Raw genomic sequence first — 447659 nt, forward strand, 5'->3', positions numbered from 1 at the left:
GCTGGGCGGCATGCTCGCGCTGACCCTCGCGGGCTGTGGGCCTCAGCCGGAGACCGCCACGCTGCGTAAACCGGGGGCGCTGATCTCTTCGGCCTCGCTGTTCCATCCGCAGCGCTTCGCTGGCGAGTGGCATGTCGTCGAAAGCGGTATTCCGGGCTGCTCGGGCACGCAAAACTGGACGTGGGACGGCAAGAGCGCCTATCACCTGCGCGGCACGAATTGCGCGATCACACCGGCTGCCGTCGACGAGACGGTCACGCTGACCGGGCCGGGCGGGCGGCTTCTGGCGAAGGACGCGTTCGGCGGTGAGCCGATCTGGGTGCTCTGGGTCGATTTCGATTATCGGGTGGCTGTGCTCGGCACGCCGTCGGGACGTTGGGGGATGATCCTGTCGCGGCAGACCCCGCCCCGGCCCGATCTGATCAAGGCGGCGCGCGACGTCATGGACTTCAACGGCTATGAGATGACGCGGGTCGGCAAGTGACCGACGCGCCGGCGCATCTCTGGGTTTGGGTGACCCTGTTCGCGGCGGCGGTTCAGACCATCCGCTTCATGCTGCAAAAGCTGTTGGCGGGAGCGCAACTCTCGGTCGGCGGCGCGACGTTTTCACGCTTCCTGTTCGGCTTCCCGCTCGCGGCGGTGACGGCGCTGGGCTTTCTGGCCGCGACCGCCACGCGGTGGCCGCATCTGAGCGGCCCCTTCTGGGGTTTCGTCATAGCGGGCGGCGCGGCGCAGGTGGCGGCGACCTTCCTGACGGTCGCGCTGTTCGGCTTGCGCAACTTCGCGGTGGGCGTGGCCTTCACCAAGACCGAGACGGTGCAGGTCGCGCTGTTCTCCGCGATCATCCTTGGCGAGTTCGTCGGCCCCATCGGCTGGATCGGAATTGCGATCGGGCTGGCGGGGGTGCTGTTCCTGACCAAGCCGCCCGAAGGCGGCTTCAACCCGCGTGCGGCGCTTTACGGCGTGGGGGCAGGGGCGCTGTTCGGCCTGTCCTCGATCTTCTATCGCGGAGCGACGCTGGAGCTTGAGCCGCTCGACTTCTTCGCTCGCGCCATCGTCGCGCTGGCCTGCGCGACCTTCGCGCAATCGCTCGGCATGGGGCTGTATCTGCGGTTGCGCGAGCCGGGCGAATTGACCCGCGTGTTCGGCGCGTGGCGGCGCACGGTGCTCGTGGGGATCACCGGCGTTCTTGGTTCGGCGGGCTGGTTCACTGCCTTCTCGCTGCAAAACGCGGCCTTCGTGCGCGCGCTGGGACAGGTGGAGATCGTCTTCACGCTGCTTGCCTCGGCGCTGGTCTTCCACGAGCGGCTGCACAAGCGCGAAGGAACGGGCATCGCGCTCGTCGTGGTGTCGCTGATCGTGATTGTGCTGGCGGGGCGTTAGAGCCCGATCCGCCGGAACTCCGATCGCGATCCACGATTATCGAAGAACGGCACCGAATGCGGCGCGCCAAGCGCGTGATCGGTGGTGATCAGCGCCGCGATCTCGGCCAGCACGACTTCGGTGATGAACGGCAGGTTCAGCGCGCGCGCCTCCGGCAGGGGCACCCAATGCAGATGCGAGAGCTCGTCGCAGGCCCGCGAGAAATCGTCGAGATCGCCTTGGATTGCGTCCGCGTCGATGAGGAAAAACCGTGCATCGAAGCGGCGCGGACGGCCTGGCGGCGTGATCGCGCGGAACACGAAACGCAGATCGGCCGCCGAGGGCAGAAAGCCCAGATCGGCAAAGCCCTGCCAATCGGCGGGCACCGCGCCGGGCCAGGCGTTTTTCTCGCCCAGCACGAGCCCGGTCTCTTCCCACAACTCGCGGAGGGCGGCGGCGGCGAGGGCCGCACCGATGCCCCTCGGCGCATCGGCCTCGAGCCGCGCATGATCGGGCGCGGGCAGCGGAGACGCGAAGGGCACCTCCCAATCGGTAGCGTCGAGCGCACCGCCCGGAAAGACGTATTTCGAAGGCATGAACGCGGCCCCAGCGCCGCGCTGACCCATTAGCACACGAGGAGCTGTCGTCCCGTCACGGCGCAGGACGATCACGCTCGCCGCATCGCGCAGCGCGGTTTTGTCCTCCGGGGGCTTGGTGTCAGTCATGAACGATCTCGCCCTCGCCGAAACCATGCATCCGGCGCGACCATTGGATGCCTACCAGCATCCCTTTCATCAGCGGCAACAGGATCGCCGAGAGCACCATCGACCCGATGCCGAAAATCCAGATCATCTCCCACGGGCCGGGACGGAAAGCGATGAAATAGGCCGCCATCATCGGGATCGCGAGATGGCCCACGATCAGGATCGTCAGATAGGCCGGGCCGTCATCAGCGCGCTGGTGCGAGAGGTCCTCGCCGCAGGACGGGCAAGTGTCGCGCACCTTGAGATAGCTGTGCAAGATCCGCCCCTTGCCGCAGGCCGGACAGAGACAGCGCAGGCCTCGCCCGATCGAGCGGCCCAGCGGGCGGTCATCGTGATATTCGTCATGCGACTGCATTGCGCTCTCCCTTGTGGCGGTCTCTCTCCGCCCGTTTGCCGGGCAGTATGGCGGCAGCCGGAGCGGATGGAAAGTCCGGCGGGTCTATCACGGGTGTGTGAGATTCGCGACGGAATGCTGCGCGTGCCGCGTTGGGACAGACATCGACGGCGCGAGACGTGCCGTGGGAGCGAGAACAGGAGTTTCTTATGAAAGTCATGAACAGGCAGACCCTCGTCGCGGCGATCCTCGCAGGGAGCGCGATCACCCTCGCAATGCCGGTGGTGGCGCAGAACCAGACCGGCAACCAGATGCAGGGGCAACAGGCGATGCCGGGGAAGGGGCCAGCTAACGGACCGGGTAACGGTCCCGGCGCTGGCCAAGGTAATGGCCCGGTCAACGGTATGGGGCAGACCATGCAGCCCGGTGCGATGGACGGTCGGGGCGGACGCGGCTTCGGCTTCGACATCAGCCGTTTCGACAGCAATGGCGACGGTCAGGTGACGATGGACGAGATTCAAGCCAAGCGCGCCGCCGACGCGCAGGCGCTCGACGCGAATGGCGACGGCATGGTCTCGCAAGAAGAACTCGTCAATTTCGAGATGGCGAAGGTCAAGACCCGCGTCGAGGCCCGCGTGAAGGCGCGTTTCGCTGCGCAGGACAGCAATGGCGATGGCGAGTTGTCGGCCGCAGAACTGATGGCTCACCCGATGCCGACGCGCATGTTCGAGAGGATGGACCGTAACGGCGACGGGGCGGTCAGCGCCGACGAGATGCAGATGGCCAAGAGGTTCATGCAGCGGATGCGCGACCGCTACGAGCATGGCCGGAAGGGCAAGGGCGATCACCATGGGTACGACCGCATGGGCAAAGGGGATCGCTACGGCCATGACCGCATGGGCTGGGACGACGACCGCGACGAATATGGCCCCGGCTATGGCCGGATGATGCTAGGGGATGGTCCGATGGGGCAGGGCCCGAACGGTCAAGGCCCTCAGGGCACGCCGCCGATGCAACCGGGCGGCGGTGCTGGCCAATGGCAAGGTCAGGGGCCGGGCAGCGGTCCGGCCGACGGCTCGGGCCGATCCGCGAACTGAGTTTCGAGCAGTACAAAGAGCCGGGGCGCAGCAGTGCGCCCCGGTCGCATGTCAAATTGCATGCGTAGGGAAAGCAGGCTAGGCCTTTGACGGAATGACGATGGCACTGGATGCGATGAACGAGGCTTCGGACGAGGCTCTGCTGGAGCTATACGCGCAGGGCGACCCGGCGGCAGCGCGGGCTTTGACGTTGCGCTTCGGGCCGTTGGCCTACCGGCTCGCTTATCGCTATCTTCGCGACGCGGCCGAGGCCGAGGATGTCGCGCAAGAGGGGCTTTTGCGGCTCTGGAAGATCGCGCCGGAATGGCGGGCCGGCGAGGCCAAGGTCTCGACATGGCTTTACCGGGTGGTTGCCAATCTCGCGACGGACCGGCTGCGCAAGCGCCGCGGCGTGGGGTTGGACGAGGCGCCCGAGGTGGCCGATGACCGGGCGAGCGCTCTGGACGAGTTGATCGCGCGCGACCGCGTGGCGGCGCTGGAAGCCGCGCTGGAGCAATTGCCGGAACGACAGCGGATCGCGGTGACACTGCGACATATCGACGGTTTGTCCAATCCCGAGATCGCTGCCGCGATGGAAACCGGCGTCGAAGCCGTAGAAAGTCTGACAGCGCGGGGAAAGCGCGCTTTGAGCAAGCTGCTTCGGGGGCAGCGAGAGAAATTGGGGTTTGGCGATGACTGACAAACGCATGGATCGCGAGACGGACGCATTCGACGACGCGGCGCTGGAGCAGCTTTTCAGCGAAGCGCGCGCGGCGGGCGGGGCCGAGCCAGGCGAGGGCTTCCTTGCCCGGGTTTTGGCCGATGCCGAGGCGGAGCAAGCAGCCTTTGCGCGCCAGGCCCCGGCGGATGGGTCCGAAGCACCCGATGTCCTAGCCGGTATCTGGGACGCGCTTCGCGGCGCGTTCGGCGGCTGGGCTCCGATGGGCGGCCTCGTCACGGCGGCGCTGGCCGGGGTCTGGATCGGCTTTGTGGGCGCAGACGAGATCGGCGCGCTCAGCCCGTTTTACGCCAGCAGCACGACCGAAAGCCTTGGCACGGTCAACCTGCTACCCGAAGGCGATACCTTCGCCTTCGTCGATGAAGGAGGGTTCTGATGGCGATTGCCGAGACGCGAAACGGCCGGGGGTTGCGTTGGGCGCTGATAGCGTCCGCGGTGCTGAACCTGCTGCTGCTGGGATTTTTCATCGGCGGCTGGCTTGGCCATGAGCGGCATGCGCCGCGCCCGGTCGTGGGCGATGTCAGCCTTGGCGCCTTCACCGGAGCTCTGAGCCCCGAAGACCGCGACGCGCTGCGCAAGGCGGCGCAGGCGCGTGGCTCCGAATTCCGCGACATGCGGCGGCAGGCGCGCAGCGATATGGCGGCGCTGATCAGCGCGATCGACGCGGAGCCGTGGGATCGCGATCAGGTGGCCAAGCTGCTCGAGCGGCACAAGGCGCGGACCGTGCAGCGGGTCGATATCGGCGAGCGGCTGATCCTCGACAGGCTCGACGCAATGAGCCCGGCGGCCCGCCACAGCTTCGCCGAGCGTCTGCGCGAGGGTGCGGCGCGGTTCGACCGGCACAAGAAAGACCGCGACAGGGATCGTCAGGACAAGCCTTGAGGCCGGTGCGATGGCCGACGCGTCGGAGTTGGCCGCTATCTGAAATAGTGAAGAGTTTCGGCTCGTCTCATCATCATGCGTGGCGTGATGCTGTTTCCAGGCGTCACGCTGCGTTCGTGTGAGAGGCGAGCGAGACCTGGTTCCGGCCGCTTCCCTTGGCGCAGAGAAGAGCTGCATCGGCCTCGTCGATAAGATGCTGTGGGTCGTCGCGACGGGTGCCGCCGAATGCGAGGCCGATCGAGATCGTGGCCTGCATTTTGCTTCCGTCCGGAAGCGTGATTGTTGTCTCCTCGATATCACGTCGGAGCCGTTCCGCGATCCGATAGCTCTCATCGAGCGAGCTGTCCGGCAGCGCCACGAGAAACTCCTCGCCGCCGATGCGACCGATCAGGGCGACGTCGCGGAGGCTGCGGCGCAGATGACGGGCGATATTGGTCAGCACCTCGTCCCCCGCGCCGTGGCCATAGGTGTCGTTCACCGATTTGAAGCGATCGAGATCGAGCAGCATCACCGCGTAGCCGCGGCCGGTGCTGCGCGCGCGTTCGGACATGCGAGCCAGATGCGCATTGACGTAGCGGCGATTGTGGAGCCCGGTCAGCGGATCGACCAGCGCGAGACGCAAGCCTTCATCGACCGAGAGGCGAAGTTGATCGGAGAGCTGCTTGCGGCGCAGCTGCGCGCCGATCCGGAGTGCCGTTTCCTGTGCTGCTAGTGGCGTGGAGATATCCGAGGGCAGAAGGTCGTCCGCCCCTAGATCGAGCGCGCTCGCTTGCGTCTCCGAGGCTTCGGGCATGCACGCGATCAGGATCGCTGCGTGGCGCGTTTCTGGATGCGAGCGCAATTCCGACATCAGCCGCAGCCCGTCCCCGCGATGCACGAGATCCGCGCCGATCACGAAGAGATCGGGGGGGCGGCGCGCGGGGTCGCCGCCGCAGGGCTGTTCGTAACTGGTCAACAGGATCCGACTGGCCTCGAGCCGCGGTGCGAGCGCGGCTTTCCAGCGCATCCCCTCGGCCGGGTCGGGGGCGATCATCGCGATCCGGGCGGGAGGTGCGAATTCATTCGCGGCCTCGGCGAAACCGAGTGCCCGGCAGGTTTGTTCGCGCAGGGCCGAATCCTCGTCGCCGGCATGGGCGCGGATCAGGCTGCGCAGACGTGCGAGCAGCACGAGTTCGTCGAAAGGTTTTACGAGGACATCGTTCGCCCCGGCCGCCAGCAGCGCCACGCGCAGCTGCGGAATGTCGCGCTGCGTCATTGCGATGATCGGGATGCGCCGTGTCTGTGGATCGTTCCGCAGCCGTTTGATGACAGCCTCCCCTGTCATGTCGGGCAGGGTGATGTCGAGCAGGATCAGGCGGGGCCGTTCCGTTGTGGCGAGGGCGAGCGCCTCTGCTGCGCTCGCAGCTTGCAGCGTGTTGTAGCGCGCACCGGTCAGCTTCGCCTTCAGCACGATGCGATTGGTCGCCACGTCATCAACGATGAGGATCGTTCCCGGCATTCCAGGCTACTCCTTACAACCTCTTGCGTCCTCCGGTTTGCGGCAGGGCGATCGCGAATGCGCGAGCTTCTGGACGCGCCTTTTCTTGACCTTAGCGATCTATAGGTTAACAAAGCGTTTCCCCTGACAGAGAAGGATCCGCCATGCGGCAAGAAAACGCTCACACGCTCGCATTGCAGACCCTCGGTTGGCTCGTCAGCCGTGAAGAGTTGATCGGTGCATTCCTCGCCAATTCCGGGGCGAGCGCGGATGATTTGCGTGCGCAGGCGAGCGATCCGGACTTCCTCGCAGGGGTTCTCGACCATGTCCTGCAGGACGATCAGGTGGTTCTGGATTGCGCGCAGGACCTCGGGGTGCAGCCCGAGGCGCTGATGCAGGCCCGCGCGGTTCTCGGGCGCGGCGATCTGCGCCACTGGACCTGACGCCCCGCTTTGGGCAATCTGCCCGCAAAGGGAGGGCGGATCGCAGATGGCAGGCGGCAAGATACGGGCGGTGCTGTTCGACAAGGATGGCACGCTTTTCGATTTCGACGCGACATGGGGCGCTTGGGCGAAGCTGCAGATCGAGGCGTTGGCCGAAGACACCAGTCAGGCCGCGCGGCTTGCCGAGGCGATCGGGTTCGACCTCGAGCGGGTGGAGTTCGAGCCGCACTCGCCGGTGATCGCGGGCACGGTCCGGGAGGCGGCAGAATTGTTGCTGCCGCATCTGCCGGGGCGCACGCTCGACGACCTGGTAATCGAGCTGGAGCGCGCAGCGCATGATGTGCCGCTGGTGGAGCCGGTGCCGCTGAGCAAGCTTCTGTCTGATCTGCGCGCGCGCGGGTTGCATCTGGGTATTTGCACGAACGACGCCGAGTCCTCGGCGCGCGCGCATGCGGCGCAGGCGGGCATCACCGATCTTTTCGACCTGATCATCGGCTATGACAGCGGGCATGGCGCGAAACCCACGCCGAGCCCGCTTCTGGCCTTCGCGGACTCGCTCGGTCTGGACCCGGCGGAGGTGGTGATGGTCGGAGACAGCCAGCATGATCTGCACGCGGCGCGCGCGGCGGGGATGATCGCGATCGGCGTATTGAGCGGGCCAGCGATGCGGGACGATCTTGCTCCGCTGGCCGATGCCGTGCTCGATCATATCGGGGGGCTTCCCGACTGGCTCGCACAGCGCGCGGGCTGACGAGACGCGTCGGATGCGCGCGAGAGCCTCGCGCAAGAACAGGAGAGGGACGCATGCAACTACGTTTGCAACATATTCTGCTCGGGCTGCTGGCGGGCGTGTTCTTCTGGGCTCTCGATAGCGAGTTGCAGACGGCGCTGCCGCTCGACGCCCACGGGCAATTCGGCGTCTCGGTTCTGGGAACGGTGTTCTTCGCGACCGCGCTGGCGATGCTGGGCGAGATCGGCTGGCGCAAGGCCTTTGGTGCGGCGGCGCTGATTGCGATTCCGGTCGCGCTGCTCGGCTGGTGGGCATCGCTCGGCTATTCTCCGACCGAGTCGCTGGCGGGATTCATGCCGTTCGAGATGCTCGCGCTCGCGGTTCTGGCGACGCTGCCGATGCCCTTCGCGATGGCCGTGGCGCGGGGTGGCGGTCTCGCGTGGAACGACTATCCAGCGCTGTTTCTTCATGCATGGAATATCGTCGTGCGCTATGCCGCCGCGTGTATTTTCCTCGGGATGGTCTGGCTCGTCCTCTATCTCTCGGCGCGCCTGCTCGAAAGCGTAGACCTCGATTTCCTGCGTCAGCTTCTGCGCCAGAAACTATTCGCGTTCTCTGTGTCGGGCGGCATTCTCGGGCTCGGGCTGGCGGTGGTGACCGAGTTGGAGGAGATGATCTCTCCTACCCTCATACTGCGGCTTCTCAGGCTGTTGCTGCCGCCCGTCCTGCTGGTCGCCGTGATCTTCGTGGCCGGGTTCATTGCGCGCCGCGGGCAGGTCTCGCTGATCGGGTTCTCGCAAATCGAGACGCTGCTGGCGATGGCCGTGGCCGCTGTAACGCTGATCTCGATCGGCGTGGAGCGCGACGATCACAGCGCAGTGCGGGCCCGGGTTTTGCGGCTGTCGGCTCAGGGGCTGGCGCTGGCGCTGCCCGTGCTGGTCGGCGCAGCGGCCTGGACCGGCTGGCAAAGCGTGACGGCGCAGGGCTGGACGCCAGGGCGCGTGGCGCAGGCGGTGCTGATCGTGCTGCTCGCGGGATATGCACTGGGATATGCCGGCTCTGTCCTGCTGGGGCGCGGCTGGATGGCGCGCCTGCGGCGGATCAATATCGCGATGGCGGGCGTGCTGTTTCTCGCGGCTCTGGCGTGGCTGACGCCAGTGCTGGATGCGAATGCCATCGCCGCGCGCTCGCAACTGGCGCTCTATCGCGACGGGCGGATCACTGCGGGGGCCCTGCCGCTCTACGCCTTGAAAAACCAATGGGGGCTTGCCGGGCAGTCGGCCTACTCGGAGCTGGAGGCCCAAGCCGGTGATGATCGAGCGCTCGCGACCGCCTTGGCGCGTCTGCGCCCGTCGGCGGATGGGGGCGAAGGGGATAGTGCGGCGCGCGCCCAGTTGCGCCGGGATCTCGTGCTGCCGCCCGGAGCAACGCCGCCCGAGGATGCGTTGCTCGATGCGATCCGCGCGCGGGCTCCGGAAGTCGCGTCGGGGCTTTGCGCCTCTGGCGAGGGCGCTGCGGCGAATTGCGCCCTGATCGAGGCCGATTTCCTGAAAGATGTACCCGGCGACGAGGCGATGGTCCTGCTGCATCTGCCCGATCGCGATGCGATCTACGTTCTGCGCCAGTCGGATGGGGCTTGGGATTCGATCGGGTGGGGTAGCGTGGTCGACGCGCAGGGCGAACCGCGCTTCCGCGTCGATCTGGCACCTGTCATCGCCGCCATCAAGCGCGGCGAGATGAAAGTCGTCCCAAGCGGGATCATGTCGCTCGAGGCCGGTGGGCTGCGCCTGTTGCCGCTCTCGCGCTGAGCCGAGCGATTTTGGAGCTTTGTTAACTTCTGGTCGCTAGCGTGGCGGGAAGGAGGGCACATGCTCGGCTTGATCAACCGCTCTATCGAAAACTTCCTGACCGACACCCACGGGGCGGCGCTCTGCGCGCGTGTTAGGCGGTGCGCGGAGCTGCCGAGTGAAGGCTATGAACCGCTGCTGCCATATGCCGATGCGCAAACCTTGCGGCTGATTGATACCGCTTGCGACGCGTTGGGGCGTGAACGGTCCGAGTTGCTCGAGGACCTTGGTGCGCATCTGTGCACGCGCGAAGCCGTGCGGCGCCTGTTGCGCTATGGCGGGTGCGATTATCGCGGGTTCCTGAATTCGCTGAACGAGTTGCACGACCGCGCGCGAATGGCGTTGCCCGATCTCGAGCTGCCGCATCTTCATCTTGTTGCCACCGAGTCGGGCCAGTTTCGTCTTCGCGTCATCGGGGACGTGCCGGGCTGGGGGGCGGTGCTGGCGGGTATTCTGCGTGCGATGGCGGATGACTATGGCAGCCTCGCGCTTATTGAAATGCCGCAGCGCAGGGCAGGCCGCGACCCGCGGATATTCGAGCCGGCGGAAGAGGTGGTGACAATCCAACTGCTCGACGCCGCCCATGCCGAGGCGCGTCAATTCGCCCTAGCGCACATGACTGGAGAGGTGTGATGGGCGCACCGGCCAAAACCACTGTTGCCCCGAGGGCTGCACCGACTGAGCCGCCGCCTGACCGGGGCGGCCAGGCCTATTGGCTGCCCCTCCTGACCGGGCTTTTGCCGATGTTTCTCTGGATAGACGAGCGGGCGCGCATCCTTGGCGTCGGTCGCACGTTGCGCAAGGTGCTCGGTGTGCCCGAGGCGCAGATCCTCGGCGCGCCGTTCGCACGATTTTTCGCGGTCGCGCGACGAGGGGCGACAGGTCGTCTTTGCACGGATACCTTGTGCAGGAATTGCGAGACACGCGATTGCGATGGTCAGGCCGGTCGCTGCGGGCGTTCGCTTGGTGCGCTGATGGCGGAGGAGGTACTGCATGTCACCCTGCGCATGCATCCTAAGGTGAGCCTGCGTGGCGCGGTCGTCAGCCATGTGGGGCTATCTGCGCAGACATCTGCAGGCGCGACTGCGGGCGATATGCTCCTCAATTTCAGCTTCGGTATTCACCTGCGTGAACTCGTGGCGGAGTTCGACCTGACAGAACGCGACTTCTCCGCCGCGGATCTCGCGATGGAAATGCTTTACCTGGAAGAAGCCAAATCGCTCGTGATGGAAGAATTGCGAGCCTTGACCGGGCGGCTCGATCAGGCCCGCAAAGCTGCAGAGAAACAGGCGCTGACCGATCCGCTGACGAAACTCGCCAACCGCCGCGCAATGGCGCAGGCGCTTGCGCAGGCAGTCGATCACGCGACGAATGACGCGGCGCATTTCGCTTTGCTGCAGATCGACCTCGACCACTTCAAGGCGATCAACGACAGTCGGGGCCATGCGGCAGGGGATTACGTGTTGCAACTTGTGGCCCGCAACCTGTGCGAAAGCGTTCGCGGGGACGATCTTGTTGCGCGCATGGGCGGCGACGAATTTCTCGTGCTGCTGCGGGGCGCTCCGAGTCACGCGGAGGTCAGGGCTCTTGCGGCGCGGATTATCGAACAGATCGAGACACCGAAATGGTATCAGGGCCAGGAGTGCGTGGTGTCCGGATCGGTCGGCGCGGTTTTGTCACGCGACTACGAGAAGCTTGTGATCGGGGCGCTGCAGAGCGATGTCGACCGGGCAACCTATGCGGCGAAGGCAGCAGGGCGCGGATGCCTTCGTTTCGGGTCGAGATCGTCCGAAAAGGTTGATCGCAGGCGCCCGCGACCGCCTAACTCGGCGTCTGATACGCATAAAACGCTCTTTTCCTGACCGGTCGCCTTCGGGTAAGGGCAGCGCATGAGACAAGGTTTCCCATTTGCCCGCGCCGGACAGCGCATCGGTCTTCTGGGCGGGTCGTTCGATCCTGCGCATGAAGGTCACGTGCTGATCACGCGCGAGGCGCTGCGCCGTTTCAACCTCGACCGGGTCTGGTGGGTCGTGAGCCCCGGCAACCCGCTCAAGGCGCATGGGCCTGCACCGCTCGATCAGCGGATCGCGAGTGCACGGGCCATCCTCGGGGGAGACCCTCGGGTCGTGGTGACAGATATCGAAGCGCGGCTCGGTACCCGCTACACCGCCGACACGATCACCGCGCTGCGTGCGCTCTATCCCGGTGTGAATTTCGCATGGCTGATGGGAGCGGATAACCTCGTACAGCTCGATCGCTGGGACCATTGGCGGACGATCATAGAAAGCGTGTCGATCGGCGTTCTGGCGCGTCCGGGCTGGCGGATGCCGGGGCGTTGGGCGCGCGCGGCGCGCATCTATGCGCGGGCCGAATTGCCCGCGGTTGCCTCGCAGCGCCTGCTCGACGGGCCAGCGCCACGCTGGTGCTTCGTAAACATCCCGATGTCGTCGATTTCCTCCACGGAAATTCGCGAGAAAGGCGGCTGGGGGGCATCGACGCCTGCTTGAAGACGGCGCAGGGCGCGCTACGCTCGGGCTAACGCCGAGGGGGAATCGCCATGCCGCTAACGATATCGCGTCGCTTTGCATTGCTGGGTGGCGCCGCGCTTTTCGTCACTCCGAAAACGGTTTTGGGTCAGGCGCCCGCAGCCGCCGAACTGGTTCGGATGGCGGGGCTGAGCGGCGATGTCGGCTATGTCGTGGCAGATATGAAAACGGGCCAGATCCTTGAACAGCGCAATCCCGGCCAAGCGATGCCGCCCGCCTCCGCGCTCAAATCGATCACTTCGATTTACGCGATGGAGCAACTGGGCGGGGATTTCCGCTTCGGTACGCAGTTGATCGCGACGGGGCCAATCTCTGGCGGGCGGATTCAGGGCGATCTGATCCTCGCGGGCGGTGGCGATCCCACGCTGACGACCGACGATCTCAATGCGATGGCGAAGTCGCTCGCAGCCAAGGGGGTGCAGGGCGTCACGGGGCGGTTCCTGACCTGGGCCGGCGCGCTTCCGTACAAGAGCGAGATCGCAAATGATCAGCCGATTTTCGCAGGCTACAACCCGTCGATCTCCGGGCTGATGCTGAATTTCAATCGCGTGCATTTCCAATGGCGTCGCTCCGGGGGCGGCTGGGCGCTGAGCATGGACGCGCGTGGGCGCGACGTGCAGCCTCAGGCCTATACAGCGAAAGCCTCGATCGCGAAGCGGTCCTCACCCACGTTCACCTATTCGGATCGCGGCGGGGTAGAGCATTGGACGGTCGCCTCGGCGGCTCTGGGGCGTGGCGGAAGCCGTTGGTTGCCGGTGCGCCATCCCGCGGCCTATGCGGGCGACGTGTTCCAGACGCTGGCCCGCGCACAGGGCACGCCGCTGCCCGCGCCGGAAGAGGCGCGCAACCTGCCCGGCGGCACGGTTCTGGTAAGCCATGGCAGCGATCCGCTTGTGCCAGTGCTGCGCGCGATGATGAAATACTCGACCAATATCACCGCCGAGGCGGTGGGCATGACGGTCAGCAAACGGCTGGGCGCGGGTAGTTCCCTGATGCAATCGGGGCAGGCCATGACCCAATGGCTGCAGCAGCGCACGGGCGCACGCTCGGCCCGGTTCACCGACCATTCCGGGTTGCGCGCCGATGCCGAGATTTCGCCGCAGGACATGGTCGCGGCGCTGCGCAATCTTGGCGCACCGATGGGGCTGCGCAGCTTGATGAAACCCTTCAAGCTGCGCGATGCGACGGGTAGGGCCTCGAAATCGCAGCCGTTCAGCGTCGATGCCAAGACCGGGACGCTCAATTTCGTCTCGACCTTGGCGGGCTACATGACCGCGCCGGATGGCACCGAGCTTGTGTTTGCGATCTTCACCGCCGATCTCGACCGTCGCCGGCGCGCGGGCTCCGCACCGCGCCCGCCGGGGCAGGTGCAATGGGTGCGTGCGTCGAAAATCCTGCAGAGCCAGCTACTGGAACGTTGGGCCGGGATTTACGGGTGAGGCGCGATCCGGGCGGTGAACATGCCGCGTTCCCGCCCGAAGTGCCGCCGAGGATCAGAGCGTGACGTGACGCACTTTCGCGCCCCATTCGATGGCGACGGCGTGCAGCCGGTCGATCGCCAGCTCGCCGCGGATCTCCTCCAGCAGACGCAACTCGGCCTGTCGGATCGTGCCATCGGCCGCAGCTACGTCGCAGGCCAGCGCATAGGCGGTCTCGAAGATATGCTCGGGCAGCGCATCGCGGACCAGGCCGAACAGCGCTTCGAGCCCGTCTTCCTCTTCGAACAGTGTGAACACAGAGCGCGAGACCCGGGAGACGCGGTCGAAATCGTAGCCCGCGAAGATCGGCATGTGGTTCACGATCCGCTCGATGGCGACGAGTTCCGAGGTCGGCACGTCCTCGTCGGCGGCGGACACCGCGACCATCACGGCGACGAGCGCGTCTTGGGGCGAAAGCGAGGAGAGAACGTCTGGCAAGTCGGAGCTCCTTGATGGTGTTCGAGTGCTAATTATTGACTGTCCCCCTTCGCTTCAATAGGTCAGGCGCGACCGGGCGCACGGGGCGCCTTCATGAGGTATGCAATGACGAGCTTGCGTGACGCTGCGATGAAATCCAAGGCCTGGCCCTTCGAGGAAGCCCGCCGGGTGCTCAAGCGTTACGAGAAACGCGATCCGGAGAAGGGCTATGTCCTGTTCGAGACGGGCTACGGGCCGTCGGGGCTGCCGCATATCGGCACGTTCGGGGAGGTTGCGCGCACGACGATGATCCGTCGCGCTTTCGAGGTGATCTCGGATATCCCGACGAAGCTTCTGTGCTTCTCGGACGATATGGACGGGATGCGCAAGGTGCCGAGCAACGTGCCTAATCAGGACATGCTGCGCCAGCACGAGCAGAAGCCGCTGACCTCGGTGCCCGATCCGTTCGGCGATTTCGACAGCTTCGGCAACCACAACAACGCGATGCTGCGCCGTTTCCTCGACACGTTCGGCTTCGAGTACGAATTCGCGAGCGCGACCGACTACTACAAGTCGGGCCGGTTCGACGAGATGCTGATGAAATCGGCCCAGGAATATGATCAGATCATGGAAATCATGCTGAAGTCGCTGCGCGAAGAGCGTCAGCAGACCTATTCGTGCTTCCTGCCGATCCATCCCGAGACGGGCCGCGTGCTGTATGTTCCGATGAAGGAGGTCAACGCGCGCGACGGCACCGTGACCTTCGACGACGAGGAAGGGCGCGAATGGACGCTGCCGGTCACCGGTGGCAACGTGAAGCTGCAGTGGAAACCCGATTTCGGGATGCGTTGGGCCGCGCTCGGGGTCGATTTCGAGATGTATGGCAAGGATCACTCGACCAACACGCCGATCTATGACGGTATCTGCCGCGTCCTCGGCGGGCGTGCGCCGGAGCACTTCACCTATGAACTGTTCCTCGACGCGAATGGCGAGAAAATCTCGAAGTCGAAGGGCAACGGCCTTTCGATCGACGAGTGGCTGACCTATGCCGCGACGGAGTCCTTGAGCTACTTCATGTATCTCAAGCCGAAGACCGCGAAGCGGATGCATTTCGACGTGATCCCGAAAGCGGTGGACGAATATCACCAGCAGCTGAGGGCCTATCCGGATCAGCCGATCGAGCAACAGGTGAACAACCCGGTCTGGCACATCCATGGCGGCAATCCGCCCGAGAGCCGGATGGTGGTGCCTTTCGCGATGTTGCTCAATCTTGCGAGCGTCGCAGGCGCGACCGAGAAGGAAGGGCTGTGGGGTTTCATCAAGCGCTATGCGCCCGAGGCGAGCCCGGAAGGCAATCCGGACCTCGATCAGGCGGCAGGCTTCGCGCTGAAGTATTTCGAGGACTTCGTGAAACCCACGCTGGTCTTCCGCGCGCCCTCCGAGCAAGAGCGGGCGGCGCTGGAAGATCTGGCCAAGGCGCTGAAATCGGAAGAGGCGGCGCTCGATCAGATCGCGCGCAAGAACGCGGCGGCAGGCAACGACGAGCCGCTGCCGGAGGCCGATTTCCACAGTGACGAGTTCCTGCAGTCGGTCGTCTTCGCGGTCGGCAAGAACCACGAATTCGCCAACCTGCGCGATTGGTTCAAGGCGCTCTACGAGGTACTCTTGGGTCAGAGCCAAGGGCCGCGCTTCGGCGGGTTCATCGCGCTTTACGGTGTCGATGAGACCGTCGCGCTGATCGAGCGGGCGCTGGCGGGCGAACTGGTCGCCTAGGCTTTCCAGAGTTCGAACCAAGCCCCCCAGCGGTCGCAGAGCGGCTCGGGGGGCTCGGCGAATATCTTGGCGCCGAGAGTGAAGGCTTCGGCCTCGAGCCGGGCGGATTCGGTGCGGATCAATGCAAGCAACGCCTCGGCCCTTTCGGGATCGAGATGCTCGGGCACCCTCATCTCGAGCACATGCAGGTCGTGATGATCTCCGATCAACTCGCCCAGAGTGTCGAGCGCGTCTTCGCGTGGGTGCAGCATCTCGGGCCAGATTGGGGCGAGCAGGCGGGTGTGATACCAGTGCTGCTTCACCCGCGTCCGCCAATGGTGGAGGTCTGCGCCAGCGTGTGATTTCTGGGCGGTTTTCAGACGCTTGCGGCAATCTTTCAGGGTCTCGTGCAATCCGGTCTCATAGGCGGGCCAGCCCTTTGCGCTGACCTCCCAATCCTTTGCGCGTTTGCGGATTTCCGTGACGCGTTTGACGAATGTCGAAATATCGCCTTCCTTCGGGGGCGGGGTTGCGGGGAGTGCTTCGAGCATGGTGCGGGCCGCCGAGGCGCCATCAAGATCGGGCCCTTCGCGCCCCAGCCGGATCAACGAGGCGCGCATCACCTCGTCGTCTCGCAGGCCGGATATGCCGCGGGCAGCCTCGGACAAGGTCTCGTTTTCCTTGTAAAAATCCGCGAAGTGCGGCGCGAAGAGACGGATCAGGCCGCGGGTCTTCTTGATCGCCTTGCGCAGGGCGTGAACCGAAGGATCGGGTTTCCCAGCCAGTTTCATGGCCGTTCCAAGCTCGCTGCGCGCGATGCGGCGAAGGGCTTTCGTTGGGGTCTTGTCGTCGGGGGATATGGCGTAGACCATCTGCGCTCCTCTCGGCTGCACTCCCGATGTGGCGCGAGGATATGACAGGCGCATGACGCTGTCATCTGCGAAGCGGGAGAGGCGGCGCGGCGCGCGGAGGTATCAGGTCTTCTTTAATCTTTCCTTCTAGCTCTTTTCGGGCCGAAGCGCGGGCGCTTTCGGCGGGTTCCAAGGCGCATGGAGCGATGCGCGGGGCGCGCGCGGGTGGAAAATGGACAAGAGGATTGCAGATGAACGTCGCGATTACCGAAGGGCTGGTGCTGACCCCGCCCGCATTCGCCGAAGGGCTGGATCAATGGTCGAGTGAAGATGGCACGCCGGGCTCCACGACCTATGAGAGCTCGGGCAATGCCGCGCTGGTTCCGGCGGATGCGGATTTCGGCGGTTGTCTGGAAATGCTCAAGATGCAGACGGTGCAGAAACTGCGCTACATGGGCGACACGCCGATCCTGCCGGGCGCCTATCTGCGCATCCGGGCGCGGGTGAAGGCGGTGAGCGGCAACCTGCCTGAGGTGAGGATTGCAGGCTATGCGGTGACGGGATCGGGTAGCCACGTGAGCGGCGTGGTCGAGGTGGGGCCGACGGTGGCGCTGCAAAGCTATGGTGAGGTGGTCGAGGTTTCTGCGATCGTGGGCACCGGCTCGCGCGACGGTGTCGATATGTCGTGGGGGCTGGATGCGATTTACGGGCATTTCGGGCTGGACCTGACGGGCGCGACTGGCGGGGTCGTGCGCATCGACGATATCGAGATCGAGGATGTGACCGAGGCCTTCCTGCGCGAGCTGATGGGCTGGGTCGATGTGAAGGATTACGGCGCGGTCGGGGATGGCGTCACGGACAACGTCGCGGCCTTCAATGCGGCCGATCAGGCGGCGAACGGGCGCAAGGTTCTCGTCTCGGAGGGGAATTATTATCTGGGCAGCTCGATCTCGATCTCGTCGCCGGTAGAGTTCGTGGGCACGCTGGTAATGCCGGTGGCGGCGAAGCTGGCGCTGATGTCGTCTTTCGACTTCCCGACCTATGCGGCGGCGTTCGGCGATGAGCTGGCTGGGTTCAAGAAGGCGCTGCAGGCGCTGTTCGGATATACCGATCATAACGTGCTGGATCTGAAAGGGCGTCGCGTCGAGGTGACCGAACCGATCCGCATCGAGGAGATCGCGCCGGACCTGTCGAGCTTTTCGAACCGCCGGGTTCTGCAGAATGGGCAGATCAACGTGATCGCGGGATCTGGTTGGTACGATGATGTGGTGACGTCGCAGGCGACCTATTCGGTGAGCCAGTCGATGCAGCTGACCTCGGTCGCCAATATCGCCAATATTCCCGTTGGCGCGCGGATCACCGGCACCGGCGTCGGGCGCGAAGTCTATGTGAGGTCGAAGAATAACGGCGCGCAGACGCTGTATCTCTCGCAGCCGCTTTATGGCGGATCTGGGACGCGGACCTATACCTTCACACGTCACCAATATGTGCTGGATTTCTCCGGGATGGAGAAGCTCGACCGGTTCAACATCGCCAATGTGGAATTCCTCTGCAACGGCGCGGCGAGCTGCATCATGCTGGCGCCCGACGGGCAGATGTTCCAGATCCGCGACAGCTATGTGGTGCGGCCCAAGGATCGCGCGATCACCTCAATCGGGCGCGGGTGCCAGGACCTGCTGATCGATGGCTGTCAGTTCCTGTCGGACGAGATGCTGGTGCCCGCGCAGGATCGCAAGTCGATGGTGCTGAACGTCAACGCCAATGACAGCAAGATCCGCGACTCACGCTTCGTGCGCTTCGGAACGGCCTTCGTGCTGAATGGCTCTGGGCATCTGATCGTCGGTAATCACTGGTTTCAGGGCGACGAGGAAACCAGCGGCGTGCGCGTTGCGGGGCTCGTTTTCACGCAGACCAATGTGCAATCGGCGGTGACCGGAAATTACATCGATAACTCGGTCATCGAATGGACGAATGAACACGATGCCGAGCCGGATTTCGCGAGCGAGTACAGCTTTGGCGGGCTGACCGTGACGGGCAATACCTGCGTGTGCATCAACGTCGCGCCTTGGTTCACGTGGCTCTCGATAAAGCCCTATGGGCCGGGGCATTTCATCCAAGGGCTGAGCGTGACGAACAACGTGTTCAAGTCGCTCAACGGCAGTGTCGACCGGATCGAGAAAATCGATACGAGCTTTGCCGATATCGACCGCTCGCGGGTGCGTAATGTGGTGTTCGAAGGGAATATGTTCAACGGGATCAAAGAGATATCGCAGAACCCGGTGATGGTCGAGGTGAACCAATCGGCTGCGCAATCGGTCTGGACGGCGGATGCGAGCGAGTACCTGCCCTTCGCGGGCTGGGCGCGCAATGTTCAAGGCCTGATCGCCGAGGGGATGGTGCGAGATAGCTCGGGCGCGCGGATCGACGCAATGCCCTATGTCGCGGTGGAGCAGGGCGCGGCCAAGAACCAGATCACGGTGAACTGGCCGGAGGCGGCGAAGGGGCGGCTGCAAGTCACGCTGCGGATGGATAACCCGATCTGACGGGGTGCTTGGGCTGTGCCGATCCGGGCCGGGGCGGACGGATTGGCGATGCGGCGCGTGGGATGAAAGTCTTGCGCGCCGTTTTCATGTCAGGTCCGCAGGCATCAGGCGAAAAGCGCGGCCGAAGCCGCCATTGAGGCTGGCCGAGGTCAGGCGGAGATCGAAGAAAAAGAAATCGGGCAGGTCGATATAAAGCTTCGATTTCGGATGATCGGCGAGCCAGCGGTCGCGCATCGTCGGGAAGGCGGGGTTGTCGCGTTCGACGGCATGGGCTTCGACCTGCAGCGAGAGGCGCGGATGGGTGAGCGGATCGCCTTTTGAGCCGGGCTCTCCCAACAGCAGACCCGCGCGGCGATCCCGCAGCAGGGCTGTCGTATGCGCCGCGAGGCTGGATACGAAGATTAACAGTTCCCCCTGAGGGCCGGGCCCGAGGGCGACGCGGGTCACGACCGGCGCGCCCGTATCCGGGTCGAGCGTGCCGAGCGCCCCGAACCGGGCCTCGCGGATCAGGCGTTGCGCCAAGGCGCGGGCCTCGTCATCCGTCGGGCGAATTGGGTCGGTCGTTGGAGTTGGTTGCGGCATGGGCGACTCCTCCCGGACGTCCTAATGCTAGGACTCAGCCACGCCGTCCGCAATCGACGTCGTCGGCTTTAGGATGATGTAACGACAGATTGCGTACCGAATCACCCCGTGGTGCCATGTTCCCTCTTCTTGGTTGCCGCCCGCTTTTAACCATGAGGTCGATTTTCAGATGCGGGCACCGCGCGCATGAAACGCTACAGGCAAGCGCTTGATTAAGCGCGACTATTTTCTGCCTCATTTCCGTGCATTTACAGCGTTAGCGCAATCGGTGTCAAAAAGTTTACAAAAAAATTCAGCGTATAAAGGGGGTTACATGAATCTTAACTTTTGAGTTACAGTGGCGCGGGGTAGAGGGCCTGCACCATGACGCGGGCGACATGCGGACACGCCGTGCCGCAAGGCGAAATTGCTGGGAGGAAACTCATGACTGCGCAAGACAAGGTGACTCAGGTTCCAGAGGTCAAAGAGGTCCCGCCGGGCTTCGAGAACGCCCATGCCGACGCTGCGAAATATCGCGAGATGTACAAGGAATCGATCACCGACCCGGAGAAGTTCTGGGGCCGCGAGGGCAAGCGCCTCGACTGGATCACGCCGTATACCAAGGTGAAGAACACCGATTTCACCTTCGGCCATGTCGATATCAAGTGGTTCGAGGACGGCGTGTTGAACGCCAGCGTGAACTGCATCGACCGCCACCTCGCGACGCGCGGCGACCAGACCGCGATCATCTTCGAGCCCGACGATCCGGAAACCCCGGCGCAGCACATCACCTACAAGGAGCTTTCCGAGAAGGTGAACCGCTTCGCCAATGTGCTTTCGAGCCAGGGCGTGATGCGCGGCGACCGCGTCGTGATCTACCTGCCGATGATCCCCGAAGCGGCTTACGCGATGCTCGCCTGCGCGCGCATCGGCGCGATCCACTCGATCGTCTTCGCGGGCTTCTCGCCCGACGCGCTGGCGAACCGCATCAATGACTCGGGTGCGAAAGTCGTGATCACCGCCGACACCGCGCCGCGCGGTGGTCGCCGCACGCCGCTCAAGGCCAATGCCGACGCCGCGCTGCTGCACTGCTCGGACAAGGTGCGCTGCCTCGTGGTGAAGCATACCGGCGACCAGACCACCTGGATCGACGGGCGCGATGTCGACGTGAAGGCGATGATGGAGAACGTCTCGCCCGATTGTCCGGCGCGTCCGATGAACGCGGAAGATCCGCTTTTCATCCTCTACACCTCGGGCTCGACCGGCAAGCCGAAGGGCGTCGTGCACACGACCGGCGGCTACATGGTCTATGCCGCGATGACGCATCAATACACGTTCGACTATCACGACGGCGACGTATTCTGGTGCACCGCGGATGTCGGCTGGGTCACCGGTCACAGCTACATTGTCTACGGGCCGCTCGCGAATGGTGCGACGACCGTCATGTTCGAAGGCGTGCCGACCTATCCGGACGCGGGCCGTTTCTGGGCCGTGTGCGAGAAACACAAGGTCAACCAGTTCTACACCGCGCCCACCGCGATCCGCTCGCTGATGGGGCAGGGGCCGGAATGGGTCGAGAAATACGATCTGTCCGCTCTCAAGGTGCTGGGCTCGGTCGGCGAACCGATCAACCCCGAGGCCTGGGCCTGGTACGACAAGTATGTCGGAAAGGGCAAATGCCCGATCGTCGACACGTTCTGGCAGACCGAGACCGGCGGTCACATGCTGACCCCGCTTCCGGGCGCGACGCCCACCAAGCCCGGCTCGGCGACCCGTCCGTTCTTCGGCGTGAAGCCGGTCGTGCTCGACCCGCAGACTGCGGTGAAGCAGGACGAAACCGAGACCGAAGGCGTGCTCTGCATCTCGGACAGCTGGCCGGGCCAGATGCGCACCATCTGGGGCGATCACGAGCGCTTCCAGGAAACCTATTTCAGCCAGTACAAGGGCTATTACTTCACCGGTGACGGCTGCCGCCGCGACAGCGACGGTTACTACTGGATCACCGGCCGCGTAGACGACGTGATCAACGTCTCGGGCCACCGCATGGGCACGGCGGAAGTCGAGTCCGCGCTGGTCGCGCACCAGGCCGTGGCCGAGGCTGCCGTGGTGGGATACCCGCACGAGCTGAAAGGGCAGGGCATCTATGCCTATGTCACGCTGATGAACGATGTCGAACCTTCCGACGAGCTGCGCAAGGAGCTCGAGAAGTGGGTCCGCACCGAGATCGGCCCGATCGCGAAACCGGACATCATCCAATGGGCGCCGGGCCTGCCGAAGACCCGTTCGGGCAAGATCATGCGCCGCATCCTGCGCAAGATCGCCGAGAACGATTTCGGCAGCCTAGGTGACACCTCGACGCTGGCCGACCCGTCGGTCGTCGACGAGTTGATCGAAAACCGCGGGAACAAGTGATGGCCGACAGCACGACCATGACGCGGACCAAGCCTGCGGTTCTGATCCTTCTCGGCCCGCCGGGCGCGGGCAAGGGCACGCAGGCGCGGATGCTCGAAGAGAGGTTCGGCCTCGTGCAGCTCTCGACGGGCGATCTTCTGCGGGCCGCGGTGTCGCAGGGCACCGAGGCGGGCCTCGCCGCGAAAGCGGTGATGGAGGAGGGCGGTCTCGTCTCGGACGAGATCGTTCTGGCGATCCTGCAAGATCGCATGGCGGAACCGGACGTTGCTAAAGGGGTGATCCTCGACGGGTTCCCGCGCACCGCCGGGCAGGCTGCGGCGCTCGACAGGCTTCTGGAGGAGAACGGCCAGTCGGTGACCGCGGCGATCAGCCTGGAGGTCGACGACGAGGCGATGATCGCCCGCGTCGCCGGCCGCTACACCTGCGCCAAATGCGGCGAGGGGTATCACGACGAGTTCAAACAGCCCGCGGTCGCGGGCGTTTGCGACAAATGCGGCGGCACGGAATTCAAGCGCCGGGCCGACGACAATGCCGAGACGGCGCGCGCCAGGTTGGAGGCCTATCACGCGCAAACGGCACCGCTGATCGCCCATTACAAGGCGCTCGGTGTTCTCGAGGAAATCGACGCGATGGGCTCCATCGACGAGATCGCCTCGGGCCTTGGGTCGATCGTAGAGCGCGTCTCGGCCTGATTTTTGGGGAGGGGCGGGCCCATGAGGGGCCCGTCTGGAGAGAAACTAAAGGGAGTTAGTCTCATGGCGGACAAATCCTCGTCCAACGCCTATTGGAAGGCGAATATCCGGACCATCCAGATCTCTCTGGTGATCTGGTTCATCGTGTCCTTCGGCTTCGGCATCCTGCTGCGCCCTATGCTGGCAGGCATTAAGATCGGCGGCACTGATCTCGGCTTCTGGTTCGCCCAGCAAGGCTCGATCCTCGTGTTCCTGGTGCTCATCTTCACCTATGCGTGGCGGATGAACAAACTGGACCGCGAGCACGGCGTCGAAGAGTAATCTCAGGGAGGAGAGAGGGATATGGATCAGTTTACCCTCAACCTGCTGGTGGTTGGCGCGACGTTCGTGCTCTACATCGGCATCGCGATCTGGGCCCGTGCGGGTTCCACGTCGGAATTCTACGCCGCCGGTCGCGGCGTTCACCCGGTCGTCAACGGCATGGCTACGGGCGCTGACTGGATGTCGGCCGCGTCGTTCATCTCGATGGCGGGCATCATCGCCTTTGGCGGCTACGACACCTCGGCCTACCTGATGGGCTGGACTGGCGGCTACGTGCTGCTGGCCATGCTGCTTGCGCCTTACCTGCGCAAGTTCGGCAAGTTCACCGTGCCGGAATTCATCGGCGACCGTTTCTACTCGCAAACCGCGCGCACCGTGGCCGTGGTCTGCCTTATCGTGGCGTCGATCACCTACGTTATCGGTCAGATGACCGGCGTGGGCGTCGCGTTCTCGCGCTTCCTCGAAGTCGACAACACCACCGGCCTGTTCATAGGCGCGGCGATCGTGTTCCTCTACGCGGTTCTGGGCGGCATGAAGGGCATCACCTACACGCAGGTGGCTCAGTACGTCGTGCTGATCATCGCCTACACGATCCCGGCGATCTTCATCTCGCTGCAGCTGACCGGCAACCCGATCCCGGGCCTGGGCCTGTTCTCGAACGACGTGAACACCGGCGAGCCGATCCTGTCGACGCTGAACGGTCTGGTCTCCGATCTGGGCTTCGCGTCCTATACCGGCCAGCATGACACGATGCTCAACATGTTCCTGTTCACCATGACGCTGATGGTCGGCACCGCCGGTCTGCCCCACGTCATCGTGCGCTTCTTCACCGTTCCGAAGGTCGCCGACGCGCGCTCCTCGGCGGGTTGGGCGCTGGTGTTCATCGCGCTGCTCTATCTCACCGCTCCGGCTGTGGGTGCGATGGCGCGTCTGAACCTGATCTCGACCTTCTACCCCAATGGCGTGAACGAGCCGGCGGTGGAGATGACCGCGATCGAGAACGATCAGAACCTGTCGTGGGTGCGCAACTGGGCCGCGACCGGTCTTCTGTCCTTCGACGACAAGAACGGCGACGGTCGCATCGAGTACAATGCGGGCGACACCAACGAACTGACCGTGAACCGCGACATCATCACCCTCGCCAACCCCGAGATCGCCAACCTGCCGGGTTGGGTGATCGCGCTGGTGGCGGCCGGTGGTCTGGCTGCGGCTCTGTCGACCGCTGCGGGCCTTCTGATGGCGATCTCGTCGGCGGTCTCGCATGACCTGATCAAGTCGCAGATCAACCCGGGCATCTCGGAAAAAGGCGAGCTTCTGGCCGCCCGTATCTCGATGGCCGTTGCGATCGCGATCGCGACCTATCTGGGTCTGAACCCGCCCGGCTTCGCGGCGCAGACGGTGGCTCTGGCCTTCGGTCTGGCGGCGTCGTCGATCTTCCCGGCACTGATGATGGGCATCTTCACGAAGCGCATCAACAACACCGGTGCCGTCGCGGGCATGCTGACCGGCCTGATCACCACGCTGGTCTACATCTTCCTGCACAAGGGCTGGTTCTTCATCCCGGACACCAACATGTTCTCGGATGCGAACCCGATGATCCTCTCGATCAAGTCGACGTCCTTCGGCGTGATCGGTGCGGTCCTGAACTTCATCGTCGCCTACTTCGTCTCGAACGCGACCAAAGAGACCCCGGAAGACATCCAGGAGCTCGTCGAGTCGATCCGCGTGCCGAAAGGCGCCGGTGCGGCAGTCGACCACTGAGACAGCGGCGCGGGACGGGGGAACCCTCGTCCCGCCCCTCGAAAATCCGGCAGGCGCCCCGGGGGGCGCCGCCACTTCCCGAAGGAAAAGATCATGGCCGCCGATCTGACCCCGATCCTCGCATTTCTCGAAGGCGTCCACCCTTACGACAATCTGCCGCGCAACGAGCTGGAGCGTGTCGCCAGTTCCTTCCGTCGCAGGGAATTTCCCGCCGGGCAGACCGTCTATTCCTATCGCGAGCCGCTCAAGGGCATCTATCTGATCAAGCGCGGATCGGTCGAAGTGACCGACCAGAACGGGGCACTGGTCTCGATCCTCGGTGCGCGCAACACATTCGGTGAGCGCGGTCTGATGCGCGACGGGCTCGCCGCGACCACCGCGCGCACCACCGCCGAGACCGTGCTGCTGGAACTGCCAGTCGACGAATTCCGGGAGCTGTCGCAGAACACCCCCGCCTTCGCGCGGTTCTTCAACCGGGTGCGCGGCGGCGAGAGCCGCACCAACTCCATCGCGACGATGAAGATCGCTGATCTGCTGGCGCAGGAGCCGATGGGCTGCGCGCCGGAGACCACCGTGACCGAGGCCGCGCGGCAGATGCGCGACGCACATATCTCCTCTTTGGGCGTAACCGATGCGAATGGCGCGCTGGTTGGGATCGTCACCGTGCGCGACCTGTCGAACAAGGTTCTGGCCGAGGGGCGCGCACCCGACACGCCGGTAGGCGAGGTGATGACGCCCGATCCGGTGACGCTGACGCCCGACGGGCTGGGGACGGACCTGCTGCATGTCATGCTGGAAAAGCGCGTCGGGCACCTGCCGATCACCGATCGCGGGCGCTTCGTGGGCATGATCACCCAGACCGATCTGACCCGCTTTCAGGCCGTAAGTTCAGCCGTGCTGATCCGCGATGTGGCGGGCGCCGAAACGGTGGCCGAAATGGCCGCCGTCACCGCGCGCATCCCGCAGCTTCTGGTGCAGCTCGTGGGCGGGCATCACGCCCATGAGGTCATCACGCGGCTGATCACCGATATCGCCGATGCAGTCACGCGCCGGCTGCTGAAGATGGCCGAAGAGACGCTGGGGCCGCCGCCTGTGCCCTATCTCTGGATGGCCTGCGGCTCTCAGGGCCGACAGGAGCAGACCGGCGTCTCCGATCAGGACAACTGCCTGATCCTCGACGATGCGGTGACCGAGGCTGATATGGAGTATTTCCGCCAGTTCGCGAAGATCGTCTCGGATGGTCTGGACGCCTGCGGTTACGTCTATTGCCCGGGCGACATGATGGCGACGAGCCCGCGCTGGTGTCAGCCGGTCCGGGTCTGGCGGGACTATTTCAACGGCTGGATCGCCAAGCCGAACCCCGAGGCGCAGATGCTGGCCTCGGTGATGTTCGACCTGCGCGCGATCGGCGGCAACGGGGCAGGGCTGTTCCAGCAGCTGCAGGAAGAGACCTTGGCGAAGGCGGCGAAGAACTCGATCTTCGTGGCGCATATGATCGCCAACAGCCTCAAGCATCACCCGCCGCTGGGCCTGATCCGGGGCTTCGCCACGATCCGCTCGGGCGAGCATCGCAATCATATCGACATGAAGCATAACGGCGTGGTGCCAGTGACCGATCTGGCCCGCATCTATGCGCTTCAAGGCCGCCTGCCCGAAGTGAACACCCGCGCCCGTCTGATCGAGGCCGAGCATGCCGGCGTGCTGAGCCATTCCGGCGCGCGCGATCTGGTCGAGGCCTATGATCTGATCGCGTCGATGCGACTGGAGAACCAGGCGCATCTCGCGCGCTCGGGGCGCAAGCCCGACAATTATCTTGCACCCTCGGACCTGTCCGATTTCGAACGCTCGCATCTGCGCGATGCCTTCGTGGTGGTGCGCACCATGCAATCGGCCGCCGGTCACGGCAAAGGCGCGATGAGCTGAGGAGAGCTTATGACGAACGATTTCATCTCGACCATCGCCGCGGGCCTGCTGGCCGCCCTCGTGGTCTTTCTGCTGTCGCATCTGACCAAGCGGATCCGCGGCGAGAAGCTGCCGAAATGGGTGATGCCGGCAGCAATTGGCGCGGCGCTGATCGGCTATACGATCTGGAGCGAATATTCGTGGTTTCCCGAAATGCGCTCCGAGATGCCCGACACGGTCGTCGTGCTGCAGAAGATCGACGAAAGCGTGCCGTGGCGGCCCTGGACCTACCTTGTGCCGATGGTCACGCGTTTCATGGCGGTTGATGGCGGCAAGGTGGAACATCCCGTCGCGGGCAAGCCGGAACTGGTCGAGACCGATCTGCTGCTGATCGGACGCTGGCAGAATCTGCAGACGGTGCCGACGGTCTATGACTGCAAGACCGACAGCCGCGCCGATCTGGTGAACGGGGCCACGCTGTCGAAAGACGGAGAGCTGTCGGGCGGCGGTTGGCTGAAGCTCACGCCCGACGACCCGGGGCTGAAAGCGGTATGCGCAGGAGGATGAAACCATGCCGGGGGGGAGGAAACATCGCGTCCTGATCGTGGAGGACGAGGACAATATCGCGATCGCGCTCGACTACCTGATGAGTCGCGAGGGCTACGAGCATGACCGGATCGACACCGGGCGCGGCGCGCTGGAGAAGATCCGCGAGACCCGCCCCGATCTGGTCCTTCTCGACGTGATGCTGCCCGAAGTGTCGGGCTACGAGATCTGTGAAGGCGTGCGCGCCGACAAGGGCCTCGGCGATGTGAAAATCCTGATGATGACCGCGCGCGGCTCCGCGATGGAGCGCCGCAAGGGGCTCGCGCTCGGAGCTGACGGGTTCATCGCCAAACCCTTCGAACTGCGCGAATTGCGCGAGGAGGTCCACCGCATTCTCGACGGGGAGACGGCCTGATGGATCTCACCCGGCTCTCCCTGCGCACCCGGGTGTTCCTGTTCTTCGCCGCGCTCGCGCTCGGCAATCTCGCGGCGCTGGTGGCGGGGTTGTGGTTCGGCTTCACCCGGCTTGGCGATCCCGATTTGCTGAACGCTATGGTGATCGGCGGCACGGTCGCGGGCTTCGCGATCCTCGGGCTGATCGCCTGGATCTGGTTTCTGTTCGACGAGAACGTGGCCAAACCGATCGAGCGGCTCTCGGGGATGCTGCGCGCCCGCACCACCGCCGAGATCGAGGGCGAGATGGATGTCGATATCGCGCGCCATCTGGGCGATCTGGCTCCCGCCGCGGCCTCCGTCACGCGTCATCTGTCGGAGACCCGCAACGCCCTGACCGAAGCCGTTCAGCGCGAGACGACGCGGCTCGCGCAGGAGAAGGAGCGGCTCGAGGCGCTCCTGTCGGATGTGCCGGTGGGCGTGCTGCTCTGCACCGCCGATCATCAGCTGGCTTTCTATAACGGGCAGGCGGTGGAGCTCTTGGGCTCGGCCCATGCGCCGGGGCTCGATCGGCGCGTTTTCGATTACCTCAACCAGCCGCCCATCGCCCATGCCTATGAGCGTCTTCTGGCGACGGAAGACCCCGATGCGGCCTCGGATCTGCTGTGTTCGACCAAGGCGGAGGGGCGCGTGCTCGCCGCCCGGATGCGGCTGCTGTCGGAGGGTGAGGATCACTACGTCTCGAAGCGCCCGGGCTACGTGCTGACGCTGCGCGACGTCTCGGGCGACATGGCCGCTCATGCGCAGCGCGAGCAGTTGATGGATGAGCTGTTCGACCGCATCCGCCGCCCGGCCGCCGCGCTGCAATCGCTGATCGGGGTCCTGACCGCCGACGACGGGCCCGCCCCGGGTCCGGAGCGGGACCGGGTTCGCGAGGCCGCCAATTGCGAGGCGCATCACCTCTCCGCCGCGATCCACGAATTTTTCGAGCGCCACGAGGCGAACCGCGCCGATTGGTGGCCGCTCGCGATGATCCGCGCCTCCGATCTGGGGCAGGCGGTGGCCGCGCGGGTAGCCGCCGAAGGGGGAGCGATCCTCCCGGTCACGGCCGCGCTGATGCTGCGCTGCGAGGGGTTCGAGATGGTCGCGCTTCTGGCGGGTCTGGTGCGTCGCCTGACCGACCGGCGCGACTTCCGGCTGGAGATTACAGAGGACGGCCCCGGCGCGCTGATCGCGCTGGAATGGGAAGGCGCTCCGCTTCCGATCGGAGAGCTGGAGCGCTGGCTTGCCGAACCGCTCGACACCGGGCTGGAAGATGTGACCGGGCACCGGGTGCTCACCACCCATGCCGCCGAAATCTGGCCCGAGAAGCTGGGCGACACGCGTGCGCGCCTGTGTATCCCGCTCCGCGAGGCGCGCCATGTCACCAAACGCCCGAAGCCGGTGCCGCGCGCGGTGGTCTACGATTTCGACCTGCTTGCGCGCGAGCGCGTCGCCGAGATCGCCGACACGCCGCTGACCGATCTGACCTATGTCGTGTTCGACACCGAGACGACCGGCCTGCTGCCCACCGAGGGCGATGAGATCGTCCAGATCGCCGCGGTCCGGATCGTCAACGGGCGGCGGATCGATACCGAGGTCTTCGACACGCTCGTCGATCCCAAACGCCCGATTCCGCCCGGCTCGACCGAGGTGCACGGCATCTCGAACGCGATGGTCGAAGGCGCGCCCGACATTGCCAAGGTGGGGCGCGATTTCCATCGTTTCGCCGAAGGCGCGGTGCTGATCGCGCATAACGCGCCCTTCGACATGGAATTCCTGCATCGCAAGGAAGGCGCGATCGGAGAGCGGTTCGATCATCCGATCCTCGACACGGTGCTGCTGTCGGCGGTGGTGTTCGGGCAGTCGGAGAGCCACACGCTCGACGCGCTGACCCACAGGCTTGGCATCACCATCCCCGAGGAGGCACGCCACACCGCGATCGGCGATACGGTCGCGACGGCGGATGCTTTTCTGAAGATGCTGCCGGCGCTGCAGGCGCGGGGGTTGCGGACGTTCGGCGAATTGGTGGCGGAGCTGCGCAAGCACGGGCGGCTGCTCAAGGATCTGAACGGGTAGGGGGCTCTGCCCCCATCTCCTCCGGAGATCCCCCGGGATATTTGGGCCAAGGCGAAGTGCGGCCGCGCCCTTGATGTCAGAGAATCTCGAGAACCGTTTCCGGCGGGCGGCCGATGCGGGCCGCAGTCTCGGTCAGCACCAAGGGGCGCTCGATCAGCTTCGGGTTGGCGGTGAGCGCCGAGAGGATTTCGTTTTCGCCGGCCTCCTTGGAGAGGTCGGTATCCTTCCAGCGGATCAGGGCGGAGGCGGGCTGGCCGAGCTTCATCAGCGCGTCCTGCAGTTCGACCATGGTCGGCGGCTCTTTCTGGTAGTCGCGCACCGCAGGCGCGATCCCGCGCGCTTCGAGAAGTTTCAGCGTCTCGCGCGATTTCGAGCAGCGCGGATTGTGCCAGATCGTTACAGCCATTTGTCTCTCCCGGTGCCGATCGCCTCGGAAACGCTGGCGAAGCCGTCGCGTTCCAGAAGGGCGTCGAGGCCGCGTACGATATCTGCAGCGAGCGAGAGGCCGGAGAACACCATCGCGGTGTAGAGCTGCACCGCCGAGGCGCCCGCGCGGATTTTCTCGTAGGCCTGCTCGGCAGAGCCCACGCCGCCAACACCGATCAGCGGCAGGGCGCCCGCAGTATGCCGCGAGAGCTGGGCCAGAACGCGGGTCGATTTCTCAAACAACGGTGCGCCGGACATGCCGCCCTGATCGGAGGGGTTGGGCGAGGTCAGCCCCTCGCGCGAAAGCGTCGTATTGGTCGCGATGATCCCGTCGATCCCGCTTTCCAGCGCGACCTCGGCGATCTCGGCCAGTTCCTCGGCGCTCAGATCGGGGGCGATTTTCAGGAAGACCGGGATACGCCGCGCGAGGCCGTCGCGGGTCTCGATCACGCCTGCCAGCAGCGCCGACAGCGCGGCTTTGCCCTGCAGGTCGCGCAGCTTCTCGGTGTTGGGCGAGGAGACGTTGACCGTCGCGAAATCGATATGCGGGCCGGCATGGGCCAGAACGGTCGCGAAATCTTTCGCGCGGTCGGCGGCGTCCTTGTTGGCGCCGAGATTGAGGCCTACCGGAATGCCCTGGGGGCGCTTTGCCAGCCGCTCGGTGATCGGCTCCATGCCCTGATTGTTGAAGCCGAAGCGATTGATCGCGGCGCGGTCGGCGGGCAGCCGCCAGAGGCGCGGAGGCAGGTTGCCTTCCTGCGCGCGCGGCGTCGCGGCGCCGACTTCGATGAAGCCGAAGCCCGCGCGCATCAGCTGCGGCACGGCCTCGGCGTTCTTGTCGAAGCCGGCCGCAAGGCCCAGCGGGTTCAGAAGCGACATCCCCGCCAGATCGGTCTTCAGACGGGGCGAAGTGATCGGGCCGGGCAGGGGCGCGAGCCCCATTCGCAACGCGCGCAGCGACAGGCCATGCGCCTTTTCCGGGTCGATCTTGTGAAAAACCGCGAGGCCCGCACGCTCGATCAGGGTGGTCACGACATTTCCTTCGGGAAGATATGGCCCGCAGCGCCCAGGGGCAGGGCGTGGTCCCAGACGACTTCGCTGAGATTCAGCGGGCGGTAGAGATGCGGGAAGAGCTGATCGCGGCGCGAAGGTTCCCACTTCAGATCGGCGCCCATCGCGGTGGAGTCGAAGGCGACCAGCACCAGATCGGATTCGCCCGCGAAATGTTTCGCAGCCGTTTCGACGACCTGATCGGCGGTGGAGAAATGGATATAGCCGTCCGCGAGGTCGACCGGAGCGCCGAGCGTGTGCCCGGCTTCGCGAAATGCATCCCATTCGGGGCGACGGAGGATTTTGTAAATCAACATGGCTTTCCCTTGCCCGAAAACGCGCCGTCCGGTCAAGCGTGGGGCTTGTGCCGCGCGCGTGGCGGCATAGCTTTGTGCCATGTGCGGACGTATGGCCAACACTCTTCCTGTCGATGCGATGGCGCGTCTGTTCAAGGCGGTGCCCGGCAATGACGTGCCCGATGGCGAGCGGTTCAACATCTGCCCGACCCAGAGCCTGCCGGTCTGCGTCTCCGGTGAGGGGCAGCGGCAGTTGCGGGCGATGCGCTGGGGCTTCATCCCGCATTGGTACAAGACGCCGACCGACGGGCCATTGCTGATCAATGCGCGCTCGGAGACGGTGGCGGAGAAGCCCGCCTTCCGGGCGGCGATCCGGTCGCGGCGCTGCCTGATCCCGGCGGATGGCTTCTATGAATGGCATCGCGAGGGGGAGGCGAAGCTGCCTTTCTACGTTTCGCGCAGGGACGGTGCGCCGATGGTGTTCGGCGGGCTCTGGCAGGACTGGGAGAAGGGCGGCGAGTTGCTGACGACCTGCGCCATCGTGACGGTGCCGGCAGGCCCGACGCTCGCCCCGATCCATCACCGCGAGCCGCTGGTCCTCGAAGAAGCCGACTGGGCGAAATGGCTGGGCGAGGAGGGCCATGGCGCGGCGACACTGATGCAGCCCAGGCCCGAGGGCATCCTGCAGGCGTGGCGCGTGGGCCAAGAGGTGAACTCGAACCGCGCCTCCGGGGCGGGTTTACGCGAACCGTTTGCCAATCCCGCTTGAATGGCGCGGCGTGGACCGCTAAGGAGAGGCCGAGTGCGGGTGTAGCTCAATGGTAGAGCCGCAGCCTTCCAAGCTGAAGACGTGGGTTCGATTCCCATCACCCGCTCCACTTTCCCCAAGATCACTGTGATACGCGTCTTCGAGACGAAAAAACCGCCCGAGGGACGATCGGGCGGCTTCAGACGTTCGGGATGTGCGGGGTGCGCAATGCTGCGCTCATTTGGTCAGGATCAGCTTGCCCGCCTTGGTGATGCGCAGCGTATAGACCTGACCGTCCAGCACGATATGGGCGAGGTTGCCCTTGCCGGTCAGCACCTCCGCGTCATGGACGGGCAGGGCGTTGGCGAAGCTTTCATTGATGCTCATCTCTGGCCTCCCTCGATCCGGTCGAGCGTCGCTTCGAGCGCGCTTTGGCCCGGGGGGAAACCGCTGCACAGCGCCTCGACGATGTCGCGCAGGCTCAGCGGCGGGTCGGTATCAACATGCGTGTCGGCCCGGTATCGGGGGCCGGGGGAAGAGGGGCGTTTCATCTCCGGTCTCCATCTCGCGATATGCGGCTCGTCGGGGATCGACTGGCTGATGGAAATAACCTGAGTGAAATTATCGGAATTGTAAAGGTGATTTTTTTACTAGGGAATTGCGCGGGGTGCTCTGCGCCCGCGCAGAGATAACGGGGGAACCGTTCGGAATCAGTTTGAGGGGCGGATCAGAACCACTGGCCTGGTTCGATCAGACCAAGATCCATGAGTTGCTGACTCGACCAGTTGAAGCGCTCGGAATTGACCCAAGTGAAGCTGTGCACGTCATAGGTCGAGCCGGGATTGAACTTCAGCGCCTTCGCCACCCGGAACGAGGCGGTGGCACAGGTCAGGTTATGGTGCCATGGGCAGGAATAGGTGTTGTATTCCTCGTCGTTGAACGTGTGATCGGGGCGCAGCTTCAGGCCGGGTTTGGCGCGGAACAGGGCGATCCGGTCGATCTTGCGGCGCTCGGCGGGGACGTGCTCCTCAAAACGCCAGCGCAGCCCCCCGAAGAAATCGAGCTGCCGCTCCTTCGGGTGGTCGTGGTTCTCGGGATCGAGCCGGGCGAGCGCGTAATAGCCCGCCTTGTCGAACATCGCGTTCTCGGTATCGACGCCGTTCGGATGCGCCTCCAGATCGCCGGTATAGAGGTCGATCACATAGCTCAGCATCGAGGCGCGGCGTTCTTCGGTGTGGAAGCTCAGCACCTCGCCGATCGTGCGGCTCTCGCAGAAGGGGAAGAACAGGTATTCAGCGTTGAAGCAGTAATAGAGCCACGTTCCGGCGGGCACGGCAGCGATGATCGGGTTGATCGCGAGGGGGGCTGCGTCGCGGCGGTTCAGCTCGAAATCGATGCGGTGGATTTTCGTCGGACTGTCGGCGGCCAGATCGTCCGGCAGATCCATCGCGGCATGGCCCAGAACCAGCAGCACCGGGAAGCCGAGGTCGATATGGTGGCGGATCGTGCTCTCCAACTCGACCCCGTCCTCGGCTAGGATCACGCCGACCGGGCCTTTGGAAAGCGCTGCGCTCTGACGGGTGAGAAAATCGATCAGCGAGGAATATTTCATGCCCGATTTAGCCCTTTCGCGGGGTCTTCGGGCGCAGGATCGGGGAAGGCCCGCATGAAATCAAGCCTTTACGTCCCGCGCCATGCGCGACCTTGCGGGAAAGGGCGGTTTGGCTGTATCAGGCCCGCTGGAAAGACGCGCGAGGATTGGCATGAGCGACGCTCCGAAAAAGCTGCATATCAAAACCTATGGCTGTCAGATGAACGTCTATGACAGCGAGCGCATGGCCGAGGCCATGGGCGCCAAGGGCTACGAGCTGACCGACGATGTGGGCGCAGCGGATATGGTGCTGCTCAACACCTGCCATATCCGCGAGAAAGCGGCCGAGAAGGTCTATTCCGATCTGGGCCGCCTGCGTCCGTTCAAGGAGGCCAAGCCCGACCTGAAAATCGGTGTCGCGGGCTGTGTCGCGCAGGCCGAGGGCGACGAGATTTTGCGGCGCTCGGATCTGGTGGATCTGGTCGTGGGCTCGCAAAGCTATCACAAGCTTCCCGAACTGGTCGCCCGCACCGACAATGGCGCGCGCCCCGTTGAGACCGAGTTTCCGCTGGAAGACAAGTTCGACCATCTGCCCGCGCGGCCCGTGCAGGCGCGCCCGACCGCGTTTCTGACCGTGCAGGAAGGTTGCGACAAATTCTGCGCCTTCTGCGTGGTGCCCTATACGCGGGGGGCCGAAGTTTCGCGCCCTGCCGAGAAAATCCTGCGGGAGGCGCAGGCGCTGGTCGAGAAAGGCGTGCGCGAGATCACGCTCTTGGGTCAGAACGTCAATGCCTATCACGGCGAGGGAGAGGGCGGTGACTGGTCGCTCGCGCGGCTCGCCCGGTCGCTCGCCAAGATCGACGGGCTGGAGCGTATCCGCTACACCACTTCGCACCCGAATGACATGGAAGACGATCTCATCGCGGCCCATGGCGACGAGCCGAAGCTGATGCCCTATCTTCATCTGCCGGTGCAATCTGGGTCGGACAAGATCCTCAAGGCGATGAACCGCAAGCATACGGCGGAGAGCTATATCCGCTTGATCGAGCGTATCCGCGCCGCGCGCCCCGACATCGTGATCTCGGGCGATTTCATCGTGGGCTTCCCCGGCGAGACCGATCAGGATTTCGAGGACACGATGTCGCTGATCCGGGAGGTCAATTACGGCATGGCCTATTCGTTCAAATACTCGCCGCGCCCGGGCACGCCCGCGGCTGGCGCGAAAGGCGCGGTGCCTGCCGAGGTCGCGGACGCGCGGCTGCAAGAGCTTCAGGCGCTTCTGACCTCGCAACAGCGGGCCTGTCAGGAGAGCATGATCGGGCGCGAAGTTAACGTGCTCTTCGAGAAGCCCGGTCGTCTGGACGGCCAGTGGGTCGGCAAATCCGATTACCTGCAGGCGGTCCATGTCTCGGGCGAGGGGCTCGGTCCCGGCGTCCTGACGAAGGTGCGGATCACCGGTACGGCGCCAAATTCGCTGGCGGGCGAGCTGATCTGAGCGCGCAACGCGTCACTGCATCAATTGAAAAGGCCGCGTCATCCGCGGCCCTTTCTTTTTGGAGGCCTTCGCCGATCAGTTCGGGCCGGGCGGATCGTTCGCGATCGCTTTCAGAAGCTCTTTGCGCAGACCTTCCGGGTTGCCCACGAGGCTCTCGTTTCTGCAGATTTGCGTCGCGAGGCCGTTCGCATCGCCGTAATCGTAGCCGAACGCCACAAGGTCATCGACGAAGCTGCCCTGCGGGTGATCCCAGATCGTCTCGCGCCAAGGGCCACGGAAGCAGTCGATATGAATCTGTTGCTTGCGGGTCGGGCCGCAGACGGTCTTGTTGTTGACGTGATCGCGCCCCACCGGGCCGGTGTAGCAGCTCGTACCGGCCTGGGCGGCGCCAGCGAATGCCATACCGGTGAGCAGCGCGGCGGCGGTGATTGCAATGGTCTTCATCTTCAGAGACTCTCCTGATCGGGCAGCGGAATAACATAGGTGCTCGTGATCCTTCCGACCCGAGCACCATCTGCCCGCAGTTTGCCCAGATTGAACCCAAATTGGCGAGAGTTTGTCGATATTTGCCGGGCATGTGAAAACAATGCCAGGAAAAACATGGAGGATGTTTAGCCTTCCGCGACAGTTTTCCCGCTAAGGTTGTGTAAAGCTTGCCTTTTCCTACGCGATTCTGCGTCTTTGACGGGCCCTCGGTGGCTTGGCGATTCGGGGTTGTCGCGCGGGGCAACCGTGCCACGGATGTTCGACCCGCTCAGCGACTTGCGTACCAGATCTACCCGTCTTTGCCTAAAAAACAGGCGAAGTGACCACACGGAACCGCGCTTGGGTTTTTTCGTTTCAGTTTGATGAAATTCGATACCTCGCCTAGGAGGGCGGGAAACCAGTGCTTGCGTGAATCCCCCAAGGCAGGCACCATATCTTTACCAAACCAGCTAGGGAGACTCTGTATTTGGGCTTCAGCGCGATCACACCCCCGCCTCGCTCTCAGGATGCTCACGAGACGCTTCTTGAGTTCCCCAACAACCGGCTGCTGATCGATCTTTGCGGTGAATTCGACCGCAATCTGGCCCAGATAGAGCACAAGCTGCAGGTTCACATCCTCCGGCGCGGCAATCAGCTGGCCGTGGTGGGCGAGCCGGAGGCGCAATCGCAGGCCGCCGCCGTGCTGCATCAGCTGTATCAGCGCTTGGAACAGAACAAGCAGATCGACGCCGAAGAGGTGGATGCCGCACTGCGCATGGCCGATCTGGGTGGCACCGGGACCACGGTGGACGAGCAGCTCGAGATGTTCGAGGCGGGCAAGTTCGAGATTCGCACCCGCAAGAAGCAGGTCGAGCCGCGCACCGAGGCGCAAAAGGCCTATGTGAAGCACCTCTTCGAGCACGAGCTGGCCTTCGGTATCGGGCCTGCAGGCACCGGCAAGACCTATCTCGCCGTGGCTGTGGGCGTGACCATGCTGATCGGCGGGCATGTCGACAAGATCATCCTGTCGCGTCCGGCCGTCGAGGCGGGCGAGCGTCTTGGCTTCCTGCCCGGCGACATGAAGGACAAGGTCGATCCCTACATGCAGCCGCTCTACGACGCGCTGAACGACTTCCTGCCCGCCAAGCAGCTCGCGAAGCTGCTGGAAGAGAAGCGGATCGAGATCGCGCCGCTCGCCTTCATGCGCGGGCGCACGCTGTCGAACGCCTTCGTGGTGCTCGACGAGGCGCAGAACGCCTCGACCATGCAGATGAAGATGTTTCTGACCCGCCTGGGCCAAGGGTCGCGGATGGTGATTACAGGCGACCGATCGCAGGTGGACCTGCCGCGCGGGATGCCTTCGGGACTGCAGGATGCCGAGCGTATCCTCGGCCATGTCGAGGGCATAAGCTTCAACTACTTCACAGCGAAAGACGTGGTGCGTCACCCGATGGTCGCGAAGATCATCGACGCCTACGATCAGGCGGAAGGTACCTGAAGCCGGGAGGCTCTAACGAAGAATTAGTGATTTGCCCGCGCCTCGGCGCGGGCATTTCGCTGTGTGGTGACGTGTCTGGAAATCCGACAAAGGGCCGCGCCTGATCCGCGAGAGGGCGCTTTGTCGCGGGGGGGGGGGGCGTGGCGCTTTGTCTGGCAAGGCTGCATGATATCCGAGCGCGCGATGCTATCGCCAATGCGCCGTCCCCGGGGGCCGGTCGCCCCCGCACGGGGCCAACGAAAAACGCCCGGCCATTCGGACCGGGCGTTTTCAAATTCCATCGCGAAGACCTCAGCCTTCCTTCTTGCCTTCCAGCGCCTCGATGCGGGCCTTCAGCGCGGCGTTCTCTTCGCGGGCTTTCTGCGCCATCGTGCGGACCGCGTCGAACTCCTCGCGGGTCACGAGGTCGCGGTCGGCGAGCCACCGGTCCATCCAGCTTTTCATCGCCGTCTCGGCCTCGTCCTTCGCGCCTTGGGCCACGCCCATCGCGTTGGTCATAAGCTTGGACATCTCGTCGAACATCTTGTTGGGCGGCTGCATTGGCATCCCCTTGCGGTCAATTTCTGCTTCCCTGACTATATGGGCCGCGTCGGTGCCGCTGGCAAGGTTGACTTCCCGGCCCGCGCAGGGCTTTCTCGCGGCGATTTCTGACAGGAGACCGCCTTGCTGCCTCTGGCCATTCCCTTCCCGCAATTCGATCCGGTCGCCCTTACGATCCCCGGTCTGGGCCTGCCGATCCGCTGGTATGCGCTGGCCTATATCGCGGGGCTGATCGCGGGATGGCGGATCATCGTGGCGCTGATGAAGCGCGATACGCTCTGGCCGACGAACAGCGCGCCGATGACGCCGGGCAAGGTCGAGGACCTGCTGACGGCGGTGATCGTGGGTGTGGTGCTGGGCGGGCGGCTCGGTTTCATTCTGTTCTACGAGCCTGCATGGTATCTGGCGCATCCGCTCGACATCGTGAAAGTCTGGCAGGGCGGCATGTCTTTCCATGGCGGTTTCCTGGGCACGCTGGTCGCAGGCTGGTGGTTCGCGCGCCGTCACCACGTGCCGAAGCTGCAACTCGCCGACGCGATGGCGTTGGTGGCGCCGATCGGGCTGTTTCTCGGACGGATCGCCAACTTCATCAAGCCGGAGCTTTGGGGGCGTCCGACGGACGTGCCGTGGGGCGTGATCTTCCCCGGTGAACTGGCGCAGACCTGCCTCGGGATCGCGGGGCAGGTGGACGGGTCTTGCGCGCGCCATCCCTCGCAGCTCTACGAGGCGGGGCTCGAAGGGCTGCTGCTGGGACTGATCCTCTGGGGGCTGGTGAAGTTCGGCCGTTCGCTGAAGCGTCCCGGGCTGAGCCTCGGAGTCTTCCTGATGGGCTACGGAGCCGCGCGCGCCTTCGTGGAGCTGTTCCGGCAGGGCGATCCGCAGTTCGTGACCCTCGGCAATCCCTATGGCCACGTGATCCGCTTCACGGACGGTTGGGGGCTGACGATGGGGCAGGTGCTGTCGCTGCCGATGATCGCGGTGGGGTTGTATTTCGTGATCCGCGCGCTGCGCGCGCCGAAAGCATCGTGACCCCGCTGGGCGACATCCTTGCCGCGCAGATCGCGGCGGAGGGGCCTATGCGGCTCGACCGCTATATGAGCGTCTGCCTGCTGCATCCCGAACATGGCTATTACGCGACCCGCGATCCGTTCGGGCGCGCGGGCGATTTCATCACCGCGCCGGAGATTTCCCAGATGTTCGGCGAGATGCTGGGCCTGTGTCTGGCGCAAGCATGGCTCGATCAAGGGCGGCCTGCGCCGTTCATCTTGGCCGAGGCTGGGCCGGGGCGCGGCACGCTGATGGCCGATATGCTGCGCGCGATGAAGGCGGTGCGCGGGATGGTGGACGCGGCAGAGGTGCATCTGATCGAAGCCTCGCCGACCCTGCGCGAGATTCAGAAGCAGAAGCTCGCGCCGCATCAGGTGGTGTGGCATGAGACCATCGACGACCTGCCAGACTCCCCCCTGTTCCTCGTAGCGAACGAGTTTCTTGACGCGCTGCCGATCCGGCAGTTCCAACGGGTCGAGCAGGGCTGGGCCGAGCGGCAGATCGGATTGTCCGACGAGGGCGCGCTTACCCCCGGCCTCGCCCCGCCCACGCGTTTCGAGGCTCTGGAGCCGCGCATGGCTGACACCGTGCCGGGCAATGTGGTCGAGACCTGTGCCGCTGCGGTGAGTTTCACTGAAAGGCTCGCAGCGCGGATCGCGCGCCAAGGCGGCGCGGCGTTGCTGATCGACTATGGCAACTGGCATTCCAAGGGCGACACGTTTCAGGCCCTCAAGGCGCATGAACCCGTCGATCCCTTCGCGACACCGGGTGAGGCGGACCTGACCGCCCATGTCGATTTCGAACCTCTGGCGCAGGCGGCGCACAGGGTCGGGGCCAAGGTGTCGGCGATGACCGCGCAGGGCCTTCTGCTGGAGCGGCTGGGCATCACGGCGCGGGCGCAGCGCCTCGCGCAGGCGTTATCCGGGGCCGCGCGCGAGACCCATATCGCCGCGCATCGCCGCTTGACCCATCCCGAGGAAATGGGTCACCTGTTCCAAGCTCTCGCACTGGTGGCGCCGAATGCGCCGCTGCCGCCGGGCTTCGACCCAAACACCGACTAAGCCATTGGGGGGCACGATGTCGACGATGCTCGAAATTCTGACCTCACCCGCCTTGGGGGCCGTGAAGCACGGCTTCTTCACCCGCAAGGGCGGGGCGTCCTCGGGCATTTTCGCCGGGCTCAACTGCGGCCCCGGTTCGTCGGACCAAAGCGAGGCGGTGCGCACCAATCGGGCCCGTGCCGCAGACGCGTTGGGGGTTGAGCTGAACGCGCTGCAGGGCGTCAATCAGGTGCATTCGCCCGATGTCGCAGTGATCGAAGAGATCACCGATCCGCCGCCGCGCGCCGATGCGGCGGTGACCAAGGTGCCGGGCATCGCAATCTCGATCCTGACCGCCGACTGCCAGCCGGTGCTGTTCTCGGACCCGAAGGCGGGCGTTATCGGCGCGGCCCATGCGGGCTGGCGCGGCGCGATGGTGGGGGTGCTGGAGAACACGCTCGACGCGATGGAGCGTCTGGGCGCGCATCGCGAGGACATCACCGCGGTGATCGGGCCGTGCATCTCGGTTCATTCCTACGAGGTCGGCGAGGACTTCATGGAGCAGTTCCTGATGGAAGACATGGATTACAGCCGGTTCTTCTCGCCCGGACCCTCGGGCAAGCCGCATTTCGACCTGCCGAGCTTCTCGCTGCACCGGCTGCGCGAGGCGGGCGTCGGTGAGGCGGAATGGATGCGTCGCTGCACCTACCAGGAGCCCGAGCGCTTCTATTCCTACCGCCGCGCGACCCATGCGGGGGAGGCCGATTACGGGCGCCTGCTCTCGGCGATCCGCCTCTGATCGATCTGGGGGCGCGGGCGGCGCGCCGCCCGCACATGAGATAGCTCTGAAACAATCGGCCTTGCCGCATTCGTTCGTTTCCTTGCGCGAAAAATTCCCACTCTCGCCCCATGCTGGCCCCATTGCGCGGTCACAACAGTCCTGAACCGGATCGAAGACGATCCTGAGACGAGGGGACAACAACGTGAACAAGCAACAACCGACCCGCCGCTGGATGAAAACCGCGCTGGACTCCGCACGTAAATGCGACACGCCGATGCCGTGGGCGCGCAATGCGCGCAGCGCACAGACGCGTCGCACGGCGGCGGCCGCGCCGCGGAGGGTCGGCGCCGCACAATGATCTCCCTTCTCGCAACGCGATCGCAATTGGTCATGCGGATCGCAATGCGAGACTTGGCCGGGCGCTGCCACGCCCGGCCATTTTCATCACCCGCTTCCAGTGCCTCTGGAGGCGGGTGATTCGCTTTGAATGTGGTGAGACTGTGGCGGTTTGTGCGCGCCCGGGAAACCTGCCGTTAGGGCAGGTCTCGACTGCTCGGGGATCGTGAGACAATCGCATCAAAAATTTGACGGGGTCACCGGTTTTAGCCATGTTGTGAGCGTCTCTCTGCAACCGGTGGGGGCCGATGCAGCCGTGAGAAGACCGAAAGGCCTATCGCATGAATCTACCCCACCGGACGGCAGCGGCCGCGCTCCGTCCCGACAGTTCCGAACCGCCTCTGCCGCGCCCTTTGCGTGCGAGCCCGAATGCGCCGAAACGCGCCCTGCGCGCCTCCGCGATGACGCGCCGTTATGCCGCGTGGTGGTTGGAGGCAGATGGGTTCATCGAGGAAACCTCCCGCGTCGCCCCGGCGATTCCGTTGTTCGAGGAGGCGTTCTCTGCCTTGGCGCGCGGCGCTGTGATCGCGACCGAGGAGGGCCCCGTCTCGATTGAGGATGTGGTGCCCGGGATGCGCGTCCTGACCGCCGACGAGCGGGTTGAGACCGTCACCTGGAAAGGGTCGATGACGATGTTCCCCGCCGCGAAGGACAAGGCCGCGGGGATGATCCGCGTCACCGCCGAGGCATTCGGGCATGGTCGTCCGTCGCAGGATCTGGTGTTGGGCCCCCATGCGCGGATTTGCCTGCGCGACGCGCGGCTGCGCGCGCGTCTGGGGATCGAGGCGGCCTATGCGCCGATTGCGGCTTTCGTCGACGGGGTGAGCGTGATCGAGGTCGCGCCGATCTCGCCGGTCTCCGCCTATCACCTGGTGCTGGAGCATCACGGCTCGCTCAAGGTTGGCGGCATGGAGGTCGAGAGCTTCCACCCAGGCGAAGGCTTCGAGCGGACGATCGATCCTCGGATGGCGGAACTGTTCCTTGCGCTGTTTCCGCAGATGGACAGGCTGCGCGAGTTCGGCCCGCTCGCCGCACCGCGGCTGACCCGGTTCGAGGTGGAAGACATGCTGATCTGAGCGAGGGCCTGCAAGGGGTAAAGGCTCCGGTCGGAGTTGACGGCGCTCGTGGGGAGCCGGTCACGGAAAACGCCGCGCGTTGAGAACCTCGCGCGGCGTTTTTTGTTGCGGGCCGGGGAGGGAGCTCTGCCCCCGCGCTTGCGCGCCCCCCGGGATATTTCAATCAAGGAGAAGTTCAGGCCTCCTCCATCGCCTCCAGCTCGTCGATGAAGCCTTCGATCATCGACAGGCCCTTGTCCCAGAAAGCCGGGTCGGAGGCGTCGAGGCCGAAGGGCGCGAGCAGTTCTTTGTGATGCATCGAGCCGCCCGCTTCCAGCATCGCGAAATACTTGTCCTGGAAGCCCTCGGGCGCGGCCTCGTAGGCGGCGTAGAGCGCGTTCACAAGCCCGTCGCCGAACGCATAGGCGTAGACGTAGAAGGGCGAGTGGACGAAGTGCGGGATGTAGGACCAGAAGGTCTCGTAGCCGTCCATGAACTCGAATGCCGGGCCAAGGCTTTCGCCCTGCACAGACATCCATAGCGCGTTGATGTCCTCGGGCGTCAACTCCCCTTCGGCGCGCGCCGCGTGCAGCTTGCACTCGAAATCATAGAAGGCGATCTGGCGGACGACCGTGTTGATCATGTCCTCGACCTTGCCGGCCAGAAGCGTCTTACGCTCTTCGCGGGTCTTCGCCGCAGCGAGGAGTTTGCGGAAGGTCAGCATCTCGCCGAAGACGGAGGCCGTCTCGGCCAGCGTCAGCGGCGTGTTGGCCAGCATCTCGCCCTGTTTCGCGGCCAGCACCTGGTGAACGCCGTGGCCCAACTCATGCGCCAGCGTCATCACGTCGCGCGGTTTGCCGAGGTAGTTGAGCATCACGTAAGGGTGGACGGTCGTCACGGTCGGATGCGCGAAGGCGCCCGGTGCCTTGCCCGGCTTCACGCCCGCATCGATCCAGCCTTTCTCGAAGAAGGGCTGCGCGATATCGGCCATGCGCGGATCGAAGCCGGAATAGGCGTCGAGCACGGTATCCTTCGCCTCGTCCCACATGATGTCGCGCGGGGCTTCGGTCGGCAGCGGCGCGTTGCGGTCCCAGATCTGCAGCTTCTCGAGGCCAAGCCATTTCGCCTTCAGCTTGTAGTAGCGATGCGACAGACGCGGGTAGGCCGCGACCACGGCGTCGCGCAGCGCCTGCACCACTTCCGGCTCCACGTCGTTCGACAGGTGGCGACCGGTCTGCGGCGTCGGCATCTTGCGCCAGCGGTCCTCGATTTCCTTTTCCTTGGCCAGCGTGTTGTGGATGCGCGAGAAGGTGCGGATGTTCTCGCCGAACACGTTCGCCAGCTCCTTCGCCGCCGCTTCGCGTTTTTCGCGATCGTGGTCGGAGAGGAGCGTCGTGGTGGCCTCGAGCGACAGTTTCTCGCCCTGCACCTCGAATTCCAGCGCCGCGGTGGTCTCGTCGAAGAGGCGGTTCCACGCGGCAGCGCCGACGACCGATTGGTCGTGGAGGAATTTCTCCAGCTCGTCGGAGAGCTGGTAGGGTTTCATCGCGCGCATGCGGTCAAACACCGGCTTGTAGCGGGCGACGCGCTCATCGGCGAAGACGGCCTCGTAGGTCGCGTCCGGGATGCGGTTGAACTCAAGGCTGAAGAAGACGAGCGGCGTGGTGTAGGTGGTGATCTTGTCCTGCGCATCGGACAGCAGCTTCACCCGTGCCGGGTCGGTCGTGTTCTGGTAATAGCGCAGGCCGACATAGGACATCACGCGGCCCGCTTTCTCGTCGATTTCCTCGTAGCGCTTGATGCACTCTGCCATGCCCGCCGCGTCGAGATCGGCCAGCTTGCCTTCGTAATCGGTGGCGAACTCGGCGCAGGCTTTTTCCAGCCACGCCATGTCCTTGCTCAGTTCCGGCGCGTCGGGGGCGGGGTAGAGGTCGCTGAGATCCCATTCGGGCAGATCGCCGAACGCCCCTGCATTGGCATTCGCATCGAAGACGGGGCGGCGGTGTGTCAGCGTCATGGGCATCCTCATGTATGTCTGGCTCATGTATGTTTGGTTGTTTTCCAGATAGGGGCAGGGGCGCCGCCGTGACAAGGGCGCGGGCTCGCTGGGTGTTGCACAATTTTTCGGCAGATGCCGCGAAATGAGCGATCCCCGGGCGCGCCGCGTTGCTTAACTTTGGGCATCGCCTTTTACTCCTGAGGCACACGGCCTAGACTTAAATAAAAGACTAGGGGGGCATATCCGGCGCGATGACAGAGTATTTCAACGAGATGTTCGACGGCGGCAAAGTGCGTCAGCCCTATAGCGGGCTCGATGGCTGGATGCGCGAAATGCCCTCCGAGCTGCGCGCGATGAAACAGGCCGAGGCGGAGGCGCTGTTTCGCCGGATCGGGATCACCTTCGCGGTCTACGGCGAGGGCGGCGACCCGGACCGCCTGATTCCCTTCGACATGTTTCCACGCGTCTTCACGCAGGCTGAATGGCGTAAGTTGGAGCGCGGAATCAAGCAGCGCACCCGGGCGCTGAACGCCTTCCTGCTCGATGTCTACGGGCGTGGCGAGATCGTGCGGGCGGGGCGTATCCCGGCGCGGCTGGTCTATCAGAACGATGCGTTCGAGCGCGCGGTTTCGGGCTTCATCCCGCCGCGCGGCATCTACAGCCATATCGTCGGCGTCGATCTGGTGCGCACGGGGCCGGATCAGTTCTACGTGCTCGAGGACAACTGCCGCACGCCCTCGGGCGTCTCATATATGCTGGAGAACCGCGAGATCATGATGCGGATGTTCCCGCAGCTGTTCCGCGAGAACCGGATCGAACCGGTGGATGGATATTCGGACGCGCTGCGCCGCACGCTGGCCTCGGTCGCACCGGCGAAATGCGAGGGCGAGCCGACGGTCGCGATCCTCACGCCGGGCCATTTCAACTCGGCCTATTACGAGCATTCCTTCCTCGCCGACCTGATGGGCGTCGAGCTGGTGGAGGGGCCGGACCTGTTCTGCGAGGGCGGCTTTTGCTGGATGCGCACGACGGAAGGCCCAAAGAAGCTCGACGTGATCTATCGCCGGATCGACGACGCTTTCCTCGATCCGCTCTGCTTCCGCCCGGATTCGATGCTGGGCATTCCCGGCTTGATGGATGTCTACCGCTCCGGCGGTGTGACGATCTGCTCGGCACCGGGCGCGGGCGTCGCCGACGACAAGGCGATCTACACCTTCGTGCCGGAAATGGTGCGCTTCTATCTTGGCGAAGAACCACTTCTGGAAAACGTGCCGACGTGGCAATGCGCCAAGGCCGACGATTGCAAATACGTGCTCGAACATCTCGACGAGCTGGTGGTGAAAGAGGTTCACGGTTCCGGCGGTTACGGCATGCTCGTCGGGCCGAAATCGACGAAGGAGCAGATCGAGAATTTCCGCCACAAGATCGAGGACAATCCCGAGAACTACATCGCCCAGCCGACGCTCGCGCTGTCGACCACGCCGACTTTCGTGGAAGAGGGCGTGGCTCCGCGCCATGTCGATCTGCGGCCCTATTGTCTCGTCGGCGAGAAGATTGAGCTTGTCCCCGGCGGGCTGACCCGCGTCGCGCTGACTGAAGGGTCGCTCGTCGTGAACTCGTCGCAGGGCGGGGGCGTGAAAGACACCTGGGTTTTGGCGGAGTGATCGGATGCTGAGTAGAACCGCTGAAAACCTGTTCTGGGTCGCGCGCTACATGGAGCGCGCAGAGACGATGGCACGGCTTCTGGAGGTCGGCGCGCGGATCGCGCTGACGCCGTCGACCGGTCATGGCTACCGTTCCGAATGGGAGAGCCTGCTGCAAGCCTCAGGCACTGCCGATGGCTTCTCCGAGAAATACGGCGATCCGGTGCAGCGCAACATCGAGAGCTACCTGTTCTTCGACCGCGACAACCCGTCCTCGGTGATATCCTGCGTCGAGCGTGCACGGGAGAACGCGCGCATCGTGCGTACGGCGATCACAGGTCAGGTCTGGGATACGCTCAACGCCGCGTTCCAGGAGATCCGCCAGATCGAGCGTCAGCCGCGCTCTGAATGGGAGATTACAGAGCTGTGCGAATGGGTGGCCCGCCAATCGGCGCTGCTGCGTGGGGCGATGGACGGCACGATGCTGCGCAATGACGGGTTCTTCTTCATGAACCTCGGTTATGCGCTGGAGCGGGCCGACAACACCGCGCGTCTGATCGACGTGAAATATTTCGTGCTGCTGCCCTCGGTGGAGATGGTGGGCTCTGGCCTCGACAATTACCAGTGGCAGGTGCTGCTGCGCGCGCTGCAATCCTATCGCGCCTTCCACTGGGCCTATGGCGGCGAGTTGACGGCGTCGAAGATCATGCATTTCCTGATCCTCAACCCGGCCAGCCCGCGCTCGCTGATATCGGCGACGCGCAAGGCGATGCACCACCTCGACAATCTCGAAAGCTTCTACGAGGTCGAGCCGGGCACCGGCCTGCCGCAGATGCGGGCCAAGGCGCTGATGACCGAGCTGAACCAGACTCAAGTCGCCGAAATTATCGAGGAAGGCCTGCACGAGTTCCTCACCCGTTTCATCGGCGAGATCGGGCAGCTTACCGCGCTCGTTCAGCAAACCTACCTGTCGGGAGATGCGCGATGATCCTCACCGTCAACCATGCCACCACCTATGATTACGACGCGCCGATGGGGGCCGCGGTGCAGTCGCTGCGCATGTTCCCCTCGCGCTTCGAGGGCCAGCGCGTCATCGAATGGGACGTCTCGGTCGAAGGCGGTCTCCGGGGCGGGTCGTTCCGCGACGGCGCCGGTGACCGTATCGAGGGCTGGTCGATCCGCCCACCGGTCGACGAGGTCGCGATCACCGTGACGGGGCAGGTCGAAACTTTCGATACCTCGGGCGTGCTGCGCGGTCACCGCGAGCTGGTGCATCCGATGGCGTACCTGCGCGAGACCGTCGCGACATGGATCGACGACAGTCTGGCGGCGCTGGCCGAAGAGGCCGTTGCAGGGGCCACGGAAAATCTCGATCGGGCGCATCGCCTCAGTGCCGCGATCTCCGAAGCGATCGCCTACAAGCCGGGCGCCACCCATTCGCACACCACAGCCGCCGAGGCGCTGGCGCAGGGCGAGGGGGTCTGTCAGGACCATGCCCATGCGCTGGTCGCGGTAGCCCGCTGTGCCGATCTGCCTGCGCGCTATGTTTCGGGCTACCTGTTCGCGGCCGATGATGGCACCCCGCACGAGGCCGCCCATGCCTGGGCCGAAATATGGATCGCGGGCATCGGCTGGATCGGCTTCGACCCGGCGAACAAATGCTGCCCGGACGAGCGCTATATCCGCCTCGGCTCCGGGCTCGATGCGCGCGAAGCCGCGCCGATCCGTGGCATCACCCAAGGCTCGGGCGAGGAGCGACTGCACGTCACAGTTGCCTTGGACCAAGTCCAGCAATAGATTGCGCGCTTGTCACGGATCAGGGAACGAACATGACCTATTGCGTAGGCCTCTTGCTGAACGAGGGGATGGTGCTGCTGTCGGACACGCGGACCAATGGCGGGCTCGACAACATCGCGACCTATCGCAAGATGTTCACCTTCGAAGAGCCGGGCGAACGGGTGATCGCGATCATGACCGCGGGCTCGCTTTCGGTGACGCAAACGACGCTGGCGCGGTTGCGCGAAGCGGCCGATGCGAGCGACGCGACGGGCGACAGCTCGATCATGGAAGCGCCGACGATGCTGAAAGTTGCCGAAATCATCGGCAACACGATGGCGGGCGTGCGCAAGGACATCACCAGCCGGATGGATGCCGAGCGGGTTTCGACCTCGGCCTCGATGATCGTCGCGGGTCAGCGCGCGGGCGGTGAGATGCGGATGTTCCTGATCTACCCGGAGGGCAACTTCATCGAAGCCACCGAGGACACGCCCTTCCTGCAGATCGGCGAGCATAAATACGGCAAGCCGATCCTCGATCGCGTGGTCCGTCCGGACACCAACCTGATCGATGCGCAGAAGGCGGTACTCCTTTCGATGGATTCGACGCTGCGCTCGAACCTCTCGGTGGGGATGCCGCTCGATCTGGCGGTGATCAAGAAGGACGAGTGCCGGATCTCCAGCCAGCGCCGCATCGAGGCGGGCGACAATGATTTCGCGGAAATGTCGGAAGCCTGGTCGAACGCGCTGCGCGACAGCTTCACGCAGATTCAGCTTTGACCGGGTCGCGGGCGTCCAGCCCGCCCGCCGCGTCGAACAGCGCGGTGCAGCCGTCGTAGAAGCGTTTCCGCGTTGCGGGGATTTCCATCATCAATTCGTGCTCGGCGTCGGGGATCACGTCCAGCGTGCCTTTTGGCCAACGCCCCATCCGGTCATGGACCGAGGGCGTGTGAACGATCTTCTCCGCCCCGCCCAGGCCGCAATAGCAGGGCAGGTCGGGGGAGGGCAGGGCCGCTAGCGCCTCGCATTCCAGCAGGCTCTCGGCGACCCAGTGGATCGTCGGGCCGGCCAACGTCAGTTCGGGGCGCTTCGCGGCCTGCTCGAGCAGCCAGGCCCACATCCCGGGATCGCGGGTCAGGCGGTTCGCCTCGAAACTGTCGCGGTAGACATAGGTGGTGCCGTTCATGCCGGGCGGATAGTTGTTCGCGAGGAAGCCGTCGCCCAGAAGGTTTGCCAGCACGATGCGGAACGGGTGCAGCAGCGGCGAGGTGGCGATCCCCCACATCGGCGCGGAGAAAGCCACCGCGTTGAAGCGATGGTGTTCATGCATCACCGCGCGCAGCGCGATTGCGCCGCCCATCGAATGGCCCACTATGTAATAGGGTTGCGGCAGACCGAGCTCGTCCGCAGCGTCGATCACCGCATGCAGATCCCACTGGTAATCCTGCAAGCCGCCGACATGGCCCTTCTCGGGTGCGTCGGGCAAAAGCCGGTCGGCCAGGCCTTGCCCGCGCCAGTCGATGGCGAGCATGGCATAGCCCCGGGCCGCGAATTCCGCAGCCGCAGGGCCGTATTTTTCGACGTATTCGGTGCGCCCGCATCCCAGAAAGACCGTGCCGCGTGGTTGGGGCGGTGCTGGCCAATGTGCGAAGCGTATCCGCACCCCATCTTCCGCCGTCAGCCAATAGGCAGCGCCGCCCTCGGGGCCGCGCGCGATCTCTTCGAAAATCGGGGCGCGTTCCATCAGGCCAGAGCCGCACCCAGCTGCATGGCGAGGCCCATCGAGCCGTCGACCGAAAGTTTGCCGGACATGAAGGCCGCGGTCGGGTTCACGTCGCCGTTGAGCATGCCTTCGAAGGTCTCGCGATCGGCGGTCAGAACGACTTCCGCGTCGTCGTCGCCTTCACGCACGCCGTTCTCGTCGGCAATGATCGAGCCTTCGCCTTCGATCACGAATTTTGCAGTCGAAGAAAACCCATCGGGCAGTTTCGCCCGCAGCGCCTCAACGGCCTTGTCGATAACCTCGCTCATCGCGTCCTCCAATTTTGATGGCCGGGCTCTCGCATTCTCCGGCAATTGCATTACAGTCATGATTTATGTGGCAGCGATTTGACAGATACAAATGTGTCGTCACGGCATTTTGCTTTTCGGCGATGCTGGGAACAATGGCGGCATTCCCCGCCAGCGCCGAAACCGCAGGTCTGGACCCGTATTTCAAAGAGTTGGCTGATCCCAACGATCCGGGCTGGTCGCGCGCCGAGGCGGACATCCGCAGGGCGTGGTCGCGGTCGGGATCCGCGGCGATGGACCTGCTCCTGAAGCGCGGCGAAGAGGCGCTGGACGCCGGCGATACCGAGGCCGCGATCGAGCATTTCACGGCGCTCACCGATCACGCGCCCGATTTCGCCGCTGGCTGGAACGGGCGGGCGACTGCCTATTTCATGGCCGGGCTCTATGGACCCTCGGCGGCGGATATCGCGCGTACCCTGAAGCTGGAGCCGCGACATTGGGGCGCGCTTGCAGGTCTGGGGGCGATCCTCGAGGAGATGGGCGACGACAAGCGCGCGCTTGAGGCCTATAAGAAGTCTTTTGCCTTGAATCCGCATCAACAGGATGTGAAAGACGCCATTGCGCGCCTCGACGAGGCGCATCAGGGCACGGCTCTCTGAGAGCTGGAACGGAGCTGCGATGCAAGGCGGGCGGATCACGGCCGTTCTGGGGCCGACCAATACCGGCAAAACCCATTACGCAATCGAGAGGATGCTGGCGCATCGGACCGGCGTCATCGGACTGCCGCTGCGGCTCTTGGCGCGCGAGGTCTATGACCGGATCGTCGCGCAGCGCGGCCCCTCGGTCGTGGCGCTGGTCACCGGCGAAGAACGTATCGTGCCCGAGCGGACGCAATATTGGGTCTGCACGGTCGAGGCGATGCCGACGGGGATCGGCGCGGATTTCCTTGCCATCGACGAAATCCAGCTATGTGGCGACCCCGAGCGGGGCCATGTCTTCACCGATCGGCTGCTGCATGCGCGCGGGCTGCACGAGACGCTGTTCCTCGGCTCCGAGACGATGCGCGGGGCGATCGCGGCGCTGGTGCCAAAGGTGCAGTTCACCAAGCGCGAGCGGTTTTCCGAGCTGACCTATTCCGGTTCGAAGAAAATCTCCCGGATGAAGCCGCGCTCGGCCATCGTGGGGTTTTCGGTCGAGAACACCTACGCGATCGCGGAACTGATCCGCCGCCAGAAGGGCGGCTGCGCGGTGGTGATGGGGGCGCTCTCGCCCCGCACCCGCAACGCGCAGGTCGCGATGTATCAAAATGGCGACGTCGACTATCTGGTCGCCACCGATGCGATCGGGATGGGGCTCAACCTCGATATCGACCATGTCGCGTTTTCGGCCACGTCGAAATTCGACGGGCGGCGGATGCGTCCGCTTTTCCCGCATGAACTTGCGCAGATCGCAGGTCGCGCCGGGCGCCACACCACCGATGGCACGTTCGGGGTGACCGGCGAGGCGCGGCCGCTGCAGCCCGAGGTGATCGAGGCGGTCGAGAACCACCGTTTCGCGCCGCTGCAGAGGCTGCAATGGCGCAACGCGCGGCTCGAATTCGGTACCGTGGACCGGCTGATCCAATCGCTCGACGCGCGGCCCGCCGAACGCGATGGCGGCGAATGGCTGACCAAGGGACGCGAGGCCGACGATGCGCGCGCGCTCAAGGTGCTGGCCGAGGATCCGGCGATCCGCGACCGCGTCACCAGTCCAAAGGACGTGCAGCTTCTCTGGGATGTCTGTCGAATCCCCGATTTTCGTTCGATTTCCGAGGCCGAACATGCAACGCTTCTGGCGCGCATCTTCGAGTTCCTGCAATCGGGCAAGGGCGTGCCCTCGGACTGGCTCGCGCGCCAGATCGAGCGTATCGACAGGACGGGCGGCGATATCGACACGCTCTCGCGTCGTCTCGCCTTCATCCGCACATGGACCTATGTTGCGCAACGCAAAGGGTGGGTCGATGATGAAAGCCATTGGCGCGAGGCGACCCGCGCTGTAGAAGACCGCCTGTCGGACGCGCTTCATGGCGCGCTGACGCAAAGATTTGTGGACCGGCGCACCTCTGTGTTGATGCGCCGGCTCAAGCAGAAGGAGACCCTCGTGGCCGAGGTGAACGACAAGGGCGAAGTGACGGTGGAAGGCGAATTCGCGGGCCGTCTGGAAGGATTCCGGTTCAAGCAGGACGAGACCGGCTCGCCAGACGAGGCGAAGATGCTTGCCCGCGCGGCGTATGAGGCGCTCGCGCCCGAGTTCAATCTGCGCGCGGACCGCTTCTACAATGCGCCCGATACGGAGATGGATTTTACCGAGCAGGGCGGCCTGATGTGGGGCGACACCGCTGTCGGCAAGCTGGTAAAGGGGCCCGATGTCCTGAAGCCGACCGTGCAGGCTTTCGTCGACGACGAGGCAGGCGCGGATGTGGCCGAGAAGGTTACGCGCCGTCTACAGCATTTCATCGACCGCAAGGTTGCCGCCCTGTTCGAGCCGCTTCTGGCGATGAGCCGCGACGAAGAGCTGACGGGTCTCGCCCGTGGCTTCGCGTTCCGCATGGTGGAATCGCTGGGTATCATCCCGCGCGAGCAGGTCGCCGCCGAGGTGAAGGATCTCGATCAGGACGCGCGCGGTTCTCTGCGCAAGCACGGTGTGCGCTTCGGCCAATACACGATCTTCATGCCCGCGCTTCTCAAGCCCGCGCCGACGCGTCTGCGCCTCGTGCTGGCCTCGCTCTGGTCGGGCGCGGATGAATTCCCCGAAAGCCCGCCTCCGGGCCTCGTGACGATACCGAATATCGATGCGTTCGATGCCGAGACCTACCGCCTGTCGGGCTACCGCCCCTCGGGCGCGCGGGCGATCCGCATCGACATGCTCGAACGTCTCGCCGATCTGCTGCGCACGCAGGATAGCCGCGGCGGGTTCGAAGCCAATCCGGACATGCTCTCGATTACCGGCATGACGCTGGATCAGTTCGCCGATCTGATGGGCGGTCTGGGCTACAAGGCCGAGAAAGGCGAGCGCGCGAAGGTGAAGGCCGCCGATCTCGAGAAGGCCGAAGAGCAAGCCGGTGCCGAGGCCCTCAAGACCGAGCAGGCCGACGAGGCGAAAGCCGAGGCCGGCGGCGGCGAGCAGCCTGCCGAGACCCATCCCGAGGCGGAGGCTGCGGCCGAGGCCGGTGGCGACATGGTGGCAGCCGATGACGTGACCAGCGACGAGGTCGAGGTCTTCTACACCTTCACCTGGGCGCCGCGTCCGCGCGGCAACCGTCCGCCGCGTCGCGATCAGGGGCAGGGTGGCAAGCCCGGTGGCGAACGTGGCGAACGCAAGGGCGGCGGCAAGCCGCATGGCAAGCGCGACGGCAAAGGCAAGAAGGGTGGCAAACCGCAAGGCGCGCGCAACTTCGAGGCTCGTCCGCCGAAGAAGGACAAGCCGGTTGATCCGGACAACCCCTTCGCGGTTCTGGCAGCCCTCAAGGACAAGAAGTAACGTCCCGCCATGGCTGACGCGCCCGAGCGCATCCGCATCGACAAATGGCTCTGGCAGGCGCGGTTCTGCAAGTCCCGCGGCCTCGCGCAGGAGCTGGTGCAGGGTGGCAAGGCGCGCGTCAACGGTCAGCGCATCGACAAGCCCGGTCGGGCGATCGGCCCGGGCGATGTGCTGACCTTGCGGCTCGGCAAGGGCGAAGACGCACGAATCTGTGTGCTGCGGGTACTGGAATGCGGCACACGGCGCGGCCCCGCGGTCGAGGCTCAGACGCTTTACACCTTGCTCGAACCGGAGGGATAGGCTGTGCGCAATGCCGCAGCGAAAAGCCGGGCCTCTCTCTTGAAAGAGGGTTCATCCCCCGCTAGGACGGGGCAGGAAGCTGTTCAATCGGGGTTTCACCAATGACCTACGTCGTCATCGATAACTGCATCAACTGCAAATATACCGACTGCGTCGAGGTCTGCCCGGTGGATTGCTTCTACGAGGGGGAGAACACGTTGGTGATCCATCCCGACGAATGCATCGATTGTGGCGTCTGCGAGCCCGAATGCCCCGCCGATGCGATCCGTCCGGATACCGAGCCGGGAATGGAATCCTGGGTCGAACTAAACCGGAAGTATTCCGAGCTCTGGCCGGTGATCACCCAGAAGAAAGATCCGATGCCGGAAGCCGAGAAATACGACGGCGAGAGTGGCAAGCTGGAGAAGTATTTCTCCGAGGCGCCTGGCGAAGGCGACTGACGGGTCGGTGATTCTGACCAATTTTCCCCGATTCTCTGGGAATTGGGGCGGTTTACGCTGCGGCATTTTGTCAAAATCCCCTGCGTAACTCTTTGAAAACGCATCATATTACATATGCGCGACAGTTACGCGCTTTGAAATTCATGCGATTCTTGCTATATTACTGTCACAAATGAGTTCGACCCCACCTTTTGCGTCGCCCGCTCGCCCGCAAAAGAGATCTCGTGACTGACTGACGAACGCGGAGCTAGAGAGCCCCGTGGGCGTCGTATGCTCGCTGGATACCGGGGTTCGTGACCGGCTGCAAGGAAACGAACCGCATGACCAAAACCAAGAAGACCGAATTCCGCCCCAACGATTTCGTCGTCTACCCGGCGCATGGCGTAGGGAAGATCATGTCCATCGAAGAACAGGAAATCGCCGGGCTCAAGCTCGAGCTTTTCGTGATCTCCTTCGAGAAGGACAAGATGACCCTCCGCGTGCCGACGCACAAGGCGACCGAAGTCGGGATGCGCAGCCTGTCTTCGCCCGACATGGTGACCAAGGCCCTCGAGACCCTCAAGGGTAAGGCCAAGGTCAAGCGGGCGATGTGGTCGCGCCGTGCGCAGGAATACGAACAGAAAATCAATTCGGGCGACCTGCTCGCGATCGCTGAAGTGGTGCGCGACCTGCACCGCAGCGACGATCAGCGCGAGCAGTCCTACTCGGAGCGCCAGCTTTATGAAGCCGCGCTCGAGCGTCTGACCCGCGAAGTGGCCGCCGTTTCGGGCACCGACGAAGAGCGTGCCGCGAAAACCGTCGACGAGGTTCTGGTCGGTCGCGCCGCCTGATCCCGACACACGCGGAACTTTTCCAACGCGAGGCTTGCGAGCCTCGCGTTTTTTCATGGGCGAAGGGCAGGGGAGCCGTTGCCCGCGATCACGCTTCCGGCCCGGTCTTTTCGTTGCCCGGGGCCTCGCGATCGCTTTCGTCGCGCTCGCCGCGGCGGCGGAACTGCTCCATCATTGCGGCTTCCAGCTCTGCGTTGAGCTCCTTCGTGCGCGCGATGTACTCGGCGTTCTGTTCGACCGGCACGCCCGGCTTCCAGACCTGCGCCAGGTCGCGCACGGCGGCCCGGTCGAGCTTGAAGAACAGTTTCTCCAGCTCCGAGGCTTCGAAGGCCGACAGTCCTGCGTTCTCGAGCACATACCGCCCGGCGCGCAGGGAGCTGTCGAACATCTCGCGCACGATGTCATTCGCGCCGGCTCGATACAGATCGAACACATGCGTCCGGTCGCGCGCGCGGGCGACAATGTGAAGGTCGGGCCGGATGCGGCGCGCATAGGCCACGAGCTTCGTGGTCTGTTCGCGCCCGTCGAGCGCTGCGACCAGCACCCGCGCCTGATTGATGCCGGCCGCGGCGAGCAGGTCGGGGCGCGTCGGATCCCCGAAATAGCCCTTGAAGCCGAAGGTTCGCATCAGCTGGATCGTCTTGAGATCGGCGTCCAGAACGGTCGTGCGCATGCCGGACATCGTCACCAGACGGTTCACCACCTGCCCGAAACGGCCCACGCCTGCGATGATGATCGGCTGCTGCTCGTCGATCGCGTCCGGGTCGGGGCCCGGGGGCTTGCGCAGCCTGAGGCCGATCTGCTCGTGCAGGATGAACAGCAAGGGCGTGATGAGCATCGACAGCGCGATCACCACCAGAAGCTTCTCGGCCAAGGCATTCGGCAAAATCCGTTGGCCGACCGCGAAGGAGACCAGCACGAAGCCGAATTCGCCAGCCTGCGCGAGACTCAGCGTGAACAGCGAACGATCCGGCCCGCGGATCTTGAACAGCACCGACAGCCCGTAAAGCACGGCCGATTTCAGCGCGACCAGCAGGAAGACCAGCGCGAAGATATTCGCGGGCTGCGCGGTGATGACGTCGAAATTGATGCCCGCGCCCACGGTGATGAAGAACAGGCCCATCAGCAGGCCCTTGAAGGGCTCGATATCGGATTCCATCTCGTGCTTGAACTCGCTGTCGGCCAGCACGACCCCGGCGAGAAAAGTCCCGAGCGCGGGCGAGAGGCCCACGAGGTTCATCAGGCTCGCGATGCCCACCACGATCAGCAGCGCCATCGCCGTGTTCACCTCGCGCAGCCTTGCGCCTTGCACGAACCGGAACAGCGGGCGCACTAGGTAATGCCCGATCAGCACGGTGAAGGCGACCGCGGCCAGCGTGATCACCGTGACGCCCCAGGCGGGCAACGAGTCGATCACGCGCGCCACGACGTGATCGCCGTGCCCAGCCTTCGCCACCGCCCGCGCGCCGGGCAGGGCCAGAAGCGGCATCAGCGCCAGCATCGGGATTACCGCGATATCCTGCGTCAGCAGCACCGCGAAGGAGGACCGCCCGCCCGCCGTCTGCATCAGTCGCTTCTCGTTGAGAGTCTGCAACACGATCGCCGTCGAGGACAGTGACAGCGTCATCCCGATCGCGAGCGAGACACGGAAATCCTCGCCCATCGTCATCACGATCGCGGTGACGAGGATCATCGTGACCAGCACCTGCAACCCGCCGAGACCGATCAGCTTGTCGCGCATCGCCCATAGCGCACGCGGCTCCAGCTCCAGTCCGATCAGGAACAGCATCATCACCACGCCGAACTCGGCGAAATGCTGCAGGTCGGTCATCTCGGCGCCGGAGAGCCCAGTGACCGGGCCGATCAGGATGCCCGCGATCAGGTAGCCCAGCACAGAGCCAAGGCCGGCACGGGTGGCCAGCGGCACTGCGATCACCATCGCGAGCAGGTACAACGTGGCTTGAAAGAGAAAGCTTTCCATCGGCGGCTTGTTTCCTTGGGCGGTGCGCGGGAGGGGGAGGGGCGCGACGCGTCTACGTCCCAGCGTAATCCAGCGCAGACCGTGCGCAAGGGTTCAAGGTCGCGAATGATTACGCCGCGCGCGTTTAGCCCTCTTGCAGCAGCTTCAGCGTCAGGCTGCGCGACCCTTTCTTGTAGGTCAGCGCATTGGAGCCGATCTGCGTCACCCGCCCGCCATCCAGCCGGTCGCCCACCCCCACTTTGACGAAGCGCCCGTTCGAGAGCCGCACGAGGGCGCGGCGGTTCGACGAGGAGCCGTAAAGCCCGATCAGGTTGATCTTGCGCAGGTTGATGACGTTCTTCTCGGTCGCTTGTCTGGCGACGGAGGCAGAGGTCGGCAGGCGCGTCGGCGCGGCAGTGGGTTCCGGCTCGTCGAGATCGGCGGGCCGCGGGTCGGGCACGGGTGTGGCGACCGGGGCGCGCGCGGCAGCGGCGGCGACCGTTTGCGCGGGCTCGGCGGCGATCGCAGCGGCAAGGGCGTTCTCGACGGAACGCGAGAAGTTACGCGGTTTCGTCGGCGGGACGGCGGAGCGCGCCACCGCCAGAGCGGTCGCGCCGGCGAAGGGATCGGCGTTCTCGGCGACGGCTTCATCTTGCGCCTGCACGGCGGCGGCGACCGATTCCTGGATCGATGCGGGACGACGCGGTGGCCGCAGTGCTGCGAGTTCAGGGTTCGCGACCGCTGCGGATTCCGAGGCGGGCGCCTGCGTCGTGGCGAGCTTGGTCACCGCGTCGGGGCGAGCCGTCGGGCGCGTCGTCTGGAGTTCGGGATTGGGCTGAAGCGCCGGGTCGAGCGCGCCTTGATCGTTCGGATCAGCCTGCGTGGCGGGATCGGTCTCATTTGGCGCTGCGGTTGCGCCGGTGAGGTTGGCGGGCTTGTCCGCGGGGCGGAAGCCCGACAGCGACGGGATCGCGCCGAGCGTGCCTTCCGGCGTGATCGGCTGGGTCGCGGCATAGGCCTGCGCGACGGCTTCGGGGCGGGGGCCTGGAGTGACGGCGGGCGCGCCCGCGTAAAGCGTGAAGCCGCCCGGCATTTCCACTCCGTCCTCCGTCGGCGTGACAGGCGGGGTGTCTGGGGGCTGCGTGTCGCTCTGCAGCGTATCGGCGCTCGGCGGGGCGAGCGGCGTCGCGGTGAAGGCCGGAAGCTCTGCGGGCGGCGGCGCAGGCGACGCGGTCTGCGCCTCGGTTGCGGGAGCTTCGGTCGCGTCGCTTTGTGCGGTTTCGCTGGCGGTCGTGTCGTTTGCCGCAACGTCTGTTTGCGTGTCGGCCGTGGCGTCCGGAGTCTCTGCCTGCGAATTGAGCATGGTGTCGGGGGCGGTGTCCACCGTGTCCGACGCCGTGATGTCCGAAGCGGTCGCCTGTGCGTCGGCGGGCGGCTCTGCCGCAGCCGTATCGGCAGGCTGCGTGTCAGAGGGCTGTGCGTCGGCGCCGCTCTGCGTGGGCGCCTGATCCTGCGCTGGCGCGGCGGTGGCGGGCGCGGCCGTGGTGACCGCGTCGCTTTGTTCCGACGGGGCGGGTTGCGCATCAGCCGGGGCGAGCGCCGCGACTTGCTCGTCTTGAGGAGCGGATTGGTTGGCCTGAGCCTGAGCGTCGGATTGCGTTGCCTCGGGGGCCGCCACGTCAGGAGTGGCCGGCGCAAGGGCGGTCTGCTCTGGCGCGTCACCCGCAGCCGGGGCGGGCGCTTCGGCGATGGCGTCCACCGGCGCATCGACCGGTGCGGGATCGTCGAGCAGTGTGGTCCAGAGCGCGATGATCGCCAGTACCAGCACCAGCGCGCCGGTGAGCATCAGCCCGAGATGGCGCGGCTTGCCGCCAGTCGTCGACCGCTTGGTGCCGCCGAAAACAGTCTTGTCGCTCGTACGCTCGACGATCGGCGCCGGGGTGGCGGTGCTCGCATCCGGCCCGTCCTTCGCCTCCTCGCGCAGCAACGAGGTCGCGGATTTCGCGCCGAGCGCGGTCGTCCCGCCGATCCCCGTGCGCGCCGAGGGGGCTGTAGCCTTGCCCGCTTTCGCCCCGGTTTTCTGCGGTTCTTTCGGCGTGAAACGCGGATCGGGCTCGTCGAAATCGAGCGTGGGCGCGGTGATCTTGGCGTCGCCCGATGCGATCTTGCTGCGATCGGGCATCGGGCTGAGCCGCGTGGCCCCGCCGAGCCGCGGTGGCGTGTCGTTCACGGTCACCGTCGCCGCGTGGTCGCGGCGCGAAGCGAAGGCGGCGGCGATAACGCTGGCGTCGGATTTCGGCAGATCGTCGTCGTCCTCGTCGCTTTCGAGAGCCTCGGATTGGTCGCTCTCCGCGTCGTGCGCCACCTCCTCAGGTTTGGCATCGGCCTCCGCGGCGGTCGGCAAGGCCGGTGCGGCCGAAAGGCCAGCAGCGGCGAGGGCTGCGTCCGAGGTTTCCTCGGCGCTATCCGCCTCCGCGTCGTCGGAGAGCGCGCCATCCGGCTCGCCCTCGGCAAATTCGACCGCATCCGCAGCCTCGGTTTCCTCGGGTGCGACTTCGCCCGCCGCCACCGCTTCGGCGGCCTTGGCGGCGGGGCTTGCCGCAGCGGGCGTGTCCTCGCTCGGCGCGCCTTGCTGCGCGTCGGGCTCGGCGCCCGCCGTATCGAGCAACTCGGAGAATTCGCCCGGCTCGTCCGGCAGCGTGAGATCAGCCTCTTCCGCCGTGGCCTCCGCTCTCGCCGGCTGATCCAGCGCGCTCAATTCTGCCAGTTCGGTTTCCGAGACTGCGCTGTCGTCGGAGAGCTCCGCCATGTCGCTCTGCGCAGCGGCGGTTTCCACCTCGGCGGATTCCGTCTCCGGGGCTTCTGACGGAACGGCCTCCGCCGGCGTCTCGCGTGCCTCCTCGGACAGATCGACAGCCACGATCAGCGCGGATTTGTCGGGCTCGACATGCGCACCTTCGGGAATGTACTGCGCGACCGACGAGGTCAGGCCGAATTGCGGCTCGCCGGGGAAGTCGCCGGGTTCGGGGGCGGCCACGAAACTGACCGGGTTGAAGCCGTTCTCCTGCGCGAAACTCTCGGCTTCCTTCAATGTCTCGCGTGCGATCACGGCGACCTGCACGGTCTGGCCGGGGCCCGCGAAATCATAGACCAGCTCGCTGACGGGGTAGGGCGTCATGCCTTCCAGCGCTGCTTCGATCTGTTTCTTGCGCTGCGCCGGGCTGGGACCGGGCGCGTAGATCGCGGTATAGAGAATCTGCGTATCCGGCAGCACGAGCTTCGAAGTGAAGCCGCGCGGAGCCTGCGCCCGGGCCTTGTCGCGCAGGGCCGCGACCTCGGCCATCGGGTCGTCCCCTTCGAGCGCGGCCTCGCCCAGAAGCGTCCAGCCCTCTTTCGCGCGGTGCACCAGAGCGATGCCATCATGCGAGAGGATCAATGCAAAATCGGGTTTCATGGGTGCTGCGCGCGCCTCGGGGCGGTCCGGTCCAAGTGTTCACATCTTGGTAAAGGAGATTCGATCTTCTGAAAAGCGCCGCGACGGGGACGGAGCGGGCATTTGCCGGTTTTCCACCGTTTCAACGGCGCAGACGCGGGGAGCGACGCAAGAAATATCGGAAATGCAATCCGCGGTCATGGATGGCGCGCCGACATCGCGGCGCGCCATCTGTGTTATCAGCTGGTTGCGGCGCTCAGCGCCTGATCGAGATCGGCGATAAGGTCGTCCGCATTCTCGATCCCGATCGACAGGCGCACCACGTTCGGCGCGGCCCCTGCGGCGATCTGCTGGGCTTCGGTCAGCTGGCGGTGCGTGGTTGAAGCCGAGTGGATGATCAGCGAGCGCGCATCGCCAAGATTGGCGACATGGCTGAACAGTTTGAGATTGTTCACCAGCTTCACGCAGGCGTCGTAGCCGCCTTTGACCGCGACGGTGAACAGCCCGCCCGCGCCCTTCGGCGAGACGGTCTTCATACGCTCATGCCACGGCGAGCTCTCCAGCCCCGCATAGGTGACGTAGTCGATGCGCGGGTCCTTCTCGAGCCATTCGGCAATCGCTTTGGCGTTGGCGTTGTGCTTGTCCATCCGCAGGCTCAGCGTCTCGATCCCCATCAGCGTGTAATGCGCGCCTTGCGGGTTCATCGTCATGCCGAGATCACGCAGCCCGACCGCGATCGAGTGGAAGGTGAAGGCCATGGGCCCCAGCGCCTCGTGGAATTTCAGCCCGTGATAGGCAGGCTCGGGTTCGCTCAGCGACGGGAACTTGCCCGAGGCGGACCAGTCGAACTTGCCGCTATCGACGACGCAGCCGCCGGTGACGGTGCCGTTGCCGGTCATGTATTTCGTCAGCGAGTGAACGACGAGGGTCGCGCCATGCTCGATCGGGCGGCACAGGTAGGGGGTGGCCAGCGTGTTGTCGACGATCAGCGGCAGGCCGACCTTGTCGGCCAGTTTCGCCACCGCCGGAAGGTCGGTGATGTAGCCGCCCGGATTCGAGATCGACTCGCAGAAGATCGCGCGGGTGTTCTCGTCCACAGCCGCTTCCAACGCGTCGAGATCGTCGAAATCGACGAAGGTGCAGGACCAGCCGAAGCGCTTGATCGTGTGGCTGAACTGGGTGATCGAGCCGCCATAGAGCCGCGTCGAGGCCACGATATTCAGGCCCGGCCCCATCAGCGGGAAGAGCGCCATGATCTGCGCCGCATGACCCGAGGAACAGGTCACGCCGCCTGCCGCGCCTTCAAGGGCCGCGACACGTTCGGCCAGCTTCATCACCGTCGGGTTGGTCAGGCGCGAATAGATGAAGCCGACTTCCTCGAGATTGAACAGGCGCGCCGCGTGGTCGGCGTCTTTGAAGGCGTAGGATGTGGTTTGGTAGATCGGCACCTGGACCGCGCCCGTCGCGGGATCGGGATCGGCCGCGGCGTGGATTTGCAGGGTGTCGAATGCGTAGTCGGACATATCGGGGCTCCTCTTTTCTTGCCGAGACGTTAGCGGCACCGGGAGAGGCCGACAAACACATTCGTTTTCGGTGATAAGAGGCCAGAGAAGGACCGCGCGACTCAGCGCATCCAGAGCTTCGCGCGCTTGATCCGGTTACGCAGCGCCTTCTCGTGCCGTGGCATGCCTTCCTCCGCGATGATCCCGCGCAGCTTCCGGCCCTTACCCTGATAAATCAGCTTCTTGGCAGGCTCGTAAGCCTTCAGCACTTTCTTGACCCTGTTCGGGGACGTCAGTTCTTCGACGGTGTCGATCACGGTGTCGCTCTCGCGCGCGTACATCAATGGCAGCGCGCGGTAATGACTGCTGACATCGCCGTCGAGCCCATCGAGCTCGGGTCCCGGGCGCCCGCCGCCGAAGGAATGGATCACCAGCGGCAGCGCAACCTGATCGAGCCACGGATCGAGCGATTGGCAGGCCAGCTCATCCGGCGTCTCGTCGCGGATGTCGCGGGCGTAGCGCAGGAAACGGTCGCCGAACTCCGCCGGGTCGGGACCGAAGAACCAGCCTGCGTTGAAATACATGTAGCGCTGCCAGTATTCGTCCGGCTGGCTCAGATCGAGCGTCTCCTCGAACCCGTCCAGCCCGAATTTGTCGTAGAGCGACTTCCAGATGCCGGTATAGCCCGGACCGTAAAGCGGCGGCTCGGGCCAGGTGCCGGTGCGGCGCATCGAGGCTGATGGACGGTCGAAGTCGAAACCGACCTGCGACAGCGGCCCGGTAAAAACCGTATCGGTGTCGAAGAATACGAAGGGCATCCCCGCGGGCAGGGCGGCGAGCGCCTCGATCTTGTTGCCATGGGGGTAGGACTGGCCGAAGACCTTCGACTCGAAGGGCGCGATCTCGGCGCCGACCTCTTCGAGCAGCGCCCGGACCGGACCGGAGATCCGCGTCTCCTCGGACCAGCGCGGGCCGGGTTGCGGCTCGGCGATCAGCAAGCGCCCAGCGAAGTCCGGATTGGCGGCGCGGAAACTCAATACGAACAGAATCGCTTCGAATTCCAGCCGTCCCGCCTGTGCAACACAGAAGATGTTGTAGGGTTGTGAAGTCCGGTCGTTCGCCGCCATACTGCCGCCTGTCGGAGGATTTGAGCGCAGTATAGCGAGAAAGTTCAGGGGTAAAAGGTGATACGGATAAGCAAGTTAGCCGCGTTGGCGCTGTGTGGTGTCGCATTGAGCGGCCCCGCGAACGCGCAGAATTTTACCACCGCTGCCGAAGTGCGCCCGATTCTCGGCATGACCCGCGACTCCTGGGTCGCGATCCGGGAATACGGTGGCAAGGATCTGGTCTACTTCACCCATCTTCTGGCGTGGCGCTGCGGGCTGAGCGAGATTCGCTACGGTTTCAATGGTGCGCCGCCCACCAAATCGTTCAAGATGGAGAAATGCCACGAGGGCGCAGCCCAGCCCAACGCGATCTCGGGCGACAATGTATATGTCAGCCAGCCGCAGGGCTCGGTCTCCGAGGTACGGGTGAAGCTGATCTATGACGATGGCAGTTCGGAAGAAGCACGGTTCAGCCGCAAGGCGGTGCTGCAATAAACGGCGCAACGAATGGGCGTTATTCAACACAGCGGCCCCCCGTGGGAGCCGCGTGTCACCAGTTCCTGAAAGGGGAAGTGGTGGGTGACCCTGGAATCGAACCAGGCGTGGGTCGCCCCGGCGGAGTTACAGTCCGCTGCCGCACCTTGCAGCACGTCACCCGACGCTGGGCGGGAGATACAAAAGGGGGCGGGGGGCGTCAAGAGAGAGTTTGCCGAAAAATCGCGCTCCGGATCAGAGCTTGCCAAACGAGGTCATTCCGCGCAGGTAGGGGCCAAAGGAGACCCGCGATGAAAAAGCCAACCTGGGTGATCGATAAGGAACGCGCCAAGCGCGCTGCGGCCGCCGAGACCGTGTGGCTCTTCGGCCTGCATGCGGTGCGCGATGCGCTGCAGAACCCGATGCGCGAGCGTCTGCGGTTGGTCTGTTCGAAGAACGCCGCCGACAAACTGGCCGAGGCGATCAAGGCGTCGGGCATGGAGCCCGAGATCGTCGATGTCCGCAAGTTCGACAAGTTCGTGCCGATCTCGACCGACTCCGTCCATCAGGGCGCGGCGCTCGAGGTGAAGCCGCTCGATTGGGGCGCGCTGAAGGATGTCTGCTTCGGGGCGCGCCGTGTGGTGCTGCTCGACCGCGTCACCGATCCGCATAACGTCGGCGCCATCCTGCGCTCGGCCGAGGTGTTCGGCGCGGCCGCCGTGATCGCGCCGCATCGCCATTCCGCACCCGAAACCGGCGCACTCGCGAAAACCGCCTCCGGCGCGCTCGAGCGTCAGCCCTATCTGCGGGTGAAGAACCTCTCCGACGCGATGGAGGAGCTTCGCCAGATGGGCTTCCGGCTGATCGGGCTTGCGGGCGAGGCGAAGATGTCGCTCGAAGACGGGCTGTCCGAGGCGGGAATGGAGCCGGTGGCGCTCGTTTTGGGCGCCGAGGGACCGGGCCTGCGCGAGAAGACCCGCGAGACCTGCGACCGTCTGGTGCGAATCCCCTTCGCGGGCGAATTCGGTTCGCTCAACGTGTCGAATGCCGCCGCGGTGTCTCTTTATGCATCCGCAAGTCGGTAATGGTCACAAAATCGCGATCATGAGGGCCTGGACCTTAAAAGCGGCGGGATGCGTTCCTATCTCGATGTCTGAGGCGCAGCTTCGGAACCGCTGCGTCTCTAGTTCACTGTCCCTCGTTCCGCCACTGTTGCGCCCAGCCTTCAAGGCTTGGGCGCATTTTTCTTAGAGGGCTGCGACAAAGGAGAGGTTTCAGATGCAAGACGAGATTCGCGACATTCTGGAAAGTACCAAGATCATCGCCGTGGTCGGCATGTCCCACAAGCCGGAGCGCCCCTCTTACGAAGTGGCGCGGTTTCTGCAATCCAAGGGGTATCGTGTGATCCCGGTCAATCCTGGGCTCGCGGGGCAGCAGCTGCTGGGCGAGACGGTCTATGCCGATCTCGGCGCGATCCCCGACGAGATCGCGGTGGATATGGTCGACGTGTTCCGCCGTTCCGAGGCGGTGCCGGAGGTCGTGGACGAGGCGCTGGCGCATCTGCCCCATCTCAAGACGATCTGGATGCAGCTTGGCGTGTCGCATGACGCTGCCGCCGAGAAAGCCCGAGGGCAGGGGGTGAAAGTCGTGATGAACCGTTGCCCGAAGATCGACTATCCCCGCGTGATGGTCGGGTAAGGCGAGGGGGGCTCTGCCCCCTCGGCCTGACGGCCTTGCCCCCGGGATATTTCGATCAAGGAGAAGACCGGATCAGCCCTTCACGGCTTTGACGGCCTCGAGAATCGCATCGGCGATGTAATCGAGATCGGGCTGCTTGAGCCGCGCGGGCAAGCGCGTATCGCAAGCGCGCATCAGCATCTCTCGGGTTTTCGGAAGCTCCGGCACGTCGCCGAGGAACTGCCAGTTCCAGAAGGCGCGCGCATTGTCTTGGCTGAGGCCGAAGACCTGCACGCTGACGCCGCGCGCTTTCGCTTCCGATTGCATCTTGCGGGCTTCGTCATCCGACCAATCGCCCGCGAGGTTGAACTGCAGCGAATCCGGGGCGCGGGTTTCGGGCCCGAGCGGCGGCGGCACGTCGAGCCAGTCGCTCGTGTTCAGCCGCTCCGCTACATAGTCGTGGTTGGCGCGACCATCGTTCACGCGGCGCTCCACTTCCGCGATCTGCGGGCGGATGACGGCGGCGGAGAGGTTCTGCATCCGGCAATTGTATAGCGGCAGCTTGTTCTGCCAGTGATGGAAGCTGTTCTGCAGGCCGGGATGCTTCTTCCAATTATGCTCATAGGCGCCCGACATGATGACCGCGCGGGCGGCGAGCTCCGGATCGTCGGTCAGCAGGATGCCGCCTTCGCCCGCGTTGATCAGCTTGTAGGACTGGAAGGAGAGGCAGCCGATCTTGCCGATGGTGCCGATCTTCTTGCCGTTCCAGAGCGTTCCGAGCGAGTGCGCCGCGTCCTCGATCACCGGCACGTCCTTCTCGGCTGCCAGTTCCATGATCACGTCCATATCGGAGGTGTGGCCGCGCATGTGAGAGATTAGCACCGCGTCGATGCTGTCGTCGAATTTCGCGCGGAAATCGTCGAGGTCGATGCGGAAATTGGAGCCGACTTCGACCAGAACCGGGACGCAATCGGCGTGGACGATGGCGGAAGGGACGGCAGCGAAGGTGAAGGCCGGGACCAGCACGCGCGCGCCGCGCGGCAGGTCGAGCGCCTTCATCGACAGGAAGAGGGCTTGCGAGCAGGATGACACCGCCACGGCGTATTTGACGCCCATGAATTCCGCGAACTCGGCTTCCAGCTTGGCGACCGGCGCCTCTTCCGAGGTGTAGCGGAACAGGTCCCCGCTGGTCAGAAGGCGATCGATTTCGGCCCGGGCGGCCTCGGGAATGGCCTCGGCGTCGTAGCAATTCGGGGCGGTCTGTCCGTCACGCGGCATGGCAAGATATCCTGAAACTGACTTTCAGAAATACTTACACTGCAGGGGGCAAATTCTCCAGTGACCTTTTCATGACGAAACCGAGACCGGCTCAGATTCCAAGTTTATCGCGCATCGAGAACCACGTCATCGCGGCGACCAGAAGCGGGCTGCGCAGGAGCGATCCTCCCGGGAAGCCCGGCACGTCGAGGCTGGCCATCAGGTCGAAGCGTTCGGCTTGACCTGCGACTGCCTCGGCCATGATCTTGCCAGCCATCGTGCCCATCGCGACGCCATGGCCGGAAAAGCCGCTGGCCGAGAGCGCGTTTTTCAAAGGCCGCGCGAAATAGGGCATCCGGGTGCGGGTGATGGCGAGCGTGCCGCCCCAAGCGTAGTCGATCTTTACATCGGCAAGGGAGGGGTAGACCTCCAGCATCGGCTTGCGCACGGTCTGCACGATGTCGGGGAACTTGTAGCCATAGCTTTCGCCGCCGCCGAAGAGCAGGCGGTTATCGTCAGAGAGCCGCCAGTAATTCACCACGAATTTCGTGTCCGCCACGGCGATATTCTCGCGCAGCACTTGGGCCACGCGCGGGCCCAGCGGCTCTGTCGCGACGATGAAATTGTTGATCGGCATCACATGCGAAGCCACGCGCGGGGCGAGGTTTCCAAGATAGCCATTGGCCGCGAAGATCAGATGATCGGCATCGATATGGCCATGCTCGGTCTGCACGCGCACCGGCGCGCCGGGACGGATATGATGGACGAGCGAGCCCTCGTGGATTTCCACGCCGGCCTTGTCGCAAGCGAGCGCCAGGGCCTGGGCGAAGTTCAGCGGATGCAGGTGCCCTGCGCCCCGGTCGATATCGCCGCCAAGATAAGCCTCCGACGGCAGAATTGCGTGCAGCGCCTCGCGGGAGAGCGGCTCCACCTGATCGTAGCCGTAATCGCGGGCCAGTTTCTCCGCCATGTGGTGGGAATGCGCGACCTCGGATTGCGTCCGGCAGGCATGGGCGATGCCGGGGTGGAAGGTCACGTCCATCTCGTATCGTGCGATCAGGTCGCGGATCAGCGCTTTCGCGTCCTCTCCGATATCCCAAAGCCTGCGCGCCATTTCGGGGCCGTGGGCTTTCTCCAGATCGTCCTGCTCCAGCCGCTGGCCCGAGCCCACCTGCCCGCCATTGCGTCCCGACGCCCCGAAGCCTACGCGATGGGCCTCGAGCAGCCGCACAGAATAGCCCTTTTCCGCCAGATGCAGCGCCGCCGAGAGGCCGGTGAAGCCGCCGCCCACCACGCAGACATCCGCCCGGTGGCGGCCCGTCAACGCGGGCCAGCGCCGGTCGGTCAGCGCGGTCGCCGCGTAATAGCTCGGCGCGTGCTCGCCCTTGCGGTCATTGGCGAAGAGCAGGTTCATCGCATCACACGTTCATCAACAGGTGCTCGCGCTCCCACGGCGAGATCACCTGTAGGAACTCCTTGTATTCGTTGCGCTTCACGGCCTCGTAGACGGCGCAGAATTCCGGCCCCAGCACGTCGCGGATCGGGGCGCTTTCCGAGAACAGATCGAGCGCATCGCCCAGATTCACCGGCACGTCTTCGGCCGACATATAGGCGTCGCCCAGGCATTCGGGCTTCGGCATCTGCTTTTCCTTGAGGCCCAGATAAGCGCAAGCGAGCGAGGCCGCGAGCCCGAGATAGGGGTTGCAGTCCATTCCCGCGAGACGGTTTTCGATCCGCCGCGCCGCTGGGCCGGAGATCGGCACGCGCAGGCCCGTCGTGCGGTTGTCACGGCCCCATTCAAGATTGATCGGGGCCGCGAAATCCGGGACGTAGCGGCGATAGCTGTTCACGTAGGGCGCCAGCAGCGCGATCACCGCGGGCAGGTGCGTCTGAAGCCCCGCGATGCAATGCAGGAAGGCCTCCGTCTCGCCGCCCCTCTCGTCCGAGAAGATGTTCTCGCCGGTCTTGGTGTCGATCACCGATTGGTGGATATGCATGGCCGAGCCCGGCTCGCCCTCGATCGGCTTCGCCATGAAGGTGGCAAAGCAATCCTGACGCAGGGCGGCCTCGCGGATCAGCCGCTTGAAGTAGAAGATCTGGTCGGCGAGTTCGACCGGGTCGCCATGGGCGAGGTTGATCTCGATCTGCCCGGCACCGCCTTCCTGCAAGATGCCGTCGATCTCGAAACCCTGAAGCTCGGCGAAGTCGTAGATATCGTCGATGACCTTGCCGTATTCATCGACCGCCGACATCGAATAGGCCTGCTTGGCGGCCGCGCGACGACCAGACCGCCCCATCGGCGGGATGATCGGCTGGTTCGGATCCACATTGCGTGCAACGAGGAAGAATTCCATTTCGGGGGCGACGACCGGCACCCAGCCCTCGGCCTCGTAGAGCGAAAGCACGCGCTTGAGCACGTTGCGTGGGGCGATCGGCACCGGGTTGCCCTGCTGGTCCTCGACGTCGTGGATGATCTGCAAGGTCCAGTCCGCCGTCCATGGCGCGGCCGTCGCGGTCGAGAAATCGGGCGTCAGGATCATGTCCGGCTCGGTGAAGGCGCCCGACGGGTTGTCAGTCCACTCGCCGGTGATCGTCTGCAGGAAGATCGAGTTCGGCAGGAAGAAGCGATCCTGGAACTTGAATTTCGACGCGGGCATCGCCTTGCCGCGCGCGACCCCCGCGATGTCGGCGACAATGCATTCAACCTCGTCGAGACGCCGACCCTCGATGTAATCGCGTGCGGCTTGCGGGATGCGGTCGGTCCAGTCCTTCATGTCGCTCATCGGTCAGCTTTCCGGGTGCGCGGGCACCCTTGTCTTGAGGAAGAAATCGGCGATGCGCTCGGCGATCCGGGGCGCGCCGTTGGGCCGGCCCAGCCGCGTGCGGGCCGCCTCCATCAACTCGTCGGGCACGACGCCGCGCCCGCGTGTGTCCATCAACCCTTCCACGAATTCGTCGCGAAACTCGGGATGGGGCTGAACGGTGAAGATCGTGTCGCCATAGGTAAGCGCTGGATAGGCGCAGAAATCATTGCCCGCGATCGGTGTCGCACCCGGCGGCAGCTCTGTCACCTGATCCTGATGCCACGCGTTGAGTGCGATCACCTCGCCGCCGAAATCGTAATCCTGCGGGCCTACGGCCCAGCCGCCGGAGAATTTCTCGACCTTGCCGCCAAGCGCCTGCGCGATGATTTGGTGGCCGAAACAGATGCCAACCATCGGCACCTTCTCGGCATGGGCGTCGCGGATGAACGTCTCGAGTGGCTTGATGAAGGGATGATCCTCGTAGGCGCCGTGACGGGAGCCGGTGATCAGCCAGCCGTCGCATTCATGCACGTCTTTCGGGAAGTGCATATGCTCGACGTCGTAGCGTTGGAATTCGAGGCCGCGCCCGGCGAGCAGGGCTTCGAACATGTCGGGATAATCGCCCGCCTTGTCGCGCAGAACGTCGGGGGATTGGCCGGTTTGGAGAATGCCGATACGCATGGGAGGTCCGCTCGTAAGCTCTTGTTGACGAAGCGTAGTGCGGGCCGTGAGCGGCGGCAAGGGGGCGCTGCTGGTTCGCCGGATCGCGACCGGAAGGCGCGAAGGGGGCTCCGCCCCCGGCGCGTGCGCGCCTCCCCCGGGATATTTCCATCAAGAGGAAGATTCGTTTCGGCTTGGGCGAAATATCCCGGGGGGAGGGCGATAGCCCGAGGGGGCAGCGCCCCCTCTTCCTTTGGTTTTGTCGCCCTCCGGCAACGGAGGCAGAGCCCCCGTTCTCGACGCTTAACGCGAGCGGATCATTCCCATGATCTCGAGCGTCTGGCCCAGGATCGGCTGCGCGATCTCGTCGGCCCGGTTTGCGCCATCGCCCAAGATATTGTCGATCTCGGAAGGGTCGTTCATCAGCCGGGTCATCTCGTCCGAGATCGGGGCGAGCTTCGCGACTGCGAGCTCCGCCAGCGCCGGTTTGAACTTGCCGAAGCCCTCGCCGCCATATTCGCCCAGCACTTGGGTCGGCGTCATGTCGGCCAGCGCGGCGTAGATGTTCACGAGGTTGCGCGCCTCGGCTCGGTCCTTGAGTCCCTCGATCTCGGAGGGCAGGGGCTCGGGGTCGGTCACGGCCTTGCGAATCTTCTTGGCGATCGTGTCGGCATCGTCGGTCAGGTTGATGCGGCTCGCGTCCGAGGGGTCGGATTTCGACATCTTCTTGGTGCCGTCGCGCAGGGACATCACCCGGGTAGCGGCGCCTTCGATCAGCGGCTCGGGGGAGGGAAAGAACTCGGTCCCGTAGTCGTGGTTGAACTTGGCCGCAATGTCGCGGGTCAATTCGACGTGCTGCTTCTGATCCTCGCCCACCGGCACCATCGTCGCGTGATATAGCAGGATGTCGGCGGCCATCAGGGCGGGATAGGCATAGAGGCCCAGCGAGGCCTTCTCGGCATTCTTGCCCGCCTTGTCCTTGAACTGGGTCATCCGGTTCATCCAGCCCAAACGCGCGACGCAGTTCAGCGCCCAGGCCAGTTCGGCATGGGCCGACACTTGCGATTGGTTGAACAGGATCGAGCGTTTCGGGTCGACGCCCGAGGCGATGAAGGCGGCAGCTGCCTCGCGGGTGTTGCGGCGCAGCGCCTCGGGCTCTTGCCAGACCGTGATCGCGTGCAGGTCGACGAGGCAGTAGATCGTCTCGATTCCTTCGTCCTGCTTCTGGGCGAAGCGCTTGAGCGCGCCCAGATAGTTGCCCAGCGTGAGCCCGCCCGAGGGCTGGATGCCGGAGAAGATCCGCGGTTTGAAATTGGCGTTGAGGGGTTGCGCTTGCTCGCTCATCTGATGCTCCTGATCTGCGGGGGGTGGAAGCCCGCCATTGAGGATCTCCCGGGGTGGAAATCCGCTCTCCGCTCGCTTATCGCTAAAGCGCAAAGGGCGCAACTGAGCCCGCGAGCAGGAGACCATTATGCGCGACGGCTATGACGAACACCCGATGAACCCGCTGCCGCCAGTGGTCTGGCTTCTGGCGCTGCCGATCATCGCGACGGAGCTGTTCTTCGCGATGGGCCAGTCGGGGCTGATCGGCGGGGCGCAGGCGGCGGGCTGGCGGCTCGACGCGCTGCAGAAATTCGCCTTCTCGCCGCAGGTGATGCGCGCGATGGTTGAGACCGGGCAATATCCGCCCGAGCAGATGATGCGAATTCTGACCTATCCGTTCGTCAACGCTTCGGTGACTCAGGCGATCTTCGTGCTCGTATTCCTCTTGGCGCTGGGCAAGATGGTGGGCGAGGTGTTCTCGGGCCTCGCCGTGGCGATCGTCTTCTTCGGGGCGACAATCCTTGGCGCGCTTGTCTATGCGGCGCTGCCCTTTACGCAGATCGGGCTCTATGGCGGCTATCCCGGTGATTACGGGCTGATCGGGGCGTTCACATGGATTCTGTGGACGCGACTGGGGCAGGAAAATGCGAACCAGTTCCGGGCCTTCTCGTTGATCGGCGCACTGATGGGCATTCAGCTGATCTTCGCGATGATCTTCGGCGCGCGGCCCGACTGGATCGCCGATATCGTCGGGTTCGTCGCGGGCTTCGTGCTGAGCTTTTTCGTGGCACCCGGTGGGATGCAGCGGACCTTGCAGCGGCTGCGGCGTCGGTGAGCCTTCCTGGCTCGGGGCGACCAGCCCCGGGCCGCGCCCGACCCTCCCACCGGGAGGGTCCATTGGCGAAGTCGGCGCAGGCATTAGCGGCCTTCGGGCTTGAGAGATAAAGCGCCCAGCGAGAGACGGATTAAAGCGCCCACCCAAGGGTCGGGCGCGGCCCTTACGCCCCGCCCGGACCGCGCCGCATCGCACCTTTCAGATCGGCCATATGCATCGCACCGATCGCGATGGCCGTGCCGAAATAGACGACCATCCCGAACAGCACGAGCCCCAGTAGCGCCAGCGCACGTAGGCCCGGCACGGCGAATGCGCCGGGCACCGCCCAGGTCACCGCCCAGATCGCAGCGCCCATCACCAGCGCCGCGATCACGATGCGGGGCAGGCGGCGGTAGAAACGGTGATCGAAGCTCGCGGCTTCCCCCATCGGGCGTGCGCCGAGCCAAAGCTGCGCGACCATCGCCCAGGCGGCGAGCGTCGTTCCGACAGCCGCCGCAAGGTAGCCGATCACGAAGGACAGCCCGATCGCCAACACCGCATTCACCACCATCGCGACGAGCGCGTAGTTGAACGGCGTGCGCGTGTTCTCGCGGGCGAAATACAAGGGCTGCAGAACCTTTTGCAGCACGAAGGCGGGCAGGCCGAGGCCGTAGATCGCGGTGGCCCAGGCCGTGGCAATGGTGTCCTCGTGGATGAACTGGCCGCGCTCGAACAGGACCGAGACGATGGGCTGGGCTGCCACCAGCAGCGCCACGGCGGGGCCGACGGTGAAGAGGAGCGCGAACTCGCCCGCACGCGAGAAGGAATAGCGGCTGCCGGCCGTGTCGCCGCCGCGCAAGCGACGAGACAGGTCGGGCAGCAGAACCACGCCGATCGCGATGCCCACGACGCCCAGCGGCAACTGATAGAGCCGATCGGCATAGTTCAGCCACGCGATCGCGCCGTCGAAATGCGAGGCGACCTGACGGCCCACCAGCAGGTTCACCTGCACCACGCCGCCCGCGAGCATCGCTGGGATCGCGATCCGAACGAGGCGTTTCATGTCGGGAGAGAGGCGCGGGCGTTTCGGCACGATCTTGTAGCCTGCCCGCCATGCCGCGGCCCAGACCAGCGCCAGTTGCGCCACGCCCGCGACGGGCACGGCCCAGGCCAGCGCATCGCCCACCGGCCAGCCGGCCTGATCGGCCATCAGCATCGCGATGACGAAGGTGACGTTCAGCAGCACGGGTGCCGCGGCGGCAGCGGCGAAGTGACCGGCGGCGTTCAGCACGCCCGACAGAAGCGCGCTGAGCGAGATGAAGAGGATATAGGGGAAGGCGATCCTGCCATAGCTCGTGGCGATGGCGAACCGCTCATCGCCCGCGAAGCCCGAGGCCATCGCCAGCACCAGCCACGGCATTGCCGCCGAAGCCACCAGCGTCAGCACGATCAGCACCGAGGCCAAGCCGCCCATTGCCTCGCGCGCGAAGCCCTGCGCGTCCTCGCCGCCCTCCAGCTTCTTCGAGAAGATCGGGATGAAGGCGGTGTTGAACGCGCCTTCCGCGAAGAAACGGCGAAAAAGGTTCGGTAGCGAGAAGGCCACGAGGAAGGCCTCCGCCACCGGGCCTGCACCGAGATAGGCCGCGATCATCATGTCGCGCGCAAAGCCGAGGATGCGGCTCGCCATGGTCCAGCCGCCCACCGTGAGGAAGCCGCGCACCAGCCGGATTGGTTTCATATTAGTTGCCCGCCCGTTTCGCGCCCGAGGCAATCGCGTCCATCAGCTTCTTCTCGAGAGCTTCCTGGCGCGATTTGGAATGGAGTTTCAGGCCGAACATGTCTTTCACGTAGAAGCTGTCCACGACCTGCGCGCCATAGGTGGCGATCACCGCCGAGGAGATCGAGATATTGTTCGATGCCAGCGCCCGGGTCAGGTCGTAGAGAAGGCCGGGCCGGTCGCGGGTATCGACTTCGATGATCGTGTAGATATCCGATCCCTCGTTGTCGATGGTGATATGGGTCGGGAACTTGAACTCGCGCTCACGCTTCTTGAGCTTGTCGCGATCCTTGAGCGCCTCGCGGGCGACGACCTCGCCTTTCAGCGTCTTCTCGATCATCCCGCGCAGGCGGGTCAGTTTCGAGGCCTCGTAGGGATGGCCCTCGGCATCCTGAACCCAGAAGACGGCGGTCGCGTAGCCGTCCTTCGAGGTATAGGTGCGCGCATCGACCACGTTCGCGCCGACCAGCGCCAGCGCGCCGGAGAGCCGGGAGAAAATGCCGGGGTGATCGGCGAGAGCGAAGCTGACGCGGGTCGCGTCGTGATCGTCATCGGGATGCAGGTCGATACGGATCTCGTTATCGCCCAGATCGCGCAGCAGCCGCGCGAAGATCTCGTGATTGACCGTGGCGAGCGCCTGCCAGTAGGGCGGGTAATGGCGGGCGAGCTCGGCGCGGATGCGGGTCTTGTCCCAGTCGTCCTGCGCCTCCAGCACTTCGCGCAGGGCACGTTTGGCCTCGTCGGTACGCTGCTCGCGATTGACCGCTTCCAGCCCGTGCTCCAACGCCATCGCGGTCTCGGAATGCAGCTTGCGCAGCAGCGTCGCTTTCCAGTTGTTCCACACGTTCGGGCCGACGCCGCGAATGTCACAGACCGTCAGCACCGTCAGCAGGTCGAGTCGCTTGCGCGACTTCACGCGCTTGGCGAAATCGCGGATCGTGCGCGGGTCCGACAGGTCGCGTTTCTGCGCCACGTCGGACATCAGAAGGTGATGGCGCACCAGCCATTCGACGGTGTCGCATTCCTCTGGGTTCAACCCCAGCCGCGGCGCTACCTTGCGGGCGATCTTCGCGCCGAGGATCGAGTGATCTTCGGGGCGTCCCTTGCCGATGTCATGCACCAGCAGCGCGACATAGAGAACCTTGCGATTGATGCCTTCTTCGAGAATATGCGACGAGAGCGGCAGATCCTCCACCAGCTCCTTGCGCTCGATCTGTGCCAGCGTCGAGACGACCTGTATCGTGTGCTCATCCACGGTGTAGCTGTGATACATGTTGAACTGCATCATCGCGACGATCGGCTCGAATTCGGGGATGAAGGCGGCCAGCACGCCCAGCTCGTTCATCCGGCGCAGCGCGCGTTCCGGGTTGCCGTGCTTCAGGAGCAGATCGAGGAAGATACGCTGCGCCTCGCGATTGGTGCGCACCTTGTCGTCGATCAGGTCGAGATTGGCCGAGACGAGCCGCATCGCGTCAGGGTGGATCAGCATCCCCGAGCGCAGCCCCTCTTCGAAGAGGCGCAGCAGGTTGACCGGATCGGAGAGGAAGGCCTTCTCGTCGGCCACGTTGATGCGTCCGTTCTCTTCGCAATAGGGGGCCTTCAGCTTGCGTCGCCGGCGGAAAATCCGCGTCAGCATCGGCGCGCTTTTGACGTGCTGCGCTTCGAGCTTGGTCAGGAAGATGCGGGTCACGTCGCCCACGGCGGTCGCGTGGCGGAAGTAATCCTGCATGAAGACCTCTACCGCGCGGCGGCCCGCCAGATCGCGATAGCCCATGCGCTCGGCCACCTCGACCTGCATGTCGAAGGTCAGCTGATCCGAAGCGCGGCCGGAGATCAGATGCAGGTGACAACGCACCGCCCAGAGGTAATTCTCGGCCTCGTGGAAGGTCTCGTATTCCTCGGGCGAAAATGCCCCGATCTCCATCAATTCGCGGGCGCGGCCCACATGATGGATGTATTTGCCGATCCAGTAGAGGGTCTGCAGGTCGCGCAGGCCCCCCTTGCCCTCTTTCACGTTCGGTTCGAGCACGTAGCGCTGCCCGCCCTGCCGGCGGTGGCGTTGCGAGCGTTCCTCAAGCTTGGCCTCGATGAACTCGGCCTCGGTCCCCTCGAAAAGGTCGTGGTGAAGGCGCAGCGACAGCGCCTCGGCCAGCTTATCGTCGCCGCCGACGCAGCGATGCTCCAGAAGTGCGGTGCGGATCGTGATGTCCTCGCGCCCGAGCCGGATGCAATCGTCGAGCGTCCGAGACGAATGACCGACCTTCAGCTTCAGATCCCAGAGCATGTAGAGCATCGACTCGATGACGCTCTCGGCCCATGGGGTGACCTTGTAAGGGGTGAGGAAGAGCAGATCGACATCGGAATGTGGCGCCATCTCGGCGCGGCCATAGCCGCCCACGGCGAGCACCGCGAAACGCTCTGCCTCGGTGCGGATGCCGCTTGGATGCAGACGCGTCGTCGCGATGCGCAGCACCGACCGGACGATCCCGTCCGTCATCTGGGCATAGGCTTCGACCGTGTCGCGCGCCGCGCGCGGGTGCCTCTCGAAATCAGCCTCGATCGCAGCGGTAGCGGCGCGGCGCTCCTCGGTGAGGAAGTTCACCGTCGCGGTCCGGATGTCCTTGGGATCGCTTGCACCGGAGGTTGCGGCGTCAAGCGCGTCGAACAGACGCTGCTGATCCAGAAGGAGGGGCGCCCCGGTCGATGCCGGGGCGGTGTCTGTCATGCTGGTCACTGCGCGATCTCGTCCCTTTGCGGGCCCTTTCCTGTAGCGGCGCTCCGGATCAGAAGCCGAAACCGCCGAAGTTGCGCGGCGCCGGATCGATCACGACCGCCTGCCCGTTGCGGACCTGAGCTACGGCGAGTGCGCGCTCGTTGGTGCCGTCGGGCAGGAGCCGGAAGACGCCGTTGACGCCCACGAAGCCCGAACGCTGGGTCAGGCCCTGCTTGGTCAGCGCGTTCGGATTGCCCGATTTCACCAGCGCGCCGATCGCCGCGACCCCGTCATAGGCGAGGCCCGCGATCGGGTGGGGCGCTTGCCCGTAAGCGGCGGTGTAGCGCGACACGAACTGCTGTTGCAGCGCCGGGTCGGGCTCGGCGAACCATCCGCCTTGGGTGCCCGGAAGCGACAGGGTCGCCGGCGGGATATCCCAACGGGTCAGGCCGATATATTGCGTGGTCTGCGGGGTCACTCCCTGCTCGCCCATCAGCTGCGTGAGCAGCGGGAGCGCGCCTGCGGTATCGGCGGTCAGGAACAGCGCATCGACGTCGCCGGACTTCACGCGGCTTGCGATCTGCGGCGTCGCATCGACCACGCCCTGCTGCGAGAACGGGTAGGAGGCCACGCCCGCGAGCGAAGCGCCCGACCGTGCGATCGCCGTCTGGATCGCCTGCGCGCCGATTTCGCCTGCCGTGGTCTGCTCATGCACGACCATGATCCGCTGCTTGCCCTGACGCGCGGCGAAGCTCACGAGGCGGTTGGCGGTGTTCTGGAAGGTCGGGCCGAGCACGAAGACATTGCCGCCCGCGACGTTGGTATTGTTCGAAAACGCAAGCACGTTGATGTTGCGCGAGGCCACCGCGAGACCCGCCGCATTCGCAGATTGCGCATAGACGGGGCCGAGGATGACCTTCGCGCCCTCGTCGGCAGCCTTGGTCGCCATCGCCGCGGCCTGCTGCGGATTGCCTGCGGTGTTGTAGACCTGCAGGTCAATGCGGGTGCCCTTCAGGTCCTGGATCGCGAGATTGGCCGCATTCTGCAGAGCCCGTGCGAGAGTCTCATCGCCCGCATTTCCCGACCCCGACGGGACGAGAAGCGCGACCTTGACAGGTGCGCTGCTGTCGATCTTCTGGCCGGAATTGCCCATCGGCCCCGGCTGACAGGCCGCGAGCCAGACCAGAGCAAGGAGGGCTGCGATTCGCGCAGCGAGGGCGCGGGGGTTACGAATGAGATTAAACATGATACGTCCTTTTGGGCGTTGGCGTCCGGTCCGGGCACTGAAGCAAAGCCTGCGAACCGCGATCGGATGACGCGATCGAGACTACGCACAAGCAGGCGTGAAGTAAACGATCCACACAAGTGATGAGGCGGGCGATGGGCGAGGGTGTTGTATCTGATGCAAACGCGCAAAATGGCGGAACCAAGGGGGTGCCTGCGCCGTTAAGCCCGGGGCTTCATTTCATCGCCACGCCGATCGGAGCGGCCCGCGACATCACGCTGCGCGCCCTAGATATGTTGCGCGCCGCCGATGTTCTGGCGGCCGAGGATACCCGCAGCCTGCGGCACCTGATGGAGATTCACGGAGTACCGCTCAACGGGCGCCAGGTGCTCGCCTATCATGACCATAACGGTGCCGCGATGCGGCCGAAAATCCTTGCCGCGCTCGAGGCCGGGAAGTCGGTGGTTTATGCCTCCGAAGCGGGCACGCCGCTGGTCGCCGACCCCGGTTATCAGCTCGGCCGCGCGGTGATCGAGGCCGGGCTGCCGCTCTACAGTGCGCCGGGCCCCTCGGCGGTGCTGACGGCGCTGACGCTCTCGGGCCTGCCGACGGATCGCTTCCTCTTCGCCGGGTTCGCGCCGAACAGTAAAGGCGCGCGGCGGAATTGGCTCGCCGAGTTCAAGGAAATTCCCGCGACACTGGTTTTTTATGAAAGCCCCAAACGCATTAGGGAAATGTTAGCTGACGCGGCCCATAGTCTGGGAAAGGAGAGACAAGCGGCGCTGTGCCGGGAACTGACGAAGCGGTTCGAAGAGGTGCGCCGGGGCACGCTGGAAGAGCTTGCGGCAGGCGTGGCTGATGCGCCGATCAAGGGAGAGATCGTGGTGGTGGTCGACAGGCCGCACGCGGTCGAAGTCGATGATGCGGAACTGGAGCGCCGGTTGAGCGCCGCGCTCGAGCGGGAGTCGCTTCGCGATGCGGTCGATGCCGTCGTGGGCGCGACCGGTTTGCCGCGACGCAAGGTCTATCAGGCCGCTCTGGCTATGGAGAAGAAGAAATGAGTGGATCGCTGTCGTATCATTCGGGTCTCGCCGCCGAAGAACAGGTGATGCTGCATTACGAGAGAGAAGGCCGCGCGGTGTCGGAACATCGCTGGCGCGGCAAATATGGCGGCGAGATCGATTTGATCGCGCGCGAGGGCGACACCTTGATCTTCATCGAAGTGAAGAAATCGCGCAGCCATGCCCGTGCTGCCGAACGTCTTTCGCAACGTCAGATGCGCCGAATCTGCGTTTCGGTCGAAGAATACCTGATGCGCCATCCGGCTCCGGCCAACTGCAATCGCAAGGTTCGGTTCGATCTCGCGCTGGTCAATGAGATCGGGGAGATCAAGGTTCTGGAGAACGCCTATTTCGGAATGTGACCGGCCGATGGGTTGAGGTTGCATCCGGGCGCGCCACATTGCATCAAGATTGCACTGAAACAGGGGGCGCGGATGGGTTTGAAAGTTGCGATCCAGATGGATCCGATCGAAGCGGTCAATATCGAGGCTGACAGCACGTTTCGGATCGCCGAAGAGGCGCAGGCTCGTGGGCATGAGCTGTTCTATTACACGCCGGGCCGTCTGATTTATCGCGAGGGTCGCGTTTATGCACGTGGTTGGCCGCTCACGGTGCGCCGCGAGAAGGGCAATCACTTCTCGTTGGGCGAAGAGGCCGAGATCGATCTGGGGGATTGGGACGTCGTCTGGCTACGGCAGGATCCACCCTTTGACATGGGCTACATCACCACGACGCATCTGCTGGATCGGATTCATCCCGAGACGCTTGTGGTGAACGATCCTTTCTGGGTACGCAATTCGCCCGAGAAGCTACTCGTTCTCGACTTCCCCGACCTGACGCCGCCGACATTGATTGCGCGCGACCTCGAGGCCATCCGGGCCTTCAAGGCCGAGCATGGCGATATCATCCTCAAGCCGCTTTATGGCAACGGGGGAGCGGGGGTGTTTCGGCTCGATCCGAACGACCGCAACCTGTCGTCGCTGCATGAGCTTTTCATCGGCATCAACAACGAGCCGTTGATCGCGCAGAAATTCCTGCCCGCGGTGTCGAAGGGCGACAAGCGGATCATTCTTGTCGATGGCGAGCCCGTGGGCGCGATCAATCGGGTGCCTGCGGAAGGTGAGACGCGGTCGAACATGCATGTCGGCGGCCGGCCCGAAAAGGTCGAGCTGACCGCGCGTGATCGAGAAATCTGTGCGCGGATCGGTCCGCATCTGCGCGAGAAGGGTCAGATTTTCGTCGGAATCGATGTGATCGGCGATTGGCTGACCGAAATCAACGTGACTTCGCCCACCGGAATTCAGGAGCTCGAACGGTTCGACGGCGTGAATATCACCGCCCGGATCTGGGAGGCGATCGAAGCGAAACGGAGCTGATATGTCGATCCGTCTGGTTTTACTCAATCTCTGGCTGCGGGCTTTCGCAAAACCGATGGTGCGCAGGTTCCACGGCCCTGCGCAAATGCGACGCGGGACCGAGAGATTGGCCAGTTGGATCGTGCGCGAGCCCACGGAGATATGTCGTCTGCAAATCAGGCTGGCCGGGCGTGACGCACTGTCGTTGCGCGCGGGACAATGCGCGGCCGGGCGCGTCATTCTCTATCTTCACGGCGGCGGTTACGTCACCGGCTCCCCTTGGATGTATCGCGGTCTCACGGGGCGCTTGGCGAAGCTGAGCGGCCTCGAGGTGATCGTGCCGGATTACCGCCTCGCGCCCGAAGCGCCGGTGGGCGCCGCGCTCGAGGATGCGACGGCGGCTTTCGACGCGCTTGTTGAAACCGGGTATGATCCTAGCGCGATCGTGCTCGCAGGCGACAGCGCGGGGGGCGGCTTGGCGTTGGCGCTTCTCAGCGCCCTGTGCCAGCGCGGCACGCCGCCTGCCGGGGTGATCGCTTTGTCCCCCTGGACGGATTTGACCTGTTCGGGCGAGAGCCTCCGCCTCAACGCTTCTAAAGATGCAATGCTGCCGGTCGAGCGTCTTGGCGACACCTGCGAAATGGTTCTGCGCGGCCATGACCCGACCGATCCGCGCTTCTCGCCGCTTTTCGCGGAATTTCCCGATCCGCCACCGGTGCTGATCCAGCATTCGATGGCCGAGATCCTGTGTGACGACTCGCTGCGCATGGCCGAAAGGCTGCGCGATTTCGGCACGGATGTCACCGTGCAGAGCTGGCCCGACACGCCGCATGTCTGGCATTTCTTCGACGGTCGGATTCCCGAGGCGCGCGAGGCGCTGGAAGACGCGGCCGCCGCGGCGCGCAAGATGCTCAACCTGCCACAGCGCTGAGGCGATAGCTCAACGCCTCCGCGATATGTGGCTTGCGCACCTTATCGGCGTGATCGAGATCGGCGATCGTGCGTGCGACCCGCAAGACGCGGTGGTAGCCGCGCGCCGAGAGCCCGACCCGTTCCGCCATCCGCGCCAGAAGATCGCGTCCCTCGGTATCCGGCGTTGCGATATCTTCGAGCAACCGTCCTTCGACTTCGGCGTTGACGCGGATTTCCGGGTGATCCGCGAAGCGTTGGGCCTGCCGCTCGCGTGCGTCAGCGACGCGCGCCGCCACTTCTGTGGAGCTGTCGCCGGTGGCGGGCAGGTCGAGATCGGCATAGCGCACCGGGGGCACCTCGATGCGCAGATCGAACCGATCCATCAGCGGTCCTGAAATTCGGCCCAGATAGTCGTCACCACAGCCGGGCGCGCGGGGGCATGCGCGTTCGGCATCGCCGAGATAGCCGCATTTGCAGGGGTTCGCGGCGGCGATCAACAGGAAGCGGCAGGGGTAGCGCGTATGTGCGTTGGCGCGCGAGACGACGACTTCTCCGGTTTCGATCGGTTGGCGCAGAGTCTCCAGCACGGCGCGGGGGAATTCGGGGAACTCGTCCATGAACAGGACGCCGTTATGGGCGAGGCTGACCTCGCCGGGGCGTGCGCCGCGCCCGCCTCCGATCATCGCCGCCATCGAAGCGGTGTGGTGCGGTTCGCGGAAGGGGCGGGTGCGCGAGATGCCGCCCTCGGCCAGCAGGCCCGAAAGTGACTGGATCATCGAGGTTTCCAGCATCTCCTCGGGGCGCATCTCGGGGAGGATAGAGGCCAGCCGCGCGGCCAGCATGGATTTGCCCGAGCCGGGCGTGCCGATCATCATCAGGTGATGGCGTCCGGCCGCGGCGATTTCCAGCGCGCGTTTCGCCCGCTCCTGACCCTTCACGTCACGCAGGTCGCGCGGATGCGCGGTCGCTTCGATCAGACCCGGTCGCGCAGGCTCGAGCGGCAGGCGACCGCTGAGATGGTCGATTGCGCCGCCGAGCGTCTCCGGCGCCGTTACATCGGTCGCGCCGACCCAGGCGGCCTCTGCGCCGGAGCCTTTCGGGCAGATCAGCCCCTTGTCCGCTGCGGCAGCCGCCATCGCCGCGGGTAGGGCGCCCGCGACCGCCAGCAGTCGTCCGTCGAGCGATAGTTCCCCCACCGCGACCAGTGCCTCGATCCGGTCGCGGGGCACCACGCCAATGGCGCCCAGCAGCGACAGGGCGATGGGCAGGTCGAAATGCGAGCCCTCTTTCGGCAGGTCCGCGGGCGAAAGGTTCACGGTGATCTTCTGCATCGGCAGTGCGATCCCCAGCGCACCGAGCGCCGCGCGCACCCGCTCGCGCGCCTCGGAGACCGCCTTGTCGGGCAAACCCACGACCGCGAAGCCGGGCATGCCTTCGGAGAGCGCGCATTGCACCTCCACGAGGCGGGCTTCCACCCCCTCGAACGCCACCGTGTAGCTCTGGCTGACCATCGGTTCTCCCACGCCTCCTCGTCGATGGGTAGCGCGATCATGGTTTAGGATTGGTTAACAGTCGCCGAGGTCGAGAGGCGGCACCCGAACCTCGACTCAGGGGCGAAAGGCGCCTGGGGGAAAGCTGCCGAAATCTCCACGAGAACCTGCATTTTCTGCATATCCGCACAGCGCTCGCTTCAATTTCGCGCACAAGATCAACGCGTTGCGTTACAGTTTCTCAAGTGTCCGTGAGCAGGCTTATGATATGTCGTGCTCAAGAAGGAGTGATGGTCCTTCCGTAGGGGTATGAATTTCTTTCATTTTTCGCTTGAAAACGTCGTCAAGTGCGCCACGCGCACAAAGTTTCAAGCAAAATTCAACATTTCCGTGAGGAACTAATTCATGTCATTCGCATTGGGTGGGCAAAGCAGCCACCCAATTCAAGGTTGCGCCGGTTTGGGCTGGACACCCCAGGGAGATTGTAAATGGCACTTGATGGTATGACCGATGAAACCCTGCCACGCCAAGCGATGCGGGCAGAGTTCCTGGACGCTGACACCGAAGCAGAGCTGGCGCGCGCGTGGCGCGATCATCGGGATGAGCAGGCCCTCCATCGACTTGTAACCGCTTACATGCGCCTAGCGATTTCGATGGCGTCGAAGTTCCGCCGCTACGGCGCCCCGATGAACGATCTCATTCAGGAAGCGTCACTTGGTCTGATGAAGGCCGCCGACAAGTTCGATCCGGAACGCGGCGTGCGCTTCTCGACCTATGCCGTGTGGTGGATCAAGGCCTCGATCCAGGAATTCGTAATGCGGAACTGGTCGATGGTGCGCACCGGGTCCACCTCGTCGCAAAAAGCGCTGTTCTTCAACATGCGCCGCGTTCAGGCTCAGTTGACCCGCGAGGCTCAGCAAGAAGGCGAGCAGCTCGACGCGATGCAGCTGCGGCAGCGCGTGGCCGAGGTGATCGGCGTGCCGCTTGCCGATGTCGAGATGATGGAGGGCCGCCTGTCCGGCTCCGACTTCTCGCTCAACGCGACGCAGTCCAGCGAAGACGAAGGCCGCGAATGGGTCGACACACTGGAAGATGACGGCGCGAGCCCGGAGGAAACCGTGGCCGACACCCATGACGGCCAGACGATGAAAGTCTGGTTGGGCGAGGCGATGGAGCGTCTTACCGACCGCGAAGCCTACATCGTCCGCGAGCGTCGCCTGATCGACGAGCCGCGCACTTTGGAAAGCCTCGGTGAAGAATTGGGTCTTTCGAAAGAGCGCATTCGTCAGCTCGAAGCGCAGGCCTTCGGCAAGATGCGCAAATCGCTTGAAACACATCAGGGCGAGGTGCAAAGCTTCTTCATATGAGGAAGTTTCTCGCCGCTATCTGCCTGCTGTCGCTGACAGGTTCCGCTCAAGCTGCGGAAATATCGCCCGACCAGCTCGATACGCTGTCGGGCGATATTGTCGTTCTGGGCGAGATTCACGACAACCCCACCCATCACCTCAATCAGGCGCGGGCGATCAAGGCGCTGAAGCCCGCCGCTGTGGTGTTCGAACAGTTGACGCCCGAGCAGGCCGCGAAGATCACGCCGGCGCTTTTGAAGGACGAGGGGGCGCTGGACAAGGCGCTGGATTGGAATAACTCGGGCTGGCCCGATTTCGCGATCTACTATCCGATTTTCGAGGCTTTGGGCGATGCGAAAGTCTATGGCGCCGCGCAGCCGCGCGAGACAGTGCGCGCCGCGATGACCAAGCCGCTACCGGAGCTGTTCGGCAAGGGCGCTGCGCGTTACGGGCTCGATCAACCCTATCCCGACGCGTTGCAGGCCAAGCTGGAAGCTCAGTCGCAGGAAGATCATTGTAACGCGCTTCCGGTCGATCTGCTCCCCGGCATGGTCGCCGCGCAACGCTTCCGCGACGCCGCCTTCGCCCGGGTCGCTCTGAAGGCGCTGAAGGAAACCGGCGGCCCGGTCGCGGTGGTCACCGGCTCGGGCCATGCCAGAACCGACCTCGCGGTCCCCGCGCTTCTGCGCAAGGCGGACCCGGAGGCGAAGGTCGTGGCGATCGGCCAGATCGAGGCCGAACCGGGTGCCGATCCCGGCCCACAGCCCTATGACGACTGGATCGTGACGCCCCCGACCGAGCGCGCCGATCCCTGCGCCGCGTTCAAGTGATCCTTGCACCAATGCGCCCCGGCGCTTAGACCATCTGAGAGAGTTTCACGGAGAGGCAAATGCTTGCCGGCAAACGCATCCTGTTGATCGTCGGCGGCGGCATCGCCGCCTTCAAGGCGCCCGAGCTGATCCGACTGCTGCGGGGTGCGGGAGCCTCGGTGAGCCCGGTCCTGACCAAGGCCGGCGCCGAGTTCGTGACGCCGCTGACCCTGTCCTCGCTTGCGGGCGAGGCCGTGCATTCCGACCTTTTCGATCTGACGCATGAGGCCGAGATCGGTCATATCCAGCTGTCGCGCGCCGCCGATCTGGTCGTCGTCGTGGCGGCCACCGCCGACCTGATGGCGAAGATGGCGCACGGTCTGGCCAATGACCTCGCCTCGACCCTGCTGCTCGCGACGGACAAGCGTGTGCTGATCGCGCCCGCGATGAACGTGCGGATGTGGGAGCATCCCGCAACGCAGCGCAATATCGCGACGCTGAAATCCGACGGCGTGATCTTCGCAGGTCCGACCGAGGGCGACATGGCCTGCGGCGAATTCGGCGAGGGCCGGATGATCGAGCCCGAAGCGATCCTCGCGGCGATCGGTGCGGCGCTGTCCGACGGTCCGCTGAAAGGCCGCCATATCCTCGTGACCTCGGGGCCCACCCATGAGCCGATCGACCCGGTGCGCTATATAGCGAACCGCTCATCGGGCGCGCAGGGCACGGCGATTGCCGCAGCCCTGCGCGATCTCGGCGCGACTGTCACCTTCGTCACCGGTCCCGCGACGGTTGCGCCCCCTGCGGGCGTGAAGGTGATCAAGGTCGAGACCGCTCGCGAAATGCTCGACGCGGTGCAGACCGCGCTGCCTGCCGAGGCCGCGATCTTTGCTGCCGCCGTGGCGGACTGGCGTGTCGCGAACGCGGCCGAGCGGAAGATGAAGAAGGACGGCACCGGCGCGCCACCCGCGCTGGAATTTGCCGAGAACCCGGACATTCTCGCCACAGTTTCGAAGATGGGCGAGGGCCGCCCGGGTCTCGTGGTTGGCTTCGCCGCCGAGACCCACGATGTCGCGCGCTTCGCGGCGGACAAACGCGCCCGCAAGGGCTGTGACTGGATCGTCGCCAATGACGTGAGCCCCGCGACCGGGATTATGGGCGGCACCGAGAACGCGGTGACGATCATCGACGAGACCGGCGCGGAAAGCTGGGACCGGACGGGCAAGGACGAGGTTGCGCGGCGGTTGGCTGCGCGCATCGCGGCAGCCTTGGGCGCGGCGACGGGGTAAGGGACGCTCCGCGGGGGATATTTATGCCAAGACGAAGCGAAGCGCCCCTCTTTCGGCTTGGTCCAAATATTCCCGCCGGAGGCATCTGCAATTGACGCCCGCACGACATCGGGCAGGAGAGGGACACGTGAGCACACCGATCATCAAGGTTCTGCACGAAGACTGGGCCGATCACGAGATCGCCCTGCCGCGCTACGAGACCCACGGCGCCGCCGGGGCCGACCTGCGCGCCAATCTTCCGCCCGAGGATCGCGGCCGCGGCGTCATGCTCGGCCCGATGCAGCGCGCGATCATTCCGACAGGGCTGCGAGTCGAGATTCCCGAAGGGTTCGAGATGCAGATCCGTCCACGTTCGGGGCTTGCGTACAAACACGGGATCAGCCTGGCCAACACGCCCGGGACGATCGACGCCGATTATCGCGGGCCGCTGGGGGTGCTGCTGATCAACCTCGGCCAAGAGCCCTATCTGATCGAGCATGGGGCGCGCATCGCGCAGGCGATCGTCGCGCCGGTGGTGCAGGCGCGCTTCGAGGTCTCCGACACTTTGGGTGACACCGCACGCGGCGCAGGCGGTTTCGGCTCGACCGGCAAGGGCTGAGGCATGCTCGGACTCACTCTCATGGCGGCGATCCTCGGGCTTGGGCTGGTGATGAAAGCGTCTGCCCGTGCGATCTTCGGGATGCTGGTGCTGGTCTGGGCGGCGCTGGTGGTCGCGCATCTGCCGATCCCGGGATTTTCTCCCATCGGACGTGTTCTGGGCGGTTCGCTTGCGGGGTGGATTGGCCTCGGTGTCGTGGTCGCGCTGGTGCTGATCTATCGCTGGATGCTTGGGGCGATCCGGACGAGGGCCGAGGCAAAGGAACCGCAGTCGCCAACCGCCAAACCGGGCAGCTTCTCCGAGGCTGAACTGGACCGCTACGCGCGCCACATCATGCTGCGCGAGATCGGCGGGCCGGGGCAGAAGCGGCTCAAACAGGCTAAGGTTCTGGTGGTCGGAGCCGGGGGGCTGGGCTCGCCCGCGCTGCTCTATCTCGCCGCTGCCGGGGTGGGGCGGATAGGTGTCGTGGATGACGATGCCGTCTCGAATTCCAACCTGCAGCGGCAGGTGATCCACCGCGACGCCGATCTCGGGATGCCCAAGGTCTTCTCCGCACAGAAAGCGATGCTGGCGCTCAACCCGCATATCGAGGTGCTGCCCTATAACCGCCGCCTGAGCGCCGCGGATGCCGAAGGGCTGGTTGCAGAATATGACCTCGTCCTCGACGGGACCGACAATTTCGACACCCGCTATCTGGTGAACGCGGCCTGCGTGGCGACAGGCACGCCGTTGATTTCTGGCGCGATCACGCAATGGGAAGGGCAGCTCTCGCTCTATGATCCAGCGAAGGGTGCGCCCTGTTACGCCTGTGTTTTCCCCGAGGCACCGGCGGCGGGTCTTGCGCCCACCTGCGCCGAAGCGGGGGTGGTCGGCGCGTTGCCGGGCGTTGTGGGCTCGATGATGGCGACCGAGGCGATCAAGGAGATCACCGGCGCGGGGCAATCCGCGCGCGGACGGTTGATGATCTACGACGCCCTCTGGGGCGAGAGCCGTCAGTTCGGCGTGAAGCGACGCGCCGATTGCGCGGTTTGCGGCGAAGGGCGTGGCGCGGGGGATGGTCAATCCTGAGCGTGCGTCCTAGCTTGCGATGCAAAGGAGACACGCCATGACCAACCCGCTTCTCGCCGACTGGACCGGCCCCTACGAACTGCCGCCCTTCACCGAGATTTCAGATGCCGATTTCGCGCCTGCTTTCGATGCTGCGCTGGCCGAGGCGCGCGCCAATATCGCGGCAATCGCGGACTCGCCCGACGCCCCGACATTCGTCAATACGATCGAGGCGATGGAACTGGCTGAAGAGGCGCTCGAAAAGGTCGCGGGCGTGTTCTACAACCTCGCCGGCGCAGATGCGACGCCCGCGCGGCAGGAGTTGATGCGCGATCTGGCGCCGAAGCTCGCGGCGTTTTCCTCCGAGATCACGATGAACAAGGCGCTGTTTGCGCGGATCGACCAGCTTTGGCAGAGCCGCGAGAGCCTCGGACTTGACCCGGAGCAGGACCGGCTTCTGGAGCAATATTATCAGATGTTCACCCGTTCCGGCGCGGCGCTGGAAGGGGCCGAGGCCGAGCGGATGCGCGAGATCAAGCAGCGCTTCGCCTCGATCACTACGCAGTTCAGCCAGAACCTGCTGGCCGATGAAAGCGGGTGGTTCCGCCCGCTGGCCGAGGATGAGCTGGAAGGGCTCCCCGATTTCGTCGTGGATACCGCCCGCGCGGCGGGCAAGGAGCGCGGGCAGGACGGTCCGGTGCTGACGCTCTCGCGCTCTCTGATCGTGCCCTTCCTGCAATTCTCGCCCAATCGCGAGCTTCGCCGGATCGCCTACGAGGCCTGGGCCGCGCGCGGCGCGAATGGCGGCGAGACCGACAATCGCGAGATCGCCGCCGAGGTGCTCAAGCTGCGCGAGGAACGCGCGAAGCTGCTGGGTTACGAGAGCTTCGCCGCCTACAAGCTGGAGCCCGAGATGGCCAAGACGCCCGAAGCGGTGCGCGATCTTTTGATGCGGGTCTGGGCACCTGCGAAGGCCGCCGCCGAGGCCGATGCCGCGAAGCTGGCCGAGATGATGCACGCCGACGGGATCAATGGCGATCTGGAGCCGTGGGACTGGCGCTACTATGCCGAGAAGCGCCGCGTGGCAGAGCATGATTTCGACGAGGGACAGATCAAGCCCTATCTCTCGCTCGACGCGATGATCGGTGCGGCCTTCGATACGGCGAACCGGCTCTTCGGGCTGAAGTTCAAGGAGATCGACGGGCCGTTCTATCATGCGGACGTGCGTGGCTGGGAAGTGTCGCGCGGGGGCAAGGTTCTGGCCGTGTTCCTCGGCGACTATTTCGCGCGCGGTTCGAAGCGGTCTGGCGCGTGGTGCTCGGCGATGCGCTCGCAGCGCAAGCTGGGCGGCGCGCCGGTGCCGATCGTGGTGAACGTGTGCAACTTCGCCAAGGGCGATCCGGCGCTTCTGTCGCATGACGACGCACGCACGCTGTTCCACGAATTCGGCCATGCGCTGCACCAGATGCTGTCCAACGTGACCTATCAGTTCCTATCAGGCACCTCGGTCGCACGCGATTTCGTGGAGCTGCCGAGCCAGCTGTACGAGCATTGGCTCGACGTGCCCGAGACGCTCGAAAAACACGCGCGCCACTACAAGACGGGCGAGCCGATGCCGACGGAGCTGCGCGAGAAGCTGAACGGTGCTGCCACTTTCGACCAGGGCTTCTCGACGGTGGAATATCTCGGTTCGGCGCTGGTCGATCTGGCCTTCCACGAGGGTGCGGCCCCGGAAGATCCGATGGCGAAACAAGCCGAGGTGCTTCGCGAGATCGGCATGCCCCACGCGATCCGGATGCGCCACGCGACGCCGCATTTCTCGCATGTCTTCTCGGGCGACGGCTATTCGGCGGGCTATTACAGCTACATGTGGTCCGAGGTGATGGATGCCGATGCGTTCGAGGCCTTCGAGGAAGCCGGCGACGTGTTCGACCCGGAAACGGCGGCGAAACTCGAACGCTTCGTTCTGTCTGCGGGCAATTCGCGGCCGCCGGAGGAACTTTATACCGAGTTCCGGGGCAAGATGCCGGGGGTCGAGCCTCTGCTGAAGGGTCGCGGGCTGCTTGATCCGGCCGCCTGAGCGAGTGGTGATGTCGGAGCCTCCGGCGGGGATATTTGAGGCAGTTGGAAGCAAGACGATCTGCCTTCCTCTTGGCCAAAATATCCCGGGGGGCGGCGCAAGCCGTGGGGGCAGCGCCCCCCTCCGCGCTCAGCCCCGATAGACATCCTTGTGGATGATGACGTCGGCCTGCGGATAGGCCGCGACAATGGCGCGTTTGAGCGCGGCGCCGATGTCGTGCGCTTCCTCCAGCGTCTGATCCCCGTCGAGTTCGATATGCAGGTTTACGAAGATCTGCGCGCCGGCGGTGCGGGTTTTAAGATCGTGAAAGCCGCGCACATCGGGCCAGTCGCGGGCGATCTTGGCGATGCCTTCGATCACGTCGTCAGGGGCTGCGCGGTCCATCAGGGCGTGCCATGCGCCAATGAAGATCTTCGCCGCGCCGGCTAGCATGATCGCGGCGGCGATCAGGGCGACGATGCTGTCCACGTCGCCCCAGCCAAAGGCATGCGAGAGCCAGAGCGCGAGGATCGCGCCCAGCGTCGGCAGCAGGTCGCCCACATAGTGCAGACGGTCGGCGGCGACGACCTTGTTGCCGGTCGCCTTTGCCACGCGGCCCTGCCACCAGATCAGGCCGAAGGTGATCACCGCAGAGGCGACCATCACCGCGATCCCAAGCCCCTCTGCGGCGAGCAGCGGGGGCGAAGGCGCCATCAGCCGCCGTATCCCGGTGATGCCGATCGTGGCGCCTGCGCCCAGCACGATCAGCGCCTGACCGAGGGCCGCGAGGTCTTCGGCCGAGCTGTGTCCGAAAGCGTGATCGTCATCGGCGGGTTTCGCGGCATAGAGGATCGCCAGCAGCCCCGCGCCCGAGATCAGCAGGTCCACCGCGCTATCGGCCAGCGAGGCGCCCACGGAGAGCGCCCCGGTCTGCCACAGCGCCCAGGCCTTTATCGCGACGAGCAGCGCGGCGGTGCCGACCGAGGCCAGACCCGCCGAGGTGTTCATCCGGTGTTCGTTTTCGCTATAGGCCATCGCCGCCGCCTCTACCTTTGCGCCGTTGCTCTAGCGCAGGAGAGCGTCTCAGTCACGGGTCTCGTCGGGGTCGACGCCCCAGATTTCCGTCTTGGGTAACCAGCCATCCGCGCCCGAACCCGAGATTTCGCACCAATCGTGGGTGCAGGCCCCCAGCTGCGCGATCGCTCCGGCCTGCGCCTTGGCAGTGACCGCGGATTTCGGATCGGGACGGGCATGGAGCGAGACCATGTCCTGCATGACGATCACGTTCCGGACGCCCGAGATCAGCGTGTAGTGAATCCAGCCGCCTTGCCCTTCGTTATCCTCGACGCGCCGCCAGTGGCCGAATTCTGCGGTGACTTTCAGCGGCATGCCCGGGTGGGTGAAGACCCAGTCGATCCGGTGCGACAGCGACGGGCCGCGGCGCACATTTCCCTTCGAGCCCTTGAGCGAGACGTAGCGCGGGATCGGCAGGTGGGTGACGGGGCCGCGATGTTGCGGTTTCGACAGTTGCACGTCGGGGCCATTGCCATCGGGTTCGGCCGTGGGCTTCGCTTGGGGCTTGTTGGTCTGGCTGGTTGCAGCCGTCTGAGAGGGTGCCGCGTCGGGTTTCGATTGCGCGCCGGAGGCATTGCCCGACACGCTCCAGACCGCACCCACCAGAATCGCAATTGAGGATACCGCCGCGAGGATTTTGCTGCCCGTCATCATCCGCCTCATATCCCGGCCCGCCCGTCGGCTGATCCGCGGGTCTGCGACATCCGGTGCGCAATAAAATTGCGCTCGCGTGTCGATTTCGGCCATTACTGCTCTTGCCGGGCCTTGTGCCTGCCCGCGTTGAGGGGCAGTTTGCATCCAACCGCCCCGCGATGGAAGAGAGGAGAGGACCGAGATGCCTGCACCGCGCCTGAGTGTTGTCGTGACGCGACGCCTGCCCGAGGTCGTCGAGACCCGGATGAAGGAATTGTTCGAGGTCGAGCTCAATCACGACGATCGCAAGATGAGCCGGGAGGACCTTGTCGAGGCGATGAAGCGCGCCGATGTTCTCGTGCCTTGCGTGACCGATCGGATCGATGCGTCGATGATCTCGCAGGCTGGCGAGCGCCTGAAACTGATCGCGAATTACGGCGCCGGGGTCGATCATATCGACGTGTCCTCGGCGCGTCAGCGCGGGGTGCTGGTGTCGAACACGCCCGGTGTCGTCACCGATGATACGGCGGATATGACGATCGCGCTGATGCTGGCGGTGACACGACGCATTCCCGAGGGGCTCGCGCATATGCAGGCGGGCGACTGGAAGGGCTGGGCCCCCACCGCCTTCATGGGCCATCGGATTGGCGGAAAGCGGCTGGGCATTCTCGGCATGGGCCGGATCGGTCAGGCGGTGGCGCGGCGCGCCAAGGCCTTCGGGATGCAGATCCACTATCACAACCGCACCAAGGTTCACCCCGATATCGAGGAGGAGCTGGAGGCGACCTACTGGGACAGTCTCGACCAGATGGTGAGCCGGATGGACGTGATTTCGGTGAACTGCCCGCACACGCCCTCGACCTTCCACCTGCTCAATGCGCGGCGGCTGAAGATGCTCAAGCGCGAGGCGGTGATCGTGAATACGTCGCGGGGCGAGGTGATCGACGAAAACGCGCTGACACGGGCGTTGCGGGCGGGCGAGCTGGCCGGGGCCGGGCTCGACGTGTTCGAGCATGGCGCGGACGTCAATCCGCGTCTGCGCGAGCTGCCGAACGTGGTGCTGCTGCCCCATATGGGCTCGGCCACGGTCGAAGGACGTGTTGAGATGGGCGAGAAGGTACTGGTCAATATCAAGACCTTCGCCGACGGTCACCGGCCGCCGGATCTCGTCGTGCCGTCGATGATCTGATCCCCAGGTGGCAGAGAAAAGGCCCCGGTGCGATCCTTACGCATTCCGCGTGGTGGGATGCCCAAAAGATCGGGCCTGTCGTGATACTCACGGCAGGTCTTTATTATTTCTAAGGAAAATGCCGCATCAGGTTCCGAAAAAGATGTCGTAAATGCGAGACTTTTTTCTCGGCGGCATCATTCGCCTGCGTGAATGAAGAAAAATCAGTGATTTCAGACCTTTCTGCTTCCGATTTCATAAATGCAGCCAATATCCCTCGGCCACAAGCTTGACCTTCGCATGCGGCAAAATTCGCGGACGAGCATCCGTATCGACTTCAAGCCGCGCGCCGTTCTCCTCACCAAGAAGAACAAGCCAGGCAAACAGGCCACGCAGAAAGCATTTCACTCCCAGAATGTGAACGCATTACACTCCCGCTACAACGACTTCATGGGGCCCTTCAAAGGTCCGGCGTCGAAGTGTCTGGGGCGTTACCTGCGTTGGTTTCTACTCCGGTCGAAGATGGACGGCGGAGCAGTCTTTCGAAGGGTGCTTTCGCCGCAATGAGTTGGGAGGGCGTGGAGACATGACGGTCGACAGAAAGGCACACTGGGACACCGTCTATGGCGAGAAGTCCGAGGCCCAGTTGAGTTGGCATCAGGATGATCCACGGGTCTCGCTCGAACTGATCGAGATGGCTGGCGCAACTGCGAATTCATCAATCATCGACATTGGCGGAGGAACCTCCCGCCTTGCGGGCGCTCTCGTCGCGATGGGACTTCGCGATATCACAGTCCTCGATCTATCGCAGGTCGCCCTGGGTGTAGCCCGAGACCGGCTGGGACAAGCCGGTGAAACAGTGAAATGGATTTCGGCAGACATCACCACTTGGGCCCCTGATCGCCATTACGACCTGTGGCACGACAGGGCAGTGTTCCACTTCCTCGTCGATGCGGCGGATCGGGCGGCCTATCTGGAAAACCTCGCGCGCGCGGTGAACATCGGCGGCCATGCGATCATTGCCACCTTTGCGCCAGACGGGCCGGAGAAATGTAGTGGCCTCCCGGTCGCCCGATATAGTCCAAACGACCTCGCCCAGTTGCTTGGAGAAAGCTTCGAACTCGTGGCGCATCGCCACCACCTGCATCAGACTCCCTCGGGCAAAAGCCAGTCCTTCCAGTTCAGTCTTTTCCGCCGCTTCGGCTGAAGCCGCAGATGAAACTGGTCGTGAGCCGACGTGCCCAACACGCTTTCAAGACATGGCTAAAGAAATAGGCGACGATGAAATCGCCGCCTACTTGCTATGGCCAATGAGTTCTACTGCGCTCGGTCCCTCTTGTCGCCGATGAGATACCTCATCAAACCTCCCACCACGCGGAATGCGTCAGTGCGATCCGGGGCCTTTTCATTTGCGGCAGGCGACCCCGAGGTCGCAATGCGGCCGAAATGACGAAAGGCCCCGGGACAGTCCCGGGGCCTTCGCTGGGAGCAGGGGCTGCCCCCGCTCTCCGTCACATCATCCGAAGATTACTTCGCTTCGTATTTCGGAAGCTTCTTCAGTTGCTCTTCGGTCAGACCCGTATGCACGGTGATCGAAGTGTCGTTCTTCAGAACGGTCAGCTCGCTGGCCTTGATCTCGACCGGCTTGGCGCCGATGCCGAGGAAGCCTCCCACGTCGATCACGACGCCCGAGACTTTACCGTCCTTGCCCTGAACCAGTTCGGACACGTCGCCGACCTTGTCGTCGTTCGGGCCATAGACGCCTTCACCACGCAGCGTGTCGGGATCGACCGAAGCCACGTCGACCTTCTGGCCGCTCTCCTTGTCGGCTTGCCCCATGGTGCCCACGGCGGCAGCGGTGCTGTCGACGGCGTCGTCGATCGCGCTCCCGGTTTCGTTCGCGGCTTCCTTGGTCGCTTCGCCAGCGTTGTCAGCAGCGTTCTCGACGGCTTGGCCGGTCGCGTTCGCGGCTTCCTTGGTGTTCTGAGCGGCGTCTTTCGCCATCTCTTGGGTCTTGTCGGCGGCGCTGTTCATCGCCTGCTCGGTGTCCTGCGCGGCGTTCTGAGCAGCGTCGGCAGTGTTCTCGGCAGCGTTGTCCATCGCTTCGCCTGCGTTATCGGCAGCTTTGGCGGTCTTGTCGGCAGCTTCGTTCGCAGCGGCGCCAGCGGCAGCGGCGGTCGCGGTGGCAGCGGCTTCCGCGTTGTCGCCAGCCTTATCCATCTTCTGCGACGCGTCGGCGTTTTCCATCTTGTCGCCGTCCATGTCCGAATCCTGCGACTGCGACGCATCGGCGTTCTGCATGTCTTCGCCGTTGTCGTTGCCGTTCATCTCGCCCTTCGTGTCCGAGCTGAACGCGGTCTGCATTTCGGCGTCGTATTTCGGGGCTTGGTCCAGCTGGTCCTTGCTGCCCTGAGCGACGACGAAATAGGAATTTTCGGTGTCGCCATCGGGAACCAGGTTCAGCGAATCCATCGAGATCGCGACGGTCTTCTCGCCGATGCCGAGGAATCCGCCAACATCGACGAGTACGGCATCGACCTTACCATCGGTGCCGAGCACGACGTCGCTGACTTCGCCGACGTCATCCCAGTTGTCCTGCGCCTCGTTGACCGCGGTCTTGGCGTCGACCTTGTCCTTCGAGATGTACACGCGCTTGCCCATGAGGCCCGAGGCGTTGAAGGAATCCGGAATCGACTTCATGAACATGTCGCCCGACATGCTGGCCGAAGCGTTCGCGTTGGCTTCCGCCTTGGCGTTGGCATTCGCTTTGTCTTCGGCATGTGCGGGCAGGGCAAGCATCAGGCCGATTGCGGTAGTGGTGATGAGCTTCTTCATATCTCGTCTCCCTTTCGAATTAGGCGAGGCGGGTCGGCTTTGCTTTCCGTCACCGCCGCCTCTGATGCACTGAAAACTGGTGAACCCGCGCACAGTTCCTGTGCATGCAAGGGAAAAATTTTTACTTTTTGCGGGAACTAAACACGAATTCGCGACTCGCATCACGACCATGTCATCGCTCGGTTCGGGGCCGCCCAACGAGGCTTCGGCTTTCATGAACGGGCTATGGCGGGCTGGCGCCGCGCGCCCAAAGCGTGGCGTGTGCGGTTTTGTCGTTTTTGTCGCGCGAATGTCGCCCGGATCGGATTGCGTTCGCGAATATGAGGGTCAATCTGCCCCTACGTCCGTATCGGCAAGGAGGCCCCGCGATGAAAACCCATGTGAAAGCTCTGGTCGTCGGTGGCGGCGCGGTCGGGTGCGGTGTCGCCTATCATCTCGCCAAGGCGGGCTGGGACACGCTGCTGATCGAGCGCGACGAACTGACCTCGGGCTCGACCTGGCACGCCGCGGGTCTGCTGCCGCTGTTCAACATGAGCTACGCGACGACCCACATCCACAAATACTCGGTCGATTTCTACAAGACGCTCGAAGCCGAGACCGGGCTGAATGCGGGTTTTGCGATCGTGGGCAACCTGCGCATGGCGCAGACGCAGGAACGGATGGACGAGTACAAGCTCTATTCTTCCGTGGCCGAGACCGCGGACGTCTATCACGAGTTCCTCACGCCTGCGCAGATGAAGGAGCGTTGGCCGCTTCTGAACACCGAAGACCTCGTGGGTGCGCTGTTCCACCCGCAGGACGGCTATATCAATCCCGCCGACGTGACGCAGGCGATGGCCAAGGGCGCGCGCCAGCACGGTGCCGAGATCGCGCGCAAGCTGCAGGTCAACGCTTATCGCTGGACCGGTTCGGAATGGGTCGTGACGCTCGAGAAGATGGTCGAGAAGGGCGGCAACCTTGTCGGCTCCGGCGAAGAGATCGAGATCCGCGCCGAGCATGTCGTGACCTGCACCGGCAACCACGCGCAGCGCACCGCCCGCCTGCTCGGCATCAAGATCCCCGCCATTCCCGTCGAACACCAGTTCATCGTGACCGATGCCGATCCGGCGCTCGTCAAATGGCGCGCCGAGGGCAACCCCGAGCACCCGGTGCTGCGAGATGCGGATGCGAAATGGTATGTCCGCGAAGAGCGCGGCGGCTGGATCTTGGGCCCCTATGAGCGCAACGCGCCCGCGCGCTTCCTCTACGACGTGCCGGAGAGTTTCCGCGCCGATCTGTTCCAGCTCGATCTGGAGCGTATCGAAGAAGAATACATGTCGATGATCCATCGCTTGCCGAGTTCCGAGGAAGTCGGCCTGAAGGACGATTTCAACGGCCCGATCTGCTACACCCCCGATGGCAACCCGCTGGTCGGCCCGGCGCCGGGCCTGCGCAACATGTGGCTGGCGGAAGGCTTCTCCTTCGGTATCACCGCCGCGGGCGGCACCGGCTATTACCTCGCGCAAATGATGGTCGAAGGCGAGGCCGAGATCGACATGGCCTCGCTCGACCCCAAGCGCTACGGCAGCTGGATGACCACCGAATACGCGGCGCGAAAGAACGAAGAGGCCTATGAGCACGTCTTCATCCTGCACCACCCCGATGAAGAGCGCGAAGCCTGCCGCCCGCTGCGCACCGCCCCCGCCTATGATCGCCAGATCGCGGCGGGCGCGCAGATGGGCCAGACCAACGGTTGGGAACGTCCGAACTACTACGGGCCCAAGGATGCGCCTTCGAGCTTCGACCGTGACAGCCGATCGTTCCGGCGCGGCGAATGGTGGCAATATGCCAAGGCCGAGGCCGAGGCGCTGCGCGACACCGCCGGCCTTATCGATGCCTCCGCCTTTACCAAACACTTGGTGCGCGGCCCCGGCGCGACCGCCTTCCTCGATGCGTTCACCTGCAACAAGTTGCCGAAAGTGGGTCGGATCAACCTGACCTACGCCCTGACCGAAGCGGGCACGACCCGCACCGAATACACGATCGTGCGGCTGGCCGAGGATGAATACTACCTGATCTCGGCCGGTGCCTGGACCGATTACGACGGCGACTTCCTGCGCAAATCGATCGAGGATTTCCGCGCGGCGGGCGGCGACTATGTCGATTGCCACGACGTGACCACGCAATGGGGCGTCTTCGCGCTCGCAGGCCCCAATGCCCGCAAGATCCTGCAGGAGGTCGTCAAGGACGCCTATCCGGAGACGGTTCTTTCGAACAAGCGCTTCCCGTGGCTTTCGATGCGCAATATCGAGCTGGGCATGTGTCCGGTCCGTGCCGTGCGCGTGGCCTATACCGGCGAGTTGGGGTGGGAACTGCATCACCCCGTCGAATTCGGCCGCTACCTCTGGGATCTGCTGGTCGAAGCGGGCGAGAAGCACGGGATGAAGCTCGTCGGCGCGCGCGCCCAGAACTGGCTGCGTCAGGAGAAGAGCTACCGCGCTTTCGGCAACGAGCTGGGCCGCGACGCGACCCCGCAGGAAGCCGGTCTCGACCGCTTCATCGACCTCGAGAAGGAGTTTACCGGTAAACAGGCGATGCTCGACACCGGCATCCGCTCGAAATGCGTGACGCTTTTGATCGACGGGCCGGACGATGCCGATCCATGGGGCAAGGAAGTCATCAAGCGGGACGGCGAGAAGGTCGGGCGTCTGACCTCGGGCGGCTGGTCGGTGGCCTTCGGCAAGCAGATCGGCATGGGCTATGTGCGCCCCGATCTGGCCGAGCCGGGCACCAAGCTGAGCGTGCGCATCCTCGGTGCCGATTATCCGGCGGAAGTGACCGAGGACAGCCCGCACGATCCGACTAACGCACGCATCCGCGTCGACGGCTGAGCCTGTCTCTCGATGGAGATCGCAGAAGGGGGGCGCTGCCCCCCTTTTCGCTGCGCGAATTTACCCCCGGGGATATTTGCGCCAAGGCGAAGAGGACGACGCTTTGCGCCTCTTCGGGCTTGAGAAATATCCCGGGGGAGGCGCGTGTCCCGCGCCGGGGGCGGAGCCCCCTCGCTATCAGCCGTTACCCGCTCACGCCAATGTATTGACGCAGGTCAAGGATTTCGCCCGCGCCCCGTGTCACGCCGCGAGGGACGAAATGCGAAGGAGACCTGCGATGAGCTACAAGGCGAAAATCGACGAGATGCGCAACGAGCTACGCGTGATGAACAAGACGATCCCCGACGCAGTCGGCGGCTTTGGTGTGCTGTCGAAAGCGGTGAAGGAGAACGGGCCGCTCGATGTGAAGACCAAGGAATTCATCGCCCTCGGCATGGCGGTCGTGCTGCGTTGCGAGCCCTGCATCATGTTCCATGTAGAGGCGTTGATGAAAGCGGGCGGTACGCGCGAGGAGCTGGGCGACGTGCTTGCCATGGCGATCCAGATGGGCGGTGGCCCGGGTGTGATGTATGCCGGTCACGCGCTGGCGTGCTGGGACGAGCTGGCCGCAGCGAAAGCCTGAGGCTTCCCCTCTGCGACATGTTGTCAGGCCCGCGCCGGAAAGGTGCGGGCCGTTTCGTTTCATTTTCGACATCACATTGTAAAGGACAGACAGATGAAACGGTTCGCCTCTCTTGCCGCGCCCCTCGCCGCGGCCCTCCTGCTCGGCGCCGCTCCGGGCTTCGCGCAGACTGCCCCGGTGCCGGGGCAAGAATTCCTCCTGCAATGGGATCTCGATGGCGATGGTGGCGTCACGCTGTCCGAAGCCCGCGAGCGGCGCGGCGACATCTTCACGATGTTCGACGAGAACGAGGATGACGCCTATTCCGCAGCGGAGATCGCCATGATCGACGAGCATAAGGCAATGGAGCGCGCGGTCGGCAAGGGTCCGGGGCATCAGATGCCAGAAGGTATGGGGCAGGGGCCCGGCAAGCGTCAGGGTCAGGGCCGCGCGATGCGCTCGGGGCACGATGTCCCGGCCGCCGAAGGGCTGCGGGCCTTTGATGCGAATGGTGACGGGGTAATCTCGCGCGTGGAGTTCGTGGGCGGTACTGATCGGTGGTTCGCGATGCGCGATCGCAACGGGGACGGCGTGCTGACCAGCGCCGATTTTGGCCCACGGACCTGACCCGGACCCTTTAGGCGAAGCCTTGCCGATGTCAAAAGACGCCCGCCTGTCAGCGATGACAGGCGGGCGTTTGCATGAGAGGCTAGGAAAAAATCACGGGGGAGTGAGCATGGGGATTTCACGCAGGTTCTTCGTCTCGGGCGCGGCCTTGGCCTTGGCGGGCTGCGGTGGCGGGCCGGGCGGCAAACAGGCCACGCTGATGCGTCCGGCCGTGTTGTCCGCCTCGAACTACCGGGCGAGCGGCATCCCCGCGCGCTTCGGCGATACCGATCCGCATGACTGGGAAGGTCTGGCGCCGGCCCGGTTGCCGGTCCACGGGATCGACGCGGCGCGCTATCAGGGCGAGATCGACTGGCGCCGAGCGCGCGCAGCTGGCGTGTCCTTCGCGTGGCTCAAGGCGACCGAGGGCGGCGATCACTCCGATCCCGGTTTCCACATCAACGCGACCCGCGCGCGGGCAGCGGGCGTGCCGGTGGGGGCGTATCACTTCTATTATTTCTGCCGTTCCCCCGAAGAGCAGGCGGATTGGTATATCCGCAACGTGCCGCGCCGGCGGGGGGATCTGCCGCCTGTGCTGGATATCGAGTGGAACCATACCTCGCGCACCTGCCAGCGCCGCCCCGCGGCCCACGTCACCCGCGCCGAGATGCACCGCTTCCTCGCTGCTTTGACGCGTCATTACGGCACGAAACCGGTCATCTACACGACGATCGACTTCTGGCGCGACAACGACCTGTCGCGTTTCTCGGGCTACGAGATGTGGCTGCGCTCGGTCACCGCGCACCCGATGGAGCGCTACCCCGGCGCCGATTGGAGCTTCTGGCAATATAGCGGCACGGGCGTGGTGCCCGGCGTGCCCGGAACGGTGGACATGAACGCTTTCGCGGGGTCTCCGGGCGCGTGGCAAAGCTGGCTCGCCCGGCGGGCGCAGCGGGCGTGACGGGGGCACCTCGCGGGCAGCGGGGATGAAAAAGGGCGACTTGGAGCCGCCCTTGTCATGAGTATAAGCCGTCCGACCGGTCAGGCAGCAGAGTTGCCTTGTCCAGGCAGATAGCGCAAAAGGTCGCGCTGCTCGAATGTCGCGCCTTTGTTCGGACCGAAGGTGAATTTCGCGCCGATGGAGATGAAGTCCGAAGCCCCGCCATAGCCCATGTCGAGGTGGCCGACAGTGCCGTTCAGCGTGAAGGCGTCGTTCACACGGTAATCCATCCCGAATGACACGCGGTTGGTGTTGAGGTACGAGACGTTGAAGTTGTCGAGGCTCGCGTTGAACTCGATCCGGTCATTGAGCGTGTAGCGCCCGGAGACGCCGTAGAGATCGCCTTTCGCGCCCAGATCCTTGACGCGCGTGAAGTAGGCTTCGCCCCAGAAGGCCCCGATGCCGTGGCCCACTTCAATACCGTGGTAATTCGTATTCTCGCCGTCCAACGTGTCGCGCCCGAAGAAGACCCCGAGAGCGGTCGCTTCGTTCGGGTGATAGATCGTGTGCAGCGCGACATTGTTGGTATCCATGTCGAAACCGGCGCCGTTCCCGTAATTCGCATAGGCGAGATCACCCTGCACCGAGAAAGTCGGGCCGAAGCCGATCTCCGCGGAGCCTGTGACCGAACGCTTGGCGAACGTGTCATAGAAATCGTTGTTCACAAGATCGGAATAGCCCAGCTCGATCGAGCCGCCTTTCAGATCCGCCGAGTTCGAGACGGTCGGCGCGAGCGCGAGCAATGCTGCCGCGAGAAGAGAGACTTTCATGATGTGTCCTGGCTGATCAGAGCGATGGTTCGACACTCATAGTCAGGACGCGAATGTGAACAATATCCGGAATGTGAAAAATGAATGTCCTCCGAAGCTTGTGCTTCGGAGGACACATATCTTTCTGAACTGGCGCGGTCGCTTACTGTAGCGAGCGGACGTGGACTTCGCCCTCTTTGCGGCTCTTGATCGCTGCGACGGCGGCGATCGAAGCGGCGGCGGTGGTGAAGTAGGGAATCTTGTCATAGAGCGCGACCGCGCGGATGTCGCGGCTGTCCGAGATCGCCTGACTGCCATCGGTGGTGTTGAAGACGAGGTCGATCTCGTCGTTCTTCAGCCGGTCGACGATGTTCGGGCGGCCCTCATAGACCTTCAGCACCTTCTCGCTTTCCACGCCATGCTCGGCGAGCCAAGCGGCGGTGCCGCCGGTCGCGACGATGGTGAAGCCCATCGAGATCAGCGTGGCGGCGGCCTCGGCCAGATCGTCGGTCTTGTTGGAATCCTTGATCGAGAAGAACACGCGACCGCTTTCAGGCAGCACGGTGCCCGCGCCGAGCTGGGCTTTCCAGAAGGCCGACGGGAAGTCGCGATCCCAGCCCATCACCTCGCCGGTCGAGCGCATTTCCGGGCCGAGAAGCGTGTCGACACCCGGGAAGCGGGCAAAGGGCAGCACGGCTTCCTTGACCGAGAACCACGGCGTTTGCGGATCGGCCAGCGTCAGCGGATCGGCGAAGGGCAGCGGCGTGTCGGGGCCGACGCCTTCGGGGTAGGGCGGGCGCGCCGGGAACGCCGACAGCTTCTCGCCCGCCATCAGGCGCGCCGCGATCGACGCGATTGCCGAGTCGGTGGCTTTCGCGACGAAGGGCACGGTGCGCGAGGCGCGCGGGTTCACTTCGAGCACATAGATCTCGCCGTCCTTGATCGCGAATTGCACGTTCATCAGGCCGACCACGTTGAGGCCCTTGGCCATCTTCTCGGTCTGCACCTTCAGCTCGGCCACGATCTCGGGGCTCAGCGAGTAGGGCGGCAGCGAGCAGGCGGAGTCGCCCGAGTGGACGCCGGCTTCCTCGATATGCTGCATGATGCCCGCAACATGGACGCTTTCGCCGTCGCAGAGCGCATCGACGTCCACCTCGATGGCGCCCGCCAGATAGCTGTCGAGCAGCACCGGGTTGTCGCCCGAGACCACCACCGCCTCTTTGATGTAGCGCTTGAGGTGGTCGAGGTCGCGCACGATTTCCATCGCGCGGCCGCCCAGAACATAGGAGGGACGGATCACCAGCGGATAGCCGACGCGGCCCGCGATCTCGAAGGCCTGCTCGTCGGAGCTGGCAATGCCGTTGACCGGTTGCTTCAGGCCCAGCCGGTTGAGCAGGTCCTGGAACCGCTCGCGGTCCTCGGCAAGGTCGATCGCGTCGGGCGTGGTGCCGAGGATCGGGATGCCTTCGGCCTCCAGCGCGTTTGCGAGTTTAAGGGGCGTCTGGCCGCCGAATTGCACGATCACGCCGTGCAGCGTGCCGTTGTCACGCTCCACCCGCAGGATTTCGAGGACGTGCTCCAGCGTGAGCGGCTCGAAATACAGGCGATCCGAGGTGTCGTAGTCGGTCGATACGGTCTCGGGGTTACAGTTGACCATGATGGTCTCGTAACCCGCGTCGGTCAGCGCGAAACAGGCGTGGCAGCAGCAATAGTCGAACTCGATCCCCTGGCCGATCCGGTTCGGACCGCCACCGAGGATGACCACTTTCTTGCGGTCGGAGGGACGCGCCTCGCATTCGACCTCGCCCATCGCGGGGGCCTCGTAGGTCGAGTACATGTAGGGCGTCTGCGCCTCGAATTCGGCGGCGCAGGTGTCGATGCGCTTGAAGACCGCGGTGACGCCAAGGTTGCGGCGGGCGCGGCGGACCTGCGCTTCGTCGCGGCCAGTCAGCTTGGCGAGACGCGCGTCCGTGAAGCCCATCATCTTGAGATTGCGAAGACCCTTTTCGTCGAGCGGCAGGCCCTTCTTGCGAATCTCGTTCTCGGCCTCGACGATTTCGCGGATGCGGGCGAGGAACCACGGATCGAACGCGGTCGCGTGCTGGATTTCCTCATTGCTCAACCCGTGGCGCATCGCCTGCGCGATCAGGCGCATCCGGTCGGGCGTCTGCTGCGAGATCGCCTTGATGACGGCGGCCTTCTCCGGCGCGCCGTCGATCTCGATCTCGTCGAAGCCGCTGAGGCCCGTCTCCATCGAGGCGAGCGCCTTCTGCACGGATTCGTGGAAGGTCCGGCCGATCGCCATCGCCTCACCCACCGATTTCATCGCCGTCGTCAGCTCCGGCTTGGAGCCTGCGAATTTCTCGAAGGCGAAGCGCGGGATCTTGGTGACGACATAGTCGATGGTCGGCTCGAAGCTGGCGGGCGTGACCTTGGTGATGTCGTTGTCGAGCTCGTCCAGCGTGTAGCCCACGGCGAGTTTCGCCGCGATCTTGGCGATCGGGAAGCCGGTGGCCTTGGAGGCTAGCGCCGAGGAGCGCGATACGCGCGGGTTCATCTCGATCACGACCATGCGGCCATCTTCGGGGTTGATCGCCCATTGCACGTTCGATCCGCCGGTCTCGACGCCGATCTCGCGCAGCACGGCGATCGAGCCGTTGCGCATGATCTGGTATTCCTTGTCGGTCAGCGTCAGCGCGGGCGCCACGGTGATCGAGTCACCGGTATGGACGCCCATCGGGTCGACGTTCTCGATGGCGCAGACGATGATGGCGTTGTCGGCGCGGTCGCGTACGACCTCCATCTCGAATTCTTTCCAGCCCAGCAGCGACTCGTCGACGAGGATCTGGGAGACGGGAGAGGCGTCGAGGCCCGAGCGGCAAATGCGCTCGTAGTCTTCGCGGTTATAGGCCACGCCGCCGCCGGTGCCGCCCAGCGTGAAGGCGGGGCGGATGATCGCGGGCAGGCCGATATGCTCCAGCTCGACCAGCGCCTGACGCACACCCTCGTTGACGTCATAGGTGCCGTTCTCACGCTTGGGCGAGGATACGATGGTCGCTTTCGGGTTCTCTAGGCCGATCCGGTCCATCGCCTCGCGGAAAAGCTTCCGGTCTTCGGCCATCTCGATCGCGTCACGGTTCGCACCGATCAGCTCGACGCCGAATTTCTCCAGCACGCCCATATCGGCGAGAGCAAGCGCCGTGTTGAGGCCGGTCTGCCCGCCCATCGTCGGCAGCACCGCGTCGGGGCGCTCGGCCTCGATGATCTTGGCCACGACTTCCGGCGTGATCGGTTCGATATAGGTGGCGTCGGCCAGACCCGGATCGGTCATGATCGTCGCGGGGTTGGAGTTGACGAGGATGACGCGGTAGCCTTCTTCGCGGAGGGCTTTGCAGGCCTGGGCACCCGAATAGTCGAACTCGCAGGCTTGCCCGATCACAATGGGCCCGGCGCCGATAATGAGGATTGACGTGATGTCTGTTCTCTTCGGCATGGGAATCCCCTCTGGTCGCTGCGCAAATTGAGGCGCTTTATACGCAAAGGGTCAGGCGTCGCAAGAGGGTCAGGACGCGATAGCCGGGTTGCGGGATGACGCGAAGGCGCGGGCCCAACCCCGCCAAGGCCGCGCGCGGGGAGGGCGCGACCCGATTTCGGCCCGGTGAGGGGATACCCGCCTATTCGGCAGCCAGCCTGTGTTCCTGTTCGTCGTCGTCCCGATAGAGGTAATCGCGGGTCAGCGGCACGTCGCCGACCTCATGGGCCAGCTGGTACTGGAACACGACCTGTCCGCCATGGCGGAAGGCCATCTCCGAGGCCACGAGGTAGAAGCGCCACATCCGGCAGAACCGCTCGTCATAGAGTGCGACCGCCTTGTCGATATTCGCCTCGAACCGATCGCACCAATGGCGCAGCGTTTCCGCGTAATGCAGCCGCCACACTTCGAGATCGGTGGTGATGAGCCCTTCGTGTTCGACCGCGTTCGACGCTTCGGACATGGCGGGGCAATAGCCGCCGGGGAAGATGTATTTGGTGATGAAATCGGCCGTCGCGCCGCCGGGGCCTGAACGTCCGATGAAATGGATCAGCGAGATACCACCCGGTTTCAGCAACTCGCGGACCTTCGCGAAATATTCCCGGTAATGAGGCACGCCGACATGCTCGAACATGCCGACCGAGACGATGCGGTCGAACTTGTCGGTCACGTCGCGATAGTCTGTCAGACGGATGTCGATCTTGTCTTCGAGCCCGGCCTCCTTCACCCGCTTGCGGGCCAGCGCGTGCTGTTCGGTCGAGAGCGTCACGCCCACCACTTTCGCGCCGAAATCGCGCGCCAGCGTCATCGCCATGCCGCCCCAACCGCAGCCGATGTCAAGAATGGTCATCCCCGGTTCGATCAGCAGCTTCTTGGCGATATGGCGTTTTTTGGCCTCCTGCGCCTCCTCCAGCGTCATGTCGGGACGCTCGAAATAGGCGCAGCTATATTGCCGATCCTCGTCGAGAAAGAGATCGTAAAGTTCGCCCGAAAGGTCATAGTGATGCGCCACGTTGGTGCGGGCCTTGTTGACCGGATTGAACTGCGCGAAACGGCGACCGAAAAAGCGGCTCGCCTCGCGCGGCTTCTCGAACCATGGCATGCCCGAGCCGGTCTGGTTGCGGATTGCGAGCGCGAGAAATCCGCGCAGGTCGTCATCGGCAATCGTATAGTCGCCGTTCATGTAGCCTTCGCCGACACCGAGGTCGGGCCGCAGCACGATCTTCTTCGTCAGTTCCGGGTTGCTCATGGTAACGCGGACCGGATTCCCGGTGCCGTCGCCATAGCGTATGAGGGTTTCGTCAGGATAGACGAGTTCGAGTGTGCCCCTGCGGATCAGGTGGCGCAACATACGGTCGAGAAGCGAGTCCCAAGCTCTCATGCGGTCTCTCCGGATCGTGCCGGGGCTGGCAGGCTCCAGCGTGTGTCTTCACGACGGTAACCTTTGTGAAATTACCAAAGTTCCCGTTCTCACTGAAGTTAACCGAAAATTTACTCTTTTTCGAGCCACGCGCGCGTGATCGGCTCGAGACGTGCCTGTGTTCCTCCGCACAGCTTGACTTTTGCGCTCTCAACGGGTGTATCGGCGCGACTATACGCAATTCTCGATCCGGGAGCCTCCCATGCATGCCTTTCGCAGCCATACCTGCGCCGATCTGAGCGCCGCCAACGCCGGTGAGACCGTCCGCCTTGCGGGCTGGGTCCATCGCGTGCGCGATCACGGAGGCGTGCTCTTCATCGATTTGCGCGACCATTACGGGATGACGCAGGTTCTGTGCGACGGCGACAGTCCGGCGTTCAAGACGATGGAGAAAGTGCGCTCGGAATGGGTGATCCGCATCGACGGCACCGTGAAACTGCGCGACGAGAGCCTGATCAACCCGAAGATTCCGACCGGCGAGATCGAGGTCTATGTTCGCGACATCGAAATCCTGGGTGAGGCCGAGGAACTGCCGCTGCCGGTCTTCGGCGAGCTGGAATATCCCGAAGAGACCCGTCTGTCCTATCGCTTTCTCGACCTGCGCCGCGAGAGCCTGCATGACAAGATGATCCTGCGCTCGAATGTCGTGAAATCCATGCGCAAACGCATGTGGGACGCCGATTTCAACGAGTTCCAGACGCCGATCATCACCGCCTCCTCGCCCGAAGGCGCGCGCGACTTCCTCGTGCCCTCGCGTCTGCACCCGGGCAAGTTCTACGCGCTGCCGCAGGCGCCGCAGCAGTTCAAGCAGCTGATCATGGTCGGCGGCTTCGACAAGTATTTCCAGATCGCACCGTGCTTCCGTGACGAAGACCCGCGCGCCGACCGTTCGCCCACCGACTTCTACCAGTTGGACGTCGAGATGAGCTTCGTCGAGCAGGAAGACATCTTCAACGTGATGCAGCCGGTGATCCAGGGCGTGTTCGAGGAATTCGGCGACGACCGCACCGTCGATCCGAACTGGCCCCGCATCCCCTATGCCGAGGCGATGCTGAAATACGGCTCGGACAAGCCCGACCTGCGCAACCCGATCGAGATGCAGGTGGTCTCGGATCACTTCCGCGACTCGGGCTTCGCGATCTTCGCCAAGCTGCTGGAGCAGGACGGCACCGAGATCCGCGCGATCCCGGCCCCCACGGGCGGTTCGCGCAAGTTCTGCGACCGGATGAACAAATTCGCGCAGGAGCAGGGCCTGCCGGGAATGGGCTACATCTTCTGGCGCAAGGGAGAGGATGGCTCGCTCGAAGGCGCAGGCCCGCTGGCGAAGAACATCGGCCCCGAGCGGACCGAGGCGATCCGCGCGCAGCTGGGTCTGGGCGAAGGCGATGCGGCCTTCTTCCTCGGCGGCGCGCCGTCGAGTTTCGAGGGCGTCGCCGGTCGTGCGCGCAACGTAATCGGCGAAGAGCTGGGCCTGACCGACAAGACCAAGTTCAAGTTCGCCTGGGTCGTCGACTTCCCGATGTACGAGGAAGACGACGAGGGCAAGATCGACTTCTCGCACAACCCGTTCTCGATGCCGCAGGGCGGGATGGAAGCGCTGGAAGGCGACCCGCTGCAGGTCAAAGGCTACCAGTATGACCTCGCCTGCAACGGTTACGAGATCCTTTCCGGCGCAATCCGGAACCACAAGCTCGAGACGATGTACAAGGCGTTCGAGATCGCGGGCTACCCGGCCTCCGAGGTCGAGAAGCGCTTCGGCGGTATGGTCAAGGCGTTCAAATACGGCGCCCCGCCGCACGGTGGTTGCGCCGCCGGCATCGACCGGATCGTGATGATCCTCGCCGATACCGCAAATATCCGCGAAGTCATCATGTTCCCGATGAACCAGCGCGCAGAAGACCTGATGATGGGCGCGCCGTCGGAGCCGATGAACGAACAGCTGCGCGAGCTGCGCCTGCGGGTTCTTCCTCAAGAAGACTGATCCCGGCGCTATCGTCCGAATCTAAAGGCCCCGCTCGGGATCGAGCGGGGCCTTTTTCTATTCGCGTCGGAGGAAAGATGCAGCCGCAGCGGAATGTTTTGCGGCAGGTGCCGTGCCAGCCTCAGGTGGAAGCCCGATCAGCCTTCAGGGTCGTCGTTCCGCTTCTCGTCGACCAGCTTCATCTCCTTTTTCTTACGCGCGACGAATTTCTCGCCGTAATCCTCTATTTCGCTGTCGTCGATCACTTCCTTGGCGCGGCCGAAGATTTCGTCCTCTTCCTCGTCCATGTGGTGGTTGTAATCATGCTCCAGCTTGTGGAACTTGTTGAGCCAACCGGGGCTCGCCATGTCCATTTCGTTGAGCTCTTCGAGCAGATCGTCGAGCTCGGCATGTTCCTCGACCGAGTGGCGCGCGGAATCCTGGCCCCAGGTCTTGGTCATTAGCTTGGAATAGAAGGTCTCTTCCTCGGCGGCTGCGTGGGACTTGATGTCGTAATAGAACTCTTTCCACGCTTCGGTGCGCGCGGCGCTGTCGCCGGACGTATCGGCGATCTTCTTCATCAGGGCGCGGTGGTTTTCGTGATCTTGCTTGATGGCGTCGTAGATCGAGCTCATCTGGCGGTCCTCCGGTTGCTTCAACTCGTTTTGGCAACGCGAAGTCTTGCGGGCGGTTCCTCGACCGCGTCAGAATGCCCCGGCCGCCGCGATCCGCTCGTCGAGCAATTCCGTGACCCGGGTCATGTCGTCGCGCGATGGGCCGCCGCGGCGGCCGAGCCTTTGCGCCGCGTCTCCAAGTGCCGCGTCATGCGCCGAGCGGGCGACGCTCGACAGGAAATGCGCCGCATAGGGCAGGGCGGGGAGCGGCATGCCCGCCCCGACCGCGTGCAGGAGGTTCGATAGGCGTTGCAGGTCGTCACGCAGCGCGAGCGGGTCCGGTTCGACCACGAGATCGGCGAGCGGGCGCCACCCGAGCGGGCGCATCTCTTCGGGAAGGGCGGAGAGGATCGTGGCCTGAAATAGCGCAAGGCTCTCGATCGGTTTGTCGAGGAACCCGTTCGCCCCCGCGGCAAGAGCGGCCTCCTTCAGCGCGGTATCGCCCGAGGTGCCGAGGATCACCGGATGCGGGCCGCGCAACCCTCGGATTTCGGCGATGAGATCGCCGCCTGATCCGTCGGGCAGGCCCATATCCACGATCGCGATCGAAGGGCGGTAGGTCTTGAGGTGGCGGTCCGCCGAGGCGAGGCAATCGGCGCGACGGATTCGTGCGCCCGAGCGCAGACACAGGAGACGCACCGCTTCGGAGGCGAAGCGGCTGTCCTCCACCAACAGCACCGTCAGTCCGGTCAGCGGACGCTCCGGCGTCGGAGTGCGGGTCGGGTTCGGTATCGTGTCGCTCATGGCGGCCCCCAGTCGATATGGAAATCGTCGGATTCTCGAGATTCGGCAGGTCCTCTCCAGTAAGGGGCAAAGTGCCTAACACCGTGTTAACGCGAACAGGGGCATCCAGGCTTGCGCGAACCGATACGCCCCGCTACCCCTTGATCCATATCACCGGAGGAGACCCAGATGATCGGACGCCTGAACCATGTCGCCATTGCCGTGCCTGACCTCGAGGCGGCCTCGGCCAAGTATCGCGACACGCTGGGTGCCAATGTTGGCGCGCCGCAGGACGAGCCCGATCACGGCGTCACGGTCGTCTTCATCGAACTGCCCAACACCAAGATCGAACTGCTCTACCCGCTGGGCGAGGACAGTCCGATCAACGGCTTTCTGGAAAAGAACCCCGCGGGCGGCATCCATCACATGTGTTTCGAGGTGGAGGACATCCTCGAGGCCCGCGACAAGCTCAAGGCGGACGGCGCGCGGGTTCTGGGCAGCGGTGAGCCGAAGATCGGTGCGCATGGCAAGCCCGTGCTGTTCCTGCACCCGAAAGATTTCAACGGCTGCCTGATCGAACTGGAGCAGGTCTGATGAGTCTCACGGGCGGCATCATTCTCTTCGCGGTGATCTGGTTCATGATCTTCTTCATGGTCCTGCCGGTTCGTCTGAAAACGCAAGGCGATGTGGACGAGGTCGTGCCGGGCACTCCCGCAGGCGCACCGCACGAGGCGCATCTGGGCGCGAAGGTGAAGATCACCACCGTTGTCACCATCGTGCTATGGGCGGTCATCGCAGCAGTGCTGCTGTCGGGGATCATCACTTTGGAAGATATCGACTTCTTCGGGCAGTTGCGCCGCTGACCGCGCCGGGAACCGCATCTGATCAGCCGGGTTGGGGGGCTGAAAGGAGCCTCCCATGACACCAAACTGGTTTACCGTTCTGAGCTGGTTATCGCTTGCTGTAGGCGTGCTCTCGTTCATCTATCTTCTCGTGCAGGTGCGTCGAAACCCGCCTCACATGGCCATCATGGCGTGGGTCTGGCCGATTTGCGGGCTGTTTGGCGGACCACTAGTAATCTGGTTGCACAGTCGCTTTCCGGGCCATGGTAATGCGCCCTTCCCGGTCTCGGTCGCGAAGGGGACACTGCATTGCGGCGCGGGCTGCACCTTGGGTGACATTCTGGCCGAGAACCTCGCGCTCGCCGTTCCAGTGATTCTGGTCGCGTTCGGCTGGCCGGATTTCTGGGGGCACAAGATCTTTGCGGTCTGGGGGCTCGATTACGTCTTCGCCCTCGCGATCGGGATCGTGTTCCAGTACTTCTCGATCGCCCCGATGCGCGGGCTCGGGCTTGGCGAGGGACTCAAGGAGGCGGCGAAGGCCGATGTGGCTTCGCTCACCTCGTGGCAGATCGGCATGTACGGTATGATGGCGATCTTCCATTTCGCCGTGTTCAAAGGGCTCTGGGGCGCGGAGATCAACGCCGCCGACCCGGAATTCTGGTTCGCCATGCAGATCGCGATGATGGCCGGTTTCGTGACCGCCTACCCGGTGAACTGGCTGCTGATCCGCAAGGGCATCAAGGAAGAGATGTGAGCGGCGCCTCGGCGCCGCCCCTTATCCACGGCGACCGGTGATCGCGTGGAAGAGGTGGGTGAAGCCTGCGGCTCCCAGCACCGGCACGAACAGGTTCACCAGCGGGATCGACAGCGGCACCGCCATCAGCGCGCCCGCGGCCCAGATCGTGACCTTGTTGCGTTCGTAAAGTTCGAGCGCCGCCTCGCGTTCCATCCGCCGGAAAGCTGCCATCTGGAAGTATTCACGCCCCAGAAGGTAGCCATTGAGCCCGAAGAACATCAGCGGCGCAAGCGGGATCACGAAGGGGTAGATCATCAGCGCGATGATGTTGGCCGCAAGGATCACGCCGAAGAAGCGTACGGTGTCGCGCATCCCTTCCGCGAAGGTGAGTTTGCGCACCGGCGGCAGCGTCGGGTAGTGGACGTCCTCCACCATCTCCGCCACGTCTTCGAGGAAGAAACCGGTGAAGGCGGAGGCCACGGGCACCATCAGGAAAACCGACGCAAAGAGGATCACCCCCGCCGAGACGATCGACAGCGCGGTGTCGATATGGCCGATCTCGCCGATGAAGGGCAGCGAAAAGCTGTCGGGGATCAGCCAGCCGATCAGCATCACCATCGCGACATAGATCGCGACCAGAAGGCCCAGCGATAGCGCCACGCCGAAGCCCACGACTTTCATCGCGCCAGGCCGCAGCAAGTCGGTCCAGGCTTTCAGATAGCTTGAAATGATCATTCCGAAATCCGCGTGGTGATCGCGTCGAGGTCGGGACGGGGGCGTTCGGGCGGCGTCACGCCTTCGGTACCCAAGTGGATGAAGCCCGCGACGCTTTCGCCGTCCTTGAGGCCCAGCATCTCGCGCCCGAAGGCCTCGTCATGCGCGGCCCAGCCGGTCAGCCAGTTCGCGCCCCAGCCCGCAGCGAGTGCCGCGTTCAGAAGCGAGAGGCAAACCGCGCCCGCCGAATAGAGTTGCTCGACCTGCGGAACCTTCTCGCTCTGCTTGGGCGAGGACACTACCGCGACGCAAAGTTGGCTGTCATGGAACTGCTTGCCGGCCTTCGCGATCTTCTCATCGGGAAGGCCCTGTGCTTTCGCGCGCGCCTCGGCTTCGGCACCCAGCCGCTGCGCGGCCTCGCGCGTGATGGTGATGAAGCGCCACGGCTCCAGCTTGCCGTGATCGGGAGTGCGCGCCGCGGCCGTCAAGATCTCGCGCAGCGCTGCCTCGTCGGGGGCAGGAGCCTTGAGGGTTTTCGCCGGGCGCGACCGGCGGGTCAGAAGGAAAGCTATCGCCGCGTCATTGCGCTCGGCCGGGTTCACTTCGGGCAGTTCAGTCATGAAAATCTCCGTCTGTTGCGCCAGATATCGGGCGCTCGGCATGTGATTGCAACCGCAGCATGGGCAACTGTCTTGTATGCGATCGTGCAGCGCCTATGCTGCGCGACGATGACGGATCTCAGCCACCTCGCAATTCCTGGCAACGAAATCGCCCTGCGCGTGACGCCAAAAGCGTCGCGCAACGAGATACGGGTCGGGGAAGAGGGGCTTCGGGCCTATGTCACGGTCGTTCCGGAGAACGGCAAGGCCAATGCGGCGGTCGTCAAATTGCTGGCAAAGGCGCTAGGTGTGGCGAAGTCGCGGCTGACGCTGATCCGGGGCGAGACCGCGCGCGACAAGGTGTTCCGTCTCGATTGAGCGGGCGCGCGGGGCCGGGCAGGCCCCTCAGCCGTCCTCGGCGGTGCTGTCGGTCTGCTTCAGGCGATAGACGCCTTCGGGCAGGTTGAGCGCCGCCGCCAGCTCCCGCAGCTGGGCATGGCTGAAGGTGATCGTCTGCACCTGTTCGGTCTGCTCGTCGAGCTGTTCAACCACCACGCAATCCTCGAAAGAGCTGATCGTGATGTCTTCCTGCAAATAATCGCGCGGATCCGCCCCTTCGTCTACAAGGGTGATCACGGTCGCGTCGAATTCGTGTTCGATGGTAAACATGACTCATGCTAGCGCGGCTTGCCGATCCGAAAAAGCGAAATCACGCCGCCGCTTGCGGGAGAGTACGTGGAGGACACTAGGCGGCTGCGGGCCAAGTCGTTAAGCTGGGACAAATCCTGTCTCTGGGGTGTTTTCCCGTCGATGCCTTCCGCCCGTTTCCTTCTCGTGACCCTCTCGCTCGCCGCGACGCTGCTGTCGGGCTGCGTGCCGACCATGGCGCCGATGCAGCCCGTCCCGGAGAGCGAGCTCTCGCCCGAAGCCAAGAAGCGTGCCGAGGTGGCGGTGACGCGGCTGGTCGATGTCGGCGAGCGCATGGAGCCGCAGATCGAGTCGGAATGTCGCAAGCGCACGCGGAACCTCAATTGCGACTACCTTTTCGTGGTCGATGACCGGCTCGATCTCGACGCGAACGCCTTCCAGACCATGGATCGTTCGGGTCGTCCGGTGATCGGGGTGACACTCGCGATGATCGCCGAGGTGCGCAATGCCGACGAGCTGGCCTTCGTGATCGGCCACGAGGCCGCGCATCACATCGCGGGCCATATCGCGGCGCGCGAACGCGATGCGGCGGTGGGGGCGGCTTATCTGGGGCGTGCGGTGCAGGCACAGGGCGCCGATCCGCTCACGATCCAGCGCGCGCGGCGCATCGGGGCCGAAATCGGCTCGCGGCTCTATTCCAAGGATTACGAGCTTGAGGCCGACCGGCTCGGTACGATCATCACCTGGGATGCGGGCTACGACCCGCTTAAGGGTGCGCAGTTCTTCCTGCGGTTGCCGGACCCGGGCGACAAGATGCTGGGTTCTCACCCGCCCAACCAGCTGCGCTTCGACGTGGTGCGAAATACCGTTGCCCAACTGCGCGCGGGCAAGATCCCGGCGGGCAGCTGAGGAACCCGCCCAAGGTCTGCGGGCTTGAGATTTGAGAGAGAGGCCGCCGGGAAAGGCGGGTCCGGGACGCGGGAACAGGGGACGGGGACGAAGAACCTATGACAATCTTTTCGCGACTGCGCTGGCGGCTGAGGGTTGTCCTGCGCGAGATCTGGGTGCGGGTGACGGCCTTCGGCGTGCTGGGGATCGCGACCGCGCTGGGATCGGCGGGCTTCGGCTACCTTGTACCCGCGGATATCGGCTACAAGATGGGCGCGGGCTCGGTGGAGCCGATCCTGAAGATCATCGCCACCGCGATGCTGACCGTCACGACGTTTTCGCTGCAGATCATGATCACCGCGTTCAGCTCGGCCCAGACCGGAGCCACGCCGCGCGCGATCAAGCTGATGCAGACCGACCGCGTGACCCAGAACGTGCTGGCGAGCTTCATCGGCTCTTTCGTCTTTTCGCTGGTCGGGATCATCGCGCTCGAGACGGATGTCTATGACGACTCCGGGCGATTCATCCTGCTGGTCGTCACGCTCGGCGTGGTGGCGATGGTGGTGATATCGCTGTTGCGCTGGGTGCAGCATCTGAGCGAGTTCGGACGGCTCGGCGATGTGATCAGCCGGGTCGAGGACGCTGCGAGCACGGCGCTGAAAGCGCGCTGCGAGCGGCCGTGGCTCGGCGGCAAGGAATGGGAAGACCCGCCCCCCGGGGTCTTCGGGATCACGTCGACGCGGACCGGCCATGTGCAGCATGTCGACATGGGGGCGCTGCAAAAGGTGGCCGAGACGCATGACTGCCACATCTGGCTTTGCGGACGGACTGGCGAATTCGTCCACGGCGCATCCGATCTGGTGCGATGCGACGCGCTGCCGGGCGACGCCGAGACCCGCGAGGCGATCGAGGAGGCCGCGCGCGACGCCTTCACCATCGATCACGCGCGCGATTTCGACCAGGATCCGCAATTCGGCCTGATCGCGCTGGCCGAGATTGCCTCGCGCGCGCTTTCGCCGGCGATCAACGACCCCGGAACCGGTATCGATATTCTCGGGCGTCTGGTGCGGGTGCTGGCCGATTGGCATCCACCGAAGAGCCCCGATTGCGTCTTCGACCGCGTCTATGTGCGCGCGGTGACGCCCGAGCAGTATACCGAGGACGCGTTCGCCGCGATCGCGCGCGACGGAGCCGGGCATCTGGAGGTCGCGCTGCGCCAGCAGGAGGTGCTGGAAGCTCTGGCCGAGATGCATCCCGCTCATTTCGGCCGTCCCGCCGCCCATCAGGCGCTGCGCGCAGCCGCCCATTCGCAATCCGCGATGACCTTGAGGCGCGACCGCGCGGTTATCGCGGAGGAAGCGCAGGCGCTGGCCGCGCGCTTTGCTCCCGATCTGGACTGTGACGTCGGCCATGACCTCGACAGCGACAGAGCGGAACGCGACGCTTGATCTGAATCATATCGAAATCACGGCCCCTGCGGCAGAGTCGGCCCATCACCGGGATGACTGTTTCAAGGGAGGCTGCCATGATCGCTGCCAAGCACCTCAATCGCCATGCGTCGATGATGAACCGCATGGCCCAGCAGATGGGCGGCGATCTCAGCATGGAGATGGCCGCCGGGCGGCTCAGCGGCGAAGCATGGAAAGACGCGCTGATCCGCTGCACCAAGTGCCGCGAAGCCGGGGCCTGCCTGCTCTGGCTGGCCGAGCACGATCCGCAAATGAACCCCGCGAAAGCACCTCCCGCCTATTGCGAAAACCGCCTGATGATGACGCAGCTGCGCGCGACCATTGGGGCTGAACCCGAAGGAGTGGAATGATGGGAATGCAAAGCGATGTCGATCTGAACTTCTGGGTGACGCGCGGCATGGCGCGGCGTCTCGGAGTGAACATTTCCGAAGCGATGCGTGACGGCTTTCTCACACAAGCTGACTTTGCCGAGATGATCACAACCTGTGCGACCTGCGGGCGCACCGAATTCTGCCTCGCTGTTCTGGCCGAGAAAGGTGAGGGGCCGCAGGCCATCCCGACGGATTGCCCGAATTACGACGTCCTGACGTCTCTGCGCGCTCTCCAGTGAAAGGGTACGTCGTTCGCGCGCGTCGCTTTCGCCTTTCCCTCGCCTGCCTTTGGTTATCTGATGGGACGGCAGCAGGCTGAAAGGGAGCGCGCGCATGGCACGGATTTACGAGGATAACTCGTTCAGCATCGGAAACACGCCGCTGGTGCGGCTCAATCGCATGACGGAGGGCGCGGGCGCGACCGTTCTGGCCAAGATCGAAGGGCGCAACCCGGCGTGGTCGGTGAAGTGTCGCGTTGGGGCGAACATGATCTGGGACGCGGAGGAGCGCGGCGTGCTCGGCCCCGGCAAGGAGATCGTCGAGCCGACCTCGGGCAACACGGGGATCGCGCTGGCCTTCGTCGCCGCGTCGCGCGGTATCCCGATCACGCTGACCATGCCCGACACGATGAGCATCGAGCGGCGCAAGCTCCTGCTGGCCTATGGCGCGAAGCTGGTGCTCACCGAAGGCGCGCAGGGCATGAAGGGGGCGATCGCCAAGGCCGAGGAGATCGCGGCCTCCGATCCCGACCGCTACGTGTTGCTGCAGCAGTTCAACAACCCCGCGAACCCCGAGATTCACGAGAAGACCACGGGTCCGGAGATCTTCGAGGATACCGATGGTGTGGTCGATATCTTCGTCGCGGGCGTCGGCACGGGCGGCACGATCACTGGTGTCTCGCGTTATCTGAAAAAGGAAAAGGGTCTGCCGCTGATCTCGGTCGCGGTCGAGCCCGAGGCGAGCCCGGTTCTGACGCAGGCCCGCGCAGGCGAGGCGCTGCACCCCGGTCCTCACAAGATCCAGGGCATCGGCGCAGGCTTCGTGCCAAAGGTGCTCGACATGGATCTCGTGGACCGGATCGAGCAGGTCAGCAATGATGAGGCTATCGAGACCGCCCGGCGGCTGGCGCGCGAAGAGGGCATATTGGCAGGGATCTCCTGCGGCGCGGCGGCTGCGGCAGCCCTGCGTCTTGCGCGCGAACCGGAGAATGCGGGCAAGACCATCGTCGTCGTGCTGCCGGATTCGGGCGAGCGTTACCTGTCTTCGGCGCTGTTCGAAGGGATGTTCGACGAGGCCTGAGTGGTGGTCTTTGCCGCCTCCAGCAATGCTGCCACCAGCTTCTGCGGGCGGTAGTTCAGGTCCGACGGCGTCAGCCCCATCCGCACCACGACCATATCGGCCGAGGGGATCACGGTGACAGTCTGCCCGTCATGCCCCTCGAGCCAATAGGTGTCGGCGGGCAGGCCGAACCGCGCGTCGTCGCCCGCTTTCTGCTGATCGCTCGGCCCGGCGAGCCAGATCATGCCCTGTGCATAGACCCCGTCGGTCGGCGCGGGCGCATGCATCCGCTTTACGAACGCGGCGGACAGCAATTGCCGCCCCTCCCATTGGCCGTCCTGAAGCAGGAACTGTCCGAAACGCGCCCAGTCCCGCGCGGTCGCGTAGAGGTAGGAGCTGCCGACGAAGGTTCCGGAGGCGTCGGTCTCGAGCGTGGCCGAGTTCATCCCGAGCGGACCGAACAGCTTGCGGCGCGGCCAAGCGAGTGCGGTGGAGGTGTCGCCCACCGCGTTTTGCCAGATGCGCGACAGCAGGACTGCGGTGCCGCTGGAATAGCTGAAATGCGTGCCGGGCGGATGATCGAGCGGCTGCGACGCTGCGAACTTCGCCATGTCCGGCTCGAGGTAGAGCATCCGCGTCACGTCCGAGACGTCACCGTAATCCTCGTTGAAATGCAGCCCGCTCGACATCGACATCAGCTGCGCGACAGTGATCTTCGCCCGGTCGTCGCCCTGCCATTCGGGCAGTAGATCGCTTTGATCCATCCGCAGCTTGCCCGCCTCGATCGCGGTGCCGACAAGGGCGGCGGTGACGGTCTTCGTCATCGACCAGCCCAGAAGCGGTGTCTTCGCATCGAAGCCATCGCCGTAGCGCTCGGCCACGAGATGACCGTCCTTGATCACCACCACCGCCCGCAGCCCCGGCCCGGTCAGCGCATCGTTTTGCAAGACATCGGCGAAGCGGCCTTGTCCCGTCAGTTCGGTCTTCGATCCCGCGGGCCAGAGGGCGACGCTCTTGCTCGGTCCCGGCGCGGGCGGGGCGGCCTGTTCGCGGGCGTCGGCCAGATCGCCGTCGGGGAAGGTCGCGCAACCGAGGCCCATGCGTTGCTCCGCTGTCGTGGGCGCGATGATCCCGGCGAAAGCCGCCCAGACGCGGCCCGCCCGACGATCGGGGCTGACCCAGAAGGCGCGCAGCAGCGGATTGCCTGGCGCCTGCACATCGGTTTCGAGAACCTCGTCGGGGTCGCGGTCCTGCAGGACCAGCGCCGAGCAGGTAATCTTCGCGCTATAGCCCGCGCCGACGCGTAGCAGTTCCGGAGGCACGATGATCGCGTAAATCACAGCCGCCATGACAAGCAGGCCAATCCCGCCGAGCACCGCTTTCCATCCGCGCATCCTGTCCTCCGCTCCCGTGCGCTTGGATCAAGTCACGCGCCCGTTTTTTACTCGCGCGTTAGTTTTGGCAAACGGCGCGGGCTTGCCAAGAGGGCGAGTGCTTTCTCGACGTAAGGTCACCCTGTTGTGAGTTGCGAGGTCGGCGGTCATGGAAGCGACGTCAGAAGTGCCCGCAGCTTCTCTGCTGCGGCGCTTAGCGTCGGTTCGTCGAAACCCGTGTACCCAAGCAGGACGCCTTGCGGCGGGTCGGGCAGGCGTGCGTGCGACGACAGAGCGCGCAGGGTAAGACCGGCCGCCTTCGCGCGCTCGGATATCGCGCGGTCGCCGGCGGGCACGAGCGCCGGACCGAGACCCGCGCAGAGATGCATTCCCGACGGATCGGGCTGGAGCCGGAGATGCTCCTCGAGCCCTGTCAGCGCGTTCATGAGGTGGCGCTGCCGCTTCGCGTAATGGCGCCGCATCCGCCGTAGATGGGTCGCGAATTCGCCGCTCGCCATGAAGCTCGCCAGCGCCGGTTGCGGTACCATCGAAACCCGCGGCCCCGTCGCGTCGATCGCCGCCCGCATCGGCCCGACAAGCCGCTCGGGCAGCACGATATAGCCGATCCGCAGCGCCGGGCTGAGCAGTTTCGAGAAGCTGCCCATGTAGATCACGCGCTGCAGCCCGTCGAGCCCCGCCAGCGCGGGCAGGGGCTGGCCGCGATAACGGAATTCGCTGTCATAATCATCCTCGACGATCAGCGCATCATGGGCACGCGCCCAGTCAAGAAGCGTCAGCCTGCGCGTGAGCGGCATCGCCGCCCCGGTCGGGAAATGGCGCGAGGGGGTGATGATGACGGCGCGGGTGCCGGTCGGCAGATGTACCGGGTCCAGCCCTTCGGCGTCGATCCGCACCGGGTGCTCGTTGAGGCCGCTGGAGGCCAGCACATGGCCCATCGTCGCCCAGCCGGGATCCTCGGTCGCGATCGACGCCCCGGGGGCGATCGCACTACGCGCGATCAGGTCGAACCCGTCCCATGCGCCGCCGGTAATCACCACTTGTTCCGGTGCGCAATCGAGGCCGCGCCACGCCGCGAGGTGGTCGCGGATCGCCAGCCGCAGCGGCGGCCAGCCGAACGGGTCGGGCCGGTCCAGAAGGGTGGGATCGGGGGTGCGCCACGCGCGCTCGAGGTGGCGCGCCCAAAGCCTGTGCGGGAACAGCGCCTGATCGGGCAGGCCGGGCTGGAAGGGCAGCCAAGCTGGCGGAGACGCCCCTTGCGCGGCCCTTGATGCTTTTCGCGGGGTAGGAGGAACGAGATGGGGCAGATCCTCGGCGACATAGGTGCCGCCGCCGGGGCGGGTGCTCAGGTAGCCCTCGGCGATCAGCTGATCATAGGCGGTGGTCACTGTCATGCGCGAGACCGACAGCTCCTCGGCCAATGCGCGGCTTGGCGGCAGGCGCTCTCCGGCTGCGGCGGGATCGGCGCGCAGCATCTCGCGCAGGACATGGGTCAGTTGCGCATGCAGCGGTAGACCGGAGTTTCGATCCAGCGAGAGACCAAACAGGGCGGTGTTTAAATTGGACTGCTGCATTTTTGCGAAACTGGACATGTTTTCCGATCCAGTAGGCCGCTATCGCTGAGGGCACAAGTCAGACATGAGGCAGACCATGACCGAGACCCTCCCTGTAACCGAGCGTTCCCGCCTTCGCCGCCTGCATGAGCGCGGTCATTTCGATCGCGACAGCATCAACACGATCCTCGACGCGCAGCCGATGTGCCATGTGGGCTATGTCCGGGACGGCAAGCCCTACGTGACGCCGACGATGCAATGGCGCGAAGGCGATCACGTCTATTGGCATGGCTCTTCCGCGAGCCGCGCGCTGCGCAGTCAAAAGGAGACAGAGGTCTGTCTGACGGTCTCGATCCTCGATGGTTTGGTTCTGGCGCGCTCTGGCATGCATCATTCGCTGAACACGCGCTCGGTCATGCTCTTTGGTGTTGCGTTCAAGGTGGAGGACCCGGCGGAGAAGCTGCAAAAGCTCGGAAATTTCGTGAACCATCTCTATCCGGGCCGCTACGAGACGCTGCGCCCAGACCACGAACAGGATCTGAAGGCGACGACCGTGCTGGGGATGGAGATCACCGAGGGCGCCGCGAAGATCCGCACCGGCGGGCCGAGTGACGACGAGGAGGATTACGCGCTGCCGATCTGGGCCGGGGTGATCCCGCTCCGTATGGAGGTGGGCGACCCGATCCCCGATCCGCGCAATCTCGACGGTGTCGAGATGCCCGCGCATGTGCGTGATTTTTGCTATGGCGGTTGATTGGCCTGCGCGATCTGGTCCAGCTCTCTCAGGCGCATCTCGTAGAAGTAGGTGAGGCAGTCGATCAGGCTGCGAACGATGATCCGGACCGAGTTGAACCATTTCAATGATTTGGCAAATCTAACGGATTCGGGAAAGCGCCGCGAGGAAAGCTGATCGTAATCGGGTGTTTCGCGCGACTGTCGGTTTTTGTTCGGTTTCGATCGAATCGCGCAAAAATGCGCTTCACAAGGTCGTGATCTAGCGTCGTGCAAAACTTCGAGGAATCTCGAAAAAGCTTAGCAGGAAAGGGCTGAGAAGCCGCCGTACCGCGCTGGATCGCGCGACCGAGAGGCAAAGCGAAACCGAAATCACTCTCTTGTTTTGTTCCTGTTACATCCGCACACTACGCCGCGTAGCGCGGAGGCTTCGCACGGGGCCTCAGATCCATCCAACAATGAATCCCGCTACATATGGGAGGAAGACATGAAGAATTTTGCACTCGGTGCGGCGCTTGCGTCGGCCTCGCTCATTGCGCCCTTCACGGCCAATGCAGCAACGGAAATCCAGTTCTGGCACGCCTTTACCGGCCGTCTCGGCGAGCTCGTCGATCAGCAGGTGAAGGACTTCAATGCCAGCCAGGACCAGTATGAGGTCGTGGCGACCAACAAGGGCAACTACTCGGAAACGCTGAACGCCGGGATCGCCGCGTTCCGCGCCGGGGAACAGCCCGACATCCTGATGGTGTTCGAGGTCGGCACGGCGACGATGATGGCCGCCAAGGGCGCGATCAAGCCGGTCTACCAAGTGATGGAAGACGCCGGCGTGGACTTCAATCCCGACGATTACATCGGCGCGGTGAAGGGCTACTACACCACCACCGACGGCAAGATGCTGTCGCTGCCCTTCAACTCCTCGACGCCGGTTCTCTGGGTTAACCGCGACATGCTCGACAAGGCAGGCGTCGCCAAGGATGCGCCGCTGACTACCTGGGAAGATGTCGGCAAGGTGCTCGACCAGCTGAAGGAAGCGGGCGTCGATTGCCCGATGACCACCGCCTGGCAGAGCTGGATCCAGCTCGAGAACCTCTCGGCCTATCACAACGTGCCCTTCGCGAGCCAGGAGAACGGCTTCGCCGGTCTCGACGCGAAGCTGGAGTTCAACGGCCCCGTTCAGGTCAAGCACATCCAGACGCTGGGTGACTGGGCCAAGAAGGGCGAGTTCGTCTACAAGGGCCGCCGCAACGAAGGCGGTGCCGATTTCCGTGCCGGCACCTGCGCGCTCTTCACCGAGAGCTCGGCCGGTTACGCGGGCATCAAGTCCGAAGCCAAGTTCAACTTCGAAGTGCACCCGCTGCCCTATTGGGGTGACGTCGACGGTGCGCCGCAGAACACCATCATCGGGGGCGCCTCGCTCTGGGTCATGGCTGGCAAGGATGACGACCACTACAAGGGCGTCGCTGAATTCCTGAACTACCTCTCGTCGCCGGAAGTGCAGGCGAAGTGGCATCAGGATACCGGCTACCTGCCGATCACCAAGGCCGCGGCCGAGCTGACCCGTGAGCAGGGCTTCTACGAGAAGAACCCCGGCACTGACGTGGCCGTGAAGCAGATGACCGCGAATGCGCCGACCGAGAATTCGAAGGGCATCCGCCTGGGCAACTTCGACCAGATCCGCGGCATCATCGACGAGGAACTGGAGGCTGTCTGGGCCGGTGACAAGACCGCGCAAGACGCGCTCGACAACGCGGTGGAGCGTGGCAACCAGCTGCTGCGCCGCTTCGAGCAAGCCAACCGCTAACCCAAATCCAGCCGCGGGCGGGGAGAACCCTGCCCGCGGCTATTTCTATTCTAAGGCCCCGATCCCGATATGGAAAAACGCGTAACCTTCAAGGGCTGGCTCTTGCCGATGCTGCTGCTCGCGCCGCAGTTGATCATCTCGGCCGTGTTCTTCTTCTACCCGGCGGGCGAGGCGGTGTGGCAATCGCTGTTCATCCCCGATCCGTTCGGCCTGTCGATGCAATATGTGGGCCTCGGCAATTTCGAATACCTGTTCAACGACCCCTATTATCGCGCGTCTTTTGTGACGACGGCGGTGTTCTCGACCCTTGTGACACTGGTCTCGATGATCCCGGCGCTGTTCCTCGCGGTGCTGGCGGATCGGCTGGTGAAAGGGGCGGGAACTTACCGCACGCTTCTGATCTGGCCCTACGCGGTCGCGCCCGCAGTGGCCGGTGTGCTGTGGCTCTTCATGTTCAACACGCGGATCGGTGTGGTCGCCTTCTATCTCAACCAGATGGGTTATGACTGGAACCATGTGCTCAACGAGAACGAGGCGATGGGCCTCGTCGTCGTGGCGTCGGCCTGGGGCCGCATCAGCTACAACTTCCTGTTCTATTTCGCGGCGTTGCAAGCGGTGCCGAAATCGGTGATCGAGGCGGCGGCGATCGACGGGGCGCGGTTCTGGCGGCGCTTCTTCACGATCGTGCTGCCGCTCCTGTCGCCCACGACCTTCTTTCTGCTGGTCGTCAATATCGTCTACGCCTTCTTCGAGACCTTCGGCGTGATCCACACGATCACCTCCGGCGGGCCGCAACAGGCGACCACGATCCTGGTCTACAAGGTCTACGCCGATGGCTTCGTGGGTCAGGATCTCGGAAGCTCTGCCGCGCAATCCGTGGTGCTGCTGGTGGTCGTGGGCTTCCTGACGGTGCTGCAATTCAAATTCGTCGAGAAGCGGGTGCATTACTGATGGCTGACATGCACAACGAACCGCCCCCGGGCATGGTGGAAAAACGCGGCTCCGGCCTGTGGCTGACCCATGTGCTGATGATCGCGGGCGTACTGGTGATCTTCTTCCCGATCTGGCTGGCCTTCGTGGCCTCGACCCATACCCAGCAGGAGATCGCGCAGGCGCCGATGCCGGTGATGCCGGGCTCGCACCTGATCGAGAACTACTCGGATGCGCTGTTCTCCGGGGTGAATGTGCCGGTCGCGACGATGCTGGTGAACTCGCTGGTGATGGCGCTGGGGATCGCGCTCGGAAAGATCGCGATCTCGCTCCTGTCGGCCTTCGCGATCGTCTATTTCCGCTTTCCGGGACGGCGCTTCTTCTTCTGGATGATCTTCATCACGCTGATGCTGCCGGTCGAGGTGCGAATCGTGCCGACCTACGAGGTGGTCGCGGGCTTCGGGATGCTCAACAGCTATTCCGGCCTGATCCTGCCTCTGATCGCGTCAGCGACGGCGACCTTCCTGTTCCGGCAGTTCTTCCTGACGGTGCCGGACGAGCTGGCAGAGGCCGCCCGAGTCGATGGCGCGCGTCCGATGCGCTTCTTCTTCGATATCCTGCTGCCGATGAGCCGCACGAATATCGCTGCGCTCTTCGTGATCCTCTTCATCTACGGCTGGAACCAGTATCTCTGGCCGCTCCTCATCACCACAAATCCCGAGATGAACACGATCGTCATGGGGCTCAAGCAGATGTTCCCGTCGGGCGACGATATCGCCGACTGGCCGGTCATCATGGCGACCTCCATCCTCGCGATGATCCCGCCGGTGATCGTGGTGATCTCGATGCAGAAACTCTTCATTCGCGGCCTCGTGGACAGCGAGAAATAAGGGCAGACAATGGCGACCGTTGAACTCGAAAATATCAAGAAACGTTTCGGCAAGACCGAGGTGCTGCACGGGGTCTCGATCGACATCCAGGACGGCGAATTCATCGTCATCGTCGGTCCCTCCGGCTGCGGGAAATCGACGCTGTTGCGCATGGTCGCGGGGCTGGAGAGTATCTCAGAGGGTGAGATTCGCATCGGCGAGGCCCGCGTGAACGAGCGCGAGCCGATGGATCGCGATATCGCGATGGTGTTCCAGAACTACGCGCTCTACCCGCATATGTCGGTGCGCCAGAACATGGGCTACGGGCTGAAGATCGCGGGCATGTCGAAGTCCGAGATCAAGCGCCGCGTCGATGAGGCCGCGAAGCTGTTGCAGCTGTCGGACTATCTCGAGCGAAAGCCGCGCGAACTGTCCGGCGGGCAGCGTCAGCGGGTCGCGATGGGCCGCGCCATCGTGCGCGAGCCGTCGGTCTTCCTGTTCGACGAACCGCTGTCCAACCTCGATGCCAAGCTGCGGGTGCAGATGCGCGTCGAAATCCGCGAGCTGCAGCGCAAGCTCGGCGTGACCGCGCTTTACGTGACCCACGATCAGGTCGAGGCGATGACCATGGCCGACCGGATGATCGTGATGAACGGCGGCGTGGCCGAGCAGATCGGCACCCCGCTCGAAGTCTATGAGCGCCCCGTGACCATCTTCGCGGCGCAGTTCATCGGCAGCCCGTCGATGAACGTCATCGATGCCGAGGTGCGCGGAGGGCGGGTGATGCTGGGCCATGTGACGCTCGGGCCGACCGATCTGCCCGATCGCCCCGTCAGCCTCGGGATTCGGCCCGAACACCTGCATCCCGATGACAATGGCCCGCTGACGCTGAATGTTACCCTGTCCGAACCGCTAGGGGCGAATACGCTTCTGCACGGAACGCTGGAAGGGCGCGGCGAGCCGATGACCGCAGCGCTGCCGGGCGTGCATATGGAGAAGCAGGCGGTGGGGCAGGTGCGGCTGTCGGTGAACGCCGAAGACCTGCATCTCTTCGATCCGAAAACCGGCAAGCGCCTGAACTGATCGGAGAGGCGGCCAGGCGCACTCAGTTCCGGGCGCTGGCGAGCTTGCCCAACATCGTCAGCGCCTGATCCATCTGCTCGAGCGAGACGAACTCGTCGGCCTTATGGGCCTGCTCGATCGAGCCGGGCCCGCAGATCACCGCGTCCATTCCGAGCGACTGGAACAGCCCGGCCTCGGTGTTGAAAGCAACGCAGCCTGCGTGGTTCTGCCCGGTCAGCGCGAAGACCAGATCGCGCGCGGCGTTGTCGTCCATCGGCTCGAGCCCCACGACCTCGCCGATGGTCTCGGTGGAGATCGCGGCTTCCGGCGCGATGGCGCGCATCTCGGGCAGCAGCGTGTCTTCGACGTAGCTCGCGATCTCGGCTTTGACGAAATCCATGTCAGCGGCATTGATCGGGCGCATCTCCCAGGCCAGTTCGGCGCGCGGCGCGATCACGTTATGAGAAATGCCGCCTTTCAGCGCGCCTACGTTGAGCGTCGTCTGCGGCGGATCGAAGCGCGAGCCTTCGGGGCAGCGTTTGATCAGCTCGGCGCGCAGCTCGAACAGGCGGTTGATGTAGCGCACAGCGTATTCGACCGCGTTCACGCCCTTCTCAGGCGCGGAGCTATGGCCCGGCAGCCCCTCGAAGCGCACGGTATATTCGCAGCAGCCCTTGTTGCCGTCGAAGACCTGCATCGAAGTCGGCTCTCCGATGATGCACAGCGCCGGTCTGACCGGGCGTTTCGCCAGCAGCTTCACCAGTTCCTGCGCGCCCAGACAGCCGACTTCCTCGTCATGGGTGAAGGCGAAATGGATCGGGCGGGTTTTCGCGGCCTCGGCCAGCAGATCGAGCGAGCCGAGACAGGCGGCGATGAAGCCTTTCATGTCGCAGGCGCCGCGCCCGTAGAGCTTGCCGTCGCGCTCGGTCATGGTGAAAGGATCGCTGGTCCAGTCCTGATCGGTGACCGGTACCACGTCCGAATGGCCCGACAGCACCAGCCCGCCATCGCCTGCCTCGCCCAGCGTCGCGAAAAGGTTCGCCTTGTGGCCGCTCTCGTCGACCATGACCTCTACCGCCGCGCCGACGGTTTCCAGCCGGTCCGCGATGTAGTGGATGATCGGCAGGTTGCTGTCGGTCGAGATCGTCGGGTAGGCGATCAGGTCCGAGAGGATCGCGCGGGTGGTGTCGATCCGCATCGGCTCAGTCCTTGACGAACAGTTTGCGCTCGATGTTGCACAGCGGCTCGGCGGGGCCGTCCTCGGTGATGAGGATGGTCTCGGTCGTCTCCATCCCCCAGTCATCCATCCAGAGGCCGGGCATGAAGTGGAAGGTCATGCCGGGCTCGAGGATCGTCTCGTCGGTGTCGCGGATCGAGACGGTATGCTCGCCCCAATCCGGCGGGTAGGAACAGCCCACCGCGTAACCCGCGCGGTTCGGGCGTTCGATGCCGACCTTGGCCAGCTCGACGTTCAGTGCGCGGGCGATGTCACAGGCGCGGTTCCCGGCACGCGCGACTTCGATCCCGGCGTTGAGGCCTTCGGTCAGCGCTTCGCTCGCATCGAGGACATGCTGCGGGGGCTTGCCCAGAAAGATCGTACGCGAGAGCGGCGCGTGATAGCGACGGTAGCAGCCGGATTGCTCGACGAAGGTCGCTTCGCCAGCTTTCAGTGCCTCGCCGTTCCATGTCAGGTGCGGCGCGGAGGCATCCGGACCCGAGGGCAGCATCGGCACGATGGCCGGATAATCGCCCCAGCTGTCTTCCTCGCCCTGCACGGCGGTCTTGTACAATTCGCCGACCAGATCATGCTTGCGCAGCCCCGGCTCGGCCAGTTCCACCGCACGCTGGATCACCAGTTCGGAGATCCGTGCGGCACGGCGCATGAAACGCAGCTCCTCGTCGGATTTGATCAGGCGCTGCCAGTTCACCAGCACAGAGGCATCGAGCAGCGTCGCTTCGGGCAGCCCTTCGAAGAGGACTGCATGCGCTTTCGCGGTGTAGAAATAGGTCTCCATCTCGACGCCGATCCGGGCCTTGCCGTAGCCCATGATCCGCAGGTGAGAGGCGAGGTCTTCCATCGGGTGCATGATGTCGGATTGCACCATCGCGTCGTTGTAATGGAGGATGTTTTCCTCCTCCATCCAGACGGTGCGGCGCGCGCCGTTGGAATCCATGAAGCGGCCCCACCAATAGGGGGCGCCCTCCATCGGCAGGATCACGCCCTGATGGGTGTAGAAGGACCAGCCGTCATAACCTGTCAGCCAGAACTGGTTAGACGGGTTGGTGATGAAGAGAATGTCGATCTCGCGCTGCGCCATTGCCGCGCGTACGAGCGCGATCCGGCGGGAAAATTCGAGTTCGCTGAAGTGCACGTTTTCGATCGGCATTCGGGCTTCTTTCTGCTGGCGGTATTTCGGGCAGGTTGGGGCGCGCCCCCGAGCAAGGTCAAGGCCAAAACGAAAACGTGCAACCCCCGGGAGGGCTGCACGTTCGCGTGAAATGGTGCAGTCGTTGTCGTCGCTTACGGAATGAGCCGAGCGAGGATCAATTCCGCCGCTTCCTCGGGGCTGATCGCGGTGGTGTCGATCCGCATCTCGGGGTTCTCGGGTGCCTCGTAGGGCGAGTCGATGCCGGTGAAGTTCTTCAGCTGGCCGGATCGCGCCTTGGCATAGAGCCCTTTCACGTCGCGCGCCTCGGCCACTTCGAGCGGCGTATCCACGAAGACTTCGAGGAATTCGCCCGGCTGCATCATTGCGCGCACCATGTCGCGCTCCGAGCGGAAGGGCGAGATGAAGGCCGTGACCACGATGAGGCCCGCGTCGGTCATCAGCTTCGCGACCTCGCCGACGCGGCGGATGTTTTCCACGCGGTCGGCCTCGGTGAAGCCCAGATCCTTGTTCAGGCCGTGGCGCACGTTGTCGCCATCGAGCAGGAAAGTGTGGCGGTTCATCCGCGCCAGCTTCTTCTCGACCATGTTGGCGATCGTGGATTTGCCCGAGCCCGACAGGCCCGTGAGCCAGACCACCGCCGGCTTCTGGTGCTTCATGTTGGCATGATGCTCGCGCCCGATATCGGTCGCCTGCCAGTGGATGTTCTGGGCCCGGCGCAGCGCGAAGTTGATCATGCCCGCAGCCGCAGTCTGGTTGGTCATCTTGTCGATCAGGATGAACCCGCCCAGATCGCGGTTCTCGGCATAGGGGGCGAAGGGGATCTCGCGGTCGGTGGTGATGTTGGCCACGCCGATCGCGTTCAGGTCCAGCGTCTTCGTCGCCAGATGCTCCTGCGTGTTGACGTTCACCTCGTATTTCGGCTCCTGCACGGTCGCCGAGACGGTCTGCGTGCCGATTTTCAGCCAATAGGCGCGGCCTGGCAGCAGTTCGTTCTCGTCCATCCAGACAATGGTGGTCTCGAACTGGTCGGCCACTTCCAGCGGTTCTTTCGCGGAGACGATGACCTGCCCGCGCGAGCAGTCGATCTCGTCGACCAGCGTGATCGTGATGGATTCGCCCGCCACCGCCATGTCGCGGTCGCCCTCCAAGCTGACGATCCGCGCCACTTTCGAGGTTTTGCCCGAGGGCAGCACGCGCACCTCGTCGCCCGGACGCACGGTGCCCGACGCGATCAGCCCCGAGAAGCCGCGGAAGTCGAGGTTGGGGCGGTTCACCCATTGCACCGGCATCCGGAAGGGGCGCTCCTGATCGGAGGTCACGTCCACCTCGACCGCTTCGAGATAGGGTAGGAGCGACGGCCCCTTGTACCAGGGGGTATTCTCGCTCGGGCCCGTGATGTTGTCGCCCTTGAAGCCCGAGATCGGGATCGCGGTGAAGCCTTCGATGCCGATGCTGTCGGCGAAGGTTTGGTAATCGGCCACGATCTCGTCGAAGGTCGCCTGATCGTAGTCCACCAGATCCATCTTGTTCACCGCCAGCACGATATGGCGGATGCCGAGCTGGTGGACGAGGTAGGAGTGGCGCCGCGTTTGGGTCAGTACGCCCTTGCGCGCATCGATCAGGATCACCGCCAGATCGGCGGTCGAGGCGCCGGTGACCATGTTGCGGGTATACTGTTCGTGGCCGGGGGTGTCCGCGACGATGAACTTGCGCTTCTCGGTCGCGAAGAAGCGGTAGGCCACGTCGATCGTGATGCCCTGTTCGCGCTCGGCAGCGAGCCCGTCGACCAGCAGTGCGAAGTCGATCTCCTGGCCTTGGGTGCCGACGCGCTTGGAGTCGGCCTCCAGCGCGGCCAGCTGATCCTCGAAGATCATCTTGCTGTCATAGAGCAGCCGCCCGATCAGCGTCGATTTCCCGTCATCGACCGAGCCGCAAGTGATGAAGCGCAGCATGGTCTTGTGTTGATGCGCCTCGAGATAGGCGTCGATATCCTGCGCAATCAGCGCGTCGGTCTTGTAGATCGGATCGTTGGTCGTCATGTCGGCTCACCTGATAGGGTGGAAATGAAGGCGCGCGTGCGGCTCGGGAGGGGAGGGCTCAGAAATAGCCTTCCTGCTTTTTCTTCTCCATCGAGGCGCTCTGATCGTGGTCGATCGCGCGGCCCTGACGCTCGGAGGTGGTGGTCAGCAGCATTTCCTGAATGACTTCCGGAAGGGTCTGCGCCTCGCTCTCGACGGCGCCGGTCAGCGGGTAGCAGCCCAGAGTGCGGAAGCGGACCGAGCGCATCACCGGCTCCTCGCCGTCGCGCAGCGGGAAGCGGTCGTCGTCGACCATCAGGATCAGCCCGTCGCGCTCGACTGTCGGGCGCAGGGCCGAGAAATAGAGCGGGACGATCTCGATCCCTTCGAGGTGGATATATTGCCAGATGTCCAGCTCGGTCCAGTTCGAGATCGGGAAGACGCGGACGCTCTCGCCCTTCGCTTTCTTGGCGTTGTAGAGGCGCCAGAGCTCGGGGCGCTGGTTCTTCGGTTCCCAGCGATGATTGGCCGAGCGGAACGAGAACACGCGCTCCTTCGCGCGGGATTTCTCCTCGTCGCGGCGCGCGCCGCCGAAGGCCACGTCGAAGCCGTGCTTGTCCAGAGCCTGTTTCAGACCTTCGGTCTTCCACATGTCGGTATGCAGCGAGCCGTGATCGAACGGGTTGATCCCCTTGGCCTTCGCCTCGGGGTTCTGGTGCACGATCAGCTCCATCCCCGCATCCTTCGCGGCCTTGTCGCGCAGGTTGTACATCGCCTGGAATTTCCACGTCGTGTCGACATGCATCAGCGGGAAGGGCGGCGGCGACGGATAGAAGGCCTTCTTCGCGAGATGCAGCATCACCGCGCTGTCCTTGCCGACGGAATAGAGCATGACCGGATTGTCGGCTTCGGCCACGACTTCGCGCAGGATGTGAATGCTTTCGGCTTCGAGCCGCTGCAGGTGAGTCAGGGTCTTGTTCATGCGGGAGGTCTCTGTCTGATCGCGGTTTTCCGAGATATAGGCGGCGGGTTTTGCTGGATAACCCCCCAAATGGGGGGTAAATACGGCTTATGTTGGGGCAGTCCGAGAACACACTGTTGATCAACGCGCTCTTCGCGGCGGCGAGCGAGGCGGGAAAGGCTGGCTGGGTGCGCTTTCTCGAGCGGCTCTGTTCGGTCGCCCATGCCGAGGGTGCGGCGGTGCAGATTCTCGCACCCGAGGGGGAGGGCGCGGGCTGGCAGGTCGGCAGGATCGCCTTGCCGGACGCCGCGCGACTCCACCCGATGCGACTGGATCGTGTCTATTCGCAGATCGACCTGCCGGGTGAAGTGGCGTGGCCCGAACCGCTCCGGGCGCTGAAGGTCGCGGCAGGGGCGGCGGGGCGCGTGGTGCTGATGATCGCGCGCCCGAACCGGGATTTCCGCGCGGCGGAGGCGTTGGCCCTCTCGACGCTCGCGCCGCATCTGGGGCAGGCGGTGATGATACGCGAGGCGCTGGGCGGCGAGCGGGCGCGAGCCGCGCGCGATGCCGAGGCCACGGCGGCGCTCGGTGCGGGGTGGTTGGTCCTGACGCCCGCGGGTACGGTGCTGGAATTCGATCCGCGCGTAGCGGCGGAATTCGATGCGGGAGGTTGGCTGCGGCTGCGCATCGGCGCGCGCCCGGAATTCGCCGACCCCGACGCCGCGCTGCGCTTTCGGCAGAGCCTCGCGAAACTCGGGGAAGGCGGGGAGGTCGTCCGGCCGATCCCGCTTGGCCCAGAGGGGCAGGGCGTGCTCCGGCTCGCGCCGGGGCGATGGCGGGGCAGTCCTGCACTGATCGGACATCTGCGCGCCATGCGGCTGGCTGAGGCGCTGCCGGTCGCGCGTGTCGCGGGGGCGCTGGATCTCAACCGGTCCGAGGCGCGGCTCGCGGCGCTTCTATGCGATGGGGCGAGCCTGCGCGAGGCGGCCGAGCGGCTTGGCTGGACGCTGGAGACCGCGCGCTCGACCTCAAAGCAGATCTATGCCCGCGCCGGGGTCAGCGGTCAGACGGGACTGTTGCGCAAGATGTTCGGCTCGGCGCTCTGGCTGGGTTAGCCGCGTACGAAGAAAACCGCCGCCATCACCAGCCCGACCGCAATGATGAAGCCGCGCAGCAGCGCCATATTGGTGATCCGCTTTGACAGATGCGCGCCCAGGTAGCCGCCGACGGCGCTCGCGATGCCCAGCACCAGAACCGCCTGCCAGTCGATTAGTCCGGCCACCGCGTAGGTTACGACCGAGACCAGCGACAGCACGGCCGAGACGAGGTTCTTCAGGCCGTTCATCGCATGCAGATCGGTGAAGCCAATCAAGCCGAGCGCGGCGAGCAGCATGATCCCGAGCCCGCCATTGAAATATCCGCCGTAGATCGTCACCGCGAGTAGCAGGGCGAAGGCGGACACGGCGCCCATCGTGCGGCCAAAGCGTTGCAGCGCCTTCAGCAGCATCGGCCCGAAGGCAAACGCTGCGGTTGCCAGCAGCAGAAGCCACGGCACCACGCCGGCGAACAGTTTTTCGGGCGTGATCAGCAGCAGGAGCGCGCCGAGGAACCCGCCCGCGACGGCGGCGATCAGGATCGTGCGCAGCGCCATCGGCCCCTTGTGGCGCAGCTCGTGGCGGAAGGCCCAGGCGCTCGACAGATAGCCGGGCAGGGCCGCCAGCGTCGCGGTGGCATTGGCGGTGATCGGCGGCACGCCGGTCCAGACAAGCGCGGGGAAGGACAAGAACGTCCCGCCGCCCGCGACCGCATTCAAAGCGCCCGCCGCGAGACCGGCGAGCGCGAGGATCAGGAAAGACAGCATTTCTTACCGTAGTCAGCCGAGGTCAGGTGCGACCGGAACGACGATCCGCCCGCGAACCTTTCCATCGAGGAATTTCGGCGCGGTTGCAATCACTTCGTCCAGGGCGACTTCCATCTCCATCGCGGCGAGCTTCTCCATGTCGAGATCGGCAGCCAGACGACGCCATGCTTCGACGCGATCCTCGATCGGGCACATCACGCTGTCGACGCCTGCGAGCGTCACGCCGCGCAGGATGAAGGGCGCGACCGAGGTCGGCAGGTTCATCGAACCCGCGAGACCACAGGCGGCGACGGTGCCGCGATAGGCCATCATCGACAGAACATTGGCCAACACCTCACCGCCGACCACGTCGACCGCACCGGCCCAGCGTTCCTTATTCAGCGGGCGCGGCTTGCCAGAAACGTCCTCGCGCGGAACGATCGACGATGCGCCGAGGCGCTTGAGGTAGTCTTCCTCTTCCGGGCGCCCGGTAACGGCAGCCACTTTATAGCCGAGCTTGCCCAGAAGAGCGATCGCGACGCTACCCACGCCGCCGGTCGCTCCGGTCACGACGATCTCGCCGCTCTCGGGCGTCACGCCATGCGCCTCGAGCGCCATCACGCAGAGCATCGCCGTGTAGCCCGCAGTGCCGATCGCCATTGCCTGACGCAAAGAGATACCGTCGGGCAGTTTCACCAGCCACTCGCCTTTCAGATGGGCGCGCTCTGCGAGCCCGCCCCAGTGTTTCTCGCCCACGCCCCAGCCGTTGAGCACGACCCGGTCGCCCTTGGCGAAATCGGGATGCTTGCTGGTCGCGACGATGCCGGAGCAGTCGATGCCCGGCACCATCGGGAAGCTGCGCACCACTGGGCCTGCGCCGGTGATCGCCAGTGCGTCCTTGTAGTTCATCGTCGAGTAGGCGACGTCGACCGCCACCTCGCCCTCTGCCAGATCGGGCAGGTCGATATCCTTGAGCGCGGCGCTCTGAGCCTCTTCGGGTTTCTCGATCAGGATGGCTTTGACCATGGGGTATCCTTTCAGCTTCGGGCGAGCCGCAGGAAGCCGTCGGTGAAACGGCGCAGCGGCTCGGGGTTGCGTTGAAGTTTCGTGCGCAGAACCGCGCCTTCCCAGCCGGTCCAGAACAGTTCTGCGAGTGCTTCGGGGTCGTGATCGGCGCCGATTTCGCCCACCATTTGCGCGTCACGCAGGCACGATACGGTAAGGTTTTGCCAGCGCTCGAACACCGCGATCAGGCGACTGCGGAACTCTTCGGGCAGGCTGCCCATTTCCTGACCGAGATTGCCGATCAGGCAGCCACGGCGGAAGTCGAACCGCGCCATGCCCGCCTCCGCGTCTTCGGTGAAGGCGGTGAGCCGGGCGAGTGGGGTGATGTCCGTGCGGTCGAAGGCGCGGCGCAGCTTGTCTTCGAAATAGGCGTCATAGGCGTCGATGAGCGCCGCGCCATAAGCCGCTTTCGTCGGGAAGTAGTGGTAGAAGCTGCCCTTTGTGACACCGGCAGCGGCGGTGATCTCTTCGAGAGCGACGCTTGCGTAGCCGCGCTCGGTCAATTGGGCGAGCCCTGCCTGGATCAGCGCCTTGCGGGCGTCCTGATCCTCGGGCTTGCGGCGCGGGCGGCCGCGGCGCGCGGGGGCTGGAGTAACGGTCATATAGAATTAATATACCATACGGTATGTAAAATCAACCGCCGCGAATGTCCCCCCTCGCCAATGCGGCCTTTGCCGAGCGGCGGCAGCGATCGGAACAGTAGCGCACGCTCTCCCAGTCACGGGCCCACTTTTTGCGCCACGCGAAGGCGCGGCCACAGCTGGCGCAGAGCTTTGTCGGCAGGTCGGATTTGCGGCGCATCTTCATGCAATTCGATACGCGGCGGACGCGTGGCCGGATGACCGCCGGCCAAAGGAAAAAGGGCCGCGCGCGGCGACCCCTCCCTCGTCCGTCTTTCCCGGCGATCAGATCGCCGAACTATGCCCGGCTTTCGACAGATCGTAAGCATCGAAATGGCGCGCGATCATGCGGGTGAGCGGGCGCGCCTTCGCCGGAATGCGCAGCCCGTCCGCGTTCACCTGAACCATGTCGCCGAAATGCTCCGCGCAGGCGGCGAACATTGCGGCGAGTTCCTTCGGATCGGCGCCGTAATCCCGCACCAGCTCTGCCGCTTTCACTTCGAAATCGCACATCAACGCCTCGATCAGCCGCGCGCGCATCTTGTCATCCGCAGTGAAGCGGTGCCCGCGCGAGGTCGAGAAGCGATCCGCCCGGATCGCAGCTGTATGGGCTGAAGTAGCTGGCGCGTTCTGTGCATAGCCTTGCGGGAAGCGCGAGATCGAGGACGCTCCGAGCCCGACCAGCGCCTCGGCCTGATCGTCGGTATAGCCTTGGAAATTGCGCCGCAACTGACCTCCCTTCTGGGCGGTCGAGAGCCCGTCGGTCGGCAGCGCGAAATGGTCGATTCCGATCTCGTCATAACCATCGGCCACGAACAACTCGCGCGCCACCTCGAACAGCTTCAGGCGCTCTTGCGGGGTGGGCAGATGGTCTGATGGGATCATCGTTTGGCGGCGCGCCATCCACGGCACATGCGCGTAGCCGTAGAGCGCCACGCGATCGGGTCCGAGCGACAGCAGCTTTTGCACCGAGGCCGCGATTTTCGTCGGTGTCTGGTAAGGCAGGCCGTAGAGGATATCGGCGTTGAGGCTCGCGACATCGCGTTCGCGAATCATGTCGACCGCAGCTTTGGTTACCTCATAGCTCTGGTCGCGCCCGATCACGCCCTGAATCTGCGGGTCGAAATCCTGCACCCCGATCGAGGCGCGGTTCATACCCGACTCGGCGAGCGCGTCGATGCGGGCGGCGTCGATTTCGTTGGGGTCGATCTCGACCGAGAATTCCGCGCCTTCGCCCATCGGTACCACGTCGAAGACCGCATCGGCGAGGCGGCGCATCATGTCGGGGGGCATCAGCGTCGGCGTGCCGCCGCCCCAATGCAGACGCGACAGCGTGACGCCGGGCGCCAAACGCTCCTTGAAGAGGCGCAGCTCGGCCAGCAGCGTCTCGGCATAGGCGCGGACCGGTTCCTCGCTTTGCGTGCCTTGCGTGCGGCAGGCGCAGAACCAGCAGAGCCGACGACAAAACGGCACGTGCATGTAGAGCGAAATCGACGCGCCTTCGGGGATAGCCTCGATCCAATGCGCGAATTCCATGGGGCCGACATCGCCCGCGAAATGGGGGGCGGTGGGGTAGCTCGTATAGCGGGGCACCCGTGCGTCGAAGAGTCCGAGTCGGGTAAGTTGCGATTCCTGTTCCATGCGCGTATCTTTAGAGATAACACGCGCGACAGAATTTGACCCAGATCAAGCAATATCCATATGGCACATGATGACGTTCAGCCTGCTTCGCTCGCATGCGGAGACTGCCCGATCCAACATCGCGCGGTCTGTGCGCGATGTGACGCGGAGGAGCTCGAGCAGCTTGAGAAGATCAAATATTACCGAAGCTTCGAAGCGGGGCAGACGATCATATGGGCGGGCGACCAGATGGATTTCGTGGCCTCGGTCGTCTCAGGGATCGCGACGCTGACGCAAACGCTCGAAGACGGGCGTACGCAGATGGTGGGTCTGTTGCTGCCCTCGGATTTCGTGGGGCGCCCCGGGCGCACCCGTGCCGCGTATAACGTGACCGCGACGACCGACATCCTGATGTGCTGTTTCCGCCGCAAGCCCTTCGAGGAAATGATGGAGCGCACGCCCCATATCGCGCAGCGCCTGTTGCAGATGACGCTCGACGAACTGGACGCCGCGCGCGAATGGATGCTGCTGCTGGGCCGCAAGACCGCGCGCGAGAAGATCGCCTCGCTCCTGTCGATCGTGGCGCGGCGTGATGCCTCGATCAACATGAGCCCCAGCGCCCGGCAGATGGTGTTCGATCTGCCGCTGACGCGCGAAGCGATGGCCGATTACCTTGGCCTCACGCTAGAGACGGTAAGTCGTCAGATGTCCGCGCTGAAACGCGACGGGGTGATCGAGCTGCAGGGTAAGCGCCACGTCACCGTGCCGGACATGGATCGGCTGCTGCTTGAGGCGGGCGATGACAGCGACGGCGGTTTCCTTATCTGAGCATACGTCCGGTCAGGGGGATACGCACTGCCGATAGGTGAGTGGCTTCATTCCGCCCTGCGAGATATCCTGACGCGATAGGTAGATGCCGGTGCTCGACAGGGTGAGCACGATATCGCGCTGCCATTTCTGCCCTTCGCCGGTGAAATTCCACGTGGCCCGAACCACGCGATCGGTCGCGCTGTCGATCTCAGCGAGCTTGGCTTGCGACTCGTAGAATTTCAGGCTGTCCGGCTGGACCACCATCAGGCCTTTGTTGTCATCGCGTGAGGCGTCGCAATCGGCCTTTGTCAGCCCCCAGCGTCCGACCATCCCCTCTGGCAGTGTCTTCGGCATCGTCCCGTCCTGTTTCGGCGTCATCTCCTGACAGGCAGACAGCAGGGCGAGGCTGGCGAGAAGGGTGGGAAGAATATGGCGGGTCATTGGGGGCTCCGGTCTTTCGTCAGCCAGCCAACCCGCCAGCGCGGCCGGAGTTCCGTGCCGGACACAGATGTCGCGAGAAGGTCGTTATTTCGCACGCGTTCCGTCGCGGTTTGGGCATTGTCGTAAGGTAAACGGAAGGAGGCTGCAGCGGGGAAGGGTTATGCGTATCCCGTTTACTTGTGTCTTTCTCGTTGTCGCCCCGGGCCCGAGTGTTGCCAACCGTATTGCAGAGAATGGCGCAATGCTCGGGTCTGTTCCACGACATCCGCGAAAGCATGTCCGACGCCGCGCGGGCAACGGGAAGGGCGTCGGGATCGGTCCCGAGTGACGAAAAACGGCGCCCCGAGAGGCGCCGTCGACAGTCTTGAAAGGCGGCGCGCTCAATGCGCCATGATCACCGGAACCTCGGCCATCTCGAGCATGTGGCGCGTCGCGCCGCCCAGGATCGCTTCGCGGAATCGCGAATGGCCGTAAGCCCCCATCACCACCGCATCGGCGTCGCTGTCGCTGATATGGCGGTTGAGCACGTCCGACACGCGCGGCATCGTCTTGGCGAGCACCGACACCTCGGCGTGGACGCCGTGACGCGAGAGCATCTGGCTGAGTTGGCCGCCCGGATCCGAGCGCTCGGGCCCATGCGCGGGCGGGTCGATCACGGTGATGTCGACCAGATCGGCGGATTTCAGGACGGGCAGGGCGGCCCGCACGGCGCGCATCGCTTCGTGCGACTGGTTCCACGCGATCACGACGCGCTTGGCAGGCATGTCGCCGTTATACCCGTCGGGTACGATCGCGACCGGAACCTGGCCCTCGAAGAGCGCGGCTTCGACTGCGGCCTCGATCTCCGGGCCGCGGCCCTCGCCATAGGGGCGGCCCATCACGACCAGATCGGCAAAGCGGGCGCGCTGCCCGACGACGGTAGCCATCGCCCCGATCTGCGAGACGACCGCATCGACGCCCCAGCGAATGTCTTCGGCTTCGAGGCGCGCGCGCACCGCGGCTTCCGCGTTGCGTGCGTCGTCTTGCGCGCGATCCATCGTTTCCTGTTGTACGAAGGCGGTCGCCCCCGCGTAGTAATATCCGGTCTGCGTGCGATCCACACCGAGGCAGAGCACGTCTAGGTGGGCGTCGCGCCGTCGGGCGACGGCCACGGCCGTGTCGATTTGTGTCGCGGCCGCCTTGGGATCCGTGACGATCGTGAGAAGTGTCTTGTAAGCCATGGGTCCTGTCCTTGCGCCATAAGCGATTAAGCATGTGAGACCAAAGCCTAACCCGAAGAGATCGGCCGCACTTTGACTCGGATCAAGAGACGTGATTGTCAGATCACAGAACTGCGACCGAATGGCGCAGTTCGATCGCGAGCATTTGATGCAGATCAAGGCATCGTGCATACCCTCGGACCACAAGGACTCCAGTCAGGCCCAGGAGGATTCTCGGTTCAAGAGAGTGCCGCAGGGGCAGACCAGACGAAGGGACGCACAAAATGTGGGATTATATCAAGCTGATCGCGCTTGGTCTTGTGGCGGTTCTGGCCGCCATTGCGGCCGGCTACGCGCGCGATCTTGCCTATCAGGTGAATGCTGTCGAGGTCATGCTGGCCGCGGCAATCGCGTTCATCTGGGTGCTTCGCACCATGGGGAGCCGCCAGCCGGTGGCTCACAACGAGTATTTCGACGGCGTGGTTCGCGCCGGGGTTATCGCGACGACCTTCTGGGGTGTCGTGGGCTTCCTGGTCGCCGTCATCATCGCTTTCCAGCTGGCCTATCCGGCGCTCAACTTCGAATGGGCGCAGGGCTACCTGAACTTCGGCAAGCTGCGCCCGTTGCACACCTCGGCGGTGATCTTCGCCTTCGGTGGCAACGCGCTGATCGCATCGTCGTTCTACGTGGTGCAGCGCACCTCGGCAGCGCGGCTGTTCGGCGGCAACGCGCTCGGCTGGTTCGTGTTCTGGGGCTATAACCTGTTCATCGTGCTCGCCGCGTCCGGCTACATCCTCGGCGCAACGCAGTCGAAGGAATATGCCGAGCCGGAATGGTATGTCGATATCTGGCTGACGATCGTCTGGGTCGCCTATCTGGTTGTCTTCCTCGGCACGATCTTCAAGCGCAAGGAACCCCATATCTACGTCGCCAACTGGTTCTACCTGTCCTTCATCGTGACCATCGCGATGCTGCATATCGTGAACAACCTGTCGATCCCGGTCTCGCTCTTCGGATCGAAGTCGGTGCAGGTCTTCTCGGGCGTGCAGGACGCGATGACGCAGTGGTGGTACGGCCACAATGCGGTGGGCTTCTTCCTGACCGCGGGCTTCCTCGGCATGATGTATTACTTCGTCCCGAAGCAGGCTGAACGTCCGGTCTATTCCTACAAGCTGTCGATCGTGCACTTCTGGGCGCTGATCTTCCTGTACATCTGGGCCGGTCCGCACCACCTCCACTACACGGCGCTGCCCGACTGGGCCTCGACGCTGGGCATGACCTTCTCAGTGATCCTGTGGATGCCTTCCTGGGGTGGCATGATCAACGGTCTGATGACGCTCTCGGGCGCATGGGACAAGCTGCGCACCGATCCGATCATCCGCATGATGGTGGTGTCGGTCGGCTTCTACGGCATGTCGACCTTCGAAGGCCCGATGATGTCGATCAAGGCGGTGAACTCGCTGTCGCACTACACCGACTGGACGATCGGTCACGTGCACTCGGGCGCGCTCGGCTGGAACGGCATGATCACCTTCGGCACGCTCTACTTCCTCGTGCCGCGTCTGTGGGCGCGTGAAGGGCTCTACTCGTTGAAACTGGTCAGCTGGCACTTCTGGCTCTCCACCATCGGGATCGTGCTCTATGCCGCGTCGATGTGGGTCGCCGGGATCATGCAGGGCCTGATGTGGCGCGAAACGGACAGCCAGGGCTTCCTCGTGAACGCCTTCGCCGACACCGTGGCCGCCATGCATCCGATGTTCGTGGTCCGTGGTCTGGGTGGTGTGCTCTACCTCACGGGTGGCATCATCATGGCCTACAATCTGTGGATGACCGTCGCTCGTCAGCCGCGCGTGGAATCGCGTTCGGTTGCCGCCGTGCCGGCTGAATAAGGAGGAGATCAATGGGACTTCTCGACAAACACGGCGTCCTTGAAAAGAACGCCACGCTCCTGCTGATCTTTGCCTTCCTGGTCGTCACGATCGGCGGCATCGTGGAGATCGCGCCGCTCTTCTACCTCGAAAACACCATCGAGGACGTGGACGGCATGCGTCCCTACACCCCGCTGGAGCTTACCGGGCGCGACATCTACATCCGTGAGGGCTGCTATGTCTGCCACTCGCAGATGATCCGCCCGATGCGCGACGAAGTGGAGCGTTACGGCCATTACTCGCTGGCAGCGGAGTCGCAATACGACCACCCGTTCCAGTGGGGTTCGAAGCGGACGGGGCCTGACCTCGCCCGCGTCGGCGGCCGCTACTCGGACGCCTGGCATGTGGATCACCTGACCAACCCGCAGTCGGTCGTGCCGGAATCGGTGATGCCGAAATACGGCTTCCTGCTCAATCGCATGGTCGATTCCAAGCATATCGACGAGCGGATCGCGACCGATGCGATGGTGGGTGTGCCCTACACGTCGGACATGATCGAGAACGCCAAGGCGGACTTCGCGGCCCAGGCCGATCCGAACAGCGACACCGACGGTCTGCTGGAGCGCTATCCCAACGCGGTGAACGTCCGCAACTTCGACGGTCGCCCGGGCATTTCCGAGATGGACGCGCTGGTGGCCTATCTGCAGGTGCTCGGCACCATGGTCGACTTCTCGACCTTCGAACCCGTGGCCAGCCGGTAAGGGGGGCTGATCAATGGACTATCATATCTTCAGGGAATTCGCGGACAGCTGGTTTCTGATCTTCATGTTCGTCTTCTTCCTGGCCGTCGTCGTCTGGGTCTTCCGGCCCGGCGCGCGCAAGACCTACGAAGATACGTCCGAGATTCCCTTCCGGTACGAAGACAAACCCGCCAATGCCTCGGAGGCCGGCGAGAGCCGGTCCTCCAAGGACTGACGGCGCCACGTTGTAAGGAGGCGTGGAAAACATGAGCAAGAGACCAAGCAAGCAAAAGCACGAGGTCGAGACCACGGGACACTCGTGGGACGGCATCGAGGAATACAACAACCCGCTGCCCAAATGGTGGCTGTGGACCTTCTATGCCTGCGTCATCTGGGGGATCGGTTACTCGATCGCGATGCCGGCATGGCCGATCTTCAAATCCGGCGCGACGCCGGGGATTCTGGGCTCCTCGACCCGCGCGAACGTGCAGGCCGAGATCGACAAGGTCGCCGCGGCGAACAAGCCGATCCAGGAGAAGCTCGTCTCGGTCGATCTCAACGAGATTTCGAACGATCCCGAGCTGAAGAACTACACCCAGAACGCGGGCGCCGCGGTGTTCCGCACCTGGTGCGCGCAATGTCACGGTGCGGGCGCGGGCGGCAACCCGAAGCACGGCTATCCGAACCTTCTCGACAGCGCATGGCTGTGGGGCGGCACGATGGAGGACATCCATTTCACCGTGACCCATGGCATCCGCAACGAGACGGACCCGGAAGGCGAGGCGCGGTTCTCGCAGATGCCGGCCTTCGGGAAAGATGGTCTTCTCGAGCCCGAGCAGATCGACCAGGTCGTGCAATATGTCCGCAAGATTTCGGACCAGGAGCATGACGAGGCGATGGCTGCGGAAGGCGAGACGATCTTCGCGGATAACTGCGCAGCCTGTCACGGTGAGAATGGCAAAGGCGACAACACCATGGGTGCGCCGAACCTCACCGATGCCGTCTGGCTCTATGGCGGTGACGTCGACACGCTGACCTACACGGTCACCAATGCCCGCTTCGGCGTGATGCCGAACTGGAACGAGCGTCTCTCGGAAGCGGATATCCGCGCCGTCGCGGCCTACGTTCACAGCTTGGGCGGCGGCCAGTAACGGTCGAAAACAAGAGAGATCCCGCGGGGCTTCGGTCTGGCGGGCCGCACCGGCACCCCGTCCTGTTCGCGCGTTTCCTGGGGGTGCCGGTGCCCAATTCCAGAGGGCCCCTTCGCGGGCCCTCTCGTTTGTCGAGGGTTACCTGCCGCCTAAGTTGGGGGGCGTTCCCGGGCAAAACAAGCGCCGTGCCAGCCGTTGCACGCCGTTGTGACCTCGCCGCGATGCCCGGGATCCTTCTGCGCGAAGCGCTGAGTGGCGGACCGGGGAGGCCGGCGGGGGTGCGACCACGTTGGTCCGGGGCGAACGAAATGTCGCGGCCGGGCGGTGCGGCTTCCGTTTGAAGACAGCGCTCAAAAGCGCTATTACACGGGAGCGCGACCGGGCGTGAGGCGACCGGCGCAACGCCACCTGATGTCGTGGCTTTTCAAGCAGGCAGCACATGCCGATGACGAGTGAAAACACCAACCAGTGACGATTTCCTGTATGGGAGACCTGTCTTTTTGACGCAGGTCAAAGTCTTCACGACTGTGTCATACCAGAAGAACCGTTGACGCAGAATGATTTATGAACGGAGAGAGTCGTGAGCTCCACCGAACCAGTCGATCCCCCGCCGCTCTACGCCGCCCGCGAGCCGATTTTCCCGCGCCGTGTGCATGGCCAGTTCCGCAACTTGAAATGGGTGTTGATGGCGGTGATGCTCGGCATCTATTACATCACGCCGTGGATTCGCTGGGATCGTGGGCCGGAGCTGCCCGATCAAGCGGTGCTTCTGGACCTCGCGAACCGTCGCTTCTTCTTCTTCATGATCGAAATCTGGCCGCATGAATTCTACTTCGTCGCGGGTCTGCTGATCATGGCCGGTCTGGGGCTGTTCCTGTTCACCTCGGCGCTGGGGCGCGTCTGGTGCGGCTATGCCTGCCCGCAGACCGTCTGGACCGATCTGTTCATCCTCGTCGAGCGCTGGGTCGAGGGCGACCGCAACGCACGTATCCGCCTGCTGCGCCAGAAATGGAACGCCGAGAAGGTCCGCAAGCGGATCACCAAATGGGTGCTCTGGCTTCTGATCGGTGTCGCGACGGGCGGGGCCTGGGTGTTCTATTTCACCGATGCGCCGACGCTGCTGCACGATCTGTTCACCGGCAGCGCCTCGCCGATCGCTTACACGACGATCGCGGTGGCAACGCTCACGACCTTCGCTTTCGGCGGCTTCGCGCGCGAACAGATTTGCATCTACGCCTGTCCGTGGCCGCGCATTCAGGCCGCGATGATGGACGAAGACACGATCACGATCGCCTATCGCGAATGGCGGGGCGAGCCGCGCGGCAAGCTCAAGAAGGGTCAGCACGACCCGACGCAGGGCGATTGCATCGACTGCATGGCTTGTTTCAACGTCTGCCCGATGGGCATCGATATCCGCGATGGCCAACAGCTCGAATGCATCACCTGCGGGTTGTGCATCGACGCCTGCAACGAGGTCATGGACAAGATCGGCAAACCTCGCGGCCTGATCGGCTACATGGCCCTGAAGGACGAAGCGAACGAGCGTTCTGGCAACCCGGTCGTCAACGTCTGGAAGCACATCCTGCGCCCGCGCACCATCCTCTATTTCGCGATGTGGTCGCTGATCGGGGTCGGCCTTGTGGTCGCGCTCTTCATGCGCTCGCCCATCGATTTCAACGTCACGCCGAACCGCGATCCGCTCTTCGTGGTGGAACCGTCGGGCGCGATCCGGAACATCTACACGCTGCGGCTGCGCAACAAGGCGGGCGAGGCGACCGAGTTCAAGGTCTCCGTCAAGGCGCCCGATCCGGCCGACCAGAGCACGCTGAGCGTGTTGCTCGAAGGCCAGGACGGGACCACCGTGACGGTGCCCGCGGATGAAACCATGACCCAAAGGGTCTATATTGTCGCCGATCCCGGTTCGTCCATCGCCACCAGCGAGCGCACCGAACTGACGATGTGGATCGAGGACATGACCAATACTGACCGCGTGTCGGAAACGACCGTATTCAACGGAAGGGTACAATGACCGAGATGGCGAAACCGCTGACCGGAAGAAAAGTGCTGATGATTGCGGTGGGCTCCTTCGGGGTGATCATCGCGGTCAACTTTGTCATGGCGTGGCAGGCGATCAGCACGTTTCCCGGCCTCGAGGTCGACAATTCCTATGTCGCCTCGCAGTCCTTCAATGAAGAAAAACGCGCACAGGATGCGCTTGGCTGGACTGTGTCGCCGGACTATTCCGACGGCAAGCTCAGCTTCGTCATCCGCGACGAGAATGGGTTGCCCGCGCGGGTGGCCGAGTTCAAGGCGCTGGTCGGGCGGACGACCCATGTCCGCGAGGACATGACCCCCGATTTCGACTATGTCGGTGGCATCTTCACCTCCAAGGTCGACCTTGCTCCGGGCGTCTGGCTGGTGCATCTCGACGCGAAAGCCGCAGACGGCACGGAGTTCCGTCAGCGGATTGACCTCTTCGTGAAAGGCTGAACCGATGTCGGTGTCGCCCGCTTCGCCCACACGCAACGAACCGTTCGAAGACGAGCGCGTCTCGGCCTCGGCCTGTCCGGCCTGCATCGCGGCCCCCTCGGCGGAGCAGATGGCGAAATCGGGTGACGTCAAGGGCGCGCGGATCATGCTCTCGCTTCCCACGGCGCATTGCGCGGTCTGCATCACCGATGTCGAGCGCGAGCTGATGAAGCAGCCGGGCGTGAAGTCGGCCCGGGTCAACCTGACGCTGAAGCGCGCCTCCGTCGATGCGGCGGGCGATGTCGAACCGGCGGGGCTGATCGCGGCGCTCGACAAGATCGGCTATGAGGCGCACGAGCTTGATCCCGGCATGCTGTCTGCGACCGAGGCCGACAAGCGCGGGCGCGACCTGCTGATGCGGATCGGCGTGTCGGGGTTCGCGATGATGAACATCATGATGCTCTCGATCGCGGTCTGGTCGGGGGCCGAGGATTCGACGCGCGACCTCTTCCACTGGATTTCGGCGGCGATTGCGCTGCCCACCACGATCTTCGCGGGCCAGCCGTTCTTCGCCAATGCCTGGTCTTCCCTGCGCGGCGGGCGTCTGGGAATGGATGTGCCGATCTCGCTCGCGATCCTGCTCGCGCTCGGGATTTCGCTGTTCGAGACGATGCATTCCGGCGCGCATGCCTATTTCGAAGCGGCGACGATGCTCACCTTCTTCCTGCTCGTAGGGCGCTATCTCGATTACCGCACGCGGGCCGTGGCCCGTTCGGCGGCCGAGGAACTGGCCGCGCTGGAAGTGCCGCGCGCGACCGTTCTGCGCGACGGCGAGGAAGTCATCGTGCCCGTGGGCGAACTGGCTGTGGGCGACCTGATCCGGGTGCGCCCCGGTGGCCGCATCCCCGCCGATGGCGAAGTGACCGACGGCCAATCCGAGAGCGACCGCTCGCTCCTGACGGGTGAAAGCCTTCCCGTTCAGGTGCTGCCCGGCATGGCGCTCTCCGCTGGCGAGGTGAACCTGACCGGGCCGCTGACCCTGCGCGTGACGGCAGCCGGACGCGACAGCTCGCTGCACCGCATGGCAGATCTCGTCGCGATGGCCGAGAGTGCAAAGACCAAATACACCTCGCTCGCCGAACGGGCAGCGCGAGCCTATGCGCCGATCGTGCATATCCTGTCCTTCACCGCCTTCTGCGCCTGGGCGTGGATCACCGGCGGTGACTTCCGTCTGGCGGTTAATATCGCCGCTGCCGTGCTGATCATCACCTGCCCCTGTGCGCTGGGGCTGGCCGTGCCTGCGGTGGTGACCGCCGCATCGGGCAAGCTGTTCCGCAAGGGGCTGCTGATCAAGGACGGCACCGCGCTGGAGCGTTTGGCCGAGATCGACACGGTCGTCTTCGACAAGACCGGTACGCTGACCATGGGCGCGCCGCGTCCGCAGAACCTCTCCGATCTGTCGCCCGACGCGCTCTCCGTCGCGATGGCGCTGGCCGAAGGGTCGAGCCACCCGCTTGCCCGCGCGTTGCACGAGGCCGCGGCAGGGCAGGGGGGCGTCCCCGCCACGCTCACCGATCTGCGCGAAGTTCCGGGCTACGGCGTCGAGGGCGTCTGGCAGGGGCAGCGCGTGCGGCTCGGCCGTGCGAACTGGATCGGTGCCGAGGACGGCACGACCACCGCGACCCATCTCAAGATCGGCGATGCGACCCCGATCTCGATCCGCTTCGCCGACACGCTGCGCACCGGCGCCGAAGAGGCCGTGGCCGGTCTGAAGGCGCAGGGCAAGCAGGTCTGGCTGGTCTCGGGCGATGTCGAAGGGGCGGTGAGCGATCTCGCCGCGCGCCTCGGGATCGAGGCCTACCGCGCCGGCGCCTTGCCTGCCGAGAAAGCGCAGCTGGTAAACGATCTCACCCAACAGGGCCACCGCGTGCTGATGGTGGGCGATGGGCTGAACGACACAGCCGCGCTGGCCGCGGCCCATGTCTCGGTCTCGCCTGCCTCCGCGCTCGACGCGGCGCGGACGGCTTCGGATATCGTGCTGCTGGGCAAGGACCTCGCGCCGGTTTCCGACGCCGCCTCGATCTCGGTGCGCGCGCGTCGCCGGATCAAGCAGAACTTCGGCATCTCCATCGTCTACAATATCTTCGCCGTGCCGCTCGCGCTGACCGGGCTTGCGACGCCGCTGATGGCGGCGCTCGCCATGTCGGCCAGTTCGATCACGGTGTCGCTCAACTCACTACGCCTGCGCTGAAAGGAGCCCCGCATGGAGGTTCTTCTCTATTCGATTCCGATTTCCCTACTGCTCGGCGGGATTGGCCTCGGGGCGTTTTTCTGGTCGCTCAAGACCAATCAGTATGACGACCCGAAAGGCGATGCCGAGCGCATCCTGTCCGACGAGTTCGACGACCGCCCGAAGCAGGATTGAGTGCCCGAAGGGCTCGGAGAAGGGCAGGGGCATCCCGACAGACTTGCGCCCCCTTCGCCTTGGTTCAAATATCCCCGCCGGAGGCTCCCCCGTGGCGCTCCACGCGGCGGACCGCATGAGGCCCCGGATAAGAAAAAGCCGCGCTGACCAGGCGCGGCTTTCTCTCTTTGTCCCCGAGGGAGGAAGAATCTCAGGGACCGACCACTTTGCAGTCCATAGCGCGTGCTTCGAGCCTTGCACAGGCCAGTTGCGCCATGTCCTGGGTCATTCCCACGAAATTCGCCTCGTATCCGGTCTTGCGCGTCGCGACCTTGCGCAGCGCCTCGCCCAGCGTGTCGCTTTCCATCAGCGCGGTGGTCAGCATGTGACGCTCCGCCGCGAAGCGCGATCCGAACAGGCCGAGGCTGACGCCCCAGTTGCGCCCGCCCGAGCTGGACACGCGCGCTACCACGCGCGGCTTCTGCGCCGGGCCGGGGGCCGGCGGGGTGAGCGCGGCGAGGATGATCTCGCTCTTGCGCTTCTCGGGAGCTGCGGCCATCTGCGCGGTCTCGGGCTGCGGATCCGTCGACTGCACGAAGCTGGACGGGGCCTTGGCGCCGTTGGCCTTGCCGTTTCCGTCGAGGTCGAGCGTATGCGCCTCGGCCAGCTCGACCGTCTCGGGCTGCGGTTTGGTGGACTGAACGAATTTCGGACCGTCCGACGCGCCGGGATCGTAGGAGGCTAGTTGCACGTCGCTCGGCTTTTCGGTGCCGTCCTGGCCCGCCTTGTCTGCAGCGACAGCGGCGTCATGCGCCTGTGCCTGCGCCAGCGGCGTGGCCTTGGTCACTTCGGCGGGCAGCGACTTGGTCACGTCCGCGATCTGGATGTCGCGCGGGTTGCGCTGCGGGCGGGGGCTTGCCGTGATCTCCGCGCCGATCCCGAGCGTGCCGGCATCGGCGACGACCACGTCCTCCGCGCCTGCCGCGCCGTCCTGAGCGCCTTCGGCCACGTCCTCGGGGATATCGGTCACTTCGTCCACCTGATCGGCCTGCACCGCAGCGGCGAGCGCGGTCGAGATTGCATCGCTATCCGCATTGGGCACGGTCGGACGGATATCGGGACGCGGGCTCTTCTTCGGCGCGAGATTCACCATCAGCATCGGCGATTGCGCAGGCGCGATGTATTGCGGGATCGCAGGGCGGATCGTGCGCGCGTGGGTCGGCGCGCGCTTGAAGCCCAGATCCAGCAGATCGGCCATTTTCGCGTTGCGCTGCGCGGTCGAAGTGCCGCCGAAGACGGTCGCGATGATGCGCTTGTCGCCACGCTTCGCGGAGGCGGTCAGGTTGAAGCCCGAGGCCGAGGTGTAGCCGGTCTTGATCCCGTCCGCGCCCTTGTAGGCAGCGAGGAACTTGCGGTTCGTCGAATAGACGGTGCGCACTTTCGCATCCGCCGAGCGGCGCGAGAAGATGTTGTAATATTGCGGGAAGTCGAAGAACAGGTGGCGGCCCATGATCGTCATGTCATGTGCCGAGGACAGGTGGCCCTTGCGGGTCAGGCCGTTGGCGTTGACGAAATGGGTGTTCTTCATGCCCAGCTGCCGGGCGGTGCGGTTCATCCGCGCGGCGAAGCCTTCCTCCGAGCCGCCGATGTAATCGCCGAGAGCTGCGGCGGCGTCATTGGCCGATTTGATTGCGGCAGCGCGGATCAGGTAGCGCACGGCGATCTTCTGGCCGGGGCGCAGGCCGAGTCGCGAGGGCGGCTGGCTCGCGGCGTGCTTGGTGACGGTAACGATCGAGTCGAGACTGAACTCGCCATGCTCGATAGCCTGGAAGGTGATGTAGAGCGTCATCATCTTCGTCAGAGAGGCCGGATGCAGTGGCGTATCGGCGTTTTTGGAGTAGAGAACTTCGCCCGATCGCATGTCCATGACCATCGCCGCGTAAGGGGCGGCCTGCGCAGCGATCGGCGCAATGAGTGTCAGAAGGATTACGAATAGCCCATCACGGACCCAGCGCATCAGCGTGGTCACGGCTTCACCTATTTCACTGCCTCAATTTGACCCCTTGTAGTGGTACCGATCTTCGGCCGGTTTCCAGGGTTTATATTAGCGAGAAGCGTAGCACGGCTCTCTCAGGCTGAAAACTCCCTATTTTCAAGCACTTTCACTGCGACATTCATGCAATACCACAACATATGGTGGGGTCTTTGCGGGAATTCGTCTATCTGTGGTGTTGTAGGTGCACGAAAGCGTGAGGTTGGCGGAGCGTGACGCCACGCAAAGCAGGGCTCAATTCGTGATTTTTGCGATCAGGTCCGGCAGCGCGCCGAGGTCCGGCAATTCCGCGAAGCGCGGATGCGCTGACGGAGCCTCCGCATGCTCGAAGGCCCATGTCAATTCATGGGGCACATGCACGCCCCAGCCGCCTGCCTCGATCATCGGGATCACGTCGGATTTCAGCGAATTCCCCGCCATCAGCCCCTGCTCCGCGCCTTCGGCGTGGCGCGCGAAAATCTCGGCATAGACCGGGGGCTTCTTGTCCGAGACGATCTCGACCGCGTCGAACAGATCGCCGAGGCCCGACTGCGCCAGCTTTCGCTCCTGGTCAATCAGGTCGCCCTTCGTCACCAGCAGGATGCGGTAGTCGTCCGACAGCGCCTCGATCGTCTCGCGCGCGTGCGGCAGCAACTCGATCGGATGCGAGAGCATCTCGCGCCCGGCGGCGAGGATCTCCGACAGGATCGTGGCGGGCACGCGACCCTCGCTCACCTCGATGGCGGTTTCGATCATCGACAGGGTGAAGCCTTTGACGCCAAAGCCATAATGCGTGATGTTGCGACGTTCCGCCGCGATCAGCCGCTCGGCCAGATGATCGGGTTCGGCGTGCTCGCGCAGCAATTCGGTGAAGCGCCCCTGCGTGAGTTTGAAGAAACGCTCGTTGTGCCAAAGCGTGTCATCCGCATCGAAGCCAATCGCCGTCAGCTGCATCGTCCCGCCTTTCTCGCTGGAGGTGTTGAGGGACTTTTCATATGTCACGAAGACCCTATATTCCGCCAGAGCCCCTCAACGAATCCTGATGCCGGAGCGCCCTTGACCGAGCCTCTTTACATGATGTCCGACGACGACCAGGACGACAGCGATAACGATGCGTCCCTCGCGACCAAGACGCGGCCGAAGACGCAGCGCCCGCCGATGTACAAGGTGATGCTGCTCAACGACGATTACACGCCGATGGAATTCGTCGTGCATATCCTCGAGCGGTTCTTTGGGCTGAACCACGCACAGGCGTTCGAGATCATGCTGACCGTGCACAAGAAGGGCCTCGCTGTGGTTGGCGTCTTTTCTTTCGAGGTGGCCGAGACGAAGGTGGCGCAGGTGATGGATTTCGCGCGCCGCCACCAGCACCCGCTGCAATGCACGATGGAGAAGGAATAAACGCCGCCAAAGCGGTTCCTTGCAAATTCAGTCGCGCCCGCCTATCTGGCGGGCTCGTTTCTTTCAGAGGGTTCCCTGCATGAGCCATCCGCGACTTTCGCTCGCTCTCGAGATGCCCGAGGCGCTTCCGCCCGAGGGAGACATTGCGCTGTTTTCGCCCGTGGGCACGCTGGACCTTGGCGGCCTGCCGGTTGATCGCCTCGTCGCGATCCAGCCCGAGAAACCCGATCACGACGTTCTCTCACAGCGCGGCCTCCGCGTCTCGCCGAGCGCCGAAGGCAGCTATGCCGCCGCGATCATCTTCGCGCCCCGCGCCAAGGCGGAGGCCCGCGCCCTGATCGCCGATGCGTGCCAGCGTGTGGCTCCTGGCGGGCCGATCTATGTCGACGGGGTGAAGACCGAAGGGATCGACTCGCTGCTCAAGGAATTGCGGGGACGGGTGGACCTGTCCGCGCCGATCGCGAAGGCCCATGGCAAGATCGCATGGTTCGCGGCAGACCCAGATCTGCTGAGCGACTGGGCGGCGCGGGATATCCATCCTGTCGAAGGTTTCGTGACTCGTCCGGGTGTGTTTTCCGCGGATGCGGTGGACGAGGGTTCAGCGCTTCTGGCCGAATGCCTGCCCGAGACGCTGCCCGCGAAGGTGGCCGATCTCGGCGCCGGCTGGGGCTGGCTCTCGGCGCAAATCCTTGCACGTAAGGGCGTCGAGCGTCTCGATCTGGTGGAATCGGATGCGGTCGCCCTGGACTGCGCGAAACGCAACATTTCCGATCCGCGCGCACAGTTCCTTTGGGCGGATGCCACGCGCCATGCGCCGGAAGAGCGCTACACTGCCGTCGTGATGAACCCGCCCTTCCACGGGGCTGCACGCGGCGCAGACCCGGCGCTGGGGCTGGCCTTCATTCAGGCTGCGCGTGGTATGCTGTCGCTGTCGGGCACGCTCTGGATGGTGGCGAACCGCCATTTGCCCTATGCCGACGCGCTCGCCACCGCGTTCCACGAGATCGAAGAGATCACGCCGCCCAGCGGCCCCTCCACCCGTTTTCGTATCATCCGCGCAGCCAAGCCGATCCCGGCCGGAAAGACCCCGGGGAAATCTGCGGGCATGCGCGCCACAGCCGAGCCGAAACGTACCCTTGCCCCTCGCAAGCGGCGCTAAGCTCGCCTAACCTGCCTCAATATCCACGAGGAGACACCCAATGTCCCTTTCTGTTTCCGGCAAGACCGTCATCGTCACGGGCGCAGCCCACGGTATCGGTCAGGCCATCGCGCGCCATTTCGTCGATCGCGGCGCGCAGGTGATGTTCGCCGATATCGATGAAGAAAAGCTTGCCGCCGAACTGGGCGACACCGCCAAGACCGAAGGGCCGGTGCGCTATTTCTCGGGCGACCTGTGCGAGAAGCTGGCGGTGAAGAACCTGCTCTCGGCCACGGTGGACGCGTTCGACCGGATCGACATCCTGGTGAATTGCGCACGCACCTTCGCGCCCTGCGACCCGCTCGAACCGTCGGTGGACGTACTCGACTCGATGCTGTCGCAGAACATGAAATCGGCTTTGCGGGTCAGCCAGATGACCGCGAAGCGGATGATCAAGCAGGCCGAGGAAGAGGGTCGCACCGAGGGTGAGATCGGCTCGATCATCAATGTCTCGACGCTGGCCTCGAACCGCACCCAGCCCGAGTTGATGGCCTATTCGATCGCCTGCGCTGCGCAAGATCAGGCGATCCGCTCGCTCGCCGTGGCTCTCGCGCCGAAGCGGATTAGGGTGAACGGTGTCAGCTTCGCCTCGGTGATGAGCCGTTCGCTGCAGGATGCTCTGAAGGAAAACGACGACTGGCGCGAGGCGATCTGCGAAGGCACGCCGCTGGGCCGGATCGCACCGCCGTCGGAACTGGCCGAGACGGTGCAGTATCTGGCGTCCTCGGGGGCGAGCTTCGTCACCGGGCAGATCATCAATGTCGACGGCGGACGCAGCCTTCTGGACCGCGTGCAGGTTCCGGCCTTCTAAGGGGTCAGGACCTTGCCGCGCGCCGGTCCATCGCCCAAAGCGCGCCCGCGCCTGCAACGCCCAGAAGCGCACCTGCCGCCGCGGCCAGCTCATAACCCGCAATAGCCGTGCCGATGGCAAAGATTGCCGCGGAGAATCCATCGCCTGCCAGCTTTTGCAGCGCCATCAGCGAGGCTCCTGCGCCGGGCCGGTTCGACAGCAGGTCCTGCAGATAGGCCATCGGTTGGGTCAGGACGACCGCGCCGCCGATCGCGCCGGGCAGGGCGAGAAACCAGACATAGGGCGTTGCAGCCAGCACCGGGATCAGTCCCAGATGGGTCGCGTAAAGCGCGGCTCCCGCCCAGATCATCGTCGTCCGCTCGATCCGTCCCAGAACAAGCGGCAGCGCCAGCATGAAGGGCACTTCCAGCCCCGCCATCAGGCCAGCATAGAGCGCGGTATCGGCGGCCCCACGGCCCGGCGTCGCCTCGAACACCAAGCCCATCACCACGAGATAGAGCATCACCGCTCCGTTGATCGTGCCAAGCGCCACGACGCGGGCAAGGATCGGCAGGTTCGCCATCTCGCGTAAGGATTGCCGGAAGCTCAGCCCCGATTTCGGGTCGGGCCAGCGCGTCGCCCCGTCACGCGGCCAGAAGAGGAAGGTCAGCGAGAGGATCGTGGCCCCGAGGGTCAGCGTCACCGGGTAGATCGAGGTCAGCTCCGCCCCCTGATCGAAGATCACCGACCAGATCGGCAGCACCACGACCCAAGGCAGCGCGAAAAGTGCCCGCAGGGTCGAGAGGATCGCGGGTCGGTCCTCTGCCGGATGGGTCGAGGCCGCCAGACGGGACAGCGCGAAAAGCTGCCCGAAGATCGACGCCGAGAGCGGCAGGATCAGCGCGTTGGCGATCACGAAGACCACCCAGTTGTCGCCCGCCAGCACCAGCCCCGAGCCCGCGATCAGCATCGCCGAGGTGCCAAGTGCGATGGCCCGGCGGTTCGCGCGCTGATCGGCGAGGATGCCAAGTCCGACCGAGGCCGAGACCGACAGCACCGAGGCGACCATCAGCACTCCCGAATAGGCGCGATCCGACAGGCCGAACACCTTGATCGCCAGCGCCGAGACATAGGGCCCCATCGTCGCCGCATGGGCGCCGAACAGCACGAGCAGCACGGCGGCGAGGCGCAGGGCGGGATCGGACAGGACAAGGCGGATCGGGCGCAGCATGGCGCCGCTTTGCGCTTTCGGGCGACCAAGTGCAAGAGGGAGGCGTCAAGCCTTCCTCGTGGACCTACAAAGACTTAGCGAAAAGCCCGGCGGAAAACCGCTCTCGGGAGGGAACGGCGGTGCCGCAAAGCTCGTTCAGAAGACAGGGCGGAGAGGTTGTATATGTAAAAGGAAGTGTCATGCTCTCGCGTCATATCGCACTGAAGTTCGATAATGTGATCCGCAATATCTTCGTCCGCGCGGAGGTGCCGCCATCGCAGGTGTCGACACCGCGCCTCGGGCGGCTGGAGGATGCCGAAACTGCCTTGGAACAGGATTGCGCCCGCGTCGTGCTGGCGATGCCACGGGACGAGCGCGATGTGCTCTGTCTGACCTATGGCCTTAGCGGTCACGCCCCGATCCCGCCGCACCGGGCAGCCGATGTGCTGGACTGGACTCTGATCCAGACGATGACCGTCGGCGAGGGGGCGATCCTGCGGCTCCGCAACGCCAAATCCGCCCGCATCGCTTTCGAACCGCTGCTCGAGAACCTGCATCCGCGTCTTCTGGCGGCGGCCGACGAGATCTATGAAATGCGTCTGGCCGAGGTGCCGCGCAAGCGCCGCGACAAGGTGCTGAAAAACCTCTGGTGCGATATCAGCCCGCTGGAACGCCTCGCCTTGCGCGGCTTCGGCGATGGCGAAATCCCCGAGATGGAGCGGGCGCTCGAGCGCCGCGCGGCGGGTCAGCTTCTGTGCTGAGTGCTCAGCGCCAGTCGAAGAAGCCTTCGCCCGCCTGAGACAGTAGATCGCGCGCGAGGTGTTCGCCCATCGCGGCGCCCTCGTCGATATTGCCCCAGCGTTCGCCCGCGAGCGCCTCGGAGCCGTCGGGACGTAGGATCTGACCGCGCAGCCAGAGCCGGTCGCCCTCGATCAGTGCGAGCCCGGCGATCGGTGTCTCGCAGGAGCCGTCCAGCGTCGCGAGGAATGCGCGTTCCGCCAGCAGGCGCTGCTCGGTCACCAGATCATGGATCGGGGCCAGAAGGGCCTCGGCGCGAGCATCGGCCATCCGGCGCTCGATCCCGATCGCGCCCTGTGCGACAGCCGGCAGCATCTCTTCGGGGGCGATGGGCCCGCGCGCCGAGTCCTCCATCCCCAGACGCCGCAGCCCCGCATAGGCGAGGAAGCTCGCAGCCGCGACACCGTCCGCCAGCTTCTTCAGCCGGGTCTGCACATTGCCGCGAAACTCGACCAGCTTCAGATCGGGTCGCACGTGGGCAAGCTGCGCCCGGCGACGCAGGCTGGAGGTGCCGACCGTCGCCCCTTCGGGCAGGGCCATGATCGAGTCGTATTCCAAGCTGACGAAGGCATCGCGCACGTCTTCGCGCGGCAGATAGCAATCGAGCACCAGTCCCTCGGGCTGCTCGGTCGGCATGTCCTTCATCGAATGCACGGCGATATCGATGCGGCCATCGACCATCGCCTCTTCGATTTCCTTCGTGAACAGGCCCTTGTTGCCGATCTCCTTGAGCGGTTTGTCCGCTGCGATCATCGCCCGGTCGTCGCCCGTGGTCTTGATCACCACGACCTCGAAAGCGTCTTCGGGCAGGCCATGCGCGGCCATCAGCCGGTCACGGGTCTCATAGGCCTGCGCCAGCGCCAGCGGCGAGCCGCGGGTGCCGATCTTGAGCGGGGATTTCGCATCGGGCATCTGTGTCATGGCCCCGGAATATCCGCGACAGATGGACCTTGCAAGAAGCCCCGCGCTTGACATGACGCCACAGGTCGCGTCGAAGGGGGCAAAGAGGAGGCGCCAGAATGACCGACAAGACGATCCTGCGAGCTTTGAAAGGCGAAGTGCTGCCGACCCCTCCGGTCTGGATGATGCGGCAGGCGGGGCGCTACCTGCCGGAATATCGCGCGACGCGGGCGAAGGCGGGCGATTTCCTGTCGCTGTGCTACACCCCCGAACTGGCCGCCGAGGTGACGTTGCAGCCGATCCGCCGCTACGGCTTCGACGCGGCGATCCTGTTCGCCGACATCCTGCTCCTGCCGCAGGCTCTGGGCGCCGATTTGTGGTTCGTGACAGGCGAGGGTCCGCGCCTCTCGACGATCACCGGGGCCGACGATTTCGCCAAGCTCAAGACCAAGGACGACATCCACGAGACGCTGAATCCGGTCTATGAGACGGTCTCGATCCTCTCGGAAGAACTGCCGAAAGAGACCACTCTGATCGGTTTCGCCGGCGCACCGTGGACCGTCGCGACCTACATGATCGCGGGGCGTGGCACGAAGGATCAGGGTCCGGCGCATGCGCTGAAGGCCGAAGACCGCGAGACCTTCGTGAAAATCATCGACCTGCTGACCGTCTCGACCATCGAATACCTTTCGAAACAGGTCGAAGCCGGGGCCGAAGTCGTGAAGATCTTCGACAGCTGGGCGGGCTCGCTCAAGGGCCAGGATTTCGAGGACTTCGCCGTCGAACCGGCGCGCAAGATCATCGCCGAGATGAAAGCGCGTTTCCCGGGTCTGCCGGTCATCGCCTTCCCGCGCGAGGCGGGCGAGGGCTATATCGGCTTCCATCAGAAGACCGGCGCCGATTGCGTCGCTCTCGACAATTCGGTGACACCGGAATGGGGTGCAGAGCATGTCCAGGTGTCGGGCTGCGTACAGGGCAACCTCGCATCCTCGCATATGGTCACCGGAGGTCAGGCGCTGATCGACGAGACCCGCCACGTGGTGCAGGCCTTCAGCAAGGGGCCGCATATCTTCAATCTCGGTCACGGGATCACTCCCGATGCCGATCCGGAGAACGTGGCGCTGATGGTCGAGACGATCCGCAACGGTTGACACGCGATTTCGACCGAGAGCGCGCGCGTCCGAGTATTCGGGCGCGCAACTATCTCTTCCTCTTGGCAAAAATATCCCGGGGTGAATTCGCGTAAGCGAAGAGGGGCAGCGCCCCTCTTTTCTTTCCGTTTACGTGCCTGCGCGCGGGTGGGGCAGCGCCCCTCCACCTCGCGCCCATGAGGCCATCAGCCCTTCAATACCACTTCGCGACGGGCGGCAGGCTCATCAGGACCGCATCCGCATTGTGGCCGGTTTCCAACCCGAATTTCGTGCCCCGATCATAGACGAGGTTATATTCGGCATAGAGCCCGCGATGACGCAGCTGGGCTTCGCGGTCCTCTTCGGACCAGTCCTGCACGCGGCGTTTCTCGATCAGCGGCTGGAAGGCGGGCAGGAAGGCCGCGCCCACCGATTGGGTGAAGGCGAAATCGTCCTCCCACTCATCGGTGTTCAGATCGTCGTAGAAGATGCCGCCGACGCCACGCGCGCGGCCGCGATGGGGGATGAAGAAATACTCGTCCGCCCAGGCTTTGAAATGGTCGTAATAGGTCTTGTCATGAGCGTCGCAGGCGGCCTGCATCTCGGCGTGGAAATGCGCGGTGTCCTCGTCATACTCAAGACACGGATTGAGGTCCGCGCCGCCGCCGAACCACCACGCGCCGGGCGTCCAGAACATCCGGGTATTCATGTGCACGGCGGGGCAATGCGGGTTCTGCATATGCGCGACCAGCGAAATGCCTGCGGCCCAGAAACGCGGGTCTTCCTCCATCCCCGGCACGCCGCGCGCGGCCATCGCCTTTTGCGCGCGGGGGGCCAGTTCGCCCCAGACGGTGGAGATGTTCACGCCGACCTTTTCGAAGACGCGACCGCCGCGCATCACGCTCATCTTGCCGCCGCCGTGGTCCTCGCCCGCGGGGCCCTTGCGCTCGGTCGGGGTGACTTCGAAGCGACCCGGCGCCTGCTCGGACAGCGGACCTTCGGTATGACTGTCCTCCAGCCCCTCGAACGCCGCCACGATCCGGTCGCGCAGGTCCGAGAACCATTGGCTCGCGCGGCCCTTGCGGGCGTCGAAATCCTCAACCGTGTCTGTCATGCGTCGGGCCTCCCAAATCTCTGGCGTGATCCTTAGCAGGCGTGGGCGAGTGCGGGAAGGGCGCGATTGATCGCGGGCGGAAGCGGGCGTAGGCTGAACGCGAAGGAGACCGCCCATGCGCCACGCCCTGATGCTGATCCCGCTCGTCCTGCTCGCCGCCTGCGGCACCCCGCAGGAGCGCTGTATCCGGCAATCCACGACCGAACTGCGCCGCGTCACCGATCTGGTCAGCGAGGTGCAGGGCAATCTCGCGCGCGGCTATGCGTGGCAGAGCTACGAGACCACGTCGAGCCGGTGGGAAATCTGTGGCTACGACACGATCACCAAGGGCGACAAGGTGATCCAGAAGCCGCGCATGTGCCTCGAGGATTACACGGTCACGCGCCAGCGCCCGATCCCGATAGATCCGGTAATCGAAAAGCGCAAACTTGAGGCTCTGTTGAAGCGGCAGGCGGAACTGTCGAAGGCCGCCGAGGCGCAGATCGCAGCCTGCAAGGCGGCTTATCCAGAAGAGGAGAGCTGAGCGCTCAGCTCCCTGGCTTCACCTTTGCCAGAAGCTCCAGCACCTTCGGCCCCAGCGCCGCCACCACCTTTTTCACGCCGGCAGGCGAGGGGTGGATATTGTCGGGCTGCATCAGGTTGGCCTTCGCGCGCTCCTCGATCGAAGTCTCCGTGATCGGGGCGAGCAGGTTGGGCACCAGAACCGCATCGTATTTCTTCGCCAGGTCGGGATAGATCGCGTCGAAATCCTTCTGGTATTTCGGGCCGAAATTCCCAGGTGCGGGAAGGCCTGCCAGCAGTGCCGGAATGTCCTTCGCCTGCAGTTTCGCGAGGATGCCGTCGAGGTTCGCGCGCGCCTGTTCCGGGGGCAACCCCCGCAGCAGGTCGTTGCCGCCCAGAGCCACGATCACCGCATCGGGCTGCGGCGTCAGGAGCCAGTCGATCCGCGACAGCCCGCCCGCCGTCGTATCGCCGGAGACGCCGCCATTGATGACGCTGACATCCTGCCCGTGATCGCGCAGCCAGCCTTGCAGCTGCGGGACCAGCCCGTCGGTCGGATTATCGAGCCCGTAGCCTTGGGTCAGCGAGTCCCCGAGCGCGAGGATCGACACCTCCGCCATCGCGGGCACAGCGCTCAGAGCCAGCCCTGCGGCGATAAAACCGGCCGCGATCCGCTTGCGTATCCCCATGCGCGGCCCATATCCCTTTGAAGCAAAAGAAAGACGGCGCATGAGTGAAACGATCCTTGAGTTGAAAGACGCGCGGCTCGCGCTCGACGGCAATACCGGCCCGGTCGAGATCCTCAACGGGATCGACCTCAGCATCGCGAAAGGGGAAAGCGTCGGGCTTACGGGGCCGTCTGGATCGGGCAAATCGTCGCTCCTCATGCTGATGGGTGGGCTGGAACGCGCCACCTCGGGGTCTGTCACCGCTTTGGGTCACGATCTCTCGAAGCTGTCCGAGGATGCGCTGGCGCGGTTTCGTCGGGGTAATATGGGGGTGGTTTTCCAAAGCTTCCACCTCATCCCGACGATGACGGCGCTGGAAAACGTCGCGATGCCGCTGGAAATCGCAGGCGTGGAGCGCCCGTTCGAGCGCGCCGCGGCAGAGCTGGAGGCCGTCGGGCTGGCGCATAGGCTCGACCATTATCCCAGCCAGATGTCGGGCGGCGAGCAGCAGCGCGTGGCGCTGGCCCGCGCGGTCGCGCCGCGACCTGCGATCCTGCTGGCGGATGAACCCACCGGCAATCTCGACAGCGCCACGGGCGAGACGATCATCGAGCTGCTTTTCGGCCTGCAGGAGAAACACGGCGCGACGTTGGTGCTGGTGACCCACGCGCCTGAACTGGCCTCGCGCTGCGACCGGATCGTGGAGCTGCGTGATGGAGAAGTCGTGGGCGATCACATTGCAACGGGCACCCCCGCATGAGCCTCGCGCTCTCCATCGCCCGGCGCGAGCTGCGCGGCGGCATTCGCGGCTTCTGGGTGATGTTGCTCTGCCTCATGCTGGGCGTTGCGGCGATCGCCTCGGTCGGTCTGGTGCGCTCCGCGATCGAACGTGCGCTGTCGGATCAGGGCGCGGTTCTGCTGGGGGGCGACGCGCAATACGAATTCACCTATCGCCGCGCCAAGCCCGAGGAGCTGCAATGGATCACCGACCGCGCCACGGCGGTCTCGGAGGTGATCGACTTCCGCTCGATGCTTTCGACCGGCACCGATCCCGCCGACCGCGCGCTGACGCAGGTGAAGGCGGTGGACGGGGCCTATCCGCTGACCGGCAAGCTGCAGCTTGATCCGCCCGTCGCGCCTGACGCGTTGACGGGGCAGGGCGGCTTGCCGGGGATTTTCCTCGATCCGATCCTCGCTGACCGTCTGGGCCTGAGCTCTGGTGATAAGGTGCAGCTGGGCGGGCAGGATTTCGTGATGATGGCGCGGATCGTGCGCGAGCCGGATTCGACCGGGACGGGGATGGGCCTCGGTCCGCATTCCATCGTCTCTCTGTCGGCCATCGAGAACACGCCGCTGCTGTCGCCCGGCTCGCTCTTCGAGACGAAATACCGCGCGACGCTACCGCCAGACACCGACCTCGCCACGCTGAAACAGCAGGCCGAGACCCGGTTCGACGGTGCAGGTATGCGCTGGTCCGACCGCCGCCGGGCCGCGCCGGGGGCGGAGCGTTTCGTGCAGCGGCTGGGCTCTTTCCTCGTGCTGGTCGGGCTTGCCGGGCTGGCCGTAGGCGGGGTCGGCATCTCCGCCACGGTCGCTGCGTGGATCGAACGCAAAGCGCCCACCATCGCGACCCTGCGCGCGCTCGGCGCGACCGGAGGCACGATCCGCGCGGCGTTTCTGCTGCAGCTCGCAGCCCTCGGCCTCGCGGGCATTCTCGCCGGGCTCGTCCTTGGTGCCGGTCTCGTACTCGGCGCATCCGGGCTGATCGAACGCGCGCTACCACTGCCGGTCGAGATCGGCCTCGATCCCGGCCCGCTGGGCGAGGCCGCGCTCTACGGCGCATTGGTCGCGATGCTGTTTGCGCTCTGGCCGCTCTCGCGCATGTCGAAGATGCGCGCGGCGACGCTTTACCGCGACACCGGCGCAGGCCGCCGCCTGCCGGGCTGGCCCACGCTTCTGCTGACGGCAGCGCTTCTGACGATCATCGTCACCGTCTCGGCGTGGTTCTCGGGCCTTTGGACCTTGACGCTGGCTAGCCTCGGCGGCATCGCCGTGGCGCTTCTGATCCTCACGCTCTCCGCCAGCCTGATCCGCTGGCTCGCGCGTCGCGCCCAGCACCGTGCCCGGGGCCGCCCCGTGCTGCGCGCAGCCCTTGCCGCTATCGGCGGGCCGCGCTCCGAAGCGCGCTCGGTCATCCTGTCGCTCGGCCTCGGCCTCTCGGTTCTGGCCGCCGTGGGACAAGTCGACAGCGGCTTGCGCGGTGCGATCGACCGCGATCTGCCGAAGGTCGCTCCGGCCTATTTCGTGATCGATATCCAGCCCGACCAGATCCAGCCCTTCACCGACCTGCTGGCTGACATGCCTGCAGTCACGAAGGTCGAGAGCGTGCCGATGTTGCGCGGCGTGATCACCAAGATCAACGGCGAGGATGCGCGCAAGACGCATGGCGAGCATTGGGTGCTGCGCGGCGATCGCGGCGTGACCTATGCCGAGACCCCGCGCGAGAAGATCACCGCGGGCGAGTGGTGGCCGAAGGACTATAACGGCCCGCCGCTGGCCAGCTTCTCGGCCAAGGAGGCGCAGGAGATCGGCCTGAAGCTCGGCGATACGATCACGGTGAACATCCTCGGGCGCGACATCACCGCGAAGGTGACCTCGTTCCGCGATGTGGATTTCTCGACCGGCGGGATCGGTTTCGTCCTCACGCTCGATCCCGCGGCGCTGCGCGGTGCGCCCCATACCTGGCTCGCCACGATCTACGCGCCGCCAAGCGCCGAGGCGCAGGTGATGCGCGATCTGGCGGAACGCTTCCCCAATATCACCGCGATCCGCGTGCGCGACGCCCTGCAGCGCGTGACCGATGCGCTCTCGGCCATCGCCCGGGCGACCTCGCTGGCCGCGGGTGTGACGCTGCTCACCGGCTTCGTCGTCCTGATCGGGGCGGCAGCGGCGGGCGAGCGCGAGCGGGCCTGGGAGGCTGCGATGCTCAAGACGCTCGGCGCCACGCGCAGCGCTATCCTAGCGAGCTTCGCGCTGCGCTCTGCGCTGATGGGCGCGGCGGCGGGATTGGTCGCGATCCTGTTCGGTGGGCTCGCGGGCTGGGCCGTGGTCGATCTGGTGATGGGCGCGGAGTTCCATTTCGCCCCGATGCCTGCGCTTCTGATCGTGGCGGGCGGTGTGATCGCGACGCTGCTCGCGGGTCTGGTCTTCGCTTTGCGCCCGCTTGCGGCCCGGCCTGCCGGGGTGTTGCGCGCGCCTGAGTGAGGGCAGCTTTGCGTGGAAAGGCCGGATGCCTCCGGCGGGGATATTTCGGCCAAGCCGAAGAGAGAGCGTTTTGCTTCGCCTTGGCGCAAATATCCCCCGCGGAGCGTCCCTCAGTTCGAGGACGCGCAGGTCGCGGGTCAGCGCAGACCGGTTTCCCGGAGCAGGCCGCGCCGCTTGGCCTCGTAATAATAGCCGCGCGAATACCATTTGACCGCGCGATCTTCAGAGCCGTCCGAGACCAGCCATGCGCCGCGCAGGTATTTCACGGCGTATTTCAGGTTCGTCGAAGGGTCGAGCAGGTCATGCGGCTTGCCGCGAAAGCCCATGCCGCGCGCGGTTTGCGGCAGGATCTGCATCAGCCCGTAATAGGGGCCGTTGCGGGCATCGGCGCGGTAACGGCTCTCGCGCTGGATGACTCGGTGGGTCAGGGTGCGCGGAACGCCGTAGTGGTCCGAGTAGCGGTTGATCAGGGCGCGGATTTCCGGCGTCTCGTTGCGGTGGAGCGGCAGCGCATAAGCGGGTTTCGCCATCGGGCGTGGTGAGCCGCCGCAGGCCGCGAGGGCGCTGAGCGAGAGCAGGAAGAGGCGACGAGTCAGCATGCGGGCGCTCCAATCGAGGTCTTCCGCAGCTAAGCGCCCTCCTTGCCGCTTGGGAAGGGTGGAGTTCCGGCCTCGGCGCGCTCTTGCCGATCCACGCCCGGATCACCGCAGGGCGCGGCGCAGGCGCAGCGCGTTGGTGACCACGAAGACCGAGGAGAAGGCCATCGCGCCCGCCGCCAGCATCGGGGACAGGCCGGGTCCGCCGAAGGGCACGAGGATGCCCATCGCGACCGGGATCAGCGCGACGTTATAGGCGAATGCCCAGAACAGGTTCTGCCGGATATTGCGCATCACCGCGCGCGACAGTTCCAGCGCCATCGCGACGCCGTTCGGATCGCCGCGCATCAGCACGACCTCGGCGGCCTCGATGGCGACATCGGTGCCGGTGCCGATCGCGAGGCCCACATCGGCGGCCGCCAGCGCAGGGGCGTCATTGATGCCGTCGCCCACGAAGGCGACCGGTCCGATCTGGCGCAGGCTCTCGACTGCATCGCGCTTGCCGTCGGGCAGCACCTCGGCCTCGATCCGGTCGATGCCAAGATCGTGGCCCACGGCTTCCGCGGTGACGCGCGTGTCGCCGGTGACCATCGCCACCTGCTTGCCCGCCTTGTGCAGAGCGTCGATCGCTTCGCGCGCCTCTGTCTTGATCGGGTCCGACAGCGCCATCAGCGCGACTGGCCGGTCGTCGAGCGACATCCACACCGGGGTGCGGCCTTTCGCGGCCAGCGCCTTCGCACGTTCGGCATAGGGCGTGATATCGGCTCCGGCCTCTGCCATCGCGCCGGCATTGCCGATCCAGAGCTTCGCGCCTTCGGCCTGCGCGCGCAGCCCCTTGCCGGACAGCGCCTTGACGCGTTTGACCGGTGCATGGGTAATGCCGCGCGCTTCGGCCTCGGCAAGGATCGCCCGGGCCAGCGGATGTTCCGAGCGCGCCTCGGCGCCTGCCGCGAGCGCGAGGATTTCCGCCTCGGGCAGGTCGGCGAGCGGCTCGAGATCGGTCAGGGCGGGGTGGCCTTCGGTCAGCGTCCCGGTCTTGTCGAAGCCCACGACCGCGACTTCCGAGAGGCGTTGCAGCGCGTCGCCACGGCGGAAGAGCAGGCCCAGCTCGGCGCCGCGTCCGGTGCCCACGAGGATCGAGACCGGTGTCGCCAGCCCCATCGCGCAGGGGCAGGCGATGATCATCACCGAGATTGCGGCGACGAAGGCGTGCGAGAAACCCATCCCGGCGATCATCCAGATCGCGAAGGTCAGGAGCGACAGCGCCATCACCACGGGCACGAAGACGCGGGTGACTTTGTCGACCAGTGCCTGCACCGGCAGTTTCGCTCCCTGCGCAGCTTCGACCATCGCGATGATCCGCGACAGGACGGTGTCGCCGCCGGTTGCGGTGACGCGGTAGCTCAGCGCGGATTCGCCATTCACCGTTCCGCCGGTGATCGGATCGCCTTCGGATTTCGCGACGGGCACGGGCTCGCCCGTCAGCATGCTCTCGTCGATATGCCCCGCGCCTTCGGCGATTACCCCGTCGAGCGCGACTCGTTCGCCGGGTGCAAGCAGAAGAATGTCGCCGGGCACGAGTTCCTCGATCGGCCGTTCCTCCACCCCGTTTTCGGTCTGCACACGCGCGGTCTTGGGTTGCAGACCGATCAGCCGCGATATCGCCTCGCCGGCCCGGCCCTTGGCGCGCGCTTCAAGCCAGCGACCCAGCAGGATCAGCGTGACGATGGTCGCCGCCGCCTCGAAATAGACGCCGCGCGCGGCCTCCGGCAGAACGCCGGGGGCAAGCGTGACGAGGGCGGAATAGACAAACGCGGCGAGCGAGCCCATCGCGACGAGCGAATTCATCTCGGGCGCGCCGCGCAGCAGGGCGGGGACGCCGATGCGGAGGAAGACGCGGCCTGGGAAGGCCAGCACCAGCGCGGTAAGGATCATCTGCACCCACCAGCTTGCTTCGATCCCGATCGTGCTGGCGATCAGGTGATGCATGCCGGGGATCATATGCGCGCCCATCGCGAGCACGAAGACCGGGGCGGTCAGCGCGAGCGCGGTCAGGAACTGCCGCCGGAGCTGGCGCGCCTCTTGTAACTGGCGTTCGGCGGCGCTGGGGCCACTGGCCATCTCCTCTTTCAGACGGCCCGGATAGCCGGCCTGATCGAGCGCAGTTTTGAGGCTCTCGAGGTCGGCGGGCCCGTCGAATTCGACATGGGCGCTGCGCGCCATCAGGTTGGCCGAGGCGTTTTGAACGCCGGGTTGTGCCATCAGCGCGCGTTCGACCCGACCGGTGCAGGCCCCGCAATGCATGGCGTCGATTATGAAAGTGGCTTCGCTCATGGGACGTTATCTGATCCCGCGGGGCTGCGGTCAAGCGTCGCTAGACATATGCAAGCAATTGAATTTGTCTTGAGGAGATGCTATATTCTGTCTTAACGTAACCTTTTCGTGGAGTACCCTCGAATGAACCTCGACCGTGCGATTTTTGCCTTTGCTGGCGTGATGATCCTGATCTCGCTGCTGCTGGCCGTTTATGTCTCGATGTATTGGCTCTGGTTTACTGCCTTCATCGGCGCGAACCTGCTGCAATCGGCCTTCACCGGTTTCTGCCCGGCTGCAATGATCTTCGGCAAGTTCGGTGTCAAATCGGGCTGCGCTTTCGGTAAGTAATCGACAAAGCGGCAACGATTGGCGCTGGTCTTTTCCGGACCCGAGACCAAATCTTGAGAGGGTGGGGCGGCTTTGCTAGCCTCGCCCTTGGCTTTTCTTGAATGAAGCCACGGGATTTGCAGGAGTTTGAGATGGATCGCCGCGCCTTTCTTCTTTCGTTGGCCGCCTTGCCCTTCGCAAGCCTGCCCGCCTTTGCCGCAACCGAACCTGCGCAAAGCGTCGAGACCGGACCGGCCAAGCGCTGGCCGATCGGCTCGCAATATTACCCGACGAAAGTGGCGGTGAAGCCGGATCTGCCGGTGGGCTCGATCATCATCGTTTCCGACAAGTTCTTCCTCTATCACATCATCGCGCCGGGCGTTGCGATGCGATACGGCGTGGCGGTCGGCAAGGCGGAACTGACATTCCGCGGCAAGGCGACGGTAGCGCGCAAGGTCAAATGGCCGAGCTGGACCCCGACGCCAGAGATGATCGAGCGTAACCGGGCCTACAAGAAATACGCCGACGGCATGAAAGGTGGGCCGGAGAACCCGCTCGGCGCGCGGGCGATGTATCTCTATCAGAATGGGCATGACACGGCGATCCGCATCCACGGCACGACCGAGCCGCGGTCGATCGGGCATGCGGTCTCGAACGGCTGCATCCGGATGGTGAACGATCACGTCATCGAGCTGTTCAACAGCGTTCCCGTCGGCACGCAGGTTACTGTCTACTGATGAAACTTACCTCGATTGCCGAGGTCGCCGCGCTCGATTTCGACACGATCATCGATGTGCGCTCGCCTTCGGAATTCGCCGAGGATCATATCCCCGGCGCCATCAACCTGCCCGTGCTCGACGATGAGGAGCGCGCCCGCGTCGGCACGATCTACAAACAGGTCGCGCCCTTCGACGCGCGCAAGATCGGTGCGGCGCTGGTGGCACAGAATGCAGCCAAACATTTACAGGGTCCGCTGGCTGACAAGGAAGGCGGCTGGCGTCCGCTGGTCTATTGCTGGCGCGGCGGACAGCGCTCGGGCTCTTTTGCGACGATCCTGAAGCAGGTCGGCTGGCGCGTGGAGCTGGTCGAGGGCGGCTACAAGGCGTTCCGGTCGCTGGTGGTGGAGGCTGGACAGGCGGCGATGCCCTGTCCGGTGGTGGTGCTCGACGGCAATACCGGAACCGCGAAGACCGACATTCTGAAAGCGGCACGGGCACAGGGCGCGCAGGTGATCGATCTGGAGGGGCTGGCCAATCATCGCGGTTCTCTCTTCGGGGCGATGGAGGGCGGGCAGTCGAGCCAGAAGGATTTCGAGACCCGGCTGATCATGGAGATCGCGGCGCTCGACCCGGCGCGACCGGTGCTGCTGGAGGCGGAAAGCTCAAAGATTGGCGATCTCCAACTGCCGAGCGGGATCTGGGCTGCGATCAAGGACGCGCCGCGTGTGCGGGTCAGGGCGCCGCTGGCGGAGCGCGCGGAGTATCTGGCGCGGGCCTATGCGGATATCACGGCGGACCCGGATCGTCTGCTTGGGGTGCTCGATCAGTTGCGGCCCTTCCAGCCCGCAGAGCGGGTCGCGGCATGGCAGGCACAGGCGCAGGCCGGTGAATATGCGGCGCTGGCGGGCGAATTGATGCGCGACCATTATGATCCACGCTACGAGAAACACCGCGCGCGTCATGTGGAGCAGGAGCGGGTGATCGAGGCTGAGAGTCTCGCGCCGGAGGCGATCGAGGGGATAGCTGCGCAGGTGGTAAGAGAGGCGCAGGAGATGGCGGAGCGCTAAGGGGCGTGAGCCATTGGCGCGGGCGATCTGTCCGGGCCGCGCCCGACCCTTCCCCCCGGGAGCGCGCATTGGCAATGTCATCGCGAGTAGGCATGTCTTCCGGACTTGCGAGATAAAGCGCCAAGCCACCTGCCGGTCAAAGCGCCCCCCCAAGGGTCGGGCGCGTCCCGTCTCTCACCGCACCCGCAGGAACGCCGGGCCGTCCGCAATCGACCCGATCCGCGCGGCGCGGTAGCCTGCCGCTTCCAGCTTTGCCAACACCTCCGCCGTCTGCGCCTCCGGCACGCTCGCCAGCAAGCCACCCGAGGTCTGCGGATCGTGCAACAACTCCGTACGCGGCCCCGGCGGCGCGGTCATCCGGCCCGCGCAATTGGCGATGTTTTGCGGCAGGAGCGTCGAGTGTTCGCCCGCTTCCGCCAAAGCTTCGGCGCCCTCCAGCAGCGGGATCGCGTCAAGGCCCAGCTCTGCCGAGACAGCCGACGCCTCGCATAGTCCCAGCAGATGCCCTGCGAGACCAAACCCCGTTACATCCGTCATCGCAGAGGCCACGGGCGCGAGGATCGCGGAGGCGTCGGCGGAACTGCGGGCCATGCTCTCCAGCGCGCCTGCCACCACGTCGCCGGGAGCATGCTTCGCCATCTCGGCGGCGAGGATCACGCCCGTTCCAAGCGCCTTGGTCAGGATCAGTGCCTCACCCGGACGCGCTCGGTCTTGGCCCAGCGGTCGCTCTGCCAGCCCGGTCACGGTGAAGCCGAGTGTCAGCTCCGCGCCCATCGAGGTATGCCCGCCGACGAGATCGCAGCCCGCTTGGCGGAACGCCTCCGACGCGGCACCCAGCATCTCGCGCAGGGCCCGCGCGCCCAGTTCCTCGGACTGGCGAGGCAGTGTGACCTGCGCCAAGGCCGCCTGCGGTGCCGCGCCCATCGCCCAGGCGTCGCTCATCGCATGCAGCGCGACGATCCGGCCCAGAAGCCAGGGATCTTCGGTGAAGGCGCGGACGTGATCGGTGGTGAAGACCTGTGCTTGCGAGCCGCAGGACAGAACGGCGGCATCGTCGCCCGGACCGCTCAGCACATCCGCGCGTGCAGGTGCGGGCAAGTCAGATAGCGCCTCGCGCAGCGCCTGACCGCCCAGCTTCGCGCCGCAGCCGCCGCACATCGGTTTGCTGCCCAGCACCTCGGCGATCCCCAGCGCGTGCTCGCGTGGCAGGGGTGGTGTCGGCATCGCGGGCAGATCTAGGACCTTCGTCATGAACTTGCGGTCAATCCGGTTCTTCCAGTGCCAGAGCCACGCGCCGTTCAATGGCAGCCCCCATTTATCGGCCACCGCCAGCTTGCCGCCTGCGGAGATCAGTTTCAGATAATCGCGCTGCGGCTGATAGGTCTTCATCTCTCCGCCCGAAGCGGCAGCGCGCAGGTTTGCGAACAGCGGCTTGGCCTCGCGCACCGCATAGACCCCTGCCTTGGGACGCGGCGCGTGGCTGAGATGGGCGATGTCGCCTGCGGCGAAGATCGCGGGGTCCGAGCTTTGCAGCGTCGGGCCGACCGTGACGAAACCGTCGGTCAGATCGAGTCCGGTTTCGGGTAGCCAGTCGGCGGGTTTCGTGGACCCCGTACCGATGATGAAATCGGCCTCGGCTGTGCGGTCGCCTTCCAGAAGGAGCCGCCCTTTTCTCGCCCCGATCAGCGCCGCGTCGGTCTCGATCTTCACGCCGAGCCGTGCGCAGTGTTTCAGCATCGCGTTCCGGGCGCCGGTGCCGAGCGCGCGCAACGCCTCGGGGGCGGCCTCATAGACCGTTACCTGGGCCTGTGGCAGACGGTGTGCACAGGCCATTGCAAGCTCCACGCCCGCCACGCCGCCGCCGACCACGGCGATCTTTGGCGACTCGGGCGGATTGGCGGCGAAGGCGTCCCAGGCATCGGCGAAAGCGTCGAGCGGTTTCGCGGGCACGACATGCTCGCGAAATCCCGGCAGCTGCGGCATCTCGGCCGTGATCCCGATATCGATCGAGGCCACGTCATAGGCGATGGGTGCACGCCCCGGCACCTCGATCAGCCGCCGGGCCCGATCGATTCCCGTCGCGCGGCCCAGAACCAGCCGCGCGCCAGCATGTCTTGCGAGCTTCACCAGATCTAGCTGCAACTCGTCGCGCGTGTAATGCCCTGCCACATGGCCCGGCAGCATCCCCGAATAGGCGGCGGAAGGCGCGGGGTTGATCACCGTCAGCCGCACGCCCGGAAGCGGCTTCATCCCCCACATCCGCAGCACCAGCGCGTGGGTATGACCGCCCCCGATCAGAACGATATCGCGTGTGAGGGGCAGGGCAGGGGCGGCGTGCATGGTCTCTCCTTTTCTCCTCCTGCCTAGCCTTTGCGCGCGGCTTCGCCAATTCCCAATATGCCGCAGCGAAATGGGGGCAATTTTCCCGCAAAACGTCCTTGACTGGACGATCCGCTTTGCCTAGTTAGCCCCCCAGTGGCTAGGTAGCTCAGCTGGTTAGAGCACACGACTCATAATCGTGGGGTCGGGGGTTCAAGTCCCCCCCTCGCCACCACTACTCCCCTCTTTCGGGAGAGATGCGAAAAGGGCGCCCCGCGGGGCGCCCTTTGCTTTTGTCTCTGGCTCAACCTCAGTTCGAGGCGGTGCGCAGAAGATCGGTGATCCGGCGCACGACGGCACGGCGGTTGGCTTCCGAGGGGCCTTCGGTCTGCACTTTCAGGTCCTGTTCGCCATAGCCCTGCACCACGAGGTTCTCGGCGGGCACGTCGAAATACTCGCTCAGTGCCAGCGCCACCGATTCCGCGCGACGGTCCGAGAGCGCAAGGTTGTAGGCGGCGCTGCCGACGGCGTCGGTATGGCCTTCCACGAGGAACAGCTCACGCGGGTTCTCGTCGATGCGCTGTTGGATCGCCTGTCCCAGAGCCGAGAGGGCCTGCGCTTGATCCGGCTGGATCGCTGCCGAACCAGTCTCGAAGTTGATGTTCTCGACCGTAATTGCGGGCGCGAGTTCGCGGACCGGGGTGATGTTGCGCACCTGCGAAAGCGTGAAGGTACGGTCGACGCCACTCTGGCGGGTCAGCGCTTCGCGCAGTGCCTGTTCGTTGCTGGAAGACACCGTCGCGACGGGCTTGGGCTTGGGGAGCGCCGAGATATCTACAGGGTCTGCGCCCTGCGCGTCATTGACCAGCAGGTATTGCGTCCCGTCGGGCTGGACCAGCGTCCGCTTGAGGATTCGGCGCTGCGCGTCATAGACGGTGACGATCTGGCTGCCGTCCGGCTTGGTCACGATCGTGCGCGACGAGCCGTCCGCGTAGTCCTGCGTGCGAATCTTCGACCCGGGCTGACGCAGAAGCGCGTTATCGTCCTTCACCAACTGATAGGATCCGTCGGGCTGCTGCACCACGACGCGGTCGCCCGAATTCACGGCTACTTTCGAACCGTTGTTCAGAATCGCTCCCACGGCGAGCGCGCCGAGACCGGAGAGCGCCGCGGTTTCGAGCGTGCTCAGGCCGTCCTTTTTCTTCTTCGTCGAATCGGTCTGGGCCGTGGCCTGCGCCTGTGCGTCGGGCTTGGCGTCGACCGTGGTCGAGAAGTCTTCCGAGGCGCTGCGCGCAGTGTCCTCGGTCACCGTTTCTTCGGTGGCATTGGTGGTGTCGGTGCTGTCGGCCGGTGCGTTGAGCGCCTCGTTCTGCACAGCCTCGCCCTGGATCGCGGCCTTGGTGTCTGTCAGCGCGTTCTCGAGCAGCTTCGTTGCCTCGGCGGTCGAGCTGTCCTGCGTGTTCGCCTGTTGATCCGTTTGCGCCTCGGCACTCGCGTCAGCACTCGCCGCATCGGTGGTGTTCGCGTCGGCGTTCGTCGAATCTGCGGTCGTCGCCTCTTTCGGCTGGACCACCTTCGGCTCGACGTCGGAACCCGATCCGCCATTGCCCTCCTGCACGACCTGAGTGTCGGAGGTGGTATCGGTCGAGGTCTCGCCAGCGGGTTTCGCCTCGGGTTCAGCCGTCGCGGTGCTCTCCGGCTGATCCGCCGAGTTCTGCATGGCGTTTTCGGTGGTGTCGGTCACCGGGGCAGGGGCGTCCTGCGAGGTGGTGTCGGGGCTCATGGTGTCCGTCGTCTCGGCATTCGTCTGGCCGTCTGCAGTAGTCGAACCGTCAGCCGTGGCGTCGGTCGTACCGTCAGCCGTCGCGCCGGTCGAGCCATCGGTCGCGGCGGTCGCGGACCCGTCGGTCTTCGCGGTCGTATCGGCTGAAGTCGTGCCCTCGCCGTTCGCGGTCGCGGCACTGTCGGTCTCGGCGGGCGCCGCGGCCTCGGGCTGCGCATCGGTCGATGCGGTGGCGTCGGGCTCGGCAGACGTATCTGCATTCGTGGCCGTATCGGTATCGGTCGTCGCGGCAGCGGCCGCGTCGGCGTTGGCATCGGTGCCCGTGGTCCCGGATTGAGTGGTCACATCCGCGCCGCCTTCGACTGCGGCTTTCGCGCTGGCGTCGGGGGTGTCACTGCTCGCGGCCGGGTCCTGTTCGGAGGGCGGGGCTGCGCCTTCGATCGCCGCTTTCGCAGCCTGATCGGCTTCGCTGTCGGACATCGGCGCATCTGCATTCGCCGGATCGGTGCCTGCGGCGGCTTCGGCGGAGCCGTCGGCATTCGCCGCATTGGCCTCGCAATCGGCTTTCGCCTGCTCCATCGGGGTGCCGTCTGCGACTGCTTTCGCAACGCATTCCGCAGCGGCGGTGTTACTGTCCTGGGCAAGCGCACTGAACGGCAGGATCGCCGGGCTCAGCGCGGCAAGGCCGGCAACGAGCGCAGTGGTCGTCTTCAACGTCTTCATGTCGTCTCCCTTTCATACGGCATCTGGCCGTGTATCGGGGGACCAAACGTTTCACGGAGGCGTGTGTTCCGGCGCGTCACCACCATCGGCGTGAATCAGCGCGGGGCGAGCCCGCAGGCCCGCCCCGTGAATTGAAAACAGAAATGGTTGCCGGCCCGGCTCAGTGAGTCTTCTTCACCGCCTTCAACTTGTCGATGCCGAGCATCTTCATCGCGGTCTTCTCGTAGAACGGCTCCGAGGTGCCTTTGCGCAGCTTGCGCAGGAAATATTTCTCGAACCCGATCTTGGCGAGATGGACCCATTTGCCCTGGCTCGACCAGTTGACGTTTCGCGGCGGAAGCTGAGGCTGGGCCACGAAAGCGATGCCACTGTCGCCGAAATCGGCCAGACAGATCGCGTTCCAGGTGCCGGTCTCGTCGGGTTCTTTGCCGCGCACGATATTGCCTAGGTTATGCGCGGTGGCGGTGACCATCGACTCGATCATGAAGCCGGTTTTCGGCACGCCGCAGGGTACCGGGGTCGGCCCCATGGGCGGGATCGCGATGCCGACGCCGATGCCGAAGACGTTCGGATATTTCGGGTTGCGCTGGTGCTTGTCGACGATGACGAAGCCGCGCGGATTGACGAGACCGTCCAGCCCCATGACCGCCGGGATGCCACGGAAGGGTGGCAGCATCATCGCGTATTTGAACGGCAATTCGTGGGCGGCCTTGATCGAGCCGTCATCGGCGATTTCCTCGACATGCATCACGCCGTCCTCGACCTTCTTCACACGGCTCGAGACCATCCACTTCATGTGCTTGTTGCGCATTTCGGATTCGAGAAGGCCCTTGGTGTCGCCCACGCCATCAAGACCGAGATGGCCGACATAGGGCTCGGAGGTGACGAAGGTGATCGGCACCTGATCGCGGATCTTCGCGCGCCGCAGCGCAGTGTCGAGGATGAAGGCGAATTCATAGGCCGGGCCGAAGCACGAGGCACCCTGCACCGCGCCCACGATGATCGGGCCGGGATTTTCGCAGAAGCGTTTGAAGGCGGTGCTGGCCTCCTCGGCGTGATCGATGTGACAGACCGAATGCGTGAAGCCGTCAGGGCCGAGCCCCTCGATCTCGTCGAAGGCCAGTTCCGGGCCGGTGGCGAGCACGATGTAATCGTAGGAAACCTCGCGGCCATCCTCCAGCTCGACCTTGTTGTCATCGGGATGCAGGCGCTTGGCCGCGACCGGGATGAACTTGATGTTCTTTTTCTTCATCGTCGGTTCGAGATCGACGGTGATGTCCTTGCGGTCGCGCCAACCGACGGCGACCCAGGGGTTCGAGGGCACGAAGTGATACTTCGGGTCCTTGGTGATGACGGTGATCTCGTCTTCCTTGCGGACCTGGTCACGCAATTCATAAGCCATGATGGCGCCGCCAAGACCCGCGCCAAGTACCACGATATGTGCCATTGCCTTCCTCCCACTCCCTAACGTCAACCGCTCTATCTACCGATAGATGCAAATTATTGAATGTGTCAAGTTGCTCGACACTTCAAATTTTGCGCCTGAATCCTGGGGGCGGCAACGATGACGGTCAATGAAAAGGGGGTAGAGGCGGCGCGAGCATGAAAAAAGGGCCGGCGCCTGGCCGACCCTTTCGTCTTTTCGTTCGTGCAATCGCTTACTTCGGCGGTTCCGCGGTAATGCCCTCGACATAGAAGGTCATCGAATGAAGCTGGTCGTCGGTCGCGACATCGCCTGCCTTGAGGAATTCGCTGCCGTCCTGCTTGTTGAGCGGACCCGCGAAGGGATGGACCTTGCCCGAGGCGATGTCGTCCTTGAGCTGCAGCGCCTCTTTCTTGACGTCGTCCGGCACCGCCGAGGAGATCTCGCCGATCTTCACCATGCCGCTGTCGATGCCGCCCCAGGTGGCTTCCGATTTCCAGGTGCCGTCCATGACGGCGCCGACGCGTTCGATGTAATAGGGCGCCCAGTTGTCGATGGTCGAGGAGACGCGCGGCATCGGCGCGAAGGACGACATGTCCGAGGCCTGACCGAAGGTGATGACGTTGCCCGCTTCCTGAGCTTTCGCCTGCGGCGCGGTCGAGTCGGTATGCTGCAGCAGCACGTCCACCCCATCGGCGATCAGGGCTGCGGCCGCGTCGGCCTCTTTCGCCGGGTCGAACCACGAATAGGCCCAGACGACTTTCATTTCGACGTCCGGGTTCACCTTCTTCGCCGCGAGGTAGGCGGCGTTGATGCCCTGATAGACCTCCGGGATCGGGAAGGAGCCGATATAGCCGATCTTGTTGGTCTTGGTCATGCGACCGCCGATCGTGCCCTGAATGGCGCGACCTTGGTAGAACTTCGCGTCATAGGTCGCGAGGTTGTCGGCGAGCTTGTAGCCGGTGGCGTGCTCGAATTTCACGTCGGGGAATTTCTTGGCGACGTTCACGACCGCGTCCATGAAGCCGAAGGAGGTCGCGAAGATCAGCTTGTTGCCGTCCAGCGCAAGCTGGGTCAGCGCGCGCTCGGCATCGGGACCTTCCGGCACGTTCTCGATGAACGAGGTTTTCACCTTGTCGCCGTATTTCTCTTCGATCGCCTGACGACCCTGGTCGTGCTGGTAGGACCACCCCATGTCGCCGACGGGGCCGACATAGATGAAGCCGACTTTCAGCGGCTCGTCAGCGGCGAAAGCCGGGACGCCTGCGCCCGCGACAACGGCCGTGGCGGCGGTGGTTTTCAAAAAGGATCTGCGGTTCATCGCGTTACTCCAAGTTGGGTGGCGGGCCTCTTGATGGGGCCCTTCGAGATATGCCTCAGCTCGAGGCGTGGAAAGACTTGCCGAGGCTGGCAGGGGCGGCCTGCACGCCGTGGCGGTGGATGGCGGAGAGGATGACCAGCACCACGATGGTGATGACGTAGGGGGCCATCGACAGGATATGCACCGGGATCGCGTAGCCCGCGGCCTGCAGCTGCAATTGCAGCGCGGTGATGCCGCCGAATAGGTAAGCGCCCAGCAGCACGCGCCACGGCCGCCAGCTTGCGAAGACCACGATGGCGAGCGCGATCCAGCCCGCGCCGGCGGTCATGCCTTCGGTCCATTGCGGCACGCGCACGAGGCTGAGATAGGCACCGCCCAGACCGGCCAGCGCCCCGCCGAAGGCCAACGCGGCAAAGCGGACGGCGACGACGCGGTATCCCAACGCATGTGCTGCGTCATGACTTTCGCCCACCGCGCGCAGGATCAGCCCCATGCGGGTTGAGCGCAGCACGTACCAGACCACGGCGACGAGGATCAGCGAGAGATAAACGATCCAGTCATGCGAGAACAGGATGCGGCCCAGCACCGGAATATCCGAGAGCGGCCCGAAATCGATCTTCGGCGTCGCGGGCGGCCGCACGCCCTCATAGCCCTTTCCGATCAGCGCGCTCAGGCCAAGTCCGAACAGCGTCAGTGCAAGGCCGGTCGCGACCTGGTTCGACAGCAGCTTCTGCGTCAGAAAGGCGAAGAGCGTCGCCAGCAAAGCGCCGGCAATCGCCCCCATCAGGAAGCCCAGAACCGGGCTTCCGGTGGCGACGGCGGCAGCAAAGCCCGCGACCGCGCCCATGATCATCATCCCCTCGACGCCGAGGTTCAGCACGCCCGATTTCTCGGCCACCAATTCTCCGGTGGCCGCTAGCAAAACCGGGGTCGACGCGCCCATCAGAGTCGCCGTCAGGGTGATGATGTCGATGCCGCCCACGATCATAGCGTGCCTCCATGTCCCCAGAACAGAACCGGCCCCCAGGCCAGATAGCCCCCGACGAGGCCGATGACGAGCCCGGCCATCGAGGCGTAACGCTCGCGTCCGCGCAGGGTGGGGCGACGGGGCTCTTCGCTGTCAGGGCGCGCGCCGATGCGGTAGATCACCGCCCGCGACGCGCCAACCGCCAGTTCGAAAACCACCATCATAACCACTCCGATCACGACGAAGGCCCAGAATGCCTGCGCCACGGCGAGCAGATAGTACAGGCCTAGCCCCATCACGACGCCGCCGAGAAAGATGACCGCCAAGCGCAGCGAGGGGAGTTTGCCCGTCATGCCGCGACCCTCCCGAAACGGATGCGGAAGTTGGTCAGCACATCGAAGGCCAGCAGGAAGAACAGCAGCATCCCCTGAAATACCTGGATCGCCGCCGAGGGCAGGCCGAGCATCAACTGCGCCATGTCGCCGCCGATATAGGTCAGCGCCATCAGCAGACCCGCCAGCAGGATGCCGATCGGGTGCAGGCGACCCAAGAAGGCCACGATGATTGCGGTGAAGCCATAGCCCACGTTGAAGCTGTCGGTGATCTGGCCCGAGGGACCGGAGACTTCGAACATGCCCGCGAGGCCCGCAAAGGCGCCGCCCATGCCAAGCCCGAGGATCACCAGCCGCGCCGGCATCACGCCTGCGAAGCGAGCGGCGCGCGGGGCCTCGCCTGCGACGCGGATACGGAAACCGGTGATGTGGCGGTGCATCAGCCCATAGGTAAAGATCACCGCGATCAGTGCCGCGACGACGCCCCAATGCATGCCTGTGCCCGCGATCAGCTCGTGGTTGAAGGCAGAGGGGTAGTCCTGCAGGTTGCGCGATCCGGGAAAGCCGAAGCCTTCGGGGTTCTTGAGCGGCCCGAAGGCCATGTAGGCCAGCAGGTTCTCGGCCACGTAGACCAGCATCAGCGAGACGAGAATTTCAGAGGTGCCGAACATCACTTTCAGCACCGCTGGGATCATTGCCCAGAGGAAGCCGCCAAGCGCGCCGAGCAAGATCATCACCGGGAACAGCCAGTGGCTTTCGGCCGGGTACATCTTCAGCGCCAGCCACGCCGAGAACAGCGCGCCCATGATGTATTGCCCCTCCGCGCCAATGTTCCAGATGCCCGCGCGAAAGCCCACGGCGAGCCCGCAGGCGATCAGGATCAGCGGCCCAGCCTTGACCAGCAACTGGCCGCGGAAATAGGCCGCGTTGCCGCCGAAAAGCGGGTCCCAGAAGATTACGCGGATCGCCTCGACCGGGTGCTTTCCGAGCATCGCGAACAGGATGCCGCCCGCGATCATGGTGGCGATCACGGCGAGGATCGGTGTGGCGTAGGACCAGAAGCGAGACGGGGTGGGGCGCCGGACGAGAGTGATCATACCGCAGCCTCCTGCATCCCGTGCGCGCCACCGAGCATCATGCCGATCTCTTCGATCGTCAGCCCCTGCGTCGGGCGCGAGGCGCTCAGGCGGCCTTCGTTCAGTGCCGAGAAGCGGTCGGAGATTTCCATAAGCTCATCGAGGTCTTGGCTGATCGCGATCACCGCAGCCCCTTTCGCGGCCAGATCGAGCAGCGCTTGCCGAATCGACGCTGCGGCGGCGGCATCGACACCCCATGTCGGCTGGTTCACGACCAACACGGCGGGGTTTTGCAGCACTTCGCGGCCGATCACGTATTTCTGCAGGTTTCCGCCCGACAGCGCCCGGGCGGCCACATGCGCGCCGGGGGTGCGCACGTCGAAGGCTTGAATGATCTCGTCGGCGAAGGTTTTCGCCGCACCCTGATCTACGAAGCCGTTGCGGGTCAGCGGCTTGCGCATTGTCCCGGTGAGAATCGCATTCTCCGTCAGGCTCATCGCGGGAACGGCGGCATGGCCGAGCCTTTCCTCGGGGGCCGCCAGCATCCCCTTCGCGCGGCGTGGATTCGGCCCGAGGCCGGAGATGTCTTCGCCCATCAGGCTGACGGTGCCGGGGGCGGAGGGCCGTTCTCCCGACAGGGTCGCCAGCAATTCCTCCTGACCGTTGCCTGCGACGCCGCCGATGCCAAGCACCTCGCCCGCGCGCAGCTCGAAGCTGAGATCCTTCAGCGACGGACCGAATTGCGACATCGGCGCCAGCGACAGCCCATCGACCTTCAGCACCACATCGCCCAGTTTGCGCTCGGCTCGGTCGGTCACTTTCAACTCCGCACCGACCATCAGCTCGGCCAGTTCGCGCGCGGTCTTTTCACTCGGGTTGCAGCTTGCCACCACCTTGCCGCCGCGCAGGATGGTCGCGCCTTCGCAAAGCGTGCGGATTTCCTCGAGCTTGTGGCTGATATAGAGGATCGCGGTGCCCTCGGCGGAGAGCTTGCGCAGCGTGTGGAACAGGATTTCCACCTCCTGCGGCGTCAGAACCGAGGTCGGCTCGTCCATGATCAGAAGCTTCGGGTCCTGCAGCAGGCAGCGCACGATCTCGACGCGCTGACGCTCGCCCGCGGAGAGGTCTCCGACCAGACGGGCAGGGTCCAGCGGCAGGCCATAGGCGGTGGAAATCTCGCGGATACGTTTGGCGAGTTGGCGCATCGGCGGCGGGTTTTCCATGCCGAGCGCCACGTTCTCGGCGACGTTCAGCGCCTCGAAGAGCGAGAAATGCTGGAACACCATCGCGACGCCTGCGGCCCGCGCCGCGCGTGGATCGGCTGGCGCGAAGGGTTGGCCGGCGAAATGCATCGTGCCGGAATCGGGCTTCACGAGCCCGTAGATCATTTTCACCAGCGTCGATTTGCCGGCGCCGTTCTCGCCCAGCAGGGCGTGCACTTCGCCCGGACGCACCGAGAAGCCGACGCCATCGTTGGCCACGACCCCAGGATAGGCTTTCGTCAGCCCGTCGATCTTGAGCAGCTCCGTCACCCGGCGCGTTTCCCTTTCCCCGTCGCCACCTTCGCGGCGTTCAGCTCCTTCACTAGCCCGGTCGCGACCCCAAGAGCAATGGCTTGAGGATGCTTCCCCAAGGTCGGATCGCCTATCGGGCAGGCAATGCGTGAAATTTGTGCATCCGAATGACCCAGGGCGGCAAGACGTTTGCGGAAGCGAACCCATTTGCTGTCCGATCCGATCAGGCCGAGCCCGCCGACCCCGTGAGCGAGCAGCCGGTGGCAGAGTTCGAGGTCGAGCGCATGTGAATAGGTCAGCACGAAATGGCGCGCCTCGGTCGGGGCGAGAGAAACAAGATCAGCCGGGTTCTCTGCGATCAGTGGCGTGACGCCCTCGGGGAGTGTCTCGGGAAACCTCTCGGACCCGCTATCGGCCCAGAAAAGTGCGAGGCCGGGCAGGGGGGCGAGCGCACCGATCAGCGCGCGCCCTACATGGCCCGCGCCCCAGATCCAGACCGGGGTGGCGGGTGGTGCGACCCGCTCGATCAGCCAGGTCTCCACCAGCAGCGGCGGTGCCTCGCCGCGATCCCGGGCGCGCGCCAGCGCGCGGGTGACGGCGAGCGGCTCGGGCGCGCCCGGCGTCAGCGGGCGCGCGTGCCAATCGCCTGTAATCTGCGCGACGGTGTTCCGGTCCATCCGCTCGTAGCCCAGCACCACGGCCCCGCCGCAACACTGGTTCATGGCCGGGCCGAGCGGGATTTTCTCGACCCCAGTCAGCCCGCCCCGCGCCTTTGCGATGGCGGAGAATTCCAGCGCGCCGCCGCCGATCGTGCCCTCGACGTGATCCGCCCAGACCAGCATCTCCGCCCCGTCTTCGCGCGGGGTTGAGCCTTGGGCGCGCGCGACCACCACGCGGGTGAACGGTCCGCGTTCCGCCGCGCGGGCGAGGGCTGCGGGATCCAGACTCATGCGTCACCCCTTGCCCGGTGCACGGCAGCGAGAACCGCCTCGGGCGTCGCGGGCGCCTGCAGATCGGGCCAGTGCGGGCCGCAGGATTTGCACGCGTCCTGCAGCGCGAGGAAGGCCGAGATCGCCAGCATGAAGGGCGGCTCGCCGACCGCCTTGGAGCGATAGATCGTGTCCTCGCGGTTCGGTGCGTCCCAGAGCGCCACGTTGAACACACGCGGGCGGTCCGAGCAGGCGGGGATCTTGTAGGTCGAAGGCGCATGGGTGCGCAGTCGGCCTTTATCGTCCCAGACCAGTTCCTCGGTCGTCAGCCAGCCCGCGCCCTGAACGTAGCCGCCTTCGATCTGGCCGATGTCGATAGCCGGGTTCAGCGAAGCGCCCGCATCATGCAGGATGTCGGTGCGCAGGATGCGGTTCTCGCCGGTCAGCGTGTCGATCACCACCTCTGTCACCGCCGCGCCATAGGCGAAGTAGAAGAACGGTCGGCCCTGCCCCTTGATCCGGTCCCAGCTGATCTTCGGCGTGGCATAGAAGCCGGTCGAGGAGAGCGACACCCGCGCCTCATAGGCCAGCTTCACCAGCTTCGCGAAGGGCAGGGCATGATCGCCCGCGCGCACCTCGCCATTGGCGAAGCTCACGTCTTCGATGGCTGCGCCGGAGCTTTCGGCCATGAACGCGGCGAGCCGCGCCTTGATCGTCTCGCAGGCGGCCTTCACCGCCATGCCGTTCAGGTCGGCCCCCGAAGAGGCCGCCGTAGCGGAGGTATTGGGCACCTTGTCGGTGGCGGTCGCGGTGATGCGCACGTCCTCGTCCGTCACGCCAAAGACCGAGGCCGCGACCTGACAGACCTTGCGGTGCAGGCCCTGACCCATCTCGGTGCCGCCGTGGTTCAACTGTATCGAGCCGTCGGCATAGACATGCACCAGCGCGCCCGCCTGGTTCAGCTGGGTCAGCGTGAAGGAGATGCCGAACTTCACCGGCGTCAGCGAGATGCCGCGCTTCAGCGTCGTGTTGGCGGCGTTCCATTCGGCCACGCGGGCTTTGCGGGCCGCGAACTCGGCGGATTGCTCCAAGCGCTCGGTGATTTCGGGCAGGATGAAATCCTCGACCGGCTGGCCGTAATGCGTGCTCTGCCCGCCCGCTGGATCGTAGTAGTTGCGCTTGCGCAGATCGAGCGGGTCGATCCCCATCACATGCGCGAGGTGATCGAGCGCGGCTTCCGTTCCGATCATGCCCTGCGGGCCGCCGAAGCCCCGGAAGGCCGTCGCGCTTTGGGTGTTGGTGCGCAGCCGGTGGCTCTCGATCTTCACATTCGGCAGGTAATAGGAACTGTCGGAATGCAGCATCGCGCGATCGCAGACCGGCAGGCTCAGGTCGGGCGACCAGCCGCAGCGGGCGAGATGGGTGAACTCGGCCGCGACGATCTTGCCCTCGGCATCCGCGCCAAGGCGATATTTGATCCGGAAATCATGGCGCTTTCCGGTGATGACCATGTCGTCGTCGCGGTCGTAGCGCATCTTGCAGGGCCGCCCGGTGGCCCGCGCGACGACGGCGCAGGCGATGGCGAGCGCGTTGCCCTGGCTCTCCTTGCCGCCGAAACCGCCGCCCATCCGGCGCATCTCCACGCGGACGTCATGCATAGCGCAGCCAAGCGCGTTGGCCACCTTGTGCTGGATTTCCGACGGGTGCTGCGAGGAACAGCGGATCACCATTCCCTGATCGTCGGGCAGCGCGAGGGCGGCCTGACCTTCGAGGTAGAAATGCTCCTGCCCGCCCATGTCGAAGCTGCCTTCGACGATATGTTCTGCCTGCGCGAAGCCCGCGCCGGTATCGCCGCGCGCCCAGGTGACCGGGCCGCCTTCGAAATGGCTGTTGGCCTCGAGCGCCTGTTCGACGGTCAGGATCGCCGGGCGCGGCTTGTAGTCGACATTCGCGAGCCGCGCCGCTTTGCGCGCGGCATGGTGGCTGGTCGCGGCGACCACGAAGATCGGCTGACCGACATAATGCACGACACCTTCGGCCAGAACCGGTTCGGGTTCGGGCGCGGGCGAGGCGTTATTGGCGAACGGCATGTCTTCGGCGGTGAGCACTGCGACGACGCCCGGAGCGCTGCGCACCGCGCTCAGATCGAGCGAGGCGATCTCGGCATGGGCCTCGGTCGAGAGGCCGAAGGCGAGGTGCAGCGTGTTGCCGGGGCAGGGGATGTCATCGACGTAGCGCGCCGCTCCGGTGACGTGCAACTGGGCGGAATCGTGGGGTTTCTTGGTGCCGACGCTCATGGTTGCACCTCCAGAATGGAGAGGGCGCCTTGGGCGTTGCGCACATAGCGGATCAACATCGCCTTGGCGGCCTCCATCCGGTAGGCATCCGAGGCGCGCATGTCGGTGAGCGGCGTGAAGTCCTGCTCCAGCGCGGGCAGGGCGGCCGTGATCGCCTCCTCGGTGAAGGGCTGGCCCTCAAGCGCCACTTCCAATTCCGTTGCGCGTTTCGGGATACCCGCCATGCCGCCAAAGGCGATGCGCGCGGACCGGATCGTGTCGCACTCGCGAGGGATATTCAGCCCGCCGCAGACAGCGGAGATGTCCTGATCGAACCGCTTCGAGAGTTTGTAGCAGGCGAGATCGGGCATGGATTTCGGGAAGCTGACGCTTTCGACGAATTCGCCGGGCGCGCGGTCCTGTTTGCCGTAGTCGAGGAAGAAACTCTCCAGCGGGATCGTGCGGCGCGTGTCACCCTTGCGCAGCGTCAGCTCCGCGCCCATCGCGATCAGGACGGGCGGGCTGTCACCGATGGGCGAGCCGTTCGCGATATTGCCACCGATCGTCGCCGCCTGACGCACCTGTTCGGAGGCGAAACGGCGGAGAAATTCGGCAAAGCTCGGGAGCGTGTCGCGGATCGTCTCGCGCAACGTCGAGAGCGTGATGCCCGCGCCGACGATATAGCGGTCGTGGGTTTCCTCGATGTTCTGCAGGCCCGTGCAGTTGTTCAGGAAAGCGACTTCTTTCAGGTCTCGCAGCTGTTTGGTGACCCAGAGACCCACATCAGTCGCGCCCGCGATCAGCGTGGCGTCCGGATGAGCGAGATACCACTCCGCCAGCGCATCCGCGCTTGCGGGAAGGAAGACATGATCGGCCATAAGCGCGACGTCTGCCAGATCGGGCAGCGTGTCGTGCATCCACGCGGGCACGGGCGCGTCCTGAGCCGCCTCGGCGGCGCGGATGATCGGTGCGTAGCCGGTGCAGCGGCAAAGGTTGCCCGCCAGCAGATCGTCGTGATCGCGGCGTCCATTGAGATGACCCGCCGCCATCGAGGCGATGAAGCCCGGCGTGCAGAAACCGCATTGCGAGCCGTGATGGTCGACCATTGCCTGCTGAACTGGGTGCAATTCGCCCTTCGGCCCCGCGACGCCTTCGACGGTGCGCAGCGCGCGCCCGTGCAGATGGGGCATCATCATCAGGCAGGCATTGAGCGGTTTGGCCCCGTTGGCGTCGGTCACGATGACCGAACAGGCGCCGCAATCGCCCTCGTTGCAGCCCTCCTTGGTGCCGGTCAGGCCTTCGGCGCGCAGCCAGTCGAGCACAGATTGCGTCGGATCGGTAATCGCCACCGTCCGGGTTTCTCCATTGAGAAGAAACGTGATCTCCATAAGAAAAATCCGCCGCCTTACCAGTCGTCCCTGCGGTCCCCCTCGATGCGGCGTAGAACGGGACCTGCCCAGCAAAGCCGATGCGGACGGGCTTTGGCAAGGGATTCTCGATCATGCGCTGCTCGAATCTTGATCCGACGATCAAGATTTGGGCGTCGAGCGACGCCGAACGGTCGAACGCGAAGCGTCTGGAGGACGCGGCGAGAGGCTGGCGCGGGGCGACACGACCGGCTAAATCTGGTGGCATGACCAGCCCCCGATTCATTCATCTGCGCGTCCATACCGAGTATTCCCTGCTCGAAGGCGCCGTGCCCGCGAAGAAACTCGTGAAGATGTGCGAGTCGGCGGGGATGCCCGCCGTCGCCGTGACCGACACGAACAACATGTTCGCGGCGCTCGAGTTTTCCGTGACCGCGACGGGGGCGGGGCTGCAGCCGATCGTCGGTTGTCAGGTCTCGCTCGAATTCGATCCCGCCAAGCCGGGCGAGCGTCCGCGCCTGCCTGCACCGATCGTTCTGCTGGCCCAGACCGAGCGCGGCTACGAGAACCTGATGAAGCTGAACTCGTGCCTCTATCTCGACAAGCACGGGGCGCAGATTCAGGTCACTCTGGAGGAGCTGGAGCGCCATTCCGAGGGGCTGATCTGTCTCTCTGGCGGTCCCGACGGTCCGGTTGGACGGCTGATCCGGAACGGCGCGAAGGACCGCGCCAAGGCGCTTCTGCAACAGCTCGCCGGCATCTACCCGAACCGGCTCTATGTCGAATTACAGCGCCACCCGGGCGAGGGCGGCACGCTGACCGAGGCCGAGATCGCGACCGAGCGGCCGTTCGTCGAATGGGCCTACGAGCTGGGTCTGCCGCTGGTCGCGACCAACGACGTCTATTTCCCGAAGCCCGAGATTTACGAGGCCCATGACGCGATGATCTGTATCGCGGAGGGCGCCTATGTCGATCAGATCGAGCCGCGCCGCCGTCTGACCCCGCAGCATTATTTCAAGTCCGAAGGCGAGATGGTCGCGCTCTTCGCCGATCTGCCCGAAGCGGTGGAGAACACAGTCGAGATCGCGAAACGCTGCGCCTTCTCGACCTACAAGCGGGCACCGATCCTGCCGAAATTCGCCGATGACGAGGTCGAGGAACTGCGGCGTCAGGCGTGGGACGGGTTGCGCAACCGCCTCGACGTGATCCCGCATGCAGCGCCGGTCGAGGATTACGAGGCGCGGCTGAAATTCGAACTCGACATCATCGAGCAGATGGGCTTCCCGGGCTACTTCCTGATCGTTGCCGACTTCATCAAATGGGCCAAGGATCACGACATTCCGGTCGGGCCGGGGCGCGGCTCGGGTGCAGGTTCGCTGGTCGCCTACGCTCTTACCATCACCGACCTTGATCCGCTGCGCTATTCGCTGCTGTTCGAACGCTTCCTCAACCCAGAACGTGTTTCGATGCCGGACTTCGACATCGACTTCTGCATGGATCGCCGCGAGGAGGTGATCCAATACGTGCAGAAGAAATACGGGCGCGAGAAGGTGGGCCAGATCATCACCTTCGGTGCGCTTCTGTCGAAGGCCGCCGTGCGCGACGTGGGGCGCGTGTTGCAGATGTCCTACGGCCAGGTCGACAAGCTGTCGAAGCTGATCCCGGTCGAAGGCGTGAAGCCCGTCAGTATCGAGAAGGCGCTGGCCGATGAGCCGCGTCTGCGCGAGGCGGCCCGCAACGAAGAGGTCGTGGCGCGGCTTCTCGATTACGCAAAGGCGATCGAAGGCCTGCTGCGCAATGCCTCGACCCACGCGGCGGGCGTCGTGATCGGCGACCGTCCGATCGACGAGCTGGTGCCGCTCTATCAGGATCCGCGCTCGGACATGCCCGCGACCCAGTTCAACATGAAATGGGTCGAGCAGGCGGGTCTGGTGAAGTTCGACTTCCTCGGCCTGAAGACGCTGACGGTGATCCGCTCGGCGATGGAACTGATCTTCAAATCCGGCCGGCCGCTGCATGTCGATGCCGCCGGCAACCAGCTTTACGAGCCCGCCGAGGGCGCGGAAAACCACATCAACGCGATCCCGCTGGATGATCCGAAGACCTACAAGCTTTACGCGGACGCGAAGACTGTCGCGGTGTTCCAGGTGGAATCGGAGGGCATGAAATCGGCGCTGCGCCAGATGAAGCCTACCTGTATCGAGGACATCGTGGCGCTGGTGGCGCTCTATCGCCCGGGTCCGATGGAGAACATCCCGGTCTATTGCGAGGTGAAGAACGGTCTGCGCGAGATCACTTCGGTGCATCCGACCATCGACCATATCCTCGAAGAGACGCAGGGCATCATCGTCTATCAGGAGCAGGTGATGCAAATCGCGCAGGTCATGGCGGGTTACTCGCTTGGCGGCGCAGACCTTCTCCGTCGCGCGATGGGTAAGAAGATCAAGGAGGCGATGGACGCCGAGCGTCCGAAATTCGAGGCGGGCGCGGCCAAGAACGGGGTCGACAAGAAAAAGGCCTCCGAGGTGTTCGACCTTCTGGAGAAGTTCGCCAACTACGGCTTCAACAAATCCCACGCCGCGGCTTATGCGGTGGTGTCCTATTACACCGGCTGGCTGAAGGCGAACCACGCGGTCGAGTTCATGGGCGGCGTGATGAACTGCGATATTCATCTGACCGACAAGCTCGCGATCTATGCCGACGAGGTGCAGAAGAAGCTCGGGATCGAGATCATTCCGCCTTGCGTGAACCGTTCGCTCTCGACCTTCGACGTGGTCGATCAGAAGCTGGTCTACGCGCTGGGCGCGCTGAAGAATGTGGGCGTGGACGCGATGCAGATGATCGTCGCCGCGCGCGGCGACGAGCCGTTCAAGGATCTGTTCGATTTCGCGCGGCGTGTCGACATGAAGCGCGTCGGTAAGCGCCCGCTCGAGATGCTGGCGCGGGCCGGGGCTTTCGATCTGCTCGATCCGAACCGCAAGCGCGTCTTCGAGTCGCTGGAATCGCTGATGGCGTGGTCGGGCGCGGTGATCGAGGCGCGCGAGTCGGCGCAGGTGTCGCTCTTCGGCGAGGCGGGCGACGATCTGCCGCCGCCGCGTCTGGCCGATACCGACGACTGGCTGCCGGGCGAGCGTCTGGCCGAGGAACACAAAGCCATCGGCTTCTACCTCTCGGGCCACCCGATCGAGGATTACCTGCCCGCGCTCAAGCGCAAGAAGGTGCTGAGCTGGGAAGAGGTGCAGCAAAAGGCCGTGGGCGGTCCCTTCGTCACCAAGATCGCGGGCGAGGTCGCCTCGGTGCGCGAGAAGAAATCCGCCAAGGGCAACCGCTTCGCCTTCGTCGCGCTGTCGGATGCCTCGGGTCCCTACGAGGTGGCTTTCTGGTCGGAGGCGCTGGAAGCCTGCCGCGACGTGCTGGAAACCGGTAACCTTCTGGTGCTGACCGTGAAGGTCGAGGTGGATGGCGAGTCGGTGCGCATGGTCGCCAACGCGGCGCAGACCGTGGACAAGGCGACGGCGGATGCGGGCTCCTCCGGGCTGCTGGTGCATATCGACGACAATGACGCGGTCGCCTCTGTGGCGAGCCTCGTCGAGCGGGTCGCCCGCGAAGGGAAGGTCCATTCGCGCGGGCCGATCAGCTTCATGGTCTATGACAACGAGCGCGGCTGCCGCTACCAGATTACCGCGATGCCCGAGGCGCCGGTCAATGCGCAGGTGAAAGGAGCGCTGCGCAGCCTGCGCGGGGTCAGCGAGGTCGAAGAGGTCTGAGCCTCACAGGCTGCGCGCCACCCATGCCAGCCGCAGCGTGATCGCGGCGGCCAGGGCGGTGGCGAACTCGCCCCAGCGCAACAGTGCCACGCCGCGCAGCAGATCGGGCTCGTTGATCCCGTCGCGCACCGCACCGGAGATCATGCCCATCTCCAGCCACGCGGCCGCACCCAGCAGCCCTGTTGCGAGGAAACTCAACGAAACCAGAAACATCGTCTGCCGATGGGCGCGCGTCTGCCAGATCAGCGCGCTCATCAGCGGCACGGCGAAGAAGACCTGCATCGCGAGGATGCCGCTTCCTTGCCACAGCTCGAACCGATCGATCGTCGAACGGAGGTCGATGCCCGGGGGCCAGACCAGCAAAGCGGTGTAGATGAGCGCCTGCGCACTCACGAAAACACCGTTTAGCCCCCAGAGCGCCGCGTCCATTACCAGTGCGGTGGTTTCTGATCGGCCAGAGGGATAGAGCCGCCGCTGTCATATTCGCGCTCGGCCTCGCGCTCCATCAGCAGGCCCAGATGCCGCTCGAGCCGTTCGATCTGACGGGCCTGCGCGACGATGACATCGGACAACTCGTCCACCGTTTGCGTCAGATAGGCGATCTGTTCTTCCGCCCGTTCGAGCCGTTCCTGCATCTGCCGTTCCTATTGCTTGCCGGGGCCTGCCCCTTGGGCTACACCCTCGCGCGAGATAAGATCAGGTGCAAGCCGATGGCGAAACAGAAAAAGCAGCCCCGTCCCAAGGCCGAGACCCCGAAGGGCTTCCGCGACTATTTCGGCACGGAGGTGACCGAGCGCGCCGATATGCTGGCGAAGATCGCGGAGGTCTATCGCACGCATGGCTTCGAGGCGCTGGAAACCTCGGCCATCGAGACGGTCGAGGCACTGGGCAAATACCTCCCCGATGTGGACCGCCCGAATGCGGGGGTCTTCGCGTGGCAGGAGGAAGACGACGGCAAGTGGCTGGCGCTGCGCTACGATATGACGGCGCCGCTGGCCCGCGTCGCCGCGCAATACCGCAACGATCTGCCGACGCCCTATCGTCGCTTCACGATGGGCCCCGTCTGGCGCAACGAGAAGCCCGGCCCGGGCCGGTTCCGCCAGTTCTATCAATGCGATGCCGATACCGTGGGTGCGCCCTCGGTGGCCGCCGATGCCGAGATTTGCGGGATGCTTTCGGACGCGCTGGAAGCCGTCGGCATTCCGCGCGGCGACTACGTGGTGCGCGTGAATAACCGCAAGGTTCTGAACGGCGTGATGGAAGTGGCGGGCGTTCTCGACCCCGCCGATCCGGCCAAGTTCGAGGAAGAGCGCGGCATCGTTCTGCGGGCCATCGACAAGTTCGACAAGTTCGGCGAGGAGGGCGTGCGCCTTCTGATGGGCGAGGGGCGTCTGGACGACTCCGGCGACTTCACCAAGGGCGCGGGGCTGTCCGAGGCACAGGCCGATACGGTCATGGGCTTCATGGAGGCCAAGCGCAAAAACAACGCCACCACCGTCGCGCGGCTGCGCGAGCTGGTCGAAGGCTCTGCGCTGGGTGCGGAAGGTGTGGATGAACTGGAGCAGATCGCGTCGCTTCTCGACGCGCAGGGCTACGGTCCCGACCGCATCGTGATCGATCCGTCGGTCGTGAGGGGGCTGGGCTATTATACCGGCCCGGTTTTCGAAGCCGAACTGACCTTCGAGATCACCGACGAAAAGGGCCGACCGCGGCAATTCGGCTCGGTCGCAGGTGGCGGGCGCTATGACGACCTCGTCAAGCGCTTCACCGGTCAGGTCGTTCCTGCCACCGGCGTCTCGATCGGCGTCGACCGCCTTCTGGCCGCGCTGCGCGCCAAGGGCCGCATCGGCGGCTCTGCTCAGGGCCCGGTCGTCGTGACCGTGATGGATCGCGACCGGATGGCAGAATACATGGCGCTGGCGTCGACGCTGCGCGGGGCAGGGCTGCGCGCCGAGGTCTATCTGGGCAACCCGAAGAACTTCGGCAACCAGTTGAAATATGCCGATAAACGCGAAAGCCCGGTGGCGATCATCCAAGGCTCGGACGAGGCCGAACGCGGCGTCGTCCAGATCAAGGATCTGATCCTCGGCGCGAAGATCGCGCAGGACGCGACGGTTGAAGAATGGAAATCCCAACCGGCGCAATTCGAGGTTCCGACCGCGGAAATGGTCGCAAAAGTGCAAGAAATTCTTGCGCGCTATGGGGCCGAGTGATGGCGGACAAGGCGCAAGCACGGGCACAGGCAGGCCGTCTGCTGGAGCAATTCCTCAAAGCGGGTGCGGTCGAGGTCACGCCCGATATCCTGCAACCCGCCGAGGCGCTTCTCGACCTTTACGGCGAGGATATCCGCGCCCGCGCCTATGTCACCGCCGACCCGCTGCGCGGCGAGATGATGTTGCGCCCGGATTTCACCGTGCCGGTCGTGCAGGAGCACATGGCCAATGGCGCCGAGCCTGCGCGCTACGCCTATGCGGGCGAGGTGTTCCGCCGTCAGGATCATCGCGGCGCCGCGCGCGCCAATGAGTATTTTCAGGCCGGGTTCGAAATCTTCGACCGCGCCGACCCCGATGCCGCAGATGCAGAAGTCTTCGCGCTGTTCTCGGATATGCTCGCGAAGCTGAACCTGTCCGCCACGATCGGGGATATGGGCCTGCTGCGCGCCGCTGTCGACGGGCTGGACACGATGCCCGAGCGCAAGGCCGCGCTTGCCCGTCATATCTGGCGCCCCAAGCGGTTCCAGCATCTGCTCGCGCGTTATTCGGGTCAGATCGAGGTGCCGAAAGCCCGCGCCGATCTGCTGAGCGGCCAACGCTCCGGCGCGCCGTGGATCGGGCTGCGCTCGCGCGAAGAGATGGAGGCGCGGATCGCCACGCTCGCCGCCGATGCCGCTGCTGCGCCGATCCCGACCGACGCGGTCGCCGCGATGGGCAAGCTCGCCGAGCTGCGCTGTGCTGCGGATCAGGCGCCTGCCGCGCTGCGCGCTCTCGGCATCCAAGCGATCGAACCCGCCATCGCGCGGCTCGAAAAGCGGCTCGACGCGCTTGCCACCCGCGACATCGACCTCGCTGCGATCAATTTCGACGCGAGCCACGGTCGCTCGACCATGGAATACTACGACGGCTTCGTCTTTACCTTCACCGCCGCCGATCCGGCACTTCCGCCGGTCGCCTCCGGAGGACGCTACGACGCGCTGACCCGGCAATTGGGGCAGGGGCGCGAAATCCCCGCCGTGGGCGGCGTGATCCGTGCAGGGTTGATGGCCGATCTGGAGGCGCAAGCATGATCAAACTCGGCGTGCCCTCCAAAGGGCGTCTGATGGAGAAGACCTTCGACTGGTTCGCGGAGCGCGGCATCACGCTAAAGCGCACCGGGTCCGAGCGTGAATATGCCGGCGCGGTCGAAGGGGCGGACGGCGTGCAACTCGTGCTCCTGTCGGCCGGAGAGATTCCGCGCGAACTGGCGGCGGGGCGTATCCATCTGGGCGTCACCGGCTCCGATCTCGTGCGCGAGAAGCTCGCCGATTGGGAAAGCCAGGTCGCCGATCTCGCGCCGATGGGCTTCGGCCATGCCGATCTGATCATTGCGGTGCCGGACTGCTGGTCGGACGTGGACAGCCTCGAAGACCTCGACGCCGCCGCCCACCGCTTCCGCGCCACCCACGGCTTCCGCCTGCGGATCGCCACCAAATATCACCGGCTGGTGCGTGAATTCCTGACCCGCGAAGGCGTAGCCGACTGGCAGCTTGTCGACAGCCAAGGCGCGACCGAGGGGACCATCGCGAACCTCACTGCCGAGGCCGTGGCCGACATCACCTCCAGCGGTGAGACGCTGCGCGCGAACCACCTGAAGATCCTCTCAGACGGGTTGATCCACCAGTCTCAGGCGACGCTGTTCGCATCGCGCGCCGCCGACTGGTCTGGCAAGGAAACCCGCCTCGCAGATCTCGCGAAGCAGCTCGGACTCGACGCGCCCACGCTCTGATCTTCTTCTTGGCGTAAATATGCCGGGGGATGAGGCGGGATCAGCAAGGACGCCCTGTCGAACGTCCGAAGCGCACGCGAAGGGCACGAGAGCGGTGCAGCGCCCCCTGCGCTCAATAGCCGCGCGAGCGATCCACGAGATAGAGGAACGGCTCGCCCGCCTCGCCCCTCCGGATATTTTCGGCAATCACCTCGGAGGCGGTCTCGGCCCGGCTCTCGGCGGCGATATGGGGCGTCACCGTCACCTGCGGATGCGCCCAATAGGGGTGCTCGGGGGGCAGAGGCTCGACGCGGAACACATCGAGCGTCGCGTGGCCGATCTGGCCGCGATCCAGCGCCGCTAGCAGCGCGTCATCGTCGATCAGCGTCCCGCGGCCCGGATTGACGAGCCGCGCGCCTTTCGGCATCTTCGCCAGCGTGTCCGCGTTCAGAAGGTTGGTGGTTTCGGGCGTGTCGGGCAGGATCGAGACGAGAATCTCTGCGCGCGACAGCGCCTCCGCTAGCCCATTGTCGCCGCTCAGGCAGGTTATCCCGGGGATGTCCTTCTGCGTCCGGCTCCAGCCCGTGACGGCAAAGCCCAGCCCCGCCAGCGCTTCGGCGCAGGCTTTGCCCAACGCTCCCAAACCCAGCATCACCACCGAGCGGTCGCGCGCCAAGGGCGGCACGCCGTCGTCATGGCGCCAGACGCCGTCCTGCTGGGCGAGTGTCGCGTCAATTCCGAGGTGATAGCGCAGCACATGGCCGGTCACGTACTCGACCATGCCGCGCTCCAGCCCCGCATCCACCATCCGACACAGCGGCTGGGTCAGGGTGTCGTTGCCCACGACACGCTCCACCCCGGCCCAGAGATTCAGTACGGCTTTCGCGCCGGTATAGGCGGTGAAATCCTGCACCGGGCCTTGCGGTGAATAGACGACATAGTCGATCTGAGCCGGGTCGCTCTCGCCGGGCTGCACGATCTGCGCCTCGACGCCGGTCGCGGCGATGGCCTCGGTCAGCGGGGTTTCGTAACGGCCCCAGTTCTCGGGCTTGTCGGCGAAAAGGACGCGGATCATCTTTGCCTCGGTCTATGGATATGGGCGCTTTGCACCAACCCGAAGGCGGCAAGCAGGATCATCATCGCGGTGCCGCCGTAACTCACCAGTGGCAGGGGCACACCCACGACGGGCATCAGCCCCATCACCATCGCCATGTTGATCGCGAAGAAGAAGAAGAACGTCCCCGCGACCCCGAAACTGAGGAGTGAGGCGAAGCGGTCCTTCGTTGCCATCGCGGTATAGAGGGCGAAGCCGATGATCCCGGTGTAAAGCATCAGCAAGCCGAAGGCGCCGACGAAGCCGAACTCCTCGGCGAGCGTGGTGAAGATGAAGTCGGTGTGCTTCTCCGGCAGGAAGTTCAGCCGCGATTGCGTGCCTTGCATGAAGCCGCGCCCCGACCAGCCACCCGAGCCGAGCGCGATCTGCGCCTGCATGATGTTGTAGCCCGCGCCAAGCGGGTCCGAGCCCGGATCGAGGAAGGTGTCGATGCGCTTGTATTGGTAGTCGTGCAGCAGCTGGTATTCCGTGCCCCGGCTTTCCATCACGCCGAAGACCAGCCCGACGACCAGCGCGATCACGGTGCCGAAATACCAAAACGACACCCCGGCCGCGAACATCACGAAGGCCCCGCCCAGCACCAGCATTACGGCGGTGCCGAGGTCGGGCTGGGCCAGCACGAGGAAGGTGGGCGCGAGAATGATCACCGCCGGGATGAAGACCCAGAGCGGGCGCGAGACCTTCTCGACAGGCAGCCAATCGTAATAGGCGGCGAGGAGCATCACGAGGGTGATCTTCATCAACTCGGAGGGCTGGATGCGCAGCGGGCCGATCTCCAGCCAGCGCTGCGCGCCCATACCGATTGCGCCGAAGAATTCCACCGCAACCAGCAACAGAAGCGCCACGAAATAGGCCAAGGCCGAGACGTTGCGCCAGAACCATACTGGAACGAAGGCCACGGTGAACATCGCGATCATGCCGAGCGCGAAACGCTTCATCTGCGGTTCGGCCCAGGTGTGGATATTGCCACCCGCAACTGAGTAGAGCATCAGGAAGCCGGCGCAGGCGACCGCCGTCAGCAGGATCACGAGCGGCCAGTTCAGGTAGAAGATCTTGCGCCAGCCGACCGGGACGGTCTTGAGGTTGCTCTCGAGATAACTCATGCGCGCGATCGCTCCTGCGGCTTCTGCACGGTGTCGGGATCGACGAGATCGAGCGTTTCGTTCAGCTCCTTGGCCTTCGCGCGGGCGAAGGACGGATAGGCATCGTCCGGGGGCAGGCCGCCCGCCAGCGCGAACAGCAACACGTCGCGCGCGATCGGGGCTGCTGCCGTCGAACCGCCCGAGCCGTGTTCCACCACAACCGAGACGGCGTAGCGCGGATTGTCGACGGGGGCGAAGGCCACGAAGAGTGCGTGGTCGCGACGGTTCCACGGCAGCTGGTCGTTACGGATCACGCCACGGGCGCGCTCGGCCTTGGTGATGTTGCGGACCTGGGAGGTGCCGGTCTTGCCCGCCATCTTCCATTCCTTCATCGCGATGCGCGACCCGCGCGCGGTGCCGCGCGAGGAGTTCACCACTGCGGTCATGCCTTTGCGCACGCTGTCGAGATAGGCTTTCTCAACGCCGAGATCGTCGGTAACGCGGATCGGTTGCTCCACCCCGTCACGGGCGCGGATCAGGCGCGGCTCTACCTTCCGACCCGAGGCGATGCGCGCCGCCATGATCGCGAGATGCATCGGCGAGGCCAGAACATAGCCCTGACCGATCGCCGCGTTCGCGGTGTCGCCGATCAGCCAGTCCTTGCCGTAGCGCTCCTGCTTCCATTCCTTGGTCGGGGCCACGCCCTCTTTCACCGCGGACATCGGCAGGTCGGGCCGGACGCCCACGCCCAGGCGCTTGGCCATGTCGCTCATCTTGTCGATGCCGACGCGCTGCGAAAGCTCGTAGTAATAGACGTCGCAGGACTGCTCCATGCTCTTGGTCATGTTCACATGGCCGTGGCCGGCGCCCTTCCAGCAGTGGAAGCGGCGGCCCGCGATCTCGACATAGCCGGGGCACCAGATGGTTTCCTCCGGCGTCACCAGCCCTGCCTCGAGCGCGGCAAGTGCGGTGACCATCTTGTAGGTCGAGCCCGGAGGGTAGAGACCCTGGACGGTCTTGTCGGCGAGCGGCCGATGGTCGTCCTGCGTGAGGCGCTGGTAATCTGCGACGGAGATGCCGCGCACGAAGAGGTTGGGATCGAAGCTGGGCGCGGAGGCGCAGGCCAGCACGTCGCCATTGGTCACATCCATCACCACGGTCGCGGCGGATTCGTTCTCCAACCGCTGCAGCGCGTAGTTCTGCAGTCGATAGTCGAGCGTCAGTTGCAGATTCTCGCCCGGCTTGCCGGGCTCGCGCGAGAGTTCACGCATCTCGCGCCCGGCGGAGTTCACCTCGACGCGGCGCTGGCCGGCCTGACCGCGCAGAACGCTTTCCTCTTTCGACTCGATGCCGGTCTTGCCGAGCTGGAATTTCGGGATCAGCAGCAGCGGATCGGGGTCTTCCATCTTGCTCAGATCGTAATCCGAGACCGGGCCGACATAGCCAATCACATGGCCAAAATCCTCGCGGCGCGGATAGAGGCGCGACAGGCCGACATCGGGGCTGACACCGGGCAGCGAGGGGCCGTTCACCGCGACGCGCGAGAACTCGTCCCATGTCAGGCGGTCGGCCACCGTGACCGGCGTCGTCGGCGGGCGGCGGCGGATATCGTGCAGGATGTCTTTCGTATCGCCATCGGTAATCGGGATCAGACGGCGCAGCGCAGCGAGCGTCGCATCGACGTCGTCTGTATCCTCGCGCGTGATCGTGACGCGGTAATTCTGCTCGTTACCGGCCAGAAGCACACCGTTGCGGTCGAAGATCAGCCCGCGCGCGGGCGGGATCAGCCGGATTTTCACCGAGTTGCCCTCGGCCAGCAGCCGGTATTGCTTGGCGTCTTCGAGCTGCATCTTGCGCATCCGCGCCGCCAGCACGGCCACGACCGCCGCCTGCGCGCCGCCCAAGAGCAAGCCGCGTCGCGTGATGCGGCGGGTGCTGACTTCGGTCTCTTTCGGGGATCGTCTCATTCTGGGCCCCCTCACATTCGATGTCCGTAGGCGTCGACCTCGCCCGGCGCCGCGCGGCGCAGGCCGAAGGCCACGCGCGACACCAGCACAACCACCGGATAGGCGGCCAGCGTCACCAGCATCTGGAACAGCTCCAGCCCGAGGCTTGGCTGATCGACCATCGTGACAAGCAGGACGATGCGCTTCACCGACACCATAGCGAGCAGCACGCCCGCGACCAACGCCCATTCCAGCGCGAAGGGCAGATCGCGCAGGCTTTGTTCGCGGCGGCGCAGGAATTCGGTCGCGCCGAGGACGATCAGCGTCCAAAGTCCGATGGGCCGCCAGAACATGATGTCTTCAAGCAGAAAAACCAGAACGATCAGCAGGGCCGGGGCGTATTCGGGACGCCGCAGCACCCAGGCCAGCGTCAGCGCCAAGGTCAGGTCGGGGCCCGGCAGGCCGCCCGGCGAATGGTCGACCGGCATCAGGCGCACGAAGATCAGTACGAGGCCGATCACGACGAAAAGCGTGCGGTAGCTGACGCGGCGGCGGGTGATGGGGTCGATCATTGGCTGCCCCCGTTTCCGCCCTCCGACCCACCATCGGGTTCGAGTGCGCCCGCGGCGGCCTCGGCGCGCGCCTTCTCGGCCGCTTCCTGTTCGATGACTTTCGGGTCGGGCGCGATCAGCCCGCCCGCGTTCTCGATCCGCTCGGCCGGGTGCGAGCGCAACACGCGCAGGAAATCGAGCCGTTCGTAATCGGCGGCGAGGCGCACGCGCAGCCGCTTGTCGCGGCCCTGGAAGACCTGACCGACCAGCAGCCCCGCCGGGAAGACCCCGCCATCGCCCGAGGAGATCACGCGGTCGCCCGGGCGCACGCGGTCGGGATGTTCGAGGAAATCCACGAACGGGTAGGGGGAGTTGTCGCCCGCAAGGATCGCGTTCTGCCCCGAGGCCGGGATCGTGACCGGGATGCGGCTCGAGGCGTCGGTCAGCAGCAGCACCCGCGAGGTCGAGGAGCCCACGCCCGAGATTCGCCCCACGAGGCCCAGCCCATCCATCGTGGCCCAGCCATCAACAATGCCGTCGCGCTTGCCGACATTCAGCAGCACCGATTTCCGGAACGGCGAGCCGCTATCGGCCAGCACACGCCCCGACACAGAGGTGAGTTTCGGGTCGAGCCGCACCTTGTTCTGGGCAAGCAGCTTGGCGTTCTGCTGCTCCAGCTGAACGGCGGCTTCCTTCCACGCCTTCATCTGTTGCAGCTCGCGGCGCAACTCCTGGTTCTGCTCGTAGATGCGGGAATAGGACTGGAAGCCCTCGACCATGTCGGTGAGCTTGGTGACCGGGGCCATCACCCAATCGAAGCTGGGCACGAAGCGATCCACGAGGGCAGAGCGGAACCGCTCCATCCGCGGGCTGTCGATGCGCCAGACCAGGAAGAGAGCCAGTAGCACGACGACAAGAACCGCAACGCCCAGTCGGCGCAGCGGTCCGATATAGTCCTGATCGTCGCGATTTCTGGCCAAATCCGTCTCCGGTCAGATCACTGGCCGGGCGTGGTGCAATCCCGGGCCCGGCTCAGCTGTCGTAGTCAATGACGTGGCGAAGCTGCTTTTCATATTCAAGCGCCTTGCCGGTGCCGAGCGCAACACAGTTGAGCGACTGATCGGCGATCGAAATCGAAAGGCCGGTCTGCTCGCGCAGCGCCAGATCCAGTTCGCCCAGAAGCGCACCGCCCCCCGTCAGCATCACGCCACGGTCGACGATGTCGGCGGCGAGGTCCGGCGGGGTGGTTTCGAGCGCCTGCATCACCGCGTCGCAAATCGACTGGACCGGCTCGGACAGCGCCTCGGCGACCTGGGCCTGCGTGATCTCGGTTTCCTTCGGCACGCCATTCAACAAGTCGCGGCCGCGCACGTGAAGGCTCATGCCGCGCCCGTCATCGGGCATCCGCGCGGTACCGATCGTGGTCTTGATCCGCTCGGCGGTGGATTCGCCCACAAGAAGGTTCTGGTTGCGGCGCAGGTAGGAGATGATCGCCTCGTCCATACGGTCGCCGCCCACGCGCACCGAGCGCGCATAGACGATGTCGCCCAGCGAAAGGACCGCGACCTCGGTCGTGCCGCCGCCGATATCGACCACCATCGAACCCGTGGGGTCGGTGATCGGCATGCCCGCACCGATGGCGGCCGCGATCGGCTCTGCAATCAGGCCGGCGCGGCGCGCACCTGCCGAGAGAACCGACTGACGGATCGCGCGCTTCTCCACCGGGGTCGCGCCATGCGGAACGCAGACGATTATCTTCGGCTTCGAGAAGGTCGAGCGCTTGTGCACCTTGCGGATGAAATGCTTGATCATTTCCTCGGCGCTGTCGAAATCCGCGATGACGCCGTCGCGCATCGGGCGGATCGCCTCGATAGAGCCGGGGGTCCGGCCGAGCATCAGCTTGGCGTCTTCACCGACCGCCAGCACCTGCTTCTTGCCGTCCTTGACGTGATAGGCGACCACCGAGGGCTCGTTCAGCACGATCCCTTTGCCTTTGACATAGACCAGCGTGTTCGCCGTCCCGAGGTCGATCGCCATGTCCGAGGAGAAGATCCCACCAACCATATTACGCCTGTCCCATCCCAAATTTCTTAGAAATACCGCGACTCGCGCCAAGCCACGGCCCGCGCCTCGTATAGTCAAAGCGGCCCTTACGGGGAAGCGGATTTGCGCCGTAGGCGAAGCCCCCTTGCGGTTATCCGCTGAGGCAAGGCCAAGCGATTGACCTTTTTCAACATTTCGGGCGGATTTCCCCGCGGAAATGCGCTTGAAATTGCAGATATGCGATGCGTCACGAAATCGTGCTGAAAACGGGAAAATCGCGCCGGGTCGACATGAAAACGGGCAGCCGTTCTCGGGCTGCCCGAAAGCTGTGCAACTGGCGGTGGGCTCAGAGCTTGTAGCTCACCGTTTTCACGTCCGCGTCGGGCGCGGTTTTCTGGCTGCGGAAGCGCAGGCGGTTGAGTGCGCCGACATAGGCCTTCACGCTCGCGAGGATAGTGTCGGTGTCCGACGCGGCCCCGGTGCCGATCCGCCCATCTTCCTCGAGCCGCACCGAAACGGTCGCCTGCGCGTCGGTGCCTTCGGTGACCGCGTGCACCTGATAGAGCTTCAGCTTCGCGTGCGTCGGATAGATTTCCTTGACGCAGTTGAAGACCGCGTCGACCGGGCCGTCGCCCTGGCACTTGCTGGATTTCTCCTCACCATCGACGAGCATCTTCAGCTCGGCTTCCTGACCGTCCGAGCCACAGACCACGCGCAGCCATTTGACCTGCAGGTAGTCGTCGGCGGTGTTCGCGGCGCTGTCGGTCATCAGCGCGATCAGGTCCTCGTCGTAGATTTCCTTCTTGCGGTCGGCCAGCGCCTTGAAGCGGACGAAGACGTCCTTGAGCTGGTTGTCGCCCAGCTCGTAGCCCAGATCCTTGAGCTTGGCGCGCAGCGCGGCACGGCCCGAATGCTTGCCCATCGCGATATTCGCCTCGTTGAGACCGATATCGGCGGGCTTCATGATCTCGAAGGTTTCGACATTCTTCAGCACGCCATCCTGGTGGATGCCGCTTTCGTGCAGGAAGGCGTTCTTGCCGACGATCGCCTTGTTGAACTGCACCGGGAAGCCCGACACCTGCGCCACGCGGCGCGAGATGTTCATGATCTTCGTCGTGTCTATATGGGTCTGGTAGGGCATGATGTCCTGACGAACCTTCATCGCCATCACCACCTCTTCGAGCGCGGTGTTGCCCGCGCGCTCACCCAGACCGTTTATCGTGCATTCGATCTGGCGCGCGCCTGCATCGACCGCGGCCAGCGCGTTCGCCGTCGCCATGCCCAGATCGTTGTGGCAGTGCGTCGCGAAGATGATCTCGTCGGCGCCCGGCACCCGCTCGAGCAGCATCCGGATCAGGTCGGCGGATTCGACCGGCGCGGTATAGCCCACCGTGTCTGGGATGTTGATCGTGGTGGCGCCCGCCTTGATCGCGATTTCGACGACGCGGCAGAGATAGTCATGCTCGGTCCGGGTGGCATCCATCGGCGACCACTGCACGTTGTCGCACAGGTTGCGCGCGTGGCTGACGGTCTCGTGGATGACGTCGGCCATCTCGTCCATCGTCAGGTTCGGGATCGCGCGGTGCAGCGGCGAGGTGCCGATGAAGGTGTGGATGCGCGGCGATTTCGCGTGCTGCACGGCTTCCCAGCAGCGGTCGATATCGGGCAGCTTGGCGCGGGCGAGCCCGCAAATGGTCGAGAACTTGGCGCGTTTCGCTATATCGCTGACGGCTTCGAAATCGCCCTCGGAGGCGATCGGGAAGCCGGCCTCGATGATATCCACGCCCATTTCGTCGAGCAGATCGGCGATCTCGAGCTTCTCGTCATGGGTCATCGTCGCACCCGGCGATTGCTCGCCGTCACGCAGGGTCGTGTCGAAAATCAGAACGCGGTTTTTGTCGATCATGGTCTGGGCCATCTGCTAGTCTCTTTCGTCTTGGCTCTTAGCGTTACTTGGGCCCGAAGGCCAGCATTGCGCGGTGGCTTTCGGGAGTTGTCCGGGCGCTGGCTACCCCTGAGCGTTCGCGCCCGAAGGCACGCTCAGAGGCTGCTAAGAAGAAGGAGACCACGGGGCATCGCGCCTTGGGCGAGCGCCCCGGCTGCGGTGAGTTGAATATGCTTAACCCGTGTCATGAGGGGCACTATAGGCGCCAAGTGATAAATGAAAAGCAAAAAAGGAACCGCTGGAGGCGGGGCCGCGTAGCCTCTGGGCGCATATAACGGAGGCGACAGTGGCAGGTCAGGCAATCGTGATCGGAGATACGGGCGGGATCGGCGCGGCGATCCGGGCGGAGCTGGAGGCGCGCGGCTACGCGGTGACGGGGCTGTCGCGGTCGCGCGACGCGTTCGATGTCACGGATGAACGCGCGGTCGAGGCGGGGCTGCGCGGGATCGACGAGCCGGTCGATCTGATCTTCGTGGCCTCGGGCGCGCTCGGTACGCCGGAAAAGGCCTTGTCGCATCTGACCCCCGAGGAATTGCAGAGCCAGTTCGCCGTGAACGCGATGGGTCCGGCGCTGGTCTTGAAACATGCAGCCCGCCTTCTGCCCCGGGACAAGCCCGCACGGTTCGCGGCGCTTTCGGCGCGGGTCGGCTCGATCGGCGATAACGGTTTGGGCGGTTGGTATAGCTATCGGACCTCGAAAGCGGCCCTGAACCAGCTGCTGCATGGCGCGGCGATCGAGCTGGGGCGCTCTCACAAGCAGCTCGTGATCGCGGCGCTGCATCCGGGCACGGTAGACACCCCCTTTACCGCCGATTACCCGCGCGACAAGCTCGCCCCCGAAGACGCCGCGCGCCGGTTGCTGGATGTGTTGGGCGCGCTGACCCCCGCGCAATCGGGCGGCTTTTACGACTACGCAGGCAAGGAGATTCCATGGTAACCCGAAACGCCATCGTCACCGGCGCCGCGCGCGGCATCGGTCGCGCCATCACCGAGGCGCTGCTGGATCGCGGCTGGCAGGTCGCGGCGCTCGATCTGGATATCGGCCCGCTGGAGGCGCGCGAAGGCCTGCAGGCGATCCGTTGCGATCTGGGGAGCGAAGACGATGTTCGGTCTGCGGTGGCCGAGGCCGGGTTCGAGACGATCGATCTGCTGGTGAACAATGGTGGGCCGGCCGATCCCGAATGCGGACCGTTGGAGGAGCTGACGCTGGAGGCGTGGCACAAGTGGATCGACCCGCATCTGACCGGGACGTTCCTGATGACGCGCGAGGCTTTGCCCGCCTTGCGCAAGGGCCGGGGGGCAGTGGTCAACATGGCCTCGACGCGCGCGCTGCAATCCGAGCCCGATACCTTCGCCTATGCGGCGGCGAAGGGCGGCGTCACGTCGCTGACCCATGCGATGGCGGTGAGCCTTGGCCCGGAGGTGCGGCTCAACGCGATCGCGCCCGGCTGGATCAATTCGAGCAGCGAGGCCTTGGGCGAAGCGGATCACGCGCAGCATCCCGTGGGCCGTGTGGGTGAGCCGAGAGACATTGCCGAGGCCGTGCTCTACCTCGCGGATGCGGGCTTCGTGACGGGGCAGGTGCTGGTCGTCGATGGCGGCATGACACGGAAGATGATCTATGACTAAGCTGATCGCGGTGCTGGGCGATCAGCTGAGCCATGACGGCGCGGCTTTGCGCTGCGGCGACAAGAGCGCGGACGTGGTCGTGATGGCCGAGGTGCGCGAGGAAGCGACCTATACCGGCCATCACAAGCAGAAGCTGGCGCTGACCTTCGCCGCGATGCGCCGCTTCGCCGACGAGTTGGAGCGCGACGGCTGGCAGGTCCGCTACACCAAGCTGACCGATGACGACAACGCGGGCTCGTTGGTTGGCGAATTCGCGCGCCGCGCCGAAGAAGAGGGGGCCGACGAGGTGGTGACGCTCGCCCCCGGCGAATGGCGGCTTCGTCAGGCCTTCGAAAGCGCGCCGCTGAAAATCCGTCAGCTTCCCGACGACCGCTTCATCTGCTCGGAGAAACGCTTCGCCGACTGGGCCGAGGGGCGCAAGGAGCTCCGGATGGAGTGGTTCTACCGCGAGATGCGTCGCGAAACGGGGCTCTTGATGGAAGGTGACGACCCGGCGGGCGGCGAATGGAATTTTGACAAGGAGAACCGCAAGCCCGCCCAGCCCGACCTGTTCCGCGAGCCCGCGCTGACCTTCCGCAAGGATGCGCTCGTGCAGGAGGTGCTCGAGATGGTCGAGGCGGAATTTCCCGATAATTTCGGATCGCTCGACGAATTCAACTGGCCGGTCAGCCGCGCGCAGGCCGAACGCGCGCTGGAGCATTTCATCGCCCACAATCTGCACGATTTCGGGACCTATCAGGACGCGATGTTGGCCGAGGACCGGCTGCTGCATCACTCGATCCTGTCGTCGAGCATCAATCTCGGGCTGCTTTCGCCGCTGGAGGTCTGCAAGGCCGCGGAAGAGGCGTACAAGGCGGGGGACGCGCCGATCAATTCGGTGGAAGGGTTCATCCGGCAGATTCTCGGTTGGCGGGAATACATGCGCGGCATTTATTTCCTCGAAGGGCCGGATTACACCTCACGTAACGCGCTCAACCACAAGCGCGATCTGCCGTGGTTCTACTGGTCGGGCGAGACGGAGATGGTCTGCATGAAGGCCGCGATCGGGCAGACCCGCGATCTGGCTTATGCGCATCATATCCAGCGGCTGATGGTCACGGGCAATTTCGCGCTGCTGGCAGGCATCGACCCGCGCCAAGTGCAGGACTGGTATCTCGCCGTCTATATCGACGCCTATGAATGGGTGGAGGCGCCGAACACGGCGGGGATGAGCCAGTTCGCCGATGGCGGAGTGGTGGCCTCGAAACCTTACATTTCCTCGGGCGCCTATATCGACAAGATGTCCGATTACTGCGGCGGCTGCGCCTATGACGTGAAGGCGAAGGACGGGGAAAAAGCTTGCCCGTTCAACAGCCTTTACTGGCATTTCCTCGACCGGCATCGCGACCGGTTCGAGGGCAATCCGCGCATGGGGCTGGTCTATCGCAACTGGGACAAGCAGAAGACAGAGACCCGTGAGGCCAAACTGAAGACGGCGGAGGCGCTGCTGGAGAAGCTCGACAGGGGCGAGGCCTTGTAGGGCGCTCGGCCCGGTCTCGCGTCCGGATCAGTTTGCAGACGGAGCGGATTGCGCGTCCGGTTCGTTCGCCGGGGCTGGTGGTGTCTCGGCACTGGCATCGGGCGTCGGCTGCGTCGCAGGCGCGCTGGTATCCTGGAGCTTGTCATTCGACCACTCGCCGCTCGCGACGTTCCCGGAGGCGTAGGTCATCGTGCCTTGCCCCTCGCGCTTGCCATTCGCGAAGCTGCCCTCGTAGGTGTCGCCATTGGCATAGGTTGCGCGGCCTTGCCCGTCGATCGCACCGTTGCGCCACTGGCCCTCGTAAGTGAACCCGTCGGGCATGGTCAGCTTGCCGGTTCCGTCGCGCTGGCCGTTCTTGAAACCGCCCTCGTAGGTCGTGCCGTCGGCATAGCGTGCGACGCCCTGACCCTCGCGCTGCCCGTTCACCCAATCGCCCTCGTAGCTGTAGCCGTCCGGGTAGGTCATCTTGCCCTTCCCGTCATTGCGCGCGTTCTTGAACTCGCCCTCGTAGACGAGCCCGTTCGCGTAGCGCGCCGTGCCGGTGCCCTGTATGACGCCATGCGCCCAGCCGCCCTCGTAGCTGGAGCCGTCGGGATAGGTGATCTTGCCCTGACCGTCGGGCAGGTCGTTCTTGAAGCTGCCCTCGTAGACCGAGCCGTCGGGGTATTTCACCTTGCCCTGACCTTCGATTCGGCCTTCCTTCCACTGGCCCGTGTATACGTAGCCGTCCTTGCCGTGGAAGGTGCCGGTGCCGTGGCGCTTGTCGAGGAGGAACTCGCCTTCGTAAGTGTCGCCATTGGCATAGGTGACCTTGCCGGTGCCGTGACGCTTGCCGTTGACCATCTGGCCTTCATAGACGTCGCCATTGGGTTGGGTGAGCGTGCCGCGGCCGTTCATCTGGCCGGCCTTCCACTCGCCGACATAGGTCAGCCCGTCCGCCATTGTGAGCGTGCCGGTGCCGTCGCGCTGGCCATGCGCCATCTGGCCCTCGTAGGTAGAGCCGTCGGGATAGGTGATCTTGCCCATGCCTTGCTTGACGCCGCCTAGCCAGTCGCCCTCGTAGCGATAGCCGTTCGCGCTCTCGAGCGTGCCCTTGCCGTCATGCATCGCGTTGCGGAACTGGCCCTTATAGACCGAGCCGTTGGCGTAATGCGCGGTGCCGGTGCCGGTGATCTGACCGTTGAGCCAGTCGCCCTCGTAGGTGCCGCCATCGGCGAAGGTGATCTTGCCCTTGCCGTTGGGTTTGCCGTGGTCGAACTGGCCCTCGTAGACCGAGCCGTTGGGGAAGCGCGCGCGGCCCTCGCCCTTGATCTCGCCCATCACCCATTGGCCTTCGTATTCGTAGCCCGAGGGAAGCTTGTAGCTGCCGTAGCCGTCCTGCTTGCCATCGGTGAAGGTGCCCTTGTAGAGGCCGCCGTCGTCGTATTGCTTGGTGATGACCTCTTGCGCCGGCGCGATCTGCGCGGCGCATCCGATCAGAACTGCCAATGTCGCGATGCAAAGCTGCGCGCCTGCCATGGTGCCCCCTGATGGTGCTGCCTGTGCCCCGGTCTCGCGAGCGCGTGGATTCGCGCTCTGCCGGGCTTGGGGAAAGGTTAATTGCGCGGGGGTAGCCTGACAAGCGGGCAGGGCGGTCGTGTCGGGTCCGCGTAAGGGAAGGGGCGGCGAATGCAGGGCAGCCATCCCCTTTTCACCCCATCGTTTTCTGCTAAATGAGGGGCGATAACAGCCCCGAGGACGCTTATGGCCGATCGTTTCCGCCTCACCATGGCCCAGCTCAACCCCACCGTGGGCGCGCTGGAGGCCAATGCCGAGAAGGCCTTCGCCGCATGGCAGGAGGGCAAGCGCGCAGGCGCCGACATGGTCGTGCTACCCGAGATGTTCCTGACCGGCTACCAGACGCAGGACCTGATCGCGAAGCCCGCCTTCGTGCGCGACGCGGTCGCCGCGATGGAGGCGCTGGGCGCGCGGATTTCCGACGGTCCGGCGCTGGGCATCGGCGGGCCCTACTGGACGGAGCAGGGGCAGTATAACGCCTACTGGGTCTGGAAAGACGGCGCGCTGGTCGCGCGGATGCTCAAGCACGATTTGCCGCATCACGGGATTTTCGACGAGTATCGCATCTACGATACTGGCCAGATCTCCGGGCCCTACGCGATCAACGGCGTGCGCATCGGGACGCCGATCTGCGAGGATGCGTGGCATCCGGATGTGGCCGAGACGCTGGCCGAGACCGGGGCCGAGATCCTGATCGTGCCGAACGGTTCGCCCTATCACCGCAACAAGCTCGACGTACGGATGACCCACATGGTCGCGCGCGTGGTCGAGACCGGGCTGCCGCTCGCCTATCTCAACTCGGTCGGTGGGCAGGACGATCAGGTCTTCGACGGGGCGAGCTTCGTGCTGAACCGTCACGGGCAATTGGCCGCGCAATTCGCGCCTTTCGACGAGATCATCGACCATGTCGATTTCGAGCGTGACGGTGAGGGCTGGGCTTGCGTTGCGGGCCGGGACGATCCGCAGCCCTCGGAATGGGAGCAGGACTACCGCGCCATGGTCGAAAGCCTCGGTGATTACCTGCGCAAGTCGGGCTTCTCCAAGGTCGTTCTCGGCCTGTCGGGCGGGATCGACTCCGCGCTGGTCGCGACAATCGCAGCGGACGCGCTGGGGCCGGAGGCCGTGCATTGCGTGATGCTGCCCTCGGAATACACCTCGCAGGGATCGCTCGATCACGCGGCCGATCTGGCGACGCGGCAGGGGATGCGCCTCGACACGGTGCGGATCGACGGGGCGCGCGATGCGGTCTCGGATGCGCTTGCCCATCTGATGGAGGGCACTCAGCCCGACGTGACCGAGGAAAACATCCAGTCACGCCTGCGCGGGGTCATGCTGATGGCACTGTCGAACAAGTTCGGCGAGATGCTTCTGACCACCGGCAACAAGTCCGAGATGGCCGTGGGCTATGCGACGATCTACGGCGACATGGCGGGCGGCTACAATCCAATCAAGGATCTCTACAAGACCCGCGTCTTCGAGACCTGCCGCTGGCGCAACGCCAATTACCGCGACTGGATGAAGGGCCCCGAGGGCGAGGTGATCCCGCGCGCGATCATCGACAAGCCGCCCTCCGCGGAACTGCGCCCCGACCAGAAGGACGAGGACAGCCTGCCGCCCTATTCGGTACTGGATGGTATTCTCGAAGGACTGGTGGAGGGCGACGCATCGGTCGCCGATCTCGTTGCCGAAGGCTACGATCGCGACACCGTCAAGAAGGTCGAGCATCTGCTCTATATCTCGGAATGGAAGCGTCACCAGTCCGCGCCGGGCACGCGTCTCTCGAGCAAGGCCTTCTGGCTGGATCGCCGCTACCCGATCGTCAATCGCTGGCGCGACCACCACTGAGGGCCACGGTCGCGCAGCGTCTCAGTGATCGTCAAGCCACGTCAGGCGGGCGACGCGCGGCCGGGTTACGATGAAATTGTCGAACGAGATCGCGTCGTGGAAGCCCACGAAATGCTTGCTCGGGTCTTTGCCGATCGATGCGAGATAGGCCTTGTAGGCCTCGGACAGCTTGAACGGCAGGTCGTAGGCGTAGGAGGTCTCCACGATCAACGCCTGATCGCCCGCGGCGAGGATCGGAATGCGATCCGCTTCCAGGTCGAGCGCCTCCTGCGTGTAGCTTTGCGCCAACCCGGTCGCGTAGGAATTTTCGAGCTGTACCTTCTTCGCGTCGCTGCCTTCGGCAGGATCGTTGCAGGTGTGGCCCAGATCCAGCGGATCGTCCCAGCATCTCACCAACGTCACGCGAATCCAGCTGCGCGACGGGTCATTATTGCCGGTCGTGAAGTCGAACACTTTCTTGATGCCCGCGACATATTTTGGGCCGATCGGATCGCGCTCGCGCGAGATCAGGTCCGAGACCGTCACATTGGCCCGGGTCGCGGCGCCGCGGATCTTGAATACGTCATAGATTTCGATCGACAGGATCAGCCAGCCCGACAGCATGATGAAGGCCAGAAGCCCCTCGATCGGGATGGAGCCGGCTTCGTCCTTGCGGAAACGGTGGAGCAGATTGCGCAACTTTGGCATCAGCATCGCTCAGGTTCCTCCACTGCCAGCGGTTGAAGCGACCGCCGGTTCGATCACGATCGCGGTCGTTGCAACCAGAGCGTAATCGCCATCCGCGCCGACCGGCGATGCCTTCAGGAAAGCCTGGGCGATGAAGTCTTCCAGCATCATCGGTTTCTCGCGCAAACAGACCCGCACGAGGATCAGCTGATCGGGAATGGCGGCCTCCAGCGTGCCGGCAGGTGGCGGCTTGGTCACGTCCGAGAAATCCTCGCAGCGCACCGGATGGTTGGCGATGGAGGACGTCCAGTCGGTCTTGTCCACCTGAAACATCTCGACGGAAACCCGATTCATGCAGGTGCTGCCGAAGAAGCCTGCCTGTTTGCAGATTTCATGGCGCAGCGTCTTTTCGTCGATGCTGGAATAGTTGCCGATACGGACGATGCGGCTCGTGGCTTCGGTCGCGCGGGTCAGCAGGGTCTGCTTGATGAAGATCACGCCCAGCTCGATCCCGGCGAACATGAAGAAGATCAGGAACACGATCCAGAACAGGGCGGGGATAGTCACCGCCCCGTCCTCCGCCCTCAGGAAAGCTCGCTTATGTCTCTGCCTCGATGCCATGCTCTGCGCCCTCCGGTCAGTTGGTCAGGCGCAGGGTCGAGATCTGCGTCGCGATCGAGGAAAACGCATCCGCGAGATTGGCGGAGTCGACGTCGTATTGGTAGCTCGGGCCGGAGCTGCAGTCGGCCAGTGCGGTCTTGCCGCTCTGGGGGGCATCAACGGCGACGGTAAAGACGATGATTTCCTTGTCTTTCGCGGCCTTGCAGACGTCGTGCAGGTTCTTGTCCTTCTCCGAGAACATCGAAGAGATAGCCATCTCATCGTAAATCGACGCCACGGATTCCTCCGGATCGAGGCGCTGGCGCGGCGGCAGGAGGAAGGTCTGAATCACGTATTGGAGCGACCATCCCTTGCTCCAGATCGTACGCCAGTCGATCGCGTTCAGGTCGCGGTGAACGAACTGTTTTTCCTGGTACCAGCCATACGAGCAGGATTCGCGCCCCCAGTAGTCGGTGGTGCAATAGCTTCCATAGACCCACTTCGTGGTCGTATCGCCGATCTCCTCGGGCGCATACCAGTTGCGATCGGCGAAAGAGTAATAAGGCTTTTCGCCCAGATCCTGACGTTCCTGAGAGAACCAGTACATTTTCGACATGGTCGTGTAGTCATCGTTGAACGACGTCGAACTCACCGTCGAATAAAGGCCGGAATTGCCGGTCCGATACTGCATCCGTGTCGAGAAGGAGCGCGTGTTCTGACCATCGGTCATCAGAATCATCACCTTCATCGAGCGTTCGTCGACGCTCAGCCCGGTGGCGGGATAGGGCAGGGGGCGGTCGGCCACGTCAGACGAAATCGTTCCAGCCTCGACCAGCGCCGTGGCGGCCGGTTTCGCCGACGGGTCGAGCAGCGCAAAGCCCCAGCGGGCCCCGATGTCGATCGCGGTGTCGCCGCCTGCGCGCAGCGAAGAGATCTTGTTGAGAATATCGCTCTGGTTGTCCTCGAATGCCATGATGTCGCCGTAGCTGTGCTCGTAGCAGTTCTCGCCTGAATCGCTGATGCGCTTCTGGACATACATGTTCTGGCCGACGAAATCGTAGCTCCAGCCATACATGGTGCGCTGCAACCCGGAGGTCGGCAGGCTCACGCTGTTGAAGCCCTGAAGTTGCACGTCGGCGCAGGTGTTGTAGCTGTGATCGGTCGAAAGATTATAGGCCGAGGCCAGATCGGGGCCGAGAGAGACCTGCTGGTTGTAGGGCACGATCGAGATGGAAAGGCGTCCGGCAGGCGCCCCGGGCGGTTGCACGTTGTCAAACATCTTCTTCGTGAAATTCGTCGCGGCATCGCGCAGCGATGCGATTTTCGTCACGCCGTAATAGGAGCCGGAATCGGTCTGGCCCATCGAACCGGACACGTCGAGCACCATCGAAATCTCGACATTGCCGATCGATTCCTCGGCTTGCGCGTGGGTGTTCGAGCGGAAGGATTTGACGCCGAAGCCGATCAGGTCGCCGAAGATCGTCGGCATGTCATCCTGCGCAGTCATCGACACGCGGCGATATTCCTTCTGCGCGCCCTCTTCGACTTCGGGTTGGATGTTGAGATAGTCGAGGCCGCTCGTGGAAAGGTAATCCTTTGCCACGAGCGCAGGGTCGAGCGTCTGATCCAGATTGGCTGCCGCGAGAGCGGCCCGGTCGAGCGAACTTTGGATGAGTGTACGGCGTTCGTCCTGGCGCACGAAGTCGATCGCGATGCCGCCAATGACCATCAGCACGATCAGGACCTGCAGACTGAAGATGAAGACCGCTCCATCTTCATCCTTCGCGAACCGCCCCATTCGGGCGCGCGTGTTCTCGATACGGCGTGCCAAGCCGTTCTGTCCGTATTTGTCCCTCATCCAGACCTCCTTCTCCATGTCAGTTGGCCTCGCCGCCAGCGGAGAAAACTCGCAAAAAAACACCGAACTAAGCTCCGTAATTCCTACGGCGAAATTAAGGCAAAACCTTGTCTAACTTCATGGAATTGTTGCGCTTTAACTGTGAAATGCGACTTCCCGGGCGCCACCGTTTCCCAAAAGTGGGCCAATCGCGCGGCCCTGAGAGGGCAAACCCTGTCTTTGGAACCGAGTCGTTTAAACTAGGTTAACTTGTCTGAAATTATGCGGTCCGCGCCTTTCGCTGACGCAAAGTTCATGGCCGCGAGTGGCGCGAAAGCTGTGGGTAGCTCTGCGCCTCCTCTCGACTCTGCCGGGCTTGGGGCCAATATAGAGGCCATGAGTTTGCCGCCCGGATTTCTCGACGAATTGCGCAGCCGTTCCTCGATCGCTCAGGTCGTGGGGCGCAAGGTCATTTGGGATATGCGCAAGTCGAACCAGGCGAAGGGCGACATGTGGGCGCCATGCCCGTTCCACCAGGAAAAATCGGCCTCGTTCCATGTCGATGATCGCAAGGGCTATTACTACTGCTTCGGCTGCCACGCGAAGGGCGACGCTCTGAGCTTCGTGCGCGAGACCGAGAATGTCAGCTTCATGGAGGCGGTGGAAATTCTCGCCCGTGAGGCCGGGATGCAGATGCCCGCCCGCGATCCGATGGCGCAGGAGAAGGCCGATCTGCGTACTGAGCTGGCCAACGTGATGGAAGAGGCGGTGAAGTATTTCCGCCTTCACCTGAACACGCAGGCCGGAAAAGCCGCGCGCGACTATCTGGCCGGTCGCAGCCTGAACAAACCCGCCATCGACCGTTTCGAGATCGGCTTCGCCCCGCCCGGTTGGCAGGGGCTGCGCGATGCGCTCAAGGCGAAGGGAATTTCCGACGACCTGATCAAGGGCGCCGGCCTCGCGAAGGAGAGCCAGAAGGGGCGCGAGCCCTTCGACGTCTTCCGCAACCGTATCATCTTTCCGATCCGCGATCCGCGCGGTCGCTGCATCGCCTTCGGCGGGCGCGCGATGGATCCGAACGATCCGGCGAAATATCTCAATTCGCCCGAGACCGCGCTCTTCGACAAGGGGCGCTCGCTCTATAACCACGGCCCTGCGCGTGAAGCCTGCGGCAAGGGCGCGCCGCTTGTTGTCTGCGAAGGCTACATGGATGTGATCGCCATGGTCGAGGGCGGCTTCGGCGGGGCGGTCGCACCGCTGGGCACCGCGATCACCGAAGATCAGTTGCGCCTGATGTGGCGCATCCATGACGAGCCGATCATCGCGCTCGACGGCGATACGGCCGGTCTGCGCGCGGCGCTGCGGGTGATCGATCTCGCCCTGCCGTTGCTGGAGGCCGGGAAGGGCGTGCGTTTCGCGATCATGCCGCCGGGGCTCGACCCGGATGACGTGATCCGCAAGCAGGGGCGCGAGGCGATGGAGACGATCCTGTCCGAGGCAAAGCCGATGGTCTCGCTGCTGTGGCAGCGCGAGACCGAGGGCAAGGTCTTCGACAGTCCCGAACGCCGCGCTGCCTTGGACAAGAGCCTGCGCGCCGCGATTTCGCGCATTCAGGATCCCTCGATCCGGGGCCATTACGGCGACGAAATAAAGCGCCTGCGTTGGGAGCTGTTTGGCACCGGTCCCCAAGGCGGTCCACAGGGGCATTCTCCGGGCGGGGCGCAGCCTTCGCGTGGCGGTTTTATTCCAGGCGGTTTCGGCTCTGGCGGCAAGCGCGGCAAAGGCCGTTTCGGTGCGCCGCCGCCTGCCTTGCCCGAGACGCGCTCCTCATTGCTCGCGACCGCGCCGAACGACGTGGCAGAGCATCTGCGCGAAGCGATGATCCTCGGCATCTGCGTCACGCATCCGGCCCTGATCGCGGAATTCGAAGCGGAACTCGAAGCCGTTCCACTGCGCGATGAGACACATGACCGGCTACGACACCGGATGCTTATGCATGTGGCCGCACCCGCCCCGGAAATCGCGAAAAACCTGTACGCGGAAATGGCGGCTGACCTTGAAAAGCTGTTGAACCTGCCCCATTTGCGCTCTGCCCCCCCGGTTCGCAACGCCGAGAACCTCGATCTGGCACGCATGTGCCTGACCGAGGAATTGGCCAAGCTGGACGCCGCTCGCGCCGTGCGCGAAGAAGTCGCCGACGCTATGGAGGATCTGGCGGGGCTTGCCGACGAAGGCGTGACATGGCGTCTGGCGCAAGCAGCATCGCTGCGCCATCGCGCCGAGAGATCGAAACTGGAGGACTCCTCCGATATGGGCGAAGATCAGGCGGCGCTGTCCGCGACGCTTCAGGCCATGATCGACGGGGAAATCTGGCGTAAGAAACAATGAGCCGGATGGCAGCGGGCCTTCGGATTATGGGAAAGCGAATTGTTGCGGACACATTCAGTATCAACTTTATGTCCACAGCCCCTCGCGCCCCTGTGATTCGCCGCTGCGATTCGATACACAGACGAGATATGATTCGCTTTCGTCATAGCTTGAGCACAACCAAGCCCTGACCGAGGAGCCCACATGGCCGCCAAAGACATCGACGACAATAAATCCGACACCCCGAGCGACGACGCGACGTCCTTCGACATGAGTCAGGCCGCCGTGAAGCGGATGATCGCCGAGGCGAAGGAACGTGGGTTCATCACCTATGACCAACTCAACAAGGTGATGCCGCAAGATCAGGTCTCCGGTGACCAGATCGAGGATGTGATGTCGATGCTCTCGGAGATGGGCATCAACGTCATCGAGGCGGAAGAAGCCGACGAGGAAGAGGGCAGCAGCCAGGGCGGCCAGGTCGCGACGACCGGGTCCGGTTCGCGCGAAGTCGCGGTGTCGACCACCACCTCGGAAACGCTCGATCGCACCGATGACCCGGTACGGATGTACCTGCGCGAGATGGGCTCGGTCGAGCTGCTCTCCCGCGAGGGCGAAATCGCCATCGCCAAGCGCATCGAGGCTGGCCGCAACACGATGATTGCGGGGCTTTGCGAAAGCCCGCTGACCTTCCAGGCAATCACGATCTGGCGCGATGAACTTCTCAACGAAGAAATTCTCCTGCGCGACGTGATCGACCTCGAGACCACTTTCGGCAATTCGCTCGAAGGAGTCGAAGGCGAAGAGGAAGAGATCGAAGGGCCCGCCGTCGAGGGCGAGCCGAAATCGGACGACGACAGCGGCAAGTCGGAGCCCGAGCTCGACGCCGACGGCAACCCGATCCAGTCCGACGATGACGACGAGGATGAAGGCGCGAACCTGTCGCTCGCCGCGATGGAAGCCGCGCTGAAGCCGCGCGTTCTCGAGACGCTCGAACTGATCGCTGGTGATTACGCGCTGCTTGCCGAGATGCAGGACCTGCGGATGTCGGCGACGCTGAACGAGGATGGCTCCTTCTCGGTCACCGAGGAAGCCGCATATCAGAAACTGCGCTCCGAGATCGTCGAACTGGTGAACTCGCTTCACCTGCACAACAACCGGATCGAAGCGCTGATCGACCAGCTCTACGGTATCAACCGCAAGATCATGTCGATCGACAGCGGAATGGTGAAGCTCGCCGATCAGGCTCGCATCAACCGTCGCGAATTCATCGAAGAGTATCGCGGCTACGAGCTCGACCCGAGCTGGTCCGAGCGGATGCAGGCAAAGTCGGGCCGCGCATGGCAGGCCCTGTTCGAGCGCTCCGCCGACAAGGTCGAAGAGCTGCGCGCCGAGATGGCTCAGGTCGGTCAGTATGTCGGCGTCGATATCTCCGAATTCCGCCGTATCGTGCAGCAGGTCCAGAAGGGCGAGAAAGAAGCCCGTCAGGCCAAGAAAGAGATGGTCGAGGCGAACCTTCGTCTCGTGATCTCGATCGCGAAGAAATACACCAACCGCGGCCTGCAATTCCTCGACCTGATCCAGGAAGGTAACATCGGCCTGATGAAGGCGGTGGACAAGTTCGAATACCGCCGCGGCTACAAGTTCTCGACCTATGCGACGTGGTGGATCCGTCAGGCGATCACCCGCTCGATCGCGGATCAGGCGCGCACCATCCGTATCCCGGTCCACATGATCGAGACGATCAACAAACTGGTCCGCACCGGTCGCCAGATGCTCCATGAGATCGGCCGCGAGCCGACGCCGGAGGAACTGGCCGACAAGCTGCAGATGCCGCTCGAGAAGGTCCGCAAGGTGATGAAGATCGCCAAGGAGCCGATCTCACTCGAGACGCCGATCGGCGACGAGGAAGACAGCCAGCTTGGCGATTTCATCGAGGACAAGAACGCCGTTCTGCCGCTCGACAGTGCCATTCAGGAGAACCTGAAGGAAACGACGACGCGGGTTCTGGCCTCGCTCACCCCGCGCGAGGAGCGGGTTCTGCGGATGCGCTTCGGCATCGGCATGAACACCGACCACACGCTCGAAGAGGTGGGCCAGCAGTTCTCGGTCACTCGCGAACGTATCCGTCAGATCGAGGCAAAGGCACTGCGCAAGCTCAAGCATCCGAGCCGCTCGCGCAAGCTGCGCTCGTTCCTCGACCAGTGAGCCTAACCAATTTGAAGCGCCCCCGATTTCGGGGGCGTTTTCATGTCATCCGGGGGAGGGGCGTATGAAAACCTTCATGACGTTTATCGTGACCGCGCTGCTGGCTGCCGGTTCCGCTCATGCGGCCGAGCGCGCGCAATTCTACATTCCGGACAAGCCCGCGAAGCTGGTCTATCTCTTTACCTGCGAGGCGGATAACCGAGACGAAATCGACGCGAATTGGGAAAAGGCCAAGGCGATTTTCGCCAGCGATCATCAGGCCGAGGCCGCGCGCCTCGAGACCGAGACCAAGGCGCAGCGCGAGTCCGGTCACGCCCCGAGCCAAGCGGCGATCGACGCTCATAACGTCGAATACAACACGCACAAGGCGGCAGTCGAAGCCGACCTCGCGCCGCTGGGGTGCACCATGAACGGTTTGATGCACATGCCTTGAGCTGACAGGGTCGGGTGATCGCCACTTTCGCGTCACGCAAGCAGTTGCTAGGCTTGATGAAACTTCGACGGAGCCACCCATGAGCCGCCTTCTTCTGCTTACCCCTCTCGTTCTCGCCGCCTGTCAGGTCGGCACGATGCAACCGGGCGCGCCGCGCATGGATCAAGCGGGCACCTGTTTCCTCTACGTGCAGGAAGAGGGTGGCGGCACCTATTCGGTGGTGTCCGGGGTGGGGGATGGAACGCCGCAGCCCAAGGCCATGGTCAAGCGCGGCCTCAGTGCAACCGAGGCAGACGCCGTCTGGGCAAAGGAGCGCAAGATCATGAACATCAATCCCGAATGCCTCGCGATCGTCGCGACCGATCGGTCCGAGGCGCGTCCGGCGCCGAAAAGCTGATGCATCATCGGTTCGAGATCGCGACGACGGGCCCGGGTCTTTATGAGTTCACGCGCGACGTCGCGGCTTGGGTCGCGCGGGCCGATGCGGAGGAGGCGTTGCTCACGCTGTTCATCCGCCACACCTCGGCGAGCCTCGCGATCCAGGAGAATGCCGATCCGGAGGTCCGCACCGATCTGACCGAATTCTTTCATCGGCTGGTGCCGCCCTCGACCGACCCAAGCATGTCCTACCTCACCCATACCTATGAGGGCCCGGACGATATGCCGGCGCATATCAAGTCGGCGCTTCTACCCGTAAGCTTGCAGATTCCCGTCATTTCCGGGCGTATGACGCTCGGAACGTGGCAGGGAATTTACCTTTTCGAACATCGAAGCCGTGCGCACCGTCGCGAGGTCATGGCGCTCCTGCGCTGAGTCTCATTCGCCACAGCCTGCCGCCACATCTGGGGGTGACAGATTTTTCCTACCCAAACGATCGACGCTAGGCTAAGTTCTTGTGGATAAGGGGGGCATGCAGACCCTATCGTGAGGCGGGACAACGAACGGGGGAAAGCGAATGCGCTGCCCATTTTGCGGAAATGTCGATACTCAGGTGAAGGATAGCCGCCCGGCGGAAGATCACGTCGCGATCCGGCGACGTCGGTTCTGCCCGGCCTGCGGCGGTCGGTTTACCACCTACGAACGCGTTCAGCTGCGCGATCTCGTGGTGATCAAGACCTCTGGCAAGCGTGAGGATTTTGACCGCGACAAGCTCGAACGCTCGATCCGGATCGCGATGCAGAAGCGCCCCGTCGAACCCGAGCGGATCGACCAGATGATCTCCGGGATTGTGCGGCGTCTGGAAAGCATGGGCGAGACCGACATCTCCTCGAAGGTGATCGGCGAGATCGTGATGGAGACGCTCGCGCGGATCGACACGGTCGGCTACGTTCGGTTTGCCAGCGTTTACAAGAACTTCCAGGAAGCGGACGACTTCGACAAGTTCGTCTCCGAATTGCGTCCGCCGGGGGCGGGCGACCCGGAGTGACCCAGAACGACCGGCGGTTCATGTCCATGGCCCTGACGCTCGCGCGCCGGGGCCTTGGCAATGTCTGGCCGAACCCGGCCGTAGGCTGCGTGATCGTGAAGGATGGCCGCGTCATAGGGCGCGGCTGGACCCAACCGGGCGGGCGGCCCCATGCGGAGGTGCGTGCGCTCGCGCAAGCGGGGGAGGCGGCGCGCGGCGCGACTGCCTATGTCACGCTGGAACCTTGCGCCCATTACGGAAAGACGCCGCCCTGCGCGCTGGCTCTGTCAGAGGCCGGCGTGGCGCGGGTCGTCTCGGCGATGGAAGACCCCGATCCGCGGGTCTCGGGCGGCGGCCATACGATGCTGCGCGACGCCGGAGTCGCAGTGGAGACCGGGCTCATGGAGGCGGAGGCGCGTGAGCTTCAGGCCGGCTTCCTGTCACGCGTCACGCGCGCCCGGCCGTGGCTCGCGCTCAAGCTCGCCAGCAGTTTCGACGGACGTATCGCCACCTCCACAGGTGAGAGCCAGTGGATCACCGGGCCAGAATCGCGTGCGCTCGTCCATGCCATGCGCGCAGAATTCGATGCGGTCATGGTGGGCGGCGGCACCGCGCGGGCCGATGATCCGCTGCTGACCGTGCGCAGCTTCACGCCCTTGCGCCAGCCGCTGCGGATCGTGGCGTCTGCAAGGCTCAATCTCCCGCGCAATCGGCTTGCTGGGTCACTGGACGCCGCGCCGCTCTGGCTGATCCACGGAGGGGCGGCGCCCAAGGAGGGGAAAGCCTTCTGGCGCGATGCGGGGGCGGAATTGATCGAAGTGGCCGAGACAGTTGGCGGCGGTCTCGATCCGCTGGCGCTAATGGAGGCTCTGGCCGGGTTCGGCCTGACCCGCGTGTTCTGCGAAGGCGGCGGGAAGTTCGCGGCCTCTTTGATCAATGCGGAGCTGGTGGACGAGTTGGTCGGCTTCACGGCGGGCATGGTGCTGGGCGCGGATGGTCGCGCCGGGGTTGGCGATATGGGGGTGAGTGAGTTGGCTTGTGCACCGCGCTACCGGCTGGTCGAGAGCCGCCCGATTGGCGACGACCTGCTTCACCGCTGGCGGCGCCAGACCCACGCGTAGGACGCGAACACCCCCTGCAGCTTCGCGCCGATCCGGTTGAGCGGTCCACGGGGCAGGGCGCGGCCCTCGCTCAGGCGATCCAGAGCGACCTCGACGGGGCAGGGAAGGCCGCTGACCGGGTCGAGGTAGCGCGGATAGGCGATCAGCGCGGCATGGGCGAGGTGCAGCAGATCGGGGCGCACCGTTCTGCGCGCGGGCACTGGCCCGAGATCGCGCGTCAGCCCCCACCCGGCATAGAAGGGCGCACCGAGCGTCGTGACGGCTTTGCCGCGCAGCAACGCCTCGAAGCCGAGACCGGAGGTCATGGTCCAGACCTCGTCCACCGCTTCGATCAGCGCGGCGGTGTCGGCGTCGGGCAGGATCAGGTCGGCGCAGGTCTTGGCGACATCGTCGGGTACCGCGCCGGGGCGGAGGCCAGCGACGACATCGGGATGAGGTTTGAAAAGGATGACTGAATCGGGGTTTTCGGCCCTGATCCTCTCCAAAAGCATCGCATTTGTGCAAGTCTCCCCCGCGCCGAGCCGGATCGAGGCGTCGTCTTCGACTTGCCCCGGCACCAAGATTTTGTGGCCTTCTGGCAGATTGGGAAGCGCGCCGCCGAGATTGTATTTCGTCAGCTTGTTCGCGGTGATCCGGTCGATGAGCTTGCGCGCGCGGGCCTCGCCGCCCGGGGGCAGGGGGCGGGCGATCAACGCTTCCAGATCACTGGGCCGGGTCGGGTCGTAATAGATGCCGGTCCGATCCGCGATCAACGATAGCGGCGGCACGAGTTCTGCACCGAGGCCCCGCGAGCGGAGGAAGCCGTCTTCAACACGGATCGGTGTGCTGTTGGCAGGTGCCTCACGCGAAGCCCAATACAGGAAGGGACGCGCAGGGTCGGGCGTCTCGCTAAAGCGCAGCGGTCCGTGGCGGCCGAAAATTTTGCGCAGATGCGGACGTTTCCAGATCGACATGCCGCCCGCGACATAGCCCCGCCGATCCTCGCGATAGGCCCGGGTTTCGGCCTCAAGCTGATCCACCGCTTCCTCAAAGCTGCACTGGCGCTTGCGACAAGGATCGAACCAGATCGGCGCGAGGATATGCGACACTGCGAAGATTTGCGCGCGGGTCAGGCTACGCGACCGGCGCGGCACGGGGGTTTCGTCCTGCGTGAGGCCCCAGCTTGCGTAGAATGGTTGCCCGAAGACGCGGGGCTTGTGGCCTGCGAGGATCGCCTCGTAGCCCATCAGCGACGAGACGGTATAGACCGCGATGGCGCCCTCGAGTAGCTGCCAAGGGGATACGGGCGCGTCGTAAATCTCGGAATTCGCGTCGCAATCCTCCGGGCTGTAGTGGCCCGGGCGAAGGCCGGCGCGGGTTTCGGGGTGGGTCTTGATCAAGATGCGCGCGCCGGGGTTTTCGATCCGAGCATAGGCCAGCATCTCCCGAAATGTCGCCGCTGTCGCCCTGCCATGGGCGATCGAAGCATCGTTCCGCGTCTGGTCGATAACCAGAACGTAGCCCGGATCGGGGACGGGAAGGTCCGGGTCGAAATTGTTGTATTTCGACAGGTCTGAGGCCTTCAGCCGGGCGATCCCGTCGCGGGCCCGCTGCAAGATGGCACTATCGTCGAGCGGCTCGGTCGCAAGGAGATATTCGAGCCGCGAGGGCTGGGCGCTGTCGAAATGCACGCCCATCGGATCGAGGATCAGGCCCAAAGGCGGCGCGCCGGTCCGGCCCGGCTGGATCGAGCGCAGGAACGCATCCTCCACCCGGATCAGCGGCACACCGCGTTTTGCGGCCACCGCCTCGCCGCGCGCCGCATAGGGCGACCGGCCCCAGACGATCACGCCGTCTTCGGGGCCGGGGACGCCAAGGCGCGGGGCGTGGCCCGCCGCCCGCAAGATCTGGCGCAGGCGCGGCTGTCGCAGCACGCCGCCATTGTAGAAAAAAAGCCGCCGGGGGATCGTCCCGGCGGCCTCGTGTTCGCTGTCGCGGTGCATCAGTTCCCGGCAAGCGTGTTGAGCGTGTTCACCGTTCCCAGCGGCTGGGTAAGGGACGAGAGCGTCTTCTGCCACTGCACGAAGGGCGCCTCGGTGACGTAGACTGTGTCTCCGTCGCGGATCGCGAAATCGCGCGCCATGAACATGCCGTTGGGCTGGGTCAGGTCGAGCACGTAGATCATGCGCTGATCGCCGACCAGATCGGAGCGCCCCAGAACCTTGTCCGCGATCTCGGCAGGCTCGTTGCGCAGGACGAAAACACCGGTCGGATCGGCGAGGTTCGACTGCAGCCCCCCCACGGTCGCGATCGCCTCGAGCGCCGAGAGGGTCTGGGTCTCGAAGGGGACGCGCGATTGCGTACCTGTCGCGCCGAGCGCGGTGAAGGCGCGCTGGTCTTTCTCGACCAGAATCACGTCGCCATTGCGCAGCGCGATATCCATCTTCGGGTTCTCGTAGAGGTCCTTCAGCCAGACCGATTCCGAGCGGCTGCCCCGTTTGACGGTGACACGTGCGACTTCGGCGGGGATGCCGACACCACCGGCGCGCGCGATCATCGCCGAGAGCGTGCGCGTCGGCCGCTCGATCGGGTAGACGCCCTGACCGTTGATTGCGCCCATGACCGACACGGTCGCCCCGTCACCCGCCACGCGGGACACCAGAACCTGCGGGTCCGGGGTCTGCGCATCAAGCTTGGTGGTGATGATGCGACGCAGCCCGTCGGGCGTGTTGCCCGCGGCCTTGATGCGGCCCGCATAGGGCACGAAGATGAAGCCCGCGCCGTCGACCTGCACCTGCTGCAGCTGGGTCGCGTTGGCGCCTTTGCTGGCCAGAAGCCCGTCATCGACGTTTTCCCAGATCGACAGCGAAAGCGTGTCGCCCGGGCGGATTGTGTCGGAGCCGATCTGGCCCGCGTTGACGAAATCGGAGGTGAAGCCGAGAGCCGGCTGCACGGCGGTTGCGCGGGTGACGAAATCGTTCACCTTGACGACGAACGCATCGCCCTGGCGCATCACGGAGCCTGCGAAGAGTTCGCGCTTGTTGGGGCCGGAGCGCGGAAGGCTACAAGATGCAGTCAAAAGAGTGGCGGAAAGGCCCGTCAAAACGGCCCTGCGGGAAGGGGTAATGGTCACTGCTCGAGCTCCTCGTTCGGGATGCTGCTTATCATTTTGTGATCAAGCTACCGAAGCCCCGGGAAAAAAACGAGAAAAATTATCGCACCACCTGCAACTGTTGCCGTGGGGCCGCGTTGCCCGCGACCAGCGCATCATAGGGATCTTCGACCGCCAGCATCATGTCGACCACCTGTCTCAGCAGGGCGCGGCGGCCTTTCGCAGAGTAGAACCCGCCCGGAACCTGGCTCGTTTCCAGCAGGTAGTGGCGGTAGTCGCGATAGGCGCGGCTGTCGGGGCGGGCCGGGCTTGCGAAGAAGGCTTCGAGCGGTTGGGCGGAAGTGAATTCCGGCTTGTCGAAGATCGCTCGGCCCAGCGATTTCAGCGGCAGTCCACGCCACAGCGCCTGTTGCGCCGCGGTGGAATTGACCGTGACCGCAGAGCGCGCTTGCGCCAGCAGCCCCGCCAGCTTGCCGCCGCGCACGAAATGCACGCGCGACGCCAGCCCATGCGCGCGGGCCGCCTTGCGGATCGTGTCGCGGATCGGCGCGCGCCCGTCTTCGAGCGGATGGGCCTTGAAGACGAGGTGGTGATGGGGCGGCGCGCCTTTCGCGAAATTCTCCATCACCAGATCGATGAACTCGGTCTGGCTCGCGAAGGGCGAATGCATCCGGAAGCTGGAATCGTGTTCGAGCTGCAGCAGTACGAGATGATAGGGGAAACCGCCATTCCGGATGCGCCGCGTCGCGCGTCTGCGCTCCAGCATATGCAGCGGCATCAGCAGCAGGCGGCGCAGCCAGAGCCGGAATTCCTGAAACACGGTGATGTCGCGATGCGGGCGGAAACGGCGATAGGGGCCGGGGCGCAGCATCACGAAGAAATGGTAGAGCGCGCCGTAGAACACGTGGTGGCGCATATCGCCCCAACGGGGCGGCGCGTCGGGAAACTCGATTTCGGACTGTGCGAGGGCGGTGCGCATCTGCGCCACCGACATCTCCATCAGCCGGGAATGCCCGTTCGAGCCGCCGCGCTCGTAAGTGACCCAGTAGGGGCGGACGTAGCCCTCTTCGAAGACATGCACGCACAGGCCCATAGCCTTCGCGACCTCGACGGCCTGCGCATGGATCGGGCGGGTGTCGCCATAGAGCACGAGATCGGTGATACCTTTCTCGGCGATCAGGGCGCGCAGGTAACCGACCCACTCCTCCGGCGGGGCGTCGAAGCGCAGATAGGAGGCGCTGTCGAACCAGAAAACTTCGTCCCCGCGATTAAACCCCACGCGCCAAACCGTCGCCCCCGCCTGCCGCAGCATCGCGCCAAGCTGATGAAAGAAGGGACCATGGGGCCCTTGCAGCATCAGGAAGTGGCGATTTTCGAAGCGGTTCATCCAGTCATGTGTCCTTGGCCTGCCTCCCTGATTGCGCAGGATCCGCGCGAAGTCACGGAGTTTGTGGGGTAATCCCTTAAATATTGGACAATTTTAGGGCAGGCGCTGTGCGGGGCTGCGCATAGCGTGACGGGACGGCGGGGCGCTCATCTCTTGCGAAGGCGCGCCCTGCGGGCTAGCTAAGGTCCGAAATCTGAGGGGATATGCCATGTTCACCGGGATCGTGACCGATATCGGAGAAATTCTCGAGCTGGAGCAGCGCGGCGATCTGCGCGCGCGGATCGGCACAAGCTTTGACGTGGGCAGCATCGAGCTGGGCGCGTCGATCGCTTGCGACGGCTGCTGCCTGACCGTGATCGCCACCGGCACCGAGCCGAAAAACTGGTTCGACGTGGAGATCTCCGCCGAGAGCCAGGCCAAGACCAATATCGGCGGCCGCGGCAACGACGCGAGCGGCGGCTGGCAGGTCGGGCAGAAGATCAATCTCGAACGCGCGCTGAAAGTAGGCGACGAGCTGGGCGGTCATATCGTCTCGGGCCATGTCGATGGCGTGGCCGAGATCGTGGCGATGGTGGATGAGGGCGACAGTACGCGGTTTACCTTCCGCGCGCCTGACGCCCTCGCGAAATACATCGCGCCGAAAGGCTCGGTTGCGCTGAACGGTACCTCGCTCACCGTGAACGAGGTCGACGGCGCGACCTTCGGCGTGAACATCATCCCGCACACCAAACAGGTCACCAACTGGGGCCACGCCAAGGCAGGCGACCGGATCAATCTCGAGATCGACACGCTCGCGCGTTACGTCGCGCGGCTGCAGGAGTGGAACGCATGACCTCCGACGGAAAGCCCCTCACCCCGGTCGACAAGTCCGGCACCCATGACGTGCCCGGCGAGGTCGAGGAAAGCCTGCGCCACGCTATCTCGCCTGCCGAAGAGATCATCGCCGAGGCAAAGGCCGGGCGCATGGTGATCCTCGTCGATCACGAGGATCGCGAGAACGAGGGCGACCTGTATATCCCCGCCGAGAAGTGCACCCCCGAAGCGGTGAACTTCATGGCGACATATGGGCGCGGCCTGATCTGCCTGCCGCTCACTGCAGAGCGCGTCGACCAACTGGGCCTTGCGCCGATGGTGCGTGCCAATTCGATGCGCCATGAGACCGCATTCACCGTTTCGATCGAGGCGCGCGAGAACATCACCACCGGGATTTCCGCCCATGACCGGGCGCAGACGATCAAGGTAGCGATCGATCCGAGCAAGGGGCCGCAGGATATCGCCTCGCCCGGCCACATCTTCCCGCTGCGCGCGCGCGACGGTGGTGTGCTGGTGCGCGCGGGCCATACCGAGGCTGCCGTGGACGTGGCCCGTCTGGCCGGGCTCAAGCCCGCTGGCGTGATCTGCGAGATCATGGGCGATGACGGCCACATGCTGCGCCTGCCGGGGCTGATCGCCTTCGGCAAGAAGCACGGGCTGAAGATCGGCACGATCAGTGACCTGATCGCCTATCGTCGCCGTCACGACAATCTCGTGCGCGAGGGCGTGCGCCAGATGGTAAGTTCCAGCCATGGCGGCGACTGGGAGATGCGCGTCTTCACGGATATGGCGGAAGGCGTCGATCACATCGTTCTGGTGAAGGGCGACATCTCGACGCCCGAGCCGGTTCTGGTGCGCACCCATTCGCTCAATATCCTCGATGATGTGCTGGGCATCGGTCCCGGTCCTGCCGACGAGGTGCGCCGCGCGATGGAGATCGTGGCTGCCGAAGGTCGCGGACTGGTCTGCCTCTTCCGCGACCCGTCGAACCGCCTCCTGCGCGAAGAGGATCAGGGGCCGCGCACGATCAAGCAGATCGGTCTGGGCTCGCAGATCCTGTCCTCCATGGGGCTTCACGACCTGATCCTTCTCACCGACAATCCGCAGACGAAATATGTAGGCATCGACGCATACGGCCTGCGTATCGTCGGCACCCGACCCATCACGGAGTAAGACATGGCCGGAATTTCGCATTACACGCTCGAGCTGCCGAAATTCGACAGCGCGCCGCGCCTGCTGATCGTGGTCGCGCCCTATTACAAGGATATCGCGGACAACCTGATCGCGGGCGCGAAGGCCACCGCCGAAGAAGCTGGCGCCCATGTCGACGTGATCGAAGTGCCCGGCGCCTTGGAAATTCCGACCGCGATCGCGATGGCAGCGCGGATGGCCGATTACGACGGCTTCGTCGCGCTTGGCTGCGTAATCCGGGGTGAGACCACCCATTACGAGACCGTCTGCAACGACAGCTCGCGCGGGCTGACGCTGATGGGGCTCGAGGGGATTTGCATCGGCAACGGTATCCTGACGGTCGAGAATTACGAGCAGGCCGCCGTGCGCGCCGATCCCGCCGATCAAAACAAAGGTGGCGGCGCGGCTGCTGCGGCCTTGCATCTTGTCTCATTGTCGCGCAAATGGGCGCGCCGGACGAAGGGCATCGGCTTCAAGCCTGCCGAATCCTTCCGTATCGCCGGCGACACTGACGGATCGAATAACGCATGACCGACGACGCCTCCTCCGACGCGCCCCAAGACGCCCCGAAACCGCGCAAGCTCACTCAAGAGGAGAAGCGCCAGATGAAATCCGCCTCGCGTCTTTACGCGGTTCAGGCGCTGTTTCAGATGGAAGCGGCCGGGCAGGGCGCGGACAAGGTGCGCCGGGAGTTCGAGACCTATCGCTTCGGTGCAATGGACGAGGACGGTACCGAGATGGCCGAGGGCAATCCCGACCTGTTCCGTCGCCTGATCGACGATGCGGTGACGTGGCAGGCGAAGATTGACCAGGCGACCGACCGCGCGCTCGTGGCGAAATGGCCGATCGACCGGATCGACCCGGTGCTGCGCGCCCTGTTCCGCGCCGCCGGGGCCGAGCTGATCACCCCCGCGACGCCGCCGCGCGTCGTCATCACTGAGTTCGTCGATGTGGCGCGCGCCTTCTTCCCCGAGGGCAAAGAGCCGAAATTCGTCAACGCGGTGCTCGATCACATGGCGCGCGCGCTGCAGCCTGACGCGTTCTGAGCGAACGCACCCCGCCCCTTCGCGACACCATGTCACGGGCAAACCCCCGCCGATCTCGCCGTCACCGCATGTTTCCCCGTTTGAAACTTGGGAATATGCACTAAATTGTGAGGTAAGCAGGAGGATTTTTCATGCCCGAACTGGTCCGGCTCTACATCAAGAACGTCGTCATCGGCTTCTTCATCGCGCTCGCCTTCGTTGGCCTGCTTCTCGGCTTCAACGTCGGCAATCTGCGTCACCTGATTTTCACCTCGGATGTCGGTTACATCGCGATGGCGCTGCTGATCGTCTTCAACACGGTCGTCTTCTCCGGTGTGCAATTCGCGATCGCCGTGATGCGCATGGCCGAGGATGAGGACAGTTCCGGCGGCGGTAAGCGCGACGGTATCCCCACCGATATGGCCGCCGAGCAACTGGCGATCCCGGTGCCCGTCGATACGCCCAAGTCGCGCCAGCAGATGCAGCTGCGTCGCTGAACGTGTCCAAGTCTCAAGACGGCAAAAGCCCCGACCGATCCGGCGGGGCTTTTTGCTGTCTGGCGGGAAGCGAAGTGACGGAAACCGCAGCAGACGTGTAGACGAGAGTTCCCGGAGACCTGAAAAGTCAGGTGGGCGCCAGATACCGAGGCCAGGACCCCGGCAGAGCCAGCTCCCTCAGGAATGGTATAGGCCACTGGAAAAGGGTCTTTCACGGAAAGAGCAGTAACCGTCAGACCCCGAGATAGGGGCGAAAACGCGTTCCGACAAGGGGGTGAATTCAACGAGGTGAACGACGCATGGGGACGACTGCCTCGCACGGGCGGAATTGCCTGCAGGGTCAGGGCGCGCCGCAGCGGCGGCTGGACATTTGTTCATACTTCGTTCATGGTTTCCGCATGACACAAATTCCGCTTTCCGATCTGCAGCCGGGGCAGGTGCTTGCGCGCGGGACGGCCCGGGCGCTGTCCGAGCTTGGCCTCGACAGCGTGCCGGAGATGGTGCTGCGCCCGCGGCTGCGCGCCGATCTGATGGCAATCGACCGGAAAGGAGAGATCTGGATCGTGGAGTGCAAGTCGAGTCGCGCCGATTTCACTTCGGACCGGAAATGGGACGGCTATCTCGAATGGTGCGACCGCTACTTCTGGGCAGTGGACCAGGATTTCCCGACCGATCTGCTGCCCGAGGGAACGGGACTCTTCATCGCGGATGGCTACGGTGCCGAGATGATCCGCGAGGCGCCACTCTCCAAGCTCGCGCCAGCGCGGCGCAAGGCGCTGACGCTCGATTTCGCGCGCGCGGCGGCGCGGCGGTTGCAGAGGCTGTACGATCCGGGCGCGAATCCGCCCGGAGTCTGATGCCCGGGCTCAGCGCTTCTTGCCTTTGCCCTTGCCGCCCTTGCTCATCTCGCGCGCGGCTTCGGCAGCGGCTTGCAGTTCTTCGGCGATTTCCATCGCCTCGTCGGGATCGAAATCGAGCGGCAGCTCTACGCCTTCGCCCTCGACATAGATCCGCACCATCCCGAGCGAGGTCGGGCCGATTTGCAGATTCGCGGAGATGTCGCTTTCCTTGTCGATGCTCATCGAAAACTCCTGAGAGGTTGGATGGAAAATGCACCTAACCCCCGCGACGTGCGCAGGCAAGACTTGGTGCGAATTTCTCGCCATCGGACACTTGCATTCCGCGCGAGAGGGGGCTAAATCCCGCGCCAGTGCCGCCTTAGCTCAGTTGGTTAGAGCGCTGGATTGTGGATCCAGAGGTCCCCCGTTCAAGCCGGGGAGGCGGTACCATCCTCCCCTGAAAACCGTTATAGATGATATTTCGCCTCATGCGCTGGACTTTTCCGCGCAGTGATCAATCTTGTCTCCTCGAACAATGCGGAGGCTGAATGCCCGTCTATACTGAATACGAATTACCGGACACGCTCGTCAGCTATTGCGACAAGTCGAATGTCGCGCTGACCATCGCCGCCGTCGATCGTGAGGACGTGCCGCTTGTCTACGTGAATCAGGCGTTTCTCAATCTGACCGGGTATTCCGCTGATGAGGTTTTGGGGCAGAACTGCCGCTTCCTGCAGGCAGGCGCCGCGACCGAAGAAGAACGCGCCGCGATGCGGGAGTTCATCGACGACGAGGAGATTTCCGCGGGTCGCTTTCGCGTCACCAACAGCCGCGCGAATGGCGAGACTTTCCAGAATTTCGTCTTCATGACGCGGTTGCGCAAACCCGATGGCGAAACGCGGTTGATTCTCGGGTCGCAGTTCGACCTGACCTCCGCCGCCGAACGTCAGAACGTGAAGGCTGATCTTGCGGCGAATGACTCGAGCCTGCTGCGCAATGCCGACGATCTCGCCGCGATCTCGCGCGGGTTTGGCCTGGCGATGATCGGCTCCGCCAAGGTCCTGTCGGAGAGTCTTTCAACCATGGCTACGATCATCTACCGTGAGGGCTGAGAATGGCTGCGGCCACGGTTATGTGTTCGACACTATGTCAAATGTTATTGCAGGGTTCTGAGACCAGTGACACCGATCTGCGGATGAACTGCAAAGATAACGATAGAGAAGGGCGCGCGGGCCGCGTCCTTTTGATCGCGCGCTGCGCGGATCGGCGGGCCATAAGGTGACCGACACCCCCGAGGATCTATATGTTGTCGGCATCGGCGCCTCCGCCGGTGGGCTTGAAGCGCTTCGCGATCTGCTGGAGCCTGCGCGTGCGGACGACCCGAGCGCCTATGTCGTCGTCCAACACCTCGATCCGAACCACGAATCCCTGCTGGCCGAGTTGCTCGGCCGGTCGACCTCGCTGGAAGTGCTACAGGCCGAAGATGGCGCCAAGCTGGAGGCTGGGCACGTCTACACGATCCCACCGGGCTATGGGCTTGAGGTAGAGAACGGCCATCTGAAGCTTTCGGAATTCGCCCAGCCGCGCGGTCTGCGCCGACCGATCGACGATTTCTTCGTGTCGCTGGGGCAGGATCTCGGGCGTCGGGCGGTCTGCGTGATCCTGTCGGGCACGGGCACGGATGGCTCGGTCGGGTTGCGCGCGGTCAAGGAACACGGCGGGTTCTGCATCGCGCAGGATGCCACGGCGCGCTACGACTCGATGCCCAATTCGGCTGTCGCGACCGGGATGGTCGACGTGGTCAGCGCGCCTGCCGACGTGATCGCGCGTATCACCGAATTCCGCAATGTCGATCCCGAGCAGGTCAATACCGCGCCGCCGGTTTCAGGCACGCTGGACGAGATCTGCTCTGCGCTGAATCGCCTGACGGGGCATGATTTCTCGCAGTACAAACGCTCGACGCTCGAGCGCAGGATTCAGCGCCGGATGCAGGTCGTGGGCATTCTTCATCCGCGCGAATATCTCGAACGGCTCGAACGAGAGGAAGACGAACCCTTGGCGCTGCTCGGCGATCTTTTGATCAACGTCACCCGCTTCTTCCGCGACAGCGAGCATTTCGAGGCGCTCAACGAGGCAGCCATCAAGCCGATGGTCGAGAAGGCCGAGGATGGCGGCGCGCTGCGCATCTGGGTGCCCGGCTGTTCGAGCGGCGAAGAGGCCTACACGCTGGCGATGCTCATCGATCGCGCGATCCATGCGAGCGGCAAGGAGATCGATTTCCAGATCTTCGCTACCGATATCGACGAACGGATGCTCGCGATCGCACGCGAGGGACGTTATCCGGTCTCGGTTCTGCTCGATCTGCCGGAAATGTATCGCGACACCTATACGGTCGGACGCGATGGCAATTTCCAGATCACCGTCGCGCTGCGCGACCGGGTGCGCTTCTCGCCACATTCGCTGATTAAGGATCCGCCATTTTCGCGTCTCGACATGGTCTCCTGCCGCAACTTGCTGATCTATTTCGGTGACAAGCTGCAGGCGCGGGCGCTGCCGATCTTCCATTACGCGCTCAACCCGGGCGGCGTTCTCTTCCTCGGCCCATCCGAGACGATCGGGCGGCACGAGGAGCTGTTCGAGCCGATCGACGGGGCGATGCGCATCTTCCGCAGCATTGGACCACGGTCACCTTACCCGACCGAACTGCCTATGCGCTCCGACCCTCATACGCGGCTTGCTCCGCTTCGACCAAAAACGACTGATAGAAGACCCAGAGACTGGAACACGACCTTGGCCAGCAATCGTATCCTCGATCTTTATGCGCCCGCGACGCTGAATGTCGATCGCGATGGAGCGATCCTCGCCGCCACCGGGCGCCTGGGCAAGTATCTCGAGATCGATCCGTCCGAGACCGGGCAGGGCTATGCGCAATCGCTCGCACGGGCGGGGCTGCGCGAGGCGCTTTCCGCCGTCATCCACGAGTCGGCTGAACTCGGGACGCGCAAGATCGTCCGCGACGTCGAAGTGATCTCGGAAACCGGGCGGCAGCGCGTCGACGTGCTCGCCGATCCGCTCTCGGACGACACGCTGCTGATCGTGTTCCGCGACCGTGGCCCGTTCGAGGCGCTCGACGAATACGATTTCGACGAGATCGCGCCCTCCGAGAGCCATGTGCAGGTCTTGGAAGCGGAGCTGCGCGCCACCCGCAACCGCCTGCGCACCACCGTCGAAGAGTTGGAAACCGCAAACGAAGAGCTCAAATCCTCCAACGAGGAAATGATGTCGATGAACGAGGAGTTGCAATCGACCAACGAAGAGCTCGCGACGGTCAATGACGAGCTGAAGACCAAGGTCGAGGAGCTTTCGACCGCGAATGCCGACCTGCGCAATATCTTCGATTCCAAGCTTCATGCGCTGGTGACGGTTGATCGCAAGCTACGCCTGCGCAACTTCACCGACGGCGCGAGCGAGATGATCCGCCTGCGCGGCAGCGATCGTGGCCGACCGCTCGGCGACATCAAGAACATGCTCGACACGCCGGAAGTCATGATTGAGTTGATCGATGCGGTGCTCGAGGGCGAGCTGCCGCGGCCCTGTCGGGTCAAATCCACCGAGCTCGACAAGGTCTGGTCGCTTGCCGCCACGCCTTATCTGAATGCGCGCGGCAATGTTGAAGGCGCGACGCTCGTCTTCACCGACATCACCGAGGCGCTGCGTCTCGAGACCGAACTCACGCAGAAGGGCGAACGGCTCCAACTCGCGCTGGAAATCGCACAGATCGGCATCTGGTCGATCATCGAGCCTAGCGGCGAGGTGGAGGTCGACGAGGCTGTCGCCGCATTCTTCGAACTCGAGGCTGCGGGCACCTATCCGCTCGAGCGGTTCTTCGAACGCGTGGCCGAGCATGACCGGGACGCCGTAGAACATGCGGTGCGCGAAGCGCGCGAGAAGGGCGTCGATATGGAGGTCGACCACGAGCTCGACCTTCCCTCCGGGACGAAGCGCCACCTGCGCGCCACTGGCCGGATGATGGGCGAAGGCAAGGAAAGCCGTCTGTTGGGCCTCAGCGTCGATATCACCGCCGATGAAGAGGCCGCGCAGATGCGCGAATTGATGCTGCGCGAGATGAACCACCGGGTGAAGAACCTGTTTTCCATCGTTTCGGGCATGCTGCGCATCGCGGGACGTACCGCCTCGAGCCCGCGCGAGCTGGTCGATGACGTCGGTCAGCGGATCAACGCGCTCGCGCGCTCGCACGATCTGGCGCGCACCCGGACGAGCGGCGCGGCTATTCCGCTGCGCGAGGTTATCGAGACGACCCTCGCGCCGTATGACGATCCCTCGAAGTTCCTGATCGATGGGCCGGAGGTCGACGTTCCGACGCATCACCTGACCGCACTTGCGTTGATTTTCCACGAATGGAGCACCAATGCCGCGAAATACGGGGTATTGGGGCCACGCGAGGGCGATCTCGAGATCACTTGGTCGAAGGAAAACGACGACACTGTGATACTTTCGTGGAACGAGCGCTACCGTGAGGCGTTGCAGCTCGACACGAACAAACAGGGCTTCGGCTCGACGTTGGTCGATATCTCCGCCAGCCAGATTTCGGCGCGGGTCGACACGCGTCAGACGCCGGAAAGCCGTTGCAACAGGATTATCTTCGCACATGAAATCGACGGCGACGCTGACTGAGAAAGCACCGAGCGAGGTGCTCCTTGTCGAAGATGAAGCCGTCGTCGCGCTTGATCTTCAATTCATGCTGGAAGATCTCGGGATGGAGGTCTGGGGACCCTGCGCCACGGTTCGCGCGGGTCTGGACTTGGTCCGCGAGCGTCTGCCCGGTGCCGCGATCCTCGACGTGATGCTGGCCGATGGTGAGGTCTACGAACTCGCCGACCGGCTCCACGAGGCGGGGGTGCCGCTCCTGTTCCATTCCGGACATGCGGAGGCCTCTCAGCTGCGCGAGCGCTACCCCGGTGCCGCGGTCTGCCCGAAGCCGGCTATGCCGTCCGAGATCGAAGCGAAGCTTGCGAAATGGTTCATTCCATCTGATTGAATTCGTCCAACTGCGACTGATCGATCCGCGCCAGAAGATCGCCCGCGGCGTGGCTGACATGGTGGTCGCGGTGGCGTAGCGCGTAGAAGGGCCGCGGGGCGAGTTGCAGCTCCCAATCTCTGACCGTGCCAAGGCTCAGCGCCCGCGCGACGACATGGGCCGAGAGAATGGTGATCCCGGCCCCCGCCTCGACCGCGCTCAGCACCGCCTCGTTCGATGGCAAAACCAGCGCGGCCGAGAGCGCGCCGGGCGCGACGCCCAGGTCGGCGAGGGCGGCTTCGGCGGTGGAACGCGTGCCCGAGCCGGGTTCGCGCAGAACCCAGTTCGCTTCGCTCAACGCGCGCGCATCCAGTTTGCCGGGCGGCGGGGCCGCACTGACCAATATCAGCTGATCCGCGCCGATCTGAACGCGCTCCAGCTTCGCATCCTCGACATCGCCTTCGACCAGCGCGAGATCGTGCAGGCCCGCGCGCAGCCGGTCCGCGGCTTCCTGTGTATTGCCGATTTCCAGCGTCACCTCGATCCCCGGGCGCGCCTGCCGGAAGGCGGCAAGATATGGCGGCAGCCAATAGCCCGCGATGGTCTGACTGGCGACTAGACGGATATGCCCTCGTTCGAGCCCGCGGGTCTCGGCGAGCATCGCCTCCGCCTCGGCGAGCCGTGCCAGCACCGCGCGCGCCTCTGGCAGAAAGGCGCGACCTTCCTCGGTCAGAGAAATTCCCCGCCCAATCCGGTCGAACAGGGCGATCTGATGACGCGTCTCCAGGGCCGCGATGGCGGCGGAGGCGGTGGATTGCGTCATGTTCAGCCGCGCCGCGGCGCGGGTCATATGCTGCTCTTCCGCGACCGCGACAAATACGCGGAGCTGTTCAGGCGTCATCCCTGCGTCCCTTCAATTAATCGATTTAACCGATCATATCGACAAAAACATTTTGTTTGAAGAATGAATTGTGGCGGGCAAATACAGGGTACGTGCTGACCCCGAGGAGACCGTCTTGCCGCTTCATTCGATCCTGCCCTGCCGTTTCGCCCGTCCGCAGCTCGCGCTTCGCGCTTACGCTCCTGGGGTCGGGTTGAGCATCGGCGTCGCCGCGCTCGCGGCGTTGGGCGGTATGGCAGAGCACGCGCTGTTCGGGGCGGAATGGCTGGAGCCGTTGGTGCTGGCGATCCTGATCGGGGCGGTGGTGCGCTCCCTCTGGGCTCCGCCTGCACGTTTCGAGGCCGGTATCCGCTTCTCGGCCAAGACGGTGCTGGAGATCGCGATCGTGCTGCTCGGCGCCTCGGTGAGCGCACAGACCCTGTTGTCGGTCGGTCCGGGCTTGCTGGCCGGGATTGTCGCCGTGGTCGCGCTCATGGTGCCTACCGCATATCTGCTGGGGCGGGCCTTGCGCCTGCCGGCCCGGATGGCATTGCTGATCGCCTGCGGCAACGGTATCTGCGGCAATTCCGCCATCGCCGCCGTCGCCCCGGTGATCGACGCGGACAGCGACGATGTCAGTGCCGCGATCGCGTTCACCGCCGTGCTCGGCGTGGCGGTGGTTCTGTTGCTGCCGGTCGTCGGCCATGTGGCGGGAATGAGCGTCAACGGTTACGGGATCCTGTCGGGGATCACCGTCTATGCGGTGCCGCAAGTTCTGGCTGCAGCGGCGCCGATGGGGGCCGGGGCGATCCAGCTCGGCACGCTGGTGAAGCTGGTGCGGGTCCTGATGCTGGGGCCGATCACCGTGGTACTGTCGTTTCTCGCGCCGCACCTGCCGGCGGATGGACGCTCTGCCGCGCCGGAAGGGCGTGTGCGGCGTGGACTCATGCCGCCGCTTTTCATCCTCGGGTTTCTCGGGATGATCGTGCTGCGCTCTGCCGGGGCGCTGCCGGAAGTCGCGCTGGCGCCGATGGGGCAGGGGGCGTCGATCCTGACGGTGATCGCGATGGCAGCGCTGGGGCTTGGCGTCGATGCTCGGGCGGTGGCAGCCGCCGGGCCGCGCGTGATCGCGACGGTGACGCTGTCGCTGGTGATGCTCGTGGCGGCTGGTCTCGGCCTTGTGAGCTTGCTCGCCGCCTGAGCTCTCGCGCTGGATGCACGGCCAGATCGCTCCGTTTCGCAATTTCGCACGGCCCCCTGTGCAGGGGACCCATGTTGATCCTCGCGACACAGAAGATATGTGGGATGGGACAAAACGTTAGCAGGCTAACTTTATTCCCGAGGCCCCCATGTCCGACCGTGCCGCAGAACTATCCGTGCCCAGCGAAGCCGCCCGCCGCGACCGTGCCGAGTTGACGCGCACGATGATGCTGACGGCGCGTTCGGTGCGCGCGATGTTCGACGCACAGGCGCGGGACATGGGGCTGACCTTCGCGCGGGCGCAGGCCATCCTTGCGATCTCGCGCGACGAGGGGATGAGCCAGCGGCAACTGGCGGAAACGCTGGTGATCGAGACGCCGACGCTGAACCGCACGCTCGACGGGCTGGAGAAGCTCGGCTTCGTGGAGCGGCGCGCCGATCCCAAGGACAAACGCGTCCGCCAGATTTTCCTGACCGATCACGCCCGTGCGAACGCCTCCGAGATCGAGACCTTCGTCGAGGCGCTGCGCGCGCAGCTCTACGAAGGACTCGACGCCGACGAGGTCGCCCGCGCCCGCAAGACGATGGAGCGGATGCAGGCCAACCTCGAAAGGATGCGCGGCCAATGAATTCCCAGATTCGCAATCTCAACGGCCCGGATGCGCGTCCGACGGCCGCCGAACCGGTATCGCCGGACGAGCGGACGCTGCGCGAGCGCGCGCGGTCTGAAGAGGCGGAGACGCGACCCGCAACCGAGGCCGCCGCAGAGCGTGAAGTCAAGCAAGACGAAGCCACAGCGGCAGAGACTGCAGAGCCGGACGCCGCGCCGCAGCCCGCCGCTCCGCCAGAGCCCGACCATTCCGGTGCAAAGCGGGTCGTCTATGCCAGCGCAGCCGTTTTCGTGGCGCTGTCGCAATCGCTCGCGACCGGTTTCGTCTCGGCCAACCTGCCGCAGCTGGCGGGCGATCTTCACGCCACCACGAACAACACCTATTGGGTGATGGCGGCCTTCATGGCGCCGCGCGCCTCTATGCCGCTGATGCTGATCCGTATCCGCGACCAGTTCGGTCTGCGGCGCTTCGCCGAGGTGGGGATCGTCTGCTTCGTGCTGGCGATGGTGCTGAATCTCTGGGTCGACGACCTGCATTCCGCGGTGATCGTGGCGTTCCTGAGTGGCTGCGCCGCCGCGCCGCTGTCGAGCCTCGGCTTTCTCTACATGCTGGAGGCCATACCCGCTGCACAGCGTCTGAAGGTGGCTATCCCCGCCGTGCTGACGATGATCATGGTGGGCAGGCCTCTGGCGCGGGTGCTGCTGCCGGACCTCACCGCGAATGCCAGTTGGCACGCGGTGAGCCTTTTCCAGATGGGCATGGCGCTGGTGGCGCTGGCGCTGATTTTCGCGCTGCCGCTTACGCCGCGCCCTCTGCAAAAGGTGCTCAAACCGCTCGATTTCGTCTCCTTCAGCCTGCTCGCGCTCGGGTTCGGGGCGTTCACCAGCGTCTTCATGTTCGGGGCGCTAGATTACTGGACGCAGACCGAATGGTTGGGCGTGGCGTTCGTGGCGGCCATCGGGATGGTCGCGGGCGCGGTGCTGATCGAGATGCAGCGCCCCAATCCGCTGATTGATTTCCACTGGCTGCTGAGCCCGCCAATCCTGCATCTGGCGGGAACGCTTCTAGTGTTCCGCATCGCGCTCGCCGAGCAGAGCGCGGGCGCGGTCGGCTTCCTGCGCACCATGGGGCTTCAGCCCGGGCAGGAGCAGTTGCTGTTTGGGATCATCGCGCTGTCGATGCTCGCCGCGACCGGCGTGCTGATGCTGACCAATAGCGGGGCGCGTGCGCCGCTGTTTCACGGCATCGCACTGGTTCTGATCGCGGCTGGGGCGTGGCTCGATTCGCAATCGACCGCGCTCACCGGGCCCGAGCAGATGTATCTCAGCCAGGCGATGGTCGGTTTCGCGGGCATCCTGTTTCTGCCGCCCGCGATGGCGAAAGGGCTGGGGGCGGCCTTCGCGAAGGGACCGCATTACCTGCTGAGCTTCGTCGTGCTGTTCCTGGCCACGCAATCCATCGGCGGGGTCATCGGCTCCGGCCTGTTCCGCTCGCTGGTGGTCGACCGCACCGCCTATCACATGGCGCAGCTTTCGCCGCAGATTTCGCCCGACAATCCGATGTTGAGCCAGACCCTCGCGCAGAGTGCTGCTTCGCTTGGTGGCCAGACCGCGGATGCGGGCGCACGGGCCGGGGGCGCGCTGTCCTCCGTCGCCTCCGCGGTGCAGCAGCAGGCCGCGATCCTCGCTTATGACGATGCGTTCCGCGCGGTCTTCTGGTTCGCGCTGGCGGCGCTCGCCGGGCTGATCGCCCATGTCGCATTGCAGCGAAGCTGGCCGCTCCCGCGCCTTACGCCCTCCACCCCTGTTTCCACGAGTTGATCCGATGTCCCAGACCCGCCGCTATATTGCTTCTGCCCTGATCCTTTTGATCGCGCTCGCCGGTGTCGCGACCGTGCTCTATGCATGGCGCCTTCCGCCTTTCCGTTCCGACGTCGCATGGACCGACAATGCTTATCTGCAGGGCAAGGTCACGCCGATCTCCGCGCAGGTCGCGGCCGAAGTCACGGCGGTGCCGGTCAGCGATTTCGAGGAGGTCAAGAAGGGCGATGTGCTGGTGCGGCTGGACGATCGCGCGTTGAAAGCGGCGGTGGAACAGGCGCAGGCCGCGCTTGAGACGGCGAAGGCCGCGCAATCCAACGGGGCGCAGGCGGTGAACTCGGCCAAGGCGACGCTGGAGGCGAAACAGGCCGCGCTCGCCTCGGCGAAAGCGGCGCAGGCCACCGCGCAGACCGCGCGCGACCGGGCCTCGAAGCTGACGAAGAAAAGCTATGTCTCGCAATCGGATGCCGATCAGGCGCAGCTTACGCTCGATCAGGCGAAGGCGGGCGTGCAAGAGGCGCAAAGCGCCATCGATGTGGCCCAACAAGCGGTTCAGACGGCGGAATTGAACAAACGCTCGCTCGCCGCGAAGACCGATGCCGCGCAGGCGTCGCTGGATGCGGCGCAGGTGGCGCTCGATCATGCGGTGATCCGTGCGCCCCAGGATGGGCGGCTGGGTCAGGTTTCGGCTCGGGTCGGCAAGTTCGTCAGCGCCGGGAGCACGCTGGTTTCGCTCGTGCCCTCCGACCTCTGGCTGATCGCGAATTACAAGGAGACCCAGCTGGCAGGGCTGCGCATGGGTGAGCCGGTGACCTTTACCGTCGACGCTCTGGGGAAGACCGAGTTCAGAGGCCATATCGAACGGTTCTCGCCTGCCACGGCAGGGCAGTTCAGCCTGCTGTCGGGCTCCAATGCGACCGGCAACTTCACCAAGATCGCGCAGCGCGTGCCGGTGCGCATCTCGATTGACCCGGATCAGCCGCAGACTGCGAGACTGGCCCCGGGACTGTCGGCCGAGGTCAGCGCGCCGCAGCACGGATCCTGACCTTGCGACAGCTATGCGGAAGATGCAGCGCGGCTATGTCGAATAAGCTATTTCTGCGGCGCAGCATCTGTGCGAAAACAATCTCAACGCAGCGAGCAATTCGCTGCACCAGTTCCTGAGGCTCTCTCCTCCTCCCTGAGCCTCGGAAATTGGCGGTGGCCTCTCTCCTCCTCCCTGAGGTCACCGCCTCCTCCTCCCTGAGGTCACCGCCTCCTCCTCCCCTCCGATGACTGACGTAAGCCGCTTAACCGCGGTATTTCCTTTGTGGGAAGCGCTTGACGGTGGCCTGTGTCATGCGGGCTGCGTCGCGGGCTTACTTGACCGCTACGAGAAGTTCATAGCTCGAGGGCGCATTGGTGCTGTTGATCACCTCGATCACATGATCGCCCGACTGGAGAAGCTGACCGCGGTAATCCTTGCTCGTCGTCATGTCGCCCAAGAGAGGGCTCTTGTCGGGGTTGTAGATTCGGTAGGTGAGGGGGGGGCTTCCTGCACCATCACCCGAAGGTTCAGATCCTGCCCGTCCCGCGCGTTGAGCAGGTAACGGCGCGATTTCCCGGGCTGGAGACCCCCGTGAAGTCGCGCATCCGAACTGCCTGAGGCGAAACGCGCGTGTTCCTGACCTGAGCCTGTCACTATCTTCGGTTTCGGACTCGGGGCGGCCTCCGCTCGAGTCGGTGTCCCGGTGCCTTCGATCAAATACTCTCCCGCAGCCCAGCCCTCGAAGCCAGGATCGGCGAGCGTCGCAACTTGGCACCAACGGCGCCCCTCTGCCATGCTACACCCGAGATTGCGCAGATTCTGCCCATCCGCGAGGCGGGTGACGATGCTTGCCCCGGTCGACGGGGCCGAGCGCATGTTCAGGGTCGCGACGTCATTGATCGGATCGGTGAACTCACCCGTGATGATCGCCTCGTCCCCAAGCCCCTTGCCGGGCGCGCGAGAAGGGGCGTTCACGATGACAGGGTATCAGTTCGTGCTTAACCAGGATCGCGACCGTCGCGACGATTGGGCCGAGAAGCTCCTGTCCCTCTATCGCGACATCGACGGGTTCCTGCTCGAGCGCAGCTCCGAAGGGCCGTACCTGTTCGATGAGTTCGGGCTTGTCGAGACCGTATTCACTCCGATGTTCAAGAGGTTCTGGTTCCTCGACTATTACGAAGGTTTTCAGTTGCCCGAGGGTGTCGGGTATGACCGGGGCCGCGTGTGGCGGGAAGCCTGCATGGCCCACGAGGCGACGGAGCAGGTGAGCCGCGAAGAGATCGTCAAACTCTATTGCGACTACGCGCACGGAGCAGGGAATGGGGCGCTCCTCGACGGGTGGTCGGTCTCGAGCTTCATCTTCACCCCGCCTTGGCAGGACCGGCCGTGGCCGCCGCGCGACAAGTATTCCGGCGCCGCAAGTGACGAGGCGCTCGGCCTCGTGGCCTGAACGCTTCGGAGTGACGGAGGGCACCGAAACTCCTTCGTTTCCTAGCTGTAGCCATCCCTTTTGGCACTCCTTGGGTCCCGCACTCGAAAAAGACGTTTGACAAAAAATTGGAACGTTCCTATTAATTTTGGAACGTTCCTAAAATTGTTTTGGCGAACGCGCGGTTGAACAGGGAGAAGCGGACTATGGGCACGATTGTCAGTGCGTCGGAAGCGGTAGGGAAGATTGCGGATGGTGCTGTCATCACGGTTTCCTCGTCTTCGGCGTTGGGGTGTCCCGACTCCGTGCTCAAGGCGATCGGCGAGCGCTTCGATCGGGAGCAGCATCCGAAAAACATCACCACGATCCACCCGATCGCCGCGGGGGACATGTACGGGGTGAAGGGCATCGACCACATCGCGAAGGATGGTCTGCTCGATACCGTTCTGGCAGGATCCTACCCGTCGGGCTCCTCGAACCTGCCGATGCCGGAAATCTGGAAGATGGTCGTTGAGGATCGGGTGGCAGCCTATAACGTGCCCTCCGGCATCCTGTTCGATATGCATCGCGAGGCGGCGGCGCGCCGTCCGGGCGTGATGACCAAGGTCGGCTTGAAGACCTTCGTCGACCCCGAGCGCGAGGGCTGTGCGATGAACGATCGCGCAGCAGGCGCGCCCATCGTGCGCCGGGTGGAGTTCGATGGCGATACATGGCTGCACTTTCCGAACATCTACCCCGACGTCTGCATCCTGCGCGCCACCACCGCGGATGAGCGCGGCAATCTGACCTATGAGCACGAGGGGGCCTATCTCGGCGGGCTCGAGCAGGCGATTGCCGTCCGCAACAATGGCGGGCTGGTGATCGCGCAGGTGGAGCGCGTCACGGCTGCGGGCTCCCTGCGCCCCCACGATGTCCGGGTTCCGGGGCATCTTGTGGACTGCGTGGTCGTGGACGAGGATCAGAAACAAACCTGCGAGACGCCCTACGATCCGGCGATCTCGGGGCAAGTGATGCGTCCGTGGTCGAGCTTCGAATTGGCCGGACATGGCATCGAGAAGGTCATCGCACGGCGCGCAGCAATGGAGCTTCGCGGCGGCATGACCGCCAATCTCGGTTTCGGGATTTCGGCGATGGTGCCGCGCATCCTGCTCGAAGAGGGCCACCATGATGCGGTCACCTGGGCGATCGAACAAGGCGCAGTGGGCGGGATGCCCTTGACCGGATTTGCCTTCGGCTGTGCGTCGAACGCCGATGGCTATGTGCCCTCGCCCCAGCAATTCATCTATTTCCAGGGCGCCGGGTTCGACATGTCCTTCCTGTCCTTCCTCGAGGTCGACGTGCAGGGGAATGTGAATGTCTCCAAGCTCGGCAAGAAACCTTACCTCACCGCAGGCTGCGGCGGCTTCGTCGATATCACCGCCCATGCGCGCAAGATCGTCTTCTCGGGCTGGTTCGAGGCAGGCGCGCAGATGGAGATGGACGAGGCTGGCATCCGCGTCCGCGCGCCCGGCAAGTTCACCAAGATGGTCGACCGGGTCGAACATGTGACCTTCTCCGGGGAGCGTGCGCGAGAGCAGGGGCAGGAGGTGCTCTATATCACCGAGCGCTGCGTGATGCGGCTCGATGACAAGGGGCTCATCGCCACCGAAATCATGCCGGGGATCGAACCTGAGCGCGATATCGTCGGCGCCTCCGAGGGGCGTGTGCGCGTGGCGGAGAATGCCGTCACCATGTCCACGAAGCTTCTCGCCGACGCCCCGATGGGGTGGACGCCATGAGTGACATTCACCTGATCATCGACGGCGCGGTGGCAGAGCTGCGTCTCGACAACCCGGCGAAGATGAACGCCCTCACGGTCGAGATGCTGAGCGCGCTCGAGGCGCATCTCGATCGGATCGAAAGAGACGTCGAGATTCGCTGCGTGCTGGTGAGCGCCGAGGGCGACCGGGCTTTCTGCACCGGGGCGGATATCAACGGATGGGGCGATCTGAGCCCGGCCGAGTTCGCGCGGCATTGGGTCCGCGACGGACACCGGATTTTCGACCGGCTCGCGCGCCTCTCGAAGCCGACGATTGCGGTGCTGAACGGACACGCCTTCGGGGGCGGTCTCGAACTTGCCGCAGCCTGCGACCTTCGGGTCATGGCACCCGGCGCCAGCCTTGCCCTCCCGGAAGCTGGCGTCGGGATCGTTCCCGGCTGGTCGGGCACGCAGCGGCTGATGCGTCTGCTGCCCGAACCAATGGTGAAGGAGTTGGCGCTTTTCGGTCACCGCGTGAAGGCCGACCGGGCGCTGGCGGTCGGCTTCGTGGCCGCGGTCTCCGACGATCCGCGCGCGGCAGCGCAGACCCTGATCGACCGTGCGCTCGGGCTGTCGCCCCGCGCCGTCGAAATCACGAAATCGATGATCCATGTCGCGGCGGGCGAAGATCGCGGTGCCATGGCTGAGGCGCTCGGAAGTGCCGCCATTTCGGCCAGCGAAGATCGCGCCGAAGGGGTCACGGCTTTCCGCGAGAAACGCAAACCTAATTTTTCGGGACTTTGAACATGACCGAGCTGAACCTGATCTCTGCCGTTGACGCCGCGATCCCCGCAGAGCCCTTCATCTGTCGACACCTGATCGCAGGCGAGTGGCGCGACAGTGCCTCCGGCGAGACCTACGATCGGATGTCCCCGGCGCATGGTTGCCTCGTCAGCCGCGCGGCACTGGGCGCCGAAGCCGATGCGGAAGCCGCGATCGTCGCGGCGCGCGAGGCGTTCGACAGCGGCGTCTGGAGCCGGATCTCGGGCAAGGAGCGCGCGACAGTGCTGCTGCGCGTCGCCGATCTGATCGAGGGCAATGTCGAGCGGATGGCGCTGCTGGAGACGCTCGAGAGTGGCAAGCCGATCTCGCAATCGCGCGCCGAAGTGTCGGGCGCGGCCGATCTGTGGCGCTACGCGGCGTCGTTGGCGCGCACGATGCATGGCGATAGCCACAATACGCTGGGGCCCGACATCCTCGGTGTCGTCGTCAAAGACCCAATCGGTGTTGTGTCGATGATCACGCCGTGGAACTTCCCGTTCTGGATCCTGAGCCAAAAGCTGCCCTTCGCGCTCGCCGCCGGCTGCACCACGGTAATCAAACCGTCCGAGCTGACGCCGTCGACCACGGTGATGCTCGGGGAGTTGTTGTTCGAGGCAGGGATGCCGCCGGGCGTCGTGAATATCGTTCTGGGCTACGGGGCGTCCGTGGGCAGCGTGATGACGACGCATGAGGCGGTTGACATGGTAACATTCACCGGCTCGACCGCGGTCGGCAAGGCGATCTCGGCGGCTGCGTCGAGCACGTTGAAAAAGGTCGCACTGGAGCTGGGCGGGAAGAATCCGCAGGTCGTGTTCCCCGATGCCGATATCGAGAGCGCAGCCGATGCGATCACCTTCGGCGTCTATTTCAATACCGGGCAATGCTGCAATTCGAGCAGCCGGCTCATCGTCCATGAAGATATCGTGGATGAGGTGGTCGAGCGCGTCGTGGAGCTGTCGAAGCGCGTGGCTTTCGGCGATCCGCTTGACCCGCGCACGCAGGTCGGGGCGATCATCTCCGTCCAGCATCAAGGCAAGATCGACGACTACGTCCGCGCCGCGGTCACCGAGGGGGCCGAGATCGCGCTGGGGGGCGGGCCGATGACCGTGCCGGGGCTCGAGGGGCAATTCTATCAGCCGACAGTCGTGCGCGGCGTTTCGCCGGAGATGGCGATCGCCCGAGAAGAGGTGTTCGGGCCGGTTCTCTCGGTGCTGACCTTCCGGACGATGGACGAAGCTGTAGCGCTAACGAACGACGCAAGCTACGGTCTGTCTGCGGGCGTTTGGAGCGAGAACGTCCACACCTGTCTCGAGTTCTCGACTCGGGCGCAGGCGGGGACCGTCTGGACGAATACTTGGATGGACGGCTTTCCGGAATTGAGCTTCGGCGGAGTCAAGCAATCCGGTCAGGGGAGAGAGATCGGACGCTATGGCCTGGAGGAGTTCTTCGAGATCAAGACGCTCGTGATGCGCATCGGTCGCACGCGGGAGCCTTGGGTGAGACCCGAATGACCTGAAGGGTCGCGCGGGAGGGATGTGTAACGACAACGCAACAGGGAGGAAAATCAATGCGTAGTTACATCGGACGGACACTGAAAATGGCGAGCGTTCTGGCGCTCGTCGCAGGGTCGGCGCAAGCGAAGGATGTGGAGGTCCTTCACTGGTGGACGTCGGGCGGCGAGGCGGCCGCTCTCAACGTTCTCAAGGACGATCTGCAGAAGGAGGGGATCGGCTGGAAGGACATGCCCGTCGCCGGTGGCGGCGGCCAGAGCGCGATGACGGTGCTGCGTGCGCGCGTCACCTCCGGTGATCCGCCGACCGCGGTCCAGATGCTCGGCTTCGACATCTCCGACTGGGCACAGCAGGGCGCTTTGGCCCAGCTCGACAAGGTGGCGGCCGATGGCAACTGGGATGCCGTCGTGCCCGAGGCGCTCCAGAAGTTCTCGAAATACGACGGTCACTGGGTCGCGGTTCCGGTGAACGTGCACTCGACCAACTGGGTCTGGTCGAACAAGAAGATGCTTGCCGATCTGGGGATCGAAGAGCCGAAGACCTGGGATGAGTTCATCGCTGCGATGCAGAAGGTGAAGGATTCCGGGAAGATCGCGCTCGCCGCTGGTGGCCAGCCCTGGCAGGAAGCGACGATGTTCGATGGCGTCGTGCTCTCGGTCGGTGGCCCCGACTTCTATAAGAAGGCCTTCATCGATCTCGATCCCGACGCGCTCGGCGGTCCGCAGATGGTCGAATCCTTCAAGCGCATGGAGCAGCTCCACAGCTTCGTCGACCCGAACTTCTCGGGCCGCGACTGGAACCTCGCGACCGCGATGGTCATCAATGGCGAGGCCGCCTTCCAGATGATGGGCGACTGGGCCAAGGGTGAATTCCTGCGGGCCGGCAAAGAGGCCGAGGTCGATTTCGGCTGCTTCCGGACCCCGGGCACCGCGGACGATGTGACCTTCAACGCCGACCAGTTCGCGATGTTCAAGGTGGGCGAGGACGCACAGGCCGCACAGGACGCAATGGCGAAAGCCGTGATGTCGCCCTCGTTCCAGATCGCCTTCAACACGGTGAAAGGCTCTGTTCCCTCGCGCACGGACGTGTCGGACGAAGAGTTCGACGCTTGCGGCAAGAAGGCGATGGCTCAGCTGAAATCGGCGAGCCAGAACGGCACGCTTCTGGGCTCTATGGCGCATGGCCATGCTGACCCGGCTTCGGTGAAGAACGCGATCTATGACGTGGTGACGGCGAATTTCAACGGCGACTATGACGCCGAGACCGCCGCCAAGGAACTCGTCAAGGCCGTGTCGCTGGCCCAGTAAAAGGCCCTCGGGCCGGTCTCTGAGACCGGCCCGTACGTCACCGATCCGTCTCATTTCCCTAAAGGAGAGAGCAATGGCCCGTCCGGTCCAGTCAGACTTGCGTACCCGGCTTCAGGAATGGATTCCCAAGATCGTTCTCGCGCCCTCTGTCGCGTCGATGCTGATCTTCGTCTACGGCTTCATCGTTTTCACCGGCTACCTGTCGTTCACGAACAGCCGAATTCTTCCAACGTTCGACCTTGTCGGGTGGCACAATTACTGGCGTCTCTTCCAATTGCCGACCTGGACGATCGCGGTGCAGAACCTCGCGATCTTCGCCTCTCTCTACATCGCGATCTGTATCGCGATCGGCCTTTCTCTCGCGATCTTTCTCGATCAGAAAATCCGCGGCGAGGGGCTTCTGCGCCCGATCTTCCTTTATCCGATGGCGCTCTCGTTCATCGTGACGGGGACGGCGTGGAAATGGCTTCTCGATCCGGGCATCGGGATCGAGCACACGCTGCATCTTTGGGGCTGGGAGAGCTTCCATTTCGGCTGGATCAAAAGCTCGTCCATGGCGATCTACACCGTGGTGATCGCCGCGGTCTGGCAAAGCTCGGGCTTCGTCATGGCGATGTTCCTCGCCGGGCTCCGCGGGATCGACAACGAGATCCTGAAAGCGGCGCAGATGGATGGCGCCTCGAACTGGAACCTCTATCGCCGCATCATAATTCCGCAGCTTCGGCCCGCGTTCCTGTCGGCCTTCGTCATCCTCGCGCATCTCGCGGTCAAATCGTATGACCTCGTGATCGCGCTGACCGGTGGCGGCCCGGGCCGGGCCACCGAGCTGCCCGCGACCTTCATGTATTCCTACACTTTCACCCGCAACGAGATGGGCGTGGGCGCAGCGTCGGCGGTTATCATGCTGATGACCATCGCCGCGATCATGATCCCCTATCTCTACGCCGAACTGAAGGAGCCGAAGTAATGTCCGGCGCCGTCGATACCGGGGTCGCGATCCGCACAAATCGCGTAACCCGCACCTTCATCTATCTTTTCCTGCTGCTGTTCGCGCTGTTCTACCTGCTGCCGCTCGCGGTGATGCTGATCAACTCGGTCAAACCTCTGAGCGAGATCACCGGCGGCAACATGATGGCGCTGCCCGATGTCTGGACTTTCGAGCCCTGGCGCGAAGCCTGGTCCTCGGCCCAGATCGGCGTGCAGCCGACCGGCCTGCGCCCCTACTTCATCAACTCGATCCTGATCGTGGTTCCGGCGGTGGCGATCTCGACCATCATGGGCGCGCTCAACGGATACGTGCTGACCAAGTGGCGGTTCCGCGGCGACACGATCCTCTTCGGGATGCTGCTGTTTTCCTGCTTCATCCCGTTCCAGATCGTGCTGATCCCGATGGCGCGGGTGCTGGGCATGATCGGGCTCGCAGGTTCGGTGCCGGGGCTGATCCTCGTCCACGTCGTCTACGGGCTTGGCTTCACGACGCTATATTTCCGCAACTATTACTCGGCCTTCCCGACCGAGCTGGTGCGCGCGGCGCAGATTGACGGGGCCGGGTTCTTCCGAATCTTCTACCGCATCCTTCTGCCGCTGTCGGGGCCGATCATCGTGGTCACGATCATCTGGCAGTTCACCAATATCTGGAACGACTTCCTGTTCGGGTCGTCCTTCGCCGGGCAGGCCAGCCAGCCGATGACCGTCGCCTTGAACAACCTCGTTCAAAGCTCGACCGGCGTGAAGGCCTACAACGTCCACTTCGCGGGTGCGATCCTTGCGGCGCTGCCCACTCTCATCGTCTACATCGTCTCGGGGCGCTTCTTCGTGCGCGGCCTGATGGCGGGCTCAGTCAAGGGGTAATGCCAATGGGTCTCCTCGATATTTCAAACGTCACCAAGTCCTACGGCGCGGTCGAAGTGCTGCACAGCGTCGACATCTCGGTCGATGAAGGTGAATTCCTCGTGCTGGTCGGCCCGTCCGGCTGCGGCAAGTCGACGCTTCTGAGCATGATCGCGGGGCTGGAAGGGATCACCTCCGGCGAGATTTCGATCAAGGGACGCACGATGAACGGTGTGCACCCGTCGAAGCGCAACATCGCGATGGTGTTCCAGTCCTACGCGCTCTACCCGAACATGACCGTCGGCCAGAACATCACCTTCGGCCTTGAGATGCACGGCACCCCCAAACCCGAACGCGAAGAGGCGATGAACCGGGTGGCGGAGATGCTGCAGATCGACAATCTGCTCGACCGCAAGCCGGGGCAGCTTTCGGGCGGTCAGCGCCAACGCGTCGCGATGGGACGTGCGCTGGTGCGTGACCCGGACGTGTTCCTCTTCGACGAACCGCTGTCGAACCTCGATGCGAAACTGCGCGTCGACATGCGCACCGAGATCAAGAAGCTGCACCAGAGCCTTGGCACCACGATCGTCTACGTGACCCACGACCAGATCGAGGCGATGACGCTCTCGACCCGGATCGCGGTGATGAACAAGGGCTATGTGCAGCAGCTCGGCACGCCGAAGGAAATCTACGACACGCCGTCGAATGTGTTCGTGGCGACCTTCATGGGCAGCCCCGCGATGAACGTGGTTCCGGCGCGGATCGTGTTGAAGGACGGTGCGCCCCACGCGGCCGTGATGGGCCATGACGGGGGGGAGCAACTGCTCCGCTTCCCGCAAGCCAATCTCGCCCAGTGGGACGGGCGCGAGATCCTTCTCGGCATCCGACCGGAGACGATTACGGATCCGGAGGGCGCGGATCGCAACGCCGCCCATATAGCGCCGCTGCGCAATCATATCGGCGTAACCGAACCTGCCGGGTCGGACACCTTCGTGACGATGACCCTGGGCGGTCGCGATGCCATCGCCCGGATGCGGGCCGATGTGACCGTGCGGGCGGGCGAGGTCTTCGATTTCGCGGTCAACATGGACAAGGCGGTGGCCTTCGATCCCAAGACGGAGGAGCGCATCCAGCCATGAGCGATGCCGACGTCATCATCATCGGTTCGGGCATGGGCGGTGCCACCACGGCGGCGGCGCTGGCCGAGACGGGACGGCGCGTGCTGGTGCTCGAGCGTGGCGAACGCCTGCCCGACACGCCGGATGCGCGCGATCCCGACGCGATCTTCGCGCGCGGTCATTACCGGCCCGAGGAAACCTGGCTCGATGGCGATGGCGTGCCGTTCAGCCCCGGCAATTACTACAATGTCGGCGGCAATTCGAAGTTCTACGGCGCCGTTCTGATGCGCTATCGCAAGGCGGATTTCTCGCCAGTGGAGCATCAAGGCGGGACCACGCCGGGTTGGCCGATCGCCTATGACGAGATCGAGCCGTTCTACCAGAGGGCCGAGGCGCTCTATCAGGTGCGCGGTCAGCTTGGAGAGGATCCGACGGAGCCGCGCCATTCCGGCCTCTACGCACATCCTCCGGTCCCGGACGAGCCCGATATCGCGGCGCTCCGGCGGCGGCTGAAATCGGTCGGGCTGCACCCGTCCTCCCTGCCGCTCGGGGTCGATATCGACCGTTGGCTCGCGCATGGGCAGACGCCTTGGGATGCGTTCCCCGATACCTGCGGCGGCAAGATGGATGCCGAAAGCGTCGGTCTGGCGACTGCGCTGAAATCCCAGAATGTCAAGCTGATGACGGGCGCGCGGGCGCGGCGTCTGATCGTCGATGCCGAGAACCGCATAAGCGGGGTCGAGATCGAGAAAGACGGGCAGGTCCGGACGCTCACGGCGTCGGTCGTGGTGCTCTCCGCCGGGGCGGTGCAAAGCGCGGCCCTTTTGCTGGCCTCTGCGACTGAGCGCCATCCGACCGGGCTGGCGAATGGTTCCGATCAGGTCGGGCGCAATTTCATGAACCACAATTGCTCGGCCGTGCTGGCGCTGCACCCGCTGCGCCGGAACCGCGCAATCTACCAGAAGACGCTGGCGATCAACGATTTCTACCTCTCGGGCGGGGCGAACGGCGCGCCGCTAGGCAACATCCAGCTGCTCGGCAAAATCTCCGGTCCGATCCTCGCCTCGGCCTCGCCGCTGCCGCGTCCGGTGGCAAGCTGGATCGCCAACCGCTCGGTCGATCTCTACGCGATGTCTGAAGACCTGCCCAATCCCGAGAGCCGCGTGACGCTGAAGGAGGGCAAGATCCGGCTCGATTGGAAGCGCTCCAACTGGGAGACCCATCTCGAACTCGTCGACATGCTGCGCCGAAAGCTGCGCGCTGCGGGCTATCCGATCGTGCTCGCGCGGCCATTCGACCGGCAGACCCCGTCACATCAATGCGGGACGGCGCGGATGGGTAACGATCCGGCGTCGAGCGTCGTCGACACGTTCTGCCGCAGCCATGATCACCCGAACCTGTTCATCGCCGATGCGTCCGTCCTGCCGACCTCGGCTGCCGTGAACCCCGCCCTTACCGTCGCGGCGCTCGCCCTGCGCGCGGCTGAGCATATCGCACAGACAGAGCTCGCCGCCTGAGCCACCGGGCTGCGGCGAGAGACTTGGCCAAGGAGGCCAGCATGAAGACGACTTACGATTTCATAATTATCGGCGGCGGTTCGGCGGGGTCGGTACTGGCCGGGCGTCTCTCCGAGAACCCGTCGGCGGACGTCCTGCTGCTCGAGGCGGGCGGCAGCGATCGCCACCCGTTCTATCATCTGCCCGCGGGCTTCGCGAAGATGACCAAGGGCATCGGCAGCTGGGGCTGGGAAACGGTTCCGCAGCGGCACATGCAGAACAAGGTCTTTCGCTACACCCAGGCCAAGGTGATCGGCGGCGGCTCCGCGATCAATGCTCAGGTCTATACCCGCGGCAATGCGCTCGATTACGACGAATGGCGCCAGATGGGGTGTACCGGCTGGGGCTATGAAGATGTGCTGCCCTATTTCCGCAAGGCCGAGGATAACGCGAGCATCGAGAACCGCTATCACGGCAAGGGCGGCCCGCTCGGCGTGAGCGATCCGCGCGCACCCCTGCCGGTCTGCGAGGCCTATTTCGAAGCGGCCGCCGAGCTCGGCATTCCGCGCAATTACGACGTGAACGGTGAGAAGCAGGACGGGGTCGCCTATTACCAGCTGACCCAGCGCAATGTGCGCCGCTCCTCGGCTGCGATGGCCTATGTCGCGCCGAACCGTCACCGCGAGAACCTCACGGTGAAGCTGGGTGCGCAGGTGCGCCGGATCGTGGTCGAGAATGGCCGCGCGACCGGGGTCGAGCTTGTCGATGGCACGCGCCTACGGGCAGAAAGTGAAGTGCTGCTATGTTCTGGGGCGATCGGCTCGCCGCGGCTGCTGCAGCTGTCGGGTATCGGACCGGCGGATGAGCTGGCCTCGCTCGGGATCGATGTCGTCTTCGACCAGCCGGAGGTGGGGTCCAATCTGCAGGATCACCTCGACCTCTACTGCATCAGCGAGCTTTCCGGCCCCTACAGTTATGACCGCTATGCGAAGCCGCATTGGGCGGCGTTGGCGGGGCTGCAATATCTGTTCGGACGGAAGGGGCCGGTTGCGTCGTCTTTGTTCGAAACTGGTGGCTTCTGGTATGCCGATCCCGAGGCACGGTCGCCGGATCTGCAGTTCCATCTCGGACTCGGGACCGGCATTGAACATGGCGTGGTTTCCATGCCGCAGGGAGGTATCACGCTCAATTCCTGTTACCTGCGCCCGCGCTCGCGCGGCAGCGTCCGCCTGCAAAGCGACGATCCGGCGGTCGCGCCGTTGATCGATCCGAACTACCTGCAGGACCCGCTCGATCGCGAAATGTCCATCCGGGGACTGAAGCTGACGCAGGAAATCCTGTCACAAGCCCCGATGCGCAAATATATCCTCGCCGAGCGCCTTCCCGGTCCCGACGTCCGGACCGACGAGGACTATTTCGATTTCATCTGCACCCATTCGAAAACCTCGCATCACTGCGCAGGGACATGTCGCATGGGCACCGATGCGGGGGCTGTCGTAGACCCGACATTGCGGTTCAACGGGATCGAGGGGCTGCGCGTCGTCGACAACTCGATTATGCCGCGTGTGATTTCGTCCAACACCAACGCTGCGGCAATCATGATCGGCGAGAAAGCCGCCGATATGATCCGCGCGGCACATGGAGGCTGACATGACAGTGCGCCACATCGTTCTCGTCAAATTCAAACCCGGGCTGAGCGAGGAAGAGATCGCACCGCTCTGGGAGGAGCTGCGCGCGATTGAGGGCAAGGTCGACGGCCTCGGTGCAATCTGCGCGGGCCGCTCCGAGAGCCCCGAGAAGATCGAGCGCGGTTACATGCATGGTTTCACCGTCGATTTCCGCGACTGGGAGGCGCTCGCCGCCTACCAGGAACATCCCGATCACCGGGCGCTCGGGGCGAAGCTCGTGGCCAACGCTCAAGGCGGGATCGACGGCATCCTCGTCTTCGATTTCGAGATCGCAACTCCGTCGCAGGGGGCGTGACATGGCGCCGAGCGACCGCAGACCGACGATCATCGACGTGGCCCGAAAGGCCGGGGTGTCGAAATCGACAGTCAGCCTCGTGATCCAGAACAGCCCCTTGGTGAAGCAGAAAACACGCGAGCAGGTGCAGGCTGCGATGGCCGAGATCGGCTATGTCTATAACCGCGCGGCAGCCAATCTGCGCAGCGCCGGAGCAGGGCTTGTCGGTCTGGTGATCAACGACCTGCGCAACCCTTTCTTCACTGAGTTCGCGACGTCGTTGCAGATGGCGCTGTCGAGCCGCGGCTACGCGGCCGTCGTGGCCAATACTGACGAAGACCCGCAGCTTCAGGCGCAGGTGGTCGAGGCGATGATCGAGCACGGCGTCTCCGCGATGATCCTCTCGCCCGCCTATGGCGACGAGGCGCTGAGCTTCGAGGCGCTTCAGCGGGCGGGCATTCCGGCGATGCAGGTGCTGCGCAAAGTCGAGATGCGGACCGAGCTTTTCCCCTTCGCCGCGCCGGACTATCCGAACGGGACGCGTATCGCGACCGAGCATCTCCTCGAACAAGGCGCGAAGCGGATCGCCTTCGTCGGTGGTCTGGAGGGCCGGGCCGTCACGCAGGAGCGCATGGCAGGGTATCTGACTGCGATAGAGAGCGCCGGGCTCGAACCCCATGTCCTGACCGGCAGTGCGAGCCGCGCTTTCGGCAGGCAGGCGGCGCATGAGCTGGCAGACGACCATCCGGAGGTGGATGGCGCGGTCTGCTTCAACGATCAGGTTGCGCTCGGGATGATTTCGGGCTGCGCCGAGATCGGGCGCAATGTCGGCCGCGATCTGCGCATCGTGGGCTTCGATGACATCGAGGAGGCGGCCCATTCCTGGCCCCCGCTCAGCTCGGTGCGCTGCGACATTGACGGCTTCGGGAAGCTTGTCGCCGAAACGATCCTCGCCTGGCTCGAGAACGACAAGGTGCCGCCGCCGGAAATCCGCACGCCGGTCTCGCTGGCCATTCGTGGCTCGAGTGGCGAGACGCCTGCGGGCTGAGACGACAGGGAGACGGGAGGCCCGCCCGTTCGGACGAAACAGAGACGAGACCGCGCAGAGAGACACCGGCGCGGACAGGAGAGGAGTGTTCAAATGACAGAGATTCGTGTTGCCGTGCTCGGCGCTTCGGGGTGGATGGGCAAAGTCCACACGATGGCCTATCAGACCTTTCCGCATTTCTTCGGCACTGAAGGTGGCACGGCGCGCGTCGTCACCCTCGTCGATCGCAATCCCGCGCGAGCGCAGGAGCTTGCCGCGCGGGTGCCCGGTGCGCGGATCGTTCAGGACTGGCGCGAGGTGATCTCCGATCCCGAGGTCGATCTCGTGGATATCTGTCTGCCCGACAACCTGCATTACGAGGTCGCGAAAGCCGCGCTCGAAGCGGGCAAGCATGTCTTTTGCGAAAAGCCCCTTGCCGAGTCCGCCGAGGAGGCGCGCGAGCTTGCCGATATCGCGAAGGCGCGCGGCCTTATCACCCGCGTCGGTCACGGCTTCCCGCGCAACCCCGTCCATGATCTTGCGAAGGAGATCATCGATGCGGGCGAAATCGGCGAGATCACGATGTTCAAAGGGTGCCAGCATGTCGACATGTATGGCGACCCGATGGTGCCCTATATGTGGCGCGCCGATGGGTCGCTCGCGCCGACCGGGATCGTCGGGGATACCGGCAGCCATGTCTTCAGCTTCATGGAATTCCTCGTCGGTCGCGTCTCGTCGCTGATTGCCAACAACATCATCGTCACGCCGCGCCGTCCGAAGATCGAAGGTCTGGGGCTCGGTGAGACGGCGGAGCTGACCGGCAGCGAGGAATGGGCCGATATCACCAATCCCGACGCGAGCCAGATTCTGTGCACGTTCGAGAACGGCGCCAACGGGATCGTGGATTTCAGCCGTGTCGCGACCGGGCGCAAATTCATGCAGACCTACGAGATCTACGGCACGAAAGGCAGCCTCGCCTATACGTTCGACGAGGTGAACCGGCTGCGCTTCTACACCAATGCCGATCCGATCGGGCGCCGCGGCTACCGCGAGATCGATGTCGGGCCCGAGCATCCGACCTACGCGGCCTTCCTGCCGCTGCCGAATTTCGCGCTCGGCTATAACGAGACCAAGATCATCGAAGCGGCGGAGGTCATCCGCTCCATCGTCTCCGGCAAGGCGATGTGGCCGACCTTCGAGACAGGCCATCACATCACCCAGATCGTCGACGCCTGCATGAGCTCGTCCCGGCAACGCGCCTGGGTCGATATTCCGCAAAGCTGACCGGACCGCAAACGGAGCCAAGACATGGACAGTGCAATCCCTCAGGAAATCCTCGACGCCCTGACCGATATCGAGATGCCGCGGCTGCGGGCCGACGAGGCGGTCCCGGAGATGCTCGAGATCGCGGGCCTCTCCCTTCCGGTCTATCGCACCGGCTGCCTCGTGGTCGGCAGCGGGGCCGCGGGTCTTCGCGCCGCCGTCGAACTCAAGCGACGCGGCGGCGAGGTCATCGTCGCGAGCCAGAGCGCGTGGGGCGGAACCTCCGCATGCTCGGGCTCCGACAAGCAGACACTGCACACCGCGAATACCGCCGATCACGGCGATGATTTCCAGGCGATGGCGCGGGCGATCCGGGCTGGCGGCGCGATGGACGAGGACACGGCCTATATCGAGGCGGTCGGCTCGCCGCGCATGATGGCCTCGTTGCAATATCTCGGCCTGCCGCTGCCGCAGGACCGGTTCGGCGCGACGCTGCGCTACAAGACCGACCATGACGAAACCGGGCGCGCGACAAGCTGCGGACCCCGAACCTCGCGGCTGATGGTCAAGGTGCTGGCGGAAGAGGCGCTGCGGCTCGACGTGCCGATCTTCAACCACACGACGGTCGTGCAACTGCTCACCGAAGGGGAGGGGGATGACCGCCGGGTCACCGGCGCGCTGGCCTTCCGCAAAGCCGACCGCAGCGCCGCCAACCCCTACGGTCTCGTGCTGTTTGCCGCGCCGAATATCGTGCTCGCGGCGGGCGGGCCGGGCGAGCTCTATCGCGACAGCGTCTATCCCAATGGCTGTTTCGGAACGCTGGGTCTCGCGCTCGAAGCGGGGATCGAACTGGTGAACCTCACCGAGAGCCAGTTCGGCATCGGCACGCGCCGCGAGGGGTTCCCTTGGAACCTTTCGGGGACTTACGTGCAGTCCCTGCCGCATATCTATTCGGTCGATGCCGAAGGGCGCGAGCATCATTTCCTCGCGCGGTACTATCGCACCACGCAAGAACTGGCCTCCAACGTCTTCCGCAAGGGCTATCAGTGGCCGTTCCACGCCACGCGGATGCTGGATTTCGCGTCGAGCCTCGTCGATCTGGCGATTTGGCGCGAGAGCGCCGCGGGGCGGCGGGTCTTCATGGATTTCAACCGCAATCCGCTTCCCGTGCCCGGAGATAAGCCTTTCGATCTTACCCGCCTCGACGAAGACGTGCGGACTTATCTCGGCACCGCCGGGGCGGATCAGGAGCTACCGATCGACCGGCTGCGCCACATGAACCCGCTCGCGATCGAACTGTACCGCCGCTACAAGGTGGACATCGCCGCCGCGCCGCTCGAATTCGCGGTAAACAACCAGCATATGAACGGCGGGATCGCGGTCGATCCCTGGGGGCGCTCGAACCTGCGCGGTGTCTATGCCGCGGGCGAGGCGGCGGGCACGCATGGCGTGACGCGTCCGGGTGGATCGGCCCTCAATGCCGGTCAGGTCTTCGGCACCCGGGTGGGCGAGCATATCGGCGCGAGCCGCACGGCCCATGCGCCGGAGGCTGTCGGATCGGAGGCCCTCATTTCGGCTGTGACGGATCTGCTTGCACGGTTGAACACGGACAGCGCACATTCCGTGAAGTCGGTCCGCGACGAAGTTCAGGCCCGGATGAGCGACCATGCCGGGATGATCTGCAATGGCGCGGACGTCGCCGATGCGCTTGCAGCGGCGCGCGAGTTGAACCGGAAGTTGCGTGCCGACGGCATCGCCCCGGAGCGGTCGGGCGACGGCGCGCGCGCGATCCAGTGGCAGCAGATGGCACTCGCCTCCGAAGCCGTCCTTGCCGCGCTCGACCAGTATATCTCGCAAGGCGGTGGCAGCCGCGGCGCGCGCGCGATCTGCTCTGACGACGGGGAGGCGATCCCGATGGCGCGCGATACGGATCTGGCTGCGTTCCGTTTCAGGACGGAGCGGGAGATCGACAAGCAGACGCAAATCCTGGTCCGTCTGGAGGGAGAGGAGCTGAAGATCGCCACCCGCAAAAACCGAAGCTTCGACGAGAGTGCGCGTGCCTTCTTCGAGCGCGACTGGCCCGATTGGTTGACCGGCCGCATCTTTGACCTCGACGCGAAAGGCCTGCGCGAATGACAGAGACTCCTAAGAAAATGCTCGCCATCGGGGAGGCGATGCTTGAGCTCGCTCCGGTCGAGGGCGGCACGTTTCGGCTCGGCTATGCGGGCGACACGTTCAACACCCTCTGGCATGCGGCGCAACTCCTTGGGCCGCGTGCCCGGGCGGGCTTTGTGACGCGGATCGGAGAGGACAGGCTGTCCGACCGTTTCCTCGCCGAGATGGCGGCCGACGGGCTGGATCTCGCCGCCGTCCAGCGCGACCCCGAGCGCGAGATGGGGCTCTACATGATTGAGCTCGAGGGGACGGAGCGAAGTTTCCACTACTGGCGTCAGCACTCGGCAGCCCGTCGTCTCGCGGATGATCCTGATCTGCTTGACCAGGCTCTGTCCAGTGCAAATTTCGTCCATGTGTCGGGGATCACCCTGGCCATCCTCTCGCCCGAAGCGCGGGACACCCTGTTCGATGCAGTCGCCAATGCGCGCGAGGCGGGCGCGCGTATCTCCTTCGATCCGAACTACCGACCGCGGCTCTGGGCCTCGCCGTCGGAGGCGCGCGATACGATCACGCGCATGCTCGCCCATACCGATATCGCGTTGCCCAGTTTTGACGACGAAGCAGCGCTCTGGGGTGATGCGAACCCGGAACTGACTTTGGAGCGTCTCCGCAGACATGGGCTCGCGGAGATCGCCGTGAAGGATGGCGCGCGTCCGGTCTGGCATTTGGCCGAAGGCCATACCGGTCGCTGCGACACGCCGGTTCTGACGGAGCTGCGCGACACGACCGGCGCGGGCGATGCTTTCAATGCGGGCTACCTCGCCGCCCGCCTCCTCGGGCATCCGGTCGAAGACGCGATTGGCTGGGGGCAGTCGGTCGGCGGTGCCGTTCTGGGCGAGCCGGGCGCGCGTTTGAGCAAGGCATCAGCGCGCACCCTCGCGGCATCACTCGCGGGCCTGTGACGGTTCGTCCGGTGGGCTCCGGTCAGGTGGATGATGTTGTTTCCGTCCGGCGGCCTATCCGCGAATCCGGCTGAATGGTCGGGAATAAATATCCCGGCTGCATGGTAGCTGCATCGCGCGCGAGGGTCACGGCGCGCACGGCCGCGAGTCGAGCCCCCTATTTCTGCGACCGACCCGAAGGCTGAGCACCTCGATGGCGCCGCTGCCTTGTGAGGCGGAGGCTGTCCCCCGCGACGCAACGCACGAGCTTTGGTCCTTCCGGGAGTATGCGTCACCTGCGGTCCAAGCGACAGCGCTCGGTGTCGAATTCTTCCTAGGTGATCTCGCCTCGGATGACCGAAAATGCCCGGAACGATGAGCCACACCGCGGGCTTGCTTGAGTGGCTTCGATTTCCTGATCCCCGACGAGCTTGGCTACCTGCCATTCGCTCCGACCGGCGAAGCGCTTTTATTTCACCGCATCAGCCAGCTCTACGAGTGAACGTAGATCATCGTGACGACGAACCTAAACTTCGGCCGAGATTGTCGCTCCTATCCCGCGCAAATTGCGAACAGGCCGGCACGGGAGGAAATGCCCAGCTTGCCATAGGCGCGCTTGCGGTAGGTGATCACGCTGGAGGGGGCGATGCCGAGCTCTGCCGCGATGGCCTCTGATTTGCGGCCAGAGAGGATGCCGAGGCAGACGGCGCGCTCGCGGTCGCTGAGCACCGTGAGCGGGGCCGGGACACCGGTGTCGAGGGCGCGCTCGAAATGTAGCAGGGCGAGCCGCGCGGCCAGGCGGGCGAGGTCCGGATCGCAGACGTCGCCCTCCGCCGTGACCGCATAGAAGCTGACGAAGAGGCGCAATCTCTCGCCTACGGCGAGCACCGTCGTTTTCGCCTTGAGGCCCGGTGCGTCGAAGAACCGCTCGCGGTAGCCGTCGTCCATCTCCGAGGCCACGCCCTCCAGACGGTGCAGCTGAACGCTCCCCGAAGCCGCTGTTTCCAGGGCGGGAAGCAGGGGATCGCGTCGGAACCCGCCCGCGATATAGGCCGCCGCCAGTTCTCCGGCGAGCGCCGCATTGGCGAAGTGACGCGACAGCAGGCAGCGTGCCGCCCCTGTCTCGATCGCGAAGATCATCAGCTGATCGACACCCAGCGTCTCGACGAAATCCGCGAAAACCGGCGCGAAAGCGTCGGCGCCGAGCGTCTCGAGGCAGGCATCGATCATGCGGGCGGTGGAGGACATGGGCCTTCATAGCATGTCCCCCGACAAAGGGGACAGACAGCGTGCGTCGCGATTGACTATCACCGGGCCAAAGGGAGGACTGAATCATGAGACCAGACGGGCGCGGCGAGACGGAGTCGCTCTATTTCGACTACCCGCATTTCGAACCGCCGAGCGATCGCGCTGGCCTCACGCACCGGGCACGGGTCGCCATCGTCGGCGCGGGGCCGGTGGGGATGACGGCGGCGCTCGCCCTGGCAAAGGAGGGCATCGCCTCTGTGCTCTTCGACGCGAAGGCCAGCTTCAACGACGGCAGCCGTGCGATCTGCGTGGCACGGCAGAGTTTCTACATTCTCGACCGGATCGGTGCGGTTGCGCCGTTTCTCGAAAAGGCGCTCGGATGGACCACGGGGCGCAGCTTCTACCGTGGGCGGCAAATCCTCGAATTCGACATGCCCGACAGCCCGCGCGAGAAATATCGCCCGATGTACAATATCCAGCAGCAGTTCATCGAGCAGTATCTATCGGAGGCGATCGAGCGGGAGCCGCTGATCGAGGCACGCTGGCAAAGTGAAGTGACAGGGATCGAGGATACCTCGGACGGTGTCACCCTCACCGTGCGCGACCCTAAGGGGGGGTACGACATGGCCGCCGACTGGGTTCTCGCCGCCGATGGGGCGCGCAGCCCGACCCGCAAGATGCGCGGGCTGCGCCTGAAAGGAGAGAATTACGAGGGCCGCTATGTGATCGCCGACGTCCAGATGAACCATGACTATCCGACCATCCGGCGGGCGCTGTTCGACCCGGATTGTCGACGCGGCGGCACCGTGCTGGTCCACAAGCAACCCGACAATATCTGGCGTATCGACTATCAACTGCGGGACGACGAAAGCACCGAGGCCGCCATGGCCGAGGGTGAGGTACGGCGCTCCGTCGCCGCCGTGCTCGCCGATCTCGGCCATGACGGCGCGTGGGAGCTGGAATGGTGGAGCGTCTATTCCGCCAACACGCTGGCCCTGGACGACTACCGCGACGGCCGGGTGTTCTTCATCGGGGACAGCGCGCATATCGTGCCGATCTTCGGCGTGCGCGGGCTCAATAACGGGCTGGCGGATGCGCAGAACATCGCCTGGAAGCTGGCGCGGGTGATCGCTGGGCGCGCGCCCGAGGGCCTGCTCGACAGCTACACGCCCGAACGGCGCGGGGCGACGCTGGATGTCTTCGCCAATGCGTCGAAATCGGCCCGTTTCATGACGCCGCCCACCGAGGGTTGGCGGCTGATGCGCAACGCGGCGCTCAGCCTCGCGCTGACGCATCCCTTTGCCGGCGAGCTGGCAAATCCGCGGCAGATGACGCCCTACACCTATGCCGACAGTCCGATCGTGCTGCCCGACGAGAGCGGTTTCGAGGGTGGTCCCGTGCCCGGTGCGGCTTTGCCGGAAGCGCGGGTGGGTGACGGGTTCCTGTCCGACATTCTGGGCCCGGGGTTCAACCTGTTGACCTTCAATCCGGAGCTCGAGGGTCTGGCGAAGGACGATCTTACCATCGTGGTCCTTCAGGCAAAGACCGAGGCGGAAAGCGCGCTTGGCACCGGTCCGGGCGTGACTTATCTCGTCCGCCCCGACGGCCACGTCGCTGCGCGCTGGCGCGAGGCCTCGCCGGAGGCCGTTCGCGCGGCGCTGCACCGGTCCATCGGAGGAGATGAGCCATGACACCCGAACAGCTTGAAACCATCTACGAGGCGCTCGCGACACAGCTGGACGCGATACCCCAACCGCAGCGCGAGCTGTTCCTGGCGAAGCTGGTACTGTTGCAGGCGCACGAGGCAGCCGATCCCGACACGACGCTGCGCCAAATCGCGGAAGCAGCAAGGGATCTCGACGACTGAGGCGGGCCTATGCGGCGAGGATGGTTCGACCTACGCCTTGCGGAGGCCGAGGAGGTCGCGCCGTCGCTCTCCGAATGGGCCGGTTGCTGCCGGGCCGATGTCGCTTAGCCCTTGATCACCCCGTCCTCGCGCCATGCATCGAAGATCGCGAGCGCGGTTGCGGCGAACTCGGGGTCGTTGATATGCGCGTCCACCTCGTGCAGCGCGACGGTGTCGGGCGCACAGGCGCGGATTTCCTCGAAGAAGCCCGCAAGCCCCTCGGAGTCGTGCAGATCATGACCGGGACGGTCCAGCTCGTGCACCCCGCCCAAGGGCAGCAGCAGCGCGGTCGGTCCCTTTGCCCCAGCCAATTTCTCGCAATGCGCACGCGCCACGGCCCTGCGCTCCGCATGATCGAGCACGACCGAGGTCAGCAGCCGGTTATGCGCATGGCTCGGATGTTCGGCCCATTTGTCGGGCAGGGGCTGCCAGCCGATCATGTCGACGAGGTCGTGACAGGCAGGGGCGACGATCTGCGGCGTGCCCGATGCGCCTGCGTTGGTCATCCGGTCGCCGCCTGCGCTGATCGCGGAGCCATGCAGATGGTTGCCGATTTCCTGCGTCGCGAAATCGAAGACGCAGGCGAAGGCGCCCTGTGCCGCGAGGCTCTCGAAGGCACGCCCGCCCATGCCGGTGGCGTGGAACACCGCGACCTCGTAGCCGCGCGCTTCCAGCTCGGGTTTCAGAGTCACCATGTATTTCAGGAAGGATTTCCCGAAGGATGTCATCCCGATCAGCGGTTTCGACCGGTCGGGCCGTTCCACGGCGCGGGCCGCGCCCAGAACCGCGCCCGCCGCCTGGCTGAGCGAGGCTTTGCAGATCGAGTTCAGCCCGTAAAGCCCGCCCGCCCAGAGGATCATCTGCACATCCGCCGCGATCCGTTCGGGCGGCAGCAGCGGCGAAAAGGAGACCGTCGAGACGATGTATTTCGGCACCCCGATCGGCAGCGCCGCACATAGGTCGAGCGCCAGATCGGTGCCCATCGTTCCGCCCAGCACAACCATTCCGTCGAAGACGCCATCGGCGTGGAGTTGAGCGACCAGCGTCGCGCCCCCGCGCGCCATGATCTGCATCGCCCGGTTTTCGTCGCCGCTCGCAATTGCGGCCTCGATAGAGGAGCCGCCCGCTTCGGCCACCTGATGCTTGCTGTATTCGACCGGGGTCGAGGGGTCGCCCAGCACCGAGACATCCATGCGCAGGACACGCCCGCCCTGTGCCTCGATCACCTCGCGAAGATAGGTCAGTTCATCGTCCTTGGTGTCGTAAGTGCCGACAACGAGAATGGTACGATCGGTCATAGGCGCCCCCTCACAGTTTGATCCAAGCGGTTTTCAGATCGAGATATTTGTCGAACGCATGCAGAGACTTGTCATGCCCGTTGCCCGATTGCTTGACGCCGCCCAAGGGCACTGTCAGGTCGGATCCGCCATAGGTGTTCACATGCACGAGCCCCGCATGGATGCCCCGGATCATCCGGTGCGCGCGGCTCAGATCTGCGGTCCAGACGGCCGCGGCGAGCCCGTAATCGGTGCCGTTGGCGATTTGCAGGGCCTCTTCCTCGGTATCGAAGGGGATAACCGCCAGAACCGGGCCGAAGACTTCGCGCTGCGCGATCGGATCTTCGGGGGCGACCCCGGTGACTATCGTGGGCTCCATGAAGAAGCCGCCGGTTTCCTCGCGGATGCGCTTGCCGCCGAAGACCTGACGCCCCGCGGCCTCGGCCTCGCTGACGAAGCGCAGGTTCTGCTCCAGCTGACGGGCGGAGTTCACCGCCCCGGCCTGCGTCGCGGGATCAAGCGGGTCGCCCACCTGCATCGTCTTGGTAAAGGCGCGCAGCTTCTCGACGAACGCGTCATGGATCGACCGCTCGACCAGCAGTCGCGATCCGGCGATGCAGACTTGCCCCGAATTGCGGAAGATGCCGTTGGCGGCGACCTTCACGGCCGTGTCCAGATCGGGCGCGTCGGCAAAGACGATATTGGGGGACTTGCCGCCCAACTCCAGATAGACGCGCTTGAGGTTCGACTTCGCGGCATTTTCCAGCAGACGCCGACCGACCGGGGCGGAGCCGGTGAAAACCATCACGTCGATCTCCATCGACAGCGTCATCGCTTCGCCGACCACCGCGCCTTCGCCCAGTACGACGTTGAAGACGCCCGGGGGTATCCCGGCCTCGAGCGCCAGATCGGCGACCCGGCGCAGCGTGAGCGACGCGGTCTCGGCCGGTTTCAGCACGACCGTATTGCCCGCCGCCAGCGCCGGTCCCAGTTTCCATGCGCCAATCATCAGCGGGAAATTCCACGGCACGATCGCGCCGACCACGCCGACGGGTTCGCGATGCACCAGCCCTAGCGCGTCGGGCGCGGTGGGGGCGATCTCGCCATAGATCTTGTCGATCGTCTCGGCATAGTAGCGGATCGTCGCGGCAGCCGAGAACGGTTCGGCCTTCAGCGCCATGCCGATCTCGGTGCCATTGTCGCGCACACCCAGAACGGCGAGTTCGAGCGCGTTCGCCTCGATCAGGGCGGCCCATTTCAACATCACCGCCTTGCGCGCGCCCGGGGCGAGCCCCGACCAGCGCCCGTCGTCGAAAGCCGCCCGCGCACTGGCAATTGCCGCTTCGGCATCGGCAGCCGTGCCGCGCGCCAGCGTGGTGAGTTCCTTCCCGTTGAGCGGGGAGATCACCGGCAGGGTGCCACCGTCGGAGGCGGGCTGCGCCGCGCCCTCGATCAGATGCAGAGCAGGGGGAACGTCGGCGCTGCGCAGCGCGGCGATCTTGTCGGTATCGAGCATTGCTTACCTCGTGAAACTGTCGTGCATGTCGTGGTCGTGCGCGCCCTCTGGCTCGCGGTTCTGGCGCTCGCGGTAGAGGCTCGCGAAATGGGCGATCAGAAGCCCGCAGATCGCCAGACCAAGGATCGCCGCGATCGGGCGGTCGAAGAAGTCGATCGGCACGTGCACCCGGGCCATCGACGACCGCAGCTTGGTCTCCATGATGCCGCCCAGAACCATGCCCAGAACTATCGGCACGATCGGCAGGTTTTGCCGTTTCAGGATCAGGCCGAGGACGCCAAACGCCGCAGCAATCGCGCAGTCCACGATCGAATTGCGCAACGAATAGACGCCCACGAAGCTGAGTACGAGGATCATCATGCCGAGGAAACGCGTCGGGATCTGGATGATCTTGAGCAGCCAGTTCGACGAGACGAGCATGAACAACACCACGATGATGTTGAGCAGGATCATCGCGATATAGAGCGCGTAGACGAAATCGAGCTTGTTCTGGAACAGCTGCGGGCCGGGGATCACGTTATGGACGTAGAAGACCGACAGCATCATCGCGGTCAGGGCCTCACCGGGAATGCCAAGCGCCAGAAGCGGGATCATTGCCGCGGCAGGCACTGCGTTATTTGCGGCCTCCGAGGCGATCAGGCCTTCAGGGCTGCCCTTGCCGAATTCCTCGGGCGTCTTCGAGGTCTTCTGCGCGTAGGTGTAAGATAGAAACTGCGCGGTAAACTCGCCGACGCCGGGGATCATCCCCATCATCACGCCGCAACTCGCGGCAAACCCCGCCACCCGCTTGTGGCGCAGCACACCCATCATCGCGCGTCCCATCGAGCCTTCGATGCGTTGCGCATGCGGTGCGGATTCCGGCTCAATCAGCAGCAGGAACGCCTGGCTCAGCGCGAACAGTCCGAGGACCACCACGATCAGGTCGAAGCCCGAGTTGAGGAAGTCGAAACCAAAGGTGAAGCGCATCGTGTATTTGACGGGCTCCAGACCTACGGTCTGCAGAAATATCCCGAAGGCCGCCAGCATGCCGGCCGCGAAAGTCTGGCCGCGATGGGCGAGGATCACCAGGACGATGCCCAGCAGCGCGGCCAGGAAAATCTCGCGCGAGCCGAACATCGGCGCGATCTTCGCCAGCACCGGCGAGAGCAGGATCAGAGCGATGATCGAGGCGATGCCACCGAAGAACGAGGCACCATAGGCGAGGCCGAGCGCGCGCAGCGCTTCGCCCTTCTTCGTCATCGGGTGGCCGTCATAGGTGGTCAATGCGTTGACTGCCGTGCCGGGCGTGTTGATCAGGATCGCGGGAAGCGAGCCGCCGAACATCGACGAGCCGTAGATGCCCAGCAGCATGGTCAAGCCGACCAGCGGCGGCATTGCGAAGGTCGCGGGCAGCAGGATGGCGATCGCAACGGCAGGGCCGACACCGGGGATCGCACCGATGACCACCCCGCCGATTGAGCCGATCAAGAGAGCGACCATAACGTCGAGGCGCATCAGCATCTCTGCGCCGGAAAGCAGCATGTCCATGAGGGACGCTCCTTAGAAGTAGGTCATCAGAATTGCGCGGAAGGGCGCAGGCGCGGCCTCGTAGATCATTCCGGCAGGAATTTTTACTTGCAGGAAGCTTTTGAAAAGCACCACGACGACAACGGAAAACAGCACGGAGACCAGCATCCAGCGCCAGCCGCGATAGCCAAGGCGCAGCGTCATCATGCAACTGAACAGGATCGTGGCGAGCAGGTAGCCGATGAGCGGCACCAGCGCGACATAGACCATGAACCACACGGCATATTCGAGCGAGCGCAGCCATTGCGCGACTTCGCGCCAGCGCCCGGGAATGCGCTCCGAGACGAACGAGCCGAGCAGGTGAAACATGCTGAACACGACCATCGCGAAGATCGAGACCATCGGCCAGAATGCGGGCTGTGCGTAGGTCTTGGTGCGCTTGACCCATTCGGTCTGCCAGGGCAGGGCGATCAGCAATCCGATCGAGAGTGCGAAGAACAGCACGGCGAAGGCCATGTCTCCGGGACGGCGATAGCGTTTGAACAGATCTTCCAGGTTCTTGGTGCGGATCGCCCGGACCGAGCGGTCACCCGCGCGCGGTGGTTCCTTGCGCGCGGGACCCGAGGAGGACGGCTCATTCGCCATTGATGAGACCGTCGATCGTGCCGAGGGTTTCACTGTCATGCGCGATGCGCTGCTGCGCGGTCGCCGCATCCTGCCAGTAGACCAGCGCACCGGTCTGATCGGCCAGTTCCTTGGCCTTGTCCGAACTCATGACCTTTTCGGCGACGGCGGCGATCTTCTGGCGCACGTCTTCGGGGGTGCCTTTCTTGACGAAGAGGCCATCCCACAGCGCCAGGTCGAGATCCGGTTCCAGCTCGCCGACGGTCGGCGTGTCGGGCGTCAGCGGAATGCGCTTCTCTCCGATCGAGGCCATCACGTTCACATCGTCGAGGCAGGGCAGGATCAGTTGCAGCGTCGTGTTGATCACGTCCGCATCGCCCGAAGCCAGCGTGTTGCAGTCCAGCGCGTCGAACGCAGCCTCGGAGCCGAAATCGAATCCCTTCTTCTTTGCGAGCGCGAAGGTCACCTGCGTCGGGATCAGGAAGGAACCGAAATGCCCCAGGGCGACATCGTGGTCCTTGGCGTAGCTCGCGAGTTCATCGATCGTCGCGTAAGGCGCGTCCTTGGAGGCCGCGATGACGAACGGGTAGGTCAGGAAGATGCCCACCGGCTCGAACGGATCGGGGCTGAGCGCGGGGATGCCGACCGAAGGGCCGACCACCGGCACGTCAATCACGAAAGAACCGATAGTGTAGCCATCGGCGGGCGCCTGCGCGACTTCGGCCGCACCGGGGAAGGGGCCGCCGCCGCCGCCGGGCTTGTTCACCACGGCAGCGGGAACGCCATAGGTCTTCTGGAACTCGTCCGCGATCATCCGGGTCAGCACGTCTTCCAGATCGCCCGGCGGGAACGGAACGACGAATTCGACGGGTTTCTCTGGATACTCGGCCTGCGCGGGCAGGCCCGCGGCAAGCGGGAGGCCGAGGGCGAGCGCCCCTGCCAGCAGCTTGAAGGTCGACGTCATGAAGCTCTCCTGTTGAGTGGTTTATTATTTGAACCGTTGGTAGCAAATATTCTTGCATCGGGTTTTCTTTTCTGTCAACGTTTCAGTTGCAACGAACGGAAATTTTACGGGAGGCTGCCAAAGGGCTCGATGGGAACGATCAAAAAGGCATTGGAATTGCTGGATTATATTTCCACTCAGCGTCCCGAGATCGGACTCGGCGAGTATGTTCGCCTCACGCAGCGCGATAAGGCCACCGTGCACCGCCATCTCGTCGAACTGGCCGAATGCGGCTTTCTGGAACAGAACCCGGAGACGCGTCGCTATCGGCTGGGCCCCGCGATTCTGCGTCTCTATGGCGTGCGCGAAGCGAATATGCCGCTGCGGTCGGTATTGCGTCCTTTCATCGAAGAGATGGCGCAGGAGGTCGGCGAGCTGGTCCATGTCTCTCTGTTGCAAGGCCAGCAGCTGTCGCCGGTCGTGCATCACGATCCGCGCCTGCACGGGACGCAGGTCGCGTTCGACGAGTCGCAGCTTCTGCCCCTGCACGCGACAGCCTCTGGTTTGGTGATGCTCTGCTTCGGCGGAGACGATCTACGGGCGCGGGTTCTGGATGCGCCGCTCGAGAGCTTCACCGCCCAGACCGTCGTCGATCCCGATAGTCTGCGCGAAAAGCTGGCGGAATGCCGTGCCAATGGCAGCGTCTGGGTGGAGAAGGGCTTCGACGACGAGGTTTCCTCCCTCGCGGGGCCGATTTTCGGGCTCGGTGGCGCGGTGATCGGCGCGGTTTCGATCGCGGTCCCTTCGTCGCGCGCGGTGGGCGACAAACGCGCAGCCATGGTGGAGGCGCTGCGAAAATGGGTGCCCCGCCTGTCCGAACTCATGGGCGGTTCGCTTCCTGCGGATTATCAACAACGCGAGGTATCGCATGGCTGAGCGCGCGCTCGTGCTCGACTTCGGTGGCGTGATCTCACGCACGCTTTTCGAAACGCATGATCTGACCGAGGCCGCGTTGGGGCTCGCTTCGGGAAGCTTGAACTGGCGCGGTCCGTTCGAGCCTCAGACCGACCCGCTCTGGCGCGCGATGCAGGCAGATGAAATCTCGGAGCGCGAGTATTGGCGCCAGCGCACGCAGGAGGTGGCGGCCCTGGTCGGATGCGACTGGAGCGAGATGTCCGATTTCGTGCGCGCGGCGCGCGGGGCGAGCCCTGCCGACGTGATCCGCCCGGAATTCCTCGCGGCGATCGACAAGGCCGAGGCTGCAGGGTGCCGCCTCGCTATCCTGTCCAACGAGCTCGACCTGTTCTACGGCGCCGACTTCCGCAAGAAGCTGCCCTTCCTGCGCCGCTTCGACGCCGTGATCGACGCGACTTACACCAAGATTCTGAAACCCGATCCGCGCGCCTATCAAGGTGTGCTCGACGCGCTCGGCCTTCCGGCCGAAGCCTGCGTTTTCGTCGATGACCAGCTGCGCAACATTCGCGGCGCCGAGGCTGTCGGCATGATCCCCGTTCACTTCGACGTGCAATCTCCCGCCCAGGGCTACGCCACCGCGCTGCGCCTGTTGGGCCTATGATGAGGACCGACATGAAAGACGAGAATTTCCTGAAAGAGCGTAACGCCCGTTCGATCTGGCACCCGATGGCGCACCCTGCGGATAGCCAGAAGAACCTGCCCGAGATCATCGTCGCCGGCGACGGTGTGACGATCACCGATGTCGATGGCCACAAGACGGTCGACGGCGTGGGCGGGCTGTGGAACGTCAATCTAGGGTTCTCGTGCCAGCCGGTGAAGGACGCCATTGCCGCGCAGCTCGACCGTCTGCCCTATTACTCGATCTTTCGCGGCACCACGAATGACGCGGTGATCGAACTGGGGGAGATGCTCGCCGAATTCTTCGCCCCCGACGGGCTGGAGCGCGCCTTCTACACTTCGGGCGGTTCGGATTCGGTCGAGATCGCGCTGCGTCTGGCGCGGCAATATCACAAGGTGCGCGGCGAGGCGGGGCGGGTGAAATACCTCTCGCTCAAGAAGGGCTATCACGGCACCCATACGTTGGGCGCGAGCGTCAACGGCAATGCCAATTTCCGAACCCAGTACGAACCGCTGATGCCGGGCTGCTACCACATCCCCGCGCCCTATACTTATCGCAACCCCTTCAACGAGACCGATCCCGAGAAGCTGGCCCAGCTTTGCCTCGCCGCGCTGGAAGACGAGATCAAGTTCCAGGGCGCGGAGACGATCGCCGCGATGATCATGGAGCCGATCCTGGGCGCAGGCGGTGTGATCGTTCCCCACGAAAGCTTCATGCCCGGCGTGCGCGCGATCTGTGACAAATACGGCATTCTACTGATCGCCGACGAGGTCATCACCGCCTTTGGTCGCACTGGCGCATGGTCGGGTTCGCGGCTCTGGGGCGTTCAGCCGGACATGATGACCACCGCCAAGGCGATCACCAACGGCTATTTCCCCTTCGGCGCCGTGATGATCTCGGGCCGCGTCGCGGAAGTCTTCGAAACCGACACCAGCGGCAAGGCGGCGATCGGGTCGGGCTACACCTATTCGGGCCATCCGGTCGGCGCGGCGGCGGCTATCGCCTGCCTGAAGGAAACGCAGGCGCTCAACGTCAAGGACAACGCGGCAGCCCGTGGAACGCAGCTTCACGAAGGGCTCTTGGCGCTTCAGGAGAAACACGACATCGTGGGCGATGTGCGGGGTGGGCGTGGCTTGATGTGCGCGCTGGAGCTGGTTTCGGACCGCGCGACCAAGGCGCCGATCGACAAGGCCAGCATCGCCAAGGTCCACCGCGGTGCCTACGAAACGGGCGCAATGGTTCGGGTGTCGGGCAACAACGTGATCCTGTCGCCCTCGTTGATCGTGACCGAAGGCAATATTGCGACGATCCTCAACGCCCTCGATGCGGGTCTCGCGGCGGTCTGATCGCAGAACGCCCGGTCGGCTGCTTTGGGCCGGGCGATTTCAATTCATCGCATTCACCGCTTGACGCGGGGTTTCCTCGGGATGCGCCGCGGCACTGGAGGGCGGGATCGCGAAGCGCGCGCCAATCCGGGCTGTTTCACGCGCGCTCGTCATGTTCCAGCGCGGCGACGAAAGCTTCAAGCTCATCGAGAAGCCGGGTGATCCGCTCTGCGCCGATTTCGGCCTCGAGCTTGGCATAGATCTCGGCGCTTTGCGGCGAGACGTCACGAAGGAAGGCGGTGCCGGCCTCGCTCAGGCCGACGCGGGCCCGTCTTCGGTCTTCGCCGTCGCGGCGGATTTCGATCAATCCACGAGTCTCGAGCGCGCGCAGCATCCGGGTCAGCGAAGGGGCCAGCACGCAGGCACGTTCGGCCAGCATCGTGGCGTCGAGCGGTCCGCTCTCGCGCAGCACCCGCAACACGCGCCATTGCTGCTCGGTCACGTCATGCGCGTTGAGCATCGGGCGGAACCGCTCCATCACCAATTCCCGCGCCCGCAGCAGGGCGATCGGCAAGGAGCGACGCGGGGCGTTCAACTCGAACCCGTCGGGCCGCTGTCGGGGGGCGCTGTCTTGGGGCATCGAAACCTCGTTCCTGTCAGGTGGCGCGCAAAATCGGTGGGTTTGGAGCAGTTGACAAGTCTGGATAAGCTTAACATGTTAATGAAAAGCACGGGAGGAGAATCGTGCCGCATCTCAAGATCGAATATTCCGCAGGGCTGGCGGAGCGCGTCGATATGTCGGCGGTCTGCCATGCGCTGCATGCCGCGATGGTCGAATATGGTCTGTTCCCGGTGGCCGGAATCCGAGTGCGCGCCTTCCGCGCCGATCATGCGGTCGTGGCCGACGGATTGCCGGAGAATGACTTCGCCGCGCTGACGCTTTCGGTGGGGGCAGGGCGGGACACGGCGACCTTGCGCGCGGGGGGCGATGCGATTTTTGCCGCCGCCCAGACCGCGCTTGCCGGTCCGCTGGCCACCGAACATTTCGCGCTCTCGCTCGAAATCCGGGTGATCAATCCGGAGCTGAGCTGGAAGCAGACACCGATCCACGCCCGCCTGTCGGGCCAAGCCAAGGGTAAGTGATGACCGATCTGACGGAAAACCTGCGCCGTGCCGAAGGCTATATCGCGCATTTCGCGCAAACCGGCGTGCGCAATCACATCGGAGGCGAAAGCGTCGAGGCCGCATCCGGTGCCACGTTCGACACGCTGTCGCCCGTCGATCTGAAGCCGCTGGCAAAGGTCGCGAAAGGCGGGGTCGAGGATATCGACCGCGCGGTCGCCGCTGCGAAAGAGGCGTTCAAGACCTGGAGCAAGATGCCCGGGACCGACCGCCGCAAGCTCCTGATCAAAGTCGCCGAGGCGATCGAGGCGAATGCCGAGCGCATCGCCTTTACCGAATGCCTCGACACCGGACAGGCGCTGCGCTTCATGTCGAAAGCGGCACTGCGTGGGGCGGCCAATTTCCGGTTCTTTGCGGACAAAGCACCGGCGGCCGAGGATGGTCAGGCTCTGCGCAACGCGACGCAGATGAACGTGACCTCGCGCCGCCCGATCGGCCCCGTGGGCGTCATCACCCCGTGGAACACGCCCTTCATGCTATCCACCTGGAAGATCGCCCCCGCGCTGGCAGCTGGCTGCACGGTGGTGCACAAGCCTGCCGAATTTTCGCCGATGACCGCCAAGCTGCTGGTCGAGATCGCCGAGGAGGCCGGGCTGCCGAGAGGGGTTCTGAACCTCGTTAACGGCTACGGCGAGGATGCGGGCAAGCGGCTGACCGAACATCCCGACATCAAGGCGATTGCGTTCGTGGGCGAAAGCCGCACCGGTTCGATGATCATGGCGCAGGGCGCGGCGACGCTGAAGCGCGTGCATTTCGAGCTCGGCGGGAAGAACCCCGTGATCGTGTTCGACGATGCTGACATCGACCGCGCCGTCGATGCTGCGAGCTTTATGATCTACTCTCTCAACGGCGAACGCTGCACCTCGTCCTCTCGGCTTCTGGTGCAGGAGAACATCTACGACGAGGTCTGCACGCGCGTCGCCAAGGTGGCGGCGAATATCAAGGTCGGCCATCCGCTCGACCCGGAAACCGTGGTCGGCCCGCTGATCCATCCCGAGCATGAGGCCAAGGTGCTGTCCTATTTCGAGACCGCGCGCAAGGAAGGCGCGACGATCGCGACCGGCGGCGAGAAAGTTGGAGATCGGGGCTGCTTCGTCGCGCCCACGCTGTTCACGCAAGCCCGCAACGACATGACCATCGCGCAGGAGGAAATCTTCGGCCCGGTGCTGACCGCGATCTCCTTCGCCGACGAGGATGAGGCGCTCGCCTTGGCCAATGACGTCGATTACGGGTTGGCCGCCTATCTGTGGACTGCCGATCTGGATCGCGCGATGCGGATGACCGACGCGCTGGAGGCGGGCATGATTTGGGTGAATTCAGAGAACGTGCGCCATCTGCCCAGCCCGTTCGGCGGCGTGAAGGCTAGCGGCATCGGGCGCGATGGCGGCGACTGGTCCTTCGATTTCTACATGGAGACGGTCAACGTTTCCTTCCCGCGTCAGGCACATCGCGTGCCGCGCCTCGGCTAACGACAGAGGGCGGTCGGAGGAGGCCGCCCCGATCTTTCCTCAAGGGAGCGAGACATGCCCATTCCGGCCCCGAACCTGTATCCACCGTTCAACATCATCCGTCTCAGCCATGTCGTCTTCGGCGTGACCGATCTGGCCGCCAGCCGCGCCTTCTATGTCGATACGCTGGGGCTTCAGGTGACCGACGAGGACGATCGTCATATCTTCCTGCGTGCGATGGAAGAGCGCGGGCATCACTCGGTCGTGCTGGTCAAGACTCCCGAGGCCAATGTGCGCTCGCTCGCATTCAAGCTGTTCGACGAGGGCGAGCTGGACAAGGCGCATGACTGGTTCGAGGCCGAGGGTCATTCGGTCGAATGGGTCGAGCGCCCTTATCAAGGCCGCACCCTGCGCACCCATGACTGTTTCGGCATGCCGATCGAGTTCTATTTCCGGATGGACCGGCTGGAGCCGATCCACCAGAAATACGCCCTCTATCACGGCGTCAAACCGCTCCGGATCGACCATTTCAACTGCTTTGCCAGCGATGTCGACAAGGCGGTCGAGTTTTACAATCGCATCGGTTTCCGCGTCACCGAATATACCGAGGACGAAGAGAGCGGGCGGCTTTGGGCGGCATGGACCCATCGCAAGGGCGGGGTGCATGACATCGCCTTCACGAATGGGCTTGGCCCGCGTTTGCATCACACCGCGTTCTGGGTGCCGACGCCGCTCAACATCATCGATCTGCTCGACCTGATGTCGACCACCGGCTATGTCGCCAATATCGAGCGCGGACCGGGCCGCCACGGCATTTCGAACGCGTTCTTCCTGTATATCCTCGATCCCGATGGTCACCGGATCGAGATCTACTGCTCGGATTATCAGACCGTCGATCCCGATCTCGAGGCGATCCGCTGGGATCTGAAGGACCCGCAGCGTCAGACGCTGTGGGGGGCGCCCGCTCCGCGCTCGTGGTTCGAGCATGGCTCGCGGTTTCAGGATGTCGAGCCGGTCGCCAGCGACATGAAGGCCACTCCGATCATCGCGCCGTGAGCGGGCCCCGTACACGAGACCCTTGCAGGAGAGACAGGATGGATGCTCAGGATTTCGAGGCATGGTCGCGGCGGGCGGCGGAATGGGGCGCGAAATATCGCGAAACACTCGATGCCCGCCCGGTACGCGCGCGCACGACGCCCGGCGAGATCTACCGCGCGATCCCGCCCAGGCCGCCCGAGACCGGTTGCGAAATGGAGCGGATCTTTGACGAATTCGAGAGCCTGATCGAGCCGGGCATGACCCATTGGCAACATCCGCGCTTCTTCGCTTACTTTCCCAGCAATGCCGCCCCTGTCTCGGTGGTGGCGGAATATCTGGTCACCGCTATGGCCGCGCAATGCATGCTGTGGCAGACCTCTCCGGCCGCGACCGAGTTGGAAACCCGGATGATGGAATGGCTGCGCGACGCGCTGGGGCTGCCCGAGGCGTTCTCGGGCGTCATTCAGGACAGCGCCTCGTCCGCGACGCTGGCGGCGGTCTTGATGATGCGCGAGCGTACGTTGGGCTGGCAGGGAAATCGCGCGGGGCTCAGTCAAGCGCTACGCCTGCGCATCTATTGCTCGGATCAGGTGCATTCCTCCATTGATCGGGCGATCTGGATCGCGGGGATCGGGCAGGACAACCTTGTGAAACTGCCCGCCGATCCGCGTAGTGGCGCGCTCCCGCCCGAAGCGCTGGAGGCGGCGATCCGCGCGGATCTGGCGGCCGGGTATCAGCCCGCCGGGGTAATCGGCTGCGTCGGGGCGACCAGCACCGGGGCCTGCGACGATATTGGCGAGCTGGTTGCGGTCGCGCATGCCCATGATCTGTTGATCCATGTCGATGCGGCCTGGGCGGGTTCCGCAATGATCTGTCCCGAGTTCCGCACGCTTTGGGCCGGGATCGAGGGTGCGGATTCCGTCGTCTTCAATCCGCATAAATGGTTGGGCGCGTCTTTCGACTGCTCGGCCCATTTCATTCGCGACCCCGAGATGCTGGTGCGCACGCTGGCGATCCAGCCCGAGTATCTCAAGACCCATGGTCGCGATGGGGTCGTCAACTATTCCGAATGGTCCGTCCCCCTGGGGCGCCGTTTCCGCGCGCTCAAGCTGTGGTTCCTGCTGCGCTTTCACGGGCTTGAGGGGCTGCGCGCGATGATCCGCGATCACGTTCGCTGGGCGGGGATGCTGCATGACCGGCTGGCTGCAACCCTGGGCGTTGAGATCGTGACCGCCCCGGTGCTGTCGCTGTTCTCGTTTCGCCGCGCGGGCGCATCGGACGACGATACGATCTCGCATCTGAGCGCGATCAACGATGACGGGCGCATCTACCTTACCCAAACGCGGGTCGGCAGCCAGCTTGCGATCCGCTTCCAGGCCGGGTCCTTCGCGATGCGCGAAGCCGATATCGACATCGCCTACAGCGCCATTCTCGATGGCCTGGGACTTTCACAGGAGGGAATGTCATGACGCTGACACTGCCGCGCATCGCGGCGTTTCGCACCGGTGGCACGGATCGCTACGGCGTGGTGCAGGATGGCGGCATCGTCGATCTGACGCCGGAGTTCGGCGCGCGGTTCGCGACCCTGCAGCAGGTCGTCGAGGCCGGCGCGCTGGAAGAGGTGATCGCGGCGGCGGAGGGCCGCGCGCCTGATTATCGCGCCGACGAGGTCGAGTTCCTGATCCCGATGGCCGCCCCCGAAAAGCTGATCTGCATCGGGGTGAACTTTCCCGACCGCAACGCGGAATACAAGGACGGGCAGGCCGCGCCGCCTTATCCCTCGATGTTCATCCGCTTCCCGCGCAGCTTCACCGGGCATGGCCAGCCGCTGATCCGTCCGCCGGAAAGCCCGCAGCTAGATTACGAGGGCGAGGTGGCGATCGTGATCGGCAAGGCGGGTCGCCGGATCGCGAAGGAAGACGCCTACGATCACATCGCCGCGCTGACCCTGTGCAACGAGGGCACGATCCGCGACTGGGTGCGCCATGCGAAATTCAACGTGACCCAGGGCAAGAACTGGGACCGCTCCGGCGCGATGGGCCCGTGGCTGGTGCCGTTCCGCGAGGCCGCGCAACTGGACGACATCGAGCTGACCACCCGCGTCAATGGCGAGATCAGGCAAAAAGACCGCACAGGCCGGATGATCTTCGATTTCCGCTATATCGTGAATTACGTGTCCACCTTCACGACGCTGGCGCCAGGCGACGTGATCGTGTGTGGCACGCCGACCGGGGCGGGAGCGCGGTTCGATCCGCCGATCTGGCTGCAACCGGGCGACGTGATCGAGGTCGAGGCCGAAGGCATCGGCTTGCTGCGCAACTCCGTCGCGGATGAGCCAACATGCTGAGCCCCGATCAGATCGCGCAGGCCGCCGACGAGTTGCTGGCCGCCGAAGAGGCGCGCAGACAGATCGGGCTGCTGAGCCTGCGCCATCCGGAGATGACGCTTGACGACGCCTATGCGATCCAGTCGGCGCAGATGGCGCGCAAGCTGGCGGCGGGGCGGTCGATCCTTGGCTGGAAGATCGGTTTGACCTCAAAGGTGATGCAAGCCGCGCTGAAGATCGAGACGCCGGATTCGGGCGTGCTCTATGACGATATGCTGTTCGCCAATGGCGCAACCGTGCCCGCGGGCCGTTTCATCCAGCCGCGGGTCGAGGCCGAGATCGCCTTCGTGATGAAAGCGCCGCTCGATGCCACGGCGGATCGCGCTGCGGTGCTGGCGGCGACCGATTACGTGGCCCCGTCGCTGGAGATCCTCGACACCCGCATTCTGCGCGCCGATCCCGCGACCGGGCAGGCGCGTGTGATTGTCGATACCGTGTCGGACAACGCGGCGAATGCGGGGATCGTGCTGGGCGAGGCGCGCCACGATCCGGCCAAGGTCGACCTGCGCTGGACCGGTGCGATCCTTCGCAAGGATGGCGAGGTCGAAACTACCGGGCTAGGCGCGGCGGTGCTGGACGATCCGGTGCAGGGGCTGGTCTGGCTCGCGCGGCGAATGGGCCAATACGGCCAGCGGATCGAGGCGGGGCAGGTGATCCTGTCGGGCTCGTTCATCGCGCCGATCGAGTGCCCGCCCGGGACCCGGATCGAGGCCGATTTCGGCACCTTCGGGAACGTCGCTATTGCCTTCGACTGAGACGGCACGTCATCCAAATCCGGCGGATCGCTGTTTGCGAAGTGCGACCCGCGTCTGTTTCGAATAAGCTCCGAACCAACCTTTTCAAGACGGCCCCGGGCATCCCTCCCGCGCGTGCCGAGGTCAACAAGAGAGAAAGTCACGATGGTCGATCTGCCAAGGAATTCGTTCAAAGCCGCGCTGAAAGCCTTCGAGGTCCAGCGGGGCTGTTGGTGCACGATGAGCGATCCGCTCGCCACCGAGCTGATCGCCGGCTGCGGTTACGACTGGATGATGTTCGACACCGAGCATTCGGCGCTCGACCCGCGCAGTGTTTTGCCGCTGCTGCAGGCGGTGGCCCCGTATCCTCTCTCGCCGATCGTGCGGCCCGGCTCTCTCGACGCGGCGGAGATCAAGAAAATCCTCGACCTCGGCGCGCAGACGATCCTCGTGCCGATGGTGCACGACGCAGAGATGGCGCGCGCTGCGGTGGCGGCGGTCGAATATCCGCCGCGGGGCATGCGTGGGGTCTCCGGCATGAACCGCGCCACGCGCTTCGCGACGGTCCCGGGCTATCACAAGGTCGCACGTGAAGAGATCTGTCTTGTCGTACAGATCGAGAGCGTCGAGGGCCTCTCCAATCTCGAAGAGATCGCGGCCGTGCCCGGGGTTGACGGAATCTTCGTCGGACCTGCGGATCTGGCCGCCTCGCTTGGGCACCCGGGCGAGCCTTCGCACCCCGAGACTACTGCGGCGGTGCTAGATGCGATCACGCGCATCCGCGCCGCGGGCCTGCCGCCGGGCATCCTGACCACCGACGACGAGGTCTATCAGCGTGCGCTCGAGGCCGGCGCCGTTTTCGTCTCCCGTGACATCGACCTGATCGCACTGCGCAAGGGGCTCACCCTTGGGTAAGGGCACCTTCGGACGCGACAGAGGTCACGCCTGATGCCATGACGTTACAGAGCTCGGTCAGCGCTGAGATCGGCGACGGCACGTTCTTTTGGAGCTGTTGCATGCCGAGCAGGCTCTGTACCCACGCGACGCGCGCAGCGGTAGAGGAGGATGTCGCCGGCTTTGATCAGGGTGGCGGGCTGGTGACGCCACCCCGATTTCGTCAGCGTGATCGGGGCCTTGTTGCCTGTCGCGCCGTGCTTTGCTCGCCTTCTTGCGATTGCACTTCTCTTACAGCCAAGGAAGCGTAGCGGAAAATTCCAGTTTCAAACGGTCCAATTTTCTGGGGGCGGAGCTGGGCTCAGCCCATCCCGCGGGAGCGTAGACATTCATCGCTGGAGCGCTCCAGGACGGCTTTCATCGCTTTCTTTGCGGCCTCCGGCTCGCGGTTTTCGACGGCCCTGACGATTGCGCTATGAAGGGCGACGACCTTGGCCATTTTGGACGGTCCGCGCTTCTGGTCTTCGGTCTCGCTCGCCAAGAGCGAATAGAGCGCGGTCTGCAGGGGATCGCAGAGTGACTGGAGAAAACGGTTACCCGACAGACGCAGGATCTGGCGATGGAGATCGAGAACCGCGAGCGCGAACGCACCGCGGCTCGCGGCAACCTCCAACGCATCGCAATGTGCCGACAAGGCGGCCAGAAAGGAAACCGAGCGCCGCTGCATCGTGTGTCAGCGCAGCACACCCGTGTCGAACATGTTCCATTCCGTGGTCGGGCAGACGCGGGTGCCCACCTTCGCCTTGGAAACCAGTATGCTCTTCGCGATCAGCGTTTTCTTCGTTTCGCCGACAATCGATCTCTTCCCCGAGGAAAGCGGCCGAAATCACAGCCGCGGTCGCTCAGGCGGGGCAAGAACGGCACGAATATAAGGACGCAGTGAGAGGCGCTTTTCCCTCTCTGGATGCAGTGCGTGACGGGCCCCCAACCTACTCGGATCGACCGGGAAGCCCGTCGTGCCTTTCGATCGAGGCCAGGTCATTGTCCCAGTTCGCGCGACTGGAAACGCAAATATGCGCGGTGGGTCGTATTTCGAGCGGGCTATCGAGTGAGCCCGCTGGAACGACGAGCGAGCCATCATGCGCTTGACAGAACGGCAGCGCCGACCCGCAGTCTGCACAGAAGCTCTTCACATGCTGTGTCCCGGGAACGCGAAACACCCTGATGTTTTCCGCCCCGGACATCCAGGTGATCTCAGCAGTCGATGAAAACAGGTTCGCGGAATGGGCCGTGCCGCTATCTTTGCGGCAGCGTCCGCAATGGCACAGGAAGAAGCTCTCGAACTCTCCCGATATACGAAACCTTACGGCTCCACACTGGCACTTTCCGTGCACCTCGTTATCCATTCCTAAACCCCCCGACACGCCCCGACTTCTGGCGCAAAGCCTCACAAGGAGCAACGCGAGCGTCAACATCTCACGCACACCCTAATGCCGATGATCGGCATATCGACGATCAGTGAGATCGTTCAGCGTCAAACGGGAGCCCGCTGTGAAAACTGACGTCTATTTCGAATTCACCCAAATCTTTTAGATGATCGCACTAATTTTCGGCCGTGCCTTTGCCACGCTCTCAGATATCCTCGATCCACTTTCTTGGGCCCGTTCCACGCTGACGCAGCTCATCCTTGGGATTGAACATCTCGCAGGATTTCAAGGAGAGGCATCGTGAACGCGGCGGAAGAGTTCGGGCGCTTCGCCCCGATTTCCGAGCGCGAGCTGTTCGACATGGAATACTGGTCGCTCGAACAGGCGAAGCTGAAGACGTGAGGGAAAGCGTGAGCGCTTAGACAAAGGGCATTATTGGATAGTGCGACAAGCTTCGGTTGAGTGCTGGCCATGGACTTCGTGGCAGGTAGCGACCTGAGATGAGCACCGTCAATGCAGCGAATGTCTGCTCTCGCCCAAAAACGACCAAGACCTTGGCGCGGGCAACAGAAGTGAGAGCCCTCACCTTCGGCTCGTGTCGTTGGGGGCTGCGGGCGTCATGCCCGATTGCTGCCGGGAAATTTGGGCGGGTGAGGTTCTGCGCGCTGCTTGATCGCCCGTCCCTTGCGGTCGCATCCATAGGGCGTGCCCTCAGGGCGTCGCTCTTTTCGTCACAGCAGAAGTCTAATGAACGACCGAGTAACGTTGAATGGCCTGAGGCGCATGCTGCGCTCTTTCTAAATGATCGAGTGCATCTTCCGATTTTCCTGCGCGCTGAGCGAGAGATGGAGGCCGAGCTTGCGGCTGTAGAGTGGGCGAAAGCGATCCTTCGACTCGAAGAGGATGAATGCCCTGATAGTTCGGGAACGTGATCCGCAAAAGTGTTCCGTTTGCGAAACTGGTCCGGTCCGCAATTAGCTGGTTTCGCTATAAAAAAAGGAGAGTGGCTGGGGCGGTAGGATTCGAACCTACGGTGCGCGGTACCAAAAACCGGTGCCTTACCACTTGGCTACGCCCCAACTTGGGGGCTATCTAGCCAAGCTCGCGCGGGGCTTCAAGAGGAAAATCCGACAAATTTCGATTGCGCGTCATGCGCCGCTACGGCAAGCGAGGCGGCATGGAAAAATGCGATGTTGTGATACTCGGCGCGGGCGCTGCCGGGCTGATGGCCGGGATCGAGGCGGCGCGGCGCGGGCGGTCGGTGCGCGTGCTCGACCACGCACGGCGCCCGGGCGAGAAGATTCGAATCTCCGGCGGCGGGCGGTGCAACTTCACCAACCGGCTACTGACCCGGCAGAATGCGACCGAACGCTTCCTGTCGCGCAATCCCCGCTTCGCTCTCTCGGCGCTGTCGCGCTATACGCCTGCGGATTTCATCGCGCGGTTGGATGCGGCAGGGATCGCGTGGCACGAGAAACATCTCGGCCAGCTGTTCTGCGACGGGAAGGCTACGCAGATCATCGACCTGCTGCTGCGCGATCTGCGTGCGGCAGGGGGCGAGCTGTCGCTCGAGACCTCGATCGACCGGGTGGAGCGCGAGGGCGAAGGTTTCCTGGTGACGACCTCGCAAGGCCCGATCCGCGCGGCTTCGGTGATTGTGGCGACGGGCGGCAAGTCGATCCCGAAGATGGGGGCGTCTAGCCTCGGCTACGAGATCGCGCAGCGCTTCGGCCTCGAGATCGTCGAGACGCGCCCCGCTCTGGTGCCCCTGACCTTCGCCGAGCAGGATCTGGCGCGCACCGCGCCGCTGTCCGGCCTGGCGCGGCCCGTCGATCTGCGGCTCGGCAAGACGCATTTCGCCGAGGATCTGCTGTTCACCCATCGCGGGCTGTCCGGCCCTGCAATCCTGCAGATATCCAGCTATTGGCGCGAGGGCGACACGCTCAGGGTCGATCTCGCGCCAGGCGATGACATCGCGGCGGCGCTGGCTGAGCAGCGCGACGCGGCGGGCCGGCAGGCGCTGCACAATGCGCTTGCGCGGCATCTGCCGGAGAAGCTCGCGCAATTTGTGGTGGCGGAGGCAAAGCTCAAGGGGCGGCTGGCCGAGCAATCGAACAAGGATCTGGCCAAGCTCGACGATCAGATTCATCGCTGGCAGGTGCGGCCCGTGGGCTCGGAAGGCTATCGCACGGCGGAGGTCACGCTGGGCGGCGTGTCCACCGATGCGCTCGACGCGAAGACGATGGAAGCCAAGCAGGTGCGAGGGCTCTATTTCATCGGCGAGGTGGTCGATGTCACCGGCTGGCTCGGTGGCTACAACTTCCAGTGGGCCTGGGCGTCCGGCTGGGCGGCGGGGCAGGTGGCCTAGGCGGCCTTCCCTTCCTCTTGGGAAAAATATCCCGGGGGGCCGAAGGGCGGGGGCAGAGCCCCCTCCCCGGGGCCGATCCCGGCGCGGCCGCTTCCTTACCGCCCGACCGCAACGTAATCCGCGAAGCCCGCCTTCCTGACGTCCTTCTCGGAGTAGATGTTGCGCAGGTCGGCCATGCGCGCGGTCTCCATCGTCGTCGCGATCTTCTGCAGGTCGAGCGCGCGGAACTCGTTCCACTCGGTCAGGATGACCACGCAATCGGCCTTCTCGGCTGCCGCATAGGCGTCATCCATCCAGGACACGCCCGGCAGCAGCGCTTCGCCCTCGCGCTTGCCCTGCGGGTCGACCACGCGGACCTTCGCGCCGCCGCCCACCAGCGCGGGCACGATGGTCAGGGCAGGGGCCTCGCGCATGTCGTCGGTGTTCGGCTTGAAGGTCACGCCATAGACCGCGATCGTCTTGCCATTGACCGAGCCGCCGCAGAGATCGACGACCTTCTCGATCATCCGGCGCTTGATGTCGTCATTCACCTTGATGACGGTTTCGACGATCTCCATCGGGCAGGAGTAGTCCTGACCGATCCGCGCGAGCGCCGCCGTGTCCTTCGGGAAACACGAGCCGCCATAGCCCGGACCTGCATGCAGGAACTTGTTGCCGATCCGGCCGTCGAGACCCATGCCGCGCGAGACCTGCTTGATATCGGCGCCGGTCTTCTCGCAGAGCCGCGCGATCTCGTTGATGAAGGTGATCTTCGTCGCGAGAAACGCGTTGGCCGCGTATTTGATCATCTCGGCGGTTTCCAGATCGGTATAGAGGATCGGGAATTCGCGCAGGAAGAGCGGGCGGTAGATCTCGCCCATCACAGCCTCGGCCTTCTCGGAGGTGGTGCCGACGACGACCCGGTCGGGCCGCATGAAATCGTCGATCGCCGCGCCCTCGCGCAGGAATTCGGGGTTCGAGGCCACGTCGAACTCGATGTCGGGGCGGGTCTTGCGCACGACCTCCGCGACCTGACGGTTGGTGCCCACCGGCACGGTCGATTTCGTCACGATCACCGCATAGCCGGTCATCGCATTGGCGATCTCCTCGGCGGCGGCCATCACATAGGTCAGGTCCGCATGGCCATCGCCGCGCCGCGTCGGCGTGCCCACCGCGATGAAGACCGCATCGGCGCCTGCAACGGCTTTCTTCAGGTCGGTGGTGAAGGAAAGACGCCCGCTTTCGACGTTCTTCACCATTAAATCGTCGAGGCCCGGCTCGTAGATCGGCACGCGGCCGCCCTCGAGCATTTCGATCTTTGCGGGGTCCTTGTCGACGCAAACGACCTCATGGCCGAAATCCGAGAAACAGACCCCCGAAACAAGGCCAACATAGCCCGTGCCGATCATCGCGATTTTCATATTCTCGTCCTTGCCTGTGCTATGTCGATGCCTTGATTCCCGGGCGGCGAAGATGCAAGCCATTTCCCGGCAAGTTCTGGTAATTCTTCTCAGAATCCGCGCCGCTCAAGAAGCGCAGAATGGTGCCATGTGCCGCGTTAGACACGAATTGTGGGCATTTCATGCAATAAACGTGCCAAAGTGCAACAGTCTTCGCCTCTGCGTGAATGGGCCGTGTAATTCACTCTTTGCAATCCCGGGAAGCTGTGTAAGTCTCGCCGGGAAGCTGCCAGAAAACCCGGCGGCTCCCTACGGTAATGACGGAGATTACTATGAAAAAGATCGCTACCATCGCCCTGGCCCTCGGCCTCACCGGTTCGACCGCTTTCGCCGGTGGCTACACCGCTCCGGTCGTCGAGCCCGAGCCCGTCGTGGTTGAGCAGTCGTCGTCCTCGAACGCCGGCATCATCATCCCGGTTCTGCTGCTGCTCGGCGTTGCTGTCGCAGCCTCGAACAACTAATTTCGGTTAACACCGAATTGGAAGAGGCCGGACGTTAGCGTTCCGGCCTCTTTCATTTCCGGAGATACGGGGTAGGGCCTGACGCTCCGGGGACAGGAAAAGCCCGCGCTTGGCGCGGGTTTTTCTTTTGCGGAAAGAGGAGGGATCCGCCCGAGCGGGGCACCGGATCGCGCGCCGCATGACAGATCCCGTCCTCTCGGGAAAAGCAAAACTGGACGTCGGGGCATCCGCCGGGTAAATCCGCTCTGGACTGCGTGAGAGGGAGCCCCGCATGAGCCAGAGATTCACCCGCCGTGAGAGTTTCGCCCTTGCCGCAGGCGCCGCCGCCCTGGCCGCGCCGCCCGTGTTGGCCGACGAGCCGGAGGTCACTCTGCGACTCCACCAGTTCCTGCCGCTGACCAGCTTCGTGCCCGCCCATATCCTCACACCGTGGATCAAGGCGGTCGAGGAGGCGACGCAGGGCCGGGTTCGCATCCAGCACTACCCCTCCATGCAGTTGGGCGGGAAACCGACCGATCTCGTCGATCAGGTCACCGATGGGGTGGTCGACATCGTCTGGACACTGCCGGGCTACACGCCGGGACGTTTCCCGCGCACCGAGGTGATGGAGCTGCCCTTCATGGTCGCCGAGGCCGAGGCGGCCTCCGCAGCGCTGTGGGAATTGGCGCAAGCGGAGATGGTCGACACGGATTTTCGCGACTTCCATCTTCTGGGCACCTGGGTGCACGGGCCGGGCGTTATCCACGCGAACAAGGCGGTGCGGAACATTCCCGATTTCGAGGGGCTGAAACTGCGCGGGCCTTCGCGGGTGACGACGAAGCTGCTGGAGCATTTCGGCGCGACGGCAGTCGGGATGCCGGTGCCTTCTGTGCCCGAGGCGCTTTCCCGCGGGACGATCGACGGGGCGCTTTTGCCCTGGGAGGTGTCCGCCTCGTTGCATATCGGCGAGCTGGTCCACCATCACACGCAATTCGCCGGGCCGTCGATCTACACCGCGAGCTTCATCCTCGCGATGAACAAGGAGCGCTACGCCGCGCTTGATCCCGAACTGCAAGCCGCGATCGACAGCGTCTCCGGCGCCGACTTCTCGGCGCAGGCGGGCCGTTTGCAGCAGGCCGAGGATATCCCCTCGCGTCAGGCCGCGATGGATCTGGGCAACGAGATCATCACGATCCCGGCCGAGGATACACCTATGTGGAGAGACGCCTCGCAGCCCGTGATCGACGCATGGGTCGCCGAGATGAAAGAGAACGGCGTGCCGGGCGATGAGCTACTGGAAACCGCGCGCGCCCTGATCGAGAAACACTTGTTCTGAGCATGGCTCGCGGCGCGATCGAGAGGGCGGCGCAGGGGCTCGCGCTGCTCGGCGGGCTGGTGCTATTGGCGCTGGTCGTGATGACCTGTCTCTCCAGCCTCGGCGCGCTCGGCTTGAAGGGCGCGCAAGGCGGTTGGCTCCCCGGAGGCGTTGGGATAGGCCCGTTCAAGGCAGGTTTCGAGATCGTCGAACTGAGCCTGCCTGCCATCGTCTACGCTATGGTCCCCTTGGTGCAACTGCGCCACGCCCATGCGCGGGTCGAGATCCTGCGTGGCCGTTCGGCGCGCTGGCTTGACCTGTTCTGGCAGTTGGTGGCGGCGGTGTTGTTCGCTGTGATCGCGTGGCGGATCGGATTGGGTATGGGGGCGAAGATGCGCTCGGGCACCACGACCTTCCTGCTGGGGCTGCCGCTCTGGTGGGGCTATGCGGCCTGCTTGCCCGGCGCATGGGGCTCAGCCGTGGTGGCCACGTGGAACGGCTGGCGGCTTGCGGCTGGCGGGAGATACGATGAGTGATTTCGCCCTCGCATTGACCTCTTTCCCGCTATTGCTGCTGATGATCGCCCTGCGCGCGCCGATCGGGCTGGCCATGCTGATCTTGGGCGCAGGCGGGCTCTGGGCGCTGACCGGAAGCCCGCAGATCTGGCTCGCCAAGATGAAGAACGAGGGGTTTTCGACATTCGCCCATTACGAGCTGTCTGTGATCCCGATGTTCCTGCTGATGGGGCAATTCGCGACCCAGGGCGGGATGAGCCGGGCGCTGTTTCGCGCCGCGGACGCGCTGATCGGGCACCGGCGGGGCGGGCTGGCGATGTCAGCGATCGCAGCCTGCGCGGGCTTTGGTGCGATCTGCGGCTCCTCGCTCGCGACGGCGGCGACGATGGGGCGTGTGGCACTGCCCGAGATGCGGGCGGCGGGCTATTCGAGCGCGCTCGCCACCGCGACACTCGCGGCGGGCGGCACGCTCGGCATCCTGATCCCGCCCTCGATCGTACTGGTGATCTTCGCGATCCTCACCGAGCAGAACATCGCGACGCTCTTCGCCGCCGCCGTGCTGCCGGGGCTGCTGGCGGTTCTGGGCTACGTGATCGCGACACGCGCCTACCTGATCCGGCATCCTGACGCCGCCGGCGCTCCGCGCGCTGCGCTCAATTTGACCCAACGTGTGCGGGCGCTGATTGGAATCTGGCCAGTGGTCGCGATCTTCGCACTCGTCGTAGGTGGCATCTATGGCGGCATCGTCTCGCCCACCGAAGGTGCGGCCATCGGCGCGGCGCTGACCGGGATCGCCGCCTGGGCCTCGGGGGGCTTGCGCGGAGGCGGGCTGGTGCGCGCCCTTTTGGAGACCGCGCAGACGACCGGGATGGTGTTCTTCATCATCCTTGGCGCGGCGGTCTATAACGGGTTCCTCGGCTTCGCGCGCTTCCCGCAGGAACTCGCGCAGATGATCACCGGCGCGGGGGTGTCTCCGTGGGCTGTGCTGATCGCGATGCTGGTTCTTTATCTCGTGCTCGGCTGCTTCATGGACAGCCTCTCGATGATCCTGCTGACTGTGCCGACCTTCTGGCCGATCGTCGCGGGGCTCGATTTCGGCCTCGACCCGCAGGCACTCGCGATCTGGTTCGGGGTGCTGGTGCTGATCGTGGTCGAGGTCGGGCTGATCACGCCGCCCGTGGGCATGAACCTCTTCGTCATTTCCGCCATCGAAGGGCAGGGGCCGGGCCGCGCGAGCTGGGGCGCGGTCAGCTGGTTCGTCGGCGCCGATCTGATCCGGATCGCGCTGATCGTAGCAATCCCGGCGCTGGCGCTTCTGCCGCTCTGATACGGGAGAACAAAAGAGCGGTGATTTCTGCGCGCTTCTGTGCGAGCATGACCCGGAGGAGGACCGCCCATGACCGAGATTACCAGCGATTTCAAAGGGCAGACCGTGATCTGCACCTTCGAGATGACGCCCGCCACAGCCGACGAATTGATGGAGAAGCTGCAAGCCGCCTATGCCGAGGTAATCTCGAAAGCGCCCGGTTTCATCGGCGCGGGGCTGCATATGAACGACGCGCGCACGCGGATCGCGACCTATTCCAAATGGCACGAGCGCGGCGACTATCAGGCGATGCTGCGCAGCCCCGAGATGATCGAGCGCAACCGGGTCATCTACACGCTCTGCCGCAATTTCGAGCCGGTGATGTACGAAGTCTCCGCCGATTTCTGACTGGCGCGCACGGGGCGCTGCGCTGCCGAAATAGGCGCGCGAAGAGGGAACTTCAGAGCGCGCCTCGCGTTGATGTGAAAAGACATATCGGAGTGAAATCATGGAAAGCGTTCTGCAAGCAATCGGCACCGTCGGCCTGATCCTTCTCGTGCTCGCAGGTCTGCTGGCGGGCTGGATCGCGAGCGTCGTCTCGGGCGGACGTCACAAAGCCGCCTATCTGGCGATCGGCGTCGTCGGCGCCCTCATCACCCCGTTCATCGTGGCCCTTCTGGGCGGAGCGGTGCTTGCGGCGGGCGGCCTGCTTGCGATAATCGCCATCGCGCTTGTCGGGGCGGTGATCGTGCTGATCATCGGCAAGATGATCCTCGACTAACGCATGCGGCGCGGGTCAGGGCAAGGGCCCGCCCCGCGCTATCCACCATCCCAGCTTCAGGTAGGCGAAGCCTTCGCGGGCGCGGGCCTTCGCGCTTGCGCGGTGCGTGGGGCAATCCGCGCGTGCCCGCAGCCCCATCCGGCGCGCGATCATCACCGCGCGCGGTGCGTGGTAGGGATCGGTCACGATGGTTACCTCGTCGCCATCCAGATGCGCCTGCGCGAAGCCGATATTCTCGTAAGTGCTGGTCGAGCGATCTTCGAGAAGGATCGCCTCAGAATCCACACCTTCCGCGCGCAATATCCGGGCCATCACTTCCGCCTCGCTCGGTGGATACCGCCCGACACCCCCGCAGCAGATCACCCGCTCCGCCGCGCCCGCGTGCCATAGCGCAGCCGCGTGCCGCGTGCGCCGTAGCAAGGTGGGGGACGGGGCGCCCTCCGCCCAGACCGCCGCACCGAGGATCAAAATCGCTCTCATTTCGTTGAGCTAAAGATCCGCACGTCCGGCGACAAGGCCGGGAGTTATGTTAAGATCACGAAAAAGGGAGGTTATCATGCGTTTCATGTTTCTTGCCGCGCTGCTTGTTGCCGCGCCTGTTCTGACCGCGCCCGCTTTCGCCGAGCCGGTGAATATTCGCCCGGACGTTATGTCCGTGACCGTGGAGACTGCCAAGGGGCCGGTCGAGATCAAGCGGATTCAGGATAACGAGAACAAGCTGGAAGGCGAGTGGGCCAAGACCTCGCGCCCCTGTCCGAATTTCTGCATCCAGCCGATGATCCCGGCGCCGGGTGTGACCCCGGTGGGTGAACTGGAGATGATGGAGTTTCTCAAGGATCCCAACGTGGTGGTCGTCGATGGACGTGTGACCCGCGATTTTGAGGGCGGTGCGATCCCCGGTGCGATCAATATTCCCTATATGGAAGCCCCCGATCGTCTGGGCGAGCTTGGCTGTCAGCCCGATTTCGAGGGCTTCATCTGCGATGGTCCGGACGTGAAATCGGTCGCGCTTTACTGCAACGGTCCGTGGTGCGGCCAGTCGCCGACAGCCGCGCGCCGGATGATCGAAGCCGGCTTCCCGGCGGAAAAGATCTATTACTACCGCGGCGGGATGCAGCAATGGCGGCTGCTGGGCTTGACGGTCAGCGGCGGCTGACCCTCATCCTCCGGATTCTGCGCAAGGGTAGGCTTCGCCATCGGGAAGCCGACAAAGCGCGTTGAAGAAGCCGCTGGAAAGTCGATCATAGCTGAGCATTCTGTGGTCCCGGTCGCGGGACTCGAGATAATCGCTGCACGACGCGAGGTAGTATAGCTCGCGTCGTTCGTCTTTCGCGTACCATTGGGTGAAAGCGGCGCTGGCCGCACTGATGAGATCGCCCGAGCGGCCCATTTCGGCCTCGAACGCGGTCGCGATATCGGCCTGCATTGGCCAGGTCGCCAGCGCGTTCCAGGTGTCGGGCATCCCGGCTTTGCGCAAATCCCAGGCGACAGCGAGACTGTAGGTGGTGGCATCGGCCTCCATCGCGAAGATCGCGCGGGCGTTTTCCTTCATCGACAGGTTCGGCTCGGGGCAGGAGCCGTGGAATTTCTGCTCCAGATGGCGCAATTCGTGAATCAGAACTGCCTTTTGCAAGGCGGGTGCCATATCGGTGGCGATCACGAGCCGGGAGGAGCGCGGCTCGAAATATCCCCGCGCATCGTGCAGCGTGTCGGCAACACACAGCTCTCTAGCGTCTCGAAAGAGCGCAACATGCAGGCTCGGCCAGCGGTCAAGCGCGGGACGCAGCTGATCGACGATGGTTGCGACCTCGGGGGGATCGTCGAATGGCGGTGCGGCGCAGGTTAGGGTCTGGGCCTGCGCGGGCAGGGCGAGCGCACCGAGCCAGAGGCTCAGCAAGAAGCGTCGGACAAGCCTCACCGACCCTTCCGCCGCTTCACACCCCCGCGCTGGCCCGGGCGACCCGCAGTAGACCGGCCCGTCGCCTTGACCGCAGCCTCGCTTGCCGCTTCCACTGCGGACTGTCGTGCGAGCGGGTCGTCGTGGACGGCGAGGTCCACCGCTTCGAGACGTTTCACCTCGTCGCGCAGGCGGGCGGCTTCCTCGAATTCCAGATCTTCGGCGGCCTTGCGCATCTTCGCGCGCATGTCGTCCAGATGAGCCTGAAGGTTGGCCCCCGGCTTCACCGCATCAACCTTGGCGGTCACGCGCGACATGTCGGTGTCGCCCTGATAGAGGCCCGCCAGAACGTCATCGACATTCTTCTTGATCGTCTCGGGCGTGATGCCGTGTTCCTCGTTATAGGCGATCTGCTTGGCGCGGCGGCGGTCGGTTTCGTCCATCGCGCGCTGCATCGAGCCGGTGATCCTGTCGGCATACATGATGACGCGGCCCTCGGAGTTCCGCGCGGCGCGGCCGATGGTCTGGATCAGCGAGGTTTCCGAACGCAGGAAGCCCTCCTTGTCGGCATCGAGGATCGCGACCAGCCCGCATTCGGGAATGTCCAGACCCTCGCGCAGCAGGTTGATCCCGATCAGCACGTCGAACGCGCCCAGGCGCAGGTCGCGCAAGATCTCGATCCGCTCGATCGTGTCGATGTCGGAGTGCATGTAGCGCACGCGAACGCCCTGCTCGTGCAGGTATTCGGTCAGATCCTCGGCCATGCGTTTGGTCAGCGTGGTGACCAGCGTGCGATAGCCGCGCGCCGCGACGGTGCGGATTTCATCGAGCACGTCGTCTACCTGCGTCTCGACCGGGCGGATCTCCACGACCGGGTCGAGGAGGCCCGTGGGGCGAATGACCTGTTCGGTGAAGACGCCGCCTGTCTGTTCCAGCTCCCATGCGGCGGGCGTCGCCGAGACGAAAACCGACTGCGGGCGCATCGCATCCCATTCCTCGAACTTGAGAGGGCGGTTATCCATGCAAGACGGCAGGCGGAAGCCGTGTTCTGCCAGCGTGAACTTGCGCCGATAGTCCCCGCGATACATGCCGCCGATCTGGGGCACGGTGACGTGGCTCTCGTCGGCGAAGACGATCGCGTTGTCGGGGATGAATTCGAACAGGGTGGGCGGCGGCTCACCGGGTGCGCGACCCGTGAGGTAGCGCGAATAGTTCTCGATCCCGTTGCAGACGCCGGTCGCCTCCAGCATCTCCAGGTCGAAATTCGTGCGCTGTTCGAGGCGCTGCGCCTCCAGCAGCTTGCCTTCCTCTTCCAGCTGCTTCAGCCGGAGCGCCAGCTCCTTGCGGATGCCCTTGGCCGCTTGCTGCAGGGTCGGGCGTGGTGTGACGTAGTGGCTGTTCGCGTAGATGCGGATCTGGTCGAAACTGTCGGTCTTCGCGCCCGTCAGCGGGTCGAACTCCGTGATCGCCTCCAGCTCTTCGCCGAAGAAGGAGAACCGCCAGGCGCGGTCCTCCAAGTGGGCGGGCCACAGATCGACCGTGTCGCCCTTCACCCGGAACGCGCCGCGCTGGAAGGCCGCGTCGAGGCGTTTGTACTGTTGCGCCACCAGCTCGTTGATGAACTTGCGCTGCTCGATCAGGTCGCCGGTCTTGAGATCCTGCGTCATCGCCGAATAGGTCTCGACCGAGCCGATGCCGTAGATGCACGAGACCGAGGCCACGATGATCACGTCGTCACGTTCCAGAAGCGCCCGGGTGGCCGAGTGGCGCATCCGGTCGATCTGCTCGTTGATCTGCGATTCCTTCTCGATATAGGTGTCCGAGCGCGGCACGTAGGCTTCGGGCTGGTAGTAGTCGTAATATGAGACGAAATATTCCACCGAGTTTTCGGGGAAGAAGCTCTTGAACTCGCCGTAGAGCTGCGCGGCCAGGGTCTTGTTGGGCGCGAGGATGATCGCGGGGCGCTGAGTCTCCTCGATCACCTTTGCCATGGTGAAGGTCTTGCCGGTCCCGGTCGCCCCGAGCAGCACCTGATCGCGCTCCATCGCCTCGACCCCGGAAGACAGCTCTGCAATCGCGGTGGGCTGGTCGCCGGCCGGAGCGTACTGAGTGTGCATCACGAACCGCTTGCCGCCTTCCAGCTTGGGGCGGGTAAGCACATCGGGGCGTTCGGTGGGCAGATTGGTATTGTTGTGGGGCATCGGGCAGACCTTTTGCTTGCTCCCCAGATTTGTCCTCTTTTCGTTCGCATTCAAGGGTTTGCGAGGGAGGTTGCGGAAAGCTTAATGCGTGCTGTCGGATTGTCCATATTTAACAGAGGCTTGTGGCGGAGTTCGGCCTGGGGTCGCGACGGTCCGGGGGAGCGTCTTTTGCCTCTTGGGGCGTGTCCGACCGACGAGCGGCGCGTCACCCTGAGCTTGCCCTCCGGTTGGTCCGCAGGTCCGCCACCTTCTTTGTGCAAAGCCGATGCCCGGGCAACAGCGGCGGGCGGTCTTCCTTCCTTCCCGCTGCACCCTGCATAATCGTCGCGCATCCGTCGCCATTGCGCTCCGGGGCTTGCGATTTGTTGCAGATGCACTAAGAAAAGCCAGAGGTATCGCAGAGGAGTTTGCCCATGCGCGCGCGCATCTACCAACCCGCCCGCAACGCCATGCAATCGGGCAACGCGAAGACGCGGTTCTGGTATCTCGACTACGTCGCTGCCGACGCTCGCGAAATCGACCCGCTGATGGGCTGGACCAGCTCGAACGACACGCAGGCGCAGGTACGGCTGCGCTTCGAGACACGCGAAGCGGCGGAAGCCTATGCCAAGGAAAAGGGCATCGATTACGTCGTGACCGAGCCGCATAAGCGCGCCCCGAATGTCCGCGCTCGCGGCTACGGCGAGAACTTCGCCACCGACCGCCGCGCGAACTGGACGCACTGAGGGGCCAGGTCATCACCAACGAATGACGAGAACGGCGTTGCGGTGGCAGCGCCGTTTTGCGTTTCAGGGGCCACCCGGCCACCGCCTCTACTGGTAATGAAGCGCATCGATCGGGTCGAGCCGCGCCGCGCGTCGCGCCGGGAAGTAGCCGAAGACCATTCCCACTACCGCCGAGAAGCCGAAGGCGAGAAGAATGATATCCGGGCGTGGCGAGAAGGGGATCGCCATGATCCGCGACGCGACATAGGCGAGGCCGAGGCCGAAGAGGATGCCGATGATCCCGCCCAGAACCGAGAGCACCACGGCCTCGACCAGAAACTGCATCAGCACCTGATGCGCCTGCGCTCCGACCGAGAGGCGGATGCCGATCTCGCGGGTGCGCTCGGTCACCGAGACGAGCATGATGTTCATGATGCCGATGCCGCCCACCAGCAAGCTGACCGCCGCGACGGAGGAGAGCAGGCCGGTGAGCACCGAGTTGACGGAATTGAGCATCGAACTCAGCTCGGCCATGTCGAAGACCGAGAAATCGTCCTCTTCGCCGATGGCGATGCGACGCCGCTCGCGCATCAGGGTCTCAATGTCGGAGGTCGCCCGGGCCGTCGACACGTTCGGCGCGACCTGAACCGAGATCGTGGAAACGTCCTGACTGCCCATCAGCCGTCTTTGCACCGTTCGGATGGGCATGATGACGAGATCGTCCTGATCCTGCCCGAACGAGCCTGCGCCTTTCGCCTTCAGCAAGCCGATCACCTCGCAGGAAATCGCCTTGATGCGGACCTTCTCGCCGGTCGGATCGGTCGCGCCGAACAGGGTCGTCCGCACGGTCTCGCCGATGATGCAAAGATTGGCGCCGCTGCGATCCTCGGCTGGGGTGAAGCTGCGCCCGAGTGCGAGAGACCAGCCACCGATATCGAGATAGGCGGAGGTCGTCCCGGTGATCGAAGTCATGCGGTTATTATTGCCGAACACGGCCGTGGCCGCGGTCGAGACGACCGGCGCGACGGCGGAGAGGCTGCTCAGGTCTTTCAGCGCCTCGGCGTCCGACAGCTTGAAGGGCGGGGCGGCCTCGCGCGATCCGGGCCCCATCATCCGCGCACCGGATCGCAGGACGAGAACATTCGTGCCGAGCGCGGCGACATTCGCCGAGACCTGTTCCGAGGAACCTTGCCCGACGGTCATCATCGCGATGACGGCCGCCACCCCGATCACGACGCCCAGCACGGTGAGAAAGGAGCGAAGCGCGTTTCGGGTGATCGCGGTGAGTGCGAGCCGGATGGTTTCCCAGAGCATCACAGGGCCCCCTCGCGCATCTTCTCGTCGCGCACGACCCGGCCGTCGGTGAAGACGACGAGGCGCGAAGCGTAGGCGGCCATATCCTCCTCATGCGTGACCATGACGATGGTCAGGCCGGACTCGCGGTTGAGATCCTGCATCAGGTCCATGATCTCGACGCTGCGTTTGGTGTCGAGATTGCCCGTGGGCTCATCCGCGAGCATCACCATCGGTTCTCCCGCAAGCGCCCGCGCGATCGCGACCCGTTGCTGCTGACCACCCGAGAGCTGCGACGGCGTGTGATCCTCGCGCCCCTCAAGCCCGACGCGTGCCAGAGCCAGCTGGGCGCGCGCCACGCGTTCGGCCTTCCGCATCCCTTTGTAGATCAGCGGAAGCTCGACGTTCTCCAGCGCGGTGGTGCGGGGCAGAAGGTTGTAGCCCTGAAAGACGAAGCCGAGGTAATGCCTGCGCAGCAGGGCCCGTTGATCGCGGTTCAGGGTCGCGACCTCGACGCCGTTGAACAGGTAATTCCCGGCGGTCGGCCGGTCGAGGCAGCCGATGATATTCATTGCGGTCGACTTTCCCGACCCCGAGGGGCCCATGATCGCAAGGAATTCCCCCGGTTCGACGCGAAGATCCACGCCGTCGAGGGCACGCACGAGGGTCTCCCCGTGGCCGTAGTGGCGCTCGATTCCGCGCAGTTCGAGGAGCGGCTCACTCATCGCGACGTGTCCCGCTGATCGGTGATGACCTGATCGCCGACGACCAGGTCGCCTTCGGTGACGATCGTGAACTTGCCATTCGTCGCCCCCGGCGTGACCGCAACCTCGACAGGGGTGCCCTCGCGAAGAACCCAGACGGATTTCCCGCTCGCGGTACCGCTCTCCGAACCCGGTCGGCTCGGTATCACGAGGCCGATGAGCCCGCTCGCGCCATTGCCTGCGTCTTCGACCTCTTGCGGGGGCGCATAGCGCAGCGCCGCATTCGGGATCAGGAGCGCGTCTTTGGCCTCGTCCACGGTGATCGTCGCCGTCGCGGTCATGCCGGGGCGCAACAGCAGGTCGGCATTGTCGACCGCCAGCACACCCTTGTAGGTCACGACATCGTCGGTTGTCTCGGGGGCGTAGCGCACCTGCGTGATCGTCGCCGGGAAAGAGCGACCGGAATAGGCGTCGACGGTGAATGTCGCGTCATTGCCGACCGCGACCTGACCGATATCCGCCTCGTCGATATTGACGAGCAACTGCATGCGGCGCAGGTCCTCGGCGAGCGTGAACAAGGTGGGCGCGGATAGCGAGGCGGCCACGATCTGACCGGCCGAGACATTGCGGTCCAGAACGACGCCGTTGATCGGGGACCGGATGACCGATTTCTCCAGATCGTCCTTCTCCAAAGCAAGGTTCGCCTCGGCCAAAGTCAGCGACGCTTTCGCGGCCTGAACGGCCGCCACCGCGCGATCGCGCTGCGCGATATAGGTGACGAAGGTGCTATGGGTCGAGACGCCGCGCCGGTCCAGTTCCGCCTGTGTCTCGTAGAGTGCCGTCGCTTCCTTCTGGGTGGCTTCGGCCTGTGCGAGCTGCGCCTTGGCGGCCGCAAGCGCGGCTTCGGCATTGGCGACCTGCGCCTTGAATTTCGTATCGTCGAGCCGCGCGAGCACCTCACCCACCGTGACCTCGTCGTTGTAGTCGACATCGATGCTTGCCAGCGTACCCGACAGCTCCGAGGAGACCTCGACTTCCGTCGTGGGCTGCACCGTGCCGGTCGCGGTGACCGTGACGGTCAAATCGCCGCGCGTGACGGCTTGCGTGATGTAGCTCGTGCCGGTGCTGTCGCGGGGCGGCGCCAACCAGACCCAAGCGCCGACCGCGATCACGAGGGCCCCCGCGCCGAGGGCCCAGAGCCGCCAAGGTCGGCGGCTTTTCGCGCTGGACAATACGTGTTCGATCTCGTCGCGGCTCTGACACGGCATGATGAATCCGTTCCGGTTTCTCGTCCCGCAGGGGCGGGCAGGTGTGATACGTCGCAAAGGATGAACCCCGTCGCCCGCTATGGCTTTGCTCTAGAACAAGAAGGGAAGAAGAAACGCGCGTGGGGTCGGCGAATTGATCAATTCGCGATCTGTCTTCGCCCGCTGCGGGCAATGCTTGCACATCACCGCATCAAAGGACCGTGCGCGTGAGGGTCTTGATCGCCATCTGCGAATATCCGTCCTCCTCCACGGTGCTCAGCTCCAGATCGAAGCGGCTGCGGCTTCCGTCGGGGGCGAGGACCGTGAGATCGTCTGTATCGGCCGCGGTTTCCATCTGGTGGCGCGCATATTTCGCGCCGCGCAGGTTCGGCGGAAGCTTCGCGTTGATGAGCCCCGCGATCTCGTCCGCGCCGGTCAGCACGCCGAAGGGAGAGGCGGTCGACCAGACCCCGTCGGGATGAAACAGCTTTGCAGCCGCTGCACCGTCGCGCCGGTCCACGCAATCCAGAAAGCGCATCAGCAGCGAACGCTTGGAATGTCTGGCGGCGTAATGGGTGTGGAGCAGATGGTGCGCGGTCGGGGAGTTCGGCGCGCCCAGTTCCGAGGCATAGAGCGCCTGCACATCCGCATTCTCATAGGAACGACGGCGCGGTGCCTTTGCATCGACGCTGTAGATCGCCTTGGCGCGTTTTTGCAGAATTTGCGGGTCCATGGATTTCGGCTCGCCGCCGCCGCCGAGGCAGCCACCGACGCAGGCCATGACCTCGATCGCGACATAGTCCTCGCGCCACGTCTCATCCTCTAGCATGCGCTGGGCGGACGCGATCCCGTTGCACACGGCCACCGTGCCGACGCCGGGAATGGTCGCGGTCTTCACGCCCTCGCGCACACCGCGCAATGCCTCCCATTCCAGCGGCAGATCGTGCTCGACCCCTTTGAAATGCGCAGCCGTGCGAACCATCGCCTCCATGACGCCGCCCGAGGCGCCGAATATCTGGGCGGCCCCGGTGCTCTCGCCAAGCGGGCTGTCGAATTGCCCGTCCTCGGAGAGCGCCCCGAACGGGATCCCGCGCGACCGGATCATCCGCGCCAGCTCTCGGGTGGTGAGCACATGATCCACGTCGCCCGAGACGCCGGGCCGCTGAGCCTCGTCCTTCTTGGCGGTGCAGGGCATCACGCTCACCACGTAGGGTTCGGCCTTGCCGTCTGCGAAATCAGGGCCCAGAGACCGCGCGAAGCGACCCCGTTTGGCGATCGCGCCATGCATCTGCTGTGGCGATTTGGTCGTGCTCAGATGCGGCAGAAGATCGGGCCGGTTCAACTCGACCCAATTCACCCAGCCCGGACAGCAGGAGGTGAACAGCGGCAGCTCCGTGCCCGCCTCGAGGCGCGACAGCAATTCAGTGCCTTCCTCCATGATCGTGAGATCGGCGGCGAAATTCGTGTCGAACACATAATCGAACCCCAAAAGCCGCAGCGCATTGATCAGGCGCCCCGTGCTGACAGTTCCCGACTCCAGCCCGAATTCCTCGCTGATGGCGATGCGGGTCGCCGGGGCAACCTGAACGACGGAGACGCGCCGATGGGCATCGAGCGTGCGCAGCACCTCGTGCCAATGCGGGGCCTCGATCAGCGCGCCAACCGGGCAGACAAGTGTGCACTGCCCGCAGGAAATGCAGTTGGTCTGCGACAGCGGCACGTCGAAGACGGTGACGGGGCGCCGGTCGAAGCCCCGATTGGCGAAGCCGATCACGTTCTGGTTCTGCACGCTGTCGCCGCAGACCTCCGCGCAAAGCCCGCATTCGATACATTTCGACAAGTCCCGCCAGATGCTGGGGGAGGTGTGATCGCAGGAGAGTTCTTCCGACGCGGTGACGGCCCCGGCCGGCGTCTTCGGCCAACGCTCTTCCCACTGGTTCTCATGGACGAGACGCTGGAGCTGGCACGCCCCGTTCACTTCGCAGCGCATGCAGTCGTTCGGATGCCGCGCGAGCAGCCATTCCGCATCGGCTTTCCGAAAGGCAGTCAGTGCTTCGCTGTCCGTCGTCACCACGTCCCCATCCTTCGCCAGAGTGCGACAGGCCGGTTGCGGGTTCTGCGTGCCCTCGATCTCCACGAGGCACATGCGGCACACGGCATGGGCGGGCAGGCCGGGATAATGGCACAAGGTCGGGATGTGGATGCCGGCTGTCTTCGCCGCCTCCAGCAAGCTGGTGCCGTCCTCGACGTCGATATGTCGCCCATTGATCGTCAACGTGATCATGCGAAGAAACCTCCCGATCCGAAAAGTATAACAGAGGCTCCCGTCGTCGCAGAAGGTCCACCTTCGGTCTGCCTCGCAGCCCGGTCGGCGAGGCGGATTCCCGGTTTTCGGCTCGGTCGTGCTACACTGACACTTGATAGTGCTCGAAAGGATGGCGTGAATGGCCCGAGCCACCCGGACATCGCAACCAGCCCCGCTCTGGGGCATCGGCGCATATTGGCGCGGCGCGTACCCGCCGTGGATCGCGCTTATAGTCGTGCTGATCGGCGGGCGGTTCGCCGTGGCTCGGCTTTGGCAGGTCGTGTCGCCGCCGGTGCCAATGCCACTCTTCTCAATGCTCATCCTCGCGGACATCGCGCTGGCGGTATGGCAGGTGGTGGGGGCGTGGCGCAGCGTCTCGCATTGGGTCGATGCGCGGGCACGGGGCGATGTGCTGTTCGCCGCGCGTGTGGCGATCGGGGCCGTCGCGGTGGTGAGCGCGACGCATGCGCTCGACCAATCGGCGCGGCAAACGATGGCCTTGGCGCCGATCGCTCATGCCGGGCCGATGCCGCTGGAGGTGCGAAACGGAATCGCCTATCTCACCGGCGATATCAGCTACGATCTTCTGGCTCGGTTCGAGGCGACCCCGACGCAGGGCGTCTCGGCGATCGATCTCGACAGCGCCGGTGGGCACGTCTTTGCCGCGCGCGCGCTGGCGCAGCGAGTGATGAGGCGGGGGCTGAAGACGCGGGTGACGAAGCGATGCTACTCGGCCTGCACGCTGATTTTCATGGCAGGCGCGCATCGCGGTCTTGGCCCCGAAGGGGAGCTGGGTTTTCACGGCTACAGCCTGGAAGCTTACCCGTTGCCGATCGACATCGGAAAAGAGGAGGAGATCGACCGCGCTTTCCTGCGCGAGCGTGGCGTGACGGCGCGCTTCGCCGCGCGGGCCTTCGCGACACCGCATGCCGATATCTGGCGGCCTGACCGCCACGCGCTGACCGCCGCCGGGGTGCTGCGCGACTAGGGCTGCGCGACTGGGGCTGAGCGACCGCTGCTTGAAGCCAGCCCATTCGTCCATGCAGCCGCACGATGTCTGGTGACTTCGTCCTTGAACTCGCGCTGGCCCCACGCCGGGAATCCCGGTAATTTTCCGCAATGCGAGCCGTCCTTTCCGCCCTGATCCTCTGTGCCCTCGCGGGGGCGCCGAACGCGCAACCGGCGCGGGCGATGATCGGTCCGCCCGCGCCCGATCTGCGCTGCACCGCGGACGGGCGGCGATGTATCGGACTGACGGATTATTTCGCCGACACCTGCGGGCTCATTCAAAGCGCGGCCGACGAGGCTGGGCTCGATCCGGGCTATTTCGCGCGGCTTTTGTGGCGCGAAAGCCGGTTCGATCCGGCGGCGATCAGCCCGGCGGGCGCGCAGGGTATCGCGCAATTCATGCCGGGCACGGCGCGGCTGCGCGCGCTTGCCGACCCGTTCAACCCGGCGGAAGCGATCGAGGCCTCGGCGCGTTACCTCGGCGAGATGGCCAGACGCTTCGGCAATTCCGGCCTCGCAGCGATCGGCTATAACGGCGGCGAGGATCGCGCGGCGGGCTTCATTGCGAAGACCGGCGGCCTCGCGGGAGAAACCCGGGCCTATGTCCGCGCGATCACCGGCCACTCGGCAGAAGACTGGCGCGACACGCCGCCAGATAGGGTGGATTACAGGCTCGATGGCGATACGCCTTTCCTCGTCGCCTGCACCACATTGGCGGAGGGTCAGGCGATCCGCGACTTCCGCGATCCGGTCCCGCCCTGGGGCGTCATCGTGGCCGCCGGGCGCACCCAGAGATCGGCCGAGACTTTCGGGAAAAAGGCTGCCGCGCGCCACTCCGGGGTTATCGGCGACGCCAAGCTGCGCTTCGTACGTGCGGTCATGCCGGGCTTCGGACGACGCGCGCAATACACCGCGCAGGTTCCGGCGGGTTCGCGCAAGGAGGCGCTGGCGACCTGCGAGAAAATCCGCGGTGGGGGCGGCTTCTGCAAAGTCATTCGCAACTGATGCGTTTTCGCGCTGGAGGCCGGCGCGCGCCATGCCTAATCTGCCGCCGACACGAATGAGGACGCCCAATGCAAGACACGATCGAAATCGCGCGCGAGACCCCGCTGGGGGGCGATCTCGCAGAGCTTCACGCCCGCCACGCGGCGGCGATGCACGCCGATACGCCGCCGGAGTCGATCCACATGCTGCCGCCCGATGCACTCGCCGCTCCCGGCATCTCGTTTTTCGTTATGCGGCAGGCGGGACGCCCGGTCGGCATGGGGGCGCTGAAGCGCATCGCGCCCGATGAGGGCGAGATCAAGTCGATGCACATCCTTTCCGAAATGCGCGGGCAGGGGCTGGCGCAGCGGATGCTCGAGCAGTTGGTCGAAGCCGCCCGCGCCGAGGGCATGGCGCGCCTCTATCTCGAGACCGGATCGCAGGATTCCTTCGCCCCGGCGCGCCAGCTTTACCTGCGCGCGGGCTTTACGGAATGCGGGCCCTATGTCGGCTATCAGCCCGATCCGAATTCCGTCTTCCTGATGCGCGCGATCTGAACTTGCGCCGCGCGCCCCGATCGCGCATTTAGGGGCCACGCGGTCCCTTAGCTCAACTGGATAGAGCAGCTGACTTCTAATCAGCAGGTTGAGGGTTCGAGTCCTTCAGGGATCGCCAAGAAACTTTCTCCCCTCCACGCAGGTCTCCGCCTGCGACTTCTTCGCGCGTATTGTCCGAAAACAAGGAAACGCTCTCTGAGTCGCGGCAAGCTCTTCCTACGCCCCGATGTCGACGACATGCGGCGGAGCTACCATGGAGGTTCAAATGCGTTTCTTTCTTCTTGTCCTGCCGGCGGCGCTGAGCATCGCTGCGTGCAATCCGACGCCCGGTCCCTATGCGACCGGGCCCTATAACGGCCCGGCCCCCGGCACGCGCACCACTTACAATTACGAGAGTGTGGAATACGGCCGCATCGTCGCGATGCAGCCGGTCACGATGCGCCGGACCAGTGACGGCGACCAGATCGTCGGCGCGGTCACGGGCGGTCTCGTCGGTGCCGTGATTGGCCATCAGCTCGGCTCAGGGAAAGGCAAGGACGTGATGACCGGCGTCGGCGCGATCGCGGGCACGATCGTCGGCAGCAACATCGCCAGCCAGGGCGGCACCTACACCTCCTATGCGTGGACCGTGCGGCTCGACAATGGCGGCTCGATCACCGTGATCCAGATGTCGAACCAGTTCCGCGTCGGCGACAGGGTGAGCGTCGTGCGCAGCGGCAACCAGGTCTACCTGCGATAGCATCTTTCGGCGCAGGGCCGGGTGAGGGCGCGCGATTGCGATGCGGTCTCACTCGGGCCTGATCCGGAGGGCGCGCAAGGCGTTGAGGATGACGGCGACGTCGATCGCCTCCTGCAAAATCGCCCCCTCGACCGGGGTGAGGTAGCCGTAGGCGGCCGCGATCATACCGAGCACGGAGAGCCCGATCCCGGCGGCGACGCTCTCGAAGGCAATCCGCCGCGAGGACGCGGCGATTTCGATGCCCGCGCGCAGTTGATCGATCCGGTCGACGAGAAGCACCACATCCGCCGCTTCGGCCGAGGCGGCGGCCCCGCGTGCGCCCATGGCGACGCCGACATCTGCCGCGGCGAGGGCGGGCGCGTCGTTCACGCCGTCGCCCACCATCATGACCGGCCCGTTCTTGCGCTCGGAGAGCACGAGGAGAACTTTCTGGTCCGGTGTGAGGCCCGCGCGCAACCCGTCGAGGCCGAGGCCCTCGGTCACACGCTCGGCGACGTCCGTCCGGTCGCCGGTCGCGAGCAGGATGCGGGCGATCCCCTCCTGACGCAGTCCGTCGAGCATCGCGCCCGCACCTTCGCGCAGCGGATCGGCCATCACCAGATGCCCGGCCATCCTGCCATCCACTGCGACGGCGACGAGAACCGCCCCGGCGGCCATCGCTGGGTGATCGCCCGGTTTGCGCCCGACCCGCGCCGCTACGAAATCGTCACCGCCGACGAAGACCTTGCGCCCCTCGACATGGCCGACGACTCCCTCGCCCGCGATTTCAGCGACATCCGACGGGACGGGCAGGGTGAAGCCGCGCTCTTTCGCTTCAGCGACGATCGCCTGTGCTACGGGGTGTTTCGACGCCTGATCGAGCGCTGCGGCGAGGCGCAGGATCTCGTCCTCCTCCATCCCGTCATGGCTGTCGATGGACACGATCTGCGGGCGGCCGTCGGTCAGGGTCCCGGTCTTGTCGAGGATCAGCGTGCGGATACGCGCCATCGTCTCAAGCGGGCCCGCACCCTTGATGAGCACGCCGTAATGCGCCGCGCGCGAGAGGCCGGCGACCAGCGCGACCGGTACGGCGAGGATGAGCGGGCAGGGCGTCGCGACCACCAGAACGGCGACGGCCCGGATCGGGTCTCCGGTGAACCACCACGCGGCGAAGGCGATGGCGACGGTGACCACGAGAAAGCCCAGAGACCAGCGATCCGCCAGCCGCGACATCGGCGCCTTCGAGGCCTGCGCTTCCTCGACCAGCCGCACGATCCCGGCATAGGTGCTGTCCTTCGCGGGCCGCACCGCGATAAGGTCGAAGGCTTCGCCCGCGTTGGTCGAGCCGCTCATGATGTCGCCCCCGTGCGCAAGACGCACTGGCAAGGACTCTCCGGTCAGCGCCGATGTGTCCAGAAAAGCCGTCTCGGACGCCAAGGTCCCGTCCACGGGCACCACGTTGCCCTGATGGATCAGCAGGCGGTCCCCGGGGGCGATCTCGTCGAGGGAGATATCTTCCAGCTCGCCGTCGCGGTGACGCGTCGCGGTCCGAGGGACGCGGGAAAGCAGGTCGTGCATCTCCCGCCGGGCGCGGCCTTCGGCGAAGCTTTCGAGGAACGTGCCGCCGGAATACATCACCGCCACGACCGCGGCCGCGAGTGTTTCGTCAAAGACAAGCGCGGCGGTCATCGAGAGCGCGGCCACGATATCCAGACCGACTTCGCCGCGCCTCAGGCTGCGCGAGATTTCGTAAACCAGCGCGGCGAGGGTGGGCACGACGCCGACGACCCAGCTCGCTTTTGCCATGGCCTCGGCGCCCGCGAACCAGAAGGCGAGCCCCACGATCAGGGCCGCTGCGGCGAGCGCGAGAAGAGCGAGCTTGAGACGGTCGGTTCCGCGCTGTTCCATCCGGTCTGCGTTCCTTCTGCACGGTTCACGGTCGATCGCGCGTCAGTCCGCAGAGGATCGCGCCGATACCGTGATAGCGCATCCCGGCGATCGGTCCAGCCTTCAATGGGGTTTCGCCAGGCGATCCGGTCAGCGCAAGGGCGCGCGGCTGCGATCCGGGGTGAAGACGAGTGCGACCACAGCGATCAAGCCCGCCACGAGCATGTAGAGCGCGGGGGCGGTGACGAGGCCCGTCGCGGCGATGAGGCTCGTGGCGATCATCGGGGTGAGACCTCCGAAGATGCCGAGGCCGATGTTGAAGGCCACGGAATAGCCCGAGAGCCGGTCCCGCTCGGGGAACATCTCCGCGAACAGGGCGGGCCCCGATCCCAGCGGTACGGCCAGGAGCAGGAAGCTCACCGCATGCGCCACCACCACGGGCAGAATCGCGCCGCCTGACGCGAGCATCCATTCGTGCAAGGGCCACGCGGCCAGCGCCAACGACCCGATCGCCAGAGCGATCCAGACCCTGCGCGGCAGCCACCGGTCGCCCACGATCGCCGCCAGTGGCATCGCGGGGATCACGAGGACCGTCATCGCGGTGTTGATCAGAAGCGCCGTGTCTCGCGCCATCAAGCCCTGGCCGGACAGCCATTCCGGAAGATAGACGAAGGCGATGTAGTAGCAGGTGCCGTAACTGGCCGCGAAGGCCACCGCCAGAAGCGTCTCTTTACGGTTCGTCGTGAAGGCTTCGAGAAGGGGAGACGTCTCGTCGCGCCCCTCCTGATGCTGCCGGAAATGCTCGGACATGTGCAGGTTGCGGCGGATCAGGATCGCCACTGTCCCGAGGAGTGCGCCCCCAAGGAAGGGAAGGCGCCACGCCCAATCGGCGAGCGTCTGCGCGTCGAACAGGTTCGTCACCAGCGCCGCCGCCCCGACCCCGAGAAGTGATCCCGACATGGAGCCGATATTGGCCCAGCTCCCCGTCAGGCCGCGTTTCTTCAGGGGCGCGGTTTCGACAAGATAGGTCGCCGAGGACGAGAACTCCCCACCGACCGACAGGCCCTGCAGCAGCCGCACCAGAACCAGAAGTGCCGGCGCCAGCACGCCGACCTGCGCATAGGTTGGTAATATGCCCAGAAACAGCGTCGGCATCGCCATCATCACGACCGAGATCTGCATCGTTCGGGCGCGCCCGTAGCGGTCGCCGAACCACCCGAATACCGCCGCGCCTAGTGGACGCATCAGGAACCCGGCCGCGAAAATCCCGTAGGTTGCAATCAGGCCCGCGGTCGGGTCGTTCGAGGGGAAGAAGACCGGGGCGATGACGCCCGCCAGATAGCCATAGAGCGCGAAGTCATACCATTCGACCACGTTGCCGATGAAGCCGGCCATGATCCGGTGCCGAAGCTCTGCCGGTTTGGATGCGCTGTCGTCCCGCGTCATTGCGGAGCCTCGTGATTTTGCCGCCATCTTTGGGGTATACGTAGCCCTTACTCCGGCCTGGAAGCAAATCGGCGGGCCAGACCGTCAGGTCGCAGGCATCTCGATGCCGGTCGCTCTCACGACATTTCCGATACGGCGGCCAGATCGAGGTCCAAGGTCGCGACCAGACCCTCTGGCGTGAATTCGCGCGAGAAGCTACCTCCGAGCGAGGTTGATACGGTGAGCCGGCACAGGGACGTGCCAAACCCCTTGCTTTCTACTTGGCCCGACCCCGCTTCGGTGATGCCGGGTTCTTTCCACGTGAGCCCGAAGCGCCCGTCTTCTATCTCGGCGTTTATCTCGAGGCCGTGGCCGTCCCGCGAAAGGCCACCGTACTTCACCGAGTTCGTCGCGAGTTCGAACAGAACGAGCGTCAGTGGCGTGATCGCGGCGGGTCGCACCTGAATATCGGGAAGCGAGGTATGGACCGTCGCCCCTTCGCTGAAAGGTTTCAGGATGGTGCTCACGAGATAGGAGAGCGGCATGCCTTCCGCTTCGTCGCCGGATGGGTCGTTCACCGTCATCGAGTTGAGCGACGCGATGGCGTGGAGACGGCAGCGCATTTCGGAACTGAGCTGCTCGACGCTTTCCGCCTGTCGCGCGGCCACGGCAATCAGGGAGGCCGCGACGGCGAAGGCGTTCCCGACCCTGTGGCGCATCTCTGACAGGAGCAGCCGCTGCTGCTCTGCCAGTTGATGCTGCAAGGTGATGTCGCGCGCGATCTTAGATGCGCCGACGACATGTCCCTCGGCATCGCGCACGGGCGAGACGGTCAGCGACACCGGGACAGGGCTTCCATCTTTGCGTTGACGGACCGTTTCGTAATTCGCGATCCGCTCGCCGCGCCGCAGGCGGGCGATGAAGTCGACCTCCTCGTCCATCCGGTCGTCGGGAAAGATGATTGTGATCGGCCGGCCAATGGCTTCTTCCGCAGTGTAGCCAAACAGGTTCTCCGCGCCGCGGTTCCAGCTCAGGATGATGCTGTTGAGGTCCTTGGTGACGATCGCATCTTCCGAGCTTTCCACGATAGCGGCCAAATGCTGTTGGATGCTCTCTGGTGAGTCCATGACAGGTCTGGTCTCCATGCTTTTCCGGCAACAGATACTAAAAGATGCATATGAAGTATACCCTTTAGCCCGGCGGCGTAAGGCGTGCCCGAGGGCATTGCCCGGCCACGCGTTGTCGCCGAGACGGCGCGACGCCGCATGCCGCATGGCAGCAAGGACGGGGCGCACGGCTCAAGTCTCGCGCTGAGAGCGTCGAACTATACTGGTCGCCGCAGGCTCACGGGCGTTGCAACACGAAGTCCGGACAGATGCCGCAGATCGCGATTGCCGCTTGCGCGTCCTCGCCGCCGAAGAACCCGTATCCCGCGATCAGGGCAGAGCGAATACCGGCGGCCTGCGCGCCGAGAATGTCGGTGTGCAGGCTGTCGCCGACCATCAGCACGCGCGCGGGGTCGACCGGGCCGAGACGCGCGAAGGCGAGATCGTAGATATTGGTGAAGGGCTTGCCGAAGAACTCCGGCGCTATGCCTGTCGCATCGGCGAGCCGGTGGGCAAAGTGCCCCGGTTCCTGCGTGAAACCGATCTCGCGCGGGGCGACGATGTCGGGATTGCCGACCCAGACCGGGCGCGGGTTGTCGCGCAGAGAGGCTTCGAGCAGGGCGTGCCGCTCCTCGGTCCATTCCGCCGCGCCGATCAGCAGGAAGCCCTCGACCGCGTCGTAGGCGGCACGGTCTTCGGCGAGCCATGTGACATCGAACGCGTCCAACTCGCCGATCCCGGCCGCGCGGCTCGCCATCAGACCCCAGGCGCGGGGAGGGGCGGTGCGCAGGGCAGAGACGAGGGCGGCACGGCTGGTGACGACATCCTCGGGCGCGAAGCTGTAGCCGAGCCTTGTGTATTTTTGCATCAGGGTGTCGTGCGGGAAGCCCGCCGCGTTCGACACGACCATTACCCGCTTGCCCGCCGCTTGCAGCGTCGCGACGCGCTCGGGCGTGCCCTCAATGGCGGTCTCGCCGATATTGAGCACGCCGAAAGCATCGAGCAGAAAGACGTCGAACAGATCGGCAAGCTCCGAGATGTCGCGGGCCATCCGGCTCGTCTTGGTCAGCCCGGGGGAGGGCAGTCTGTGGCGCGCGCGCTCATAGGCCACAAGCGCTTCCTGCGCTGTCATTGTCATCAGAAGGTCGTCCCTAAGCACTTTCGTCGATGGCCATGCGCTTATCACCACTGCGGTCGCGATCACCAGCCGGTTCGGGCGCCCCTGTGACCTTGCCGTCACTGCGCGAGCAGCACGTCCACGCCGTTCTTTCGCAGCGCCTCTTCCAGATCGGCGGGCGGTGCGCGGTCCACCACCACCGAGGCCAGCGCCCCGAGCGTCGCGGCGCGCGTGAAACCATGAATGCCGAATTTCGAGCCGAGGATCAGCAGCATCCCCGCCTGCGCCTGCGCGAGCATCGCGCGTTTGACCGCAGCGAAGCCCGGAATGGACTCGGACACGCCCTCGAGCGAAAGCGCCGTGGCGCCGATCACCGCCCGGTCGACGTGATGGCGTGACAGGAAGTCGAGCGTTTCTTCGCCCACGACCGCCGACTCCGTGGGCAGGTAATTCCCCGGCGCGAGGATCACGTCCGCCCCCTCGCTACCACCGAGAAGCATGGCGATGGGCAGGGAATTGGTGATCACACGACAGGGCGTTCCTGCCATGGCAAGAAATCTGGCCATCTGCTGCGTGGTCGAGCCGGAGTCGATCATCAGCGTCTCGCCAGCGACGACCTGCGCGGCGGCCATGCGGCCGATCCGCTCGCGCTCCTGAAACTGGTCGCGTTCGCGTTCGTCCAGCGTGGGATAGTGGCCAGGATGGGGCCGCGACGCGCCGCCATGCGCGCGGTCGATCAGCCCCTTTTCTTCGAGCGCATCGAAATCTCGCCGGATCGTCTCTGTCGAGACCCCGAACCGCGCCGCGAGTTCCGAGATGCGCAAGTGCGGGCGCAGCTTCAACTCGAACAGGATCTGTTCCCGCCGGTCGCGTTTGCGGAGCCGCGTTCCCTCTTGTTTCGCGCTCGCGTCCATTGCCTCTCCCGAAAGGTGATCCTTTCACCGCGTTCCTAAAAATTGATGTGGGCTATGCCTCGTAATTTCAAGAAAAATGTTGCTAATGCCACATTTTGATGCAGTTTAACCTGAAAAGGACCGCGCGCCGTCGGAGGTAACCCGGGCGGAGCGCGGGATTTGGGAGAGCGCATGATCTATTTCCTGATCGATCTGGCGGGCGCCGTGGCGCTGCTTCTCTGGGCGGTTCGGCTGATCCGCACCGGGGTCGAGCGCGCTTTCATGGCGTCGCTGCGACAGTTCCTGCGCCGCACGGCCGGGACGCGGATCAGCGCGATGGCGGCGGGGACGGGGGCAGCGATGCTGCTGCAAAGTTCGACCGCCGTCGCGATCCTGACTGCAGGTTTTGCCGCGAGCGGAACATTGGCGGCGATCTCTGGCGTGGCGCTCGTGCTGGGCGCCGATCTGGGCTCGTCGATCGTGGCCCAGATCCTGCTCTCGCCGATCCATGTGCTGGTGCCCGCGCTGCTGGTGATCGGGGTGACGCTGTTTCTCAAATCGAAAGCCCGGCGGCCGCGGCAGGCGGGGCGTATCTTGGTGGGGCTGGCGCTGGTGCTTCTGTCGCTCGGTCTGATCGGCGAGGCGACGGCGCCCCTGCGCGAAAGCGCGCTCGTCAATGCGGTGCTGACGCGGTTGGGCAGCGATCTGGTCTCGGCCTTCGTACTCGGGGCCCTGCTGACTTGGGCGATGCATTCCTCGATTGCGGCGGTGCTGATGTTCGTGACCTTCGCCGGGCAAGGCCTGCTGCCGGGGCCGGGCGCTGCGGCGATGGTGCTCGGCGCCAATCTCGGCGGGGCGATCATCCCGGTGATGCTGACCCTCTCGGCCGATCCGATCCCGCGCCGGATCATGGTGTCGAATTTCGTCCTGCGCGGGGGCGGGGCCATGCTTGTGCTGCTCGGCCTGATTTTCTATCCGCAAGCGCTCGACTTCTTGGGTGGCACGATGGCGCGGCGGGTGATCAATCTGCACCTCGTCTTCAACCTCGGCGTCGCAATCCTCTCGCTTCCGCTGATCCCGTCGGTGCTGCGCCTTGCCGGAGCGGTCGTGGCGGACCGCAAGGAGATGTCGCCCACTCGGATCAGCGCCCTCGATCAAAAGGGGCTCGGCGATCCGGGGCATGCGCTCGGCAATGCGGCACGCGAGCTGTTGCGCATGGGCGAGTCGGTCTTCGAGATGCTGCAACCCGCCTTGGGGCTCTTCGTGCATTGGGATCCGGAAATCGCCGCCCGCATCAAGCGCACCGAGAACGAAGTCGACCGGATGCATTACGAGATCAAGCTCTATGTCGCGCGGCTCAACGAGACACGGCTGAGCACCGAGCAATCCCGGCGCGCGATGGAGATCGCGATGGTCGCGAACCATCTCGAGGATGCGGGCGACCAGATCTCGACCAATCTCGTGGATCTCGCGCAGCGTATCCACGAACGCGGCCTGACCTTCTCCGAAGAGGGGCTGCGTGAGCTGACCGATTTCCACGACCGAGTCGCGTCGAATGCGCGGGTTGCGCTGAACGTCCTGATGTCGGGCGAGATCGACGACGCGCGACAGCTCGTGGAGGAGAAAGACCGCACCCGCGCCGCCGAGGCCGAATTGCAGGCCGCACACCTCGCCCGGCTGCGTGCGAATAACAGCGCCTCCATCGAGACCACGAATATCCATCAGGAAACCGTGCGCGCGCTGAAGCAGATCAACACGGACATGACCTATGTCGCCTACCCGATCCTCGAACAGGCGGGCGATCTGCGGGCGACGCGGCTGACCGGGTGAGCCTAGCGCAGCCTGGAGACCCGTCGCGCCTTGCGGAGGGTCGATTGCCGGAACAAGTCCTGGACCCTCTTGCCCGAAGACTTGCAGGAGTGAGAGGGTTCCGCAAATTGCGGGAGGAGATAGATGAGCGTGTTTGACGACAGGGTTTGCGAACTGGGCGAGGGGCCGTTCTGGCATCCCGAGCGTAGCCAGTTCTTCTGGTTCGACATCCTGAACCGCCGGCTGCTGACGCGCGATGCCAACGGGCCGAGCGAATGGCAGTTCGAGGGTATGGCCTCGGCGGCGGGCTGGGTGGACCGCGAGCGGATGATCCTCGCGACCGAGATCGGGCTGTCTCTGTTCAACATTGCCGAGGGGACGCTCGAGCCGCTCATCGAGGTGGAAGGCGACGATCCCGGCACCCGCTCGAATGACGGGCGCGCGGATCGGCAGGGCGGCTTCTGGTTCGGCACGATGGGCAAAAAGGCCGAGCGACGGCGCGGTGCGATCTACCGCTATTACCGCGGCGAGCTACGTCGTCTGGTCACGGAGATTTCGATCCCCAACGCGATCTGCTTCACGCCGGATGGGCGGACTGCCTATTTCGCAGATACGCCCAGCCACAAGGTCTGGCGTCAGCCGCTGGATGCGGATGGCTGGCCCGAGGGGGAGCGGAGACCTTTTCTCGACCTCTCGGCCGAGGGCCTCTATCCCGACGGCGCGGTGGTCGATGCCGAGGGTGGCCTCTGGTGCGCGCTGTGGAGTTCCGGGCGCGTGGCCCGCTTCGATGCGGAAGGTCGTATGACCCACCATCTCGATCTGCCCGGGAAGAACAGCACCTGTCCGGCCTTCGGCGGCGCGGATATGCGCGACCTGCTGGTTACGAGCGCGCTGGAGGGCATGACCGACCCGGATGCGGCGCAAGGGCTGACCTATCTTCTGCGCGCGCCGTTCGTGGGCATTCCCGAGCCGTGCGTGATCTTGTGAGCGGCCCGGCGGCCCGGCAGGTCGCGTAGTTGGCCTGCGGAGGCCGGGCATGGCGATTCAGCCGGTCGCCGCAGGGCTGTGGCGCCGCGACTCGGGGTCGCTGGGGATGAACAATCCGGCCCTCACGGACGCTGCTTGAGAGAGAAACCGTCACAAAAAACGCCTGCCACCTGTCATTTTCTCGGAGAAATTTACACGAGGGGTGGCCCAAAACGCTCATGCCTCGCGACCTTGCGATTTTGTCGTGATCGCCAGCAGCGCGCGAAAGCGTCTTGCAGGTCGTCATTTTCGGGGCGTCCGTGCGCCGCGCCTCGTGATCCCGAAGTCCGCGAAAACGTCCGGATATCACGGCCTTTCACGCAGTCGCGACTGTTACATAGCTGTCAAGAAGCCCCGTCATTAGTCCCCCCAGCGGACGGGACGAGTTTCGTTACCGCGTTCACAGTATCCGAATTCTGACAGCGAGGACTGTTCAATGTTCATCACCCGCCTCACCCTCTCCGCCGCGATCGCCGGTGCGACGCTGGCTTCGGCCGCCGCCGTGCAGGCCGCCGATATCTCCGGCGCCGGCGCGACCTTCCCCTACCCGATCTACTCGGACTGGGCGAAAACCTACAAAGAGAAGACCGGTACCGGTCTCAACTACCAGGCCATCGGCTCGGGCGGTGGCATCAAGCAGATCGAGTCCCGCACCGTGACCTTCGGCGCGTCCGACAAGCCGCTGGGCGGCGACGAGCTGGAGAAGAACACGCTGGTTCAGTTCCCGACCGTCATGGGCGGCATCGTTCCGGTCGTGAACGTCGAAGGCATCAAGCCGGGCGAGCTGGTTCTCGACGGCGAGACGCTGGCGAAAATCTACGAAGGCAAGATCACCAAGTGGAACGATCCGGCCATCGCGAAGCTCAATGACGGCGTGAAGCTCCCCGACGCGGCGATCGCCGTTGTCCACCGTTCGGACGGTTCGGGCACCACCTTCAACTACACCTATTACCTCGCCTCGGTCGACGAGACCTGGAAGAACGATATCGGCGTCTCGACCTCGGTCGAATGGCCGGTCGGTCTTGGCGCCAAGGGTAACCAGGGCGTGGCCGCGAATGTCGATCAGACGAAGAACTCGATCGGCTATGTCGAATATGCCTACGCGCTGCAGAACAACATGACCTACACGGACATGATCAACAAAGCAGGCAAGAAAGTCGCGCCGAAGGCCGAAGCCTTCGCCGCTGCTGCCGCCAATGCCGACTGGTCGAGCCAGCCGGGCTTCGGCGTGATCCTCGCCAACCAGCCGGGCGACAAGACCTGGCCGATGACCGCGGCGACCTTCATCCTGATGCACAAGGATGCCAAGGACGGCGCAGCGTCGAAAGAGGCGCTGAAGTTCTTCGACTGGGCCTACGCCAACGGCGACGACGCCGCGGCCAAGCTGGACTACATCCCGATGCCCGACAATGTCGTGGCCCAGATCAAGAAGGAATGGGGCCAGATCAAGGGTAAGGACGGCAACCCCGTCTGGGCCATGAACAACTGATCCTTCCTTCATAAACACCTTCGGGGGAGGGCCGTGACTGCGGCCCTCCCTTTCTGCGATTTTGAGTGGAGTGCGCGATGACGGCGACAAGCGATTACGACAGAGGCGTGAAGAGCGCGCGCCCGGTGGCCCAGTCCGACCGGATTTTCGGAACCTTGACGCTGGCCGCCGCGGTGGTGGTGCTGCTGGTCCTTCTGGGTGTGTTCGTCTCGCTCATCATGGGGGCGTGGCCGGCACTCAAGGAATACGGGCTGCCGTTCCTGTGGACCGAGAAATGGAACCCGGTGACCGAAAAGTTCGGCGCGCTGGCACCGCTCTACGGCACGGTCGTCACCTCGATCATCGCGATGGTCATAGCGGTGCCGGTGGGCCTTGGCATCGCGATCTTCCTGACGGAGACCTGCCCGCGCATGTTGCGTCGCCCGTTGGGGATCGCGATCGAGCTGCTCGCGGGCATCCCCTCGATCATTTACGGCATCTGGGGCCTCTTCGTCTTTGCGCCCTTCATGCAGAGCTATATCCAGCCCTTCCTGATCGACACGCTGGGCAATGTCCCGGTGATCGGTGGCCTCTTCGCGGGCCCGCCCTACGGGATCGGGATGCTGACGGCGGGGCTGATCCTCGCGATGATGATCCTGCCCTTCATCGCCTCGCTCGCGCGCGACATCTTCCAGACGGTGCCGCCGATGCTGCGTGAAAGCGCCTATGGCATGGGCATGACCCGTTGGGAGGTGAACCGCCACATCGTGATCCCGCATGTGCGCACCGCGCTGGTGGGCGGTATCATGCTGTCGCTCGGCCGCGCGCTGGGCGAGACGATGGCCGTGACCTTCGTGATCGGCAACGCGCATCGCATCTCGGGCTCGATCCTCGCGCCGGGCACGACGATCTCGGCGGCCATCGCCAACGAATTCACCGAGGCCACGACGCCGATCTACACCTCGTCGCTTATCGCGCTGGGCCTCGTTCTGTTCATCCTCACCTTCATCGTGCTCGCCGCTGCCCAGTGGATGCTAAAGCGCATGAAGCAAAAGTCGGGAGCGTAACGCATGGCTTCGATGACCCGCAGAAAGACCGTCAACGCGGTGATGATGACGCTGTCCACGGGGGCGGCGGCGCTCGGCCTCTTCGTGCTGGCCGTGATCCTGCTCTACCTGCTCTACAAGGGGGCGAGCGCGCTGAACCTAGCCGTCTTCACGCAAGACACGCCCTCGCCGATGGAGCCGGGCGGCTTGCGCAACGCGATCCTCGGCTCGGTGATCATGTCGGTGATCGCGGTGGCGATCGGGACGCCGATTGGCATCCTCGCCGGGACCTACATGGCGGAATACGGGCGCTATGCGAAGCTGTCCAAAGTGATCCGTTTCGTGAACGACATCCTGCTGTCGGCGCCGTCGATCATCGTCGGCCTCTTCGTCTATCAGGTGCTCGTCGTCAGCCTTGGACATTTCTCCGCGCTTGCGGGCTCGGTCGCGCTGGCGATCCTCGTGATCCCGATCGTCGTGCGCACCACAGAGGACATGCTGCGCCTCGTGCCCGATCAGCTGCGCGAAGCGGGGCTTGCGATGGGCTGGCCGCGCTGGATCGTGATCCGCACGGTCGCTTACAAGGCGGCGATGGCGGGGATCGTGACCGGCGTGCTGCTGGCCATCGCCCGGATTTCGGGCGAGACTGCGCCGCTTCTGTTCACGGCGCTCAGCAACAATTTCTTCAGCCTCGATCTGACGCAGCCGATGGCCTCGCTACCGATCACCATCTTTCAATTCGCGCTCTCGCCCTACGATAACTGGCAGGCCCTTGCCTGGGCAGGCGCGCTTCTCATCACCGTCGCGGTGCTGGCGCTGTCGATTGTCGCCCGCCTCGTTACCTCCAAGAAGGAGAAACACTGATGGATACCCTCACCCGCGAACGCTCGCCGATGACCTTCGACGGGGTCGATCCCGCGCCGAAACCGCGCATCTCGATCAAGAATCTCGATTTCTTCTACGGTGATTTCAAAGCCCTGAAATCGATCAATCTGGACCTGCCCGAGAACCGCGTGACCGCCTTCATCGGCCCGTCGGGTTGCGGCAAGTCCACGCTCCTGCGCGTGCTCAACCGGATGTATGACCTCTATCCGAAGCAGACCGCGACGGGGGAAGTGCTGCTCGATGGCGAGAATATCCTCGGCAAGAAGGTCGATCTGAACCGGCTGCGTGCGAAGGTGGGCATGGTGTTCCAGAAACCCACGCCCTTCCCGATGACGATCCACGAGAATATCGCTTTCGGTCTCCGCCTCGCGAATTACGCGAAATCCGAGATCGACGACCGGGTGCAGGCGGCGCTGAAAGGCGCGGCGCTCTGGGACGAGGTGAAGGACAAGCTGCAAAGCTCGGGCCAGTCGCTCTCGGGTGGTCAGCAGCAGCGCCTGTGCGTCGCGCGCACCATCGCGGTGGAACCGGAGGTGATCCTGCTCGACGAACCGGCTTCCGCGCTCGACCCGATCTCGACCGGCAAGCTGGAGGAGACGATCCACCAGCTCAAGGAGCAGTTCACCATCGCCATCGTCACCCACAACATGCAGCAGGCGAGCCGCGTCAGCGACCGTACCGCCTTCATGTATCTGGGCGAGCTGATCGAAGAGGGCGAGACCGCTCAGATTTTCACCCGCCCGCGGGTCGAGCGCACGTCGGATTACATCACTGGCCGTTTCGGCTGAGCGCACGGATGCCTTGTTCTTGCAGGGACGCGGGCGTAGAACGCGGCCAGAATTCAGCGGAGTGGTGACATGGCTTTGAACAGACGGCGTCTTCTGCAACTCGGCGCGGCTTCGGTGGCGCTGGCGGCAAGCCCGCGCGGCGCGATGGCGGCGTTCGATCCCAAGCCCACGGGCTGGCGCAACTTCGAGCTGGTCACCAAAGTCAGCCTGCCCGGCGGCGGCGAGACGGCGCAGCTCTGGGTGCCGGTACCCTCCGTGCATGGTGACGGCTGGATGAAGCCCGGCGCGGTGAACTGGGAAAGCGATGCGGACGAGGTGCAGATCGTGAACGCGCCCGATAGCGGCACTCCGATGGTGCACGCGGTCTGGGGCGCTTCCGAGGGCCCGCGCAAGCTGACCGTGACCGCACAGGCCCAGACGCAGGACTTCGTGGTCGATCTGAGCAAGCCGGGCGATATCGAGCCGCTGGACGAGGTCGAGCGTGCGCGTTTCACCGCCGCGACCAAGCTGCTGCCGACCGACGGGATTGTGAAGCAGACCGCCGACTCGATCACCCTTGGAAAGACCGGCGATCTGGAGAAAGCCCGCGCGATCTACGAGTGGATCGTCGAGAACACCGTGCGCAACCCGAAGACGCCGGGCTGCGGCTTGGGCGATATCGCCTTCATGCTGACCTCGGGCGATCTGTCGGGCAAATGCGCCGACCTCAACGCGCTCTTCGTGGGTCTGGCGCGTGCCGCCGGGCTCCCTGCGCGCGATGTCTATGGCATCCGCGTCGCGCCCTCGCGTTTCGGCTACAAGAGCCTCGGTCTGAAATCTGACGACGCCACCGGCGCGCAGCATTGCCGCTCGGAGGTTTGGCTGAGCGGCTTCGGCTGGGTGCCTGCCGATGCCGCCGATGTGCGCAAGGTGATGCTGCAGGAAGGCGAGGGGCATCTGGGCCTCAAAGACCCCAAAGTGGTCGATGTGCGTGCGAAGCTGTTCGGCGCGTGGGAAGGTAACTGGGTCGCCTATAACTACGCGCATGACGTGGATCTGCCGGGTTCGGACGGGCCGGAGCTGCCCTATCTTATGTATCCGCAGGCCGAGATCGACGGCAAACGCCGCGACTATCTCGACGCCAAGGACTTCACCTACCAGATCACCGCGCGCGAATTGTCCGCTTGAGGCGGTCTCTGCCGTATCGGTGACAATCGCGCGCTTTCCCTTGGCGCCTCGCGGCGCTAAGGGCGGTTGCAGGAGGTGCGCCAGATGCGTGTTTTCATAAACGGGTTCGGACGGATCGGTCGCTCGGTGCTGCGCGCCTGGGCGGAGGCGCCTGCGCGCTGGCCGGGGCTGGAGATCGTGGGCGTGAACGATATCGAAGCGCCCGAGATGCTGGCTTACCTCTTCGAATATGACAGCGTCTTCGGCCCGTGGCGCGGGAGTGTCACGCTGGAAGAGGGCGCGCTGGTGATCAACGGCACCCGGATCGCGCTGCACCGCGCGGATGATATCTCCACGCTCGATCTGTCGGATGTCGATCTGGTGATGGAATGCACCGGCCGCGCCGACTGTCCGCAGATTGCAGGGCAGGGGATCGCGGGCGGAGCGAGTCGCGTGCTGATATCGGGACCTGCCAAAGCGGCGGAGATTACGGTGGTTCTGGGCGCCAATGACTCGGCGCTGAACGGGCAGAAGATCGTCTCCAACGCCAGTTGCACGACGAATGCGCTGGCGCCGCTTGCGCGGCTGATCGATGTGGAATTCGGGATCGTCACCGGCTCGATGACGACGGTGCATTGCTATACCGGCTCGCAGCCCACGGTCGACAAGCCGCGCGGCCCGATGGAACGCTCGCGCGCGGCGGCGTTGTCGATGGTGCCGACGACGACCTCTGCGGGCAAGCTGATGGAAGAGGTGCTGCCCGATCTCGCCGGTCGCCTGATCGCGCAGGCGGTGCGGGTGCCCACGGCCTCCGTCTCGGCGGTCGATCTGGCGGTGACGGTGAAAAATCCCGCCACGGTCGAACAGGTCAACGCGATGCTGCGGGACGCAGGCGGGGTGATCGGCACGACCGGGAAGCCGCTCGTCTCCACCGATCTGCGCGCGCGCCCCGAGAGCGTCGTCATGGCGCTGCCCGAGACGCGGGCGACCGCGCACGGGCTGATCCGGGTCTTCGGCTGGTATGACAATGAGTGGGGCTTCTCCAACCGGATGCTGGATATGGCACTACGGATGGGCTGACATGAAAAAGCCCCGCCGGAAGGGCGGGGCTTTCGAATGTCTCGTGGGCGTGCCGATTACTGGCGGTTGCCCATGAATTGCAGCAGGAACATGAACAGGTTCAGGAAGTCCAGGTAGAGCTGCAGCGCGCCGATGATGGCGGCCTTGCCCATGAACTCCGAGTCGCTGGCAGCGAGCTGCAGGTAGGTGTTCTTGATGTTCTGCGTGTCGTAAGCCGTGAGGCCCGCGAAGATCAGAACGCCGATCACCGAGATCGCGAAGGCCATCGCCGAGGAGGCGAGGAAGATGTTCACGATCGAGGCGACGATCAGGCCGATCAGACCCATCATCAGGAACGAGCCCATCGCGCTCAGGTTACGCTTCGTGGTATAGCCGTAAAGCGAGAGACCCGCGAAGGAGATCGCCGTCACGAGGAAGGTCTGCGCGATCGAGATGCCGGTATAGGCGGCGAAGATGAAGCTGATCGACAGGCCCATCAGCGCGGCATAGACGAAGAACACGATCTGCGCCGTGCTGGTCGACATCTTGTTGATCATCGCGCCGAAGGCGAAGACGATCGCCAGCGGGGCCAGCATCACAACCCATTTGAGGCCCGAACCGAAGATCGCGGCAACGAGCGCCGGGTTCGTACCCACACCAAACGCCACGGCCCCGGTCACCAGCATCGCCAGCGACATAAGCCCATAGACCTTGTTCATATGTGCGCGAAGACCCTCGTCAATCGCAGCCTGACGCGTGCCCGCGCGAGGGGTCCGCATCGTTTCGAAATCAGCCATCAGCACCTCCAACTATGTCGTCCGGTCGTCCCTCGGACCGGTTTCCCGACCGATATTGGCAGAGCAGCCCCGGAATTCAAGATTTGGGGCTGCCGGAAAATGCGTCGTTTCACATGGTTTTCACAGGTTGTGCCTCAGCGACCCGCGCGCCAGTGGTCGGGGGCGTCCCAAATCCGGCGCCGGACTTCGAACGCGGCTTCGGACTCCGTCAGCCCGATATCCTCGAGAAGCCTTGCATCGAGCCGCGCCAACGCCCGGCGCGAGCGGTAATGGGTGACAATCGCGGCGAGCGTGGCAAGGATGCTCCGCCGGGCGGGGCGGGCAGGGGCGCAGCAGGCGGCGTTGCGCTGGGTCAGGAAGGTCATCGTCTTATCCTCCGAGGGTGCTCGTTTCTGCCAGGAAGGATGACGCAAGTTTTTTAATGATGAAAACGAATGATTGTGCTATTCGGTATCACGAAACGTGATGAAGAGGCCGACATGGCACAAAACCTCGATATCGCAGCGCTGCGTGCGCTTCTGACCGTTTCGGAAACCGGCTCGGTGACGCAGGCGGCGCGGCTTCTGAACCTGACCCAATCGGCGGTCTCTATGCAGATCCGCCGCTTGGAGGAGGCGCTCGACAAGGTGCTCTTCGATCGGGCGAACCGGAAAATGGCGCTGACCCGTGCGGGGCGCTCTCTTCTGGACCATGCGCGCCGGATCTGCGCCGAGAATGACGCGGCTCTGGCGCGGCTGCGCGCGGCGGATGCCGAGGTGACCGTGCGGTTCGGTCTGCCGCATGATCTGGTCAGCCCGCAGATGCCGCATCTGTTGCGCGCGCTCTCAGAGCAATGGCCGATGGTCCGGCTGCAACTCGCCTCGCGCCGCTCGCAGACCCTGCGGCGAATGCTGGATGCGGGCGAGCTGGACATGATCCTGACAACGGAGGAGACGCCGGGTCCGGAGGCCGAGGTGCTCTCTGCCGATCAACTGGTCTGGATCGGCGCGCAGCTCGGGCGCGCCTTTTGCGCGCGCCCTCTGATGCTGTCGATCGAGGAAGGATGCGCGTTCTACGGCGCGGCCTTGGCGGCGCTCGAGGCGGTCGGGATCGAGTCCAAACCGGCTTTCGACGGGCAATCAGACGAGATGGCGAGCGCGGCGGTGGCCGCTGATATGGGCGTCGCGGTGCGGCTGTCGCGTGACATCCCGCCGGGCTGCGTGGCGCTAGGACCGGAAAGCGGTCTGCCGCCGCTCGGCCGCTCGCGGATCTGCTTCTACGACACGGGCCGGCTGACCGGCGATCCGGTCGAGGGGCTGCGTGCGCTGATCCGGGAGGCCTATGCCTGAGCGTCGATCTCGATGACCAGCTTGCCGGTGGAGCGGCGCGCGCGCAGATCTTCCAGCGCGTCCGGGATCTGCTCCATCGGATAGGTCGCGCCGATATGGGGGCTGAGGCCGCCCTGCGCGAACCAGTCGAAGAGCCGCGCCATCGACCCGGTCAGAACCTGCGGATCGAGCTTGAGATAGCCACCCCAGTAAAGCCCGTGGATCGCGATATTCTTCACCAACGCGTGGTTGAGGGGCAACTTCGGCTGGCTGCCGCTGGCGAACCCGATCATCAGATAGCGCCCGCCGGGTTTCAGGGCGCGGAAGGCGGCTTCGCCTGCGGGGCCGCCGATTGCGTCGTAAACCACGTCGCAACCGCCAAGGGCCTTGATCGCGCTTTTCAGATCGTCGCTCTCGCTATCGAGCGTCTCATCGGCCCCGGCGGCGCGCGCGATCTGCTGCTTCGCCTCGCCGCGCGCACAGGCAATCACCCGCGCGCCCATCTTCTTGCCGATCTCGACCGCCGTGAGGCCGACTCCACCGGCCGCGCCCAGAACCACCAGCGTCTCGCCCTCGGCGAGGCCTGCACGCGTCTCCAAGGCCACATGGCTGGTGCCATAGGCGATCTGGAAGGCCGCCGCCTGCGCGTAGCTCATCGCGTCCGGCATCGGCGTGCAGCGGCTTTCGGGGAAATTGCCCGCCTCGGCCAGCCCGCCTTGACCTGAGAAGACGGCGACGCGGGTGCCCGTGGCGAGGGTGCAGCCCTCGCCTGCTGCGATGACCTCTCCCGCGAGCTCCATGCCGAGGGTGAAGGGCGGGGTGGGGGTGTCCTGATATTTCCCCTCGATCATCAGCAGGTCGGCAAAGTTCAGACCGCAGGCTCGGATGGCCACCTGCACCTCGCCCGCTGCCGGGGCGGGAAGGGGGATTTCGGTCAGCTCGGGGTTTTGCCCGGGGGCGGCTTGAACATAGGCGCGCATCGAATGCTCCGGCAAGTTGTGTCGCGGGGTTGGTTGGCCAGCAAAGCGGACCCTACGTCGCCCGTGATAGACCGCGCAGCCGATCAGGGCCAGCCCGCCTGCCAGAGCCCGGAGCGGGACGTCGCGGCAGGGTCGCCGCCGGGCATTGACCGGCGAATCAATCCTCCGTGAGAGGGCGGTTGGCACCATAGGTTTCCGTAGCGGAACCCAACTCTTCGAGTTGCAAATCGCAAAACACGCGGAAGGCGAATAGGGGGGCACCTATCCTTTAGGTTAGGTGTGCTGCGGAAAGCCGCAATTTCCCTGTCTTTTTAGACAGGTTTGCGATTTTACCCGCGCGGGCCACACTCAGCGCACGGTAGTTTGTGGGTGAAATTGGCTTGAAGGGGAAAGAGTATGAAGCATCCGGTTGATGTCCATGTAGGCAAGCGGATCCGGCATCGCCGCTGGATGATTGGGATGACCCAACAACAGCTCGCGGACAAAGTTGGGATCAAATTTCAGCAGATCCAGAAATACGAAACCGGGATGAACCGGGTTTCGGCATCTCGACTCTGGGATATCGCGGATGCGCTCGAAGTTCCGATCTCCTTCTTCTTCGAAGGGCTCGCGGAAGATAGCGGGATGCAACCGGAAGTGGCGGGAGATATTCTGTCCGACAAGGAGGCGCTCGCGCTCGTGCGCTCCTATTACTCGATCCCGGAGGCGCAGCGCCGCCGGCTGTTCGAACTCGCCAAGGTGCTCTCCGACGCGGCCTGAGCGCCACGCGGACGCCTTTAGGCGCAACTGGCGACCGAATGTGGGGCGGTCGGCAGCTTGACCCGGAGAAGGGGGGCGGTTACCGCTCCCCTTATCTCATTTCTGGGGGTCGGTTGCGGTGACGGCGCGGCCCGGGGAGGACACTGATGCTTGATCTCGACACCGATACCCGCGCGGAGCTTTCGGCCTTGGCCGCTGAGCTTGCCGATTGCGCGCGGCGGGAGACCTTGGCGCAGTTCCGTCCCGTGGGCGGGATCGGCGCGGATAACAAGCTCGAAGGTGGGTTCGATCCGGTGACCGAGGCCGACCGTGCCGCCGAGGCCGCGATGCGTGCCCTGATCATGGAGCGTCGTCCGCAAGACGGCATCTACGGCGAAGAGCATGGCGTCACCCGCGGGCAAAGCGGACTGACCTGGGTACTCGACCCGATCGACGGCACCCGCGGCTACCTGTCGGGAACGCCGACCTGGGGCGTGCTAATCGCCTTGTGCGCCGAGGAACCGGACGGCCCCGGCGCGCCGCTCATGGGCGTGATCGACCAACCTTATATCGGCGAACGTTTTACCGGCGGCTTCGGACGCGCGACGCTCGACGGTCCGCATGGCGCGCGCCAGCTTGGCGTGCGGACCGGGCGCGGGCTCGACAGCGCGACGCTTTTCACCACCTTCCCCGAAGTCGGCACGGCGGAAGAGGGCGCGGCCTTCGCTCGGCTGTCGAAGCAGGTGCGGCTGACGCGTTACGGCATGGATTGCTACGCCTATGCGCTGCTTGCCGCCGGCCAGATCGATCTGGTGGTCGAGGCCGGCCTGCAGCCCTATGACGTGGCGGCTCCGATCGCGGTGATCGAAGCGGCGGGAGGCCTTGTCACCAATTGGCAGGGTGGTCCGGCCCATCGCGGCGGGCAGGTGCTCGCCGCCGCCTCGCCGGAGATTCATGCCGCCGCGCTCGAAGCGCTGAACGGCTAATCTCTTACTCTTTTTGAAAAGATCCCGCCGGATGAGGCGAGATCAGCGGCCTTTCAGTGCAAGGACGCCCCGCGGAACGCCCGAAGCGCAAGCGGAGGGCAGAAAAGAGCGGGGGCCGCGCCCCCTCGTGCTTCAATCCTTGCGCTTGCGGAACAGTTTCTCGCGCCCGATCCGATCGAGAAGATCGCGCGTCGCCTCGGTGCCGAAATGCTGGCGGTGGGCGAGGTCGGGCAAGCGCTCGGATATCTCGCGGCCCAATTCTTCGGGTAGAAGTGACAGCGTCGCCTCGGACACCATCAGGCTCTCGACCGGAACGCCTTCGGCATAGATGATCTCATGCCGGTCGAAGACCAGCGCGAAGTAATCGACGAACCCGCCCTCGCGCTGCCAGACATTCTCGCCATCGACGAGATGCTTCGCCTGCACGAGGATTTCCGACGTGTCGCCCAACTTCTGCGCGCCGCGGCGATAGAGGAACACGCGGTGATGGGGCGAGATCACCAGGTCGCCTTCATTGCCCAGTACGCCCGCCGAAATCACGACCGGCGCGAAAGACCCCAGCGCGCGCATCGTCGCCTTCGCCGCCAGCTTCACCGGCTGCGGGCCATTGTCGCGGGTCAGCACCCGCGCGCCGGGGGTGAGTTGCTCGATCGGCATCTGCGCGCCGCCGGCCAGCGTGATCATCGTGCCGGTGGTGAAGGCCACGCAGACGAGGTCCGACAGCCGCACCTCGCCGGGATCGTCGCGCGCCTCCAGCAACGTGTAGTCGAAGCGCGCTGCCATCGGTGAGAGCGGCAACGCGTAATGCGCGCCCGTGGCCTCGTGGCAGATCATCAGGATGTCGACCGTGTCGCCCTCGGGCGTGATCAGCAGGTGCCGCGCGATCAGCTCGAGCGCATCCCCCGGCGCGCCGATCTCGGAGCCTTCAGCAACGGTCGGCGCGGCGCCTTGCTGGGCCAGCACGAGGCGGCGCGGTTTGGCGGCGCGATGGAGCTGATAAATGTCGCCGGGTTCGCAATCTTCGGCAAGGCCGAGCGCGTCGCCCTGATTGGCCCCGGAGGTGACCCAGATATCCTCTGCCTCGAAGACGTGAACGATCTGGCTCGGGTTTGACACGCGCTCTCCCTCGCCCTGTCGGGCCGTCTGAAACTGCTGGATCGCATCGGCTTACCGCGGGCCGCTCGTGATGGTCAAGCGGCCACAGCGCGCTTGTCCTCCCATTCGGGCAAGCTACTGTGCGAGGCGTAGCTGGCAGGGCCGCGCGCGATGTTTCGCGCGATGGGCTCGCCGGATCACGCCGGAGAATGAAAGCAAAGGAGAGGGCGCGATGGATCTTGGTATCAGGGGCCGCAAGGCGATCGTATGTGCGGGCTCGAAAGGGCTAGGACGGGGCTGCGCGATGGCGCTCGCGCAGGCAGGTGTCGACATCGTGCTGAATGCGCGCGGCGCCGATACGCTGGCCGCGACGGCGAACGAGATCATGGCCGCCACCGGGGTCACCGTGACGCCCGTGGCCGCCGACATCACCACGCCCGAGGGACGCGCGGCGGTGCTAGGCGAAGCGGGCGAGGTCGACATTCTGGTGACCAATGCGGGCGGGCCGCCTCCGGGCAACTGGCGCGACTGGTCGCGCGACGATTTCATCGCGGCGCTCGATGCGAACATGCTGGCCCCGATCGCGATGATGCAGGCGGTGCTGCCGGCCATGATCGAGCAGCGCTGGGGGCGGGTGGTCAATATCACCTCGCAATCCGTGCGCGCGCCGATCGCGCAGCTCGGCCTGTCGAACTCTGCACGTTCCGGCCTGACCGGCTTCGTCGCCGGCACTTCGCGGCAGGTCGCGGAATATGGCGTGAACATTAACAACCTGTTGCCGGGCCTGCATGCGACCGACCGCGCGGTGTCGCTCGATACGGCGGCGGCGAAGGCGAAGGGCATCTCGGTCGAGGAAGCCAAAGCGCAGCGCGAGGCATCGATCCCGGTGCGTCGCTACGGCACGCCCGAGGAGTTCGGTGCGACCTGTGCCTTCATGTGTTCGGTTCACGCCGGGTTCATGGTCGGGCAGAACGTGATGCTCGACGGCGGGCTGAACAACATCTCGATCTGAGCCGGGTCTGCCGGACGACCTACCGGGCTTGCTTGGGGGGCGGGGGGCTGTTATCTCCCGCCGTGCATTGCCTGACACTTTCGGTCGAGATTTCGCTGCATGAGCGCACAATTACCCCCTCCGCGCCTCGAAGTTCGCGCGCTTGGCCGCGTGTTCGACGGGTTGGCCGTGGTCGACGACGTGTCCTTTGCGATCCCAGCGGGGCAGGTGACCTGTCTGCTGGGCCCCTCGGGCTGCGGCAAATCGACGACGCTCCGGCTGATCGCGGGAGTCGATACGCAGGATGCGGGCGAGATCTACGTCGACGGAGCCGCGATCAGCGACGGCTCCGTTCACGTCCCGCCCGAGCAACGCGCGATCGGGCTGATGTTTCAGGACTTTGCGCTGTTTCCGCATCTGACGGTTGCCGAGAATATCGCCTTCGGCCTCAAGGGCGATGCGGCGGCAAAGCGCGCCCGCGTGACGGAATTGCTCGAGAAGGTCCGCCTGCTGCGCCATCGCGACAGCTATCCGCACGGGCTTTCGGGCGGCGAGCAGCAGCGCGTGGCGCTAGCACGTGCGCTTGCACCCCGACCGCGTATCCTCTTGATGGACGAGCCTTTCTCGGGACTGGACGAACGCCTGCGCGACGATATCCGCGACGAGACTCTGGCGCTTCTGAAAGAGGAAAACACAGCCGTTCTGCTGGTCACGCATGAGCCGCATGAGGCGATGCGGATGGCCGATGAGATCCTGCTGATGCGCGGCGGGAAGATCGTGCAGCGCGGCGCACCCTATAACCTCTATAACGCGCCTGTGGACCGGGCGGCGGCGGCGTTCTTCTCGGATGTGAACGTGCTCAAGGGGCAGGTGCAGGACGCGCTGACCGTGACGCCCTTCGGCGATTTCCTGACGCCGGGCCATGCAGACGGGACCGAAATCGACATCGTGATCCGCCCGCAGCATCTGAAGATCGATTTTGACCGGGCAGGGCGCGGCCCGTCCCCGACGCCGCAGGACGGCACGCCCGCGCGGGGCGTCGTCGAACGCGCACGCTTCTTGGGCCGCGAGAGCCTCGTCGAGTTCCGGATGGATTTCGACGGCACGATACTGCGCGCCAGCGTCCCGAACGTATTCCTGCCGAAGCCCGGCACGCCGATGTGGCTGATGATCCGGCGCGATCGCTGCTTTGTCTTCCCGGCGAAAGGGGGCGACGCTTAACCGCTCAGCGGTCCTGTCGCCCCGCACGTCCGCCCCGGCGCTTGCGCAGTTGCGGCGCTCGCTCGGGCAGTTCCGCCATCACCTCGCGGCGCGCCTCGGGCGTCATCCGCGACCACGCGCCGATTTCTTCCATCGTGCGGTAGCAGCCGATGCAGATCCGCGCCTCGGGGTGAATCTGGCAGAGCTTGACGCAGGGGCTCTCGATCTCGGCGCGTTTCCAGATGTCGTCGGTGTTTTGCGGATCGTTCATGCCGCCCCCAGATAGCGCAGCCGATCCAGCGCGCCTTGCAGAATGAAGCTTGCCGCGACGTGGTCGATCGCCTCTGCGCGTTTGGCGCGCGACATATCGGCCTCCAGCATCGCGCGTTCGGCGGCGACCGTGCTCAGCCGCTCGTCCCAATAGCTGATCGGCAGATCGGTGAGGCGGCTGAGATTGCGAGCGAAGGCGCGGGTCGATTGGCAGCGCGCTCCTTCGGTCCCGTCCATGTTCTTCGGCAGGCCGAGGATCAGCCCCTTCAAATCACGCTCCGCCACGATCTTGAGAAGCGCCTCGGCATCTAGGCCGAACTTCCTGCGCTTGATCGTCGATAGCGGCGTCGCGACCGAGCGCAGCCCGTCGGACACCGCGACGCCGATGGTCTTGGTGCCCAGATCGAGCCCTGCGACGCCGCCCATGCGCGGGATCGCATCGGCGAATTCCTCGATCGTCTCGCAGATCATTGCGCCACACCTGCCGATTTCGCCGCCGCCTCGACCTGAGCCAGCGCATCCGGTTTGTCGGCCAACGCCTTCTGCGCCTCGCCCCAGGCTTCCTTGGCGCGGTCGGTTTGGCCCAACGTGGCGAGGGACGAGATCACCCGCGCCCATTCCTGCGGCGTGCCACCCTCGGTGGTCAGGCGGTCAAAGAGACCATCGACCATGCCCTGGATCATCTGCTGGCGCTCCTCGGGCGTCATCGAGGCCGCGTCCTTCATCTGCTGCGCGCTCGGACCGGGCAGGGCGGGGGCCGCCTGCGGGGCGCTTTGCCCCGCCGGAGCGCCACCCATGTCCTGCAGCGCCTGACCGGCCGGGGCCTGATGGGCCGCGTCGATCTTCGCCATGTCGCCCGGGCGCGAGCCGAATTTGCCCTTCGCTTCGCCATAGACCGCATCTGCGCGGTCGACCTCACCGATCATGCGCAGCGACGAAATCAGGCGTGCCCAGTCATCTGCGCTGCCGCCTTCCTGCGCCAGCCGGTCGTTCAGGCGCTCCACCATCGAGCGGATCATCTGCTGACGCGCCTCGGGCGACATGTCCGCCGCCGCCGCGACATCTGCCTGCGACGGGCCGGGTGCGCCGCGCGGTCTCGGCGGGGTGTAATCCTTCTCGCCCGCGAGCCATGCCAGTTCCTCGATGTTCTGCTGCACCAGCGGCACCCACGGATCGCTGCTTTCCGAGTTGCGCAGCAGGTTGTCCCAGAGGCGGAACGCCCGGTCGCCACGCCCGTTCTGCGCCATCATCAGGCCAACGTAATAGAGCGCGAGCCCGTTATTCTGGTCCATCTTCAGCGCGGTCGCGAATACTTTCTCCGCCTCGGGCGTGATCAGCCCGCCAGCGGCCACGGCCATCATCTCACCCAGCTCGGCGTAATCCTGAGCGGTGGCGGCATCGCCCTTTGTCGCGACGAGCCGCTGCTGCGCTTTCCATGCGGCGTCGAAATTGCCCAGCGCCGCCTCGTTGCGTGCAAGCAGTTCGAGGCCCTTCGGATCGTCTGGCTTCTTCGCCACCGCTTCGCGCAGCTTCTTCATCAGTTCGAGGAATTTCGGGTCCGGATTGGCCGGGGGGGTCGCACGGGCTTTCTGCATCTTCTCGGCGTCGGCCTGCGAGGGGCGGCTGTCATAGAGCTTATCGGCATCCGCGAAACGCTGCGCGATCGGCTGGTCCTGATAGCCCTCCGCGCCCATCCGGGTATAGAGCCAGAACGCCGCGCCGAAGATCACGACGCCACCGATCACCAGCGCGATGGTCGGCCCTTTCGGTGCCCGGCCCAGATCGGAGCCTGCCTGCGCCTTGCGGTCCGCCTCGAGCATCCGGCGCGAAATTTCCAGCTTTGCCCGGTCGGCTTCCTCGCGTGATGTGACTCCACGCTCGACGTCGCGTTCCAGATCGCGCAGCTGGTCGCGATAGACCTGCACGTCATACGAGGCCGCCGGTGCCATCTCGTCTTCCCCACGTCCGCGCAACAGGGCAAGCGCAAACAGAAGCGCAATGACCGCAACGAGCGCGGCGGCGATAATCCAGAACAGCATGGCGTCTCCTCATCCTTCGCCTCCCATTTAGGCGAGATGACGCCGCGCCGAAAGGGTCTAGCGCGTGAATGGAACCCGATGTCGCAGGCCCATGTCGCTTTTTTCCCTGCGATGCCGCAACAGGGGGGCTTTCGCCCGCCGCCCCGGTCCATCACAAAGGCGAAAGAGTCGAGACTGCTCGGAGGCGCGCTCATGAAACGCTATTCGATGTTTGCCGTTGCGCGTGAGGCGATGCGCTTCCATCGCGGTTGGGAGCGGGCCTGGCGCTCGCCCGAGCCGAAGAAACGCTACAAGGTCATTGTCGTGGGGGCAGGGGGGCATGGCCTCGCCACCGCCTATTACCTTGGCAAGGTGCATGGGATCACCGATGTCGCGGTGATCGAGAAGGGCTGGCTGGGCGGCGGCAATACCGGCCGCAACACCACGATCATCCGCTCGAACTACCTGCAGGATCCGTCGGCGGCGATCTACGAGAAAGCCCGTGCGCTTTACGAGAATCTGAGCCAGGATCTGAACTACAACGTGATGTTCTCGCCGCGCGGTCTTCTGATGCTGGGCCAGACCGAGCACGAGGTGCGCGGCTACAAGCGCACGGTGCACGCCAACCGCCTGCAGGGCATCGACACCGAATGGATCGGACCGGAGCAGGTCAAGGAGCTGGTGCCGATCATCAATATCGACGGGCCGCGTTACCCGGTGTTGGGCGCTCTGCTGCAAAAGCGCGGCGGCACGGCGCGGCACGACGCGGTGGCCTGGGGCTATGCGCGGGCGTGCTCGGACATGGGCATGGACATCATCCAGAAATGCGAAGTGACCGGTGTGCGCACCGAAGGCGGCAAGGTGCAGGGCATCTCGACCACCAAGGGCGAGATCGACTGCGAACAGCTCGCCATCATCGTCGCGGGGCATTCCTCGGTCCTCGCCGAAATGGCGGGCTTCCGTCTGCCGATCGAGAGCGTCGCGCTGCAGGCTTGGGTCTCAGAGCCGATCAAACCCTGCATGGACGTTGTCGTGATGGCCAACACGGTGCACGGCTACATGTCGCAATCCGACAAGGGCGAGATGGTGATCGGCGGCGGCACGGACGGGTTCAACAACTACACCCAACGCGGCTCGTGGCACCATGTCGAGGAAACCACCCGCGCGCTGGTCGAGACCTTTCCGATCATCTCGCGCCTGAAAATGCTGCGCCAATGGGGCGGCATCGTGGACATGACCGGCGACCGCTCGCCCATCCTGTCGAAAACGCCGGTCGAGGGCATCTTCGTCAATTGCGGCTGGGGCACCGGCGGGTTCAAGGCGATCCCGGGCTCGGGCTATGGCATGGCCGAGCTGATCGCGCGCGGCCACTCGCCGCTGACCGACCAATTCGGCCTCGACCGCTTCAAGGAAGGCCGCTTCATCGATGAAAGCGTCGCCGCAGGGGTGGCGCACTGATGAAGACGACCTCCCTTTCGACCTGCTTCAAATCCCTCCCGGCGCTCTCCAGTAAAGAGGTGCATCCGACATGCTGACCCTCACCTGTCCCTGCTGCGGCGTCACCGCCGAGGAAACCGAATTCGCCCCGGGCGGAGAGGCGCATCTAAAGCGCTTCGGGCCGGGCTCGTCGGATGACGAGTTCGAGGGATACCTGTTCGCCCGCAAGAACCCGAAAGGCGTCCATTTCGAGCGCTGGCGGCATGCCTATGGCTGCGGCAAGTGGTTCCTGGCGGCGCGCGACACGGGCACGCTCGAGGTATTTGCGACCTACAAGGCGCAGACCACCGAGCCCCCCGCCGATGTGATCGCGAAGATCAAAGCGAAACGCCCCGACTGGGAGGGCTATAAATGAGCACGCGTCTTTCCAAGGGTGGTCGTCTGATCGACCGCGCGAAACCGCTCGCCTTCACCTTCAACGGCAAGCCGATGCGCGGCTTTGCGGGCGATACGCTGGCCTCGGCGCTCTTGGGCGGCGGTCAGGTCATGGTGGGCCGGTCGTTCAAATATCACCGCCCGCGCGGCATCGTGGCCTCGGGCGCGGAAGAGCCGAACGCGCTCGTCGGTCTGGGCCGTAACGCGCGGTTCGAGCCCGACCAGCGCACCACCACGACCGAGCTGTTCGAGGGGGCCGAGACCACCAGCCAGAACCACTGGCCGTCGCTCGATTTCGACATCGGCGAGATCAACAACACCTTCTACAAATTCCTGCCCGCGGGCTTCTACTACAAGACCTTCATGGCCCCGCGCGCAGCGTGGAAGCACCTGTTCGAACCCATCATCCGCAAATCGGCGGGCTTGGGCGGCGTGCCGAAAGAGGCCGACCCGGATCGCTACGAGCAGGTCTACGCCCATTGCGACGTGCTCGTCGTGGGCGGGGGTGTGGCGGGTCTTGCCGCGGCGCTCAAGGAAGGCCGCGCCGGTAAACGCGTCTGGCTGATCGAGCAGACCCCGAACTGGGGCGGGCGCACGCCGGTCGATGGCGGTCAAATCGACGGTCACGACGCGCAGACCTGGATCGACAGCGCGCTGGTCGAACTGTCCTCGATGGAGAATGTCACGATGCGCACCCGCCTGATGGCGGCGGGTCTGCACGATCATGGCTATGTCATCGGCTACGAGAACCTCGCCGACACCACTCCCGGCGATGGCCGTCCGCGCCACCGTCTCTGGCGCATCCGTGCGGGCCACACGATCACCGCGACCGGCGCGATCGAACGTCCGCTTGCTTTCGCGGGCAATGACGTGCCCGGCGTGATGCTGGCCTCGGCGGTGCGCGATTACATCGTGAACTGGGCGGTCTCGCCCGGCGATCGCACGGTGATCGTGACCAACAACGACGACGCCTATCGCACGGCGCTCGCGATCCTCGATGCGGGGCTGACGGTCTCGGCCGTCGTCGATGCGCGCGAGGAAACCCATGGCGCGCTGCCCGAAGCCGTGAAGGCGCGCGGTGTGCGTGTGCTTGAAGGCCGCGGCATCGCGAAAGTGCTCGGCCGCAAACGCGTCTCCGGCGTCGAGATCTGCGCACAGGCCGGCGAGGGCGGGGCGGTCGAGACGATCGACTGCGATTGCGTCGCGATGTCGGGCGGCTGGTCGCCGGTCGTGCACCTGTGGTCGCATTGCGGCGGCAAGCTGACCTGGGACGATGCGCGTGCGATGTTCCGCCCCGATCCGAACCGTCCGCCGACCGGCGCGGATGGGACCGGCATGGCGACGGTCGTGGGGGCCGCCAATGGCGATCTGACGCTCTCCGAGGCGATGGGCGGTCTGGGCATCGGCGCGGCTTCCGAGGAGGAAGCGCCGCTCGCCCCCGTCTGGATGATGCCCGCGGGCGCGCCCGATGCGCTGCGCTTCAAGAGCTTCCTCGACTACCAGAACGACGTGAAGGTCTCCGACGTGCAGCTGGCCGCCCGCGAGGGCTACGAGTCGGTCGAACATACCAAGCGCTACACCACGCTCGGCATGGCGACCGATCAGGGAAAGCTGAGCAATATCAACGGGCTCGCTATTCTCTCGGATGCGCTTGGCCAACCGATCCCGGCCACTGGCACGACCACCTTCCGCCCGCCCTACACGCCGATTTCGCTCGGCGCCGTGACGGCGGAAGCCAAGGGCGAGCTGTTCCAGCCGCTGCGCCGCACCCCGATCCAGTCCTGGCACGAAGCCAAGGGCGCGCATTGGGAGCCGGTCGGCCATTGGCGTCGCCCCTATTGCTACCCGAAATCGGGCGAGAGCCACCGCGACGCGGTCAACCGTGAGATCACCAATACCCGCAAGAATGTGGGCATGCTCGACGCCTCGACGCTGGGCAAGATCGTGGTGAAAGGGCCGGATGCGGGGAAATTCCTCGACATGCTCTACACCAACATGATGTCGACGCTGAAAGTCGGCAAATGCCGCTACGGGCTGATGTGCAACGAGAACGGCTTCCTGATGGATGACGGGGTCGTGGCGCGCCTGTCCGAAGATACGTGGCTGTGCCACACCACCTCGGGCGGGGCGGATCACATCCACGGCTGGATGGAAGACTGGCTGCAATGCGAGTGGTGGGACTGGAAGGTCTACACCGCCAACCTGACCGAGCAATATGCCCAGATCGCCGTCGTCGGCCCGAAGTCGCGCGAACTGCTGGAGCGACTGGGTGGCATGGATGTCAGTAAGGAGACGCTGCCCTTCATGCAATGGGCGGACGGCACGCTGGGCGGTTTCGACGCGCGCATCTTCCGCATCTCCTTCTCGGGCGAGCTGAGCTACGAGATCGCGGTTCCCGCGTCGCAGGGCCTCGCGCTGTGGGAGAAGCTGATGACCGAGGGCGAAGCGCTTGGCGTGATGCCCTACGGCACCGAGGCGCTGCACGTGATGCGCGCCGAGAAGGGCTTCATCATGATCGGCGACGAGACCGACGGCACCGTGATCCCGCAGGATCTGGGCCTCAACTGGGCGATCTCGAAGAAGAAGACCGACTATCTGGGCAAGCGCGCGCAGGAGCGGTCCCACATGACCGACCCGAACCGCTGGAAGCTCGTCGGCCTCGAGACGCTCGACGGATCGGTCATCCCCGATGGCAGCCACGCGCCCGCCGACGGGTTCAACGCCAACGGTCAGCGCAACACGCAAGGCCGCGTCACCTCGACCTATTACTCGCCGACGATCGGCAAGGGTATCGCGATGGGGCTGGTGCTGAACGGGCCCGACCGGATGGGCGAGGTGATCGAGTTCACCGGTGAGGGCGAGGACATGGTCAAGGCGCGGATCGTCGATCCGGTCTTCTACGACAAAGACGGGGAGAAGCAGAATGTCTGAGGCCGTCAGCGCCCTTTCCGGGCAGAGCCACGAAGGTTTCGTCACCGTGTCCGAGGCCGGACTGGTGGGCATGATCTCCATCCGCTGCGATCTGGGCGCGAAGGCGCTGGCCAAGGCGCTCAAGGCCGAGGGGCTGCCCGTCCCCGGTCCGCGCCGGATCGAGACCGTCGACGGGCGCTCCATCGCGTGGATGAGCCCGGATGAGCTGTTGCTGATCTGCGCCCATGACGAGGCGCCCGCGCTTACCGACCGGGTTGCCGAGGCGCTTGCCGCAGAGCATGCGCTGGTCGTCAACGTCTCTGACGCCCGCGCGATGTTCACCATCCGCGGCGAAAAGGCCGACCAAGTGGTGATGAAGCTCTCCCCCGCCGATGTCGCGACTCTACCCAAAGGCGAGATCCGCCGCTCCCGTGCGGCACAAGTGGCGGCGGCGTTCTGGCGATCGGGGGAAGACGAGATCTCGCTAGTCTCCTTCCGCTCCGTCGCGGGCTACGTGATGGGTCTTCTGGAGGTCTCCTCGCGCCCCGGGTCGGAATTGTTTTGAGGGGCGGGGACTGGCGCCCGCCGGCCCTCAGTCCAGGCTATTCAGTGTTCGGGGTCGTGTCGTTTGAAACGACGAATTCTCACTCCGTCTCACGCCTCAGGGGAATGTCAAGCAATTGGAAAGCCGAAATAATTACTAAGCCTCGGTCCGTCTATGCTGCCGCTGCGGTGCAGGCGGGATGCCGGTTGCCGCGCAGTTCGAGACGCCCGGCTTTCCGTCTTCTCTGAGGCTAGAGCCAGGCGTTTTTCGCCTTCAATGAACCAAATATCCCGTGCGGGCCCGGGGGCAGCCCCCCCGAACTTCACGGTCGGTCCGAAAATGAAACCGCGCGCCGGGGCGGGGCCTTGGCGCGCGGTTCGGTCTCGATCAGGATCGGTTTACTCCAGCTCGATCAGCAAATCCTTCGCGTCGATCTGGGCGCCCGGCGAAACGTGGATCGCTTTCACGGTGGCGTCGCGCTCGGAGTGGATGCCGGTTTCCATCTTCATCGCCTCGATGGTCAGGAGCATATCGCCCGGCTTCACCTTCTGGCCGACATTGACCGCGATCGAGGCGATCGAACCCGGCATAGGCGCACCGATATGATCCGGGTTGCCCGCCTCGGCCTTCGGTTTCGCCGCCGTCGTCGCCTTCACCGCGCGGTTCGGAACGCGCACGGCGCGGGGCTGGCCGTTGAGCTCGAAATAGACCTTCACCTCGCCCAGTTCGTCGGTGTCGCCGGTGGTGAGATAGCGGATCTCCAGCGTTTTGCCGGGGTCGATCTCGGCGGAAATCTCGTCCTGCGGCTCCATCCCGTAGAAGAAGACGGGGGTCGGCAGGGTGCGCACCGGGCCATAGGCTTCGTGGCGACTTGCGTAATCGGTGAAGACCTTGGGATACATCAGGTAACCCGCCAGATCCTCGTTATCGATCTCGCGCCCGTCGAGTTGTTCGGAGGCCTCCTTGCGGGCGGCTTCCAGATCCACCGGGGGCAGGTTTTTACCGGGACGCTCGGTCGAAGGCGTTTCGCCCTTGAGCACCTTCGCCACGATCCCCTCGGGCCAGCCGCCGGGCGGTTGGCCGAGATTGCCGCGCATCATGTCGATGACCGAATCCGGGAAGGAGACGTCCTTGGCCGGATCGAGCACGTCTTCCTTGGACAGGCCCTGCGCGACCATCATCAGCGCCATGTCGCCTACGACTTTCGAGGACGGCGTGACCTTTACGATATCGCCGAAGATCTGGTTGGCATCGGCATAGGCCTGCGCCACCTCGTGCCAACGCTCTTCCAGCCCCAGCGAGCGCGCCTGCGCCTTGAGGTTGGTGAACTGGCCGCCGGGCATTTCGTGCAGGTAGACCTCGGAGGCGGGAGCCTCGAGACCGCTCTCGAAGGCCGCGTATTGGTGGCGCACGGCCTCCCAGTAGTTCGAGATCATCCGGATCGCGTGGATATCGAGGCCGGTATCGCGCTCGGTATGGGCCAGCGCCTCCACGATGGAGCCGAGGCAGGGCTGCGAAGTGCCGCCCGAGAACGCGTCCATCGCCGCGTCCACCGCATCGACGCCCGCATCGGCGGCAGCTAGGATCGTCGCGCCTGCGATGCCAGAGGTGTCATGGGTGTGGAAGTGGATCGGGATATCGACCTCTTCCTTGAGCGCCGAGATCAGCTGACGCGCGGCGGCCGGTTTCAGAAGGCCCGCCATGTCCTTGAGGCCGAGGATATGGGCGCCCGCCGCTTCCAGCTCTTTCGCCATGCCGATATAGTATTTCAGGTCATACTTCGCGCGGTCGGGATCGAGGATGTCGCCAGTGTAGCAGATCGTGCCTTCGCAGATCTTGCCGCTCTCGATCACCGCATCCATCGCGACGCGCATGTTCTCGACCCAGTTCAGCGAGTCGAAGACGCGGAACACGTCGACGCCGCTTTCCGCCGCCTGCTTGACGAAGAACTGCACCACGTTGTCAGGGTAGTTCGTGTAGCCCACGCCGTTCGAGGCGCGCAGAAGCATCTGGGTCAGGATGTTGGGCATCTCTTCGCGGATGTCGCGCAGGCGCTGCCACGGGCATTCCTGCAAGAAGCGGTAGGCCACGTCGAATGTCGCGCCGCCCCAGCATTCGACCGAGAACAGATCGCTCAGGTTTGAGGCATAGGCGGGGGCTGCCTTGATCATGTCGATCGAACGCATCCGGGTTGCCAGCAGCGATTGGTGGCCGTCGCGCATCGTGGTGTCGGTCAGCAGCAGCTTCTTCTTCGCCTTCATCCAGTCGGCGACCGCCTTCGCGCCCTCTTTCTCGAGCAGGTTGCGGCTGCCGGGCTTCACCTCGTCTTTCAACGCGGGCAGGCGCGGCGGTCTCGCCTCGGCATGCGGCTTGTTGCGGCCCGCGGTCTCGGGGTGACCGTTCACCGTGATGTCCGCGATATAGGTCAGGATCTTGGTGCCCCGGTCGCGGCGTTGCTTGAAGTCGAACAGCTCCGGCGTCGTGTCGATGAACTTCGTCGTGTAGCTCATGTCGAGGAAGGTCGGGTGCTTGAGCAGGTTGATGACGAAGTCGATATTCGTGCTCACGCCGCGGATACGGAATTCGCGCAGGGCGCGGTCCATCCGGCGGATCGCCTGATCGGGGTCCTGCGCCCAGGCCGTGACCTTCACCAGCAGCGAGTCATAATAGCGGGTGATGACGCCGCCCGCATAGGCTGTGCCGCCATCGAGGCGGATGCCGTTGCCGGTGGCCGAACGATAGGCGGTCAGTCGGCCGTAATCGGGGATGAAGTTGTTCTGCGGGTCCTCGGTGGTCACGCGGCATTGCAGCGCGTGGCCCGACAGTTCGATCTCGTCCTGCGACTTGGCGCGGGTCGCCTCTGCGAGTGTCGCGCCTTCGGCAATCTTGATCTGGGCCTGCACGATGTCGATGCCGGTGACTTCCTCGGTCACGGTATGCTCGACCTGAACGCGCGGGTTCACCTCGATGAAGTAGAAATTGTCGGTGTCCATATCCATCAGGAATTCGACCGTGCCGGCACATTCATAGCCGACCGCCTGACCGATCTTCAGCGCGAGTTGGCAGACCTCTTCGCGCTGTGCGTCCGACAGGTAGGGGGCAGGGGCGCGCTCGACGACCTTCTGGTTGCGGCGCTGCACGGTGCAGTCGCGCTCGTAGAGGTGATAGAGATTGCCATGCGTGTCGCCCAGAAGCTGCACTTCGACGTGGCGCGCGCGGGTGATCATCTTCTCGAGATAGCCCTCGCCATTTCCGAAGGCGGCTTCGGCTTCGCGCCGGCCTTCGCGGACCTTCTCGACCAGTTCCTCCTCGCCGAGGATCGGGCGCATGCCGCGCCCGCCGCCGCCCCAGCTGGCTTTCAGCATCAGCGGGTAGCCGATCTCGGCGGCCTCTTTCTTGATCGCGTCGAAATCCTCGCCCAGCACTTCGGTCGCGGGAATGACCGGCACGCCGGCCTTGATCGCGACGCGACGGGCCGAGGCCTTGTCGCCGAGCGCGCGCATCGTTTCGGCTCTCGGGCCGATGAAGGTGATGCCGGCGGCATCGCAGGCTTCGACGAAATCGGGGTTCTCCGACAGCAGGCCATAGCCCGGGTGGATCGCGTCGGCGCCGCTTTCCTTGGCGACGCGGATGATCTCTTCGATCGAGAGATAGGCACCGACGGGCGAGAGGCCTTCGCCAATGCGATAGGCTTCATCGGCCTTGAAGCGGTGCAGGCCCAACTTGTCCTCTTCGGCGTAGACGGCGACCGTCTTCTTGCCCAGCTCGTTGGCGGCGCGCATCACCCGGATGGCGATCTCGCCACGGTTGGCCACGAGGATCTTGTTGAACATAGCGTTCTCCCTGTTGTCGAAAGTGGCCGCTACGGTACAGTTGCCGCGCCGCAGCGCAAGGGCCTACCTGCAAACTTGGGCAAATTTACTGACCAATGTGCGAGAGTTTGCAAAGTCGATCCGCACCGATGCGCGCCCGTCCCGGTCCGGTCCGGGATTGACTAGACTGACGCTCTGGGCAAGGTGGGGCGCATGATCGATCTGCGCCCGGTTGGATATATCATCGGAATGCTGACATCCGTGCTGGGGCTGACGATGCTTATCCCGGCGGCGGTGGATTTGGGCCATGGTGCAGCGCATTGGCTGGTTTTCGTCGAAAGCGCGGTGCTGACGACGACGGCAGGCGCGCTGCTGGCGCTGGCCTCCCGCGACGGGCTGGCGCGGACGCTCTCGATCCATCAAAGCTTTCTGCTGACCTCGCTCGTCTGGCTGACGCTGCCGTTCTTCGGGGCGCTACCTTTCATGCTGGGTGTGCCGCATCTGTCTCTGGTCGATGCCTATTTCGAGGCGATGTCAGGGCTGACCACGACCGGCACCACCGCGATTCCGCAACTCGATACGCTGCCGCCGGGGGTGAACCTGTGGCGCGGACTGCTGCAATGGCTGGGCGGTCTGGGGATCATCATCGTCGCGATGATCTTCCTTCCGGTGATGAAGGTCGGGGGGATGCAGTTCTTCCGCTCGGAAGGGTTTGACACGCTTGGGAAAATCCTGCCGCGCGCAATGGATATCTCGACCGCGCTGATCCGCATCTATGTCGGGCTGACGATTGCCTGCGCGCTGACCTATATCGGTCTCGGCATGAAGGGGTTCGACGCGATCATGCACGCCCTTACGACGATGAGCACGGGCGGCTTCTCGAATTACGACGCCAGCTTCGCCGTTTATAAGGGCGCGCCCGAATACGCGGCCTCGGTCTTCATGGCGCTGGCCGCGATGCCGTTCATCCGCTTCGTTCAGGTGATGCGCGGCGATACGATGCCACTGTGGCGCGACCCGCAGGTGCGCGCCTTCCTGCGCTGGATGGGCTACGCGATCGCGATCATCGTGCTCTACCGCATGATCCGCCACGAGGCCTCTTTCTGGCCGACGCTGCGGGAGGTGACGTTCAACGTGGTCTCGACCTTCACCGGCACCGGCTATGCCTCTGAGGACGTGACCCAATGGGGCCATCTGGCCTTCACGATCCTGCTGATTTCCGGACTGATCGGGGGCTGCACGGCCTCCACCGCCTGTTCCGTCAAGGTGTTCCGCTACCTGATCCTGCTGGAGGCGATCAAGGCGCAGATCCAGCGGCTCTACTCGCCCCACCGCCTGCTGAAGGTGCAATATGGCGGGCGCCCTGTCGAGGATAGCGTGGTCAACTCGGTGATGGCGTTCTTTTCGCTCTTCATCCTGATCTTCGGGATGCTGATCATCGCGCTGACCTTCACCGGGCTCGGAACCGAAACGGCGATGACCGCCGCCTGGACCTCGATCGCCAATATCGGCCCCGCATGGGGCCCCGAGATCACCGCGAACGGCTCGGTCGCGGATTTCCCCGACAGCGCGAAGTGGCTGATGAGCGCGGCGATGTGTCTCGGGCGGCTCGAATTGATGAGCGTGCTCGTGCTGCTGCTGCCGCGCTTCTGGCGGGGCTGATCACTTCCAGCAGGAAATCTGCACCACCATCCCGTCTGCCATCTGCTGCAGGTCTTCCGGCGCGCGGTTGGCCGAGATGCCCGCCTCTTTCGGCGTGAATCCCTTGTCCGACAGCCCCGGCGTCATTGCCTTGCTTTGCAGCGCGACGCTCAGATTGTCGGGCAGCACCCGGTTCGCGTCGTCACTCGCGGGCAGCAACATCCCCACGACCGCGCCCGTCCCGTCGAGCACCGGCCCGCCCACGTCGCCCGCGCGGGTCTGCGCCTCGATCCGGGCCTGATTGTCTTGTCCTTCCAGCCCCTTGAGCGCCGAGAGCGTACCGAAATTCAGCACCGGCGCGGAGAGCGCTTCGGGGTAGGAGAAGCCCGCTACCGCGACCTTCGCCCCGGCCAGCGGCGCGTCGGGATTGAATTTCGCGACTTCCCTCGGGGCGAGCGTGTCTTGCGGCGTCAGAACCGCGTAACCCTTGGCGCCGCCGTCGAAGCTGAGCGAGGCGGCATGGTCTTCGATCGTGATCCGGCCGCACTGGTCGAGCCCCTCGGCGGCGGTCAGCACATGGCCGTCCGCATCGATGAAGAAGCCCGAGCGCGAGAAGACCGGTGCGCGTTTCTCGATCCCCGCCATCAGGGCGGCCCGCGTTACCGACATCGGCTGACCGAGCGTCGCGTCGAGCGTCTTGGAGCCGATCGGCGTGAAGCTTCTCTTCATCGCGTCGAGCACGCGATTCATTCGCTTGTCGTCCCCGGCGGGCCAAACCAGCGTGAAGCCCTTGATCTGCCCGTTCGAGAGCTCCGCATGGGTGTAGGAATGGACCGCCGTATTCGCGCCCTCGATGGTGAAGCTGTTGCCGCGGATGTTGCGCTCGCCGCCCGTCGGCACGATTTCAAGCGTCTGCATCGCGTCATAGAGCCCGCGCAGCCGCGCCGTGTCGCCGGGCTGAGAGATCAGCAGAACCTGCACGCCGCTGTCGTCCTTGGGTGCGTAATTGACGAACGGCGCGTTGTAGCGGGCGAATTTCACCAGCCCCATCGGCAGCTCGATCCGGATCCCGGCTTCCTGCTCGGTGACGGTCTGCAGCCCCAGCGCCGCGCGCTCGGAGGCGACCTTGTCGAGAAGTGCGGCCTGCTGGGTCGAGGACAGGACGCCTGTTGGCTGGTAGCCATTCTTCGACTGCCAGTCGGCGATGGAGCCGCGCGTGCCACGGCCGAAAATCCCGTCGATCGCGCCCTGATAGCTGCCTTCCCATTCCAGCGCGGTCTGGATGTCGCCCTTGGTCTGCGGATCGAGGGCGGCTTCGAGACGGCGCGACTCCGCCAGCGTCTCCACCGGCTCGGGCGCGGGCGTAGCCTCTTGCGGGGCTGGGGTGACGTCCCGCAGGGCCGGTGCGTCAGTCGCCGCGGTGGTGTCGGAGTTCAGCGCTTCGGGCGCGGTGGTGGTATCTTGGGCAGACGTATCGGGTGTGCTCGCCATCGCATCGGGTGACGTGGTCTGATCGCTCGATTGCGCCGTCTCATCCGGACCGTCCAGCGGCTCCACGTCGATCGGCGCAGGCATCGGCGCGCCGCGCACGTCGCTTTGCGTGTCGGCTTGCGGGGCGGGCTGGGTCGCCTGCGGGGCTGTGTTCAATGTCGCGCCCACCGGCCAGAATTGCTGGCGGAAGTTGTTGCCATCGGCCACGAAACTGTCGCGCGGGATCAGACCCTCGCGGCGCAGAACCCGGCGCCGCGCATTCGCTTCCGCATCGTCGGCAAAGGGGCCAAGCGCGATCGCATACCAGCCGGAATCGAGCCGGAACCCGGTCGTGTCAGGGAACATGCCCGCCCAGTCGCGGGCGCGCGCTTCGGCTTGGGCAAGCGAGCTTTTCGCCTCGATCTGTACCCAGGCCTCGGCCCAGGCCGTGCCGGTCCAGACCATGCCGGTCAGGCTGGCCCCGACGACGATCGAAACTGTCCGTGAAATTGCCCGCATTGCCACTCCCCGATGATATAAGCTTTTCCCTCGAACTTAGCGCAACGCGAGCCGAGGTCACCCCCCAAACGCCCCCGTTCGGGTCACGAAATCCGCCGGTGTGGGGCAGGGGCCGCAGCTTTGCGCGCCGCATGTCGCGGATCGCCTGCCCGAACCCTTGCAGGGCGTTGACGCCCCCGCGCCCCTTGCCTAGAGAGAAGGCGCTTCAACGGAAGGTGCGAAATATGGCAAACCCGGACGCCCCGAAATCCTTTCAGGAAATCATCCTGCGCCTGATGAGCTATTGGGCCTCGAAAGGCTGCGCGGTGATGCAGCCCTATGACATGGAAGTGGGGGCAGGCACCTTCCACCCGGCGACGACGCTGCGCGCGCTCGGCTCCAAGCCGTGGGCGGCCGCCTATGTCCAGCCCTCGCGCCGTCCGACCGATGGCCGCTATGGCGAGAACCCGAACCGCCTGCAGCACTACTATCAGTATCAGGTGCTCATCAAGCCGAGCCCGCCGGACCTGCAGGAGCTCTATCTCGGCTCGCTCCGCGCGATCGGGATCGACACCGAATTGCATGATATCCGCTTCGTGGAAGACGACTGGGAAAGCCCGACGCTCGGCGCGTGGGGGCTTGGCTGGGAGGTCTGGTGCGACGGGATGGAAGTCAGCCAGTTCACCTATTTCCAGCAGGTCGGCGGCCATGACTGCAAGCCGGTCTCGGGCGAGCTGACCTACGGGCTCGAGCGTCTGGCGATGTATGTGCTGGGCATCGATCACGTCATGGACATGCCCTATAACGACCCGTCCGCGCCGATCGCGCTGAAATACGGCGACGTGTTCCGCCAGACCGAGCAGGAATATTCGCGCTGGAATTTCGACGTGGCCGATACCGAGACGCTGCTGCGCCATTTCGAGGATGCCGAGGCCGAATGCGAACGCATCCTCGCCTCGCCTGAAACCGACGACGCGGGCCGCAAGATCATCATGGCGCACCCGGCCTATGACCAGTGCATCAAGGCGTCCCACCTCTTTAACCTGCTCGACGCGCGCGGCGTGATCTCGGTCACCGAACGTCAGGCCTATATCGGCCGCGTCCGTGCGCTGGCGAAGGCGTGCGCCGACGCTTTCGTGCTCACCGAAGCAGGCGGGGCCTCCCAAACCGAAACCGGCGAGGCCGTCGCGTGAATGGTAAACTCATCGGAGGCGGCATCGTGGTGATCGCGCTCGTCTTCGGCGCGGTGGTCTATTATTCGCAGGAATACGGTTATTACGATGAGATCGCGCCGGGCTCCGACGCGGCGAAAGTCTCGCTGATGGAGCTGGACGGCACGACGCAGGATCCGCTGGACGCCGAAGGCTACAAAGGGATCGACGCGGACAGCTCGCCCCTGCGCTACCGCGCCTGCTTCGACACCGATCTGTCGATCGCAACGGCGACCGAGACCTATGAGGTCTATGACCGACCGACCCCGCTGATCGGCCCGAAATGGTTCGACTGCTACGATGCGAAAACCATCGGCGCCGACCTCGAGGCAGGCCGCGCGGTGGCCTTCCTGTCGCAACACAACATCCACCCCGGCGTCGACCGGGTCGTGGCTCTTTATCCCGATGGCCGGGCCTATGTCTGGCACCAACTGAACGACGAAGCGGAGAAATGACATGCCCGATCTTCTGATTGAACTGTTCTCCGAAGAAATCCCCGCGCGGATGCAGCCCAAGGCCCGCGAGGATCTGAAGAAACTGATCACCGATGGCGTCGTCGAGGCGGGTCTGACCTATGCCTCCGCCGGCGCTTTCTCGACCCCGCGCCGCCTGACGCTGACCGTCGAGGGGCTGACTGCCAACTCGCCGACCCTGCGCGAAGAGCGCAAGGGCCCGCGCACCGACGCGCCGGAGAAGGCGATCGAGGGCTTCCTGCGCTCGACCGGGCTGACGATGGATCAGCTCGAGGCGCGCGACGACAAGAAGGGGCAGGTCTATTTCGCGGTGATCGAAAAGCCCGGCCGTCCCGCGACCGAGATCGTGGCCGAGGTGCTGGAGAAGACGATCCGCAACTTCCCCTGGCCGAAATCGATGCGCTGGGGCGAGGGCAACCTTCGCTGGGTCCGCCCGTTGAATTCGATCCTCGCGATCCTGACCGACGAGGCCGGCGCGACCGTCGTGCCGCTCGACGTGGACGGCATCAAGGCCGGCGACACGACGCGCGGTCACCGCTTCATGGCGCCCGATCTGCTTCAGGTCTCGGGCTACGAGAGCTACGCCAAGCAGTTGAAAGCCGCCAAGGTCATGCTCGACCCCAATGAGCGTGCCGAGGCGATCGACCACGACGCCGCGCAAATGGCCTTCGCCAAGGGCTGGGAAGTGGTGCCGGACAAGGGCCTTCTGGCCGAGGTCTCGGGCCTCGTCGAATGGCCTGTCACCCTGATGGGCGAGATCGACGGCGAATTCCTCGACCTGCCGCCCGAGGTGCTGCAGACCTCGATGAAAGAGCATCAGAAATTCTTCTCGGTGAAGAACCCCAAGACCGGTCGGATCGAGGGCTTCGTGACCGTCGCCAACCGCGAGACCGCCGATCACGGCGCGACGATCCTCGCGGGCAACCAGAAGGTGCTCTCGGCGCGTCTGTCGGACGCCAAGTTCTTCTGGGAAAACGACCTGCGCACCGTTCAGGCGCACGGGCTCGAAGGGATGGGCGCGGGGCTCGACGCCGTGACCTTCCACAACAAGCTCGGCAGCCAAGGCGACCGTATCCGCCGGATCGAAAACCTCGCGCGCGAAATCGCGCCCTTGGTCGGCGCGAAGCCGGACCTTGCCGCCGAGGCCGCCCGGGTCGCCAAATCCGATCTGCGCTCTGAAATGGTTTATGAATTCCCGGAGCTGCAGGGCGTGATGGGCCGCTACTACGCTCAAAAGGCGGGGCTGTCGGACGCCGTTGCCGATGCCTGTCGCGACCATTACGCGCCGCTTGGCCCGTCCGACGACGTGCCCTCCGAGCCCGTCTCGGTCGCCGTGGCGCTCGCCGACAAGATCGACACGCTGACCGGCTTCTGGGCGATCGACGAGAAGCCGACCGGCTCGAAGGATCCCTTCGCGCTGCGTCGCGCCGCGCTGGGGGTGATCCGGTTGGTGCTGGCGAATGGTCTGCGTCTGAGCCTTCAGTCGGTCTTTGCCAAGGGTAATCCGGAGGCCGATACCGCAGACCTCATGTCCTTCTTCCACGACCGCCTGAAGGTCCACCTGCGCGATGCGGGCATCCGCCACGACGTGATCGACGCCGTGCTCGCCATGCCGGGCTCTGACGATCTCACCCTCGTCGTGAAGCGCGCCGAGGCGCTGTCGGACTTCTTCAAGACCGACGACGGCGAGAACCTGATCCAGGGCTTCAAGCGCGCGAACAACATCCTCACGCAGGCCGAGGAAAAGGACGGGGTGGAATACAGCTTCGGCGCCGATCCGAAATTCGCGGAAACCGACGAGGAAAAAGCCCTCTTCGCCGCGCTCGACGCCGCCGAAGCCAAGATCGCCCCCGCAATGCAGGCAGAGGATTTCGCCGCTGCGATGTCCGCCATGGCCGATTTGCGCGCGCCGATCGACGCCTTCTTCGAGGCGGTGCAGATCAACGCCGACAATCCGATCCTGCGGCGCAACCGTCTCAACCTGCTTTCGCGCATCCGGCAGATCTGTCTCGATGTGGCCGACCTCACCAAGATCGAAGGCTGATCCTTCCTCTTGATGTAAATATCCCCGCCGGAGGCGCCCGCACGGCGCCTCCTGTCGCAGGGCCGAAACAGGGTGGTCCTGTGACGCCGCGTCCTCTGTCCGAATGTCACACTTGCGAGAGGCGGGAATCAGCCTATCCTGCGTCGAGAGAGAAGGCGCGCTGCGATGCAGAAACCCGTTGAAAACGCTGATTTTGTGACCCTTGCGCCGTCGGCGTCGGTCGATAAGGCACGCCACGGCTGGCGCGCGAAATGCCTTCAGCGGCTGATCCGGCTCGATCTTCCCGTCCCGAAAACCGTCGCGCTGCCCGCCGAGACGGTGCGCGCGATCGCGTCGGGGCAGGTTTTCGACATGACCGCGATCGCGGAGTGCTTCGGGCCGGAGATGCTGGTCTCGGTCCGACCGAGCCCCGAAAATCCCGAATGGGGCGGGCCGGGCACGGTGCTCAATGTCGGCATGAATGACGACATGCATGCGGTGCTGTCGAATACGCACGGCTCCGAGGCCGCCGACGCGCTCTATCTTCGCTTCGTGCAGCTCTACTCGATCCATGTCGCGCGGCTCGACCCGGACATGTTCCAGCAGGAGCCGGGGCCGGGCGCATTGGAAGCGGCGCTGGACGCCTATGAGGAAGAAACCGACGAGCGGTTTCCGCAATCGGGCGCGCGGCAACTGGCCGAGGTGCTGCGCTCCATGGCGCGGGCCTGGGAAGGCACGACGGCGCGGCTCCTGCGGCAGGCCAAGGGCGCGCCGCCCGACGCCGTGCTGGGCCTTCTGGTGCAAGAGATGGCGCTGGGGATAGGGCCGGGCCTGTCGGGCTCGGGCACGATGCAATTCGTCGACAGCGTGACCGGCGCGCCGCAGATCACCGGGCGGTTCCGCGGCCAGAGCCAGGGCCGCACCAGCGCGGTGGAGACGCTCTATCTCACGCGCGACCCGCGCGGCGCCTCGCTGGAAGAGGCAGATAGCGGCGTGTTCGACACGCTGAAGGATTACGGCGCGCGCTGCCGGGTGAAGCTGCGCGAGGAGATGCAGATCGAGTTCACCATCGAGAGCGGCAAGGTCCATGTGATCGACGCGGTCCGGGTGCCGCGCTCGTCGCGCGCCGCTGTTCGCATCGCGGTAGCCTTGGCCAATGACGACGTGATTTCGCGGGAGGATGCGCTGCTGCGCGTCGAGCCGCGCGCCATCACCGAGCTTCTGCACTATCAGGTCGATCCGCGCGCGCCGCGTGACGTGCTCGCGCGCGGGATCGCGGCCTCTCCGGGGGCGGCGACCGGCAAGATCGTGTTCTCTGCGGCGGCTGCGCAGGCCTCTGCTGCGCGCGACGAGCCCTGTATCCTCGTGCGCCGCGAAACCTCACCCGAGGATATTCGCGGGATGCATGCGGCCGTCGCCGTGCTGACCGAGCGCGGCGGGATGACCTCGCATGCGGCGGTGATCGCGCGCGGCCTGGGCCTGCCCTGCATCGTCGGCGCCGAGATCGAGATCAACAGCCGCGAGCGCCAGTTCCGCGGCCCCAAGGGACGGTTGTTCCGCGAGGGCGACACGATCACGCTCGACGGAACCAATGGCGAGGTGCTGGTGGGTGCGGCGGAGATGTTGGCGCCGGCGCTCGACGACGGGTTCCGCACGCTTCTCAGTTGGGCCGATCTGGTGCGCGACATCGGTATCCGCGCCAATGCCGACACGCCCGAGGACGCGCGCACCGCGCTGATGTTCGAGGCCGACGGGATCGGGCTGTGCCGGACCGAGCATATGTTTTTCGACGAAGACCGCCTGACGGTGATGCGCGAGATGATCTTCGCCGACGGGCCGGAGGATCGCCGCGCCGCTCTCGAACGGCTGCTACCGATGCAGCGGGCCGATTTCGGGGCGCTGTTCGAGTTGATGAAGGGCGAGCCGGTCTGTATCCGCCTCTTCGACCCGCCTTTGCACGAATTCCTGCCGCATGACCGCGAGGGGATGCGCGAACTGGCCGAGGCGTTGGATCGCCCGCTGTCGGAGGTCACGCGCCGGGTGGAGGCATTGTCCGAGTTCAACCCGATGCTGGGGATGCGCGGCGTGCGTCTGGGCGTGACCGTGCCCGAGATCTACGACATGCAGGCTCGCGCCATCTTCGAGGCGACCGTGGAGGCGCTCCGCCGGGGCGCCGAGGTGGTGCCGGAGATCATGATTCCGCTCGTTTCCGCCTCGCGCGAGGTGGAGATCGTGAAGACTCGCATCGACGCCGTGGCGGCCGCCGTGCGCACCGAGACCAAAGCAGACTTCACCTACCGCCTCGGCGTGATGGTGGAGACGCCCCGGGCGGCGCTCCGCGCTGGCGAAATTGCCGAGCACGCGGCTTTCCTGTCCTTCGGGACCAATGACCTCACACAGATGACCTACGGCCTCTCACGCGACGACGCGGGGCGCTTCATGTCGACCTACGTCAACCAGCAGGTCTACGCGGAAGACCCGTTCCACATTCTCGACGTCGAAGGGGTGGGGGAGTTGCTGCTGATCGGGGCCGCGCGCGGACGCTCGGCCCGGCCCGATGTCACGATCTCGGTCTGCGGAGAGCATGGAGGAAACCCCGAATCAATCGCCTTCTGCCGGGCTGCGGGATTCGATTATGTCTCCTGTTCGCCCTTCCGGGTGCCGGTCGCCCGTCTCGCCGCTGCCCATTTCGCACTCTTGGCGCCGCGCGGACGATCCTTTCCGTAAAGGTAATGTCACAGAGGCGGAATTTCGGCGGTTTTTCTCAAATACCATTGGCAAATCGGCGCTCATCGCGGTATGCGACTGACGAGGGACATAGCACGCAAATCACCGTGCATTTTGGCAAGAATCCGCCGTGGCTCCGCAGGGGGCTGCGCATATTTGCGTGAAAACCTAGACATGGGTAGCTCGCTCGGGTAAGCGATGCGCCGTCGCGGCTCAATGGGGGGTGCGCGGCGATTGTTCTTATCGGAAGAAAACCATGTCACTGCTGAAAAGCTGGACGGGGGGTGCTGTCATCCTCCTCGCCCTCGCCGGAGGCTTGCGTGCCGAAGTCACGGTAAGCCAGTCGAACGACCCCACTGAGGTCGCCGAACAAGGACTGATGTCGGTTCTGTGGACGGAGCGCTCCGCGATGAGCGCGATCGACAAACGACGGGTCACCGCGCTCACGATGGCGCCGGCCCGGTCCAAGAAGCATGCTACTCTGCCGGATGTCCTTTCTGCCAAATGGCTGTCCGAGCAACCCGCTGCGAAGGGCGACAAACAATTCGAATGTCTCTCGCAGGCGCTTTACTTCGAGGCGCGTGGAGAAAGCGTGAAGGGCCAGCAGGCCGTCGCCGAGGTCATCCTGAACCGTGTCGACGATCCGCGCTTCCCCGGCTCGATTTGCGGCGTCGTCCATCAGGGCAACTCGCGCGCGTGCCAGTTCAGCTGGTACTGCGACGGTCGCGCCGATACGGTCCACAACAAGGGGGCCTTCGCCGAGGTCGCGAAAGTCGCCCGGGCGATGATCGACGGCGCGCCGCGCTCGCTGACCGAAGGGGCGACGTACTTCCATACCCGCGCGGTACGCCCGAGCTGGTCGCGCCGCTTTGCGAAGACCGCGTCGATCGGCCATCACATCTTCTACGCCAACCCGGTGCGCACCGCCTCGAACTGAGGCCGCGTCTTCGGAGGCCCGAGTCGCGGGCAGGCGATGAAACGACGGTTGAGGGTGGGCTTCGGTCCGCCCTTTTCCTATGCTCGACTTGCTCGACATGACTGAAAAATTCCCGAGGCGCGCATGAGTTCCGACATTTCCCTCGCCTTCTCGCATCCCGAAGCGCGGGCGGCCGCATCTGCGCCCACCGATCCCCGGGATCGCATCTCGCTGCGCGACCATGTGGTGGAGGCCGATATCGGCGCCTTCCAGCAGGAGCGCGGCCATACGCAACGTCTGCAATTCAATGTCGTGGTGGAGGTTCGGCCGACGCCGGAGCCGCTCGAGGACGATGTGGACCGCATCCTGTCCTACGACCGTATCACCGAGGCGATCGCGGCGGAGCTGGCCGAAGAGCGGGTGAACCTTCTGGAGACGCTCGCCGCCGGCGTGGCGGAGCGCATCCTCGCGAGCCCGCAGGCGATGCGCGTCTTCGTGCGGATCGAGAAGCTCGACCGCGGCCCCGGCGCGCTCGGCGTCGAGATCGTGCGCTCCCGCGCCTCCGTCCCGGTGAAAAGCATCGACGCGAGCGGGGTGGAGGAAAGCCTGCACCCGATCGTCGCCTATCTCTCGAACGCGGCCATCGACTCGCCGGACCTGTCGGCGCGGCTCGACGTGCTGCAGGAGGCGGGCCACCCGGTCATCCTCGCGGTGGGGCTCCCTGACGGAGAGGTTCCCGAAAGCGGGCAGGGACCAACGCAGCGCCGCATCGACCTTCTCGCGATCGAGCAGAACGCCTGGCGTCTTGCTGCGCGCGATCCGCGCTGCGTCGTGGTGGCGACGCGCACCGAGATCGACTGGGCGATGCGCCACGGCCAGATGGTCGTCTGGGCGCCCTCCAAGATCGTGCTGGACGCAACCGACGGTCCGAAAAGCCCCGCCCGCGACGCGATGGCGCTGGCGCTCTGGCTGGCCGAGCAGATGGCCGCGACCCGGCTGGAACTTCACGGGACTGTTTCAGCCCCGGCAGGAAGCCGCGTGCCGGTAGAGACGCGCCCGCTCTGAACGTCTTGAACTCTCGCACGCAATCGGGTGAATGGAGCGTATGGAGAAGCTCTACTATCGCCCGATCGCCCGAACCGACTCCGCCCGTCCAGACACGGCACTGACCCTCGCGGGGGGGTGGTGCTGGTTCGACGAGGTGGAGCTTCTACGCCGCGACGGCGAGCCCGAGATCATACCCGCGGCCCATCTGCCCGAAGAGGTGATGGAGCGGCTGTGCAATCCGCGCACCTCGGTCGCCGGGATCACGCTCGATGCGCCGCGGATCATGGGCATCCTGAACGTCACGCCTGACAGCTTCTCCGATGGCGGGCGCTTCGACGTCGAGGACGCCGCGATCGAACGCGCCTTCGACTTGCGCAAGTCGGGCGCGGACATTCTCGATATCGGCGGCGAGTCGACACGTCCCGGCGCGACCGAGGTGGAGGAGGACGAAGAGATCGCCCGCACCGCACCCGTGATCGCCGCGCTGCGCGATGCAGATTTCGACGCGCCGATATCCATCGACACCCGCAAATCGTTGGTTGCCGATCAGGCGCTGGAGGCCGGGGCCGCGATGCTCAACGACGTCTCCGCGATGGAATTCGATCCGGCGATGGTCGAGGTCGCGCAGGTCTCCGGCGCGCCGATCTGCCTGATGCACGCGCAGGGCCTGCCCGAGACGATGCAGGACGATCCGCGCTACACGGATGTGCTGCTCGACGTCTACGACTACCTCGAGGACCGCATCGCGCTGGCCGAGGATTACGGCATCGCACGCGAGGCGATCATCGCCGATCCCGGCATCGGCTTCGGCAAGACCGCGCAGCACAACCTTGCCCTGATCCGTGGACTCAGCCTGTTTCACGGGCTGGGCTGCCCTGTCCTGCTCGGCGTATCGCGCAAACGCTTCATCGGGGCCGTGGGCGGCGCGGAAGAGGCCGATCAGCGCGCGCCCGGTACGCTGGCGGTGACACTCGCCGGGCTCGATCAAGGCATCCAGATTCACCGCGTCCACGATGTGGCCGAGATCGCCCAAGCCATCCGTCTCTGGGACGCGATCAAGAGAGGATTCGAGGAATGAGCAGGAAGCTTTTCGGTACCGATGGTGTGCGCGGCGAGGCCAATTCCGGGCACATGACCGCAGAGATGGCGCTGAAACTGGGCGCTGCGGCGGGCCGCTATTTCCGGCAGGACGACTCACGCGGCCACCGCGTCGTGATCGGCAAGGACACGCGGCTCTCGGGCTACATGTTCGAGAACGCGCTGACCGCGGGCCTGACCTCGACGGGGATGAACGTGCTGCTGCTCGGCCCGGTGCCGACGCCCGCCGTGGGCTACCTGACCCGCTCGATGCGCGCGGATATGGGCATCATGATCTCCGCCAGCCACAACCCGGCCAAGGATAACGGGATCAAGTTCTTCGGCCCCGACGGGTTCAAGCTCAGCGACGAGGCCGAGACCAAGATCGAGGCGATGCTCGACACCGAGATCCGGCTCGCGCGCCCCGAGAATATCGGTCGCGCCAAGCGGATCGACGATGGTCTTGGGCGCTATGTCGAATATGCCAAGACCACCTTCCCGAAGCTGCGCAAACCCGACCTCAAAGTGGTCGTCGATTGCGCCAACGGGGCGGCCTATCGTGCGGCGCCGGACGTGCTTTGGGAATTGGGTTGCGAGGTGATCCCCGTGGGCGTCTCGCCCGACGGGCGCAACATCAATGACGGATGCGGCTCGACCCATGTCAGCACCTGCGCCGAGGCCGTGGTGGCGCATGGCGCCGATCTCGGGATATCGCTCGACGGCGATGCCGACCGGGTAATGATCATCGACGAAACCGGCCATGTCGCGGATGGCGATCAGATCATGGCGCTCTTCGCGAAACGCTGGGCGCAGTCGGGGCAGCTTTCGGGCGGCGCGCTGGTGGCGACCGTCATGTCCAATCTCGGGCTGGAGCGCTTCCTAGAGGCCGAGGGGCTGCGGCTCGAGCGCACCAAGGTCGGCGACCGCTACGTGGTCGAGCGGATGCGTGAGGGCGGCTTCAACCTGGGCGGCGAGCAGTCGGGCCATATCGTGATGACCGACTACGCCACGACAGGCGACGGGCTGATGGCAGGGCTGCAATTCCTCGCCGCGATGGTCGAGACAGGTCAGCGCGCCTCCGACCTTGTGCGGCAATTCGAGACCGTGCCGCAAATGTTGAAAAACGTAAGGTATCAGGCGGGGCAGGAGCCTTTGAGCGCCGATAATGTTGCAAAAGCGATATTGGATGCGGAGACCCGCCTGAACGGTCAGGGCCGGTTGCTGATCCGGAAGTCGGGGACCGAACCGCTGATCCGCGTGATGGCGGAATGCGAGGACGAAACGCTTCTGGAAGCGACGGTCGACAGCATCGTCGCCGCCGTCGAGGCCGAAACCGCCTAAGGGGGGGCTGCCCCCGGCCTGCGACCGCCCCCGGGGATATATTGGAAGAGCGAATTAGGGGGCGTCGCGCCCCCATTTGCTTACTGGCCGAAGAGGTCCAGCCCCAGCCAGATCAGGGCAACCGCTTCGAACACGGTCCAGAGCACGCCCGCCCACCGCCAGAATGTCGGACCCGCCTCCGCGCGCCAGACCGAACGGATGAGCCCGACCAGCACCGCGATCCGGTAGATCCCGGCCGCCACGGCGAAGCTTCCGAAGAACCCGCCAAGATGGCCCGGCGAGATCAGTGCGGTGAACAATGCCAGGATCACGATCAGCGGCACCACCACCAGCGCGGGTCCGTAATTGCCAGCCCAGAACGTATCTCCCGGCGCGAGCCGTCCGGCGAAGAGATCGCCGAACCATTTCGGGGTGAAGAATTTTGCGCGCTCCTCGAAGATCGCTTCGAGTTCGTCGTGGTCGGGTCCGGCCATCTGCTTCCCTTTCAATTCGCGGAACTGTGACAAGAACGCCGTGGCCCCGCAAGGCGGCGCGCTGCCGCGGTCGCGCCTGAAGTGACCAAAACGTGACTGAACTTCAAGGCTTTCCGCCGCCTTGGGGCAGTGGAGGGACGAAATTTATGGAGGCGCGTCATGGACCAATCGTCCTTATTTCCCACATCCGATTTCTGGCCGCTCGCAGTCGGCTTCCTGTCCCTCTCGATCAACTATTTCGTTCAGGGCGGTGCGGCCGTCGCCAATGGGCCGAGCTGGTCGGGTGACCCGCTGGCGCAGGAACGAACCCTGGGCCTCTGGGGCATCTTCCTCGGTGGCTTCGGGCAGCTTCTGACCGGCATCTATCTGATGATCGGCCTGACCTGGTTCCCGGTCTTCGCCAACGCGGCCCCGCTTTACATGGCGGCGGTCGCGTTCTCTCTCTACGGCATCCACTGGTTCGTCATCGGCCTGCGACGCTACACCCATTCCGATCCCGGGCCGGAGGCGTGGATGGCGATTCCGCTGTTCGGGCTGAGCGCGATGGGCACCATCTCGTTCTGGGGCAATGGCGACATCCCGGCCGCGATCCTCTTCATCGGCCTGATGCTGATCTATCTCGCCGAGCTGGGCGCCCGCTGGACCAATAGCGAGGCGGCGGAGAAAACCGGCGGCGTGTTCCAGCTCCTGACCGGCGCGTGGCTCTTCTACCTCGCCTGGGGCGTGACGATGAACATGGCCAATGGCGCGAGCTACTGGGTGTAACCCGGCGAAAAAAAGAACCCCCGGCACTTAGGCCGGAGGTTCGACTTCGTGGAAGCCGTGCAGATCAGTTGCGCGACTTGTCGACCATCTTGCCCTTGGAGATCCAGGGCATCATGGCGCGAAGCTTCTCGCCGACTTGCTCGATCTCGTGCTCGTCGTTGATGCGACGGGTCGCCTTGAAGAAGGGCTGGCCGACCGCGTTTTCCTGCATGAAGTCACGCACGAACTTGCCGGTCTGGATGTCGGTCAGGACGTCCTTCATGCGCTTCTTGGTTTCCTCGTAGGGGAGGATGCGCGGACCCGAGACATACTCGCCGTATTCGGCCGTGTTCGAGATCGAGTAGTTCATGTTCGCGATGCCGCCTTCATAGATCAGGTCGACGATCAGCTTCACTTCGTGGAGGCACTCGAAATAGGCCATCTCCGGCTCGTAACCGGCTTCCACGAGGGTCTCGAAGCCCATGCGGATCAGCTCGACGAGGCCGCCGCAGAGAACCGCTTGCTCGCCGAACAGGTCGGTTTCGCATTCCTGACGGAAGTTGGTCTCGATGATGCCCGAGCGGCCGCCACCGATGGCCGAGCAGTAGCTCAGCGCGATGTCCTGCGCCTTGCCGGTCGCGTCATTCTCGACCGCGAAGAGGCAGGGCACGCCGCCGCCCTTGGTGTATTCGCCGCGCACGGTGTGACCCGGGCCTTTCGGCGCCATCATGATCACGTCGATGCCGGGCTTCGGCTCGATCAGGCCGAAATGAACGTTCAGGCCGTGGGCGAACGCGATCGCCGAGCCTTCTTTCAGGTTCTCATGGACATACTTCTTGTAGGTCTCGGCCTGAAGTTCGTCGGGCATGGTGAACATGATCACATCGCACCAGGCAGCCGCTTCGGCGATGCCCATAACCTGCAGGCCTTCGGCTTCGGCTTTCGCTTTCGAGGGCGAGCCGTCACGCAGCGCAACGGCCACGTTCTTCGCGCCCGAGTCGCGCAGGTTCAGCGCGTGTGCGTGGCCCTGCGAGCCGTAGCCGAGAATGGCGACTTTCTTGTCCTTGATCAGGTTCACATCGCAATCGCGATCATAATAGACGCGCATGGCGTTCCTCCTTTTTGTCTGAGTGTGAGAATAGGAGGTTCTTCGCGAATATGCGTTCAGAAGTTGAGAATATTCGCTAAAGCGGGTAAAATTCATTCGCACACTTAGACAATATCGGAAAATTCATGCAGATTGACGATACGGACCGCCGGATATTGCGTCAGATGATGGCGGAGCCGGGGCTTCCTTCTGCCGAACTGGCCGAACGCGCAGGCGTGACGCCCGCGACCTGTTGGCGCCGGATCGAGAAGCTTCGCGAAGGGGGCGTGATCCGTGGCGAAGAGGCGCTGATCGACTGGCACGCTCTCGGCTGGGCGGTCGAGGTGTCTCTGCGCTTCACCTTGGACAAAACCAATCCGCGCGCCTTCGACGAATTCATCGCCGCCGCGCGCGAGGTTCCCGAAGTTATTGAAATCCAGAGCTTCCTCGGTTCCACCGATATGCGCCTGCAGGTGATCGCCCGCGACATGGCGCATTATCAGGAGATTTACCGCAATCGCATCCTGACCCTGCCGCATATCTCCGAACTCGACGCGCTGATGCTCATCGCGACGATCAAGTCCAGCGCGGAGCTGCCGATATGAGCCTCGATCTCGACGATCTGGACCGCCAGTTGCTGCGCGCGCTGAGTCGCGATTCCACGCAAAGTGCGGGCGCTCTGGGCCGCAAGCTTGGCCTCTCGCAGCCCGCGACATGGCGGCGAATCCGTCGCATGCAGGAGGCGGGAGTCATCGCCGGCCGGCGCGTGATCGTCGATCCCGAGGCGCTTGGCTTCGGGGTGACGGTGTTTCTGGGCGTGAAACTCGCGGCGAAGGGCCGCGTCAGCCTCGAGGATTTCGAGCGCGCGGTCACCGCGATCCCAGAGGTGCAGCTCGTGCAACACGTCCTCGGGCTTTTTGATTACCGGCTACGCGTCACCGCCCGTGATCTGCCTGACTTTGAGCGGGTCCTGCGGCGTCGTATCATGACCTTGCCCGGGGTCGGTCAGGTGGAGGCGAATGTGCTCCTCAGCGAGGAACGCCGCCCCGGTCCCTTGGGCTGATTCATATTGGCTTAAAAAAGGGGCGAACTGCGCGCCAAATAGGCACGGCCGTCGCTCCGCATCGATCAAAGCCGGATCTGCGCGTGCAGGGCATGGACCGCCCCGTTGCCGCGGTCTTGGATCGAAGCGGAGGGACCGATGTTCGACGCGAAGCTTCAGACCAAATCTGCCGTCCGGATGCAGCGTTCGCGCGGCGCGGCGCGGGCCGGCTTTTCCGGCGCGCGGCTGACCGGATTGCACCAAAGCGGGTCTGCCAAGGCCATTCTGCCGCGCGTTCCCGGTTTGCCGGAGGTGGTTTTCCTGAATACTTCCGGTGGTTTGACCTCTGGCGATACGCTGTCCTACGAAACCGAACTGGACGCGGGCGCAATGCTCGTCGCGACGACACAAGCCGCCGAGCGTGCCTATCGCGCCGACGATGGGCCTGCGCAGGTTGAGGTGCGGCACAGTGTCGGCTCCGGCTGCCATCTGGATTGGCTGCCGCAGGAGACGATCCTCTTCGACCGCGCGAAGCTGGCCCGCGACACGACGATCTCGCTGGCCTCCAATGCGTCCTGCCTGATGCTCGAGGCAGTGGTGCTGGGCCGGGCCGCGATGGGCGAGCAGGTGCGGGACTTACAGTTTTTCGACATGCGCCGGATCGAACGCGCCGGAAAGCCAGTGTTTTTCGAGCCCTTCTTGTTGAATTCCGACATTTTGGCAAAGGGGGGCCGAAGCGCCGTTCTGGGAGAGGCCCGTGCTTTTGCGACGCTCGTTCTGTGTCGGCAAGGCGCGGAAGACGCGGTGGAGCCCCTGCGCGCGGTGCTCGATGAGCCGGGCGTCGAGGGAGCGGCTTCGGGCTTCGACGGCAAATGCGTCATTCGTCTGCTCGCGCAGGACGGCTGGCCGATGCGGCGACAAATTCTACGACTTTTCAATGCGTTGCGGCGCGACCAAGCGGCGCCGCGCGTGTGGCAGATCTGAGGAAATACGATGAACCTGACACCGAGGGAAAAGGACAAGCTGCTGATCAGCGTTGCCGCGATGGTCGCGCGCAACCGGCTGGAACGCGGCGTGAAGCTCAATCACCCGGAAGCCATTGCAATCATTTCGGATTTCGTCGTCGAGGGGGCCCGCGAGGGCCGCTCCGTCGCCGATCTGATGGAGGCGGGGGCAGGGGTGATCTCGGCCGATCAATGCATGGAGGGCATCCCCGAGATGATCCATTCCATTCAGGTCGAAGCGACCTTCCCGGACGGGACGAAGCTCGTCACCGTCCATCATCCGATCCGCTGAGATAAGTTCAGCTTATACAGACCGATCCAAAATAAGTTCTGCTAATGAAAGGCCGTCCGATGAAATTTGTAGCTGCACTCGCCGTCCTCGCCCCCACAGCCGCACTGGCCCATCCCGGCCACGGCGCGGGAAGCACATGGTTTTTCCACGACGGTCCGCTGATCGGGCTGCTTGCGCTCGCAGTGGTCGCCTATGTCGGACCGGAATTGGCGCGCGCGCTGCGCCGCAACAAGGAGTGAGCCGATGATCCCCGGAGAAATCCTGCCCGCTGTGGGCGAGATCACGCTGAATGAGGGCTGCGAGGCGATCACGCTGATGGTCGCCAATACCGGCGACCGACCGGTGCAGGTCGGCTCGCATTACCATTTCGCGGAGACCAATCCGGGGTTGGAATTCGACCGGGACGCCGCACGCGGTTACCGGCTGGACATTGCGGCCGGAACGGCGGTGCGGTTCGAGCCGGGCCAGAGTCGCGAAGTGCGGCTGGTGCCCTATCGCGGGTCGCGTGAAGTCTATGGATTCAATCAGAAAGTTATGGGGGCGCTCTGATGCCGGCTTCGATCTCGCGTAGCACCTATGCCGATATGTTCGGCCCCACCACCGGCGACCGGGTGCGGCTCGCCGACACCGATCTGATCATCGAGGTCGAGCGCGACCTGACCACCTATGGCGAGGAGGTCAAGTTCGGCGGCGGCAAGGTGATCCGCGACGGCATGGGGCAGAGCCAGGTCTCCCGCGCGGGCGGCGCGGTCGATACGGTGATCACCAATGCGCTGATCGTGGATCATTCGGGGATCTACAAAGCGGATGTCGGCCTGAAGGATGGGCAGATCGCGGCGATCGGCAAGGCTGGCAATCCGGATACCCAGCCGAATGTCGACATCATCATCGGGCCGGGCACGGAAGTCATTGCCGGGGAAGGAAAAATCCTGACCGCGGGCGGGTTCGACGCTCATATTCACTTCATCTGCCCGCAGCAGATCGAGGATGCGCTGGCCTCCGGCATCACGACGATGCTGGGCGGTGGCACGGGGCCTGCGCATGGCACTCTGGCCACGACCTGCACGCCGGGGCCGTGGCATATCGCGCGGATGTTGCAGGCCTTCGATGCGCTGCCGGTCAACCTCGCGCTGTCAGGCAAAGGTAATGCCTCGCGCCCCGAGGCGCTGGTCGAGATGGTCGAGGGCGGTGCTGCGGCGCTGAAGCTGCACGAGGATTGGGGCACGACGCCGGGCGCGATTGACTGCTGCCTGTCGGTGGCCGACGACATGGACGTGCAGGTGATGATCCACACCGACACGCTCAACGAGAGCGGCTTCGTCGAGAATACGCTGGCCGCGATCAAGGGCCGGACGATCCACGCCTTCCACACCGAAGGGGCAGGGGGCGGTCATGCGCCGGACATCCTGAAGGTGGTGAGCGCGCCGAACGTGATCCCGTCGTCGACGAATCCGACGCGGCCGTATACGGGCAACACGATCGAAGAGCACCTCGATATGCTGATGGTGTGCCACCACCTTGATAACAAGGTGCCCGAGGATGTGGCCTTCGCGGAAAGCCGCATCCGGAAAGAGACGATCGCGGCCGAAGACATCCTGCATGACATGGGCGCGATGTCGATCATCAGCTCGGACAGTCAGGCGATGGGCCGCGTGGGCGAGGTGATCATCCGCTGCTGGCAGACGGCGGACAAGATGCGCAAGCAGCGCGGGCGTCTGCCGGAAGAGCAGGGCGATAATGACAACGTGCGGGTGAAGCGGTTCATCGCGAAATACACGATCAACCCGGCGATTACCCACGGTATGAGCCAGCATATCGGCTCGGTCGAGGTCGGCAAGCGCGCCGATCTGGTGCTGTGGAACCCGGCCTTCTTCGGCGCGAAGCCCGACATGGTGCTGATTGGCGGCTCGATCGTCTCGGCGCAGATGGGCGACCCGAACGGCTCGATCCCGGCGCAACCTTTCTACACGCGCAACATGTTCGGGGCGCTTGGCGGGGCGCGGCACGCAAGCTCGGTCACTTTCATCAGTCAGGCGGCGCAAGCCAACGGGCTGGCTGCGAGACTTGGGCTCCAGAAACAGACGCTGGCCGTCGAGGGCACGCGCGGCATCGGCAAGGCGCAGATGATCCACAACGCTGCGACGCCCGAGATCGACGTCCATCCCGAGACTTACGAAGTGCGTGCGGATGGCGAATTGCTGACCTGCGAACCGGCGGAGGTTCTGCCGCTGGCGCAGCGGTATTTCCTGTTCTGAGGATGGGGTCAGCGGCTGGATACGAGGCGCAGCCCAGCGTCGGCAGGCGCTTCCGCGACGAGTTCCGGGAGCAGGCAACTCGCCGGTTCGTGCGGCGACGTTTGCAATCTGCGGGTGACCTTCTCGCGCTGAAAGGCCGTATCGTTGCGGATTTCGGGGGGCAGGAGGCGCGGTTCGAATACTTTGCGGCGGCTGGTGACGATCTCGACCTTCGTCCAGCGGCCGAGGCAGGGCATGTCGGGCCGGGTGAGGTAAGCCTCCCGCAGTTCGGCCTCGCGGCGTCGCAATCGCGCGATCTGGGCGCGGATCTGGGCCAGCTCGTCCGCGGGGGCGCGTGGGTCGAAGCAATGATGGAACATCGAAATCTCCTTCGCTGCTAGCATGCTGCGGCGGGAGGTTTGAGAAATCGTTAAAGGGTGCAAGACAATGAGCGATTATCCCAAGGCTGAAAAAGTGGCGCCCAAGGGTGCGTGGCAGGCGGCGGTGGACCATGTGGCGCTGGATTACGAGGGGCGTTTCCTGCGCCGCAAGCGGCTGGTCGCAGGCTCGGGCGCGGGGTTTCTTGTGGACCTGCCGGAGGTGACGAACCTGACGGGCGGCGAGGCCTTCGTGCTCGAAGACGGGCGGTTCATCGAGGTGCGCCCGGCGCTGGAGCCGGTGCTGGTGGTGACGGGCGATCTGACGCGGCTGGCCTGGCATATCGGCAACCGTCACACGCCGTGCCAGATCGAGGCGGACCGGCTGGTGATCCGCGCCGATCACGTCCTGGAGGCGATGCTGAAGCAGTTGGGGGCCGAGGTCGCGTCCGCGGTCGAGACCTTCCAGCCCGAGGGTGGCGCCTATGGGATGGGGCGCACGATGGGGCATGAACACGGGCATTCGCATGGCCCTGGGCATTCCCATTCGCATGACCACGACCATTCGCACGGCCACGACCACCATCACGACCATGCCTGATCCGACCGCGCCCCTGTCGCTGATGCAATGGCTCTCCCCGGCCTTTCCGACCGGGGCGTTCGCCTATTCTCATGGGCTTGAGCAGGCAGTGGCCGCGGGCGAGATCGGGGATGCGGCGGCGTTCGCGATTTGGCTGGGCGATGTGCTGGAGCATGGCGCGGGCTGGTCGGATGCGGTGCTGCTGGCCTGCGGGCTGCGCGGCGGCGATCTCGACGAGCTGGATGCGCTGGGACGTGCGATGGCGGGCTCGGCCGAGCGGCTGCGCGAGACGGCGGAGCAGGGCGCCGCCTTCACGCTGGCGCAGGCGGGGTTGCGGGGCGTCAAACTGCCGCCGCGAGTGCTGCCGGTCGCCGTGGCCGAAGCGGCGCGCGATCTGGACCTTCCCGCGGAGCAGGTGATTTCACTTTTCCAACATTCTTTCGCTTCGAACCTAGTCTCCGCAGCGGTCAGACTTGTCCCTTTGGGACAAATCGCCGGGCAGACGGTCTTGAGCGACCTGCACGGAAAAATCGCCGAGATCGCGGCACGCGCGGCGCAGGCGGAACTGACGGACCTGAGCTTCAGCGCCTTTCGCGCCGAGGTTTCGGCCATGAAACACGAGACGCTCGATGTGCGTCTCTTCAAGACTTGAGGTGAAGATATGGGCAACGGACCTTTGCGCGTGGGAATTGGCGGACCGGTGGGCGTGGGCAAGACCACGCTGACCGAGCAACTGGCGCGGGCCTTGGCCGCGCGCGTGTCGATGGCGGTGGTGACGAACGATATTTATACGCGCGAGGATGCAGAGGCACTGATGCGCGCGCAGGTGCTGCCGGGCGAGCGTATTCGCGGCGTCGAGACGGGCGGCTGCCCGCATACGGCGATCCGCGAGGATGCGTCGATCAACCTCGCGGCCATCGCCGATCTGACCGCGAAGCTCCCCGATCTGGAACTGGTGCTGATTGAGAGCGGCGGCGACAATCTGGCCGCGACCTTCTCGCCGGAACTGGCCGATCTGACGATCTACGTGATCGACACGGCGGCGGGGCAGGATATCCCGCGCAAACGCGGACCGGGGCTGACCAAGTCCGATCTTCTGGTGGTGAACAAGGTGGACCTCGCGCCGCATGTGGGCGTCGATCTGGCGCAGCTCGAGGCGGATACGCAGGCCGCGCGGGGAAGCAAACCCTATGTGATGGCGCGGCTGCGCCAAGGCGCGGGCATCGACGAGGTCGTCGCGTTTCTCGAGCGTGAGGGCGGATTGGCGTTGAAGCCGATTCCAGCCTGACCGCGAAACATTCGCCCATCTATTGGGCGAAAAGACAGAATTTGTGCGAAAACTTCGGCAGACCCGCCCAACCGGCGGGTTTTTTGCTGCGCGGTGCCGGAATTTTTTGCCGCGCTGCAGCGTGAGGGTTTGGATGTCGGAGGCGCCTTGATGTGTGGCGCGGGGTCGATGGGATGTCCCGAGACCGGTGGCAATAGTGGAGGTTCGGCACCCGCAGAATGAGCCCTTGAAGGGCCGCGCGGGGCTGACGTGAACGAGGGAAATGAAATGATCAATCGGCGTAAACTGATGATGTCCGCGGCGCTGGCCGGGGCCATCTCGATGAGCGGGGGCCTCGCCTTCGCGCAGGAAGACGACAAGATCAAGGTGGGCGTCCTGCACTCGCTATCGGGCACGATGGCGATCTCGGAAACCACGCTCAAGGACACGGTCCTGATGCTGGTCGAGGAGCAGAACAAGAAAGGCGGCATCAACGGCAAGATGCTTGAGGCGGTCGTGGTCGACCCGGCCTCGGACTGGCCGCTGTTCGCGGAAAAAGCGCGCGAGCTGATCACCGTGGACAAGGTCGACGTGATCTTCGGCTGCTGGACGTCCGTGTCGCGGAAATCGGTGCTGCCGGTCCTTGAGGAACTCAACGGCCTGCTGTTCTACCCGGTGCAATACGAGGGCGAGGAAAGCTCGCGCAACGTGTTCTATACCGGCGCTGCCCCGAACCAGCAGGCGATCCCGGCGGTCGATTACTTCCTCGAAGAGCTTGGCGTCGAGAAATTCGCGCTGCTGGGCACGGACTATGTCTATCCGCGCACCACGAACAACATTCTCGAAGCCTACCTGCAGGACAAGGGCATCGCGAAGGAAGATATCTTCGTGAACTACACCCCCTTCGGTCAGTCGGACTGGTCGAAGATCGTCTCCGACGTGAAGGCGCTCGGCGCGGACGGCAAGAAGGTCGGCGTGATCTCGACGATCAACGGCGACGCGAATATCGGCTTCTACAAGGAACTCGCAGCCTCCGGCATCACCGCCGAGGATATCCCCGTCGTGGCCTTCTCGGTCGGCGAAGAGGAGCTGTCCGGTCTCGGCGACGCCGATCTCAAGAACCTTGTCGGTCAGCTGGCCGCCTGGAACTACTTCGAGAGCGCCGACACGCCCGAGAACGCGGCCTTCATCAAGCAGTGGCACGAATTTACCGGCGACGACAGCCGCGTGACGAACGACCCGATGGAAGCCACCTATATCGGCTTCAACATGTGGGTGCAGGCGGTCGAGCAGGTCGGCTCCACTGACGTCGACAAGGTCATCGCTGCGATGCCGGGACAGGAGTTCCCGAACCTCACCGGCTCCACCGCGAAGATGCTGCCGAACCACCACCTGACCAAGCCGGTACTGATCGGCGAAATTCAGGAAGACGGTCAGTTCGACATCATCAGCCAGACCGATCCGGTGCCGGGCGACGCGTGGACCGACTTCCTGCCGGAATCGGCGGTACTCAAGTCTGATTGGCCGGGGCTCGATTGCGGCATGTACAACACCGAGACCGAAACCTGCGTTCAGAAGAAATCGAACTACTGATCGTATCTTGGCCGGGAGGGGTGCGCCTCTCCCGGCCGTTTCATCCTAAGGGGACGGGATGCGCAAGTTTTTGATCGCGCTCGGGATTGTTCTGGCACTGGCCGTGCCCGGGCTGGCGCAGGACGCGGGCAGCGCGCCGCAGGCGGAGGCCACGCAAAGCGAGACGTTCGGGCTGCGCGCCGTTCTTCAGGACTATGCCAAGCAGGTCGCCAAGCCGTCGCGCCGCACCATCGGCCCGGTGATCGAGGCAATCGCTGCTTCGGGCGAGGGGGCCTCGCGCTTCCTGCAGGCCTGGGCCGACAAGCGCGTCGGGCTGCGCGAAAGCGACGGCTCCTTCTTCATCGTGAAGAAATCCGGCAGCGAATACCAACTGAGCGATCCGGTCACCGGAGAGCCTGCGGGCACCGCGCCGAAATCCGATATCGACGAGGTGAAGCCCAATTCCGGCGTGCGCGCCGAGATCGGCGTGGCGCTGGTGCGGTTCCTGCTCAGCGATCCCGATCCGAAGAAACGCCGCGAGGCGCTGACCGCGATCGACCGTAACGGCGAGGCGTCGCATCTGGAGCCCCTGCGCGCCTCGATCCCCGACGAGCCCGACCCTTCGATCAAGGCGGAGAAGCAGCGTCTGGAGCGTTTGCTGACGATCCGCTTCGGCAAGGATGCCGAGGAGCGCGTCGCCGCGATCGACAGTTTCGGGGCCGATCTGGGGCTGGATTTCCGTGCCACGCTGAACCCTCTGGTGGCGACGACCCGCAAGGTCTTTGAAGGCGCGCCCGAGGGCAATGTCGCCAAGACGCTCAAGCCGGGCCGCGATATTTCCGAAGACGAGGCCTATGCGATGCTGGTCTCGGCCGATATGGCGCCGGCGCGGATTTCGGCCTCCGAGATGCAGCAGGCTCTGGCCGCGCATGTGAAGGATGGTCAGGTGGGCGGACTGCCGCTTGCCGCGATGGCCGATCCCGCCAAGCGCGAAGAAGCCTATGCGACGCTGGCCGCCGCCGGAGAGGTGCCGCAGCGCCTGACCGATGCCGAGGCCGAGGCACTGGTCGCCGATCACCAATTCGCCGATATCTATGCCGAGCCAGACCCGGAAGTGACCGCCGCCGCCGAGGCCGCGCTGACCCGCGTGAGCCGCACGGTGGCTGGGATGCAGACGGTCGATCTCGGTCTCGATGCGCTATCGCTCGCCTCGATCTATTTCCTCGCCGCCATCGGGCTTGCGATCACCTTCGGGGTGATGGGCGTGATCAACATGGCGCATGGCGAGTTCATCACGATGGGGGCCTATACCGGCTATGTCGTGCAGCTCTTCGTGCCCGACTATACGCTATCGATCCTGATCGCGCTGCCGCTGGCCTTCGCCATCACCTTCGGCGCGGGCGTCGCGATGGAGCGGCTGGTGATCCGTTATCTTTACAAACGCCCGCTAGAGACGCTGCTGGCCACCTTCGGCATCTCCATCGCGCTGCAGCAGCTGTTCAAGAATATCTTCGGGACGCAGGCCCGTCCTCTGACTTCGCCGCCGTGGCTGGAGGGGGCGTGGACACTCAACGATGTCGTCTCGATCAGCTATATCCGGATCGCGATCTTCGTGCTCGCGCTGGTGTTCCTCGCCCTCTATCTCTGGGTGATGCGCAAGACGCGCCTCGGGCTGGAGGTCCGCGCGGTCACGCAGAACCCCTCGATGGCGGCTTCGATGGGGATAAACCCGGACCGGATCAACATGCTGGCTTTCGGGTTTGGGTCAGGTATTGCCGGGATTGCGGGCGTGGCCATCGGGCTTTTCGCGAAAGTCACCTCCGAGATGGGGCAGGACTATATCGTTCAGAGCTTCATGACGGTCGTGGTCGGCGGCGTCGGCTCGATCTTCGGCACGCTCGCGGGCGCGACCCTGATCGGCGTGCTGCAGAAGGGCATCGAATGGCTGAACCCGTCGAATACGCTCGCGGCCCAGACCTACATGATCCTCTTTATCATCATCTTCATCCAGTTCCGTCCACGCGGCATCATCGCGCTCAAGGGCCGGGCCGCGGGGGATTGAGCATGAGACAGACCGCTTTCCCTTCCTCTTGGTCCAAATATCCCGCGGGGGCGCGGGGGTGCGAAACCCTCGCCGCAACATCGGAGGTTCGCGCATGAAATCCGGATTTCTCGCCAAGAACCCGTCCGTATTGTGGTTCCTGCTGATCCTTGCGGTCTTCACGCTGGGGGTCACTTTGCTCTCCCATGCCTACGGGCCGGGCGCTATCTCGACCTCGATGGTCAAGACGCTGGGCAAGACGCTGTGCCTGTGCCTGATCGCCATCGCGATGGATCTGGTCTGGGGTTATACGGGCATTCTGTCGCTCGGCCATTTCGCCTTCTTCGGGCTGGGCGGCTACATGATCGGCATGTGGCTGATGTACGAGCGCACCCGCGACATCGTCCTGAAATCGGCGGGCGAGTTCCCGATGACACCGCAGGAGGTGAATGACGCAATCGGCACGCAGATCTTCGGCGTGGTGGGCGGGTCCGATCTACCCGCGATCTGGACCTTCGCGGGCAACCTGCCGATGCAGCTTTTGTTCGTGGTGCTGGTGCCGGGGCTCTTGGCGCTGATCTTCGGCTGGCTCGCGTTTCGCTCACGTGTGACGGGCGTGTATCTGTCGATCCTGACGCAGGCGATGACGCTGGCGCTGTCGCTTTACCTCTTCCAGAACGAGAGCGGGCTGCGCGGCAATAACGGGCTTTCGGGGTTGCAGAACATTCCCGGCGTGAGCGCGGGGCAGGATCATCTGTCGATCTGGTTCCTCTGGGCGTCGGCGATTGCGCTCGCGCTTGGCTATATCGCGGCGTCGCTGATCGTCTCGGGCAAGTTCGGCTCGGTCATTCGCGGCATTCGCGACGACGAGGCGCGGGTGCGCTTTCTTGGTTATTCGGTCGAAGGCTACAAGCTGTTCGTCTTCACCCTGACGGCGGTGATCGCGGCCGTCGCGGGCGCGCTCTATTACCCGCAGGCGGGGATCATCAATCCGGGCGAGATGGCGCCCATCGCCTCGATCTACCTCGCGGTCTGGGTCGCTATCGGCGGGCGCGGGCGGCTTTATGGTGCGGTAATGGGGGCGGCCTTCGTCTCCATCGTCTCGAGCTGGTTCACCGGCGGCCGCGTCCCCGATCTGCCGCTGGGCTTCTACACGATCGACTGGGTCGATTGGTGGCAGGTGCTGTTGGGGCTCGCCTTCGTGCTGGTGACCTTGTTCGCACCGAAAGGGCTGTCGGGACTGATCGATCTCTTCGAAGGCATCCGCCGCCCGAACCGCCATGGCGCGCCGCTTGGCCCCGACAAGGGCTCGTTCCGGGAAGAGGAGGCGCAGGAATGAATGTCGCGGTCAAACCGGGGGCGGGAGCGCAGACCCTGCTGGAGGTCTCGGGCATCTCCGTCAGCTTCGACGGGTTCAAGGCGATCAACAACCTGAGCTTCAATATCGGCCCGTCCGAGTTGCGCGCGGTGATCGGGCCGAACGGGGCAGGCAAGACGACATTCATGGATATCGTGACCGGCAAGACGCGGCCCGACGAGGGCTCGGTGCTGTGGGGCGAAAGTTCGACCAACCTGCTGCGGCTCAACGAGGCGAAGATCGCGCGGATCGGGATCGGGCGGAAGTTTCAGAAGCCCACCGTCTTCGAGGATCAGACCGTCACCGAGAACTTGATGATGGCGCTCAAGGCCAATCGCAACCCTTTCGCGGTGCTGGGCTGGAAGGCGGGGGCTGCCGATCGGGCGCGCGTCGAGGAGATCGCGGCGCAGGTGGGCCTCGCCGATCAGCTGCCGCGCAAGTCGGGCGAGCTGAGCCACGGGCAGAAGCAATGGTTGGAGATCGGGATGCTCCTGGCGCAGGAGCCGAAGCTGCTGCTGGTCGACGAGCCCGCCGCCGGGATGACCTTGGCCGAGCGCGAGCAGACGACCGCGCTTCTGGTCGATCTGGCTCGCGATCATGCGGTGGTCGTGGTCGAGCATGACATGGAATTCGTCCGCCGTCTGAACTGCAAGGTGACGGTGCTGCATGAGGGGTCGGTTCTGGCGGAAGGTTCGCTCGACCATGTGACCGCCGACAAACGCGTGATCGAGGTGTATCTTGGCCGCTGATCTGACAAAACCCGCGATGCTGAATACCGAGGGGCTGACGCTTCACTACGGCGGCAGCCAGATCCTGCACGGGATCGACATGGTGGCGCGTGCGGGTGAGGTGACCTGCATCATGGGCACCAACGGGGTGGGCAAGACCTCGCTGCTGAAGGCGATCTCCGGGACGCATCTGCGCTCGGGCGGGTCTGTTACGCTGGATGGCGCGGAGATGGGGCGCGTGCCGCCACAGGCGATGGCGAAGGCGGGTCTGGGTTACGTGCCGCAGGGCCGGATGATCTTCCCGCTGTTGACGGTGCGCGAGAATATGGAGACGGCTTTCGCCTGTCTGCCGAAATCCGAGCATGTCATTCCCGACGAGATTTACGAGCTGTTCCCGATCCTGAAGGACTTCCTCAATCGCCGGGGCGGGGATCTCTCGGGCGGGCAGCAGCAGCAGCTCGCCATAGCTCGCGCGATGCTGATGAAGCCGAAGCTACTGCTGCTGGACGAGCCGACCGAGGGCATCCAGCCCAACATCATCCAGCAGATCGGGCGGGTGATTTCCTACCTGCGCGAAAAGGGGGATATGGCGATCGTGCTGGTAGAGCAGTATTTCGACTTCGCGCATGATCTGGGCGATAGTTTCTACGTGCTCAAACGCGGCGCGGTCGCAATGGAGGGCACGAAGGAGACGCTCACCCGCGAGGCGCTGCGCGAGGTAGTGAGCGTCTGAGGCGGCGGGCGGCGTCCGAGCGTCGGATAGGCGTTTTGACAGCTTCGCCGCTTGCTGCTTTCGCTTTGATGCCTGCAATTTGGTCATGCTCGCGCGGCATCTAAATCGCGCGCTCCCGTGGGGAGGATGGGCGCGACCCCGGGGCAGTCGACGCCAGGTCGCCATGGCGGCGCTGAAGGGGGGTGTCATTTCATCGCTTGCCCGACTCGCCCTTCCGGGCGCATCCTTTCCCTTAGGTCAGGTGACTTTCGCAAAAGCCCCGACCACAGGGAGAAGCGATCCGGGAGAGGGTCGTCTGTCAAAAGGGAGAGGGGGAATACCCATGAAACGCGTCATTACTCTGGCCGCGCTCGCCGCGCTGGCCGGGTCTTCGGCAGGGCTCGCGCAGGAGGTCTCGGTCGAACGAGGCAGACTGGTCTCGATTACCTCGGGATGTCACGACTGCCACACGGCCGGTTACAACGAATCCGGCGGCAAGATCGATCCGGAGGCGGCGCTCAAGGGCGTACCGCTCGGCTGGCAGGGTCCGTGGGGCACGACCTATGCGGTCAATTTGCGCGACGAGATCAAGGATATGGACGAGGACGGTTTCGTGGAATTCGCGAAGACCTTCGACGCGAAGCCGCCGATGCCGTTCTACAACGTGCATGCCATGCCCGAGAGCGATCTGCGCTCGCTCTACCAGTATATCAAGTCGCTCGGCGAGCCGGGGGATCCGATGCCAGAGGCCTTGCCGCCGGGGGAGGCGCCCAAGACACCCTATATCGTGATGGCGCCGCCGATGATGCCGAACTAGGGCCCGGCTCGACCGATTCGGCCCAATGACCGGCGTCATTTCCGAGGGCATCCGGTACCTGCTATCCTGTGCTCAGAGGAGGCGGGATGATCCGAGCCATCGTCATAGGGCTTGCTCTGGTATGTCCGGCAGCGGTCGGGGCCTGTCCCGCGCCGCTGCCGATCGCTGTGCCAAAGGCGGTGATGGCGCCGCTCACCGCGTGGATCGCAGAACATAGCGACTACGCCGCGCCGGAGGGCGCGCCTGCGATTTTCCTTTGCCAGAGCGGAGAGGTCATCACCTATGAAGGGCGAGATCTCCTCGTCGATGCCGATCTGCGCGCGGCCTACGATTTTGTCGAGGACCGGATCTTCCTTGTCGCGCCTTGGTCGGAGGACGATCCGATGCTGCTTTCCTCGCTTTTGCATGAGCTCATTCATCGCGCTCAGTTTCGAGCCAAGGACTGGCCCTGTCCTGCGGCGGCCGAGCCGGAAGCCTATCGCCTGCAGGAGGCATGGCTCGCCGAACGGGGGATCGATCCGGGCTTCGCGTGGGCCGAGATTTACCTGCGGGCGCGTTGTTCCTCGGACCATCGGCGCTGAAGTCGCGCCGCGCGAGGCTCGAAAAGGTTCCCTACATTACATTTCTGTAAGCGGATATTCGCCAACCCGCTGATCTGCGCCGAATTTCTTCTTCGGTCAAAGCCTGATTCAGGGCTATGCAACGAGGTAACGAAGACGCAACAATTCGACATCGACAGTGATCGCCCATGCTCTCCATCTCTGACCTTGCGGGCCGTGCAGCCCCTCTCTCGCTTGTTCTGATCGCGGCGCTGACCGTCTCGGCCTGTACCCCGACCACCGGCGACAGGATGGGCTTCGCAAGCGCACGGGATGAGGCGGGCGCCGTCAATCTCGAACGCCGTGCATACGCGGTCGAGGTGGCCAAGCAGATGCGCGCCAAGCGCCAGCGGGTCTGGTGCGTGCCGTTCGCGCGCAATGCCTCCGGTATCGACATTCGCGGCAATGCCAAGACGTGGTGGTCGCAGGCGAAGGGGCTCTATGCGCGCGGTCACCAGCCGAAGGTCGGTGCGGTGATGGCCTTCTCGGCGACCCGTCGCAATCCGCTGGGCCATATCGCGGTCGTCTCAGGCGTCGACTCGCCGCGTCAGATCCGGGTCGATCACGCGAACTGGGAGCGTAACAAGGTTTCGCTCGACATGGTCGTGGTGGATGTCTCCGAGAAGAATGACTGGAGCGCCGTGCGCGTCATGAGCAACCCCGGCGCGCTGGGCCGCGTCTATCCGATCACCGGGTTCATCTCGAAGGGCTGAGGCCGAACGGGCTGAACCGGAGGCTCAGCCCTCGCTCGTCAGCCGCTCGGCCTTCTTGCGCACCAGAACGCTGCGCAGGTCGTGCATCGTCAGCAACAGCGTATCCGTGATCTCTTCGAGCTGAGCATCGGTCGCCTTCGACTGCGCCCATTGCGCTACGAGATTGAGGTGATCGACCGCGCGCAGAATATCGTCGACATCGCGCTGGGCGAGCACCTCGCGGCGATGCGCCATCCATGCCTCGATCTCGGCACGGTCTTCCTCGGTCAGAACCCGGTCGCCCTGCGGTTTGATCTCGCCGTTGCGGATGTTGATATTGGCGATCGGGTCCATCTCGATCCGGCGCTGACGGTTCTCGGTATCGACGCGAAACACCGTCGCGCCATTCTCCTTCACCCGGAAAAAATACTCGGGCAAGTCAGTCATTCGCCAATCTCCCTTGGATAGTCCGCCTTATGTCAGCCCTTCGCAGAAGGCCTTGATGCGGGCGCAGGCCTCGGTCAGGGCCGCGTCCGATGTAGCGTAGCTGATGCGGAAATTCGGTGAAAGCCCGAAGGCCGCGCCGAAGACCACGGCGACGTCGTTTTCCTCCAGCAGCGCGTTGGCGAAATCCTCGTCGCTCTCGATCTTGCACCCGCCTGCGGAGGTCTTGCCGATGCAATCCTTGATCGAGGGGTAGACGTAGAACGCGCCCTCGGGCGTCGGGCAGGAGATGCCGGGGCAGGCGTTGAGCCCGGCCACCACCAGATCGCGCCGCCGCTTGAAGGCGGCGCGGAACGTGTCGATGAAATCCTGTGGTCCGTTGAGCGCCTCGACTGCCGCCCATTGCGAGATCGTGCAGGGGTTCGAGGTCGATTGGCTCTGCACCTTGCGCATCGCCGCGATCAGCTCTTTCGGGCCGGCCGCATAGCCGATCCGCCAGCCGGTCATCGCATAAGCTTTCGAGACGCCGTTGACCGTCAGAGTACGGTCATAGAGCGCGGGTTCGACCTGCGCGGGCGTGGTGAACTCGAACCCGTCGAAGGTGAGGTGCTCATACATGTCGTCGGTCATCACCCAGACATGGGGGTGGCGCAGCAGCACGTCGGTCAGCGCCTTCAGCTCGTCGCGCGAATAGGCAGCCCCCGAGGGGTTCGAGGGCGAGTTGAACAGGAACCACTTGGTGTTCGGCGTGATCGCGGCGTCCAGCGCCTCGGGGCTGATCTTGTAGCCCATCGCGGGATCACCTTGCACGAAGACGGGGGTGCCGCCGCCGATCAGCACCATATCCGGGTAGCTGACCCAGTAGGGCGTCGGGATCACCACCTCGTCGCCGGGGTTGAGCGTCGCCATCAGCGCGTTGAACAGCACCTGTTTGCCGCCCGAGGAGACCGAGACCTGCTCGGGCGTGTAGCGAAGCCCGTTCTCGCGGGCGAACTTGGCGCAGATCGCCTGTTTCAGCTCGGCGATGCCATCCACTGCCGTGTATTTCGTCTTGCCCGCCGCGATCGCGGCTTTCGCGGCACCCTTGATCGACTCGGGCGTGTCGAAGTCGGGTTCGCCGGCGGACAAACCGATCACGTCGCGGCCCGCAGCGCGCAGTTCAGCCACCTTCCCGGTCATCGCGACTGTCGGAGAGGGTTTCACCCGCGCAAGCGTGTCGGAAAGGAATGCCATCGGGTCGCCCTTGATTTGTAACTCGTTCGGCAAACTTCTAGGCTTGGGGCCAAGAGCGTTCAAGTGAAAGCGGGAGAGAGATCATGGTCGACGATTGGTATGGCGAGGCGAGCGCAACATTCGGCGACCGGCTCGCGGGGGCGCGCGAAGCGGCCGGGTTGAGCCAGGAGGACCTGGCGACGCAGCTCGGCGTCCGGCTCGAGACGTTGCAGGCTTGGGAAGAGGATGTGCTCGAGCCGCGCGCGAACCGGCTGCAGATGCTGTCGGGCATGCTCAATGTCACGCTGATGTGGCTGCTCACCGGGTCGGGCGAAGGGCTTGACGGCCCGCCCGAACAGGGAGAAGACGCAAAGGCGGAACGCGCCCTTGTGCGCGAGATCCGGGAAGTGCGGTCCGGCCTCGAGGAACTCGACGTTCGGCTGGCACGGCTGGAGAAGCGTTTGGTGGCAGGAGAGAGTTGATGGCAGAGACGCGAGAGGCGCGGCTGAAACGGATGAAGATGCGCAGCTGGCGGCGCGGGATCAAGGAAATGGACCTGATCCTCGGGCCTTATGCGGATGCGCGGCTGCCCGAGCTGGATGCCGACACTCTCGAACTCTACGATCAGCTGCTCGAAGAGAACGATCAGGACCTCTACCCGTGGGTGTCCGGCGCGCAGCCTTGCCCGCCGCAATATCTCGATCTGCTCTCCGAAATCGGCCAATTCGCGCGCGAGCGCCACATTACCAAAAGCTGAAAACCGCGCGGAAACCCCGGATTTCATCGGGTTTTCCGCGAATTTTCAGAGATTTCGGTCCGATTAACGGTATCTTTTCCATTTCCCGCCACTGTCCTGCCTGAGGGGCAGCGCAACTGGCGGAGAGTGCTATGACCGTGCAGAAATCTGCAAGCGACATGACGTCCGTCCCGGCGAGCCCGGGGCTGATGGCGGGATATCTGGACAGCCTATCGCTGCTGGAGCGGCTGCACCGCTTGCTGCTCGATGTGATCAAGGACGAGTTCGAGCGGCTGGGCATCCTCGAGATCAACCCGGTGCAGGCGCTGTTGCTGTTCAACGTGGGCGAAAACGAGGTGACCGCGGGGGAGTTGAAGACCCGAGGCTATTACCAGGGCTCGAACGTCTCCTACAATCTCAAGAAACTGGTGGAGGCGGGCTATATGCACCATCAGCGCAGCGAGATCGATCGCCGCTCGGTCCGGGTGCGCCTGACGCCGAAAGGACGGGGCTTGCGCGACAATGTCGCGGCCCTGTTCGAGCGGCACGCCTGCGGGATGGAGACGCGCGGCGTCATCACCTTCGAAGCGATGGAAGAAATGAACCACACGCTGCGCCGGATGGAGCGCTACTGGACCGACCAGATCCGTTATATCTACTGACCCTTGGGCAGGTCGCGTTTGCGCGATGACGCCCGGTTCTCCTTGCCGCGGCGGCGTGCTGCGTGCTTGCTTGCCGTGACGACATGCGGTGAGGGGACGTGCGATGAAACAGCTTGGACAAAAGGCGATGCGCGGAGCGATCCGTGTCGGCATGGCGGCGGCGCTGCCGATTGCGGGGCTCGCTTGGTGGAAGCGCGACGAGATCGCGCGGCTGCGCGCGGTGAACCGGCTGTTCGAGCCCGACCGGATCGTCGGCAATTTCTCCAACATGCCCGCGCTGTTTCATTCGCGCGAGATTGCGCGTGGCGACGGGCCGGTGTCGGACCTGCCCCGCGGGGCGGAGGATGCGCTGCCCGATGGTGTCGACGACTGGATCGAGCGGCGCTGGATCACCGCGCTGGTGAAGCTGCGCCATGGGCAGATCACGCATGAGCGCTATTTCCGCGGCACTGCGCCAGAGGATCTGCGGATCTCATGGTCGATGGCGAAAAGCTTCCTCTCGGCCACGCTGGGGATCCTGCACCATCAGGGTGTCATCCCCGATCTCGACGCGCCGCTCACCCGCTTTGCACCGCAGTTGAAGGGGTCGGGCTATGACGGCGTCACGATTCGAGATGCGCTGGTGATGTCCTCGGGCGTGGCGTTCAACGAGGATTATCTGGATTTCCATTCGGATATCAACAAGATGGGTCGTGTGCTGGCGATGGGGCGGTCGATGGACGCCTTCGCAGCCTCGCTCAAGATCCGCGAGGCGGAGCCGGGGGCGCGGATGCTCTATGTCTCGATCGACACGCATGTTCTGGGCATGGTCATTGCGGGCGCGACCGGGGCCGACCCGGCGCAGGTGATGGGCGAATTGCTGATCGTGCCGATGGGGCTGGAGGCCGCGCCCGTGATGCTGACCGACGGGCTGGGCGTCAGCTTCGTCCTTGGCGGGCTGAACCTGCGGACGCGCGACTATGCGCGCTTCGGCCAGATGTTCCTGCAAAAGGGCTTCTGGAACGGCCGCCAGATCGTGCCCGAGGACTGGGTTACGAAATCGACCGCGCTGCAGGCGCCGAAGGGCGAGGGCTACGGCTATCAATGGTGGGTGCCCGTCGACACCGCGGATCACGGCGGCGACTATTTCGCGCGCGGCATCTATGGCCAGCATATCTATGTCAGCCCCGCGACCGACGCGGTGATCGCGATCAACGCCGCCGACTGGCGTTTCAAGGAGGAGGGCGTCGAAGAGGAAAACCTTGCCATGTTGCGCCGCATCGCCGAGGTTTCCTGAAAGGGGAGGGCCGCGCGATGCAGATGTATGAGGCGATCAACGTTCTGGGCGGCCCCTTGCAACCCTGTTCGCTCAAGCCCCGGACCGGGTTTTTCCGTGATGGCAGCTGCAACACCTGCTGGGAGGATAGCGGCTCGCATACGGTCTGCGCGGTGATGACGTCGGAGTTCCTCGCCTTCTCGAAATATCTCGGCAACGACCTGAGCACGCCGCGCCCAGAATACGACTTTCCGGGGCTCAAGCCGGGCGACCGCTGGTGCCTGTGCGCCTCGCGCTTTTTGCAGGCGGTGCAGGAGGGCTGCGCGCCCGAGGTGATGCTGGCCTCGACCCATCGCGATGCGCTGCGGGTGGTGCCGTTCAAGGTGCTGGCCGATCACGCGGCCGAGAAGAAGGGCAGGAAGGGCTGAGGCTCAACCCGTCGCGCCGCCCACCGGAACCCAGAGCACATCCTCGATCTTCGGCGCGCCGGTTGCGAGCATCACCAGCCGGTCGAAGCCGAGCGCGATGCCCGACGCTTCGGGCATGATCTCGAGCGCTGCGAGGAAGTCTTCGTCGATCGGGTAACGCTCGCCGTAGAGCTGTTCCTTCAGGTCCATATCGGCCTCGAAGCGGCGGCGCTGCTCGACCGGATCGGTCAGCTCGCCGAAGCCGTTGGCGAGTTCTACCCCGCAGGCGTAAAGCTCGAACCGTTCGGCCACGCGGGCGTCATCCGGGGCAGGGCGGGCCAGCGCGGCCTCGGCCAGTGGATAGCGGTCCAGAATCATCGCGCGGCCATGGCCCAGATGCGGTTCGACCTTCGCGACCAGCAGTTTCGAGACGATGTCGGACCAGCTATCCGCATCGGCAACCGCAAAGCCGATCGCCTCGCATTGCCCGCGCAGGGCCGCCACGTCCGTTTCCGCTCCGTCGCAGGTGCCGAGCAGGTCGATCCCGGCATGGCGTTCGAACGCGTCGGCCACCGACAACCGCTCAGGTTCGGCGAAGGGATCGCACTCGGCGGTGCCATAGCGCAGCACGGGCGATCCCGCTGCCTCCGCGGCCAGCCGCAGCATCGCCGCGCAATCCGCCATCAGCGCGGTGTAGTCTTCGCCCGCGCGATACCATTCGAGCATGGTGAATTCGGGCGAATGGCGCTTGCCCGCCTCGCGGTTGCGCCAGACATGGGCGAAGGCGGCGATGCGCGGCTCGCCCGCCGCCAGCAGTTTCTTCATCGCGAATTCGGGCGAGGTGTGCAGATACATCCGCCGCGCCGCGCCGTCATTGCCGATCATGCCGGTGGCGAAGGCGTGCAGATGCGCCTCGTTGCCGGGCGAGACCTGCAGAGCGCAGGGATCGACTTCGACGAAATCCTCTGCCGCCAGCCAGCCGCGGATCGCGGCCTGAATGCGGTTGCGCGCGAGCAGGGCAGGGCGGCGGTCGGCGTGGCGCTCGGGCGTCCAGAACGGGGGCATGGAAGGCCTTTCAGGCTGGAAATCGGGGCGCAAATGGTTTAGGCGCTCTGCAATCCGGGCGCCAGAGCCTGTTTTATCCGAATTCAAAGGGGTCCTTTCATGGCGAAAGTCATCGCTTCCTCTGTCCGCAAGGGCAACGTGCTAGAAATCGACGACAAGCTTTACGTCGTGATCACCGCGCAGAACATCCATCCCGGCAAGGGCACGCCCGTGACGCAGGTCGACATGCGCCGCATCTCGGACGGCACCAAGGTGTCGGAGCGTTGGCGCACGACCGAGCAGGTCGAGCGCGCCCATGTCGAAGAGCGTGAATACGATTTCCTCTATGAGGATGGCGAAGGCTACCACTTCATGGACCCCGAGACCTACGAGCAGCTCGCGGTTCAGGAAGACGTGATCGGCGATGCGAAGGTATTCCTGCGCGACGGGATCCGCGTTCATCTTAAGACCTTCCAGGAAAACGCGATCGCGATCGACCTGCCGCAGAAAGTCACTGTCGAGGTCGAAGAGACCGAGCCGGTCGTGAAGGGTCAGACCGCCTCGTCGAGCTACAAGCCCTCGATCTGCACCGGCGGGATCCGCGTGATGGTGCCGCCGCATATCGGAGTCGGTACGCGCATCGTGATCAACACCGAAGACACCACCTATGTGGAGCGCGCGAAGGACTGATCCTCGCAGCGATCTGATAGAAAAGGCGCCCTTCCGGGCGCCTTTTTTGTTTACGGATGGGAAGTGTAGGTCAGGCGGGGCGTTGCGCGGGGCGGGCGGGCCAGACTTCCAGCAGACCGGCTGCGAGTACGAGCGCGCCGCCCGCGATCTCCATAGCGGAGAGCAGCTCTCCTGCGATCAGCGCGGCGGAGACCGCGCCGACCAGGACCTCGCTCATCAGCAAGATTCCGATCCGCGCCGGTTCGAGCCGGACGGTGGCCCACATCAGAGCTGCCGTCGCAGCGCCCCACCAGAACACCCCGGCGGAGATGGTCAGCCCGAGTGCGGCGGCCCAATCGACCCCGCTCGCGGGAAGGGGCGCGAGGAACGGCGCGAGGCAGAGCGCGGTGAGGGCCGCGCCAGCCGCGAAGGTGAAGGTGGCCGGGCCGGGCGAGAGCGTCGATCTGGTGCGCATCCCGGTGGTCGCGACCGACCAGATCACGCCGCCGACGAGGGTCATCCATTCGCCGAGGCTGCTCGGCAGGGGCAGGCCGCCGCCCGCGCCCAGCATCAGACCGAGCCCGGAGAGACCCACGACGATCGCAGCCATCCGCAGCCGCGAGACCGGCCAGCCCATCACGAACCGTCCGATCAGCACCGACCAGACCGGGGTGAGAAACCACAGCAGGATCACCAGCGCGACTCGGCCATAGAGGAAGCCGATCGAATAGAGCGCGAAGGCCGCACCGCCGAGCGCGACCGAGGCCAGCGCTGCGGGCGTCGCAGTGGCAAGCTCGGCGCGTTTGGCCCATGCGACCGGCGCCATTGCCGCGCAGGCGACCACGGTGATCGCGACCGTGCCCCAGGCGCCCGCCAGACCATGGCCGTCCAGCGCGCGCACCGGCAGCCAGTAAAGCCCCCAAAGCGCGCCAGTGATCAGCGTGATCGCGCTGGCGATGAGGGTGACGCGGGCCTCGCTCACCCTTTGATCCGCTCGATCCACGCTTCCAGCGCGGCCAGCGCCTCGGGCTCGTCGAGGAAGGGGATATGGGCGCGGTCGGCGACGCGGGCATAGATCATGTCCGGGCGGCGGCGCTGCATCTCTTCGACGGTGGCGTCGCTCAGCAGATCGGAATTCGCGCCGTGGATCAGGACGAGCGGCAGCCCCTCGGTCGCCTCGAAGAGCGGCCAGGCGGGCTCCACGCCGCCCTTGAAGGCGCCGAGGAAAGCCTCGCGCAGGGCGGGGTCGTAATTGATCTTCAGCCCCGTCTCGGTCTCGACGTAATGGTGACGGACCTCCATCGCCCAGCGGTTGGGTGGGACGTCGGCGAAGCCGGTCATCGCCTCGGGCAGCTTCTCGGCCATTTCCGCGTAGCTCTTCGCCGCCGGGTTGCGCCCGATATAGTCGAAGATCTTGTTCAGCCCCGTCTCGTCGAGAACGGGGCCCACGTCGTTCAGCGCAAGCCCGGACATCCGCTCTTTCGCGGTCAGCGCGAGATACATGCCTACGAGCCCGCCGCGCGAGGTGCCGAGGATGGCGGCCTTCTCGATCTCGAGATGATCGAGAAGCTGGAGCGCATCCGCCGCTTCGCGCGGCACGGTGTAGGTTTCCTGTCCGGTCCAGTCGCTCTCGCCGCGGCCGCGATAATCCATGCAGATCAGCCGCACGTCCTTCAGATGCGGGGCGACATAGTCGAAATCTCGGGTGTTCCGCGTCAGACCGGACAAAGCCAGGATCGGCACGCCGCTGCCGCTGTCGCGATACGCGATCTTCGCACCATCATCCGCGGTAAAGAAATCCATTACGCCGCTCCTCTCTGGATTGCTGACCTGTCCGCGATCATAGTGCGTCAGAGGGAGATCGCCATGGCTGACACGCTGGAAAGATTACACGAAAGACTGAGCGCGCTCGAAGACGAGATCGAAGCGGAATGGGACCGTCGCCGCGAGGCGATGGCATTCCGGCTCGATCATAACCGGGTGGTGTTCGAGGCGGGCGTGCGCGATGCGCACCGGCAGGCGCGTGTGGGCCTGCTGCGCTTTCTGTCCTACGCGCGCCCGATGGTCATTTTGACGGCTCCGGTGATCTATTCGCTGATCGTGCCCTTCGTGCTGCTCGATCTTTTCGTGAGCCTCTATCAGGCAATCTGTTTTCCGATCTACCGTATCGCCAAGGTGAAGCGCTCCGATCATATCGTGGTCGATCGTCAGCATCTGGCCTATCTCAACGCGCTGCAGAAGCTGAACTGCGTCTATTGCGGCTATTGCAACGGGCTTCTGAGCTATGTGCGCGAGATCGCCGGCCGGACCGAGCAGTACTGGTGCCCGATCAAGCACGCGCACCAGGTGAAGGGGCCGCATCTGCGCTACCGCGATTTCGTGGAATACACGGATGCCGAAGGGTTTCAGGCGCAGACGATGCGCCTGCGGCGCGCGCTGCGCGAGATGGAGGAGTGAGCGCGGCTCAGAGGTGGTCGGGCACCGCGCGCAGGTCGGTCAGGATCGCCGCGGGTTTATAGGGCAGCCGTTCGACCGGGGCGTTTGCGCGGTTGACCCACAGCACCCGGAAGCCCGCCTTCGCCGCCCCCGCCGCGTCCCAGCCATTAGACGAGATGAAACAGGTCTTCTCCGGTTCGACGCCCATTTTCTGCGCGATCATGTCGTAGACGGCGGCGCGCGGTTTGTAATGGCCGATCTCGTGGATCGAGAGCACCTCGTCGAGCAGATGCCCCACGCCCGCCGCATGAACCGCAGCCCCCAGCATGTCGGGCGCGCCATTCGACAGGATCGCACGCCCGACACCGCGATGGTGCAGCGCATCGAGCATCTCGGGCACTTCCGGGAAAGCGGGCAATTCGCGGTAAAGTGCCATCAGCCGCTCGGCCAGATCGGGATCGTCGAGATCCTGCGCCGCCATCGCCCAATCGAGCCCGTCGCGGGTCAGCTGCCAGAAATCGACGTAATCGCCCATCACCTCCCGCAGCCAGCTATATTCGAGCTGTTTGCGACGCCAATCGGCGGCGAGGCGCGGCCAGATCTCGGTCAGGCGCGGTTCCTCGGCGGCCAGATTGCGCGCGGCTGCGTCGACGTCGAAGAGCGTGCCGTAGGCGTCGAAAACGCAAAGCTGAATGGACATGATATTTCCTCCCGAGCTTCACCCTAGCGTCGGTGAGGCCGGGTGCAAGGGTCAGTAAATGTCGCGCGAGGCTTGCGTCGCGGCGACGAGCCCTTCGGCGAGACGCTCGGCAAAGCCATTGTCGCGCAGCGTGGTGAGGCCCTTGGCGGTCGTGCCCGCGTAGTCGATCATCTCCTGCACATGGGCCTGAGGGGGCGGACCCTCGGCCATTATCTCTCCGGCGGCGAGAAATAGCTGCCGGACGGCGCGGTCGGCGATCTCGGGCGTGACGCCCTGATCTTCGGCATGACGCACCATCGCAGCCGCGCAGGCGGCGACGAATCCCGGCACCGGGCCGGTCATCGCGGTAAAGAAGTCGATCTGTGCCTCGTCGTGCAGTTCGTCCGTCTGCCCGCAGGCCTGGAAGAGGGCGCGGGCGCGGATGCGGTCTTCCTCGGTCACGGCGTCGCTCGCGAACCACGGCGAATAGGCGAGGCCCTTTGCGGCGGCGGGGCTCGACATGGCGCGGATCGCGCGGGGGCTGGCGCTGATGCGGGTGAGGTCGGCCAAAGGCACGCCCGCCATGACGGAGATCACCAGCTTGTCTTTCGCATCGATCCTGAGGTCTCGGGCGGCGGCGGGCGGCACGCAGAGGATCGCCACGTCGCAAGCCTCTGCCAGTGCCTGCGGGTCGGTCAGCACGTTCTGGGGTGGGAAGCCGTCAATGCCAGGCACGGTGCCGGAGCGGTTGGCCATCAGAAGCGACCTGGGTTCCGCGCGCCAGAGCGCCTCGGCGATCGCTGCGCCGAGCATCCCTGAGCCGATGATGCCGATGGAGAAATCGAGTGCCATGCGCGCCTCCCTGCGTGTTCGGGGCAGCCTAGCGCGGGGCAGGGGATGGGGGAAGGGAGGGAGGTCCGCTTCAAACACGAGACTGCGCCCGGAACGCGGCGAAGCCGCAGTGCGCGCGCCGGCCCGTCCCCGAGGGCTGGCGCCTTGGCCAACCGCGCGAAACGCAGCCATGTTCAAGGTATGTGGCTTGGATAAAGCGCTGCCGCACAGAGCGTGAGCCGCGCCACCCCACGGGCCGGCGCGCGCCCTGCTTGCGATTGGCTGAGCTTACAGGTTCTCTGCCGCGGGCATGCCCATGACGTGATAGCCGCTATCGACCGAGATGATCTCCCCGGAGGTGCAGGCACCATAATCCGAGAGCAGATAGACCGCCGTACCGCCGATCGCTTCCAGAGTCGCGTTGTGGCGCAGGGGCGAATTGTGCTCGGTATGGCGGAAGGTCTTGCGCGCGCCGCCGATTGCGGCCCCGGCCAGCGTCTTCATCGGGCCGGGCGAGATCGCGTTCACGCGGATGCCGTCGGGGCCCAGATCGGCTGCCAGATAGCGCACCGCCGATTCCAGCGCCGCCTTCGCCACGCCCATCACGTTGTAATAGGGGGTCACGCGCTGCGAGCCCATATAGGTCAGCGTGATCATCGAGCCGCCCTCGTTCATCAGTTCCGAGGCACGCTTGGCCACGTCGATGAAGCTGTAGCAGGAGATCGTCAGCGAGTTCTTGAAGTTCTCGCGGGTGGTGTTGATGAACCGTCCCGCGAGTTCGGACTTGTCGGAATAGGCGATGGCGTGAACGACGAAATCGATCGAGCCCCATTCCTCTTTCAGCTTGGCGAAGGCGGCGTCCATCGAGGCGTCGTCATTCACGTCCACATCCAGCAGGAATTTCGAGCCCACGCTCTCGGCCAGCGGTTCGACCCGTTTGCCGAAAGCCTCTCCTTGGTAGGAGAACGCGAGTTCCGCGCCTTGCTCGGCCAGTGCCTTCGCGATCCCCCAAGCGATCGAACGCTCGTTGGCGACCCCCATCACGAGGCCGCGCTTACCCTTCATCAGTTCCGCCATTCCCGTCCCTGCCGCCGTTATAAATTCGTTAGTCCAAATATTTGCTCATCACGAGCGACGCGTTGGTGCCGCCGAAACCGAAGCTGTTCGACAGGACCGAGTCGAATTCGACATTGTCGATCCGCTCCATCGCGATCTCTTCGGCTTTGATCGCCGGGTCGAGTTCGGTGATGTTGGCCGAGGCCGCGATGAAGTTGTTTTCCATCATCAGCAGCGAATAGATCGCCTCATGCACGCCGGTCGCGCCGAGCGAGTGCCCGGTGAGCGATTTGGTCGAAGAAATCTTCGGCACGTTCTCCTCGCCGAAGACGCGGCGCACGGCCTGCACTTCGGTCACGTCGCCTGCGGGCGTCGAGGTGCCGTGGGCGTTGATATAGGAAATCTTGCGGCCTTCGGGCAGGGTGCCGACCGCGAGCTTCATCGAGCGCTCGCCGCCTTCGCCCGACGGCGCCACCATGTCGTGGCCGTCCGACGTTGCGCCGTAACCGGTGACTTCCGCGTAGATCTTCGCGCCGCGTGCCTTGGCGTGCTCGAGTTCTTCAAGCACGACGACGCCGCCGCCACCCGCGATGACGAAGCCGTCACGGGTCGCGTCGAAGGCGCGCGAGGCCAGCTCGGGCGTGTCGTTATATTTCGACGACATCGCACCCATCGCGTCGAACAGACAGCTCAGCGTCCAGTCCAACTCCTCGCCGCCGCCGGCGAAGACGATGTCCTGCTTGCCCATCTGGATCAGCTCGGTGCCGTTGCCGATGCAATGCGCCGAGGTCGAGCAGGCCGAGGTGATCGAGTAGTTCACGCCCTTGATCTTGAACGGCGTGGCCAGACAGGCCGAGTTCGTCGAACTCATGCAGCGGGTCACCATGAACGGCCCCATCCGCTTGGGCGAGCCCTTCTCCATGACGATGCGATGCGCCTCGAAGAAGTTCGAGGTGGACGGACCGCCCGAGCCCATGATCAGGCCGCTGCGCGGATTCGAGATGTCGCTCTCTTCCAGGCCGCTATCGGCCAGAGCCTGCTCCATCGCGATGAAGTTATAGGCCGCGCCCGGGCCCATGAAGCGCAGGTTGCGCTTGTCGATATGGTCCTCGAGCGTGATCTTCGGCTGGCCTTTGACCTGGCTGCGGAAGCCGCGCTCGGCATAATCCTCGGCGAATACGATGCCGGATTTGCCGGCCTTCAGGCTGGCGGTGACTTCTTCGGCATTGTTGCCGATGGGCGAGACGATGCCCAAACCGGTGATGACGACGCGGCGCATGCGGGCCTCCTGTCTTGTCTGTCTATGGGGGTCAGCTCTCGGAGAGCGCGACCTTCATGTCCTTGACCTCGTAGATCACGTCACCGTCGGCCTCGACGATCCCGTCGGCAACACCCATGGTCAGGCGACGGGTCTGAATGGCCTTGGTGAAATCGACCTTGTAGGTCAGCATTTTACGATCCGGGCGGACCATGCCGGTGAGCTTAACTTCGCCCACGCCCAGAGCATAGCCGCGACCCTGCCAGCCACGCCACCCCAGGTTGAAACCGGTCAGCTGCCACAACCCGTCGAGGCCGAGGCAGCCCGGCATGATCGGATTTCCGGGGAAGTGGCATTCGAAGAACCACAGGTCCGGGGTGATGTCGAACTCGGCGACAACGTGACCCTTGCCGTGCTTGCCGCCATCGCCCGAGATATCGGTGATGCGATCCATCATCAGCATCGGCGGCGCCGGTAGCTGCGCATTGCCGGGGCCGAACAGCTCCCCGCGTGCACATTTCAGAAGATCTTCTTTCCCGAAGCTCGTCGGAAACCCAGCCATCGGCGCTCCTTCCCGGTTTTGGCGTGCTTTTGCATCCCTCTATCACCGCGTGGCCGCGCGGCGCAAGGGCGACGGTCGTCGGTCGCGCGCTCGGGCCCGCGCTCGCGCGGTTGCATTGAAACCTGAGTGGAAAAGTCTCATATAGGTACCGAGGAGACATGACATGGCTGTGACGAATTCGACCGAACAGCGCCGCGGACAGGAATGGCTGACCCGTGGCGGGCTGCGTCCCACGCGTCAGCGACTGGCGCTGGCCACATTGCTCGTGGGCGATGGGGAAAATCGTCACGTCACCGCCGAAAGCCTCTACGCGGCCGCGTGCGACGCTGGCGAAAAGGTCTCGCTCGCGACCGTCTACAACACGCTCAAGGCGTTTTGCGATGCCGGGCTGATGCATGAGATCACTGTCGATGGCGCACGCAGCTATTTCGATACGCGCATGGACGATCACCCGCATTTCTTCTGGGAAGACGATAATCGCCTGTCGGATGCGCCAGCCGAGGAACTGAAACTCGCCTCGATCCCGCAAGCCCCGGAAGGCGCCGAGATTACCCGCGTCGACGTCGTGATCCGCGTCCGCAAGGCCTGATTGCCGCTTCTTCTTGGCGAAAATATCCCGGGGTGAATGGCCGTAGGCCAGAGGGGCAGAGCCCCTGTATTGCGTCGCCCTAAATCTCACGGCAGGATCGCGAGCCATCCCCAGATCGTCAGGATCGACAATGCCGTCGCGATCAGCACGGCCGAGGCCGCGACTCTGCGCGCTACCCCGTAGATATTCGCGAAGAGATAGGCGTTCACACCGGGTGCCATCGCCGCTGTCAGCGTGGCCGAGCGAAGCGACGCGGTGTCGACGCCGAAGCCGAAATGCGCAAGGCCGTAGGTGATCGCCGGATGCAGACCCAGCGACAGGCCGGTGATCATCGCGATGGCTTTCGCGTCGCCTTCTGGGCGGTAGCGATAGAGCACGCCGCCCAGCCCGAACAAGGCCGCTGGCAGGGCCGCGCGGGCCATCATGTTCATCGCCTCCATCAGAGGATGGGGCAGGGGCTGACCTGTCAATGTGGTGAGTATCTTGATCACGAAGCCCGTCAGGATGCCGATCACCAGCGGCGTCCGGATCACCCCGATCAGCGCGTTGAGGCCGACGCGCCCGAGCGACGTGCCGGTGCCGGACGACCGCACCATCTCCATGGCGAGGATGCCGATCGTGTAGAGGAAGGGCGAATGGACCGAGATGATCGCGAAGTTGCCCGACAGCGCATCGGTACCATAGGCGCGCTCGGTGATCGGGACGCCCAGCAGCAGAGAATTCGAGAACAGGCAGGCGAAGCCGATCGCGACGCTTTCGGGGCCGGTGCGCCCCATCGCGCGCGCGCCGGTGATGCCGATCGCGAAAGAGATCAGCGCCCCCGCGTAGAAGGCGGCCATCATCGACCAGTTATAGCTCTGCGTCAGGTCCAGATTCGCGATCGAGCGCGCCAGAAGCACGGGCACCGCGAAATTCTGCGCGAAACGCATCAGCCCGTCGACCGCGCCCTCGGAAAACAGCCCGCGCAAGGCCACGACATAGCCGAAGCCGATCACGAGGAAGACCGGCAGGATGACGTTGATCAGGACGCTCATTAGAGACCGAAATCCAGAACCATTCCGTCATGGGCAGGGCGGATGTGATCGGGCGTCTCGTTGGCGACCGCATCGTGGTCGAGGTCGATATGCATGTTGGTGAGCACCGCGCTTGCGGGTTGGGCGCGTTCGATCCATTCCAGCGCGCGGGCCAGATGGGCGTGCGTCGGATGCGGCTTGCGGCGCAGCGCGTCGAGCACCCAGCAATCCAGACCGTCGAGATGTTTCCAAGCCTCTTCGGGGATGTCCGAGACGTCGGGCAGATAGGCCAGCCCGCCGATCCGGAAGCCGAGCGCGTCGATATTGCCATGCTCGACCCGGAAAGGCTGAAATTCGATCGAGCCGCCCGCGCCGGTGACCTGGAAAGGCCGCTCGCGATGGATCGATTTCAACTCGCAGATCGGTTTGTAATTGCTGTCCGAGGGCTGAACGAAGGCATAGGCGAAGCGGTCCAGAAGCGCGGTCTCGGTATCGGAATCGGCCCAGACGGGCAGGCGGGTGCGCATGTTGAAGACGATCTGGCGCAGATCGTCGAGCCCGTGGACGTGATCGGCATGGCTATGGGTGTAGACCACCGCGTCCAGCTCGCCCACGCCTGCGGTCAGAAGCTGCTGGCGCATGTCGGGCGTGGTGTCGATCAGAACCCGCGTCGTGCCCGATTGCGACACGCGCTCCACCAGCATCGAACAGCGCAGCCGGTGGTTCTTCGGGTTCGCCGGGTCGCACTCGCCCCAGTTGTTGCCAAGGCGCGGCACGCCCCCCGAGGAGCCACAGCCGAGGATCGTGAAGCGCATCCGGCTCATGCAGCGACGCTCCCGCGTTCGCCATGTTCGGCGGCTTTCCAGAACAAACGGTCGAAATTGGCCTGCGTCGCGGCGGCGAATTCCTCCAGCGGCAGGCCGAATACATCGGCGCCGACCTTGGCGGTGTGGGCGGTATAGGCGGGCTCGTTGCGCTTGCCGCGATAGGGCGGCGGCGCGAGATAGGGGCTATCGGTTTCCACGAGGATCCGGTCGAGCGGTGCGCTCGCGAAGATGTCGCGCACTTCCTGGCTTTTCGGGAAAGTCGCGATGCCGGACATCGAGAGATAGAAGCCCAGATCGACAGAGACCTGCGCGAGGCGCGGCCCCGACGAATAGCAATGCATGACACAGGAATAGGGCTTGGCCTTCATCCCCTCGGTCAGGATCGCTTCCATGTCCTCATCGGCGTCGCGCGAATGGATGATCAGCGGCAGGCCGGTTTCCTGCGCGGCTTCGATATGCAGGCGCAGGGAGGTTTTCTGCACCTCGGCACTCTCGGCGGTGTAGTGATAGTCGAGCCCGGTCTCGCCGATACCCACGAATTTCGGGTGCTTCGCCAGCGCCACCAACTCGTTCACGGTTGCCATCGGTTCTTCGGCCACGCTCATCGGGTGGGTGCCCGCGGCGTAGAAGACACCCTTATGCGCCTCGGCGATGGAGCGCACGGAGGGCTCGTTCTTCAGCTTGGTGCAGATCGTCACCATCCGGGTCACGCCGGCGGCGTTCGCGCGGGCGATGATGTCATCGCGCTCACCGTCGAAATCGGGGAAATCGAGATGGCAGTGGCTGTCTGTGATCTCGGGCGGGAGGGTCAAAATCGGCTCCTTTCGCGCCGCATCAGGAGGCGGCGGCTGTGATCTCCAAGACGATATCCATCACGAGCGCGGCAGGGTCAAGGTTGACCGCCCGGCCGTGGGCGGCGCGTGCGCCCATGCTCTGATGAAGGGCGGCCCATTTCATCGCTGCCTGATCGTCGGGCGACAATCGTGCGAGAAGCTGTGCCTCGCCGGGGGCGGCCTCGGGGTGGGGCGGTCCCATCACGCCCGCGCGCGCGGCACGCGAGAGAAAGAGGTCGATCAGGTTGAGCACGAGGATGAAGCGGTTCTCGTTCGCCTTGCCCACGCAGCTTTCGGCCAGCGCCAGCGCGCCCAGACGGTCGAGCCGGGGGAGGGTGCCCATCAGGTCGACGAGCTTGGCATAGGTCGTCATGCCGTCCTGATTGATCAGCCGGATCGCGGCGCCGACGGAGCCGCCCGAGAGCGCGGCCAGCGCGTGGTGGTCGAGGTCCGGTGGCTCGCCATCTTCCTCGGCGGCGGCAATCGCGGCTTCCATCTGCTCGGCCGAGAGCGTGCCCAGTCGCAATTCGCGACAGCGGGAGCGGATCGTTGGCAGCAGCCGCGCCGGCTGATGCGCGATCAACAGGAAGGTCACCCGCGGCGGCGGCTCTTCGAGTAGTTTCAGGAGCGCGTTAGCGGCCTGCGTGTTCATCTCGTCGGCAGCATCGACGATCACCACGCGTCGCCCGCCCTCGGCGGCAGACAGATGCAGGAAGGAGCGCAGCTTGCGCACCTCGTCGACACGGATGTCCTGCGACAGCGCGGATTCGGTGGCGTTGGGCCCGCGTTTGAGCACAAAGATACCGGGCTCCGATCCGGCGTGGATACGACTGAGCGCCGGGTGGTTCGGATCGGGCTCGAGGCTGGTGGGGCGTTCCGGTTCGCCGAACAGGCCCGGCCCATCCTCTTCGGGTTGGGTCATCAGAAAGCGGGTGATCCGCCATGCCAGCGTCGCCTTGCCCACGCCGCGCGGTCCGGTCAGCAGCCAGCCGTGATGCAGCCGGCCCATGTTGTACGCGTCGAGAAAGCCCTCTTCGGCCCGCGCCTGACCCACCAGACGCAGCGTGTCGCGCGGGTGTCGCGCACCGGGCGCAAGGGTCGGATCGGGGAGATCGGCGAGGCTCATGGCGGCACTCTAAATGCGCGCGCGGGCGGTTTCCAGCGGGGTTTTCGCGTAAGGCTCGGGGGCTCGGCTATCGGCGCGGGGCGAGCAGCCCCGGGTCGCACCCCCTCGGCCCCTAGTTGTGCAGTTCCGCCTGCACGGCGCTCAGCACATCGGCGGCAATTTCATCCGCCTCTCGCGCACCGTCGATCACGCGGAAGCGGTCCGCGAATTCCTCGGCCAGAGACAGGAACCCCGCGCGCATCTTTTTCTGCAAGCCGACGCCGAAATCCTCGAAACGTTCTTCGGTGCCCTGGCGCCCCTTGGCGCGGGCGAGGCCGGTGGCGGGGTCGATGTCGATCAGCACGGTCAGGTCCGGCTCGCGCCCGATCATCAGGGCGTGCAGCTGATCGACGACCGCGCGCAGATCCCCGCGCGAGAGACCCTGATACATCCGGGTCGAATCTGCGAAGCGGTCGCAGATCACGACCTTTCCGGCGGTCAGTGCCGGTTCGATCACGCGCTCCAGATGGTCGCGGCGCGCGGCGGTGAACAGAAGGATCTCGGTCTCGGCCGACCAGCGGTCGGGATCGCCTTCGAGAACCAGCCGACGGATTTCCTCGGCCCCCGGGGAGCCACCGGGTTCGCGGGTCAGAACGACTTCGCGCCCCGCAGCCCGCAGGGTTTCGGCCAGCATCCGCGCCTGTGTGGATTTACCCGATCCGTCGATCCCCTCGAAGCTGATGAACATGCGCGTTTAGCTGTTCACCCGTTCCATCGCCGCTTCGAACGCCTTGCCCGAGAGCCGCGCCAGAGCCGCTTTCACGCGCACGACGAAGCCGCCCTTCTTGACGTCCTCGGTGGCGACCAGCGGGATTTCGTTGGCATTGTCGAGGCCGGGCACGGTGATCACCAGCTTGCCGACCTCCTGACCCTGCTTGATCGGCGCCTGCAGCGGGCCTTTGAACACGGCCTCGGCGCTGACCTTGTCCTTCGCGCCGGCGGGGATCAGCAGCGACAGATCGGTTTTCGGCGCGAGACCGACGGTCGACTTCCCGCCCAGCCACACCGGCGCTTCTGCGAGCTTGGTGCCCGCTTTGGCAACATCCTTCATCACGAACTGACGGAAGGCCCAGTTCGCGACCGCTTCGCCTTCCGAGCGACGCGCCTGTTCGGAATCCATGCCCGCGAGGACGAAGACGATGCGACGCTCGCCCATCACGGCGGATCCCACGAGGCCGTAGCCCGCTTCCTGCGTGTGACCGGTCTTCATGCCGTCGGCCTTCCAGTCGGCGGCGCGGATGTCCAGAAGCGGATTGCGGTTCTCGGCATTGGCCGGGGCGCGATCCTTGTAGTTGAAATGGGTCTCGCTGAAGAAGTGATAATATTGCGGGAAATGGGTGATGATCCGGCTTGCGACGATACCGAGATCGTGGACCGACATGCGCTGACCGGGGTCGGGCCAGCCATTCGAGTTGGCGAACATCGAGTTCTTCATGCCCAGTTCATGCGCGCGCTTGGTCATCAGATCGGCGAAGGAGGACTCCGAGCCCGCCAGCCCCTCGGCCACCACGACGCAGGCGTCGTTGCCCGAGTTGATGATGATGCCCTGGATCAGGTCGCGCACGGTGGGGCGGTCGGTCGTGTTGAGGAACATCGTCGAGCCGCCCATCGATTGCGCATGCTCGGACACCGGGAAGGTTGTGTCCATCGTCACCCGACCGTCTTCCAGCGCCTCGAACAGCAGATCGAGCGTCATCAGTTTCGACATCGAGGCCGGCGGCAGCGGGATATCCGCGTTCTTCGCCATCAAGACGGTCTTGGTCGAGAGGTCATAGACCCAAGCGGCATGAGCCTTGGTGTCGAAAGCGGCGGCGGGCAGGGCGAACAGGCAGGCTGCAAGTGTGGCGGCGATCAGGCGAATGAAGGTCATATCTTCTGCGTAGTCCTATTTCGAGACGGGATAGGCGTCGGGGTAGCCCAGCCCGTGAATTTTGGTCTTGAGCGCGTCGAGGTCGGATTTCGTGGGCGCAGGGCCCGCGATCACGCGCCAGAAGGTCTTGGAATGGCTTTGTTCCTTTACGATCTCGGCGATCACGCCGGCCTTCGCCATCTGGCTCTGGGCGCGTTTCGCATTCGCCTCGGCGGAAAAGATACCGATCTGGATATAACCAGCGCCAGTGCTCATCTTCGGCGTGCTGGGTTGTGGAGCCGCTGCGGCCACCGGTGCTGCCGGGGCGGGTGCCGGGGCAGGCGGCGCGCCGATCGCGGGTTTGACCGGCTTGGCCGTGGGCTTCGGCGTGCCCTGCGCCTTGGCGATCCCGGCCGCGGCAGTCGAGGTTACCTCGTCGAGCGACTTCCGTTCCACCGCCTCGGGGGCCGCGATCACCGGCTTGTCGACGAGCGGCGCGGGGTTGTCTTGCTTGACCGGAACCGTCTCTCGGCGCAGCGCCACCACGGACAGCTCGGTCGGCGCGCCCGCCAGAAGTCCCAGCGCATTGGCCGCGTCGGAACTGACCTGCAGTTTCGGTCCCGGATTGTCGTTTTCGCGCTTGAACAGGGCCCCGATCACGAATTTGCCGTTCGACGGGTTGCGGATGATCACCCGCTCGGGATCCTTCACGTTCGGATGCGCGACCCAGACTCCGCCGAGCGAGGGACGCCCGTCCCACAGGCCCTTCTCGTCGACCGAGAAGACCTGCGGCGCTTCGACATCTCGCTCGATCATCTTCTGGCCGTTCTCGGTGACGGCCTCGGCCGCACCGGGCGCCGCGGTCTCATCGGTCGGCTTCTTCTTGAAAAGCCCGAACGGGGAGCCGCCGCTCTCCTGACAGCCCGCCAGCGCGATCCCCGCGCCCAGCATAAGGGCAAAGCCCGTTACACGCTTGCGCGTCATTCCCGTCTGCTCACTCATCCTGTGCCCCTTCTCGCGCGGTTCGCCCGCCTCTTGCCTGCGCGTCTGCACCGCTTGCGCCATGCCTTGCGCGCGATCCTAGCGATTTGCAGAGCCCGTGAAAAGCGGCCCCAACGCCCACGCGCGGAAATCGGCGCGCGAGACTTTCAGAATCGCGTGAAGCGGTCTAAGCGAGACCCGTCGGAGGAGTGGCAGAGTGGTTTAATGCACCGGTCTTGAAAACCGACGTAGGTGAAAGCCTACCGTGGGTTCGAATCCCACCTCCTCCGCCACTTGCATGCAAACCCGCAATCTGACCGGGCAGCGGGGCCGTTCCGGAGGGAGAGTGACTGCGATCTCCCGATCTGCGAGTGGCCCTTTCCGGCCTTGCCTGATGAAGATCAAGGCGGAAGTCGCAAAATCGTGTTTCTCTCCATCTGCGCAGCGGGAAGCGGTCACCTGTGATCGCGCTGTCGCATCAACCTGTGGCAAGCGCGCTGCTACAATCGCCTCTATGTTACCCCTTGAAGAGGAACAGTTCGATGGAAGACGACAAGAAGTCAGACCGTACCGCCTGGGAAGAAATCGAGGTGGCGGGAAGCCAACTCGTCGATCGCATCAAGGAATTGGCGAAAGAGGGGAGCGTGCGCCAGCTGCGTATCAGCTCCGCCGACGGGGATCCCTTCGTCGAGGCACCCCTCAATCTCAGCCTCGCCGTCAGCGGGGTCGTGGTGCTCGCCGCGCCTTGGCTGGCCGTCCTCGGCGTGATCGCGGGGCTCGTCACCCGGGTCAAGGTGGAGATCGAGCGGGTCAAGGAGGCCGACGAGGACGATCAGAAGAACGCGTAGGGGCCGGACCGGACGGCCCGGCAGAGCATGAGGACGGGGGCAGACCGATGGGCTTGCGCCAGAAAAGACATGAGTTGGTCGGGCTCGTCGGCGCCATCGGCGTCGTGATCGCGCTGGCCGGCTTTGTCGGCGGTTACCTGAGCACCGGCGCCACCATCGTCTTGACCTTCGGAGTGTGGATCGTCGGCACGATGCTGGTGCGGGTGTTCACCGATCCCCCCGATCCCGGCAAGTGACGACCGATACCGGGTAATATCCGCACGGCCGAGTCCGACCCGGGTCTGCCGTTTCGACACTTTACGGCCCCGGGATCAGCACGATCTTCCCGGCGTGTCGCTTTTGCTGAAACACCTTCTGCGCCTCGGCGATCTGATCGAGCGGGTAGGTGGCCGCCAGCAAGGGGCGGATTTCGGCCTTCTCGACATAGGAGATCAGGTTGCCGAAGACGGGTTCGTCCCATGCGGTACAGCCGATCAGGGTGATGTCCTTGAGATACATGTCGCGCATGTCCAGCTCCACGATTGGTCCGGCAATCGCGCCGGAGGAGGCATAGCGCCTGCCGCGCCGGAGCAGTTTCAGCATCGTCCCGAAACCCGGCCCGGCGACGTTGTCGATCACGACATCCACGCTGTTCTCGCCGATTGCCGCTACGGGATCGTCTTCGCGACAGAGCACCTGATCCGCGCCGATCTCCAGCACCATCTCGCGCTTGGCGGCGCTGGTGACAGCGATCACCTCCGCGCCGCGCCGTTTGAGAAGCTGGATCAGCGCCGAGCCAACGCCGCCCGAGGCGCCTGGCACCAGCACGCGCTCGCCCGCGGTGACGACCGCGCGGTGGATCATGTTCTCGGCGGTGCCGTAGGCGCAGGGCAGGGTGGCGAGTTCGGCGTCGCTCCAGTCGCTGTCGATGGCGAAGACCTCGCCTGCGGGCACTTTGACGTATTGCGCGAAGGCCCCGTCGAAATTGGAGCCGAGCCAGACGGTGTCCATCGAGGAGAAACCGTTTTGGCGCATGCAGGACCGCACCAGTACGCGAGTGCCGATCAGGGCTTCATCGCCACCCTCTCCCACCGCGATGACCCGCCCACAACAATCGGTGCCTTGGATAAGCGGGAAAGGCGTGGCCCCGCTCCAGCCGCCATCGGCATGCTCGGCGTCCTCGCGCGACTCCTGCGTGCCGGATTTGACCTCAGAAGAATACCAGCCCAGTCGGGTGTTGATGTCGGTGTTGTTGATGCCCGCCGCCAGCACCTGCAGCAGCACCTCGCCGGGCCCCGGCTCCGGCATCGCAACCTCGCGGTATTCGAGCCGCTCGTAGCCACCCGTGCCGGTCGTGACCACGGCCATCATCGTGCCCTTCGGGATGTCGCTCATGCTGCTTTCCTCTCGAAACCGATCCGTCCGTGAAATGAGTTAGGGCGCGGTCGGGATAAACCGAGCCGCGCCCTTTGTTCGTTCGACCTTAGGCGTGCCGCCTCAGCGCGCCACGCAATCCGCGAAGTAATGCGTCTTGCCGTCCTCGCCGGTCTCCGTCACGAGGCCGTGGATGTCGGTCTCGAAGCCAGGGCATTCATGCGCGAATTCACGATTGAAGCGCAGGTATTCGACGATCTTCGAATTGAAGACCTCGCCTGGGATCAATAGCGGGATGCCCGGCGGGTAGGGGGTCACGAGGCTCGTCGTGATCCGGCCTTCCAACTCGTCGATCGAGACACGTTCGGTCTTGCGCCGCGCGATATGCGAGAAGGCCTCCGACGGCGTCATCTCGGGGTGATGGTCGGTCAGGTAGATCTCGGTCGAGAGCCGCGCGACATCGTATTTCGCGTAAAGCGAATGGACGTGCTGGCTGAGATCTTTCAGCCCCATGCGCTCGTAGCGCGGGAATTTCGCGGAAAACTCCGGCATCACGCGCCACAGCGGCTGGTTCTTGTCGTAATCATCCTTGAACTGCTGGAGAGCCGCCAGGAGCGTGTTCCAGCGGCCCTTGGTGATGCCGATTGTGAACAGGATGAAGAAGCTGTAAAGCCCGGTCTTCTCGACCACGACGCCATGCTCGGCGAGGTATTTCGACACGATCGAGGCCGGGATGCCGCTGTCGTCGAAATGCCCTTCGATGTCGAGGCCGGGGGTGATGATCGTGGCCTTGATCGGGTCGAGCATGTTGAAGCCCGGCGCCATGTCGCCAAAGCCGTGCCAGCTATCCGACCCGGTAGTCTCGACGCCCTCGGCATCGGTCTTCTTGAGAACCCAGTCGCGGGTCTCGGCCATCCCGTCGCCATCCGCGCGGAAATCGGTCGGGCCCCATACCTGAAACCACCAGTCCTCGGGGCCGTATTCCTCTTCGACCTTCACCATGGCGCGGCGGAAATCGAGCGCTTCGACGATGCTTTCCTCCACCAGCGCGGTGCCGCCCGGAGGCTCCATCATCGCCGCCGCCACGTCGCAGCTTGCGATGATCGAATATTGCGGGCTGGTCGAGGTGTGCATCAGGTAGCTCTCGTTGAAGAGGTGCCGGTCGAGCTTTTCCTCCTGACTGTCCTGCACCAGCACGTGGCTCGCCTGGGAAATCCCGGCGAGCAGCTTGTGCACCGATTGCGTCGCATAGGTGATCGACTTGGCCGTGCGCTCACGCTTGCGGCCCATCGCGTGATACTGGCCGTAGAACGGGTGGAAGGCGGCATGGGGGATCCACGCCTCGTCGAAATGCAGGTTGTCGACCCAGCCGTCGAGGAGCCCCTTGATCACCTCGGTGTTGTAAAGCACGCCGTCATAGGTCGACTGCGTCAGGGTCATGATCCGCGGCTGCACAGCGTCGATGTCGTAATCGGCCAGAAGCGGGTTCGCGCGCATCTTCGCCTTGATCGCCTCGGGCTCGAATTCCGAGCGCTGGATCGGGCCGATGATGCCCCAGTGGTTCCGCGTGGGTTTCAGGAAGACCGGGATCGCGCCGGTCATGATGATCGCATGCAGGATCGACTTGTGACAGTTGCGGTCGACCACGACCACGTCGCCCGGGGCCACCGTGTGGTGCCAGACCATCTTGTTCGAGGTCGAGGTGCCGTTGGTCACAAAGAAGCAGTGATCGGAGTTGAAGATCCGCGCGGCGTTGCGCTCGGACGCGCCGATCGCGCCGTTATGGTCCAGCAGCTGGCCCAGCTCCTCTACCGCGTTGCAGACATCGGCGCGCAGCATGTTCTCACCGTAGAACTGGTGATACATCTGCCCGATGGGCGATTTCAGGAAGGCCACGCCCCCCGAGTGCCCCGGGCAGTGCCACGAGTAGGAGCCGTCCTCGGCATAGTCGAGAAGCTGCTTGAAGAAAGGCGGCTGGATGCTTTCGAGATAGCTTTTCGCCTCACGGATGATGTGTTTGGCCACGAAATCCGGCGTGTCCTCGAACATGTGGATGAAGCCGTGCAGTTCGCGCAGGATGTCGTTGGGCAGATGGCGCGAGGTCTTCGTCTCGCCATGCAGGAAGATCGGCACATCGGCGTTTTTCCAACGCACTTCCTCGATGAAGGCGCGCAGCTTCTCGACCGCCGGGTCGAGTTCGGGACCGGCGGAGAATTCCTCGTCGTCGATCGCCAGCACGAAGGCCGAGGCGCGGCTCTGCTGTTGGGCGAATTGCGACAGGTCGCCATAGCTGGTGACGCCCAGCACTTCGAAACCTTCGGCCTCGATGGCCTGTGCGAGTGCCCGGATGCCAAGGCCGGAGGTGTTTTCGGAGCGAAAATCCTCGTCGATGATGACAATCGGGAAGCGGAATTTCATCAGGTGGGTCCTCTCTCGGGCCAAGCTGGGGCAGGCGAATGGGCGGCATGCGCCGCGCCCCGTTCATTTCAGTCGAATATAGGCAAGGTCAAGCCCGCGCGGGAGACCCTCCCGCCGAGTCAGGGGCAGATCAGCTTTGAACGGGCGCGGAGGCCTTGACCGGAACTGATCGGGGCGGCGCTCCGGCCTTTCGACGTTGGGTCAACCGAGGATCTCGGTCAGAGCGTACGTCTTTACACGAAAACTTCGTCCACTTCCGGTTGACGGCAGGATTTAGCCGAGTAGAGAGGCCATCGCGATTTTGTGCTGGCATTTGCAGTGCGCGATCCGACACAACAAAGAAAAACAAGGCGGGTGCACCCTGCATCCCCACACCTGAGCAGAAGCGAGTTACCCTCGTGTCCGATTCCCTATCTCAGACCGGGCAGAAGCCTGTGCCGGTCTCGGTTCAGCCTTTTCAGTTCCGCGGTCTTTTCCTGACCGCTATCGCGCTTCGGCTCGAGACCGACGCGCCCGATGGTGCGTTCTATGCCGCGCTCGACGCACAGCTTGCGAAAACGCCGCATCTGTTGGCCGGTGCGCCGATGGTGCTCGATTTCGCGCAGGTGCCGGAGTTTTCGAAACCGGCCGACGTGCGCGACATGATCGACAACCTCTTCGCGCGCGATCTGCAGATTTTCGGGGCGCAGAACGCCACCGACGCGCAGCTAAGCGCCGTGAAAGGTTACGGAATTATCCCGATCAAGGTGGGCCGCGAGACCGCGATGCCCGAGCCGAAGCCGCAAAAGCCGCAGCCCGCGGCGAAGCGGACGGCGCCGCCGGTCGCGCGCAACAAGATCGTGCGCTCGCCGGTGCGGTCTGGCCAGATGATCGTGGCCGAACATGGCGATCTGACGGTGGTCGGCTCCGTCGCCTCGGGCGCGGAACTGGTCGCGGCGGGCAATATCCACGTCTACGGCGCGCTGCGGGGACGGGCGATGGCAGGCGCACATGGCGACGAGAGCGCGCGCATCTTCTGCCGCCAGCTCGACGCCGAACTGCTCGCGATCGCGGGCCTTTACAAAACGAGCGAAACCATTCCCGCGGAGCTTCGTCACAAGTCCGTGCAGGTTTACCTCGACGATGACAAACTTTGTGTGGAGGCGTTCGAATGACGCAACTCAAGGATGATAAGCCGCTCGGCAAGGTGATCGTAATCACCTCGGGCAAGGGGGGCGTGGGCAAGACTACCTCGGCCGCCGCAATCTCTGCCGGTCTCGCCAAGCGCGGCCACAAGACCGTCGTGATCGATTTCGACGTGGGCCTGCGCAACCTCGACATGATCATGGGCTGCGAGCGCCGTGTCGTGTTCGATTTCATCAACGTCATTCAGGGCGATGCCCGTCTGAAGCAGGCGCTGATCAAGGACAAGCGGGTCGAGACGCTCTCGATCCTGCCGACCTCGCAGACCCGCGACAAGGATGCGCTGACGCAAGAGGGCGTCGAGAAGGTGCTCGACGAGCTGCGGCAGGAATTCGACTACATCATCTGCGACAGCCCCGCCGGGATCGAGCGCGGTGCGCAGCTGGCGATGTTCTTCGCCGATGAGGCGGTCGTCGTGACCAACCCCGAAGTCTCCTCGGTGCGCGACAGTGACCGGGTGCTTGGCCTTCTGTCGTCGAAGACCCGTCGCGCCGAAACCGACGGCGAGCCGGTCAAGGCGCAGGTGCTGCTGACCCGTCACGATCAGTCGCGCATTGACAAGGGCGAGATGATGACGGTCGAAGACGTGCTGGAGCTTCTGGCAGTCCCGCTGCTGGGCATCGTGCCCGAAAGCACCGCCGTCCTGCGCGCGTCGAACACCGGCATGCCGGTCGTGCTCGACGAGCCGTCGAGCGCCTCCGCCGCCTATGACGACGCTGTCGGCCGGCTTCTTGGCGAGGATATTCCGATGCGCATTCCGGGCGAGAAGCGTCCGGGCTTCATCGGACGGCTCTTCGGGCGGTCCGCATGAGCCTGTTCGGTTTCTCGCTCAAACCCCGCCGCGCGAAATCGGCGCAGACGGCCAAGGACCGTTTGCAGATCCTTCTCGCGCATGAACGCGGCAGCGGGTCGGCGCAGGCCGACTATCTGCCCGATCTGCAACGCGACATCCTCGCCGTGATCCGCAAGTACATGGAGATCGAAGAGGACGGCGTCGATATCCGGATGGAGCGCAACGACGATATCTCGAGCCTCGAAATCAATATCGAGATGCCGTCGGATGCGGAAAAAGCCGCCAAATCCGCGAAGCCCGCGAAACCGGCTGCCAAGCCGGCAGCCCGGAAGTAAGCGGTTCAGAGATGCTCCGGCGCGGCTGACTGGCTGCGCCGGAGGACGCTTTGCCGACGATGGCCCGCGTGCCAGAGATAGAGCGCAAGGCTCCCGATCACGATCGCCCCGCCGATCAGCATTGCGCGGCTCGGGGCCTCGCCAGTGCCCCACCAGACCCAGATCGGTCCGAGGATCGTCTCGAGAAGCATCAGCAGGCTCACATTCGAGGCCGAGGTGTAGCGCGAGGCGAACGAGAGCGACATGAAGGAGACCGGCAGCACGACGCCGCCTGCCAGCGCGATCGCCCAGACCTGACCGCCGGTCACGGCAGCGCCCCCCGTCCAGATCAGCGCCGCGAGCCCGGCCAGCCCGGCCCCGGAGCCAACGGCGAGCAGGATCGGCAGATGCGGATTGCGCCGGATCGTGACGAAGGTCGTCGACAGGCTCAACGCCACGCCGAGACCGGCAAGCGCGCCCAGGATCGGATTGCCGCCAACGCTCGGCGGGGCGGGGCCGAAGACCGCAAGCCCGATCCCGCTGAGCACGGCCGCGATGGCGAGCCATGTCGACCAATGCGTCGTCTCGCGCAGGATCAGCCGCGACAGCAGCGCCGCGAAGACCGGCACCGTCGAGACGCTGAACAGCACGATAGACACAGGCGCGGCGGCGATCCCCACCGCGAACAGCGTCATGTTCGAGAAATGGCATGCGACCAGCGCCAGCCCTGCGCCGCTGGCAAGCGCCTTCAGGTCGTGTTTCAGGTGACGCCTGCGCACGACGATCGAGATTAGCCACATCGCGCCGCCCATCAGCAGGCCGCGCCACATCACCATCTGCGCGCCGCTCATCTCCGACCAGCGCATCAGCAGCGTGTCGGGCGAAATCGCCAGCGCGCCGAACAGCGCGAGCAAGATGCCGAACATCGGATGTCTGGTCATGATGGGCTCCCTTCGCGCGGATGGCGCGTCAGGTGATCTCTAGCTGGCCGCGCACGGGGTTCCAAGGTCGGGCAGGAAAACACCGGCCCGAGGGAAGCGGGCCGGTGTTCCAGATCGCAAGGATTTGGGAGATCAGTTCGGCAGCGCTCCGCAGAACCCGCCGCTTGCGACCTGACCGGATCCGAAGGCGAAGGCCGGAGGGGCTTGGTAGGGATTGAGCGGTGCGCCCAATAGATCCGCGCAGATCAGTAGGAGCAGTGCCGCCATCGCGGTGAAGGCTGTCGCTTTCCGGGTCATGCGCGCGCCTCCAGTCCAAGGCGAGGCCGCAGCCAGATGCCGAGATAGGCGCCCGCGAAGGCGGCCGCGAACCAGACCCAGCCGTGCAGGCTGCCTGTCGAGATGCCCGAGAAGAAGGCGCCGACGTTGCACCCGAAGGCCAGACGCGAGGAATAGCCAAGCAGGAAACCCGCCACGACGGTCGCGACCCAGGCGCGCGCCGGATAGCTAGGCAGTTTCTGCGACAAGCCGCCCTGACGCCATGCCGCCACACCGAATGCGCCGGCGATCAGGCCGATATCGGTGAGCGAGGTGTAATCCGTCAGCAGGCTCTCATTCACGCGGGTGATCGAGCCGGGGGCTGCATAGAAGGCCGATTGCGTCAGATCGAAGCCCATCCCGTTCACGCCTTTCGCGACCCAGAGACCCAGCCCGTAGACGACGCCCCAAGGCTGCCCGGCCACCAGCAGGTTCGCGATGGCGAGCGCTGCGAGGACGAGCGCTGCGATGACATAGCGCCGCGGCAGGCTCCGCGAGCCGCGCTTGCCGAGGAAGAAGACCGTGGCAGCCACCAGAGCCAGCAGGATCAGCGTCACCGCGAGCCCGCTCGTGCCGCGCAGGGTCAGGATCGGCAGCGCTCCGAGATTGGTCCACCAGATCAGGCCGTAAGCGCCGAAGAAGCTGCCGATCGCGAAGAACGGGAGCGCGAGCAGCCCGATCGGGTTGCCAGAGCCCGCATTGACCAACGTGCCCGAGCCGCAACCCATCACAACCTGCATCGCCGCGCCGAAGACGAAGGCGCCGCCGACCATCGCGAAGCCGATCGGGGCCTGCGCGCCGGTCAGCTCGCCCGGATGGCTGGTGATCGCGGGGATCGCGACGATGGAGACGAGACCGATCGCCAGAAGCTGCGCGAGGATGCCCGCCGGTTCGCGGCGCACGATCATCGCCCGCCAAGGGCCCGCGAAGCCGAAGCGCAGCCCCTCCAGCGCGATCCCGAAGCCGAGGCCGATCGCCAGCATGAAGCCGTAGCGCGCGCCGCCGAACAGCGCGAGCGCGCCGATGGCCACGAGAGCGGCGAGGATCAAAGCACTGCGCCGGGCGATCCCGCCCGACGCTGCCTGTTTCTCAAGAATGGCCGTGGACACTCTTAGCCTCCGGTGAGTTGGTTCAGCAGGTTCTGCAACAGGCCGGGCGTGTTCGCCATCTTACCGTCGGTCTGGGAATATTCCACCATCGAACCGGGATAGAGCTTGACGTTGTCGATGCCCGCCAGCTCGGACATGGCGAACCAGTCGGTCGCCGCCCAGTGCCCGGTATTGCAGAAGGACACGACCTCTTCGCCGTCCTTGATGCCCAGTTTCTCCTTCAGTGCGGCCGCATCGGCTTTCGCGTCGATCACCGTCGCGCCGGAGCGGAAGAACTTGGTATAGGGCAGGTTTTCGGCGCCGGGCAGGGTGCCGGGACGCGCGGCGGCGGAGTGCGCTTTCTTGCCTTCGAAGAAGGCCGGCGGGCGCGCATCGACGAGCACCGCCTTGCCCTTGCCATTGACGACATCGCTCACGGCCGGGGTTTCCGCCGTCCAGCGGTCATTCCACGTCAGATCGAGATCGGTCGGCATCAGGTTCTCGGTAACGTCCGACATCGGCAGCCCGGCATTGGCCCAGGCGGTCGTGCCGCCATTCAGGATCGACAGCTCGGTGAAGCCGGTGCTCTTCAGCGTCCAGTAGACGCGCGCGGCGGCGCCGAAATCGGTGTCCGTGTCGCCCTGTGCGATAATCACGATCGGACGGTCGGGCTCGAGGCCGATCTGCTCGAAGGACGCCTGCAGCTTCGCGATCGGCGGCACCTGGCCGGGGTTGTTGTCCGGGCCACGGAAGAGCGAATAGGGCGCATAGACGGCGCCGTCGATATGGCCTTTCTCATAGCTGCCGGTGCGGATGTCGAGCAGCACCGGATCGAGCGTGTCGATCTCAGCGTTCAGCTCGCTCGGGGTGACGAGCGGGCCGAGATCGCTGGCCATCGCGGCGCTGGCGGCGAACAGGGCAGCGCCGGTGGCGACGGCTGCGGAAATTCGTGCGAGACGGGTCATGGGTAACCTCGCTGGTTAGGGATTTTGTCCCAAATTGTTCAGGATTTTTGTGATGGCAAGCTTTGGCGGTTCGCTGGTTCTATTGCGCGTGGGGACAATGTTCCAAATACGTTATCGTTCGTGAGATATGCGTCCCTTTCCTCGTGGTGGGGTGGACGCGCGGTCCATCGCGACGCTGAACCGCGCGACCGCGTTTTTATTCGCAGCGGAACGCCTTTCGGCCTCGATATCGGGGGTTCGGCAGCGTGACAGCTCTGTGCTGCGAGAATCGTCTGCCCCGGCTCGGGTTGGCAGTCCCCGCCCGATACCGTTAAGGATTGGGCAAAATGCGCGTCTGGGGAGGATCAACGTGAGCAAGCTTTTCGTCGGTGTCGATGTTGGAACCGGTTCGGCGCGTGCCGGGATTTTCGACCCGGAGGGCACGCTTCTCGGCGTCGGCAAGCGTCCGTTGGAGATGTGGCAGGACGATCATGGCCATGTCGAACAATCGAGCGCCCAGATCTGGCAGGCGGTCTGCGATGCCGTGACGGGAGCCCTCGCCGCGTCGGGGGTGGACCCGCGCGATGTCGCGGGGATCGGATTCGACGCGACCTGTTCGCTCGCCGTGATCGGCCCGGAGGGCGGGTTGCCCGTGGGCGATCCTGATGCGCCCGAGCGCGATGTCATCGTCTGGATGGATCACCGAGCCCGCGATCAGGCGGAGCGGATCAATGCGGGCGATCACGCGGTGCTGCGCTATGTGGGCGGCCGCATTTCGCCGGAGATGCAGACGCCGAAGCTGATGTGGCTGCGCGAGGAGCGCCCCGAGATCTATGCGCAGGCGCTTCATTTCTTCGATCTCGCGGATTTCCTGACATGGAAGGCGAGCGGCGCGCTGGAGCGCTCCGCCTGCACGGTCACCTGCAAATGGACTTATCTCGCCCATGAGAACCGCTGGGATCCCGACTATTTCCATGCGATCGGCCTTGGCGATCTGGCCGAGGGCGGCTTCGAACGGATCGGCGCGCGGATTGTCGACCCGGGCACGCCGCTTGGGGCGGGGCTGACCGAGGAAGCCGCTGCGCAGATGGGCCTGGCGCCCGGAACGCCGGTCGCTGCCGGGCTGATCGACGCCCATGCCGGTGGGATTGGCACAGTCGCGGCGCAGGGCGGGTCGGGCGATCCGGCGCAATGTCTGGGCTATGTGTTCGGCACGTCCTCCTGCACCATGACCTCGACGCGCGAGCCTGCCTTCGTGCCGGGCGTCTGGGGGCCGTATTTCTCGGCGATGATCCCGGGGATGTGGCTCAACGAGGGCGGCCAATCCGGCGCGGGCGCTGCGATTGCGCAACTGGTGCAACTGCATCCGGCCGCACAGGAGGCACGAGACCGGGCGCAGGCCGCGGGCAAATCCGTGCCCGAATTCCTCGCTGATCTCGCGCTCGAGAAGGTGGGTTCACCCTCGGAGGTCGCGACGCTTGCCGAGGCGCTGCATGTGGTGCCGGAATTCCTTGGCAACCGTGCGCCCTTCGCCGATCCGGACGCACGGGCGGTTATCGTGGGGCAGGGGATGGAGACCGGGCTGGACTCGCTCGTGGCGCTCTATGTCGCGGGGGTCTGCGGGCTGGCCTATGGCCTGCGCCAGATCATCGAGGTGCAGGCCGAACACGGCGCGCCGATCTCGGAGATTTCGATCTCGGGCGGCGCGGGTGCGCATCCCGTCACCCGTCAGATCATCGCCGATGCAACGGGGCGCGATGTTGTGGTCACGCGCTGCGAAGAACCGGTGCTGCTGGGCGCCGCGATGCTTGGCGCGGTCGCGGCGAACGGGTTCGATGACCTGCAAGCCGCGATGGGGGCGATGTCGCAGGTTGCGACCCGGTTCGCGCCCGCAGGCGGTGTGATAGAACGTCTGCACGCGGCGCGGTTCGACGCCTTCCTGACGCTGCAATCAACCGCCCGATCGGTGCGCGAGAGCATGGCCAATGCGGTCGGGTGACGCGACTGGCTGACGAGGCGTGACGCAGCGGCGCAGCGCGGTCTGGAACGCAGGTCTTGCTTTCGTGGGGTCGGATACGGACACTCTGCAGATTATGGAACGCGTTTCGAAATCCTGATCTTGAAAGCCAAATCGTGACCAGACCCAGCCGCCAGCAAGAACGGATCGACCAGATAACCGCCTTGCTAGATGTCTCGCCCGCCCTGCGTTTGCGGGATTTGTCCGAGCAGATGGGCGTGACAGAGATGACGCTGCGACGCGACGCGGCCCAGCCCGAGGCGGGGTTTGCCTGCCGGGGTGGCTATATCGTCACCACCCGCACGACCGAGCATTACGACTTCGACGCGCAGATGAACCGCGCCATCGACGCCAAGCGCGCGGCGGCGGGCCATGCGCTCGACCTGGTGCCCGAAGACGCGGTCGTGTTCCTCGATACCGGCACCACGTTGCCCCATCTCGCGCGGCTCCTGGCGCAGGGCAAAGCGCGGCGAATCATCACCCATTGTCTGACCACGGCGGAGATCCTTCAGGGGCGCAGCAGTGTCCCGGTCGAGTTTCTCGGCGGGGAGATCAAGTCGAGCACACGCTCCTGTCATGCCGGAAATCCGCAGGAGAGATTGGCGCCACTCGGAATCGACGTGGCGTTCCTCTCGGCTGGTGGCGTCGGTTCTGACGGTGCGCTCAGCTGTTCGCACGAGTACGAAGTCCCGGTGAAACGCGCGGCGATCGAGCTTTCGAAACAGTGTTTTGTGGTGGTGGACGCCAGCAAGATCGGCCAGCGCAAGCCGGTCGTTTTTGCCACGCTCGACGAGATTTCGGGCGTCGTGACCGAGGCCGGGCTTCTCGCCGGGATGAGCTTCACGTTGTAGTTGACACTCGCTGCGTCGCGCGAGAAGGTCCGAGTTATGTTGCGATCGTAACATTATCGGGCGGAGCCGCGAGAATTTTCGAACTGACGGAGAAAGAGAATGCCTGAGAAGATTGCCGTCGTCGGCTCGAACATGATGGATCTGGTGACCTATATCGACCGGATGCCGGGTCGCGGCGAAACCTTGGAGGCCCCCGATTTCGTGATGGGCTTCGGGGGCAAGGGCGCGAACCAGGCGGTGGCCGCCGCGCGGCTGGGCTCGGAGGTGGCGATGGTCACTTGCGTTGGCGATGACGGCTTCGGCCCGCAGGTCCGTGCCAATTTGGAAGCGAACGGGATCGACACGACCCATGTGCGGACGGTGGAAGGGTCGGCCTCGGGAGTGGCGCCGATCTTCGTCGAGCGCGATGGCGAGAACGCGATCCTCATCGTGAAAGGCGCCAACGCGGCGCTCGCCCCGGCTGACGTCGATGCGGCAGCCGAGACGCTGCGCGCCGCCTCCGCGATCCTGATGCAGCTCGAGGTCGATCTGGAGACCGTCTATCACACCGTGGCCTTCGGGGCGCGCGAAGGCGTGACGACGATCCTCAATCCGGCGCCCGCGCATCCCGACCTGGATATCGCGCGGCTCGACGGGCTCGACTGGTTCTGTCCGAACGAGAGCGAGCTGGCAATGCTCTCGGGGCTGCCGACAGGCACCGAGGATGAAGTGATCGCCGCCGCGCGCAGCCTGATCGAGCGCGGCATCCACAACGTCGTCGTGACGCTCGGCGGTCGCGGTGCGCGTCGGATCACGGCGGACACCGTCGAAGAGATCGCGCCCGTCTCCGTGACCCCCGTGGACACGACCGGCGCGGGCGACGCCTTCATCGGCAGTTTCGCGCATTTCCTCGGACAAGGGACGGAGCCCACCGCGGCGCTGACCCGGGCCGCGCGTTATGCAGCCCTCTCGATCACCCGTCGCGGTACGCAAACCAGCTACGCGACGCCCGCCGAATTCGACGACTTTCTTTCCGAGCATGGGCTCGGCTGAAGTATGCTGATCTTGTCCCGATCGCGCGCCCCGGAGATGTCCCCGGACGTGATGGCGAGGCTGTGACGAGTCCCGATTTAGGAGACACGCAATGAAGACCGAAATGAAAACCGAGACGCAGGCGGAAGGCGCTTTGGTGCCCACCGCCAACGCGGCGGGGGAGCATGTGCGCAACCCCGGCATGGCGCTCGATGTGGGGATGTTCGAGGGGCACCGGGTGAACCGCGCCGCCGCCGAACGCCGCTGTGCGACGCTCACTGCCCGGCGCAGCGTGAAGAAGGCGCATCAGGCGGCATGGCTGGTCAACGCGGTGCGTTGCATCGACCTGACGACGCTTGCGGGCGACGATACCGAAGGCCGGGTGAAGCGGCTCTGTGCGAAGGCGCGCAAGCCCTTGGCCTCGCATATCGAAGCGGGTCTCGGACTCAGCCCGGGCGAGCTGACCGTCGGCGCGGTCTGCGTCTACCCGACGATGGTGCCGCATGCGGTCAAGGCACTGGAGGGCACGGGGATTCCCGTGGCCTCGGTCGCGACGGGCTTCCCGACGGGTCTGATGCCGCTGCATCTGCGGCTCGAGGAAATCCGCTGGGCGGTGGCGCAGGGCGCGGCCGAGATTGACATCGTGATCAACCGCGAACTGGCGCTGACCCGGAACTGGCAGGGCCTGCATGACGAGATTGCGGCGATGCGCGAGGCCTGCGGTGACGCCCATATGAAGGCGATCCTGGCCACCGGCGAGCTGGAGACGCTCAACAACGTCTATTCCGCCTCGATGGTGGCGATGCAGGCGGGCGCCGATTTCATCAAGACCTCCACCGGCAAGGAAAGCGTCAACGCGACGCTGCCTGTCAGCCTGACCATGCTGCGTGCGCTGCGCGATTACGGGATGGCGACCGGCCACCGCATCGGCTTCAAACCCGCAGGCGGGATGAAGCAGGCGAAAGAGGCGCTGGCCTGGCAGATCCTGATGAAAGAAGAACTGGGCCGCGACTGGCTCAACCCCGACCTGTTCCGCTTCGGCGCAAGCTCGATGCTGGGTGATATCGAGCGTCAGCTGGAGCATTACGTCACTGGCCGTTACGCCGATAGCAGCCGTCACGCGCTGGCCTGAGGAGAGACAAAAATGAGCATTCAGAGCATCCTCGAAACCATGGAGTACGGCGTGGCCCCCGAAGACGACAGCCAGGCGCGCAAGTGGCTCGCCAAGCATGAGGGCGGCTTCGGCCATTTCATCGACGGCGCGATGACCAAGCCGGGCGATCTGTTCGAAGTCCGCGATCCGGCAAGCGACACGGTGCTGGCGCGCGTCACGCAAGGTTCGGCGTCGGACGTGGATGCCGCCGTCTCAGCCGCGCGCAGGGCGCAAAGCGGTTGGGCGAAGCTGTCGGGCCATCAGCGCGCGAAGCACCTCTACGCGCTCGCCCGTCACATCCAGCAGCATTCGCGCCTGCTCGCCGTGCTCGAGACACTCGACAGCGGCAAGCCGATCCGCGAGAGCCGCGACATCGACATCCCGCTGGTCGCGCGCCATTTCTATCACCATGCGGGCTGGGCGGAGATCCTCGAGGACGAGCTGCCGGGCCATACGGCGCAGGGCGTCTGCGGCCAGATCATCCCGTGGAACTTCCCGCTTCTGATGCTGGCGTGGAAGGTCGCACCGGCACTGGCGGCTGGCAATACGGTCGTGCTGAAGCCCGCCGAATACACGCCGCTCACCGCGCTGGCCTTCGCCGAGATCGCGCAGGAATGCGGCATCCCGAAGGGGGTGATCAACATCGTCACCGGCGACGGCGAAACTGGGGCTGCGATCGTCGGCCATGAGGGCATCGACAAGCTGGCCTTCACCGGCTCGACCGATGTGGGCCGCATCCTGCGCGAGCGCACGGCTGGTTCGGGCAAGGCGCTGACGCTGGAGCTGGGCGGCAAATCCCCTTTCATCGTCTTCGAAGATGCCGATCTGGACGCCGCCGTCGAGGGCGTGGTGGACGCAATCTGGTTCAACCAGGGTCAGGTCTGCTGCGCTGGCTCGCGCATCCTCGTGGCCGAGGCGGTGGCCGAACGGTTCGAGACGCTGCTGCGCGCCCGGATGAAGACGCTGCGCACCGGCGATCCGATGGACAAGAGCACCGATATCGGCGCGATCGTGCATCCCTCGCAGCTCGCGCGTATCCGCGATCTGGTCGAGAAGGGCGCAAGCGAGGGGGCGACGCTGACCCAAGGCTCTGCCCCGCAGGGCTGCTACTTCCCGCCGACGCTGGTGACCGATGTCGAACCCGCGAGCGTTCTCGCCACCGAAGAAATCTTCGGCCCCGTGGTCACGCTCACCACCTTCCGCACGCCGTCTGATGCGGTGGTGCTGGCCAACAACACGCGCTACGGGCTGGCGGCCAGTATCTGGTCGGAGAATGTGAACCTGTGCCTCGACATCGCGGGGCAGGTGAAGGCCGGGATCGTCTGGATCAACTCGACCAACATTTTCGACGCAGGCGCGGGCTTCGGCGGCTATCGCGAGAGCGGCTTCGGTCGCGAGGGCGGGCGCGAAGGCATGCGTGCCTATCTGCGCAATCCGGCAGCAGCTACCGGCAAGGGCAAGGGCACGACGCCCTCCGAGCTGGAGACCGGTCCTGCCGACACGATCAAGGGTGGCGAGATCGACCGCACCGCGAAGCTCTATGTCGGCGGCAAGCAGGCGCGGCCTGATAGCGGCTACAGCTATCAGGTGAAGGGCGGCAAGGCGGTCGTGGGGCTCGCAGGGCTCGGCAACCGCAAGGACATCCGCAACGCGGTCGAGGCGGCGCATAAGGCGAAGGGCTGGGGCAAGGCCACGGGCCATAACCGGGCGCAGGTGCTCTATTACATCGGCGAGAACCTCTCGGCGCGCGGCGCGGAATTCGCCGCCCGTCTGGAAAGCTTCGGCGCCTCGCGCAAAGCCGCCGAGGCCGAAGTCGAGACGGCGGTGGAGCGTTGCTTCTGGTATGCCGCCCAAGCCGACAAGTTCGACGGCGCGGTGCACGCGACGAAGTCCGAATTCGTGACCCTCGCGATGAACGAGCCGATCGGGGTGATGGGACTTGTGGCTCCGACCGCGCAGCCGCTTCTGGCGGCGATTTCGCTGGTGCTGCCTGCGATTGCGATGGGCAACCGCGTGGTGCTGGTCCCGAGCCAGACACATCCGCTGGCCGCGACCGACCTCTATCAGGTGCTCGACACCTCCGACGTGCCGGGGGGCGTGGTCAACATCGTCACCGGCCCGCGCGACGAGCTGGCGAAGACGCTGGCCGCCCATGATGGCGTCGATGCGATGTGGTATTTCGGCAATGCCGAGGGCTGCCGGATGGTCGAGGCGCAAAGCGCCGGGAACCTCAAACAGACCTGGGTCGAAGCCGACGACGCACGCGACTGGGGAGCCCGTGCGGGGCAGGGGCGCCTGTTCCTCGACCGCGCGACGCAGGTGAAGAACATCTGGGTGCCCTACGGCGCGTGAGGCCTCAGGCCCCTGACAGGGAAACGAGAAAGCGGCCCCGGAAGGGCCGCTTTTTTTGATGAGGGATCGGCGCGCGCAGAGCCGCGCTGTACCATGAATGAAAACACACGCGACCAAGCGGCGCGCGTGGTGAAATCGCTTTGAAATGGGGGGAGTAGTGGCAGTCCGTAGGGGAATCGAACCCCTCTTTCCAGGTTGAAAACCTGGCGTCCTAACCGATAGACGAACGGACCACTCTGAACCTTCCGGGCATACCTGCCTAAGGTGGAGCGGTGTTTAGGCCAGAGAACCGTGACTCGCAAGAGGGTATTTGCGGATTTTTGGAAAGTTTTTGTCCCTCCGTTACGGCAGTCTCGAAGCCTTGGAATTACAGCCCTTTTCTGTGTGCAATCGTGGGGCGTCGCTTACGCTTCGGACGCGTCCTCGAGCCGCAGCTGCACCTTGTTGCGCCCGCCCCATGTGTTGATCTCCAACCGTCCGGCGAGGTGGAAACGCTTCGCGCCCGGCTGGCTCAGCGCGGGGCCGAGCGGGCAGTCGAACGCGCCGAAGCAGACCGTCTCGATCCGCGCGCCCATACCGTCGCCGAACATGAAGCGCAGATGGCTCTCGCCGATCCGGCGCGCGCCCACGACTTCCATATCCGCAAAGGCGAAACGCGGGGCAGGAGCGCCTTGGCCGAAGGGGCCGGCGCGGTCGAGGTCTTCAATCAGTTGCGCGGTCGCCGCGCCCGGCATCAGCATCCCGTCGAGACGCAGGTCGCGCGGGCCGATCTCTCCCGCACCCTGTTTGGCCAGAAGCTCCGACAGGCGCGCCATCGCAGGCTCCAGCTTGTTTTCCTCCACCGTGAGGCCCGCCGCCATCTTGTGCCCGCCGCCTTTCAGCAGCAGCCCCTCGGCGGCGACGCGCTGGATCGCGGCCCCGATATCGACGCCGGCGACGGAGCGGGCCGAGCCTTTGCCGATCCGGTTCTCCACCCCGATCACGACCGAGGGGCGGTTCGTCGCCTCTTTCAGCCGCGCGGCCACGATGCCGACGACGCCCGGGTGCCAGCCAGCGCCCGCCGCCCAGACCAGCGGTGCGTTGAGCCCGCGTTCCTCGGCCTGCGTCAGCGCCGCCTCCCGCACAGCGTTCTCGACCTCTCGGCGCTCGGTGTTGAGCTGATCGAGCCGTTCCGCGATGGATTGCGCCTCGTGCGGGTCGGTTGTCGACAGCAGACGCGCGCCCAGATCGGCCGCGCCGATCCGCCCGCCTGCATTGATCCTCGGTCCCAGCACGAAGCCCAAGTGATAGGCGGCGGGCGCACGGTCGAGCCGCGCCACGTCCGACAGCGCCACGAGGCCGGGCCGCTCGCGCCGCGCCATGATCTTGAGCCCCTGCCGCACCAGCGCCCGGTTGCAGCCCGTAAGCGGCGCGACATCGGCCACCGTCGCAAGTGCCACCAGATCGAGAAGCGTCATCAAGGGCGGGCCCTGCACACCTTCGTCGCGCAGCTGCCGGTTCGCCTCCACCAACATCAGGAAGACGACTGAAGCCGCGCAGAGATGACCCAGCTCGCCGGTCTCGTCCTGTCGGTTCGGGTTCACCACGGCCAGCGCGGGGGGCAGGGTCTCGCCGCCAAGGTGGTGATCGAGGATGACGACATCGGCGGGCTTCGCGGCGGCTACGGGCTCGTGGCTCAGCGTGCCGCAATCGACGCAAACGATCAGCGGATGCTCGGCCCCGAGGCTTTCCATCGCGGGCACGTTCGGCCCGTAGCCCTCGTCGATCCGGTCGGGAATATAGAGCGTCGCCTCGCGCCCCATCGCGCGCAGCCAGTTGATCAGCAGCGCCGCCGAGGCGCCGCCATCGACGTCGTAATCCGCGAAAACGGCGATCTTCTCACCCGACTTCACCGCTTTCAGGAACCGCGCCGCCGCCTGCTCCATGTCGCGCAAGGATCGGGGGTCGGGGAGAAGTTCGCGGATCGTGGGTTCGAGGAAGCCCTCGCTCTCCTCCGGCGTCACACCGCGCGCGACGAGGATGCGGGCGAGGGGCAGGGGCAAGCGCGTCTGCTGCGCCATCGCCTCGGCCAGCCGGTCGGCCTCGGGTGTGGGGCCGATCCAGCGGCGGCCTGTCAGGGATTGCTCGACGGAAAGGAAACTGCTCATGGCGTCGGGTTTAGCTAAATCATGCGGAGGCTGCCAGAGGCGAGCGCGCCGCGCCTAGTCGGGGATGTTCTCCAGCAGCGCCTGACGCGAGTCCGAGGCGAATTCACGCCGCCAGAGCATCGCCGTGGTGAACAGCGTCGCCGCAATGAGCGCATAGGGCCCGAGCAGCCAAGCCAGCGTCGCCAGCGCGAAATAGACCGAGCGCAGCCCGCGATTGAAGCTCTTCGCGGCGTTGATGTTCACCTGCGCCGCCTGTTCGGCGCGCGGATAGGCCAGCGGGTCCTCGGGCTCGTTGGGCACCGCCGCCATTGCGATGGCGGCATAGGAAAACAGCCGATGCGACCAGACGAATTTCAGAAACGCATTCGCACCGAAGAGCACGGCCGTCAGGATGCGCGCCTCCCACAGCAGGTCCGGGCCGCGCGCGATGTCGAAATCATCGGCGAGATTCGTCAGGGGCTGCGGGTTCGCGATCAGCGCCAGCCCGGCACCGATAGCGATCAGCGAAGACGAGGCGAAGAAGGTCGTCGATTGCCGCAGCCCGTCCACCATGGCCGAATCGAAGATCCGCGGCTGGCGCGTCACCAGCTGGCGCATCCATTCGCGACGGTAGTTCTCCATCAGCTTGCCCATCGAAGGGCGCGCGGTGCTCGGATGTTCGGTCGTCCAGCCGATCACGAGCCAGCAGGTGACGAGAAGCGCAAGCGCCGCGAGATCGAGAGGCCCGAGCGGGCCGATATGAAACATCGTCGTCATATCGACAGTTAGCGCGATGCGGCTTCCCTTGTCACCGGGGCTTATTGGTTATATTTTCTGACCAACCGGGAGGAGTTTGCCATGGAAATGCCCAAGCCGAAGGAGGATCTGCTGGCGCGCAAGCCGCAGATCATCGCCCGCCTGCGCGAGGTTCTGCCCGCGGATGCGGTGATCGACGACCCCAGCGAGACGCGCGCCTATGAATGCGATGCGCTTTCGGCCTATCGCTGCCAGCCGCTGGGCGTGGTGCTGCCGCGCTCGACGGCGGAGGTCGCGGCGGCGCTGAAGGCCTGTCACGAACTGGGCGTGCCGGTGGTGCCGCGCGGCGCGGGCACCTCGCTTGCGGGCGGGTCGATGCCGCAGGCGGATTCGGTGGTGCTGGGGCTCGCGCGGATGAATGCCGTTCTGGAGACCGATTACACCAACCGCTTCATCCGGGTCGAGGCGGGACGGACGAACCTTTCGGTGACCGGGGCGGTGGAAAGCGATGGCTGGTTCTACGCGCCCGATCCGTCCTCGCAGCTCGCCTGCGCGATCTCGGGCAATATCGCGATGAATTCCGGCGGCGCGCATTGCCTGAAATACGGGGTGACGACGAATAACCTCCTCGGCGTGACGCTGGTCACGATGGAGGGCGAGGTGGTCGAGATCGGCGGACCGTATCTGGATGCGGGCGGGCTCGATCTGCTGGGGCTGATCTGCGGCTCGGAGGGGCAATTGGGCGTCGTGACCGAAGCCACGCTTAAGATCCTGCCGAAACCCGAAGGCGCACGCCCCGTGCTGATCGGATTCAACTCGAACGAGGTCGCGGGCGCCTGCGTCGCCGATATCATCAAGGCGGGCATCCTGCCCGTCGCGATCGAGTTCATGGACCGCCCCTGCATTCGCGCGACCGAAGCCTTCTGCCATGCGGGCTATCCCGATTGCGAGGCGCTGCTGATCGTCGAATGCGAGGGCTCGGAAGCCGAGATCGACGAGCAGATCGGCATGATCCGCCAGATCGCGACCCGTCACGAGCCGGTCGAGTTCCGCGAGGCGCAATCGGCCGACGAGGCCGCGCGGATCTGGCTGGGCCGGAAATCGGCTTTCGGTGCGATGGGGCAGATCAACGATTACATGTGCCTCGACGGGACGATCCCGGTCTCGGAACTGCCCTTCGTGCTGCGCCGGATCGGCGAGTTGTCGAAGGATTTCGGGCTCGACGTCGCAAACGTCTTCCACGCGGGCGACGGCAATATGCACCCGCTGATCCTGTATAACGCCAACGAGCCGGGCCAGCAGGAGCAATGCGAAAAGCTGGGCGCGGAGATCCTGAAGCTCTGCGTCGAGGCGGGCGGCTGCCTGACCGGCGAGCATGGCGTGGGCATCGAGAAGCGCGACCTGATGGATGTGCAGTTCGAACCCGCCGATCTGGAAGCGCAGATGCGGGTGAAGGACGTGTTCGATCCGAAATGGCTTTTGAACCCGGCGAAGGTGTTCCCGCTCGGTGCGAGCGCGAGCCGCCGTGCGAGCTGAAAAAGGAGAGGGGCGCTGCCCCTCTCGCTGACGCGAGCCCCCGGGATATTTTTGCCAAGAGGAAGGCAGATTTCATGAGAGTTGAAAGCGAGGCGCAGCTGGCCGAGGCCGTCCGGGATGCGGGTGGCGCGCTGGCGGTGCGTGGAGGCGGCACGCGGCCGGTTGGACGTTGTCTGGGCGAGCCGCTGGAAGTCGGGATTTCGGGCATCACGCTCTATGAGCCGGGCGCGCTGACGCTGGTCGTCGGCGCCGGAACGCCCCTCGCCGAGGTGGAGGCCGCGATTGCCGCCGAGGGTCAACGTCTGCCCTTCGAACCAGCGAATTGGGGCCCGGTCCTGGGCGTGCGCGGTCAGAGCACCGTAGGCGGTGTCGTGGCGGCGAACGTCTCGGGGCCGCGCCGGGTGCAGGCCGGGGCCTGTCGCGACAGTCTGATCGGCACGCGTTTCGTCGACGGGCGCGGGCAGATCGTGAAAAACGGTGGCCGGGTGATGAAGAACGTCACCGGCTACGATCTGGTGAAGCTGATGGCGGGAAGCTGGGGCACGCTCGGCGTGATGAGCGAGGTGGCTTTCAAGCTGCTGCCCGCCGCGCCGTCTCAGGCGACGGTGGTGATCGACCTTCCGGCAGGGGCCGCGCAAGTTGCGCTGGCGGCGGCGCTTGGTTCGCCCTTCGACGTGTCCGGTGCGGGCTGGTTGCCCGGCACCGGCGCGGTGGTCCGGGTCGAAGGTCTCGCCGAATCCGTCGCCTACCGGGCGGAACAGTTGCGCAGACTGATGGAGCCGTTCGGCCCGGTTCGGGTCGAGGAAGAGGGCTCGGCCGCGATCTGGCAAAGCCTGCGCGATCTGGAGCCGTTTATCGGCAAGGACGGCGATCTGTGGCGGCTCTCGGTGAAGCCTTCGGAGGCGTCTGACATCGTGGCAAGGCTCGGCGGCGAGGTGCTGCTCGACTGGGGCGGCGGGCTGATCTGGGCGCTTCTGCCGGAAGGCAGCGATGGCCGTGCGCTGGCCGCGCCCTATACCGGCCATGCGACCTGCATGCGCGGCGCGGCGGGCGTGACCTTCGAGCCCGAACCCGCGCCGATCGCCACGCTCACCACCGCGCTGCGGGCGCAATTCGACCCCAAAGGTATTCTGAACCCCGGAAGGATGGGCTGATGCAGACGAATTTTTCGCCCGAACAGCTGAAAGATCCCGGCGTCGCGCGCTCCAGCGAGATCCTGCGCGCCTGCGTCCATTGCGGGTTCTGCACTGCGACCTGCCCCTCCTATCAGGTGTTGGGCGACGAGTTGGACAGTCCGCGCGGGCGCATCTACCTGATCAAGGACATGCTGGAGAATGACCGGCCCGCGGATGAGAAGACGGTCAAGCATCTCGATCGTTGCCTGAGCTGCCTGGCCTGCATGACGACTTGCCCCTCGGGCGTGCATTACATGCATCTGATCGACCATGCGCGTGCCCATGTGGAGAAGACCTACAAGCGCCCGATGATGGACCGGCTGCTGCGCTGGACGCTGGCGAAGATCGTGCCCTATCCGGGCCGCTTCCGTCTTGCGATGGGCGGCGCGAAGTTGGCGAAGCCCTTCGCGGGGCTGCTGCCCGACAAGCGCCTGCGCGCGATGGTGGGCATGGCGCCGAAAACCATCCCGCCGGTCAGCCGCAACGATGACGCTCAGGTTTTCGCGCCTATGGGCGAGAAGAAATACCGCGTGGCGCTGCAGATCGGCTGCGCGCAGCGGGCGCTCAACACCGATATCAACGACGCGACGATCCGGCTGCTGCGGCGGTTGGGCTGCGAGGTGGTGATACCGAAGAACCTTGGCTGCTGTGGGGCGCTGTCGCATCACATGGGCCGCGAGAAAGAGAGCCATGCGCAGGCCGCGCACAATATCCGTGCCTATCTGAGCGAGGGCGATCTGGATGCGGTGATCATCAATACGTCGGGCTGCGGCACTACGGTGAAGGATTACGGGCATATCTTCCGCAACGATCCGATCGCCGAGGATGCGGCGAAGGTGGCTGGGCTCGCCTGCGACATCTCGGAATTCCTCGTGAACATCGGTCTGCCCGAGGGCAAGGGCGGGATGCGAGTCGCCTATCACGCGGCCTGTTCGCTCCAGCACGGTCAGCAGATCAAATCCGCGCCGAAGGATCTTCTGAAACGCGCCGGCTTCGAGGTGGTCGAGCCCGCCGATAGCCATCTGTGCTGCGGCTCGGCGGGCACCTACAACCTGCTGCAGCCGGAGATTTCCGACGAGCTTAAGAAGCGCAAGGTGGCGACGCTCGAGGCGAAGCAGCCGGAGGTGATCGCGGCGGGCAATATCGGTTGCATGGTGCAGATCGGCGGCGGCACGGAGGTGCCCGTTGTCCACACTGTCGAACTTTTGGATTGGGCCACGGGCGGGCCGAAGCCACCCGCGCTTGCGCAAGCGTGATCCACGCCACAATCTGGCCGCATCGGGGCGCTAAGCAGGACGAAACGCCCCGCAATCTTCGGAGCCCCGATGCGCCTTCTTGCTCTCGCTCTTGCCTGTCTGACGGCCGTTCCTGTGCTTGCGCGGGCCGAGACGATCACCCATGCGACGCCCTTGCGCGCGCTGGAAACCGGCGACGATACGCGCGGCTGGCAGGCGGTCGGGCGGCTCGATCTGGGTCATGGCAGCTTTTGCACCGGCACGCTGATCGCGCCTGATCTGGTGCTGACGGCGGGGCATTGCCTCTATGACAAGCGCAGCGGTGCGCTGATAGACGCGCGGGAGATCGAGTTCCTCGCGGGTTGGCGCAACGGCCGCGCCGAAGCCTATCGCAAGGTGTCGCGCGCGGTGCTGCATCCCTCCTATCACTATGGCGGGCCGGTCGGCGTGAAGCGTTCGGAATTCGATCTGGCGCTGATCAAGCTCGCCCAGCCGATCCGCCTGCCACAGCTTCAGCCCTTCGAAGTGTCGCGCAGCGCGCCTTATCGTGGCGAGGAGGTCGGCGTGCTCTCCTATGCGCAGGGCCGCTCGGAGGCACCGTCGCTGCAACGAAACTGCTCGGTGCTGGAGCGCGCAGGCGCGACGGTCGTGATGAGTTGCTCGGCCGATTTCGGGGCCTCGGGCTCGCCGGTCTTCAGCTTCGCCAACGGCCGCCCCGAGATCGTCTCGGTGGTCTCAGCCAAGGCCGAGATGGGCACGCGCCCGGTCTCGATCGGGGCGCTGGCCAATGGGGTCGCCGATCTGCGGCAGGCCATCGAGAGCCGCGACAACGTCGCCACTACCCGCGAAATTCGCGCGGGCGGGGCCAAGTTCATCAAGGCGAACTGAGCGCGATGGGCGTGAAGCGGGTCATCTTCGGCGTGATCGCTCTGGCACTGCTTGGCGGCATGGGCGAGGCGCAGGAGGCGCGCAACTCCGCGCTCGATCGCCTGTCGCAACGCGCGGATCTCTTCGGCTGGGAGGCGGTGGGCAAGGTCACCATCGGGGCCGAGGGCTATTGCACCGGCGTGCTGATCGCACCCGATCTGGTGCTGACCGCTGGCCATTGCATCTACGACCGACGCGCGCAGGGGCCGCGCGATCCCGCGACGTTGGGTTTTGCAGCCGCGCAAACCGACGGGGCGGAGGTGGCCGCGCGCCCGGTCGTCGCGATGGTCGCCGATCCGGACTATAACCCGTTCGTGCCGCTCTCGATCGACACCGTGCGCCACGACGTCGCGCTTTTACAGCTCTCCGCGCCGATCCCGACGTCGATCGCCGCGCCTTTTCGCGTCGGCGACGTGCCCGCCGCGGGGGCGGAAGTGTCGGTGGTATCTTATGCGCAGGGCCGGGCCGATGCGCTGTCGTGGCAAAAGGCCTGCCGCGTGTTCGGGCGGGCCAAGGGGCTGATCGGCTTCGATTGCGATGTCGATCACGGCTCCTCGGGTGCGCCGGTCTTCGACCGCTCGGGGCTTGCTGCTGGCGGGCGGGCGCAGATCGTGTCGCTGGTTTCCTCGGGCTCGCGCAGGAATGGCGTCTCGCGCGCCTACGGGATGGAATTGCCCGCGATCGTCGCGCAGTTGAAATCCGCGCTGCGCAGCGGGCGCGGCGTGATCCGCGCTGCCTCCCCCAGCGTCTCCGCCGCGCCGCAGATCCGTCGCACGGAGCCCGGGCAGGGCCAGCCGCGTATACTGTCTGGCGGGCGCACAACCGGCGCGAAATTCCTGCGTCCCTAAGGGCTTGGCCCGAAGCGGCGCCCCTCTTGAAACGTCGCGAGAGATTTCCCAAATTTATGAGTGCCGGAATGCCTGATGAGGGTTCTGGCGCCTAACTGCCCGGCCCCGCAAGGGGCGGGTTTCATAACCATCGCTCAAGAGAGGATGATGATATGCGAAGCTTTGATCTTTCGCCCCTTTACCGCGCCACCGTGGGCTTCGACCGCGTGGCTGATCTGATGGACCGTGCGCTGACCAGCGATCTCGCGCAGCCGACCTATCCGCCCTACAATATCGAGAAGACTGACGAGAATGCCTATCGCATCTCGATCGCCGTCGCGGGCTTCGGTTCGGATGAGCTGAGTGTCGAACTCAGAGAGGGCGCGCTGATCGTGACCGGTCGCAAGGCCGAGGACGATTCCGGTCGCACCTATCTGCATCGTGGCATCGCGACCCGTGCCTTTGAGCGCCGCTTCGCGCTGGCCGATCATGTCAAGGTCACCGGAGCCACCCATGAGGATGGGATGCTCCACCTCGATCTCGTCCGTGAAGTGCCCGAGGCGCTTAAACCGCGCCGGATCGAGATTGCGGGCCCGACCAAGTCCGAGGCCAAGCAGGTCGAGACGGTCGACGCCTGAGGCATCTGCCATCGTTGAAAAATGACGGGCGCGGGGGGAAACTCCCGCGCTTTTTGCTGTCCGGGATCGTCAGGGTGGAGTTAGGTCCTCGCCACCGCGCCTGAACACCATCACATGGTCGCCGCTGCCGGTGAAAATAACGGCCGAACCATCAACCTGCGCCTGCTTCATGTCGAAGAACAGCTGCGCGAGGCCCGCATCGGCCTTGAATTCCGGCGTCTCCTGCTCGCAGGCGAACGTGGGCGAGGCCGAGGTCGGCCGGATGCCAAGCGCGGGGTAGGGGGCGAACATCACCCCGGTCACGCAAAGACAATGACCGCAGACGGCGAAGCGCGAATTCTCCCCGATATAGAAGCGGATCGCGCGGGTGGGTGCCTTGCCGTCCACCGTCGCGAGGTCATAGGCGCGCCGGGTCTCCACCTTGGCGGCAAGCGTCTGGGCGTCCGAGACACCGCCCGGCATACAGGCCGCGAGCGCGGCTGCGAGACCAAGGGCGGTAACGCGCGCGGCGGTCTTCGTCGAAAAATCGCTCATGGTTCTGGTCCGTGACTGGGCCGTTTCCGGCAGCTCTCAGCAGGATGCGCGGACTGAGGACCCATCCGCATTGATCCGGCGCAAGGCCCGCCGCGGCCTCAATCAGCGACCATTGCGCCGATCAGCGCGATCTCCTCGGCGCCAGCGTCGCGGGCTTTCTGTTCCAACCGGCGGTAGGCTGCGAGGACCGCTTCGCCCTCGGGGGTGAGCGAGGCACCACCGCCCTTCGCGCCGCCGCGCGAGCGATCCACCAGCGGTTCCTTGAATCCGGCGTTCATCTCTTCGACGAGCGACCAAGCGCGTTTGTAGCTCATCTTCATCGCGCGGCCCGCCGCCGAGATCGAGCCGTGTTCGGCGATCTCTTCGAGCAGCCGGACCTTGCCGGGGCCCAGCATCGCCTTGTCGAAATAGAGGCGCATCATCAGGCGGGTCAGTTCCATTCTGGCATCTCTCGGGCTCGTCACGTCGTGCGGCGTTTATCCTGAGCCTGTGCCCGGGCCAAGACAAGGGGGCGGGGGCGCGAATGCACAGGGGCATGTGCTCTTGCCATTGCCCGCGCCTTGGGCGAGCGTGCGCGCGAAGGAGCCCCCGCATGTATATCTCGATCGCCTCGCTTGTGGGCGCCTATCTTCTGAGCCAGTTCTACCGCACCTGCTTGGCCGTTCTGACGCCCGTTCTGGGCAAGGAGATCGGCGTGACGCCGGGCGATCTCGCCGTGTCTCTGGGGCTTTGGTACGGGGCCTTCGCGCTGATCCAGATTCCCATCGGCGAGGCGCTGGACCGGATCGGGCCGCGCCGCACCGTGGGCGTGCTGATGGCGCTTGGCGGGGGTGGGGGCGCCGCCGTCTTCGCTATGGCGCAGGGGCCGATGGGCATCCACCTCGCGATGATCCTGATCGGGGCGGGCTGCGCGCCTGTGCTGGTGGGCAGCTATTTCATCTTCGCACGCAGTTTCAAGCCGGCGCTGTTCGGCACGCTCGCGGCCTCGATGATCGGGGCTGGCAGCCTTGGCAATCTCGCGGGCGCGGCCCCGCTGGCGGCCTCCATCGAGGCTTTCGGCTGGCGTCCGACGCTTTGGGCGCTCTCGGCGCTGACGCTGCTGGTGGCGGCGTTGATCCTGTGGCTCGCGCGCGATCCCGAGCGGGTGGAGCAGCCGGCAGGCCGTCGCGGCACCGCGCTCGACGTGCTGCGCCTGCCGGGCTTCTGGGTGCTGCTGCCGCTGACGGTCGCGAATTACACCGCCGCTGCCGGGATTCGTGGCGTCTGGGCGGGCTCCTATCTGGCTGATGTCTTCGGAGCGGATGCGAATCTGATCGGCCGGGTGACGCTGGTGATGGGCCTCGCGATGATCGCGGGCAATTTCGCCTATGGTCCGGCCGACAAGATTTTCGGCAGCCACAAGCGCGTCGCGCTTTACGGTAATGCGGTGCTGGCCGTGGCCTTGGCGATGCTCTTCGTGTTGCCGGGACAGTCGCTGTGGCTGGCGACGGTTCTACTGGCCGCGATCGGCTTCTTCGGCGCGTCCTTTCCGGTGATCATGGCGCATGGCCGCACCTTCTATCCGCCGCATCTGACGGGACGGGGGGTGACGCTGCACAACATGTTCTCGATCATGGGCGTGGCTGGGATGCAATTCGCCTCGCGGCCCGTTTTCGATGTGGTATCGGTGGGGCACACGCCCGCCGTGGCCTATGGGCTGCTGTTCGCGTTCTTCCTTGCACCGCTGGTGATCGGGCTGGCGTTCTACGTTTTCGCCCGCGACAGCGGCGATGGCTTGAGCTAAACCCATCGCATGACCCGGCTCGGATTTCTGATCAGTCGAACGTTGCGGCGCGAGGCCCCGCTGGCCGCGCTCTCCGTCTCGCAAAAGGCGTTGCTGGACGACCTTGCCGGCAAAACCGTCGCGCTTGTCGGCAATGCCCGCGCGCTGGCCGAGGGACAGGCGGGGGCGGAGATCGACGCGCATGACGTGGTGATCCGGATCAACCGCGCGCCGATGCCGTCGGCGCAGAGCCACGGCAAGCGCACAGACTGGCTGGCGCTCGCGACCTCGCTGCCCGAAGCCGAGCGCGCCCGCATCGCGCCGTCACGCATCCTTTGGATGAGCCACAAGCGCAAGCGGCTGGACTGGAAAACGGCGACCAGCCCCGGTTTCTACCTGCATCCGCTCAACGATTACGAGGGGCTGAAGGCCAAGCTCGGCGCGCAGCCCACGACCGGAGCGATGCTGATCGACATGCTCGCGCGCTCTGATCTGGCGCGGCTCGATCTATACGGGTTCGATTTCTTCGCCTCGCTATCTCTGTCGGGGCGGCGCTCGGCCGACAAGGTGCCCCATGATTTCGTCGCGGAAGCGGAGATGGTCGGCGGGCTTCTTGCCTCCGATCCGCGCATCATTCGGAACTGACTGCGCGTCGAGCCCCTTTCATTTCCTGACGTAAAGCGGTAGTAAGCCGCGTTCTATTGGAGCAAGGAGGTCCTCATGGGCTATAAAGTCGTCGTTGCGGGCGCCACGGGGAACGTGGGCCGCGAAATGCTGAACATCCTGGCCGAGCGTCAGTTCCCGGTCGATGAACTGGTGCCGCTCGCGTCGCGCCGGAGCCTCGGCACAGAGGTCAGCTTTGGCGATCAGACCCTGAAGACCAAAGACATCGAAGGGTTCGACTTCACCGGCTATGACATCGCGCTCTTCGCGATCGGCTCGGACGCCACGAAGAAATACGCGCCGATCGCCGCCAAGCAGGGCTGTATCGTGATCGATAACTCGTCGCTCTACCGCTACGACCCGGACGTGCCGCTGGTCGTGCCGGAGGTGAACCCGGAAGCCGTGGACGGTTACGCGAAGAAAAACATCATCGCGAACCCGAACTGCTCGACCGCGCAGATGGTCGTGGCGCTCAAGCCGCTGCATGACCGCGCCAAGATCAAGCGCGTCGTGGTCTCGACCTACCAGTCGGTGTCGGGCTCGGGCAAAGAGGCGATCGACGAGCTTTGGGACCAGACCAAAGGCATGTATGTGCCGGGTCAGGAAGTGGAGCCGAAGGTCTACCCCAAGCAGATCGCGTTCAACGTGATCCCGCATATCGACGTGTTCCTCGATGACGGGTCCACCAAGGAAGAGTGGAAGATGGTCGCCGAGACGAAGAAGATCGTCGATCCTGCGATCAAGCTGACCGCGACCTGCGTGCGCGTGCCGGTCTTCGTGGGCCACTCGGAGGCGATCAACATCGAGTTCGAAGAGTTCCTCGATGAGGACGAAGCACGTGACATCCTGCGTGAGGCGCCCGGCATCATGGTCGTCGACAAGCGCGAAGATGGCGGCTACATCACCCCCGTCGAATGCGTCGGCGATTTCGCCACCTTCATCTCGCGCATCCGTCAGGACTCGACCATCGAGAACGGCCTGAACATCTGGTGCGTGTCGGACAACCTGCGCAAGGGCGCGGCGCTTAACGCGGTGCAGATCGCCGAGACGCTGGGCAAGCGCGTGCTCAAGAAGGGCTGAGCGTTCGGCCTTTTTGAATTTGGGAAACGCCCGGTCGGAAGATCGGGCGTTTTTCGTTTGAGGCAAAGCGATGAGGGACGCGCCCGAGCCTCGGGCGGGCGCTTTGCTCCGCCTGTGGCTGGGCGCTTGATCTCGCAAGCCCGAATGTCGCTTGTGCCCGCGAGGCCATCGCCAATGCGCCCTCCCGGGGGAGGGTCGGGCGCGGCCCGGGCTGGTCGCCCCGCGCTACAAAGCCTTACCGCGCGACCCGCTTAACCCCGAGATACGGCCCTTCGCCCGCTGCCGCGATACGTGCCTTGGCGGCCTCGATGCTCTCATAGGCCACGCTCATCGTTTGGCCGTTGGCATGGATCATCGTCTCGCCATCGCAGGCGAGCGCGACATGGCCTTTCCAGAACAGCAGGTCACCACGTCGCAGGGGCGCACCTTCGGGCACGGTCTCGCCCATCTCCGCCCATTGAAGATCGCTGTCGCCCGGCACGGATTGCCCGCACAGCGCGAAGCCGATCTGCACCAGCCCCGAACAGTCGATCCCCGCACGGCTGTTGCCGCCCCAGAGATAGGGCGTGCCCAGCAGTCGCTCGGCCACTGCGACGGGATCGTCCCCGGGCCGATCGAGCGCGCGCAGATGCTGCCGCGGAACGAAGCCCTCGGCGGTCACCGCGAACATGCCGGTTTCCCCCGTCACCGCCAGCCGCGCGCCCATCGAGAGCTGCATCACTTCGCCGCGCTTGATCGCCGCCTCGCGATAGACATGCGTGGCGGGCGCGGTGACGACATGCGTGGCGGGCTCGGGCGTGGCGAAGGCGTCAGCGGCAATCCAACCGCAATAGCCGTCCCATGCCGCCTGCACGAAGGCGAAGCCGTCGCGCTGATCGATCACCGTCACCTCGGCTCCGAAAAGAAGCTGTCGGTCGCGCAGGCTGCCGGGCTCGGGGCAGAGATCGGTCACGGGTACGATGATCCGCGCGGGCATCCCGTGGGTGAAACCCTCGGCCTCGACCTGTCCTCGCAGCGCCTCCAGCGCGAAAGCACCTGAAAAGGGCAGGCGGCGACGGTCGGTCATTTCAGCACCTCGGGCAGAGCCGCGAAGATCGCCCGCGCGCCCTGACCGACGCCGCCTTTCGGCCGGGCGGGGGCGGCCGCGGGCTGCCAGCCGTAGATGTCGAAATGGGCGAAGCGCTTGGTCTCGGTCACGAAGCGGCGCAGGAAGAGTGCCGCGGTGATCGAGCCCGCCATGCCGCCCGAGGGCGCGTTATCCAGATCGGCGATGCCGGGTTCGATCTTCGCCTCGTAGGGCGCCCAGAACGGCATCCGCCAGAGCGGATCGGCCACCGCCCCCGAGGCCTTCGCCAAAGCCTGCGCGACGCCCTCGTCATCGGTGTAGAACGGGTGAATGTCCGGCCCAAGTGCGACCCGCGCAGCCCCCGTCAACGTTGCCATGCAGACCATCAGGTCGGGTGGGGTTTCATCGGCATAGGCCAGCGCATCGGCCAGCACCAGCCGTCCCTCGGCATCGGTATTGTTGATCTCGACGGTCAGCCCCTTGCGGCTGGTCAGGATGTCGCCGGGGCGGAAACTGTCGCCGCCGACCGAGTTCTCGACCGCCGGGACCAGCACCCGCAGGCGCATCTTCGCGCCGGTCGCCATGATCATATGCGCGAGCCCCAGTACGGTGGCCGAGCCGCCCATATCCTTCTTCATCAGCCCCATCGAGGCGCCGGGCTTCAGGTTCAGCCCCCCGGTGTCGAAACAGACGCCTTTGCCGACCAGCGTCAACGCCGGCCCTTCGCTGCCCCAACTCAGCTCGATCAGCCGCGGCGTGCGCGGCGAGGCGCGGCCGACGGCGTGGATCATAGGGAAGTTCTGCGTCAGAAGGTCGTCGCCCTTCACGACCTTGACCTCAGCGCCGTGGCGGTCGGCCAGCAGGCGCGCCGCGCCCTCCAGTTCCTCCGGTCCCATGTCGGAGGCGGGGGTGTTGATCAGGTCACGAGTAAAAGCCTCGCCCTCGGCGACGGCCTCGATCTGCGCAGCATCCACCCCGTCCGGGCAAACCAGCCGCGCTTTCGGCGCTGCGGCTTCGGCGTAGCGGTCGAACCGATAACCTGCGAGCAGCCAGCCGAGCGCCGTCTCTGCCTTCAAAGATTCCGGCAAATCGCCCTCGATCCGCCACGCGCCTTCGGGAAGGGTCGACGCCGCGCGCGCCAGCGAGAACCGCTCTCTTGCCCGTGCCGCCGCGGTCCCGAGGCCCAGCAGTGCCGCCTCCGCGCCGTCCGCCCCCTGCAGAAGTGCGACCTGGCCCGCCTTCGCCTTGAACCCCGTTGCCTCGACGAAGGCGCGCTGCGCGGGCGGCAGATCGGCCAGAGCCTGCTCCATATCCTCGGGCGCGACGGCGATCAGTGCGCGGGCAGGCGCGTCGGCTTCGGCGAAGCGCATTGCCGGGCGCGGGGCGAGAAAGGAAAAATCTGCGGGTGCGTCTGCGCTCATGGGGGCGGCTCCTTGGCTCTGGTGGTTTCTTCGCCCCAGAGCCTAGCGCCGCGGCGCCTGCCCGCAAGGCCCGATTGCGCGCACTTCAGGAGGACAGGTCGCCGATGTCCCAGACCTCGGTAAGAGATCGTTCCGCGATCCGGGCCAGCCGCGCCATTACCGCCGCCTGCGCCACCGCATCGCCGGTCGCGATACACTCGGACAGGTCGCGCGCGGTGCGCACCATCGACACCAGACCCACATGTTCCGAGAGGTCGATCACCTTGACGATTGCGCACCGCATCTTGGCGCGTTGGCGCGATTTCGCGGCTTCTTCCAAGGCGGCGAGTTGCAGGGCGAGATCCTCGACCGTGGCGCAGATGACCCGCTCCGCATCGACCTGTCCCAGCTCCACGTAGAGCACCGATAGCCGCGTCGTATCCAGCGACATCCGTTCCTTGCAACGCAAACGAGACACCTGTGTCACCACGACACTCCCCTTTGATTTCGCCATCACCCGGGCGGCAATATGGCCGACAGGTCTCAAGATTTCATTGAGCGACGCGGAGAAACCTCTCGTAACCCGGCCTGCATCGCGGTATTTGACGCTGCGATAAGACGCGAGACACCAGACCCAAAAACACCGGGGGACCGATGAGAGAGCATGTGAAGCCGCTGCCGAGCTACCTTGTGAACCGTTACCAAGGATGGCACGCGACTGCGTATGACGAGAACCGCGCCTGGTATCGCCGTCTCGCCTCCGAAGGGCAGCGTCCGCGCTCGATGATCATCGCCTGCTGCGACAGTCGCGTGCATGTCACCTCGATGTTCGGTGCCGATCAGGGTGAGTTCTTCATCCACCGCAATATCGCGAACCTCGTGCCGGAATTCACGCCCGATGGCGATCACCATGGCACGTCGGCGGCGGTCGAATATGCCGTGACCAGCCTGAAGGTCGCGCATCTGATCGTGTTGGGCCACAGCAATTGCGGCGGCATCGCGGGCTGCCACGCGATGTGTTCGGGGCATGCGCCGGAACTGGAGGAGAAAAGCTCTTTCGTCGGCACCTGGCTGAACCTTTTGCGTCCGGGCTACGAGCGCGTCACCGACCTGCCCGAGGATCAGCAGGTGCTGGCGCTCGAGCGTGAGGCCGTGAAAGTCAGCCTCGAGAACCTGATGACTTTCCCCTTCGTGCGCGAAGCGCTCGACGCCGATCGGATGACGCTGCACGGGCTGCGCCACGACATCGGCGAGGGTACGCTCGAGCAATACGTCTCCGGCTCGGATCGGTTCGAGAGGCTCTGAGGCTTTGCAAATTCGTTGACCCCCTTCGCGAGGTCGATTGCTCCGCCTTGGGGAAAACCAATTGGCATTCACGGGCTGTTAAGCTTGATGCGCGAGGCTGCGGGTGCCCCGCCCACGCCAACGAGCTTTGACCCGACATGTCACCTGCATCCCGACCGCATTGCCAGCATCGTCTCGTCTCCCTGCGGCTGCCGCTCGATATGATCGATCGCATTGCGGCGGAGGCGCGCGCGTTCGGCCTGCCTCCGGCAGAGCTGATCCGGCGCGTCCTGCAGGAGGGGCTGCCGGAGGAGCCAACCTCCGCCCCCCCCACCACGAAAGAGCCGCTGCCGGAAATGGCGGCGGTGCAAGCGGCGCTGGATCAGGCGCGCGATTGGTTCGATCTGCAACATCGGCTGCGGGATGCGGGCTTCGTGCTGCGGCTTGCGGGCGGGGGCGCGCTGGGTCTGCATGCCTGGCCGACGAACCGCTTCCTGTTGCTGCTCGACGAGATCGGGCCGAGCCTGACGGAGTTGGTGCTGCGCTTCGCCGCGCCGTTTCCGGGGGACGATGGCGGGCGCACCAAGATCGTCGGCGCGAGGTCTGGGCAGGGCGCGGCGGAAACGGTGACGGCACAGGCTGCCGCCGCCGAGTATGCCGCGGCGCAGGCGGCGGGGGCGCAAGCCGTGCCGGAGGAGAAGGCGTCCAAGGCGACCGAAAAGACCGGCGGTGCAGAGACGCATCCCTCCGAGGCGGCGAAGGCCGAACCGCCCGCGCGCGGGTTCCTGCGCCTGTCGCCAGCGTTGCTCGCGAAACTGCGGGCTGCGGCGAACCCGCGAAACGCAGCCTGATCGCGCGCGGAGGCCTTTGCGTTACGCTGACCTAGCGCAGCACCTTGTCGGTGGGCCAACTCAGCGTGGTCTCGGTGCGGATCGTCTTGGTCTCGTCCGCGCCCAGATCGAAGCGCCATGCGAGTACGCCGCGGCGATGGTCGTAATCGGTCTCGCTCGCGGGCGGGGTCGCCTTGGTGGTGATTTTCAGGTCTTCCTGTTCGGAATAGGGTACCCGGTCGATCACCCGCATCGGCCAGCCTTTGTCCGTCAGGTTCTTCACCTCGATCTCGACGACTTCGCGGCGCTCGTTCGACTTGGAAATGAAGCCGCTATCGCCCTCCATCGTGTCGGGCATGCGGCGGTCCACGCGAATGCCCTCGATCGGCCCGAAGCCCAGCGTCAGGTCATCCCCTGCCGCCACCATCGGCAGATGCGACTGGCCGACCAGCGCGCCATCGGCATAGAGGTTCGCGGGGCCGGGCAACAGGATCTCGCCGGTCCCGTTCTTGCCCTCGGCCACGCGATAGGCCTGCGGATCGGTCAGCGGGGCGGCTTCGGCGAAGACCTCCATCGGGAGGGTCTTGGAATCGAGGCTCAGGCGGAGATCGTCGAACCCGTCGCGCAGATCGACCGCGCTCGGGTAATGGTAGGTCACCGTTTCGCCCTGCATCTGAAGATCGGCGCGGTCGCTGATCGCTGCTTCCGCCATCGGCGCGGCGGCGCCATCCGATGCCGCGAGGGAGCGCTTCATCGGCACCGGTGCGGGCGGCGCATCCGGGTCGCCGATGTGCGCGAGGCGCGGATAGACTTCGCCCGGCTCTGCGCGCCCGCCGGGGCGAGCGGTCGAGAGCGTCAGGTCGACGTTACGCCAGTCCTCGCCGGTGGCCTGATGGACCGAGACGAAGCGCTCCATATCCACCGCGCCCTTGTCGCGGTCGAGCCGCAGATCATAGGAGGGCTGCCACCCGGCATTGTTAACGTAAGAGGTGATCGTCAGCGTGCCCGAGCCCTGCACCTTCGCGCTGAGCATCTCTCGATCTTTCGCCGGGTTCAGCAGCGCATCGAGCGCCGCTCGCGCCTGTTTCACCGCCTCTTTCGCGGGGTCGAGCGCGGCTTCCGCGCGGCGCGCTTCCGCTTCGGCGGCGATTGCGCGTTCGGTGGCCGAGAGAATCTGATCCTCCACCATCTGCGCCAGCGCGCGCAGCTGTTCGGGCGCGGTGACCTGCGAGTCGGTGTTCTTGAGATATGTGATCTGGTCGCGCGCGGCCTGCGCCTTGGCGCGGATCACGGCCACCGCGTCTTCCTTTTCCGCAAGGGCTTCCTTTGCAGAGGCTAGCCGGTCACGCGCAGCCTTCACCGCTGCGCTTTCGGTTCCGCTGGTCGCCGGCGCGCGCCCTGAGATCAGGCTCACCGCGCCGATCTGCACACCGTCACCCGACACCCGCAGCGTCGAGATGTCGGTGCCTTCGGGAAACCCCGGAACCAGCAGGTCATGGCTGCCCTCGGGCGCCTTCACCTCCACCTGCCGCACCACCTGCGCGCCCTGCGGAAAGAGCGTCACGGCCGTGATCTTGCCCGGTGCCTCGATCGTGTCGGCCAAGGCGGGCAGGGCGGTCGCGGCCATAAGGGCCGCCGTCAGGGTGATGCGCATCGGTTCCTCCCACATCCGTTCCGGATCGAGCCTGCGTCGGCCTGCGCGCAGTTGCAAGCCATTGAAATCCGGCGCGGGTCGTCACTGGCGGGAACTCGCCAGAGCGTTCGTGCTAGGCGTCGGGGGGCTACGACTGCTTGCCCTTGCGTCCGAAGCCCCGCGCGCATAGGTTGCGCCCTACCTCGGGGTGCCGGATGATCCGGCTGAGATGCGATCCACGCGAACCCGTTGAACCTGAACCGGTTAAGACCGGCGGAGGGAAGGTAGCCGGATAGTCCGGCCCCACTCCGCCCGGCAAGCCCAAGGAGTGAGGCATGAAAACCCACCTGATGCTTGCGGGAGCCCTGAGCCTGATCGCCACGATGGCGGCGGCCGAGGACAAGCCCGTGCTCACCGTCTATGCGCCTGATTATTTCACGAGCGAATGGGGCCCCGGTCCCGCGATCGAGAAGGGGTTCGAGGCGACCTGCGATTGCGATCTGAAATTCGTGGCGGGCGATGTGTTGCCGCGCATCCTGCTCGAAGGCGACAAGACCTCCGCCGATGTCGCGATCGGTCTGAACACCGACGTGACCGCGAAGGCGCGCGCCACGGGCCTGTTCGCCCCGCATAACGAGGACACGTCCGACCTGACCATGCCGGTCAAATGGGACGATTCGATCTTTCTGCCCTTCGACTGGTCTGAACTGGCCTTCGTCTATGACAAGACCAAGCTGAAGAACCCGCCCACGAGCTTCCAGGACCTGCTGGATGCGCCCGACGACGCCTACAAGATCGTCATCGAGGATCCGCGCAGTTCGGTCGCGGGTCTGTCGTTGCTGCTCTGGGTGAAGGACATCTACGGCGACAAGGCCGAAGAGGCGTGGACGAAGATCGCGCCCAAGGTGCTGACCGTGACCCCGGGCTGGTCCGAGGCCTACGGGATGTTCACCGACGGCGAGGCGGATATGGTGCTCAGCTACGTCACCTCGCCCGCCTATCACATCATGGCCGAGGACGACGACTCCAAGGCCGCCGCGATCTTCCCCGAGGGGCATTACTTCACCCCCGAACTGGTCGCGCAGCTCAAGACCTCGAAACATCCCGAGCTGGCGCAGAAATTCATGGATTACGTGCTGAGCCCCGATTTCCAAGGCATGATCGCGACGGCGAACTGGTCCTTCCCGGCGAAACTGCCCCACGATCAGCTGCCGGAAGTGTTCCAGAAACTCCCGATGCCCGACAAGACGCTCTATCTGGGTGAGGCCGAGGCCGAGAAACTGCGCGGTCCGGCGCTGGACGAATGGCAACGCGCCTTCTCCAGATAAGAGGCACGCCCATCTGGGCGGTGCTGGCGGGTGCGGCTTTGGCCGCGCTTGTCCTTGGCACTTTGGCGGCAGTGGCGCTCCGGGCAGGCGGGCTGACCGGCTTGCGCGAAACCGATCTCGCCGCGATCCGCTTCACGCTCTGGCAGGCGGCGGCCTCGGCGCTGATCTCCTGCGCGCTGGCGGTGCCGGTCGCCCGTGCGCTGCATCGCCGCCGCTTCGCCGGGCGCGGACTGCTGATTTCGCTCCTGGGGGCTCCCTTCATCCTGCCGGTGATCGTCGCGGTCTTCGGGCTGATCGCGGTCTTCGGGCGGCGCGGGCTGGTCAATGCGGCCCTCGCCCCGCTCGGCATCGATCCGATTTCGATCTACGGCGCGCAGGGCGTCATCGTGGCCCATGTTTTCTTCAACCTGCCGCTTGCGACCCGGATGATCCTGCACGGCTGGGAGGCGATCCCGGCCGAGCGGTTTCGCCTTGCCGCGACCCTCGGCTTCGGCCCTGCGGAGGTCACGCGTCACCTTGAACGTCCGATGCTGCGCAGCGTGTTGCCCGGTGCTTTCCTCGCGATCTTCCTCGTCTGCCTGACGTCCTTCGCGGTGGCCCTGACCCTTGGCGGCGGGCCGCGCGCGACCACGGTGGAGCTGGCGATCTATCAGGCCTTCCGCTTCGATTTCGACATGGGCCGCGCGGCGAGCCTTGCGCTGGTGCAGGTCGCGATCTCGGTCGCGGCGCTGCTGATCGCGGCGCGCGCCACCCTGCCGTCGAGTTTCGGCGCGGGGCATGACCGCCGCGCCGCGCCGATCCCGCAGCTGTCCGGCGGGATAGGGCGTGCGCTCTTCGACGCGCTCGCGATCGGGCTCGCAAGCGCCTTCCTGCTGCTTCCCATCGGCACCGTTTTCGCCCGGGGCATCCCGGCGGTGGCCAACCTGCCCGAGATGGTCTGGCCCGCGACGCTGACCTCTTTGGTGATCGCGCTGCTCTCCACGGTTGTGACGCTCGCCATCGCCCTGCCGCTCGCACTGGTGGCGACCCGGCAGCGCTGGGCGGAGATCGCGGCGATGCTGCCGATGACAGCGTCGAGCCTCGTGATGGGCACCGGCGCCTTCCTGATCGCGCGGCCCTTCGTGAACCCGACGAGCCTCGCGCTGCCAATGGTGCTGCTGACCAACGCCGCGCTATCGGTGCCTTTTGCGACCCGCATCCTGATGCCCGAGATCCGCACGCTGCAGGCCGATTACGACCGGCTCGCCGCCTCGCTCGGGCTGCGCGGCATTGCCCGGCTTCGTCTGCTGACGGTTCCGCGCCTTGCCCGGCCGCTGGGGTTCTCGGCGGGGCTGGCCGCGGCCTTCTCGATGGGCGATCTGGGCGTCATCACGCTGTTCTCGGATGGCCAGACCCGCACCCTTCCGCTGGCGCTTTTCCAGCTCATGGGCTCTTATCGCATGGATCAGGCGGCGGGCGCTGCGAGCCTGCTGCTGATCCTCACTTTCGCGCTCTTCTGGGCGCTCGACCGCGCGGGGCATTATGCTGACCCTCGATAAGCTTCTGATCGAACAGGGCGATTTCCGCCTCGAAGCCGATTTCACGATCCTGGCCGGCGCGCGGGTCGCGCTGATCGGGCCCTCGGGGGCGGGCAAGTCGACGCTGCTCTCGGTACTTGCGGGGTTTCTTGGGCCCACCCGGGGGCGGGTGCTCTGGTGCGGCGAGGACATCACCGCGGCGCCGCCCGGCGAGCGTCCGCTCTCGATCCTGTTTCAGGATCAGAACCTCTTCCCGCATCTGCGGCTGGAGACCAACCTCGCGCTCGGGTTGAACCCGAAAGGCAAGATCGACGCCACCGATCGCGCCCGGATCGAGACGGCGCTGGCCCGCGTCGGGCTCGAAGGGATGGAGAAACGCAAACCCGGCGCGCTGTCGGGTGGGCAACAAAGCCGCGCGGGCCTGGCACGGACGTTGCTCCGCGGTCGCCCGATCCTGCTGCTGGATGAGCCTTTCGCAGCCCTTGGCCCGGCGCTGAAATCCGAGATGCTGGCTCTGGTGGCCGAGATCGCCCGCGAACAGGGCACGACGGTCCTGATGGTCAGCCACGATCCCGAGGATGCGCGTGCGCTCTGCCCGCAGACGGTTCTGGTGGCCGAGGGCCGCGCCCATGCGCCGCAAGCGACCGGGCCGCTTCTCGACGATCCGCCGCCCGTGCTACGGGACTATCTAGGAGAGTAGGGGCTCTGCCCCTCTTCGCTGGCGCGAATATCCCCGGGGGGGGGCGGGGGCAGCGCCCCCGGCCTTGGGGTCAGTAGATTACGACCGAGCGGATCGACTCGCCCGCATGCATCAGATCGAAGGCCTTGTTGATGTCTTCGAGCGGCATAGTGTGGGTGATCATCGAGTCGATCTCGATCTTGTCGTTCATGTACCATTCGACGAATTTCGGCACATCGGTGCGGCCCTTGGCGCCGCCGAAAGCGGTGCCTTTCCATGTCCGGCCCGTGACGAGCTGGAACGGGCGGGTGGAGATTTCCGCGCCCGCGGGTGCGACGCCGATGATGACCGAGACGCCCCAGCCGCGATGCGAGCACTCGAGTGCGTCGCGCATGACCTTCACGTTGCCGGTTGCGTCGAAGGAGTAATCCACGCCGCCGATCTGGTCGCGCTCGGTCTTGGTCAGGTTGATGATTTCCTGCGTGACCGAGTGGTCGAGCTTGGAGGGATTCACGAAATGGGTCATGCCGAACTTGCGCGCCATGTCCTCTTTCGCGTCGTTCAGATCGACGCCGATGATCATATCGGCACCCGCCATGCGCAGGCCCTGGATCACGTTCAGACCGATCCCGCCGAGGCCGAAGACGGCGGCGGTCGAGCCGATCTCGACGCCTGCAGTGTTGATTACCGCGCCGATGCCGGTGGTGACGCCGCAGCCGATATAGCAAATCTTGTCGAACGGCGCGTCGTCGCGGACCTTGGCGAGCGCGATCTCGGGCATCACGGTGTGGTTCGCGAAGGTCGAGCAGCCCATGTAGTGATAGATCGGCGTGCCATCGAGCATCTTGAAGCGCGTCGTGCCGTCCGGCATCAGGCCCTGACCTTGCGTGTTGCGGATCGCGGTGCAGAGGTTCGTCTTGCCCGACAGGCAGGACGGGCATTCGCGACATTCCGGCGTGTAGAGCGGGATCACGTGGTCGCCCGGCTTCAGCGTGGTGACACCTTCGCCGACTTCGAGCACGACGCCCGCGCCCTCATGGCCGAGGATGGTCGGGAAGATGCCTTCGGGATCGGCGCCAGAGCGGGTGAATTCGTCCGTGTGGCAGATACCGGTCGCCTTGATTTCGACGAGCACTTCGCCTGCTTTCGGGCCGTCCAGTTCCACTTCCATGATTTCGAGCGGTTTTCCCGCTTCGAGCGCGACTGCGGCACGGGTTCTCATAAGCGCATACTCCTTGTATAAATTCGGAGAGAGCCTGCGTTATCGGCGCGGCCAATGCAATGAAGGGTGCGACATGTTGAAACGATTTTTCGTCATGGGGTCGATGCTGGCGCTTGCGGCCTGCGACCCCGCCGGTCCGATGAGCGAGACACCCACCGGTGGGGCATACCCCGCGCCCCAGCCCTATGCGTCCGCGCCCTATGTCACCCCCCCGGTGAGCGTCACGAAGGGCGGTTTGCAGGAGCGTGAGCCCGACACTTGCGGGGCGGTGAAATATACCTCGGTTCTGGGTCAGCCGGCGGCGCAGATCCGGACGCTCGGGATTACCAAACCCTATCGCATCGTCGAATGGCGCGGCGTCGAGGATCAGGTCTACAACCCGCAGCGCGTCGTGTTTCGTCTCGACTCGCGCGGGAACGTCTACAACATCGATTGCGGGTGAGCCTGATGGAGCGCGGCAGGGCGCGGATCGGGCTCATTGTCACGTTAGGGGTCGCAGCGTTCGGGTTGGCGGCCTGCCAACCCCGCGTTTCGCCGCCTCGGTCGGGCCCGCCCGGCGCGGGAACCTGTCCGCCGCCCGGGCTCGCGGCGCTCCAAGGGCGGCCTGAAACCGTGCTGGCGGCGCTCGATCTCGCGCGGCCGCATCGCATCATTCATCCGGGCGATGCGGTGACGATGGATTACGCCCCCGGCCGGGTGAATTTCGAGATCGACGAGAACGGCACGATCGACGCGGTGCGCTGCTACTAGGCAGGGGGCCGCTGGTGCTCTGCACATGAAAGAGCCCCGTGTCTGACCAGGACGCGGGGCTTTTTCTGCAGGAGGGAAAAGCGCCCGACGATACGTACTGGGTGGGGGCTGTTAACCGCACCGTCGGGCTTTAGCGTTTTCCGCTGACTACAGGATGTCGATGAAACCCGGCAGGAAGGCGCAGGAAATCAGGCTTTTTCTAGGTCATAATCCGGCGCGGCGAAGGCGCGTTCAACCTTAGCGCGGGTGGGCTTGATTTGCGCCGCGCGCGATGTACCCTTTGTAAATGACGGTTCAAACGCCTTCCCCCTATCCGAACCCTTCCGGCGCACCGGAGCAGATCGCTTTCGACCGCTCCGAGCTTGGCGTGATCCTGTCACTTTACGGGCGCGCCGTCGCGGCCGGGGAGTGGCGCGATTACGGGATGAGCTTCTTGCGCGATGTCGCGGTTTTCTCGATCTTTCGCCGCGCCGCCGAAGTGCCGATCTACCGGATCGAGAAACGGCCCGCGCTGCGTGCGAAACAGGGGCAATATGCGGTGATCGGTCAGCAGGGGCAGGTGCTGCGGCGCGGCCATGAGCTGCGCCAGGTGCTGCGCGTGCTCGAGCGCAAGCTGATCCGCGCGGTGGAGTAGGGGCGCTAAGCGCTTTGAGAGAGTGTCGCCCCACTGCCATGCACGTTGCCTCGCAGCCCCCGACTTGCTAAGCCAGCGCCGAAGGAAACCTGCGAGGCGCGCGTCCCATGTCGTTCAACACTTTCGGTCATCAGTTCCGCGTCACCACCTGGGGCGAAAGCCACGGGCCTGCGCTTGGCGCGACGGTGGATGGCTGCCCGCCCGGCATCGAGATCGACGAGGCGTTCATCCAGCAATTCCTCGACCGTCGCCGTCCGGGCCAGTCGAAGGAGACGACCCAGCGCAAGGAGCCTGACGCGGTGCGTATCCTCTCGGGCGTGTTCGAGGGCAAGACGACCGGCACGACGATCCAGCTGATGATCGAGAATACCGATCAGCGCTCGAAGGATTATGGCGAGATCGCGCGGCAGTTCCGCCCCGGCCATGCCGATATCACCTATCACCAGAAATACGGTATCCGCGACTATCGCGGCGGCGGGCGCTCGAGCGCGCGCGAGACGGCGGCGCGGGTGGCGGCTGGCGGTGTGGCGCAGGCCGCGCTTCGCCAGTTGATCCCCGATCTGCAGATCTACGGCTACATGGTGCAGATGGGCGCGAAACATCTCGATCGCGCGAAGTTCGACCGCAACGCGATCCTGCAGAACCCGTTCTTCCTGCCCGACGCCGAAGCAGTGGATGAATGGGCCGATTACCTCGCGGCGATCCGCAAGGGCCAGAATTCGGTGGGCGCTGCGATCGAGGTGGTGGCCGAGGGCTGCCCGGCGGGGCTGGGCGCGCCGATCTACGCCAAGATGGATACCGAGCTGGCCGCCGCGATGATGTCGATCAACGCGGTCAAGGGCGTCGAGATCGGCGAGGGCATGGCCGCGGCGGCGCTGACTGGCGTGGAGAATGCCGACGAGATGGTGATGGGCGCCGATGGTGTCGAATATCTTTCGAACCGCGCGGGCGGTATCTTGGGCGGGATCACCACCGGCCAGCCGATCACGGTGCGCTTCGCGGTCAAGCCGACCTCGTCGATCCTGACGCCGCGTCGCTCGGTCAATGTCGCGGGCGAAGAGGTGGAGGTGATCACCAAGGGCCGCCACGATCCCTGCGTCGGCATCCGCGCGGTACCGGTGGCCGAGGCGATGATGGCTTGCGTGATCCTTGACCAGTTCCTGATGGACCGGGCGCAGACCGGCGGTATTCGCGGCACGATCGGCTGAGGGGCGCCGCCCCCGTCGACGGAAGGCGAGATGACCGAGGAAAGAGGGGCTCTGCCCCCGCTCCTGCGGAGCCCCCCGGGATATTTGGTGCCAAGCCGAAACAGGGCGGGCGCTTTAGCGGATTGCCGCGCGCGTGCCGCCATGACGTGACGTTGTGCGACCTTGCGGGATATAAACCGCGCGGTTTATTCTGCGGACCCTGGGGGTCGTTTCCCGGAACCGGAGGACAGATGTCGCAGGCAGATCAGATCAATCGCGGACGCAAATTCGACCAGGTGCTCGAAGGCGCGCGCACGATCTTTCTGCGCGACGGGTTCGACGGGGCCTCGGTCGACGATATCGCCAAGGAAGCGGGCGTGTCGAAAGCCACGCTCTACAGCTATTTCCCGGACAAACGGCTGATGTTCGTCGAAGTCGTGCGCTCGCAACTGAAAGAGCAGACGGACAGCGCCGTCGCCACGATCGATTTCGGCGCAGCCCCCGAAGTGGTGCTTTCGCTTGCCGCGTCGCAGATCGTCGAGTCGATGAGCTGCAAGATGAACGAAGGGCTCTACCGGCTCTGCGTTTCCGAATCCGAGCGGTTCCCCGAGCTTGGCCGCGCCTTTTACGCGGCGGGGCCGGCGCTGGTGCACGAATTGCTGATGGATTACCTGCGCTGCGCGGTGGAGCGGGGCGAGCTGGTGATCGACGATATCGACCTCGCCGCTTATCTGTTCATCGAGCTGTGCAAGTCGGAACTGCATCCGAAGCTGCTGTTCGGGATTTGCGACAGCTTCAGCCGTGAAGAGAAAGAGCGCGTGATCCGCGGCGCGGTCGCGATGTTCCTTGCGCGCTACGGCGTCCCCACCTGAGCGCGGACCGATCTGGCCCGATCAGGCCAGATCGCGCACCATCCACTGATTGCCTTCGCCGCGCTGCAGCTGGAAGCGGCCGGTCTTGATCAGCAGATCGGAAAGTTTCGCGCTGCCATAGGTGCGGGTGTCGAAATCCGGGTTTGCCTGCGTGATGAACTGACCGAGCTGGCCCAGCGAATACCATTCCTCTTCCAGACCGATCGCCTTCATCGCGTTGACAATGATCGGGATCGCGGCCTTCGGCTCCTGCTTGCCACTCGAGGATTTCGGGGCGGCGGCGCTGGTCTTGTCCGAGGCGGGCTTGGTCGCGGTCTCCGCGGTGCTCTCGCCATTGCCGAGGTTCTCGACATAGATGAAGCGTTTACAGGCCTTGCGGAAGGCTTCGGGGGTCTTCTGCTCGCCGATGCCGTAGACATCGAGCCCCTGTTCGCGGATGCGAGCGGCGAGGCGGGTGAAGTCGCTGTCCGAGGAGACCAGCACGAAACCATCGAACAGGTCGGAATGCAGGAAATCCATCGCCGCGATGACGAGGCCGATATCGGAGGCGTTCTTCCCCTTGGTATTGGCAAATTGCTGATCCGCGACGAGGCCGAGTTCGGCGACGCGCTTGGCCCAGCCCGCGAGGCGCTGCGCCGACCAGTCGCCGTAGATCCGGCGCACCGAGGCTTCGCCGAGCGAGGCGATCTCTTCGAAGATCGCTTCGGCATATCCGGCGGGCACGTTATCGGCGTCGATCAGCACGCACAGACGCGGGGCGCGGGAGGCGGGGCTGATATGCGGCAGGTCGGAAATGTCGGGCATTGTTACTCCTCGTGTCCCCTTCCAGATAGCCCGCTTGCCCCCGACATCCAAGAGTGCAACCGCATTGCGCGGCGTCAGCGGCAGGCGCGGTTCAGCGCCCCTCCGGACCGTAATACTGGCGTTCGACCTTGGCGACGCGCAGCGCGTAGTGGAGATACCAGCGATCCTTGCCGAGGCGTTGGGCGAGCTGGTGCTTCGCCACCGCCTTCCACGCAATCAGAGCGGTCTCGTCGGCCCAGTAGCTGACGGTGAGGCCGAAGCCTGTCCCGTCGCGTGCGCTTTCCACCCCGAGATAGCCGGGCTGCTGGGCGGCAAGCGCGGCCATCTCCGCGGCCATCGCGCCATATGCGTCGTCGGGTGCACCGCGGAGAGAGGCGAAGATCACCGCGTAATAGGGCGGGTCGGGCAGCGGCGCAAAGCCTGGCGGCGGGATAGACATCGGGCGGCTCCGGGAAATGGAAAACGCCCCCTCGCGGGCGAGGGGGCGTTCATCAGTCTAGCAGGTCGGACCCAGGCTTACAGATCGAACTGCTTACCCTTGTGGGGCGCCCAGAGCTTCTTGTTGGTCAGGTAAAGCAGCGTGCTCAGCACGATCAGCATCATCACCGCCACGAAGCCCCAGCGCTTGCGCGATTCCAGCTTCGGTTCGGCCGTCCACATCAGGAATGCGGAGACGTCCCGGGCCATCTGGTCGACGGTTGCGGGCGTGCCGTCCTCATACTCGATGAGGTCTTCCGAGAGCGGAGGGGGCATCGCGATCCAGCCACCCGGGAAGGCGTGGTTCTCGTAGAAGATCGAGCCCGCTTCTTCCTTTTCCTCGCCGGTGAAGCCGGTGAGCACCGCGTGGATGTATTCGGGGCCACCGATGCCGCGGAAGAACTGGTTGATGCCGAGGCCGTAGGGGCCGTGGAAGCCCGCGCGCGCTTTCGCCATCAGCGACAGGTCCGGACCCATGCCCATGCCGGAGATGAACGGGAAGTGGTCCGTCTCCTTGCCGGGGCGCTCTTCGCCGGTTTCCTTGTCCATCACGGTGAACTCGGCCGCGTAGGCACGCACCCAAGCCGGGTCCATCATCGGGCCGCCCTGATCCGCCAGCGTGCGGAACGCGACGTAGCGCAGCCCGTGGCAGGCCGAGCAGACCTCGCGGTAGACCTGGAAGCCGCGACGCAGCTGCTGCTGGTCGAAGGTCCCGAAGGGGCCCTCGAAGGAGAAGCTGATATCCTCGATATGGCCGCCTTCGGCCGCCACCGCCGGGTTCACCAGGGTGCTCGCCCCGATCACCAGCGCCGAGAGGGCAGAGATCAGAAGATGTTTCATTTTGTGTCCCTCTTCCTTACTCATTCAGCCGGTTTGATATTGTAGTGGTGGTTGAAGTCTTCCTCGATCGTCGCCGGCATCGCTTGCGGCTTCTCGATCAGGCCCAAGAGCGGCAGGATCACGAGGAAATAGACGAACCAGTAGGTCGCGCCGATCAGCGAGATGTAGGGATAAATCCCGTCGGTCGGCATCGCGCCCACCCACATCAGCACCATGAAGTCGATCGCCAGAAGCCAGAACCACCATTTGAACATCGGGCGGTACGAGCCCGAACGCACTTTCGAGGTGTCGAGCCACGGGGCCAGCGCCATCACGAGGATCGCGCCGAACATCGCGAGCACGCCGAAGAACTTGGCGTCGACGATACCGAAGGTGATCCAGTTGACGAACATCACGGCCCAGACGTCCGAGGTGAAGGCGCGCAGGATCGCGTAGAACGGCAGGAAGTACCATTCGGGCACGATGTGTGCGGGCGTCGCCAGCGGGTTCGCCTCGATGTAGTTGTCGGGGTGGCCGAGGTAGTTCGGCATGAAGCCCACGACAGCCGAGAAGACCAGCAGGATCACGGCGAGCGCGAACAGGTCCTTGATCACGAAATAGGGCCAGAAGGGCAGGGTGTCCTTCTCCGCTTCCGCTTTCGAGCCGGTGCGGACCGGAACGCCCGTCGGGTTGTTGTTGCCCGTGGTGTGGAAGGCCCAGATATGCACGATCACCAGGGCTGCGATCACGAAGGGCAGCAGGTAGTGCAGCGAGAAGAAGCGGTTCAGCGTCGCGTTGTCCACCGCCGGGCCGCCGAGCAGCCATGCCTGGATCGACTCGCCGATGCCCGGGATCGCGCCGAACAGGCCAGTGATCACCGTCGCGCCCCAGAAGGACATCTGGCCCCAGGGCAGAACGTAACCCATGAACGCCGTGCCCATCATGCACAGATAGATGATCATGCCGATGATCCAGGTGATCTCGCGGGGCGCCTTGTAGGAGCCGTAATAAAGGCCGCGGAAAATGTGGATATAGACGGCGAGGAAGAACAGCGAGGCGCCGTTCGCGTGGATGTAGCGCAGCATGTAGCCGCCATTCACGTCGCGCATGATGTGCTCGACCGAGGCGAAGGCCAGGTCGACATGCGGGGTGTAATGCATCACCAGAACGATGCCGGTGACGATCTGCAGCACGAGGCAGAACGCCAGCACGATGCCCCAGATCCACCACCAGTTCAGGTTCTTGGGGGTGGGGATCATGATCGTGTCGTAGATCAGCCCGATGATGGGAAGACGCTTGTGCGTCCACTTTTCGAAGCCCGTCTTGGGCTCGTAATGGTCGTGGGGAATGCCCGACATCTAACTGCCTCCTCAGCCCAGTTTGATCGTGGTGTCATCGGTGAACTGGGCCACCGGGATGTTCAGGTTGCGCGGGGCAGGACCTTTGCGGATCCGGCCGGCGGAGTCGTAATGCGACCCGTGGCAGGGGCAGAACCAGCCGTGGTAATCGCCCGACTCGTTGCCGATCGGCACGCAGCCCAGGTGGGTGCACACGCCGATCATCACCAGCCATTCGCCTGCCTCGTCGAGGGTGCGGTTCTGGTCGGTCGCCTCGGCGCCCGGCTTGTTCGCGTTCTCGGCCGAGGTGTCGACCAGTTCGGACAGCGGAACCTCACGGGCGTATTGAATTTCCTCTTCGGTGCGGCGGCGGATGAAGACCGGCTTGCCGCGCCATTTCACCGTGAGCTGCGTGCCGAGCTCGACGCCGGAAACGTCGACGAAGATCGACGAGAGCGCCTTGACGTCGGCCGATGCATTCATCTGGTTCACCAGCGGCCAGACGGCCGCGCCGGTCACCACCGCGCCGGTGCCGGCGGTGGCGTAGTAGAGGAAATCCCTCCGGGTGCCTGCGTTATTATCTGCGTGGGACACGTTGTCTCTCCTTCCCGGGCCCGCGAGGGGGCCGATAGTGACGTGCCGGGGCACGTCGCGCGGTGCCGCCAAACATGGCCGCTCTCATACCAATCACGAATTTGTCAGTCCAGAACACAATCAACTGAATTTGTGCTGAGGGGCAGTTAAATGTCGCTCTTGCAACAGATCACCCCGGGTCAATGGCCGTGCGTGCCGGGGAAGGGGCCGCCCGGCAAGTTCAATGCACAAATGCCGCTCCCGATTGAGGAAAAGCGATTCGTGGCGTTTTGAACATGGAAAAGTTTCACATGCTTTAGCGTGAACTGACCAGAACCGCCGCCTGCCATGCCACTGCGAGGCGCAATCAAGATGTAGTGTTCGCCTCCGCTCAGTCGGGCGCGAGCATGTAGCCCAGACCGCGCACCGTCTGCAGGTAGCGGGGTTCGCGCGGGTCGCGCTCTATCTTGCGGCGCAGGCGTGTGATCTGCACGTCGACCGCCCGGTCGCCGCCGCCTTCTTCGCCATTGCCCCGCTCGCGGCCCAGTTCCTCGATCAATTCCGTGCGGCTGACCACGTCGCCCGCATGAGTCGCGAAGATGCGCATCAACTGCACCTCTGTCGCGGTCAGCTTCACCGGCGTGTCGCCATCCCACAGCTCGCCCCGGTCCTGATCGTATTTCAGCGGCCCCAGCGAGAGGTATTTCGGGCCGCTCTCGGTTTCCTGCGGAACCCGGCGCAGGATCGCGTTGATCCGCAGCAGCAGTTCCTTCGGCTCGAACGGCTTTGCGAGATAGTCGTCGGCGCCGGCTTCGAGCCCCTCGATCCGCTCGCGCGTCTCGCCCCGTGCGGTCAGCAGCAGGATCGGCGTGCTTACCGATCTGCCGCGCAGGTCACGGGTCAGGCTGAGCCCGTCTTCGCCCGGCATCATCACATCCATCACGATCAGATTGAACTCCAGCCCCGCCAGCAACGAGCGCGCATGGCCCGCGTCGCGCGCCGCAGTGACGAGAAAGCCGTGTCGCTGCAAAAAGCTTTTCAGCAGCGTCCGGATGCGTTCGTCATCGTCGACGATAAGCAGATGAGGTTCGGCCGAGTAGGGCATCAGTCGTCTTTCATCATTTGATAGAGCTTGTGCAGATCGGGGCCCATCATCGCCTCGAGCACCTGCCGGAAACCCGCCACCGCCTGCGGCCCCGCGGCGCGATAGGCAGAGCGCATTCGCCCCCGCTGCGCCTCGGACAGTGCGCGTTCCAGCGTCTCGCCCTCGGCCGTCAGATGCAATCGCCGCTCGCGCTTGTCGCGGGTACCGACGCGGCTTTCCACCAGCCCGTCCTCGATCAGCGTGCGCAGCACCCGGTTGAGTGATTGCTTGGTTACGCCCAGAACTGCGAGCAGCGTCGTCACCGTCAGCCCCGGCTGGCGGTTGATGAAATGCAGCGCGCGGTGATGCGCGCGTCCGTAGCCGTATTCTTCGAGCAGTCGGTCAGGGTCGGCGGTAAAGGCGCGATAGGCGAAGAACATCGCTTCGATGCCCTTGCGCAATTGCTCGTCCGTCAGGAAAAGAAGTGTCTCGCCCCCGGGGCTGCCGCTATCTGCCATATCGTCCCTCTCTTTTGCGTGACTTTATGTCAGCCTTGTTGACTTTCCAAGACTCAACTGTTACCGCAAAGCAGTTTTCGCGCAAGAAAATGTCCACTTCGGACGTAGGTTGCGCAATAATCGTAAATTGGCGTGGCTGCAAGGAGAGTAAGATGTCGGGCTCGTATGAGGATCGTGACGGCAAGATCTGGATGGATGGACAGCTTGTGGATTGGCGCGACGCCAATGTCCACATCCTGACCCACGCGCTGCATTACGCGTCCTCCGTCTTTGAAGGCGAACGTTGCTACAACGGCAAGATTTTCAAAGGCGAAGAGCATTCCGCCCGCCTGCGGAAGTCGGCGCAGCTGCTCGATATGGAAATCCCCTATTCGGTCGAAGAGATCGAGAAGGCGAAATACGACATGCTGAAGGCCAATGGCTGGACCGACGCCTATGTGCGCGCGGTCGCATGGCGTGGCGCGGGCGAGGATATGGGCGTCTCGGCGCGCAAGAACCCCGTGCGTCTGGCGATCGCCGGCTGGGAATGGGGCAACTATTACGGGGATGCGAAGATGAAGGGCGCCAAGCTCGACATCGCGAAATGGCGTCGCCCCGACCCGCGCACGATCCCGGCCGAGGCCAAGGCGGCCGGTCTCTACATGATCTGCACCATGTCGAAGCACGCCGCCGAAGATCGCGGCTTCTCGGATGCGCTGTTCATGGATTGGCGTGGCTACGTCGCCGAGGCGACCGGCGCGAACATCTTCTTCGTGAAGGACGGCGAGGTGCACACGCCCAAGGCTGACGTCTTCCTCAACGGGATCACGCGGCGTACGGTGATCGGGCTGCTGGAAGAGAAGGGTATCAAGGTGCACGAGCGCCTGATCGAGCCGACTGAACTGGCCGAGTTCGAGCAGTGCTGGCTCACCGGAACCGCCGCCGAGGTGACCCCGGTCAGCCAGATCCGCGAGTTCAACTTCGAGGTCGGCGCGCTGACCCGCGACATCGCAGAAACCTACGAAAAGCTCGTGCGCACCTAATCCACGTAACGCTTTGAGAAAACAGAAGGGCGTGCTTGACGGCACGCCCTTTCGCGTTTTCGATGCTCTCGAGCGCTGACAGGACGGTCAGGTGACTTCGTTCCGTTCGATACGCAGGAACTGTTTCATGCGCGCGCCGTTATCCGGCCGCCCACGCTTGCTGAGCTCCTTGATTGCCGGGTGGATACCTTCGCGCCGCTGCAGTTCGAGAAACCGCTTCACGCGCGGCCCTTCGGCCTTGAGTTCGGCGCGGTCGATGATGTGACGGGACATGTCTTCCTCCTCTCGTCATCGCCTCTGATCCCTTAAGTATAACACGGTTCGACCGAGTCGTGTTTCAATGACAGGAGATTTTTTGTCGCGGGCGGATCGGCGCTCAGCCCTGCGGCGTCGCGGCCTTGCGCGCGCGCTTGCGCTCCAGCCCAAGCCAGTGCTCGCGCAGAATGATCGCGATGCCAGCGACGATGATCAGCGCAGCCCCCGCCAAGGTGGCATGGCTCGGCACTTCCGAGAAGACCGTATAGCCGATCACCAGCGCCAGCAGCATCGAGGCGTAATCGAAGGGGGCCACCAGCGAGGCATCGGCGAAGCGATAGGCCGAGGTCAGCATGATCTGCCCGGTGCCGCCGATCAGCCCCGCGAGGATCAGGAGTGTCGCTTCCCACGCTGTCGGCATCACCCAGCCGAAGGGCAGCGAGGCCAGTGAGAGCACCGAGGCGGTGCAGGAGAACCAGAACACGATCGCCGAGGTGCGCTCGGAGCCGACCATGCGGCGGATCTGGATCTGCGCCAGCGCCGCGCAGGTGGCCCCCGCAAGCGCCAGCCCCGCGCCAAGCGCCTCCGCCCCGCCTTCGGGTCCGCTGCCGCCCAGCCGGGGCCACAGCACGATTAGAACACCGACCATCCCCAGCCCGACCGCCGAGAAGCGGAAGATTCGCACCGTCTCGCCCAGCAAGAGCGCCGCGAAGACGACCGTCAGCAGCGGTGCCGCATAGCCCAGAGCGGTCGCCTCGGGCAGCGGCAGGAAGGCGAGCGCTGCGAAACTCAGCGCCATCGCGGTGGTTCCCACCACCCCGCGCAGGACATGGTTGATCGGTTTCTCCACCCGCAATCCGCCCTGCAACTCACCGCGCCACAGCAGCCAGAGCAGGATCGGCACAATGCCGAAGAAAGAGCGGAAGAACACTGCCTCGCCCGGTGGTACCCGGTCGGAGACCGATTTGATCAGTGCCTGCATGATGACGAAACCCGTAACCGTGCCGAGCTTCAGCGCGATTCCAAGGAGCGGGCGAGGGGTCTGGGTGGTGACGGGCATCATGACCGCGATGAGATAGGCCGCGACGGGACCGGGGCAATCGGTTTCGTCATGCGACGCGCTCGAGCCGATCAAGAGCCCATCGCGCGGCCTCGGCCACCACCGGATCGGGATCGCTCAGGTGCGGGCGCGCGGCCTCGGCCAGCGCCGGATCGCCGGAATTTCCGATCGCGTAAAGCACGTTGCGCAGGAAACGGTCGCGCCCGATCCGCTTGATCGGCGAGCCCGAGAACCGCGCCCGGAACCCGGCATCGTCGAGTGCGGCCAGTTCTGCCAGGGGCGGCGCGCCGACGCCGCCGTGATAGCGCGCCTCCCGCGCCTCTGCGGCGAACTTGTTCCATGGGCAGACGGCCAGACAATCGTCGCAGCCATAGATGCGATTGCCCATCTTGGCGCGCAGCTCTTCGTCGATCGGGCCCTTATGCTCGATCGTCAGATAGGAGATGCAGCGCCGTGCGTCGAGCTGGTAGGGCGCGGGAAAAGCCTCGGTCGGGCAGATGTCGAGACAGGCCGTGCAGGACCCGCAATGGCTGATCTCCGGCACGTCGGGCGGCAGCTCCACCGTGGTGAAGATCGCGCCGAGGAAGAACCAGCTGCCCAGATCGCGCGCGAGAAGATTGGTGTGCTTGCCCTGCCAGCCGAGACCCGACGCCTCGCCCAAGGGCTTTTCCATCACCGGGGCGGTGTCGACGAAGACCTTGATCTCCGCGCCCTCTGGTGCCTGATCGAGCAACCAGCGCCCGACGCGCTTGAGCCTCTTCTTCACCAGATCATGGTAATCCTTGCCTTGCGCATAGGCAGAGATCACCCCGCGATCGCGCGCCTCCAGCAGGTCCAGCGGGTCGTAATCGGGCGTGTAGGTCTCGGCCAGCATCACGACCGAGCGTGCCTCGGACCACAGCGCCGCCGGATCGCCGCGCCAGCCCATGCGCTCTTCCATCCAGCCCATCTGGCCGTGCATGCCCGCACCCACAAAGGCGGCGAGCCGCTCGGCCGCCTGCGGGATCGCGTCCGGCGTGGTGATGCGCGCCTTCGAGAAACCCTCGGCAAGGGCCGTCTCGATCAACCGCGCTTTCAACTCCGCATTCATGGCTTCGCCTTGGTGCAAATATCCCGGGGTGCCGCGCCGCAGGCCGGCGGGGGCAGAGCCCCCTCGGCGCGCGCGAAGCCCTCAGAAATCCAACTCCGCATATTGCGGTGCGGGCGGCATGCCGGGCAGCTGATCGGCGAGAAGCGAGCGGAAGGCCGGGCGCGACTTGATCTTCGCATACCAGTCCTTCACGGCCTCTTGTCGGTTCCAGTCCACGTCGGAGATATAATCGAGGCAGCTCAGATGCGCGGCCGCAGAGAAATCCGCAAGCGTCATCACGTCGCCAGCAAGCCAGCGCCGCTGCTCCAGCAGCCAGCCCATGTAATCGAGGTGATACTTGATCGCGGACAGGCCCGCCTTGACCGTCTTGCTATCCGGATATCCTTCCTTGCGGACCTTCTTCCAGACCCGCTCGCCCATGATCCGCTGCGTGACTTCGGTGTTGAACTTGTCGTCGAACCACGAGCACAGGCGGCGCACCTCGTAGCGTGCGGCGGGATCGCGCGGCATCAGTGGCGCGTCAGCATGCGTCTCGTCGATATATTCGCAGATCGCCTGACTCTCGGCCATCATCATGCCGTCCATTTTCAGCACCGGCACCTTGCCCGCCGGGTTGCGACGGAGGAAATCGGCCTGCTGCTCCCAGTATCGTTCCTCGACCAGTTCCACCTCCAGCTTCTTCTCGGCGAGCGTGAGGCGGACCTTGCGGCAGAACGGGGAGAGGGCGACATGGTAGAGGCGGATCATCGGGGCGACGCTCGCAATTCTCGTTGGGGATTTGGGGAAGTGATAACGGCGGGCGCGGGCGGGTTCAATGGCGACGAGCCCGCCGATGGGCGCTCCCTTGCCGGGAGGGCGCGCGGGCCGCATGGGGCGGATGCCTCCGGCGGGGATATTTTTCCCAAGCCGAAAGGAGCGCTCAGCGCTGGGATATCGGTTTGGACTTCGGTTTCGGGGCGGGTAGGGGGGGGCGTCAGAAACTTTTACGCGCGCGCAGCGCCGCTTGGATCGTGCCGTCGTCGAGATAGTCCAGCTCGCCCCCGATCGGCACGCCCTGGGCGAGGCTGGTGACCGCGATGCCGCGCCCTTCGAGCGCCTCGGCGATGTAATGGGCGGTCGTCTGACCCTCGACGGTGGCGTTGAGGGCGAGGATCACCTCGGTGATGCCTTCCTCTGTGGCGCGTTCGAGCAGGTCGGGGATGCGAAGGTCTTCCGGGCCGATCGCATCGAGCGCGGAGAGCGTGCCGCCAAGGACGTGATAGCGGCCCTTGAAGGCGTGGCCGCGCTCCATCGCCCAGAGATCGGCCACATCCTCGATCACGCAGATCTCGCCGGTGGCGCGTTTCGGGTCTTCGCAGATGTCGCAGATCGGCGCGGTGGAGATATTGCCGCAGCGCTGGCATTCGCGCGCGCTGCGGGCGACCCCGGCCATCGCCTCGGCCAAGGGGCCCATCAGCTGCGCGCGTTTCGAGATCAGATGCAGCACCGCACGCCGGGCGGAGCGGGGGCCAAGCCCCGGCAGCCGCGCCATAAGGGCGATCAGCGCCTCTATATCGTCGCGCGCGCCGCTCATAGGATCAGACCGGTAGGTCCATGTTCTCGGGCAGGCCCAATTCGCGCAGAAGGCGTTTCTGCTCTTCCTGCTCGCGGAACTTTGCCTTTTCCTGCGTGTCCTTGATCGCAGCGAGGATCAGGTCTTCGACGACTTCCTTCTCGGACGCCTGCAGGATCGAGGGATCGATGGAGAGCCCGGTCAATTCGCCCTTCGCGGTGGCGCGGGCCTGTACGAGACCGGCCCCGGCCTCGCCGGTGACGACGATGGATTTGAGCTCTTCCTGGAGCTGACCCATCTTCTCCTGCATTTCCTTGGCGGCCTTCATCATCTTGGCCATGTCGCCCATGGCGCCCAATCCCTTGAACATCGCTTTCTCCGTCACGTTTGGCTTGAGTGAGAGATACGCATCGCTGCGCGGAGGAACAAGGGACAAGCTGGGAAAACGGCGCGGCAGGGACGGCGCGTGCGATCGCGCGGGACCGCCCCCGGCGCGGCTCAGCCTTCCTCGAAGGGATCCCATTCGTCTTCGACCTCGGCCAGGGCCTCGGCCTCGATCGCGGTGGTGTCTTCCTCGGGCAGGATTTCGATCTTCGCGCCGGGGAAGCGGGCGAAAATCTCTGCGACCAGCGGGTTCTTCATCGCCTCGGCCTCGGCCTTCGCGAGCTCTTCCGCCTTCACCTCGGCTATGGTCGGCGCGCCGCCTTCGGAGACGACCGAGACGCCCCAGCGTGCGCCGGTCCAGCCCTGCAGCCTTGCCGAAAGCGTCGCGGCGAGGTCGCGCGAGGCCTGTGGGGTCGGTTCGAACTCGATCCGGCCGGGGCGGTAATTCACGAGGCGCAGGTTGCTCTCGACCTCCAGCAGCAGGGTCATGTCGCGCATCCGGGCGATCAGGTCGACCACGTCGTCGAAACTGGCGAAACGGGCAAGCGCGTCGGCCATCGGATCGTGTTGTTGGGTAGGGGCGGCGGCGGCAACAGCGCCGCCACCGGCACGCCGGGCGCGCAGCGTCGCGCCATGCACCGGCCCGGTCGAAGGCTTGGGGCCCCGGCCTGCCGCTTGGGTCTGGGTGTTGCCTTGCTGGATCTTCTTGATCAGCGTTTCCGGGTCGGGCAGGTCAGCCACATGGGTCATGCGGATCACGGCCATTTCGGTGGCCATCATCGCATTGGGCGCGCCTGCGACTTCTTCGAGCGCCTTGAGCAGCATCTGCCAGAGCCGCGACAGCACACGCATCGGAAGCGCGGCCGCCATCTCCTGACCGCGATTGCGTTCCTCGGGCGGAACGGTCGGGTCTTCGGCGGCTTCAGGTGTGACCTTGATGACGGAGACCCAATGGGTGATCTCGGCCAGATCGCGCATGATCGCCATCGGATCTGCGCCGTCGGCATATTGCGCGGCAAGCTCGGTCAGCGCCTCGGCGGCCTGACCGTGCAGGATCATGTCGAAGAGATCGAGGACGCGGGCCCGGTCGGCCAGACCCAGCATCGCGCGGACCTGTTCCGCCGTGGTCTCGCCTGCGCCATGCGCGATCGCCTGATCGAGCAGCGAGGTCGCATCCCGCGCGGAGCCTTCGGCGGCGCGGGTGATCAGCGCGAGCGCGTCATCGGCGATCTCGGCACCTTCCGCATCGGCGATCCGGCGCAGCAGCGCGATCATCTCCTCGGGCTCGATCCGGCGCAAGTCGAAGCGCTGGCAGCGCGAGAGCACGGTGACGGGCACCTTTCGGATCTCGGTGGTGGCAAAGATGAACTTCACATGGGCGGGCGGTTCCTCGAGCGTCTTCAGGAGCGCGTTGAACGCGCTCGTCGACAGCATGTGAACCTCATCGATGATATAGACTTTGTAGCGCGCCGAGGCCGCCCGGTAATGCACGCTCTCGATGATCTCGCGGATGTCGCCCACACCGGTGCGCGAGGCGGCGTCCATCTCCATCACGTCGACATGGCGGCCCTCCATGATCGCGCGGCAATGTTCGCACACGCCGCAGGGATCGGTCGTGGGGGTGCCGTTGCCGTCGGGGCCGATGCAGTTCAGCCCTTTGGCGATGATCCGCGCCGTGGTGGTTTTCCCGGTGCCGCGAATCCCGGTCATGATGAAGGCCTGCGCGATCCGGTCGGCCGCGAAGGCGTTCTTGAGCGTGCGCACCATCGGTGCTTGTCCGATCAGATCGGCAAAGGTCTCGGGGCGGTACTTGCGGGCGAGAACCTGATATTGGGTGTCGGTCATCGAAGCTCCGGTATCATAAGCAGCCGCCAGACTAGGCCCCCCGGGCGTCGACGTCCACCCGGCTCATTCCCACTCCATCTGGCTGAATACCGCCTGCGCGTTGCGTTTGGCGAGCGTGTCGAAGTCCTCGAGATATTCGAATTGCGACTGGTCCACGTCGACCGAGCCGATGATGTCGCCGCCGTCATCGATATAATCGGCCATCCGGCTGCGCAGATTGGTCAGGTAATCATAGGTGTCGCGAGTCGCCGTCGCGAGATCGGTGGCGGGGCCGTGGCCGGGAACGACATGGGTGGGCTCATAGGCGGCCATCGCCTCGAAGGCTTCGACCCAGCCTTTCGAGGACGACATGTCGAGCACGCCGAGGATGCGGCCCACGAAGACGATATCGCCGGTGAACATCACTTTTTCCGCAGGCAGCCAGACGAAGCTGTCGCCGGGGGTGTGGGCCGGGCCGGGATGGGTGATCTCGATCTCGCGCCCGCCGAGGGTGAGCGTGTAGCGTTCTTCGAAGGTGGTGTCCGCGTAGACCGGCTCCGTGCCGGCGAGCGCGTCCTTGCCGACCAGCGCGTCGAGCATCGTCAGTTCCAGCGAGGCGCGGGCCTTCTGGTCGGCGAGCGCATCCGTCGAGGTGATGATCTCGGCCCCATGCTCTTTCCAGTAGCCATTGCCGAGCCAGCGGTGATCCTGCCCACCGGTGTCGATCACATATTTCACCGGCTGATCGGTCAGCGTGCCGATCACCTCGTCGAGCGCCGCCGCCCCCTTGTAGGTGCCGCCCGCATCCACCAGCACCGCGCCCTCATCCGTGACGATCAGCCCGAAGGTCGCGTTATTGCCGAGGTTCTCGGCATCGCGCTGCCCGAAGGGACCCTCGATCGCATAGGTGTCCGGTGCGACTTCGACGGCGGTAAGCGTCCCGGCAAAGAGCGGCACAGGCAGAATGGCCAGAGCGGCCAGAGCAAAACGAAACATGGTGAAACCTCCCCTTTGACGGGAAGCTTAACGCGGCGACATCAGCCCACAATCGGGCATGGTGACGCGCCGACAAGTTTGGTGCGTTTCGTGGAGGAGGAGGGGGGTGAGAGGCTGGACAGCGACCCAAGCGGGGCTCGTTGCGGCTGCTTCCTTCCGGACCTGACCGGGTTGGCGAGGCGCTCGCCCGCGCCAACCTCTCGAGGGGCGATATAGGAAACCCGGATCAGATTCGCAAGCGTTGTGCGGCAAGACTTCGCGGGGAGAGGGGGCGCTGCCCCCTCGACGCGTCCGCGCCTCACCCCCGGGATATTTCGGCCAAGCCAAAAACGGGAGGGGGACGTGCGGCTCCGGCCTATTCGGGCTGGAAGCCGTGGATCAACTGGCGCAGGCCGATCAACCCGCCGATCACGATGGAGGCCAGCGTGACGGGCGCGGAGAAGGCGAGCACGGCCATCGCGCTTACCCCCTGGCCGATGGAGCATCCGACGGCGATCGTGCCGCCGATGCCCATCAGGGCGGCGCCGCTGACCTGACGGCCCAGTTCGCGCGGATCTTCGCAGGCTTCCCATTTGAAGAGGCCGCGAATGGCCGAGCCGAGGAAGGCCCCGCCGAGAACGCCCGCGACGAGCCCGACGGAGAAGGTGAGCCCTCCCGCGGTGGAGGTCATGAAATACAGGATCGTGCGCCCAAGCGGGGCGGTGAAGGAGGGCGCCTCGACGCCGGTCGCGCCCATGCTCTCTCTGAAGAGGTAGGAGGTGCCGACGAAGCACCAGACCACGGCAAGGCCCGCAGCCACGCCCCAGGCGAGCCTGCGTTTGTCTGCGCGCAGCGGCTGATAGCTCAGCGCCCATGCGAGGAAGCCTGCGGCGACGGGCAGGGCGAAGGTCAGCGGCGGCAGCCCGGTCCGCGCCGAGAGCCAATGCGCGATGCCTTGAGGGGAGGTGGCGGCCTGCTGGTCGAAGATCAGCAGGCGCAGATGCGCGAGGGGGCCGGACAGCGTCACGAAGGCGAAAATCCCCATCACGACGACGATCACCATCGCGCGCAGGTCGCCGCCGCCGAAACGCACCAGCGCCCCGAAGCCGCAATTTCCGGCGAGCGCCATGCCGTAGCCGAAGACCAGCCCGCCCACGATCGAGGCCAAGGGCGACCACTTGATCGTTTGATAGAAGCTGTGGGTGATGTCGGCATAACCGAGAGCCTCGGCTAGGAAGGCGCCGGAGATCGCGACACCCAGCACCACGCCCCAAAGGCGCAGACGCCTCTGGTCATCGCCATAGGCGGCGCTTTCCAGTGCGCCGAGGGTGCAGAAATCGCCCAGGCGCGCGGCGAGGCCGAGAATCATACCGCCGAGCGCCCCGACCAGGGCCGCCATGGCGCCCATCGGAATCTGTTCCATTGCCCTTCTCCCCCCGGATCACTCAGCGTCCGGTCTCATGGCTCACCGCGTTCCGTCGGTGGCGCAGAACATATCGTAAATCGTTTCGACAAGGCGGCGCGCGCGCGGGTCCGAGAGCGTGTAGTAGATCGCCTTGCCTTCGCGGCGCGCGCTGACGAGTCCCTCGAGACGCAGCCGCGCCAATTGCTGGCTGACCGCGGCCTGGCGCGATTCCAGCAGGTTTTCCAGCTCGGTCACCGATTTCTCGCCCGAACTGAGATGGCACAGGATCATCAGCCGTCCCTCATGGGCGAGCGCCTTCATGAGGTTGGAGGCGTCTTGTGCGCGATCGAGTAGCTCTTCTGCATCCATGCGGGCACATCTCGACTCGGCCGTGGCAGAGGCAAGCTTTTCGGCATGACCGTCAGGCACCAGATGCCGCACCGCATCGTCCTTCCTTGGAGCCGCGCGCAGCGCGACCGTATTAATCGAATGTTTCAGGCTTTAGCATGACGATTCGCCGGAACAAAGCCCGAGAGAACAAAAACCCGCACGGGGCGGGCCAAAAGCACGCACATCAAACCTCAGTTTGAGGGGGGCTGATAGTCCGCGCCATTCTTTTTCAGGGCCTGATCCAGCAGCCCCCAGAAGAAGTCCTCGCTCGCATAGCCTTCGATGCGGGCGACTTCGACCCCGTCCTGCAGCAGGATGAAGGTCGGTGTGAAGAGCGGTTTGCCCCCGGTGATCGTGATGTCGTCAGGGAAGGGCTTGTGCAGATCGACCCGCTGCAGGGGCGCGGTCTTGCCCTCGGGGGTTTTGGGGTAGATCGGCGCGAGGTCGTTGTTCCACATGCGGCAATAGACGCAGCCGACCTGCTCGACCATCAGGAGGCGAAACTCGCTCTCGGCCTTGGCTTCTTCGGTCGCGGAGCCGGCATCGGTCGTCGTCTCGGCGGATTGCGACGTGGCGTCGGCCCCCGTGGCGTCGGCCCATGTGGCGTGGCCCGTCGCGCTCAGCGAAATCGCCAGCGCCGCAGCCATGGAAATCGTATGCCAAACAATGCGGAACATTGACGGACCCCTTTTTACATATAAAGATCGTAATGTGTTTGGCGGGCCCCTTCAAGGACGGTTGGGAGACCGAGGCCATATAGGCTAGGGCGCGTCACGAGGGAGGAAACAGTGCCGATCGATATTACCTATGGCGGGGCGTTTTTTGCCGGCCTGCTGTCTTTTCTGACGCCGTGCATCTTGCCGATGGTGCCGTTCTACCTGTCCTACATGGCCGGGCTGTCGATGTCGGAGCTGCGCGGTGACGGCAAGATCGCCCCCGGTGCGCAGGCGCGGATGGTCGCCTCTTCGGTCGCTTTCGCGTTGGGCGTGACCACGATCTTCGTGCTGATGGGGATGGGAGCCACTGCGCTCGGGGCCGCGTTCCGCGAATGGATGGGACCGCTGAGCTGGGCGGCAGCCGCGATCCTTCTCGTCTTCGGTCTGCATTTCCTCGGCGTGATCCGGATCCCATTCCTCTATCGCGAGGCCCGGATGGAGGCGAAGACCGATCCGACGACCTTCCTTGGCGCCTACGTGATGGGGCTCGCCTTCGGCTTCGGCTGGACGCCCTGTGTGGGCCCGGCGCTCGCCGCCATCCTTATGGTGGCGTCGGGCATGGGAGAGATCTCCAAGGGCGGGCTGCTGCTCTTTGCCTACGGGATCGGGATGACCTTGCCCTTCATCATAGCGGCCTTCTTCACGCGGCCCTTCCTCGCGCTCATGGCAAAGCACCGCGCCAAGCTCGGCTATGTCGAGAAGGCGATGGGGGTTATGCTGATCCTGTTCGCGGTTCTCATCGTGACCGGGGGGCTGCGCTACATTGGTGAGTTTCTGATCGACGTCATGCCGAGCGGGAGTCTTGGCTGAGGATCTGTTTCAAGGGAGGACGATCATGCGTCATTTTCTGACTGCCGCTTTCACCGCGGCGATGCTGGCCCTGCCGGGTCACGCCGCCGAGATGGGCGATGACGGGCTGCACAAGGAGCCGTGGTTCCATGACACGTTCAAGGACATGTCGGACGATCTTGCGACGGCCAATGACGAGGGCAAGCGCTTCATGGTCATCTGGGAGCAGCGGGGCTGCCTCTACTGCAAGAA

At 64.7% G+C, this 447659-nt stretch carries 422 protein-coding genes, 8 tRNA genes, 1 other RNA gene, 1 pseudogene and 1 riboswitch (2 of these 433 cut by a window edge); of the genes and pseudogenes, 254 read left to right on the forward strand and 178 right to left on the reverse strand.

Annotation, left to right across the window (positions count from 1 at the left end; genetic code table 11):
- Window positions 1–484 carry the 3' portion of a lipocalin family protein gene (locus B6V74_RS06645; RefSeq protein WP_146694527.1) on the forward strand. It extends 32 nt beyond the left edge of the window, so only the last 484 of its 516 coding nucleotides appear in the window; its start codon lies off the left edge, out of view; the stop codon is at window positions 482–484.
- A complete protein-coding gene (locus tag B6V74_RS06650) occupies window positions 481–1383 on the forward strand; it encodes a DMT family transporter (RefSeq protein WP_240497069.1) in 903 nt (300 codons plus the stop codon). Before B6V74_RS06645 ends, B6V74_RS06650 begins: the two co-directional genes overlap by 4 nt.
- Here B6V74_RS06650 and B6V74_RS06655 read toward each other — a convergent pair.
- Both B6V74_RS06655 and B6V74_RS06660 read right to left on the reverse strand, forming a co-directional pair.
- Complete coding sequence (locus B6V74_RS06655) at window positions 1380–2087, reverse strand: NUDIX hydrolase (protein WP_088722337.1); 708 nt, start codon at window positions 2085–2087, stop codon at window positions 1380–1382. The genes B6V74_RS06650 and B6V74_RS06655 overlap by 4 nt on opposite strands.
- On the reverse strand, window positions 2080–2481 hold the full coding sequence (locus B6V74_RS06660) for a DUF983 domain-containing protein (protein ID WP_075774041.1): 402 nt from the start codon (window positions 2479–2481) through the stop codon (window positions 2080–2082). Before B6V74_RS06660 ends, B6V74_RS06655 begins: the two co-directional genes overlap by 8 nt.
- 188 nt (window positions 2482–2669) lie before the next feature.
- Here B6V74_RS06660 and B6V74_RS06665 point away from each other — a divergent pair, with 188 nt between their 5' ends.
- The 4 genes from B6V74_RS06665 (at window position 2670) to B6V74_RS06680 (ending at window position 5157) form a co-directional block, all read left to right on the forward strand.
- Entirely contained in the window at window positions 2670–3557 is an 888-nt protein-coding gene (locus tag B6V74_RS06665) for a hypothetical protein (RefSeq protein WP_088722338.1), read from the forward strand.
- A gap of 94 nt (window positions 3558–3651) precedes the next feature.
- On the forward strand, window positions 3652–4236 hold the full coding sequence (locus B6V74_RS06670) for an RNA polymerase sigma factor (RefSeq protein ID WP_075774043.1): 585 nt from the start codon (window positions 3652–3654) through the stop codon (window positions 4234–4236).
- Entirely contained in the window at window positions 4229–4651 is a 423-nt protein-coding gene (locus B6V74_RS06675) for a hypothetical protein (RefSeq protein ID WP_141104907.1), read from the forward strand. The genes B6V74_RS06670 and B6V74_RS06675 overlap by 8 nt, the downstream gene beginning before the upstream one ends.
- A complete protein-coding gene (locus tag B6V74_RS06680; RefSeq protein WP_088722340.1) occupies window positions 4651–5157 on the forward strand; it encodes a periplasmic heavy metal sensor in 507 nt (168 codons plus the stop codon). The genes B6V74_RS06675 and B6V74_RS06680 overlap by 1 nt, the downstream gene beginning before the upstream one ends.
- A 103-nt stretch (window positions 5158–5260) precedes the next feature.
- Here B6V74_RS06680 and B6V74_RS06685 read toward each other — a convergent pair whose 3' ends face one another.
- Window positions 5261–6655 carry a diguanylate cyclase gene (locus B6V74_RS06685; protein ID WP_088722341.1) on the reverse strand — a complete coding sequence of 465 codons (1395 nt, stop codon included), beginning with the start codon at window positions 6653–6655 and terminating at the stop codon, window positions 5261–5263.
- Window positions 6656–6798: 143 nt separating this feature from the next.
- On the opposite strand from B6V74_RS06685, the gene B6V74_RS06690 reads away from it, so the two are divergent.
- From B6V74_RS06690 to dacB, 7 genes are all read left to right on the forward strand, one after another.
- Window positions 6799–7077, forward strand: a complete 279-nt coding sequence (locus tag B6V74_RS06690; protein ID WP_075774047.1) for a DUF3572 domain-containing protein — start codon at window positions 6799–6801, stop codon at window positions 7075–7077.
- Window positions 7078–7123: 46 nt separating this feature from the next.
- A complete protein-coding gene (locus tag B6V74_RS06695) occupies window positions 7124–7828 on the forward strand; it encodes an HAD family hydrolase (RefSeq protein ID WP_075774048.1) in 705 nt (234 codons plus the stop codon).
- Between the two features lie 53 nt (window positions 7829–7881).
- A complete protein-coding gene (locus B6V74_RS06700) occupies window positions 7882–9615 on the forward strand; it encodes a DUF4153 domain-containing protein (protein ID WP_075774049.1) in 1734 nt (577 codons plus the stop codon).
- Window positions 9616–9675: 60 nt separating this feature from the next.
- Entirely contained in the window at window positions 9676–10287 is a 612-nt protein-coding gene (locus tag B6V74_RS06705) for a heme NO-binding domain-containing protein (RefSeq protein ID WP_088722342.1), read from the forward strand.
- 110 nt (window positions 10288–10397) lie between these two features.
- A complete protein-coding gene (locus B6V74_RS06710; protein ID WP_168184192.1) occupies window positions 10398–11516 on the forward strand; it encodes a GGDEF domain-containing protein in 1119 nt (372 codons plus the stop codon).
- 27 nt (window positions 11517–11543) lie between these two features.
- Window positions 11544–12161, forward strand: coding sequence for a nicotinate-nucleotide adenylyltransferase (locus tag B6V74_RS06715; protein WP_088722344.1), 618 nt, complete (start codon window positions 11544–11546; stop codon window positions 12159–12161).
- 50 nt (window positions 12162–12211) lie between these two features.
- On the forward strand, window positions 12212–13639 hold the full coding sequence (gene dacB / locus B6V74_RS06720) for a D-alanyl-D-alanine carboxypeptidase/D-alanyl-D-alanine-endopeptidase (protein WP_088722345.1): 1428 nt from the start codon (window positions 12212–12214) through the stop codon (window positions 13637–13639).
- Between the two features lie 54 nt (window positions 13640–13693).
- Here dacB and B6V74_RS06725 read toward each other — a convergent pair whose 3' ends face one another.
- A complete protein-coding gene (locus tag B6V74_RS06725; RefSeq protein ID WP_075774054.1) occupies window positions 13694–14116 on the reverse strand; it encodes a tellurite resistance TerB family protein in 423 nt (140 codons plus the stop codon).
- Window positions 14117–14221: 105 nt separating this feature from the next.
- Between B6V74_RS06725 and B6V74_RS06730 the strand changes: the two genes are divergently transcribed.
- The gene (locus tag B6V74_RS06730) at window positions 14222–15868 is read left to right on the forward strand and encodes a lysine--tRNA ligase (RefSeq protein WP_088722346.1); all 1647 of its coding nucleotides are present in this window, start codon (window positions 14222–14224) and stop codon (window positions 15866–15868) included.
- On the opposite strand, the gene B6V74_RS06735 is transcribed toward B6V74_RS06730, so the two are convergent.
- Window positions 15865–16719, reverse strand: a complete 855-nt coding sequence (locus B6V74_RS06735) for a CHAD domain-containing protein (RefSeq protein WP_168184193.1) — start codon at window positions 16717–16719, stop codon at window positions 15865–15867. The genes B6V74_RS06730 and B6V74_RS06735 overlap by 4 nt on opposite strands.
- 230 nt (window positions 16720–16949) lie before the next feature.
- Here B6V74_RS06735 and B6V74_RS06740 point away from each other — a divergent pair, with 230 nt between their 5' ends.
- Window positions 16950–19241, forward strand: coding sequence for a glycosyl hydrolase family 28-related protein (locus tag B6V74_RS06740; protein ID WP_088722348.1), 2292 nt, complete (start codon window positions 16950–16952; stop codon window positions 19239–19241).
- A gap of 84 nt (window positions 19242–19325) precedes the next feature.
- On the opposite strand, the gene B6V74_RS06745 is transcribed toward B6V74_RS06740, so the two are convergent.
- Complete coding sequence (locus tag B6V74_RS06745; RefSeq protein ID WP_088722349.1) at window positions 19326–19823, reverse strand: pyridoxamine 5'-phosphate oxidase family protein; 498 nt, start codon at window positions 19821–19823, stop codon at window positions 19326–19328.
- A 423-nt stretch (window positions 19824–20246) separates the two neighbouring features.
- Here B6V74_RS06745 and acs point away from each other — a divergent pair, with 423 nt between their 5' ends.
- The 8 genes from acs to B6V74_RS06785 all read left to right on the forward strand — a co-directional run bounded on the left by acs (window position 20247) and on the right by B6V74_RS06785 (window position 29947).
- Entirely contained in the window at window positions 20247–22214 is a 1968-nt protein-coding gene (acs, locus tag B6V74_RS06750; RefSeq protein WP_077701305.1) for an acetate--CoA ligase, read from the forward strand.
- Window positions 22214–22906 carry an adenylate kinase gene (locus tag B6V74_RS06755; RefSeq protein ID WP_075774059.1) on the forward strand — a complete coding sequence of 231 codons (693 nt, stop codon included), beginning with the start codon at window positions 22214–22216 and terminating at the stop codon, window positions 22904–22906. The genes acs and B6V74_RS06755 overlap by 1 nt, the downstream gene beginning before the upstream one ends.
- A 63-nt stretch (window positions 22907–22969) precedes the next feature.
- The gene (locus B6V74_RS06760; RefSeq protein ID WP_075774060.1) at window positions 22970–23227 is read left to right on the forward strand and encodes a DUF4212 domain-containing protein; all 258 of its coding nucleotides are present in this window, start codon (window positions 22970–22972) and stop codon (window positions 23225–23227) included.
- A gap of 21 nt (window positions 23228–23248) precedes the next feature.
- Complete coding sequence (locus tag B6V74_RS06765) at window positions 23249–24988, forward strand: sodium:solute symporter family protein (protein WP_075774061.1); 1740 nt, start codon at window positions 23249–23251, stop codon at window positions 24986–24988.
- 93 nt (window positions 24989–25081) lie between these two features.
- A complete protein-coding gene (locus B6V74_RS06770) occupies window positions 25082–26911 on the forward strand; it encodes a DUF294 nucleotidyltransferase-like domain-containing protein (RefSeq protein ID WP_088722350.1) in 1830 nt (609 codons plus the stop codon).
- Window positions 26912–26920: 9 nt separating this feature from the next.
- Window positions 26921–27457: a hypothetical protein gene (locus tag B6V74_RS06775; protein ID WP_088722351.1), complete on the forward strand. Its 537-nt coding sequence runs from the start codon at window positions 26921–26923 to the stop codon at window positions 27455–27457.
- A gap of 4 nt (window positions 27458–27461) precedes the next feature.
- Window positions 27462–27851, forward strand: coding sequence for a response regulator (locus B6V74_RS06780; RefSeq protein WP_075774064.1), 390 nt, complete (start codon window positions 27462–27464; stop codon window positions 27849–27851).
- On the forward strand, window positions 27851–29947 hold the full coding sequence (locus tag B6V74_RS06785; RefSeq protein ID WP_088722352.1) for an exonuclease domain-containing protein: 2097 nt from the start codon (window positions 27851–27853) through the stop codon (window positions 29945–29947). Before B6V74_RS06780 ends, B6V74_RS06785 begins: the two co-directional genes overlap by 1 nt.
- A gap of 76 nt (window positions 29948–30023) precedes the next feature.
- Here the strand turns inward: B6V74_RS06785 and arsC are convergent, their stop codons facing one another.
- The 3 genes from arsC to B6V74_RS06800 are packed head-to-tail and all read right to left on the reverse strand — an operon-like array spanning window position 30024 to window position 31740.
- The gene (gene arsC, locus B6V74_RS06790; RefSeq protein ID WP_088722353.1) at window positions 30024–30353 is read right to left on the reverse strand and encodes an arsenate reductase (glutaredoxin); all 330 of its coding nucleotides are present in this window, start codon (window positions 30351–30353) and stop codon (window positions 30024–30026) included.
- Window positions 30344–31396 carry a quinone-dependent dihydroorotate dehydrogenase gene (locus B6V74_RS06795; protein WP_088722629.1) on the reverse strand — a complete coding sequence of 351 codons (1053 nt, stop codon included), beginning with the start codon at window positions 31394–31396 and terminating at the stop codon, window positions 30344–30346. The genes arsC and B6V74_RS06795 overlap by 10 nt, the downstream gene beginning before the upstream one ends.
- Window positions 31397–31401: 5 nt before the next feature.
- Entirely contained in the window at window positions 31402–31740 is a 339-nt protein-coding gene (locus B6V74_RS06800) for a DUF952 domain-containing protein (protein ID WP_078520541.1), read from the reverse strand.
- A 79-nt stretch (window positions 31741–31819) separates the two neighbouring features.
- On the opposite strand from B6V74_RS06800, the gene B6V74_RS06805 reads away from it, so the two are divergent.
- Together B6V74_RS06805 and B6V74_RS06810 are read left to right on the forward strand one after the other, a co-directional pair.
- Window positions 31820–32488 (forward strand): SOS response-associated peptidase, encoded by a 669-nt coding sequence (locus tag B6V74_RS06805; RefSeq protein ID WP_088722354.1) that lies wholly within the window; start codon window positions 31820–31822, stop codon window positions 32486–32488.
- Between the two features lie 35 nt (window positions 32489–32523).
- Window positions 32524–32597: transfer RNA gene (locus tag B6V74_RS06810), tRNA-Gly, on the forward strand.
- Window positions 32598–32704: 107 nt separating this feature from the next.
- Here B6V74_RS06810 and B6V74_RS06815 read toward each other — a convergent pair.
- The 3 genes from B6V74_RS06815 to B6V74_RS06820 form a co-directional block, all read right to left on the reverse strand.
- Complete coding sequence (locus B6V74_RS06815; RefSeq protein WP_075774069.1) at window positions 32705–32854, reverse strand: hemin uptake protein HemP; 150 nt, start codon at window positions 32852–32854, stop codon at window positions 32705–32707.
- A complete protein-coding gene (locus tag B6V74_RS18940; RefSeq protein ID WP_157771603.1) occupies window positions 32851–33018 on the reverse strand; it encodes a hypothetical protein in 168 nt (55 codons plus the stop codon). Before B6V74_RS18940 ends, B6V74_RS06815 begins: the two co-directional genes overlap by 4 nt.
- 176 nt (window positions 33019–33194) lie before the next feature.
- Window positions 33195–34079 (reverse strand): glycosyltransferase family 2 protein, encoded by an 885-nt coding sequence (locus B6V74_RS06820; protein WP_088722355.1) that lies wholly within the window; start codon window positions 34077–34079, stop codon window positions 33195–33197.
- A 151-nt stretch (window positions 34080–34230) separates the two neighbouring features.
- Here B6V74_RS06820 and miaB point away from each other — a divergent pair, with 151 nt between their 5' ends.
- Entirely contained in the window at window positions 34231–35553 is a 1323-nt protein-coding gene (gene miaB / locus B6V74_RS06825; protein ID WP_088722356.1) for a tRNA (N6-isopentenyl adenosine(37)-C2)-methylthiotransferase MiaB, read from the forward strand.
- A gap of 75 nt (window positions 35554–35628) precedes the next feature.
- On the opposite strand, the gene B6V74_RS06830 is transcribed toward miaB, so the two are convergent.
- A complete protein-coding gene (locus B6V74_RS06830; protein ID WP_075774072.1) occupies window positions 35629–35997 on the reverse strand; it encodes a hypothetical protein in 369 nt (122 codons plus the stop codon).
- Window positions 35998–36505: 508 nt separating this feature from the next.
- Here B6V74_RS06830 and B6V74_RS06835 point away from each other — a divergent pair.
- Window positions 36506–37516: a PhoH family protein gene (locus B6V74_RS06835; protein ID WP_075774073.1), complete on the forward strand. Its 1011-nt coding sequence runs from the start codon at window positions 36506–36508 to the stop codon at window positions 37514–37516.
- A gap of 291 nt (window positions 37517–37807) precedes the next feature.
- Here B6V74_RS06835 and B6V74_RS06840 read toward each other — a convergent pair whose 3' ends face one another.
- Window positions 37808–38056, reverse strand: a complete 249-nt coding sequence (locus tag B6V74_RS06840) for an accessory factor UbiK family protein (protein ID WP_075774074.1) — start codon at window positions 38054–38056, stop codon at window positions 37808–37810.
- A 123-nt stretch (window positions 38057–38179) separates the two neighbouring features.
- Between B6V74_RS06840 and lgt the strand changes: the two genes are divergently transcribed.
- The 4 genes from lgt (at window position 38180) to B6V74_RS06860 (ending at window position 42396) form a co-directional block, all read left to right on the forward strand.
- Window positions 38180–39085: a prolipoprotein diacylglyceryl transferase gene (lgt, locus tag B6V74_RS06845; protein ID WP_088722357.1), complete on the forward strand. Its 906-nt coding sequence runs from the start codon at window positions 38180–38182 to the stop codon at window positions 39083–39085.
- A complete protein-coding gene (locus B6V74_RS06850; protein ID WP_088722358.1) occupies window positions 39082–40164 on the forward strand; it encodes an SAM-dependent methyltransferase in 1083 nt (360 codons plus the stop codon). The genes lgt and B6V74_RS06850 overlap by 4 nt, the downstream gene beginning before the upstream one ends.
- A gap of 25 nt (window positions 40165–40189) precedes the next feature.
- Window positions 40190–40942: a peptidoglycan editing factor PgeF gene (gene pgeF, locus B6V74_RS06855; protein ID WP_088722359.1), complete on the forward strand. Its 753-nt coding sequence runs from the start codon at window positions 40190–40192 to the stop codon at window positions 40940–40942.
- A 659-nt stretch (window positions 40943–41601) separates the two neighbouring features.
- The gene (locus B6V74_RS06860) at window positions 41602–42396 is read left to right on the forward strand and encodes a Hint domain-containing protein (protein ID WP_077701304.1); all 795 of its coding nucleotides are present in this window, start codon (window positions 41602–41604) and stop codon (window positions 42394–42396) included.
- 175 nt (window positions 42397–42571) lie between these two features.
- Here B6V74_RS06860 and B6V74_RS06865 read toward each other — a convergent pair whose 3' ends face one another.
- A complete protein-coding gene (locus B6V74_RS06865; RefSeq protein ID WP_088722360.1) occupies window positions 42572–44392 on the reverse strand; it encodes a M3 family oligoendopeptidase in 1821 nt (606 codons plus the stop codon).
- 233 nt (window positions 44393–44625) lie between these two features.
- On the opposite strand from B6V74_RS06865, the gene B6V74_RS06870 reads away from it, so the two are divergent.
- From B6V74_RS06870 to B6V74_RS06885, 4 genes are read left to right on the forward strand one after another with little or no spacing between them, the layout of a single operon-like run.
- Window positions 44626–46038, forward strand: coding sequence for a circularly permuted type 2 ATP-grasp protein (locus tag B6V74_RS06870; RefSeq protein ID WP_075774078.1), 1413 nt, complete (start codon window positions 44626–44628; stop codon window positions 46036–46038).
- 4 nt (window positions 46039–46042) lie between these two features.
- On the forward strand, window positions 46043–47005 hold the full coding sequence (locus tag B6V74_RS06875; protein ID WP_088722361.1) for an alpha-E domain-containing protein: 963 nt from the start codon (window positions 46043–46045) through the stop codon (window positions 47003–47005).
- Window positions 47002–47814 (forward strand): transglutaminase family protein, encoded by an 813-nt coding sequence (locus tag B6V74_RS06880; protein ID WP_088722362.1) that lies wholly within the window; start codon window positions 47002–47004, stop codon window positions 47812–47814. Before B6V74_RS06875 ends, B6V74_RS06880 begins: the two co-directional genes overlap by 4 nt.
- A gap of 32 nt (window positions 47815–47846) precedes the next feature.
- Window positions 47847–48572 (forward strand): peptidase, encoded by a 726-nt coding sequence (locus B6V74_RS06885; RefSeq protein WP_075774081.1) that lies wholly within the window; start codon window positions 47847–47849, stop codon window positions 48570–48572.
- Here B6V74_RS06885 and B6V74_RS06890 read toward each other — a convergent pair.
- Window positions 48553–49536, reverse strand: a complete 984-nt coding sequence (locus B6V74_RS06890; RefSeq protein WP_088722363.1) for an alpha/beta hydrolase — start codon at window positions 49534–49536, stop codon at window positions 48553–48555. The genes B6V74_RS06885 and B6V74_RS06890 overlap by 20 nt on opposite strands.
- Window positions 49536–49823 (reverse strand): SCP2 sterol-binding domain-containing protein, encoded by a 288-nt coding sequence (locus tag B6V74_RS06895; RefSeq protein ID WP_075774083.1) that lies wholly within the window; start codon window positions 49821–49823, stop codon window positions 49536–49538. Before B6V74_RS06895 ends, B6V74_RS06890 begins: the two co-directional genes overlap by 1 nt.
- Before the next feature lie 134 nt (window positions 49824–49957).
- On the opposite strand from B6V74_RS06895, the gene B6V74_RS06900 reads away from it, so the two are divergent.
- The 5 genes from B6V74_RS06900 to B6V74_RS06920 all read left to right on the forward strand — a co-directional run bounded on the left by B6V74_RS06900 (window position 49958) and on the right by B6V74_RS06920 (window position 54891).
- Window positions 49958–50461 carry a tetratricopeptide repeat protein gene (locus tag B6V74_RS06900; protein ID WP_233242988.1) on the forward strand — a complete coding sequence of 168 codons (504 nt, stop codon included), beginning with the start codon at window positions 49958–49960 and terminating at the stop codon, window positions 50459–50461.
- Between the two features lie 19 nt (window positions 50462–50480).
- Window positions 50481–53321: a helicase-related protein gene (locus B6V74_RS06905; RefSeq protein ID WP_088719618.1), complete on the forward strand. Its 2841-nt coding sequence runs from the start codon at window positions 50481–50483 to the stop codon at window positions 53319–53321.
- Window positions 53322–53330: 9 nt separating this feature from the next.
- Window positions 53331–53621 carry an RNA-binding S4 domain-containing protein gene (locus B6V74_RS06910; protein ID WP_075774086.1) on the forward strand — a complete coding sequence of 97 codons (291 nt, stop codon included), beginning with the start codon at window positions 53331–53333 and terminating at the stop codon, window positions 53619–53621.
- Between the two features lie 101 nt (window positions 53622–53722).
- Window positions 53723–54061, forward strand: coding sequence for a ferredoxin FdxA (fdxA, locus tag B6V74_RS06915; protein WP_075774087.1), 339 nt, complete (start codon window positions 53723–53725; stop codon window positions 54059–54061).
- Window positions 54062–54381: 320 nt separating this feature from the next.
- The gene (locus B6V74_RS06920) at window positions 54382–54891 is read left to right on the forward strand and encodes a CarD family transcriptional regulator (RefSeq protein WP_075774088.1); all 510 of its coding nucleotides are present in this window, start codon (window positions 54382–54384) and stop codon (window positions 54889–54891) included.
- Window positions 54892–54979: 88 nt separating this feature from the next.
- Here the strand turns inward: B6V74_RS06920 and B6V74_RS06925 are convergent, their stop codons facing one another.
- From B6V74_RS06925 to B6V74_RS06940, 4 genes are all read right to left on the reverse strand, one after another.
- Window positions 54980–56872, reverse strand: a complete 1893-nt coding sequence (locus B6V74_RS06925) for a monovalent cation:proton antiporter-2 (CPA2) family protein (protein WP_075774089.1) — start codon at window positions 56870–56872, stop codon at window positions 54980–54982.
- Window positions 56873–56996: 124 nt separating this feature from the next.
- Window positions 56997–60305, reverse strand: a complete 3309-nt coding sequence (locus B6V74_RS06930; protein ID WP_088722364.1) for a hypothetical protein — start codon at window positions 60303–60305, stop codon at window positions 56997–56999.
- A gap of 218 nt (window positions 60306–60523) precedes the next feature.
- A complete protein-coding gene (locus tag B6V74_RS06935; protein ID WP_075774091.1) occupies window positions 60524–61807 on the reverse strand; it encodes an O-acetylhomoserine aminocarboxypropyltransferase/cysteine synthase family protein in 1284 nt (427 codons plus the stop codon).
- Window positions 61808–61908: 101 nt separating this feature from the next.
- Complete coding sequence (locus tag B6V74_RS06940) at window positions 61909–62913, reverse strand: hypothetical protein (protein WP_088722365.1); 1005 nt, start codon at window positions 62911–62913, stop codon at window positions 61909–61911.
- Window positions 62914–63081: 168 nt separating this feature from the next.
- On the opposite strand from B6V74_RS06940, the gene B6V74_RS06945 reads away from it, so the two are divergent.
- Window positions 63082–63387 carry a hypothetical protein gene (locus tag B6V74_RS06945; RefSeq protein WP_233242987.1) on the forward strand — a complete coding sequence of 102 codons (306 nt, stop codon included), beginning with the start codon at window positions 63082–63084 and terminating at the stop codon, window positions 63385–63387.
- A gap of 78 nt (window positions 63388–63465) precedes the next feature.
- Here B6V74_RS06945 and B6V74_RS06950 read toward each other — a convergent pair.
- Window positions 63466–63549, reverse strand: a tRNA-Tyr gene (locus B6V74_RS06950).
- Between the two features lie 128 nt (window positions 63550–63677).
- Between B6V74_RS06950 and rlmB the strand changes: the two genes are divergently transcribed.
- Together rlmB and B6V74_RS06960 are read left to right on the forward strand one after the other, a co-directional pair.
- Complete coding sequence (gene rlmB / locus B6V74_RS06955) at window positions 63678–64451, forward strand: 23S rRNA (guanosine(2251)-2'-O)-methyltransferase RlmB (protein WP_088722366.1); 774 nt, start codon at window positions 63678–63680, stop codon at window positions 64449–64451.
- 193 nt (window positions 64452–64644) lie between these two features.
- Window positions 64645–65064 carry a CoA-binding protein gene (locus B6V74_RS06960; protein ID WP_088719624.1) on the forward strand — a complete coding sequence of 140 codons (420 nt, stop codon included), beginning with the start codon at window positions 64645–64647 and terminating at the stop codon, window positions 65062–65064.
- Window positions 65065–65136: 72 nt separating this feature from the next.
- Here the strand turns inward: B6V74_RS06960 and B6V74_RS06965 are convergent, their stop codons facing one another.
- The 5 genes from B6V74_RS06965 to trpS form a co-directional block, all read right to left on the reverse strand.
- Window positions 65137–66321: an aminotransferase class I/II-fold pyridoxal phosphate-dependent enzyme gene (locus tag B6V74_RS06965; protein WP_088722367.1), complete on the reverse strand. Its 1185-nt coding sequence runs from the start codon at window positions 66319–66321 to the stop codon at window positions 65137–65139.
- A gap of 91 nt (window positions 66322–66412) precedes the next feature.
- A complete protein-coding gene (locus B6V74_RS06970) occupies window positions 66413–67714 on the reverse strand; it encodes an FAD-binding oxidoreductase (protein WP_088722368.1) in 1302 nt (433 codons plus the stop codon).
- 4 nt (window positions 67715–67718) lie between these two features.
- Entirely contained in the window at window positions 67719–69074 is a 1356-nt protein-coding gene (locus B6V74_RS06975; RefSeq protein ID WP_088719768.1) for a glutamine synthetase family protein, read from the reverse strand.
- A gap of 12 nt (window positions 69075–69086) precedes the next feature.
- Window positions 69087–69785, reverse strand: coding sequence for a type 1 glutamine amidotransferase (locus B6V74_RS06980; protein ID WP_075774097.1), 699 nt, complete (start codon window positions 69783–69785; stop codon window positions 69087–69089).
- A gap of 282 nt (window positions 69786–70067) precedes the next feature.
- A complete protein-coding gene (gene trpS / locus B6V74_RS06985) occupies window positions 70068–71108 on the reverse strand; it encodes a tryptophan--tRNA ligase (RefSeq protein WP_088719627.1) in 1041 nt (346 codons plus the stop codon).
- Window positions 71109–71235: 127 nt separating this feature from the next.
- On the opposite strand from trpS, the gene B6V74_RS06990 reads away from it, so the two are divergent.
- On the forward strand, window positions 71236–71922 hold the full coding sequence (locus B6V74_RS06990; RefSeq protein WP_088722369.1) for a rhomboid family intramembrane serine protease: 687 nt from the start codon (window positions 71236–71238) through the stop codon (window positions 71920–71922).
- 163 nt (window positions 71923–72085) lie between these two features.
- On the opposite strand, the gene murJ is transcribed toward B6V74_RS06990, so the two are convergent.
- The 3 genes from murJ to B6V74_RS07005 are packed head-to-tail and all read right to left on the reverse strand — an operon-like array spanning window position 72086 to window position 77637.
- Window positions 72086–73639, reverse strand: a complete 1554-nt coding sequence (gene murJ, locus B6V74_RS06995) for a murein biosynthesis integral membrane protein MurJ (protein WP_075774100.1) — start codon at window positions 73637–73639, stop codon at window positions 72086–72088.
- 1 nt (window position 73640) lies between these two features.
- Window positions 73641–76403: a [protein-PII] uridylyltransferase gene (locus B6V74_RS07000; protein ID WP_088719629.1), complete on the reverse strand. Its 2763-nt coding sequence runs from the start codon at window positions 76401–76403 to the stop codon at window positions 73641–73643.
- A gap of 58 nt (window positions 76404–76461) precedes the next feature.
- Entirely contained in the window at window positions 76462–77637 is a 1176-nt protein-coding gene (locus B6V74_RS07005; RefSeq protein WP_075774102.1) for a penicillin-binding protein activator, read from the reverse strand.
- 188 nt (window positions 77638–77825) lie between these two features.
- Between B6V74_RS07005 and rsmI the strand changes: the two genes are divergently transcribed.
- The 4 genes from rsmI to B6V74_RS07025 all read left to right on the forward strand — a co-directional run bounded on the left by rsmI (window position 77826) and on the right by B6V74_RS07025 (window position 80963).
- The gene (rsmI, locus tag B6V74_RS07010) at window positions 77826–78677 is read left to right on the forward strand and encodes a 16S rRNA (cytidine(1402)-2'-O)-methyltransferase (protein WP_075774331.1); all 852 of its coding nucleotides are present in this window, start codon (window positions 77826–77828) and stop codon (window positions 78675–78677) included.
- The gene (locus tag B6V74_RS07015; protein WP_075774103.1) at window positions 78674–79039 is read left to right on the forward strand and encodes a YraN family protein; all 366 of its coding nucleotides are present in this window, start codon (window positions 78674–78676) and stop codon (window positions 79037–79039) included. Before rsmI ends, B6V74_RS07015 begins: the two co-directional genes overlap by 4 nt.
- Before the next feature lie 72 nt (window positions 79040–79111).
- Window positions 79112–80053, forward strand: a complete 942-nt coding sequence (gene gshB, locus B6V74_RS07020) for a glutathione synthase (RefSeq protein WP_075774104.1) — start codon at window positions 79112–79114, stop codon at window positions 80051–80053.
- 106 nt (window positions 80054–80159) lie between these two features.
- Window positions 80160–80963 (forward strand): alpha/beta fold hydrolase, encoded by an 804-nt coding sequence (locus B6V74_RS07025; protein WP_342637081.1) that lies wholly within the window; start codon window positions 80160–80162, stop codon window positions 80961–80963.
- Here B6V74_RS07025 and B6V74_RS07030 read toward each other — a convergent pair.
- Window positions 80944–82455, reverse strand: a complete 1512-nt coding sequence (locus B6V74_RS07030; RefSeq protein ID WP_088722371.1) for a YifB family Mg chelatase-like AAA ATPase — start codon at window positions 82453–82455, stop codon at window positions 80944–80946. The genes B6V74_RS07025 and B6V74_RS07030 overlap by 20 nt on opposite strands.
- 467 nt (window positions 82456–82922) lie before the next feature.
- On the opposite strand from B6V74_RS07030, the gene B6V74_RS07035 reads away from it, so the two are divergent.
- The 6 genes from B6V74_RS07035 to B6V74_RS07060 all read left to right on the forward strand — a co-directional run bounded on the left by B6V74_RS07035 (window position 82923) and on the right by B6V74_RS07060 (window position 89603).
- A complete protein-coding gene (locus B6V74_RS07035; RefSeq protein ID WP_075774107.1) occupies window positions 82923–83801 on the forward strand; it encodes an RNA polymerase factor sigma-32 in 879 nt (292 codons plus the stop codon).
- The gene (locus tag B6V74_RS07040; RefSeq protein ID WP_088722372.1) at window positions 83798–84610 is read left to right on the forward strand and encodes a ChaN family lipoprotein; all 813 of its coding nucleotides are present in this window, start codon (window positions 83798–83800) and stop codon (window positions 84608–84610) included. Before B6V74_RS07035 ends, B6V74_RS07040 begins: the two co-directional genes overlap by 4 nt.
- 59 nt (window positions 84611–84669) lie before the next feature.
- Window positions 84670–85878: a bifunctional phosphopantothenoylcysteine decarboxylase/phosphopantothenate--cysteine ligase CoaBC gene (gene coaBC, locus B6V74_RS07045; RefSeq protein WP_088722373.1), complete on the forward strand. Its 1209-nt coding sequence runs from the start codon at window positions 84670–84672 to the stop codon at window positions 85876–85878.
- 127 nt (window positions 85879–86005) lie between these two features.
- The gene (gene dut / locus B6V74_RS07050; RefSeq protein ID WP_088719635.1) at window positions 86006–86476 is read left to right on the forward strand and encodes a dUTP diphosphatase; all 471 of its coding nucleotides are present in this window, start codon (window positions 86006–86008) and stop codon (window positions 86474–86476) included.
- Between the two features lie 3 nt (window positions 86477–86479).
- The gene (locus B6V74_RS07055; RefSeq protein ID WP_088722374.1) at window positions 86480–87544 is read left to right on the forward strand and encodes a HesA/MoeB/ThiF family protein; all 1065 of its coding nucleotides are present in this window, start codon (window positions 86480–86482) and stop codon (window positions 87542–87544) included.
- 37 nt (window positions 87545–87581) lie between these two features.
- Entirely contained in the window at window positions 87582–89603 is a 2022-nt protein-coding gene (locus B6V74_RS07060) for a M3 family metallopeptidase (protein ID WP_088722375.1), read from the forward strand.
- Window positions 89604–89732: 129 nt separating this feature from the next.
- Here the strand turns inward: B6V74_RS07060 and B6V74_RS07065 are convergent, their stop codons facing one another.
- Window positions 89733–90617: a cation diffusion facilitator family transporter gene (locus B6V74_RS07065; RefSeq protein WP_088722376.1), complete on the reverse strand. Its 885-nt coding sequence runs from the start codon at window positions 90615–90617 to the stop codon at window positions 89733–89735.
- Window positions 90618–90665: 48 nt separating this feature from the next.
- Window positions 90666–91307: an SH3 domain-containing protein gene (locus tag B6V74_RS07070; protein ID WP_088722377.1), complete on the reverse strand. Its 642-nt coding sequence runs from the start codon at window positions 91305–91307 to the stop codon at window positions 90666–90668.
- Window positions 91308–91491: 184 nt separating this feature from the next.
- Between B6V74_RS07070 and B6V74_RS07075 the strand changes: the two genes are divergently transcribed.
- Both B6V74_RS07075 and B6V74_RS07085 read left to right on the forward strand, forming a co-directional pair.
- The gene (locus B6V74_RS07075; RefSeq protein ID WP_075774114.1) at window positions 91492–92478 is read left to right on the forward strand and encodes a D-glycerate dehydrogenase; all 987 of its coding nucleotides are present in this window, start codon (window positions 91492–91494) and stop codon (window positions 92476–92478) included.
- Between the two features lie 565 nt (window positions 92479–93043).
- Window positions 93044–93664: a class I SAM-dependent methyltransferase gene (locus tag B6V74_RS07085; RefSeq protein WP_088722379.1), complete on the forward strand. Its 621-nt coding sequence runs from the start codon at window positions 93044–93046 to the stop codon at window positions 93662–93664.
- Between the two features lie 320 nt (window positions 93665–93984).
- Here the strand turns inward: B6V74_RS07085 and B6V74_RS18755 are convergent, their stop codons facing one another.
- Window positions 93985–95292, reverse strand: coding sequence for a PRC-barrel domain-containing protein (locus tag B6V74_RS18755; RefSeq protein ID WP_240497070.1), 1308 nt, complete (start codon window positions 95290–95292; stop codon window positions 93985–93987).
- Window positions 95293–95660: 368 nt separating this feature from the next.
- Here B6V74_RS18755 and B6V74_RS07095 point away from each other — a divergent pair, with 368 nt between their 5' ends.
- From B6V74_RS07095 to B6V74_RS07110, 4 genes are all read left to right on the forward strand, one after another.
- On the forward strand, window positions 95661–98162 hold the full coding sequence (locus B6V74_RS07095; RefSeq protein WP_088722381.1) for an FAD-dependent oxidoreductase: 2502 nt from the start codon (window positions 95661–95663) through the stop codon (window positions 98160–98162).
- A 277-nt stretch (window positions 98163–98439) separates the two neighbouring features.
- Complete coding sequence (locus B6V74_RS07100) at window positions 98440–98784, forward strand: carboxymuconolactone decarboxylase family protein (RefSeq protein ID WP_088722382.1); 345 nt, start codon at window positions 98440–98442, stop codon at window positions 98782–98784.
- Window positions 98785–98877: 93 nt separating this feature from the next.
- Window positions 98878–99390, forward strand: a complete 513-nt coding sequence (locus tag B6V74_RS07105; protein ID WP_088722383.1) for a calcium-binding protein — start codon at window positions 98878–98880, stop codon at window positions 99388–99390.
- Window positions 99391–99589: 199 nt separating this feature from the next.
- Window positions 99590–100330 carry a GH25 family lysozyme gene (locus B6V74_RS07110; RefSeq protein WP_088719769.1) on the forward strand — a complete coding sequence of 247 codons (741 nt, stop codon included), beginning with the start codon at window positions 99590–99592 and terminating at the stop codon, window positions 100328–100330.
- An 80-nt stretch (window positions 100331–100410) separates the two neighbouring features.
- Here the strand turns inward: B6V74_RS07110 and B6V74_RS07115 are convergent, their stop codons facing one another.
- The 3 genes from B6V74_RS07115 to B6V74_RS07125 form a co-directional block, all read right to left on the reverse strand.
- Entirely contained in the window at window positions 100411–101139 is a 729-nt protein-coding gene (locus B6V74_RS07115) for a hypothetical protein (RefSeq protein WP_088722384.1), read from the reverse strand.
- Between the two features lie 142 nt (window positions 101140–101281).
- Window positions 101282–104611, reverse strand: coding sequence for a carbamoyl-phosphate synthase large subunit (carB, locus tag B6V74_RS07120; protein WP_075774121.1), 3330 nt, complete (start codon window positions 104609–104611; stop codon window positions 101282–101284).
- A 181-nt stretch (window positions 104612–104792) separates the two neighbouring features.
- On the reverse strand, window positions 104793–106031 hold the full coding sequence (locus B6V74_RS07125; protein ID WP_075774122.1) for a cyclopropane-fatty-acyl-phospholipid synthase family protein: 1239 nt from the start codon (window positions 106029–106031) through the stop codon (window positions 104793–104795).
- A gap of 241 nt (window positions 106032–106272) precedes the next feature.
- Between B6V74_RS07125 and aspS the strand changes: the two genes are divergently transcribed.
- Window positions 106273–108051, forward strand: a complete 1779-nt coding sequence (gene aspS, locus B6V74_RS07130; RefSeq protein WP_075774123.1) for an aspartate--tRNA ligase — start codon at window positions 106273–106275, stop codon at window positions 108049–108051.
- Window positions 108052–108188: 137 nt separating this feature from the next.
- Here the strand turns inward: aspS and B6V74_RS07135 are convergent, their stop codons facing one another.
- Window positions 108189–108665 carry a hemerythrin domain-containing protein gene (locus tag B6V74_RS07135; RefSeq protein WP_075774124.1) on the reverse strand — a complete coding sequence of 159 codons (477 nt, stop codon included), beginning with the start codon at window positions 108663–108665 and terminating at the stop codon, window positions 108189–108191.
- A 69-nt stretch (window positions 108666–108734) separates the two neighbouring features.
- Window positions 108735–109448, reverse strand: a complete 714-nt coding sequence (locus B6V74_RS07140) for a response regulator (protein ID WP_088722385.1) — start codon at window positions 109446–109448, stop codon at window positions 108735–108737.
- A 168-nt stretch (window positions 109449–109616) separates the two neighbouring features.
- On the opposite strand from B6V74_RS07140, the gene mce reads away from it, so the two are divergent.
- The 3 genes from mce to B6V74_RS07155 are packed head-to-tail and all read left to right on the forward strand — an operon-like array spanning window position 109617 to window position 111023.
- Window positions 109617–110021: a methylmalonyl-CoA epimerase gene (gene mce / locus B6V74_RS07145; protein WP_075774126.1), complete on the forward strand. Its 405-nt coding sequence runs from the start codon at window positions 109617–109619 to the stop codon at window positions 110019–110021.
- Window positions 110021–110290, forward strand: coding sequence for a DUF1467 family protein (locus B6V74_RS07150; RefSeq protein ID WP_075774127.1), 270 nt, complete (start codon window positions 110021–110023; stop codon window positions 110288–110290). The genes mce and B6V74_RS07150 overlap by 1 nt, the downstream gene beginning before the upstream one ends.
- Before the next feature lie 55 nt (window positions 110291–110345).
- Window positions 110346–111023 carry a DUF4396 domain-containing protein gene (locus tag B6V74_RS07155; protein ID WP_075774128.1) on the forward strand — a complete coding sequence of 226 codons (678 nt, stop codon included), beginning with the start codon at window positions 110346–110348 and terminating at the stop codon, window positions 111021–111023.
- A gap of 21 nt (window positions 111024–111044) precedes the next feature.
- Here the strand turns inward: B6V74_RS07155 and B6V74_RS07160 are convergent, their stop codons facing one another.
- Together B6V74_RS07160 and B6V74_RS07165 are read right to left on the reverse strand one after the other, a co-directional pair.
- Window positions 111045–111740 carry an EI24 domain-containing protein gene (locus B6V74_RS07160; RefSeq protein WP_088719645.1) on the reverse strand — a complete coding sequence of 232 codons (696 nt, stop codon included), beginning with the start codon at window positions 111738–111740 and terminating at the stop codon, window positions 111045–111047.
- A complete protein-coding gene (locus B6V74_RS07165; protein ID WP_088722386.1) occupies window positions 111737–112339 on the reverse strand; it encodes a nitroreductase in 603 nt (200 codons plus the stop codon). Before B6V74_RS07165 ends, B6V74_RS07160 begins: the two co-directional genes overlap by 4 nt.
- Before the next feature lie 108 nt (window positions 112340–112447).
- On the opposite strand from B6V74_RS07165, the gene B6V74_RS07170 reads away from it, so the two are divergent.
- Window positions 112448–112696: a DUF167 domain-containing protein gene (locus B6V74_RS07170; RefSeq protein ID WP_075774333.1), complete on the forward strand. Its 249-nt coding sequence runs from the start codon at window positions 112448–112450 to the stop codon at window positions 112694–112696.
- A 27-nt stretch (window positions 112697–112723) separates the two neighbouring features.
- Here B6V74_RS07170 and B6V74_RS07175 read toward each other — a convergent pair whose 3' ends face one another.
- Entirely contained in the window at window positions 112724–112987 is a 264-nt protein-coding gene (locus B6V74_RS07175; RefSeq protein ID WP_088719646.1) for a hypothetical protein, read from the reverse strand.
- A gap of 66 nt (window positions 112988–113053) precedes the next feature.
- Between B6V74_RS07175 and B6V74_RS07180 the strand changes: the two genes are divergently transcribed.
- From B6V74_RS07180 to cysK, 5 genes are all read left to right on the forward strand, one after another.
- Window positions 113054–113875, forward strand: coding sequence for a M48 family metallopeptidase (locus B6V74_RS07180; RefSeq protein ID WP_233242985.1), 822 nt, complete (start codon window positions 113054–113056; stop codon window positions 113873–113875).
- Window positions 113876–113973: 98 nt separating this feature from the next.
- A complete protein-coding gene (locus tag B6V74_RS07185; protein WP_088722387.1) occupies window positions 113974–115302 on the forward strand; it encodes a DUF2254 domain-containing protein in 1329 nt (442 codons plus the stop codon).
- A 77-nt stretch (window positions 115303–115379) separates the two neighbouring features.
- Window positions 115380–115673, forward strand: coding sequence for a DUF6455 family protein (locus tag B6V74_RS07190; RefSeq protein ID WP_088722388.1), 294 nt, complete (start codon window positions 115380–115382; stop codon window positions 115671–115673).
- Window positions 115673–115933: a DUF6455 family protein gene (locus B6V74_RS07195; protein WP_088719648.1), complete on the forward strand. Its 261-nt coding sequence runs from the start codon at window positions 115673–115675 to the stop codon at window positions 115931–115933. Before B6V74_RS07190 ends, B6V74_RS07195 begins: the two co-directional genes overlap by 1 nt.
- A gap of 94 nt (window positions 115934–116027) precedes the next feature.
- The gene (gene cysK / locus B6V74_RS07200) at window positions 116028–116993 is read left to right on the forward strand and encodes a cysteine synthase A (RefSeq protein WP_075774136.1); all 966 of its coding nucleotides are present in this window, start codon (window positions 116028–116030) and stop codon (window positions 116991–116993) included.
- On the opposite strand, the gene B6V74_RS07205 is transcribed toward cysK, so the two are convergent.
- Together B6V74_RS07205 and B6V74_RS07210 are read right to left on the reverse strand one after the other, a co-directional pair.
- A complete protein-coding gene (locus B6V74_RS07205) occupies window positions 116948–118366 on the reverse strand; it encodes a serine hydrolase (protein ID WP_088722389.1) in 1419 nt (472 codons plus the stop codon). The genes cysK and B6V74_RS07205 overlap by 46 nt on opposite strands.
- Window positions 118367–118512: 146 nt before the next feature.
- Window positions 118513–119955, reverse strand: a complete 1443-nt coding sequence (locus B6V74_RS07210; protein WP_088722390.1) for a PLP-dependent aminotransferase family protein — start codon at window positions 119953–119955, stop codon at window positions 118513–118515.
- Window positions 119956–120013: 58 nt separating this feature from the next.
- Between B6V74_RS07210 and B6V74_RS07215 the strand changes: the two genes are divergently transcribed.
- From B6V74_RS07215 to ugpC (B6V74_RS07235), 5 genes are all read left to right on the forward strand, one after another.
- On the forward strand, window positions 120014–120670 hold the full coding sequence (locus tag B6V74_RS07215; protein ID WP_206185187.1) for a pyridoxamine 5'-phosphate oxidase family protein: 657 nt from the start codon (window positions 120014–120016) through the stop codon (window positions 120668–120670).
- A gap of 465 nt (window positions 120671–121135) precedes the next feature.
- Window positions 121136–122449 carry a sn-glycerol-3-phosphate ABC transporter substrate-binding protein UgpB gene (gene ugpB / locus B6V74_RS07220; protein ID WP_075774142.1) on the forward strand — a complete coding sequence of 438 codons (1314 nt, stop codon included), beginning with the start codon at window positions 121136–121138 and terminating at the stop codon, window positions 122447–122449.
- A gap of 69 nt (window positions 122450–122518) precedes the next feature.
- Entirely contained in the window at window positions 122519–123400 is an 882-nt protein-coding gene (gene ugpA / locus B6V74_RS07225) for a sn-glycerol-3-phosphate ABC transporter permease UgpA (RefSeq protein WP_088719653.1), read from the forward strand.
- Between the two features lie 32 nt (window positions 123401–123432).
- Complete coding sequence (gene ugpE, locus B6V74_RS07230) at window positions 123433–124269, forward strand: sn-glycerol-3-phosphate ABC transporter permease UgpE (RefSeq protein ID WP_075774334.1); 837 nt, start codon at window positions 123433–123435, stop codon at window positions 124267–124269.
- A 9-nt stretch (window positions 124270–124278) separates the two neighbouring features.
- Window positions 124279–125331: a sn-glycerol-3-phosphate ABC transporter ATP-binding protein UgpC gene (gene ugpC / locus B6V74_RS07235; RefSeq protein WP_075774144.1), complete on the forward strand. Its 1053-nt coding sequence runs from the start codon at window positions 124279–124281 to the stop codon at window positions 125329–125331.
- Between the two features lie 22 nt (window positions 125332–125353).
- Here ugpC (B6V74_RS07235) and argE read toward each other — a convergent pair whose 3' ends face one another.
- From argE to cysD, 4 genes are all read right to left on the reverse strand, one after another.
- Window positions 125354–126508, reverse strand: coding sequence for an acetylornithine deacetylase (argE, locus tag B6V74_RS07240; RefSeq protein ID WP_088719655.1), 1155 nt, complete (start codon window positions 126506–126508; stop codon window positions 125354–125356).
- 4 nt (window positions 126509–126512) lie between these two features.
- A complete protein-coding gene (locus tag B6V74_RS07245; protein WP_075774146.1) occupies window positions 126513–127697 on the reverse strand; it encodes a M24 family metallopeptidase in 1185 nt (394 codons plus the stop codon).
- Window positions 127698–127831: 134 nt separating this feature from the next.
- On the reverse strand, window positions 127832–129739 hold the full coding sequence (gene cysN, locus B6V74_RS07250) for a sulfate adenylyltransferase subunit CysN (protein ID WP_075774147.1): 1908 nt from the start codon (window positions 129737–129739) through the stop codon (window positions 127832–127834).
- 58 nt (window positions 129740–129797) lie between these two features.
- The gene (cysD, locus tag B6V74_RS07255; protein WP_276206151.1) at window positions 129798–130736 is read right to left on the reverse strand and encodes a sulfate adenylyltransferase subunit CysD; all 939 of its coding nucleotides are present in this window, start codon (window positions 130734–130736) and stop codon (window positions 129798–129800) included.
- A gap of 80 nt (window positions 130737–130816) precedes the next feature.
- Between cysD and B6V74_RS07260 the strand changes: the two genes are divergently transcribed.
- Window positions 130817–131794 carry a helix-turn-helix transcriptional regulator gene (locus B6V74_RS07260; protein WP_146694528.1) on the forward strand — a complete coding sequence of 326 codons (978 nt, stop codon included), beginning with the start codon at window positions 130817–130819 and terminating at the stop codon, window positions 131792–131794.
- On the opposite strand, the gene B6V74_RS07265 is transcribed toward B6V74_RS07260, so the two are convergent.
- From B6V74_RS07265 to hemN, 5 genes are all read right to left on the reverse strand, one after another.
- Window positions 131791–132540: a sulfite exporter TauE/SafE family protein gene (locus B6V74_RS07265; protein ID WP_088722394.1), complete on the reverse strand. Its 750-nt coding sequence runs from the start codon at window positions 132538–132540 to the stop codon at window positions 131791–131793. The genes B6V74_RS07260 and B6V74_RS07265 overlap by 4 nt on opposite strands.
- Before the next feature lie 12 nt (window positions 132541–132552).
- The gene (locus B6V74_RS07270; RefSeq protein WP_088722395.1) at window positions 132553–133545 is read right to left on the reverse strand and encodes an MDR family oxidoreductase; all 993 of its coding nucleotides are present in this window, start codon (window positions 133543–133545) and stop codon (window positions 132553–132555) included.
- Between the two features lie 11 nt (window positions 133546–133556).
- A complete protein-coding gene (locus tag B6V74_RS07275; RefSeq protein WP_088722396.1) occupies window positions 133557–134186 on the reverse strand; it encodes a TetR/AcrR family transcriptional regulator in 630 nt (209 codons plus the stop codon).
- 31 nt (window positions 134187–134217) lie between these two features.
- Window positions 134218–134391, reverse strand: a complete 174-nt coding sequence (locus B6V74_RS07280; protein ID WP_206185188.1) for a DUF2256 domain-containing protein — start codon at window positions 134389–134391, stop codon at window positions 134218–134220.
- Between the two features lie 98 nt (window positions 134392–134489).
- Window positions 134490–135845, reverse strand: a complete 1356-nt coding sequence (gene hemN, locus B6V74_RS07285; RefSeq protein WP_088722398.1) for an oxygen-independent coproporphyrinogen III oxidase — start codon at window positions 135843–135845, stop codon at window positions 134490–134492.
- Between the two features lie 60 nt (window positions 135846–135905).
- Between hemN and B6V74_RS07290 the strand changes: the two genes are divergently transcribed.
- Window positions 135906–136652, forward strand: coding sequence for a Crp/Fnr family transcriptional regulator (locus tag B6V74_RS07290; protein WP_075774153.1), 747 nt, complete (start codon window positions 135906–135908; stop codon window positions 136650–136652).
- A 12-nt stretch (window positions 136653–136664) separates the two neighbouring features.
- Here B6V74_RS07290 and B6V74_RS07295 read toward each other — a convergent pair whose 3' ends face one another.
- Window positions 136665–137075, reverse strand: a complete 411-nt coding sequence (locus B6V74_RS07295) for a hypothetical protein (protein ID WP_088722399.1) — start codon at window positions 137073–137075, stop codon at window positions 136665–136667.
- Between the two features lie 380 nt (window positions 137076–137455).
- On the reverse strand, window positions 137456–138295 hold the full coding sequence (locus B6V74_RS07300; RefSeq protein ID WP_075774155.1) for a universal stress protein: 840 nt from the start codon (window positions 138293–138295) through the stop codon (window positions 137456–137458).
- Between the two features lie 263 nt (window positions 138296–138558).
- On the opposite strand from B6V74_RS07300, the gene ccoN reads away from it, so the two are divergent.
- The 8 genes from ccoN (at window position 138559) to ccoS (ending at window position 146927) form a co-directional block, all read left to right on the forward strand.
- Window positions 138559–140163 (forward strand): cytochrome-c oxidase, cbb3-type subunit I, encoded by a 1605-nt coding sequence (gene ccoN / locus B6V74_RS07305; RefSeq protein WP_075774156.1) that lies wholly within the window; start codon window positions 138559–138561, stop codon window positions 140161–140163.
- An 11-nt stretch (window positions 140164–140174) separates the two neighbouring features.
- Window positions 140175–140903, forward strand: coding sequence for a cytochrome-c oxidase, cbb3-type subunit II (gene ccoO, locus B6V74_RS07310; RefSeq protein ID WP_075774157.1), 729 nt, complete (start codon window positions 140175–140177; stop codon window positions 140901–140903).
- A 13-nt stretch (window positions 140904–140916) separates the two neighbouring features.
- Entirely contained in the window at window positions 140917–141117 is a 201-nt protein-coding gene (locus tag B6V74_RS07315; RefSeq protein WP_075774158.1) for a cbb3-type cytochrome c oxidase subunit 3, read from the forward strand.
- A gap of 31 nt (window positions 141118–141148) precedes the next feature.
- Complete coding sequence (gene ccoP / locus B6V74_RS07320; protein ID WP_088722400.1) at window positions 141149–142033, forward strand: cytochrome-c oxidase, cbb3-type subunit III; 885 nt, start codon at window positions 141149–141151, stop codon at window positions 142031–142033.
- A 580-nt stretch (window positions 142034–142613) separates the two neighbouring features.
- Complete coding sequence (gene ccoG / locus B6V74_RS07325; protein ID WP_075774160.1) at window positions 142614–144062, forward strand: cytochrome c oxidase accessory protein CcoG; 1449 nt, start codon at window positions 142614–142616, stop codon at window positions 144060–144062.
- Entirely contained in the window at window positions 144059–144523 is a 465-nt protein-coding gene (locus B6V74_RS07330; RefSeq protein ID WP_075774161.1) for a FixH family protein, read from the forward strand. Before ccoG ends, B6V74_RS07330 begins: the two co-directional genes overlap by 4 nt.
- A gap of 4 nt (window positions 144524–144527) precedes the next feature.
- Window positions 144528–146753, forward strand: coding sequence for a cation-translocating P-type ATPase (locus tag B6V74_RS07335; RefSeq protein ID WP_088722401.1), 2226 nt, complete (start codon window positions 144528–144530; stop codon window positions 146751–146753).
- Window positions 146754–146765: 12 nt separating this feature from the next.
- Window positions 146766–146927, forward strand: a complete 162-nt coding sequence (gene ccoS, locus B6V74_RS07340) for a cbb3-type cytochrome oxidase assembly protein CcoS (protein ID WP_075774163.1) — start codon at window positions 146766–146768, stop codon at window positions 146925–146927.
- A gap of 190 nt (window positions 146928–147117) precedes the next feature.
- Here the strand turns inward: ccoS and B6V74_RS07345 are convergent, their stop codons facing one another.
- Window positions 147118–148923: a D-alanyl-D-alanine carboxypeptidase family protein gene (locus tag B6V74_RS07345; protein WP_088719771.1), complete on the reverse strand. Its 1806-nt coding sequence runs from the start codon at window positions 148921–148923 to the stop codon at window positions 147118–147120.
- A 270-nt stretch (window positions 148924–149193) separates the two neighbouring features.
- On the reverse strand, window positions 149194–149892 hold the full coding sequence (locus B6V74_RS07350) for an HAD family hydrolase (RefSeq protein WP_088722402.1): 699 nt from the start codon (window positions 149890–149892) through the stop codon (window positions 149194–149196).
- A gap of 120 nt (window positions 149893–150012) precedes the next feature.
- Here B6V74_RS07350 and clpS point away from each other — a divergent pair, with 120 nt between their 5' ends.
- From clpS to B6V74_RS07365, 3 genes are all read left to right on the forward strand, one after another.
- Window positions 150013–150339 (forward strand): ATP-dependent Clp protease adapter ClpS, encoded by a 327-nt coding sequence (clpS, locus tag B6V74_RS07355; protein ID WP_088722630.1) that lies wholly within the window; start codon window positions 150013–150015, stop codon window positions 150337–150339.
- Between the two features lie 79 nt (window positions 150340–150418).
- Window positions 150419–151498 carry a class I SAM-dependent methyltransferase gene (locus B6V74_RS07360; protein WP_088722403.1) on the forward strand — a complete coding sequence of 360 codons (1080 nt, stop codon included), beginning with the start codon at window positions 150419–150421 and terminating at the stop codon, window positions 151496–151498.
- Window positions 151499–151538: 40 nt separating this feature from the next.
- Window positions 151539–152348: an SDR family oxidoreductase gene (locus B6V74_RS07365; protein WP_075774166.1), complete on the forward strand. Its 810-nt coding sequence runs from the start codon at window positions 151539–151541 to the stop codon at window positions 152346–152348.
- A gap of 4 nt (window positions 152349–152352) precedes the next feature.
- On the opposite strand, the gene B6V74_RS07370 is transcribed toward B6V74_RS07365, so the two are convergent.
- Complete coding sequence (locus tag B6V74_RS07370) at window positions 152353–153558, reverse strand: hypothetical protein (RefSeq protein WP_088722404.1); 1206 nt, start codon at window positions 153556–153558, stop codon at window positions 152353–152355.
- A 179-nt stretch (window positions 153559–153737) separates the two neighbouring features.
- On the opposite strand from B6V74_RS07370, the gene B6V74_RS07375 reads away from it, so the two are divergent.
- The gene (locus B6V74_RS07375; RefSeq protein ID WP_075774168.1) at window positions 153738–154298 is read left to right on the forward strand and encodes a hypothetical protein; all 561 of its coding nucleotides are present in this window, start codon (window positions 153738–153740) and stop codon (window positions 154296–154298) included.
- Window positions 154299–154302: 4 nt separating this feature from the next.
- Here B6V74_RS07375 and hemC read toward each other — a convergent pair whose 3' ends face one another.
- Window positions 154303–155256, reverse strand: a complete 954-nt coding sequence (gene hemC, locus B6V74_RS07380) for a hydroxymethylbilane synthase (protein WP_075774169.1) — start codon at window positions 155254–155256, stop codon at window positions 154303–154305.
- A gap of 98 nt (window positions 155257–155354) precedes the next feature.
- Between hemC and hemE the strand changes: the two genes are divergently transcribed.
- A complete protein-coding gene (gene hemE / locus B6V74_RS07385; protein ID WP_088719669.1) occupies window positions 155355–156386 on the forward strand; it encodes a uroporphyrinogen decarboxylase in 1032 nt (343 codons plus the stop codon).
- 193 nt (window positions 156387–156579) lie between these two features.
- Here hemE and hemF read toward each other — a convergent pair whose 3' ends face one another.
- Window positions 156580–157479 (reverse strand): oxygen-dependent coproporphyrinogen oxidase, encoded by a 900-nt coding sequence (hemF, locus tag B6V74_RS07390; RefSeq protein WP_088719670.1) that lies wholly within the window; start codon window positions 157477–157479, stop codon window positions 156580–156582.
- A gap of 115 nt (window positions 157480–157594) precedes the next feature.
- Here hemF and B6V74_RS07395 point away from each other — a divergent pair, with 115 nt between their 5' ends.
- Window positions 157595–158002 (forward strand): hypothetical protein, encoded by a 408-nt coding sequence (locus B6V74_RS07395; RefSeq protein ID WP_088719671.1) that lies wholly within the window; start codon window positions 157595–157597, stop codon window positions 158000–158002.
- Between the two features lie 4 nt (window positions 158003–158006).
- Here the strand turns inward: B6V74_RS07395 and B6V74_RS07400 are convergent, their stop codons facing one another.
- Complete coding sequence (locus B6V74_RS07400) at window positions 158007–158669, reverse strand: arylesterase (RefSeq protein ID WP_240497071.1); 663 nt, start codon at window positions 158667–158669, stop codon at window positions 158007–158009.
- Window positions 158670–158709: 40 nt separating this feature from the next.
- On the opposite strand from B6V74_RS07400, the gene B6V74_RS07405 reads away from it, so the two are divergent.
- On the forward strand, window positions 158710–159408 hold the full coding sequence (locus tag B6V74_RS07405) for an ABC transporter ATP-binding protein (RefSeq protein ID WP_075774174.1): 699 nt from the start codon (window positions 158710–158712) through the stop codon (window positions 159406–159408).
- Window positions 159405–161912, forward strand: coding sequence for an FtsX-like permease family protein (locus B6V74_RS07410; RefSeq protein WP_088722406.1), 2508 nt, complete (start codon window positions 159405–159407; stop codon window positions 161910–161912). Before B6V74_RS07405 ends, B6V74_RS07410 begins: the two co-directional genes overlap by 4 nt.
- A 137-nt stretch (window positions 161913–162049) precedes the next feature.
- Here the strand turns inward: B6V74_RS07410 and B6V74_RS07415 are convergent, their stop codons facing one another.
- Together B6V74_RS07415 and B6V74_RS07420 are read right to left on the reverse strand one after the other, a co-directional pair.
- The gene (locus B6V74_RS07415; protein ID WP_088722407.1) at window positions 162050–162511 is read right to left on the reverse strand and encodes a lytic transglycosylase domain-containing protein; all 462 of its coding nucleotides are present in this window, start codon (window positions 162509–162511) and stop codon (window positions 162050–162052) included.
- 102 nt (window positions 162512–162613) lie between these two features.
- Window positions 162614–164842, reverse strand: coding sequence for a heavy metal translocating P-type ATPase (locus B6V74_RS07420; protein WP_088722408.1), 2229 nt, complete (start codon window positions 164840–164842; stop codon window positions 162614–162616).
- 123 nt (window positions 164843–164965) lie between these two features.
- Here B6V74_RS07420 and B6V74_RS07425 point away from each other — a divergent pair, with 123 nt between their 5' ends.
- The 3 genes from B6V74_RS07425 to mnmH all read left to right on the forward strand — a co-directional run bounded on the left by B6V74_RS07425 (window position 164966) and on the right by mnmH (window position 166937).
- Entirely contained in the window at window positions 164966–165172 is a 207-nt protein-coding gene (locus B6V74_RS07425) for a DUF2892 domain-containing protein (protein WP_075774178.1), read from the forward strand.
- 131 nt (window positions 165173–165303) lie between these two features.
- A complete protein-coding gene (locus B6V74_RS07430) occupies window positions 165304–165888 on the forward strand; it encodes a L,D-transpeptidase (protein ID WP_088722409.1) in 585 nt (194 codons plus the stop codon).
- Window positions 165888–166937, forward strand: a complete 1050-nt coding sequence (gene mnmH, locus B6V74_RS07435; protein WP_088722410.1) for a tRNA 2-selenouridine(34) synthase MnmH — start codon at window positions 165888–165890, stop codon at window positions 166935–166937. The genes B6V74_RS07430 and mnmH overlap by 1 nt, the downstream gene beginning before the upstream one ends.
- 174 nt (window positions 166938–167111) lie before the next feature.
- Here the strand turns inward: mnmH and selD are convergent, their stop codons facing one another.
- Window positions 167112–169277: a selenide, water dikinase SelD gene (gene selD, locus B6V74_RS07440; RefSeq protein WP_088722411.1), complete on the reverse strand. Its 2166-nt coding sequence runs from the start codon at window positions 169275–169277 to the stop codon at window positions 167112–167114.
- A gap of 137 nt (window positions 169278–169414) precedes the next feature.
- Between selD and B6V74_RS07445 the strand changes: the two genes are divergently transcribed.
- Window positions 169415–169491: transfer RNA gene (locus B6V74_RS07445), tRNA-Met, on the forward strand.
- A 75-nt stretch (window positions 169492–169566) separates the two neighbouring features.
- On the opposite strand, the gene B6V74_RS07450 is transcribed toward B6V74_RS07445, so the two are convergent.
- From B6V74_RS07450 to xdhA, 10 genes are all read right to left on the reverse strand, one after another.
- Complete coding sequence (locus tag B6V74_RS07450; RefSeq protein WP_088722412.1) at window positions 169567–171762, reverse strand: OmpA family protein; 2196 nt, start codon at window positions 171760–171762, stop codon at window positions 169567–169569.
- Window positions 171763–171922: 160 nt separating this feature from the next.
- A complete protein-coding gene (locus B6V74_RS07455; protein WP_088722413.1) occupies window positions 171923–173209 on the reverse strand; it encodes an FAD/NAD(P)-binding oxidoreductase in 1287 nt (428 codons plus the stop codon).
- A 211-nt stretch (window positions 173210–173420) separates the two neighbouring features.
- The gene (locus tag B6V74_RS07460) at window positions 173421–174506 is read right to left on the reverse strand and encodes a BMP family ABC transporter substrate-binding protein (protein WP_075774184.1); all 1086 of its coding nucleotides are present in this window, start codon (window positions 174504–174506) and stop codon (window positions 173421–173423) included.
- Between the two features lie 55 nt (window positions 174507–174561).
- Window positions 174562–175494 (reverse strand): ABC transporter permease, encoded by a 933-nt coding sequence (locus B6V74_RS07465; protein WP_088719679.1) that lies wholly within the window; start codon window positions 175492–175494, stop codon window positions 174562–174564.
- The gene (locus B6V74_RS07470; RefSeq protein ID WP_088719680.1) at window positions 175491–175826 is read right to left on the reverse strand and encodes a hypothetical protein; all 336 of its coding nucleotides are present in this window, start codon (window positions 175824–175826) and stop codon (window positions 175491–175493) included. Before B6V74_RS07470 ends, B6V74_RS07465 begins: the two co-directional genes overlap by 4 nt.
- Window positions 175823–176902 (reverse strand): ABC transporter permease, encoded by a 1080-nt coding sequence (locus tag B6V74_RS07475; protein ID WP_088722414.1) that lies wholly within the window; start codon window positions 176900–176902, stop codon window positions 175823–175825. The genes B6V74_RS07470 and B6V74_RS07475 overlap by 4 nt, the downstream gene beginning before the upstream one ends.
- Window positions 176899–178413 carry an ABC transporter ATP-binding protein gene (locus B6V74_RS07480; protein ID WP_075774188.1) on the reverse strand — a complete coding sequence of 505 codons (1515 nt, stop codon included), beginning with the start codon at window positions 178411–178413 and terminating at the stop codon, window positions 176899–176901. Before B6V74_RS07480 ends, B6V74_RS07475 begins: the two co-directional genes overlap by 4 nt.
- Window positions 178410–179345 carry a xanthine dehydrogenase accessory protein XdhC gene (xdhC, locus tag B6V74_RS07485; RefSeq protein WP_075774189.1) on the reverse strand — a complete coding sequence of 312 codons (936 nt, stop codon included), beginning with the start codon at window positions 179343–179345 and terminating at the stop codon, window positions 178410–178412. The genes B6V74_RS07480 and xdhC overlap by 4 nt, the downstream gene beginning before the upstream one ends.
- Complete coding sequence (gene xdhB / locus B6V74_RS07490; protein WP_088722415.1) at window positions 179342–181621, reverse strand: xanthine dehydrogenase molybdopterin binding subunit; 2280 nt, start codon at window positions 181619–181621, stop codon at window positions 179342–179344. Before xdhB ends, xdhC begins: the two co-directional genes overlap by 4 nt.
- Window positions 181618–182988: a xanthine dehydrogenase small subunit gene (gene xdhA / locus B6V74_RS07495; protein WP_088722416.1), complete on the reverse strand. Its 1371-nt coding sequence runs from the start codon at window positions 182986–182988 to the stop codon at window positions 181618–181620. The genes xdhB and xdhA overlap by 4 nt, the downstream gene beginning before the upstream one ends.
- A 245-nt stretch (window positions 182989–183233) precedes the next feature.
- On the opposite strand from xdhA, the gene dnaE reads away from it, so the two are divergent.
- Complete coding sequence (gene dnaE / locus B6V74_RS07500) at window positions 183234–186734, forward strand: DNA polymerase III subunit alpha (RefSeq protein ID WP_088722631.1); 3501 nt, start codon at window positions 183234–183236, stop codon at window positions 186732–186734.
- Between the two features lie 3 nt (window positions 186735–186737).
- On the opposite strand, the gene B6V74_RS07505 is transcribed toward dnaE, so the two are convergent.
- Both B6V74_RS07505 and B6V74_RS07510 read right to left on the reverse strand, forming a co-directional pair.
- Window positions 186738–187163 (reverse strand): hypothetical protein, encoded by a 426-nt coding sequence (locus B6V74_RS07505; protein WP_075774192.1) that lies wholly within the window; start codon window positions 187161–187163, stop codon window positions 186738–186740.
- Window positions 187163–187369, reverse strand: a complete 207-nt coding sequence (locus B6V74_RS07510; protein ID WP_075774193.1) for a SlyX family protein — start codon at window positions 187367–187369, stop codon at window positions 187163–187165. The genes B6V74_RS07505 and B6V74_RS07510 overlap by 1 nt, the downstream gene beginning before the upstream one ends.
- A 75-nt stretch (window positions 187370–187444) precedes the next feature.
- On the opposite strand from B6V74_RS07510, the gene hisS reads away from it, so the two are divergent.
- The 3 genes from hisS to hisG are packed head-to-tail and all read left to right on the forward strand — an operon-like array spanning window position 187445 to window position 190715.
- Complete coding sequence (gene hisS, locus B6V74_RS07515) at window positions 187445–188947, forward strand: histidine--tRNA ligase (RefSeq protein WP_088722417.1); 1503 nt, start codon at window positions 187445–187447, stop codon at window positions 188945–188947.
- Window positions 188947–190017, forward strand: a complete 1071-nt coding sequence (locus tag B6V74_RS07520; protein ID WP_088722418.1) for an ATP phosphoribosyltransferase regulatory subunit — start codon at window positions 188947–188949, stop codon at window positions 190015–190017. Before hisS ends, B6V74_RS07520 begins: the two co-directional genes overlap by 1 nt.
- Complete coding sequence (gene hisG / locus B6V74_RS07525; RefSeq protein ID WP_075774196.1) at window positions 190014–190715, forward strand: ATP phosphoribosyltransferase; 702 nt, start codon at window positions 190014–190016, stop codon at window positions 190713–190715. The genes B6V74_RS07520 and hisG overlap by 4 nt, the downstream gene beginning before the upstream one ends.
- Window positions 190716–190827: 112 nt before the next feature.
- Here hisG and B6V74_RS07530 read toward each other — a convergent pair whose 3' ends face one another.
- The 7 genes from B6V74_RS07530 to B6V74_RS07560 all read right to left on the reverse strand — a co-directional run bounded on the left by B6V74_RS07530 (window position 190828) and on the right by B6V74_RS07560 (window position 199336).
- Window positions 190828–191769, reverse strand: a complete 942-nt coding sequence (locus B6V74_RS07530; protein ID WP_088722419.1) for a glyoxylate/hydroxypyruvate reductase A — start codon at window positions 191767–191769, stop codon at window positions 190828–190830.
- Entirely contained in the window at window positions 191766–192911 is a 1146-nt protein-coding gene (gene rodA, locus B6V74_RS07535) for a rod shape-determining protein RodA (RefSeq protein WP_088719687.1), read from the reverse strand. Before rodA ends, B6V74_RS07530 begins: the two co-directional genes overlap by 4 nt.
- Window positions 192908–194857, reverse strand: a complete 1950-nt coding sequence (gene mrdA, locus B6V74_RS07540; protein ID WP_075774199.1) for a penicillin-binding protein 2 — start codon at window positions 194855–194857, stop codon at window positions 192908–192910. The genes rodA and mrdA overlap by 4 nt, the downstream gene beginning before the upstream one ends.
- 11 nt (window positions 194858–194868) lie before the next feature.
- Window positions 194869–195408 carry a hypothetical protein gene (locus B6V74_RS07545; RefSeq protein WP_075774200.1) on the reverse strand — a complete coding sequence of 180 codons (540 nt, stop codon included), beginning with the start codon at window positions 195406–195408 and terminating at the stop codon, window positions 194869–194871.
- Window positions 195405–196367, reverse strand: coding sequence for a rod shape-determining protein MreC (mreC, locus tag B6V74_RS07550; protein WP_075774201.1), 963 nt, complete (start codon window positions 196365–196367; stop codon window positions 195405–195407). The genes B6V74_RS07545 and mreC overlap by 4 nt, the downstream gene beginning before the upstream one ends.
- 52 nt (window positions 196368–196419) lie before the next feature.
- Window positions 196420–197451 carry a rod shape-determining protein gene (locus B6V74_RS07555; RefSeq protein ID WP_038064670.1) on the reverse strand — a complete coding sequence of 344 codons (1032 nt, stop codon included), beginning with the start codon at window positions 197449–197451 and terminating at the stop codon, window positions 196420–196422.
- A gap of 325 nt (window positions 197452–197776) precedes the next feature.
- Window positions 197777–199336, reverse strand: coding sequence for a 2-isopropylmalate synthase (locus B6V74_RS07560; RefSeq protein WP_088719774.1), 1560 nt, complete (start codon window positions 199334–199336; stop codon window positions 197777–197779).
- 325 nt (window positions 199337–199661) lie between these two features.
- On the opposite strand from B6V74_RS07560, the gene B6V74_RS07565 reads away from it, so the two are divergent.
- The 3 genes from B6V74_RS07565 to B6V74_RS07575 are packed head-to-tail and all read left to right on the forward strand — an operon-like array spanning window position 199662 to window position 202523.
- Window positions 199662–200312 (forward strand): SDR family NAD(P)-dependent oxidoreductase, encoded by a 651-nt coding sequence (locus B6V74_RS07565; RefSeq protein ID WP_088722420.1) that lies wholly within the window; start codon window positions 199662–199664, stop codon window positions 200310–200312.
- Window positions 200306–201004, forward strand: coding sequence for an SDR family oxidoreductase (locus B6V74_RS07570; RefSeq protein WP_088722421.1), 699 nt, complete (start codon window positions 200306–200308; stop codon window positions 201002–201004). Before B6V74_RS07565 ends, B6V74_RS07570 begins: the two co-directional genes overlap by 7 nt.
- A complete protein-coding gene (locus tag B6V74_RS07575; protein ID WP_088722422.1) occupies window positions 200997–202523 on the forward strand; it encodes a cryptochrome/photolyase family protein in 1527 nt (508 codons plus the stop codon). The genes B6V74_RS07570 and B6V74_RS07575 overlap by 8 nt, the downstream gene beginning before the upstream one ends.
- A gap of 27 nt (window positions 202524–202550) precedes the next feature.
- Here B6V74_RS07575 and B6V74_RS07580 read toward each other — a convergent pair whose 3' ends face one another.
- Window positions 202551–204041 (reverse strand): 2-isopropylmalate synthase, encoded by a 1491-nt coding sequence (locus tag B6V74_RS07580; RefSeq protein ID WP_088722423.1) that lies wholly within the window; start codon window positions 204039–204041, stop codon window positions 202551–202553.
- A 225-nt stretch (window positions 204042–204266) separates the two neighbouring features.
- Here B6V74_RS07580 and B6V74_RS07585 point away from each other — a divergent pair, with 225 nt between their 5' ends.
- Window positions 204267–205925: an NAD+ synthase gene (locus B6V74_RS07585; protein WP_088722424.1), complete on the forward strand. Its 1659-nt coding sequence runs from the start codon at window positions 204267–204269 to the stop codon at window positions 205923–205925.
- Between the two features lie 21 nt (window positions 205926–205946).
- Here B6V74_RS07585 and B6V74_RS07590 read toward each other — a convergent pair whose 3' ends face one another.
- The 3 genes from B6V74_RS07590 to B6V74_RS07600 form a co-directional block, all read right to left on the reverse strand.
- Complete coding sequence (locus B6V74_RS07590; RefSeq protein WP_088722425.1) at window positions 205947–206618, reverse strand: hypothetical protein; 672 nt, start codon at window positions 206616–206618, stop codon at window positions 205947–205949.
- A 3-nt stretch (window positions 206619–206621) separates the two neighbouring features.
- Window positions 206622–207158, reverse strand: a complete 537-nt coding sequence (locus tag B6V74_RS07595; RefSeq protein ID WP_088719693.1) for a hypothetical protein — start codon at window positions 207156–207158, stop codon at window positions 206622–206624.
- Between the two features lie 70 nt (window positions 207159–207228).
- A complete protein-coding gene (locus tag B6V74_RS07600; protein WP_168184194.1) occupies window positions 207229–209049 on the reverse strand; it encodes a TadE/TadG family type IV pilus assembly protein in 1821 nt (606 codons plus the stop codon).
- 375 nt (window positions 209050–209424) lie between these two features.
- Here B6V74_RS07600 and dnaG point away from each other — a divergent pair, with 375 nt between their 5' ends.
- From dnaG to ribD, 7 genes are all read left to right on the forward strand, one after another.
- Window positions 209425–211416: a DNA primase gene (dnaG, locus tag B6V74_RS07605; RefSeq protein ID WP_088722427.1), complete on the forward strand. Its 1992-nt coding sequence runs from the start codon at window positions 209425–209427 to the stop codon at window positions 211414–211416.
- Between the two features lie 183 nt (window positions 211417–211599).
- On the forward strand, window positions 211600–213600 hold the full coding sequence (gene rpoD, locus B6V74_RS07610; RefSeq protein ID WP_088719696.1) for an RNA polymerase sigma factor RpoD: 2001 nt from the start codon (window positions 211600–211602) through the stop codon (window positions 213598–213600).
- A 64-nt stretch (window positions 213601–213664) separates the two neighbouring features.
- Window positions 213665–214033: a hypothetical protein gene (locus B6V74_RS07615; protein ID WP_088722428.1), complete on the forward strand. Its 369-nt coding sequence runs from the start codon at window positions 213665–213667 to the stop codon at window positions 214031–214033.
- A 79-nt stretch (window positions 214034–214112) separates the two neighbouring features.
- A complete protein-coding gene (locus B6V74_RS07620) occupies window positions 214113–214430 on the forward strand; it encodes a hypothetical protein (protein WP_088722429.1) in 318 nt (105 codons plus the stop codon).
- A complete protein-coding gene (locus tag B6V74_RS07625; protein ID WP_075774213.1) occupies window positions 214430–214846 on the forward strand; it encodes a secondary thiamine-phosphate synthase enzyme YjbQ in 417 nt (138 codons plus the stop codon). The genes B6V74_RS07620 and B6V74_RS07625 overlap by 1 nt, the downstream gene beginning before the upstream one ends.
- Window positions 214847–214988: 142 nt before the next feature.
- Window positions 214989–215459 carry a transcriptional regulator NrdR gene (gene nrdR / locus B6V74_RS07630; protein ID WP_075774214.1) on the forward strand — a complete coding sequence of 157 codons (471 nt, stop codon included), beginning with the start codon at window positions 214989–214991 and terminating at the stop codon, window positions 215457–215459.
- Window positions 215456–216559 carry a bifunctional diaminohydroxyphosphoribosylaminopyrimidine deaminase/5-amino-6-(5-phosphoribosylamino)uracil reductase RibD gene (gene ribD, locus B6V74_RS07635; RefSeq protein ID WP_088722430.1) on the forward strand — a complete coding sequence of 368 codons (1104 nt, stop codon included), beginning with the start codon at window positions 215456–215458 and terminating at the stop codon, window positions 216557–216559. Before nrdR ends, ribD begins: the two co-directional genes overlap by 4 nt.
- On the opposite strand, the gene B6V74_RS07640 is transcribed toward ribD, so the two are convergent.
- The 3 genes from B6V74_RS07640 to B6V74_RS07650 all read right to left on the reverse strand — a co-directional run bounded on the left by B6V74_RS07640 (window position 216529) and on the right by B6V74_RS07650 (window position 221037).
- Window positions 216529–218541: a capsular polysaccharide biosynthesis protein gene (locus tag B6V74_RS07640; RefSeq protein ID WP_088722431.1), complete on the reverse strand. Its 2013-nt coding sequence runs from the start codon at window positions 218539–218541 to the stop codon at window positions 216529–216531. The genes ribD and B6V74_RS07640 overlap by 31 nt on opposite strands.
- Window positions 218541–219551: a polysaccharide biosynthesis/export family protein gene (locus B6V74_RS07645; RefSeq protein ID WP_088722432.1), complete on the reverse strand. Its 1011-nt coding sequence runs from the start codon at window positions 219549–219551 to the stop codon at window positions 218541–218543. Before B6V74_RS07645 ends, B6V74_RS07640 begins: the two co-directional genes overlap by 1 nt.
- A gap of 199 nt (window positions 219552–219750) precedes the next feature.
- Window positions 219751–221037: a capsular biosynthesis protein gene (locus B6V74_RS07650; RefSeq protein ID WP_088719703.1), complete on the reverse strand. Its 1287-nt coding sequence runs from the start codon at window positions 221035–221037 to the stop codon at window positions 219751–219753.
- 208 nt (window positions 221038–221245) lie between these two features.
- Here B6V74_RS07650 and B6V74_RS07655 point away from each other — a divergent pair, with 208 nt between their 5' ends.
- The 6 genes from B6V74_RS07655 (at window position 221246) to B6V74_RS07680 (ending at window position 225420) form a co-directional block, all read left to right on the forward strand.
- Window positions 221246–221869 carry a riboflavin synthase gene (locus tag B6V74_RS07655; protein WP_088722433.1) on the forward strand — a complete coding sequence of 208 codons (624 nt, stop codon included), beginning with the start codon at window positions 221246–221248 and terminating at the stop codon, window positions 221867–221869.
- Window positions 221866–223023: a 3,4-dihydroxy-2-butanone-4-phosphate synthase gene (gene ribB / locus B6V74_RS07660; protein ID WP_075774220.1), complete on the forward strand. Its 1158-nt coding sequence runs from the start codon at window positions 221866–221868 to the stop codon at window positions 223021–223023. Before B6V74_RS07655 ends, ribB begins: the two co-directional genes overlap by 4 nt.
- A 3-nt stretch (window positions 223024–223026) precedes the next feature.
- A complete protein-coding gene (locus B6V74_RS07665; RefSeq protein ID WP_075774221.1) occupies window positions 223027–223572 on the forward strand; it encodes a 6,7-dimethyl-8-ribityllumazine synthase in 546 nt (181 codons plus the stop codon).
- The gene (gene nusB / locus B6V74_RS07670; RefSeq protein WP_088722434.1) at window positions 223569–224087 is read left to right on the forward strand and encodes a transcription antitermination factor NusB; all 519 of its coding nucleotides are present in this window, start codon (window positions 223569–223571) and stop codon (window positions 224085–224087) included. The genes B6V74_RS07665 and nusB overlap by 4 nt, the downstream gene beginning before the upstream one ends.
- 131 nt (window positions 224088–224218) lie before the next feature.
- Window positions 224219–224563 carry a hypothetical protein gene (locus B6V74_RS07675; protein WP_088722435.1) on the forward strand — a complete coding sequence of 115 codons (345 nt, stop codon included), beginning with the start codon at window positions 224219–224221 and terminating at the stop codon, window positions 224561–224563.
- Window positions 224564–224961: 398 nt separating this feature from the next.
- Window positions 224962–225420 carry an MmcB family DNA repair protein gene (locus B6V74_RS07680; RefSeq protein ID WP_075774342.1) on the forward strand — a complete coding sequence of 153 codons (459 nt, stop codon included), beginning with the start codon at window positions 224962–224964 and terminating at the stop codon, window positions 225418–225420.
- 9 nt (window positions 225421–225429) lie between these two features.
- Here B6V74_RS07680 and B6V74_RS07685 read toward each other — a convergent pair whose 3' ends face one another.
- Window positions 225430–225645: a DUF6324 family protein gene (locus B6V74_RS07685; protein ID WP_075774224.1), complete on the reverse strand. Its 216-nt coding sequence runs from the start codon at window positions 225643–225645 to the stop codon at window positions 225430–225432.
- Window positions 225646–225775: 130 nt separating this feature from the next.
- Between B6V74_RS07685 and B6V74_RS07690 the strand changes: the two genes are divergently transcribed.
- The 4 genes from B6V74_RS07690 to B6V74_RS07705 all read left to right on the forward strand — a co-directional run bounded on the left by B6V74_RS07690 (window position 225776) and on the right by B6V74_RS07705 (window position 230461).
- Window positions 225776–225852 (forward strand) — tRNA-His (locus B6V74_RS07690).
- Between the two features lie 98 nt (window positions 225853–225950).
- Window positions 225951–226514, forward strand: coding sequence for a PAS domain-containing protein (locus tag B6V74_RS07695; protein ID WP_088719706.1), 564 nt, complete (start codon window positions 225951–225953; stop codon window positions 226512–226514).
- A gap of 166 nt (window positions 226515–226680) precedes the next feature.
- The gene (locus B6V74_RS07700) at window positions 226681–230097 is read left to right on the forward strand and encodes a CheR family methyltransferase (protein WP_088719707.1); all 3417 of its coding nucleotides are present in this window, start codon (window positions 226681–226683) and stop codon (window positions 230095–230097) included.
- Window positions 230072–230461 (forward strand): response regulator, encoded by a 390-nt coding sequence (locus B6V74_RS07705; RefSeq protein ID WP_075774227.1) that lies wholly within the window; start codon window positions 230072–230074, stop codon window positions 230459–230461. Before B6V74_RS07700 ends, B6V74_RS07705 begins: the two co-directional genes overlap by 26 nt.
- Here the strand turns inward: B6V74_RS07705 and B6V74_RS07710 are convergent.
- Window positions 230445–231341, reverse strand: a complete 897-nt coding sequence (locus B6V74_RS07710; RefSeq protein ID WP_088722436.1) for a LysR substrate-binding domain-containing protein — start codon at window positions 231339–231341, stop codon at window positions 230445–230447. The two genes, B6V74_RS07705 and B6V74_RS07710, sit on opposite strands and share 17 nt — an antisense overlap.
- A 115-nt stretch (window positions 231342–231456) precedes the next feature.
- Here B6V74_RS07710 and B6V74_RS07715 point away from each other — a divergent pair, with 115 nt between their 5' ends.
- The 20 genes and pseudogenes from B6V74_RS07715 to B6V74_RS18760 all read left to right on the forward strand — a co-directional run.
- Complete coding sequence (locus B6V74_RS07715) at window positions 231457–232521, forward strand: putative sulfate exporter family transporter (protein ID WP_206184201.1); 1065 nt, start codon at window positions 231457–231459, stop codon at window positions 232519–232521.
- Window positions 232522–232669: 148 nt separating this feature from the next.
- A complete protein-coding gene (locus B6V74_RS07720) occupies window positions 232670–233149 on the forward strand; it encodes a MarR family transcriptional regulator (RefSeq protein ID WP_077701293.1) in 480 nt (159 codons plus the stop codon).
- The gene (locus B6V74_RS07725) at window positions 233146–234951 is read left to right on the forward strand and encodes an MFS transporter (RefSeq protein WP_088722437.1); all 1806 of its coding nucleotides are present in this window, start codon (window positions 233146–233148) and stop codon (window positions 234949–234951) included. The genes B6V74_RS07720 and B6V74_RS07725 overlap by 4 nt, the downstream gene beginning before the upstream one ends.
- 4 nt (window positions 234952–234955) lie before the next feature.
- Window positions 234956–235996: an HlyD family secretion protein gene (locus B6V74_RS07730; RefSeq protein WP_088722438.1), complete on the forward strand. Its 1041-nt coding sequence runs from the start codon at window positions 234956–234958 to the stop codon at window positions 235994–235996.
- A gap of 826 nt (window positions 235997–236822) precedes the next feature.
- Window positions 236823–237428: a hypothetical protein gene (locus B6V74_RS07740; protein ID WP_240497072.1), complete on the forward strand. Its 606-nt coding sequence runs from the start codon at window positions 236823–236825 to the stop codon at window positions 237426–237428.
- 185 nt (window positions 237429–237613) lie between these two features.
- Window positions 237614–239185 carry a CoA-transferase gene (locus B6V74_RS07745; RefSeq protein ID WP_088722441.1) on the forward strand — a complete coding sequence of 524 codons (1572 nt, stop codon included), beginning with the start codon at window positions 237614–237616 and terminating at the stop codon, window positions 239183–239185.
- Entirely contained in the window at window positions 239182–239949 is a 768-nt protein-coding gene (locus B6V74_RS07750) for an enoyl-CoA hydratase/isomerase family protein (RefSeq protein ID WP_088722442.1), read from the forward strand. The genes B6V74_RS07745 and B6V74_RS07750 overlap by 4 nt, the downstream gene beginning before the upstream one ends.
- A 2-nt stretch (window positions 239950–239951) precedes the next feature.
- Window positions 239952–241478 carry an aldehyde dehydrogenase family protein gene (locus B6V74_RS07755; RefSeq protein WP_088722443.1) on the forward strand — a complete coding sequence of 509 codons (1527 nt, stop codon included), beginning with the start codon at window positions 239952–239954 and terminating at the stop codon, window positions 241476–241478.
- Window positions 241479–241534: 56 nt separating this feature from the next.
- A complete protein-coding gene (locus B6V74_RS07760) occupies window positions 241535–242785 on the forward strand; it encodes an ABC transporter substrate-binding protein (RefSeq protein ID WP_075774233.1) in 1251 nt (416 codons plus the stop codon).
- A 73-nt stretch (window positions 242786–242858) separates the two neighbouring features.
- Window positions 242859–243752 (forward strand): sugar ABC transporter permease, encoded by an 894-nt coding sequence (locus tag B6V74_RS07765; RefSeq protein WP_075774234.1) that lies wholly within the window; start codon window positions 242859–242861, stop codon window positions 243750–243752.
- Window positions 243752–244636, forward strand: coding sequence for a carbohydrate ABC transporter permease (locus tag B6V74_RS07770; protein WP_078541537.1), 885 nt, complete (start codon window positions 243752–243754; stop codon window positions 244634–244636). Before B6V74_RS07765 ends, B6V74_RS07770 begins: the two co-directional genes overlap by 1 nt.
- Window positions 244637–244641: 5 nt before the next feature.
- Complete coding sequence (gene ugpC, locus B6V74_RS07775) at window positions 244642–245754, forward strand: sn-glycerol-3-phosphate ABC transporter ATP-binding protein UgpC (RefSeq protein ID WP_088722444.1); 1113 nt, start codon at window positions 244642–244644, stop codon at window positions 245752–245754.
- Entirely contained in the window at window positions 245751–247250 is a 1500-nt protein-coding gene (locus B6V74_RS07780) for a GMC family oxidoreductase (protein ID WP_088722445.1), read from the forward strand. Before ugpC (B6V74_RS07775) ends, B6V74_RS07780 begins: the two co-directional genes overlap by 4 nt.
- Window positions 247251–247291: 41 nt before the next feature.
- Window positions 247292–248878, forward strand: a complete 1587-nt coding sequence (locus B6V74_RS07785) for a GMC family oxidoreductase N-terminal domain-containing protein (protein ID WP_088722446.1) — start codon at window positions 247292–247294, stop codon at window positions 248876–248878.
- 1 nt (window position 248879) lies between these two features.
- Window positions 248880–249212, forward strand: a complete 333-nt coding sequence (locus B6V74_RS07790; protein WP_088722447.1) for a Dabb family protein — start codon at window positions 248880–248882, stop codon at window positions 249210–249212.
- Window position 249213: 1 nt separating this feature from the next.
- Window positions 249214–250239: a LacI family DNA-binding transcriptional regulator gene (locus B6V74_RS07795; RefSeq protein WP_075774240.1), complete on the forward strand. Its 1026-nt coding sequence runs from the start codon at window positions 249214–249216 to the stop codon at window positions 250237–250239.
- 93 nt (window positions 250240–250332) lie between these two features.
- Window positions 250333–251502 carry a Gfo/Idh/MocA family oxidoreductase gene (locus tag B6V74_RS07800; RefSeq protein ID WP_088722448.1) on the forward strand — a complete coding sequence of 390 codons (1170 nt, stop codon included), beginning with the start codon at window positions 250333–250335 and terminating at the stop codon, window positions 251500–251502.
- A gap of 24 nt (window positions 251503–251526) precedes the next feature.
- The gene (locus B6V74_RS07805) at window positions 251527–253617 is read left to right on the forward strand and encodes an FAD-binding protein (RefSeq protein ID WP_088722449.1); all 2091 of its coding nucleotides are present in this window, start codon (window positions 251527–251529) and stop codon (window positions 253615–253617) included.
- On the forward strand, window positions 253614–254558 hold the full coding sequence (locus tag B6V74_RS07810) for a sugar kinase (protein WP_088719720.1): 945 nt from the start codon (window positions 253614–253616) through the stop codon (window positions 254556–254558). The genes B6V74_RS07805 and B6V74_RS07810 overlap by 4 nt, the downstream gene beginning before the upstream one ends.
- A gap of 388 nt (window positions 254559–254946) precedes the next feature.
- Window positions 254947–255036 (forward strand): annotated as a pseudogene (locus tag B6V74_RS18760) (ATPase); the annotation flags it as partial.
- Between the two features lie 53 nt (window positions 255037–255089).
- Here the strand turns inward: B6V74_RS18760 and B6V74_RS07815 are convergent.
- Window positions 255090–255785 (reverse strand): helix-turn-helix transcriptional regulator, encoded by a 696-nt coding sequence (locus B6V74_RS07815; protein ID WP_088722450.1) that lies wholly within the window; start codon window positions 255783–255785, stop codon window positions 255090–255092.
- Window positions 255786–255871: 86 nt separating this feature from the next.
- On the opposite strand from B6V74_RS07815, the gene B6V74_RS07820 reads away from it, so the two are divergent.
- Window positions 255872–257476 carry an FAD-dependent monooxygenase gene (locus tag B6V74_RS07820; protein WP_088722451.1) on the forward strand — a complete coding sequence of 535 codons (1605 nt, stop codon included), beginning with the start codon at window positions 255872–255874 and terminating at the stop codon, window positions 257474–257476.
- Window positions 257473–257652 (forward strand): DUF2783 domain-containing protein, encoded by a 180-nt coding sequence (locus B6V74_RS07825; protein WP_088722452.1) that lies wholly within the window; start codon window positions 257473–257475, stop codon window positions 257650–257652. Before B6V74_RS07820 ends, B6V74_RS07825 begins: the two co-directional genes overlap by 4 nt.
- Window positions 257653–257756: 104 nt before the next feature.
- Here the strand turns inward: B6V74_RS07825 and B6V74_RS07830 are convergent, their stop codons facing one another.
- The 5 genes from B6V74_RS07830 to B6V74_RS07850 are packed head-to-tail and all read right to left on the reverse strand — an operon-like array spanning window position 257757 to window position 263578.
- On the reverse strand, window positions 257757–258989 hold the full coding sequence (locus B6V74_RS07830; RefSeq protein ID WP_088722453.1) for a Tm-1-like ATP-binding domain-containing protein: 1233 nt from the start codon (window positions 258987–258989) through the stop codon (window positions 257757–257759).
- A 10-nt stretch (window positions 258990–258999) separates the two neighbouring features.
- A complete protein-coding gene (locus B6V74_RS07835) occupies window positions 259000–260484 on the reverse strand; it encodes an aldehyde dehydrogenase (protein WP_088722454.1) in 1485 nt (494 codons plus the stop codon).
- Between the two features lie 3 nt (window positions 260485–260487).
- Window positions 260488–262011, reverse strand: coding sequence for a tripartite tricarboxylate transporter permease (locus tag B6V74_RS07840; RefSeq protein WP_088722455.1), 1524 nt, complete (start codon window positions 262009–262011; stop codon window positions 260488–260490).
- Between the two features lie 12 nt (window positions 262012–262023).
- Window positions 262024–262635, reverse strand: coding sequence for a tripartite tricarboxylate transporter TctB family protein (locus B6V74_RS07845; protein WP_088722456.1), 612 nt, complete (start codon window positions 262633–262635; stop codon window positions 262024–262026).
- Window positions 262625–263578 carry a tripartite tricarboxylate transporter substrate binding protein gene (locus B6V74_RS07850; RefSeq protein ID WP_075774250.1) on the reverse strand — a complete coding sequence of 318 codons (954 nt, stop codon included), beginning with the start codon at window positions 263576–263578 and terminating at the stop codon, window positions 262625–262627. Before B6V74_RS07850 ends, B6V74_RS07845 begins: the two co-directional genes overlap by 11 nt.
- A 12-nt stretch (window positions 263579–263590) precedes the next feature.
- On the opposite strand from B6V74_RS07850, the gene B6V74_RS07855 reads away from it, so the two are divergent.
- From B6V74_RS07855 to B6V74_RS07865, 3 genes are read left to right on the forward strand one after another with little or no spacing between them, the layout of a single operon-like run.
- Complete coding sequence (locus B6V74_RS07855) at window positions 263591–264493, forward strand: IclR family transcriptional regulator (protein ID WP_233242983.1); 903 nt, start codon at window positions 263591–263593, stop codon at window positions 264491–264493.
- Window positions 264486–265133, forward strand: coding sequence for an HAD-IA family hydrolase (locus B6V74_RS07860; protein WP_088722457.1), 648 nt, complete (start codon window positions 264486–264488; stop codon window positions 265131–265133). The genes B6V74_RS07855 and B6V74_RS07860 overlap by 8 nt, the downstream gene beginning before the upstream one ends.
- An 11-nt stretch (window positions 265134–265144) precedes the next feature.
- Window positions 265145–266497: an aminotransferase class III-fold pyridoxal phosphate-dependent enzyme gene (locus B6V74_RS07865; protein WP_088722458.1), complete on the forward strand. Its 1353-nt coding sequence runs from the start codon at window positions 265145–265147 to the stop codon at window positions 266495–266497.
- A 136-nt stretch (window positions 266498–266633) separates the two neighbouring features.
- On the opposite strand, the gene hpaR is transcribed toward B6V74_RS07865, so the two are convergent.
- Window positions 266634–267116, reverse strand: coding sequence for a homoprotocatechuate degradation operon regulator HpaR (hpaR, locus tag B6V74_RS07870; protein WP_075774254.1), 483 nt, complete (start codon window positions 267114–267116; stop codon window positions 266634–266636).
- A 104-nt stretch (window positions 267117–267220) separates the two neighbouring features.
- Between hpaR and B6V74_RS07875 the strand changes: the two genes are divergently transcribed.
- From B6V74_RS07875 to B6V74_RS07905, 7 genes are all read left to right on the forward strand, one after another.
- Window positions 267221–267619 carry a 5-carboxymethyl-2-hydroxymuconate Delta-isomerase gene (locus B6V74_RS07875; RefSeq protein ID WP_088722459.1) on the forward strand — a complete coding sequence of 133 codons (399 nt, stop codon included), beginning with the start codon at window positions 267221–267223 and terminating at the stop codon, window positions 267617–267619.
- Window positions 267619–269127 (forward strand): 5-carboxymethyl-2-hydroxymuconate semialdehyde dehydrogenase, encoded by a 1509-nt coding sequence (hpaE, locus tag B6V74_RS07880; protein ID WP_088722460.1) that lies wholly within the window; start codon window positions 267619–267621, stop codon window positions 269125–269127. Before B6V74_RS07875 ends, hpaE begins: the two co-directional genes overlap by 1 nt.
- 54 nt (window positions 269128–269181) lie before the next feature.
- Window positions 269182–270162, forward strand: a complete 981-nt coding sequence (hpaD, locus tag B6V74_RS07885) for a 3,4-dihydroxyphenylacetate 2,3-dioxygenase (RefSeq protein WP_075774257.1) — start codon at window positions 269182–269184, stop codon at window positions 270160–270162.
- Window positions 270163–270200: 38 nt separating this feature from the next.
- The gene (locus B6V74_RS07890) at window positions 270201–271613 is read left to right on the forward strand and encodes a pyridoxal-dependent decarboxylase (protein WP_088722461.1); all 1413 of its coding nucleotides are present in this window, start codon (window positions 270201–270203) and stop codon (window positions 271611–271613) included.
- The gene (locus B6V74_RS07895) at window positions 271610–272491 is read left to right on the forward strand and encodes a fumarylacetoacetate hydrolase family protein (protein ID WP_088722462.1); all 882 of its coding nucleotides are present in this window, start codon (window positions 271610–271612) and stop codon (window positions 272489–272491) included. The genes B6V74_RS07890 and B6V74_RS07895 overlap by 4 nt, the downstream gene beginning before the upstream one ends.
- The gene (locus B6V74_RS07900) at window positions 272488–273285 is read left to right on the forward strand and encodes a 2-oxo-hepta-3-ene-1,7-dioic acid hydratase (RefSeq protein ID WP_206185194.1); all 798 of its coding nucleotides are present in this window, start codon (window positions 272488–272490) and stop codon (window positions 273283–273285) included. Before B6V74_RS07895 ends, B6V74_RS07900 begins: the two co-directional genes overlap by 4 nt.
- Window positions 273286–273429: 144 nt before the next feature.
- Window positions 273430–274179: an aldolase/citrate lyase family protein gene (locus B6V74_RS07905; RefSeq protein WP_088719737.1), complete on the forward strand. Its 750-nt coding sequence runs from the start codon at window positions 273430–273432 to the stop codon at window positions 274177–274179.
- A 340-nt stretch (window positions 274180–274519) separates the two neighbouring features.
- Here the strand turns inward: B6V74_RS07905 and B6V74_RS07910 are convergent, their stop codons facing one another.
- Both B6V74_RS07910 and B6V74_RS07920 read right to left on the reverse strand, forming a co-directional pair.
- Window positions 274520–274885, reverse strand: a complete 366-nt coding sequence (locus B6V74_RS07910; protein ID WP_088722464.1) for an FCD domain-containing protein — start codon at window positions 274883–274885, stop codon at window positions 274520–274522.
- A gap of 1704 nt (window positions 274886–276589) precedes the next feature.
- Window positions 276590–276664, reverse strand: a tRNA-Gln gene (locus tag B6V74_RS07920).
- 98 nt (window positions 276665–276762) lie between these two features.
- Here B6V74_RS07920 and B6V74_RS07925 point away from each other — a divergent pair.
- Window positions 276763–277953, forward strand: coding sequence for an NAD(P)/FAD-dependent oxidoreductase (locus B6V74_RS07925; protein ID WP_088722633.1), 1191 nt, complete (start codon window positions 276763–276765; stop codon window positions 277951–277953).
- Window positions 277954–278048: 95 nt separating this feature from the next.
- Here the strand turns inward: B6V74_RS07925 and B6V74_RS07930 are convergent, their stop codons facing one another.
- On the reverse strand, window positions 278049–279353 hold the full coding sequence (locus B6V74_RS07930) for a UDP-glucose/GDP-mannose dehydrogenase family protein (protein ID WP_088722466.1): 1305 nt from the start codon (window positions 279351–279353) through the stop codon (window positions 278049–278051).
- 311 nt (window positions 279354–279664) lie between these two features.
- On the opposite strand from B6V74_RS07930, the gene B6V74_RS07935 reads away from it, so the two are divergent.
- The 6 genes from B6V74_RS07935 (at window position 279665) to B6V74_RS07960 (ending at window position 283749) form a co-directional block, all read left to right on the forward strand.
- Entirely contained in the window at window positions 279665–279853 is a 189-nt protein-coding gene (locus B6V74_RS07935; RefSeq protein ID WP_172976163.1) for a hypothetical protein, read from the forward strand.
- A 271-nt stretch (window positions 279854–280124) separates the two neighbouring features.
- Window positions 280125–281168: a TRAP transporter substrate-binding protein gene (locus B6V74_RS07940; protein WP_088722467.1), complete on the forward strand. Its 1044-nt coding sequence runs from the start codon at window positions 280125–280127 to the stop codon at window positions 281166–281168.
- 2 nt (window positions 281169–281170) lie between these two features.
- The gene (locus tag B6V74_RS07945; protein WP_088722468.1) at window positions 281171–281683 is read left to right on the forward strand and encodes a TRAP transporter small permease; all 513 of its coding nucleotides are present in this window, start codon (window positions 281171–281173) and stop codon (window positions 281681–281683) included.
- Complete coding sequence (locus tag B6V74_RS07950; protein ID WP_088722469.1) at window positions 281676–282989, forward strand: TRAP transporter large permease; 1314 nt, start codon at window positions 281676–281678, stop codon at window positions 282987–282989. The genes B6V74_RS07945 and B6V74_RS07950 overlap by 8 nt, the downstream gene beginning before the upstream one ends.
- 69 nt (window positions 282990–283058) lie before the next feature.
- A complete protein-coding gene (locus B6V74_RS07955) occupies window positions 283059–283376 on the forward strand; it encodes an antibiotic biosynthesis monooxygenase (protein WP_075774285.1) in 318 nt (105 codons plus the stop codon).
- Between the two features lie 100 nt (window positions 283377–283476).
- Window positions 283477–283749: a hypothetical protein gene (locus B6V74_RS07960; RefSeq protein ID WP_075774286.1), complete on the forward strand. Its 273-nt coding sequence runs from the start codon at window positions 283477–283479 to the stop codon at window positions 283747–283749.
- Window positions 283750–283764: 15 nt separating this feature from the next.
- Here the strand turns inward: B6V74_RS07960 and B6V74_RS07965 are convergent, their stop codons facing one another.
- Window positions 283765–284229 (reverse strand): YdcF family protein, encoded by a 465-nt coding sequence (locus B6V74_RS07965; protein WP_088722470.1) that lies wholly within the window; start codon window positions 284227–284229, stop codon window positions 283765–283767.
- A gap of 76 nt (window positions 284230–284305) precedes the next feature.
- Here B6V74_RS07965 and B6V74_RS07970 point away from each other — a divergent pair, with 76 nt between their 5' ends.
- A complete protein-coding gene (locus B6V74_RS07970; RefSeq protein WP_075774288.1) occupies window positions 284306–284905 on the forward strand; it encodes a rhodanese-like domain-containing protein in 600 nt (199 codons plus the stop codon).
- Window positions 284906–284908: 3 nt separating this feature from the next.
- On the opposite strand, the gene B6V74_RS07975 is transcribed toward B6V74_RS07970, so the two are convergent.
- Window positions 284909–285667: a DUF6782 family putative metallopeptidase gene (locus B6V74_RS07975; protein ID WP_146694529.1), complete on the reverse strand. Its 759-nt coding sequence runs from the start codon at window positions 285665–285667 to the stop codon at window positions 284909–284911.
- Complete coding sequence (gene uvrB, locus B6V74_RS07980) at window positions 285664–287847, reverse strand: excinuclease ABC subunit UvrB (RefSeq protein ID WP_075774290.1); 2184 nt, start codon at window positions 287845–287847, stop codon at window positions 285664–285666. The genes B6V74_RS07975 and uvrB overlap by 4 nt, the downstream gene beginning before the upstream one ends.
- Window positions 287848–288260: 413 nt before the next feature.
- Between uvrB and B6V74_RS07985 the strand changes: the two genes are divergently transcribed.
- A complete protein-coding gene (locus B6V74_RS07985) occupies window positions 288261–288572 on the forward strand; it encodes an ETC complex I subunit (protein ID WP_075774291.1) in 312 nt (103 codons plus the stop codon).
- A gap of 87 nt (window positions 288573–288659) precedes the next feature.
- Here the strand turns inward: B6V74_RS07985 and B6V74_RS07990 are convergent, their stop codons facing one another.
- The 4 genes from B6V74_RS07990 to B6V74_RS08005 all read right to left on the reverse strand — a co-directional run bounded on the left by B6V74_RS07990 (window position 288660) and on the right by B6V74_RS08005 (window position 294079).
- On the reverse strand, window positions 288660–289865 hold the full coding sequence (locus tag B6V74_RS07990) for an ABC transporter permease (protein ID WP_088722471.1): 1206 nt from the start codon (window positions 289863–289865) through the stop codon (window positions 288660–288662).
- The gene (locus B6V74_RS07995; protein ID WP_088720062.1) at window positions 289865–290569 is read right to left on the reverse strand and encodes an ABC transporter ATP-binding protein; all 705 of its coding nucleotides are present in this window, start codon (window positions 290567–290569) and stop codon (window positions 289865–289867) included. The genes B6V74_RS07990 and B6V74_RS07995 overlap by 1 nt, the downstream gene beginning before the upstream one ends.
- The gene (locus B6V74_RS08000; protein WP_088722472.1) at window positions 290566–291816 is read right to left on the reverse strand and encodes an efflux RND transporter periplasmic adaptor subunit; all 1251 of its coding nucleotides are present in this window, start codon (window positions 291814–291816) and stop codon (window positions 290566–290568) included. Before B6V74_RS08000 ends, B6V74_RS07995 begins: the two co-directional genes overlap by 4 nt.
- A 190-nt stretch (window positions 291817–292006) precedes the next feature.
- Entirely contained in the window at window positions 292007–294079 is a 2073-nt protein-coding gene (locus tag B6V74_RS08005) for a [FeFe] hydrogenase, group A (RefSeq protein WP_088722473.1), read from the reverse strand.
- A gap of 160 nt (window positions 294080–294239) precedes the next feature.
- Between B6V74_RS08005 and B6V74_RS08010 the strand changes: the two genes are divergently transcribed.
- From B6V74_RS08010 to B6V74_RS08030, 5 genes are all read left to right on the forward strand, one after another.
- On the forward strand, window positions 294240–295088 hold the full coding sequence (locus B6V74_RS08010) for a hypothetical protein (RefSeq protein WP_088722474.1): 849 nt from the start codon (window positions 294240–294242) through the stop codon (window positions 295086–295088).
- Window positions 295089–295291: 203 nt separating this feature from the next.
- Window positions 295292–296113: a lytic transglycosylase domain-containing protein gene (locus tag B6V74_RS08015; RefSeq protein ID WP_088722634.1), complete on the forward strand. Its 822-nt coding sequence runs from the start codon at window positions 295292–295294 to the stop codon at window positions 296111–296113.
- 68 nt (window positions 296114–296181) lie between these two features.
- A complete protein-coding gene (locus B6V74_RS08020) occupies window positions 296182–296649 on the forward strand; it encodes a GNAT family N-acetyltransferase (protein WP_075774298.1) in 468 nt (155 codons plus the stop codon).
- 41 nt (window positions 296650–296690) lie between these two features.
- Window positions 296691–296767: transfer RNA gene (locus tag B6V74_RS08025), tRNA-Arg, on the forward strand.
- A 147-nt stretch (window positions 296768–296914) separates the two neighbouring features.
- On the forward strand, window positions 296915–297388 hold the full coding sequence (locus tag B6V74_RS08030; RefSeq protein ID WP_168184195.1) for a glycine zipper 2TM domain-containing protein: 474 nt from the start codon (window positions 296915–296917) through the stop codon (window positions 297386–297388).
- Between the two features lie 48 nt (window positions 297389–297436).
- Here the strand turns inward: B6V74_RS08030 and B6V74_RS08035 are convergent, their stop codons facing one another.
- The 5 genes from B6V74_RS08035 to B6V74_RS08055 form a co-directional block, all read right to left on the reverse strand.
- Window positions 297437–299275, reverse strand: coding sequence for a heavy metal translocating P-type ATPase (locus B6V74_RS08035; RefSeq protein ID WP_088722476.1), 1839 nt, complete (start codon window positions 299273–299275; stop codon window positions 297437–297439).
- A 129-nt stretch (window positions 299276–299404) separates the two neighbouring features.
- Window positions 299405–300700, reverse strand: coding sequence for an MFS transporter (locus B6V74_RS08040; protein ID WP_075776985.1), 1296 nt, complete (start codon window positions 300698–300700; stop codon window positions 299405–299407).
- 116 nt (window positions 300701–300816) lie between these two features.
- Window positions 300817–301974 carry a PAS domain S-box protein gene (locus B6V74_RS08045; RefSeq protein ID WP_146694530.1) on the reverse strand — a complete coding sequence of 386 codons (1158 nt, stop codon included), beginning with the start codon at window positions 301972–301974 and terminating at the stop codon, window positions 300817–300819.
- 49 nt (window positions 301975–302023) lie between these two features.
- Window positions 302024–302923, reverse strand: coding sequence for an HAD-IIA family hydrolase (locus B6V74_RS08050; protein WP_346425919.1), 900 nt, complete (start codon window positions 302921–302923; stop codon window positions 302024–302026).
- Window positions 302924–303021: 98 nt separating this feature from the next.
- The gene (locus B6V74_RS08055; RefSeq protein ID WP_088722479.1) at window positions 303022–303816 is read right to left on the reverse strand and encodes a DeoR/GlpR family DNA-binding transcription regulator; all 795 of its coding nucleotides are present in this window, start codon (window positions 303814–303816) and stop codon (window positions 303022–303024) included.
- A 171-nt stretch (window positions 303817–303987) separates the two neighbouring features.
- Here B6V74_RS08055 and B6V74_RS08060 point away from each other — a divergent pair, with 171 nt between their 5' ends.
- From B6V74_RS08060 to B6V74_RS08095, 8 genes are all read left to right on the forward strand, one after another.
- A complete protein-coding gene (locus B6V74_RS08060; RefSeq protein ID WP_075776982.1) occupies window positions 303988–305625 on the forward strand; it encodes a Na/Pi cotransporter family protein in 1638 nt (545 codons plus the stop codon).
- Window positions 305626–305748: 123 nt separating this feature from the next.
- A complete protein-coding gene (locus B6V74_RS08065) occupies window positions 305749–306591 on the forward strand; it encodes an SMP-30/gluconolactonase/LRE family protein (RefSeq protein ID WP_075776981.1) in 843 nt (280 codons plus the stop codon).
- 475 nt (window positions 306592–307066) lie between these two features.
- On the forward strand, window positions 307067–308119 hold the full coding sequence (pstS, locus tag B6V74_RS08070) for a phosphate ABC transporter substrate-binding protein PstS (protein WP_088720071.1): 1053 nt from the start codon (window positions 307067–307069) through the stop codon (window positions 308117–308119).
- A 77-nt stretch (window positions 308120–308196) separates the two neighbouring features.
- Window positions 308197–309165: a phosphate ABC transporter permease subunit PstC gene (gene pstC, locus B6V74_RS08075; protein ID WP_088722480.1), complete on the forward strand. Its 969-nt coding sequence runs from the start codon at window positions 308197–308199 to the stop codon at window positions 309163–309165.
- A 3-nt stretch (window positions 309166–309168) separates the two neighbouring features.
- A complete protein-coding gene (gene pstA, locus B6V74_RS08080) occupies window positions 309169–310008 on the forward strand; it encodes a phosphate ABC transporter permease PstA (RefSeq protein WP_075776978.1) in 840 nt (279 codons plus the stop codon).
- Between the two features lie 29 nt (window positions 310009–310037).
- Window positions 310038–310817, forward strand: a complete 780-nt coding sequence (gene pstB / locus B6V74_RS08085) for a phosphate ABC transporter ATP-binding protein PstB (protein ID WP_075776999.1) — start codon at window positions 310038–310040, stop codon at window positions 310815–310817.
- A 69-nt stretch (window positions 310818–310886) separates the two neighbouring features.
- Entirely contained in the window at window positions 310887–311984 is a 1098-nt protein-coding gene (locus tag B6V74_RS08090; RefSeq protein ID WP_088722481.1) for a transglutaminase domain-containing protein, read from the forward strand.
- A gap of 84 nt (window positions 311985–312068) precedes the next feature.
- Window positions 312069–313043: a glyceraldehyde 3-phosphate dehydrogenase NAD-binding domain-containing protein gene (locus tag B6V74_RS08095; RefSeq protein ID WP_088722482.1), complete on the forward strand. Its 975-nt coding sequence runs from the start codon at window positions 312069–312071 to the stop codon at window positions 313041–313043.
- Between the two features lie 56 nt (window positions 313044–313099).
- Here B6V74_RS08095 and B6V74_RS08100 read toward each other — a convergent pair whose 3' ends face one another.
- Both B6V74_RS08100 and B6V74_RS08105 read right to left on the reverse strand, forming a co-directional pair.
- Window positions 313100–313819 (reverse strand): Bax inhibitor-1/YccA family protein, encoded by a 720-nt coding sequence (locus tag B6V74_RS08100; RefSeq protein WP_075776975.1) that lies wholly within the window; start codon window positions 313817–313819, stop codon window positions 313100–313102.
- 134 nt (window positions 313820–313953) lie between these two features.
- Window positions 313954–314184: a DUF1127 domain-containing protein gene (locus tag B6V74_RS08105; protein ID WP_088722483.1), complete on the reverse strand. Its 231-nt coding sequence runs from the start codon at window positions 314182–314184 to the stop codon at window positions 313954–313956.
- A 114-nt stretch (window positions 314185–314298) separates the two neighbouring features.
- Between B6V74_RS08105 and B6V74_RS08110 the strand changes: the two genes are divergently transcribed.
- Window positions 314299–315147: a LysR family transcriptional regulator gene (locus B6V74_RS08110; RefSeq protein WP_168174484.1), complete on the forward strand. Its 849-nt coding sequence runs from the start codon at window positions 314299–314301 to the stop codon at window positions 315145–315147.
- Here the strand turns inward: B6V74_RS08110 and B6V74_RS08115 are convergent.
- Window positions 315138–316106 (reverse strand): NADPH:quinone oxidoreductase family protein, encoded by a 969-nt coding sequence (locus B6V74_RS08115; RefSeq protein ID WP_088722485.1) that lies wholly within the window; start codon window positions 316104–316106, stop codon window positions 315138–315140. The genes B6V74_RS08110 and B6V74_RS08115 overlap by 10 nt on opposite strands.
- A 396-nt stretch (window positions 316107–316502) precedes the next feature.
- Between B6V74_RS08115 and B6V74_RS08120 the strand changes: the two genes are divergently transcribed.
- Both B6V74_RS08120 and B6V74_RS08125 read left to right on the forward strand, forming a co-directional pair.
- Window positions 316503–316865: a helix-turn-helix transcriptional regulator gene (locus B6V74_RS08120; RefSeq protein ID WP_075776971.1), complete on the forward strand. Its 363-nt coding sequence runs from the start codon at window positions 316503–316505 to the stop codon at window positions 316863–316865.
- A 146-nt stretch (window positions 316866–317011) separates the two neighbouring features.
- Window positions 317012–317830, forward strand: coding sequence for an inositol monophosphatase family protein (locus tag B6V74_RS08125; RefSeq protein ID WP_088720078.1), 819 nt, complete (start codon window positions 317012–317014; stop codon window positions 317828–317830).
- Window positions 317831–317962: 132 nt separating this feature from the next.
- Here B6V74_RS08125 and B6V74_RS08130 read toward each other — a convergent pair whose 3' ends face one another.
- Complete coding sequence (locus tag B6V74_RS08130) at window positions 317963–318946, reverse strand: Hint domain-containing protein (RefSeq protein ID WP_088722486.1); 984 nt, start codon at window positions 318944–318946, stop codon at window positions 317963–317965.
- A 211-nt stretch (window positions 318947–319157) separates the two neighbouring features.
- Here B6V74_RS08130 and B6V74_RS08135 point away from each other — a divergent pair, with 211 nt between their 5' ends.
- Both B6V74_RS08135 and B6V74_RS08140 read left to right on the forward strand, forming a co-directional pair.
- On the forward strand, window positions 319158–319937 hold the full coding sequence (locus tag B6V74_RS08135; protein ID WP_075776968.1) for an SDR family oxidoreductase: 780 nt from the start codon (window positions 319158–319160) through the stop codon (window positions 319935–319937).
- A 99-nt stretch (window positions 319938–320036) separates the two neighbouring features.
- Window positions 320037–321137 carry an ABC transporter ATP-binding protein gene (locus tag B6V74_RS08140; RefSeq protein ID WP_088722487.1) on the forward strand — a complete coding sequence of 367 codons (1101 nt, stop codon included), beginning with the start codon at window positions 320037–320039 and terminating at the stop codon, window positions 321135–321137.
- A gap of 4 nt (window positions 321138–321141) precedes the next feature.
- Here the strand turns inward: B6V74_RS08140 and B6V74_RS08145 are convergent, their stop codons facing one another.
- Genes B6V74_RS08145 through ccmI form a run of 3 tightly spaced genes read right to left on the reverse strand, consistent with a single transcriptional unit; the run spans window position 321142 to window position 323425 of the window.
- Window positions 321142–321387: a DUF1289 domain-containing protein gene (locus B6V74_RS08145; protein ID WP_078548071.1), complete on the reverse strand. Its 246-nt coding sequence runs from the start codon at window positions 321385–321387 to the stop codon at window positions 321142–321144.
- On the reverse strand, window positions 321384–321857 hold the full coding sequence (ruvX, locus tag B6V74_RS08150) for a Holliday junction resolvase RuvX (RefSeq protein WP_088720082.1): 474 nt from the start codon (window positions 321855–321857) through the stop codon (window positions 321384–321386). The genes B6V74_RS08145 and ruvX overlap by 4 nt, the downstream gene beginning before the upstream one ends.
- Window positions 321854–323425: a c-type cytochrome biogenesis protein CcmI gene (gene ccmI / locus B6V74_RS08155; protein ID WP_088722488.1), complete on the reverse strand. Its 1572-nt coding sequence runs from the start codon at window positions 323423–323425 to the stop codon at window positions 321854–321856. The genes ruvX and ccmI overlap by 4 nt, the downstream gene beginning before the upstream one ends.
- A gap of 192 nt (window positions 323426–323617) precedes the next feature.
- Between ccmI and B6V74_RS08160 the strand changes: the two genes are divergently transcribed.
- The 4 genes from B6V74_RS08160 to B6V74_RS08175 all read left to right on the forward strand — a co-directional run bounded on the left by B6V74_RS08160 (window position 323618) and on the right by B6V74_RS08175 (window position 328751).
- Window positions 323618–324862 (forward strand): sarcosine oxidase subunit beta family protein, encoded by a 1245-nt coding sequence (locus B6V74_RS08160; protein ID WP_088722489.1) that lies wholly within the window; start codon window positions 323618–323620, stop codon window positions 324860–324862.
- A 70-nt stretch (window positions 324863–324932) separates the two neighbouring features.
- Window positions 324933–325256, forward strand: coding sequence for a sarcosine oxidase subunit delta (locus B6V74_RS08165; RefSeq protein WP_088720084.1), 324 nt, complete (start codon window positions 324933–324935; stop codon window positions 325254–325256).
- Window positions 325253–328207 (forward strand): sarcosine oxidase subunit alpha family protein, encoded by a 2955-nt coding sequence (locus tag B6V74_RS08170; protein WP_075776962.1) that lies wholly within the window; start codon window positions 325253–325255, stop codon window positions 328205–328207. Before B6V74_RS08165 ends, B6V74_RS08170 begins: the two co-directional genes overlap by 4 nt.
- The gene (locus B6V74_RS08175; protein ID WP_088722490.1) at window positions 328200–328751 is read left to right on the forward strand and encodes a sarcosine oxidase subunit gamma family protein; all 552 of its coding nucleotides are present in this window, start codon (window positions 328200–328202) and stop codon (window positions 328749–328751) included. The genes B6V74_RS08170 and B6V74_RS08175 overlap by 8 nt, the downstream gene beginning before the upstream one ends.
- 377 nt (window positions 328752–329128) lie before the next feature.
- On the opposite strand, the gene pyc is transcribed toward B6V74_RS08175, so the two are convergent.
- Window positions 329129–332563 carry a pyruvate carboxylase gene (gene pyc, locus B6V74_RS08180; RefSeq protein ID WP_088722491.1) on the reverse strand — a complete coding sequence of 1145 codons (3435 nt, stop codon included), beginning with the start codon at window positions 332561–332563 and terminating at the stop codon, window positions 329129–329131.
- Between the two features lie 192 nt (window positions 332564–332755).
- On the opposite strand from pyc, the gene B6V74_RS08185 reads away from it, so the two are divergent.
- Entirely contained in the window at window positions 332756–334204 is a 1449-nt protein-coding gene (locus B6V74_RS08185; RefSeq protein ID WP_075776959.1) for a TrkH family potassium uptake protein, read from the forward strand.
- Here the strand turns inward: B6V74_RS08185 and B6V74_RS08190 are convergent, their stop codons facing one another.
- Window positions 334205–336172 carry a trypsin-like peptidase domain-containing protein gene (locus B6V74_RS08190; protein WP_088722492.1) on the reverse strand — a complete coding sequence of 656 codons (1968 nt, stop codon included), beginning with the start codon at window positions 336170–336172 and terminating at the stop codon, window positions 334205–334207. It abuts the gene before it with no gap.
- 224 nt (window positions 336173–336396) lie between these two features.
- Between B6V74_RS08190 and B6V74_RS08195 the strand changes: the two genes are divergently transcribed.
- The 8 genes from B6V74_RS08195 to glmM all read left to right on the forward strand — a co-directional run bounded on the left by B6V74_RS08195 (window position 336397) and on the right by glmM (window position 346966).
- The gene (locus B6V74_RS08195) at window positions 336397–337344 is read left to right on the forward strand and encodes a glycine--tRNA ligase subunit alpha (protein ID WP_088722493.1); all 948 of its coding nucleotides are present in this window, start codon (window positions 336397–336399) and stop codon (window positions 337342–337344) included.
- A complete protein-coding gene (locus B6V74_RS08200) occupies window positions 337341–337817 on the forward strand; it encodes a DUF6446 family protein (protein ID WP_088722494.1) in 477 nt (158 codons plus the stop codon). Before B6V74_RS08195 ends, B6V74_RS08200 begins: the two co-directional genes overlap by 4 nt.
- 1 nt (window position 337818) lies before the next feature.
- On the forward strand, window positions 337819–339879 hold the full coding sequence (gene glyS / locus B6V74_RS08205) for a glycine--tRNA ligase subunit beta (protein ID WP_088722495.1): 2061 nt from the start codon (window positions 337819–337821) through the stop codon (window positions 339877–339879).
- A 165-nt stretch (window positions 339880–340044) separates the two neighbouring features.
- Window positions 340045–342585 (forward strand): putative PEP-binding protein, encoded by a 2541-nt coding sequence (locus B6V74_RS08210; RefSeq protein WP_088720091.1) that lies wholly within the window; start codon window positions 340045–340047, stop codon window positions 342583–342585.
- A 256-nt stretch (window positions 342586–342841) separates the two neighbouring features.
- The gene (locus tag B6V74_RS08215) at window positions 342842–343522 is read left to right on the forward strand and encodes a cell wall hydrolase (protein ID WP_075776954.1); all 681 of its coding nucleotides are present in this window, start codon (window positions 342842–342844) and stop codon (window positions 343520–343522) included.
- 123 nt (window positions 343523–343645) lie between these two features.
- Window positions 343646–344566 carry a dihydroneopterin aldolase gene (locus B6V74_RS08220; RefSeq protein WP_075776953.1) on the forward strand — a complete coding sequence of 307 codons (921 nt, stop codon included), beginning with the start codon at window positions 343646–343648 and terminating at the stop codon, window positions 344564–344566.
- 40 nt (window positions 344567–344606) lie between these two features.
- Window positions 344607–345626 carry a dihydropteroate synthase gene (gene folP, locus B6V74_RS08225; protein WP_088722635.1) on the forward strand — a complete coding sequence of 340 codons (1020 nt, stop codon included), beginning with the start codon at window positions 344607–344609 and terminating at the stop codon, window positions 345624–345626.
- Complete coding sequence (gene glmM / locus B6V74_RS08230; protein ID WP_088722496.1) at window positions 345623–346966, forward strand: phosphoglucosamine mutase; 1344 nt, start codon at window positions 345623–345625, stop codon at window positions 346964–346966. Before folP ends, glmM begins: the two co-directional genes overlap by 4 nt.
- An 80-nt stretch (window positions 346967–347046) precedes the next feature.
- Here the strand turns inward: glmM and B6V74_RS08235 are convergent, their stop codons facing one another.
- Window positions 347047–347439: a hypothetical protein gene (locus B6V74_RS08235; RefSeq protein ID WP_088722497.1), complete on the reverse strand. Its 393-nt coding sequence runs from the start codon at window positions 347437–347439 to the stop codon at window positions 347047–347049.
- 159 nt (window positions 347440–347598) lie between these two features.
- Here B6V74_RS08235 and B6V74_RS08240 point away from each other — a divergent pair, with 159 nt between their 5' ends.
- On the forward strand, window positions 347599–348204 hold the full coding sequence (locus B6V74_RS08240; RefSeq protein ID WP_088720095.1) for a hypothetical protein: 606 nt from the start codon (window positions 347599–347601) through the stop codon (window positions 348202–348204).
- Window positions 348205–348268: 64 nt separating this feature from the next.
- On the opposite strand, the gene ilvC is transcribed toward B6V74_RS08240, so the two are convergent.
- Window positions 348269–349387: a ketol-acid reductoisomerase gene (gene ilvC, locus B6V74_RS08245; RefSeq protein ID WP_276206150.1), complete on the reverse strand. Its 1119-nt coding sequence runs from the start codon at window positions 349385–349387 to the stop codon at window positions 348269–348271.
- 29 nt (window positions 349388–349416) lie between these two features.
- Between ilvC and B6V74_RS08250 the strand changes: the two genes are divergently transcribed.
- From B6V74_RS08250 to ureC, 7 genes are all read left to right on the forward strand, one after another.
- Window positions 349417–349875, forward strand: a complete 459-nt coding sequence (locus tag B6V74_RS08250) for an Lrp/AsnC family transcriptional regulator (protein WP_075776948.1) — start codon at window positions 349417–349419, stop codon at window positions 349873–349875.
- Window positions 349872–350333: an Lrp/AsnC family transcriptional regulator gene (locus B6V74_RS08255; RefSeq protein WP_075776947.1), complete on the forward strand. Its 462-nt coding sequence runs from the start codon at window positions 349872–349874 to the stop codon at window positions 350331–350333. The genes B6V74_RS08250 and B6V74_RS08255 overlap by 4 nt, the downstream gene beginning before the upstream one ends.
- Before the next feature lie 177 nt (window positions 350334–350510).
- Window positions 350511–351296, forward strand: coding sequence for an urease accessory protein UreD (locus tag B6V74_RS08260; protein WP_346425920.1), 786 nt, complete (start codon window positions 350511–350513; stop codon window positions 351294–351296).
- Window positions 351297–351305: 9 nt separating this feature from the next.
- Window positions 351306–351608 carry an urease subunit gamma gene (locus B6V74_RS08265; protein ID WP_075776945.1) on the forward strand — a complete coding sequence of 101 codons (303 nt, stop codon included), beginning with the start codon at window positions 351306–351308 and terminating at the stop codon, window positions 351606–351608.
- A gap of 59 nt (window positions 351609–351667) precedes the next feature.
- Complete coding sequence (locus B6V74_RS08270) at window positions 351668–351847, forward strand: hypothetical protein (RefSeq protein WP_075776944.1); 180 nt, start codon at window positions 351668–351670, stop codon at window positions 351845–351847.
- Between the two features lie 4 nt (window positions 351848–351851).
- Window positions 351852–352157: an urease subunit beta gene (locus B6V74_RS08275; protein ID WP_078548026.1), complete on the forward strand. Its 306-nt coding sequence runs from the start codon at window positions 351852–351854 to the stop codon at window positions 352155–352157.
- Complete coding sequence (gene ureC / locus B6V74_RS08280; protein ID WP_088722499.1) at window positions 352157–353863, forward strand: urease subunit alpha; 1707 nt, start codon at window positions 352157–352159, stop codon at window positions 353861–353863. Before B6V74_RS08275 ends, ureC begins: the two co-directional genes overlap by 1 nt.
- An 8-nt stretch (window positions 353864–353871) precedes the next feature.
- Here ureC and B6V74_RS08285 read toward each other — a convergent pair whose 3' ends face one another.
- The gene (locus B6V74_RS08285; RefSeq protein WP_088722500.1) at window positions 353872–354222 is read right to left on the reverse strand and encodes a hypothetical protein; all 351 of its coding nucleotides are present in this window, start codon (window positions 354220–354222) and stop codon (window positions 353872–353874) included.
- Window positions 354223–354289: 67 nt separating this feature from the next.
- Here B6V74_RS08285 and B6V74_RS08290 point away from each other — a divergent pair, with 67 nt between their 5' ends.
- The 11 genes from B6V74_RS08290 to B6V74_RS08340 all read left to right on the forward strand — a co-directional run bounded on the left by B6V74_RS08290 (window position 354290) and on the right by B6V74_RS08340 (window position 364605).
- Complete coding sequence (locus tag B6V74_RS08290; RefSeq protein WP_088722501.1) at window positions 354290–354820, forward strand: urease accessory protein UreE; 531 nt, start codon at window positions 354290–354292, stop codon at window positions 354818–354820.
- A complete protein-coding gene (locus B6V74_RS08295) occupies window positions 354813–355451 on the forward strand; it encodes an urease accessory UreF family protein (RefSeq protein ID WP_088722502.1) in 639 nt (212 codons plus the stop codon). Before B6V74_RS08290 ends, B6V74_RS08295 begins: the two co-directional genes overlap by 8 nt.
- Before the next feature lie 9 nt (window positions 355452–355460).
- Window positions 355461–356087: an urease accessory protein UreG gene (gene ureG / locus B6V74_RS08300; RefSeq protein WP_088722503.1), complete on the forward strand. Its 627-nt coding sequence runs from the start codon at window positions 355461–355463 to the stop codon at window positions 356085–356087.
- A 291-nt stretch (window positions 356088–356378) separates the two neighbouring features.
- Window positions 356379–357659: an urea ABC transporter substrate-binding protein gene (urtA, locus tag B6V74_RS08305; RefSeq protein WP_168173055.1), complete on the forward strand. Its 1281-nt coding sequence runs from the start codon at window positions 356379–356381 to the stop codon at window positions 357657–357659.
- A gap of 58 nt (window positions 357660–357717) precedes the next feature.
- Entirely contained in the window at window positions 357718–359700 is a 1983-nt protein-coding gene (gene urtB / locus B6V74_RS08310) for an urea ABC transporter permease subunit UrtB (RefSeq protein WP_088722504.1), read from the forward strand.
- A gap of 94 nt (window positions 359701–359794) precedes the next feature.
- Window positions 359795–361018, forward strand: a complete 1224-nt coding sequence (urtC, locus tag B6V74_RS08315) for an urea ABC transporter permease subunit UrtC (protein ID WP_088722505.1) — start codon at window positions 359795–359797, stop codon at window positions 361016–361018.
- Window positions 361015–361785, forward strand: a complete 771-nt coding sequence (gene urtD / locus B6V74_RS08320) for an urea ABC transporter ATP-binding protein UrtD (RefSeq protein ID WP_088722506.1) — start codon at window positions 361015–361017, stop codon at window positions 361783–361785. Before urtC ends, urtD begins: the two co-directional genes overlap by 4 nt.
- Before the next feature lie 16 nt (window positions 361786–361801).
- On the forward strand, window positions 361802–362497 hold the full coding sequence (gene urtE / locus B6V74_RS08325; protein WP_088722638.1) for an urea ABC transporter ATP-binding subunit UrtE: 696 nt from the start codon (window positions 361802–361804) through the stop codon (window positions 362495–362497).
- 322 nt (window positions 362498–362819) lie between these two features.
- Complete coding sequence (locus tag B6V74_RS08330) at window positions 362820–363293, forward strand: cytochrome C (RefSeq protein ID WP_088720106.1); 474 nt, start codon at window positions 362820–362822, stop codon at window positions 363291–363293.
- A gap of 86 nt (window positions 363294–363379) precedes the next feature.
- Window positions 363380–363874, forward strand: a complete 495-nt coding sequence (locus tag B6V74_RS08335) for a DUF6647 family protein (RefSeq protein WP_075776932.1) — start codon at window positions 363380–363382, stop codon at window positions 363872–363874.
- A 167-nt stretch (window positions 363875–364041) separates the two neighbouring features.
- Window positions 364042–364605: a CHAP domain-containing protein gene (locus B6V74_RS08340; protein WP_088722507.1), complete on the forward strand. Its 564-nt coding sequence runs from the start codon at window positions 364042–364044 to the stop codon at window positions 364603–364605.
- 24 nt (window positions 364606–364629) lie between these two features.
- On the opposite strand, the gene B6V74_RS08345 is transcribed toward B6V74_RS08340, so the two are convergent.
- Both B6V74_RS08345 and B6V74_RS08350 read right to left on the reverse strand, forming a co-directional pair.
- Entirely contained in the window at window positions 364630–365031 is a 402-nt protein-coding gene (locus B6V74_RS08345; protein ID WP_088722508.1) for a hypothetical protein, read from the reverse strand.
- 27 nt (window positions 365032–365058) lie between these two features.
- Entirely contained in the window at window positions 365059–366261 is a 1203-nt protein-coding gene (locus B6V74_RS08350; protein ID WP_088722509.1) for a pyridoxal phosphate-dependent aminotransferase, read from the reverse strand.
- Between the two features lie 83 nt (window positions 366262–366344).
- On the opposite strand from B6V74_RS08350, the gene B6V74_RS08355 reads away from it, so the two are divergent.
- The 5 genes from B6V74_RS08355 (at window position 366345) to B6V74_RS08375 (ending at window position 369321) form a co-directional block, all read left to right on the forward strand.
- On the forward strand, window positions 366345–366722 hold the full coding sequence (locus B6V74_RS08355) for a helix-turn-helix transcriptional regulator (RefSeq protein WP_088720111.1): 378 nt from the start codon (window positions 366345–366347) through the stop codon (window positions 366720–366722).
- A complete protein-coding gene (locus B6V74_RS08360; RefSeq protein WP_075776927.1) occupies window positions 366722–366997 on the forward strand; it encodes a succinate dehydrogenase assembly factor 2 in 276 nt (91 codons plus the stop codon). The genes B6V74_RS08355 and B6V74_RS08360 overlap by 1 nt, the downstream gene beginning before the upstream one ends.
- Before the next feature lie 158 nt (window positions 366998–367155).
- Window positions 367156–367638 (forward strand): MarR family transcriptional regulator, encoded by a 483-nt coding sequence (locus B6V74_RS08365; RefSeq protein WP_088720294.1) that lies wholly within the window; start codon window positions 367156–367158, stop codon window positions 367636–367638.
- 103 nt (window positions 367639–367741) lie between these two features.
- Window positions 367742–368914, forward strand: coding sequence for a serine hydrolase (locus B6V74_RS08370; protein WP_075776925.1), 1173 nt, complete (start codon window positions 367742–367744; stop codon window positions 368912–368914).
- A gap of 17 nt (window positions 368915–368931) precedes the next feature.
- The gene (locus B6V74_RS08375) at window positions 368932–369321 is read left to right on the forward strand and encodes a DUF2237 domain-containing protein (protein ID WP_088722510.1); all 390 of its coding nucleotides are present in this window, start codon (window positions 368932–368934) and stop codon (window positions 369319–369321) included.
- A 3-nt stretch (window positions 369322–369324) separates the two neighbouring features.
- Here the strand turns inward: B6V74_RS08375 and epmA are convergent, their stop codons facing one another.
- On the reverse strand, window positions 369325–370365 hold the full coding sequence (epmA, locus tag B6V74_RS08380; protein WP_088722511.1) for an EF-P lysine aminoacylase EpmA: 1041 nt from the start codon (window positions 370363–370365) through the stop codon (window positions 369325–369327).
- A 99-nt stretch (window positions 370366–370464) separates the two neighbouring features.
- Here epmA and efp point away from each other — a divergent pair, with 99 nt between their 5' ends.
- Window positions 370465–371034 carry an elongation factor P gene (gene efp / locus B6V74_RS08385; RefSeq protein ID WP_075776922.1) on the forward strand — a complete coding sequence of 190 codons (570 nt, stop codon included), beginning with the start codon at window positions 370465–370467 and terminating at the stop codon, window positions 371032–371034.
- A gap of 70 nt (window positions 371035–371104) precedes the next feature.
- Here the strand turns inward: efp and B6V74_RS08390 are convergent, their stop codons facing one another.
- Together B6V74_RS08390 and B6V74_RS08395 are read right to left on the reverse strand one after the other, a co-directional pair.
- Window positions 371105–371995: a DMT family transporter gene (locus B6V74_RS08390; protein WP_075776921.1), complete on the reverse strand. Its 891-nt coding sequence runs from the start codon at window positions 371993–371995 to the stop codon at window positions 371105–371107.
- Window positions 371992–372816 (reverse strand): alpha/beta hydrolase, encoded by an 825-nt coding sequence (locus tag B6V74_RS08395; RefSeq protein WP_088722512.1) that lies wholly within the window; start codon window positions 372814–372816, stop codon window positions 371992–371994. The genes B6V74_RS08390 and B6V74_RS08395 overlap by 4 nt, the downstream gene beginning before the upstream one ends.
- Window positions 372817–372879: 63 nt before the next feature.
- On the opposite strand from B6V74_RS08395, the gene B6V74_RS08400 reads away from it, so the two are divergent.
- Window positions 372880–373470: a hypothetical protein gene (locus B6V74_RS08400; RefSeq protein WP_088722513.1), complete on the forward strand. Its 591-nt coding sequence runs from the start codon at window positions 372880–372882 to the stop codon at window positions 373468–373470.
- A 7-nt stretch (window positions 373471–373477) separates the two neighbouring features.
- On the opposite strand, the gene B6V74_RS08405 is transcribed toward B6V74_RS08400, so the two are convergent.
- The 5 genes from B6V74_RS08405 to fabA all read right to left on the reverse strand — a co-directional run bounded on the left by B6V74_RS08405 (window position 373478) and on the right by fabA (window position 377835).
- Window positions 373478–374149, reverse strand: coding sequence for a haloacid dehalogenase type II (locus tag B6V74_RS08405; protein ID WP_088722514.1), 672 nt, complete (start codon window positions 374147–374149; stop codon window positions 373478–373480).
- Window positions 374150–374200: 51 nt separating this feature from the next.
- Window positions 374201–374980: a pyrroline-5-carboxylate reductase dimerization domain-containing protein gene (locus B6V74_RS08410; RefSeq protein WP_088722515.1), complete on the reverse strand. Its 780-nt coding sequence runs from the start codon at window positions 374978–374980 to the stop codon at window positions 374201–374203.
- Window positions 374981–375247: 267 nt separating this feature from the next.
- Complete coding sequence (locus B6V74_RS08415) at window positions 375248–376036, reverse strand: SDR family oxidoreductase (RefSeq protein WP_075776916.1); 789 nt, start codon at window positions 376034–376036, stop codon at window positions 375248–375250.
- Between the two features lie 28 nt (window positions 376037–376064).
- Window positions 376065–377294 carry a beta-ketoacyl-ACP synthase I gene (fabB, locus tag B6V74_RS08420; protein ID WP_075776915.1) on the reverse strand — a complete coding sequence of 410 codons (1230 nt, stop codon included), beginning with the start codon at window positions 377292–377294 and terminating at the stop codon, window positions 376065–376067.
- Window positions 377295–377325: 31 nt separating this feature from the next.
- Window positions 377326–377835 carry a bifunctional 3-hydroxydecanoyl-ACP dehydratase/trans-2-decenoyl-ACP isomerase gene (fabA, locus tag B6V74_RS08425; RefSeq protein WP_078520236.1) on the reverse strand — a complete coding sequence of 170 codons (510 nt, stop codon included), beginning with the start codon at window positions 377833–377835 and terminating at the stop codon, window positions 377326–377328.
- Window positions 377836–377998: 163 nt separating this feature from the next.
- Between fabA and irrA the strand changes: the two genes are divergently transcribed.
- Complete coding sequence (irrA, locus tag B6V74_RS08430; RefSeq protein ID WP_075776913.1) at window positions 377999–378424, forward strand: iron response transcriptional regulator IrrA; 426 nt, start codon at window positions 377999–378001, stop codon at window positions 378422–378424.
- An 86-nt stretch (window positions 378425–378510) separates the two neighbouring features.
- On the opposite strand, the gene B6V74_RS08435 is transcribed toward irrA, so the two are convergent.
- The 7 genes from B6V74_RS08435 to B6V74_RS08465 form a co-directional block, all read right to left on the reverse strand.
- Window positions 378511–379458 carry an AEC family transporter gene (locus tag B6V74_RS08435; protein WP_088722516.1) on the reverse strand — a complete coding sequence of 316 codons (948 nt, stop codon included), beginning with the start codon at window positions 379456–379458 and terminating at the stop codon, window positions 378511–378513.
- Entirely contained in the window at window positions 379458–380261 is an 804-nt protein-coding gene (locus tag B6V74_RS08440; protein WP_075776911.1) for an MBL fold metallo-hydrolase, read from the reverse strand. Before B6V74_RS08440 ends, B6V74_RS08435 begins: the two co-directional genes overlap by 1 nt.
- A complete protein-coding gene (locus B6V74_RS08445) occupies window positions 380258–381076 on the reverse strand; it encodes a TatD family hydrolase (protein ID WP_168184196.1) in 819 nt (272 codons plus the stop codon). The genes B6V74_RS08440 and B6V74_RS08445 overlap by 4 nt, the downstream gene beginning before the upstream one ends.
- Window positions 381077–381098: 22 nt before the next feature.
- Window positions 381099–382223: a DNA polymerase III subunit delta' gene (locus B6V74_RS08450; protein WP_088722518.1), complete on the reverse strand. Its 1125-nt coding sequence runs from the start codon at window positions 382221–382223 to the stop codon at window positions 381099–381101.
- Window positions 382224–382335: 112 nt separating this feature from the next.
- Window positions 382336–382950: a dTMP kinase gene (tmk, locus tag B6V74_RS08455; protein WP_088722519.1), complete on the reverse strand. Its 615-nt coding sequence runs from the start codon at window positions 382948–382950 to the stop codon at window positions 382336–382338.
- A gap of 6 nt (window positions 382951–382956) precedes the next feature.
- Window positions 382957–384132, reverse strand: coding sequence for a D-alanyl-D-alanine carboxypeptidase family protein (locus B6V74_RS08460; protein WP_077701284.1), 1176 nt, complete (start codon window positions 384130–384132; stop codon window positions 382957–382959).
- Window positions 384133–384147: 15 nt separating this feature from the next.
- Window positions 384148–385113, reverse strand: a complete 966-nt coding sequence (locus B6V74_RS08465) for an SPOR domain-containing protein (RefSeq protein WP_240496971.1) — start codon at window positions 385111–385113, stop codon at window positions 384148–384150.
- Window positions 385114–385295: 182 nt separating this feature from the next.
- On the opposite strand from B6V74_RS08465, the gene B6V74_RS08470 reads away from it, so the two are divergent.
- From B6V74_RS08470 to B6V74_RS08480, 3 genes are all read left to right on the forward strand, one after another.
- Window positions 385296–385385: transfer RNA gene (locus tag B6V74_RS08470), tRNA-Ser, on the forward strand.
- Window positions 385386–385634: 249 nt separating this feature from the next.
- Window positions 385635–385940, forward strand: coding sequence for a DUF4342 domain-containing protein (locus B6V74_RS08475; RefSeq protein ID WP_075776907.1), 306 nt, complete (start codon window positions 385635–385637; stop codon window positions 385938–385940).
- A 53-nt stretch (window positions 385941–385993) separates the two neighbouring features.
- Window positions 385994–386176 (forward strand): hypothetical protein, encoded by a 183-nt coding sequence (locus B6V74_RS08480; RefSeq protein ID WP_146694531.1) that lies wholly within the window; start codon window positions 385994–385996, stop codon window positions 386174–386176.
- A gap of 61 nt (window positions 386177–386237) precedes the next feature.
- On the opposite strand, the gene B6V74_RS08485 is transcribed toward B6V74_RS08480, so the two are convergent.
- On the reverse strand, window positions 386238–387314 hold the full coding sequence (locus B6V74_RS08485; RefSeq protein WP_240497074.1) for an alcohol dehydrogenase family protein: 1077 nt from the start codon (window positions 387312–387314) through the stop codon (window positions 386238–386240).
- Window positions 387315–387416: 102 nt separating this feature from the next.
- A complete protein-coding gene (locus B6V74_RS08490; protein WP_075776905.1) occupies window positions 387417–389711 on the reverse strand; it encodes an arginine/lysine/ornithine decarboxylase in 2295 nt (764 codons plus the stop codon).
- Window positions 389712–390109: 398 nt separating this feature from the next.
- On the opposite strand from B6V74_RS08490, the gene minC reads away from it, so the two are divergent.
- From minC to minE, 3 genes are read left to right on the forward strand one after another with little or no spacing between them, the layout of a single operon-like run.
- Entirely contained in the window at window positions 390110–390865 is a 756-nt protein-coding gene (minC, locus tag B6V74_RS08495; RefSeq protein WP_088722521.1) for a septum site-determining protein MinC, read from the forward strand.
- Entirely contained in the window at window positions 390862–391704 is an 843-nt protein-coding gene (minD, locus tag B6V74_RS08500) for a septum site-determining protein MinD (protein WP_075776903.1), read from the forward strand. Before minC ends, minD begins: the two co-directional genes overlap by 4 nt.
- On the forward strand, window positions 391701–392021 hold the full coding sequence (minE, locus tag B6V74_RS08505; RefSeq protein ID WP_075776902.1) for a cell division topological specificity factor MinE: 321 nt from the start codon (window positions 391701–391703) through the stop codon (window positions 392019–392021). The genes minD and minE overlap by 4 nt, the downstream gene beginning before the upstream one ends.
- A gap of 5 nt (window positions 392022–392026) precedes the next feature.
- Here the strand turns inward: minE and B6V74_RS08510 are convergent, their stop codons facing one another.
- The 4 genes from B6V74_RS08510 to B6V74_RS08520 form a co-directional block, all read right to left on the reverse strand.
- Window positions 392027–392941 carry a DMT family transporter gene (locus tag B6V74_RS08510; protein WP_088722522.1) on the reverse strand — a complete coding sequence of 305 codons (915 nt, stop codon included), beginning with the start codon at window positions 392939–392941 and terminating at the stop codon, window positions 392027–392029.
- A gap of 132 nt (window positions 392942–393073) precedes the next feature.
- Window positions 393074–393238, reverse strand: coding sequence for a hypothetical protein (locus tag B6V74_RS18945; protein WP_157771600.1), 165 nt, complete (start codon window positions 393236–393238; stop codon window positions 393074–393076).
- On the reverse strand, window positions 393235–394365 hold the full coding sequence (locus B6V74_RS08515) for a YeeE/YedE family protein (protein ID WP_233243159.1): 1131 nt from the start codon (window positions 394363–394365) through the stop codon (window positions 393235–393237). Before B6V74_RS08515 ends, B6V74_RS18945 begins: the two co-directional genes overlap by 4 nt.
- A gap of 2 nt (window positions 394366–394367) precedes the next feature.
- On the reverse strand, window positions 394368–395309 hold the full coding sequence (locus tag B6V74_RS08520; RefSeq protein ID WP_088720128.1) for a rhodanese-like domain-containing protein: 942 nt from the start codon (window positions 395307–395309) through the stop codon (window positions 394368–394370).
- Window positions 395310–395658: 349 nt separating this feature from the next.
- Between B6V74_RS08520 and B6V74_RS08525 the strand changes: the two genes are divergently transcribed.
- The 5 genes from B6V74_RS08525 to B6V74_RS08545 all read left to right on the forward strand — a co-directional run bounded on the left by B6V74_RS08525 (window position 395659) and on the right by B6V74_RS08545 (window position 402672).
- Window positions 395659–397287: an FGGY-family carbohydrate kinase gene (locus B6V74_RS08525; RefSeq protein WP_088722523.1), complete on the forward strand. Its 1629-nt coding sequence runs from the start codon at window positions 395659–395661 to the stop codon at window positions 397285–397287.
- A 134-nt stretch (window positions 397288–397421) separates the two neighbouring features.
- The gene (locus tag B6V74_RS08530) at window positions 397422–398156 is read left to right on the forward strand and encodes a DeoR/GlpR family DNA-binding transcription regulator (protein ID WP_168184197.1); all 735 of its coding nucleotides are present in this window, start codon (window positions 397422–397424) and stop codon (window positions 398154–398156) included.
- Window positions 398157–398255: 99 nt separating this feature from the next.
- The gene (rbsK, locus tag B6V74_RS08535; protein ID WP_088722525.1) at window positions 398256–399188 is read left to right on the forward strand and encodes a ribokinase; all 933 of its coding nucleotides are present in this window, start codon (window positions 398256–398258) and stop codon (window positions 399186–399188) included.
- A gap of 181 nt (window positions 399189–399369) precedes the next feature.
- Window positions 399370–400299, forward strand: a complete 930-nt coding sequence (deoC, locus tag B6V74_RS08540) for a deoxyribose-phosphate aldolase (protein WP_075776990.1) — start codon at window positions 399370–399372, stop codon at window positions 400297–400299.
- 12 nt (window positions 400300–400311) lie between these two features.
- Window positions 400312–402672 (forward strand): aldehyde dehydrogenase family protein, encoded by a 2361-nt coding sequence (locus B6V74_RS08545; protein ID WP_206185190.1) that lies wholly within the window; start codon window positions 400312–400314, stop codon window positions 402670–402672.
- Between the two features lie 158 nt (window positions 402673–402830).
- Here the strand turns inward: B6V74_RS08545 and B6V74_RS08550 are convergent.
- The 3 genes from B6V74_RS08550 to B6V74_RS08560 all read right to left on the reverse strand — a co-directional run bounded on the left by B6V74_RS08550 (window position 402831) and on the right by B6V74_RS08560 (window position 405575).
- Window positions 402831–402905: transfer RNA gene (locus B6V74_RS08550), tRNA-Glu, on the reverse strand.
- 171 nt (window positions 402906–403076) lie between these two features.
- Complete coding sequence (gene recJ / locus B6V74_RS08555; RefSeq protein ID WP_088722526.1) at window positions 403077–404819, reverse strand: single-stranded-DNA-specific exonuclease RecJ; 1743 nt, start codon at window positions 404817–404819, stop codon at window positions 403077–403079.
- A gap of 54 nt (window positions 404820–404873) precedes the next feature.
- Window positions 404874–405575: a DUF599 domain-containing protein gene (locus tag B6V74_RS08560; RefSeq protein ID WP_088720133.1), complete on the reverse strand. Its 702-nt coding sequence runs from the start codon at window positions 405573–405575 to the stop codon at window positions 404874–404876.
- A gap of 81 nt (window positions 405576–405656) precedes the next feature.
- Here B6V74_RS08560 and B6V74_RS08565 point away from each other — a divergent pair, with 81 nt between their 5' ends.
- The 6 genes from B6V74_RS08565 to B6V74_RS08590 all read left to right on the forward strand — a co-directional run bounded on the left by B6V74_RS08565 (window position 405657) and on the right by B6V74_RS08590 (window position 411892).
- On the forward strand, window positions 405657–407090 hold the full coding sequence (locus tag B6V74_RS08565; RefSeq protein WP_075775726.1) for an FAD-linked oxidase C-terminal domain-containing protein: 1434 nt from the start codon (window positions 405657–405659) through the stop codon (window positions 407088–407090).
- A 74-nt stretch (window positions 407091–407164) separates the two neighbouring features.
- A complete protein-coding gene (locus tag B6V74_RS08570; protein WP_088722527.1) occupies window positions 407165–408244 on the forward strand; it encodes an FAD-binding protein in 1080 nt (359 codons plus the stop codon).
- Window positions 408244–409521 carry a glycolate oxidase subunit GlcF gene (glcF, locus tag B6V74_RS08575; protein WP_088722528.1) on the forward strand — a complete coding sequence of 426 codons (1278 nt, stop codon included), beginning with the start codon at window positions 408244–408246 and terminating at the stop codon, window positions 409519–409521. The genes B6V74_RS08570 and glcF overlap by 1 nt, the downstream gene beginning before the upstream one ends.
- Window positions 409522–409590: 69 nt before the next feature.
- Complete coding sequence (locus tag B6V74_RS08580; protein ID WP_088720136.1) at window positions 409591–410388, forward strand: S1 family peptidase; 798 nt, start codon at window positions 409591–409593, stop codon at window positions 410386–410388.
- 5 nt (window positions 410389–410393) lie between these two features.
- On the forward strand, window positions 410394–411275 hold the full coding sequence (locus tag B6V74_RS08585; RefSeq protein WP_240497075.1) for a serine protease: 882 nt from the start codon (window positions 410394–410396) through the stop codon (window positions 411273–411275).
- Window positions 411276–411427: 152 nt separating this feature from the next.
- On the forward strand, window positions 411428–411892 hold the full coding sequence (locus B6V74_RS08590) for an Hsp20 family protein (protein ID WP_075775721.1): 465 nt from the start codon (window positions 411428–411430) through the stop codon (window positions 411890–411892).
- A 69-nt stretch (window positions 411893–411961) separates the two neighbouring features.
- Here the strand turns inward: B6V74_RS08590 and B6V74_RS08595 are convergent, their stop codons facing one another.
- Entirely contained in the window at window positions 411962–412426 is a 465-nt protein-coding gene (locus tag B6V74_RS08595) for a hypothetical protein (protein WP_088722529.1), read from the reverse strand.
- Window positions 412427–412524: 98 nt separating this feature from the next.
- Window positions 412525–412866, reverse strand: coding sequence for a LysR family transcriptional regulator (locus B6V74_RS08600; RefSeq protein ID WP_233243161.1), 342 nt, complete (start codon window positions 412864–412866; stop codon window positions 412525–412527).
- 152 nt (window positions 412867–413018) lie between these two features.
- On the opposite strand from B6V74_RS08600, the gene B6V74_RS08605 reads away from it, so the two are divergent.
- From B6V74_RS08605 to B6V74_RS08615, 3 genes are all read left to right on the forward strand, one after another.
- On the forward strand, window positions 413019–414209 hold the full coding sequence (locus B6V74_RS08605) for an MFS transporter (protein WP_088722530.1): 1191 nt from the start codon (window positions 413019–413021) through the stop codon (window positions 414207–414209).
- 9 nt (window positions 414210–414218) lie between these two features.
- Window positions 414219–414833 (forward strand): glycosyltransferase family 29 protein, encoded by a 615-nt coding sequence (locus B6V74_RS08610; RefSeq protein ID WP_088722531.1) that lies wholly within the window; start codon window positions 414219–414221, stop codon window positions 414831–414833.
- Window positions 414834–414908: 75 nt separating this feature from the next.
- Window positions 414909–415931 carry an aspartate-semialdehyde dehydrogenase gene (locus B6V74_RS08615; RefSeq protein ID WP_075775716.1) on the forward strand — a complete coding sequence of 341 codons (1023 nt, stop codon included), beginning with the start codon at window positions 414909–414911 and terminating at the stop codon, window positions 415929–415931.
- A 235-nt stretch (window positions 415932–416166) separates the two neighbouring features.
- Here B6V74_RS08615 and B6V74_RS08620 read toward each other — a convergent pair whose 3' ends face one another.
- The 3 genes from B6V74_RS08620 to B6V74_RS08630 form a co-directional block, all read right to left on the reverse strand.
- On the reverse strand, window positions 416167–416997 hold the full coding sequence (locus tag B6V74_RS08620; RefSeq protein ID WP_088722532.1) for a C40 family peptidase: 831 nt from the start codon (window positions 416995–416997) through the stop codon (window positions 416167–416169).
- Window positions 416994–418418: a leucyl aminopeptidase family protein gene (locus tag B6V74_RS08625; RefSeq protein ID WP_240497076.1), complete on the reverse strand. Its 1425-nt coding sequence runs from the start codon at window positions 418416–418418 to the stop codon at window positions 416994–416996. Before B6V74_RS08625 ends, B6V74_RS08620 begins: the two co-directional genes overlap by 4 nt.
- 85 nt (window positions 418419–418503) lie before the next feature.
- Window positions 418504–418884, reverse strand: a complete 381-nt coding sequence (locus tag B6V74_RS08630) for a hypothetical protein (RefSeq protein WP_146694533.1) — start codon at window positions 418882–418884, stop codon at window positions 418504–418506.
- 167 nt (window positions 418885–419051) lie between these two features.
- Between B6V74_RS08630 and B6V74_RS08635 the strand changes: the two genes are divergently transcribed.
- Window positions 419052–419702 (forward strand): carbonic anhydrase, encoded by a 651-nt coding sequence (locus B6V74_RS08635; RefSeq protein WP_088722534.1) that lies wholly within the window; start codon window positions 419052–419054, stop codon window positions 419700–419702.
- Window positions 419703–419902: 200 nt separating this feature from the next.
- Window positions 419903–420532, forward strand: a complete 630-nt coding sequence (locus B6V74_RS08640; RefSeq protein WP_088722535.1) for a hypothetical protein — start codon at window positions 419903–419905, stop codon at window positions 420530–420532.
- Between the two features lie 31 nt (window positions 420533–420563).
- On the opposite strand, the gene B6V74_RS08645 is transcribed toward B6V74_RS08640, so the two are convergent.
- On the reverse strand, window positions 420564–422165 hold the full coding sequence (locus B6V74_RS08645) for a DUF4139 domain-containing protein (RefSeq protein WP_168184198.1): 1602 nt from the start codon (window positions 422163–422165) through the stop codon (window positions 420564–420566).
- Between the two features lie 173 nt (window positions 422166–422338).
- Window positions 422339–422443: riboswitch (TPP riboswitch) on the forward strand.
- A 36-nt stretch (window positions 422444–422479) separates the two neighbouring features.
- Between B6V74_RS08645 and thiB the strand changes: the two genes are divergently transcribed.
- The 3 genes from thiB to B6V74_RS08660 are packed head-to-tail and all read left to right on the forward strand — an operon-like array spanning window position 422480 to window position 425689.
- The gene (gene thiB / locus B6V74_RS08650; RefSeq protein WP_088722537.1) at window positions 422480–423472 is read left to right on the forward strand and encodes a thiamine ABC transporter substrate binding subunit; all 993 of its coding nucleotides are present in this window, start codon (window positions 422480–422482) and stop codon (window positions 423470–423472) included.
- Window positions 423448–425010 (forward strand): thiamine/thiamine pyrophosphate ABC transporter permease ThiP, encoded by a 1563-nt coding sequence (locus tag B6V74_RS08655; protein ID WP_088722538.1) that lies wholly within the window; start codon window positions 423448–423450, stop codon window positions 425008–425010. The genes thiB and B6V74_RS08655 overlap by 25 nt, the downstream gene beginning before the upstream one ends.
- Window positions 424994–425689 (forward strand): ATP-binding cassette domain-containing protein, encoded by a 696-nt coding sequence (locus tag B6V74_RS08660; protein WP_088722539.1) that lies wholly within the window; start codon window positions 424994–424996, stop codon window positions 425687–425689. The genes B6V74_RS08655 and B6V74_RS08660 overlap by 17 nt, the downstream gene beginning before the upstream one ends.
- Window positions 425690–425759: 70 nt before the next feature.
- On the opposite strand, the gene B6V74_RS08665 is transcribed toward B6V74_RS08660, so the two are convergent.
- Complete coding sequence (locus tag B6V74_RS08665; protein ID WP_075775709.1) at window positions 425760–426890, reverse strand: S-(hydroxymethyl)glutathione dehydrogenase/class III alcohol dehydrogenase; 1131 nt, start codon at window positions 426888–426890, stop codon at window positions 425760–425762.
- 73 nt (window positions 426891–426963) lie between these two features.
- Here B6V74_RS08665 and B6V74_RS08670 point away from each other — a divergent pair, with 73 nt between their 5' ends.
- From B6V74_RS08670 to B6V74_RS08690, 5 genes are all read left to right on the forward strand, one after another.
- Complete coding sequence (locus B6V74_RS08670) at window positions 426964–427332, forward strand: I78 family peptidase inhibitor (RefSeq protein ID WP_088722540.1); 369 nt, start codon at window positions 426964–426966, stop codon at window positions 427330–427332.
- 5 nt (window positions 427333–427337) lie between these two features.
- Window positions 427338–427640 carry an I78 family peptidase inhibitor gene (locus tag B6V74_RS19210; protein ID WP_088722541.1) on the forward strand — a complete coding sequence of 101 codons (303 nt, stop codon included), beginning with the start codon at window positions 427338–427340 and terminating at the stop codon, window positions 427638–427640.
- A gap of 286 nt (window positions 427641–427926) precedes the next feature.
- Window positions 427927–428274, forward strand: a complete 348-nt coding sequence (locus B6V74_RS08680; protein WP_088722542.1) for a DUF2794 domain-containing protein — start codon at window positions 427927–427929, stop codon at window positions 428272–428274.
- 107 nt (window positions 428275–428381) lie between these two features.
- Complete coding sequence (aroC, locus tag B6V74_RS08685) at window positions 428382–429482, forward strand: chorismate synthase (RefSeq protein WP_088722543.1); 1101 nt, start codon at window positions 428382–428384, stop codon at window positions 429480–429482.
- A gap of 230 nt (window positions 429483–429712) precedes the next feature.
- On the forward strand, window positions 429713–430333 hold the full coding sequence (locus tag B6V74_RS08690) for a TetR/AcrR family transcriptional regulator (RefSeq protein WP_075775704.1): 621 nt from the start codon (window positions 429713–429715) through the stop codon (window positions 430331–430333).
- 21 nt (window positions 430334–430354) lie between these two features.
- Here the strand turns inward: B6V74_RS08690 and B6V74_RS08695 are convergent, their stop codons facing one another.
- The 7 genes from B6V74_RS08695 to B6V74_RS08725 form a co-directional block, all read right to left on the reverse strand.
- Window positions 430355–431137, reverse strand: coding sequence for an NYN domain-containing protein (locus B6V74_RS08695; protein ID WP_075775703.1), 783 nt, complete (start codon window positions 431135–431137; stop codon window positions 430355–430357).
- A 91-nt stretch (window positions 431138–431228) separates the two neighbouring features.
- Window positions 431229–431576, reverse strand: a complete 348-nt coding sequence (locus B6V74_RS08700) for an antibiotic biosynthesis monooxygenase (protein ID WP_088722544.1) — start codon at window positions 431574–431576, stop codon at window positions 431229–431231.
- 77 nt (window positions 431577–431653) lie between these two features.
- Window positions 431654–432454 (reverse strand): cytochrome c1, encoded by an 801-nt coding sequence (locus B6V74_RS08705; RefSeq protein WP_075775701.1) that lies wholly within the window; start codon window positions 432452–432454, stop codon window positions 431654–431656.
- Window positions 432455–432474: 20 nt separating this feature from the next.
- Window positions 432475–433791: a cytochrome b gene (gene petB / locus B6V74_RS08710; protein WP_075775700.1), complete on the reverse strand. Its 1317-nt coding sequence runs from the start codon at window positions 433789–433791 to the stop codon at window positions 432475–432477.
- A 12-nt stretch (window positions 433792–433803) separates the two neighbouring features.
- Window positions 433804–434364 (reverse strand): ubiquinol-cytochrome c reductase iron-sulfur subunit, encoded by a 561-nt coding sequence (petA, locus tag B6V74_RS08715; protein ID WP_075775699.1) that lies wholly within the window; start codon window positions 434362–434364, stop codon window positions 433804–433806.
- A 370-nt stretch (window positions 434365–434734) separates the two neighbouring features.
- Window positions 434735–435448, reverse strand: a complete 714-nt coding sequence (locus B6V74_RS08720) for a response regulator transcription factor (RefSeq protein ID WP_088720151.1) — start codon at window positions 435446–435448, stop codon at window positions 434735–434737.
- Window positions 435448–435945 (reverse strand): MarR family transcriptional regulator, encoded by a 498-nt coding sequence (locus B6V74_RS08725; RefSeq protein WP_075775697.1) that lies wholly within the window; start codon window positions 435943–435945, stop codon window positions 435448–435450. The genes B6V74_RS08720 and B6V74_RS08725 overlap by 1 nt, the downstream gene beginning before the upstream one ends.
- A gap of 152 nt (window positions 435946–436097) precedes the next feature.
- On the opposite strand from B6V74_RS08725, the gene B6V74_RS08730 reads away from it, so the two are divergent.
- Complete coding sequence (locus B6V74_RS08730) at window positions 436098–436967, forward strand: branched-chain amino acid aminotransferase (protein ID WP_075775696.1); 870 nt, start codon at window positions 436098–436100, stop codon at window positions 436965–436967.
- An 87-nt stretch (window positions 436968–437054) separates the two neighbouring features.
- Here B6V74_RS08730 and B6V74_RS08735 read toward each other — a convergent pair whose 3' ends face one another.
- From B6V74_RS08735 to B6V74_RS19135, 12 genes are all read right to left on the reverse strand, one after another.
- Entirely contained in the window at window positions 437055–437240 is a 186-nt protein-coding gene (locus tag B6V74_RS08735; RefSeq protein WP_075775695.1) for a hypothetical protein, read from the reverse strand.
- A 103-nt stretch (window positions 437241–437343) separates the two neighbouring features.
- The gene (locus B6V74_RS08740; RefSeq protein ID WP_088722643.1) at window positions 437344–438285 is read right to left on the reverse strand and encodes a DMT family transporter; all 942 of its coding nucleotides are present in this window, start codon (window positions 438283–438285) and stop codon (window positions 437344–437346) included.
- Window positions 438286–438331: 46 nt separating this feature from the next.
- Window positions 438332–439372, reverse strand: coding sequence for a tRNA epoxyqueuosine(34) reductase QueG (gene queG / locus B6V74_RS08745; protein WP_088722545.1), 1041 nt, complete (start codon window positions 439370–439372; stop codon window positions 438332–438334).
- An 81-nt stretch (window positions 439373–439453) separates the two neighbouring features.
- A complete protein-coding gene (locus tag B6V74_RS08750) occupies window positions 439454–440119 on the reverse strand; it encodes a glutathione S-transferase family protein (RefSeq protein ID WP_075775693.1) in 666 nt (221 codons plus the stop codon).
- A gap of 226 nt (window positions 440120–440345) precedes the next feature.
- The gene (recR, locus tag B6V74_RS08755; RefSeq protein WP_088720153.1) at window positions 440346–440945 is read right to left on the reverse strand and encodes a recombination mediator RecR; all 600 of its coding nucleotides are present in this window, start codon (window positions 440943–440945) and stop codon (window positions 440346–440348) included.
- Between the two features lie 4 nt (window positions 440946–440949).
- Window positions 440950–441294: a YbaB/EbfC family nucleoid-associated protein gene (locus tag B6V74_RS08760; RefSeq protein ID WP_075775691.1), complete on the reverse strand. Its 345-nt coding sequence runs from the start codon at window positions 441292–441294 to the stop codon at window positions 440950–440952.
- A 128-nt stretch (window positions 441295–441422) separates the two neighbouring features.
- On the reverse strand, window positions 441423–443153 hold the full coding sequence (locus B6V74_RS08765) for a DNA polymerase III subunit gamma/tau (protein WP_088722546.1): 1731 nt from the start codon (window positions 443151–443153) through the stop codon (window positions 441423–441425).
- Window positions 443154–443216: 63 nt separating this feature from the next.
- Complete coding sequence (locus B6V74_RS08770; RefSeq protein WP_088722547.1) at window positions 443217–444128, reverse strand: MBL fold metallo-hydrolase; 912 nt, start codon at window positions 444126–444128, stop codon at window positions 443217–443219.
- Window positions 444129–444233: 105 nt separating this feature from the next.
- An RNA gene (ffs, locus tag B6V74_RS08775) (signal recognition particle sRNA small type) lies at window positions 444234–444330 on the reverse strand.
- Window positions 444331–444483: 153 nt separating this feature from the next.
- Entirely contained in the window at window positions 444484–445530 is a 1047-nt protein-coding gene (locus tag B6V74_RS08780) for a YeeE/YedE family protein (protein ID WP_075775688.1), read from the reverse strand.
- A gap of 42 nt (window positions 445531–445572) precedes the next feature.
- Window positions 445573–445881, reverse strand: coding sequence for a metalloregulator ArsR/SmtB family transcription factor (locus B6V74_RS08785; protein ID WP_075775687.1), 309 nt, complete (start codon window positions 445879–445881; stop codon window positions 445573–445575).
- Between the two features lie 212 nt (window positions 445882–446093).
- A complete protein-coding gene (locus B6V74_RS19135; RefSeq protein ID WP_240497077.1) occupies window positions 446094–446579 on the reverse strand; it encodes a hypothetical protein in 486 nt (161 codons plus the stop codon).
- Window positions 446580–446690: 111 nt separating this feature from the next.
- Between B6V74_RS19135 and B6V74_RS08795 the strand changes: the two genes are divergently transcribed.
- Window positions 446691–447428, forward strand: a complete 738-nt coding sequence (locus B6V74_RS08795) for a cytochrome c biogenesis protein CcdA (RefSeq protein WP_240497078.1) — start codon at window positions 446691–446693, stop codon at window positions 447426–447428.
- A gap of 25 nt (window positions 447429–447453) precedes the next feature.
- Window positions 447454–447659, forward strand: the start of a protein-coding gene (locus tag B6V74_RS08800; RefSeq protein WP_088722548.1) for a thioredoxin family protein. 349 nt of this gene lie beyond the right edge of the window; the window shows 206 of its 555 coding nt (coding positions 1–206); the start codon lies at window positions 447454–447456; the stop codon falls past the right edge of the window.

The sequence above is a fragment of the Thioclava sp. F42-5 genome, from assembly GCF_002213195.1.
GTDB lineage: Bacteria > Pseudomonadota > Alphaproteobacteria > Rhodobacterales > Rhodobacteraceae > Thioclava > Thioclava nitratireducens.

What these genes read in the sequence shown, in the direction of transcription:
- B6V74_RS06655 (WP_088722337.1), bottom strand. Translation starts at nt 2,087, where the DNA reads ATGACTGACACCAAGCCCCCGGAGGACAAAACCGCGCTGCGCGATGCG.
- B6V74_RS06660 (WP_075774041.1), bottom strand. Translation starts at nt 2,481, where the DNA reads ATGCAGTCGCATGACGAATATCACGATGACCGCCCGCTGGGCCGCTCG.
- B6V74_RS06665 (WP_088722338.1), top strand. Translation starts at nt 2,670, where the DNA reads ATGAAAGTCATGAACAGGCAGACCCTCGTCGCGGCGATCCTCGCAGGG.
- B6V74_RS06670 (WP_075774043.1), top strand. Translation starts at nt 3,652, where the DNA reads ATGACGATGGCACTGGATGCGATGAACGAGGCTTCGGACGAGGCTCTG.
- B6V74_RS06675 (WP_141104907.1), top strand. Translation starts at nt 4,229, where the DNA reads ATGACTGACAAACGCATGGATCGCGAGACGGACGCATTCGACGACGCG.
- B6V74_RS06680 (WP_088722340.1), top strand. Translation starts at nt 4,651, where the DNA reads ATGGCGATTGCCGAGACGCGAAACGGCCGGGGGTTGCGTTGGGCGCTG.
- B6V74_RS06685 (WP_088722341.1), bottom strand. Translation starts at nt 6,655, where the DNA reads ATGCCGGGAACGATCCTCATCGTTGATGACGTGGCGACCAATCGCATC.
- B6V74_RS06690 (WP_075774047.1), top strand. Translation starts at nt 6,799, where the DNA reads ATGCGGCAAGAAAACGCTCACACGCTCGCATTGCAGACCCTCGGTTGG.
- B6V74_RS06695 (WP_075774048.1), top strand. Translation starts at nt 7,124, where the DNA reads ATGGCAGGCGGCAAGATACGGGCGGTGCTGTTCGACAAGGATGGCACG.
- B6V74_RS06700 (WP_075774049.1), top strand. Translation starts at nt 7,882, where the DNA reads ATGCAACTACGTTTGCAACATATTCTGCTCGGGCTGCTGGCGGGCGTG.
- B6V74_RS06705 (WP_088722342.1), top strand. Translation starts at nt 9,676, where the DNA reads ATGCTCGGCTTGATCAACCGCTCTATCGAAAACTTCCTGACCGACACC.
- B6V74_RS06710 (WP_168184192.1), top strand. Translation starts at nt 10,398, where the DNA reads ATGTTTCTCTGGATAGACGAGCGGGCGCGCATCCTTGGCGTCGGTCGC.
- B6V74_RS06715 (WP_088722344.1), top strand. Translation starts at nt 11,544, where the DNA reads ATGAGACAAGGTTTCCCATTTGCCCGCGCCGGACAGCGCATCGGTCTT.
- dacB (WP_088722345.1), top strand. Translation starts at nt 12,212, where the DNA reads ATGCCGCTAACGATATCGCGTCGCTTTGCATTGCTGGGTGGCGCCGCG.
- B6V74_RS06730 (WP_088722346.1), top strand. Translation starts at nt 14,222, where the DNA reads ATGACGAGCTTGCGTGACGCTGCGATGAAATCCAAGGCCTGGCCCTTC.
- B6V74_RS06735 (WP_168184193.1), bottom strand. Translation starts at nt 16,719, where the DNA reads ATGGTCTACGCCATATCCCCCGACGACAAGACCCCAACGAAAGCCCTT.
- B6V74_RS06740 (WP_088722348.1), top strand. Translation starts at nt 16,950, where the DNA reads ATGAACGTCGCGATTACCGAAGGGCTGGTGCTGACCCCGCCCGCATTC.
- B6V74_RS06745 (WP_088722349.1), bottom strand. Translation starts at nt 19,823, where the DNA reads ATGCCGCAACCAACTCCAACGACCGACCCAATTCGCCCGACGGATGAC.
- acs (WP_077701305.1), top strand. Translation starts at nt 20,247, where the DNA reads ATGACTGCGCAAGACAAGGTGACTCAGGTTCCAGAGGTCAAAGAGGTC.
- B6V74_RS06755 (WP_075774059.1), top strand. Translation starts at nt 22,214, where the DNA reads ATGGCCGACAGCACGACCATGACGCGGACCAAGCCTGCGGTTCTGATC.
- B6V74_RS06760 (WP_075774060.1), top strand. Translation starts at nt 22,970, where the DNA reads ATGGCGGACAAATCCTCGTCCAACGCCTATTGGAAGGCGAATATCCGG.
- B6V74_RS06765 (WP_075774061.1), top strand. Translation starts at nt 23,249, where the DNA reads ATGGATCAGTTTACCCTCAACCTGCTGGTGGTTGGCGCGACGTTCGTG.
- B6V74_RS06770 (WP_088722350.1), top strand. Translation starts at nt 25,082, where the DNA reads ATGGCCGCCGATCTGACCCCGATCCTCGCATTTCTCGAAGGCGTCCAC.
- B6V74_RS06775 (WP_088722351.1), top strand. Translation starts at nt 26,921, where the DNA reads ATGACGAACGATTTCATCTCGACCATCGCCGCGGGCCTGCTGGCCGCC.
- B6V74_RS06780 (WP_075774064.1), top strand. Translation starts at nt 27,462, where the DNA reads ATGCCGGGGGGGAGGAAACATCGCGTCCTGATCGTGGAGGACGAGGAC.
- B6V74_RS06785 (WP_088722352.1), top strand. Translation starts at nt 27,851, where the DNA reads ATGGATCTCACCCGGCTCTCCCTGCGCACCCGGGTGTTCCTGTTCTTC.
- arsC (WP_088722353.1), bottom strand. Translation starts at nt 30,353, where the DNA reads ATGGCTGTAACGATCTGGCACAATCCGCGCTGCTCGAAATCGCGCGAG.
- B6V74_RS06800 (WP_078520541.1), bottom strand. Translation starts at nt 31,740, where the DNA reads ATGTTGATTTACAAAATCCTCCGTCGCCCCGAATGGGATGCATTTCGC.
- B6V74_RS06805 (WP_088722354.1), top strand. Translation starts at nt 31,820, where the DNA reads ATGTGCGGACGTATGGCCAACACTCTTCCTGTCGATGCGATGGCGCGT.
- B6V74_RS06815 (WP_075774069.1), bottom strand. Translation starts at nt 32,854, where the DNA reads ATGAGCATCAATGAAAGCTTCGCCAACGCCCTGCCCGTCCATGACGCG.
- B6V74_RS18940 (WP_157771603.1), bottom strand. Translation starts at nt 33,018, where the DNA reads ATGAAACGCCCCTCTTCCCCCGGCCCCCGATACCGGGCCGACACGCAT.
- B6V74_RS06820 (WP_088722355.1), bottom strand. Translation starts at nt 34,079, where the DNA reads ATGAAATATTCCTCGCTGATCGATTTTCTCACCCGTCAGAGCGCAGCG.
- miaB (WP_088722356.1), top strand. Translation starts at nt 34,231, where the DNA reads ATGAGCGACGCTCCGAAAAAGCTGCATATCAAAACCTATGGCTGTCAG.
- B6V74_RS06830 (WP_075774072.1), bottom strand. Translation starts at nt 35,997, where the DNA reads ATGAAGACCATTGCAATCACCGCCGCCGCGCTGCTCACCGGTATGGCA.
- B6V74_RS06840 (WP_075774074.1), bottom strand. Translation starts at nt 38,056, where the DNA reads ATGCAGCCGCCCAACAAGATGTTCGACGAGATGTCCAAGCTTATGACC.
- pgeF (WP_088722359.1), top strand. Translation starts at nt 40,190, where the DNA reads ATGCTCGAAATTCTGACCTCACCCGCCTTGGGGGCCGTGAAGCACGGC.
- B6V74_RS06860 (WP_077701304.1), top strand. Translation starts at nt 41,602, where the DNA reads ATGAATCTACCCCACCGGACGGCAGCGGCCGCGCTCCGTCCCGACAGT.
- B6V74_RS06865 (WP_088722360.1), bottom strand. Translation starts at nt 44,392, where the DNA reads ATGACGCTGACACACCGCCGCCCCGTCTTCGATGCGAATGCCAATGCA.
- B6V74_RS06870 (WP_075774078.1), top strand. Translation starts at nt 44,626, where the DNA reads ATGACAGAGTATTTCAACGAGATGTTCGACGGCGGCAAAGTGCGTCAG.
- B6V74_RS06875 (WP_088722361.1), top strand. Translation starts at nt 46,043, where the DNA reads ATGCTGAGTAGAACCGCTGAAAACCTGTTCTGGGTCGCGCGCTACATG.
- B6V74_RS06880 (WP_088722362.1), top strand. Translation starts at nt 47,002, where the DNA reads ATGATCCTCACCGTCAACCATGCCACCACCTATGATTACGACGCGCCG.
- B6V74_RS06885 (WP_075774081.1), top strand. Translation starts at nt 47,847, where the DNA reads ATGACCTATTGCGTAGGCCTCTTGCTGAACGAGGGGATGGTGCTGCTG.
- B6V74_RS06890 (WP_088722363.1), bottom strand. Translation starts at nt 49,536, where the DNA reads ATGGAACGCGCCCCGATTTTCGAAGAGATCGCGCGCGGCCCCGAGGGC.
- B6V74_RS06895 (WP_075774083.1), bottom strand. Translation starts at nt 49,823, where the DNA reads ATGAGCGAGGTTATCGACAAGGCCGTTGAGGCGCTGCGGGCGAAACTG.
- B6V74_RS06900 (WP_233242988.1), top strand. Translation starts at nt 49,958, where the DNA reads ATGGCGGCATTCCCCGCCAGCGCCGAAACCGCAGGTCTGGACCCGTAT.
- B6V74_RS06905 (WP_088719618.1), top strand. Translation starts at nt 50,481, where the DNA reads ATGCAAGGCGGGCGGATCACGGCCGTTCTGGGGCCGACCAATACCGGC.
- B6V74_RS06910 (WP_075774086.1), top strand. Translation starts at nt 53,331, where the DNA reads ATGGCTGACGCGCCCGAGCGCATCCGCATCGACAAATGGCTCTGGCAG.
- fdxA (WP_075774087.1), top strand. Translation starts at nt 53,723, where the DNA reads ATGACCTACGTCGTCATCGATAACTGCATCAACTGCAAATATACCGAC.
- B6V74_RS06920 (WP_075774088.1), top strand. Translation starts at nt 54,382, where the DNA reads ATGACCAAAACCAAGAAGACCGAATTCCGCCCCAACGATTTCGTCGTC.
- B6V74_RS06925 (WP_075774089.1), bottom strand. Translation starts at nt 56,872, where the DNA reads ATGGAAAGCTTTCTCTTTCAAGCCACGTTGTACCTGCTCGCGATGGTG.
- B6V74_RS06930 (WP_088722364.1), bottom strand. Translation starts at nt 60,305, where the DNA reads ATGAAACCCGATTTTGCATTGATCCTCTCGCATGATGGCATCGCTCTG.
- B6V74_RS06935 (WP_075774091.1), bottom strand. Translation starts at nt 61,807, where the DNA reads ATGTCCGACTACGCATTCGACACCCTGCAAATCCACGCCGCGGCCGAT.
- B6V74_RS06940 (WP_088722365.1), bottom strand. Translation starts at nt 62,913, where the DNA reads ATGGCGGCGAACGACCGGACTTCACAACCCTACAACATCTTCTGTGTT.
- B6V74_RS06945 (WP_233242987.1), top strand. Translation starts at nt 63,082, where the DNA reads ATGACCCGCGACTCCTGGGTCGCGATCCGGGAATACGGTGGCAAGGAT.
- rlmB (WP_088722366.1), top strand. Translation starts at nt 63,678, where the DNA reads ATGAAAAAGCCAACCTGGGTGATCGATAAGGAACGCGCCAAGCGCGCT.
- B6V74_RS06960 (WP_088719624.1), top strand. Translation starts at nt 64,645, where the DNA reads ATGCAAGACGAGATTCGCGACATTCTGGAAAGTACCAAGATCATCGCC.
- B6V74_RS06965 (WP_088722367.1), bottom strand. Translation starts at nt 66,321, where the DNA reads ATGCCGCGTGACGGACAGACCGCCCCGAATTGCTACGACGCCGAGGCC.
- B6V74_RS06970 (WP_088722368.1), bottom strand. Translation starts at nt 67,714, where the DNA reads ATGAACCTGCTCTTCGCCAATGACCGCAAGGGCGAGCACGCGCCGAGC.
- B6V74_RS06975 (WP_088719768.1), bottom strand. Translation starts at nt 69,074, where the DNA reads ATGAAGGACTGGACCGACCGCATCCCGCAAGCCGCACGCGATTACATC.
- B6V74_RS06980 (WP_075774097.1), bottom strand. Translation starts at nt 69,785, where the DNA reads ATGCGTATCGGCATTCTCCAAACCGGCCAATCCCCCGACGTTCTGCGC.
- trpS (WP_088719627.1), bottom strand. Translation starts at nt 71,108, where the DNA reads ATGAGCGAGCAAGCGCAACCCCTCAACGCCAATTTCAAACCGCGGATC.
- B6V74_RS06990 (WP_088722369.1), top strand. Translation starts at nt 71,236, where the DNA reads ATGCGCGACGGCTATGACGAACACCCGATGAACCCGCTGCCGCCAGTG.
- murJ (WP_075774100.1), bottom strand. Translation starts at nt 73,639, where the DNA reads ATGAAACCAATCCGGCTGGTGCGCGGCTTCCTCACGGTGGGCGGCTGG.
- B6V74_RS07000 (WP_088719629.1), bottom strand. Translation starts at nt 76,403, where the DNA reads ATGACAGACACCGCCCCGGCATCGACCGGGGCGCCCCTCCTTCTGGAT.
- B6V74_RS07005 (WP_075774102.1), bottom strand. Translation starts at nt 77,637, where the DNA reads ATGTTTAATCTCATTCGTAACCCCCGCGCCCTCGCTGCGCGAATCGCA.
- B6V74_RS07015 (WP_075774103.1), top strand. Translation starts at nt 78,674, where the DNA reads ATGAGTGGATCGCTGTCGTATCATTCGGGTCTCGCCGCCGAAGAACAG.
- gshB (WP_075774104.1), top strand. Translation starts at nt 79,112, where the DNA reads ATGGGTTTGAAAGTTGCGATCCAGATGGATCCGATCGAAGCGGTCAAT.
- B6V74_RS07030 (WP_088722371.1), bottom strand. Translation starts at nt 82,455, where the DNA reads ATGGTCAGCCAGAGCTACACGGTGGCGTTCGAGGGGGTGGAAGCCCGC.
- B6V74_RS07035 (WP_075774107.1), top strand. Translation starts at nt 82,923, where the DNA reads ATGGCACTTGATGGTATGACCGATGAAACCCTGCCACGCCAAGCGATG.
- B6V74_RS07040 (WP_088722372.1), top strand. Translation starts at nt 83,798, where the DNA reads ATGAGGAAGTTTCTCGCCGCTATCTGCCTGCTGTCGCTGACAGGTTCC.
- coaBC (WP_088722373.1), top strand. Translation starts at nt 84,670, where the DNA reads ATGCTTGCCGGCAAACGCATCCTGTTGATCGTCGGCGGCGGCATCGCC.
- B6V74_RS07055 (WP_088722374.1), top strand. Translation starts at nt 86,480, where the DNA reads ATGCTCGGACTCACTCTCATGGCGGCGATCCTCGGGCTTGGGCTGGTG.
- B6V74_RS07060 (WP_088722375.1), top strand. Translation starts at nt 87,582, where the DNA reads ATGACCAACCCGCTTCTCGCCGACTGGACCGGCCCCTACGAACTGCCG.
- B6V74_RS07065 (WP_088722376.1), bottom strand. Translation starts at nt 90,617, where the DNA reads ATGGCCTATAGCGAAAACGAACACCGGATGAACACCTCGGCGGGTCTG.
- B6V74_RS07070 (WP_088722377.1), bottom strand. Translation starts at nt 91,307, where the DNA reads ATGACGGGCAGCAAAATCCTCGCGGCGGTATCCTCAATTGCGATTCTG.
- B6V74_RS07075 (WP_075774114.1), top strand. Translation starts at nt 91,492, where the DNA reads ATGCCTGCACCGCGCCTGAGTGTTGTCGTGACGCGACGCCTGCCCGAG.
- B6V74_RS07085 (WP_088722379.1), top strand. Translation starts at nt 93,044, where the DNA reads ATGACGGTCGACAGAAAGGCACACTGGGACACCGTCTATGGCGAGAAG.
- B6V74_RS18755 (WP_240497070.1), bottom strand. Translation starts at nt 95,292, where the DNA reads ATGAAGAAGCTCATCACCACTACCGCAATCGGCCTGATGCTTGCCCTG.
- B6V74_RS07095 (WP_088722381.1), top strand. Translation starts at nt 95,661, where the DNA reads ATGAAAACCCATGTGAAAGCTCTGGTCGTCGGTGGCGGCGCGGTCGGG.
- B6V74_RS07100 (WP_088722382.1), top strand. Translation starts at nt 98,440, where the DNA reads ATGAGCTACAAGGCGAAAATCGACGAGATGCGCAACGAGCTACGCGTG.
- B6V74_RS07105 (WP_088722383.1), top strand. Translation starts at nt 98,878, where the DNA reads ATGAAACGGTTCGCCTCTCTTGCCGCGCCCCTCGCCGCGGCCCTCCTG.
- B6V74_RS07110 (WP_088719769.1), top strand. Translation starts at nt 99,590, where the DNA reads ATGCGTCCGGCCGTGTTGTCCGCCTCGAACTACCGGGCGAGCGGCATC.
- B6V74_RS07115 (WP_088722384.1), bottom strand. Translation starts at nt 101,139, where the DNA reads ATGAAAGTCTCTCTTCTCGCGGCAGCATTGCTCGCGCTCGCGCCGACC.
- carB (WP_075774121.1), bottom strand. Translation starts at nt 104,611, where the DNA reads ATGCCGAAGAGAACAGACATCACGTCAATCCTCATTATCGGCGCCGGG.
- B6V74_RS07125 (WP_075774122.1), bottom strand. Translation starts at nt 106,031, where the DNA reads ATGAGAGCTTGGGACTCGCTTCTCGACCGTATGTTGCGCCACCTGATC.
- aspS (WP_075774123.1), top strand. Translation starts at nt 106,273, where the DNA reads ATGCATGCCTTTCGCAGCCATACCTGCGCCGATCTGAGCGCCGCCAAC.
- B6V74_RS07135 (WP_075774124.1), bottom strand. Translation starts at nt 108,665, where the DNA reads ATGAGCTCGATCTACGACGCCATCAAGCAAGATCACGAAAACCACCGC.
- B6V74_RS07140 (WP_088722385.1), bottom strand. Translation starts at nt 109,448, where the DNA reads ATGAGCGACACGATACCGAACCCGACCCGCACTCCGACGCCGGAGCGT.
- mce (WP_075774126.1), top strand. Translation starts at nt 109,617, where the DNA reads ATGATCGGACGCCTGAACCATGTCGCCATTGCCGTGCCTGACCTCGAG.
- B6V74_RS07150 (WP_075774127.1), top strand. Translation starts at nt 110,021, where the DNA reads ATGAGTCTCACGGGCGGCATCATTCTCTTCGCGGTGATCTGGTTCATG.
- B6V74_RS07155 (WP_075774128.1), top strand. Translation starts at nt 110,346, where the DNA reads ATGACACCAAACTGGTTTACCGTTCTGAGCTGGTTATCGCTTGCTGTA.
- B6V74_RS07160 (WP_088719645.1), bottom strand. Translation starts at nt 111,740, where the DNA reads ATGATCATTTCAAGCTATCTGAAAGCCTGGACCGACTTGCTGCGGCCT.
- B6V74_RS07165 (WP_088722386.1), bottom strand. Translation starts at nt 112,339, where the DNA reads ATGACTGAACTGCCCGAAGTGAACCCGGCCGAGCGCAATGACGCGGCG.
- B6V74_RS07170 (WP_075774333.1), top strand. Translation starts at nt 112,448, where the DNA reads ATGACGGATCTCAGCCACCTCGCAATTCCTGGCAACGAAATCGCCCTG.
- B6V74_RS07175 (WP_088719646.1), bottom strand. Translation starts at nt 112,987, where the DNA reads ATGTTTACCATCGAACACGAATTCGACGCGACCGTGATCACCCTTGTA.
- B6V74_RS07185 (WP_088722387.1), top strand. Translation starts at nt 113,974, where the DNA reads ATGACAATCTTTTCGCGACTGCGCTGGCGGCTGAGGGTTGTCCTGCGC.
- B6V74_RS07190 (WP_088722388.1), top strand. Translation starts at nt 115,380, where the DNA reads ATGATCGCTGCCAAGCACCTCAATCGCCATGCGTCGATGATGAACCGC.
- B6V74_RS07195 (WP_088719648.1), top strand. Translation starts at nt 115,673, where the DNA reads ATGGGAATGCAAAGCGATGTCGATCTGAACTTCTGGGTGACGCGCGGC.
- cysK (WP_075774136.1), top strand. Translation starts at nt 116,028, where the DNA reads ATGGCACGGATTTACGAGGATAACTCGTTCAGCATCGGAAACACGCCG.
- B6V74_RS07205 (WP_088722389.1), bottom strand. Translation starts at nt 118,366, where the DNA reads ATGCGCGGATGGAAAGCGGTGCTCGGCGGGATTGGCCTGCTTGTCATG.
- B6V74_RS07210 (WP_088722390.1), bottom strand. Translation starts at nt 119,955, where the DNA reads ATGTCCAGTTTCGCAAAAATGCAGCAGTCCAATTTAAACACCGCCCTG.
- B6V74_RS07215 (WP_206185187.1), top strand. Translation starts at nt 120,014, where the DNA reads ATGACCGAGACCCTCCCTGTAACCGAGCGTTCCCGCCTTCGCCGCCTG.
- ugpB (WP_075774142.1), top strand. Translation starts at nt 121,136, where the DNA reads ATGAAGAATTTTGCACTCGGTGCGGCGCTTGCGTCGGCCTCGCTCATT.
- ugpA (WP_088719653.1), top strand. Translation starts at nt 122,519, where the DNA reads ATGGAAAAACGCGTAACCTTCAAGGGCTGGCTCTTGCCGATGCTGCTG.
- ugpE (WP_075774334.1), top strand. Translation starts at nt 123,433, where the DNA reads ATGGTGGAAAAACGCGGCTCCGGCCTGTGGCTGACCCATGTGCTGATG.
- ugpC (WP_075774144.1), top strand. Translation starts at nt 124,279, where the DNA reads ATGGCGACCGTTGAACTCGAAAATATCAAGAAACGTTTCGGCAAGACC.
- argE (WP_088719655.1), bottom strand. Translation starts at nt 126,508, where the DNA reads ATGCGGATCGACACCACCCGCGCGATCCTCTCGGACCTGATCGCCTAC.
- B6V74_RS07245 (WP_075774146.1), bottom strand. Translation starts at nt 127,697, where the DNA reads ATGCCGATCGAAAACGTGCACTTCAGCGAACTCGAATTTTCCCGCCGG.
- cysN (WP_075774147.1), bottom strand. Translation starts at nt 129,739, where the DNA reads ATGACGACCAACGATCCGATCTACAAGACCGACGCGCTGATTGCGCAG.
- B6V74_RS07265 (WP_088722394.1), bottom strand. Translation starts at nt 132,540, where the DNA reads ATGCTGTCTTTCCTGATCCTCGCGCTCGCCGGTCTCGCGGCGGGCGCT.
- B6V74_RS07270 (WP_088722395.1), bottom strand. Translation starts at nt 133,545, where the DNA reads ATGGTCAAAGCCATCCTGATCGAGAAACCCGAAGAGGCTCAGAGCGCC.
- B6V74_RS07275 (WP_088722396.1), bottom strand. Translation starts at nt 134,186, where the DNA reads ATGACCGTTACTCCAGCCCCCGCGCGCCGCGGCCGCCCGCGCCGCAAG.
- B6V74_RS07280 (WP_206185188.1), bottom strand. Translation starts at nt 134,391, where the DNA reads ATGAAGATGCGCCGCAAATCCGACCTGCCGACAAAGCTCTGCGCCAGC.
- hemN (WP_088722398.1), bottom strand. Translation starts at nt 135,845, where the DNA reads ATGGAACAGGAATCGCAACTTACCCGACTCGGACTCTTCGACGCACGG.
- B6V74_RS07290 (WP_075774153.1), top strand. Translation starts at nt 135,906, where the DNA reads ATGGCACATGATGACGTTCAGCCTGCTTCGCTCGCATGCGGAGACTGC.
- B6V74_RS07295 (WP_088722399.1), bottom strand. Translation starts at nt 137,075, where the DNA reads ATGACCCGCCATATTCTTCCCACCCTTCTCGCCAGCCTCGCCCTGCTG.
- B6V74_RS07300 (WP_075774155.1), bottom strand. Translation starts at nt 138,295, where the DNA reads ATGGCTTACAAGACACTTCTCACGATCGTCACGGATCCCAAGGCGGCC.
- ccoN (WP_075774156.1), top strand. Translation starts at nt 138,559, where the DNA reads ATGTGGGATTATATCAAGCTGATCGCGCTTGGTCTTGTGGCGGTTCTG.
- ccoO (WP_075774157.1), top strand. Translation starts at nt 140,175, where the DNA reads ATGGGACTTCTCGACAAACACGGCGTCCTTGAAAAGAACGCCACGCTC.
- B6V74_RS07315 (WP_075774158.1), top strand. Translation starts at nt 140,917, where the DNA reads ATGGACTATCATATCTTCAGGGAATTCGCGGACAGCTGGTTTCTGATC.
- ccoP (WP_088722400.1), top strand. Translation starts at nt 141,149, where the DNA reads ATGAGCAAGAGACCAAGCAAGCAAAAGCACGAGGTCGAGACCACGGGA.
- B6V74_RS07330 (WP_075774161.1), top strand. Translation starts at nt 144,059, where the DNA reads ATGACCGAGATGGCGAAACCGCTGACCGGAAGAAAAGTGCTGATGATT.
- B6V74_RS07335 (WP_088722401.1), top strand. Translation starts at nt 144,528, where the DNA reads ATGTCGGTGTCGCCCGCTTCGCCCACACGCAACGAACCGTTCGAAGAC.
- ccoS (WP_075774163.1), top strand. Translation starts at nt 146,766, where the DNA reads ATGGAGGTTCTTCTCTATTCGATTCCGATTTCCCTACTGCTCGGCGGG.
- B6V74_RS07345 (WP_088719771.1), bottom strand. Translation starts at nt 148,923, where the DNA reads ATGCGCTGGGTCCGTGATGGGCTATTCGTAATCCTTCTGACACTCATT.
- B6V74_RS07350 (WP_088722402.1), bottom strand. Translation starts at nt 149,892, where the DNA reads ATGCAGCTGACGGCGATTGGCTTCGATGCGGATGACACGCTTTGGCAC.
- clpS (WP_088722630.1), top strand. Translation starts at nt 150,013, where the DNA reads ATGATGTCCGACGACGACCAGGACGACAGCGATAACGATGCGTCCCTC.
- B6V74_RS07360 (WP_088722403.1), top strand. Translation starts at nt 150,419, where the DNA reads ATGAGCCATCCGCGACTTTCGCTCGCTCTCGAGATGCCCGAGGCGCTT.
- B6V74_RS07365 (WP_075774166.1), top strand. Translation starts at nt 151,539, where the DNA reads ATGTCCCTTTCTGTTTCCGGCAAGACCGTCATCGTCACGGGCGCAGCC.
- B6V74_RS07370 (WP_088722404.1), bottom strand. Translation starts at nt 153,558, where the DNA reads ATGCTGCGCCCGATCCGCCTTGTCCTGTCCGATCCCGCCCTGCGCCTC.
- B6V74_RS07375 (WP_075774168.1), top strand. Translation starts at nt 153,738, where the DNA reads ATGCTCTCGCGTCATATCGCACTGAAGTTCGATAATGTGATCCGCAAT.
- hemC (WP_075774169.1), bottom strand. Translation starts at nt 155,256, where the DNA reads ATGACACAGATGCCCGATGCGAAATCCCCGCTCAAGATCGGCACCCGC.
- hemE (WP_088719669.1), top strand. Translation starts at nt 155,355, where the DNA reads ATGACCGACAAGACGATCCTGCGAGCTTTGAAAGGCGAAGTGCTGCCG.
- hemF (WP_088719670.1), bottom strand. Translation starts at nt 157,479, where the DNA reads ATGACAGACACGGTTGAGGATTTCGACGCCCGCAAGGGCCGCGCGAGC.
- B6V74_RS07395 (WP_088719671.1), top strand. Translation starts at nt 157,595, where the DNA reads ATGCGCCACGCCCTGATGCTGATCCCGCTCGTCCTGCTCGCCGCCTGC.
- B6V74_RS07400 (WP_240497071.1), bottom strand. Translation starts at nt 158,669, where the DNA reads ATGGGGATACGCAAGCGGATCGCGGCCGGTTTTATCGCCGCAGGGCTG.
- B6V74_RS07405 (WP_075774174.1), top strand. Translation starts at nt 158,710, where the DNA reads ATGAGTGAAACGATCCTTGAGTTGAAAGACGCGCGGCTCGCGCTCGAC.
- B6V74_RS07410 (WP_088722406.1), top strand. Translation starts at nt 159,405, where the DNA reads ATGAGCCTCGCGCTCTCCATCGCCCGGCGCGAGCTGCGCGGCGGCATT.
- B6V74_RS07415 (WP_088722407.1), bottom strand. Translation starts at nt 162,511, where the DNA reads ATGCTGACTCGTCGCCTCTTCCTGCTCTCGCTCAGCGCCCTCGCGGCC.
- B6V74_RS07420 (WP_088722408.1), bottom strand. Translation starts at nt 164,842, where the DNA reads ATGAGCGAAGCCACTTTCATAATCGACGCCATGCATTGCGGGGCCTGC.
- B6V74_RS07425 (WP_075774178.1), top strand. Translation starts at nt 164,966, where the DNA reads ATGAACCTCGACCGTGCGATTTTTGCCTTTGCTGGCGTGATGATCCTG.
- B6V74_RS07430 (WP_088722409.1), top strand. Translation starts at nt 165,304, where the DNA reads ATGGATCGCCGCGCCTTTCTTCTTTCGTTGGCCGCCTTGCCCTTCGCA.
- mnmH (WP_088722410.1), top strand. Translation starts at nt 165,888, where the DNA reads ATGAAACTTACCTCGATTGCCGAGGTCGCCGCGCTCGATTTCGACACG.
- selD (WP_088722411.1), bottom strand. Translation starts at nt 169,277, where the DNA reads ATGCACGCCGCCCCTGCCCTGCCCCTCACACGCGATATCGTTCTGATC.
- B6V74_RS07450 (WP_088722412.1), bottom strand. Translation starts at nt 171,762, where the DNA reads ATGAAGACGTTGAAGACGACCACTGCGCTCGTTGCCGGCCTTGCCGCG.
- B6V74_RS07455 (WP_088722413.1), bottom strand. Translation starts at nt 173,209, where the DNA reads ATGGCACATATCGTGGTACTTGGCGCGGGTCTTGGCGGCGCCATCATG.
- B6V74_RS07460 (WP_075774184.1), bottom strand. Translation starts at nt 174,506, where the DNA reads ATGAACCGCAGATCCTTTTTGAAAACCACCGCCGCCACGGCCGTTGTC.
- B6V74_RS07465 (WP_088719679.1), bottom strand. Translation starts at nt 175,494, where the DNA reads ATGATCGTGGGCGGCATCGACATCATCACCCTGACGGCGACTCTGATG.
- B6V74_RS07470 (WP_088719680.1), bottom strand. Translation starts at nt 175,826, where the DNA reads ATGACGGGCAAACTCCCCTCGCTGCGCTTGGCGGTCATCTTTCTCGGC.
- B6V74_RS07475 (WP_088722414.1), bottom strand. Translation starts at nt 176,902, where the DNA reads ATGATCACTCTCGTCCGGCGCCCCACCCCGTCTCGCTTCTGGTCCTAC.
- xdhC (WP_075774189.1), bottom strand. Translation starts at nt 179,345, where the DNA reads ATGAGTCTGGATCCCGCAGCCCTCGCCCGCGCGGCGGAACGCGGACCG.
- xdhB (WP_088722415.1), bottom strand. Translation starts at nt 181,621, where the DNA reads ATGAGCGTCGGCACCAAGAAACCCCACGATTCCGCCCAGTTGCACGTC.
- xdhA (WP_088722416.1), bottom strand. Translation starts at nt 182,988, where the DNA reads ATGGAGATCACGTTTCTTCTCAATGGAGAAACCCGGACGGTGGCGATT.
- dnaE (WP_088722631.1), top strand. Translation starts at nt 183,234, where the DNA reads ATGACCAGCCCCCGATTCATTCATCTGCGCGTCCATACCGAGTATTCC.
- B6V74_RS07505 (WP_075774192.1), bottom strand. Translation starts at nt 187,163, where the DNA reads ATGGACGCGGCGCTCTGGGGGCTAAACGGTGTTTTCGTGAGTGCGCAG.
- B6V74_RS07510 (WP_075774193.1), bottom strand. Translation starts at nt 187,369, where the DNA reads ATGCAGGAACGGCTCGAACGGGCGGAAGAACAGATCGCCTATCTGACG.
- hisS (WP_088722417.1), top strand. Translation starts at nt 187,445, where the DNA reads ATGGCGAAACAGAAAAAGCAGCCCCGTCCCAAGGCCGAGACCCCGAAG.
- B6V74_RS07520 (WP_088722418.1), top strand. Translation starts at nt 188,947, where the DNA reads ATGGCGGACAAGGCGCAAGCACGGGCACAGGCAGGCCGTCTGCTGGAG.
- hisG (WP_075774196.1), top strand. Translation starts at nt 190,014, where the DNA reads ATGATCAAACTCGGCGTGCCCTCCAAAGGGCGTCTGATGGAGAAGACC.
- B6V74_RS07530 (WP_088722419.1), bottom strand. Translation starts at nt 191,769, where the DNA reads ATGATCCGCGTCCTTTTCGCCGACAAGCCCGAGAACTGGGGCCGTTAC.
- rodA (WP_088719687.1), bottom strand. Translation starts at nt 192,911, where the DNA reads ATGAGTTATCTCGAGAGCAACCTCAAGACCGTCCCGGTCGGCTGGCGC.
- mrdA (WP_075774199.1), bottom strand. Translation starts at nt 194,857, where the DNA reads ATGAGACGATCCCCGAAAGAGACCGAAGTCAGCACCCGCCGCATCACG.
- B6V74_RS07545 (WP_075774200.1), bottom strand. Translation starts at nt 195,408, where the DNA reads ATGATCGACCCCATCACCCGCCGCCGCGTCAGCTACCGCACGCTTTTC.
- B6V74_RS07555 (WP_038064670.1), bottom strand. Translation starts at nt 197,451, where the DNA reads ATGGTTGGTGGGATCTTCTCCTCGGACATGGCGATCGACCTCGGGACG.
- B6V74_RS07560 (WP_088719774.1), bottom strand. Translation starts at nt 199,336, where the DNA reads ATGATCGACAAAAACCGCGTTCTGATTTTCGACACGACCCTGCGTGAC.
- B6V74_RS07570 (WP_088722421.1), top strand. Translation starts at nt 200,306, where the DNA reads ATGGTAACCCGAAACGCCATCGTCACCGGCGCCGCGCGCGGCATCGGT.
- B6V74_RS07575 (WP_088722422.1), top strand. Translation starts at nt 200,997, where the DNA reads ATGACTAAGCTGATCGCGGTGCTGGGCGATCAGCTGAGCCATGACGGC.
- B6V74_RS07580 (WP_088722423.1), bottom strand. Translation starts at nt 204,041, where the DNA reads ATGGCAGGCGCGCAGCTTTGCATCGCGACATTGGCAGTTCTGATCGGA.
- B6V74_RS07585 (WP_088722424.1), top strand. Translation starts at nt 204,267, where the DNA reads ATGGCCGATCGTTTCCGCCTCACCATGGCCCAGCTCAACCCCACCGTG.
- B6V74_RS07590 (WP_088722425.1), bottom strand. Translation starts at nt 206,618, where the DNA reads ATGCTGATGCCAAAGTTGCGCAATCTGCTCCACCGTTTCCGCAAGGAC.
- B6V74_RS07600 (WP_168184194.1), bottom strand. Translation starts at nt 209,049, where the DNA reads ATGAGGGACAAATACGGACAGAACGGCTTGGCACGCCGTATCGAGAAC.
- dnaG (WP_088722427.1), top strand. Translation starts at nt 209,425, where the DNA reads ATGAGTTTGCCGCCCGGATTTCTCGACGAATTGCGCAGCCGTTCCTCG.
- rpoD (WP_088719696.1), top strand. Translation starts at nt 211,600, where the DNA reads ATGGCCGCCAAAGACATCGACGACAATAAATCCGACACCCCGAGCGAC.
- B6V74_RS07615 (WP_088722428.1), top strand. Translation starts at nt 213,665, where the DNA reads ATGAAAACCTTCATGACGTTTATCGTGACCGCGCTGCTGGCTGCCGGT.
- B6V74_RS07620 (WP_088722429.1), top strand. Translation starts at nt 214,113, where the DNA reads ATGAGCCGCCTTCTTCTGCTTACCCCTCTCGTTCTCGCCGCCTGTCAG.
- B6V74_RS07625 (WP_075774213.1), top strand. Translation starts at nt 214,430, where the DNA reads ATGCATCATCGGTTCGAGATCGCGACGACGGGCCCGGGTCTTTATGAG.
- nrdR (WP_075774214.1), top strand. Translation starts at nt 214,989, where the DNA reads ATGCGCTGCCCATTTTGCGGAAATGTCGATACTCAGGTGAAGGATAGC.
- B6V74_RS07640 (WP_088722431.1), bottom strand. Translation starts at nt 218,541, where the DNA reads ATGCACCGCGACAGCGAACACGAGGCCGCCGGGACGATCCCCCGGCGG.
- B6V74_RS07645 (WP_088722432.1), bottom strand. Translation starts at nt 219,551, where the DNA reads ATGCGCCAGGGCGATGCGTTCGTCGTCAAGGTGAACGATTTCGTCACC.
- B6V74_RS07650 (WP_088719703.1), bottom strand. Translation starts at nt 221,037, where the DNA reads ATGAACCGCTTCGAAAATCGCCACTTCCTGATGCTGCAAGGGCCCCAT.
- B6V74_RS07655 (WP_088722433.1), top strand. Translation starts at nt 221,246, where the DNA reads ATGTTCACCGGGATCGTGACCGATATCGGAGAAATTCTCGAGCTGGAG.
- ribB (WP_075774220.1), top strand. Translation starts at nt 221,866, where the DNA reads ATGACCTCCGACGGAAAGCCCCTCACCCCGGTCGACAAGTCCGGCACC.
- B6V74_RS07665 (WP_075774221.1), top strand. Translation starts at nt 223,027, where the DNA reads ATGGCCGGAATTTCGCATTACACGCTCGAGCTGCCGAAATTCGACAGC.
- nusB (WP_088722434.1), top strand. Translation starts at nt 223,569, where the DNA reads ATGACCGACGACGCCTCCTCCGACGCGCCCCAAGACGCCCCGAAACCG.
- B6V74_RS07675 (WP_088722435.1), top strand. Translation starts at nt 224,219, where the DNA reads ATGCCCGAACTGGTCCGGCTCTACATCAAGAACGTCGTCATCGGCTTC.
- B6V74_RS07680 (WP_075774342.1), top strand. Translation starts at nt 224,962, where the DNA reads ATGACACAAATTCCGCTTTCCGATCTGCAGCCGGGGCAGGTGCTTGCG.
- B6V74_RS07685 (WP_075774224.1), bottom strand. Translation starts at nt 225,645, where the DNA reads ATGAGCATCGACAAGGAAAGCGACATCTCCGCGAATCTGCAAATCGGC.
- B6V74_RS07695 (WP_088719706.1), top strand. Translation starts at nt 225,951, where the DNA reads ATGCCCGTCTATACTGAATACGAATTACCGGACACGCTCGTCAGCTAT.
- B6V74_RS07705 (WP_075774227.1), top strand. Translation starts at nt 230,072, where the DNA reads ATGAAATCGACGGCGACGCTGACTGAGAAAGCACCGAGCGAGGTGCTC.
- B6V74_RS07710 (WP_088722436.1), bottom strand. Translation starts at nt 231,341, where the DNA reads ATGACGCCTGAACAGCTCCGCGTATTTGTCGCGGTCGCGGAAGAGCAG.
- B6V74_RS07720 (WP_077701293.1), top strand. Translation starts at nt 232,670, where the DNA reads ATGTCCGACCGTGCCGCAGAACTATCCGTGCCCAGCGAAGCCGCCCGC.
- B6V74_RS07725 (WP_088722437.1), top strand. Translation starts at nt 233,146, where the DNA reads ATGAATTCCCAGATTCGCAATCTCAACGGCCCGGATGCGCGTCCGACG.
- B6V74_RS07730 (WP_088722438.1), top strand. Translation starts at nt 234,956, where the DNA reads ATGTCCCAGACCCGCCGCTATATTGCTTCTGCCCTGATCCTTTTGATC.
- B6V74_RS07740 (WP_240497072.1), top strand. Translation starts at nt 236,823, where the DNA reads ATGCTTGCCCCGGTCGACGGGGCCGAGCGCATGTTCAGGGTCGCGACG.
- B6V74_RS07745 (WP_088722441.1), top strand. Translation starts at nt 237,614, where the DNA reads ATGGGCACGATTGTCAGTGCGTCGGAAGCGGTAGGGAAGATTGCGGAT.
- B6V74_RS07750 (WP_088722442.1), top strand. Translation starts at nt 239,182, where the DNA reads ATGAGTGACATTCACCTGATCATCGACGGCGCGGTGGCAGAGCTGCGT.
- B6V74_RS07755 (WP_088722443.1), top strand. Translation starts at nt 239,952, where the DNA reads ATGACCGAGCTGAACCTGATCTCTGCCGTTGACGCCGCGATCCCCGCA.
- B6V74_RS07760 (WP_075774233.1), top strand. Translation starts at nt 241,535, where the DNA reads ATGCGTAGTTACATCGGACGGACACTGAAAATGGCGAGCGTTCTGGCG.
- B6V74_RS07765 (WP_075774234.1), top strand. Translation starts at nt 242,859, where the DNA reads ATGGCCCGTCCGGTCCAGTCAGACTTGCGTACCCGGCTTCAGGAATGG.
- B6V74_RS07770 (WP_078541537.1), top strand. Translation starts at nt 243,752, where the DNA reads ATGTCCGGCGCCGTCGATACCGGGGTCGCGATCCGCACAAATCGCGTA.
- ugpC (WP_088722444.1), top strand. Translation starts at nt 244,642, where the DNA reads ATGGGTCTCCTCGATATTTCAAACGTCACCAAGTCCTACGGCGCGGTC.
- B6V74_RS07780 (WP_088722445.1), top strand. Translation starts at nt 245,751, where the DNA reads ATGAGCGATGCCGACGTCATCATCATCGGTTCGGGCATGGGCGGTGCC.
- B6V74_RS07785 (WP_088722446.1), top strand. Translation starts at nt 247,292, where the DNA reads ATGAAGACGACTTACGATTTCATAATTATCGGCGGCGGTTCGGCGGGG.
- B6V74_RS07790 (WP_088722447.1), top strand. Translation starts at nt 248,880, where the DNA reads ATGACAGTGCGCCACATCGTTCTCGTCAAATTCAAACCCGGGCTGAGC.
- B6V74_RS07795 (WP_075774240.1), top strand. Translation starts at nt 249,214, where the DNA reads ATGGCGCCGAGCGACCGCAGACCGACGATCATCGACGTGGCCCGAAAG.
- B6V74_RS07800 (WP_088722448.1), top strand. Translation starts at nt 250,333, where the DNA reads ATGACAGAGATTCGTGTTGCCGTGCTCGGCGCTTCGGGGTGGATGGGC.
- B6V74_RS07805 (WP_088722449.1), top strand. Translation starts at nt 251,527, where the DNA reads ATGGACAGTGCAATCCCTCAGGAAATCCTCGACGCCCTGACCGATATC.
- B6V74_RS07810 (WP_088719720.1), top strand. Translation starts at nt 253,614, where the DNA reads ATGACAGAGACTCCTAAGAAAATGCTCGCCATCGGGGAGGCGATGCTT.
- B6V74_RS07815 (WP_088722450.1), bottom strand. Translation starts at nt 255,785, where the DNA reads ATGTCCTCCACCGCCCGCATGATCGATGCCTGCCTCGAGACGCTCGGC.
- B6V74_RS07820 (WP_088722451.1), top strand. Translation starts at nt 255,872, where the DNA reads ATGAGACCAGACGGGCGCGGCGAGACGGAGTCGCTCTATTTCGACTAC.
- B6V74_RS07825 (WP_088722452.1), top strand. Translation starts at nt 257,473, where the DNA reads ATGACACCCGAACAGCTTGAAACCATCTACGAGGCGCTCGCGACACAG.
- B6V74_RS07830 (WP_088722453.1), bottom strand. Translation starts at nt 258,989, where the DNA reads ATGACCGATCGTACCATTCTCGTTGTCGGCACTTACGACACCAAGGAC.
- B6V74_RS07835 (WP_088722454.1), bottom strand. Translation starts at nt 260,484, where the DNA reads ATGCTCGATACCGACAAGATCGCCGCGCTGCGCAGCGCCGACGTTCCC.
- B6V74_RS07840 (WP_088722455.1), bottom strand. Translation starts at nt 262,011, where the DNA reads ATGGACATGCTGCTTTCCGGCGCAGAGATGCTGATGCGCCTCGACGTT.
- B6V74_RS07845 (WP_088722456.1), bottom strand. Translation starts at nt 262,635, where the DNA reads ATGGCGAATGAGCCGTCCTCCTCGGGTCCCGCGCGCAAGGAACCACCG.
- B6V74_RS07850 (WP_075774250.1), bottom strand. Translation starts at nt 263,578, where the DNA reads ATGACGTCGACCTTCAAGCTGCTGGCAGGGGCGCTCGCCCTCGGCCTC.
- B6V74_RS07860 (WP_088722457.1), top strand. Translation starts at nt 264,486, where the DNA reads ATGGCTGAGCGCGCGCTCGTGCTCGACTTCGGTGGCGTGATCTCACGC.
- B6V74_RS07865 (WP_088722458.1), top strand. Translation starts at nt 265,145, where the DNA reads ATGAAAGACGAGAATTTCCTGAAAGAGCGTAACGCCCGTTCGATCTGG.
- hpaR (WP_075774254.1), bottom strand. Translation starts at nt 267,116, where the DNA reads ATGCCCCAAGACAGCGCCCCCCGACAGCGGCCCGACGGGTTCGAGTTG.
- hpaE (WP_088722460.1), top strand. Translation starts at nt 267,619, where the DNA reads ATGACCGATCTGACGGAAAACCTGCGCCGTGCCGAAGGCTATATCGCG.
- hpaD (WP_075774257.1), top strand. Translation starts at nt 269,182, where the DNA reads ATGCCCATTCCGGCCCCGAACCTGTATCCACCGTTCAACATCATCCGT.
- B6V74_RS07890 (WP_088722461.1), top strand. Translation starts at nt 270,201, where the DNA reads ATGGATGCTCAGGATTTCGAGGCATGGTCGCGGCGGGCGGCGGAATGG.
- B6V74_RS07895 (WP_088722462.1), top strand. Translation starts at nt 271,610, where the DNA reads ATGACGCTGACACTGCCGCGCATCGCGGCGTTTCGCACCGGTGGCACG.
- B6V74_RS07905 (WP_088719737.1), top strand. Translation starts at nt 273,430, where the DNA reads ATGGTCGATCTGCCAAGGAATTCGTTCAAAGCCGCGCTGAAAGCCTTC.
- B6V74_RS07910 (WP_088722464.1), bottom strand. Translation starts at nt 274,885, where the DNA reads ATGCAGCGGCGCTCGGTTTCCTTTCTGGCCGCCTTGTCGGCACATTGC.
- B6V74_RS07925 (WP_088722633.1), top strand. Translation starts at nt 276,763, where the DNA reads ATGGAAAAATGCGATGTTGTGATACTCGGCGCGGGCGCTGCCGGGCTG.
- B6V74_RS07930 (WP_088722466.1), bottom strand. Translation starts at nt 279,353, where the DNA reads ATGAAAATCGCGATGATCGGCACGGGCTATGTTGGCCTTGTTTCGGGG.
- B6V74_RS07935 (WP_172976163.1), top strand. Translation starts at nt 279,665, where the DNA reads ATGAAAAAGATCGCTACCATCGCCCTGGCCCTCGGCCTCACCGGTTCG.
- B6V74_RS07940 (WP_088722467.1), top strand. Translation starts at nt 280,125, where the DNA reads ATGAGCCAGAGATTCACCCGCCGTGAGAGTTTCGCCCTTGCCGCAGGC.
- B6V74_RS07945 (WP_088722468.1), top strand. Translation starts at nt 281,171, where the DNA reads ATGGCTCGCGGCGCGATCGAGAGGGCGGCGCAGGGGCTCGCGCTGCTC.
- B6V74_RS07950 (WP_088722469.1), top strand. Translation starts at nt 281,676, where the DNA reads ATGAGTGATTTCGCCCTCGCATTGACCTCTTTCCCGCTATTGCTGCTG.
- B6V74_RS07955 (WP_075774285.1), top strand. Translation starts at nt 283,059, where the DNA reads ATGACCGAGATTACCAGCGATTTCAAAGGGCAGACCGTGATCTGCACC.
- B6V74_RS07960 (WP_075774286.1), top strand. Translation starts at nt 283,477, where the DNA reads ATGGAAAGCGTTCTGCAAGCAATCGGCACCGTCGGCCTGATCCTTCTC.
- B6V74_RS07965 (WP_088722470.1), bottom strand. Translation starts at nt 284,229, where the DNA reads ATGAGAGCGATTTTGATCCTCGGTGCGGCGGTCTGGGCGGAGGGCGCC.
- B6V74_RS07970 (WP_075774288.1), top strand. Translation starts at nt 284,306, where the DNA reads ATGCGTTTCATGTTTCTTGCCGCGCTGCTTGTTGCCGCGCCTGTTCTG.
- uvrB (WP_075774290.1), bottom strand. Translation starts at nt 287,847, where the DNA reads ATGCCCCACAACAATACCAATCTGCCCACCGAACGCCCCGATGTGCTT.
- B6V74_RS07985 (WP_075774291.1), top strand. Translation starts at nt 288,261, where the DNA reads ATGCGCGCGCGCATCTACCAACCCGCCCGCAACGCCATGCAATCGGGC.
- B6V74_RS07990 (WP_088722471.1), bottom strand. Translation starts at nt 289,865, where the DNA reads ATGCTCTGGGAAACCATCCGGCTCGCACTCACCGCGATCACCCGAAAC.
- B6V74_RS07995 (WP_088720062.1), bottom strand. Translation starts at nt 290,569, where the DNA reads ATGAGTGAGCCGCTCCTCGAACTGCGCGGAATCGAGCGCCACTACGGC.
- B6V74_RS08000 (WP_088722472.1), bottom strand. Translation starts at nt 291,816, where the DNA reads ATGCCGTGTCAGAGCCGCGACGAGATCGAACACGTATTGTCCAGCGCG.
- B6V74_RS08005 (WP_088722473.1), bottom strand. Translation starts at nt 294,079, where the DNA reads ATGATCACGTTGACGATCAATGGGCGACATATCGACGTCGAGGACGGC.
- B6V74_RS08010 (WP_088722474.1), top strand. Translation starts at nt 294,240, where the DNA reads ATGGCCCGAGCCACCCGGACATCGCAACCAGCCCCGCTCTGGGGCATC.
- B6V74_RS08015 (WP_088722634.1), top strand. Translation starts at nt 295,292, where the DNA reads ATGATCGGTCCGCCCGCGCCCGATCTGCGCTGCACCGCGGACGGGCGG.
- B6V74_RS08020 (WP_075774298.1), top strand. Translation starts at nt 296,182, where the DNA reads ATGCAAGACACGATCGAAATCGCGCGCGAGACCCCGCTGGGGGGCGAT.
- B6V74_RS08030 (WP_168184195.1), top strand. Translation starts at nt 296,915, where the DNA reads ATGCGTTTCTTTCTTCTTGTCCTGCCGGCGGCGCTGAGCATCGCTGCG.
- B6V74_RS08035 (WP_088722476.1), bottom strand. Translation starts at nt 299,275, where the DNA reads ATGGAACAGCGCGGAACCGACCGTCTCAAGCTCGCTCTTCTCGCGCTC.
- B6V74_RS08040 (WP_075776985.1), bottom strand. Translation starts at nt 300,700, where the DNA reads ATGACGCGGGACGACAGCGCATCCAAACCGGCAGAGCTTCGGCACCGG.
- B6V74_RS08050 (WP_346425919.1), bottom strand. Translation starts at nt 302,923, where the DNA reads ATGACAATGACAGCGCAGGAAGCGCTTGTGGCCTATGAGCGCGCGCGC.
- B6V74_RS08055 (WP_088722479.1), bottom strand. Translation starts at nt 303,816, where the DNA reads ATGGACGCGAGCGCGAAACAAGAGGGAACGCGGCTCCGCAAACGCGAC.
- B6V74_RS08060 (WP_075776982.1), top strand. Translation starts at nt 303,988, where the DNA reads ATGATCTATTTCCTGATCGATCTGGCGGGCGCCGTGGCGCTGCTTCTC.
- B6V74_RS08065 (WP_075776981.1), top strand. Translation starts at nt 305,749, where the DNA reads ATGAGCGTGTTTGACGACAGGGTTTGCGAACTGGGCGAGGGGCCGTTC.
- pstS (WP_088720071.1), top strand. Translation starts at nt 307,067, where the DNA reads ATGTTCATCACCCGCCTCACCCTCTCCGCCGCGATCGCCGGTGCGACG.
- pstC (WP_088722480.1), top strand. Translation starts at nt 308,197, where the DNA reads ATGACGGCGACAAGCGATTACGACAGAGGCGTGAAGAGCGCGCGCCCG.
- pstA (WP_075776978.1), top strand. Translation starts at nt 309,169, where the DNA reads ATGGCTTCGATGACCCGCAGAAAGACCGTCAACGCGGTGATGATGACG.
- pstB (WP_075776999.1), top strand. Translation starts at nt 310,038, where the DNA reads ATGACCTTCGACGGGGTCGATCCCGCGCCGAAACCGCGCATCTCGATC.
- B6V74_RS08090 (WP_088722481.1), top strand. Translation starts at nt 310,887, where the DNA reads ATGGCTTTGAACAGACGGCGTCTTCTGCAACTCGGCGCGGCTTCGGTG.
- B6V74_RS08095 (WP_088722482.1), top strand. Translation starts at nt 312,069, where the DNA reads ATGCGTGTTTTCATAAACGGGTTCGGACGGATCGGTCGCTCGGTGCTG.
- B6V74_RS08100 (WP_075776975.1), bottom strand. Translation starts at nt 313,819, where the DNA reads ATGGCTGATTTCGAAACGATGCGGACCCCTCGCGCGGGCACGCGTCAG.
- B6V74_RS08105 (WP_088722483.1), bottom strand. Translation starts at nt 314,184, where the DNA reads ATGACCTTCCTGACCCAGCGCAACGCCGCCTGCTGCGCCCCTGCCCGC.
- B6V74_RS08110 (WP_168174484.1), top strand. Translation starts at nt 314,299, where the DNA reads ATGGCACAAAACCTCGATATCGCAGCGCTGCGTGCGCTTCTGACCGTT.
- B6V74_RS08115 (WP_088722485.1), bottom strand. Translation starts at nt 316,106, where the DNA reads ATGCGCGCCTATGTTCAAGCCGCCCCCGGGCAAAACCCCGAGCTGACC.
- B6V74_RS08120 (WP_075776971.1), top strand. Translation starts at nt 316,503, where the DNA reads ATGAAGCATCCGGTTGATGTCCATGTAGGCAAGCGGATCCGGCATCGC.
- B6V74_RS08125 (WP_088720078.1), top strand. Translation starts at nt 317,012, where the DNA reads ATGCTTGATCTCGACACCGATACCCGCGCGGAGCTTTCGGCCTTGGCC.
- B6V74_RS08135 (WP_075776968.1), top strand. Translation starts at nt 319,158, where the DNA reads ATGGATCTTGGTATCAGGGGCCGCAAGGCGATCGTATGTGCGGGCTCG.
- B6V74_RS08140 (WP_088722487.1), top strand. Translation starts at nt 320,037, where the DNA reads ATGAGCGCACAATTACCCCCTCCGCGCCTCGAAGTTCGCGCGCTTGGC.
- B6V74_RS08145 (WP_078548071.1), bottom strand. Translation starts at nt 321,387, where the DNA reads ATGAACGATCCGCAAAACACCGACGACATCTGGAAACGCGCCGAGATC.
- ruvX (WP_088720082.1), bottom strand. Translation starts at nt 321,857, where the DNA reads ATGATCTGCGAGACGATCGAGGAATTCGCCGATGCGATCCCGCGCATG.
- ccmI (WP_088722488.1), bottom strand. Translation starts at nt 323,425, where the DNA reads ATGCTGTTCTGGATTATCGCCGCCGCGCTCGTTGCGGTCATTGCGCTT.
- B6V74_RS08160 (WP_088722489.1), top strand. Translation starts at nt 323,618, where the DNA reads ATGAAACGCTATTCGATGTTTGCCGTTGCGCGTGAGGCGATGCGCTTC.
- B6V74_RS08165 (WP_088720084.1), top strand. Translation starts at nt 324,933, where the DNA reads ATGCTGACCCTCACCTGTCCCTGCTGCGGCGTCACCGCCGAGGAAACC.
- B6V74_RS08170 (WP_075776962.1), top strand. Translation starts at nt 325,253, where the DNA reads ATGAGCACGCGTCTTTCCAAGGGTGGTCGTCTGATCGACCGCGCGAAA.
- B6V74_RS08175 (WP_088722490.1), top strand. Translation starts at nt 328,200, where the DNA reads ATGTCTGAGGCCGTCAGCGCCCTTTCCGGGCAGAGCCACGAAGGTTTC.
- pyc (WP_088722491.1), bottom strand. Translation starts at nt 332,563, where the DNA reads ATGTTCAACAAGATCCTCGTGGCCAACCGTGGCGAGATCGCCATCCGG.
- B6V74_RS08185 (WP_075776959.1), top strand. Translation starts at nt 332,756, where the DNA reads ATGATCGATCTGCGCCCGGTTGGATATATCATCGGAATGCTGACATCC.
- B6V74_RS08190 (WP_088722492.1), bottom strand. Translation starts at nt 336,172, where the DNA reads ATGCGGGCAATTTCACGGACAGTTTCGATCGTCGTCGGGGCCAGCCTG.
- B6V74_RS08195 (WP_088722493.1), top strand. Translation starts at nt 336,397, where the DNA reads ATGGCAAACCCGGACGCCCCGAAATCCTTTCAGGAAATCATCCTGCGC.
- glyS (WP_088722495.1), top strand. Translation starts at nt 337,819, where the DNA reads ATGCCCGATCTTCTGATTGAACTGTTCTCCGAAGAAATCCCCGCGCGG.
- B6V74_RS08210 (WP_088720091.1), top strand. Translation starts at nt 340,045, where the DNA reads ATGCAGAAACCCGTTGAAAACGCTGATTTTGTGACCCTTGCGCCGTCG.
- B6V74_RS08215 (WP_075776954.1), top strand. Translation starts at nt 342,842, where the DNA reads ATGTCACTGCTGAAAAGCTGGACGGGGGGTGCTGTCATCCTCCTCGCC.
- B6V74_RS08220 (WP_075776953.1), top strand. Translation starts at nt 343,646, where the DNA reads ATGAGTTCCGACATTTCCCTCGCCTTCTCGCATCCCGAAGCGCGGGCG.
- folP (WP_088722635.1), top strand. Translation starts at nt 344,607, where the DNA reads ATGGAGAAGCTCTACTATCGCCCGATCGCCCGAACCGACTCCGCCCGT.
- glmM (WP_088722496.1), top strand. Translation starts at nt 345,623, where the DNA reads ATGAGCAGGAAGCTTTTCGGTACCGATGGTGTGCGCGGCGAGGCCAAT.
- B6V74_RS08235 (WP_088722497.1), bottom strand. Translation starts at nt 347,439, where the DNA reads ATGGCCGGACCCGACCACGACGAACTCGAAGCGATCTTCGAGGAGCGC.
- B6V74_RS08240 (WP_088720095.1), top strand. Translation starts at nt 347,599, where the DNA reads ATGGACCAATCGTCCTTATTTCCCACATCCGATTTCTGGCCGCTCGCA.
- ilvC (WP_276206150.1), bottom strand. Translation starts at nt 349,387, where the DNA reads ATGAATTTTACCCGCTTTAGCGAATATTCTCAACTTCTGAACGCATAT.
- B6V74_RS08250 (WP_075776948.1), top strand. Translation starts at nt 349,417, where the DNA reads ATGCAGATTGACGATACGGACCGCCGGATATTGCGTCAGATGATGGCG.
- B6V74_RS08255 (WP_075776947.1), top strand. Translation starts at nt 349,872, where the DNA reads ATGAGCCTCGATCTCGACGATCTGGACCGCCAGTTGCTGCGCGCGCTG.
- B6V74_RS08260 (WP_346425920.1), top strand. Translation starts at nt 350,511, where the DNA reads ATGCAGCGTTCGCGCGGCGCGGCGCGGGCCGGCTTTTCCGGCGCGCGG.
- B6V74_RS08265 (WP_075776945.1), top strand. Translation starts at nt 351,306, where the DNA reads ATGAACCTGACACCGAGGGAAAAGGACAAGCTGCTGATCAGCGTTGCC.
- B6V74_RS08270 (WP_075776944.1), top strand. Translation starts at nt 351,668, where the DNA reads ATGAAATTTGTAGCTGCACTCGCCGTCCTCGCCCCCACAGCCGCACTG.
- B6V74_RS08275 (WP_078548026.1), top strand. Translation starts at nt 351,852, where the DNA reads ATGATCCCCGGAGAAATCCTGCCCGCTGTGGGCGAGATCACGCTGAAT.
- ureC (WP_088722499.1), top strand. Translation starts at nt 352,157, where the DNA reads ATGCCGGCTTCGATCTCGCGTAGCACCTATGCCGATATGTTCGGCCCC.
- B6V74_RS08285 (WP_088722500.1), bottom strand. Translation starts at nt 354,222, where the DNA reads ATGTTCCATCATTGCTTCGACCCACGCGCCCCCGCGGACGAGCTGGCC.
- B6V74_RS08290 (WP_088722501.1), top strand. Translation starts at nt 354,290, where the DNA reads ATGAGCGATTATCCCAAGGCTGAAAAAGTGGCGCCCAAGGGTGCGTGG.
- B6V74_RS08295 (WP_088722502.1), top strand. Translation starts at nt 354,813, where the DNA reads ATGCCTGATCCGACCGCGCCCCTGTCGCTGATGCAATGGCTCTCCCCG.
- ureG (WP_088722503.1), top strand. Translation starts at nt 355,461, where the DNA reads ATGGGCAACGGACCTTTGCGCGTGGGAATTGGCGGACCGGTGGGCGTG.
- urtA (WP_168173055.1), top strand. Translation starts at nt 356,379, where the DNA reads ATGTCCGCGGCGCTGGCCGGGGCCATCTCGATGAGCGGGGGCCTCGCC.
- urtB (WP_088722504.1), top strand. Translation starts at nt 357,718, where the DNA reads ATGCGCAAGTTTTTGATCGCGCTCGGGATTGTTCTGGCACTGGCCGTG.
- urtC (WP_088722505.1), top strand. Translation starts at nt 359,795, where the DNA reads ATGAAATCCGGATTTCTCGCCAAGAACCCGTCCGTATTGTGGTTCCTG.
- urtD (WP_088722506.1), top strand. Translation starts at nt 361,015, where the DNA reads ATGAATGTCGCGGTCAAACCGGGGGCGGGAGCGCAGACCCTGCTGGAG.
- urtE (WP_088722638.1), top strand. Translation starts at nt 361,802, where the DNA reads ATGCTGAATACCGAGGGGCTGACGCTTCACTACGGCGGCAGCCAGATC.
- B6V74_RS08330 (WP_088720106.1), top strand. Translation starts at nt 362,820, where the DNA reads ATGAAACGCGTCATTACTCTGGCCGCGCTCGCCGCGCTGGCCGGGTCT.
- B6V74_RS08335 (WP_075776932.1), top strand. Translation starts at nt 363,380, where the DNA reads ATGATCCGAGCCATCGTCATAGGGCTTGCTCTGGTATGTCCGGCAGCG.
- B6V74_RS08340 (WP_088722507.1), top strand. Translation starts at nt 364,042, where the DNA reads ATGCTCTCCATCTCTGACCTTGCGGGCCGTGCAGCCCCTCTCTCGCTT.
- B6V74_RS08345 (WP_088722508.1), bottom strand. Translation starts at nt 365,031, where the DNA reads ATGACTGACTTGCCCGAGTATTTTTTCCGGGTGAAGGAGAATGGCGCG.
- B6V74_RS08350 (WP_088722509.1), bottom strand. Translation starts at nt 366,261, where the DNA reads ATGGCATTCCTTTCCGACACGCTTGCGCGGGTGAAACCCTCTCCGACA.
- B6V74_RS08355 (WP_088720111.1), top strand. Translation starts at nt 366,345, where the DNA reads ATGGTCGACGATTGGTATGGCGAGGCGAGCGCAACATTCGGCGACCGG.
- B6V74_RS08360 (WP_075776927.1), top strand. Translation starts at nt 366,722, where the DNA reads ATGGCAGAGACGCGAGAGGCGCGGCTGAAACGGATGAAGATGCGCAGC.
- B6V74_RS08365 (WP_088720294.1), top strand. Translation starts at nt 367,156, where the DNA reads ATGACGTCCGTCCCGGCGAGCCCGGGGCTGATGGCGGGATATCTGGAC.
- B6V74_RS08370 (WP_075776925.1), top strand. Translation starts at nt 367,742, where the DNA reads ATGAAACAGCTTGGACAAAAGGCGATGCGCGGAGCGATCCGTGTCGGC.
- B6V74_RS08375 (WP_088722510.1), top strand. Translation starts at nt 368,932, where the DNA reads ATGCAGATGTATGAGGCGATCAACGTTCTGGGCGGCCCCTTGCAACCC.
- epmA (WP_088722511.1), bottom strand. Translation starts at nt 370,365, where the DNA reads ATGCCCCCGTTCTGGACGCCCGAGCGCCACGCCGACCGCCGCCCTGCC.
- efp (WP_075776922.1), top strand. Translation starts at nt 370,465, where the DNA reads ATGGCGAAAGTCATCGCTTCCTCTGTCCGCAAGGGCAACGTGCTAGAA.
- B6V74_RS08395 (WP_088722512.1), bottom strand. Translation starts at nt 372,816, where the DNA reads ATGGATTTCTTTACCGCGGATGATGGTGCGAAGATCGCGTATCGCGAC.
- B6V74_RS08400 (WP_088722513.1), top strand. Translation starts at nt 372,880, where the DNA reads ATGGCTGACACGCTGGAAAGATTACACGAAAGACTGAGCGCGCTCGAA.
- B6V74_RS08405 (WP_088722514.1), bottom strand. Translation starts at nt 374,149, where the DNA reads ATGTCCATTCAGCTTTGCGTTTTCGACGCCTACGGCACGCTCTTCGAC.
- B6V74_RS08410 (WP_088722515.1), bottom strand. Translation starts at nt 374,980, where the DNA reads ATGGCACTCGATTTCTCCATCGGCATCATCGGCTCAGGGATGCTCGGC.
- B6V74_RS08415 (WP_075776916.1), bottom strand. Translation starts at nt 376,036, where the DNA reads ATGGCGGAACTGATGAAGGGTAAGCGCGGCCTCGTGATGGGGGTCGCC.
- fabB (WP_075776915.1), bottom strand. Translation starts at nt 377,294, where the DNA reads ATGCGCCGCGTCGTCATCACCGGTTTGGGCATCGTCTCGCCCATCGGC.
- fabA (WP_078520236.1), bottom strand. Translation starts at nt 377,835, where the DNA reads ATGGCTGGGTTTCCGACGAGCTTCGGGAAAGAAGATCTTCTGAAATGT.
- irrA (WP_075776913.1), top strand. Translation starts at nt 377,999, where the DNA reads ATGGCTGTGACGAATTCGACCGAACAGCGCCGCGGACAGGAATGGCTG.
- B6V74_RS08435 (WP_088722516.1), bottom strand. Translation starts at nt 379,458, where the DNA reads ATGAGCGTCCTGATCAACGTCATCCTGCCGGTCTTCCTCGTGATCGGC.
- B6V74_RS08440 (WP_075776911.1), bottom strand. Translation starts at nt 380,261, where the DNA reads ATGAGCCGGATGCGCTTCACGATCCTCGGCTGTGGCTCCTCGGGGGGC.
- B6V74_RS08450 (WP_088722518.1), bottom strand. Translation starts at nt 382,223, where the DNA reads ATGAGCCTCGCCGATCTCCCCGATCCGACCCTTGCGCCCGGTGCGCGA.
- tmk (WP_088722519.1), bottom strand. Translation starts at nt 382,950, where the DNA reads ATGTTCATCAGCTTCGAGGGGATCGACGGATCGGGTAAATCCACACAG.
- B6V74_RS08460 (WP_077701284.1), bottom strand. Translation starts at nt 384,132, where the DNA reads ATGACCTTCATTCGCCTGATCGCCGCCACACTTGCAGCCTGCCTGTTC.
- B6V74_RS08465 (WP_240496971.1), bottom strand. Translation starts at nt 385,113, where the DNA reads ATGAGTGAGCAGACGGGAATGACGCGCAAGCGTGTAACGGGCTTTGCC.
- B6V74_RS08475 (WP_075776907.1), top strand. Translation starts at nt 385,635, where the DNA reads ATGGAAGACGACAAGAAGTCAGACCGTACCGCCTGGGAAGAAATCGAG.
- B6V74_RS08485 (WP_240497074.1), bottom strand. Translation starts at nt 387,314, where the DNA reads ATGAGCGACATCCCGAAGGGCACGATGATGGCCGTGGTCACGACCGGC.
- B6V74_RS08490 (WP_075776905.1), bottom strand. Translation starts at nt 389,711, where the DNA reads ATGAAATTCCGCTTCCCGATTGTCATCATCGACGAGGATTTTCGCTCC.
- minD (WP_075776903.1), top strand. Translation starts at nt 390,862, where the DNA reads ATGACGCAACTCAAGGATGATAAGCCGCTCGGCAAGGTGATCGTAATC.
- minE (WP_075776902.1), top strand. Translation starts at nt 391,701, where the DNA reads ATGAGCCTGTTCGGTTTCTCGCTCAAACCCCGCCGCGCGAAATCGGCG.
- B6V74_RS08510 (WP_088722522.1), bottom strand. Translation starts at nt 392,941, where the DNA reads ATGACCAGACATCCGATGTTCGGCATCTTGCTCGCGCTGTTCGGCGCG.
- B6V74_RS18945 (WP_157771600.1), bottom strand. Translation starts at nt 393,238, where the DNA reads ATGACCCGGAAAGCGACAGCCTTCACCGCGATGGCGGCACTGCTCCTA.
- B6V74_RS08520 (WP_088720128.1), bottom strand. Translation starts at nt 395,309, where the DNA reads ATGACCCGTCTCGCACGAATTTCCGCAGCCGTCGCCACCGGCGCTGCC.
- rbsK (WP_088722525.1), top strand. Translation starts at nt 398,256, where the DNA reads ATGCCTGAGAAGATTGCCGTCGTCGGCTCGAACATGATGGATCTGGTG.
- deoC (WP_075776990.1), top strand. Translation starts at nt 399,370, where the DNA reads ATGGCGCTCGATGTGGGGATGTTCGAGGGGCACCGGGTGAACCGCGCC.
- B6V74_RS08545 (WP_206185190.1), top strand. Translation starts at nt 400,312, where the DNA reads ATGAGCATTCAGAGCATCCTCGAAACCATGGAGTACGGCGTGGCCCCC.
- recJ (WP_088722526.1), bottom strand. Translation starts at nt 404,819, where the DNA reads ATGAGCAGTTTCCTTTCCGTCGAGCAATCCCTGACAGGCCGCCGCTGG.
- B6V74_RS08560 (WP_088720133.1), bottom strand. Translation starts at nt 405,575, where the DNA reads ATGACGACGATGTTTCATATCGGCCCGCTCGGGCCTCTCGATCTCGCG.
- B6V74_RS08565 (WP_075775726.1), top strand. Translation starts at nt 405,657, where the DNA reads ATGGAAATGCCCAAGCCGAAGGAGGATCTGCTGGCGCGCAAGCCGCAG.
- B6V74_RS08570 (WP_088722527.1), top strand. Translation starts at nt 407,165, where the DNA reads ATGAGAGTTGAAAGCGAGGCGCAGCTGGCCGAGGCCGTCCGGGATGCG.
- glcF (WP_088722528.1), top strand. Translation starts at nt 408,244, where the DNA reads ATGCAGACGAATTTTTCGCCCGAACAGCTGAAAGATCCCGGCGTCGCG.
- B6V74_RS08580 (WP_088720136.1), top strand. Translation starts at nt 409,591, where the DNA reads ATGCGCCTTCTTGCTCTCGCTCTTGCCTGTCTGACGGCCGTTCCTGTG.
- B6V74_RS08585 (WP_240497075.1), top strand. Translation starts at nt 410,394, where the DNA reads ATGGGCGTGAAGCGGGTCATCTTCGGCGTGATCGCTCTGGCACTGCTT.
- B6V74_RS08590 (WP_075775721.1), top strand. Translation starts at nt 411,428, where the DNA reads ATGCGAAGCTTTGATCTTTCGCCCCTTTACCGCGCCACCGTGGGCTTC.
- B6V74_RS08595 (WP_088722529.1), bottom strand. Translation starts at nt 412,426, where the DNA reads ATGAGCGATTTTTCGACGAAGACCGCCGCGCGCGTTACCGCCCTTGGT.
- B6V74_RS08600 (WP_233243161.1), bottom strand. Translation starts at nt 412,866, where the DNA reads ATGGAACTGACCCGCCTGATGATGCGCCTCTATTTCGACAAGGCGATG.
- B6V74_RS08605 (WP_088722530.1), top strand. Translation starts at nt 413,019, where the DNA reads ATGTATATCTCGATCGCCTCGCTTGTGGGCGCCTATCTTCTGAGCCAG.
- B6V74_RS08610 (WP_088722531.1), top strand. Translation starts at nt 414,219, where the DNA reads ATGACCCGGCTCGGATTTCTGATCAGTCGAACGTTGCGGCGCGAGGCC.
- B6V74_RS08615 (WP_075775716.1), top strand. Translation starts at nt 414,909, where the DNA reads ATGGGCTATAAAGTCGTCGTTGCGGGCGCCACGGGGAACGTGGGCCGC.
- B6V74_RS08620 (WP_088722532.1), bottom strand. Translation starts at nt 416,997, where the DNA reads ATGACCGACCGTCGCCGCCTGCCCTTTTCAGGTGCTTTCGCGCTGGAG.
- B6V74_RS08625 (WP_240497076.1), bottom strand. Translation starts at nt 418,418, where the DNA reads ATGAGCGCAGACGCACCCGCAGATTTTTCCTTTCTCGCCCCGCGCCCG.
- B6V74_RS08635 (WP_088722534.1), top strand. Translation starts at nt 419,052, where the DNA reads ATGAGAGAGCATGTGAAGCCGCTGCCGAGCTACCTTGTGAACCGTTAC.
- B6V74_RS08640 (WP_088722535.1), top strand. Translation starts at nt 419,903, where the DNA reads ATGATCGATCGCATTGCGGCGGAGGCGCGCGCGTTCGGCCTGCCTCCG.
- B6V74_RS08645 (WP_168184198.1), bottom strand. Translation starts at nt 422,165, where the DNA reads ATGCGCATCACCCTGACGGCGGCCCTTATGGCCGCGACCGCCCTGCCC.
- thiB (WP_088722537.1), top strand. Translation starts at nt 422,480, where the DNA reads ATGAAAACCCACCTGATGCTTGCGGGAGCCCTGAGCCTGATCGCCACG.
- B6V74_RS08655 (WP_088722538.1), top strand. Translation starts at nt 423,448, where the DNA reads ATGGCAACGCGCCTTCTCCAGATAAGAGGCACGCCCATCTGGGCGGTG.
- B6V74_RS08660 (WP_088722539.1), top strand. Translation starts at nt 424,994, where the DNA reads ATGCTGACCCTCGATAAGCTTCTGATCGAACAGGGCGATTTCCGCCTC.
- B6V74_RS08665 (WP_075775709.1), bottom strand. Translation starts at nt 426,890, where the DNA reads ATGAGAACCCGTGCCGCAGTCGCGCTCGAAGCGGGAAAACCGCTCGAA.
- B6V74_RS08670 (WP_088722540.1), top strand. Translation starts at nt 426,964, where the DNA reads ATGTTGAAACGATTTTTCGTCATGGGGTCGATGCTGGCGCTTGCGGCC.
- B6V74_RS19210 (WP_088722541.1), top strand. Translation starts at nt 427,338, where the DNA reads ATGGAGCGCGGCAGGGCGCGGATCGGGCTCATTGTCACGTTAGGGGTC.
- B6V74_RS08680 (WP_088722542.1), top strand. Translation starts at nt 427,927, where the DNA reads ATGACGGTTCAAACGCCTTCCCCCTATCCGAACCCTTCCGGCGCACCG.
- aroC (WP_088722543.1), top strand. Translation starts at nt 428,382, where the DNA reads ATGTCGTTCAACACTTTCGGTCATCAGTTCCGCGTCACCACCTGGGGC.
- B6V74_RS08690 (WP_075775704.1), top strand. Translation starts at nt 429,713, where the DNA reads ATGTCGCAGGCAGATCAGATCAATCGCGGACGCAAATTCGACCAGGTG.
- B6V74_RS08695 (WP_075775703.1), bottom strand. Translation starts at nt 431,137, where the DNA reads ATGCCCGACATTTCCGACCTGCCGCATATCAGCCCCGCCTCCCGCGCC.
- B6V74_RS08700 (WP_088722544.1), bottom strand. Translation starts at nt 431,576, where the DNA reads ATGTCTATCCCGCCGCCAGGCTTTGCGCCGCTGCCCGACCCGCCCTAT.
- B6V74_RS08705 (WP_075775701.1), bottom strand. Translation starts at nt 432,454, where the DNA reads ATGAAACATCTTCTGATCTCTGCCCTCTCGGCGCTGGTGATCGGGGCG.
- petB (WP_075775700.1), bottom strand. Translation starts at nt 433,791, where the DNA reads ATGTCGGGCATTCCCCACGACCATTACGAGCCCAAGACGGGCTTCGAA.
- B6V74_RS08720 (WP_088720151.1), bottom strand. Translation starts at nt 435,448, where the DNA reads ATGCCCTACTCGGCCGAACCTCATCTGCTTATCGTCGACGATGACGAA.
- B6V74_RS08725 (WP_075775697.1), bottom strand. Translation starts at nt 435,945, where the DNA reads ATGGCAGATAGCGGCAGCCCCGGGGGCGAGACACTTCTTTTCCTGACG.
- B6V74_RS08730 (WP_075775696.1), top strand. Translation starts at nt 436,098, where the DNA reads ATGTCGGGCTCGTATGAGGATCGTGACGGCAAGATCTGGATGGATGGA.
- B6V74_RS08735 (WP_075775695.1), bottom strand. Translation starts at nt 437,240, where the DNA reads ATGTCCCGTCACATCATCGACCGCGCCGAACTCAAGGCCGAAGGGCCG.
- B6V74_RS08740 (WP_088722643.1), bottom strand. Translation starts at nt 438,285, where the DNA reads ATGATGCCCGTCACCACCCAGACCCCTCGCCCGCTCCTTGGAATCGCG.
- queG (WP_088722545.1), bottom strand. Translation starts at nt 439,372, where the DNA reads ATGAATGCGGAGTTGAAAGCGCGGTTGATCGAGACGGCCCTTGCCGAG.
- B6V74_RS08750 (WP_075775693.1), bottom strand. Translation starts at nt 440,119, where the DNA reads ATGATCCGCCTCTACCATGTCGCCCTCTCCCCGTTCTGCCGCAAGGTC.
- recR (WP_088720153.1), bottom strand. Translation starts at nt 440,945, where the DNA reads ATGAGCGGCGCGCGCGACGATATAGAGGCGCTGATCGCCCTTATGGCG.
- B6V74_RS08760 (WP_075775691.1), bottom strand. Translation starts at nt 441,294, where the DNA reads ATGTTCAAGGGATTGGGCGCCATGGGCGACATGGCCAAGATGATGAAG.
- B6V74_RS08765 (WP_088722546.1), bottom strand. Translation starts at nt 443,153, where the DNA reads ATGACCGACACCCAATATCAGGTTCTCGCCCGCAAGTACCGCCCCGAG.
- B6V74_RS08770 (WP_088722547.1), bottom strand. Translation starts at nt 444,128, where the DNA reads ATGTTTCGTTTTGCTCTGGCCGCTCTGGCCATTCTGCCTGTGCCGCTC.
- B6V74_RS08780 (WP_075775688.1), bottom strand. Translation starts at nt 445,530, where the DNA reads ATGGAACAGATTCCGATGGGCGCCATGGCGGCCCTGGTCGGGGCGCTC.
- B6V74_RS08785 (WP_075775687.1), bottom strand. Translation starts at nt 445,881, where the DNA reads ATGGATGCAGAAGAGCTACTCGATCGCGCACAAGACGCCTCCAACCTC.
- B6V74_RS19135 (WP_240497077.1), bottom strand. Translation starts at nt 446,579, where the DNA reads ATGTTCCGCATTGTTTGGCATACGATTTCCATGGCTGCGGCGCTGGCG.